The 446,200-nt window shown below is 66.0% G+C and carries 438 protein-coding genes, 12 tRNA genes, 1 other RNA gene and 1 pseudogene (2 of these 452 running past the window's edge); 181 read left to right on the top strand and 271 right to left on the bottom strand.

The genetic code is table 11. From position 1 onward, the window contains the following. The 9 genes from nrdR to BLR19_RS02725 form a co-directional block, all read left to right on the top strand. Positions 1-341 carry the 3' portion of a transcriptional regulator NrdR gene (gene nrdR / locus BLR19_RS02765; protein WP_039245113.1) on the top strand. The gene continues 130 nt to the left of window position 1, outside the view, so only the last 341 of its 471 coding nucleotides appear in the window; its start codon lies beyond the left edge, outside the window; the stop codon is at positions 339-341. After that, entirely contained in the window at positions 341-961 is a 621-nt protein-coding gene (locus BLR19_RS02760; protein WP_091746911.1) for a RibD family protein, read from the top strand. Before nrdR ends, BLR19_RS02760 begins: the two co-directional genes overlap by 1 nt. Positions 962-1,027: 66 nt before the next feature. Then, entirely contained in the window at positions 1,028-1,630 is a 603-nt protein-coding gene (locus BLR19_RS02755) for a riboflavin synthase (protein WP_091746908.1), read from the top strand. Next, positions 1,630-2,766 (top strand): 3,4-dihydroxy-2-butanone-4-phosphate synthase, encoded by a 1,137-nt coding sequence (ribB, locus tag BLR19_RS02750; RefSeq protein WP_091746905.1) that lies wholly within the window; start codon positions 1,630-1,632, stop codon positions 2,764-2,766. The genes BLR19_RS02755 and ribB overlap by 1 nt, the downstream gene beginning before the upstream one ends. Then, positions 2,763-3,224 carry a 6,7-dimethyl-8-ribityllumazine synthase gene (gene ribH / locus BLR19_RS02745; RefSeq protein ID WP_017503913.1) on the top strand — a complete coding sequence of 154 codons (462 nt, stop codon included), beginning with the start codon at positions 2,763-2,765 and terminating at the stop codon, positions 3,222-3,224. Before ribB ends, ribH begins: the two co-directional genes overlap by 4 nt. Further along, complete coding sequence (gene nusB, locus BLR19_RS02740) at positions 3,221-3,745, top strand: transcription antitermination factor NusB (RefSeq protein WP_091746903.1); 525 nt, start codon at positions 3,221-3,223, stop codon at positions 3,743-3,745. Before ribH ends, nusB begins: the two co-directional genes overlap by 4 nt. Further along, complete coding sequence (gene thiL / locus BLR19_RS02735) at positions 3,745-4,734, top strand: thiamine-phosphate kinase (RefSeq protein ID WP_091746900.1); 990 nt, start codon at positions 3,745-3,747, stop codon at positions 4,732-4,734. The genes nusB and thiL overlap by 1 nt, the downstream gene beginning before the upstream one ends. Before the next feature lie 42 nt (positions 4,735-4,776). Then, positions 4,777-5,208, top strand: coding sequence for a hypothetical protein (locus BLR19_RS02730; protein WP_091746897.1), 432 nt, complete (start codon positions 4,777-4,779; stop codon positions 5,206-5,208). 177 nt (positions 5,209-5,385) lie between these two features. Next, positions 5,386-7,533 carry a sodium-translocating pyrophosphatase gene (locus tag BLR19_RS02725; RefSeq protein WP_091746894.1) on the top strand — a complete coding sequence of 716 codons (2,148 nt, stop codon included), beginning with the start codon at positions 5,386-5,388 and terminating at the stop codon, positions 7,531-7,533. Positions 7,534-7,610: 77 nt separating this feature from the next. Here BLR19_RS02725 and BLR19_RS02720 read toward each other — a convergent pair whose 3' ends face one another. Next, complete coding sequence (locus tag BLR19_RS02720; RefSeq protein WP_091746891.1) at positions 7,611-8,090, bottom strand: outer membrane protein assembly factor BamE; 480 nt, start codon at positions 8,088-8,090, stop codon at positions 7,611-7,613. A gap of 91 nt (positions 8,091-8,181) precedes the next feature. On the opposite strand from BLR19_RS02720, the gene BLR19_RS02715 reads away from it, so the two are divergent. From BLR19_RS02715 to BLR19_RS02685, 7 genes are all read left to right on the top strand, one after another. Further along, the gene (locus tag BLR19_RS02715; protein WP_091746888.1) at positions 8,182-8,706 is read left to right on the top strand and encodes a ubiquinol-cytochrome C chaperone family protein; all 525 of its coding nucleotides are present in this window, start codon (positions 8,182-8,184) and stop codon (positions 8,704-8,706) included. Between the two features lie 5 nt (positions 8,707-8,711). Next, positions 8,712-9,230, top strand: coding sequence for a YceD family protein (locus BLR19_RS02710; RefSeq protein ID WP_091746884.1), 519 nt, complete (start codon positions 8,712-8,714; stop codon positions 9,228-9,230). Positions 9,231-9,369: 139 nt separating this feature from the next. Further along, entirely contained in the window at positions 9,370-10,413 is a 1,044-nt protein-coding gene (gene plsX / locus BLR19_RS02705; protein ID WP_240893665.1) for a phosphate acyltransferase PlsX, read from the top strand. Continuing rightward, on the top strand, positions 10,410-11,387 hold the full coding sequence (locus tag BLR19_RS02700) for a beta-ketoacyl-ACP synthase III (RefSeq protein WP_091746878.1): 978 nt from the start codon (positions 10,410-10,412) through the stop codon (positions 11,385-11,387). The genes plsX and BLR19_RS02700 overlap by 4 nt, the downstream gene beginning before the upstream one ends. A gap of 77 nt (positions 11,388-11,464) precedes the next feature. Beyond that, the gene (locus tag BLR19_RS02695; protein ID WP_026108237.1) at positions 11,465-11,773 is read left to right on the top strand and encodes an integration host factor subunit alpha; all 309 of its coding nucleotides are present in this window, start codon (positions 11,465-11,467) and stop codon (positions 11,771-11,773) included. 5 nt (positions 11,774-11,778) lie between these two features. Further along, positions 11,779-12,186, top strand: a complete 408-nt coding sequence (locus BLR19_RS02690) for a MerR family transcriptional regulator (protein ID WP_091746875.1) — start codon at positions 11,779-11,781, stop codon at positions 12,184-12,186. Between the two features lie 59 nt (positions 12,187-12,245). Further along, positions 12,246-12,322, top strand: a tRNA-Pro gene (locus BLR19_RS02685). 77 nt (positions 12,323-12,399) lie between these two features. Here BLR19_RS02685 and BLR19_RS02680 read toward each other — a convergent pair. Both BLR19_RS02680 and BLR19_RS02675 read right to left on the bottom strand, forming a co-directional pair. Further along, positions 12,400-12,594 carry a DUF2842 domain-containing protein gene (locus BLR19_RS02680; protein ID WP_017503901.1) on the bottom strand — a complete coding sequence of 65 codons (195 nt, stop codon included), beginning with the start codon at positions 12,592-12,594 and terminating at the stop codon, positions 12,400-12,402. Beyond that, entirely contained in the window at positions 12,594-12,845 is a 252-nt protein-coding gene (locus BLR19_RS02675) for a hypothetical protein (RefSeq protein WP_017503900.1), read from the bottom strand. Before BLR19_RS02675 ends, BLR19_RS02680 begins: the two co-directional genes overlap by 1 nt. Before the next feature lie 134 nt (positions 12,846-12,979). On the opposite strand from BLR19_RS02675, the gene BLR19_RS02670 reads away from it, so the two are divergent. Further along, complete coding sequence (locus BLR19_RS02670; protein ID WP_066551565.1) at positions 12,980-14,080, top strand: COX15/CtaA family protein; 1,101 nt, start codon at positions 12,980-12,982, stop codon at positions 14,078-14,080. Here the strand turns inward: BLR19_RS02670 and BLR19_RS02665 are convergent. Then, positions 14,049-15,434 (bottom strand): alkaline phosphatase PhoX, encoded by a 1,386-nt coding sequence (locus tag BLR19_RS02665; RefSeq protein ID WP_091746872.1) that lies wholly within the window; start codon positions 15,432-15,434, stop codon positions 14,049-14,051. The genes BLR19_RS02670 and BLR19_RS02665 overlap by 32 nt on opposite strands. A 262-nt stretch (positions 15,435-15,696) precedes the next feature. Between BLR19_RS02665 and rplM the strand changes: the two genes are divergently transcribed. The 4 genes from rplM to msrB all read left to right on the top strand — a co-directional run bounded on the left by rplM (position 15,697) and on the right by msrB (position 18,265). After that, positions 15,697-16,173 carry a 50S ribosomal protein L13 gene (rplM, locus tag BLR19_RS02660; protein WP_017503897.1) on the top strand — a complete coding sequence of 159 codons (477 nt, stop codon included), beginning with the start codon at positions 15,697-15,699 and terminating at the stop codon, positions 16,171-16,173. A 2-nt stretch (positions 16,174-16,175) separates the two neighbouring features. Then, entirely contained in the window at positions 16,176-16,670 is a 495-nt protein-coding gene (gene rpsI, locus BLR19_RS02655) for a 30S ribosomal protein S9 (RefSeq protein ID WP_017503896.1), read from the top strand. Positions 16,671-16,771: 101 nt separating this feature from the next. Then, on the top strand, positions 16,772-17,722 hold the full coding sequence (gene argC, locus BLR19_RS02650) for an N-acetyl-gamma-glutamyl-phosphate reductase (RefSeq protein WP_091746868.1): 951 nt from the start codon (positions 16,772-16,774) through the stop codon (positions 17,720-17,722). Positions 17,723-17,761: 39 nt separating this feature from the next. Further along, positions 17,762-18,265 carry a peptide-methionine (R)-S-oxide reductase MsrB gene (msrB, locus tag BLR19_RS02645; protein ID WP_055809244.1) on the top strand — a complete coding sequence of 168 codons (504 nt, stop codon included), beginning with the start codon at positions 17,762-17,764 and terminating at the stop codon, positions 18,263-18,265. Here msrB and BLR19_RS02640 read toward each other — a convergent pair. Together BLR19_RS02640 and phaC are read right to left on the bottom strand one after the other, a co-directional pair. Beyond that, entirely contained in the window at positions 18,262-18,639 is a 378-nt protein-coding gene (locus tag BLR19_RS02640; RefSeq protein WP_091746865.1) for a hypothetical protein, read from the bottom strand. The two genes, msrB and BLR19_RS02640, sit on opposite strands and share 4 nt — an antisense overlap. After that, positions 18,636-20,576 (bottom strand): class I poly(R)-hydroxyalkanoic acid synthase, encoded by a 1,941-nt coding sequence (gene phaC / locus BLR19_RS02635; protein WP_091749057.1) that lies wholly within the window; start codon positions 20,574-20,576, stop codon positions 18,636-18,638. The genes BLR19_RS02640 and phaC overlap by 4 nt, the downstream gene beginning before the upstream one ends. A 108-nt stretch (positions 20,577-20,684) precedes the next feature. On the opposite strand from phaC, the gene BLR19_RS02630 reads away from it, so the two are divergent. The 9 genes from BLR19_RS02630 to BLR19_RS02590 all read left to right on the top strand — a co-directional run bounded on the left by BLR19_RS02630 (position 20,685) and on the right by BLR19_RS02590 (position 25,959). Continuing rightward, on the top strand, positions 20,685-21,110 hold the full coding sequence (locus BLR19_RS02630; RefSeq protein ID WP_218119304.1) for a hypothetical protein: 426 nt from the start codon (positions 20,685-20,687) through the stop codon (positions 21,108-21,110). 39 nt (positions 21,111-21,149) lie between these two features. Beyond that, on the top strand, positions 21,150-22,961 hold the full coding sequence (recJ, locus tag BLR19_RS02625; RefSeq protein ID WP_091746859.1) for a single-stranded-DNA-specific exonuclease RecJ: 1,812 nt from the start codon (positions 21,150-21,152) through the stop codon (positions 22,959-22,961). A gap of 78 nt (positions 22,962-23,039) precedes the next feature. Beyond that, positions 23,040-23,114 (top strand) — tRNA-Glu (locus tag BLR19_RS02620). A gap of 219 nt (positions 23,115-23,333) precedes the next feature. Continuing rightward, the gene (locus BLR19_RS02615) at positions 23,334-23,873 is read left to right on the top strand and encodes a cold-shock protein (protein ID WP_045811719.1); all 540 of its coding nucleotides are present in this window, start codon (positions 23,334-23,336) and stop codon (positions 23,871-23,873) included. 21 nt (positions 23,874-23,894) lie between these two features. After that, on the top strand, positions 23,895-24,374 hold the full coding sequence (locus BLR19_RS02610) for a DUF192 domain-containing protein (RefSeq protein ID WP_052689615.1): 480 nt from the start codon (positions 23,895-23,897) through the stop codon (positions 24,372-24,374). Positions 24,375-24,419: 45 nt separating this feature from the next. Next, positions 24,420-24,496 (top strand) — tRNA-Pro (locus BLR19_RS02605). 77 nt (positions 24,497-24,573) lie between these two features. After that, a complete protein-coding gene (locus BLR19_RS02600) occupies positions 24,574-24,879 on the top strand; it encodes an ETC complex I subunit (protein ID WP_039245189.1) in 306 nt (101 codons plus the stop codon). 19 nt (positions 24,880-24,898) lie between these two features. Further along, positions 24,899-24,975, top strand: a tRNA-Arg gene (locus BLR19_RS02595). A 27-nt stretch (positions 24,976-25,002) separates the two neighbouring features. After that, positions 25,003-25,959, top strand: coding sequence for an oxygen-dependent tRNA uridine(34) hydroxylase TrhO (locus BLR19_RS02590; protein WP_091746856.1), 957 nt, complete (start codon positions 25,003-25,005; stop codon positions 25,957-25,959). Positions 25,960-25,966: 7 nt separating this feature from the next. On the opposite strand, the gene BLR19_RS02585 is transcribed toward BLR19_RS02590, so the two are convergent. Genes BLR19_RS02585 through BLR19_RS02575 form a run of 3 tightly spaced genes read right to left on the bottom strand, consistent with a single transcriptional unit; the run spans position 25,967 to position 27,965 of the window. Then, the gene (locus tag BLR19_RS02585) at positions 25,967-26,719 is read right to left on the bottom strand and encodes a DUF1295 domain-containing protein (RefSeq protein ID WP_091746853.1); all 753 of its coding nucleotides are present in this window, start codon (positions 26,717-26,719) and stop codon (positions 25,967-25,969) included. Positions 26,720-26,769: 50 nt separating this feature from the next. After that, positions 26,770-27,408 carry a cadmium/peroxide/UV radiation responsive anti-sigma factor ChrR gene (locus tag BLR19_RS02580; protein ID WP_066551554.1) on the bottom strand — a complete coding sequence of 213 codons (639 nt, stop codon included), beginning with the start codon at positions 27,406-27,408 and terminating at the stop codon, positions 26,770-26,772. After that, positions 27,405-27,965 carry a sigma-70 family RNA polymerase sigma factor gene (locus BLR19_RS02575; protein WP_184279085.1) on the bottom strand — a complete coding sequence of 187 codons (561 nt, stop codon included), beginning with the start codon at positions 27,963-27,965 and terminating at the stop codon, positions 27,405-27,407. The genes BLR19_RS02580 and BLR19_RS02575 overlap by 4 nt, the downstream gene beginning before the upstream one ends. Positions 27,966-28,149: 184 nt before the next feature. On the opposite strand from BLR19_RS02575, the gene BLR19_RS02570 reads away from it, so the two are divergent. Continuing rightward, positions 28,150-29,487, top strand: coding sequence for an NAD(P)/FAD-dependent oxidoreductase (locus BLR19_RS02570; protein ID WP_091746849.1), 1,338 nt, complete (start codon positions 28,150-28,152; stop codon positions 29,485-29,487). Beyond that, positions 29,484-30,284: a DUF1365 domain-containing protein gene (locus BLR19_RS02565; protein ID WP_091746846.1), complete on the top strand. Its 801-nt coding sequence runs from the start codon at positions 29,484-29,486 to the stop codon at positions 30,282-30,284. The genes BLR19_RS02570 and BLR19_RS02565 overlap by 4 nt, the downstream gene beginning before the upstream one ends. Before the next feature lie 50 nt (positions 30,285-30,334). Here the strand turns inward: BLR19_RS02565 and BLR19_RS02560 are convergent, their stop codons facing one another. Then, positions 30,335-31,462, bottom strand: coding sequence for a zinc-binding dehydrogenase (locus BLR19_RS02560; protein WP_091746843.1), 1,128 nt, complete (start codon positions 31,460-31,462; stop codon positions 30,335-30,337). 158 nt (positions 31,463-31,620) lie between these two features. On the opposite strand from BLR19_RS02560, the gene BLR19_RS02555 reads away from it, so the two are divergent. Genes BLR19_RS02555 through BLR19_RS02545 form a run of 3 tightly spaced genes read left to right on the top strand, consistent with a single transcriptional unit; the run spans position 31,621 to position 37,215 of the window. Then, positions 31,621-32,400, top strand: coding sequence for an ImuA family protein (locus BLR19_RS02555; protein ID WP_091746840.1), 780 nt, complete (start codon positions 31,621-31,623; stop codon positions 32,398-32,400). After that, the gene (locus BLR19_RS02550; RefSeq protein WP_255366390.1) at positions 32,291-33,865 is read left to right on the top strand and encodes a Y-family DNA polymerase; all 1,575 of its coding nucleotides are present in this window, start codon (positions 32,291-32,293) and stop codon (positions 33,863-33,865) included. Before BLR19_RS02555 ends, BLR19_RS02550 begins: the two co-directional genes overlap by 110 nt. Then, the gene (locus BLR19_RS02545) at positions 33,862-37,215 is read left to right on the top strand and encodes an error-prone DNA polymerase (RefSeq protein WP_091746837.1); all 3,354 of its coding nucleotides are present in this window, start codon (positions 33,862-33,864) and stop codon (positions 37,213-37,215) included. The genes BLR19_RS02550 and BLR19_RS02545 overlap by 4 nt, the downstream gene beginning before the upstream one ends. Positions 37,216-37,244: 29 nt before the next feature. On the opposite strand, the gene BLR19_RS02540 is transcribed toward BLR19_RS02545, so the two are convergent. After that, positions 37,245-38,081 (bottom strand): NAD(P)H-hydrate dehydratase, encoded by an 837-nt coding sequence (locus tag BLR19_RS02540; RefSeq protein ID WP_091746834.1) that lies wholly within the window; start codon positions 38,079-38,081, stop codon positions 37,245-37,247. Positions 38,082-38,195: 114 nt separating this feature from the next. Between BLR19_RS02540 and BLR19_RS02535 the strand changes: the two genes are divergently transcribed. Together BLR19_RS02535 and glnA are read left to right on the top strand one after the other, a co-directional pair. After that, the gene (locus BLR19_RS02535) at positions 38,196-38,534 is read left to right on the top strand and encodes a P-II family nitrogen regulator (RefSeq protein WP_091746831.1); all 339 of its coding nucleotides are present in this window, start codon (positions 38,196-38,198) and stop codon (positions 38,532-38,534) included. 81 nt (positions 38,535-38,615) lie between these two features. Next, positions 38,616-40,022 carry a type I glutamate--ammonia ligase gene (glnA, locus tag BLR19_RS02530; RefSeq protein ID WP_066551526.1) on the top strand — a complete coding sequence of 469 codons (1,407 nt, stop codon included), beginning with the start codon at positions 38,616-38,618 and terminating at the stop codon, positions 40,020-40,022. A gap of 99 nt (positions 40,023-40,121) precedes the next feature. Here the strand turns inward: glnA and tatC are convergent, their stop codons facing one another. Genes tatC through BLR19_RS02515 form a run of 3 tightly spaced genes read right to left on the bottom strand, consistent with a single transcriptional unit; the run spans position 40,122 to position 41,829 of the window. Further along, positions 40,122-41,012 (bottom strand): twin-arginine translocase subunit TatC, encoded by an 891-nt coding sequence (gene tatC, locus BLR19_RS02525; RefSeq protein WP_091746828.1) that lies wholly within the window; start codon positions 41,010-41,012, stop codon positions 40,122-40,124. Then, on the bottom strand, positions 41,009-41,587 hold the full coding sequence (gene tatB / locus BLR19_RS02520) for a Sec-independent protein translocase protein TatB (RefSeq protein WP_091746825.1): 579 nt from the start codon (positions 41,585-41,587) through the stop codon (positions 41,009-41,011). Before tatB ends, tatC begins: the two co-directional genes overlap by 4 nt. Before the next feature lie 23 nt (positions 41,588-41,610). Beyond that, a complete protein-coding gene (locus BLR19_RS02515) occupies positions 41,611-41,829 on the bottom strand; it encodes a twin-arginine translocase TatA/TatE family subunit (RefSeq protein ID WP_017503863.1) in 219 nt (72 codons plus the stop codon). 110 nt (positions 41,830-41,939) lie between these two features. Here BLR19_RS02515 and rnhA point away from each other — a divergent pair, with 110 nt between their 5' ends. Continuing rightward, a complete protein-coding gene (gene rnhA, locus BLR19_RS02510) occupies positions 41,940-42,392 on the top strand; it encodes a ribonuclease HI (protein ID WP_066628408.1) in 453 nt (150 codons plus the stop codon). On the opposite strand, the gene BLR19_RS02505 is transcribed toward rnhA, so the two are convergent. The 7 genes from BLR19_RS02505 to kdsA form a co-directional block, all read right to left on the bottom strand. Next, positions 42,389-43,786, bottom strand: a complete 1,398-nt coding sequence (locus BLR19_RS02505; RefSeq protein WP_091746822.1) for an MFS transporter — start codon at positions 43,784-43,786, stop codon at positions 42,389-42,391. The genes rnhA and BLR19_RS02505 overlap by 4 nt on opposite strands. Positions 43,787-43,816: 30 nt before the next feature. After that, positions 43,817-44,275 (bottom strand): NfeD family protein, encoded by a 459-nt coding sequence (locus BLR19_RS02500; RefSeq protein ID WP_091746819.1) that lies wholly within the window; start codon positions 44,273-44,275, stop codon positions 43,817-43,819. A 17-nt stretch (positions 44,276-44,292) separates the two neighbouring features. After that, a complete protein-coding gene (locus tag BLR19_RS02495; protein WP_066551520.1) occupies positions 44,293-45,282 on the bottom strand; it encodes an SPFH domain-containing protein in 990 nt (329 codons plus the stop codon). Between the two features lie 75 nt (positions 45,283-45,357). Beyond that, complete coding sequence (locus tag BLR19_RS02490) at positions 45,358-46,449, bottom strand: DUF3089 domain-containing protein (protein WP_091746816.1); 1,092 nt, start codon at positions 46,447-46,449, stop codon at positions 45,358-45,360. After that, the gene (rfaD, locus tag BLR19_RS02485; protein ID WP_091746813.1) at positions 46,449-47,438 is read right to left on the bottom strand and encodes an ADP-glyceromanno-heptose 6-epimerase; all 990 of its coding nucleotides are present in this window, start codon (positions 47,436-47,438) and stop codon (positions 46,449-46,451) included. Before rfaD ends, BLR19_RS02490 begins: the two co-directional genes overlap by 1 nt. An 8-nt stretch (positions 47,439-47,446) precedes the next feature. Further along, positions 47,447-48,901, bottom strand: coding sequence for a D-glycero-beta-D-manno-heptose 1-phosphate adenylyltransferase (rfaE2, locus tag BLR19_RS02480; RefSeq protein ID WP_091746809.1), 1,455 nt, complete (start codon positions 48,899-48,901; stop codon positions 47,447-47,449). 18 nt (positions 48,902-48,919) lie between these two features. After that, on the bottom strand, positions 48,920-49,798 hold the full coding sequence (gene kdsA, locus BLR19_RS02475) for a 3-deoxy-8-phosphooctulonate synthase (RefSeq protein WP_176758258.1): 879 nt from the start codon (positions 49,796-49,798) through the stop codon (positions 48,920-48,922). A 111-nt stretch (positions 49,799-49,909) separates the two neighbouring features. Between kdsA and BLR19_RS02470 the strand changes: the two genes are divergently transcribed. From BLR19_RS02470 to sseA, 3 genes are read left to right on the top strand one after another with little or no spacing between them, the layout of a single operon-like run. Further along, positions 49,910-51,367 (top strand): cryptochrome/photolyase family protein, encoded by a 1,458-nt coding sequence (locus tag BLR19_RS02470; RefSeq protein ID WP_091746804.1) that lies wholly within the window; start codon positions 49,910-49,912, stop codon positions 51,365-51,367. 32 nt (positions 51,368-51,399) lie between these two features. Continuing rightward, on the top strand, positions 51,400-52,620 hold the full coding sequence (locus BLR19_RS02465; protein ID WP_091746801.1) for an SAM-dependent methyltransferase: 1,221 nt from the start codon (positions 51,400-51,402) through the stop codon (positions 52,618-52,620). Then, positions 52,617-53,441, top strand: a complete 825-nt coding sequence (gene sseA, locus BLR19_RS02460) for a 3-mercaptopyruvate sulfurtransferase (protein WP_091746798.1) — start codon at positions 52,617-52,619, stop codon at positions 53,439-53,441. The genes BLR19_RS02465 and sseA overlap by 4 nt, the downstream gene beginning before the upstream one ends. 2 nt (positions 53,442-53,443) lie before the next feature. Here sseA and BLR19_RS02455 read toward each other — a convergent pair whose 3' ends face one another. Then, complete coding sequence (locus BLR19_RS02455) at positions 53,444-54,766, bottom strand: dicarboxylate/amino acid:cation symporter (RefSeq protein ID WP_091746795.1); 1,323 nt, start codon at positions 54,764-54,766, stop codon at positions 53,444-53,446. 33 nt (positions 54,767-54,799) lie between these two features. Then, positions 54,800-55,852, bottom strand: coding sequence for an amino acid ABC transporter substrate-binding protein (locus tag BLR19_RS02450; RefSeq protein WP_255366387.1), 1,053 nt, complete (start codon positions 55,850-55,852; stop codon positions 54,800-54,802). A gap of 119 nt (positions 55,853-55,971) precedes the next feature. Here BLR19_RS02450 and metC point away from each other — a divergent pair, with 119 nt between their 5' ends. Genes metC through BLR19_RS02430 form a run of 4 tightly spaced genes read left to right on the top strand, consistent with a single transcriptional unit; the run spans position 55,972 to position 62,040 of the window. Next, positions 55,972-57,150, top strand: coding sequence for a cystathionine beta-lyase (gene metC, locus BLR19_RS02445; protein ID WP_091746791.1), 1,179 nt, complete (start codon positions 55,972-55,974; stop codon positions 57,148-57,150). Between the two features lie 23 nt (positions 57,151-57,173). Further along, complete coding sequence (locus BLR19_RS02440) at positions 57,174-58,520, top strand: O-antigen ligase family protein (protein WP_091746788.1); 1,347 nt, start codon at positions 57,174-57,176, stop codon at positions 58,518-58,520. Then, positions 58,495-60,579, top strand: a complete 2,085-nt coding sequence (locus BLR19_RS02435; RefSeq protein ID WP_091746784.1) for a DNA topoisomerase IV subunit B — start codon at positions 58,495-58,497, stop codon at positions 60,577-60,579. Before BLR19_RS02440 ends, BLR19_RS02435 begins: the two co-directional genes overlap by 26 nt. 48 nt (positions 60,580-60,627) lie before the next feature. Next, a complete protein-coding gene (locus BLR19_RS02430; RefSeq protein WP_091746781.1) occupies positions 60,628-62,040 on the top strand; it encodes an FAD-binding oxidoreductase in 1,413 nt (470 codons plus the stop codon). A gap of 17 nt (positions 62,041-62,057) precedes the next feature. Here BLR19_RS02430 and parC read toward each other — a convergent pair whose 3' ends face one another. After that, a complete protein-coding gene (gene parC / locus BLR19_RS02425; protein ID WP_039245099.1) occupies positions 62,058-64,259 on the bottom strand; it encodes a DNA topoisomerase IV subunit A in 2,202 nt (733 codons plus the stop codon). Positions 64,260-64,392: 133 nt separating this feature from the next. Between parC and BLR19_RS02420 the strand changes: the two genes are divergently transcribed. Further along, positions 64,393-66,123, top strand: coding sequence for a cytochrome c biogenesis protein DipZ (locus BLR19_RS02420; RefSeq protein WP_091746778.1), 1,731 nt, complete (start codon positions 64,393-64,395; stop codon positions 66,121-66,123). On the opposite strand, the gene recO is transcribed toward BLR19_RS02420, so the two are convergent. The 14 genes from recO to folK all read right to left on the bottom strand — a co-directional run bounded on the left by recO (position 66,120) and on the right by folK (position 77,554). Next, positions 66,120-66,851 carry a DNA repair protein RecO gene (recO, locus tag BLR19_RS02415; protein ID WP_091746775.1) on the bottom strand — a complete coding sequence of 244 codons (732 nt, stop codon included), beginning with the start codon at positions 66,849-66,851 and terminating at the stop codon, positions 66,120-66,122. The genes BLR19_RS02420 and recO overlap by 4 nt on opposite strands. Then, positions 66,851-67,327 carry a nuclear transport factor 2 family protein gene (locus tag BLR19_RS02410; protein WP_091746772.1) on the bottom strand — a complete coding sequence of 159 codons (477 nt, stop codon included), beginning with the start codon at positions 67,325-67,327 and terminating at the stop codon, positions 66,851-66,853. The genes recO and BLR19_RS02410 overlap by 1 nt, the downstream gene beginning before the upstream one ends. 47 nt (positions 67,328-67,374) lie before the next feature. Then, positions 67,375-68,613: a serine hydrolase domain-containing protein gene (locus BLR19_RS02405; protein ID WP_255366383.1), complete on the bottom strand. Its 1,239-nt coding sequence runs from the start codon at positions 68,611-68,613 to the stop codon at positions 67,375-67,377. A 15-nt stretch (positions 68,614-68,628) separates the two neighbouring features. After that, complete coding sequence (gene era / locus BLR19_RS02400) at positions 68,629-69,576, bottom strand: GTPase Era (protein WP_091746766.1); 948 nt, start codon at positions 69,574-69,576, stop codon at positions 68,629-68,631. Next, on the bottom strand, positions 69,573-70,283 hold the full coding sequence (rnc, locus tag BLR19_RS02395; RefSeq protein ID WP_066551504.1) for a ribonuclease III: 711 nt from the start codon (positions 70,281-70,283) through the stop codon (positions 69,573-69,575). The genes era and rnc overlap by 4 nt, the downstream gene beginning before the upstream one ends. Beyond that, complete coding sequence (gene lepB / locus BLR19_RS02390; protein WP_091746762.1) at positions 70,283-71,176, bottom strand: signal peptidase I; 894 nt, start codon at positions 71,174-71,176, stop codon at positions 70,283-70,285. The genes rnc and lepB overlap by 1 nt, the downstream gene beginning before the upstream one ends. A gap of 55 nt (positions 71,177-71,231) precedes the next feature. Then, positions 71,232-71,633 carry a holo-ACP synthase gene (gene acpS, locus BLR19_RS02385; protein ID WP_066551502.1) on the bottom strand — a complete coding sequence of 134 codons (402 nt, stop codon included), beginning with the start codon at positions 71,631-71,633 and terminating at the stop codon, positions 71,232-71,234. Beyond that, positions 71,630-72,370, bottom strand: coding sequence for a pyridoxine 5'-phosphate synthase (locus BLR19_RS02380; protein ID WP_066551501.1), 741 nt, complete (start codon positions 72,368-72,370; stop codon positions 71,630-71,632). The genes acpS and BLR19_RS02380 overlap by 4 nt, the downstream gene beginning before the upstream one ends. A 4-nt stretch (positions 72,371-72,374) precedes the next feature. Next, positions 72,375-72,959: an orotate phosphoribosyltransferase gene (gene pyrE / locus BLR19_RS02375; protein ID WP_066551500.1), complete on the bottom strand. Its 585-nt coding sequence runs from the start codon at positions 72,957-72,959 to the stop codon at positions 72,375-72,377. 50 nt (positions 72,960-73,009) lie between these two features. Beyond that, positions 73,010-73,768: an LOG family protein gene (locus tag BLR19_RS02370; RefSeq protein WP_091746758.1), complete on the bottom strand. Its 759-nt coding sequence runs from the start codon at positions 73,766-73,768 to the stop codon at positions 73,010-73,012. Continuing rightward, positions 73,765-75,924: a RelA/SpoT family protein gene (locus BLR19_RS02365; RefSeq protein ID WP_176758292.1), complete on the bottom strand. Its 2,160-nt coding sequence runs from the start codon at positions 75,922-75,924 to the stop codon at positions 73,765-73,767. Before BLR19_RS02365 ends, BLR19_RS02370 begins: the two co-directional genes overlap by 4 nt. Before the next feature lie 134 nt (positions 75,925-76,058). Next, the gene (gene rpoZ / locus BLR19_RS02360) at positions 76,059-76,418 is read right to left on the bottom strand and encodes a DNA-directed RNA polymerase subunit omega (RefSeq protein ID WP_017504892.1); all 360 of its coding nucleotides are present in this window, start codon (positions 76,416-76,418) and stop codon (positions 76,059-76,061) included. 84 nt (positions 76,419-76,502) lie between these two features. Next, positions 76,503-76,940, bottom strand: coding sequence for a cupin domain-containing protein (locus BLR19_RS02355; protein WP_091746755.1), 438 nt, complete (start codon positions 76,938-76,940; stop codon positions 76,503-76,505). A 44-nt stretch (positions 76,941-76,984) separates the two neighbouring features. Further along, positions 76,985-77,554, bottom strand: coding sequence for a 2-amino-4-hydroxy-6-hydroxymethyldihydropteridine diphosphokinase (gene folK / locus BLR19_RS02350; RefSeq protein WP_091746752.1), 570 nt, complete (start codon positions 77,552-77,554; stop codon positions 76,985-76,987). On the opposite strand from folK, the gene BLR19_RS02345 reads away from it, so the two are divergent. Together BLR19_RS02345 and BLR19_RS02340 are read left to right on the top strand one after the other, a co-directional pair. Continuing rightward, entirely contained in the window at positions 77,553-78,089 is a 537-nt protein-coding gene (locus BLR19_RS02345) for a LabA-like NYN domain-containing protein (RefSeq protein WP_091746749.1), read from the top strand. The two genes, folK and BLR19_RS02345, sit on opposite strands and share 2 nt — an antisense overlap. Then, a complete protein-coding gene (locus BLR19_RS02340; RefSeq protein WP_091746746.1) occupies positions 78,086-78,724 on the top strand; it encodes a uracil-DNA glycosylase in 639 nt (212 codons plus the stop codon). Before BLR19_RS02345 ends, BLR19_RS02340 begins: the two co-directional genes overlap by 4 nt. Positions 78,725-78,727: 3 nt before the next feature. Here the strand turns inward: BLR19_RS02340 and smpB are convergent, their stop codons facing one another. Both smpB and dapA read right to left on the bottom strand, forming a co-directional pair. Continuing rightward, positions 78,728-79,201 carry an SsrA-binding protein SmpB gene (smpB, locus tag BLR19_RS02335; protein WP_055809902.1) on the bottom strand — a complete coding sequence of 158 codons (474 nt, stop codon included), beginning with the start codon at positions 79,199-79,201 and terminating at the stop codon, positions 78,728-78,730. Beyond that, positions 79,201-80,085, bottom strand: a complete 885-nt coding sequence (gene dapA / locus BLR19_RS02330) for a 4-hydroxy-tetrahydrodipicolinate synthase (RefSeq protein WP_091746743.1) — start codon at positions 80,083-80,085, stop codon at positions 79,201-79,203. Before dapA ends, smpB begins: the two co-directional genes overlap by 1 nt. Before the next feature lie 125 nt (positions 80,086-80,210). Here dapA and BLR19_RS02325 point away from each other — a divergent pair, with 125 nt between their 5' ends. Next, a complete protein-coding gene (locus BLR19_RS02325) occupies positions 80,211-82,271 on the top strand; it encodes a lytic transglycosylase domain-containing protein (protein ID WP_176758257.1) in 2,061 nt (686 codons plus the stop codon). On the opposite strand, the gene BLR19_RS02320 is transcribed toward BLR19_RS02325, so the two are convergent. From BLR19_RS02320 to BLR19_RS02305, 4 genes are read right to left on the bottom strand one after another with little or no spacing between them, the layout of a single operon-like run. After that, complete coding sequence (locus BLR19_RS02320) at positions 82,265-83,020, bottom strand: ABC transporter ATP-binding protein (protein WP_255366379.1); 756 nt, start codon at positions 83,018-83,020, stop codon at positions 82,265-82,267. The genes BLR19_RS02325 and BLR19_RS02320 overlap by 7 nt on opposite strands. Next, on the bottom strand, positions 83,017-84,006 hold the full coding sequence (locus BLR19_RS02315; RefSeq protein ID WP_091746734.1) for a FecCD family ABC transporter permease: 990 nt from the start codon (positions 84,004-84,006) through the stop codon (positions 83,017-83,019). The genes BLR19_RS02320 and BLR19_RS02315 overlap by 4 nt, the downstream gene beginning before the upstream one ends. Beyond that, positions 84,003-84,803 (bottom strand): ABC transporter substrate-binding protein, encoded by an 801-nt coding sequence (locus BLR19_RS02310; RefSeq protein ID WP_091746729.1) that lies wholly within the window; start codon positions 84,801-84,803, stop codon positions 84,003-84,005. The genes BLR19_RS02315 and BLR19_RS02310 overlap by 4 nt, the downstream gene beginning before the upstream one ends. Further along, the gene (locus BLR19_RS02305) at positions 84,800-85,429 is read right to left on the bottom strand and encodes a TetR/AcrR family transcriptional regulator (RefSeq protein WP_091746725.1); all 630 of its coding nucleotides are present in this window, start codon (positions 85,427-85,429) and stop codon (positions 84,800-84,802) included. The genes BLR19_RS02310 and BLR19_RS02305 overlap by 4 nt, the downstream gene beginning before the upstream one ends. A gap of 204 nt (positions 85,430-85,633) precedes the next feature. On the opposite strand from BLR19_RS02305, the gene BLR19_RS02300 reads away from it, so the two are divergent. Genes BLR19_RS02300 through BLR19_RS02290 form a run of 3 tightly spaced genes read left to right on the top strand, consistent with a single transcriptional unit; the run spans position 85,634 to position 88,674 of the window. Next, positions 85,634-86,950, top strand: a complete 1,317-nt coding sequence (locus tag BLR19_RS02300) for a glycosyltransferase family 2 protein (protein ID WP_091746722.1) — start codon at positions 85,634-85,636, stop codon at positions 86,948-86,950. Between the two features lie 18 nt (positions 86,951-86,968). Continuing rightward, positions 86,969-87,880 carry an RsmD family RNA methyltransferase gene (locus BLR19_RS02295; protein WP_091746719.1) on the top strand — a complete coding sequence of 304 codons (912 nt, stop codon included), beginning with the start codon at positions 86,969-86,971 and terminating at the stop codon, positions 87,878-87,880. Further along, complete coding sequence (locus tag BLR19_RS02290) at positions 87,877-88,674, top strand: TrmH family RNA methyltransferase (protein ID WP_091746716.1); 798 nt, start codon at positions 87,877-87,879, stop codon at positions 88,672-88,674. Before BLR19_RS02295 ends, BLR19_RS02290 begins: the two co-directional genes overlap by 4 nt. On the opposite strand, the gene BLR19_RS02285 is transcribed toward BLR19_RS02290, so the two are convergent. Further along, positions 88,671-89,948 carry an MFS transporter gene (locus BLR19_RS02285; RefSeq protein ID WP_091749050.1) on the bottom strand — a complete coding sequence of 426 codons (1,278 nt, stop codon included), beginning with the start codon at positions 89,946-89,948 and terminating at the stop codon, positions 88,671-88,673. The two genes, BLR19_RS02290 and BLR19_RS02285, sit on opposite strands and share 4 nt — an antisense overlap. Before the next feature lie 56 nt (positions 89,949-90,004). Beyond that, the gene (gene hrpB, locus BLR19_RS02280; protein WP_091746712.1) at positions 90,005-92,431 is read right to left on the bottom strand and encodes an ATP-dependent helicase HrpB; all 2,427 of its coding nucleotides are present in this window, start codon (positions 92,429-92,431) and stop codon (positions 90,005-90,007) included. A gap of 145 nt (positions 92,432-92,576) precedes the next feature. On the opposite strand from hrpB, the gene BLR19_RS02275 reads away from it, so the two are divergent. Beyond that, the gene (locus tag BLR19_RS02275; RefSeq protein WP_091746709.1) at positions 92,577-94,151 is read left to right on the top strand and encodes an amino acid permease; all 1,575 of its coding nucleotides are present in this window, start codon (positions 92,577-92,579) and stop codon (positions 94,149-94,151) included. Positions 94,152-94,272: 121 nt separating this feature from the next. Here BLR19_RS02275 and BLR19_RS02270 read toward each other — a convergent pair. The 4 genes from BLR19_RS02270 to BLR19_RS02255 all read right to left on the bottom strand — a co-directional run bounded on the left by BLR19_RS02270 (position 94,273) and on the right by BLR19_RS02255 (position 95,552). Continuing rightward, positions 94,273-94,357, bottom strand: a tRNA-Leu gene (locus BLR19_RS02270). 49 nt (positions 94,358-94,406) lie between these two features. Then, complete coding sequence (locus BLR19_RS02265) at positions 94,407-94,769, bottom strand: hypothetical protein (protein ID WP_255366378.1); 363 nt, start codon at positions 94,767-94,769, stop codon at positions 94,407-94,409. A gap of 68 nt (positions 94,770-94,837) precedes the next feature. After that, a complete protein-coding gene (locus tag BLR19_RS02260; RefSeq protein WP_246845984.1) occupies positions 94,838-95,353 on the bottom strand; it encodes a Dps family protein in 516 nt (171 codons plus the stop codon). A 125-nt stretch (positions 95,354-95,478) separates the two neighbouring features. Beyond that, positions 95,479-95,552: transfer RNA gene (locus tag BLR19_RS02255), tRNA-Gln, on the bottom strand. A gap of 201 nt (positions 95,553-95,753) precedes the next feature. Between BLR19_RS02255 and BLR19_RS02250 the strand changes: the two genes are divergently transcribed. Continuing rightward, positions 95,754-95,830: transfer RNA gene (locus tag BLR19_RS02250), tRNA-Pro, on the top strand. 60 nt (positions 95,831-95,890) lie between these two features. Here the strand turns inward: BLR19_RS02250 and ilvC are convergent. Continuing rightward, positions 95,891-96,901 (bottom strand): ketol-acid reductoisomerase, encoded by a 1,011-nt coding sequence (gene ilvC, locus BLR19_RS02245; RefSeq protein WP_369818840.1) that lies wholly within the window; start codon positions 96,899-96,901, stop codon positions 95,891-95,893. Between the two features lie 22 nt (positions 96,902-96,923). On the opposite strand from ilvC, the gene BLR19_RS02240 reads away from it, so the two are divergent. The 6 genes from BLR19_RS02240 (at position 96,924) to BLR19_RS02215 (ending at position 100,423) form a co-directional block, all read left to right on the top strand. Then, entirely contained in the window at positions 96,924-97,466 is a 543-nt protein-coding gene (locus BLR19_RS02240; protein WP_091746699.1) for a DUF924 family protein, read from the top strand. A 75-nt stretch (positions 97,467-97,541) separates the two neighbouring features. Further along, the gene (locus BLR19_RS02235) at positions 97,542-98,399 is read left to right on the top strand and encodes a thymidylate synthase (RefSeq protein WP_091746696.1); all 858 of its coding nucleotides are present in this window, start codon (positions 97,542-97,544) and stop codon (positions 98,397-98,399) included. An 11-nt stretch (positions 98,400-98,410) separates the two neighbouring features. After that, the gene (locus tag BLR19_RS02230) at positions 98,411-99,265 is read left to right on the top strand and encodes an alpha/beta hydrolase family protein (RefSeq protein WP_091746694.1); all 855 of its coding nucleotides are present in this window, start codon (positions 98,411-98,413) and stop codon (positions 99,263-99,265) included. 4 nt (positions 99,266-99,269) lie between these two features. Then, positions 99,270-99,569 (top strand): nucleoside triphosphate pyrophosphohydrolase family protein, encoded by a 300-nt coding sequence (locus BLR19_RS02225; RefSeq protein WP_091746692.1) that lies wholly within the window; start codon positions 99,270-99,272, stop codon positions 99,567-99,569. After that, positions 99,566-100,093 (top strand): dihydrofolate reductase, encoded by a 528-nt coding sequence (locus BLR19_RS02220; protein WP_091746689.1) that lies wholly within the window; start codon positions 99,566-99,568, stop codon positions 100,091-100,093. Before BLR19_RS02225 ends, BLR19_RS02220 begins: the two co-directional genes overlap by 4 nt. A gap of 9 nt (positions 100,094-100,102) precedes the next feature. Then, complete coding sequence (locus BLR19_RS02215) at positions 100,103-100,423, top strand: YbjQ family protein (RefSeq protein ID WP_039243695.1); 321 nt, start codon at positions 100,103-100,105, stop codon at positions 100,421-100,423. 19 nt (positions 100,424-100,442) lie between these two features. Here BLR19_RS02215 and BLR19_RS02210 read toward each other — a convergent pair whose 3' ends face one another. After that, positions 100,443-101,540, bottom strand: a complete 1,098-nt coding sequence (locus BLR19_RS02210; protein WP_091746687.1) for an NADH:flavin oxidoreductase — start codon at positions 101,538-101,540, stop codon at positions 100,443-100,445. Positions 101,541-101,616: 76 nt separating this feature from the next. Continuing rightward, the gene (locus BLR19_RS02205) at positions 101,617-102,684 is read right to left on the bottom strand and encodes an Mrp/NBP35 family ATP-binding protein (RefSeq protein WP_091746684.1); all 1,068 of its coding nucleotides are present in this window, start codon (positions 102,682-102,684) and stop codon (positions 101,617-101,619) included. 26 nt (positions 102,685-102,710) lie between these two features. Here BLR19_RS02205 and miaA point away from each other — a divergent pair, with 26 nt between their 5' ends. The 3 genes from miaA (at position 102,711) to BLR19_RS02190 (ending at position 104,596) form a co-directional block, all read left to right on the top strand. Beyond that, positions 102,711-103,631, top strand: a complete 921-nt coding sequence (gene miaA, locus BLR19_RS02200) for a tRNA (adenosine(37)-N6)-dimethylallyltransferase MiaA (RefSeq protein WP_091746681.1) — start codon at positions 102,711-102,713, stop codon at positions 103,629-103,631. Between the two features lie 10 nt (positions 103,632-103,641). After that, positions 103,642-104,011: a transfer-messenger RNA gene (ssrA, locus tag BLR19_RS02195) on the top strand. Between the two features lie 111 nt (positions 104,012-104,122). Continuing rightward, positions 104,123-104,596, top strand: a complete 474-nt coding sequence (locus BLR19_RS02190) for an SspB family protein (protein ID WP_066551436.1) — start codon at positions 104,123-104,125, stop codon at positions 104,594-104,596. Positions 104,597-104,602: 6 nt separating this feature from the next. On the opposite strand, the gene BLR19_RS02185 is transcribed toward BLR19_RS02190, so the two are convergent. Together BLR19_RS02185 and BLR19_RS02180 are read right to left on the bottom strand one after the other, a co-directional pair. Beyond that, the gene (locus tag BLR19_RS02185; RefSeq protein ID WP_255366499.1) at positions 104,603-104,983 is read right to left on the bottom strand and encodes a RusA family crossover junction endodeoxyribonuclease; all 381 of its coding nucleotides are present in this window, start codon (positions 104,981-104,983) and stop codon (positions 104,603-104,605) included. Beyond that, entirely contained in the window at positions 104,959-105,612 is a 654-nt protein-coding gene (locus tag BLR19_RS02180) for a peptidylprolyl isomerase (protein WP_218119301.1), read from the bottom strand. Before BLR19_RS02180 ends, BLR19_RS02185 begins: the two co-directional genes overlap by 25 nt. A gap of 61 nt (positions 105,613-105,673) precedes the next feature. Between BLR19_RS02180 and fumC the strand changes: the two genes are divergently transcribed. After that, a complete protein-coding gene (gene fumC, locus BLR19_RS02175; RefSeq protein ID WP_091746677.1) occupies positions 105,674-107,065 on the top strand; it encodes a class II fumarate hydratase in 1,392 nt (463 codons plus the stop codon). A gap of 63 nt (positions 107,066-107,128) precedes the next feature. Here the strand turns inward: fumC and BLR19_RS02170 are convergent, their stop codons facing one another. Both BLR19_RS02170 and BLR19_RS02165 read right to left on the bottom strand, forming a co-directional pair. Next, positions 107,129-107,515 (bottom strand): YccF domain-containing protein, encoded by a 387-nt coding sequence (locus tag BLR19_RS02170; RefSeq protein WP_055753744.1) that lies wholly within the window; start codon positions 107,513-107,515, stop codon positions 107,129-107,131. Between the two features lie 96 nt (positions 107,516-107,611). Continuing rightward, positions 107,612-107,851 carry a DUF2171 domain-containing protein gene (locus BLR19_RS02165; RefSeq protein ID WP_039243689.1) on the bottom strand — a complete coding sequence of 80 codons (240 nt, stop codon included), beginning with the start codon at positions 107,849-107,851 and terminating at the stop codon, positions 107,612-107,614. Between the two features lie 174 nt (positions 107,852-108,025). On the opposite strand from BLR19_RS02165, the gene BLR19_RS02160 reads away from it, so the two are divergent. Beyond that, entirely contained in the window at positions 108,026-109,261 is a 1,236-nt protein-coding gene (locus BLR19_RS02160) for a patatin-like phospholipase family protein (RefSeq protein WP_255366376.1), read from the top strand. A 2-nt stretch (positions 109,262-109,263) separates the two neighbouring features. Continuing rightward, positions 109,264-109,452, top strand: a complete 189-nt coding sequence (locus BLR19_RS02155) for a DUF4169 family protein (protein WP_091746671.1) — start codon at positions 109,264-109,266, stop codon at positions 109,450-109,452. Between the two features lie 4 nt (positions 109,453-109,456). Here the strand turns inward: BLR19_RS02155 and BLR19_RS02150 are convergent, their stop codons facing one another. Further along, entirely contained in the window at positions 109,457-110,341 is an 885-nt protein-coding gene (locus tag BLR19_RS02150) for a DMT family transporter (RefSeq protein WP_091746668.1), read from the bottom strand. A gap of 106 nt (positions 110,342-110,447) precedes the next feature. Here BLR19_RS02150 and BLR19_RS02145 point away from each other — a divergent pair, with 106 nt between their 5' ends. Then, positions 110,448-110,855, top strand: coding sequence for a YbaY family lipoprotein (locus BLR19_RS02145; protein WP_091749045.1), 408 nt, complete (start codon positions 110,448-110,450; stop codon positions 110,853-110,855). After that, complete coding sequence (locus tag BLR19_RS02140) at positions 110,852-111,076, top strand: ribbon-helix-helix domain-containing protein (RefSeq protein ID WP_039243685.1); 225 nt, start codon at positions 110,852-110,854, stop codon at positions 111,074-111,076. The genes BLR19_RS02145 and BLR19_RS02140 overlap by 4 nt, the downstream gene beginning before the upstream one ends. A gap of 19 nt (positions 111,077-111,095) precedes the next feature. Here BLR19_RS02140 and BLR19_RS02135 read toward each other — a convergent pair whose 3' ends face one another. Continuing rightward, positions 111,096-111,359 (bottom strand): hypothetical protein, encoded by a 264-nt coding sequence (locus BLR19_RS02135; RefSeq protein WP_143007323.1) that lies wholly within the window; start codon positions 111,357-111,359, stop codon positions 111,096-111,098. A 73-nt stretch (positions 111,360-111,432) separates the two neighbouring features. Between BLR19_RS02135 and BLR19_RS02130 the strand changes: the two genes are divergently transcribed. Both BLR19_RS02130 and BLR19_RS02125 read left to right on the top strand, forming a co-directional pair. Continuing rightward, positions 111,433-113,787, top strand: a complete 2,355-nt coding sequence (locus tag BLR19_RS02130) for an ATP-dependent helicase (RefSeq protein ID WP_091746663.1) — start codon at positions 111,433-111,435, stop codon at positions 113,785-113,787. A 33-nt stretch (positions 113,788-113,820) separates the two neighbouring features. Continuing rightward, positions 113,821-114,003 (top strand): DUF3606 domain-containing protein, encoded by a 183-nt coding sequence (locus BLR19_RS02125; protein WP_055753752.1) that lies wholly within the window; start codon positions 113,821-113,823, stop codon positions 114,001-114,003. Positions 114,004-114,064: 61 nt separating this feature from the next. On the opposite strand, the gene lpdA is transcribed toward BLR19_RS02125, so the two are convergent. The 14 genes from lpdA to lipA all read right to left on the bottom strand — a co-directional run bounded on the left by lpdA (position 114,065) and on the right by lipA (position 126,060). Next, positions 114,065-115,471, bottom strand: coding sequence for a dihydrolipoyl dehydrogenase (gene lpdA / locus BLR19_RS02120; RefSeq protein WP_091746660.1), 1,407 nt, complete (start codon positions 115,469-115,471; stop codon positions 114,065-114,067). Further along, a complete protein-coding gene (locus BLR19_RS02115; RefSeq protein ID WP_091746657.1) occupies positions 115,471-115,950 on the bottom strand; it encodes a glutathione peroxidase in 480 nt (159 codons plus the stop codon). Before BLR19_RS02115 ends, lpdA begins: the two co-directional genes overlap by 1 nt. Positions 115,951-115,965: 15 nt before the next feature. Then, positions 115,966-117,267 carry a pyruvate dehydrogenase complex dihydrolipoamide acetyltransferase gene (locus tag BLR19_RS02110; protein WP_091746655.1) on the bottom strand — a complete coding sequence of 434 codons (1,302 nt, stop codon included), beginning with the start codon at positions 117,265-117,267 and terminating at the stop codon, positions 115,966-115,968. Next, entirely contained in the window at positions 117,267-117,584 is a 318-nt protein-coding gene (locus BLR19_RS02105) for a DUF5076 domain-containing protein (protein WP_091746652.1), read from the bottom strand. The genes BLR19_RS02110 and BLR19_RS02105 overlap by 1 nt, the downstream gene beginning before the upstream one ends. After that, positions 117,581-118,960, bottom strand: coding sequence for a pyruvate dehydrogenase complex E1 component subunit beta (locus BLR19_RS02100; protein WP_091746649.1), 1,380 nt, complete (start codon positions 118,958-118,960; stop codon positions 117,581-117,583). The genes BLR19_RS02105 and BLR19_RS02100 overlap by 4 nt, the downstream gene beginning before the upstream one ends. 3 nt (positions 118,961-118,963) lie before the next feature. Further along, a complete protein-coding gene (pdhA, locus tag BLR19_RS02095; protein ID WP_091746646.1) occupies positions 118,964-119,992 on the bottom strand; it encodes a pyruvate dehydrogenase (acetyl-transferring) E1 component subunit alpha in 1,029 nt (342 codons plus the stop codon). 134 nt (positions 119,993-120,126) lie between these two features. Further along, a complete protein-coding gene (locus BLR19_RS02090; protein WP_017504845.1) occupies positions 120,127-120,426 on the bottom strand; it encodes an FtsB family cell division protein in 300 nt (99 codons plus the stop codon). 138 nt (positions 120,427-120,564) lie between these two features. Beyond that, complete coding sequence (gene eno, locus BLR19_RS02085; RefSeq protein ID WP_091746643.1) at positions 120,565-121,842, bottom strand: phosphopyruvate hydratase; 1,278 nt, start codon at positions 121,840-121,842, stop codon at positions 120,565-120,567. Between the two features lie 89 nt (positions 121,843-121,931). Next, positions 121,932-122,552 carry a hypothetical protein gene (locus tag BLR19_RS02080; RefSeq protein ID WP_091746640.1) on the bottom strand — a complete coding sequence of 207 codons (621 nt, stop codon included), beginning with the start codon at positions 122,550-122,552 and terminating at the stop codon, positions 121,932-121,934. A gap of 109 nt (positions 122,553-122,661) precedes the next feature. Further along, a complete protein-coding gene (rpmF, locus tag BLR19_RS02075; protein WP_026108365.1) occupies positions 122,662-122,844 on the bottom strand; it encodes a 50S ribosomal protein L32 in 183 nt (60 codons plus the stop codon). Between the two features lie 133 nt (positions 122,845-122,977). Next, a complete protein-coding gene (locus tag BLR19_RS15040; protein ID WP_091746637.1) occupies positions 122,978-123,529 on the bottom strand; it encodes a sugar O-acetyltransferase in 552 nt (183 codons plus the stop codon). Next, the gene (locus BLR19_RS02065) at positions 123,526-124,641 is read right to left on the bottom strand and encodes an NAD(P)/FAD-dependent oxidoreductase (protein WP_091746633.1); all 1,116 of its coding nucleotides are present in this window, start codon (positions 124,639-124,641) and stop codon (positions 123,526-123,528) included. The genes BLR19_RS15040 and BLR19_RS02065 overlap by 4 nt, the downstream gene beginning before the upstream one ends. Then, a complete protein-coding gene (locus tag BLR19_RS02060) occupies positions 124,638-125,090 on the bottom strand; it encodes a type II toxin-antitoxin system RatA family toxin (RefSeq protein WP_091746630.1) in 453 nt (150 codons plus the stop codon). The genes BLR19_RS02065 and BLR19_RS02060 overlap by 4 nt, the downstream gene beginning before the upstream one ends. Positions 125,091-125,097: 7 nt before the next feature. Next, entirely contained in the window at positions 125,098-126,060 is a 963-nt protein-coding gene (lipA, locus tag BLR19_RS02055; protein ID WP_017504838.1) for a lipoyl synthase, read from the bottom strand. Positions 126,061-126,243: 183 nt separating this feature from the next. Here lipA and BLR19_RS02050 point away from each other — a divergent pair, with 183 nt between their 5' ends. Then, positions 126,244-127,797 carry an AMP-binding protein gene (locus BLR19_RS02050; protein ID WP_091746627.1) on the top strand — a complete coding sequence of 518 codons (1,554 nt, stop codon included), beginning with the start codon at positions 126,244-126,246 and terminating at the stop codon, positions 127,795-127,797. Here BLR19_RS02050 and ygiD read toward each other — a convergent pair whose 3' ends face one another. The 4 genes from ygiD to BLR19_RS02030 all read right to left on the bottom strand — a co-directional run bounded on the left by ygiD (position 127,798) and on the right by BLR19_RS02030 (position 130,553). After that, positions 127,798-128,556 (bottom strand): 4,5-DOPA-extradiol-dioxygenase, encoded by a 759-nt coding sequence (gene ygiD / locus BLR19_RS02045; protein ID WP_091746624.1) that lies wholly within the window; start codon positions 128,554-128,556, stop codon positions 127,798-127,800. Between the two features lie 4 nt (positions 128,557-128,560). After that, positions 128,561-129,163 carry an NAD(P)H:quinone oxidoreductase gene (wrbA, locus tag BLR19_RS02040; RefSeq protein WP_091746621.1) on the bottom strand — a complete coding sequence of 201 codons (603 nt, stop codon included), beginning with the start codon at positions 129,161-129,163 and terminating at the stop codon, positions 128,561-128,563. A 98-nt stretch (positions 129,164-129,261) separates the two neighbouring features. After that, positions 129,262-129,630 carry a hypothetical protein gene (locus BLR19_RS02035; RefSeq protein WP_218119299.1) on the bottom strand — a complete coding sequence of 123 codons (369 nt, stop codon included), beginning with the start codon at positions 129,628-129,630 and terminating at the stop codon, positions 129,262-129,264. A 65-nt stretch (positions 129,631-129,695) separates the two neighbouring features. Continuing rightward, positions 129,696-130,553 (bottom strand): D-alanyl-D-alanine carboxypeptidase family protein, encoded by an 858-nt coding sequence (locus BLR19_RS02030; RefSeq protein WP_091746614.1) that lies wholly within the window; start codon positions 130,551-130,553, stop codon positions 129,696-129,698. Positions 130,554-130,658: 105 nt separating this feature from the next. On the opposite strand from BLR19_RS02030, the gene BLR19_RS02025 reads away from it, so the two are divergent. Genes BLR19_RS02025 through BLR19_RS02015 form a run of 3 tightly spaced genes read left to right on the top strand, consistent with a single transcriptional unit; the run spans position 130,659 to position 133,478 of the window. Further along, on the top strand, positions 130,659-132,020 hold the full coding sequence (locus BLR19_RS02025) for an MFS transporter (protein ID WP_091749043.1): 1,362 nt from the start codon (positions 130,659-130,661) through the stop codon (positions 132,018-132,020). Further along, positions 132,017-132,811, top strand: coding sequence for a nucleoside triphosphate pyrophosphohydrolase (gene mazG, locus BLR19_RS02020; protein WP_091746611.1), 795 nt, complete (start codon positions 132,017-132,019; stop codon positions 132,809-132,811). Before BLR19_RS02025 ends, mazG begins: the two co-directional genes overlap by 4 nt. Before the next feature lie 10 nt (positions 132,812-132,821). After that, positions 132,822-133,478: an HAD family hydrolase gene (locus BLR19_RS02015; protein ID WP_091746608.1), complete on the top strand. Its 657-nt coding sequence runs from the start codon at positions 132,822-132,824 to the stop codon at positions 133,476-133,478. 3 nt (positions 133,479-133,481) lie between these two features. Here BLR19_RS02015 and BLR19_RS02010 read toward each other — a convergent pair whose 3' ends face one another. From BLR19_RS02010 to dusB, 7 genes are all read right to left on the bottom strand, one after another. Then, the gene (locus tag BLR19_RS02010) at positions 133,482-135,119 is read right to left on the bottom strand and encodes a Na+/H+ antiporter (protein ID WP_091746605.1); all 1,638 of its coding nucleotides are present in this window, start codon (positions 135,117-135,119) and stop codon (positions 133,482-133,484) included. 6 nt (positions 135,120-135,125) lie between these two features. After that, positions 135,126-136,439, bottom strand: a complete 1,314-nt coding sequence (gene hflX / locus BLR19_RS02005; RefSeq protein WP_091746602.1) for a GTPase HflX — start codon at positions 136,437-136,439, stop codon at positions 135,126-135,128. Continuing rightward, a complete protein-coding gene (gene hfq / locus BLR19_RS02000; RefSeq protein ID WP_003164861.1) occupies positions 136,440-136,685 on the bottom strand; it encodes an RNA chaperone Hfq in 246 nt (81 codons plus the stop codon). A 101-nt stretch (positions 136,686-136,786) separates the two neighbouring features. Next, the gene (locus BLR19_RS01995) at positions 136,787-137,647 is read right to left on the bottom strand and encodes a D-amino-acid transaminase (protein WP_091746599.1); all 861 of its coding nucleotides are present in this window, start codon (positions 137,645-137,647) and stop codon (positions 136,787-136,789) included. Next, positions 137,647-139,053 (bottom strand): nitrogen assimilation response regulator NtrX, encoded by a 1,407-nt coding sequence (locus tag BLR19_RS01990; RefSeq protein WP_066551406.1) that lies wholly within the window; start codon positions 139,051-139,053, stop codon positions 137,647-137,649. Before BLR19_RS01990 ends, BLR19_RS01995 begins: the two co-directional genes overlap by 1 nt. Positions 139,054-139,062: 9 nt before the next feature. Then, positions 139,063-141,333: a sensor histidine kinase NtrY-like gene (locus BLR19_RS01985; RefSeq protein ID WP_091746596.1), complete on the bottom strand. Its 2,271-nt coding sequence runs from the start codon at positions 141,331-141,333 to the stop codon at positions 139,063-139,065. Further along, a complete protein-coding gene (gene dusB / locus BLR19_RS01980) occupies positions 141,330-142,385 on the bottom strand; it encodes a tRNA dihydrouridine synthase DusB (RefSeq protein ID WP_176758256.1) in 1,056 nt (351 codons plus the stop codon). The genes BLR19_RS01985 and dusB overlap by 4 nt, the downstream gene beginning before the upstream one ends. Positions 142,386-142,480: 95 nt before the next feature. Between dusB and BLR19_RS01975 the strand changes: the two genes are divergently transcribed. Next, positions 142,481-143,632 (top strand): bifunctional 2-C-methyl-D-erythritol 4-phosphate cytidylyltransferase/2-C-methyl-D-erythritol 2,4-cyclodiphosphate synthase, encoded by a 1,152-nt coding sequence (locus BLR19_RS01975; RefSeq protein ID WP_091746590.1) that lies wholly within the window; start codon positions 142,481-142,483, stop codon positions 143,630-143,632. Here the strand turns inward: BLR19_RS01975 and BLR19_RS01970 are convergent. Further along, a complete protein-coding gene (locus BLR19_RS01970; protein WP_091746587.1) occupies positions 143,629-145,917 on the bottom strand; it encodes a spermidine synthase in 2,289 nt (762 codons plus the stop codon). The two genes, BLR19_RS01975 and BLR19_RS01970, sit on opposite strands and share 4 nt — an antisense overlap. A 40-nt stretch (positions 145,918-145,957) precedes the next feature. On the opposite strand from BLR19_RS01970, the gene BLR19_RS01965 reads away from it, so the two are divergent. Together BLR19_RS01965 and BLR19_RS01960 are read left to right on the top strand one after the other, a co-directional pair. Next, a complete protein-coding gene (locus BLR19_RS01965; RefSeq protein ID WP_176758255.1) occupies positions 145,958-146,446 on the top strand; it encodes a CinA family protein in 489 nt (162 codons plus the stop codon). Further along, positions 146,443-146,694: a sulfurtransferase TusA family protein gene (locus tag BLR19_RS01960; RefSeq protein ID WP_091746581.1), complete on the top strand. Its 252-nt coding sequence runs from the start codon at positions 146,443-146,445 to the stop codon at positions 146,692-146,694. The genes BLR19_RS01965 and BLR19_RS01960 overlap by 4 nt, the downstream gene beginning before the upstream one ends. On the opposite strand, the gene BLR19_RS01955 is transcribed toward BLR19_RS01960, so the two are convergent. Beyond that, on the bottom strand, positions 146,651-147,499 hold the full coding sequence (locus BLR19_RS01955; RefSeq protein ID WP_369818839.1) for a YihY/virulence factor BrkB family protein: 849 nt from the start codon (positions 147,497-147,499) through the stop codon (positions 146,651-146,653). The genes BLR19_RS01960 and BLR19_RS01955 overlap by 44 nt on opposite strands. A 297-nt stretch (positions 147,500-147,796) precedes the next feature. On the opposite strand from BLR19_RS01955, the gene BLR19_RS01950 reads away from it, so the two are divergent. Continuing rightward, a complete protein-coding gene (locus BLR19_RS01950) occupies positions 147,797-149,104 on the top strand; it encodes a diguanylate cyclase domain-containing protein (RefSeq protein WP_176758254.1) in 1,308 nt (435 codons plus the stop codon). Positions 149,105-149,110: 6 nt separating this feature from the next. On the opposite strand, the gene mfd is transcribed toward BLR19_RS01950, so the two are convergent. Both mfd and BLR19_RS01940 read right to left on the bottom strand, forming a co-directional pair. Further along, the gene (gene mfd, locus BLR19_RS01945) at positions 149,111-152,560 is read right to left on the bottom strand and encodes a transcription-repair coupling factor (RefSeq protein WP_091746572.1); all 3,450 of its coding nucleotides are present in this window, start codon (positions 152,558-152,560) and stop codon (positions 149,111-149,113) included. Then, a complete protein-coding gene (locus BLR19_RS01940) occupies positions 152,560-152,901 on the bottom strand; it encodes an FAD assembly factor SdhE (protein ID WP_091746569.1) in 342 nt (113 codons plus the stop codon). Before BLR19_RS01940 ends, mfd begins: the two co-directional genes overlap by 1 nt. Positions 152,902-153,045: 144 nt before the next feature. Here BLR19_RS01940 and recG point away from each other — a divergent pair, with 144 nt between their 5' ends. Then, positions 153,046-155,133, top strand: coding sequence for an ATP-dependent DNA helicase RecG (recG, locus tag BLR19_RS01935; RefSeq protein WP_091749040.1), 2,088 nt, complete (start codon positions 153,046-153,048; stop codon positions 155,131-155,133). Here recG and BLR19_RS01930 read toward each other — a convergent pair. From BLR19_RS01930 to BLR19_RS01910, 5 genes are read right to left on the bottom strand one after another with little or no spacing between them, the layout of a single operon-like run. Further along, complete coding sequence (locus BLR19_RS01930) at positions 155,130-155,924, bottom strand: MBL fold metallo-hydrolase (RefSeq protein WP_091746566.1); 795 nt, start codon at positions 155,922-155,924, stop codon at positions 155,130-155,132. The genes recG and BLR19_RS01930 overlap by 4 nt on opposite strands. Next, complete coding sequence (locus BLR19_RS01925) at positions 155,921-156,703, bottom strand: TatD family hydrolase (RefSeq protein ID WP_091746563.1); 783 nt, start codon at positions 156,701-156,703, stop codon at positions 155,921-155,923. Before BLR19_RS01925 ends, BLR19_RS01930 begins: the two co-directional genes overlap by 4 nt. Next, on the bottom strand, positions 156,703-157,695 hold the full coding sequence (locus tag BLR19_RS01920) for a DNA polymerase III subunit delta' (protein WP_091746559.1): 993 nt from the start codon (positions 157,693-157,695) through the stop codon (positions 156,703-156,705). Before BLR19_RS01920 ends, BLR19_RS01925 begins: the two co-directional genes overlap by 1 nt. Continuing rightward, entirely contained in the window at positions 157,692-158,324 is a 633-nt protein-coding gene (gene tmk / locus BLR19_RS01915; protein ID WP_091746554.1) for a dTMP kinase, read from the bottom strand. Before tmk ends, BLR19_RS01920 begins: the two co-directional genes overlap by 4 nt. Before the next feature lie 49 nt (positions 158,325-158,373). After that, on the bottom strand, positions 158,374-159,234 hold the full coding sequence (locus BLR19_RS01910; RefSeq protein WP_176758253.1) for a septal ring lytic transglycosylase RlpA family protein: 861 nt from the start codon (positions 159,232-159,234) through the stop codon (positions 158,374-158,376). A 105-nt stretch (positions 159,235-159,339) separates the two neighbouring features. Here BLR19_RS01910 and BLR19_RS01905 point away from each other — a divergent pair. From BLR19_RS01905 to BLR19_RS01895, 3 genes are all read left to right on the top strand, one after another. Continuing rightward, positions 159,340-159,429, top strand: a tRNA-Ser gene (locus BLR19_RS01905). Positions 159,430-159,497: 68 nt separating this feature from the next. Continuing rightward, positions 159,498-159,977, top strand: a complete 480-nt coding sequence (locus tag BLR19_RS01900) for an NINE protein (RefSeq protein ID WP_091746548.1) — start codon at positions 159,498-159,500, stop codon at positions 159,975-159,977. 80 nt (positions 159,978-160,057) lie between these two features. Then, positions 160,058-161,377, top strand: coding sequence for an Hsp70 family protein (locus tag BLR19_RS01895; RefSeq protein ID WP_091746545.1), 1,320 nt, complete (start codon positions 160,058-160,060; stop codon positions 161,375-161,377). 8 nt (positions 161,378-161,385) lie between these two features. Here BLR19_RS01895 and BLR19_RS01890 read toward each other — a convergent pair whose 3' ends face one another. The 9 genes from BLR19_RS01890 to BLR19_RS01850 all read right to left on the bottom strand — a co-directional run bounded on the left by BLR19_RS01890 (position 161,386) and on the right by BLR19_RS01850 (position 171,441). Beyond that, on the bottom strand, positions 161,386-162,504 hold the full coding sequence (locus BLR19_RS01890; protein WP_091746542.1) for an acyl-CoA dehydrogenase family protein: 1,119 nt from the start codon (positions 162,502-162,504) through the stop codon (positions 161,386-161,388). Between the two features lie 4 nt (positions 162,505-162,508). Beyond that, positions 162,509-163,690, bottom strand: a complete 1,182-nt coding sequence (locus tag BLR19_RS01885) for an acyl-CoA dehydrogenase family protein (protein ID WP_091746539.1) — start codon at positions 163,688-163,690, stop codon at positions 162,509-162,511. Between the two features lie 257 nt (positions 163,691-163,947). Continuing rightward, positions 163,948-165,102 (bottom strand): rod shape-determining protein RodA, encoded by a 1,155-nt coding sequence (rodA, locus tag BLR19_RS01880; protein WP_039243638.1) that lies wholly within the window; start codon positions 165,100-165,102, stop codon positions 163,948-163,950. Then, positions 165,099-167,129: a penicillin-binding protein 2 gene (gene mrdA, locus BLR19_RS01875; protein WP_039243637.1), complete on the bottom strand. Its 2,031-nt coding sequence runs from the start codon at positions 167,127-167,129 to the stop codon at positions 165,099-165,101. Before mrdA ends, rodA begins: the two co-directional genes overlap by 4 nt. After that, the gene (locus tag BLR19_RS01870) at positions 167,126-167,644 is read right to left on the bottom strand and encodes a hypothetical protein (protein WP_091746536.1); all 519 of its coding nucleotides are present in this window, start codon (positions 167,642-167,644) and stop codon (positions 167,126-167,128) included. Before BLR19_RS01870 ends, mrdA begins: the two co-directional genes overlap by 4 nt. Then, positions 167,641-168,786 (bottom strand): rod shape-determining protein MreC, encoded by a 1,146-nt coding sequence (gene mreC / locus BLR19_RS01865; RefSeq protein WP_091746533.1) that lies wholly within the window; start codon positions 168,784-168,786, stop codon positions 167,641-167,643. The genes BLR19_RS01870 and mreC overlap by 4 nt, the downstream gene beginning before the upstream one ends. 151 nt (positions 168,787-168,937) lie before the next feature. After that, the gene (locus BLR19_RS01860) at positions 168,938-169,978 is read right to left on the bottom strand and encodes a rod shape-determining protein (RefSeq protein WP_017504801.1); all 1,041 of its coding nucleotides are present in this window, start codon (positions 169,976-169,978) and stop codon (positions 168,938-168,940) included. A gap of 220 nt (positions 169,979-170,198) precedes the next feature. Continuing rightward, complete coding sequence (locus tag BLR19_RS01855; protein ID WP_091746530.1) at positions 170,199-170,654, bottom strand: hemerythrin domain-containing protein; 456 nt, start codon at positions 170,652-170,654, stop codon at positions 170,199-170,201. A gap of 73 nt (positions 170,655-170,727) precedes the next feature. Beyond that, positions 170,728-171,441, bottom strand: coding sequence for a TVP38/TMEM64 family protein (locus tag BLR19_RS01850; protein WP_091746526.1), 714 nt, complete (start codon positions 171,439-171,441; stop codon positions 170,728-170,730). 122 nt (positions 171,442-171,563) lie between these two features. Between BLR19_RS01850 and BLR19_RS01845 the strand changes: the two genes are divergently transcribed. Beyond that, on the top strand, positions 171,564-172,769 hold the full coding sequence (locus tag BLR19_RS01845; RefSeq protein WP_091746523.1) for a pyridoxal phosphate-dependent aminotransferase: 1,206 nt from the start codon (positions 171,564-171,566) through the stop codon (positions 172,767-172,769). Positions 172,770-172,812: 43 nt separating this feature from the next. Here BLR19_RS01845 and BLR19_RS01840 read toward each other — a convergent pair whose 3' ends face one another. The 8 genes from BLR19_RS01840 to serS form a co-directional block, all read right to left on the bottom strand. After that, positions 172,813-173,088, bottom strand: a complete 276-nt coding sequence (locus tag BLR19_RS01840) for a hypothetical protein (protein WP_091746520.1) — start codon at positions 173,086-173,088, stop codon at positions 172,813-172,815. An 86-nt stretch (positions 173,089-173,174) separates the two neighbouring features. Then, positions 173,175-174,164, bottom strand: coding sequence for a protein translocase subunit SecF (gene secF / locus BLR19_RS01835; protein ID WP_039243629.1), 990 nt, complete (start codon positions 174,162-174,164; stop codon positions 173,175-173,177). Further along, on the bottom strand, positions 174,164-175,756 hold the full coding sequence (gene secD, locus BLR19_RS01830) for a protein translocase subunit SecD (protein ID WP_055804957.1): 1,593 nt from the start codon (positions 175,754-175,756) through the stop codon (positions 174,164-174,166). The genes secF and secD overlap by 1 nt, the downstream gene beginning before the upstream one ends. A 36-nt stretch (positions 175,757-175,792) precedes the next feature. Next, on the bottom strand, positions 175,793-176,104 hold the full coding sequence (gene yajC / locus BLR19_RS01825; protein ID WP_017504795.1) for a preprotein translocase subunit YajC: 312 nt from the start codon (positions 176,102-176,104) through the stop codon (positions 175,793-175,795). A gap of 102 nt (positions 176,105-176,206) precedes the next feature. Then, positions 176,207-177,286 carry a peptidoglycan DD-metalloendopeptidase family protein gene (locus BLR19_RS01820; protein ID WP_091746517.1) on the bottom strand — a complete coding sequence of 360 codons (1,080 nt, stop codon included), beginning with the start codon at positions 177,284-177,286 and terminating at the stop codon, positions 176,207-176,209. A 159-nt stretch (positions 177,287-177,445) separates the two neighbouring features. Continuing rightward, on the bottom strand, positions 177,446-178,090 hold the full coding sequence (locus tag BLR19_RS01815) for a protein-L-isoaspartate(D-aspartate) O-methyltransferase (protein WP_045810751.1): 645 nt from the start codon (positions 178,088-178,090) through the stop codon (positions 177,446-177,448). Then, the gene (gene surE / locus BLR19_RS01810) at positions 178,087-178,881 is read right to left on the bottom strand and encodes a 5'/3'-nucleotidase SurE (protein ID WP_091746514.1); all 795 of its coding nucleotides are present in this window, start codon (positions 178,879-178,881) and stop codon (positions 178,087-178,089) included. The genes BLR19_RS01815 and surE overlap by 4 nt, the downstream gene beginning before the upstream one ends. Beyond that, complete coding sequence (gene serS, locus BLR19_RS01805; RefSeq protein WP_091746511.1) at positions 178,881-180,371, bottom strand: serine--tRNA ligase; 1,491 nt, start codon at positions 180,369-180,371, stop codon at positions 178,881-178,883. Before serS ends, surE begins: the two co-directional genes overlap by 1 nt. A 772-nt stretch (positions 180,372-181,143) precedes the next feature. Here serS and BLR19_RS01800 point away from each other — a divergent pair. Then, positions 181,144-182,895, top strand: coding sequence for a patatin-like phospholipase family protein (locus BLR19_RS01800; protein WP_091746508.1), 1,752 nt, complete (start codon positions 181,144-181,146; stop codon positions 182,893-182,895). On the opposite strand, the gene BLR19_RS01795 is transcribed toward BLR19_RS01800, so the two are convergent. Continuing rightward, positions 182,892-184,697, bottom strand: coding sequence for an aminopeptidase P family protein (locus BLR19_RS01795; protein WP_091746505.1), 1,806 nt, complete (start codon positions 184,695-184,697; stop codon positions 182,892-182,894). The two genes, BLR19_RS01800 and BLR19_RS01795, sit on opposite strands and share 4 nt — an antisense overlap. 9 nt (positions 184,698-184,706) lie before the next feature. Beyond that, the gene (locus BLR19_RS01790) at positions 184,707-185,570 is read right to left on the bottom strand and encodes a 50S ribosomal protein L11 methyltransferase (RefSeq protein WP_039243620.1); all 864 of its coding nucleotides are present in this window, start codon (positions 185,568-185,570) and stop codon (positions 184,707-184,709) included. A 184-nt stretch (positions 185,571-185,754) separates the two neighbouring features. Here BLR19_RS01790 and BLR19_RS01785 point away from each other — a divergent pair, with 184 nt between their 5' ends. The 4 genes from BLR19_RS01785 to BLR19_RS01770 all read left to right on the top strand — a co-directional run bounded on the left by BLR19_RS01785 (position 185,755) and on the right by BLR19_RS01770 (position 190,124). Continuing rightward, the gene (locus BLR19_RS01785) at positions 185,755-186,363 is read left to right on the top strand and encodes a hypothetical protein (protein ID WP_143007322.1); all 609 of its coding nucleotides are present in this window, start codon (positions 185,755-185,757) and stop codon (positions 186,361-186,363) included. Positions 186,364-186,608: 245 nt separating this feature from the next. Then, positions 186,609-188,174 carry a DEAD/DEAH box helicase gene (locus BLR19_RS01780; protein ID WP_091746502.1) on the top strand — a complete coding sequence of 522 codons (1,566 nt, stop codon included), beginning with the start codon at positions 186,609-186,611 and terminating at the stop codon, positions 188,172-188,174. A 110-nt stretch (positions 188,175-188,284) separates the two neighbouring features. After that, on the top strand, positions 188,285-189,334 hold the full coding sequence (locus BLR19_RS01775) for a GGDEF domain-containing protein (RefSeq protein ID WP_091746499.1): 1,050 nt from the start codon (positions 188,285-188,287) through the stop codon (positions 189,332-189,334). 37 nt (positions 189,335-189,371) lie between these two features. Beyond that, positions 189,372-190,124 carry a lysophospholipid acyltransferase family protein gene (locus tag BLR19_RS01770; protein WP_091746496.1) on the top strand — a complete coding sequence of 251 codons (753 nt, stop codon included), beginning with the start codon at positions 189,372-189,374 and terminating at the stop codon, positions 190,122-190,124. A 118-nt stretch (positions 190,125-190,242) separates the two neighbouring features. Here BLR19_RS01770 and BLR19_RS01765 read toward each other — a convergent pair whose 3' ends face one another. The 8 genes from BLR19_RS01765 to BLR19_RS01730 are packed head-to-tail and all read right to left on the bottom strand — an operon-like array spanning position 190,243 to position 197,120. After that, a complete protein-coding gene (locus BLR19_RS01765) occupies positions 190,243-190,632 on the bottom strand; it encodes a HesB/IscA family protein (RefSeq protein ID WP_066551375.1) in 390 nt (129 codons plus the stop codon). A 13-nt stretch (positions 190,633-190,645) separates the two neighbouring features. Beyond that, on the bottom strand, positions 190,646-191,035 hold the full coding sequence (locus tag BLR19_RS01760) for an SUF system Fe-S cluster assembly protein (RefSeq protein WP_017504008.1): 390 nt from the start codon (positions 191,033-191,035) through the stop codon (positions 190,646-190,648). Between the two features lie 4 nt (positions 191,036-191,039). Beyond that, on the bottom strand, positions 191,040-192,278 hold the full coding sequence (locus BLR19_RS01755; protein ID WP_091746493.1) for an aminotransferase class V-fold PLP-dependent enzyme: 1,239 nt from the start codon (positions 192,276-192,278) through the stop codon (positions 191,040-191,042). Continuing rightward, positions 192,257-193,279, bottom strand: a complete 1,023-nt coding sequence (gene sufD, locus BLR19_RS01750) for a Fe-S cluster assembly protein SufD (protein WP_091746490.1) — start codon at positions 193,277-193,279, stop codon at positions 192,257-192,259. The genes BLR19_RS01755 and sufD overlap by 22 nt, the downstream gene beginning before the upstream one ends. Then, entirely contained in the window at positions 193,276-194,025 is a 750-nt protein-coding gene (gene sufC / locus BLR19_RS01745) for a Fe-S cluster assembly ATPase SufC (RefSeq protein WP_091746487.1), read from the bottom strand. The genes sufD and sufC overlap by 4 nt, the downstream gene beginning before the upstream one ends. Positions 194,026-194,038: 13 nt before the next feature. Next, the gene (gene sufB / locus BLR19_RS01740) at positions 194,039-195,505 is read right to left on the bottom strand and encodes a Fe-S cluster assembly protein SufB (protein WP_066551369.1); all 1,467 of its coding nucleotides are present in this window, start codon (positions 195,503-195,505) and stop codon (positions 194,039-194,041) included. Continuing rightward, the gene (locus BLR19_RS01735) at positions 195,505-196,644 is read right to left on the bottom strand and encodes a cysteine desulfurase family protein (RefSeq protein ID WP_091746484.1); all 1,140 of its coding nucleotides are present in this window, start codon (positions 196,642-196,644) and stop codon (positions 195,505-195,507) included. The genes sufB and BLR19_RS01735 overlap by 1 nt, the downstream gene beginning before the upstream one ends. Beyond that, positions 196,641-197,120 carry an Rrf2 family transcriptional regulator gene (locus BLR19_RS01730; protein WP_017504015.1) on the bottom strand — a complete coding sequence of 160 codons (480 nt, stop codon included), beginning with the start codon at positions 197,118-197,120 and terminating at the stop codon, positions 196,641-196,643. Before BLR19_RS01730 ends, BLR19_RS01735 begins: the two co-directional genes overlap by 4 nt. 158 nt (positions 197,121-197,278) lie before the next feature. Between BLR19_RS01730 and BLR19_RS01725 the strand changes: the two genes are divergently transcribed. The 3 genes from BLR19_RS01725 to BLR19_RS01715 all read left to right on the top strand — a co-directional run bounded on the left by BLR19_RS01725 (position 197,279) and on the right by BLR19_RS01715 (position 199,123). Further along, positions 197,279-197,929: an alpha/beta hydrolase gene (locus tag BLR19_RS01725; protein ID WP_017504016.1), complete on the top strand. Its 651-nt coding sequence runs from the start codon at positions 197,279-197,281 to the stop codon at positions 197,927-197,929. Between the two features lie 85 nt (positions 197,930-198,014). After that, positions 198,015-198,827 carry a transporter gene (locus tag BLR19_RS01720; RefSeq protein ID WP_176758252.1) on the top strand — a complete coding sequence of 271 codons (813 nt, stop codon included), beginning with the start codon at positions 198,015-198,017 and terminating at the stop codon, positions 198,825-198,827. Positions 198,828-198,868: 41 nt separating this feature from the next. Next, positions 198,869-199,123 carry a YdeI/OmpD-associated family protein gene (locus tag BLR19_RS01715; RefSeq protein WP_218119298.1) on the top strand — a complete coding sequence of 85 codons (255 nt, stop codon included), beginning with the start codon at positions 198,869-198,871 and terminating at the stop codon, positions 199,121-199,123. Between the two features lie 4 nt (positions 199,124-199,127). Here the strand turns inward: BLR19_RS01715 and ahpF are convergent, their stop codons facing one another. The 4 genes from ahpF to BLR19_RS01695 all read right to left on the bottom strand — a co-directional run bounded on the left by ahpF (position 199,128) and on the right by BLR19_RS01695 (position 203,274). After that, positions 199,128-200,717, bottom strand: coding sequence for an alkyl hydroperoxide reductase subunit F (gene ahpF / locus BLR19_RS01710; RefSeq protein WP_091746475.1), 1,590 nt, complete (start codon positions 200,715-200,717; stop codon positions 199,128-199,130). 179 nt (positions 200,718-200,896) lie between these two features. Next, positions 200,897-201,460, bottom strand: coding sequence for an alkyl hydroperoxide reductase subunit C (gene ahpC / locus BLR19_RS01705; RefSeq protein ID WP_017504020.1), 564 nt, complete (start codon positions 201,458-201,460; stop codon positions 200,897-200,899). Between the two features lie 108 nt (positions 201,461-201,568). Beyond that, positions 201,569-202,771, bottom strand: a complete 1,203-nt coding sequence (locus BLR19_RS01700; protein ID WP_091746473.1) for an exo-beta-N-acetylmuramidase NamZ family protein — start codon at positions 202,769-202,771, stop codon at positions 201,569-201,571. Further along, positions 202,768-203,274 (bottom strand): DOMON-like domain-containing protein, encoded by a 507-nt coding sequence (locus BLR19_RS01695; protein ID WP_091749036.1) that lies wholly within the window; start codon positions 203,272-203,274, stop codon positions 202,768-202,770. The genes BLR19_RS01700 and BLR19_RS01695 overlap by 4 nt, the downstream gene beginning before the upstream one ends. 71 nt (positions 203,275-203,345) lie before the next feature. Here BLR19_RS01695 and BLR19_RS01690 point away from each other — a divergent pair, with 71 nt between their 5' ends. The 5 genes from BLR19_RS01690 (at position 203,346) to BLR19_RS01670 (ending at position 206,528) form a co-directional block, all read left to right on the top strand. Continuing rightward, positions 203,346-203,534: a hypothetical protein gene (locus BLR19_RS01690; RefSeq protein ID WP_091746470.1), complete on the top strand. Its 189-nt coding sequence runs from the start codon at positions 203,346-203,348 to the stop codon at positions 203,532-203,534. Positions 203,535-203,614: 80 nt separating this feature from the next. After that, the gene (locus tag BLR19_RS01685) at positions 203,615-203,818 is read left to right on the top strand and encodes a hypothetical protein (RefSeq protein ID WP_091746468.1); all 204 of its coding nucleotides are present in this window, start codon (positions 203,615-203,617) and stop codon (positions 203,816-203,818) included. A 332-nt stretch (positions 203,819-204,150) separates the two neighbouring features. After that, positions 204,151-205,404 (top strand): tyrosine--tRNA ligase, encoded by a 1,254-nt coding sequence (tyrS, locus tag BLR19_RS01680; RefSeq protein ID WP_091746466.1) that lies wholly within the window; start codon positions 204,151-204,153, stop codon positions 205,402-205,404. Next, the gene (locus BLR19_RS01675; RefSeq protein WP_091746464.1) at positions 205,404-205,868 is read left to right on the top strand and encodes a peroxiredoxin; all 465 of its coding nucleotides are present in this window, start codon (positions 205,404-205,406) and stop codon (positions 205,866-205,868) included. Before tyrS ends, BLR19_RS01675 begins: the two co-directional genes overlap by 1 nt. Positions 205,869-205,982: 114 nt before the next feature. Then, a complete protein-coding gene (locus BLR19_RS01670; protein WP_082465003.1) occupies positions 205,983-206,528 on the top strand; it encodes a bactofilin family protein in 546 nt (181 codons plus the stop codon). 87 nt (positions 206,529-206,615) lie between these two features. On the opposite strand, the gene prfB is transcribed toward BLR19_RS01670, so the two are convergent. Together prfB and BLR19_RS01660 are read right to left on the bottom strand one after the other, a co-directional pair. Beyond that, a protein-coding gene (gene prfB, locus BLR19_RS01665) for a peptide chain release factor 2 (protein ID WP_143007321.1) occupies positions 206,616-207,738 on the bottom strand; the annotation gives its coding sequence in 2 pieces (ribosomal slippage) (positions 206,616-207,668 and positions 207,670-207,738; 1,122 coding nt in all). Between the two features lie 120 nt (positions 207,739-207,858). After that, positions 207,859-210,273, bottom strand: coding sequence for a penicillin-binding protein 1A (locus BLR19_RS01660; protein WP_091746462.1), 2,415 nt, complete (start codon positions 210,271-210,273; stop codon positions 207,859-207,861). 267 nt (positions 210,274-210,540) lie between these two features. On the opposite strand from BLR19_RS01660, the gene BLR19_RS01655 reads away from it, so the two are divergent. Next, positions 210,541-210,969 carry an organic hydroperoxide resistance protein gene (locus BLR19_RS01655; protein ID WP_091746459.1) on the top strand — a complete coding sequence of 143 codons (429 nt, stop codon included), beginning with the start codon at positions 210,541-210,543 and terminating at the stop codon, positions 210,967-210,969. Between the two features lie 59 nt (positions 210,970-211,028). Continuing rightward, entirely contained in the window at positions 211,029-212,033 is a 1,005-nt protein-coding gene (gene cobS / locus BLR19_RS01650; protein WP_017504030.1) for a cobaltochelatase subunit CobS, read from the top strand. Positions 212,034-212,651: 618 nt separating this feature from the next. Here the strand turns inward: cobS and BLR19_RS01645 are convergent. Further along, entirely contained in the window at positions 212,652-213,008 is a 357-nt protein-coding gene (locus BLR19_RS01645; protein ID WP_091746456.1) for a phage holin family protein, read from the bottom strand. Positions 213,009-213,116: 108 nt separating this feature from the next. On the opposite strand from BLR19_RS01645, the gene BLR19_RS01640 reads away from it, so the two are divergent. After that, positions 213,117-213,554 carry an HIT family protein gene (locus tag BLR19_RS01640; protein WP_091746452.1) on the top strand — a complete coding sequence of 146 codons (438 nt, stop codon included), beginning with the start codon at positions 213,117-213,119 and terminating at the stop codon, positions 213,552-213,554. Here the strand turns inward: BLR19_RS01640 and BLR19_RS01635 are convergent. The 7 genes from BLR19_RS01635 to cyoA form a co-directional block, all read right to left on the bottom strand. Next, a complete protein-coding gene (locus BLR19_RS01635) occupies positions 213,551-214,087 on the bottom strand; it encodes a response regulator transcription factor (RefSeq protein ID WP_091746448.1) in 537 nt (178 codons plus the stop codon). The genes BLR19_RS01640 and BLR19_RS01635 overlap by 4 nt on opposite strands. Next, positions 214,077-215,408 carry an ATP-binding protein gene (locus BLR19_RS01630; protein WP_091746445.1) on the bottom strand — a complete coding sequence of 444 codons (1,332 nt, stop codon included), beginning with the start codon at positions 215,406-215,408 and terminating at the stop codon, positions 214,077-214,079. Before BLR19_RS01630 ends, BLR19_RS01635 begins: the two co-directional genes overlap by 11 nt. Continuing rightward, entirely contained in the window at positions 215,405-216,103 is a 699-nt protein-coding gene (locus BLR19_RS01625) for an SURF1 family protein (RefSeq protein ID WP_091746440.1), read from the bottom strand. Before BLR19_RS01625 ends, BLR19_RS01630 begins: the two co-directional genes overlap by 4 nt. A 67-nt stretch (positions 216,104-216,170) precedes the next feature. Next, positions 216,171-216,566 carry a cytochrome o ubiquinol oxidase subunit IV gene (gene cyoD / locus BLR19_RS01620; RefSeq protein ID WP_082465001.1) on the bottom strand — a complete coding sequence of 132 codons (396 nt, stop codon included), beginning with the start codon at positions 216,564-216,566 and terminating at the stop codon, positions 216,171-216,173. After that, positions 216,563-217,186, bottom strand: coding sequence for a cytochrome o ubiquinol oxidase subunit III (gene cyoC, locus BLR19_RS01615; protein ID WP_091746437.1), 624 nt, complete (start codon positions 217,184-217,186; stop codon positions 216,563-216,565). Before cyoC ends, cyoD begins: the two co-directional genes overlap by 4 nt. A 2-nt stretch (positions 217,187-217,188) precedes the next feature. Then, the gene (gene cyoB, locus BLR19_RS01610; RefSeq protein ID WP_091746434.1) at positions 217,189-219,192 is read right to left on the bottom strand and encodes a cytochrome o ubiquinol oxidase subunit I; all 2,004 of its coding nucleotides are present in this window, start codon (positions 219,190-219,192) and stop codon (positions 217,189-217,191) included. Positions 219,193-219,205: 13 nt separating this feature from the next. Next, positions 219,206-220,435 carry a ubiquinol oxidase subunit II gene (gene cyoA / locus BLR19_RS01605; RefSeq protein WP_255366370.1) on the bottom strand — a complete coding sequence of 410 codons (1,230 nt, stop codon included), beginning with the start codon at positions 220,433-220,435 and terminating at the stop codon, positions 219,206-219,208. 210 nt (positions 220,436-220,645) lie between these two features. Here cyoA and BLR19_RS01600 point away from each other — a divergent pair, with 210 nt between their 5' ends. Next, complete coding sequence (locus tag BLR19_RS01600; protein ID WP_055804843.1) at positions 220,646-221,998, top strand: MFS transporter; 1,353 nt, start codon at positions 220,646-220,648, stop codon at positions 221,996-221,998. 92 nt (positions 221,999-222,090) lie between these two features. Here the strand turns inward: BLR19_RS01600 and BLR19_RS01595 are convergent, their stop codons facing one another. The 3 genes from BLR19_RS01595 to BLR19_RS01585 all read right to left on the bottom strand — a co-directional run bounded on the left by BLR19_RS01595 (position 222,091) and on the right by BLR19_RS01585 (position 227,945). Then, positions 222,091-223,443 carry a hypothetical protein gene (locus BLR19_RS01595; protein ID WP_091746430.1) on the bottom strand — a complete coding sequence of 451 codons (1,353 nt, stop codon included), beginning with the start codon at positions 223,441-223,443 and terminating at the stop codon, positions 222,091-222,093. A gap of 15 nt (positions 223,444-223,458) precedes the next feature. Further along, positions 223,459-226,530 (bottom strand): TonB-dependent receptor domain-containing protein, encoded by a 3,072-nt coding sequence (locus BLR19_RS01590; RefSeq protein WP_091746424.1) that lies wholly within the window; start codon positions 226,528-226,530, stop codon positions 223,459-223,461. Between the two features lie 62 nt (positions 226,531-226,592). Then, positions 226,593-227,945, bottom strand: coding sequence for a dicarboxylate/amino acid:cation symporter (locus BLR19_RS01585; protein WP_091749030.1), 1,353 nt, complete (start codon positions 227,943-227,945; stop codon positions 226,593-226,595). 320 nt (positions 227,946-228,265) lie between these two features. On the opposite strand from BLR19_RS01585, the gene BLR19_RS01580 reads away from it, so the two are divergent. Next, on the top strand, positions 228,266-230,017 hold the full coding sequence (locus BLR19_RS01580) for an ATP-binding protein (RefSeq protein ID WP_091746421.1): 1,752 nt from the start codon (positions 228,266-228,268) through the stop codon (positions 230,015-230,017). Continuing rightward, positions 230,017-231,348 carry a sigma-54-dependent transcriptional regulator gene (locus BLR19_RS01575; RefSeq protein WP_091746418.1) on the top strand — a complete coding sequence of 444 codons (1,332 nt, stop codon included), beginning with the start codon at positions 230,017-230,019 and terminating at the stop codon, positions 231,346-231,348. Before BLR19_RS01580 ends, BLR19_RS01575 begins: the two co-directional genes overlap by 1 nt. A gap of 19 nt (positions 231,349-231,367) precedes the next feature. Here the strand turns inward: BLR19_RS01575 and BLR19_RS01570 are convergent, their stop codons facing one another. Further along, positions 231,368-232,192 (bottom strand): sterol desaturase family protein, encoded by an 825-nt coding sequence (locus BLR19_RS01570; protein ID WP_255366369.1) that lies wholly within the window; start codon positions 232,190-232,192, stop codon positions 231,368-231,370. On the opposite strand from BLR19_RS01570, the gene BLR19_RS01565 reads away from it, so the two are divergent. After that, positions 232,191-232,676, top strand: coding sequence for a sterol desaturase family protein (locus tag BLR19_RS01565; protein WP_091746411.1), 486 nt, complete (start codon positions 232,191-232,193; stop codon positions 232,674-232,676). The genes BLR19_RS01570 and BLR19_RS01565 overlap by 2 nt on opposite strands. A 44-nt stretch (positions 232,677-232,720) precedes the next feature. Here BLR19_RS01565 and fni read toward each other — a convergent pair. Beyond that, positions 232,721-233,686: pseudogene (gene fni / locus BLR19_RS01560) on the bottom strand (type 2 isopentenyl-diphosphate Delta-isomerase); the annotation flags it as partial. A 109-nt stretch (positions 233,687-233,795) separates the two neighbouring features. On the opposite strand from fni, the gene BLR19_RS01555 reads away from it, so the two are divergent. From BLR19_RS01555 to BLR19_RS01545, 3 genes are read left to right on the top strand one after another with little or no spacing between them, the layout of a single operon-like run. Next, positions 233,796-234,692: a polyprenyl synthetase family protein gene (locus BLR19_RS01555; protein ID WP_176758251.1), complete on the top strand. Its 897-nt coding sequence runs from the start codon at positions 233,796-233,798 to the stop codon at positions 234,690-234,692. Further along, positions 234,682-235,599 carry an ABC transporter ATP-binding protein gene (locus BLR19_RS01550; protein WP_176758250.1) on the top strand — a complete coding sequence of 306 codons (918 nt, stop codon included), beginning with the start codon at positions 234,682-234,684 and terminating at the stop codon, positions 235,597-235,599. Before BLR19_RS01555 ends, BLR19_RS01550 begins: the two co-directional genes overlap by 11 nt. Continuing rightward, on the top strand, positions 235,596-236,663 hold the full coding sequence (locus BLR19_RS01545; protein WP_091746401.1) for an ABC transporter permease: 1,068 nt from the start codon (positions 235,596-235,598) through the stop codon (positions 236,661-236,663). The genes BLR19_RS01550 and BLR19_RS01545 overlap by 4 nt, the downstream gene beginning before the upstream one ends. Positions 236,664-236,666: 3 nt before the next feature. On the opposite strand, the gene BLR19_RS01540 is transcribed toward BLR19_RS01545, so the two are convergent. Genes BLR19_RS01540 through crtY form a run of 3 tightly spaced genes read right to left on the bottom strand, consistent with a single transcriptional unit; the run spans position 236,667 to position 240,243 of the window. After that, complete coding sequence (locus BLR19_RS01540; RefSeq protein ID WP_091746398.1) at positions 236,667-237,599, bottom strand: phytoene/squalene synthase family protein; 933 nt, start codon at positions 237,597-237,599, stop codon at positions 236,667-236,669. Beyond that, the gene (locus BLR19_RS01535; protein WP_091746396.1) at positions 237,596-239,077 is read right to left on the bottom strand and encodes a phytoene desaturase; all 1,482 of its coding nucleotides are present in this window, start codon (positions 239,075-239,077) and stop codon (positions 237,596-237,598) included. Before BLR19_RS01535 ends, BLR19_RS01540 begins: the two co-directional genes overlap by 4 nt. Beyond that, complete coding sequence (crtY, locus tag BLR19_RS01530) at positions 239,077-240,243, bottom strand: lycopene beta-cyclase CrtY (protein WP_091746394.1); 1,167 nt, start codon at positions 240,241-240,243, stop codon at positions 239,077-239,079. The genes BLR19_RS01535 and crtY overlap by 1 nt, the downstream gene beginning before the upstream one ends. Before the next feature lie 80 nt (positions 240,244-240,323). Here crtY and BLR19_RS01525 point away from each other — a divergent pair, with 80 nt between their 5' ends. Further along, positions 240,324-241,049, top strand: coding sequence for a fatty acid desaturase (locus BLR19_RS01525; protein ID WP_255366366.1), 726 nt, complete (start codon positions 240,324-240,326; stop codon positions 241,047-241,049). Positions 241,050-241,146: 97 nt separating this feature from the next. Here BLR19_RS01525 and BLR19_RS01520 read toward each other — a convergent pair. After that, positions 241,147-241,238, bottom strand: a tRNA-Ser gene (locus tag BLR19_RS01520). A 139-nt stretch (positions 241,239-241,377) separates the two neighbouring features. Between BLR19_RS01520 and BLR19_RS01515 the strand changes: the two genes are divergently transcribed. The 4 genes from BLR19_RS01515 to BLR19_RS01500 are packed head-to-tail and all read left to right on the top strand — an operon-like array spanning position 241,378 to position 246,183. Continuing rightward, positions 241,378-242,862, top strand: coding sequence for an exopolysaccharide biosynthesis polyprenyl glycosylphosphotransferase (locus BLR19_RS01515; RefSeq protein ID WP_091746388.1), 1,485 nt, complete (start codon positions 241,378-241,380; stop codon positions 242,860-242,862). Then, on the top strand, positions 242,859-244,319 hold the full coding sequence (locus BLR19_RS01510; protein ID WP_369818808.1) for an oligosaccharide flippase family protein: 1,461 nt from the start codon (positions 242,859-242,861) through the stop codon (positions 244,317-244,319). Before BLR19_RS01515 ends, BLR19_RS01510 begins: the two co-directional genes overlap by 4 nt. Further along, the gene (locus BLR19_RS01505) at positions 244,316-245,248 is read left to right on the top strand and encodes a glycosyltransferase family 2 protein (RefSeq protein ID WP_091746385.1); all 933 of its coding nucleotides are present in this window, start codon (positions 244,316-244,318) and stop codon (positions 245,246-245,248) included. Before BLR19_RS01510 ends, BLR19_RS01505 begins: the two co-directional genes overlap by 4 nt. A gap of 2 nt (positions 245,249-245,250) precedes the next feature. Then, the gene (locus BLR19_RS01500; RefSeq protein WP_091746383.1) at positions 245,251-246,183 is read left to right on the top strand and encodes a glycosyltransferase family 2 protein; all 933 of its coding nucleotides are present in this window, start codon (positions 245,251-245,253) and stop codon (positions 246,181-246,183) included. Here BLR19_RS01500 and BLR19_RS01495 read toward each other — a convergent pair whose 3' ends face one another. The 4 genes from BLR19_RS01495 to BLR19_RS01480 all read right to left on the bottom strand — a co-directional run bounded on the left by BLR19_RS01495 (position 246,184) and on the right by BLR19_RS01480 (position 250,674). Then, on the bottom strand, positions 246,184-246,687 hold the full coding sequence (locus BLR19_RS01495; RefSeq protein WP_091746380.1) for a DUF1543 domain-containing protein: 504 nt from the start codon (positions 246,685-246,687) through the stop codon (positions 246,184-246,186). A gap of 11 nt (positions 246,688-246,698) precedes the next feature. Beyond that, complete coding sequence (locus BLR19_RS01490; protein ID WP_091746377.1) at positions 246,699-248,363, bottom strand: FAD/NAD(P)-binding protein; 1,665 nt, start codon at positions 248,361-248,363, stop codon at positions 246,699-246,701. 122 nt (positions 248,364-248,485) lie between these two features. Next, positions 248,486-249,187, bottom strand: a complete 702-nt coding sequence (locus BLR19_RS01485; RefSeq protein ID WP_091746374.1) for a P-loop NTPase family protein — start codon at positions 249,185-249,187, stop codon at positions 248,486-248,488. 47 nt (positions 249,188-249,234) lie between these two features. Beyond that, positions 249,235-250,674 (bottom strand): GumC family protein, encoded by a 1,440-nt coding sequence (locus BLR19_RS01480; RefSeq protein WP_091746371.1) that lies wholly within the window; start codon positions 250,672-250,674, stop codon positions 249,235-249,237. 121 nt (positions 250,675-250,795) lie between these two features. Here BLR19_RS01480 and BLR19_RS01475 point away from each other — a divergent pair, with 121 nt between their 5' ends. Next, the gene (locus BLR19_RS01475; protein ID WP_091746368.1) at positions 250,796-251,545 is read left to right on the top strand and encodes a polysaccharide biosynthesis/export family protein; all 750 of its coding nucleotides are present in this window, start codon (positions 250,796-250,798) and stop codon (positions 251,543-251,545) included. 8 nt (positions 251,546-251,553) lie between these two features. Here the strand turns inward: BLR19_RS01475 and BLR19_RS01470 are convergent, their stop codons facing one another. After that, entirely contained in the window at positions 251,554-251,859 is a 306-nt protein-coding gene (locus BLR19_RS01470; RefSeq protein ID WP_039247692.1) for a hypothetical protein, read from the bottom strand. Positions 251,860-252,175: 316 nt separating this feature from the next. On the opposite strand from BLR19_RS01470, the gene BLR19_RS01465 reads away from it, so the two are divergent. Both BLR19_RS01465 and BLR19_RS14925 read left to right on the top strand, forming a co-directional pair. Beyond that, positions 252,176-252,760, top strand: coding sequence for an RcnB family protein (locus BLR19_RS01465; protein ID WP_091746366.1), 585 nt, complete (start codon positions 252,176-252,178; stop codon positions 252,758-252,760). A gap of 161 nt (positions 252,761-252,921) precedes the next feature. Continuing rightward, positions 252,922-254,076: an RcnB family protein gene (locus BLR19_RS14925; RefSeq protein ID WP_255366364.1), complete on the top strand. Its 1,155-nt coding sequence runs from the start codon at positions 252,922-252,924 to the stop codon at positions 254,074-254,076. A 122-nt stretch (positions 254,077-254,198) separates the two neighbouring features. Here BLR19_RS14925 and gatB read toward each other — a convergent pair whose 3' ends face one another. The 4 genes from gatB to BLR19_RS01440 all read right to left on the bottom strand — a co-directional run bounded on the left by gatB (position 254,199) and on the right by BLR19_RS01440 (position 258,104). Further along, positions 254,199-255,692: an Asp-tRNA(Asn)/Glu-tRNA(Gln) amidotransferase subunit GatB gene (gene gatB / locus BLR19_RS01455; protein WP_091746363.1), complete on the bottom strand. Its 1,494-nt coding sequence runs from the start codon at positions 255,690-255,692 to the stop codon at positions 254,199-254,201. 2 nt (positions 255,693-255,694) lie between these two features. Then, positions 255,695-257,173, bottom strand: a complete 1,479-nt coding sequence (gene gatA, locus BLR19_RS01450; RefSeq protein ID WP_091746360.1) for an Asp-tRNA(Asn)/Glu-tRNA(Gln) amidotransferase subunit GatA — start codon at positions 257,171-257,173, stop codon at positions 255,695-255,697. A 2-nt stretch (positions 257,174-257,175) separates the two neighbouring features. Further along, entirely contained in the window at positions 257,176-257,463 is a 288-nt protein-coding gene (gatC, locus tag BLR19_RS01445; RefSeq protein WP_039247681.1) for an Asp-tRNA(Asn)/Glu-tRNA(Gln) amidotransferase subunit GatC, read from the bottom strand. A 95-nt stretch (positions 257,464-257,558) separates the two neighbouring features. Then, positions 257,559-258,104, bottom strand: a complete 546-nt coding sequence (locus tag BLR19_RS01440) for a hypothetical protein (protein ID WP_091746357.1) — start codon at positions 258,102-258,104, stop codon at positions 257,559-257,561. 74 nt (positions 258,105-258,178) lie between these two features. Here BLR19_RS01440 and ruvX point away from each other — a divergent pair, with 74 nt between their 5' ends. Genes ruvX through pyrC form a run of 4 tightly spaced genes read left to right on the top strand, consistent with a single transcriptional unit; the run spans position 258,179 to position 261,885 of the window. Further along, positions 258,179-258,658, top strand: a complete 480-nt coding sequence (gene ruvX, locus BLR19_RS01435) for a Holliday junction resolvase RuvX (RefSeq protein WP_017506485.1) — start codon at positions 258,179-258,181, stop codon at positions 258,656-258,658. Further along, a complete protein-coding gene (locus BLR19_RS01430) occupies positions 258,655-259,578 on the top strand; it encodes an AEC family transporter (RefSeq protein ID WP_091746354.1) in 924 nt (307 codons plus the stop codon). Before ruvX ends, BLR19_RS01430 begins: the two co-directional genes overlap by 4 nt. Positions 259,579-259,630: 52 nt before the next feature. Then, positions 259,631-260,614, top strand: a complete 984-nt coding sequence (locus BLR19_RS01425) for an aspartate carbamoyltransferase catalytic subunit (protein WP_091749021.1) — start codon at positions 259,631-259,633, stop codon at positions 260,612-260,614. Further along, positions 260,611-261,885 carry a dihydroorotase gene (gene pyrC / locus BLR19_RS01420; protein ID WP_091746352.1) on the top strand — a complete coding sequence of 425 codons (1,275 nt, stop codon included), beginning with the start codon at positions 260,611-260,613 and terminating at the stop codon, positions 261,883-261,885. Before BLR19_RS01425 ends, pyrC begins: the two co-directional genes overlap by 4 nt. An 8-nt stretch (positions 261,886-261,893) precedes the next feature. Here the strand turns inward: pyrC and BLR19_RS01415 are convergent, their stop codons facing one another. Continuing rightward, positions 261,894-262,826 (bottom strand): glycerophosphodiester phosphodiesterase family protein, encoded by a 933-nt coding sequence (locus BLR19_RS01415; RefSeq protein ID WP_045811603.1) that lies wholly within the window; start codon positions 262,824-262,826, stop codon positions 261,894-261,896. Positions 262,827-262,966: 140 nt separating this feature from the next. Here BLR19_RS01415 and plsY point away from each other — a divergent pair, with 140 nt between their 5' ends. From plsY to mutL, 4 genes are all read left to right on the top strand, one after another. Then, entirely contained in the window at positions 262,967-263,608 is a 642-nt protein-coding gene (gene plsY / locus BLR19_RS01410; RefSeq protein ID WP_255366363.1) for a glycerol-3-phosphate 1-O-acyltransferase PlsY, read from the top strand. Continuing rightward, the gene (dprA, locus tag BLR19_RS01405; protein ID WP_091746347.1) at positions 263,605-264,678 is read left to right on the top strand and encodes a DNA-processing protein DprA; all 1,074 of its coding nucleotides are present in this window, start codon (positions 263,605-263,607) and stop codon (positions 264,676-264,678) included. The genes plsY and dprA overlap by 4 nt, the downstream gene beginning before the upstream one ends. 462 nt (positions 264,679-265,140) lie before the next feature. Continuing rightward, positions 265,141-267,765 (top strand): type I DNA topoisomerase, encoded by a 2,625-nt coding sequence (topA, locus tag BLR19_RS01400; protein WP_091746345.1) that lies wholly within the window; start codon positions 265,141-265,143, stop codon positions 267,763-267,765. Between the two features lie 84 nt (positions 267,766-267,849). Then, on the top strand, positions 267,850-269,733 hold the full coding sequence (gene mutL / locus BLR19_RS01395; protein WP_091746342.1) for a DNA mismatch repair endonuclease MutL: 1,884 nt from the start codon (positions 267,850-267,852) through the stop codon (positions 269,731-269,733). A 15-nt stretch (positions 269,734-269,748) separates the two neighbouring features. Here mutL and BLR19_RS01390 read toward each other — a convergent pair whose 3' ends face one another. Together BLR19_RS01390 and BLR19_RS01385 are read right to left on the bottom strand one after the other, a co-directional pair. After that, on the bottom strand, positions 269,749-271,092 hold the full coding sequence (locus BLR19_RS01390; protein ID WP_091746338.1) for a surface lipoprotein assembly modifier: 1,344 nt from the start codon (positions 271,090-271,092) through the stop codon (positions 269,749-269,751). Beyond that, on the bottom strand, positions 271,089-271,865 hold the full coding sequence (locus BLR19_RS01385; protein ID WP_143007320.1) for a transferrin-binding protein-like solute binding protein: 777 nt from the start codon (positions 271,863-271,865) through the stop codon (positions 271,089-271,091). The genes BLR19_RS01390 and BLR19_RS01385 overlap by 4 nt, the downstream gene beginning before the upstream one ends. A gap of 345 nt (positions 271,866-272,210) precedes the next feature. On the opposite strand from BLR19_RS01385, the gene BLR19_RS01380 reads away from it, so the two are divergent. Next, positions 272,211-272,663, top strand: a complete 453-nt coding sequence (locus BLR19_RS01380) for a low molecular weight protein-tyrosine-phosphatase (RefSeq protein WP_091746331.1) — start codon at positions 272,211-272,213, stop codon at positions 272,661-272,663. A gap of 37 nt (positions 272,664-272,700) precedes the next feature. On the opposite strand, the gene rsmD is transcribed toward BLR19_RS01380, so the two are convergent. Genes rsmD through BLR19_RS01360 form a run of 4 tightly spaced genes read right to left on the bottom strand, consistent with a single transcriptional unit; the run spans position 272,701 to position 275,919 of the window. Further along, complete coding sequence (gene rsmD / locus BLR19_RS01375; protein ID WP_055753424.1) at positions 272,701-273,276, bottom strand: 16S rRNA (guanine(966)-N(2))-methyltransferase RsmD; 576 nt, start codon at positions 273,274-273,276, stop codon at positions 272,701-272,703. Then, positions 273,276-273,920, bottom strand: coding sequence for a TMEM175 family protein (locus BLR19_RS01370; protein WP_176758249.1), 645 nt, complete (start codon positions 273,918-273,920; stop codon positions 273,276-273,278). The genes rsmD and BLR19_RS01370 overlap by 1 nt, the downstream gene beginning before the upstream one ends. A gap of 29 nt (positions 273,921-273,949) precedes the next feature. Then, positions 273,950-274,360: a GFA family protein gene (locus tag BLR19_RS01365; RefSeq protein WP_066551267.1), complete on the bottom strand. Its 411-nt coding sequence runs from the start codon at positions 274,358-274,360 to the stop codon at positions 273,950-273,952. A gap of 23 nt (positions 274,361-274,383) precedes the next feature. After that, on the bottom strand, positions 274,384-275,919 hold the full coding sequence (locus tag BLR19_RS01360) for a pseudouridine synthase (protein WP_091749017.1): 1,536 nt from the start codon (positions 275,917-275,919) through the stop codon (positions 274,384-274,386). 12 nt (positions 275,920-275,931) lie between these two features. On the opposite strand from BLR19_RS01360, the gene tadA reads away from it, so the two are divergent. Together tadA and BLR19_RS01350 are read left to right on the top strand one after the other, a co-directional pair. Next, a complete protein-coding gene (tadA, locus tag BLR19_RS01355) occupies positions 275,932-276,390 on the top strand; it encodes a tRNA adenosine(34) deaminase TadA (protein WP_091746324.1) in 459 nt (152 codons plus the stop codon). A 50-nt stretch (positions 276,391-276,440) separates the two neighbouring features. Beyond that, positions 276,441-276,866, top strand: coding sequence for an MliC family protein (locus BLR19_RS01350; protein WP_082464998.1), 426 nt, complete (start codon positions 276,441-276,443; stop codon positions 276,864-276,866). Here BLR19_RS01350 and BLR19_RS01345 read toward each other — a convergent pair. The 3 genes from BLR19_RS01345 to BLR19_RS01335 are packed head-to-tail and all read right to left on the bottom strand — an operon-like array spanning position 276,863 to position 279,119. Further along, the gene (locus BLR19_RS01345; protein WP_091746321.1) at positions 276,863-277,450 is read right to left on the bottom strand and encodes a GNAT family N-acetyltransferase; all 588 of its coding nucleotides are present in this window, start codon (positions 277,448-277,450) and stop codon (positions 276,863-276,865) included. The genes BLR19_RS01350 and BLR19_RS01345 overlap by 4 nt on opposite strands. Beyond that, complete coding sequence (gene aroB, locus BLR19_RS01340) at positions 277,450-278,556, bottom strand: 3-dehydroquinate synthase (protein WP_091746318.1); 1,107 nt, start codon at positions 278,554-278,556, stop codon at positions 277,450-277,452. The genes BLR19_RS01345 and aroB overlap by 1 nt, the downstream gene beginning before the upstream one ends. After that, the gene (locus tag BLR19_RS01335; protein ID WP_091746315.1) at positions 278,553-279,119 is read right to left on the bottom strand and encodes a shikimate kinase; all 567 of its coding nucleotides are present in this window, start codon (positions 279,117-279,119) and stop codon (positions 278,553-278,555) included. Before BLR19_RS01335 ends, aroB begins: the two co-directional genes overlap by 4 nt. Before the next feature lie 125 nt (positions 279,120-279,244). Here BLR19_RS01335 and BLR19_RS01330 point away from each other — a divergent pair, with 125 nt between their 5' ends. The 4 genes from BLR19_RS01330 (at position 279,245) to BLR19_RS01315 (ending at position 282,366) form a co-directional block, all read left to right on the top strand. After that, positions 279,245-280,165, top strand: coding sequence for a site-specific tyrosine recombinase XerD (locus tag BLR19_RS01330; RefSeq protein WP_091746312.1), 921 nt, complete (start codon positions 279,245-279,247; stop codon positions 280,163-280,165). 90 nt (positions 280,166-280,255) lie between these two features. Continuing rightward, complete coding sequence (locus BLR19_RS01325; RefSeq protein ID WP_091749014.1) at positions 280,256-281,203, top strand: acetyl-CoA carboxylase carboxyltransferase subunit alpha; 948 nt, start codon at positions 280,256-280,258, stop codon at positions 281,201-281,203. Positions 281,204-281,338: 135 nt separating this feature from the next. Beyond that, positions 281,339-281,890: a response regulator gene (locus BLR19_RS01320; protein ID WP_091746309.1), complete on the top strand. Its 552-nt coding sequence runs from the start codon at positions 281,339-281,341 to the stop codon at positions 281,888-281,890. Continuing rightward, positions 281,887-282,366, top strand: a complete 480-nt coding sequence (locus tag BLR19_RS01315; RefSeq protein ID WP_091746305.1) for a chemotaxis protein CheE — start codon at positions 281,887-281,889, stop codon at positions 282,364-282,366. Before BLR19_RS01320 ends, BLR19_RS01315 begins: the two co-directional genes overlap by 4 nt. Here the strand turns inward: BLR19_RS01315 and BLR19_RS01310 are convergent. The 7 genes from BLR19_RS01310 to BLR19_RS01280 form a co-directional block, all read right to left on the bottom strand. Continuing rightward, positions 282,351-284,243 (bottom strand): ABCB family ABC transporter ATP-binding protein/permease, encoded by a 1,893-nt coding sequence (locus tag BLR19_RS01310; RefSeq protein ID WP_369818805.1) that lies wholly within the window; start codon positions 284,241-284,243, stop codon positions 282,351-282,353. The genes BLR19_RS01315 and BLR19_RS01310 overlap by 16 nt on opposite strands. 68 nt (positions 284,244-284,311) lie before the next feature. Next, positions 284,312-285,328 (bottom strand): threonine aldolase family protein, encoded by a 1,017-nt coding sequence (locus BLR19_RS01305; RefSeq protein WP_091746299.1) that lies wholly within the window; start codon positions 285,326-285,328, stop codon positions 284,312-284,314. Continuing rightward, complete coding sequence (locus BLR19_RS01300) at positions 285,328-286,281, bottom strand: mechanosensitive ion channel family protein (protein ID WP_091746296.1); 954 nt, start codon at positions 286,279-286,281, stop codon at positions 285,328-285,330. The genes BLR19_RS01305 and BLR19_RS01300 overlap by 1 nt, the downstream gene beginning before the upstream one ends. 52 nt (positions 286,282-286,333) lie before the next feature. Continuing rightward, positions 286,334-288,022 (bottom strand): cisplatin damage response ATP-dependent DNA ligase, encoded by a 1,689-nt coding sequence (locus tag BLR19_RS01295; RefSeq protein WP_091749011.1) that lies wholly within the window; start codon positions 288,020-288,022, stop codon positions 286,334-286,336. Between the two features lie 98 nt (positions 288,023-288,120). After that, positions 288,121-288,615, bottom strand: coding sequence for an RcnB family protein (locus BLR19_RS01290; RefSeq protein WP_091746293.1), 495 nt, complete (start codon positions 288,613-288,615; stop codon positions 288,121-288,123). Between the two features lie 124 nt (positions 288,616-288,739). Further along, positions 288,740-290,557 (bottom strand): response regulator, encoded by a 1,818-nt coding sequence (locus tag BLR19_RS01285; protein ID WP_091746290.1) that lies wholly within the window; start codon positions 290,555-290,557, stop codon positions 288,740-288,742. Positions 290,558-290,637: 80 nt separating this feature from the next. Then, positions 290,638-290,934, bottom strand: coding sequence for a BolA family protein (locus BLR19_RS01280; RefSeq protein WP_091746287.1), 297 nt, complete (start codon positions 290,932-290,934; stop codon positions 290,638-290,640). A gap of 45 nt (positions 290,935-290,979) precedes the next feature. Here BLR19_RS01280 and BLR19_RS01275 point away from each other — a divergent pair, with 45 nt between their 5' ends. Beyond that, entirely contained in the window at positions 290,980-291,648 is a 669-nt protein-coding gene (locus tag BLR19_RS01275) for a J domain-containing protein (RefSeq protein WP_091746284.1), read from the top strand. 4 nt (positions 291,649-291,652) lie between these two features. Here the strand turns inward: BLR19_RS01275 and BLR19_RS01270 are convergent, their stop codons facing one another. Both BLR19_RS01270 and BLR19_RS01265 read right to left on the bottom strand, forming a co-directional pair. Beyond that, entirely contained in the window at positions 291,653-292,330 is a 678-nt protein-coding gene (locus BLR19_RS01270) for an SDR family oxidoreductase (RefSeq protein WP_091746281.1), read from the bottom strand. Positions 292,331-292,369: 39 nt separating this feature from the next. Beyond that, the gene (locus BLR19_RS01265; RefSeq protein WP_218119295.1) at positions 292,370-293,545 is read right to left on the bottom strand and encodes an N-acetylmuramoyl-L-alanine amidase family protein; all 1,176 of its coding nucleotides are present in this window, start codon (positions 293,543-293,545) and stop codon (positions 292,370-292,372) included. 508 nt (positions 293,546-294,053) lie between these two features. On the opposite strand from BLR19_RS01265, the gene BLR19_RS01260 reads away from it, so the two are divergent. From BLR19_RS01260 to BLR19_RS01250, 3 genes are read left to right on the top strand one after another with little or no spacing between them, the layout of a single operon-like run. Beyond that, a complete protein-coding gene (locus tag BLR19_RS01260; protein WP_176758248.1) occupies positions 294,054-296,768 on the top strand; it encodes an Rne/Rng family ribonuclease in 2,715 nt (904 codons plus the stop codon). 59 nt (positions 296,769-296,827) lie between these two features. Then, positions 296,828-298,228: a M48 family metalloprotease gene (locus tag BLR19_RS01255; RefSeq protein ID WP_091746270.1), complete on the top strand. Its 1,401-nt coding sequence runs from the start codon at positions 296,828-296,830 to the stop codon at positions 298,226-298,228. A gap of 25 nt (positions 298,229-298,253) precedes the next feature. Next, positions 298,254-299,033: a DsbA family protein gene (locus BLR19_RS01250; RefSeq protein ID WP_091746267.1), complete on the top strand. Its 780-nt coding sequence runs from the start codon at positions 298,254-298,256 to the stop codon at positions 299,031-299,033. Positions 299,034-299,052: 19 nt separating this feature from the next. Here BLR19_RS01250 and BLR19_RS01245 read toward each other — a convergent pair whose 3' ends face one another. Together BLR19_RS01245 and BLR19_RS01240 are read right to left on the bottom strand one after the other, a co-directional pair. Beyond that, a complete protein-coding gene (locus BLR19_RS01245) occupies positions 299,053-300,774 on the bottom strand; it encodes a tetratricopeptide repeat protein (RefSeq protein WP_091746262.1) in 1,722 nt (573 codons plus the stop codon). A gap of 62 nt (positions 300,775-300,836) precedes the next feature. Further along, positions 300,837-302,081: an alkaline phosphatase family protein gene (locus BLR19_RS01240; protein WP_091746259.1), complete on the bottom strand. Its 1,245-nt coding sequence runs from the start codon at positions 302,079-302,081 to the stop codon at positions 300,837-300,839. Between the two features lie 99 nt (positions 302,082-302,180). Between BLR19_RS01240 and BLR19_RS01235 the strand changes: the two genes are divergently transcribed. Both BLR19_RS01235 and BLR19_RS01230 read left to right on the top strand, forming a co-directional pair. Further along, positions 302,181-303,092, top strand: a complete 912-nt coding sequence (locus BLR19_RS01235) for an ABC transporter ATP-binding protein (RefSeq protein ID WP_091746256.1) — start codon at positions 302,181-302,183, stop codon at positions 303,090-303,092. Then, positions 303,082-303,939 carry an ABC transporter permease subunit gene (locus tag BLR19_RS01230; RefSeq protein ID WP_091746253.1) on the top strand — a complete coding sequence of 286 codons (858 nt, stop codon included), beginning with the start codon at positions 303,082-303,084 and terminating at the stop codon, positions 303,937-303,939. Before BLR19_RS01235 ends, BLR19_RS01230 begins: the two co-directional genes overlap by 11 nt. On the opposite strand, the gene BLR19_RS01225 is transcribed toward BLR19_RS01230, so the two are convergent. The 30 genes from BLR19_RS01225 to rpsJ form a co-directional block, all read right to left on the bottom strand. After that, positions 303,911-304,828 (bottom strand): LysR substrate-binding domain-containing protein, encoded by a 918-nt coding sequence (locus BLR19_RS01225; protein WP_091746247.1) that lies wholly within the window; start codon positions 304,826-304,828, stop codon positions 303,911-303,913. The genes BLR19_RS01230 and BLR19_RS01225 overlap by 29 nt on opposite strands. A 189-nt stretch (positions 304,829-305,017) precedes the next feature. After that, positions 305,018-305,476, bottom strand: coding sequence for a GNAT family N-acetyltransferase (locus tag BLR19_RS01220; RefSeq protein WP_091746244.1), 459 nt, complete (start codon positions 305,474-305,476; stop codon positions 305,018-305,020). Between the two features lie 89 nt (positions 305,477-305,565). Beyond that, positions 305,566-305,985, bottom strand: coding sequence for a 50S ribosomal protein L17 (gene rplQ / locus BLR19_RS01215; protein ID WP_055804627.1), 420 nt, complete (start codon positions 305,983-305,985; stop codon positions 305,566-305,568). A 104-nt stretch (positions 305,986-306,089) separates the two neighbouring features. Continuing rightward, positions 306,090-307,109 carry a DNA-directed RNA polymerase subunit alpha gene (locus BLR19_RS01210; RefSeq protein ID WP_017506040.1) on the bottom strand — a complete coding sequence of 340 codons (1,020 nt, stop codon included), beginning with the start codon at positions 307,107-307,109 and terminating at the stop codon, positions 306,090-306,092. A gap of 93 nt (positions 307,110-307,202) precedes the next feature. After that, complete coding sequence (gene rpsK / locus BLR19_RS01205) at positions 307,203-307,592, bottom strand: 30S ribosomal protein S11 (RefSeq protein WP_013268944.1); 390 nt, start codon at positions 307,590-307,592, stop codon at positions 307,203-307,205. A gap of 9 nt (positions 307,593-307,601) precedes the next feature. Beyond that, positions 307,602-307,970 (bottom strand): 30S ribosomal protein S13, encoded by a 369-nt coding sequence (gene rpsM, locus BLR19_RS01200; protein ID WP_026108555.1) that lies wholly within the window; start codon positions 307,968-307,970, stop codon positions 307,602-307,604. Positions 307,971-308,854: 884 nt separating this feature from the next. Continuing rightward, a complete protein-coding gene (locus BLR19_RS01190; protein ID WP_255366362.1) occupies positions 308,855-309,538 on the bottom strand; it encodes an energy transducer TonB in 684 nt (227 codons plus the stop codon). Positions 309,539-309,619: 81 nt separating this feature from the next. Beyond that, entirely contained in the window at positions 309,620-310,180 is a 561-nt protein-coding gene (locus tag BLR19_RS01185; RefSeq protein ID WP_091746236.1) for an adenylate kinase, read from the bottom strand. A 37-nt stretch (positions 310,181-310,217) separates the two neighbouring features. Continuing rightward, positions 310,218-311,597 (bottom strand): preprotein translocase subunit SecY, encoded by a 1,380-nt coding sequence (secY, locus tag BLR19_RS01180; protein WP_017506043.1) that lies wholly within the window; start codon positions 311,595-311,597, stop codon positions 310,218-310,220. Positions 311,598-311,725: 128 nt separating this feature from the next. Further along, the gene (gene rplO, locus BLR19_RS01175; protein WP_055804617.1) at positions 311,726-312,319 is read right to left on the bottom strand and encodes a 50S ribosomal protein L15; all 594 of its coding nucleotides are present in this window, start codon (positions 312,317-312,319) and stop codon (positions 311,726-311,728) included. Positions 312,320-312,461: 142 nt separating this feature from the next. After that, a complete protein-coding gene (gene rpmD / locus BLR19_RS01170) occupies positions 312,462-312,650 on the bottom strand; it encodes a 50S ribosomal protein L30 (RefSeq protein ID WP_055753396.1) in 189 nt (62 codons plus the stop codon). A gap of 3 nt (positions 312,651-312,653) precedes the next feature. After that, the gene (gene rpsE / locus BLR19_RS01165; protein WP_055753395.1) at positions 312,654-313,262 is read right to left on the bottom strand and encodes a 30S ribosomal protein S5; all 609 of its coding nucleotides are present in this window, start codon (positions 313,260-313,262) and stop codon (positions 312,654-312,656) included. A 12-nt stretch (positions 313,263-313,274) separates the two neighbouring features. Then, positions 313,275-313,631 (bottom strand): 50S ribosomal protein L18, encoded by a 357-nt coding sequence (gene rplR / locus BLR19_RS01160; protein WP_008259637.1) that lies wholly within the window; start codon positions 313,629-313,631, stop codon positions 313,275-313,277. A gap of 3 nt (positions 313,632-313,634) precedes the next feature. Continuing rightward, positions 313,635-314,168 carry a 50S ribosomal protein L6 gene (gene rplF / locus BLR19_RS01155; protein WP_055753394.1) on the bottom strand — a complete coding sequence of 178 codons (534 nt, stop codon included), beginning with the start codon at positions 314,166-314,168 and terminating at the stop codon, positions 313,635-313,637. A gap of 1 nt (position 314,169) precedes the next feature. Further along, positions 314,170-314,568, bottom strand: a complete 399-nt coding sequence (rpsH, locus tag BLR19_RS01150; protein ID WP_008262310.1) for a 30S ribosomal protein S8 — start codon at positions 314,566-314,568, stop codon at positions 314,170-314,172. A gap of 15 nt (positions 314,569-314,583) precedes the next feature. Continuing rightward, complete coding sequence (gene rpsN / locus BLR19_RS01145) at positions 314,584-314,889, bottom strand: 30S ribosomal protein S14 (RefSeq protein ID WP_055753393.1); 306 nt, start codon at positions 314,887-314,889, stop codon at positions 314,584-314,586. Positions 314,890-314,908: 19 nt separating this feature from the next. Next, positions 314,909-315,469, bottom strand: coding sequence for a 50S ribosomal protein L5 (rplE, locus tag BLR19_RS01140; RefSeq protein WP_017506049.1), 561 nt, complete (start codon positions 315,467-315,469; stop codon positions 314,909-314,911). Continuing rightward, a complete protein-coding gene (gene rplX / locus BLR19_RS01135) occupies positions 315,469-315,777 on the bottom strand; it encodes a 50S ribosomal protein L24 (RefSeq protein WP_039248554.1) in 309 nt (102 codons plus the stop codon). Before rplX ends, rplE begins: the two co-directional genes overlap by 1 nt. 1 nt (position 315,778) lies before the next feature. Continuing rightward, positions 315,779-316,147, bottom strand: coding sequence for a 50S ribosomal protein L14 (gene rplN, locus BLR19_RS01130; protein ID WP_003164378.1), 369 nt, complete (start codon positions 316,145-316,147; stop codon positions 315,779-315,781). A gap of 18 nt (positions 316,148-316,165) precedes the next feature. After that, positions 316,166-316,408 (bottom strand): 30S ribosomal protein S17, encoded by a 243-nt coding sequence (gene rpsQ, locus BLR19_RS01125; RefSeq protein WP_017506051.1) that lies wholly within the window; start codon positions 316,406-316,408, stop codon positions 316,166-316,168. A 10-nt stretch (positions 316,409-316,418) separates the two neighbouring features. After that, positions 316,419-316,616, bottom strand: coding sequence for a 50S ribosomal protein L29 (rpmC, locus tag BLR19_RS01120; protein ID WP_008263673.1), 198 nt, complete (start codon positions 316,614-316,616; stop codon positions 316,419-316,421). Further along, on the bottom strand, positions 316,616-317,056 hold the full coding sequence (rplP, locus tag BLR19_RS01115) for a 50S ribosomal protein L16 (protein ID WP_017506052.1): 441 nt from the start codon (positions 317,054-317,056) through the stop codon (positions 316,616-316,618). Before rplP ends, rpmC begins: the two co-directional genes overlap by 1 nt. 3 nt (positions 317,057-317,059) lie before the next feature. Further along, entirely contained in the window at positions 317,060-317,815 is a 756-nt protein-coding gene (rpsC, locus tag BLR19_RS01110; protein WP_017506053.1) for a 30S ribosomal protein S3, read from the bottom strand. Beyond that, on the bottom strand, positions 317,815-318,195 hold the full coding sequence (gene rplV, locus BLR19_RS01105) for a 50S ribosomal protein L22 (protein ID WP_017506054.1): 381 nt from the start codon (positions 318,193-318,195) through the stop codon (positions 317,815-317,817). Before rplV ends, rpsC begins: the two co-directional genes overlap by 1 nt. A gap of 3 nt (positions 318,196-318,198) precedes the next feature. Continuing rightward, positions 318,199-318,477, bottom strand: coding sequence for a 30S ribosomal protein S19 (rpsS, locus tag BLR19_RS01100; protein ID WP_017506055.1), 279 nt, complete (start codon positions 318,475-318,477; stop codon positions 318,199-318,201). Between the two features lie 2 nt (positions 318,478-318,479). Then, the gene (rplB, locus tag BLR19_RS01095; protein WP_055753391.1) at positions 318,480-319,316 is read right to left on the bottom strand and encodes a 50S ribosomal protein L2; all 837 of its coding nucleotides are present in this window, start codon (positions 319,314-319,316) and stop codon (positions 318,480-318,482) included. A gap of 4 nt (positions 319,317-319,320) precedes the next feature. Then, positions 319,321-319,623: a 50S ribosomal protein L23 gene (locus BLR19_RS01090; protein ID WP_008260292.1), complete on the bottom strand. Its 303-nt coding sequence runs from the start codon at positions 319,621-319,623 to the stop codon at positions 319,321-319,323. Continuing rightward, positions 319,623-320,261, bottom strand: coding sequence for a 50S ribosomal protein L4 (gene rplD / locus BLR19_RS01085; protein ID WP_017506058.1), 639 nt, complete (start codon positions 320,259-320,261; stop codon positions 319,623-319,625). The genes BLR19_RS01090 and rplD overlap by 1 nt, the downstream gene beginning before the upstream one ends. Then, on the bottom strand, positions 320,261-321,010 hold the full coding sequence (gene rplC / locus BLR19_RS01080) for a 50S ribosomal protein L3 (RefSeq protein ID WP_091746233.1): 750 nt from the start codon (positions 321,008-321,010) through the stop codon (positions 320,261-320,263). Before rplC ends, rplD begins: the two co-directional genes overlap by 1 nt. A gap of 21 nt (positions 321,011-321,031) precedes the next feature. Further along, positions 321,032-321,337, bottom strand: a complete 306-nt coding sequence (rpsJ, locus tag BLR19_RS01075) for a 30S ribosomal protein S10 (protein WP_003164367.1) — start codon at positions 321,335-321,337, stop codon at positions 321,032-321,034. A gap of 589 nt (positions 321,338-321,926) precedes the next feature. On the opposite strand from rpsJ, the gene BLR19_RS01070 reads away from it, so the two are divergent. Continuing rightward, the gene (locus BLR19_RS01070) at positions 321,927-322,679 is read left to right on the top strand and encodes a porin (RefSeq protein ID WP_091746230.1); all 753 of its coding nucleotides are present in this window, start codon (positions 321,927-321,929) and stop codon (positions 322,677-322,679) included. 117 nt (positions 322,680-322,796) lie between these two features. Here the strand turns inward: BLR19_RS01070 and BLR19_RS01065 are convergent, their stop codons facing one another. The 3 genes from BLR19_RS01065 to BLR19_RS01055 all read right to left on the bottom strand — a co-directional run bounded on the left by BLR19_RS01065 (position 322,797) and on the right by BLR19_RS01055 (position 325,883). Continuing rightward, complete coding sequence (locus BLR19_RS01065) at positions 322,797-323,684, bottom strand: GIN domain-containing protein (protein WP_091746227.1); 888 nt, start codon at positions 323,682-323,684, stop codon at positions 322,797-322,799. A 113-nt stretch (positions 323,685-323,797) separates the two neighbouring features. Next, positions 323,798-324,712 carry a transcriptional regulator gene (locus BLR19_RS01060; RefSeq protein ID WP_091746224.1) on the bottom strand — a complete coding sequence of 305 codons (915 nt, stop codon included), beginning with the start codon at positions 324,710-324,712 and terminating at the stop codon, positions 323,798-323,800. Between the two features lie 10 nt (positions 324,713-324,722). Beyond that, a complete protein-coding gene (locus BLR19_RS01055; RefSeq protein ID WP_091746221.1) occupies positions 324,723-325,883 on the bottom strand; it encodes a GNAT family N-acetyltransferase in 1,161 nt (386 codons plus the stop codon). A gap of 149 nt (positions 325,884-326,032) precedes the next feature. Here BLR19_RS01055 and BLR19_RS14740 point away from each other — a divergent pair, with 149 nt between their 5' ends. Together BLR19_RS14740 and BLR19_RS01050 are read left to right on the top strand one after the other, a co-directional pair. After that, positions 326,033-326,194 (top strand): hypothetical protein, encoded by a 162-nt coding sequence (locus BLR19_RS14740; RefSeq protein ID WP_168189939.1) that lies wholly within the window; start codon positions 326,033-326,035, stop codon positions 326,192-326,194. 38 nt (positions 326,195-326,232) lie between these two features. Next, positions 326,233-327,300: a L,D-transpeptidase family protein gene (locus tag BLR19_RS01050; protein WP_091746218.1), complete on the top strand. Its 1,068-nt coding sequence runs from the start codon at positions 326,233-326,235 to the stop codon at positions 327,298-327,300. Here the strand turns inward: BLR19_RS01050 and BLR19_RS01045 are convergent. The 4 genes from BLR19_RS01045 to BLR19_RS01030 form a co-directional block, all read right to left on the bottom strand. Further along, on the bottom strand, positions 327,297-328,892 hold the full coding sequence (locus tag BLR19_RS01045; protein WP_091746216.1) for a carboxylesterase/lipase family protein: 1,596 nt from the start codon (positions 328,890-328,892) through the stop codon (positions 327,297-327,299). The genes BLR19_RS01050 and BLR19_RS01045 overlap by 4 nt on opposite strands. Before the next feature lie 182 nt (positions 328,893-329,074). After that, positions 329,075-330,265: an elongation factor Tu gene (gene tuf / locus BLR19_RS01040; protein WP_091746214.1), complete on the bottom strand. Its 1,191-nt coding sequence runs from the start codon at positions 330,263-330,265 to the stop codon at positions 329,075-329,077. A 64-nt stretch (positions 330,266-330,329) separates the two neighbouring features. Then, positions 330,330-330,403: transfer RNA gene (locus tag BLR19_RS01035), tRNA-Gly, on the bottom strand. 81 nt (positions 330,404-330,484) lie between these two features. Continuing rightward, positions 330,485-330,568: transfer RNA gene (locus BLR19_RS01030), tRNA-Tyr, on the bottom strand. A 149-nt stretch (positions 330,569-330,717) separates the two neighbouring features. Between BLR19_RS01030 and rlmB the strand changes: the two genes are divergently transcribed. Genes rlmB through BLR19_RS01015 form a run of 3 tightly spaced genes read left to right on the top strand, consistent with a single transcriptional unit; the run spans position 330,718 to position 332,775 of the window. Beyond that, entirely contained in the window at positions 330,718-331,602 is an 885-nt protein-coding gene (gene rlmB / locus BLR19_RS01025) for a 23S rRNA (guanosine(2251)-2'-O)-methyltransferase RlmB (protein ID WP_091746211.1), read from the top strand. A 31-nt stretch (positions 331,603-331,633) separates the two neighbouring features. After that, positions 331,634-332,440 carry a TerC family protein gene (locus BLR19_RS01020; RefSeq protein ID WP_066551197.1) on the top strand — a complete coding sequence of 269 codons (807 nt, stop codon included), beginning with the start codon at positions 331,634-331,636 and terminating at the stop codon, positions 332,438-332,440. Continuing rightward, positions 332,437-332,775 carry a rhodanese-like domain-containing protein gene (locus tag BLR19_RS01015; protein ID WP_091746207.1) on the top strand — a complete coding sequence of 113 codons (339 nt, stop codon included), beginning with the start codon at positions 332,437-332,439 and terminating at the stop codon, positions 332,773-332,775. The genes BLR19_RS01020 and BLR19_RS01015 overlap by 4 nt, the downstream gene beginning before the upstream one ends. Here the strand turns inward: BLR19_RS01015 and BLR19_RS01010 are convergent, their stop codons facing one another. The 4 genes from BLR19_RS01010 to BLR19_RS00995 are packed head-to-tail and all read right to left on the bottom strand — an operon-like array spanning position 332,776 to position 337,073. Continuing rightward, entirely contained in the window at positions 332,776-333,489 is a 714-nt protein-coding gene (locus BLR19_RS01010; RefSeq protein WP_091746204.1) for a 2OG-Fe(II) oxygenase, read from the bottom strand. A 17-nt stretch (positions 333,490-333,506) separates the two neighbouring features. Continuing rightward, positions 333,507-335,210 carry a methionine--tRNA ligase gene (gene metG / locus BLR19_RS01005; protein ID WP_091746201.1) on the bottom strand — a complete coding sequence of 568 codons (1,704 nt, stop codon included), beginning with the start codon at positions 335,208-335,210 and terminating at the stop codon, positions 333,507-333,509. A gap of 54 nt (positions 335,211-335,264) precedes the next feature. After that, a complete protein-coding gene (locus BLR19_RS01000) occupies positions 335,265-336,623 on the bottom strand; it encodes an MATE family efflux transporter (RefSeq protein WP_231868765.1) in 1,359 nt (452 codons plus the stop codon). 51 nt (positions 336,624-336,674) lie between these two features. Further along, positions 336,675-337,073 (bottom strand): DUF1489 family protein, encoded by a 399-nt coding sequence (locus BLR19_RS00995; RefSeq protein ID WP_045810585.1) that lies wholly within the window; start codon positions 337,071-337,073, stop codon positions 336,675-336,677. Positions 337,074-337,177: 104 nt separating this feature from the next. Between BLR19_RS00995 and BLR19_RS00990 the strand changes: the two genes are divergently transcribed. Further along, a complete protein-coding gene (locus tag BLR19_RS00990; protein ID WP_039247635.1) occupies positions 337,178-337,468 on the top strand; it encodes a putative quinol monooxygenase in 291 nt (96 codons plus the stop codon). Here the strand turns inward: BLR19_RS00990 and BLR19_RS00985 are convergent. Continuing rightward, entirely contained in the window at positions 337,465-339,426 is a 1,962-nt protein-coding gene (locus BLR19_RS00985; RefSeq protein WP_091746197.1) for an acetyl/propionyl/methylcrotonyl-CoA carboxylase subunit alpha, read from the bottom strand. The genes BLR19_RS00990 and BLR19_RS00985 overlap by 4 nt on opposite strands. 87 nt (positions 339,427-339,513) lie before the next feature. On the opposite strand from BLR19_RS00985, the gene BLR19_RS00980 reads away from it, so the two are divergent. Continuing rightward, positions 339,514-340,125, top strand: coding sequence for a TIGR02466 family protein (locus BLR19_RS00980; protein WP_091746166.1), 612 nt, complete (start codon positions 339,514-339,516; stop codon positions 340,123-340,125). Positions 340,126-340,160: 35 nt separating this feature from the next. On the opposite strand, the gene BLR19_RS00975 is transcribed toward BLR19_RS00980, so the two are convergent. Both BLR19_RS00975 and BLR19_RS00970 read right to left on the bottom strand, forming a co-directional pair. Further along, complete coding sequence (locus BLR19_RS00975; RefSeq protein ID WP_091746162.1) at positions 340,161-341,060, bottom strand: enoyl-CoA hydratase-related protein; 900 nt, start codon at positions 341,058-341,060, stop codon at positions 340,161-340,163. Positions 341,061-341,110: 50 nt separating this feature from the next. Beyond that, positions 341,111-342,703 (bottom strand): carboxyl transferase domain-containing protein, encoded by a 1,593-nt coding sequence (locus tag BLR19_RS00970; protein WP_091746159.1) that lies wholly within the window; start codon positions 342,701-342,703, stop codon positions 341,111-341,113. A gap of 219 nt (positions 342,704-342,922) precedes the next feature. On the opposite strand from BLR19_RS00970, the gene rpsF reads away from it, so the two are divergent. The 7 genes from rpsF (at position 342,923) to BLR19_RS00935 (ending at position 351,870) form a co-directional block, all read left to right on the top strand. After that, entirely contained in the window at positions 342,923-343,309 is a 387-nt protein-coding gene (gene rpsF / locus BLR19_RS00965) for a 30S ribosomal protein S6 (protein ID WP_026108635.1), read from the top strand. Positions 343,310-343,321: 12 nt separating this feature from the next. After that, entirely contained in the window at positions 343,322-343,600 is a 279-nt protein-coding gene (gene rpsR / locus BLR19_RS00960; protein WP_008259463.1) for a 30S ribosomal protein S18, read from the top strand. A gap of 1 nt (position 343,601) precedes the next feature. Then, positions 343,602-344,186, top strand: coding sequence for a 50S ribosomal protein L9 (rplI, locus tag BLR19_RS00955; RefSeq protein WP_055754943.1), 585 nt, complete (start codon positions 343,602-343,604; stop codon positions 344,184-344,186). A 332-nt stretch (positions 344,187-344,518) separates the two neighbouring features. Next, positions 344,519-346,975, top strand: coding sequence for a TonB-dependent receptor plug domain-containing protein (locus tag BLR19_RS00950; RefSeq protein WP_091746156.1), 2,457 nt, complete (start codon positions 344,519-344,521; stop codon positions 346,973-346,975). 343 nt (positions 346,976-347,318) lie between these two features. After that, a complete protein-coding gene (locus tag BLR19_RS00945; RefSeq protein ID WP_091746153.1) occupies positions 347,319-349,742 on the top strand; it encodes a TonB-dependent receptor plug domain-containing protein in 2,424 nt (807 codons plus the stop codon). 160 nt (positions 349,743-349,902) lie between these two features. Then, positions 349,903-350,268 carry a hypothetical protein gene (locus tag BLR19_RS00940; protein ID WP_091746150.1) on the top strand — a complete coding sequence of 122 codons (366 nt, stop codon included), beginning with the start codon at positions 349,903-349,905 and terminating at the stop codon, positions 350,266-350,268. A gap of 111 nt (positions 350,269-350,379) precedes the next feature. Continuing rightward, positions 350,380-351,870 carry a replicative DNA helicase gene (locus tag BLR19_RS00935; protein ID WP_091746147.1) on the top strand — a complete coding sequence of 497 codons (1,491 nt, stop codon included), beginning with the start codon at positions 350,380-350,382 and terminating at the stop codon, positions 351,868-351,870. Between the two features lie 46 nt (positions 351,871-351,916). On the opposite strand, the gene BLR19_RS14570 is transcribed toward BLR19_RS00935, so the two are convergent. Then, complete coding sequence (locus BLR19_RS14570) at positions 351,917-352,282, bottom strand: hypothetical protein (protein ID WP_143007319.1); 366 nt, start codon at positions 352,280-352,282, stop codon at positions 351,917-351,919. A gap of 95 nt (positions 352,283-352,377) precedes the next feature. On the opposite strand from BLR19_RS14570, the gene BLR19_RS00925 reads away from it, so the two are divergent. Both BLR19_RS00925 and alr read left to right on the top strand, forming a co-directional pair. Beyond that, on the top strand, positions 352,378-353,508 hold the full coding sequence (locus BLR19_RS00925) for a serine hydrolase domain-containing protein (RefSeq protein WP_176758247.1): 1,131 nt from the start codon (positions 352,378-352,380) through the stop codon (positions 353,506-353,508). A 60-nt stretch (positions 353,509-353,568) separates the two neighbouring features. Continuing rightward, positions 353,569-354,609, top strand: coding sequence for an alanine racemase (alr, locus tag BLR19_RS00920; RefSeq protein WP_091749008.1), 1,041 nt, complete (start codon positions 353,569-353,571; stop codon positions 354,607-354,609). On the opposite strand, the gene BLR19_RS00915 is transcribed toward alr, so the two are convergent. Further along, on the bottom strand, positions 354,603-355,250 hold the full coding sequence (locus tag BLR19_RS00915) for a Yip1 family protein (RefSeq protein ID WP_055808406.1): 648 nt from the start codon (positions 355,248-355,250) through the stop codon (positions 354,603-354,605). The two genes, alr and BLR19_RS00915, sit on opposite strands and share 7 nt — an antisense overlap. Before the next feature lie 172 nt (positions 355,251-355,422). Between BLR19_RS00915 and radA the strand changes: the two genes are divergently transcribed. From radA to purF, 3 genes are read left to right on the top strand one after another with little or no spacing between them, the layout of a single operon-like run. Beyond that, positions 355,423-356,793, top strand: a complete 1,371-nt coding sequence (gene radA, locus BLR19_RS00910) for a DNA repair protein RadA (protein WP_055754949.1) — start codon at positions 355,423-355,425, stop codon at positions 356,791-356,793. A gap of 31 nt (positions 356,794-356,824) precedes the next feature. Further along, positions 356,825-357,421, top strand: a complete 597-nt coding sequence (locus BLR19_RS00905) for a CvpA family protein (protein ID WP_091746141.1) — start codon at positions 356,825-356,827, stop codon at positions 357,419-357,421. A gap of 26 nt (positions 357,422-357,447) precedes the next feature. Beyond that, positions 357,448-358,953 carry an amidophosphoribosyltransferase gene (gene purF, locus BLR19_RS00900; RefSeq protein ID WP_045810557.1) on the top strand — a complete coding sequence of 502 codons (1,506 nt, stop codon included), beginning with the start codon at positions 357,448-357,450 and terminating at the stop codon, positions 358,951-358,953. A 6-nt stretch (positions 358,954-358,959) separates the two neighbouring features. Here purF and BLR19_RS00895 read toward each other — a convergent pair whose 3' ends face one another. Together BLR19_RS00895 and BLR19_RS00890 are read right to left on the bottom strand one after the other, a co-directional pair. Beyond that, positions 358,960-359,247: a type II toxin-antitoxin system RelE/ParE family toxin gene (locus tag BLR19_RS00895; RefSeq protein WP_091746138.1), complete on the bottom strand. Its 288-nt coding sequence runs from the start codon at positions 359,245-359,247 to the stop codon at positions 358,960-358,962. Next, positions 359,247-359,498 (bottom strand): CopG family ribbon-helix-helix protein, encoded by a 252-nt coding sequence (locus BLR19_RS00890; RefSeq protein WP_091746135.1) that lies wholly within the window; start codon positions 359,496-359,498, stop codon positions 359,247-359,249. The genes BLR19_RS00895 and BLR19_RS00890 overlap by 1 nt, the downstream gene beginning before the upstream one ends. 76 nt (positions 359,499-359,574) lie before the next feature. Between BLR19_RS00890 and BLR19_RS00885 the strand changes: the two genes are divergently transcribed. Beyond that, positions 359,575-360,330: an SDR family NAD(P)-dependent oxidoreductase gene (locus BLR19_RS00885; protein ID WP_091746132.1), complete on the top strand. Its 756-nt coding sequence runs from the start codon at positions 359,575-359,577 to the stop codon at positions 360,328-360,330. Here BLR19_RS00885 and BLR19_RS00880 read toward each other — a convergent pair. The 8 genes from BLR19_RS00880 to BLR19_RS00845 all read right to left on the bottom strand — a co-directional run bounded on the left by BLR19_RS00880 (position 360,327) and on the right by BLR19_RS00845 (position 367,076). After that, entirely contained in the window at positions 360,327-360,812 is a 486-nt protein-coding gene (locus BLR19_RS00880; RefSeq protein ID WP_091746129.1) for an NUDIX hydrolase, read from the bottom strand. The genes BLR19_RS00885 and BLR19_RS00880 overlap by 4 nt on opposite strands. A gap of 4 nt (positions 360,813-360,816) precedes the next feature. Next, the gene (der, locus tag BLR19_RS00875; RefSeq protein WP_091746126.1) at positions 360,817-362,436 is read right to left on the bottom strand and encodes a ribosome biogenesis GTPase Der; all 1,620 of its coding nucleotides are present in this window, start codon (positions 362,434-362,436) and stop codon (positions 360,817-360,819) included. Positions 362,437-362,467: 31 nt separating this feature from the next. Beyond that, positions 362,468-363,850, bottom strand: a complete 1,383-nt coding sequence (locus tag BLR19_RS00870; protein WP_088582173.1) for a PQQ-binding-like beta-propeller repeat protein — start codon at positions 363,848-363,850, stop codon at positions 362,468-362,470. 26 nt (positions 363,851-363,876) lie between these two features. Then, the gene (locus BLR19_RS00865) at positions 363,877-364,707 is read right to left on the bottom strand and encodes a tetratricopeptide repeat protein (protein WP_091746123.1); all 831 of its coding nucleotides are present in this window, start codon (positions 364,705-364,707) and stop codon (positions 363,877-363,879) included. A gap of 79 nt (positions 364,708-364,786) precedes the next feature. Further along, positions 364,787-365,623: a 3-methyl-2-oxobutanoate hydroxymethyltransferase gene (panB, locus tag BLR19_RS00860; protein ID WP_091746120.1), complete on the bottom strand. Its 837-nt coding sequence runs from the start codon at positions 365,621-365,623 to the stop codon at positions 364,787-364,789. A 69-nt stretch (positions 365,624-365,692) separates the two neighbouring features. After that, positions 365,693-366,109, bottom strand: a complete 417-nt coding sequence (locus tag BLR19_RS00855) for a hypothetical protein (RefSeq protein WP_017506107.1) — start codon at positions 366,107-366,109, stop codon at positions 365,693-365,695. Then, complete coding sequence (locus BLR19_RS00850) at positions 366,099-366,656, bottom strand: RNA polymerase sigma factor (RefSeq protein ID WP_091746117.1); 558 nt, start codon at positions 366,654-366,656, stop codon at positions 366,099-366,101. Before BLR19_RS00850 ends, BLR19_RS00855 begins: the two co-directional genes overlap by 11 nt. A 24-nt stretch (positions 366,657-366,680) precedes the next feature. Continuing rightward, entirely contained in the window at positions 366,681-367,076 is a 396-nt protein-coding gene (locus BLR19_RS00845) for a DUF6249 domain-containing protein (protein WP_055754959.1), read from the bottom strand. Positions 367,077-367,251: 175 nt separating this feature from the next. Between BLR19_RS00845 and BLR19_RS00840 the strand changes: the two genes are divergently transcribed. Further along, complete coding sequence (locus BLR19_RS00840; RefSeq protein ID WP_091746114.1) at positions 367,252-367,491, top strand: DUF2188 domain-containing protein; 240 nt, start codon at positions 367,252-367,254, stop codon at positions 367,489-367,491. Between the two features lie 7 nt (positions 367,492-367,498). Next, positions 367,499-368,308, top strand: coding sequence for an endonuclease/exonuclease/phosphatase family protein (locus BLR19_RS00835; RefSeq protein ID WP_091746110.1), 810 nt, complete (start codon positions 367,499-367,501; stop codon positions 368,306-368,308). Here BLR19_RS00835 and BLR19_RS00830 read toward each other — a convergent pair. The 5 genes from BLR19_RS00830 to BLR19_RS00810 all read right to left on the bottom strand — a co-directional run bounded on the left by BLR19_RS00830 (position 368,301) and on the right by BLR19_RS00810 (position 374,508). Then, complete coding sequence (locus tag BLR19_RS00830; RefSeq protein WP_091746107.1) at positions 368,301-368,648, bottom strand: ArsC family reductase; 348 nt, start codon at positions 368,646-368,648, stop codon at positions 368,301-368,303. The two genes, BLR19_RS00835 and BLR19_RS00830, sit on opposite strands and share 8 nt — an antisense overlap. 62 nt (positions 368,649-368,710) lie before the next feature. Beyond that, positions 368,711-369,778: a sensor histidine kinase gene (locus tag BLR19_RS00825; RefSeq protein ID WP_091746103.1), complete on the bottom strand. Its 1,068-nt coding sequence runs from the start codon at positions 369,776-369,778 to the stop codon at positions 368,711-368,713. 31 nt (positions 369,779-369,809) lie between these two features. Continuing rightward, complete coding sequence (locus BLR19_RS00820) at positions 369,810-370,745, bottom strand: winged helix-turn-helix domain-containing protein (RefSeq protein ID WP_091746100.1); 936 nt, start codon at positions 370,743-370,745, stop codon at positions 369,810-369,812. A gap of 373 nt (positions 370,746-371,118) precedes the next feature. After that, a complete protein-coding gene (locus BLR19_RS00815; protein WP_091749005.1) occupies positions 371,119-371,835 on the bottom strand; it encodes a hypothetical protein in 717 nt (238 codons plus the stop codon). 54 nt (positions 371,836-371,889) lie between these two features. After that, entirely contained in the window at positions 371,890-374,508 is a 2,619-nt protein-coding gene (locus tag BLR19_RS00810) for a TonB-dependent receptor plug domain-containing protein (protein ID WP_091746097.1), read from the bottom strand. A 174-nt stretch (positions 374,509-374,682) separates the two neighbouring features. Here BLR19_RS00810 and BLR19_RS00805 point away from each other — a divergent pair, with 174 nt between their 5' ends. Further along, positions 374,683-375,771, top strand: coding sequence for an ABC transporter ATP-binding protein (locus tag BLR19_RS00805; RefSeq protein WP_091746095.1), 1,089 nt, complete (start codon positions 374,683-374,685; stop codon positions 375,769-375,771). Positions 375,772-375,795: 24 nt separating this feature from the next. Here BLR19_RS00805 and BLR19_RS00800 read toward each other — a convergent pair whose 3' ends face one another. From BLR19_RS00800 to BLR19_RS00750, 11 genes are all read right to left on the bottom strand, one after another. Then, positions 375,796-379,011, bottom strand: a complete 3,216-nt coding sequence (locus tag BLR19_RS00800) for a discoidin domain-containing protein (RefSeq protein ID WP_091746090.1) — start codon at positions 379,009-379,011, stop codon at positions 375,796-375,798. An 18-nt stretch (positions 379,012-379,029) separates the two neighbouring features. Next, on the bottom strand, positions 379,030-379,845 hold the full coding sequence (locus BLR19_RS00795) for a carbohydrate ABC transporter permease (protein WP_091746087.1): 816 nt from the start codon (positions 379,843-379,845) through the stop codon (positions 379,030-379,032). Then, complete coding sequence (locus BLR19_RS00790) at positions 379,842-380,786, bottom strand: carbohydrate ABC transporter permease (protein ID WP_218119294.1); 945 nt, start codon at positions 380,784-380,786, stop codon at positions 379,842-379,844. The genes BLR19_RS00795 and BLR19_RS00790 overlap by 4 nt, the downstream gene beginning before the upstream one ends. After that, positions 380,783-382,066 carry an extracellular solute-binding protein gene (locus BLR19_RS00785; protein ID WP_218119293.1) on the bottom strand — a complete coding sequence of 428 codons (1,284 nt, stop codon included), beginning with the start codon at positions 382,064-382,066 and terminating at the stop codon, positions 380,783-380,785. The genes BLR19_RS00790 and BLR19_RS00785 overlap by 4 nt, the downstream gene beginning before the upstream one ends. Continuing rightward, the gene (locus BLR19_RS00780; RefSeq protein ID WP_091746081.1) at positions 382,063-383,529 is read right to left on the bottom strand and encodes a glucoamylase family protein; all 1,467 of its coding nucleotides are present in this window, start codon (positions 383,527-383,529) and stop codon (positions 382,063-382,065) included. The genes BLR19_RS00785 and BLR19_RS00780 overlap by 4 nt, the downstream gene beginning before the upstream one ends. Positions 383,530-383,604: 75 nt before the next feature. Continuing rightward, a complete protein-coding gene (locus BLR19_RS00775; protein WP_091746078.1) occupies positions 383,605-386,601 on the bottom strand; it encodes a TonB-dependent receptor in 2,997 nt (998 codons plus the stop codon). A gap of 49 nt (positions 386,602-386,650) precedes the next feature. Then, entirely contained in the window at positions 386,651-387,721 is a 1,071-nt protein-coding gene (locus BLR19_RS00770; protein WP_218119292.1) for a LacI family DNA-binding transcriptional regulator, read from the bottom strand. A gap of 356 nt (positions 387,722-388,077) precedes the next feature. Next, a complete protein-coding gene (gene mmsB / locus BLR19_RS00765) occupies positions 388,078-389,034 on the bottom strand; it encodes a 3-hydroxyisobutyrate dehydrogenase (protein ID WP_143007318.1) in 957 nt (318 codons plus the stop codon). Then, a complete protein-coding gene (locus BLR19_RS00760) occupies positions 389,009-390,058 on the bottom strand; it encodes an enoyl-CoA hydratase/isomerase family protein (RefSeq protein WP_091746075.1) in 1,050 nt (349 codons plus the stop codon). The genes mmsB and BLR19_RS00760 overlap by 26 nt, the downstream gene beginning before the upstream one ends. Next, positions 390,055-391,191, bottom strand: a complete 1,137-nt coding sequence (locus BLR19_RS00755) for an isobutyryl-CoA dehydrogenase (RefSeq protein ID WP_091746071.1) — start codon at positions 391,189-391,191, stop codon at positions 390,055-390,057. Before BLR19_RS00755 ends, BLR19_RS00760 begins: the two co-directional genes overlap by 4 nt. Before the next feature lie 7 nt (positions 391,192-391,198). Beyond that, positions 391,199-392,701: a CoA-acylating methylmalonate-semialdehyde dehydrogenase gene (locus tag BLR19_RS00750; protein WP_091746068.1), complete on the bottom strand. Its 1,503-nt coding sequence runs from the start codon at positions 392,699-392,701 to the stop codon at positions 391,199-391,201. A 117-nt stretch (positions 392,702-392,818) separates the two neighbouring features. Here BLR19_RS00750 and BLR19_RS00745 point away from each other — a divergent pair, with 117 nt between their 5' ends. Together BLR19_RS00745 and BLR19_RS00740 are read left to right on the top strand one after the other, a co-directional pair. After that, on the top strand, positions 392,819-393,694 hold the full coding sequence (locus BLR19_RS00745) for a LysR family transcriptional regulator (RefSeq protein ID WP_091746064.1): 876 nt from the start codon (positions 392,819-392,821) through the stop codon (positions 393,692-393,694). A 108-nt stretch (positions 393,695-393,802) separates the two neighbouring features. Then, on the top strand, positions 393,803-394,144 hold the full coding sequence (locus BLR19_RS00740) for a TonB family protein (protein WP_091746061.1): 342 nt from the start codon (positions 393,803-393,805) through the stop codon (positions 394,142-394,144). 123 nt (positions 394,145-394,267) lie between these two features. Here the strand turns inward: BLR19_RS00740 and BLR19_RS00735 are convergent, their stop codons facing one another. The 4 genes from BLR19_RS00735 to BLR19_RS00720 form a co-directional block, all read right to left on the bottom strand. Then, positions 394,268-395,575 carry a PQQ-dependent sugar dehydrogenase gene (locus tag BLR19_RS00735; protein ID WP_091746057.1) on the bottom strand — a complete coding sequence of 436 codons (1,308 nt, stop codon included), beginning with the start codon at positions 395,573-395,575 and terminating at the stop codon, positions 394,268-394,270. After that, positions 395,572-395,997 carry a DUF2231 domain-containing protein gene (locus BLR19_RS00730; RefSeq protein WP_091746054.1) on the bottom strand — a complete coding sequence of 142 codons (426 nt, stop codon included), beginning with the start codon at positions 395,995-395,997 and terminating at the stop codon, positions 395,572-395,574. Before BLR19_RS00730 ends, BLR19_RS00735 begins: the two co-directional genes overlap by 4 nt. A 183-nt stretch (positions 395,998-396,180) precedes the next feature. Further along, on the bottom strand, positions 396,181-397,488 hold the full coding sequence (pelA, locus tag BLR19_RS00725; protein WP_176758246.1) for a pectate lyase: 1,308 nt from the start codon (positions 397,486-397,488) through the stop codon (positions 396,181-396,183). 29 nt (positions 397,489-397,517) lie between these two features. Then, a complete protein-coding gene (locus BLR19_RS00720; protein ID WP_091746049.1) occupies positions 397,518-398,915 on the bottom strand; it encodes a glycoside hydrolase family 28 protein in 1,398 nt (465 codons plus the stop codon). A gap of 168 nt (positions 398,916-399,083) precedes the next feature. Here BLR19_RS00720 and BLR19_RS00715 point away from each other — a divergent pair, with 168 nt between their 5' ends. Then, positions 399,084-401,336 carry a glycoside hydrolase family 88 protein gene (locus BLR19_RS00715; protein ID WP_091746046.1) on the top strand — a complete coding sequence of 751 codons (2,253 nt, stop codon included), beginning with the start codon at positions 399,084-399,086 and terminating at the stop codon, positions 401,334-401,336. A 108-nt stretch (positions 401,337-401,444) separates the two neighbouring features. On the opposite strand, the gene BLR19_RS00710 is transcribed toward BLR19_RS00715, so the two are convergent. The 6 genes from BLR19_RS00710 to guaB all read right to left on the bottom strand — a co-directional run bounded on the left by BLR19_RS00710 (position 401,445) and on the right by guaB (position 410,042). Continuing rightward, positions 401,445-404,306, bottom strand: coding sequence for a TonB-dependent receptor (locus tag BLR19_RS00710; RefSeq protein WP_091746043.1), 2,862 nt, complete (start codon positions 404,304-404,306; stop codon positions 401,445-401,447). A 296-nt stretch (positions 404,307-404,602) separates the two neighbouring features. Next, a complete protein-coding gene (gene guaA, locus BLR19_RS00705) occupies positions 404,603-406,165 on the bottom strand; it encodes a glutamine-hydrolyzing GMP synthase (RefSeq protein ID WP_091746040.1) in 1,563 nt (520 codons plus the stop codon). Further along, positions 406,162-406,875 (bottom strand): 5'-methylthioadenosine/S-adenosylhomocysteine nucleosidase, encoded by a 714-nt coding sequence (locus tag BLR19_RS00700; RefSeq protein WP_091746037.1) that lies wholly within the window; start codon positions 406,873-406,875, stop codon positions 406,162-406,164. The genes guaA and BLR19_RS00700 overlap by 4 nt, the downstream gene beginning before the upstream one ends. Then, positions 406,872-408,173: an RsmB/NOP family class I SAM-dependent RNA methyltransferase gene (locus tag BLR19_RS00695; protein ID WP_091746034.1), complete on the bottom strand. Its 1,302-nt coding sequence runs from the start codon at positions 408,171-408,173 to the stop codon at positions 406,872-406,874. The genes BLR19_RS00700 and BLR19_RS00695 overlap by 4 nt, the downstream gene beginning before the upstream one ends. Before the next feature lie 9 nt (positions 408,174-408,182). Continuing rightward, complete coding sequence (locus tag BLR19_RS00690) at positions 408,183-408,578, bottom strand: MAPEG family protein (protein ID WP_091746031.1); 396 nt, start codon at positions 408,576-408,578, stop codon at positions 408,183-408,185. A 6-nt stretch (positions 408,579-408,584) separates the two neighbouring features. Further along, entirely contained in the window at positions 408,585-410,042 is a 1,458-nt protein-coding gene (guaB, locus tag BLR19_RS00685; protein ID WP_091746028.1) for an IMP dehydrogenase, read from the bottom strand. Between the two features lie 127 nt (positions 410,043-410,169). On the opposite strand from guaB, the gene BLR19_RS00680 reads away from it, so the two are divergent. After that, positions 410,170-410,715 carry a DUF2061 domain-containing protein gene (locus tag BLR19_RS00680; RefSeq protein ID WP_091746022.1) on the top strand — a complete coding sequence of 182 codons (546 nt, stop codon included), beginning with the start codon at positions 410,170-410,172 and terminating at the stop codon, positions 410,713-410,715. A gap of 4 nt (positions 410,716-410,719) precedes the next feature. Here the strand turns inward: BLR19_RS00680 and BLR19_RS00675 are convergent, their stop codons facing one another. After that, complete coding sequence (locus tag BLR19_RS00675) at positions 410,720-411,430, bottom strand: RlmE family RNA methyltransferase (protein ID WP_055753232.1); 711 nt, start codon at positions 411,428-411,430, stop codon at positions 410,720-410,722. A gap of 72 nt (positions 411,431-411,502) precedes the next feature. Between BLR19_RS00675 and BLR19_RS00670 the strand changes: the two genes are divergently transcribed. The 3 genes from BLR19_RS00670 to BLR19_RS00660 all read left to right on the top strand — a co-directional run bounded on the left by BLR19_RS00670 (position 411,503) and on the right by BLR19_RS00660 (position 414,235). Continuing rightward, positions 411,503-411,964, top strand: a complete 462-nt coding sequence (locus tag BLR19_RS00670) for a peptidylprolyl isomerase (protein ID WP_017504078.1) — start codon at positions 411,503-411,505, stop codon at positions 411,962-411,964. A gap of 128 nt (positions 411,965-412,092) precedes the next feature. Beyond that, entirely contained in the window at positions 412,093-413,190 is a 1,098-nt protein-coding gene (locus BLR19_RS00665; RefSeq protein ID WP_091746019.1) for a glycosyltransferase family 4 protein, read from the top strand. Further along, complete coding sequence (locus BLR19_RS00660) at positions 413,183-414,235, top strand: glycosyltransferase family 4 protein (protein ID WP_091746016.1); 1,053 nt, start codon at positions 413,183-413,185, stop codon at positions 414,233-414,235. Before BLR19_RS00665 ends, BLR19_RS00660 begins: the two co-directional genes overlap by 8 nt. Here the strand turns inward: BLR19_RS00660 and BLR19_RS00655 are convergent. The 7 genes from BLR19_RS00655 to BLR19_RS00625 all read right to left on the bottom strand — a co-directional run bounded on the left by BLR19_RS00655 (position 414,181) and on the right by BLR19_RS00625 (position 421,465). Beyond that, positions 414,181-415,413: a glycosyltransferase family 4 protein gene (locus tag BLR19_RS00655; RefSeq protein WP_176758245.1), complete on the bottom strand. Its 1,233-nt coding sequence runs from the start codon at positions 415,411-415,413 to the stop codon at positions 414,181-414,183. The two genes, BLR19_RS00660 and BLR19_RS00655, sit on opposite strands and share 55 nt — an antisense overlap. After that, positions 415,389-416,582, bottom strand: coding sequence for an O-antigen ligase family protein (locus tag BLR19_RS00650; RefSeq protein ID WP_091746010.1), 1,194 nt, complete (start codon positions 416,580-416,582; stop codon positions 415,389-415,391). Before BLR19_RS00650 ends, BLR19_RS00655 begins: the two co-directional genes overlap by 25 nt. 35 nt (positions 416,583-416,617) lie before the next feature. Further along, positions 416,618-417,532 carry a glycosyltransferase gene (locus BLR19_RS00645; RefSeq protein WP_091746007.1) on the bottom strand — a complete coding sequence of 305 codons (915 nt, stop codon included), beginning with the start codon at positions 417,530-417,532 and terminating at the stop codon, positions 416,618-416,620. Beyond that, a complete protein-coding gene (gene glf / locus BLR19_RS00640) occupies positions 417,529-418,677 on the bottom strand; it encodes a UDP-galactopyranose mutase (protein ID WP_091746004.1) in 1,149 nt (382 codons plus the stop codon). The genes BLR19_RS00645 and glf overlap by 4 nt, the downstream gene beginning before the upstream one ends. Further along, positions 418,661-419,914 (bottom strand): oligosaccharide flippase family protein, encoded by a 1,254-nt coding sequence (locus tag BLR19_RS00635; protein ID WP_176758244.1) that lies wholly within the window; start codon positions 419,912-419,914, stop codon positions 418,661-418,663. Before BLR19_RS00635 ends, glf begins: the two co-directional genes overlap by 17 nt. A gap of 100 nt (positions 419,915-420,014) precedes the next feature. Beyond that, positions 420,015-420,428, bottom strand: coding sequence for a DUF2177 family protein (locus tag BLR19_RS00630; RefSeq protein WP_039245498.1), 414 nt, complete (start codon positions 420,426-420,428; stop codon positions 420,015-420,017). Between the two features lie 11 nt (positions 420,429-420,439). Continuing rightward, positions 420,440-421,465, bottom strand: coding sequence for an SAM-dependent methyltransferase (locus BLR19_RS00625; protein ID WP_055753372.1), 1,026 nt, complete (start codon positions 421,463-421,465; stop codon positions 420,440-420,442). A gap of 334 nt (positions 421,466-421,799) precedes the next feature. Here BLR19_RS00625 and BLR19_RS00620 point away from each other — a divergent pair, with 334 nt between their 5' ends. Next, positions 421,800-422,525: a CoA transferase subunit A gene (locus BLR19_RS00620; RefSeq protein ID WP_091745999.1), complete on the top strand. Its 726-nt coding sequence runs from the start codon at positions 421,800-421,802 to the stop codon at positions 422,523-422,525. A gap of 2 nt (positions 422,526-422,527) precedes the next feature. Beyond that, the gene (locus tag BLR19_RS00615; RefSeq protein ID WP_091745996.1) at positions 422,528-423,184 is read left to right on the top strand and encodes a 3-oxoacid CoA-transferase subunit B; all 657 of its coding nucleotides are present in this window, start codon (positions 422,528-422,530) and stop codon (positions 423,182-423,184) included. Between the two features lie 20 nt (positions 423,185-423,204). On the opposite strand, the gene BLR19_RS00610 is transcribed toward BLR19_RS00615, so the two are convergent. Beyond that, positions 423,205-423,984, bottom strand: coding sequence for a hypothetical protein (locus BLR19_RS00610; RefSeq protein ID WP_091745993.1), 780 nt, complete (start codon positions 423,982-423,984; stop codon positions 423,205-423,207). A gap of 76 nt (positions 423,985-424,060) precedes the next feature. On the opposite strand from BLR19_RS00610, the gene trmFO reads away from it, so the two are divergent. Further along, positions 424,061-425,455, top strand: coding sequence for a methylenetetrahydrofolate--tRNA-(uracil(54)-C(5))-methyltransferase (FADH(2)-oxidizing) TrmFO (gene trmFO, locus BLR19_RS00605; protein ID WP_091745989.1), 1,395 nt, complete (start codon positions 424,061-424,063; stop codon positions 425,453-425,455). Between the two features lie 19 nt (positions 425,456-425,474). Here trmFO and BLR19_RS00600 read toward each other — a convergent pair whose 3' ends face one another. Then, the gene (locus BLR19_RS00600; protein WP_176758243.1) at positions 425,475-426,680 is read right to left on the bottom strand and encodes an MFS transporter; all 1,206 of its coding nucleotides are present in this window, start codon (positions 426,678-426,680) and stop codon (positions 425,475-425,477) included. Between the two features lie 66 nt (positions 426,681-426,746). On the opposite strand from BLR19_RS00600, the gene BLR19_RS00595 reads away from it, so the two are divergent. Further along, on the top strand, positions 426,747-427,238 hold the full coding sequence (locus tag BLR19_RS00595; protein ID WP_039245510.1) for a MarR family winged helix-turn-helix transcriptional regulator: 492 nt from the start codon (positions 426,747-426,749) through the stop codon (positions 427,236-427,238). A 1-nt stretch (position 427,239) separates the two neighbouring features. Here BLR19_RS00595 and BLR19_RS00590 read toward each other — a convergent pair whose 3' ends face one another. Further along, complete coding sequence (locus BLR19_RS00590; RefSeq protein ID WP_091745985.1) at positions 427,240-427,875, bottom strand: squalene/phytoene synthase family protein; 636 nt, start codon at positions 427,873-427,875, stop codon at positions 427,240-427,242. Further along, positions 427,872-428,813 (bottom strand): polyprenyl synthetase family protein, encoded by a 942-nt coding sequence (locus BLR19_RS00585; protein ID WP_055753370.1) that lies wholly within the window; start codon positions 428,811-428,813, stop codon positions 427,872-427,874. The genes BLR19_RS00590 and BLR19_RS00585 overlap by 4 nt, the downstream gene beginning before the upstream one ends. 198 nt (positions 428,814-429,011) lie before the next feature. Here BLR19_RS00585 and BLR19_RS00580 point away from each other — a divergent pair, with 198 nt between their 5' ends. The 3 genes from BLR19_RS00580 (at position 429,012) to tgt (ending at position 431,420) form a co-directional block, all read left to right on the top strand. Beyond that, entirely contained in the window at positions 429,012-429,770 is a 759-nt protein-coding gene (locus BLR19_RS00580; RefSeq protein ID WP_091745982.1) for a tRNA1(Val) (adenine(37)-N6)-methyltransferase, read from the top strand. Between the two features lie 63 nt (positions 429,771-429,833). Further along, a complete protein-coding gene (locus tag BLR19_RS00575) occupies positions 429,834-430,307 on the top strand; it encodes a hypothetical protein (protein WP_055808117.1) in 474 nt (157 codons plus the stop codon). Continuing rightward, positions 430,308-431,420 (top strand): tRNA guanosine(34) transglycosylase Tgt, encoded by a 1,113-nt coding sequence (gene tgt / locus BLR19_RS00570; protein ID WP_091745979.1) that lies wholly within the window; start codon positions 430,308-430,310, stop codon positions 431,418-431,420. It begins immediately after the preceding gene. A gap of 3 nt (positions 431,421-431,423) precedes the next feature. Here tgt and BLR19_RS00565 read toward each other — a convergent pair whose 3' ends face one another. Then, positions 431,424-431,963 (bottom strand): hypothetical protein, encoded by a 540-nt coding sequence (locus BLR19_RS00565; RefSeq protein WP_091745976.1) that lies wholly within the window; start codon positions 431,961-431,963, stop codon positions 431,424-431,426. Positions 431,964-432,075: 112 nt separating this feature from the next. On the opposite strand from BLR19_RS00565, the gene BLR19_RS00560 reads away from it, so the two are divergent. Continuing rightward, positions 432,076-434,502, top strand: a complete 2,427-nt coding sequence (locus tag BLR19_RS00560; protein WP_091745973.1) for a PAS domain-containing protein — start codon at positions 432,076-432,078, stop codon at positions 434,500-434,502. A gap of 45 nt (positions 434,503-434,547) precedes the next feature. Here the strand turns inward: BLR19_RS00560 and BLR19_RS00555 are convergent. Further along, positions 434,548-434,624: transfer RNA gene (locus tag BLR19_RS00555), tRNA-Lys, on the bottom strand. A gap of 88 nt (positions 434,625-434,712) precedes the next feature. Between BLR19_RS00555 and BLR19_RS00550 the strand changes: the two genes are divergently transcribed. From BLR19_RS00550 to BLR19_RS00535, 4 genes are all read left to right on the top strand, one after another. Then, entirely contained in the window at positions 434,713-435,801 is a 1,089-nt protein-coding gene (locus BLR19_RS00550; RefSeq protein WP_218119291.1) for a CaiB/BaiF CoA transferase family protein, read from the top strand. A gap of 73 nt (positions 435,802-435,874) precedes the next feature. Further along, complete coding sequence (locus BLR19_RS00545) at positions 435,875-436,138, top strand: hypothetical protein (RefSeq protein WP_066626126.1); 264 nt, start codon at positions 435,875-435,877, stop codon at positions 436,136-436,138. Between the two features lie 44 nt (positions 436,139-436,182). Continuing rightward, on the top strand, positions 436,183-437,973 hold the full coding sequence (locus tag BLR19_RS00540; protein ID WP_091745966.1) for an autotransporter assembly complex protein TamA: 1,791 nt from the start codon (positions 436,183-436,185) through the stop codon (positions 437,971-437,973). Continuing rightward, complete coding sequence (locus BLR19_RS00535) at positions 437,970-442,205, top strand: translocation/assembly module TamB domain-containing protein (protein WP_091745963.1); 4,236 nt, start codon at positions 437,970-437,972, stop codon at positions 442,203-442,205. The genes BLR19_RS00540 and BLR19_RS00535 overlap by 4 nt, the downstream gene beginning before the upstream one ends. A 21-nt stretch (positions 442,206-442,226) precedes the next feature. On the opposite strand, the gene BLR19_RS00530 is transcribed toward BLR19_RS00535, so the two are convergent. Then, a complete protein-coding gene (locus BLR19_RS00530) occupies positions 442,227-442,568 on the bottom strand; it encodes an arsenate reductase family protein (RefSeq protein WP_091745960.1) in 342 nt (113 codons plus the stop codon). Then, positions 442,568-443,110, bottom strand: a complete 543-nt coding sequence (locus tag BLR19_RS00525; RefSeq protein ID WP_091745957.1) for a hypothetical protein — start codon at positions 443,108-443,110, stop codon at positions 442,568-442,570. The genes BLR19_RS00530 and BLR19_RS00525 overlap by 1 nt, the downstream gene beginning before the upstream one ends. 96 nt (positions 443,111-443,206) lie before the next feature. Between BLR19_RS00525 and BLR19_RS00520 the strand changes: the two genes are divergently transcribed. The 3 genes in view from BLR19_RS00520 to astD are tightly spaced (at most 1 nt apart) and all read left to right on the top strand, a layout consistent with a single transcriptional unit that may run on beyond the window. Next, on the top strand, positions 443,207-444,457 hold the full coding sequence (locus tag BLR19_RS00520; protein WP_091745954.1) for a hydrolase: 1,251 nt from the start codon (positions 443,207-443,209) through the stop codon (positions 444,455-444,457). A gap of 1 nt (position 444,458) precedes the next feature. Beyond that, positions 444,459-445,466, top strand: a complete 1,008-nt coding sequence (locus tag BLR19_RS00515) for an arginine N-succinyltransferase (RefSeq protein ID WP_091745951.1) — start codon at positions 444,459-444,461, stop codon at positions 445,464-445,466. Beyond that, positions 445,463-446,200 carry the 5' portion of a succinylglutamate-semialdehyde dehydrogenase gene (gene astD / locus BLR19_RS00510; RefSeq protein WP_091745949.1) on the top strand. 678 nt of this gene lie beyond the right edge of the window, so only the first 738 of its 1,416 coding nucleotides appear in the window; it begins with the start codon at positions 445,463-445,465; its stop codon lies off the right edge, out of view. Before BLR19_RS00515 ends, astD begins: the two co-directional genes overlap by 4 nt.

The following is a 446,200-nucleotide window of genomic DNA, read 5'->3' as shown; positions in this document are numbered from 1 at the left end:
TGCAGCTGCGCGAACTGGTCATCCTGAAACGCAATGGACGGCGCACGCCCTTCGATCGCGACAAGCTGGAACGCTCGCTGGGGGTGGCGCTGCGCAAACGCCCGGTCCAGGCCGATCAGGTCGAGCAGATGGTCAACCGGATCGTCCGCCAACTGGAAAGCCTGGGCGAGACCGAAATCCCGTCTAGCACTGTCGGCGACTTCATCATGAAGGCGCTGAAGGGCGTCGATGAGGTGGCCTATGTCCGCTACGCCTCGGTTTACAAGGATTTCCGCCACACCGGCGACTTCGCCAAGTTCTTGGGCGACGAAGGGTTCGACGAACCGTCCGGCAAGGCCTGATGCGGGTCACGCTGAAACTGGCGACCTCCTTGGACGCGCGGATCGCCACGGCCTCGGGCGAGAGCCAGTGGATCACCGGCGAAGCGGCGCGGCTTGAGGGTCACCGTTTGCGCGCCGCCCACGACGCGATCCTGGTCGGCGTCGAGACGGTTCTGAACGACGATCCTGAACTGACCGCCCGCCTGCCGGGACGCAGCGTGGATCAGCCCTTGCGCGTCGTGCTGGACAGCCGGCTGCGCACGCCGCAGGCGGCGAAGGTCGCCGGCGAAAACACCCTGATCCTGACCGCCGCAGAACCGCGCACGATCGGCGCCGCCAAGGTGGTGCAGGTCGCCGCCGAGGACGGTCGTCCGACCATCCCAGCCGTGCTGAAAGCCTTGGAAGCCGCCGGCGCAACCTCGCTTCTGATCGAAGGCGGCGGCCAGGTCGCGGCGTCTTTCCTGCGCGCCGATGCCGTCGATGTGCTGGAATGGTTCCGCGCCCCAGTCCTGCTGGGCGGTGAGGGGCGGCCCTGCGTCGCCGCCTTGGCTCTTGCAAAGCTGGCCGACGCCCCCAAGTTCCGTCGCCTGGGCGTCGAGCCCGTCGGGGACGATCTGTGGGAACGCTACGCCCGTCTCTGACGCCGTCCAATTTAGACGATTAGACGAATTAGACGGTATTTTTCTCCCAAGGGGTCCAGAGTCCAAATGTTCACCGGCATCGTCACCGACATCGGCCGCGTCCGCGAGGTCCGCGAGACCGATCGCGACCGCCGTTACGAGATCGAGACCGCCTGGAACATCGACGGCATCGACCTGGGCGCTTCCATCAGCCACGCGGGCTGCTGCTTGACGGTGACCGAAAAGGGCCACGATGCACGGGGGGGCTGGTTCGCCGTCGAGGTATCGAACGAGACCCTGTCCAAGACCACCCTGGGCGGCTGGAAGACCGGGGACGGCGTCAATCTGGAGCGGGCCGCCAAGCTGGGCGACGAGATGGGCGGCCATGTCGTGTCCGGCCACGTCGATGGTCTTGGGCGGGTGGTTTCGATCACGCCCGAAGGCGGATCGCACCGGATCGAGGTCGAGGCCCCCACGCCTCTGCATCGCTATATCGCCGCCAAGGGGTCGATCACCGTGGACGGCGTGTCTTTGACCGTAAACGCCGTCGAGGGTCAGGTCTTCTCGCTGAACATCATCCCGCACACCTGGGACGTGACGACCCTGGGCCGCTTGAAAGTGGGCGATCCCGTCAATCTGGAGATCGACATGCTGGCGCGATACCTTGCGCGGTGGCAGGAGACCGCGTGATGCAAGCCCAGGCCGCAAACATGAACGACAGCCCCATCAGTCCCATCGAGGACATTCTGGAAGACGCCCGCAACGGCCGTCCCTACATCCTGGTGGACGCCGAGGATCGCGAGAACGAAGGGGACATCGTCATCCCCGCCCAGTTCGCGACGCCGGACCAGATCAACTTCATGATCCGCCAGGCGCGAGGCCTGGTGTGCCTGGCCCTGACTGCCGAGCGCGCTCAGCAACTGCGTTTGCCGCCGATGGCCGCAGACAACCGCGAGAGCATGAAGACCGCCTTCACCGTCTCGATCGAGGCCAAGGACGGCGTCACGACCGGCATCTCCGCTGCCGACCGCTCGCGCACCATTCATGTGGCGACCGACGCGTCCAAGGGCATGGACGACATCGTCTCGCCGGGACACATCTTCCCGCTGGTCGCGCGCGACGGCGGCGTTCTGGTCCGCGCTGGCCACACCGAGGCGGCCGTGGACATCAGCCGCATGGCCGGCCTGACCCCCGCCGGGGTGATCTGCGAGATCATCAAGGACGACGGCGAGATGGCGCGGATGCCCGATCTGGTCGCCTTCGCCCAGCTGCATGGGCTGAAGATCGGCACCATCGCCGACCTGATCGCCTATCGTCGCCGCACTGAACGCTTCGTCGAGCGGATCATGGATACGCCGTTCGAAAGCGTTCACGGCGGCCCGTTCCGCCTGATGCTGTACAAGAACACCATCGAGGGCGCCGAGCATGTCGCGCTGGTCAAGGGGCGCATCGATCCGGCCAAACCGACCCTGGTGCGGATGCACCAGGTGGACTTCGCCTGCGACCTGCTGGGCCACGTCGAGGCGCGCCAGGACTATGTGCCCAGCGCCCTGAAACAGATCACCGACCATGATGGCCCCGGCGTCGTCGTCTTCCTGCGCGATCCGTCGCTGACCTCGCTGGCCGAACGGCTGGCGGGCGCGGACAAGCCGGCGGCGATGGATCGATCGCTGCGCGCCTATGGCGTGGGGGCCCAGATCCTGCTGGACCTGGGCGTCAGGGACATGATCGTGATGAGTTCGACGCGACCCGAGCCGACCGCGCTGGAAGGCTACGGCCTGCGCATCGTCGGCTGGCGCGACATGGATGGAGAAATAAAGGCGTGACCGAAGCCCCCCGTATTCTGATCGTTGAGGCGCGCTTCTACGACGACCTGGCCGACGCCCTGCTGGAAGGGGCCAAGGAGACGCTGAAGGCGCGCGGCGCCGACTTCGACGTCATCACCGTGCCTGGCGCGCTGGAGGTGCCACCGGCCATCGCCCTGGCCGAGGAGGCCGGCCGTTTCCCGACCGCGCCCCGCTATGACGGCTACGTCGCCCTGGGCACGGTGATCCGTGGCGAAACCTATCATTTCGAGATCGTCTCCGATCAGTCGGCGGCCGGCATCATGGCGCTGGGTGTCAAGGGCGTCATCATCGGCAACGGCATCCTGACGACCGAGGACGAAGATCAGGCCTGGTATCGGGCCCGTCTTTCGGAAGGGGATAAGGGCGGCGGCGCGGCGAAGGCGTGCTTGGACCTCATTGCATTGAAGAAGCGGTTGCGTCATGGCGTCGGCGCATGACTGAACCGAACAGCGTCAAAGCCGTCCTCGAACAACTCGCCGAAGCCGAAAAGCAGCGCGCCGAGCCCAATCTGAGCTCCAAACAGCGTCGCGCCCGCACCGTGTCGCGTCTCGCCGCCGTCCAGGCCATGTATCAGATGGAACTGGCGGGCGAGGGCGTGGAGACGGTGATCACCGAATTCTCCAACTTCCGCTTCGACGCCGACATTGAGGGCGAAGCCTTGGCTGAGGCCGACGAGGCCTATTTCGCCGACATCGTGCGCGGCGTGATCGAAAGCCAGCGCGACATCGACACGGCCATCAAGGCCCGCCTGGCCTCCAACTGGAAGCTGGAGCGGATTGACGCCACCCTGCGCGCCCTGCTGCGGTCAGGCGCCTGGGAGCTGATCAAGCATCCCGAGACCCCGCGCGAGGTCGTGATCGACGAATATGTCGAACTGGCCAAGGCCTTCTTCGACGACGCCGAGGCGCGCTTCGTCAACGCGGCGCTGGACGGCGTGGCCAAAGACACCCGCAAATAATGCCGGCGCTCGACGTCGCGGGCGAGTTCGAGACGATCGAGCGGCTGTTCAAGCCCCTGGCCCATCCTGAGTGGGGCAGGGGGCTGGCCGACGATGTGGCGGCGCTGCCGTCACGCCCCGGCTATGACCTCGTCCTGACCAAGGACGCCATCGTCGAGGGCGTGCATTTCCTGCCTGACGATCCGCTGGACACGGTCGCCAGGAAGCTGCTGCGGGTGAACCTGTCGGACCTTGCCGCCAAGGGCGCTGAGCCGTTCGGCTATCTGCTGGCCTGCTTCTGGTCGGAACGCTGCGGCTGGCCCGAGCGCGAGGCCTTTGCTTCCGGGCTGGCCGAGGATCAGGCTCGGTTCGGCGTTCATCTGCTCGGCGGCGACACGATCAAGACGCCCGGCCCGCTGTCCTTCTCGCTGACGGCCCTGGGGTGGGCGCCGACGGGCAAGACCGTTTCTCGCGCAGGCGCGCAGATCGGCGACTTCGTCTTCGTCACCGGCGTGATCGGGGACGGGCTATTGGGGCTCAAGGCGGCGCAAGGGCAGCTGGGTCTGGCGCCTGAGCGGATGGAGGCTTTGGTCAGCCACTACCGGATGCCGACGCCACGGACCGACTTCGCCGACATCGTGCGCGAGTTCGCCACCGCATCCGTCGACGTGTCGGACGGCCTGGCCTCCGACCTAGCCCATATCGCGCAGGCCAGCAGGGTCGGTGTGGCGCTTAACCTGAACGTCCTGCCCCTGTCCGCGGCGGCCCAGGCCTGGTTCGACGACCGGGTCGATCCGCAGCTGTCTTTGGAAGATCTCGCCAGTGGCGGCGACGACTACGAGATCGCCTTCACCGCCCATCCGCGCCACGAAGACGCCCTGCGTCGCGAGGCCGAGCGCCGGCTGATTCGCCTGACCCGCGTCGGCGAAGTCACCGCAGGTCAGGGCCTGACGGTCCTTTACGACGGTCAGCCCGTGCCGATGGCCAGGAACGGCTGGACTCACGGCTGACGCGGCAAGGGAATCCTAACGCCCGTCCGGCAGGATGTCGCTATGGACCGTAGAACCCTGATCGCCGCCGGAACCGCTGCTCTGACCGGCGCCGCCGCCAGTCGCGCCGCCGCCTCTGGCAGCGAAACGGAGTCGGCGGCTGCGGCCCTGAGCATCGCGGGCCTCGGCCTGCCCGTCATCGAGGGCGGGCGTTTGCGGAACTACGTGTTCGTCGCCCTCAGGCTCGAACTCGGCGCCGGCAAGACCGTCGAGCAGATGAAGCCCAAGGAGGCCTTCTTCCGCGACGCCGTCGTCCGCGCGGCGCACAAGACGCCCTTCACCGTGCCCGGCGACTGGACACGGCTGGATGAACGGGCCCTGTCCGCGTCGCTGGTGGCGGCGTCTGCGGCGATCTCAGGTCGCGGCTCCGTGCGACGCGTCGAGGTCGTCAGCCAGTCGCCGCGTCGCCGAACGGGCATGCAGACCGCCCGCTGAACGGGCTGACCGACCGCTGTTGCGTCACTCCGCCTGCCATGACAGGCTCCCTTGGCAAATCCCAAAGAACGCACTGACGCGTTCGCCGCGTGCGGGGGGACCGGAAGGCGGACAGAGGCGATAACGCCCGACCGCGCCAAGGCCTGCGCGCCTGTTTGCAAGGGCATGGAAACGCCAATGACGAACTCACTTACGCTGGTCTTCGCGGCCGGTGTGCTGGCGGTGCTGTATGGCGCTGCTCAGACCGCCGGGCTGATGAAGGCGAGCACCGGCAACGACAAGATGCGAGAGATCGCCGCCGCGATTCAGGAAGGCGCCTCGGCCTATTTGAAGCGGCAATATCTGACCATCGGCATCGTCGGCATCGTGATCCTGATCGCCGCCTACTTCCTGATCGGAATCTATGCCGCCATCGGCTTCCTGATCGGCGCCGTCCTGTCTGGCGCGGCCGGTTATGCCGGGATGCTGATCTCGGTGCGGGCCAATGTGCGCACGGCGCAGGCGGCGTCAGAAAGCTTGGCCAAGGGATTGAACCTGGCGTTCCGCTCGGGCGCCATCACCGGCATGTTCGTAGCGGGCGGCGCTCTGATCGGGGTGTCGGGCTACTACATCGTGCTGACCCAGCACCTGGGCTTGGCCTCGACGGGCCGCGAGGTGATCGACGGGCTAGTGGCGCTAGGCTTCGGGGCCTCGCTAATCTCGATCTTCGCGCGCCTGGGAGGCGGCATCTTCACCAAGGGCGCCGACGTCGGCGGCGACATGGTGGGCAAGGTTGAAGCGGGTATTCCCGAGGACGATCCTCGCAACGCCGCGACCATCGCCGACAATGTGGGCGATAACGTCGGCGACTGCGCCGGCATGGCTGCCGACCTGTTCGAGACCTATGCGGTGACGACCGTCGCGACGATGGTGCTGGCTGCGATCTTCTTCAGGGGCCAGCCCTATGTGGATCTTATGATGGTGCTGCCGCTGGCGATCTGCGCGGTGTGCATCGTCACCTCAATCATCGGCAGCTTCTTCGTGCGGTTAGGCAAGTCGAACAACATCATGGGCGCCCTCTATCAAGGGCTTATCGTCACCGGCGTCCTGTCCATCGGTGCGGTCTGGTGGGTGATCGACCAGATGGTGACGGGGCCGATCGTGACGGCCAGCGGTCTCGAAATCCAGCCGATGGCGCTGTTCTGGTCCGGCATGGTCGGCTTGGCCGTGACGGCGGCGATCGTGGTCGTGACCGAATACTATACCGGATCGGGCTTCCGTCCGGTGCGATCGGTCGCCAACGCGTCGGTGTCCGGGCACGGCACCAATGTCATTCAAGGCCTGGCCGTCTCGCTGGAGGCGACGGCGCTGCCGGCGCTGACGATCATCGTCGGCATCGTGGCCAGCTTCCAACTGGCCGGCCTGTTCGGCATCGCCATCGCCACCACGACCATGCTGGGTGTGGCGGGAATGATCGTGGCGCTGGACGCCTTTGGACCCGTGACCGACAACGCCGGCGGCATCGCCGAGATGGCCGGTCTGCCCAGCGATGTGCGGCATTCGACCGATGCTCTGGACGCCGTGGGCAACACGACCAAGGCCGTAACCAAGGGCTATGCGATCGGTTCGGCGGGCCTCGGCGCGCTGGTGCTGTTCGCCGCCTATACGTCGGATCTGCAGTATTTCTCAGCCAACCCGGCGGACTACCCCTTCTTTGTGGGTATGGGAGAGATCGCCTTTGATCTGACCAATCCCTACGTCGTCGTCGGGCTGCTGTTCGGGGGACTGCTGCCGTTCCTGTTCGGCGGCATGTCGATGATGGCGGTGGGACGGGCGGCCGAATCGGTCGTCGCGGAGGTCCGACGCCAGTTCCGCGAGAACCCCGGCATCATGACCTATGAGGTGAAGCCGGAATACGGCCGGGCGGTCGATATCCTGACCAAGGCGGCGATCCGCGAGATGATCGTGCCGTCGCTGTTGCCGGTGCTGTCGCCGATCGTCCTGTTCGTCGCGGTGCTGGGCATTTCGGACAAGGCGAACGCCTTTGCCGCTCTCGGCGCCATGCTGATGGGTGTGATCGTCACCGGCCTGTTCGTCGCCATTTCCATGACCTCGGGCGGCGGCGCCTGGGACAACGCCAAGAAGGTGATCGAGGAAGGCTTCACCGACAAGAACGGCGTCGTCCACGGCAAGGGTTCTGAAGCCCACAAGGCGGCCGTGACCGGCGATACGGTCGGCGATCCTTATAAGGACACGTCCGGTCCGGCGGTGAACCCAATGATCAAGATCACCAACATCGTCGCCCTGCTGCTGCTGGCGGTGCTGGCGAGCGGCACCATAGGCTAGGCTGAAACATACAGCCCTTACGAAAACGCCCCGGAGAGCGATCTCCGGGGCGTCTTTGCTTTGGGGGATGAGCCGCCCTAGTCGGGGCGGCGTTGGCCGGGCGTGTCGTCTTCAGTGCGGGGCAGTTGGCCACGGCCGACGTTGCCCAGCAGTTGTTCCAGAACCGTCAGCTCACGACCGCGCGTCGGCGTCTCGTTGCGGTTCATGGCGATCTGCTCGCCGTCCGTCAGACCGAGAGTCCGCACCGACGCCACCTGATCGCCCTGCGGGACGAAGGTGATCTCTGTCACGGTGCGCGTCGAAACCTTGGGCAGGTTGTAGGTGTACTTCTCGGTCGTCTGGCTGATGTAGTACCAGACCTGATCCGGCTCGAACGTCGAGGTGGTCGAAGGCGAACCCAGCTTGGCGAGGACGGTCTCCTTGGTGTCCGTGCCGGCGACCACGTCCTGCGGCTTGGCGTCGATGGCCTGGAAGCCGTTGGAGCCGATGATCGGGGCGCAGGCGGCGGACAGGCCAGCCAGCGAAACAGCGACGAAAAGCGGGACGAAACGGGACATGGTCGGGCGCCTGCGAGAGAACAAGGTCTTTGACCTAGACGGACCTGCGTCCTAGTTCAACGGCGCGGCGGAAAAGGGGCCGTTGGAACCCATGCTGAAAAACCTGTTCAAACCCCAATCCGGCGTCCGTCTCGGCGACGATCTCTACGCCAAGGCCGTCAGTCAGGCCCGTAATCCGGCCTTCTACACGCGCCTAGCGGTCGACGACCGCATCGACGCGCGATTCGAGCTCTATACGCTGCATGTGTTGTTGCTGGTGCTGCGGCTGCGCGATGAGAACACGGCTCAAGGCCAGGATGCGGCTCAGGCGGTGTTCGACGTCTATGTCTCGGCGTTAGATCACGTCTTGCGAGAGGAAGGCGTAGGTGACGTCGCCGTCGGCAAGAAGATGCGTAAGTTGGGCGAGGCTCTCTACGGCCGGATGAACGCCTACGAGCAGCCGCTGCGCGCCGGCGCTGCGGCAGCTCTGGCCGAGGCGATGGCGAAGAATGTCTATGCGAACCCGCAAGCGCCCCATGCGAACACATTGGCGCGCTATGCGCTGACGACACGCGCAGCCCTGGCGGCGCAGGATTTCAACAAGGTGCTGGCGACGCCGGCCTGGGCGGAAGTTTGAAAGAGATGAGCGCGACGCTTCCCTACAGCGAACCGGTGCGGGTCAATCAGATCGGCGCAGGCCTGAGCCGCCGGCTGGAACCGGATGCGGAGACCTGCAAGCGAATCGCGCGCAGCCTGGATCTTCAGGGGCTGGACGATTTCACCGTCGATCTGGAGATCAAGCCGACGCCTTCAACCAGCGAATGGACGATGAAGGGCAGGGTGACGGCACATGCGGTGCAGACCTGCGGCCTGACGCTGGAGCCCTTGCCAGTCGATGTGGATCGGCGTTTTTCCATTCAGCTTGTCGAAGCCAAGCCCGAGGAAACCGACGAGATCGAGGTCACGCTGGATGAAGAAGACGCCGACGTGATCGAGGACGGCAAGATCGACCTGGGCCAGTACGCGGTTGAGCAGTTGGTGCTCTCGCTTGATCCGTTCCCACGCAAGCCGGGCGCGGAGTTCGTGCAACCTGAGGAGCCGACGGAGATTTCACCGTTCGCCGCCCTGAAGGCGCTTAAGTCCAAAGACGACCAAGGCTGAGGTTGACGTAGGGGCCGGGTGGTTGCATCCCCCGGCGTCGGCGTTATCGTCCAGCGCATCCTGCCAAGCGTCGCGCGACAAGACGACGCGGCCACAAGAGGTCCATTTGTCAGCCCCAGTTACGATCTCGCTTGACGCCATGGGCGGCGATCACGGGCCCTCCGTCGTCGTTCCCGGCATCCGCAGCTATATCCGGACCCATGACGGGGAGGGGGTTCGCTTCCTGCTGCATGGCGATGAGGCCAAGATCGCGCCGGAGTTGGCGCGTTGCGGCCTGGCGGCGGACGTCTGCGAAATCCGCCACACCGACAAGGTCGTGGCCATGGACGAAAAGCCGGCCCAGGCCATGCGCCGCGGCAAGGGCTCCAGCCTGTGGAACGCCATCGAGGCGGTGAAGACTGGTCAGGCCGGCGGCGTCGTCTCGGCCGGCAACACCGGCGCCCTGATGGCGATCTCGAAACTGATCCTGCGCATGTCTGCGCCCGGGCTGGAGCGTCCGGCCATCGTCGCCAGCTGGCCCACCTTCAAGGGCCACACGGCGGTTCTGGACGTCGGCGCCAACATCGGCAGCGATGCGGAGCAGCTGATCGAGTTCGCCATCATGGGCGAAGCTTTCCAGTCGGCCGTGCGCGGCATCGCCCGCCCGACCATCGGCCTGTTGAACGTCGGTTCGGAAGACATGAAGGGCAACGAACAGGTCAAGGAGGCGCACGCCATCCTGCGCGACGGGCCGTTCGACCTGAACTATCACGGCTTCGTCGAGGGCGACGATATCGCCAAGGGCACGGTGGACGTGGTCGTCACCGATGGTTTCACTGGGAACATCGCGCTGAAAACCGCCGAAGGTACGGCGCGCTACATTTCCGCCCTGCTGAAAGAGGCCCTGACCTCGAACCTGCAATCCAAGCTGGGCGCCGTCATCGCCATGCCCGCGCTGAAGAAGATGCGCCAGAAGATCGACCCCAGCGCCATCAACGGGGGGCCCCTGTTGGGCCTGAACGGGATTGTGGTGAAGAGCCATGGCGGCGCCGACGCCAAGGGATTCGGCAATGCGATCCGCATCGCTGTCGATCTGGCCCGCAGCGACTATATGAGCAAGGTGGGGGACAACTTGGGCAAACTGGACGCGGTGTTCGACCATGCCGCCAAGCCCGCCGCAGCCGTGGGAGAACCCCTCCAGTGACCGTCACCCGCAGCGCCGTGACCGGCGTCGGCTCTTACCTGCCGGATGAGATCGTCACCAATGCCGACCTGGCCAAGTTCGTCGACACATCCGACGAATGGATTCAGGAGCGCACCGGGATCAAGCAGCGTCACAAGGCGCGTGATGACCAGCCGACCAGCGATCTGGCGGTCGAGGCCGCCAGGAAGGCGCTCGCCGACGCGGGCAAGGCGGCGTCCGATGTCGACCTTATTATCGTGGCCACCACCACGCCCGACATGACCTTCCCGGCGGTCGCGTCGATCGTCCAGGCCAAGCTGGGCGCGGGCGTCGGCATTGCTTTCGATGTTCAAGCTGTCTGCTCCGGTTTCGTCTATGCGCTCAGCGTCGCTGACGGCTTCGTGGCGCGCGGTCTGTCGAAATGCGCTCTGGTGATTGGGGCCGAGGAGATGACGCGGCTGATGGACTGGACCGACCGGACCACCTGCGTCCTGTTCGGCGACGGGGCCGGTGCCGTGGTGCTGGAACCGCGCGAAGGGCAGGGCACATCGGACGACCAGGGCATGCTGGGCTTCGCCTTGCGCGCTGACGGATCCAAGACCGATCTGCTCTACGTCGATGGCGGCCCGGCGACGACGGGGACCGTTGGCCATCTGCGCATGGCCGGAAACCAGGTCTTCCGTCATGCCGTCGTGAACATCGCAGAAGGCATCACCGCCGCCTGCGCCGCCGCCAACATCGAGATCGCGGATGTCGACTGGTTCGTGCCGCACCAGGCTAACCAGCGAATCATCAAGGGCGTCGGCGACCGGCTGGGTCTGGATGAGAACAAGGTGATCTCCACCGTCGCCACCCACGCCAACACCTCGGCCGCCTCGATCCCGCTGGCGCTGGATGCTGCGATCCAGGATGGGCGGATCAAGAAGGGCGATATGGTGCTGCTTGAAGCCATGGGCGGCGGCCTCACCTGGGGCGCCTGCGCGCTTCGACTCTAATCGACATCGAGGCATTGATTTTTCGGGGGCTTTGCGCCCCTATGGATGCGAGCGGATCGCATGACAGCGGGGATACGATGGCAGGCCAACAGACCGTGACGCGCGCCGACTTGTGCGAAGCCGTGCATGAAGAGGTCGGCCTGTCGCGTCAGGAATGCTCCAGCCTGGTCGAGCGCACCCTGGAACTGATCGTCGAATCGCTGGAACGCGGCGAGACGGTGAAACTGTCCGGCTTTGGCGTCTTCCAAGTGCGTGAGAAGCGCGCGCGGATGGGCCGCAATCCCAAGACGGGCGAACCGGCGGCGATCAATCCGCGCCGGGTCATCAGCTTCCGCGCCTCGCAAATCATGAAAAGCCGGGTTCACGACGCCGTCGTCGAGGCCTGATCGCGGTGGCCAAGAGCGCCGACGCCTTCCGAACCATTTCCGAAGCGGCCGAAGAGGTCGGCGCGCCGCAGCATGTCCTGCGGTTCTGGGAAACGAAGTTCGATTTCGTCACGCCTGTGAAGCGGGCCGGCGGTCGGCGCTTCTATCGGCCTCAGGACATCGCGGTGCTGAAGGCGGTCAAACGCCTGCTGCACGATGACGGGCTGACGATTCGCGGCGTCCAGCGTCTGCACAAGGAGCAGGGGCTGAAAAAGCTAATCGGGGCGGAGGCCGCCGCACTGATCGACGACGGCGATGTCACGATCTCTGCGGCGACTTCCGATGTCGCGCGGGCCGAAACCTCGAAATTGCGTCGGGTTCTGGCCGATCTCGAGCAGGCCAAAGCGCGTCTGGACGCCGTTCTTTCACGGTAGGTGGAAAAGTCGTTTTAGCGTTTGCGGACAGCGGTCCCCCCGTCTATAGGGAGCGCCTTCGGAGCGTGGCGCAGCCTGGTAGCGCACTTGACTGGGGGTCAAGGGGTCGCAGGTTCGAATCCTGTCGCTCCGACCATTCTTGAAAAAGAATGATGATGGTGGGGTCGTCCTTGCGGGCGGCCCCATCGCCGTATCTGGGGGCAGGTTCTGCGCTCAGCCGCGCTCGGCCCATCGCAGCAACGGGATGAGAGGCAGGCCCCAGGCGGTCCCGCCGATGCCGAAGAACAGGAAGTCGATCCACTGCGACGGCGGCAGCATTCCGCGCAGGGCGATCAGGCCCCAGACCCAGAAAACGAGAAAGAGCAGCACGCCGATCGCGGCGACGAAGCGACGCAGACGGGGCGGCATCAGCGCTTGTTCCGGAACAGGAAGAAGGCGACCAGACAGATGCCCGATCCAACGAGCGCCCACGGCACCCAGACCCAGCTGTCCATCGTGCTGACCGCGAAGACTCGGACCGCCAGGAACCATCCACAGGCCAGGCCGATCCCGGACACCAGGCTTGTGCCGCCGAAGCCGCGCCGGCCTGTCAGAAGGTCCGCGATCCAGGCCAGCAGCAGGCCGCCTGCAACGGCGGCGGCGATATCGGCGTATTGCAACCCTGATCTCCTGCGGCGACAGCGCCGTTAACTCAATCCGACTCGATCTTGTCGCTTGGGGCGGGCATACCGCACCGGTCGCGTCTGGTCTTTGTTCGACGCGACACCATATCCGGGTCAGTGTCAGGCGTCGAATGAACCGTTTCGGAAATCCAGATCGTAACCGCGCCGTCGCCGTGTGGCTGTTCGCCACGGCCGCCGTCGTCTTCCTGATGGTGGTGATCGGCGGCATCACGCGGCTGACGGGCTCGGGCCTGTCGATCACGGAGTGGAAGCCCATCATGGGCGCCATTCCGCCTCTGAACGACGCGCAGTGGGCTGAGGCTTTCGAGAAGTACAAGCAGATCCCGCAGTACGCGCAGGTCAACGCCGGCATGAGCCTGGGCGAGTTTCAGGGCATCTTCTGGTGGGAATGGCTGCACCGGCTGATCGGGCGTCTGGTGGGTATGGTGTTCGCCCTGCCGCTGATCGTCTTCCTGCTGTGCCGTCTGGCGCCGGCTCGGTCGGTATTCCACCAGTGGGCCATGCCCAACCGTCTGATCTGGCGCTGTGTTCTGCTTCTGGCGCTGGGCGGCCTTCAGGGCCTGATCGGATGGTGGATGGTGTCCAGTGGCCTGTCCGAGCGTGTCAGCGTGGCGCCGGAGCGTCTGGCGACGCACCTTGGTCTGGCGTTCGTCCTGTTCGCCGCCCTGATCTGGACGGGGCTAGAGGCCTGGAACGGTGAGGATCACGGCCGGCCGCCGTCTGGTTGGGCGAGGGGCGCCGGTCTGCTACTGGGCGCGGTCTTTCTGCAATGTCTGCTGGGCGCCCTCGTGGCCGGCGGTCATGCGGGGCTTGTCTATACCGACTGGCCGCTGATGAACGGCGCCGTTTTGCCGCCGGCCGACTGGAGCCTGGGCGCGGCCGCCTTCCTGCATGATCAGGCGCTCACGCAGTTCAATCACCGACTGGTCGCCTATGGTCTGCTGATCGCCGTCAGCATCTATGCTTTCCAGGCCTGGCGCTGGCGCGTAGCGGAGGGAATGGGGCTCGGCGCCTTCACGCTTGCGGGTGTGATCTGGTTCCAGGCTCTGCTGGGGATCGTAACCCTGGTGCACGCGGTTCCGGTGTGGCTGGGCGTGCTGCACCAAGCAGGCGCCGCGATCGTGCTGGCGACGGCCACCGTGAACCTCTGGCTGGTGCTGCGGGCTCAGCCGCGCATCTTCATGTCCGGACCGAGGACCATGGGCCTCTAATCGCCAGGGTCATGCCGGGGTACATGACGTTGACGAACAGCACTTCGCCATCCGGCGAGAAGCAGGCGCCGGCAAACTCCGAGTTGCCCGTGAAGACGTTGCGGGCGATCGTATAGACCTTTCCCTCTGGCGTGACGCCTTTCAGGTGATTGCGCACCTCGGAGGAATAGTTGTCCTCGCACAGGATCAGGTGTCCCCAAGGCGCGATGGTGATGTTGTCGGCCATGTTCATCGTCTTTGGATCAGTGCTCTCGACGAACAGCTGAAGACGATCGGCGGCGCCGTCGAAGCCGGGAACAAGGCGCAGCACCTGACCGCGGCGGATCGGCCCGCCCGAGGTTGCGGTGAAATACAGCTCGTCATCGCCCCACCAAACGCCTTCCCCTCTGGCGACCCAGGCCGCGCCGGCTGCATGACCGCGCTTGGCCAGGTCGCCATTGGGGGATTCGACGTCGTTCAGATCGATCCATTCGATCTCCCTCCAGTCGCCGACAGCCCAGGCGCGACCGTCCTGATTGCGGGTGTCGGCCGAGAGCGCGCCTTTCCAGGCCATCGCCTGAAGCTGGCCCCCCTCGATCAGCTTGCCGGGCGCATTGGGAATGAAGCGATAGAAGAGGCCGGCGTTGTCGTCTTCGGTCAGATAGACGACGCCGCTGCGGGGATCGACGCAGACGGCCTCGTGATCGAACCGGCCCATCGCCTTGAGAGGCACGGGATCAACCAGGCCGGTCGCGGTCGCCGGCACTTCGAAGACCCACCCGTGGTTCTTGGTCACATCGGCGTCGGCCGGCGTCTCCAGCGTCTCCTCGCAGGTCAGCCAGCTGCCCCACGGCGTCGGGCCGCCGCAGCAGTTGGTGGAAGTGCCGGCCAGCGTCAGATGCCGGCTGACCATCTGGCGGGTCGCCAGATCATAGATGATGGTGGAACAGCCGCCGGGCAGGGGGCGCCCATTCTTGTAGGTGTCGTAGGTCCGGCTGGCGTCCAGCAGGGCAAGCCGTTCCTCACGAAGGCCGCCGGGGCCGAGGTTGCGATGCAGGGTGCTGGAGCCCTTCAGCTCGTGATTGACGATCAGGGCCACGCGAGATCCTCCCAGCGGGAAACAGGCCATGCCGTCGGGCTGTCCGGGAGCGAACAGGCCGTCGTCCATCGTGTCGCCGCTCTGGGCCACGACCTGATAGGAAAAGCCTTCGGGCAGATCGAGCAGGCGATTGGGATCGCGCAGCAGCGGGCCGTAGCCATGGACATCGTTGACGTAGGTCTCTTCACCCGCCGTCTGAGCGGCGGCGTGACGCGCCAGTCCCGAGAAGGCGGCGGCGGCGCCCGTGGCGATCAGGCCGCGACGATGAAAGATCATGAAGGGGCTCCAGGGCTGTCGCCGTTGCGATGCCCGCCTATAATCATGGTTTGATGACGTTTTATGTTACGCCGTAACGCTTCTCACACCAGTTGCGCTGGGTATTTTAATACCGTATTAGAAAAACTGTGTTTGAACAATACGTTGTGGCAAATGCGGCATTGTCGTGCGCGTTGACGCGACCAATCGTCTCCTGTATCAGCGCGCCTTCATTCGGTTCCCTCGGGGGCCGGACCCGATTTTCGTCTCCAGGAACCCCCTCATGCTGAAGAGCACTACGGCTTCGTTGAAGCCGGCCGAGGTCGAGAAGAAGTGGATCCACATCGACGCCGAAGGCGTCGTGGTGGGCCGCCTTGCGACCTTCATCGCCAACCGTCTGCGCGGCAAGCACCGCGGCGACTACACCCCGCACGTCGATTGCGGCGACTATGTCGTCGTCACCAACGTCGACAAGGTGGTGTTCACCGGCAAGAAGAACACCGACAAGATCTACTATCGCCACACCGGTCACCCGGGCGGCGTCAAGTCGACCACGCCTGAGAAGGTTCTGGGCGGCCGCTTCCCCGAGCGCGTGCTTGAAAAGGCCGTCGAGCGCATGCTGCCCAAGGAAAGCCCCTTGGCCCGCAAGCAGATGACGCACCTGCGCCTGTTCGCCGGCGCCGCGCACGACCACGAAGCCCAGCAACCGGAAACGATCGACTTCAAGTCGGCGTCGCCCAAGAACACCCGGAGCGTCTGAGCATGACCGACGTGACCAACACCGAAACCGCCACCGGCTTCGACGCCCTGAAGGGCCTGAGCTCTTCGGTCGAGAACGACGCCCCCGTCTATGTCCAGAAGCTGGACGCCCAGGGCCGCGCTTATTCGACCGGCAAGCGGAAGAACGCCATCGCTCGCGTCTGGGTGAAGCCCGGCACGGGCAAGATCACCATCAACGGCAAGGACCAGGAGCAGTATTTCGCTCGTCCCGTGCTGCGCATGATGATCGCCCAGCCGCTGACCGTCTCGGACCGCGCCACGCAGTATGACGTGATCTGCACCGTCGAAGGTTCGGGTCTGTCGGGCCAGGCTGGCGCCATCCGCCACGGCCTGTCGCACGCTCTGACGCACTTCGAACCGGAACTGCGCAAGGTCCTGAAGCCGCACGGCTTCCTGACTCGCGACAGCCGCGTCGTCGAGCGCAAGAAGTACGGCCGCGCCAAGGCTCGCCGCAGCTTCCAGTTCTCGAAGCGCTAATCGCGTTTACGCGGTTTGGATTTGGGGCGCTTCGGGGAGACCCGGAGCGCCCTTTTTCTTGCGCCTTTGCTCCTTAAGCGGAGAAGGGACGGGAGAGACAGATGACCCATACTATCTTCATCGACGGCGAAGCCGGCACCACGGGGCTGGAAATCCGCGAGCGGCTGGAGGCGCGCCCGGATCTGAACCTACTGTTGCTGGGCGACAGACGTCGGGATGCGGATGCACGGCGCGAGGCTCTGAACGGCGCCGATGCGGTTATCCTGTGTCTGCCTGACGATGCCGCGCGGGAAGCCGTGTCCATGATCGAGAACCCATCGGTCAAGGTGATCGACGCCTCGACCGCCTACCGGGTCGCGCCAGGCTGGGCCTATGGCTTTCCTGAGATGGATGCCGGGCAGCGTGCGCTGATCGCGCGCGCTCAATTCGTGTCGAACCCCGGCTGCTATCCCACGGGCTTCATCGGTCTGATGCGGCCGCTGGTGAAGGCGGGTTTGGTTCCCGCCAACTATCCGGTCACGGTCAATGCGGTCTCGGGCTATTCCGGGGGCGGCAAGGCCATGATCGCCGAATTCGAGGCGGCCCCAAAAGACAGCGGGGGCGCCGCGACCGCCTATCGCGCCTATGGTCTGACGCTGAGGCACAAGCATGTGCCCGAAATGACCAAACACACTGGTCTGAGCCGAGACGTGCTGTTTACGCCGGCGGTCGGCAACTACCGCCAGGGCATGCTGGTGGAGGTTCCGCTACATCTGGGGGCCCTGCCGGAAACCCCTTCTGTCGAACGGCTGCACGGCGCTCTGGTCGAGGCCTATGACGGCCAGCGTTTCGTCGAGGTCGCCGATCTGGAAGAGACCGAGGCCATGACCGGCATCGAGCCCGAAGGCCTGAACGGCACCAACCGCCTGCGCTTGCATGTCTTCGGCGATCGCAATGGCGAGCAGGCGCGGCTGGTCGCTTTGCTCGACAACCTGGGCAAGGGCGCGTCGGGCGCGGCGGTGCAGAACCTGAACATCATGCTGGGCCTGGATGAGGCGACCGGTCTGATCTGAGGTCTGAAACCATTCCGCGACCTTCGTCGTATCAGGGACATGACCCAGTCCCTGATCCTGCATCGCCGGGGCCTTCTGATGGGCGCCGGCGCGCTCGCCCTGTCCGCCTGTTCGCCTGAAACGTCCGAAGCCGGGGAGGGGCAGTACGCAGCCTCGCCCTATCGTCGTGTGTCCGATGCGGATTGGCGACGACGCTTGGGCGACGCCTCTTGGCGCGTGATGCGGCACGAGGGGACGGAGCGTCCCTATTCCAGCCCGCTCAACGATCAGCACGCACGCGGGACCTTCGTCTGCAAGGGCTGCGATCTGCCGCTGTTCCGATCGCAGTGGAAATTCGATTCCCACACCGGCTGGCCCAGCTTCTATGACGTCATCGCCGCCAATATCGGCAAGAAGCGTGACTTGGCCATCGGCATTCCACGCACCGAATACCATTGCGCCCGCTGTCTGGGACACCAGGGGCATGTGTTCGACGACGGTCCGCGTCCGACGGGCCTGCGCTACTGCAACAACGGCGTGGCGCTGAAGTTCGTCTCGGCCTAGGCCCGGTGTGCGCGGACGGCTGAATCGACCGTCAGGCCGAAGATGACCGAGGCGATGATCACCAGCAGCCCATAGTCGTGACCGGCGAAGAATACGGGCACGCAGGCCATGGCGATGACGATCAATGGAAACAGTCCGGCCCAGACCGCCGTGCCCGGCGCGCTGACGTGGATCAGCGGCTGAGCGACCGGTCGTTTCATCGCGCGCGCCATCCGTTCGTTGAGCAGGACGAAAGCGGCCGCGCAGATGACGGCCGATATCACATATTTGATCGTGTTGCCCGGTTCTCCGAACAGGCTGGCCGTCATGATCAGCAGGATCAAGGCGACGCCTGTGCTGACGGCGAGCAGGGCGTTGGGTTCGAGACGGTTCAAGACTTCACTTTCACATAGCTGCCCGGCGCTGGCTCGATGGGCCTGAGCGGACCCTTGGCGGGGTCACGAGCGGGGATTTGAGCGCCGGAACGCGCGCCGAGCCAGGCCGACCAATGCTCCCACCAGCTGCCGGGATGTTCGACGGCGTCAGCCTGCCATTCGGCCAAGGTCGCGGGCAGGGCAGGGTTGGTCCAGTGCTGATACTTCTTTGCGGCGGGGGCGTTGATGACGCCGGCGATATGACCTGACCCGGCCAGGGTGAAGGTCACATCCTTGCCGCCAAACAGCTTGGCGGACCGATAGACGGAGTTCATCGGCGCGATGTGATCCTCTCGGCTGGCCTGAAAATAGAGCGGGATCTCGACCTTCGACAGGTCCGCCGTCAGGCCGCCGATCTCGAACTGCCCCTTGGCCAAGGCGTTTGCCCCATACATCTGACGCAGATAGTCGAGATGCAGGGTCTTCGGCATGCGGGTCTGATCGGCGTTCCAGAACAGCAGGTCGAAGGCGGGCGGATCCTTGCCCAGCAGATAGTTGCTGATGAAGAAAGACCAGATCAGATCGTTAGACCGCAGGGCGTTGAATGTTTCCGCCATGGCTGCGCCCGGCAGGACGCCGCCCGCCGCATCCATCTGACGCTCGATCTCGGCGATCCAGTGTTCGTCGGTAAACAGCAGCAGGTCGCCGGCCTCGGCGAAGTCATGCTGAGCGGCGAAGAAGGTAGCGGCGGCGATGCGCTTGTCGTCCTTGGCCGCCATATGGGCCAAGCCAGCGCCCAACAGGGTGCCGCCGATGCAATAGCCCACGGCGTTCAGTTGCTTGGTTCCCGCCTGCTCCAGCGTTTTCTCGACCGCGCGATAGATGCCCTTTTCCAGATAGTCGTCGAAGCCGAAGCCAGCCTTGTCCCTGTCCGGATTGACCCAGGAACAGACGAAGACCGTAAAGCCCTGCGCCGACAGCCAGCGGATCAGCGAGTTCGCCGGCTGCAGGTCCATGATGTAGAATTTGTTGATCCAGGGCGGGAAGATCAGCAGCGGGATTTCGTGCTGGCTCTCAGTTGAGGGTGCGTACTGGATCAGTTCGAACAACTCGTCGCGCCAGACGACCTGGCCCGGCGCGGTGGCGACGTTCTCGCCGACGACGAACTTGCCATAGTCGGCCTGACTGATGCGCAGCGATCCCCCGCCACGTTCCAGATCGGCGGCGAAGTTCTGCATGCCCTTCACCAGTGATTCGCCGCTGGTCTCCGCCAAGGCTTTCAGCGCAACGGGGTTAGAGGCCAGGAAGTTGGACGGCGAGAAGGCGTCGGTCAGCAGGCGGGTGAAGAATTGGGCGCGACGTTTCAGCGTGGGATCGACGTCCTCGACCCCGGCGATCAGGCCATTCATCCAGTCCGACGTCAGCAGATAGGATCGCCGCATCATGTCGAACATGGGATTTTCGGACCAGGCCGGGTCCTTAAACCGCTTGTCCACCGGAGCGGGATCGGGCGCCTCGCCGGCTGCCTGACGCGCCGTCGATGACCAGAGCTGCATATAGCGGCCAAACAGGTCGGCCTGGGCCTGAATCATCTTGTCTGGCTGGGCGGCCAAGCTGGTCATGACTGACGTCATGGCTGGCGCGACGTTGAAGGGATCGGCGGAAAGGGCGGCCGGCCGATCGGCCTGGGTCAGCGCCGCCTCGGCGATCGCGCTCTGAGCCATCATGGCCGCCTTGGCCAGATTCATCGACAGGGTTTCAATCAACTCGGCCTGGTTGGACGCTGGTGCGGTCGGTTCAGGCGTCGGCTCCGCATGGGTTTCAGAGGCGGCCTCCCGCGTTTCGGCAGGTTTCGACCTGGGCTGGCGAGGCGGGCGGGGCTTGGCGGACGTCGGACGTCCGGCCTTGCGTGCGGGGCGGTCGGGGGCGTCTGTCGGCGTTCTGGGAGTCTTGGCCATGATCGTCCTTCGCGCGTCCTGCGCCAGAGGGTGGTTCATCCACCCTTCCGCGCACCGCGATGATGGCATAAGACCATCAAGGAAATGAACGCGTCGCACTCGAAAAAGATGATCCTGATCGCCGCAGCCGCGATCGCGACGCCGTTGAGCGGCTGTATTGGAGCATCCGCGTCCAAGACTGAGGCCGTGTCGCCGCTGGCGCCGCGTATCCAGGAACTGGTCGACGCCAATCGGCGCTATCCGCGCTGGGAGGACTTTCCGGCAGCGCCGACCGACCTGCCGCCGGTCACTCAGGTCGCGTCGAATGTGCAGCGTCTCCAAGGCGACAGCGCGACGCTGACTAGCGAGATCGCACGCATCGACTGGACGCTCGGCGACGCCGAGGCGCTCGCCGCCGAAACACGCGCGGCCGTGAATGCCGTTCCGGTGTCGCCCGATGCCGTCCGGACCCAGGCGGATATCGAGGCCTTCGCCCAAAGTCTGCGTGACAGGGCCAAAGCTCCGCCGCCGCTCGACCGTCGCCCGGCGCGATGAGCGGTCGCGCGGGAGGCAGAATCCCGCGATAATACCCTGATGGCAGACGACGGCGGCGCAAAGACACTGAACGCATTCCTCGGCGTGTCTCGGTCCCTGTCCGGGCGCGCCTGGCGTCAACGTCCGGCCGACGCCGCAACGACGCGCGCGCACATGCAGACCCTGAACCTCGAAGAACCGTTGGCCCGGGCCTTGGCCTCGCGGGGCGTTCGCGCAGACCAGGGCCAAGATTTCCTCACCCCGACCCTGCGCGCCCTGTTTCCCGACCCGTCCAGCTTTATGGATATGGACGCAGCGGCCGATGCGATCCTGAACGCGCTTCAGGCCAAGGCGAATATTCATGTGTTCGCCGACTACGACGTGGACGGCGCCTCAAGCGCGGCGCTGCTGGTGCGTTGGTTCCGGACGATGGGGCATACGCTTTCGATCTATGTTCCAGACCGGATGACCGAAGGTTACGGCCCCAGCGCCAAAGCCTTCGATACGCTGAAGGCGTCGGGTGCGGACCTGGTTATCACGGTGGATTGCGGAGCGGCGGCGAACGAAGCCCTGGCCCATGCGGCGGCCATCGCCCTGAACGTCGTCGTTATCGATCACCACCTGATGCGCAGCGAGCCGCCGACGGCGTTGGCGGTCGTCAACCCAAACCGGCCGGGCTGCAACTCGGGTCAGGGCAATTTGGCGGCGGCGGGGGTCGTGTTCGTACTTCTGGCGGCGCTGAACCGGGAGGGGCGGCGTCGGGGCATGTTCGCCGAGAGGATCGAGCCGGACATTCGTCAGTGGCTGGATCTGGCGGCCCTGGGCGCCATCTGCGACGTGACCGGGCTAACCGGCTTCAATCGTGCGCTGACCGGCCTTGGTCTGAAGGTCATGAGCGACTGGCGCAATCCGGGTCTGCGCGCGCTGTTGTCGGCGGCCGGCGCCGAACCGGGACCGGCCAAGAGCAATCATGCCGGTTTCATCCTGGGACCGCGCATCAATGCGGGAGGACGCATCGGTCGCTCCGACCTCGGCGCGCGGTTGTTGTCGACGGATGATCCGGCCGAGGCCGAGGCCCTGGCGATCGAGCTCGATGCCCTGAACGTGTCACGGCGCGATGTCGAGCGGGCCGTCATCGACGCCGCCGTTCGCCGCGTCGAAGCGACCGGCGCCCATGCCGACGAAAGCGCCGTTGTCGTGGTCGCGGGCGAGGACTGGCACCCCGGCGTCGTCGGGATCGTCGCCGGCCGTTTGCGCGAGCGCTGGCGCAAGCCGGTGATCGTCATCGGCGTCGATCCCGTAACCGGTCTCGGGAAGGGCTCAGGCCGGTCACAGCCAGGCATGAACCTGGGACGCGCGATCCAGGCGGCCTGGGAGAGCGGGATCCTGCTCGCTGGCGGCGGTCATGCCATGGCGGCAGGCCTGACGATGGACGGTGCGCGCGTGCCCGAGCTGACCGCCTTCCTGAACGAGAGCCTCGCTACCGAAAGGGTCGAAGCTGTCGCACAGGACGTGCTGGAGATCGACGCCCTGATCGAGCCCGCGGCGGCGACGCGCGATCTGTTCGAATCGTTCGAACGTCTGGCCCCATTCGGCCCTGCCAACCCGGAACCCAGCTTCGCCCTAAGCGGGGTTCAAGCCCGCGAACCCGTCGCCATGAATGGCGGTCATGTGCGGTGCCGGCTGGTCGGTCCAGATGGCGCGTCGGTCAAGGCCATCGCCTGGCGCTGCGCCGATCTGCCGACGGGCCAAGCCTTGCTGTCGGGGCAGGGCGGGCTGAGCATCGTGGGCCGGCTGAAGGCTGACGACTGGAATGGGCGCAAGGGCGTGCAGTTCGAGATCGAGGATGTCGCCGATCCTCGAATGATCTGACGGCGGCTCCAAAAAACTGAAAATCCACGCTTGCACCGCTCCGAGGGCGCGGCTATATCGCCGGCTCTCCCGCGCAGCGGTCCCTTCGTCTATCGGTTAGGACGTCAGGTTTTCAACCTGAAAAGAGGGGTTCGACTCCCCTAGGGACTGCCACGCGGGCAGTATTATGGTTGAGCCTTTGAGGCTCCCGGCAAGCAGCCTAGCGCAGATAGCACGAGAGACTGGCGGTCATTCGCCAGCGCCTGCGATGCGCGTCTGCACTCTCCCAAACGCAAGCTTCTGCATAGACGCGCATTTTCCGCTTTTCAAAATTTCGCGGAACGGTGTTAAATATAAAACGAGTCCGCTGGAGGCGCGGGCGGGGGTTTTTAAGTGTCTGACTTTAGAGAGACGGAAACGGCGCAGACCGTTCGCGTCACTGGGCGCGTGAAGTGGTTCGACGCCGTCAAGGGCTACGGTTTCATCGTCCCTGACGATCCGACCCTGACCGAAACGAGAGATGTCCTGCTGCATATCAGCAGCCTGCGGGATCTCGGCCGTGATGCTGCCGACGAAGGTGCGACCATCACCTGCGACTGCGTCAAACGCGCCAAGGGTTGGCAGACGATCGAGATCCATGATCTGGGCGAAGGCGAAGCGACGCCGGCCGTGCGTCGACCTGTGACTTCGCCGCCGCCGCGGCCGGTCGCCGAAAGTGATGAACAACTGGAGACCGCCCTGGTCAAGTGGTTCAATCGGACCAAGGGCTACGGATTCGTCGTGCGTGATCGTGAGCCGGGCGATATCTTCGTCCACATCGAAACCCTGCGTCGCTGCGGCCTGGATGATCTGATTCCTGGCGATGCGGTGCGGGTGCGATTCGCCAACGGACCCAAGGGTCTGGTGGTGGCAGACATCAGAACGGGCGACTGATCGGGCGCCCAGGAGAGGCGTATGATCAAGGCGACAAGACGTTTTGCAATGGCGGGGCTTATTATGCTCGCGCTCGCTGGATGCGCAGCCAAGGCGCCGGTCGGCCCCAATGGCGAACCGCTGCAGAAGCTGGCCGTCGTGACCACGTCGGGCGAGCATCAGTTCTGGGTCGAAATCGCCGACGAAGAGCCCGAACGTCAACGCGGACTGATGTTCCGTCCGCCGCTCGAAGCCGACCGTGGGATGCTGTTCCAATGGCCGGGAGAAGCGCCGCGCGAGCAAAGCTTCTGGATGCGCAACACGCCCAGTTCGCTGGACATCCTTTATATCGATCCGCAGGGCCGGATCGTCTCCATTGCCTCGCACGCCACGCCGTTCTCCGAGGCGCCGATCCCTTCCAATGGCGCCGCCAACGGCGTCTTGGAACTGCGGGCAGGGCGGGCGGCCGAAATCAACGCCAAGCCCGGCGACAAAGTTTTACATCCTTATTTCAAGCCTTGATTGCGGATCGCGTCACGAAGTGCCAATAGAGCGCTCCGTTCGGTCCGGGGTGTAGCGCAGCCTGGTAGCGCATCTGGTTTGGGACCAGAGGGTCGGAGGTTCGAATCCTCTCGCCCCGACCAACGGAAGGCCGCTGGATCATATGTCCAGCGCGCGTTATGGCAGGGTCACAGACCCCGCCGTCACTGAGGATTTCGCCATGTTGGCTCGCATCTACCGCCCGGCCAAAACTGCGATGCAGTCGGGCAAGGCCAAGAGCCGCGACTGGCGGCTGGAATTCGAACCCGCTTCGGCGCGCACCATCGATCCGCTGATGGGCTGGACCAGCTCCACCGACATGAACGGTCAGGTCCGTCTGAGTTTCGAATCGAAGGAAGAGGCGATCGAATATGCCGAGCGTCACGGCATCGCCTTCCGTCTGCACGAGCCGAACGATCCGCCGGTGATCATCAAGGCCTATGCCGACAACTTCGCCACCAACCGCAAGCAGTCCTGGACGCACTGACGCCTGACGTCTTGCCAGAGCGCCCATAGCTCAACCGGATAGAGCACCCGCCTTCTAAGCGGGATGTTGCAGGTTCGAGTCCTGCTGGGCGCGCCACCTCCGGCGCCTTCGAGGGGCTGATCCATGACCGACCATCTTACCTCGTCCGATCAAGCCGTCCGTGTGGCCGCACTCTACCGGTTCGCGCGGGTGGCCGACCCCGAAGCCGTACGCAAGACGCTGCAAACGGTCTGCAACGCTGGTCAGGTGAGGGGAACACTGCTCGTCGCGCCGGAGGGTCTGAACGGCACCATCGCAGGATCGGAGGCGGCCATCGCAGCGGTGCTGTCCACGATCCACGCCATGCCAGGATTCGAAACGCTCGAACTCAAATACGCCTGGACAGACGCCCTGCCGTTCCACCGGATGAAGGTGCGCGTCAAACGCGAGATCGTCACCATGGGACAGCCGGATCTGGACCCTCCCAATCAGGCGGGCGTTTACGTCACGCCCACGGACTGGAACGCGCTGATCGCCGATCCCGAGACCTTGGTGATCGATACGCGCAACGACTATGAGGGCGAGATCGGCGCGTTCGAACGGGCCGTCCAACCCAATACCCGCAGCTTTCGCGATTTTCCCGACTGGTTCCGGGGCGAAGGTCGCGCCCTGATTGAGCAGACCGGCGCCAAGCGCGTGGCCATGTATTGCACCGGCGGCATTCGTTGCGAGAAATCGACGGCCTTCCTGAAGGCTGAGGGTGTGGAGAACGTCCACCATCTGGAAGGCGGCATCCTTCGCTATCTTGAGACAGTGGATGAGAATCAGAGCCTATGGCATGGAGTGTGCTTCGTTTTCGACGAACGCGTCTCGGTCGGTCACCGCCTAAGCCAAGGTCCCCACACCTTGTGCCGGGGATGTCGTCTGCCTGTGGATGAGGCCGGTCGTGCTTCGCCGCACTATGTCGAAGGCGTAAGCTGCGAGCGCTGTCACAACGACCGCGACGAGGTCCAGCGGCAGCGATATGCCGAGCGTCACAGGCAGATGGAGATGGCCCGAGAACGCGGAGACACGCATCTGGGGAAAGCCCAGAGGGACTGAGATCAATTCAACGACGGGGCGGGCGAGGGAAGAAGGCGCTGGTGCGGGCGGCGTATGCCTCGAACGCCTTGGGTCGCGACTGTCGCATATGCTCTTCCAGCAAGGGCACGCCGGAGACCTGGGTCAGAAGCCAGTACATATAGGCTGGTCCGGTCAGCGCCAGCCAACCCCAGGGCCATGCACCGCTCAGATCGATGGCGAACACAGGCCAAGCGCACCAACTCACCCATTCGAAGAAATAGTTCGGGTGGCGTGACCAGGCCCACAGACCGACATCGCAGATTCCCCCCTTGTTGGCCGGGTTGCGTTTGAAGACCGCCAGCTGGCGATCGGAAACGGCTTCTCCAACTAGGGCTCCGACAAAGACCATTGTCGCGACAGCATCTTGGAGCGTCAGGCCCGGCGCCGGGTTGCGTGCCGCCGCCATCACACTGAGCGCCAAGAAGGCGGCGGCTCCGGCTTGCAACATAAGGAAGCCGAACATCTTGACCTGAAAACCGGCGCCCCAGTCCTCTCGCAGACGCGCGTAGCGAGCGTCTTCGCGTTCTTCATGGGCGGCGCGAGCAGCGATGTGGGACCCCAGCCGCAACCCCCAGAGGCCGATCAGAAGCGCTGCAAGATACTGGCGCAACGACGGAGCGGCGCCGTCGATCGGGAAGAGTGCGACGCCGACGCCAGCCGCTCCCAGTCCAAGCGACCAGAATGCGTCCGCCCAACCGCCTTGGCCCGTTCGTTTCTGAACCAGCCAGGCCGTAGACATAACGATAACGAGAAATAGGGCGGCGACACCCCAAATGGTCGCGAGAGCGGTCACAGGCGAACGAAGGGCTGGATCAGTTTGCCGACCCATCCATCCAGTTGGATCTGACCGTCAAGCGCGACGACGCACAGGCACGGCTCGTCCGACACTACACGAGGTTGGTGCAGCACCTCCGGATCCGCCTCTTCGAAATCCCCCACATCGAACCGCTCGGTTTCGGTCGCATAGGCGCCGGAGATGACGCAGGTCAGCTCGACGCCGCCATGCGTGTGTTTTGGCGTCTCACGACCCGATTCGATCTTCAGAAGAATGACACGGCAATCCCCATCCCGCGGCGCATGGACGTCGCGCACACGCATGCCAGGCCCGACCCAGCGCCATGGACCCAACGCATAGCGTCGCAGCGGCTCGGGCAGCTCGGGCATGTCGTTCAACGGCGGGCTGTGTCTGGCCTTGCCGGCATCCGTCTCGATCCGCGCCATCGCCAAGGCGAGCGCATCATTCGACAAGGGGGAGGGGAGCGTCTCGTTCAAGAACTCGCCGCCGACGGATTGCAGGTCGCGCACCCAGGCGTCATTGGCCGGCCGCATCGCCAGATGCGCCGCCATCACCACAGCCTCGGGCGGGCTGAGCGTGCCGGCCGCATAGGCCAGCAAACGTTCCTCGGACGGATTGCGCTGAGGTTTCATCGCGCGGCCTCTTCAGACGGCGCGAGGATCAAACGAAGCTTGGTCATTGCGTTACGAATACGGGATTTGACGGTGCCGAGCGGCAGGCCGAGATGTTTGGCGATCTCGGAATGAGAGTTGTCCATGAAGAAGGCCAGACGCAGAACCTCGACATGGTCAGCGCTGAGCCGCGCCAGAGCGTCACGCACGCGGTCCGCGTCTTGCGACATCGACAGCAGTTCATCGGGCCGGCGGACGTCGTCCCCCGCCAGCTCGATTTCGGGCGTCGGCAGGGGACGCGCGTCACGGCGCAGCATGTCAAGCCGACGGTTGCGAGCGATGGTGAAAATCCACGTGGCGGCGCGCGCCTTGGACGAATCAAACAGATCGGCCTTGCGCCACACGGTCAGCATGGCGTCCTGAGCAAAGTCCTCGGCCGCGCCGGGCGTCGCGCCCGACTTGATCAGCCAGGCCTTTAGCCGCGGTGCGAAATAGGCGAAGAGCGCAGCGAAGGCGTCACGATCGCGCCTCAGGGCGATCTGTTCGATCAGCCGATCGTGCAGCAGCGGATCAGGCAAGCTGTCGAGCGCCTTCACGCGGTTGGACCGACATGGCGTTGATGCGAAGGATAACGGCTCGGCATGCATGAACACTAATACGCTCAGCGGAAATGTCTGGATCAATCGCGATCCGAACATGACGGCGACCCGTAATCCGTTCATGCCCTAGCGATTGCGCTGCGGCGTATCTTTCGGAGTTTTCATGCCTCTGTCGTCCGCGACGCCCTCTGTCGAACGTCAAAAGATCGCTGTGGTCGGATCTGGCGTCGCCGCGCTGTCTTCGGCTTGGCTTCTGTCGAAACGCCATGACGTGACGCTTTACGAAAAGGGCGACCGCCTGGGCGGGCATTCGAATACGGTGATGGCCAGCGTGCCTTCCGGCGACATTGCGGTCGACACTGGCTTCATCTGCTTCAATGACGCGACCTATCCCAATCTGATCGCCCTGTTCGAGCATTTGGGGATCGCGACACGCGCGACGGACATGTCGTTCGCTGTCTCACTGGATGACGGACAGTTCGAATATGCCGCGCCAGGCTTGTTTGCTCAGCGTCGCAATGCCTTGCGTCCTCGCTTCTGGTCGATGCTGAGCGAAATCCTGCGCTTTTATCGCGACGCGCCAAAGGATTTGGCGGCGATGTCCGATTCTTCGCTGACGCTCGGCGACTATCTAAAGCGCGAAGGGTTCAGCGAGGCGTTCCGCGACGACCATCTGCTGCCAATGGCCGCCGCGATCTGGTCATCGCCGGCGCACACGCTGATGGATTATCCGGCCGAGTCGTTCATCCGTTTCTGCGGCAATCACGGCCTGCTGAAATTGGTGGGGCGGCCGCTGTGGCGCACCGTCGAGGGTGGCAGCCGCGTCTATGTCGAACATCTCGCCCGCACGATCCAAGACATTCGTTTGGATCACGGCGTTACAGCCGTGCGGCGTAGCGATCAGGGCGTCTTCGTTCACGACAGCCGAGGCGGCGTCGAGCGCTACGACCAGGTCGTGATTGGATCCCATGCCGATCAGGCTCTGGCTATGCTGGCCGAACCTACGGCGCGCGAGAAGGCGCTGCTCGGCGCCTTCCGATACAGTCGAAATCTGACCGTCCTGCATACCGACGCCGGCCTGATGCCGCATCGCCGTCGCGCCTGGGCCAGCTGGAATTATATCGGCGCGGATGACGGCCTCTGCGTCACCTATTGGATGAACCGACTGCAAGGCTTGCCGGGCGACGACCTGTTCGTGACGCTCAATCCGCCGCGTCCGCCGCGCGCCGACACGATTTTACGCAGCGAACTGTACGAGCACCCCATCTTTGATCCCGCGGCCATACAGGCACAAAAGCAGTTGTGGAGCCTGCAAGGGCAGGGGGGTGTCTGGTTCTGCGGGGCCCACTTCGGCGCGGGCTTCCATGAGGATGGTTTGCAATCCGGCCTTGCCGTGGCCGAACAACTTGGCGGCGTGCGTCGCCCTTGGTCCGTGGCCAACGAAAGCGGTCGCATACATCTGACGACGCCGATGAGCGCGCAACTGGAACGCGCCGCGTGACACTCGGCTCGGCCCTTTATCGCGGCCGGGTCATGCACCGACGCCTTCGACCCAAGATCCATAAGCTTAACTATCGCGTCTTCTGGCTCCTGCTTGACCTGTCGGAAATCGATGATGTGGACGCGCGCCTGCGCCTGTTTTCGCGCAATCGGTTCAATCTCTTGTCCTTCCACGACAAGGATTACGGAGACGGTTCTGGCGCGCTGCGTCCTCAGGTGGATGCGTGGATGGCTCAAGCCGGCATCGATCTCGCAGGTGGACCTGTCCGCCTGTTAACCATGCCGCGCGTCCTCGGATACGTCTTCAACCCGATCAGCATCTACTATTGCCATTGGCCGGACGGACGGTTAGCCGCCATGGTGTACGAGGTGACCAGCACCTTCGGCATCCGCCACGCCTATGTCATTCCGATCCCAATCGAAGATCAGGCCGCAGGCGTCATTCGTCAGGGCGCGGCCAAGACGCTCTATGTGTCGCCATTCATGGGCATGGAGATGGACTACCAGTTCCGTGGCCATACGCCGGGCGATCGCCTGGACATGACCATCGATGGGCTAGATGCCGAAGGCGTGCTGATCACGGCCGCTATGGCGGCCAAGCGGGAACAGTTGGATGATCGCAACATCGCCGCTGCGACAGCAGCAATCCCGCTGATGACGTTCAAGGTGGTCGCGGCGATCCATTGGGAGGCGCTGAAGCTATGGCTCAAGGGCGTCGGTCTGACACTGCAGCCCGAACCGGCAGAAAAGCCAGTGACCATTCAACGCCAAGCTCAAGAGAGCCGTTTGAGGCCTTGAGCAGCCTACACAGTTTCTCGCCTAAGATATATTATCGGCAATTTTAGCCGTCAGTTTATGGTTGGATCGATCAGGAATTTCTCTCCCGTCGCCTTCCGCTCGTAAGCCAGCAGAGTTTCTGGGTCGAGCGCTTCAGCAAGTCCTATTGTGCGTGTGTAGCGCGTCGCGAATGTGGTGGTCAGGTCGTCAAAGACGCGTTTGCGCATTCTCGACACGGTATCTGAACCAACCTTCTGCATGAACGGCGTCAACAGCCAACCGGACACTCTCCACTGGAAACCAAAGGCAAGACGATCCAGAACCATCGGCGAAGTATCGAGCGCGCCGTAAACGTAGAGTTGCTTGAACGTCGACGATCCATATCGGCTGTATTCGGTCATACGGTTGACCGCGCCACGTTCCATCGCCCGCATGATGTCGCCGCCCAGCGATCCGCCGCCGATGGCGTCGAACGCGACCGTGGCCCCGGTTTCAGTGACGGCGTCAACGAGTTGGGTTCGAAAGTGCTCATCGCGGCTGTTCAGGACATGGGTCGCCCCCGCGTCCTTTAACAATCGCACCTGATCGTCAGAACGCACAATATTGACGAGCGGAACGCCATCCTGCGCGCAGATCCGCTGAAGCATCTGACCCAGGCTGGATGCGGCCGCAGTATGGACGATCGCGGAATGTCCTTCGGCCCGAGCAGTTTCGACGAATCCGAGCGCCGTCATCGGATTGACCGTCAGCGCCGCGCCTTGAGCGGCCGTCACCCCCTGCGGAAGCGGCAGGGCGTCGCGTGTTTTGATCTTTCTCAGATCGGCGTACATGCCGCCCCCGATCATGCCGACCCGACGCCCGATCCAGTCCTTCGCTTGATCACCGGCGGCGATGACGGTCCCTGCCCCTTCGTTGCCGACCGGAAGCGACTGGTTGATCCGGCCGGCCATGCCGCCCATCCGCTCTGGTGGAATATCGAGGCTAAGCTGCGGGACGCCGTCCGACACACCCTTGCGGACCGAAGCTGCATTGGCCGAACCAAGCAGCAAACCGAGATCGCTGGGATTGATGGGCGCCGCCTCGATACGGACAATGATTTCGTCGGACGCCGGATCATTCAGCACAATCTCGGCAAGTGACAGCGTTAGAACCCCGTCCTTGTTCACTGTTGATCGTAATTCACGCGTTTTTTGGGCCATGAAGATGGATCCTTATCGAGGCATCGGGTGCTGAACGGATGCACGACGTTTTGTGTCCCGCGATCGGTTCAGATTTGGTCTGGTGCGCGTGTCATGCTCGATCTGGCCGCCAAATAACGTCTTGACAGAGGCTCTCTGGACAATGCAAAAAAGAACAAATGAAGAACATGTGCAGGGATGAACGTATATCTCTTGTCCGGCAGCGACTCAGGGCCTTGGACCAAGGCTGTCCAGAAGTTTGTCATCCAAAACAGATACCTGGACTACTTTCTGGTGTTTTTAAGCAGGAAGCGATTCACGAACTCTATGCTGCCGATGCCGCAGACGCAGTTGCGGTAAATGCCTTTGCTTTGGCGGTAGGGATGCTTTCCGCAAATGGACAGCATGTTGTCTGGGCATTGGATGAAATGATGGCTTCAGAACATGGGGATCCCTATGGTGTCGGCATTGAAGAAATGGGAATTGATTCATCTAAAGTTTTAATTGTAAAATCCTCAAATATAAAAAATCTCCTCATTACTGGTGAGGAATCGCTAAAATCGCCTTCTGTCGGATCTGTTATTATTAGCGCCTGGGGCAAGTCTGAAACCTTCTCATTGAACTCGAGTCGACGCCTTGCTTTGGCGGCCAAGTTGGGAGGCGCAACGCTTTTCTGTGTGCGTGCTGGAGCCGAGCCATCACCCAGTGCGGCAGAGACAAGATGGTCTGTGAAGGCAACAGCCTCCACCTCTCTGGCCGGAGCCGCGCCTGGTCATCCGTCTTTCTCCCTTACCCTGCTGCGTCGGCGTGGCGGCGGCGAGCTGAAAAATTGGATCTTGGAGTGGGATCGTGACGCCCGATCGTTCCGCGAACCTGCGCCGCTATCTGGCGCTGTGGTTCCCGTGGCTGCCCAGCGACCGGCTGAGGCGTGGAGCCAGCGCGGGCGACGGGTCGCCTAAGATTGGACCTGATCCCGCGCCGGTCGTCCTGGTCGAGAAGGTCGGCGGCGCCCTGCGTCTGGCGGCCGTAGATCCGGCGGCGGCAAGGGCGGGGCTGACGCCCGGACTGACTCTGGCCGACGCGAGGGCGCGAACGCCGTCCCTGTGCACCATCATCCATAGGCCCAAGGCGGATTCTGCCTTGCTGCTGCGGGTGTTGGAAGACTTCGGCCGCTTCACTCCGATGATCGCCGAAGATGCGCCGCACGGTCTGTTGCTGGACGTCACCGGCTGCGCCCATCTGTTTGGCGGAGAGGCTGGCTTGGTGCGCGCCGCGCATCAGCGTGCGGGTCGCATCGGCCTGGAGATGCGCAGCGCTTTGGCGTCCACACCCCAGGCGGCGCGCGCCTTGGCGCGTTTCGGGCGGGGTGGTCTGTTCACGTCGGGCGAGGAGGGACAGGAGGTGCGCCAGCTGCCGATCACGGCGCTAGAGTTGCCGGAGCGTGACGCCCAGGCGCTGCAGCGCGCCGGCCTGAAGCGGATCGCCGATCTGGACGACCGGCCGCGCGCGCCTCTTGCGGCCCGCTTTGGGACGGACTTCCCTTCACGTCTGGCTCGTTTGCTTGGCGACGAGGATGTCCGCATCACCCCGCACCGACCGCCGCCCCCCATCGTCGTGGATCGAGTCTTTTTCGAACCCATTCTCACCGACGCGGACGTGGATCGCGTCCTGTCGGACCTGCTGATCGACATCGCCGATCGCCTGGACCAGGCGGGCCAGGGCGGGCGGGCGTTCGAGGCCGGCTTCTTTCGCGTTGATGGCCAAGTTCGCCGCATCGTCGCGAGGACAGGCCGTCCGACACGCGATGTGGACACGGTGCTGCGTCTGTTTCGCGAACGGTTGGCGGCCTTGGCAAGCCCGCTGGATCCCGGCTTCGGTTTCGATCAGATGCGGCTATCGGTTCTGGAAACCCAGACGTTGAAACCGGTTCAGCGCGGCCTCGACGGCGACAGCCCCGACGGCGAGGATTTCAGTCGTCTGATCGACCGATTGACGGCGCGGCTGGGACCCGAGGCGGTGTTGAGTTTCGAACCTCTAGGGTCGCACATCCCCGAGCGCGCCGGACGGATGGTCCCGGCGACGATGAAGGCGCTGCGAACGGCTCATGACTGGCCGGATTTCGATCCCGACGATCCGCCCTTGCGGCCGTTGCAGATGTTCGACCCGCCCCAGCCGGTGGAAACCCTGGCGGAGGTGCCGGACGGTTCGCCCCTGCGGTTCCGCTGGCGCCGGGTGCTACATGAGGTGGCCTTGGCCGAGGGGCCAGAGCGGATCGGCGGCGAATGGTGGCGCGCGCCGGATCAGAAGACCCGCGACTATTACCGCGTCGAAGACCGTGAGGGTCGCCGTTTCTGGCTGTTCCGTCAGGGCCTGTATGGCGAGACCGACGAGCCGCGGTGGTTCGTCCACGGCCTGTTCGCTTGACCGCGCCCGCCTATGCCGAGCTGGCGGCGACCAGCAACTTTTCCTTCCTGCGCGGGGCGTCGCATCCGAAAGATCTCGTGCTGACCGCGATCCTGAGAGGGCACACGGGGCTGGGTCTGGCCGATCGCAACACGGTCTCCGGCGTGGTGCGGGCCTGGAGCGCGTTGCGGATCATTCGCGAGGACGGCCTGTCGCCGCCCGATGTCGTGCGCGACGGCGGCGGGCCGGGCGAAGTGACCTATGTCGAGGATCCGCTGAACGATCCAGCCCTGTCACAGATGGTCAAGGATCGGGCCGCGACGTTCAAACTGGTGACCGGCGCGCGTCTGGTCTTCAACGACGGGACGCCCGAAATCCTCGCCTATCCCGAGACGCGCGCCGGTTGGGGACGACTGACGCGGCTGCTGACCCTGGGCAATCGACGGGCGGTGAAGGGTCAGTGCGAGATAGCACTGCGCGATCTGCTGGCCTCGCCCGAGGATCTGCTGCTGATCCTCATGCCGGGCGCACGGTTGGAAGGCGTCGATCAAGTCTTGTCGCAGTTGACCGATGCGTCGCCCGGTGCGGTCTGGCTGGGCGCCGTCATGGGGCGGAACGGCGACGACCGTCGAAGACTTGCGCGGTTGAAAACGCTGTCGGAGCAGAGCGGGGCGCCGCTTCTGGCCGTCAACGACGTGCTCTATCACGACCCGATTCAACGCGATCTGCAGGACGTGCTGACCTGTATCCGCGAAGGCGTGACGATCGAGGACGCAGGCCGACGCCTGAACGCCAATGCCGAACGCTGGCTGAAGCCGCCCGCCGAAATGGCCCGCCTGTTCCGCGATGCGCCCGAGGCGCTGGTCGAGACACAGCACGTCATGTCTCGCATCGGCTTCGATCTGGGCGACATCAGTTACCAGTATCCGGAAGAGACGACCCCGCCTGATGAGACGCCGCAGGGATGGCTGGAACACCTGACCTGGCGACACGCCGAGATGCGTTATCCCGACGGCTTGCCCGACAAGGTCAAGGCGCTGCTGGATAAAGAGCTGACCTTCATCGCAGCAGCCGATTACGCCCCCTATTTCTTGACCATCTATGACATCGTGCGGGTCGCGAACGACAAGCGGATTCTGTGCCAGGGTCGAGGTTCGGCGGCCAACTCGGCTGTCTGTTACGTACTTGGCATCACGGCGGTGGACCCGGCGGAATCCGATCTGCTGTTCGAACGCTTCCTTTCCACCGACCGTGGCGAGCCGCCCGACATCGACGTCGACTTTGAGCACGAGCGGCGCGAGGAGATCATCCAGCACATCTACAAACGCTATGGCCGTGAGCGCGCCGGTATCGCCGCCACCGTGATCCGCTATCGTCCCAAGAGCGCCATCCGTGACGTCGGCAAGGCGCTTGGTCTGACCGAGGACGTGACCGCACGTCTGGCCTCCAGCCAATGGGGCAGTTGGGGCAGTGAAATCGGCGAACGCCATGTTGAACAGGCCGGTCTGGACCCCGCCAATCCCATGATCCAGCGTGCGGTGAAGATGGCCATGCGGCTATTGAACTTTCCCCGCCACCTGTCCCAGCACGTCGGCGGATTCGTCCTGACCCAGGACCGGCTGGACGAACTTGTTCCCATCGGCAATGCCCCCATGCCGGATCGCACCTTCATCGAATGGGACAAGGACGACATCGATGCACTCCGCCTGATGAAGGTCGATGTGCTGGCGCTCGGCATGCTGACTTGCATCCGCAAGGCGTTCGACCTGATCCGCGCTCACCACGGGGACGATTGGGCGCTGCATACGATCCCGCGCGACGATCCCGCCGTTTACGACATGCTGTGCAAGGGCGACTCCATCGGCGTGTTTCAGGTCGAGAGCCGCGCCCAGATCAACATGTTGCCCCGGCTAAAGCCGCGCCGCCTTTATGATCTGGTGATCCAGGTCGCCATCGTTCGGCCTGGTCCGATCCAGGGCGACATGGTCCACCCCTATCTGCGCCGCCGCAATGGGCTTGAGGAGCCGGACTACTCCAGGCCTGGACCGCAGTATCCTCAAGACGAGCTAAAACAGGTTTTGGAAAAGACCCTGGGCGTGCCCCTGTTTCAGGAACAGGCGATGAAGGTCGCCATGGTCGCGGCCGAGTTCAACGAGAAGGAAGCGAATGGACTGCGCAAGGCCATGGGCACCTTCCGAGGCGACGGCACCCTGCACACCTACGAAAACCGAATGGTGGGCAAGATGATCGAACGCGGCTACGATCCGACCTTCGCCCAGCGCTGCTTCGATCAGATCAAGGGTTTCGGCTCCTACGGGTTTCCGGAGAGCCACGCCGCCTCCTTCGCCCAGTTGGTCTATGTGTCGTCGTGGATCAAACGCCACTATCCGGCGGCCTTCGCCTGCGCCCTGCTGAACAGCCAGCCGATGGGCTTTTACGCCCCGGCCCAGATCGTGCGCGACGCCCGCGAACACGGCGTCGAGGTGCGGCCGGTCGATGTCTCTTACAGTGGTTGGGACAACAGCCTGGAAGGTTCGGACAGGACGCCGGCGCTGCGGATCGGCCTGCGCCAGATCGACGGCTTCCGCGAAGACTGGGCAGAGGCGCTCGCCGCCGCCCGCGCCTTCTCTCTGTCCAACATCGAAACTCTGGCCCGCCGCGCCGCCTTGCCGTCTGCCGCCATGCGCAAGCTGGCCGACGCAGACGCTTTCCGATCGTTGGGGCTGGACCGGCGTGAAGCCCTTTGGGACGTGCGACGCCTGCCCGACGACACGCCGCTGCCGTTGTTCGCCGCCGCCGATGCGCGCGAGCTGGGCGCCGAACCCGACGTCCGCCTGCCGACTATGGCATTGGGCGAGCACGTCGCCGCCGATTACCAGACATTGCGCCTGTCGTTGAAGGCGCATCCCATGGCCATCCTGCGGCCGATCTTCCACGCCGAAGGCCTGTTGACCTGCGCCCGGACCGAGGCGAAACGCGGCGGCGCCCTGGTGCAGGTCGCCGGCGTGGTTCTGGTGCGTCAACGTCCCGGCAAGGGCAACGCCATCTTCGTCACCTTGGAAGACGAGACCGGCATCGTCAACGTCGTCCTGTGGGCGCGGATGTTCGAACAGTTCCGCCGCGAGGTCATGGCCGCCCGGCTGATGGCGGTCGAGGGCGTGGTTGAGAAAAGCCCCGAAGGCGTCGTCCACCTGGTCGCCCGCCGCGTCATCGATCGCTCTACTGAGCTCTCACGCCTATCCCAGGATCACGACACCGCCGTCCAACTGGCCCGCGCCGACGTCGTCGCCCATCCGCAAACACCCCGCCATCCACCGCATCGCCATCCCCGTGATGTGCGTATCCTGCCCGTATCTAGAGATTTTCATTGATCCAGAATTGCGAACCGAAATTCAAAAGGTCATTTTTGATTCCCGATACTCCACTGCTCAAACAACGCCTTCGGCAAAACATCGTAGAGGTCGTCTGAAGTCAGTCCCGGACCAAAGCGTTTCGCAGCGTCCGAGTGAAGCCAGACTGCGGCGCAAGCGGCATCGAAGCTGTCCATGCGCTGGGCGGCCAATCCGCCGATCATGCCCGCCAGGACATCACCGGTTCCAGCGGTCGCCAGCCACGGCGAGCCGTTTTCGTTTCGGCGGATGCGGCCGTCAGATGATGCGATCAGGGTCTGAGCGCCCTTCAAGACGATCGTCGCCTGCGCTTCTCGCGCCGCGTCTTGAACGGCCGTTTCACGACCTTGGGCGAGCAGGCCAGGGAAAAGTCGTTCAAACTCGCCTTCATGCGGCGTCAGGATGTCGTCACGATCCAACACGGCGAATAGTTCAGCAGTCCGACCTTTGAAGACTGACAGACCATCGGCGTCGATCACCAGAACGGCGCCGGTCGAGCCCAGCGCCTGAATGTTTGCGATCGTCGCATCGTCCAGCCCTGCGGCCGGCCCGATCACGACCGCGTCGCTGCCAGCGGCTTCGCGACCTAAGTTTTCGGGTGAAGAAAAAGGCGTCAACATCACCGCCTGCACAGCCGGCGCGATCACCGACGCTGCATCTGGCGGACAAAGGATTCGCACCACCCCGGCGCCCATCCTGAGACCCGCGTGTGCGGCAAGCCGCGCCGCGCCGGTGTGATGCGCCTTTCCCGAAACCACCGCCAAACGTCCACGCGCATGCTTGTGCGTTTCCGCGCCCGGCCAAGGCAGAAAATTGCGCCAGATTGCCGGGTCGTTGGTTTCTATCATCCGCGTTCCGATTATCCTTCGCCAGCCTGCGAAAATCGCTTGCTTTGAGCAGCCCTGCTGTGTCCCATTCGCGCCCGAGCGCCGCTGCATTCCGTGCGCCGCTCCGGGGTCGCCATGAAGAAAATCGAAGCCATCATCAAGCCCTTCAAGCTGGATGACGTCAAAGAGGCGCTCCAAGACGTGGGCGTGCAAGGCATGACTGTGCTGGAGGCCAAGGGATATGGCCGCCAGAAGGGTCATTCCGAACTATATCGCGGCGCGGAATACGTCATCGACTTCCTACCCAAGATCAAGATCGAGGTGGTCGTCGCCGACGACCTCGCGCCCTCGGTTGTCGAGGCCATTCAGACCTCGGCCCGCACAGGTAAGATCGGCGACGGCAAGATCTTCGTGTCCGACGTCGCCGAGGTGATCCGCATCCGCACCGGCGAAACCGGAGCCCAAGCCGTCTGACCTGACCACCCTCCCCGGCCCTCGGCCCTCGGGTCGCTGTCCGGTCTCCTCCCCAAACGACAAGAACAGGACTTTTCGAGAATGAGCGCCAGCAAGATCCTCAAAGAGATCAAGGATGAGGAGGTCCAATATGTGGACGTCCGCTTCACCGACACGCGCGGCCGTCTGCAGCACGTCACCTTTGACGTCGATCTGGTTGACGAGGACTTCCTGAACGAAGGCACGATGTTCGACGGCTCGTCGATCGCCGGCTGGAAGGCCATCAACGAGTCCGACATGCTGCTGAAGCCGGACCTGACCACGGCCTACATCGATCCCTTCTACCAGCAGAAGACGATGTTCCTGTTTTGCGACGTGCTGAACCCGGACACCGGCGAGCCCTACAACCGCGACAGCCGCTCGATGGCTAAGAAGGCGTTGTCCTACGTCCAGTCGTCGGGCGTGGGCGACCAGGTCTTCTTCGGACCGGAAGCCGAGTTCTTCATCTTCGACGACGTGCGTTGGTCCACCCAGCCGCACGACACCGGCTACAGCTACGATTCGACCGAGCTGCCCGCCAACACCGGCGCCGAGTATTCCGAAGGCAATATGGGTCATCGCCCTGGGCCCAAGGGCGGCTACTTCCCCGTCAATCCGGTCGATTCCGGCCAGGACCTGCGCGGCGAAATGCTGGGCGTCATGCGCGATCTGGGCCTTCAGCCCGAGAAGCATCACCACGAGGTGGCTCCGGCTCAGCACGAACTGGGCCTGAAGTTCTCGGACCTGCTGACCATGGCCGACCGCCTGCAGCTCTATAAGTACGTGATCCATAATGTGGCCCACGCCTACGGCAAGTCGGCGACCTTCATGGCCAAGCCGATGTTTGCGGACAACGGTTCGGGCATGCACGTTCACATGTCGATCTGGAAGGACGGCAAGCCCCAGTTCGCCGGCGACCAGTACGCTGGTCTGTCGCAGGAATGTCTGTGGTACATCGGCGGCATCATCAAACACGCCAAGGCCATCAACGCCTTCGCCAACTCGACCACCAACAGCTACAAGCGTCTGGTCCCCGGCTATGAAGCCCCGGTGAAGCTGGCCTATTCGGCCCGCAACCGTTCGGCCTCGATCCGCATCCCGCACGTCTCCTCGCCCAAGGCCAAGCGTCTGGAAGCGCGCTTCCCCGATCCGATGGGCAACCCCTATCTGACCTTCGTCGCCCTGCTGATGGCCGGTCTGGACGGGATCGAGAACCGTATCGATCCGGGCGCGCCCGCCGACAAGAACCTCTACGACCTGCCGCCGGAAGAGCGCGGCTCGATCCCCGAGGTCTGCGGCTCGCTGCGTGAAGCGCTGGAGAACCTGGACAAGGACCGCGCCTTCCTCAAGAAGGGCGGCGTCATGGATGACGACTTCATCGACAGCTACATCGAACTGAAGATGGAAGAGGTGATGCGTCTGCAACTGCACCCGCATCCGGTCGAGTTCGACATGTACTACAGCTGCTGATCACCTGATCGCAGCCAAGATAAAGGGCCGGGGATCACTCCCCGGCCTTTTTTGCATGGCCTGGCTGTTTCTAGCAGCGATCGACACGCCGCCGTGGCGCTAAGCGATCTCGGCTTCCAGATCGTCCGCCTGCTTGCGGCGCAGCTCGATCAGTCGCACGCACCAGATTGAAATCTCGTAGAGAATGACCAGCGGCACGGCCAGCATCAGTTGGCTGATCGGATCGGGCGGCGTGACGACCGCTGCGACCACGACCACGGCGACGATGGCGTAGCGCCGACCGGCCGCCATGACCTTGGAACTGATCAGACCGGCGAGGCCGAGAAGAGTCGTCACCACAGGAAGCTGGAAGCAAAGACCGAAGGCGAGCAGCAGGGAGGTGACCAAGCTAAGGTAGTCGGAAATCTTAGTGGTTTGCGCCACGGATATGCCGTCGGTCGCCACCTGCTGGCTCAGCGAAAACAGCATCACGAACGGCAGCATGACGTAATAGACCAGCGCCCCGCCCAAGCAGAACATCACAGGCGCGGCGATCAGGAACGGCAGAAACGCCCCGCGCTCGTTGCGATAGAGACCCGGCGCCACGAACCGGTACATCTGCCACGCCATGACAGGGAAGGTCAGGACCGCCGCGCCAAAGGCCGCGATCTTCATCTTGGTGAAGAGCTGTTCCAGCGGAGCCGTGGCGATCAGCTGGACAACGGCGGCGCTGCCTGGCGGATAAGGTTTGATCCCCGTCATCACCGCGATCAGTTCGATGGGATTGGCGTGACCGCCGGTCGCCAAAGCTGCGGCATGGATCGCCACGGCGGCCTGATACGGCTTGATCAGCGCAATCTGAATCTGATTGGCGAAGGCGAAGCAAAGGATGAAGGCCAGGAAGAAAGCCACCACACAGATGAGCAGCCGCCCGCGCAGCTCGATCAGGTGATCCATCAGGGGCGCACGCGACGCCTCGATCTCGGCCTCGTCACGATCTGAAGGCGTCACAGGTCAGCGGCTTTCTTGCGCGAGGTCTTGGGCTTGGCCATTAAAGACTTGGTCTTGCCCGCAGGCGCAGCGGTCTTCGCTTTGGCGGCTGAGCGAGGTTTGGCCGTCGCCGATCCGGCGACAGCCGCCCCCGTCTTTGCCTTGGGGGCCGCTCGCTTGGATTTCGTCGTCGTAACGGGCTCAACGGGCGCGGGCGTATCCGGCCATTCATCGGCCGCAGGCGTCATGATCGGCGCCTCCGTCTCGGGCGCAGGCAGGGCAGCCGCCGCAGTCGGTCCGGTCAATCCGGCGTTGATGTCCTTGAAGGCGGCGTCCGCCTCGGCGCCCAGGGGATACATCGCCCCCTGCCCCGTCCGCAGCGCCTCGACCTCCTTGCGCAGATCGTCCAGTTCGGACTGACGCGCCATCTCGTCGAAACTGGATCGGAACTCGTTGGCCATGGCGCGCGCCTTGGCCACCATCTGACCGACGCGACGCATCAGAACAGGCAGGTCCTTTGGTCCCACCACAAGCAGGGCCACCAGACCGATCACCACTAATTCGAAACCCCCGATACCGGGGCCGAGCCCGCCCATGCGTCAGCCCTTACAGACGACGACTAGCGCTTCAGCTCTTCCTTTTCCGCCTCGGTGCGCGGCAGCGAACTGACGCCCTCGTGCGGGCCGTCCTTCTTGTCTTCGTCCTTCAGGCCGTCCTTGAAGGCGCGGATGCCCTTGGCGGCGTCGCCCATGATGCCCGACAGCTTGCCCCGGCCGCCGAACAGCAGCGCGATGACGACGATGACGATGGCCCAGTGCCAGATGCTCATGGAGCCCATGGCTAATCTCCTCGTGGGGATCGGTCATCCGATCCCATCCACTCTTATTCGACCCGCATATAGGCGCAGTGATGGCCCCGCGCCAAGGGACGCTGTAGGTCTGCGCGACCATGAGTCCCTCCGATCACGTCATCATCCACACCGACGGCGCCTGCAAGGGCAATCCGGGCCCCGGAGGCTGGGGCGCAGTGCTTCAGGCCGGCGGCGGTCACGAAAAGGAATTGTGGGGCGGCGAGCCCAACACGACCAACAACCGCATGGAGCTGATGGCCGCGATCATGGCGCTGGAAGCCCTGAAACGGCCATGCAAGGTCGAACTGCATACCGACAGCAAGTACGTCATGCAGGGAATCACCGAATGGATGCGTGGTTGGAAGGCGCGTGGTTGGCTGACCGCCGACAAGAAGCCGGTGAAGAACGCCGATCTATGGCAGCGGCTGGATGCCGCGCGTCTGCGGCACGACGTGAAATGGCGATGGGTGAAGGGTCATGCCGGCCATGAACTGAACGAACGAGCCGACCAACTGGCGAATCGCGGTGTCGCGGAACTGCCCCGGCGCTAGACCGCCTCCACCTCCTTGTCCGGCTCGGCCGGACGTCGGCGGACCCGCGATCCGCTCATCACCGCGCCAAACAGGGCTGTGACGGCCGCGATCTGAAACCCATGACCGACGCCGTTGATCGGCGCGGCCGACAGCAGGAAAGCCACCACCACGGCGCCCAGGGATTGCCCGACGACCCGCGCCATGCCCAGGGTGCCGCCCGCTGCGCCGGCGCGATCTTTCGGGGCCTCCGACAACATGGCGCGATTGTTGGGCGACTGGAAAAATCCGAAGCCCGCGCCGCAAAGCGCCATGCGCCAGATGATGTCGAAGTGGCTCGAATCGGCATTGAGGAAACTCAGCGCCATCAGGCCGCATGCGAACAGGCTAAGCCCGATCGCGCCCAGCACGCCCGCCGAATGGCGATCGGAAAGATAGCCAGCCAACGGCGCAGCAATCATGGTCGCCAGTGGCCAAGGCGTCATCAGCAGGCCGGTCTGGACCGCAGTAAGACCCAACGCTCCCTGGAGAAAGAAGGGCAACGCCACGAACGCCATCATCTGAGCGGTGAAGGATATGACCGATGTTGCGACCGACAGGCTGAACATCGGTCGCGCCAGCAGGTCGAGGGGGATCAGCGGCGACGTGCGTGAGCGCTCGTGGCGAATCAGCAAGATCCCGGCTGCGAGCCCTGCCCCTGTCAGACCGAAACCCAAAACGGCTGCCTCGCCATGCGCCAGCGATTGAAGGCCGGTGATCAGCAGGCCGAACGCGGCGGCGTTCAGCGCAGCCCCGACCCAATTCAGCTTTCGCGGCTGAAGTCGGCTGTACGGCAGGGTGAAACCCGCCAGCGACACCGCTAACAGGCCTATCGGCACATTCAGCGCAAACAGCCAGCGCCAGTGTCCGACAGCCAAGATAGCGCTGGCGATGGTCGGCCCCGCCGCCGCCGCCAGCGAAACGATCACCGCGTTGATTCCGACCGCGCGACCCAGCAGTCGCTGCGGATAGGTGTAACGGACCAAGGCTCCGTTGACGCTCATGATGCCCGCTGCACCGAACCCCTGAACAACGCGGGCGAGGCTGAGCGTCTCGATGGAGTTGGCGAACACACACGCGATGGAGGCCAGGGTGAACACGGCCAGCCCCGCCTGTGACACACGCCGATAGCCAACGATCTCGCCCAACGACGCCAGTGGCAAAAGGGCGACCACGATGGCGATCTGATAAGCGTTGACGATCCAGATCGAGGCGGCCGATGACGCCTGTAAATCCTGCGCGATCGACGGCAGGGCGACATTGGCGATCGCGCCATCCAGAACGGCAAGCGTGATGCCCAAGCCGATGGACACAATGGCCCAATAGCGCCTGGGTGTCGGCAAGCCGTCAGTGACGGCGTTCTGGGGTTCTGTCATGCCTGACGAACGCCGATGCCACCGTTGCGTTCAGACGGGTGATTGCACCGTCAGCAAAGAGCCGTTCACGCGCATCACGACCACATCCTGTCCTTCGACCGGCACCTCGCCCACGATCTCGGCCGGCCATTCGGCGCCGGAGATAAAGACGCGACCGCGGCCCGAAACGAACGTTTCGACTACCCGAGCCCGCTGGCCGACCAGACGGCTGTCGCGGTCGTTGATGTCGGGACCGTCGGGATTGGCTTTGGAGATCAGACGGCGGGACAGCAGGGTGGCGATGACGGTCAGAACCGCGAAGACGGCCACCTCGCCCGGCAGCCCCAACCGCAAGCCTGCCGCCGTCATGACCGCGACAACGCCGGCCGAAACAGCGGGCCAAAGCAGCCATTCGGTCGAGAACATCGCCTCGACCGCCAGCAGCAGAACCCCGATCGCCAACCAAATCCAGAACGGCTGGGCGACATAGAGATCAGCAAGCGACATCATCGGTCAGCCTCCTTGGATCAGGCCGAGGGTGGAACGGAGCCCCCGGCGGGGCGGCGGGGCGGCGCGGGCCGCACGGGCGGCGTTGCAGCCGAGTTCTGATCCTTAGCTAGGCTGACCATCTCGCCGATGCCGGCGATCGTGCCGACCAGGGCGCCCATTTCGGCGGGCACGATGACGGTGCGTTGCTGCGGGCTGCGGGCCAGTTCCGCGAAGGCCTCGACGTACTTCTGAGCCACGAAATAGTTGATGGCGTTGACGTCCCCGCGGGCGATGGCTTCCGACACCATGGCCGTGGCGCGGGCCTCGGCTTCGGCCTCGCGCTCGCGCGCCTCGGCGTCGCGGAAGGCGGCTTCCTTACGACCCTCGGCCTGAAGGATGGCGGCCTGTTTGGCGCCCTCGGCGCGAGCGATGGCGGCGGATTTCTCGCCGTCGGCCTCGGTGATGACGGCGCGACGTTCACGCTCGGCCTTCATCTGGCGAGCCATGGCATTGGTGATGTCGGTCGGCGGGGTCAGGTCCTTGATCTCGATCCGATTGACCTTGACGCCCCACGGTTCGGTGGCCGCGTCGATGACATGCAGCAGGCGCGTGTTGATGCTGTCGCGCTGGCTCAGCACCTCATCGAGTTCCATCGAACCGACCACGGTCCGCAGATTGGTCATGCACAGCTGCGAAATCGCATAGGGCAAATCGTCGACGCGATAGGCGGCGCGGGCGGAATCCATCACCTGGATGAAGACGATGCCGTCGACCTTCACCATGGCGTTGTCCTTGGTGATGACCTCCTGGGTCGGCACGTCCAGCACCTGTTCCATCATGTTCATGCGGCGGCCGACGCGTTCCACGAATGGCGTCAAAAAGCCGATGCCCGGGCTCAGTGTCTTCGTGTATTTGCCGAAGCGTTCGACCGTAAATTCACGGCCTTGCGGCACGATCTTGATCACGCTGATCAATAGCACAATGGCCAGCAGCAGCACGACGCCGGCGAAGATGGTGGTCACGTCCATTCAGATCCCTCCCTGACGCGGCAAGCCTACCCGCTGCGCGCGAGCGGCGCCAGACAAACCGAGAGGAGGGCCGCTTTAAAGGCCGTGCTTGGCCCGCCAGGCCGCGAGACGGACACTGACGTCACGCTCGATGTCGCCGTAGAAAAGATTGTAGGGGACGATCTTGCGCCGATCCGCCCAACTGCCGCCAGCCGTCAAGAAATCGGCGTCCGGCGCGCTATGCCACAACAGACCGCCACGGCATTCGGTCGAGATCAGCCGGCCAGTCAGGGCCGGTCGGGCGCCCCATTCCAAGCCGGTCGCGTTGGTCGCGCCGCTGTGCTGACGCGCAGGGGCTCGCGGCTGGCTTGCAGCACCTGTGACCGGATTCACGCAGATGGGGTCAGTGGACAGGTTCACCAGATTACCGCGGTCATCCCATTCCAGAGCGCGTCTCAGCTTGCGCCGCGCGCTCGCTTCGTCGCCGTCCTGTACCGACGCCCACGCCACGATACACCCCGTTTGATCGGCGACGTCGCAGGGCGAGATCGCCTGCCGGAACATCTCGCGTCCGACCAGGGTCTCGATCAGATAGGCGGCGACAAGCCTGTCCTTCAGGGCCGGATTGGCGCGAAGTTGGTCGCGAACCAAACGGGCCGTCAACTCACCGCCCTGTTCGACGCCGGCGATAACGATGGGGCCGGCGGGATGCTGTTGCAGCCACAGTTCGAAGGCGGCCTTCACGTCCTCATAGGCGAAGGCGCGCGCCTCGCGCGCGTCATCACGCAAGGTCAGCCGGGTATAAAGGCTGGCCTGGCGATAGAGCGGCGCGCTGACCCGGCCTTCTCGGGCGAAGGGCGACGCATAATTCGGCAGCACGACGCGCCGCATATAGGCGTTGGCCCGCGCATCGTCGATCGGCCCATTCCACTCGGCCCCGCCGTCAAAGGTGGTCGGCATGACGAAGAAGACCGCCGCCTGGTTGAGTGTGCCCTGGTCAACCAGCGCCCAGGCGGATGTCTTTCGATAGTCGGGGGCGGGCGGCGGCTTGTAGGTCTGGAAGGGCACCTGCGGGTCCAACCCTGCCCTCAGAATGTCGCCGCTCCACACCGCAACGGCGGCCGTCAGCACGAAGACGGCGGCGAAGCCTGCATATCCGACCCATTGCCTGAAGGTCAGCCGACGCATCAGCGGTACGGATCAGCCGTGGCGAGGAAGTCCTGTACATAGCGCCGCACGCCCTCTTCCAGCGGCGTGGATTGACCCTCGAAGCCTGCGGCGCGGATACGATCCATGCGGGCTTCAGTGAAATACTGGTAGCGGTCGCGGATCGACAGGGGCGTATCGACATAGTCGATGGACGGCGTCTTGCCGGCGGCGTCGAAGGTGGCGCGCGCAAGATCGGCGAACGACCGTGCCTGACCCGAGCCGGCGTTGAAGATGCCAGAAACCTGCGGCGACTGGAGCAAAAACTCGATGATATCGACCACATCATCTACATAGACGAAGTCGCGCATCTGGCCGCCGTCCGCATAGTTCGGATTGTGCGACCGGAACAGGGTCACGGTCTCGCCAGCCTCGACCTTGGGCCAGATTTGAGCCACGACCGACTTCATCCCGCCTTTGTGACCCTCGTTCGGGCCATAGACGTTGAAGAACTTCAGCCCGGCCCACTGACGCGGCGCCTGACCCCGATCCGCCTGCCGGACTGCATACTGATCAAACAGCATTTTCGAATAGCCGTAGGCGTTTAGCGGACGAAGCTGAGACAATAAAACTGCATCGTCATCGTCGTTGAAGCCCGTTTCGCCGTCGCCATAGGTGGCAGCGGAAGACGCGTAGATCATCCGCGAGCCTCGGATTGCGCACCAGTCCCATAGGTCGCGAGACAGGGTGAAGTTGGTCCGCAGGATCAGGTCAGCGTCCGGCTCGGTCGTCGAAGAAATCGCGCCCATATGAACCACGGCCTCAATCCGCTCGGCATGGCGCTCCAGTTGTTCAAACAATTCTTCGGGCGACCAGAAGTCAGCGATCGCGTGTTTGGCCAGGTTCTTCCACTTGGCCAGGTCGGCCGTCTCCAACCGATCGCAGACGACCACATCATAGGCGGTCTCGGCTGTCAGCCGCGCAACTATGTTTGAACCGATGAAACCGGCACCTCCGGTCACGACGATCATTCTCGGCGTCACAGCGTGCTCCCTGTCATCTTCTCGATCGTTCGCGTGGTCGAATAGCCATCCTTGAAATCCGCCAGCTTGACCTCGCCGCCCCAGCTTTCGACCAGATCGCCGCCCACGACGCCCTCTCGCGTATAGTCCGAGCCCTTGATCAGAACATCAGGACGCAGCCGTTCGATCAGGGCGATCGGCGTCGGGTCATCGAAACTGGTGACGCGATCGACGCTGGCCAGCCCGCCGATGACGACGGCGCGACTGTCCAGATCATTCACAGGACGCCCCTCGCCCTTCAGTCGTTTGACCGAGGCATCGGTGTTCAGCGCCACGACCAGACGATCGCACCAGCTGCGCGCCTGCGCCAGATAGGCCACATGGCCGCGGTGCAGGATGTCGAAACAGCCGTTGGTGAAACCGACCTTCAGGCCCTGACGCCGCCAGCCCTCGACCTCGACCGCCAGCTCGTCGATCGGCGTCACCTTGGATACCGCAGCGGTGGCGTGCTGGCTCAGCTCGGCTTCGACAAGCTCGGCGGGTGTGACGACAGCCGTCCCGGCCTTCCCGACAACCACGCCAGAGGCCAGGATGGCGAACTCGACCGCCATCTCCAGCGACGCGCCGGCGCCCAGCGCCAACCCGATCGCGGCCAGGCCTGTATCGCCTGCGCCAGACACGTCGAAGACCTCGCGCGCCCGGCCAGGGAAGTGCTTTACCGGTTCGCCGCGCCGCGCCAGGCTCATGCCCTTGCCCGCACGGGTGACGATGATCGCCTTGGCGGTCGTGGCGGCCAGCAAGGCGGCCAGCGCCGTCTCGACCTCGGCGTCCGTACCGACCGGCAGGCCGGTGGCGCCGGCCAATTCCGAAGCATTGGGCTTGATGACATCGACCGCGCCGTAGCGGGCGAAATCCCTTCCCTTTGGATCGACGACGACCGGCGCACCGGATGTTTTCGCCGCGTTCAGCGCCGAAGTCAGGAGCGCATCGCTGACGACGCCCTTAGCGTAATCCGACAGCAAATAGACCGAAGCATCTGCAAACGCGTCCGAATCTTGGATCGCGGTCGGCGTAGCCTCGTCATCTAACCGAAGAAGCTGCTGCCCTCCCGAAACGAAGCGCGTCTTCACGATGGTGGACGCGCCTGCCGGCCTCGCCACGACGTCCTCGATGTGCGGTTCGGCGGCGATCAGAGCGGTCAATTCCGCGCCAGCCACGTCGTCGCCGATCACGGCGCCCAGCCGCGCCACCCCACCCAGGGCGGCGATATTGCGCGCGACGTTGCCGACGCCGCCCGGCATGGCGACGGTGCGGCTAGCGCGGAGCACAGGGATCGGCGCCTCGGGCGAGATGCGGCTGACCTCGCCATAGACGTAGCGGTCCAGCATCAGGTCGCCGACGCAGGCGATCTTCAGGCCGCGCACGCGCTCCAACAGGCTTTGCAGGGCGCCCAGGTCCAAGGTGTCAGACATGGGTCCGACCTAGAGGATTCAGGCGGCCTGCGCCACCGGCGCCTTGGCCCCGATCTTGATGGCCAGGTCGTCGAAGGCGATCAGTTCGGCGGCCAGGGCCTCGAACTGGCTCAGCGGCACCATGTTGGGGCCGTCAGACGGCGCATTGTCAGGATCCTGGTGCGTCTCCATGAAGACCGCATCGACGCCGACGGCCACTGCAGCGCGCCCCAGCACCGGCACGAACTCGCGCTGACCGCCCGACGACGCGCCCTGCCCGCCCGGCTGCTGAACGCTGTGGGTCGCATCGAAGACGACGGGGCAGCCGATCTCTCGCAGCACCGGAAGGGCTCGCATATCGCTGACCAGAGTGTTGTAGCCGAAGCTGGCGCCGCGTTCACAGGCCATGACGTTGGGATTGCCGGCGCCAACCACCTTGGCGATGACGTTCTTCATGTCCCATGGCGCCAGGAACTGACCCTTCTTGATATTGATCGCCTTGCCGGTGGCGGCGGCGGCCAGCAGAAGGTCGGTCTGGCGGCAGAGGAAGGCCGGGATTTGCAGTACATCGACGACCTCGCCGACGGGACGGCACTGAACCTCGGAGTGGACATCGGTCAGGGTCGGAAGGCCTGTGACCTCGCGAATCTCGGCGAAGATCGGCATGGCGTCTTTCAGACCGATACCGCGCGCAGCGCTGGCGCTGGTCCGGTTCGCCTTGTCGAAACTGGTCTTGTAGATGATGCCGACGTTCAGCCGATCGCCGATTTCCCTCAGGGCATGGGCCGTCTCCAGCGCGTGCTGGCGGCTCTCCATCTGGCAAGGACCGGCGATGAAAGCGATTCTTGCGCCGCCGCCGATGACGACAGGCGTCCGAAGACCTTCGGACAACGTAATGACAGCGTTGGGTCGGCTCACGAGGCGGCTCTTTCGACGTTCGGTGTTGTGGAGGCGGCTTTTGCCGCAGCTATTGGGCCATCAGGTGGCGCTCTGAAGGGATGAGCGCAAGTTATCACGGAGTTCGCCCGCGTGGCCACCAAACCTGTCATCCTGTGGTTTCGCCGCGATCTGCGACTGCATGACAATCCTGCCCTGAACCACGCGGCGGAGACGGGGCGACCAATCCTGCCCGTCTATATTCTGGACGAGCATTTCGAACGGCCGATGGGCGCCGCGTCGCGCTGGTGGCTCGACAAGTCGTTAAGGGCGCTGGATGCGGCGCTTGAAGATCGCGGTTCGCGCCTGATTCTGCGCAAGGGCAATGCGCTGAACCAGCTTCAGGCGCTAGTCGGCGAAACCGATGCCGACACCGTCTTCATCAACCGCCTGTTCGAACCCGAGGCGTTTGAGCATGACGCCGAAATTGCCCACGCGCTCAAGGCGGACGGTATCGAATGCCTCGGCTTCAACGGCGCCCTGCTCTGCCGCCCCGGCGCTGTGCTGAATGGTTCAGGCCAGCCGTACAAGGTTTTCACCCCGTTCTTGAGAGCCCTCTTGGCCACGGCCGAGGCGCCGGTTCACACAACCGGACCGCGCCAAATACAGACGCCCGACACTGTTCAATCCGACGACCTCGACGGCTGGAAGCTGCACCCCCATCGTCCGGACTGGTCCAAAGGATTCGACTGGACGCCAGGGGAAGACGGGGCCTCGCAGGCCTTGTCCAGATTTATATCTTCCGGCCTAAGGACCTATGCGAAGGATCGCGACTTTGCCGACCGGCAGGGCGCCAACAGCCGCCTGTCGCCGCATCTGCACTGGGGCGAGATCAGCCCTTGGCGGGCGATTGACCGCGCCCGACAGGCGGCCAAAGACGGCAAGGTGGCAGAGTCGGAGGCCGACAAATTCATTGCTGAGATCGGCTGGCGCGAGTTCTCGGCGCACCTGCTGTACCATTTCCCTTACATCACCGAGCGCGCGTTCCGTCCCGAGTATGACGCCATGCCTTGGCATAAAGACGACGCGAGCCTCAAGGCATGGCGACAGGGGCGGACCGGATACCCGTTGGTGGATGCCGGTATGCGCCAACTCTGGGCGACAGGGTGGATGCACAATCGGGTGCGAATGGTCGTCGCCTCCTTCCTGATCAAACATCTGCTGATCGACTGGCACGAAGGCGAAGCCTGGTTCTGGGACACGCTGGTGGATGCCGACCGGGCCAGCAATGCGCAGAACTGGCAGTGGGTCGCAGGCTCTGGCGCAGACGCTTCCCCCTTCTTCCGCATCTTCAATCCCATCACGCAGGGTGAAAAGTTCGATCCCGACGGCGGCTATGTCCGTCGGTGGGTGCCTGAACTTCGCCGCCTGCCGGACCGCTGGCTACAGTCACCCTGGAGCGCACCCGCTGAAGTGCTGCGTGACGCCGGAATCGTTCTAGGGCGCGATTACCCCAAACCGATCGTCGAACACGAGAAGGGCCGCGCCCGGGCGCTCGCTGCCCTGAAAACCGTCTCTGGTCGCGGCGACGACCACAGCGACCGTGATTGACCCCCTTTGTATTCCGCGTTGAAAGTCAAAAGATGAGCGTCGCACACGCCGATATCGAAGCCGTCGCCAGCCGAACACCGCGCGTGTTCGCCATGCTGCTGCGGCTTCTGGCCGCCAACTGGACCTTCGGCCGCTTGACCGTGCAACTGCCCAATGGCGAGACCCATGTGCTTCAAGGCAAGCGGCCGGGTCCCAGCGGCATGATGACCGTGCGCGACTATCGGTTTGCACGCCGCGTCCTGGCGGCCGGCGATATCGGCTTCGCCGAAGGCTATATCGCGGGCGAGTGGGACAGTCCGCACCTGGCCGGTCTGCTCGAAACCTTGGTGGACAACTACGATCACATCCGGCGCCTGTTCGACGGCAACCTGATCATGTGGGTGGTCAACTGGCTGAGCCACCGCACCAATCGTAACAGCAAGACCGGATCGAAGAAAAACATCCACGCCCACTACGATCTGGGCAACGCCTTCTATTCCCAGTGGCTGGACGGCACGATGACATATTCATCGGCCCGCTTCAGCCGCGATGGTGAGGCGTTGGAGGTGGCGCAGCGTGAGAAATACGCCGCCCTGGCCCGAATGATGGATCTTCGGCCAAGCATGTCAGTGCTGGAAATCGGCTGCGGCTGGGGCGGCTTCGCCGAGTTCGCGGCGCGCGAGATCGGCGCCAAGGTCACCGGGATCACGATTTCCAAAGAGCAGCACGATTTCGCTCGCCAGCGCATGTTCAACGCGGGTTTGAGCGACCGCGCCGATATTCAGCTGATCGACTACCGCGATGTGCAGGGTCGATTTGATCGGGTGGCGTCCATCGAGATGTTCGAGGCTGTGGGCATGGAGTACTGGCCCGCTTACTTCGGCAAGGTCCACGACGTTCTTCGACCTGGCGGTAAGGCCGGACTGCAGATCATCACGATCCAGGACGACCTGTTCGACGAGTACAATGCCCGGACGGATTTTATCCAGAAGTACGTCTTCCCCGGCGGCATGCTGCCCTCCGAAGACCGGCTGGCGCCGGTCGTCGCGAAAGCCGGTCTGTCCTGGCAATCGGTGGAACGGTTCGGCTTCGACTACGCTGCCACGCTCAAGCTTTGGGATGAACGTTTCCAGGCATCCTGGGGCGAGATCAGAAAGCTTTCCGGCTTTGACGAACGATTCCGTCGGCTCTGGCACTTCTATCTGGCCTATTGCGAGGCCGGTTTCCGCTCTAGCCGCACCGACGTCATCCAACTGAGCCTGTCTCGCTCATGAGTCCGCTGATTTCCACGACGGACCTCGCCGCGCGATTGGGCGCGCCGGATTTACGGATCGTCGATGGCAGCTGGCATCTGGATGGGCGAGATGCGCGCGTCGACTTCGAACAGACCCATATCCCTGGCGCCGTCTTCTTCGATCTGGACGCCATATCGGATCGCGACAGCGCTTTGCCCCACATGATGCCGACGCCAGAGGCCTTTGGGGCGGCGGTCGGGACGCTGGGCCTCTCCGTCGACGAGCAGATCGTCGTCTATGATACGACCGGACTGTTCTCGGCGGCGCGCGTCTGGTGGATGCTGAAGACGATGGGCGCGACGAGGGTTCAGGTGCTCGACGGCGGCCTGCCGCGCTGGCGTGACGACGGCCTGCCAACCGTCTCCGGGCCTTCAGTCGCAGATGCAAAAGACTTTTACGCCAACATGGCGCCCAATGCTGTCGCCTCGTTGGATGACGTGCGCGCGGCCTTGGCCCAAGATGCCCAGGTCGTAGATGCGCGCGGCGCACCACGATTCAAAGGCGCGGCGCCCGAACCTCGCGCCGGTGTTCGGAGCGGCCACATGCCCGGCGCGCGCAACCTCCCCTACGACCGATTGCTAAACGACGACGGCACGATGAAGCGTGGCTCAGCTTTGGTGCAGGCCTTTGCGGACGCCGGTGTGGATATCAGCCGCCCCGTCATCACGACCTGCGGATCCGGAGTGACCGCCGCATTACTGACGCTGGGCCTGACAGAACTCGGTCGTCCGTCGCAGCTTTATGACGGCTCTTGGGCGGAATGGGGCGCCCGAACGGACACCCCCGTCGAGACCCGCTGAGATCAGGCCGGCGGCGCCACGGGGACGACATCGTCGGCGTCGATCTGTTCGTCTTCCTCACCGCGCGAAACGACAGTCGCCAGAACCAAGTCGCCCGTGACGTTGAGCGTCGTGCGGCACATGTCCAGGAAGCGGTCGACGCCCAGGATCAGTCCGATGCCTTCAGGCGGCACCTTCACCATCACCAGAATCATCGCCACGACCGGCAGCGAACCGGCCGGCACGCCCGCCGTGCCGATACCGCCAAGGATGCAGACCAGCATGACGATGATCTGCTGCGTGATCGTCAGGTCGATGCCGAAGAACTGGGCCAGAAACAGCACCGTCACGCCCTCAAACAAAGCCGTGCCGTTCTGATTGGCGGTGGCGCCGACCGTCAGGACGAAGCGGGCGATCTTGCGCGGCAGCTTCAGCTCCTGCTCGGCCGCCTTAAGCGACACCGGCAGAGACGCGTTGGATGAAGCCGTCGAGAAGGCCACCACCATCGGCTCGCGCACGCCCTTGAAGAACGCGATCGGCGACCGTCCGCCAAGGATCCAGATCACCAGCGGGTAGACGACGAACATGTGGATCGCCATCGCGCCCACCGCGACGCCGACATAGGCCGCCAGCCGCACCAGCAGGTCCCAGCCGAACAGGGCCGCCAGGTTGAACATCAAGCAGGCGATGGCGATGGGGGCCAGTTTGATGAAGAGGTTGATCAGCTTCATCGTGACTTCGAACATGCCCTCGATGACCTGCTGCAAGCGGTCGGTCGCAGGCGACTTGGCCATCACCAGGCCGATGCCGAAAAACAGAGCGAACACCATCACCGGCAGGATCTGGTTCTCGGAGGCCGCGGTGAAGACGTTCGACGGAATCAGATCCAGGAAGAAATCACCCAACTGGATGGTTTCGGGCGCGCCGCTGACGATGCCGGCCGCGCCGTCACGTCCCTGGTCCAGCAGTTGCTGCGCGAGGACCGGGTCCACGCCCCTTCCGGGCTGGAACACATTGACCATCACCAGGCCGATAACCACGGCGATGCTGGACACCAGAATGGTCAACAACAGGGTCTTGATTCCCGCCCGTCCAAGCGAGCTCAGATCGCCCATCTCGGCCACGCCGACCACTAGGGCCGAGAACAGCAGCGGAATGACCATCATGAACAGCAGACGCAGGAAGATCTGGCCTAGCGGTCCGGTGACGTTGTCCGTCAGCCAGACCACCCAGGCCGTATCCGCTCCCAGCGTCAGATTGACCAGCAATCCCCCGATCAGACCGACCGCGAAACCGATCAACATCAGCCAGTGCAGCGCAAGGCCGCCGCGTTTCGTCTCGGTCATCTGTCCCCCAGGAAGCGATGCAAGCGTCGGCGCTTATCGGATCGGCAGGCCATAGATCAAGCCGGCCGGGCGCGCGTTCCATTGTGCGTTCAAACCGCGCGCCAGGTCGAGCGCCGATTGCGATCCCAGATTTCGTTCGAATATCTCGCCATAATTCCCGACGGCTTCGACCGCGTCCTTCGCCCAATCGTCGGATAGACCCAGCATGGGGCCGAACTCGCCCTCGGCGCCCAAAAGACGCCGCACGCGCGGGTCCGTCGTCGTCTTGAACTGATCTTCGGCATTGGCCTTGGTGACCCCGAGTTCTTCGGCCAGCATCAGGGCGTTCAGGGTCCAGCGGACGGTAGAGGCCCAGCGTTGGTCGCCCGCCTTTACCACCGGCCCCAGCGGCTCCTTGGACGCCACGTCGGACAGGATCACATGTTCGTTGGGATTGGTCAGCACAGTCCGCGCGGCGGCTAGCGCAGAGATGTCGGCGCTGAACGCGTCGCAATCTTCACGGCCATAGGCGTCGCGCGCCGCTTCCTCCGTCTCGAACACGACGGGCCGATATTCGATGCCGCGAGACCGGAAATAGTCGGCGGCGTTGGCCTGGGACGTCGAACCCGACTGAACGCACACCCGCGCGCCCGTCAGTTCTGTCGCACTGTTCAGGTTCAGCGAACGCCGGACCAGAAAGCCCTGGCCGTCGTAATAGTTGATACCGGCGAACACTAACCCCTCGCCCGCGTCGCGGCTCATCGTCCAGGACGAGTTGCGCCAAAGCACATCGATGCGGCCGTCGTTCAGCGCCGTGAAACGATCCGACGCCGACAGAGGCACGAACCGCACCGCATCGGCATCGCCCAGCACCGCCGCCGCCGTCGCGCGACAGAAGTCCACGTCGAAGCCGCGCCACTGGCCGCGATTGTCGGTGTAGGCAAAGCCGACCAATCCCTGATGCACGCCGCAGTTCAGGCGACCACGGCGTTTGATGGCGGCCAGCGTCAGGCTTTTTGCGACCGCAGTCGAGGACGCTTGCGCGGGCGTGGCGGGGCTGGTTTCCGGCGCAGGGCTGGCGTCCTTGCGCCCGCAAGACGTCGTCATCAGCACAACGGCCATCGCTCCGATCGTCCAGCACCGCATCGCGTTCCTATCCCTCGCCGCTTGCGCCCCGCTGGCTTTAGAGGCCTTTAGGGACCGATCCGCAACCCATCGGAGGGGCCATGTCGCCGCTTTCGGACCGTACCCGCCTGATCGCCGCCGCCACGCGACGCGGCCAGGGCCGCCGCGGCGTCAATCCGCCGATCGAACGCGCCTCGACGATGTTGAGCGATAGCGCGGCCGTCATGCGCGACGAGACCGACGGGCCGACCTATGGCCTTAGCGGAACCAGCGCCGCCCGCGATCTTCGCCGCGCCCTGGCCGACCTGGAGGGGGCGAAGGAGGCCTTTCTGGTTCCGTCGGGTCTTGCGGCCGTCACGGTTCCGCTACTGGCGCTTTTAAGACCGGGCGACGAGGTGATCACAACTGACGCCGTCTATGGTCCGACGCGCCGGTTCCTGAGTCGGTATCAATCGGCCCGCGGCGTCACGACCCGCTTTTTGTCCGCAGACGCAGACGCGCAGACTGTTCTGGCCGCCATCGGCGAACGCACCCGTTTGGTGCTGATGGAGTCGCCAGCCTCCCTCACATTCGAGATGGTCGATGTCGCCGCCGTGGCCCAGGCCTGCCGCGCGCGAGGTGTGTTGACGGTGGTCGATAATACCTGGGCCGCTGGCATGGCCTATCGCCCGCTGGCCCATGGCGTGGATGTCAGCGTTCAGGCCGTCACCAAATATGTCGGCGGTCATTCGGACGTGCTGATGGGCAGTATCGCTTCGAGCAATCCCGCCTGCCTGCGCGCGATCGGCGACACCATCGAGGATCTCGGCTGGCATGTGTCGCCCGATGATGCCTGGCTTGCGCTGCGCGGCCTGCGGACCCTGCCGCTGCGCTATGCCGAACAGGCGCGGTCGGCTTTGATCATCGCGGAGTGGCTGCACGCTCGACCCGAGGTGTCCCGCGTCCTTTATCCACCCCTGCCCGGCTCGATCGGCCATGACGTGTGGCGGCGAGATTTCACCGGCGCGGCGTCCCTGATGGGCGTGGTTATGAAGGGCGGCGACAAGGCGGCGGGCGAGGCGTGCCTGAACGCCCTGACCCTGTTCGGCCTCGGTTATTCCTGGGGCGGGTTCGAAAGCCTGATCACCCACGAGACCCATCAGATGGCCTACCGCCACCATCCACTTGTGCTAGAGGGCGAACTGATCCGACTGCATGTCGGTTTGGAAGACCCCTCCGAACTGATCGCCGATTTGGAACGAGGTCTCGCCGCCTTCACCGCCGCGCTCACGGTTCCTTAAGCGCCGCAAAGGACTGTGCGCCCGTGCGCGAACCGCCCGTTCAGACCCCGGATGATTCGCCGCCGCTGTGGGAACAGTGGGCGGCCGGCTTCGTCATCTTCATGCTGACCGGCGCCTTGATCGCGCCCGTGATCGCGCCGACCCAGGTCGAAACGCCGATCCTGCGGTTCATCTGGTTGCCGGTCTATGCCGTCATCGCCGGCCTGATCGTCTTTCGCTTCGACAAGGTCATACGCGCCTGGCCCGCTTGGCTGATGATGTTCGCTCTGGTCGCCCTGTGTTTCGTCTCGAAATACTGGTCCATCGACCCCGAGGTCACTGAGCGCCGCGTCATCGCCATGGCGATTAACAGCGCTTTCGCCGTCTATCTGGGCGCCCGGTTCCGTGACGACGCCCTGCCGCGCGTCCTGATGTACACCTGTTTGGTGATGGCAATCGGCAGCCTGATCATGGTGTTCGGCTATCCGAAGGTCGGGGTGCACCAGTTCGACAACGCCGGCCTGTGGCGCGGCCTCTGGTACGAGAAGAACCAGATGGGGCTGGTCATGGTGGTGGGCGCCGTCTCCGCCGCAGCGACCCTGGCCGCCGATCATATCTCCGGACGCAGCAACCGTTTCTGGGTGTGCCTCCTGACGCTCGGTCTGACCACGCTCCTGGTGCTCGCAACCCAATCCAAGACCTCGCTTCTGTGCTGGGGGCTGGGCCTGGGCATGATCGGTGGGTGGTGGGCGTTGAAACAGGGCGGCGCCGTCATCACCGTCATCGGCATCTGGCTTGCCGTCATCATTGCGGCGGGCGCGACCTGGCTGTGGAACTCCGACTCCGCCGCAATCCTGGAAGCGCTGGGCAAGGACCCGTCGCTGACAGGCCGCACACTGATCTGGGAAGCCCTTATGCGAAAGGTCGCCGAGCGCCCCTGGACCGGATATGGCTTCAGCGCCTTCTGGGGCGTGGACTCGATCCCCGCGCGCGAAATCCGCATCGAGACCCAATGGCCCGTCCCCTCCGCCCACAACGGCTGGATCGATCTGCTCGTGCAACTGGGCTGGCCCGGTGCGGTGGCGGTAGGGGCCATCATGGCGCTCTCTGCGATCTTCGTCATGGCGCGCACGAACGGGCTCGGTGCGCGCGAAGGCTATTGGAGCATCGCCTATCTATCCGCCTTCACCGCTTTGAGCCTGTCAGAGAGCGTCCTGCTGACCCACGCTAACCTGCCGTGGATACTGATGTTGGCGATTATGGCCCGCGCCGTGACCTTCGATCCGGCCCCGGTTCGTGCGCCGCTTGCTCGACCGGCCTCACGGGCCTACCAGACCCGGTCCCGAATCGCCTCAGACTATGTGAATGGCCGCCGACCTCTTCGCTTTTGACGACGAACCCGAAGCTCGCAAACCCGAGCCGCCCAAGCCTGTTGCGGTGACCCCGCCTGCGGCTGCGCCCATTATCGCCCCAACCCCCGCGCCGCCACCTGTTCAGGCCACAGCGACGACGGCGGCCGCCACCGGCTATTCCGCCTCATCCATCGAGGTGCTGGAAGGGCTTGAACCCGTTCGCAAACGCCCCGGCATGTATATCGGCGGCACCGACGAGCGCGCCCTGCACCACCTGTTCGCCGAAGTCCTGGATAACGCCATGGACGAGGCGGTGGCCAAACACGCCAAGCTGATCACCGTCGATCTGGACGCCGACGGCTATCTGTCGGTGCGCGATGATGGCCGCGGCATCCCGGTCGATCCGCATCCGAAACATCCCGGCAAGTCGGCGCTGGAAGTCGTCATGACCGTCCTCCACTCTGGCGGCAAGTTTTCCGGTAAAGCCTATGAAACCTCTGGCGGTTTGCACGGCGTTGGCGTCTCGGTTGTCAACGCCCTGAGCGAGAGCGTCGAGGTCACGGTCTGGCGCGACGGTTTCGAATGGAAACAAGCCTTCAGTCGCGGCCACGTCCTGGCCCCGATCCAGCAGATCGGCCCGTCCAAGAAGCGCGGCACCCTGATCCGCTTCAAGCCCGACGACGAAATCTTCGGCATGGGTGCGGCCTTCAAGCCCGCTCGTCTATTCCGCATGGCGCGGTCAAAGGCCTATCTGTTCCGCGGCGTTGAGATTCGCTGGACCTGCGCGCCAGAGCGGATCACCGACGCCACACCGGCGCAGGCCAGTCTGCACTTCCCCGGCGGCCTGGCCGACGCCCTAGCCGACCGCATCGGTCAACTTGAAACCGTCACACCCACCTTCTCTGGCCGCGCCGAGCGTCAAGGCGAAGCGGGCGCCTTCGAATGGGCCGTCACCTGGTCGCCGATCGGCTTTGGTGAATCGGACGGCTTCATCCAGTCCTACTGCAACACCGTCTCAACCCCCGACGGAGGCACCCACGAAGCTGGCTTCCGCGCCGCGTTGGTCAAGGGTCTGAAATCCTACGGCGAACTGACCAATGAGAAACGCGCCGCGATCATCACGGCCGAGGACGTCATCGCCAATGCCGGCGCCCTGATCAGCGTCTTCATCCGCAATCCCGAGTTCCAAGGCCAGACCAAGGACCGTCTGTCCTCGCCCGAGGGTGCGCGCATCGTGGAGCAACTTCTCCGCGACCCGCTGGACCACTGGCTGACCGAGAGCCCCAAACAGGCCAACGCCCTGCTGGGCTTCGTCGTCGATCGCGCAGAGGACCGGCTGCGACGCCGTAAGGATAAAGAGGTCCAGCGCGCCGCCGCCACCCGCAAGCTGCGTTTGCCCGGCAAGCTTTCGGACTGCAGCCGCCAGTCGGCCCAAGGCACCGAACTCTTCATCGTCGAAGGCGATTCGGCCGGCGGCTCGGCCAAACAGGCGCGCGATCGCACGACCCAGGCTATTTTGCCCCTGCGCGGTAAGATCCTGAACGTCGCGTCCGCCACCGCCGACAAGCTGCGCGCCAATGTCGAACTGTCCGACTTGGCCCTGGCCTTGGGTGTGCAGCCCGGCAACCGGTTCAACATCGACGACCTGCGCTACGAGCGGATCGTCATCATGACCGACGCCGACGTGGACGGCGCCCACATTGCGGCCCTGCTGATCACCTTCTTCTATCGCGTCATGCCGGAGACGATCCGTCAGGGCCGGGTCTTCATGGCCCTTCCGCCGCTCTACCGCATCAGCGCCGGTCCCTTGAGCGAATACGCCCGCGACGACGGCCACCGCGACGAGCTGCTGGCGACCGTGTTCAAGGGCAAGAAAACCGAGATCGGCCGGTTCAAGGGGCTGGGCGAAATGATGGCCTCCCAGCTGAAGGAAACCACCATGGATCCAAAGAAGCGCACCCTCGCACGGATCACGGTGCCCGACGCCGAGGCCAGCATCGAAGACCTGGTCGAACGCCTGATGGGTAAGCGCGCCGACGCGCGCTTCCAGTTCATTCAGGAAAACGCCCAGTTCGTGAAAGAAGAACTCGACGTCTAACGGCCTCGCGGCCCTTCCAACGCACGGCGACGCCTGACAAAAGGGGGCATGCAGACGCCCGTTCCCTCCACCGCCGTGCTTGACGAATTGAAGGCCGCGCTCGGTCCGGGCGGCTGGACCCAGGACCCGGATGTCATCGCGCCGCATCTGACCGAATGGCGCAATCGCTGGACGGGCGACACGCCGATCCTGCTGACCCCACGCTCGACGGAAGAGGTCGCGCGCGCCGTGACGATCTGCGCGCGCGAAGGCGTCGCGATTACGCCCCAAGGCGGCGGCACGGGACTGGTCGGCGGCCAGGTGCCCTTTGGCGAAGCCCTGCTGTCGCTGAAGAAGATGCGGGCCGTTCGCGACGTCACTGCCTTGGACGACGCCATGACGGTCGAGGCGGGCCTGACCTTGCTCGAGGCGCAACAGACGGCGACGGCGGCCGGCCGCTATTTCCCGCTCAGTCTCGCGGCCGAGGGCTCGGCCACCGTTGGCGGCGTCATCTCCACCAACGCCGGCGGCACCCAGGTCCTGCGCTACGGCATGATGCGCGATCTGGTGCTGGGCCTTGAGGCGGTCATGCCCAACGGCGAGATTTTCAACGGCCTCAAGCGGCTGCGTAAGGACAACACCGGCTACGACCTGAAACAGCTGCTGATCGGCGCCGAGGGCACGCTGGGCGTCGTGACCGCCGCCACCCTGAAGCTGTTCCCCATCATGCGTTCGCGCGCCGTCGCCGTCGTTGGGCTGGAAACCGCCGCCGCCTCGGTCGAACTGCTCGCACGCGCCAAGGCCGAGACCGGTGGCGGGGTCGAGGCGTTCGAGCTGATGAAGCGCCTAGGCATGGAACTGGTGCTGAAGAACATCCCAGACACCCGCGAGCCGCTGGACACGACGCCAAACTGGTACGTCCTGATCGAGATTGCGTCCGGCACGCCCGGCGGCGCCGAGGCCCAGATGGAGGCCCTGCTGGAGGTCGCCTTCGAGCAAAGCCTGATCACTGACGCCGCCATCGCCCAGAACGACGCTCAGCGCGCCGCCTTCTGGCGTCTGCGCGAAGAACATTCGGCGGCTCTGAAGCCCGAGGGCGGCGGCTGGAAACACGATGTCTCCGTCCCCATCAGCCGCATCGCCGAATTCATCGACGAAGCCTCGGCCGCCGTCGAACGCTTCCATCCCGGCGCCCGTATCTCGGTCTTCGGCCACGTCGGCGACGGCAATCTGCATTACGACATCCTGCCTGGTGTCGGTCAGGACATTCCCGCCTTCATCGGCCGCTGGAAGGAAGGCTCGCAAGTGGTTCATGATGTTGTCGGAACCTACGAAGGCTCGATTTCGGCAGAACACGGTCTGGGCCGGTTGAAGACCGAAGAGGTCAAACGCTACAAGTCCCCGCTCGAGATCGAAACCATGGCCGCCATCCGCCGCGCCATCGATCCCAAGCGGATCATGAACCCGTCGGTCCTGTTCTAGAACCGACGGCGGGCCGCCTATCTGAACTTCCGCAGGCCTCTTGGCCCCTGACGACCGGCGCCGGCGCGTTTGCCCAGCCAGTCTTTCCAGTCGGGCCAGTTGCGACGACGTCCGCCGCCGTCGGCCCATTCCGGTCCCGTCTCGGCGTTGAAGACGGTGATGTCGGCGAGGCCGCCCTGTTTGAAGCTTTGCAGCTTTACACCCTTGCCACGTCCCATTTCGGGCAATTCAGCGAGAGGGAAGATCAGCGTCTTGATGTTCTCGCCGATGGTCGCAACGTGATCTCCGGTCACCCGCAGCACCGCCAGCATTTCGCCGTTCAGCACCTGCTTGCCGCCGCGCTTCTGCGCCAGCGTGTCGTCTTCCGGCGCAATGAAGCCGTATCCGGCCTTTGATGCGATCAGCAGCTTGCCGCCCGGCTGATGCGCCAGCACGTTGATGATCTCGGCCTTTTCGTCCAGATCGATCATCAGGCGCAGCGGCTCGCCATGGCCGCGTCCGGACGCCAGCTTGTCCGCGCCTATGGTGAAGATGCGCCCGTCCGACGCCGCCACCAGCAGCTTGTCGGTCGTATAGGCCGGGACGAGGTAGGCGAGTTGGTCGCCTTCCTTGAACTTCAGCTCCGACGGATCCTCGACCTTGCCCTTGGCGGCGCGGATCCAGCCACGTTCCGACAGGATGACGGTGATCGCCTCGCGCGGAATAAAGGCCTCGGGCGCGACGAAGGCGGACGTATCTACCGCCTCGGCGATCGTGGTGCGGCGCGGCGAGATCAGCGCCTTGCGCACGGCCTCCAGTTCCTTGGAGATCGCCTTCCACTGCTTGCCTTCTGACGACGTCAGCGCCTTCAGGTTGGCAAGTTCCTCCGACAGCGCATTGAATTCCTTTTCAATCGTCATCTCTTCCAGACGCGCCAACTGACGCAGCCGGGTGTCGAGGATGAAGTCGGCCTGAACCTCCGTAAGGCCGAACCGTGCGATCAGGACGGCCTTGGGCTGCTCCTCCTCGCGCACGATACGGATCACCTCATCGAGGTTGAGGAAGACGATGCGCAGGCCTTCCAGCAGGTGCAGACGTTTCTCGACCCGCTCGATCCGCCATTGCGAACGACGGTTCAGCACCTCGCGCCGGTGATCCAGGAAGGCGCGCAGGCAGTCTTTCAAGCCCATGACGCGCGGCGTGCCGCTGGCGTCCAGCACGTTCATGTTTATCGGGAAGCGGACCTCCAGATCTGACAGCTTGAACAGACTTTCCATCAGCATTTCAGGCTCGATGGTGCGGTTCTTGGGCTCCAGGATCAGGCGGATGTCTTCGGCCGATTCGTCGCGCACATCGCCCAGCAGAGGCGCCTTCTTGTGCTCGATCAGGTCCGCCAGCGCCTCAATCAGTCGCGACTTCTGCACCTGATAGGGCATTTCGGTGACGATGATCCGCCAAACGCCGCGCCCCAGATCCTCGGTCTCCCAGCGCGCGCGCAGGCGCACCCCGCCCCGACCCGTCTCATAGGCGTCTAGGATCGACGCATGACCTTCAACCGCAACGCCCCCGGTCGGGAAGTCGGGACCCGGCACATGCTGGACCAAGTCCTCGGTCGTCGCGTCCGGTCGCTCCAGCAGCAGTTGGCAAGCGTCGATCAGTTCGCCGACATTGTGCGGCGGGATTGAGGTGGCCATGCCGACCGCGATGCCCGACGAGCCATTGGCCAGCAGATTCGGGAAGCCGGCCGGCAGGACGATCGGCTCTTCGTCCTGATCATCGTAGGTGGGCCGGAAATCAACGGCGTCCTGATCAATACCATCCAACAGCAGGACGGCGGCGGGCGTCAGCTTGCACTCGGTGTAGCGCATAGCCGCGGCGCTATCGCCGTCGATATTGCCGAAGTTCCCCTGACCATCGACCAACGGATAACGCTGGGCGAAATCTTGGGCCAGGCGCACCAGGGCCTCATAGATCGAGGCGTCGCCGTGGGGGTGGTATCCGCCCATCACCTCGCCGACGACCTTGGCGCATTTGCGCGCCGCCGCCTGCGGGTTCAGCCGCATCTGATGCATGGCGTAGAGGATGCGTCGGTGCACGGGTTTGAAACCGTCACGCACGTCCGGCAGCGCGCGATTGGTGATGGTCGACAGGGCGTAGGCCAGATAGCGGCGGCTGAGCGCCGTCTCCATCGGCTCGTCGATGATGCGGCCGCCTTCCGGCGGCGGGGCGTGGATCGTCATGGCTCTGCGAATCGGGGATCGGAAGCGGGAAGTCTAGCCCGTAAGACGCCAGATTGGGGGATAAGCGCGCTGGGGAGTCACCAAACCGCTCCGCCGTGCGTATGTGAGAGACACACCCTCGTCAGGCCGCGCCATGATCCTGTTCCTGCTGTCCTATCTCGCCGGCGTTCTGACCATCGTCAGTCCCTGCATCCTGCCAGTTCTGCCCTTCGTTTTCGCACGGGCGGATCGGCCTTTCATCCGCAACGGTTTGCCGTTGTTGGTCGGGATGGCCGTGACCTTTGCGGGCGTGGCGACGCTGGCGGCGCTGGGAGGCGGCTGGGCGGTTCGGGCCAATGAGGTCGGGCGCTGGATCGCCTTGGCCGTCATGGCGGTGCTGGGCGTCAGCCTGTTGTTTCCGGCCGTGGGCGATCGCCTGATGCGGCCGTTCGTGGCGGCGGGGGCCTGGCTGACCGATCGCGCCGAGCGCCAGGGCGGCGATCAGGGCGACGTGCGCTCGTCCCTGCTGCTCGGCGTCGCAACAGGGCTGCTCTGGGCGCCGTGCGCCGGACCCATTCTGGGCGTGATACTGACGGGCGCAGCCCTGCAAGGCGCCGGCGTCGGAACGACGGTTCTGCTGCTGGCCTATGCAGCAGGCGCGGCGACATCGCTGGGTCTGGCCCTGCTGGTGGGCGGTCGCGTGTTCAAGGCCATGAAGGGCGCGTTGGGCGTCGGCGAATGGGTGCGGCGCGGCCTGGGCGTTTTGGTGCTGATCGGCGTGGTCGTGATTGGCTTGGGTGCGGACACGGGACTGTTGACCCGGATCTCGGCCGCCAGCACGGGCCGGATCGAACAGGCGCTGCTGGGCGGGATCGGGCGCGGCATGCCGACGAATCAGGCCCCGGCCGATCTGGCCAATCTGCCGGTCGAAGGGATGATGCCGCCGCTGACCGGGGCGACGACCTGGATCAACACCCCGCCGCTCACGACCGAGCAGCTGAAGGGCAAGGTGGTGGTGGTCGATTTCTGGACCTACTCCTGCATCAACTGCATCCGCTCCATCCCCTACGTCCGCGCCTGGGCCGAGAAGTACAAGGACCAGGGTCTGGTGGTGATCGGCGTGCACACGCCCGAGTTCGCCTTTGAGAAATCCGAGGCCAACGTCCGCCAGAACGTCCAGCGCCTTGGAATCAACTATCCGGTCGCCATGGACAACGAGTTCGCCATCTGGCGGGCGTTCAAGAACCAGTACTGGCCCGCCCACTACTTCATCGACGCCAAAGGGCAGATCCGTCATCACCACTTCGGCGAAGGCGACTATGCGGGCTCCGAACGCGTGATCCAGCAGCTTCTGAAGGAAGCGGGCGCAGCGAACGTCGCCAGCAACGTCGTCTCAGTTGAGGCTGAGGGCGCAGAGGCCGCCGCCGACATGGCCCAGGTCGAATCGCCGGAGACGTACGTCGGCTATGGCCGCGCCGAGAACTTCCGCTCTCCCGGCGGCCTGGCCAACGACGTAATCAAGGACTATGTCGCCGCGCCGCTGAAACTGAACGATTGGAGCCTGTCGGGCCGCTGGCGCGTGACGCGTGAGCATGCCGACCTGCAGACCGCTGGCGGCCGTATCGCCTTCCGCTTCAAGGCGCGCGATCTCCATCTGGTCGTGGGGCCCAGCAAGCCGGGCGCACCCGTCCGCTTCCGTGTCCGGATCGATGGCGCGGCGCCGGGCGCGAACGCCGGCAGCGACATCGACGCCCAAGGCCTCGGCCGGATCGACGGCGAGCGACTGTACCAACTGGTGCGGCAGACGGGCGCGGTGCGCGAACGGACGTTCCAGATCGAGTTCCTGGAACCCGGCGTTCAGGTCTTCGCCTTTACCTTCGGCTAGAGGCGACCGGCGTCGCCCAGCTTGTCCAGCATCCACACGCGCGCAGGCGGCAGGGGCTTGTTCTGCGGGTGGAAGACGAACTGCTCCAGGAAATGCCCCGTCAGGTCGAACCCGGCCCGCACGTCGCCCTCGATCAGACCGGATTGGGCGCCCAGCATGAAGGGCGGCAGGGTCAGCATCTTGTCGGCATAGGGGGCGCCGGCGTCGCGACTGACGGCCCGGCCCGTGCGGGGACTGACGTAGATCAAGTCGTCGGCCGTGCCGGTCGCGGCGCATTTCGACAGGTCCAGGCCGAAGCCCAGGTTTTCCAAGAGGCCCGCCTCGAACCGCACGAAGATTGCAGGCCAGACCGCAGGCATTTGGAACGCCGCCATCAGCGCCTCGAATGCCAGAAAGACGCCGGGATGAGGCTCACGCTCCGGCAACGCGCCTTGGGTCACGCCCGCCGCCGCCGCCAGTCCAGTCAGGGCCAGGGCGTCGTCGAACAGGGCGCTAGGCCCCTCGCCTACCGGCTCCAGCCGCACGGCGCCCAGGTGATCCGAGGTGCGGGCGCGGTAATCGGCTATGACCCGCGCGCCCGCCTGCAGGAACGGCTTGATCTTGCGTGACGCGCCGCCGGCTACATAGGCCGAACGCCGGCCGTGGTTCTCGGTCAGCAGATCGACCACGGCGCCCGTATCGCCGTGGCTGCGCGCCGACAGGACGAACGCCTCTTCGTTGAAGTCCATCAGTCCGCCGGATCCTGAGCGATCAGCCCGACCACGCTCTTGGCCTTGTCGTTCGGCACGGTGAAACTGAGCACATATTGCTCGATCTTCCAGCCGTAGTGGGTCAGGCGCAGCACGCCTGAGCCTCGCGTCAGGCCGTAGGCGTCGTTGTCCAGCAACTCATCGAACCAGACGATGCAGCGGCAATCGCCCGGCGCCAGGGTCGCCACCCGGTCATGCGGGCGATAGGTCCAGCCTTTCCCTTGCGAGAAATAGGGCGTGGCGTAGGCGCGAAACTCAGCCAGAGACCAGCGCTCGCTCGCATCCGTGCCGATGAACCGGGCGTCGGGCGTGAATAGATCGAAATAGGCGTCGCCGTCCGCTCGCGACGCCGCCGCGTGCATTCGGTCGAGAACGGCGCCGGCCTCGACGACGGGATCGCCCGCAGCCTGCGTCGATGAAGCGAAAAGGACGAGAGCGGCAAGAAGAGCGATCATGGTCCCGTTCTACTCCTGTTCTCCTCGCCAGGAAACAGTCGGACGTCTCAGCGCGCCAGTGTCGTCGGAAACTCGTGACCCAAGGCCTCGGCCATCGCCTGCTGACTGATCAAGAAGACCTGGTCACGCAGGTGATAGTTGTTGGACAGGACAATCACCGTCACGTCGGCGTCCGGCTGATAGAGCATCAGGTTGCGGAATCCGCCCCAGCTGCCGGTGTGGTAGATCTGGCGGTCCTGGAAGCTGGGCCGCACTTGATCGCCAAGACGGTTGGCGAAGATGCCGAAACCCCAATCCCGACGCGGATGGCTGCGTTCGTTCGGCTTCGTGTCGGCCGGCGCGTGGTCAGCCAGCATCTGCTGATAGCTAGCGGGGGTCAGCAGGCCGCCGCGGTGCAGCGCCCTTTGCCAGACCAGCAGATCGTCCAGCGTCGAATAGACCGCGCCGGCGCCCGCCACGATAGAGGTGTTGGCGTTCGGCTGGGCCGCCAGACCGCCGGGGAAGTTGGCGTAGCCCATGATGACGCGGTGATCGCCGCCATCGAGATCAAGCCCGCTATCCTTCATGCCGAGAGGCTTGAAGAAGGTCTCGCGCATATAGGTCTGGAAGGGCTTGCCGCTGGCCTTTTCGACGATGGCGGCGGCCAGATTGAAACCGGCGTTGTCGTACTGAACCTTGGCTCCCGGCTCAAACTGAAGACCGAACCGTTTCGAATCCTCGGTCAGGTCGTCCAGCGTCGCCGGCGTCGTGCGGCGCATGCCCCAACCGGGCCGCGCCATCAGGTCGGGAATGCCCGAAGTATGCGACAGAAGATGGCTGATGCGGATCGGCGCCCAAGCCTGCGGACAGGGCTGGATCCATTTGCAGACCGGATCGGAGACGTTCAGCTTGCCCTCGTCCTGAAGCTTCAGGATCGCCGTCGCCGTGAACTGTTTGGAAATCGAGGCCAGGCGGAAGCGCGAGCCCAGCGCCAGCGGCTGATTCTGCTCATAGTTCGCCTTGCCATAGACCTGGCGGAACAACACCCGGTCGCCCTTGGCCACCAGAACCGCGCCCATGAAGCGTCCTGAAGCAGCTTCGCGATCCAGGCGCGCCGCGAGCTGCGGTAAGTCCTGAACTACGACCACGGGTGGTCGCGGCGGCGCATCGGCGCGCTCGGTCGCCAGTTCCACATCGGTCTTGGGCGCCACGGCCGTGGCGATGCCGCCCCAGACCGCGCCGCCAAGGATCAGCGCCCCGAGGACGCCCAGAACGAGCCGGGGATGCCCCCCGGCGGTACGCGGCACATCAAACACAGGAACTCAGACGTCGAAATCCAGACCGAACTGGGCATAGAGGGCGCGGCTGTCCTGCCATTTCGGATCGACCTTGACGGTCAGGAACAGGTGCACCTGACGGCCGAGGATTTCGTTCAGCTCCTCGCGCGCCTTCTGGCCGATCCATTTCAGGGTCTGGCCGCCCTTCCCGAGAACGATGGGCCGCTGGCTCTCGCGCTCGACATAGATGGTCTGTTCGATCCGGGCCGAGCCGTCGGCGCGATCCTCAAAACTGGTCGTCTCCACCGCTGCCGAATAGGGCAGCTCCTCATGGACGCGCAGATAGACCTTCTCGCGCGTGATCTCCGCCGCAAGAACCCGCACCGGCACGTCGGCGGCCTGATCCTCGGGATACAGCCACGGCCCCTTGGGCATGGACAGGGCCAGACGCTGCTTCAGGTCCTCGACGCCGTCGCCGTTGGCCGCCGAGATCATATAGACCTCGGAATAGACACCGCTTTCGAACAGCTTCTGCGACAGCGCCAGCAGAGTGTCGCGGCGCATGCCGTCGATCTTGTTCAGGGCCAGAACAACCTTGGTTCCGGTGGACTGAAGGTTGGCGATGATGGTCTCGGTGTCCTCGGCCGAGCGACGATCGGCCGCCGTGCCCTCGCGGCCTTCGGCGTTGATGTGGGACTGGGCGTCGATCAGGTGAACGACGATGTCCGCATCTTCCGCGCCGCCCCAGGCTGAGGCGACCATGGCCCGGTCCAGGCGACGACGTGGTGTGAAGATGCCGGGCGTGTCCACCAGCACGATCTGGGCGTCACCTTCCATGGCGATGCCGCGCACTGGAAAGCGCGTCGTCTGCACCTTTTGCGTAACGATCGACACCTTGGACCCGGTCAGCCGGTTCACCAGCGTGGACTTGCCGGCGTTGGGTGCGCCGATGATGGCGGCAAAGCCTGCGCGCTGGTTTTCGATATCGGTCAAATGACGCCTTCACGTTTGAGGAGAGCCGTTGCGGCCGCCTTTTCCGCCTCCTGACGCGAACGCCCTTGCGCGGTCAAGGGCTGCACGTCCTGCACGGACACTTCGACGGTGAATGTGGGCGCATGATCCGAACCCGTCCGATCGGCGACGCGATAGGTCGGCAGCGGCCTGCCCAACCCTTGCGCCCATTCCTGAAGCGCCGATTTCGGATTGGTCACGGTGCGGGATGGCGGCGCCGACAGTTCGTCGGACCAGGCCCGTTCGAACACGGCCTTGGCGGCATCCAGCCCGCCGTCCAGATAGACCGCCGCCAATATGGCCTCGACCGCATCGGCGATTACGCCGGCCTTGCGGCGCCCACCGGTCTTGGTCTCGCCGGGCGATAGCCGCAGCGCGGGCCCAACGCCCAGGGCTTCGCCCACGCGGGCGCAGGCGCCCTTGTCGACCAAGGCGTGCAAGCTGGACGAGAGTTGGCCTTCATCCGCCGTCGGAAACTGAGCCGACAGGCGCTCGGCGACCAGCAGACCCAGCACCCTGTCGCCCAGAAACTCCAGCCGCTCGTTGTCGCGTGGACCGTGGATGCCGACCGGCGCTCCCTCACCCACGCTGGCATGGGTCAGGGCGCGCTCCAGCAGGGCCTTGTCCTTGAACCTGTGTCCCAGGCGCATTTCCAGCGCCGCGACCGCTTCGGCTCTCAGATTGGCCATCAGTGAAGGACGTTGAAGAACCGGTCGAGCCGCACGTTGAACCAGCTGACCGGGTTCCACAGCGACGAACCGGGCTTCCACGAGAACAGGATGATCTGCGCCTTGCCGACCAGATTCTCGGCCGGGACCATGCCCACGCCGCTGGACTGTTCGACACGGCTGTCGATCGAGTTGTCGCGGTTGTCGCCCATCATGAAGTAGTGTCCGGCCGGGACCTCATAGACGGGGGTGTCGTCCAAGTCGTTTCCGGGACCGAAGTCCTGGGTCATGAAGCTCTTGCCTTCCGGCAGGGTCTCGCGGACCTCGGTCACAGGACGCGGCCCGAAGATGTCGTTGATCTCCTGCTCGCTGACCACGACGTCCTGCACCGGTTTGTCGTTGATATAGAGCTTGTTGGCGATCATCTGGATGCGGTCGCCCGGCAGGCCGATCACGCGCTTTATGAAGTCGGTCTTGTTATCGCGCGGCAGTTTGAACACAACGATGTCGCCACGCTTGGGCGCCGAACCCATGATCCGTCCATCGAACAGCGGCGGGCTGAACGGGATCGAGTGCTTGGAGAAGCCATACGACCACTTGGAGACGACGATATAGTCGCCTTCGTAGAGGTTCGGCTCCATCGAGGCCGACGGGATGGTGAAGGGCTGGAACAGGAAGATGCGCAGCACCATCGCGATCAGCAGGGCGAAGACGATGGTCTTGAAGATTTCGCCGGTTTCGCTGGCCGCCGAGGTCGCCTTGTCACCGCCCTTGGGCGTCTTGGCATAGACCTTCTGGGTCGCCGTCGTCGGCTCCTGCACCGACTTGACCGGAGCGTCCGCCTCCGAGGCCGCAAATCGTTCTTCGGGGGTGGCGTCGCGATTGGCGTCGTCGGGCTTTTGGTCTTCGCTCATGCGATCAGGCATCCTCGCCGCGTCCGCGCGGTCATCGCGCACGCCTATAACCTGATTACGACTGCGGCAAGGCTTCGATCACCACGAAGGCGAGCGCATAGGGATGTTCGTCGCTCAGCGTCAGGTGAATTCTCGCCTCGTGTCCGGCTGGAGTCAGACGCGCCAGATGCTCGGCCGCATGGCCGGTTAGCGCCATCGTCGGCTGACCCGATCGCAGGTTCACCACCCCCATGTCGCGCCAATAGACATCTGCGCGCATGCCGGTGCCGAGGGCCTTGGCGCAGGCCTCCTTGGCGGCGAACCGTTTGGCGTAGCTCCAGGCCGGGTCCGGCTTCCGATCCGAGCGGGTGCGTTCCAACTCGGTGAAGCAGCGGGCCTTGAAGCGATCCCCAAACCGATCAAGAGACGCCTGGATACGACGGATGTCCGACAGATCCGCGCCGACGCCAATGATCATTTGGCCGCATCCATCGCGGCCCGCATCCGGCGGATCGCCCCGTCCAGGCCTATGAAGATCGAGTCGCCGATCAGGAAATGGCCGATATTCAGCTCGCGGATTTCCGGAATCGCCAGCATGCGCGGGGCCGTGTCGTAATCCAGCCCGTGGCCTGCATGGACCTCCAGCCCCAGGATGTCGGCCTGGGCAGCGGCGGCGGCGAGACGTTCGAACTCAACCTCCCGTTCTGCCGGATCGGTCAAGTAGCAGTAGCGGCCGGTGTGGAACTCGACCACCTGGGCGCCGACGGCGGCGGCGGCCTCGACCTGCGCTTCCGACGGTTCGATGAATAGCGAGACCCGGATGCCGGCGTCTGCCAGCGCCTTGACCACAGGCGCGATCCGTCCTTCGTGACCGGCGACCGCCAGACCGCCTTCGGTCGTGACCTCTTCGCGCCGCTCCGGCACAAGACAGGCGGCGTGCGGCCGGTGGCGCAGAGCGATGGCCAGCATCTCGTCCGTCACCGCCATTTCCAGGTTCAGCGGCTTGCCGGCGCGGGCGCACAGGGCGCTGAGCACGTCGATATCGGCGTCGGTAATGTGGCGGCGGTCTTCGCGCAGGTGAGCGGTGATTCCGTCGGCCCCGGCCGCCAGCGCCGCCTCGGCCGCCCGCGCAGGATCGGGGTGTGTGCCGCCGCGTGCGTTTCGCACCGTGGCGACGTGGTCGATGTTGACGCCCAGCCTGACCCGTTCTCGCATGGCTCTACTTCAACAATCTGCGGCTGCCGGGATCTTCCACCGGAAGCGTGGCCAGTTCAGGCGGAAGAGCGTCGGCTGGGTAGGCAGGCACGTCCAGCGACGCCAGGGCGATCAGCGGTACTCCCACATCCGCCTTGCCGCCCGAGCGATCGACGATACAGGCGGCGGCGATCACCTCGCCCCCGGCGGCTTGGATGGCGGCGATGCATTCGCGCGACGACAGCCCGGTCGTGACGATGTCCTCAACCATGACCACCTTTTCACCCGGCTCGACCGAGAAGCCGCGACGCAGTTTGAACGCCCCGCCTTCGCGCTCGACATACATCGAACGGACCTTCAGGTGTTTGGCCGTCTCGTACCCGGGGATGATGCCGCCTACGGCCGGTGAAATGGCGACATCGACCGGGCCGACCGTGGCCGTGATCTTGTCCGCCAGCGCCTTGCACAGCCGCTCGCATCGCGCGCCATCCATGAAGACCAAGTTCTTCTGCAGGAAGACCGGGCTGTGCAGACCCGACGACAGGACGAAATGGCCTTCGCGCAGGGCGCCGGCGTCGCGAAACTCGTTGAGGACGTCTTCAGTGTTCATGACAGGGTTCTAGACCCGGATCGCGCGCGGATGAACCCTGCGGCGACGCTTCATTCGATGTTTTCGTTCGGCCGCAGCCCGCGCGCGAGCAGTTCAGCCCAGACGCCCTCCGCGTCCTCGCCGAAACCGATCAGGTCCAGGTCGGACGCGGCTATCATTCCATGCTCGACCAAGGCGTCGAAACCGATGACCGAGGTCCAGTAGGCCTTGTCCACCAGAACGACCGGAACCGGCGGCGCCTTCTTCGTCTGGCGCAACGTCAACATCTCGAACATCTCGTCGAAGGTGCCGAAGCCGCCGGGAAACACCACCAGCGCATTGGCGCGCATCGCCAGATGCATCTTGCGCATCGCGAAATAGTGGAAGCGGAACGTCAGCTCCGGCGTCGAATAGGCGTTCGGCTCCTGCTCATGCGGCAGGGTGATGTTGAAACCGATGGACGGCGCGCCCGCGTCCATGGCCCCGCGGTTGGCCGCTTCCATGATGCCGGGGCCGCCGCCGGTGGCGATGACATTGTCGCGGGGTTCGCCGACGCGACCTCGCAAGGCTCCGCCCCGCTCGGACGCCAGTCGACCAAAGGCGCGCGCCTCGTCATACCAACGGTGCCCTTCACGGACGCGCGCGCTGCCGAAGACGACGAGGGTCGAGCGCACGCCCCAGGCCCTCAACGCCTCCTCAGGCTTGGCGTATTCCATCAGGAACCGCACGCCGCGCATCGAATCGCCCAGCAGGAAGTCCTGATCCATCGCCGCTATGCGATAGGACGGCGAGGCCATCTGCGCCGCGTTCGGTTTTATCGGGTCGCTCATTCGCCCCGCGCGCGCTCGACGGAGTCGACCGACGGATTGGCCCTCAGCGCCGCCATGATCATTGTCGCATGCTTGGCGTCTTCGACCTCGACATCTACGTCCACGTCGAAGAAGTCCTGCTGACGGTGCGCCATCGACAGGTTGATGATGTTGCCGCCGGCCTCGCCGATCAGGGTTGTGACCTGCCCCAGCACGCCCGGCGCATTTCGGATCGTCGCGCGAATCCGGGCGGCGGCGACCGCGTCCGTTTCGGCCTGAGGCGTCCATTGCAGGTCATGCCAGACCGAATCGTCATCGGCGAAGGCGGCCAGGGTCTGGCAATCGATGGTGTGGACGGTCAGGCCGGATTCCGGCTCCAGAATGCCGACGATCCGGTCGCCCGGCACGGGCGTGCAGCATTGGCCGAAATGAACCGAGACGCCAGGCGTCAGCCCCCCGCCGCGCACGAACAGCCGCGCCTTCTCGCCCTCAATGCGCTGCTTCTCGGGCCCGGCCTTCAGCCGTCCCTTCAGCGCGGGGAACAGGATTTCGGCCGCCGTCGTCGGCGACAACCGCCCGCGTCCCAGGCCTTCGAACAGATCGTCGTCGCTCGCGACCGCCAGCAGTTCCAGAACCGGCTTCAGCGACACGTCGGTCAGGGTCTTGTCGACGCGGCCCAGGGTCTGATCCAGCGCGACGCGGCCCAGCTTGATGAACTCTTCGCGCTCGGAGGTGCGGATATGGCGGCGAATGGCCGAGCGGGCGCGGCCCGTGACCGTTAGACTGCGCCAGTCGGCAGGCACTTCGCGCTTGGAGCCGCGAATGATCTCGACCACGTCGCCGTTCTGGAGCGGCGTGCGCATGGGCTTCAACTCGCCATTGACCTTGACCCCGACGGCGGTGTCGCCGACCTCGGTGTGGACGGCATAGGCGAAGTCCAGAGGCATTCCTCCACGTGGCAGGGTCACCAGTTGCCCCTTCGGCGTGAAGACGAAGACCTGGTCCAGATACATTTCCAGCTTGGCGTGCTCGACCCAGTCCTCGCCGCCCTCGCCGTGCTCGATCACCTGAACCAGGTGACGCAGGTTCTGAAGTGGGTCACGCCCACCGCCCTGTTCCATCGCCTCGCGGTCGAAGCCGTAGGAATGGTTCTTGTAACGCCAGTGGGCGGCGACACCGTCCTCGGCGATCCGGTCCATGTCCTCGGTGCGGATTTGCATCTCGATCCGCAGGCCTCGGGGCCCGACGACGGTCGTGTGCAGCGAGCGATAGTTGTTCGACTTGGGCGTCGAGATGAAGTCCTTGAACCGCTCGGGCACCATCGGCCATTCACGGTGGATCACGCCCAAGGCGCGGTAGCAGTCGTCCTCCGCCTCGACGATCACGCGGAAGCCGTAGATGTCGGACAGGGACGAAAAGCCGACCGACTTGCGCTGAAGCTTGCGCCAGATCGAATAGGGCGTCTTCTGTCGGCCATAGACATTGGCCTTCAGGCCCGCCTCGGACAGAACGCGCTCGACCTCGCTCGCCACGCCGTCGATGGCGCGACCATGCTCCAGCTTCAACGCCTCCAGCCGCCGCTCGATAGCCGTCTTGGCCGTTGGGTTCAGATGGGTGAAGGCTAGCTCTTCCAGCTCGGACGCGATCGAGTGGATGCCGATCGACCGGCCCAGGGGCGCATACACTTCCAACGTTTCGCGGCTGATCCGCTCGCGCTTCTCCGGCTTCACGAACTGGAGCGTGCGCATATTGTGCAGACGGTCGGCCAGCTTGACGAGCAGCACCCGCACGTCACGACTGATGGCCAGGATGAACTTGCGCAGGTTCTCGGCCTGGCGCGTGTGTTCCGCCTGAAGCTCCAGCCGCGACAGCTTGGTCACGCCCTCGACCAAGACAGCGACCTCTTCGCCGAACATGCCGGCAATGTCGTCGCGCGTCGCCGATGTGTCCTCGACCACGTCATGCAACAGGGCGGTGACGATGGTGGCGGTGTCGAGCTTATAGTCGGTAAGGATCCCCGCGACTTGGATCGGGTGGGCGAAATAGGGATCGCCTGAGGCTCGCAACTGCGAGCCGTGCATTTTCATCGCATAGACGTAGGCGCGGTTCAGAAGCGCTTCGTCGGCGGTCGGGTCATAGGCCTTTACGGCGTCGATAAGCTCAAACTGACGCAGGATCGGCGCGCGCTTGGGCTGCGGCGCCGGATCGACGAGCGCCGTCTGAGGGTCGTTTTTGTTTGCAGCTTGGGGCGCCGGCGGAACCGTCTCGGTCCGCGCCGGCAGGATAGTGACGCCAGGGGCTCCCTCGGGCGTCAGTACCGCTCCTCCTGACCGCCGTCGCGGTCGCTTTGGAGGGCGCGGATCAGCTCCGCCTCGGCCATGTTCATGTGCTGCGGCGAGGCCAGCAGGGCGACCGTTTCCGCCTCGTCCTCGGCTTCCGTGCGCTCATCGACGCGTTGCAGCGTGGTGATGATGGTCTCGCGCAGTTCGTCCGGCACGACAGTGTCGTCGGCGATCTCGCGCAGGGCGACGACAGGGTTCTTGTCGTTGTCGCGGTCGATCGTCAGGGCGGCGCCGTTGGCGATGCTGCGGGCGCGGTGGCCAGCCATCAGTACCAGACCAAAGCGGTTCGGAACCTTCTCGATGCAGTCTTCGACGGTGACGCGGGCCATGAAATTCCTCGAACGCGGGGGAGAACCGCGTCAAATACAGATGAGGACGGCTTTTTGCAACGCCACAGGGGCGGAAGTTGGGCGTCAGTCGGTCCGACGCGCCAACGGGTAGGCGATGATCAGCACCAGATCGTCCTCGCCCATCTGCTGAATGCCTACATTGCCGCCATCGTAAAGATAGGCTGTGTCGCCGGCCTTCATCCGGGTCGTCACGCCGTCCGTGGTGACATCTCCTTCCCCGCTGACGACATGATAGACCTCGTCGTGCGCGATGACGTGCAGCCCGATAGACGATCCTGGATGCATGATGCGCTTTCTGAACTCCATCGATCGGTTCGGTGCCATGCCCGAAATTCGATAGGCCGTGCTCATCCCCGTGCCGTTGTGCGGTGGCGGCTGGCGCACCATCGTGTCCGCCTCATGAATCACCAGACCCACGCCCATCGGCGGTGAAGCTGGTGCAGGATGCAATTCCTGAACTGACGTTGACAAAAGCACGGCGGCGAAGGCGAGGCTGAACATGACATGTCTCCCGGTGTCAGCCGGATCAGCTCACAAACAGTTGCCTACTTCAATGGGTGCGCATCGCGACCGACCGACGCGGCTTGGCCTAGATTTTCGGCGCTCGCGCGCTTGGTAGGGTGCACCCAGCTCGGCGCGATCTCGGCGATAGGGCCCATGACGAACCGGCGCTCGGCCGCGCGGGGATGGGGCAGGATCAACCCCTGCAGGTCACCGCTCAATCGTCCGTAGGCGATCAGGTCCAGATCCAGCGTCCGCGGCGCATTGCGAACCGACCGCTCGCGGCCGAACGCGTCCTCGATCCGGCCGAGCGCCGCCATCAGGGCATGGGGATCGTGTTCTGTGTGGACGATGACCACGCCATTCAGAAAGGCGGGATCGTGCGGATCGGGCCAGGCCTGGGACGACCACCACGATGAGCGTGCGACGACATCAATCCCCTCGCTGCGAAAACGCGCGAGCGCCGCCTCCAGCGCTTTGGTGCAGGACGACCATGCCCCCTTGTCATTGCAGCCCAGGGCCACGATGACTGCGTCATTCAGGTCGAACCCGTCATCGATTCCGAGGGCGACCGTGCGATCCGATTTTTCATCTCTTTCTACGGCTTCGACCATGTTTCATCCCACCGACCGGCTGGCGATCTTCATCGACGGCTCGAACCTCTACTCCGCCGCCCGCGCCCTGCAGCACGACATGGACTTCCGGCGGATGCTGGACTGGTTCCGCGAGAGGTCCATCCTGACCCGCGCATACTACTATACGGCCGTGGTCGAGGGCGAAGAATTCTCGCCGGTTAAGCCGCTCGTCGACTGGCTCGACTACAACGGCTTCTCGGTCGTCACCAAGCCGGTTAAGCGGTTCACGGACAATAGCGGCCACAGCCGGATCAAGGGCAACATGGACATCGAGATCGCGGTGGACATGCTGGAGCTGGCTCCGCACATCGATCATGCGGTGCTGTTCTCCGGCGATGGCGATTTCCGGCGGGTGGTTCAGGCGATGCAGGCCAGGGGCGTGAGGGTCACGGTCATTTCGACCCAGAAGACCCAGCCGCCGCATATCGCTGACGAGCTACGTCGTCAGGCCGACGCCTTCCTGGACTTGAACGATCTGATGGCCGACTTCGGCCGCCCGAAGGCCGCCCAATGACCTTGACGCCCGAACCACCCCGCGACTGCCCCCTGTGCCCGCGCCTGGTCGCCTATCGTCAGGAGAATGCGCGTCAGAATCCAGACTGGTGGAACGGGCCGGCCGCCTCGTTCGGCGATCCGAACGCGCGTCTGCTGATCGCCGGCCTCGCGCCCGGCCGTACCGGCGCCAACCGGACGGGACGTCCCTTCACCGGCGATCACGCCGGCTGGCTGCTGTACGATACGCTGATGAAGGCCGGCTTTGCACAGGGCCGTTACGATTCTAACGGCGACGATGACCTAACGCTGACGGACTGCATGATCACCAATGCGGTCCGGTGCGCACCGCCCGGGAACAAGCCTCTGCCGATCGAGGAAACGACCTGCCGCCCCTTCCTGATCGACCGGCTCAAACTGCTGCCGAATCTGAAGGTGATCGTGACCCTGGGCGACGTCTCGCGCCGCAATATCCTGAAAGCCTTCGGGCGGCCTGCGTCAGCGATGCCGGCGGGTCACGGGGCGCAGGGCGAAGCCGGCGGATACGTCATTCTGAACAGCTATCACTGCTCCCGGTTGAACACGAACACCGGTCGCCTGACGCCGCAGATGTTCGAGGACATCTTCGCGCGCGCCCGAACCCTGATTGAGGCCTGAGCCTCAGCCCTTGTCACGCATCAGGCGGGCCTTGTCGCGCTGCCAGTCGCGTTCGGCCGAAGCCTCGCGCTTGTCGTGCAGCTTCTTGCCCTTGGCCAGCGCGATCTCCAGCTTCGCCTTGCCCGCATCGTTCAGATAGAGCTTCAGCGGAATGATGGTCTGGCCGTCGCGCTGGACCGCCCCCATCAGCTTGTCGATCTGCTTTCTGTGCAGCAGCAGCTTACGCGGTCGGCGTGGCTCGTGGTTGAAGCGGTTTGCCTGTTTGTACGGCGGGATATCAGCGTTGATCAGCACGATCTCGCGCCCCTCCACCGCCGCATAGCTTTCGGCGATATTGGCCCGGCCGTCGCGCAGCGCCTTGATCTCGGTGCCCAGAAGCTGGATCCCGGCCTCGATATTGTCTTCCAGGAAATAGTCGAACCGCGCGCGGCGGTTTTCGGCGATGACCTTGGACTTCGATTGCGGCTTGGGCGCCATCAGATGACGCCCGCCGCCGCCATGGCGCGGTCGATGAAAGGTTTGACCGCATCGGAAGTCGGCGAAAGCGGCAGACGCGACTCCTCATTGCACAAGCCGAGCTTGGCCAGGGCGTATTTTGTCGGCGCGGGCGAGTTGTCCAGGAACAGCGCCTTGCACAAACTAATCAGTCGGTCCTGCCAGTCGCGTGCTGTCGCATAATCTCCGGCGGTCATCGCATTATGCAAGGCGACCATGGCCTCCGGCGCGACATTGGACGCCACCGAGATCAGGCCGACGCCGCCATGGGCGTGGTAGCCGAGATAGCTGGGGTCGTCGCCCGAGATGAGGTCGAACTGGCCATCGATGTTCGCTCGCATCCAGCTGACGCGGCTCATGTCGCCCGTGGCGTCCTTGATGCCGACGATGTTGGGATGGGCCGCCAGCCGCGCCACTGTCTCATTGGACAGATCGGACCCCGTCCGGCCCGGCACATTGTACAGCAGGATGGGCAGCTGCACGGCGTCAGCGACCGCTTCGAAATGGGCCGCCATGCCCGCCTGGGACGGACGAATGTAATAGGGCGTCACGATCAAAGCCCCGTCCGCGCCCACCGTCTTGGCGTGGCGGGTCAGGTCGATGGCTTCCTTGGTGTAGGGCGATCCGGTGCCGGCAATGACGGCGACGCGCCCAGCCGTCAGACGCACGCACAGCTCGATGACGTGTTTGTGCTCATCCAGATCCATGCTGGCGCCCTCGCCCGTCGTGCCCATCGGGACGACGCCGTGAACCCCTGCGGCGATCTGACGCTCGAGCAGTTTGGCGAATGCGGCTTCGTCCACGTTTCCGTCACGAAGTGGTGTGATCAGGGCGGTGATCACGCCCTTGAACAAGGGGGCGTTCATGAGACTAAGCTGGCCTGCGTGGGGAGTGACGATGGACGGATGTTCATCGCCTTTGCAATGAGCGCGGGACGTTAGGTCGCCAGCGGCTCCGCCGCAACCGGGATTGAATGGGAACAGGACAGATCATGATCGCGACCAGTCTGGCGGCGGCCCTCGCCGTCCTTGCGCCGAACCCGCAGGACGTCCTGCCCACCCAGCCTGTGCCCTATGCCTCGGCGTCCTCATCCGTGCCCGGCTATTCGGCGACCTATCAGGGCCGCGTGCTGAGCGATCAGGACACGGCGCTGTTTCGTCAGGGGCTGGCGGCGGCCCGTGCGCGCGATGTGTTCGGCGCCCAGTCCGCCATGTCGCAGATCAGGGACGCCTCGGCTCGCAAACTGGTTGAATGGGCGCTGATCGACACCTCGGGCGAGCAGCTGTCCTACTCGGACCTCGCGCGCGGTCAATCCGATCTGGCGGGATGGCCGCGCGGCGAATCGCGACGCGCCGCCGCCGAAAAGGTGCTGGACCGGTCCGGCATGGGCGCGGACGCCGCCTTGGCCCTAATGTCTGACGGCAAGCCGACGACGGTCGAGGGGGCCATCGCCTACGCCTCCGCGCTGCAGCAGCGCGGCCGCCAGGATGAGGCGCGCGCCCTGGTCCGCGACTGGTGGCGCACCCGGTCGTTCGATGACGCGCCGCAATCGCGTATCCTCGGCCAATGGGGCTCCTGGTTGACGCCCGCCGATCACGAGGCCCGGCTGAATATGCTGCTGCTCGGTCCGCACGGGCCGGCGACGCGCAGCATGATCAATCTGGTCTCGCCCGATCGCGCTGCCATCGCCAACACGGTGATGACCCTTCGTTCGGCCTACAGCCCCGACGCCGTCATCGCCAATCTGACGCCGGCCCAGGCGGCCGATCCGGCGGTCGTGCTGGAGCGTGTTCGTCTGCTGCGATCGCAAAATCGCCAGTCCGAAGGCTTTGCGCTGCTGGCCAATCTTCCGCCGGCGCCGGGCCACACGACCGGCGACAACACCCTGTGGAGCGAGCGCCGCAACTACTTCCTCGACGCCCTGCAACAGGGCAACTGGCGCGCAGCCTATGACGCCATGAACGGTCACGGCTTCACCTCGGGCGACCGGATGGTGGACGCCGAGTTCTTCGCCGGCTGGGTCGCCCTGACCAAGTTGAACCAGCCCGAGGTCGCCGCCCGCCATTTCGAGGCTCTGCGCACCGCCTCGTCCACGCCGATCACTCAGGGCCGCGCCTTTTATTGGCTGGGTCGCGCCGCCGAGGCGCGCGGCGAACGCGACGCCGCCCTCGCCTACTATCGCAACGGCGCCCAGCACTGGCAGACCTTCTATGGTCAGTTGGCGGCCGAGAAGGCGGGGATGACGACCCTTCAGCTGCCGGGGGAACCTGTGCCTTCACAGGCGGACATCGCCCGCTTCGAAGGCAATGAGATCGTCCGCGCCACGCGGATTTTGGGCGAGACCGGCGAGATGAGCTTGCTGCGCGTGTTCGCCTATCAGCTGGACAATGACCTGCCGACCATCAACGACCTGGCCCTGCTGATGGACCTGTCGCGCGGGTATGGCGAGGGTTTCACCGCCATGATGGTTGGGCGCGCCGCCAGCCAGCGGGGCTTCGTCATGCCCGAGCGGATGTATCCGGTCCGCGTCCCGCCCCAGGTCGCCGGCGCCGCACCGCTGGAATTCACCCAGGCGATCACGCGCCAGGAATCCAGCTTCGATCCCCGCGCCCGCTCCGGCGCCGACGCGCGCGGCATGATGCAGTTCCTGCCGTCCACCGCCTCGGGCGTCGCCCGCCGTCTGGGCATGAGCTATTCCGCCGAGCAGTTGTGGGATCCCGACTACAACATGACCCTGGGCAGCTATCACCTGGGCGAGCTGATGGCCGCGAACAACGGCTCCATGCTGCTGGCGACGGTCGGCTACAACGCCGGACCGGCACGCCCCAACCAGTGGATCGCCCGTTGCGGCGACCCGCGCGGCGATGCGATCAGGACGATCGACTTCATCGAGTGCGCGCCCTTCACCGAGACGCGCAACTATATGATGCGGGTGATGGAAAACATGGCGGTCTACAAGGCGCGCCTGAACGGCGGCACGGCGCCGCTGACGCCGTCTGCCGACATTTCGCGCGGATCGGCGGCGGGCGCGCGGCCCTACATCGCCTACTGAGCGCGGCGGGCCGCCAGCAGCGGCCCGCTCGCCCCCTCGATCCACTCGCCGTCCAGCCCGAAGACCTCGCGCATGACGGCGGGCGCCAGCGCCTCCATCGGCGCGGCGTCAGCGACTACGCAGCCCTGATCCAGAACCACGACGCGATCCGCCACGGCGGCAGCCAGGGTCAGGTCGTGAAGGCTGACCAACACCCCTGCTCCGCCGTCAGCGCGCGCCCTCAGGCGCTCCAGCACCAGACGCTGCGCATCCGGGTCCAGCCCGGCGATCGGCTCGTCGGCCAGCAGCAGCGGCGCATCGACGACAAGGGCGCGCGCCAGCAGAACCCGCGCGCGCTCGCCGCCTGACATCTCTGCAACGCCGCGGTCCGCCAGATGACCAGCGCCGACTTCGTCCAGAGCGGTTCGCCCTCGCGCAAGCGCATCCGCGCCTGACAGGAAAGGCGCGCCGAGCGCCGCCACCTCCACCGCCGGCAGATTCCAGGCGATGCGCCGTTCCTGCGGCAGATAGGCGACGCATTCCGCCCGCTGGCGATGGGACAGATCGACGATGTCCGCGCCGCCCAACCTGATTTGTCCGCCGGTCGTGGCAAAGAGGCCCGCAGCGGCGCGGATGGCGCTGCTCTTGCCCGCGCCGTTCGGCCCGCACAGGGCCACGACCTCGCCCGCCGCGACCGACAGGCTCACCCCATTTAGCACGACGGCCTTGCCTAGGCGTGCTTGAACCTTCTCCAGCGACAACAGGCTCACAGCCGCCACTCCCGCGCCGCGCGCCATGCGATCAGGGCGAACAGGGGCGCCCCGATCAGGGCGGTGAACACGCCCAGCTTCAGTTCCTGATCCGTCGGCGTCAGTCGCGCCAGCAGATCCGCGACGATCAGCATCAGCCCGCCCGCCAGCGCCGAGGGCGCCAAGATTCGCTTCGCATCGCCGCGCACCGCCGCGCGCACCAGATGCGGCGCCGCCAGGCCCACGAACCCGATGACGCCCGCCACCGCCACCGCCGCCCCTGTGGCCAAGGCCGCCGCGGTCAGGGCGAAGGCCCTCAACCGTCCCATGTTCAGTCCGGACGCCGCCGCCCCCTCGTCGCCCAGGGTCAGCATCCGAAGACCAACGCCCGACAGGGCAGCAAAGGCGCCCGCAACGATGACGGCCGGGGTCACCCAGGCCACATCGGCCCAGCTTCGGTTCTGCACCGATCCCAGCAGCCAGGACATGACCTCGGCCGAGGCGATCGGCGACGGCGACAGGTTGAAGATCAAAGCCGTCGCCGCGCCAGCGAAACTGGACAGAGCCACCCCGAACAGAATCAAAGCCTCGGGCGCCCGCATGGCCCTGGAGGCCGCGATCAATAGTCCGCCCGCCAGGGCCGCGCCCGCCAGGGCCGACACCTCGACCAGTCCCGGCACGGCCGCAGCACCAAGCACGATGGCCAGCGCCGCGCCCAGGGCCGCCGTCGCCGACACCCCCAGCACGCCGGGATCGGCAAGCGGATTGCGCAACAGCCCCTGCATCACCGCGCCCGCCAATCCTAGGGCCGCGCCGACCATCAGGGCGCACACCGCGCGCGGCGCCCGCACCCGCCACAACACCTCGGCCGGACCGGATGTCGGATCGCTGAAGGCAGCCGCATACTGATCGACGCTGAACGCCGTCTCGCCAGCCAGCACCGCGAGAGTCAGCGCCGCGACGATCAATCCGGTCAGGACCAGGCATAGCCGAACCGTTCTGTTCACGGCCGCCCCTTGGCCATCATCTCCACCGCGTCGGCGGCGAACCAGGCTGGGCAGGTCAAGGTCGCGGCGGGCAGGCGCGCCGCCGTTCGACCCTCGGCCGCTCGCGCGACAACCGGATGCCGCCCCGGTCCGCGCAGGTCGGCGCGCAGCTGATCGAAGAAGCCGAGCACAAATCGCACCGGAGGATTCATCGCGATCCGCTCGACGCTGAGTGCGCCAAAACCGGGAGTGGCCGTCAGATTGCGAAATCCGGCCGCCCGCATCATCGCATCGATCAGCGTGCCTGGCCCCGCGGTGAAGCCCCCCGATGTCAGATACACGGCCCCCGGCGCCTCAGCCGTGCGCTTCACCCGCGCCGCTTTGGCCAACTGCCCGTCCATCCGTTGCTCTAACGCCTGCCCGCGCTGCATTTGACCCAGATCGCGCGCCACGGTTTGGATATTCCGGCGCACCCCATTCAGGTCCACCGCGTCATCGATCGTGGTCACCTTGACCCCGCGCTGCGCCAGCGCCGTCAGCAGGCGCGGCTCGCCGCCCCAGTAGCGCACCACGACGTCGGGCTGAAAACCCACGGCGGCCTCGAGCGTCGGACGCAAACGCCTGTGACCGTCCGCCTGCTGACGCAGCCAGGCGTCAGGATCGTCGGCGCGCGGCGACAATGCGATGTCCGCATCCGGCGCCAAGGCCAGCACATATTGATCCGCGCACTGATCCAGCGCCATGATCCGCAAGGGCTTGGCCTGAGCCGCGGTGCTGCTGAACGCCAGAGTCGCCAAGGCGACGCAGATACGCTTCATCTTTCGATCAGACCGGCGAACAGGGCGTCCAGGGTCGTGCGAACCAGCGCCTGTCGATCGGACCACGGGAAATAGGGCTTGGTGATCATAAGAGACACAATCCCGTGCGCCGCAGCCCAGATCGCCTGGGCGATCGTGGCGGGATCGCCCTTCATGCGTCCGGCCGTCACGGCGTCGCCGACCGTGGCTTCCAGTGTCGTGAACAGACTGGCGCCCAATTCGCGCGCCGCGTCCTGGGCGCCCTCTCGCGCCTCGACGGGTCGTGTCAGATAGATCAGGCGATAGGCGTTGGGGTGGGCGAAACCGAAGTCGATATAGCCCTCGATCATCCGCCGCAGCCGCTGTTCGGGCGGCGCGGCCTCATCGGCGACGGCGGCATTGGATGCGATCAGCCGCGCAAAGGCGTCACGGCAGATTTCCTGCAGGATCGCGCCCTTGTCCGGGAAATGCATGTAGAGCGCCGTCGACGACAGCCCGACCTCGTCCGCGATCTTGCGAATCGTCGCGCCTTCATAGCCGTGCTCGACGAAGATGCGCTCGGCCGCGGCCAGGATTTCGCCCCTACGCGAATGGCCTTCGCCCTTGGGCTTTCGGGTCGTGCGCGAGGCGTTCGAAAGTTCAGACAAGCCGCTGCTCCGGGTGAGGCGCCCTGAATAGCGACAATCCGTCCCGGACGCCAACCGACTTGCAGAACGAGGTTGTTTCAAATAGCGATTAGGGGTTGTGACGCTTTGGGGGCGGATGCGGTGAAGGATTGGGCGCATCCAGAGATCAGGCCCCGCCGAAACGGCGCCTCACGACACACGCCAAGCGGTTTCCAGGTCACGACCTTGATCCTGCTTACGCTGACATCCGCCGTGGCGCTAACCCGCTGGCCCCAAACCGCTCTCACCGTCGCCCTGGTGTTGTTCCAAGCCGCGTTCGTCGTGTGCGCGTTGTGGAAGGCCGTCATCGGCATCGCCAGCCTGCGACGCCCCGCGCCTGTTCCGCGTCCGATCGAATGGCCGCGCTACACTATTCTGGCGGCGCTTTATGATGAAGCTGCCGTGGCGCCGCAGTTGATCGCCAACCTCAGCCGGATCGACTATCCGGCGCACAAGCTGGAGGCCTTCATCGTGCTGGAGGCGCATGATGAGGCCACCCTGGCCGCAGCCCAGGCGACGCCCAAACCGCCGTGGCTGAAAATCCTGATCGCACCGCCGGGCAGCCCACAGACCAAGCCGCGCGCTTTGAACTACGCCTTGGGTCACGCGCGGGGTGATCTGGTCACCATCTATGACGCAGAGGATCGACCGCATCCGCAACAACTCCGCCAGGCGGCGGCGCGTTTCGTCGCCCAGCCCCGGTTGGGTTGTCTTCAGGCGCCGCTGCGCATCCGAGCATCTGGCAAGGCTGGCTCCGGGTTTCTGGATCGGCAGTTCGCCTTTGAATATGCGGCCCTGTTCGAAGTGACCTTGCCGGGCATGGCGCGGCTGGGCCTGCCCTTTCCGCTTGGCGGCACCAGCAATCATATCCGGATGACGGCCCTGCGCGGGGCCGGCGGTTGGGACGCGCACAATGTCACCGAGGACGCCGATTTGGGCTTTCGCCTGTGGTCGCTCGGCTGGAAGCTCGGCGTCATCGACAATCCGACCTGGGAGACGCCGCCGGGCGCGATGGACCGATGGCTGCCTCAGCGCACCCGATGGCTGAAGGGTTATATGCAAACCTGGGGCGTGCATACGCGGCGTCCCAACGCCCTAGGCCGTCGCGGAAGCTTGTCGCTGGTCATGACCTTGGGCGCGGCGATCCTGTCGGCGGCCGCCCATGCCCCGACGCTGGCCTGGCTCGTTCTAGCCATCGCCGTCTGGGTCCTGTCCGGCACCCTGCCGCCCCTGCCTAGTGGCTCGCTGGGGGTGCTGGCGCTGGGCGTCATCGCCGCCTGGATGAGCTGTGCGGTTGGAGCACGACGCGCCGGGCTCGATTATAGACTGGGTGATGTGCTGGTTGCGCCGGCATATTGGGCGCTGCTCAGCCTTGCCTTCGTCCATGCAGCCTGGCGGCTGGCGGTCGAACCGCACGTCTGGGACAAGACCCCGCACGATCGCGACGATCAGATGCCGGAATTGACGGTCGTGGCGCTGGACGCTGGACGCGAGGCGGCCTGAGCGCCTATCAGCCCGACGATGGCGCCCGTCCTTTCCAAAACTCCCGAAACGCTCGTGACCTCCGGCTGGTCCGATTATGCCCTGCTTGACAGCGGCGACGGCAGGAAGCTGGAGCGGTACGGCCGCTACACCGTCGTCCGGCCCGAGCCGCAGTGTTTCTGGTCGCCCCGCGATCCGAAAGCCTTCGAAAACGCGACAGCGACGTTCGATCCGCAGCAGGAAGAGGAAGACAGCGGTCGCTGGCGGTTCGACAAGCACGGCCCCATCGACGCCTTCCCGTTGAAATGGCGCGATGTGAAGTTCACCGGCCGCTTCACCCCCTTCCGCCACCTCGCCTTCTTCCCTGAACAGGCGGCCAACTGGGAATGGCTGGACGGACGGGTGCGTGACTTCACACGTTCAGCCGGCCGCGCGCCGAAGATCCTGAACCTGTTCGGCTATACCGGCGTCGCCAGTCTGGCCGCGGCCGCCGCAGGCGCAGAGGTCACCCATGTCGACGCCTCCAAGAAGTCGGTCGCCTACGCGCGCGAGAACGCCGAGCAGTCGGGCCTGGCCCAGCATCCGATCCGGTGGATTGTCGAGGACGCCCGCAAATATGTCGCGCGCGAAGTTCGTCGCGGCTCAAAATACGATGGCGTCATTCTGGATCCGCCCAAATACGGGCGCGGCCCCACGGGGGAAATCTGGCGCCTGTTTGAGGACATGCCGGGTCTGCTCAAGGACTGCGCGGCTCTGCTTGCGGACGATGCCGACTTCCTATTGCTGAACGCCTATGCGGCCCGCGTTTCCGGCCTGTCCCTGGCGCATCTGATGGTCGAGGCGACCCAGGATCGCGGCGGCCGGATCGACTGGGGCGAACTGGCCCTGTCCGAAGACGGCCCCGGCGACCGCGCCATCGGCCTGTCCTTCTTCGCGCGGTGGAGCCAATGACCGAACGCGTCATCACCTCCCTGACCAACGACACGGTCAAGGGCGTCCGCGCGCTGCATATGCGCAAGGAACGCGACCTGACCGGCACCTTCCTGGCCGAAGGTCTGAAATTCATCGGCGAGGCGCTGGACCAGGGGCGCGCGCCCCGGATGCTGCTGGTCGGCGAGGACGCCCGGCCTCATCCGTTGCTTGACCGCGCCAAGGCCGCCACGCTCAAGGCCGGCGGCGATATCATCGTCGTCACCCACGCCATCCTTGAAAAGATCAGCCGCCGCGACAATCCGCAGACGGTCTTGGGCGTGTTCGAACAGGCCTATGCGGCTCTCGACAGCCTGAACTCCGCCTCGGCGCCCTGCTGGGTCGCGCTGGAGCAGGTGCGCGATCCGGGCAATCTGGGCACCATCATCCGCACGGCGGACGCGGCCGGTTGCGGCGGAGTCATTCTGATCGGCGATTGCGTCGATCCCTACTCGGTCGAGGCCGTGCGCGCGACCATGGGCTCGGTCTTCGCCGTCTCGATCACCAAGACGACGCCCGAGGCTTTCCTGACCTGGCGCAAGACCTGGCCCGGCAGCGTCGTCGGCACCCGACTGGACGCCAAGGTCAGTCACCGCTCGGCCGTCATGCAACGGCCGTCGCTTATCCTGATGGGCAATGAGCAGGCAGGACTGACTGACGACCTGGCCGCCGCCTGCGATGTCAACGTCAAGATTCCGATGCGCGGCCGCGCCGACAGCCTGAACCTGGCCATCGCCACCGGCATCATGGTTTATGCCGCGACTGACGAAGCCTAGAGCTTTTCCTCCGGGGCCACGCGGCCCATGCCCCACAGGGCGGCGATGGTGACGATGGCCGAGATCGCCAGATAGCCGCCGACGGCCCCCGGCCCGAACCGCTCGGCCAGCTTCAGCGCAATGTAAGGCGCAAGCGATGCGCCCAGGATGCCCGCCAGATTGAAGGCCATCGACGCGCCGGTGTAGCGCACCGCTGTCGGGAACGGCCGCGCCATCGCCGCGCCGATGGGGCCATAGGTGCAGCCCATCAGGGCGAACCCCAGGGCAAAGAAGATCAGCAGGCCGCTGAGGCCGCCCCCGAACAGCGGCGCGAACAGAAAGCCGAACAGGCCGATCCCCACGGACGAGGCGATCAGCACCCTGACCTGCCCGTATCGATCCGCCAGCAAGGCTGTCACGGGGATGAAGGCGGCGAAGAACAGCACGCCGATCAGCTGGATGGGCAGGACATCGGCCCGGGCTAATCCCATCCCTGTCGTCGCCCACCCCAGAGCGAAGACGGTCATCAGATAGAACAGGGTGAAGGTCGTCACGCCGCTGAACGTCCCCAGAACCAGCGCCGCCTTGTGATGGGCGAACAGGGTCACGGCGGGCGCCTTCACGCGCTCGTCACGGTCCACCGCCTTCTGGAACTCGGGCGTTTCGGTGATCTTCAGCCGCACCCACAGGCCGACGAACACCAGGATGGCGCTGGCCAGGAACGGAATTCGCCAGCCCCAGCCCTCGAACGCGGTCTCGCTCATCGTCGACGTCAGAACGATGAAGGATGTGGTGGACAGGATGAAGCCGATGGGCGCGCCCAGTTGGGGGAACATGCCGAACCAGGCCTTCTTTCCGGGCGGCGCGTTCTCTGTCGCCAGCAACACCGCCCCGCCCCACTCGCCGCCCAGGCCCAGCCCCTGACCGAACCGGCACAGGGCCAGCAGCAGGGGGGCCAGCAGGCCGACCTGCTGGTGCGTCGGCAACAGGCCGATGGCCACCGTCGACAGGCCCATCGTCATCAGCGCCGCGACCAGCGTCGCCTTGCGCCCCACCCGGTCCCCAAAATGCCCAAAGGCCAAGGCGCCGATGGGCCGCGCGAAGAAGGCGATGGAGAAAGTCGCGAACGACGACAGAAGCGCCGTCCCCGGATCCTCGCCCGGGAAGAACAGCGTCGGGAACACCAGCACGGCCGCCGTGGCGTAGATATAGAAGTCGAAGAACTCGATGGTCGTGCCGATAAGGCTGGCGAACAGCACGCGGCCGGTGGAGTTCTTCGGCAGGACGTCGGACATCTTCTTCTCCCGGTTATCCCAGCGATGCCCGTTTCCCGCCCGCCGCGTCAAGGCGATCACGTCCCGCGCGGCTTGGCCCGGTTCGTCGCTTGCGCCTGAGCCGGGTTTTCCGGCCACGGATGACGGGGATAGCGGCCGCGCATCTCTGCACGCACGGCCGCCCATGAGCCGGACCAGAAGCGCGGCAGGTCCTTGGTGACCTGCACCGGCCGTCGCGCCGGCGATAACAGCGCCAGGGTCAACGGCACGCCGCCGACAGTCGGATGCGTCGTCACGCCGAACAGTTCCTGCACGCGAATATCCACGCGCGGCCCGCCCTCGGCGGCGTAGTCGATGGCCGCCGAGCCCAGCGGCGTGATCAGACGCGGGGGCGCCAGTTCGTCCAGCCGCCGCTGTAGGTCCCAAGGGATCAGTCCACGCAAAGCCTCGGCCAGATTACCGTCAGTTATCCCCTCCAGCGACTTCGCCCCTTCCAGCAGAGGCCACAGCCAGTCCTCACGCGTCGCCAGCAGGGCGTTGTCCGACACATCGGGCCAGGCTGGGTCGCGCGCGTTCAGGAAGGCCAGACGTGCGCGCAGTCCCGACGCCTGCTCGCCCCATTTCAGCGCGCCCAGCCCATCCGCCTCGATCTCGGCCCGAAGGGCGTCGGTCAGGGTCTTCGCATCCGGCGCGCCGACGACCTTTTCGTCCAGCACGATGGCCCCGATGCGCCGCGAGCGCCGGATCACCGACCGCCCCGACGGTTCGCGCACCAGCCGGTCCTCCGTCGAGATCAGACGCGCCAGATCACTTTCGATCCGGTCCGCCTCCAGCGCCGCCGCCAGTCGCACCCGGTCGCGCGTGTCGCCGCCGCCGAGTTCGGCGATCGCCACCCATGGCTCACGCGCCAGATGGTCGGTCGCGTCCAGCACGGCCCCTCTCCCGCTGGCGAGAAGGTATTCACCCGTCTTGCCCCGCGCCTTTGCGATCCGCTCGGGAAAGGCCTCGGCCAGCAGCAGTCCAGGATCGATCGTCCGCCCCGATCCACCGCCCGCCGCGCGCGCCCAGCGCTCCGCCAGCTTGATCGAATCGCGTGCTCTCTGCGTCCGATCACGCTCCAGCCCGATCAGGCGATCCGCCAGATCGACGCTCGACCCGCCCAGACCCGGCTCGCTCAACACCGCCGCGATCCGTGCCCCCGTCATCGCGTCGCCGGCGTCGGACGCCACGGCGACCATATGGGCCAGCCGCGGCGACAGCGGAATCTTCGTCAGGCGCAGCCCGTGTTTCGACAGTCCGCCATCGGCATCCAGCGCCCCCAACCGTGTCAGCACCTTGCGCGCCTCGGCCAGGGCGCCGGCCGGCGGCGGGTCCAACAGGGCCAGCCCCTCGACCGAACGTGCGCCCCATCGGGCCAGATCCAGGGCCAGTCCGGTCAGGTCCGCCTCCTGGATTTCCGGCCGCTGATGCGGGACCAGCCCGCGCGTCTGTTCCTCATCCCACAAGCGGTAGCATACGCCCGGCTCGGTGCGCCCAGCCCGGCCGCGTCTTTGTTCTGCGGAAGATCGGCTGACCTTGACCGTCGCCAACCGGGTCAGGCCGCTCGACGCTTCGAAGCGCGGCACACGCGACAGGCCGCCGTCGATCACCACACGCACGCCTTCGATGGTCAGGCTGGTTTCCGCAACCGAGGTCGCCAGCACCAGCTTGCGCCGCCCCACAGCCGCCGGTTCGATGGCTCGGTCCTGTTCGGCCCGGTCCAGTCCGCCGTACAGGGGCACGACATCCACGTTCGGCAGCCGCAGCCGCGCGTTCACCAGCCTGGCGACCCGATGGATTTCGCCCTGCCCTGGCAGAAAGACCAGCACCGACCCAGCCTCCTCGCCCAAGGCGGTCAGACAGGCCCGCGCCACCGCCTCTTCGAACCGTTCGGATGGGTTGCGGCCCAGATACCGGGTCTCGACCGGCCAGGCCCGACCTTCGGCCTCGATCACTGGCGCGCCGTCGAGCAGGCGCGAGACCCCGACCACATCCAGCGTCGCCGACATGACCAGCAGCCGCAGATCCTCACGCAGCAGCCCTTGCGTATCTCTCGCCAACGCCAGCCCGAGATCGGCGTCCAGGCTGCGCTCGTGGAACTCGTCGAACAGAACTGCGCCCACACCCTCCAGCCCCGGGTCGTCCAGAATCATGCGCGTGAAGACGCCCTCGGTGATCACCTCGATCCGCGTGGTCGGGCCGATCCGGCTCTGCAGCCGGGTGCGATAGCCCACCGTCCCCCCCGGCTGTTCGCCCAGGATCGCAGCCAACCGGTCGGCCGCCGCCCGTGCGGCCAGGCGTCGCGGCTCCAGCACCAGCACCTTGCCCTCAAGCCAGGGCTGATCCAGCAGGGCCAGCGGCACGACCGTCGTCTTGCCCGCCCCCGGCGGCGCCGCCAGCACGGCCGTATTGCCCGCGCTCAACGCGGCTCGCAGCGGTTCCAGAACGGCGTGGATGGGCAGCATACGTCGCCTCTAGCCTGCCGATGGGCGATCACGAAAGCGTCGTCGCGCCTTAACCACCCCGTCATGCGCGTTGCGCGCCGCCTCATCCGTCGCTAGCGTCCGCCCCAAGCAGCCGAGGGGCTGCATCAAAACGTGGGGGTATTTTATGTGGCGCGTTAAGTCGCTCGACGCGATCCTTGCCACGGCCGAGAAGAAGTCGCTTCACCGGTCGCTTGGTCCTATTCAACTGACGCTTCTGGGGATCGGGGCCATCATCGGCACCGGGATCTTCGTCCTGACTGCTTCGGCCGCCCAAAAGGCCGGACCGGGCATGATGATCAGCTTCGTCATCGCCGGCGCGGTCTGCGCGGTCGCGGCGCTCTGCTACTCCGAATTGGCGTCGATGGCGCCGGTTTCGGGCTCGGCCTACACCTACACCTACGCCGTGATGGGCGAACTGCTGGCCTGGACGGTCGGCTGGGCGCTGATCCTGGAATACGCCGTGGCGGCCTCGGCCGTGTCGGTCGGTTGGTCGGGTTATGTGCTCGGGCTGATAGAACAGGGGCTCGGATTCGACTTTCCTGATCTTCTATCCGCCGGGCCGACCTGGTCGATGAACGGCTTCATCCCCACGCCTGATTTCAGCGCCGGGATCGTCAACATCCCCGCCATCGTCGTGGCCCTGCTGGTGACCGGCCTGCTGATGGTCGGCACCACGGAATCGGCCCGGGTAAATGCGATCCTGGTCGCGATCAAGGTCATCGCCCTGACGGTCTTCATCGTCATCACCCTGCCCGTCATCAAGTCCGCCAACCTGTCGCCGTTCGCCCCCAATGGCCTGTTCGGCCAGTATTCGGGGATGGGCATCGTCGGCGCCGCGGCCTCGATCTTCTTCGCCTATGTCGGCTTTGACGCCGTTTCGACCGCGGCCGAAGAAACCAAGAATCCGCAGCGTAACGTGCCCATCGGCCTGATCGGCTCGCTGGCCATCTGCACGATCTTCTATCTGTTGGTCGCGCTCGGCGCCGCCGGCGCTATCGGCGCCCAGCCGGTTCTGGGTGCCGCCGGTGAAGCGGTACAGCCGGGCTCGCCCGCCTTCGTGGCCGCCTGCGCCCTGCCCGCCAACGCCGAAATGCTGGTCTGCTCCAACGAGGCCCTGGCCCACGTTCTGCGCGTCGTCGGTCACCCCCAGATCGGCAACGCCCTGGGCACCGCCGCCCTCCTGGCCCTGCCGTCGGTCATCCTGATGATGATCTTCGGTCAGACCCGCATCTTCTTCGTGATGGCGCGCGACGGCCTGCTGCCGGAAGGCCTGACCAAGATCCACCCCAAGTGGAAGACGCCCTACATCGTGACCGCCGCCACCGGCATCGCGGTCGCCATTGCCGGCGCCCTGTTCCCGGTCGGTCAGCTGGCCGACATCTCGAACTCGGGCACCCTGTTCGCCTTCTTCATGGTGTCGATCGCGGTGCTGGTGCTGCGGGTCAAGGATCCGAACCGCCGGCGCCCGTTCCGCACGCCGCTGATCTGGGTGTTCGCGCCCCTGTCGGCGTTCGGCTGCGCCTTCCTGTTCTGGAACCTGCCGCACGACGCCAAGATGGTGCTGCCGATCTGGGGTGGCATCGGCCTGCTGATCTACTTCGCCTACGGCTACCGCAAGAGCCACTTGGGTCGCGGCGTGGTCGAGGTTCACGAAACGGATGGCGACGTTCCCCCGCCGCCAGTGCCGCCGATCCGCTAAGACCAAACCGGGCCTGTCGCACCAATCGCGGCAGGCCCAGCTATCGGCCTCAATTAGCCCGCGGGGCCGATAGGCCAGGAATAAAGAAAGGCCCCGGATTGCTCCGGGGCCTTTTTTGTCTTGGTGCGGATGAGAGGACTCGAACCTCCACGCCTCTCGGCGCTGGAACCTAAATCCAGTGCGTCTACCAGTTCCGCCACATCCGCATCGGGTAGGCGGTCGCGTCTAGAGGGTGACGCCGCTCAGGGCAAGGCCTCAGCGCCGTCCCGCGACCAGTTCGTTGCGGATGGAGCGTCCCAGGGGATCGCGGGCGCGCCAGCTGTCGCCGACATCTGCCTCGACCATCCGGCTGCAGAAGCGTGGCAGGATTTGGCGCGGGCTGAAGCCGGACAGACAGATCTTGTCGCCCTCGGCCGACCAGCGGGCCGCCACACGTCGCCCGTCGGAAAACTGCGAAGTGTAGCGTCCATCCGGCTCGAAATAGTGCCGGACCCACTGGCCGTTCGGATAATGGGACACGATCGTATTCCCGAACGCCTTGGACATATCGGCTGAAGCGGGCGAGGCCGCCAACACCCCCACGATCGCCAAACCGCAGATCACCGCACCCTGCTTCACACGCCTCTCCTGCGCCGTCCGTAATCGACTATCGACGATACATAAGACGGCGCAAGCGCTGCGGTTCCTCAGCCGTTGCCGCGACGACCCGATTCAAACAGGAACCAGACGCGCTTCTCGCTCTCGTCGATCCAGTTCTCGAGCAAGCTGGCGGTGGCGACGTCGTTATGCTCGTCGCACAGGTCATGCACCTCGCGCATCCGGCCGATCAGTTCGCCGTTATCGTCGCGAAGCTCGGCCAGCATATCCAGCGGATCGACGTAATCGGCATCGTTGTCGGCGATGCGTGATTCCTTGGCGATCTGACCGATGGAGCGCAGCGTGGTCCCGCCGATCTTGCGCGCCCGCTCGGCCATGGGATCGGTCATGGCCAGGATTTCCGCCGACTGCTCGTCCAGCATCAGATGATAGTCCCGAAAATGCGGACCCGAGACGTGCCAGTGGAAATTCTTTGTCTTGATGTAGAGAGCGAACGTATCGGCGAGAAGGCCGGTCAGAGCGGCGGAAATGCTCTGGGTCGCCTCCTCCGACAGGCTCGTCGGCGTCTTCAGGGGCGCCAGGCGCTTTTCTTTGGCGGTGGCCATCATCGTTCTCCTCAGCAGCAGTCTGCGGTCAAGCTAGGTCGCCGGGCATCCGGACGGAAGCCCTGGCGCAGATGATAATGCTGAAGCTGTGAAGTGGTTCGGCGGCGCCGACCTTTGTCGGCGGATGGCTGGGGAACTAGGACTCGAACCTAGAATGACGGTACCAAAAACCGTAGTGTTACCATTACACCATTCCCCAGCAGGACCGGCGTTTCCGAAGCACTCTGTGCGGCGGAGGCGGTCAGATACGCCAAGCCGTTTTGGGATGCAACACCCTCTTTCAGGACTATTTTCGCTTACCGTGAAGATGGGTCGAAATGGGCGCTTGCGGCCTATCGAACCCATGGCTATAAGCCGCGTCCTCACTTCGGGGCGACGCCGCCAGGCCAGCCCCCACGGTCGGAGTGTGGCTCAGCCTGGTAGAGCACTGCGTTCGGGACGCAGGGGTCGGAGGTTCGAATCCTCTCACTCCGACCATCTTCTCCTCAGAAAAATCGACGATGCGACAGCGGGTCTTCGCCCGCTGCCATAGCCGCGTCAGTCGTCGTTCGCCGCGCTCTCCATCGCCTGGCGCGCCACCGCATTCAGATGCGCTCCGACCGACTCGATGGTCCTAGAGCCCAGCGCCTTTCGGCGCGCGGTCAGATCGGGCGAGCCCGCGTCATAATCGGCCATCAGTCGCCGCACGAACGCCCCGCCCTGCACCTCGGCCAGCACCTGATCCATCGCCTGGCGAGACTCGGCTCCGATGACGCGCGGTCCGGTCAGATAGGCGCCGTATTCCGCCGTGTTCGAAATCTTGGCGAAGGCGCCGGCGATGCCCCGTTCGTACATCAGGTCGGTCACCAGCTTGGTTTCATAGAAACATTCGAACCACGCCACCTCGGGCGGATAGCCGGCGTCGACCAGCTTCATGAAGGCCGCGTCGATCAGTTCGGCGATGCCGCCGCACAGAACCACCTGTTCGCCGAACAGGTCGCTCTCGCACTCGTCGCGCATCGTCGTTTCCAGAATGCCCTTGCGCCCGCAGCCAAGCGCCGCCGCATAGGACAGGCCCAGCGCATGCGCGCCGCCTGTGCCGTCCTGCTGTACGCCAAACAGGCAGAAGACCCCCTCTCCGGCTTCGTACAGATCGCGGATGCGCGGCCCGATCCCCTTGGGCGAGGCCAGGATGACGTCCAGATCCGCGCGCGGTTCGACCAGGCCGAATCGCACCGACAGGCCGTGGGCGAAGACCAAGGCCGCGCCCAGCCGCACGTTCGGCTCCAGTTCGTCGCGCCACAGATCGCGGTGCGCCTCGTCTGACGTCATGACGGCGACCACGTCGGCGCCCGACGCGGCCTGCGCGGCCGTCATCACCTCGAACCCGTCGGCGCGCGCCAGGTCTCGCGTCTTGGAGCCGGACTTCAGACCCACCACGATATCGACCACGCCCGAATCGCGCAGGTTCAGCGCATGGGTGCGGCCCTGGCTGCCGTAACCGATCATGGCCACGCGCTTGCCGCGGATGATCGAAAGGTCGCAGTCGCGGTCATGGAAGACAGGCAGCGGATTGGGTAGGGTCTGGGTCATGACCGCCTTCATAGCCCCATCCGACGTCGTCGCCTTCTGGAAAGAAGCTGGACCCGAAAAGTGGTTCGCCAAGGACGAGGCGTTCGACACCGACTTCCGTAACCGGGGCCGCGCCCTGCATTGGGCCGCCGCACGCCGCGAACGGGACGGCTGGATGGACACGGCCCGGGGCGCCTTGGCGCTGCTGATCCTGCTGGACCAGTATCCCCGAAACAGTTTTCGCGGCACGGCGCATCAGTTCGCCACCGACCCGCTCGCCCTGATGTTTGCAAACCAGGCCGTGGCGCGCGATCTGCATCTGGCGATCGAGCCGGCGCTAAAGAACTTCTTGCTCCTGCCCTTCGAACATTCCGAACGGATCGAGGATCAGGACCGCTACATGGCCTTGGTCGCCGGCGACGAAGAGTTGGAGAAATGGGGCAAGCTGCACCGCGACATCATCGTCCGCTTCGGCCGCTTCCCACACCGCAACGCCGCGCTGGGCCGCCAGACCACGCCTGAAGAACAGGCCTTTCTCGACGAAGGCGGCTTCGGGGGTTGATTCGATCCACAACGATCCGATCGTGATCACCGACGGTTCATTGGCGAAAGACTGATTCGGGTGGAAGCTGACGCCATGAACGCTCAGGTCGCCATCGCTGAACTTCAGGCTCGCATCGCCGCGGCGCCGGCCGATCATCCCGAGCGGCAGTATCTGAACCTGCTGCGCGACATCCTCGACAACGGCGTCCGCCGCGACGATCGCACCGGCACCGGAACGCTTGGCGTCTTCGGCCGGCAGATGCGGTTCGATCTGTCGAAGGGTTTCCCGGTCCTGACGACCAAGAAGCTGCATCTGCGGTCGATCATCGTCGAACTGCTGTGGTTCCTGCGCGGCGAGACCAATATCGCCTATCTGAAGGACAACGGCGTCCGCATCTGGGACGAATGGGCCGACGCCGAGGGCGAGCTGGGTCCGGTCTATGGCAAGCAATGGCGGTCCTGGGCCGCGCCGGACGGCCGCATCATCGACCAGATCGAGAAGCTGGTTCACGGACTAAAGACCAATCCGAACAGCCGCCGCCACATCGTCACCGCCTGGAACCCAGCCGACGTCGACGACATGGCCCTGCCGCCCTGCCACTGCCTGTTTCAGTTCTTCGTCGCCGACGGAAAGCTCAGCTGCCAGCTGTATCAACGCAGCGCCGATGTCTTCCTGGGCGTGCCGTTCAACATCGCCTCCTACGCCTTGCTGACGATGATGCTGGCCCAGATCGTCGGGTTGGAGCCGGGCGACTTCGTCCACACCTTCGGCGACGCCCACCTGTATCTGAACCATCTCGAACAGGCCGAGCTTCAGCTGACACGCGAACCCCTGCCCCCGCCCGTCATGCAGATCGCGCCCAAGACAGACCTGTTCGCCTTCGACCTCTCGGACTTCACCCTCGAAGGCTACGAAGCCTGGCCGCACATCAAGGCCGCCGTCGCCGTTTAAGGTCCTTCACGATGATCCGCGCCTTCTCTCTTGGTCTCATTCTGCTCGCGACGCCGGCAACGTCGGCGATCGCCCAGCCGATCTCATCCGCCGTTGAAGCCGCAGAGATCACACCGGTACAAATCAGGGTGCCGGCGCCGGACGGTCGGGCCATACCGATCAGCATCTGGACCGCTCCGATCGAACGCGGCGTGGTGGTGTTCAGCCACGGCTATAACGGCTCACCGACGGCCTATGCTCGCATTCTGTCAGCCTGGGCGGCGCATGGTTTCACGGTAATCGCACCGCTGCACGTCGATTCCCTGCGCCATCCCGAACATGAGAAATATGACAATCGCGCCGCCTTCTCGACCAGGCTGATCGACCTGGGCGTCGCACGCGGCATCGCCGCCCATGCGCATTCGGACAAACCGCTGATCGTGGCGGGGCATTCGTTTGGCTCTCTGATGTCCGTGATCGAGGGCGGCGCCGTCACGGCGGCGGGCCCCGCAGGCGACCCGGCGGTAAAAGGCGTGATCGCCTTTTCCTCGGCCGGCTCCATCCCCGGCCTCGTCACCTCCGACAGCTACCGCACGCTTGACCGTCCGCTGTTGGTGATCACCGGCGATCAGGATCTGGTGCCCGGCTTCGTCAGCGATTGGCGCGATCATCGCGCGCCGTTCGACAATAGTCCGGCCGGCGACAAAACTCTCATGATCTTCGCGGGTGCAGACCACCAGCTGCCGGGGACGGCCCAAGGCGAGCAGTTTGATCAGATCATCCGGGCGACGGAGGATTTCCTCGACGCCTATGCGCTGAACGACGCCGATGCCCGATCGCGTCTTGAGGCCTTCGCCGCAGACGGCGTCAGCGTCGAGCGCCGCTGAACGGATGGATTTGCGCCATCTGACCGCGTCGGTGCTTCGCATCTCCGACATCTATGCCGCCGAACACGATATCGACCGCGACCGCGACTGGGCCTTGCTCAAACTGCAGGAAGAGCTTGGCGAATTGACCGCCGAGCACCTGCGTCTGACCAGCCGAGCGAGAGGCGCGCCCGACAGCCAGGCGCTGGGTGACGAGGCGGCGGATGTGCTGGGGATGCTGCTGATCTACTGCGCGCGGGCGGGTGTCGATCTGGATCAGGCCATGCAGCGCAAATGGCTGAAGTGGCTGGAGCCGAATGTATGACCGTTCCTCTTATCGCCCTGGTCGTCGCGCGTGGACGCAATGGCGTCATCGGTCGCGACGGCGACCTGCCCTGGCGGCTGCGCTCGGACCTGCAAAGGTTCAAGGCCATCACCGTGGGCAAGCCCTGCCTGATGGGCCGCAAGACTTGGGAGAGCCTGCCGTTGAAGCCTCTGCCCGGTCGGCTGAACATCGTGCTGACGCGTGACGAGTCCTACGAAAGCGACGGCATGTCGAAGGGCGCGCTGGTCTGCGCCACCCTGGACGAAGCCATCGAGATCGGGCGCGAGACCGCCGAGGACGATGGCGTCGAGGAGATCTGCATCATCGGCGGCACCGCCCTGTTCGAGGCGTCCCTGCCCCGCGCGAGGCGACTGTACGTCACCGAGGTCGAGGCCTCTCCCGAAGGCGACGCCGTTTTTCCATCATTCGACGAAACCGCCTGGGTCGAGGTATCGTCAGAATCGCACCCGGCGGGCGAGAAGGACGACCACGCCTTCACCTTCCGCATTCTTGAACGGCGCTAGGAGAAACAGATGTACGTCACCACGACCAACGACCTGCCCGGCTTTCGCGTCACCCGCCACATCGGCCTGGTGCGCGGTGTCACGGTGCGCTCGCGCAACGCCATCTCCGACGCCATCGGCGGGGTCCAGTCGATGCTGGGCGGCCGCGTCGGCGCCTATGTGAAGCTTGCTGAGGCCGGGCGTCAGGAAGCCTATGACGAACTGGTCAAACACGCCCAAGCCCACGGCGCCAACGCCATCCTGGCCGTCCGCTATGACGCGACGGAGATCATGCCGGGCGTGACCGAGGTGCTGTGCTACGGCACGGGCGTGATCGTCGAGCCGGCATGACCGGCTCGACGTTTCCCGATCAGGACAGAGTCATCAGGTCGGAACGCTCGAAGTTGCGCAGCTCGTCTTCACGACCGTCGCGGATCTTGGCGACCCACTGAGGATCGGCCAGCAGTGCGCGGCCGACGGCGACCAGGTCGAACTCCTCGTTCTCCAGACGGCGCAGCAGACCGTCCAGCGAGGCGGGCTTTGAACCCTCGCCGCCGAAGGCCGCGATGAACTCGCCGTCCAGGCCGACGGACCCGACGGTGATCGTGGGCTTGCCTATCAACTTCTTGGTCCAGCCGGCGAAGTTCAGGTCCGAGCCTTCGAATTCCGGCTCCCAGAAGCGGCGCTGAGAGCAGTGGAAGACATCGACGCCAGCGTCCGACAACGGAGTCAGCCACTCGACCATCTGTTCCGGCGTCTCGGCGATGCGGGCCGTGTAATCCTGAAGCTTCCACTGCGACAGGCGCAGGATGACGGGAATGTCGTCGCCGACGCCTTCACGCACCGCTTTCACGACCTCGGCGCCGAAGCGGGCGCGATCCGCGATGGTCGGTCCGCCCCAGCTGTCCTCGCGCGCATTCAGGCCGCCCCAGAAGAACTGGTCGATGAGATAGCCATGGGCGCCGTGGATTTCGACGGCGTCGAAGCCGAGGTCGCGAGCCGCGCGGCCCGACCGGCCGAAAGCGGCGATGGTGTCGGCGACATCTTCCTCCGTCATCGGCTCCAGCTTGGTCTTGCCCGGCATGGTCATGCCCGACGGGCTGTCCACCTTGCCCAGCGGCGCCCAGTCATCGCCGCGTCCGCGCGCCGAGCCCACGTGCCAGATCTGCGGCGCGATCAGACCGCCGGCGGCATGAACCTCTTGCACCACGGACTTCCATTCCGGCAGCGCTTCGCCGTGGAAAACCGGAACATTGGCGTCGTTGCGCGCCGCCGGACGCTCGACGACCGTGCCTTCGGTCACGATCAGGCCCACCCCGCCCTCGGCGCGACGGCGATAATAGGCGGCGACGTCGGAGGTCGGGACGCCGTTCGGCGAGAAGGACCGCGTCATGGGCGCCATGACGATGCGGTTGGGCAGCGTCAGCCCCTTGATCGCGAAAGGGCTGAACAGGGCGTCGAGGCTCATCGTATCTCCTTGGGTATCTGTAGCACCCAAGGTGGCGAACAGGGTTGCGTTTGAAAACCCCTTGCCTCCGCTTTTTCTAAATCCCGAGCGCCGCCGAGACGCGCGCGGCTATTTCGGCGAAGCGGCCGGCGATAGCACCCTGCGGATCGGTTGCGACAGGCGGTCGTCCGGCATCGCCGCCCTCTCGGAAGGCGGCGTCCAGCGGCAAGGCGCCCAAAAACGGGATGGATAAGCGCTCGGCCTCGGCTTTGGCTCCGCCTTCACCAAAGACTGGCCCGCTCATGTTCTCGATCAGGCCAAACGTCGGGACATTGACGCGCTGGAACAAGGTGTGGGCACGTCGCGCATCGGCCAGAGCGACTTCCTGCGGCGTCGACACGATCACCGCCCCATCCAGCGGCGTCTTTTGGGTCAGGGTCAGTTGGACGTCGCCCGTGCCCGGCGGCAGATCGACCACCAGCACGTCCAGCGGCGCATCAGCCGTTCCCCAACGCGTCTGTGTCAGCATCTGCGTGATGGCCTGCGACGCCATCGGTCCACGCCAGATCATGGCGTCGTCCATCTTGGTCAAAAGGCCAACCGACATAGCCTTCAGCCCGTGGGCGACGTGCGGCACGATGGCGCCGTCCTCGTAGGCGGGCTGACCGCTGATGCCCAGCATGGTCGGCAGCGACGGCCCATACACGTCGGCGTCAAGAATGCCGACCGAAAGCCCGCGCGCCGAAAGCGCAGCGGCCAAGTTTACGGCGACGGTGGACTTGCCCACCCCGCCCTTGCCGCTGGCGACGGCCAGGACGCGACGGACATGGGCCGGACGATCGGTCGGGACGGGCGCCTTGGCGCGGCCCTGATCGACCGCCGCCTTTGACAGGCCCGCCGTGCGCGGCGCAGCAGTAGGCTGGGTCTCGGCGGTCAGAATGACCGAGACGCGCGCCATGCCGGGAATGGCCTTCAGCGCAGCCTCCGCTTTGTCACGAACCGGCGCGTAGGCGGCCGCCTGGCTGCGATCGACTTCCAGAGCAAACCCCGCGCGATCCTCAGCCACGACCAGACCCTGAACCAGACCGGCGGCGACCAGACCCTGGCCGGACACCGGATCGATGACGGCGTCGAGGGCGGCGATGACGGCGGTGCGTTCGACCAAGGCGGTCTCCAGAAGACTTGCAGGCGATGATGCGCACGTTCTATCGCCGTCGAACCCATCCCGCGAGCCACGATTTGTCCCAGTCGCCACCAATCACCCTGATCGCCGGCCCGACCGCCTCGGGCAAATCGGCGCTGGCGTTGAAGATGGCGCGCGAAACAGGCGCGGTGATCATCAATGCCGACAGCCAGCAGCTTTACGCCGACCTGCGCATCCTGACGGCCCGCCCGTCGGTTGAAGATGAAGCCCAGGCCGATCATCGACTGTATGGCGTCGCCGACGCGGCGGACGCCTGGTCCGTCGGACGCTGGAGCCGCGCCGTGATGGCGTTGCTCCAAGATCTCCGCGATCAACACCGCCCTGCCATTCTGGTGGGCGGGACCGGCCTCTATTTCACCAGCCTGACACGCGGCCTGGCCGATATTCCGGCGGTGCCAAACGCGGTGCGCGATCAGATGGATGCCGACTACAAGGCGCTCGGCGAGTCAGCTTTCCGCCAGCGCCTGGCCCAGATCGATCCCGAGGCGGCGCAGGCCATCGAACAGGGAGACCGCCAGCGACTGGTGCGAGCCATGAGCGTCTTCATCGCCAGCGGCCGCGCGCTGAGCGCTTGGAAGGCCGACACTCAGCCCTTGTTGGCGCCGGATTCATGGACCGGATGGGTCAGGGAGCCTGAGCGCCAGCAACTCTATGCAAACTGCGACCAGCGCGTTGACCTGATGATTGATCAGGGAGCGATATACGAAGTCCAAGCCCTCTTGGACCGTGGCTTGAACCCCGCCCTGCCCGCCATGAAGGCGGTCGGGGTCAGAGAACTGGCCGCCTACCTGTCCGGCGATCTGGCCCGCGACGACGCGATCGCCGCCCTTAAACAAGCTACCCGCAACTACGCCAAACGTCAGTTGACGTGGTTCCGAAACCAGACGCCGGAGTGGAGCCGCGCCTGAGTGCAATCCGGCGCTTGGAATGCCTCACGGCTGCGCCTATATTCGTCTGGTCCGGTTTCGGCCGGACTATAGCGATAAACGCGCTTGTAATAAGCGGACCGGACCCGGGTGCGATTCCCGGCGGCTCCACCAACTTTCTCCCCGCGTTATCGGCGGAGGCAGCATGGGGCCGACTAGCATCGACGGACGTGTAAAGAGGATTGCTTTCGCTCGTCCTGGCCCACCGTATCGGGCCATTTTCTAACTGCGAACGATAACTTCGCTGGAGAAGTCGCTCTCGCCGCGTAATGCGGTTCGAGTGATTTCGAATCTTAAGTCCTAGGGGTTCAGATCCCTGGGCGGGGCCCGTCGGGGGGCCTGGCAACAGAACCCCCGGCACTTTCCAAAAGATGATCGGGAGCCTGGCGCCAGAATCCCGGCGCTTTACCTTCATGACACCTTTCGCCTACGGCCCTGCGCCGCTATCAGTCGCGCTCTGATGTGAGGTGACGATGAGCGACCAGGCCCCTCCGGTCGATGAGATGCGGTACGAACAGCTGGCGCAGGAAGCCCTGCGCGGCGTCATGCGCGCCGCGTTGGAACGCGTGCTGGCCGACGGACTGCCCGGCGCCCACCACTTCTACATCACCTTCAAGACACGCGCCGTCGGCGTCAGCGTGGCCCCTGACATTCTGGCGAAATATCCGGAAGAGATGACGGTCGTTCTGCAGCACCAGTATGACGACCTGCGCGTCGAGTCTGAGCGTTTCTCGGTCAAGCTGCGCTTCGGCGGCATGCCCAAGAGCCTGGTCATCCCCTATTCCGCGATCACGCGCTTCTACGATCCCAGCGTCCAATTTCTGCTGCAGTTCGAAGACCCGCAGCTTTTGGACGAAGTCGAAGACGAGCCGACCCCGCCCCAGGACATGCCGCCGATTTCGGACGGCCCCAAGGTCGTTTCGCTGGACCAGTTCCGCAAGAAATAGCCGCCGTCAGTCCTTGCGCGGATAGGAGCGGATCAGGATCCGCTCTCTTTCGCCCTCGCGTCTTTCGACCAGCAGCCGCGCGACCTGGGCGTCGTCGTGAAACAGATAGCCTTTGATAGAATCGAGCAAGGCCTTGGCCAGATTGTCGAGGTCCATCCAGGGCGGCTCGCCGACATGCTCCATGCGGATTTCGACGACATGGTCGCCCCACGATGGTCTGGCTCCGCGCCATTCCTTGCGCATGAACTCATAGACCAGCGGCTTGTAGTATTTGGCCTGGGTCGTCAGGCCGTCGATGACGATCTCGACCGCATCGCCATCCTCGCGCGCCCTGACCTTGCCGGTCCCGATCCAGCCGGCGGTCACTGTTGCATCGCCTTTATGCAGACGGCGGGCGCAGCATCCAGCAAGCGCGCAGAGCGGATCGTTACGGGCGGCGTAAGCTGCTCCTCAGAATTCGCGGGCATCCGCTGGATTCTGCGCGCGACATCCAGCCCTTCGACCACAGCGCCGAATGCGGCAAAGCCCTGACCGTCAGGATTCCGCCCTCCGCCAAAGTCCAGGCTCGGCGTATCTTGTGTGACGATGAAGAAACTGGATGTAGCGCTGTCCGGTCCGTCCCGCGCCATGGACACCGCGCCGGCCGTATGACGCAGGCCAGTGTCTCGTGTCCGTTCGAGAATGATCGGCGGCCGCGAGGCGTCGTCGCTGCCGCGTGGCGTCGCCGCCTGGATCACGTCGATGGGATAGCGGCTGGCGGTATTGGTTTCGCGGCTGACGGTTCTGAAGACCGTGCCCCCATCATAATCACCCGTCACGACGTAGCCGATGAAGTTGCATGTCGTGATCGGCGCAGCGGCTGCATCCAGCGCCAGCACAATCATGCCGGCTGTCGTGTCGAGCGCAACGTGGGGCATTGTGGGTTCGGGCTGAACAGTCGCGCAGCCCGCCAGCGCCGACAGCGCCGCCACGGCGATCAGCCCTCGTCTCATATCCGCGCTCTTCTTGCCCTGCATGGCTCTCGTGCTACACCGCCGCGCAACCCATCGCCACGCCTGAGAGACGAGATTTACGCGCATGAGCAACGTCCGCACAGAGACCGACACCTTCGGCCCGATCGAAGTCGCCGCCGACCGCTACTGGGGCGCTCAGGCGCAGCGGTCGCTGGGCAACTTCAAGATCGGTTGGGAGAAGCAGCCCCTGCCGGTCGTGCGCGCCCTGGGCATCGTCAAGCGTGCGGCCGCCGAGACAAACCGCGACTTGGGCAAGCTGGATCCGGCCCTGGCCGACGCCATCATCAAGGCCGCCAATGAGGTTATCGAAGGCAAGCTGAACGACCACTTCCCGCTGGTGGTCTGGCAGACGGGTTCGGGCACCCAATCGAACATGAACGCCAATGAGGTGATCTCGAATCGCGCGATCGAGATTCTGGGCGGCGAGATGGGCTCCAAAAAGCCGGTCCACCCCAACGACCACGTCAATATGAGCCAGTCGTCCAACGACACCTATCCCACGGCCATGCACGTCGCCTGCGCCGAACAGGTGGTCAACGACCTGATCCCGGCCTTGAAACATCTGCACGCCGCGCTGGACGCCAAGGCCAAGGCCTGGGGCCACATCATCAAGATCGGCCGCACCCATACCCAGGACGCCACCCCCCTGACCCTGGGCCAGGAGTTCGGCGGCTATGCGCAACAGGTCGAGAACGGCATCAAGCGCATCGAACAGACGCTGCCGGCCCTGATGGAACTGGCGCAGGGCGGCACCGCCGTCGGCACCGGTCTGAACGCGCCCATCGGCTTCGCCGAGAAGGTTGCGGCCCAGATCGCCGAGATCACCGGCCTGCCCTTCACCACGGCCCCGAACAAGTTCGAGGCCCTGGCCGCCCACGACGCCATGGTCTTCAGCCACGGCGCCATCAACACAGTCGCCGCCAGCCTGTTCAAGATCGCCAACGACATCCGCTTCCTGGGTTCCGGCCCGCGTTCGGGTCTGGGCGAACTGGCGCTGCCGGAAAACGAGCCGGGCTCGTCGATCATGCCGGGTAAGGTCAATCCGACGCAATGCGAAGCCCTGACCCAGGTCTGCGTCCAGGTGTTCGGCAACAACGCCGCCCTGACCTTCGCCGGGTCGCAAGGCCATTTCGAACTGAACGTCTACAACCCCGTGATGGCCTACAACTTCCTGCAGTCGGTGCGCTTGGTCGCCGACGCGGCGATCAGCTTCACTGACAACTGCGTGGTCGGCATCGAGGCGCGCGAGGACAATATTGCGCGCGGCCTGAACAACTCGCTGATGCTGGTCACCGCTCTGAACGGCAAGCTGGGCTATGATCTGTGCGCCAAGATCGCCAAGACCGCGCACAAGAACGGCACCACCCTGCGCGAAGAGGCCGTCGGCGGCGGCTATCTGACGGACGCGGAGTTCGATGAAGCCGTGCGGCCGGAGAAGATGATCTCGCCGGGCTGATCCCACCCAAGGACGAGATTTTTGAAACGCCGACGTCGTCTGACGTCGGCGTTTTCGTTTGGGTCAGGTCTTGTCGCGGATGGTGCGTCCGACCGGCGCCAGCGCCAGCTTGGCCAACTCAAGATCCTTCAGCGCGAACGGAATGCCGATGATGGAGACGAACTCCGCCACGGCGATGATCAAATGCGTCAGGGCGATGTACCAGCCGGCCACGACGAACCAGACGACGTTCAACACGACGCCGACACAGCCTGCGACGGGATGCGTGTCCTGCCACACGATCTCGCGGCCGAAGGGACAGAACGAATAGCTGGCGATGCGCCACGCCGCGAACGTCCACGGCAGGCCGACGACGGTCAGCGCCAGGATCGCGCCGCCCAGCAGCCACAGAAGGCCGGAAATCCAGCCGCCGAAGATGAGCCAGAGGATATTCAGGATCAGGCGCATCAACACAGGCTCCAATGTCGCCCAATGCGACGTATCTCAGATAAGCAAAAGGCCCCGCTTGTGCAGCGGGGCCTTCATTAAATCGGCGTCAGATCGGCCTCAGTGCGGCTTCTCGGTCCAGCGCGCCTTGGCGTCGTCTTGGGTCAGGCTCAGATGGACGTGCTTGTCGTCAACCCGTTCGACCCAGCTGACCGGGATCATGTGGTGCTTGAAGCCGCCGGCAAAATCCAGCTTCGCCAGCTCGATCTGGTCGCCCAGGACGTGATCGACCCGGCCCACGTGACCGCCGTCCGAGCCTACGACTTCGAGGTGTTCCTTGATGAGCGAAACGTCAACCATGTGTATCTCCAGCAGTTTGGTTTGTCCTGTCGATGAGAACACACCCGGCCTGCGACGGTTTCAAACGGCGACGCTTGTTCATCGCCTTGATGACAGGATTGCCAAGGACGCGGTAGAAGCCGGCGTTCACACGGAACCGGAACTCAAGATATGCGGCGGATTGGATCAGGCCTGTTGGGCGTCCTCATGGCCCTGGCCTTGTCGGCGTGTGGAACGCTGGATCGCCCGACCGGCCCCCTCCGGATCACCGACGGCACGCTCGTCAAGGCGGAAGACCCTCGCATCCGCGCCAGCGACAACGCGCGCCTGCAGGCCTTCACCCAGGAAATCGGTCAGCGACTTCGGCCCGACAAACCGACGTCGATCCTGGCGCTGTCTGGCGGCGGCGCAAACGGGGCCTACGGCGCCGGGCTTCTGGTCGGTTGGACCGAACAGGGCGATCGCCCCGCGTTCGAAGTGGTCACCGGCGTCAGCACCGGGGCCCTTGCCGCTCCGTTCGCCTTTCTTGGATCGGATTGGGACGACGAACTTCAGCACGCCTACACCAGCGGCGCCGCCAGCAATTTGCTGAGCTGGCGCAGTTTCGCCGCCTTCCTGAACCCGAGCCTGTTCTCGTCACAGGTCCTGCGCAATCTGGTGGACGAGAACGTCACCCCCGAACTGATGCAGGCCGTCGCGCGCGAGCACGCCAAGGGCAGACGCCTGCTGGTGGCGACGACCGATCTGGACAGCGAGGAAACCGTCATTTGGGACATGGGCCTTTTGGCGACCCAGGGCGACGAGAACGCCCGCGAACTGTTCAAGGAGGTGCTGGTCGCCTCAGCCAGCATTCCCGGCGTCTTTCCTCCTGTGCTGATCGCCGGGCTTCAGGACGACGACAAGGTGGTTCTGGAAATGCACGTCGATGGCGGCGTCAACACGCCGTTCCTGGCTATTCCTGAAGACCTGATGCTCTGGACCCGCCCAAAGGACGAAGGCCGCGTCGGCGCCCTCTATGTGATCGTCAACGGCCAGGTCGGCCGCAACGACGGCGTTACGCCCGGCCGCCTGTCGGGGATCCTGGCGCGGACCTATGACAGCATGAGCAAGTCGTCGCTGCGCATCCACTTGGCGGTGACGGCGGCGTTCGCGCGGCGCAATGGGCTGGACATGGCCCTGTCGGCCATTCCAGACAATGTCGCTGCCTCCAGCCTGAAGTTCGATCAGGAGACCATGACGGCCATGTTCGAACTGGGGCGTCAGCGCGGACGCGGCGCCGATGCCTGGACCCGGCTGGGCGAGCGCCCGGCGGACCAGCCCTTCATCCCCCAGACGACGATCTCGGAGTCTCAGGTGCCGGCTGTGCTGGCGCCCGAGCCATCGGCCAACCCGCCGGCCGATGCGCCCCCCGCCGAAAAGCCCAAGGCGTAGGCATGGGCGAGATCATCAATCTGAACCGAGCGCGAAAGACCCACGCCAAGGCCGAAGCCAAGGCGTTGGCCGCCGCCAACCGCTTGGCCCATGGACGCTCCAAGGCCGAGAAGACCCTGTCCGCTCTTGAGCGTCAACGCGCTGAGAAGCAGTTGGACGGTCGGAAGCTGGAGCCGAAATCCGACGACTGACGGCTCAGGCCTTGGGCGCGCGGATCAGCATGATCTGCCCCGCCAGCACAAGCGCCAGGCCGATCAGGGCGCTCCAGCCGAAACGCGCGCCCTCGAACAGCACCGACACCAGCATGGCGATGGGCGGCGTCAGAGCCGAGATGTAGCTTGCCAGGGCATAGCCGCGTTGGCGCGCGATGGTGAAGTACAAGCCGAACGCGATCACCGACCCGAACAGCGAGAGATAGAGCAGCGACAGGACATAGTCCGGCGTCGGCTCGATCCGCCACGTCACGCCGGTCGCCATGCCATAAAGCGCCAACATGGCTGTGCCATAGGCCATCGCCCAGGAGGTGGCGGCCATCACCGGTGCGCCCGCCTGCTGCCCCTTCCAGGCGAACCAGTTGCCGAGCGCCGAAGCCAGTACAGCGGTCAGGGCGAAGATGACGCCCAGCCCCGGATTGAGGCCGGCGCCCGCCGCCGTGATCTGGCCATAGGACAGGACCCCGACGCCCATGACGCCCAGTACGGCGCCGATCCACGCCGCTGGCGCCGCCTTCTGTCCGCCCAGCAGCCGAAACAGGATCAGGTTCACAAAGGCCAGAGCGGCGAAGATCACCGCGACCACGGCCGAAGCCACCTGCCCCTCCGCCGCATAGACGAAGCCATAGCTGACCGCGAAGACGAAGGCGCCCTGGCCGATGGCGGCCAGATGCTGGCTGCGCGTCAGATGCAGCGGCCGGCGCGTCACGGCGCAGAAGGCGAACAGGACCGCCGACGCCAGACCAAATCGCCAGACGATGGAGACGATGGAATCAACCGGCCCCAGCTGCAGGGTGATCGCGTACCAGGTCGTGCCCCAGATCAGGGCGCAGATGGCGATCGCGACGATCGCAAAGGGGCGGCTCAAGGGTTGACCTCCGGCGGTGGACGGCCCGCATAACACGCTCTGGCGCCAGGCGCCCTCACGTCTTGCGCCTGACTGTGACACACTGGGCGCCGCGAAGGAGATCGCCATGCGAAACGCACCCCTCATCCTGCCCGCCGCCCTGGTCCTGGCGGCCTGCGCCGCCACGCCGGACGTGACGACCGGAACGACGGTGGTGAACGTGACCGCCACCTATCGCGAACGTATCACGCTGCCGCCCGGCCATGTCCTGACCGTCAGGATTGAGGATGTCAGTCTGGCCGACGCGCCCGCCAAGGTTCTCGCCGAAACACGAGAGCCGCTGACCGGCGCCCCGCCCTATCGCGTCACCTTGGGCTTTCCCACGTCTCAGATCGATCCGCGCCACACCTATGCCGCGCGCGCCGAGATCCGCGACGCGGCCGGCGCCCTGGTCTTTGTCACCGACACGCGCCACGCGATCCTGACGAACGGCGCGCCGGCCTCGGCCGAGATCGTGCTGAAGTCCGCGCGTTGAGCAGCCTTACCAAACGTTCGGTTGCGCTCGCCGGCCATGCCACCTCGGTGGCGCTGGAGCCGGAGTTCTGGGCCGTGCTGGACCGAATCGCGGCTGCCCGCAGCCTCAGCAAGGCTCAGCTTCTGGCTGAAATCGACGCCGGTCGCGGCCGACGTCCCCTCGCCTCCGCCTGTCGCCTGCTGGCGCTGGACTGGGTGGCGGATCATGGACGTCAAACGTGAGCGGCGCCTGGAAGATCGGCTAGTCGCCGCGGCCGCGCCTGCCCTGGTCGTCTATTGCTTCAGATCGACTGATCAACTGCACCTCATCTGAAGGGGCGTCGCCCGTTTCGACGACCGCCACCCAGATCGCCATGACGGCGAACATCGCGGTCATGCCCAAGGCAAAGGCGATCCAGCCCGCCCGCCCGTTCGGCTTGCGGCGCGTCGGCCCTTGCTGGTGATCGTCGTGCTGCATTGCAGCTAGGAACCGACCCTCGCCCGCACGGTTCCGTGCATTCGTCATACGCGGCCCTGACTTTGTCGCGCGGTCACCTTATGTTCCGGTTCGATTCTGACTGACGGATAGTTTTGCGCCTGTGACTGATCTTCCCGCCCCCCGCATTTCCGACCTCGCGCGCGCTCGTGCGCCCGAGGACGAGGCGCCGCGCGATTATCTAAAGGGGCTGAATCCGGAGCAACGCGAGGCGGTCGAGACGACCGAGGGCCCGGTTCTGGTTCTGGCGGGCGCGGGCACGGGCAAGACCCGCGTCCTGACGACACGGCTGGCGCACATTCTGGCGACAGGCCGGGCCAAGCCGTGGGAGCTGCTGGCTGTCACCTTCACCAACAAGGCCGCGCGCGAAATGCGCGAGCGCATCACGCATCTGATTGGCCCCTCCGCCGAAGGCTTGCGCTGGCTCGGCACCTTCCACTCCATCGCCGCCCAGATCCTTCGTCGCCACGCCGAACTGGTCGGTCTGAAATCCAGCTTCACCATCCTGGACACCGACGACCAGGAACGGGTGCTGAAGCAGCTGCTGGAAGCGGCCAACATCGACACCAAACGCTGGACGCCCAAGTCGCTGTCCGGCCTGATCGATCACTGGAAGAACCGCGGCTGGACGCCGGACAAGCTGCCGCCGGGCGAGGACTTCGCCAACGGCAAGGGTCAGGGTCTGTACGCCGCCTATCAGGCGCGCTTGCGCAGCCTGAACGCCTGCGACTTCGGCGATCTGCTGCTGCACAACATCACCATCCTGTCGCAGCATGCCGACTTGGCTGAGGAATATCGCCGTCGCTTCCGCTACATTCTGGTGGACGAATATCAGGACACCAACGTCGCCCAGTATCTGTGGCTGCGGCTGCTGACGGCCTCGACCGGCAACGTCTGCTGCGTCGGCGACGACGATCAGTCGATCTACGGCTGGCGCGGGGCCGAGGTGGACAACATCCTGCGCTTCGAGCGGGACTTCCCCGGCGCCAAGATCGTCAAGCTGGAGCGGAACTATCGCTCGACCAGTCATATTTTGGGCGCGGCGTCTGGCCTCATCGCCGCCAACCGCGACCGGCTGGGCAAGACCCTGTGGACCGAAGACGACAGCGGCGACAAGGTGCGGGTGCGCGGCGTCTGGGACGGCGAGGCCGAGGCCCGGCTGATCGCCGACGAGATCGAGACCGCCCGCCGTCCTCATGCCGGCGAGCCGGGCCTGAAATACAAGGACATGGCTATTCTGGTTCGCGCCTCGTTCCAGATGCGGGCCTTTGAAGAACGGCTGGTCATGCTGGCCATCCCCTACACCGTCATCGGCGGGCCGCGCTTCTTCGAGCGCGCCGAGATCCGCGACGCCCACGCCTATCTGCGCCTGATCCTGTCGGAAGACGACGACCTCGCTTTCGAGCGGATCGTCAATGTGCCCAAACGCGGCATCGGCGACACCAGCGTCCAGAAGATCCTGCAGTTGGCCCGCCAGCACGACCTGTCGGCCCTGACCGCCGTCAGGGGCCTGGTCAATACCGATGAGCTTCAGGCCCGCACCCGCACCGCCCTGTCCAACTTCGTGCGCGATATCGACCGCTGGCGCCAACTGTCCGAGACCACGCCCCATTGGCAGGTCATGGAGACGGTGCTGGAGGAGAGCGGCTATACCGACATGCAGAAGGCCGACCGCACCAGCGGCCAGACCCGGCTGGAGAACCTGAAGGAACTGACCCAGTCGATGCAGCAGTTCGAGACGCTGCAGGCCTATCTGGAGCACGTCTCTCTGGTCATGGATCTGGAGCGCGCGACCAGCGACGATACTAACGGCGACGGCGCGGTGCAGATCATGACCCTGCATGGCGCCAAGGGGCTGGAGTTCCCGCTGGTCTTCCTGCCGGGCTGGGAGGAAGGCGTCTTCCCCAGCCAGCGCAGCATCGACGAAAAGGGAGAGAAGGGCTTGGAGGAAGAACGCCGCCTGGCCTACGTCGGCGTCACCCGCGCCAAGCAGGACGCGCGCATCTCCTTCGCCGCCAACCGGCTGGTCTATGGCCGCTGGACCTCTCAACTGCCCAGCCGCTTCGTCGACGAACTGCCTATCGCCCACGTCGATCCCCAATCCGACACCGGCTATTACGGCGCTTCGACCGGCATGAAGGAGGCAAAAAGCCGCTGGGACGACGCGCCATCTTTCGGCAGCGGTTATTCCTCCCCCGGCTGGAAACGCGCCCAATCCTTCACCGCCGCCCAGACCCCAGCCAAGATCCCGGCGCGCAAGGCCGTCATCGAAGGCGACGGCCGACTGATCGCCACCGCCGACCCCAAATCCAGCTCAGGCTGGAAAAAGGGCGAACGCGTCTTTCACCAGAAGTTCGGGTACGGAAACGTGCGCGTCATCGAAGGCAACAAACTGCTGGTCGAGTTCGAAAAGGCCGGGGAGAAGCGCGTGATCGACAGCTTCGTCGAGAAGGCTTAACCCGGCGCTCTAACGCAACGAATGGAGCCAAAGATGGCGGGCCTCAAGGACAAGCGCGGCTTCATCGACAAGGATCGCATTGATCTGTCGGAACGTCAGTCGGTCGAATACTGGATGAAACGCTGGGGCGTAACCAAGGACCAGATCACCGCCGCCCACCGCAAGGTCGGTCGCATGACCAAGGATATCGCGGCGGAACTGGGCAAGAAGCGCTGACGCCTACTGCCCAAAACGAGAAACGCCCCCGGATTGCTCCGGGGCCGTTTCGGTCTCTGCCTTAGATGTGGATCACACGCCCATAGGCGTCCAGCGCCGCCTCGTGCATGGCCTCCGACATGGTCGGGTGCGGATAGACGATCCCGTGGATGTCTTCTTCGGTCGCCTCCATGGTGATGGCGGTGACATAGCCTTGGATCATCTCGGTGACCTCGTGACCGATCATGTGGGCGCCGATCAGGGCGCCGGTCTTGGCGTCGAAGATCACCTTGACGAAGCCGTCGGTATCGCCCGAGGCGATCGCCTTGCCGTTCACGCGGAACGGGAAGCGGCCGATCTTGACGTCGCGCTTCTCGGCGCGCGCAGCCTGTTCGGTGACGCCGACCGAGGCGACTTGTGGCTGGGCATAGGTGCAGCCGGCGATAGGTGAATGGACGTTGGGTGTTTTGTAGCCGGCGATATGTTCGGCCGCGTGAATGCCTTCGTGCGACGCCTTGTGCGCCAACCAGGGCGCGCCGGCGCAGTCGCCGATGGCGTACAGGCCCTTGACGTTGGTCTGGCAGTGGCTGTCGATCTTGACGTGGCCGCGGTCCATTTCCAGACCCAGTTCTTCCAGGCCGATGCCGTCGGTGTTGGCGGTGATGCCGACGGCCGAGATGCAGACCTCGGCCTCCAAGGTCTCGGCCTTGCCGCCGATCTCCACGGCGACCTTCACGCCCTTGGCGTCCTTGCTCACCTTGGTGACCTTGGCGCCCAGCTTGAACTTCATGCCGCGCTTTTCGAACGACTTCTGGGCGGCCTTGGAGACTTCTTCGTCCTCGACCGGCATGATGCGATCCACCGCCTCGACCACGGTCACGTCACAGCCCAGGGCGCGATAGAAGCTGCCGAACTCGATGCCGATGGCGCCCGAACCGATCACGACGATCGACTTGGGCATGAATTTCGGCGCCATGGCCTCGCGATAGGCCCAGATGCGATCGCCGTCGGCTTCCAGCCCGATCTGCGGCAGGGCGCGAGCGCGGGCGCCGACGGCCAGCATCACAGACTTGGCCTCCAAGGCGCGCGAACCACCCGCTTTCAGGGCGACCACGACCTTTGGCGCGGCGGCGCCCTTCTCCAGCTTGGCCGACCCCTCGATCACTTCGATCTTGTTCTTCTTCATCAGGAAGCCGACGCCCTGATTCAGCTGTTTGGCCACGCCGCGCGAGCGCTGGATGATGGCGTCGAAATCGAACGACGCGCCGGACGCCGACAAGCCGTACTCCTTCAGGTGGCTCAGGCTCTCGAACTTCTCGCCCGACTTCAGCAGGGCCTTGGTCGGGATGCAGCCCCAGTTCAGGCAAATGCCGCCCAGGTTCTCGCGCTCGACGATGGCGACCTTCAAACCCAACTGACTGGCGCGAATGGCCGCGACATAACCCCCGGGGCCCGAGCCGATAACGACGAGATCGAATTCAGCAGCCATTAGATCAACTTCTCGATGTCGGCCTTGATGGCCTCGGGTTCAGTCTGCGGGGCATAGCGGGCAACCACCCTGCCCTCGCGGTCGGTCAGGAACTTGGTGAAGTTCCACTTGATGGCCTTGGAGCCCAGGAAACCGCGCTTCCGCTCCGTCAACCAGGCATAAAGCGGGTGCCGGTTCGGTCCGTTGACCTCCACCTTGTCGAAGAGGGGAAAGGTCACGTCGAAACTGGTGGCGCAGAAAGCGGCGATTTCCGCCGCCCTGCCCGGCTCCTGCTCGCCGAACTGGTTGCAGGGAAAGCCCAACACCTCGAACGGCTGATCGGCAAACGCGCGGTGCAGCTTTTCCAAACCGTCGTATTGGCCGGTGAAGCCGCACTTGGACGCCGTATTCACGATCAGCAGCGCCTGACCGCGAAAGCGATCGAGCGAAACGTCCGTGCCGTCGATGGCGCGGGCGGAGAAGTCATAGACCGAGGTCATGACCTCACCCTCCCCTTAGGCCAGCATCGCGACGGGATCTTCGATCAGCGGCTTGAACGCCTGCAGGAAGCGGGCGCCGATCGCACCATCGACCACGCGGTGATCGCAGGTCAGGGTCACGGTCATGACGGTGGCCGGCACGACCTGGCCGTTCTTGACGACCGCGCGCTGCTCGCCCGCGCCCACGCTAATGATGCAGCCCTGCGGCTCATTGATGATCGAGGTGAACTGCTTGATGCCGAACATGCCCAGATTGGACACCGAGAAGGTGCCGCCTTGGAACTCTTCGGGCTTGAGCTTGCGGTCGCGGGCGCGCTTGGCCAGGTCCTTGGACTCGGTCGCGATCTGCGCCAGGCCCTTGGTTTCGGCCTTCTTGATGATCGGAGTGATCAGGCCGCCATCGATCGCCACCGCCATGGAGACATCGGCGTTGTGGTGCATGGCGATGCCTTCCGGCGTGTAGGAGGCGTTCGCCTCCGGCACCATCTTCAGGGCCAGGGCGGCGGCCTTGATGACGAAGTCGTTGACCGAAACCTTGATCCCTTGCGGCTCCAGCATCTTGTTGACCTTGGCGCGCACGGCCATCAGCTGGTCGATTTCGCAATCGATGAACAGCGGGAAGTGAGGCACATTCTGGACGCTGTCGACCATGCGACGCGCCACGGCCTTCTTCATGCCGTCCAGCGGGATCAGGTCGTAGCTGCCGTCTGGAATGCCCATCTGCGCCAGAGATTGCGCCTTGCGCGGCTCGGCTGCGGTCGTGGCGGGCGACGCCGAAGAGGCGGTCGCCGGTTGGGTCGAACCCTTGCCAGCGGCCTCGACGTCGCGCTTGACGATGCGGCCGTGGGGACCGGTGCCCTTGATCGATTTCAGATCGACGCCGTTCTGAGCGGCGATACGTCGAGCGAGCGGCGACGAGAAGATGCGATCTCCGCTGTCCGACTTCGGCGCGGCGGGCGCCGGAGCGGCAGGCGTAGTTGTCTTGGGCGCCTCGGCAGTAGCCGGAGCGGCCTCGGCCTTGGGCGCTTCTTCCGTCTTGGCGGCGGGTTTTTCGGCCGGCTTGGGTGCGGCCGCGCCGCCCTCGTCCTTCAGGCGGGCGATGGGCGTATTGACCTTCACGCCTTCCGTGCCTTCAGCGACCAGGATGTCGGTGATCTCGCCTTCATCCACGGCCTCGACTTCCATCGTGGCCTTGTCGGTTTCGATCTCGGCGATCACGTCTCCGGCGGACACGACGTCTCCGACCTTGACGTGCCACTTGGCCAGAACGCCCTCCTCCATCGTCGGAGACAGGGCCGGCATCAGGATGTCGGTCATCAGGCGTTCCCCCCGGTTGGCGCGATCGGTTCGGCGACAGTGCGGACGTCATTCGCCTTCACCACTTCGCTGAGACCTTCGAGGATGCGGTGGTAGGCCGCAGTTTCATCGTGTTGATGCCGCACGGCATAACCATGCGCCATATGTCGCGCCGCATAGGCCAGCAGCCGACCGAACTGTATGGGATCGTTGAAGGCCGGTTTGACAGACATCACCGGCTCGTCCTTCGACCACCACATCCGAAGGACTTCGATGGCCTTGGGGTCAGCAGCGACGCTGTCTGGCGTCGTCAGCATGAACTCCGATGCCTCGGTCATGCCATCACCTGTTTCACGGCGGCGATGATCTTGTCCACGCCCGGCAGCGACAGCACTTCCAGATTGGCGGCATAGGGTAGCGGCACGTCTTCCTGGTGCACGCGCAGCGGCGGGGCATCCAGATAATCGAAGGCGTGCTCAATGACGCGGGCCACGACCTCGGCGCCGACGCCCATCGGACCCCAGCCCTCTTCGGCCGAGACCAAACGGTTGGTCTTCTTGACGCTCTCGACGATGGTCTCGTGATCCAGGGGGCGCAGAGTGCGCAGGTCGATCACCTCAGCCTCAATACCCTCCTCGGCCAGCTTCTCGGCGGCCTGCAGGGCGAAGCCGACCATGCGGCTGTGGGCGGTGATGGTGACGTCCTTGCCTTCGCGACGGACCTTGGCCTTGCCGATCGGCAGGACATAGTCCTCGACCTCCGGCACATCGAACTCCAGGCCGTACATCATCTCGTGTTCGAGGAAGACGACCGGGTTCGGGTCACGAATGGCGGCTTTCAGCAGGCCCTTGGCGTCGGCCGCGTCATAGGGCGCGATGACCTTCAGACCCGGCACCTGCGCATACCAGGCCGAATAGTCCTGGCTGTGCTGGGCGCCGACGCGCGAAGCAGCGCCGTTCGGACCGCGGAAGACGATAGGCGCGCGGATCTGACCGCCCGACATATAGAGCGTCTTGGCGGCCGAGTTGATGATGTGATCGATCGCCTGCATGGCGAAGTTGAACGTCATGAACTCGACGATCGGCTTCAGGCCCGACATGGCGGCGCCGACGCCCAGGCCGGCGAAGCCGTGCTCGGTGATCGGGGTGTCCACGACGCGCTGGTCGCCGAACTCCTGCAGCAGGTCACGGCTGACCTTGTAGGCGCCCTGGTACTGGGCGACTTCCTCGCCGATCAGGAAGACGCGGTCATCGCGGCGCATCTCTTCGGCCATGGCGTCACGCAGGGCGTCGCGCACGGTCGTCTTGACCAGTTTGGCGTCGGCCGGAATTTCCGGGTCGCGCAGTTCGACCTTGGGTGTCGCGGTCTGGGCCGGGGCCTTTTCGAGATCGCCAGTCTTACCCTCGGCCGCAGCCTTGGGCGCCTCAGCTTCGCCCTTTGCGGATTCAGCCTTGGGCGCAGGCGCCGCTGCGCCGTCTTCGCCGGCCAGACGCGCGATCGGCGTGTTGACCTTCACGTTCTCGGAGCCTTCGGCGACCAGGATTTCCAGCACTTCGCCTTCGTCCACGGCCTCGACTTCCATCGTCGCCTTGTCGGTTTCGATCTCGGCGATCACCTGGCCGGCCGACACGGTGTCGCCCGCCTTGATGTGCCACTTGGTCAGCGTGCCCTCTTCCATCGTGGGAGACAGCGCCGGCATCAGAATGTCGGTCACGGATCAGGCCTCCACGTAGACGTCGGTATAGAGCTCGGACGGATCGGGTTCCGGGCTCTCTTGGGCGAATTGAACAGCTTCGGCGACGATCGCCTTGATTTCGGTATCGATGGCCTTGAGCTCGTCCTCGGTCGCCTTGGCGGCCGACAGCAGCATTTTCAGGTGATCGATCGGGTCGCGGGTCTTCTTGACCTCGTCGACCTCTTCCTTGGTCCGGTATTTGGCCGGGTCAGACATCGAGTGACCGCGATAGCGATAGGTCTTCACTTCCAGGATGAAGGGACCGCCGCCTTCGCGGGCGCGCTTCACCGCACGCGCCGTCGCGTCACGCACGGCCAGTACGTCCATGCCGTCCACCTGCTCGCCCGGAATGCCGAAGCTGGCGCCGCGCTGATACAGTTCGGTCGTCGACGACGAGCGCTCGATGCTCGTGCCCATGGCGTACTGGTTGTTCTCGATGATGTAGATGGCCGGCAGCTTCCACAGCTGCGCCATGTTGAAGCTCTCGTACACCTGCCCCTGGTTCGAGGCGCCGTCGCCGAAATAGACGAAGGCCACCGAATCGTCGCCGCGATACTTGCCGGCGAAGGCCAGGCCGGTGCCCAACGCCACCTGGGCGCCGACGATGCCGTGACCGCCGTAGAAGCCGGTCGGCACATCGAACATGTGCATCGATCCGCCCTTACCCTTGGACGAACCGCCGCTGCGGCCGGTCAGCTCGGCCATGACCTCTTTCGGATCCATGCCGGCGGCCAGCATATGGCCGTGGTCGCGATAGCCGGTGATGATCTTGTCGTGGCCCTGTTTGACGCTCTCCTGAACGCCGACCGCCACGGCCTCCTGGCCAATGTACAGGTGGCAGAAGCCGCCAATCAGACCCATGCCGTAGAGCTGGCCCGCACGCTCTTCGAAGCGGCGGATCAGAACCATCTCGCGATAGAAGCGCAGAAGGTCTTCCTTGGACGCCGTCGGCGTGTTGGGCAGTTTGTCAGGCGTGGTCGTCTGAGCGGATTTGGCTGGGGCTTTCGCCATCCGGTATCTCCCGGCTAGGCGCCGAGAACCGACGCCTTCTTATCGTTACGGAAAGGGGCTTTAGCAGCCTTCCTTCCGGTAACGCAAAGGGGTGCGGGTCGCCCTGTAACAATAGTTCAAGTGGTGAAGGGCGCTCAGCCTTGGGCGGCAGGGGCCGAGACGCGGATCACATAGTCGCGCGGATCGGAGAAGCCGAGCACGGCGCGCGCGCGCTCTTCCAGAAGGTCGCGAGACAGGCTGTCGGTGCGCAGATAGCGAACCCGTGTCTCAAGGTCGCGGCGCTGCTCGGTCAGATGCGCCAGCTGGTCCTCGCGTTGCCCCAGCAGGGCGTCGCGAGACGAGCCGCTCAACAGTCCGCGCTCGCCCGTCAGCGCCTGCACCCCGAGATAGGCCAGAAGCAGCAACAGGGCGAGGGACAGGCGGTAAGGTTTCATCCGTTCGGGCACTTGAGACGCTCCTTCTGAGCGCGAAAACACAGTTCAGAAACCGTGCCCGAAAATGCCTAACGAAATGTAGCTTGACCGTAAGATTGTCGGCGGAAAACGCTGATTCTCCGCCGACAATTCCGATCTCTATTTCAGCAGCATGCCGTCGCCGAAATAGACGCCCTGGTCGCCCAGCATTTCCTCGATGCGGAGCAACTGGTTGTACTTCGCCACCCGGTCGGAGCGGGCCAACGAGCCGGTCTTGATCTGCCCGCAGTTGGTCGCCACGGCCAGGTCGGCGATAGTGTAGTCCTCGGTCTCGCCCGACCGGTGGCTCATCACGGCGGTATAGCCCGCGCGGTGGGCCATATCGACGGCGTCCAAGGTTTCTGACAGGGTGCCGATCTGGTTGACCTTGATCAGGATCGAGTTGGCCAGACCTTCGCCGATACCGGCGGCCAGACGCGCCGGATTGGTCACGAACAGATCGTCGCCGACCAGTTGGACCCGGTCGCCCAGGCGCTCGGTCAGCAGGCGCCAGCCGTCGAAGTCATCCTCGGCCATTCCGTCCTCGATCGACACGATCGGGAAGCGTTCGCACAGGTCGACCAGATAGGCGGCCATGCCATCGGAATCGATGGTCTTGCCCTCGCCGGCCATGACGTATTTGCCGTCCTTGAAGAACTCGGTCGAGGCGACGTCGAGGCCCAGGTGGAAATCCTCGCCCGCGAGGTAGCCCGCCGCCTGGCCCGCCTTGGTGATGAAGCTCAGCGCCTCATCCGCCGAGGCCAGATTGGGCGCGAAGCCGCCCTCGTCGCCGACGTTGGTGTTGTGCCCGGCGTCCTTCAGTTGCCTCTTCAGGGCGTGGAAGATTTCGGCTCCCATGCGCACGGCGTCCGAAAAGGTCTCAGCGCCGGTGGGCAGGATCATGAACTCCTGGATGTCGATCGGGTTATCGGCGTGGGCGCCGCCGTTGATGATGTTCATCATCGGGGTCGGCAGGACGCGGGCCGAGACGCCGCCCAGATAACGATACAGTTCCTGATTGGCCGACAAGGCGCTGGCCTTGGCGACCGCCAGAGACACGCCCAGGATCGCATTGGCCCCCAGACGGCCCTTGTTGGGCGTGCCGTCCAGTTCGATCATCGCCTCGTCGATCCGGCGCTGCTGCTCGGCATCCATGCCGGACAGGGCGTCGAAGATTTCGCCGTTGACGGCGTCGACCGCCTTCTGGACGCCCTTGCCGCCCCACATGTCATTGTCGCCGTCACGCAGTTCGACCGCTTCGTGCGCGCCCGTAGACGCGCCGGACGGAACGGCGGCGCGGCCGAACGAACCGTCTTCCAGCGTGACATCGACCTCGACCGTCGGATTGCCCCGGCTGTCGAGGATCTGGCGGGCGACGATGTCGGCGATGTCGGTCATGGCTCGGCTCTTTGGCTCAAGGGGCAAGGGAGGTCAGACGGTTTAGCCGCCTCCCCGCCAAACGCCAATGCCGACGTCATCGCCGGGCGTCAGGAACAGCCTTCGACCAGCTGGATCGAGGGATCGCCAGCGTGGACCATCATCACCTTGCCGTCGCTGCCGATCTCATATCGAACGCCACGCGCCGACGGATCGGTGACATAGGTCGTCGAACCGCCCTTCGACCAGACGAACAGATCCTCGGCCGGCGCCTCCTGGTATTTGTGCGGCTGGGCGAAGACCGCGCCGCCATAGGCCTGCTTGATCGCCATGGCCGTATCGCCCACCCCGAACCCGCGATCGGTCTTCGTCGTCGCACCGCGCGCCAGGGTGATTCGCGTCAGCACGCCGTTCTGGACCATCACCTGCACATCTGCTGGCGCGTTTGCCGGATGGAACTGGTCACAGACTTCGGGCTCGGCGCCGCCGACGGCGTTCGGTTGGGAGTCCTCGCCCCAGACCTTCACCAGTTCGGCGCGAGTCATGCCGATTCGCACCGGCCCCAGACCTTCTGCCGTCAAAGCGTTCGGATCGGCGGAGGGCGTAGCGGGCGTCTCGTTCGCGGATGCGACCGGCGCTGCGGCGGGCTCCGAGACGCGCTCCTCTGCGCGATTGCAGGCGGCGAGGGTCAGCAGCGCGCAGGCGCTGACGGCGGTGAAACGAATCATCATGCGGCGTCTCCAATGGAAGCTTCGCCGCATTGAACGCACGAAAACGGCGCGCGGGTCACCGCGCGCCGTCGAAATCGTCGTCCGACCGAAGTCGGGATCGCTCGAAAGACTAGTCTTCCTTCGGCGTGATGACCTGGCGGCCACGATAGGTGCCGGTCTTCAGGTCAATGTGGTGCGGGCGCTTCAGCTCGCCCGTGTCCTTGTCCTCGACGTAGACGTTCGAGGTCAGGGCGTCGTGGGCGCGGCGCATGTTGCGACGCGAGGGAGATACTTTGCGCTTCGGAACGGCCATGTCCGTCTCAATCTTCTAAGTCGGGCGCCGCCCAGAGCCGAGCTCCGTCTAGCGCGAAAACAATAGCGGCGGCCCTCAGGACCGCCACGCGAGGCGCGGCTTATGCATGAACCGCGCGACGATTTCAAGGCGTTTAAGCAGGCGTCAGACGCCGGACGGTCTTCGCAGGATTGCCGACCACCACCACGTCGGACGGCACGTCCTTCGTCACGACCGATCCCGCGCCGATCACCGAACGATCGCCGACGGTGACGCCCGCCAGAACGATCGCGCCGCCGCCAATCCAGACGTCATCCCCGATGACGATCGGCCGCGCCGTCTCCTCGCCCCGGCGGGCGACCGCGTCCAACGGATGTTCCGGCGTCAGAAGCTGCACGCCCGGCCCGGCTTGGAAGTTGTCGCCGATACGGATCTCGGCGCAGTCCAGGAACACGCAGTTGGCGTTCGCAAACGCCCGCGCGCCCAAATGGATGTTGACGCCATAATCGCAGAAGAAGCCCGGCATGATGATCGCCTTGCCGTCGGCCGCATTGACCAGTTCGTTGACCAGGGCGCCGCGCCGGTCGCGATCCGGTTCGGCGTTGATGGCGACGGTCAGGGCCACGGCGCGGGCGCGACCGTCGCGCAGATCGGGATCGCCCGGATCGTAAGGCAAGCCCGCCAGCATCTTCTCGCGCTCGGTCATACGGCCTCCGTCAGAGCGTCAGCCACCGCTTCACCGATGGCTAGCGAACTGGTCAGGCCGGGGCTTTCGATGCCGAACAGAGCCATCAGACCATCGATGCCGTGATGTTCGCGGCCATAAAGCTGAAAGTCCGGTTGCGGCTCGCCCGGCCCATGCAGTTTGGGCCGAATGCCGGCGTAGTCCGGCGTCAGGGCGCCGTCGGGCAGACCCGGCCAGAAACGACGAATGTAGGTGGCGAACTCTTCGGCCTTGGCGGGATCGACCGAGTAATCCTCGGTTTCGACATAGGCCAGGTCGGGGCCGAACACGGCCTGACCGGCCAGATCCTTACGATAGTGGGTGCCCAGCGCGCCGGGGATGGGCGGCGGATAGATCAGCCGGTCGAACGGCGCCTTTCCCGTCAGCCGGAAATAGACGCCCTTGCCGAAATGCCCGGCGGGAATGTCTCCGTGTGGATAGCCTTCGATCGACGCCGCCACAGCCTGGGCCGACAGTCCGGGCGCGGTGACCAAAAGGCGGCTCGTGACCTGCATCGCCCCCTCCCCGCCGACACGGATCGTGAAGCCGCCGCCCGTCAGGGGCTCTGCGCCCTCAAACGGCGCCGAGACCACGACCGATCCGCCCGCATCCTCGATCTCGCCCTGCAGAGCCAGCATATAGCCGTGGCTGTCGAACAGGCCGCTCTCGGGCGACAGGATGGCGGCGTGGGCGTTCAGCTCCGGCTCCAGCGCCCGCGCCTGGGCGCCGGTCAGATGCGCCAGCCCCTCGACGCCATTCGCCGTCGCCTGTTCGAAGATGGCCTCGATCCGCTCGACCTCGGCCTCTTGCGTCGCCACAACCAGCTTGCCGCATTTCCAGTGGTTGATCTTGCGGCTGGCCAGGAAGTCGTAGAGCGCGCGGCGTCCCTCGACGCAGAAGCGGGCCTTCAGCGATCCGGTCGGGTAATAGAGGCCGCCGTGGATCACCTCGGAATTGCGGGAGGAGACGCCCTGGCCGATGTGGGCGTCCTTCTCCAACACCAGCACCGTCAGGCCCCGTTTCGACAGCGCTCGTCCGCAGGCCAGGCCCACAGCCCCGGCGCCCACGACGGTCGCGTCGAAATCGAAACTCATCGGACGCCGTATCTCCGTTTCGCCTCGGCCTCGAAACAGCCGATCAGCTTTTCCACCGCACGGTCGAAGTTCGCAGACAGCATCATGTCCAGCATCCGGGACTTGAAGGCGAAGTCGATCATAAACTCCAGCCGCGTGCCGTCCGGATGCGGAAAGAACTCCCAACGGTTCTTCAGGTGCTTGAAGGGCCCGCGCAGCAAGCCGACCTCGACCTTGGGCGCATTGCGATCATGCCGGACCCAGGTGGAGAATCGCTCTTGCAGGAAAGAGAACCCGACGCTGGCTTCCGCATCCTGCAAGCCGACGCCCTCGCCTTCCTCGCGCGCGTTCCAGACGCGCATCGACGTCACCCACGGCACGAAGTCGGGATAGGCGCGCACGTCGGCGACCAGATCAGCAAGCTGTTCGGGCGCATAGGGAAGAATGCGCGTGACGCGGTGGACGGCCATGCGGGACTTAGCGGCGCAGCTGCGCCTCGCGCGCCGCCTTCAGCCGGGCGAAATCGTCGCCGGCATGGTGCGACGAACGCGTCAGCGGGCTGGACGACACCATCAGGAAGCCCTTCGCCCGGGCGATCGCCTCATAGGCCTTGAACTCTTCCGGCGTGACGAACCGATCGATGGCGGCATGTTTGCGCGTCGGCTGCAGGTACTGGCCGATGGTGATGAAGTCGACGCCGGCGGAACGCATATCGTCCATCACCTGCATGACCTCTTCCTTGGTCTCGCCCAAGCCGACCATGATGCCGGACTTGGTGAACTGGTTCGGGTCCCGCTCCTTGACCATCTGCAACAGGCGCAGGCTGTGGAAATAGCGCGCGCCCGGCCGGATCTTCAGATACAGGCGCGGAACGGTCTCGAGGTTGTGATTGAAGACGTCGGGCTTGGCGTCGATCATCACGGCCGCCGCCCCGTCCTTGCGCAGGAAGTCGGGCGTCAGGATTTCGATGGTGGTGTCCGGCGCCTGGATGCGGATCTGGCGCACCACCTCGGCGAAGTGGGCCGCACCGCCGTCGGCCACGTCGTCGCGGTCGACCGAGGTGATGACGACGTGGTTCAGACCCATCTGCTGTACGGCGAGGCCCACCTTGCCCGGCTCTTCCGGATCCAGCGGCTGAGGCAAGCCCGTCTTGACGTTGCAGAAGGCGCAGGCCCGCGTGCAGGTGTCGCCCATGATCATCAGGGTGGCGTGTTTCTGGCTCCAGCACTCGCCGATGTTCGGGCAGGCCGCCTCTTCACAGACCGTCACCAGCCCCTTTGAGCGAACGATCTCCTTTGTGGCGTTATATTGCCCAGAGCCCGGCGCCTTCACCCGCAGCCAGTCGGGCTTTTTCAGAACGACCGACTCGGGCCGGTTCTGCTTTTCGGGGTGACGCAACTCGGACGGCTTGCGCTGAAGGGTGTCGATCAGGGTGACCATGGCCGGTATTTCGGACTTTGAGGCCGTTTAGGCAAGGCACACCGGGTAACAGACTTGCCGCAGGCGTGATCGCACATCGGAACTCACGCGACGTTACGCATCTTTTCAAGATGCGGCGGCGTCATTAATGACAGTCGGCCGAACAACAGAGAGGGCCGCCCGCGTCCTCCGTAGGAGACGCGCTTGCGCCAGGCCCTGGATCCCTCGCTTTACGACTCGACCCTGATCGACGCCCTGATCGATGCGCGGGCGCGGTTCGGCGACAAGGAAATCCTAGAGGATCAGGACCGGCATCCGCTGACCTATACCGGCCTGATCCGCGCCGCCTTCGTGCTGGGGCGCAAGATCGCCAATATGACGGACAAGGGCGAGCGGGTCGCTATCCTGCTGCCGTCGTCCATGGGCGTCGTCGTCACCTTCTTCGGTCTGCACGCCCATGGTCGTGTGCCGGTGATGCTGAACTTCACCGCCGGCGAAGCCAATCTGAAGGCGGCGATCAAGGCCTCGGGCGTCAAGAAGGTGCTGACCGCCAAACGCTTCATCGATCAGGCCAAGCTGGACGACCTGATCGTCGAACTGAAGACGGTGGCCAAGGTCGTCTGGCTGGACGACGTGCGCAAGACCATCGGTCTGTCCGACAAGCTCTACGGCCTCGCCGCCGGCGCGGCGCCCAAGCGGTTCCGTGTGAAGACGGATCCCGATGCGCCGGGCGTCGTCCTGTTCACCTCCGGCAGCTTCGGCACGCCCAAGGGCGTGGTGCTGAGCCAGAAGAACCTCGTCGCCAATGCGCGTCAGGTGGCGGCCCACATCGACCTGTCGCCGGACTGGGTGATGTTCAATCCCCTGCCGACTTTCCACTGTTTCGGCCTGACCGGCGGGGTTATTTTGCCCCTGCTGCAAGGGCTGAAGGCCTTCCAGTATCCTTCGCCGTTGCACGCCAAACAGATCACCGACCTGCTGCCTCAGGTGAACGCCTCGATCCTGTTCGCGACCGATACCTTCCTGAACCAGTATGGTCGCGTCGCCGAACCGAACGACTTCTCGACGCTGAAGTTTGTCGTCGCCGGCGCCGAGAAGGTGCGCGAGGAAACCCGCACCCTGTTCAACACCAAGTTCGGCGGCGTCGAACTGCTGGAAGGCTACGGCGCGACCGAGGCCTCGCCTGTCATCGCCGTCAACCATCCCGACCGCAATACGCCCGGCACGGTGGGCCAGGTGCTTCCCGGCATCGACTGGAAGCTGGAGCCGGTCGAGGGCATCGACGCAGGCGGTCGCCTCATGCTGCGGGGTCCCAATGTCATGAGCGGCTATGTCAGCTCGGCCGAGCCCCTGACGTGGGATCCGATCGGCGACGACTGGCTGGACACCGGCGACATCGTCGATGTGACCGACGACGGCTATGTGACCATCCGCGGCCGCGCCAAGCGTTTCGCCAAGATCGGCGGCGAGATGGTCTCGCTGACCGCCGTCGAAGGGATCGCCGGCGCCGTCTGGCCGGATCAGCGCCACGCCGTCGTGTCGATTCCGGACAGCCGCAAGGGCGAGAAGCTGGTGCTCGTCACTGACCACGCAGACGCCGAGGTCGCTCCCCTGGCTGAATGGGCGCGAACCAACGGTGCGCCCGAACTGATCGTGCCGAAAAAGATCGTCAAGGTCGCCGAGGTCCCCGTCCTGGGCACCGGCAAGACAGACTATGTGTCGATCCAGAAGATGGTCGAGGCGGAGAAGGCGGCCTGATCAGCCGATCCGGACGCCCGTCATAGAGATCGAGCCGCCGTCGATGCGGTCGTTGAAAAAGCTGACCGCCTCGCCCGGCTCCTGCTGGGCGGCGATATAAAGCACTGGCAGGAAATGTTCGTCGGTCGGCACGCTCAGTTGTGCGTCCTCGGCCAGACCCACCCAATCGATCAGGGCCGCATGGTCGCTCCGTTCGAACGCTGCCTTGACCGCTTCGTTGAAGCCAGTCGCCCAGGCGTAGGGTTCGGCCCCATCCTCGCGTTTCCAGGTCCGCAGATTGTGGACGAAGTCGCCCGAGCCGGCGATGACGATTCCCTCGTCGCGCAGCGGTTTCAGCGCCTTGGCCAGGTCGTAATGCTGGCGCGCCGTCAGCTCGCGGTTCAGCGACAACTGCACCACGGGCAAGTCCGCCTCTGGCCACACATGGCACAGTACCGACCAGGTCCCGTGATCCAGGCCCCACGCTTGCGTCTGGACGGCCCCGGTCAGCGCCGACACCCGCGCCGCCAAGGCGGGCGACCCGGGCGCCGGATACTGCATCTCATGGAGTTCGCGCGGGAAGTTGCCGAAGTCATGGATGGTTTCGGGCCTCTCCTGCGCGGTGACGCCCAGCCCGCGCGTCTCCCAGTGGGCGGAGATCATCACCACGCCCTCAGGCTTGCCGATCGCTTCGCCCAGCGCACGCCAGGCGGCCCCATAGGGACCGCCGAGCGCGTTCATGGGCGAACCATGGCCGAAGAAGACGGCGGGCTGACGCATCGGATCAGCCGTGCAGCTTCTTGGCCAGCTCGGCGATATGCCTGCCTTGGAACCGGGCGCCGTCCAGCTCGACGTCGCTGGGCTGACGCGAGCCGTCGCCGCCCGTGATCGTCGATGCGCCATAGGGCGAGCCGCCGTGGATGGCGTCCAGCGTCATCTGCCCCTGGAAGGAATAGGGCAGACCCACGACCGGCATGCCGTGGTGCATGAAGAAGTTGTGCAGGCCCTGGAAGGTCGTCTCCTGACCGCCGTGCTGTGTCGCCGTCGCGGTGAAGGCCCCGCCCACCTTGCCGATCAGGGCACCCGAGAACCACAGGCCGCCGGCCTGATCGAGGAAGGCGCGCATCTGCGACGCGGCCGAACCGAAGCGGGTGCCGGCGCCGATGATGATGGCGTCGTAGTCCTTCAGATCGTCGATCTTGGCGATCGGCGCCTTTTGATCCAGCTTGTAATGCGAGGCCTTGGCCAGCTCTTCCGGCACGGTTTCCGGCACGCGCTTGATGTCCACGACGGCGCCTTCGACCTCGCGCGCGCCTTCAGCGACCGCCTCGGCCATGGTTTCCAGGTGACCATAGGTCGAATGATAGAGGACGAGGACTTTCGGCATTGGGGAGGCTCCATTGAATGACAAGGGTCGCCATTCGCAACAACGACCGTTGCTAACTTGGCGCGCTGTTGAGCCTTCCGCAAGTCCCCGACATCAAATCACGTCTTGAAGGGACAGACGGTATCGTAAAAGGCCTTGTCGCCCGGCGTGGGGCGACCGCGGCGACAGTGGAAACGATGCTCCATCACCATCGCCTGCTGCTCGATGTTCAACGCGTCCCACCGGCAGGTCGGTTCCACGCGATAGGCATAAGAGGCGGAGGTGTCCCCAGCCTTCAGCTTTGCGAACAGCAGATTGACACCCTGCTGGGCCTGCCAGACGTGCGTCAGTTCATGAATCAGCACGCCCTGCATTCGCTCGGACGCAAAAGTGAAGTCTGCGACGAGCTGCGCTTGCGGCCATACGATCCAGTCTCGCCCGAACCAGCGTCCGGCCACAAACGCGCGGCGGAACGGCCAACCGATCAAACGGACGGGCGCCAGGTCGATCGCGGCGCCGAACGCCTCTCGCGCGAGCGATTTCTCAGCTTCGGTCAGGGCGCGAACGAAGGATCCCAAGGCTTCACATACTCCCAGTGCCACGGCTCATAGACATAGGGCACAAAGCCGAAACGCCCAGCGTTCGTCACCAGCCAGCGATAGGTCGCCGACCGCGCCAGATATTCGCGGCTGGCCGGGGTGGTGGAATCGACACCCAGACCCGGCGCTTGGCCGACGTAAAGATCGACCGCCGTGCCCGTCCGATGCGGCGAACAGACGGCACGACGCAGGCCGTCGCAGTTGCCCTGCTGCGCACAGCGCGCCGCGTCCGCCTCGGGATCGCGAAAGCCGGAGAAGATCTGCAGCAGTTCGGGATCGGCCCCCACCTCCGGAACCTCAGCCCGCGCCGCGGCGACCAGTCGGCGATAGGCGTCCAGCACGTCGCGGCGCAGCAGGCGTGTCAGACGGTCGGCATGTTCCTCGGACTCGACCAGATAGCCGAGCTGATTGATCGGCGGCGGCTCGGGACAGGCTCCTCCGACGCGCGCCATGACGAAGGGCCGCCGCTCCTGCCAAAGGCCGCGAAACACCTGGAATGTCGCCGCATCGAACAGGCCGGTCGGCGTCAGGCCATGCGTCTGCTGAAACCCGGCCAGTTGCGACGCGAAGATCGGCGTGCCGGGTCCGCAGGCCGTGTGCAGTTCGCGCTGGATCAGCGGCAGATAGGCCTGCCACCCCCACTCCGCCGCCCCGAACGGCGCCCATTCCATGCCGTAGGCCGACGCCGAGTTTGCCAGCCCCTGCGCCTGCCAGCCGTCGGCATTGGTGTGGCAGGGCCCGGCCGCCCGCGCGCCGCCGGCAAACGTCAGAACGAAGCAAACGGACAGGAACGCAAAAAGGCTTCGCCACATGGCCCACAGGAAGCCCCAAGCCGGTCGATCTCACAAGTGCATGCGTCACCGATCGCTGGCATGGTGGCGCGCGGCCGACTCGCGCCGCGCCTTTCGGACCGACGCATGTCCACCGCCGCGCCGACCGCGCCCCGCCGTTCCAACGCCGTGCTCGCGGCCTTTTCCGGCCCGTGCCTGCCGCTGGCGGCCTTTGGCGTCGCCCTGCCCGTCACCCTGCCGGAGTTCTACGCCACCCATGTGGGCTTGGAATTGGGAGTCGTGGCGGCGGTCTTCATGGCCGTGCGCCTGATCGACATCGTCTTCGACCCCTTCATCGGCTGGGGCATGGACAAGACCAAGACGCGGTTCGGTCGCTATCGCCCGTGGATGGCGATCTCGACGCCGATCCTGATGCTGTCGGCTTTTATGATGTTCGTCGTGGTCCAGCCCGGCGCCGGGCCGGCCTATCTGTTTGGTTGGCTGCTGGTCCTCTATCTCGGCTTCTCGATCGGCACCCTTGGTCAGCTGGGATGGGCCGCCGTGCTTGCGCCGCAGTATGACCAGCGCAGCCGCGTCTATGGCTGGTGGCAGGTGTTCAACATCATCGGCGTGATCCTGATTCTGGTGCTGCCGACCGTGGTGGTTCAGACCGGCATCGGAAACTATTCCGACGGCGTGCGCATCATGGGCTGTGCCATCCTGATCGCCCTTCCCGTCACCATCGGCCTGGCCATGGTCGCCGTGCCCGAGCCCGTGAATGCGGGCGATCAGCCGCATGGCGGCGCCAGCGCCTATCTGGGCCTGCTGAAGATGCCCACGGTCCGGAAGCTCTTGATCGCCGACCTGCTGCTGGGCGTCGCGCCGGGCATCACGGGTTCGCTGCTGTTCTTCTTCTTCGGACAGATCAAGGGTTACGACCACAGCCAGGCCGGCCTGTTCATGCTGTTCTATTTCATCGCCGGTCTGTGCGGCGCGCCCATCTGGGCCTGGCTGGCCACGCGCATCGGCAAGGACAAGGCCCTGGCGGTCGCCAGCCTGATCTTCGCAGCTCTCTACATCGCCGCCACCTTGGTTCCCGGCGGCAACTTCATGCTGACGGCGGGCGCCATGTTCATCGCCGGCCTGCCCTATGCGGCCGGCCTGTTCCTGTTGCGCGCCATGATGGCGGACGCGGGCGATGAGGTACGGCTGGAGACCGGCGTGGATCGCACCGGACTGATGTTCTCCATCCTGTCCGCGACGACCAAGATCGGCCACGTGGTCGCGCTGATCCCCTATCTGATCCTGCAGGGCGTGGGCTTCAAGGCTGTGCCAGGACCGATGGGCAACAGCGACTTTTCCCTTATGACGCTCCAGATCCTGTTCATCCTGGTCCCCGGCCTGCTGCTGGCCGCCGCCGCCTGGGTGCTGAAGGGCTATCCCCTGACGCCGAAGCGGCACGATGAAATCCGCCTCGCCCTGGAAGCTCGCGACGGAGCCCGCCGTTGAGACCGATCGACCGCCTGCTCGGCGTCATGGAACGCTTGCGTAATCCCGAAGGCGGCTGCCCCTGGGACGTGGAGCAGACCTTCGCCACCATCGCCCCCTATACGATCGAGGAGGCCTATGAGGTCGCCGACGCCATCGAGCGCGACGATCTGTGTGAGTTGAAGGGCGAGCTGGGGGACCTGCTGTTCCAGGTCGTCTTCCACGCCCGCATGGCCGAGGAACAGGGGCTGTTCGCTTTCGACGACGTGGTCACGGCCATCGCCGACAAGCTGGAGCGCCGCCACCCCCACGTTTTCGGTGACGAGGCCCAGCGCTCCTCGAAGGAACAGACCGTCGCCTGGGAGGCCATCAAGGCCGCCGAGCGCAAGGACCGCAAGAAGCCGGGCGTTCTCGACGACGTGCCGGTCGGCCTGCCCGCCCTGACCCGCGCCGCCAAGCTGACCAAGCGCGCCGGCCGCGTGGGCTTCGACTGGCCTTCCACCGACGAGGTGTTCGACAAGCTGGCCGAAGAGGTCGAGGAATTGCGCGTCGAGATCGCCGCCGGCGACCAGGCCAAGGCGCGCGAAGAGCTGGGCGATCTTCTGTTCGTCGTCGCCAACCTGGCGCGCAAGCTGGACTTCGAACCCGAAGACGCCCTGCGCGCCGCCAACGCCAAGTTCGTACGTCGCTTCGGCTTCATCGAGGCGGAGCTCGCGAAGGACGGCCGCACGCCCGACCAATCGGACCTGGCCGAGATGGACCGCCTCTGGGACGCCGCAAAGGTCGCCGAAAAGGCCGCGCCTGAAGCCTGAGCGACCGCGCGTGACCTACGACCTGATCATTTTCGACTACGACGGCGTGGTCGCCGACAGCGAGGTGCTGAACAGCACTGTCATGGCCGAGCAACTGACCGCCATCGGTCTGCCGACCTCGCTCGACGACGTATTGGCCGCCTATACGGGCAAGCGCTGGCGTGACAATCGGCCGGTCGTCGAGGCGGCCTTGGGTCGTGCTTGCCCTGACGACTTCCACACCACATGGTTTGCGACCTGTCGCCAGCGCGCGCCGCACCAGCTTGAGCCCGTGCCCGGTCTGCTGGACTTCGTCGCCGCCCGGACTGAACCTCGCTGCATCGCCTCGTCCAGCGGCCCCGACTGGATCGGCGTAGGCCTGAACCTATTCGGCCTGACGGATCATTTCGACGGCGCGGTCTTCACCGGCCTGGTGGTCGAACGCGGCAAGCCCCACCCCGACATCTTCCTGCACGCCGCCAAGACGATGGGCGTTGATCCGACGCGCGTCCTGGTAATCGAAGACAGCGAGGCGGGCGTCACAGCAGGGGTTGCGGCCGGTATGACGGTCGTGGGGCTGACGGCGGGCGGTCATGTCCGCGACGGCCATGCCGAACGCCTGACGGCGCGCGGCGCCCACCACATCGCCGACAGCTACGCAGCCGTCTCCGCCTTCATGGATCGCTGAGCGTCAGAGATAGCGCAGTTCCTGTAGATCGAGGTCACGGAACAGCTTCTTGGCCGTAACCTCGTCCAGCTGACGCGCCCTCAGCAACCGACGTAACTCTTCTCGCTCGGCGGCCAGCCCTGCAAGCCACAGACGCCGCTCGATGTCGTCCATCTTGCGCGTCAGGGCTGCGTCTTCCTCGTCCGTGCGGGTATGGGTCTCGATCCGCTGGCGATAGGTCTCCATGATCCGGCCCGCGATGTCGGAATAGAGGTCGGGGTTGGACTTGCCCTCCGCCATGGCGTGCGAGGCGTCCTCGATGGCGCGGATGGCGGCCGAGGCGGCGGCGACCCGGCCCCGATCTTCCTCCTGTTCATGCGAAGGCTCCGGCGGCAGTTCGACGTTCTTGAGCAGGCGGGGCAAGGCGAAGGTCGCCAACACCAGCGACACCACGATCACGCCCGCCGCCAGGAAGATCGCCAGGTTCCGCGACGGCATCGGCGACCCGTCGCCTAAGGCGAACGGCAGGGTCAGAATACCCGCCAGAGTGATCGCGCCCCGCACGCCCGCCAGAGACATCACCATAGTCAGCCGCAAACCGACCTTGGCCGGCGGACCGCGATGACGGCGGCGAAACAGGGTCAGCTTCAGCGAGGTCCAGACCCAGACGAACCGCAGCGCGGCCAAGGTGGCGACGATGCCGAACACATAGACCGCCAGCCACCAGACTTCGGGCCGGCTGGTGCCCGCCACCACCTCGGCCGCGCGTGACATGATCGAGGGCATCTGTTCGCCCAAAATCACGAAGATGATGCCGTTGGCGACGAACTGAACCGTGTCCCACACGACGCTACGCCGGATCCGCGTCATCGCCATCGACTGGCCGGCGATGCCGCCGCGTTCGGTGAAACTCATCGTCACCCCGGCCGCCACCGCCGCCAGGATGCCGGACGCATGCAGTTCTTCCGCGACCAGATACGCCGCAAACGGGATCAGCAGGCTGATAAGAATCTGCGCGCCCACGTCCTCGCCCCAGCGTCGGCTGACGAAGCTCTTGGCGTAGCTGATGGCCATGGTGACCAGAACGCCGACGGCGACCCCAACCAGGGCCAGCCAGGCGAATGTTCCGATTGCATGGCCGATCGAAAACGCGCCCGTCGTCGCGGCGGCGACCGCGATCCGCATGCAGGTCAGGCCCGTCGCATCGTTCAACAGCGACTCGCCTTCCAGAATGTGCATCAGGCGCTTCGGGATCGGCGCCCGCGCCGCGATCGCCTGAACCGCGATGGGATCGGTCGGCGACAGGATGGCGGCCAGGGCGAAGGCGACCGGCAGCGGCATCTCTGGGATCATCCACCAGATCAGGAAACCCAGACCGACGACGGTGAACAGCACCAGCCCCAGCGCCAACTCGAGGATGACCGCCCGGTCGCGAAACAGGTCTTCCTTGGGAATTCGCCAGCCGTCCAGAAACAGCAGCGGCGGCAGGAACAGCAGAAAGAAGATGTCCGGTTCAAGATCGACCGTCTTGCCCGTGATCAGCACGATGGCCGCGCCCAGCCCGATCTGAACCAAAGGCAAGGCGATGCGCGTGATCCGCGCGATCGAACCCGACACCACCACGGCCAACAGCAGAAGCAGGACGGTTTCGATCAGATGCATGAAAACTCAGTCGGTCAGGTCGGGATACAGGCGCTCGAATCGCCCGAGCGCCGCAGGGTGCAGCCGGACCGTGACGTGAGTACGGCCAAGCTCGTCCGCATCGCGCGACGTGACCCGCCCATGTTCGTACAGCCACGCCAGGGCCTCGCCCTGATGCGGTTCGAGCGTCAGCTGAGTCTCGGGATCGTCGTCGATCAGGCCGGCAATGATCTGGCGCAGAGGCTCGATCCCCTCCCCCGTCCAGGCTGAGACGGCGACCGCCTCACCGTCCTTCGCCAACCGTTCGGCCTGACCCAGCACAGTCTCGCGCGCCTCGTCGTCCAGCAGGTCGATCTTGTTCCAGACCTCCAGCACCCGGCGCGTCTTGCCCTCTGGCGTCTCGATCTGTTTCAGCACGGCCTCGACGTCCTTGGCCTGGGCCGCGCTGTCGGGCGAGGCGATGTCGCGGACGTGCAGGATCAGATCGGCCTCGCCGACCTCCTCCAGGGTCGCGCGGAAGCTCTCGACCAGTTCGTGGGGCAGGTCGGAGATGAAGCCGACCGTATCCGCCACGATGGCCGGTCGCCCTTGCGGCAGCCGGATGGTGCGCTGAGTCGTGTCCAGAGTGGCGAACAACAGGTCCTTGGCGAAGACCTCCGACCCCGTCAGTCGGTTGAACAGCGTCGACTTGCCGGCATTGGTGTAGCCGACCAGGGCGATCGTCGGGAACGGCGCCTTCTGACGCTGCTTGCGGTGCAGGGCGCGCGTGCGTCGCACCTCTTCCAACTCGGACTTCAGCCTGACGATGCGGTCGGCGATCAGACGCCGGTCCAGCTCGATCTGGGTTTCGCCGGGCCCACCGGTCGAACCGGTGCCGCCCCGTTGCCGCTCAAGGTGGGTCCAGGTCCGCACCAGCCGCGACCGCTCATAATCCAGTCGCGCCAGTTCGACCTGAAGCCGCCCCTCCTTGGTCCGCGCGCGACGGCCGAAGATTTCCAGGATCAGGCCGGTGCGGTCGATGACCTTCACCTCCCACGCCTTTTCCAGATTGCGCTGCTGCACCGGCGTCAGGGCGTCGTCGATGATGACAGCCTCGGCGTCTGCGGCGCGCACGAGCGCGGCCAACTCCTCGACCTTGCCCGTGCCGAACAGGGTCGCTGGCGTGGTGCTGCGCAGCCGAACGATCTCTTCGGCACGCACATCGAGGTCCAGCGCGCGGGCAAGGCCCGCAGCCTCCTCAAGCCGTTCGCTCGCCAGCCGGGGACTGTCCGAGCGTCGGTCGGGGTGAATGACGACCGCCCGGATCAGCGGGACGGTGTGGTCGATCAGTTTTTGGGTCAATCAGTCTTCTTCGGCGTCGGGCTCGTACAGTTGAACGGGCGCGGACGGCATAATGGTTGAGATGGCGTGCTTGTACACCAGCTGGGACTGGCCATCGCGGCGCAGCAGGACACAGAAGTTGTCGAACCAGGTCACGATGCCCTGCAACTTGACTCCGTTGACCAGGAAGATGGTCAGCGGCGTCTTGGTCTTGCGGACCGAGTTGAGGAAGGTGTCCTGAAGGTTCTGACGTTTGTCTTGCGACATGGCAGGTTTTTCCTGTTCTTCGTTGTTCGTCGCCGTGGGAGCGGCGGGGCCGATGCAGCCAACCGCGACCTTAACCGCCGCCCGGCCGCTCGGGCAACGCCCTAAATGGCCCCTCGACGCGCCTGTTCAAGATAGAGTTCTCGCAGGCGGGTCGCGACGGGGCCGGGCTGGCCGTCGCCGATCTTCACGCCGTCCAGCGAAACCAACGGCATGATGAAGGCGCTGGCGGCGGTGACGAACACTTCGCGTGCGCGTTTCGCTTCATCGACCGAGAAGGCGCGTTCTTCCAGTTCGACACCCTCGGCGGCGGCGAGCTCGAAGACGGCTGCTCGCGTGACACCCCGCAGGATATTGGCCTGGATGTCCCGCGTTCTCAGCCTGCCGTCCTCATCCACGATCCACGCATTGGTCGATGCGCCTTCGGTGATCAGACCCATGTCATCGTACATCAGGCACTCGTAGGCTCCGCGCTCGCGCGCCGCCTGTTTGGCCAGCACATTCGGCAGCAGGCCGACCGTCTTGATGTCGCAACGGCCCCAGCGAATATCGGGTTGGGTGACGCCGGCCGCGCCGTTCTGCGCCAGACGCTGATTTCGCGCCGGATCGATCGACTTGGCGGTCACGACCACGCTGGGCGCGATATCGGTCGGAAAGCCATGATCGCGCGGCGCCGTGCCGCGTGTGACCTGCAGATAGACCATGCCGTTGCGCACACGATTGCGCCGCACGGTCTCTCGCAGAACGACGCCCAAGGCGCCGGCGCTCATCGGAATGTCGATCTTGAGTTCGCTCAGACTGCGGTGAAGGCGGCTCATGTGACCTTCGAAATCAGCCAGCCGCCCGTCGAAGACCGACCAGACCTCATAGACGCCGTCTGCAAACTGGAAACCGCGATCCTCGATATGGACCACGGCCTCGCCATGCGCGCTATACGCGCCATTCACATAGGCGACGCGTGACATCAGGCCGGCTCTTCTTCATCGCCGCCGCGTGCAGGCGAGACGCCCAGCGACTTCAGCTTTCTATGCAGGGCCGATCGCTCCATGCCAATGAAGGCGGCGGTGCGCGAGATATTGCCGCCGAACCGCATGATCTGGGCCGCCAGATATTCCCGCTCGAACACCTCGCGCGCCTCGCGCAGCGGCAGGGCGATGGTGCGCTCGCCGCCCAGGTTCGCCGTCCCGCCGTTAGAGGTCGCCACCTCCTGCGGCAGCATATCAGCGGTGATCGTTTCGGCCGGATCGCCTGTCGCCAGGATCAGCAGACGCTCGATATTGTTGCGCAGTTGGCGGATGTTGCCGGGCCACGGGTGAACCTGCAGCACCGCCACCGCATCGTCCCCGACGATGCGTTTGGGCAGACCTTGCGAAGCGCTGATCGTGTCGACGAAATATTCGACCAGTTCGGCGATGTCCTCGCGCCGTTCCGACAGCGGCGGGACACGGATCGGCACCACGTTCAGACGGTGGAACAGGTCTTCGCGGAAACGTCCCTCTGCGATCTCGGCCTTCAGATCGCGCGATGTAGAGGTCACGACGCGCACATCGACCTGAACGTCCTGCTCTCCGCCGACACGCCGGAACCGCTGGTCCACCAGAACGCGCAGGATGCGGCTCTGGCTTTCGCGCGGCATGTCGCTGATTTCATCCAGATATAGCGTGCCGTTGTGGGCGCGTTCGAACACGCCGATCTTGCGCGGACGGCCGTCCTGGCCCTCCTCGCCGAACAGTTCGACGTCCAGACGTTCCGGCGTCATGCCGGCGGCCGAAATCGCAACGAACTCGGCGCGGGCGCGCGGGCTCGCTTCGTGGATCTGCCGCGCCACCAGCTCCTTGCCGGAGCCTGCCGGTCCGGCGATCAGGACCCGACTGTTGGCCTGGGCCACCTTGGCGATGGTGCTGCGCAAGGCCTGCGCGGCCTGCGATCGACCGATCAGACCCGACGGCGTCATAGTCGCCGCGCGCAGGCGGCGGTTCTCGCGCCTCAGCGTCGCCGCCTCAATAGCGCGTTCGACCACGACGACCAGTCGATCCGACTTGAACGGCTTTTCGATGAAGTCATAGGCGCCGCGTTTCAGCGCCGTCACTGCCGTCTCGATGTTGCCGTGACCGGAAATCATCACCACCGGCAGGTCAGGGTCCAGTTCTTTGACGACCTCCAACAGCTCCAGCCCGTCCAGCCCGCCGCCCTGCATCCAGATGTCCAGGATCGCCAGCGACGGCTTCCTGGCCCGGATCGCGGCCAAGGCCTCGTCGGAGTTGGCGGCGACGCGCACGGCATGGCCTTCGTCCTCCAGCAGGCCGGACACCAGGTCGCGGATGTCGGCCTCGTCGTCGACAACGAGAATGTCGGAACCGGTTGGTCGCATCTTGCCTCGCTATCCGGCGGCCAGGGTCTGGAGCTTGCGCTCCGCGCCCTCGCCGCCTTTACCGTGGGGTTTCAGGGGGAAGATCATGCACACGCGTGCGCCGCGCAGGGTCTGGGCGTCGGCCAGCTTCAGCTCGCCGCCGTGGTCCTCGCAAATGCGTTTGACGATGGCCAGGCCCAGGCCCGTGCCCTTTTCGCGCGTGGTCACATAGGGTTCGGTAAGGCGATCACGGTCGCGCGTCGGCAGACCCACGCCGTCGTCCTCGATCACGAAGGTCGCGACGCCGTCTTCGATCGTCAGCGACGCGATGACGCCTGCACGATCCGACGCCGCCGCCTCGCCCGCCGCAAGCCTTTGCGCCGCAACCGACTCGCCAGCGTTCTTGAGGATGTTAATCAGCGCCTGCCCTACCATGCGGCCGTCGGCCTGCATCGTCGCCTTGGGCAGGGGCTCGGTGATGTCGACGACGATGTCCGGCGCGGCGACCCGTTGGGCGAACACCGCCTCGCGCAACAATTCGGCCGGGTTCTCGGGCGCGAAACGCGGCGCCGGCATGCGAGCAAAGGAAGAGAACTCATCGACCATGCGGCCGATGTCTCCGACCTGGCGGATGATGGTGTCGGTGCAGCGGTCAAAGATCTCGACATCCTCGCCGATCCGCGCGCGATACTTCCGTTTCAGCCGCTCGGCCGACAGTTGGATCGGCGTCAGGGGGTTCTTGATCTCGTGGGCGATGCGACGGGCCACGTCGCGCCAGGCGGCGTTTCGCTGGGCCGTCACCAGGCGAGTGATGTCGTCGAAGGTCAGGACCATCTCGCCGCCCAGACCACCCTCGATCCGAACGCGCAGCCGCCGCGTGTCTCCGCCCCGGCTGACGTCGATGTCTTCCTCGATATGAGCCTCGGCGCGCCGCACCAGATCGCTCAGCTCTGGCGACAGGGCCGCGAGTTCATGGCCCAGAACCTCAGCATTCTCGATGTGAAGCAGTTGCACGGCGCTGTCGTTGATGGCCGACACCCGCCCGCGCTTGTCCAGGCCGATGACCCCGGCGCTGACGCCCGACAGCACCGTCTCGATGAAGCGGCTGCGATCGTGCGCCTCGTCGCTCGCGGCCTTCAGCGCGGCCTGCTGAGCCTGTAGATCGCCGGTCATGCGGTTGAAGGCGTCCGACAGGGTGGCGATTTCGGCCGGGGCGCCGTCGCTGTCGACCCGTGCGGTGAAGTCGCCGCCCGCGACCTGTCCCGCCGCCTTCACCAAGCGACCAATGGGCGCGGAGATGCTGCTGGCTGCCGACATTCCCAGCCACACCGCCCCGACCAGCACCAGCAGCGCCGTTTCCAGATAGCTGAGGATGAAGGCCGACTGTATACGGGCGCGGCTCTCCTGAGCTTCCCGATAAGCCTGGATCGACTGAACCGACGTGTTCATTCGCGCCACAAGGCCGTCCTGAAGCGGACGCACCAGATAAAGATAGGCGTCGCCATAGGCTGGCAGGGCGATGATCGACCGGACGGCGTCTGGATGCTGCGTGACGGTCTGCGGAGGCTGCCCGCCTTCAGCTGCGGCCGCGAGTTCATCGCGCGGCGGCGCAAGATAAGGAGGCGCGCCTGTCTTTTCAGCGCGAGCCAGCACCTCGCCCTTGCCATCCAGAATATAGATGGCGGGATAGCCGAAGATATCCCCAACTTGGCCTAGCGCGTCGTTAAACTGAATGCGATCAGCAAACAGGCTTCTCGCGCTTCCCAACTGATCCGAAATGGTGACCAGGTCAGCATCCATTGCGGCCGAAACGTCCTGGATATAGGCGCGGCCCACGATCGCTCCGTTCTCGACCGAGGCTTGGACGTTCTGGCTGAACCATTGGTCTACGCCTCGATTGACCAGAACGCCGAACACCAGGGCGATCAGCACCGACGGGACCAAGGCCACCATCGAGAACAGGGCGACGAACCTCAGGTGAAGGCGCGATCCGGCTTCATCGGTGCTGCGAACGAGGGTCAGCACGCGCCGGCCGACGATGATGGCCAAGCCGGAAATCAGGAGCAGATTGGCGGCCAGCACGATCAGGGCGATCTGGCTGCTCGATCCGCGCGCCGACCCTGATGTGGCCCCCGGCGCGACCGCCACCAGCCAGATGGCCGCCGCCGTGATCGCGACAGCCAGAAAGAACGCCAGTCCGAAGCCGGTCCGCGCCCGTTCGCTATCGACCCACCCCCAGAACGACCCGTCGTCCGACGCGAGGTCGGGTGAAGCGGTGCGTGCTGAGGGCGTATCCGTCATGCCACAGCAGTCTCCAACACCTGTGGCCCATTTTCAACAGCAGACTTGCCAGACCGAGGCAAATCCGGCCGCCACAGTTCGTGCATGGCCGCTTCGACGCCCATCGGATCGTCCAGACGGCAAATTCTTGCCTTCGCCTCTCGACGGTGTTGCGGATCGGCCGGCCAAGGCGACTGTTCGATGTACCAGCCCAGATGTTTGCGGAACATCTTCAGACCCAGCGGCAAACCGTAGAACTCGGCCGACGCCCGCAGATGCTCGATCACGATCGCCAGACGCTCTTCAGGCCCGGGTTCCTCCAGCGCCACGCCGTCGATCAGCGCCCGCTCAAGGTGCGCCGCCAGCCACGGCCGGCCATAGACGCCACGTCCCAGCATCAATCCGTCCGCACCGGACTGCGCCAAGGCCTGACGCGCTTCATCGGCGGTGATGATGTCGCCATTGACGATGACGGGGATGCCGACCGCCGCCTTCACCGTCCCGACCGCGTCCCAATCCGCTTGCCCGGTGTAGAATTGTTTTCGCGTCCGGCCATGCACCGTGACGGCCTTGACGCCGATCGCTTCCGCGCGGCGGGCCAGTTCGGCGGCGTTTCGGCTCTCGTCATCCCAGCCCAGTCGCATCTTGACCGTCACCGGCCGATCGGTCGCCTTGACCGCCGCCTCCATGATCCGACAGGCCAGATCGGGCGTCCGCATCAGGGCCGAACCGGCGGCCGAGCCTGTGACCTCCTTGGCCGGACAGCCGAAGTTCAGATCGACGATGTCCGCCCCAGCCTTTTGCGCCATCCGCGCCCCCTCGCCCATCTGTTCGGGATCACGTCCGACCAGCTGGATGACGGTCAGCGGCAGACCGGCTCCCACGGCGGCGCGCCGCACGACGTCCGGCCGCGCCCGCGCCAATTCCTTGGCGGCCACCATTTCCGTGGCGACATAGGCGGCGCCTAATCTGGAGGCGAGCACGCGGAACGGCAGGTCGGTCACGCCGGTCATCGGCGCCATCAGCACCTGGCCGGGCACGGTCACATCGCCGATTTGCAAGGTCTTGGGCATTTCCGTCTTTCGCCGCATCGCAGCAGCACTCGTCAAGCACGACCGCGGCGCTTTGATGGTTTCGCCCCGTCGCCGCGCGCACTATCAAGGCCGCCATGACATTTTCGGGCATCATCGTCGCAGCCGGTTCCGGCTCGCGCGCCGGCGGCGACAAGCAGTGGCGGAACCTGGGTGGAAAGCCCGTGCTGCGCTGGTCCGCCGAGGCCCTGCTGAACGCCGGCGCGGACGAACTGATCGTCGTGATCGCGCCTGACGCCGTTGAGCGTGTGGCCGAGGTGCTGTCCGGTTTGCCGCGTTGGAAAGCCGTCGTCGGTGGAGCCGCCCGCGCCGATTCGGTCCGCGCCGGGCTTGCAGCCCTGACCTGTGGAACGGATCAGCCAGTGCTGATCCATGACGCCGCCCGTCCGCTTTTGGACGCCGCCGTCATCGACCGTCTACTGTCGGCCCTTGAAACTTCGGACGGCGCCCTGCCCGCCCTGCCTGTCGCCGACAGCCTTCGGCGTGGCGAGGCGGAAATCATGACCGACGTGGTTGATCGCGACGGTCTGTGGCGCGCCCAGACGCCTCAAGCCTTCCGCCGGGGCGTGATCGAGACCGCCTATGCGGCCTGGCCGGACGCCGAGGTTCCGACCGACGAAGCCGTCGTCGTGCAGCGCAGCGGCGGTGCGGTGGCCCTGGTTCAGGGCGATGCGCGTCTGATGAAATTGACCTATCCCGAGGATTTCGCCATGGCCGAAGCTCTGCTGCCCCAAGCGCAGCGTTATCAGACCCGCATTGGCTCCGGCTATGACGTGCATCGCTGGGGGCCCGGCGGGTCCGTCTGGCTTTGCGGGATCGAGGTGCCGCACGATCAAACGCTGATTGGCCACTCCGACGCGGACGCCGGTCTCCACGCCCTGACCGACGCCATCCTGGGCGCCATCGCGGCGGGCGACATCGGCGACCATTTCCCGCCAACGGATCCGAAATGGAAAGGCGCCTCCTCGGACCAGTTCCTGATCCATGCCGCCGAACTGGTCGCGGCGCGGGGCGGCCGCATCGTCAATGTCGACGTCACCCTGATCTGCGAACGACCCAAGGTGAAGCCGCACCGCCAGGCCATGCGCGACCGGATCGCCGGGCTTCTGAACCTTCCGCTCGACGCCGTCAGCGTCAAGGCCACCACGACCGAAGGACTTGGTTTCACCGGACGCGGCGAGGGTTTGGCCGCCCAGGCCGTGGCGACTGTGGAAACGCCAGCCGCCTAGCGCGCCGCCATCTTCATCTGACGCACCAGCGATCCGAACAGATTGACGTAGTCGTCCGTCCAAGGACGCACCGTCGTCGGCGACAGCTTGCGCCAACGCGCATCGTCCCTGAAGCCCTCCAGCGCCGCCGGACTCTTGCCGATCAACAGGGCCTCGGTGGAGGCTTCGGCCATGTCCCCCTGGCCCGATTGCTCGATATAAACCTGGTGCAGGTTCGGAACCTTCAGCGCCTGCGCCGCCGCCTCGGCCGGCAGGGTGATCTCCAGGTTCCGGTTCGACAGATGCAGCACCACGACGCCGTCGGGCGCCAGCAGCCGCAGATAGCCGCGGATCGCCTCCACCGTCAGCAAATGCGTCGGCACGGCGTCGGACGAGAAGGCGTCGATGACCAGCAGGTCGTAGGATCCTGCCGGCTCACGATCCATCGTCAGGCGCGCATCCCCTAGAACCGTCCGCACCGGCCCGTCGGCGCAGCCGTTGATGAAGCTGAACCATTGCGGGTCGCGCGACAGTCGATCCACCATCGGATCGATCTCAAAGAAGGTCAGTTGGTCCTGGGCGCGCTTGTAGGCGGCCATGGCGCCCGAGCCCTGCCCCACAACGCCGACGCGCGCGCCGTCCAGCCGACGTGCCTGCATCTGCAGCATCGCCTGCCCCAGCGGCGTCGAGGTCGCATAATAGAGCGTTGGCTGACAGCGGTTCGACGGCGCCTGGGCCTGGGCACCATGCAAAGTCGTGCCGTGCATCAGTACATGAACCGGCCCGCCCATCAGCGGATCGTCGATCTTGGCCACCCGCATCACGCCAAAGAAGCTGCGTTCCGACAGGGCCCAGTCATAACCGCGCGCCAGATGATAGCCGGACCAGACGATAACGGCCAAAACGATCGTGAACATCACCGCCCGATCGCGGACCAGGAAGGCGAACAGGGTCGCGATCCCCAGGATGGCTTGCGCGATCCGCACCAGTTCGGCGTCCGGGATGGCCGCGCGAATGTCGGGCGCATAGCGGACCGCCTCCATCGACAGCGGCCCCAACAGTGCGATGACCACGCCGGCGACGCAGCAGATGATCTCCCACGGCCTGATCTCGCGACGGCTCCACGGCCGCAGCAATCCGACCGCCACCAGCACCAGCGGATATTCCCACACCATGTCGAAAATGGCCGGCGCGATCAGGCCGTTGAACAGTCCGCCGACTACGCCGCCCAGCGACAGCAACAGATAGAATTCGGTCAGACGATCCGGCGCCGGCCGCCGCGCCGCCAGCCTTTGGTGACACATCAGCGCGGTGAAGAAGAAGGCCGCCAGATTGACGGCGAACACCAGCAGCCATTCGCCTGTCCGGAACGCAATCAGGGCGGCGCAGGCCGCTGCCGCCGCCGCCTGCAAACCAAGGCCGATGGCCGGCGAAACAGCCGGCCGGGTCTGGAAAGCGATGACAAACGTCAGCAGATAGAGCGCGAGCGGTATGACCCACAGAAAGGGGGCCGAAGCCACATCCGTCGTCAGATGCGCCGTCACCCCCAGCATCAGACTGGACGGTGCGGCGGCCAGCAGAACCAGCATCCCCTTTTCGCGCCAAGCAATCGGCGGGCTGGCCTCAAGTGGCGCGGGCTCCGCCGTTCCAATCTCGCGTCGTCGCCAGACCTGAACGCCCAGCCCCACGACCATCACCACGAACAGCCCATAGCCGACGCTCCAGCCCAGGCGCTGATCCGACAGGCTGGCCAGCGGCTCGATCACGACCGGATAGGCCAGCAGGGCCACGAAGCTGCCCAGGTTCGAGGCGGCATAGAGAACGTAGGGGTTCTGGCCGTCTGCATGTCCGGCCCGCACGCGCGCATACCAGGCCTGAAGCAGCGGCGCAGTCGCCGACAGCACAGCGAACGGCGCGCCGATGGACACCGCCAGCGTCGCCAGCAGCCACATCGCCGGTTGGGACGGATCGGGATCCCCCAACAGGCCGCTGATCTGCAGGGGCAGGAAAAACGCCGCCACGATCAGCAGGCCCAGGTGAACCCCGACCTGCGCCCGCATCGTCGCCAAACGTTGCAGCAGGTGCGCATAGCCATATCCAGCGAGCAGCGCGGTCTGGAAGAACACCATCGACGCGTTCCACACCGAAGGCGATCCGCCCAGCGTCGGCAACAGCAGCTTGGCCGCCATCGGTTGAACGACGAAGACCAGACAGGCCGATGTGAAGATGGCGACGGCGAACAGGATCGGCGCGATGCGATCCGATGTCGGGGCGGCGGGGCGTAACGGATCGACAGCCTCGGTCATGGCTCTGGTTAGAGCGGGGTTCGCGGCCTATGAAAAGACCATGTTTTCCCAAGATATCGCGCAGCTGGCGCAACAGATTGTCGCAACGGCCAGCGCGCGCGGCGTGATGCTGGCGACGGCCGAAAGCTGCACGGGCGGTTTGGTATCCGCTGCGATCACGGCCATCCCCGGCTCGTCAGCGGTCCTGGATCGCGGCTTCGTCACCTACAGCAACGAGGCCAAGGCCGAGATGCTGGGCGTATCGCTGGAAAGCCTGTCCGCCCACGGCGCCGTGTCTCAAGCCGTCGCAGTGGCGATGGCTGAGGGCGCCGTGGCGCACTCGCGCGCCTCCGTCTCTGTGTCCGTAACAGGCGTGGCCGGACCGGGCGGCGGATCGGTCGATAAACCCGTGGGTCTGGTCCACTTCGCGGCGTCAGGCCCACAAGGCGTCGTTCACCGTGTCGAGCGGTTCGGCGACCTCGGCCGCGACGACATTCGCCAAGCCAGCGTTCGTGTGGCGCTGGAACTGCTGGCGGATCGGCTCGCGTGAGCGACCCGGTCGTTATCGACGCCAGGGGTCACCGCTGCCCTGTTCCCAGCCTGAAGCTGATGAAGGCGTTGGAAACCGCCTCGCCCGGCGCGCGGATCGTGCTGCTGGCCACCGATCCGATGGCCCGAATCGATGTGCCGTTTCTGTTGTCTCAGAAAGGCGGGCGCGTGCTCGAGATCGAGGACGCCGACGGCCTTCTTCGCTTTACGATCGAGACCGGCGCCCGGCTCGACGCTCCGACAGATTGACGACATCGGCCGGCGGTGTGTCGGCGATCGCGCGCGCCTTGGCCGCCAGTTCCATCTCGGTGGCGAAGGCGCCGCCGTAGAAGATGGCGTTGACGTTCCACGACAGCCAGATCAGCAGCACCACCACGGCGCCGACCGATCCATAGGTGGCCCCCAGCGGCGCGATCTGCTCGACATAGATGGCGCACAGCCACGACGAGACGACCGACATCAATGTCGCCACCAGACCGCCCGCCGTCGCCGGCAGCCAGGCGACCGGTGCCCTGTGGCTCATGGCGTAGCGGTAAAGCAGCGTCAGCCCGATGACCAAGCCGATCGCGGGCAGGAAGGCGTCCAGCGGCGCCATGCCGCTGCGCTCGGGCAGGCCGGCGGCCGACGACGACGCATGCGCCATAATCCGCACGGTCACGACCGCGCCCGACACGACAGTGAACAGCGCAAAGGCAAAGATGGCCACGAAGAAGGCCAGCAGATTGAACTTGAAGAAGCCGTGCGGCTCGGTCTCGTCATGAATCAGGTTCAAACCCGCCAACAAGGCCTTGAAACCCCGGTGCGCGGCATATGCGCCGACGAACAGGGCGAAAGCGCTCTGAGCGGAAACCGTCCGCGCCGATGCATTGCTCAAACGCGTGATCTCGCCCTGAAAAATGGTCTGCGCCGCCTTGGGCAGCAGGTCCGACAAGGCGGTTGCCTGGGCGCTGACTTCGCTGATCGACAGACCCAACTTGTAGAAGCCGATCAGGATGGCGATCGCCGGAAACACGGCCAGCAGGGCGAAAAAGGACACGCCGCCCGTATAGAGCATGACGTCGCGCCCCCAGCTGCGGGTGAACGCTCGCACGGCCAGCCCGCCCCAAAACCCAGGCGCTTTCAGGACCGACCGTGTCAGTTGCTCACTCAAATCGGTCCCCACAACCGTTGCACAAGCGGCGGAACCTAGCGGAATTCGTCTGCGGCGAAAGTCTCATCCGCGTGAGGACGATCATTCGCGATCCGGCCGCATCGCTTTGGCCAGACGACATTGCATCCTTAACACCCTCGTCGCTATGGTCCGCGCGTTTCCGGCCGGCTATTGGCGCGGCGACTTTTGGAGACGATGGGCTTGGCTTTCGACGCGCGCGTATTGATCCTGGCGGCTGACGATGGCCGGATCAGGCCGCTCGCTGCGGGTCTGGACGCGCTGGGCTGGACGACGGTGACCGCCCGCGACGTGGTCTCGGCCGAGATGACGCTTCAGGACTTTCCGCTCGAAGCCGCCGTCATCGACATCAACACCTTCGACGCCGATGTGGCGTCTCGCCTTCGCGCCGCCGCCGAGCCGCGCCGCCTGCCCATCGTGGTCATCGGCGCCCGCCCTGATTCGGTGAAGGGTGCGGATCTGACCATGTCCACGCCGCCGCATCCGGCCCAGGCCGCCTTGCGTCTGGAGCAGCTGGGCCGGGCCGCCATCGCCGAGGAAGAATATCGGCTGCGCGTCACCACCTTCGCCACGCGCGGGGTCGGCTTGGACAAAAGGACCGACGACGATGGTCCCTTGCGCGTTCTGGCCGCCGGCGTCGCCGACCGGCGCTTTCTCGCCCTGTCGAACGCCCTGACTGCGGCCGGAGTCGAGGTGGTCGCGGCGCCGACGCCCTACACCGCCTTCGACTACCTGCACGAAAGCCCGTTCGACGCCGCCGTTCTGTGGGGCGCCGAAGACCATGCGCCGGCCCTGTCGATCGCGGCGGGCATGAAGCGCAACACGCGCCTCTATCACATCCCGCTGATGCTCTATCTGCGCGGCAGGAACGAGATCAGCCTGGCTGAGCTGTTCAATCGCGGCTTCGCAGACGTCGCCTCCGCCGACACGCCCGAGGGCGAAACGGCCGAGCGGATCCTGGCCCTGGCCGGCGCGCACCGCATCCACCTTGGCATTCGCAAGACGCTGGACTCGGTGCGCAGCCTGGACGTGATGGATCCTGAAACAGGCCTGTTCACGCCCGAACTGTTCGCCAGCCACCTGGGCCGCGTCGCCGAGGCCTCGCGCGCGCGCAAGCGCCCGCTTTCCGTCTGCGTCCTGAGAGTGCGCGAAACCGAGTCCGTGACCTGGGCGCGTCAGGGCGGTTGGCTGGATCGCGCCATGCCGCAGATCGGGGCCATGGTTTCGCGCCTGGTCCGCGTCGAGGACACCCCTGCCCGCCTGGCCAAGGAGGTCTTCGCCCTGGCCCTGCCCGCGACTCACGCTGAACCGGCGCGTCTGGCCGCAGAGCGAATCGCCGCCGTGATCGGCTGCACCGCCTTCGACGCCGGTCCGGACCGGTCGCCCTTCGTCGCCGAGTTCGACGTCGGCGCCGCCGAGATGCGCCCCGACGAAAGCGCCGCCGCCCTGCTTGAGCGCGCCTCGGCCGACCTGTTCGAAAAGACGCGCTGAGGGGCTTTACGCCCCCGCCACCCGCGCCAGATCGGCGGTGATCCGCTCGGCCACCTTCAGACGCTCCTCCGCCGTCGGCCAATCGCCCGACACGACGATCTTCTGATCCGGCCGAATTTTCCAGAAGGCATGGTTCTTCTGGATCAGCCCGACCAGTCCCGCTGGATTGGGGAAGCTGTTGTCGCGCAACGTCAGCACCGCGCCGCGCGGCCCGATGTCGATCTTCTCGATGCAGGCCTTGCGGCAGTTCGACTTGATGCCGACGATCTTCAGCAGTTGCTGCGCCTCATCCGGCAGCGGCCCGAAACGGTCGATCAGTTCGGCGGCCAAGGCTTCGCGATCCTCGGCCTGTTCGGCGTCGGAGAGACGACGATAGAGGCTCAGGCGCACGTTCAGGTCCGGCACGTAATCTTCTGGAATCAGGACAGAAGCGCCGACATTGATCGACGGCGACCAACCGCGATCCACCGCCTGTCCCTCGCCCTTTTCACGCAGTTCCGCCACGGCGTCTTCCAGCATCTGCTGGTACAGTTCGACGCCGACCTCGCGGATATGGCCCGACTGTTCGTCGCCCAGCAGATTGCCGCCGCCGCGCTGGTCCAGATCGTGGCTGGCCAGCTGGAATCCGGCGCCAAGATTGTCCAGCGACTGCAGAACCTGCAGCCGCCGCTCGGCCGACAGGGTCATCGGCTTGACCGCATCGGTGGTCAGATAGGCGAAGGCGCGCGCCTTGGACCGGCCGACCCGACCCCGGATCTGATAAAGCTGCGCCAGGCCGAACATGTCGGCGCGGTGCACGATCAGCGTATTGGCCGTGGGGATATCCAGCCCGCTCTCGACGATGGTGGTGGAGACCAAGACGTCATATTCCCCGTCGTAGAAGGCGCTCATCACCTCCTCCAGCTGGGTCGCGCTCATCTGGCCGTGACCCACGACGAACTTCACCTCGGGCACCTGTTCGCGCAGGAACTTCTCAATGGCGGGCAGGTCCTTCAGGCGCGGCGCGACATAGTAGGCCTGACCCCCGCGATACTTCTCGCGCAGCAGAGCCTCACGCACCAAGACCGGATCCCACGGCGTGACATAGGTCCGCACCGCCAGGCGATCGACCGGCGGGGTGGCGATGATCGACATCTCGCGGATGCCCGATAGCGCCATCTGAAGCGTGCGCGGGATCGGCGTGGCGGTCAGGGTCAAGAGATGTACGTCTGCGCGCAGCGTCTTCAGCTTCTCCTTGTGCTTGACGCCGAAGTGCTGCTCCTCGTCGACGATGACCAGGCCCAGGTCGCGGAAGCCGACCTGTTCGCTCAGCACCGCATGGGTGCCGACGACGATCTCGACCGAGCCGTCCTTCAGCCCAGCGCGAGTCTCCGCCGCCTCCTTGGACCCCACCATCCGCGACAGTTGACGCACCTTGACCGGCCAGCCGGCGAAGCGTTCGGTGAAGGTCTTGTAGTGCTGGCGCGCCAGCAGTGTCGTCGGCGCGACAATCGCCACCTGCTGCCCCGTCATGGCCACGACGAAGGCGGCCCTCAGCGCCACCTCGGTCTTGCCGAAGCCGACATCGCCGCAGATCAGGCGATCCATCGGCGTGCCCTTGCCCAGATCTTCCAGCACATCTCCGATGGCGTTCAGCTGATCGTCGGTCTCCTCGTACGGGAAGCGCGCGCAGAACTCGGCGAACAGACCCGGCGGCGGCGTAACCGCATCGGTCTCGCGCAGCGCCCGTTTGGCGGCCAGAGCGATCAGCCCCTCGGCCATGGCGCGCAGACGTTCCTTGGCCTTGGCCTTTCTGGCCTGCCAGCCTGCGCCGCCCAGCTTGTCCAGTTGGACGCCCTCGGAGTCCGAACCGTACCGCGTCAGAAGGTCAATGTTTTCAACTGGTAGATAGAGTTTGCTCTCGCCGGCGTAGAACAGCTCCAGACAGTCGTGCGGGGCCTGCTGGATTTCCAGCGTCTTGAGCCCTTCATAGCGGCCGATCCCGTGATCCAGGTGAACCACCAGATCCCCCGTCGTCAGGGCCGACGCCTCCGCCAAGAAGTTCGAGGCGCGGCGCTTCTTGCGCGGTCGCGCCAGACGATCGCCCAGGATGTCAGTCTCGGAAATGACCGCCACGGCGTCGGTGACAAAGCCGTGCTCGACCGGCAGGACGCCGCGCAGATAGAGATCTTTCGGGGCCGCCTGAACATCGGCCCAGTCGCGCACGGCGACGATGTGATCCAGCCCGTGGTCGGCCAGCATGGTCGCCAGACGCTCCGACGATCCTTCGGTCCAGGAGGCGAACAGCACCCGCTTGCCCTCGGCCTTCAGCGCCGCCGCATGGGCCGCCACCGCCTCGAACAGATTGACGCTGTCCTGCGCCCGCTCGGCGGCGAAGGTCCGGCCCAACCGTCCGCCGGCATCCTCGCGACCCGTGGAGAAGGGCGTGAAGCGACGCACGGTGCGACCCGCCAGCGCCTGGTTCCAGCCGCCGGCGTCCAGATAGAGCCGCTTGGGCGGCAAGGCGCGATTGGCGCTGGCCTGTCCTTTGGCCTTGGCCGCCTCGGCGCGCGCGTCATAGGCGTCCGCGACCAGATCCCATCGCTCGGCGCGGGCCGTCTCGACCTGATTGTCCAGGAAGATCGCCGCGTCGTCCGGCAGATAGTCGAACAGGCTGTCCAGAGTCTCATAGAACAGCGGCAGCCACTGCTCCATGCCCTGACGCCGCGCGCCCTCGCTGATCGTCGCATACAGCGGGTCGTCGCCCGGCGCGCCGAACAGGTTCAGATAGCCGGTGCGGAAGCGCGAGATGGCCGCTGCATCCAGCAGCGCTTCCGACACCGGCGCGAGGGACACGGACGTCATCTGGCCGGTCGACCGCTGCGTTTCGGGATCGAAGGTGCGGATCGACTCCAGCTCGGATCCGAACATGTCCAGCCGGACCGGCTCCTCGAAGCCAGGCGGATAGACGTCGACGACCCCGCCGCGCACCGCGAACTCGCCGCGCTCCGACACGGTCGAGGCCCGGACATAGCCGTTGGCGGCGAAATACCGCTCCAGCGCCTGGATATCGAGATCGCGTCCGACCTTGGTTTCGAACCCGGCCTGTGTCGTAACCGACTTGGGCGGGGTGCGTTGCATGGCCGCCGACACCGTCGTCACGACCAGAACCGGCGCGTCGCCGGGCTTGCGCATCGCCAGTCGCGTCAGCGTCGCCATGCGCTGCGCCGCGATTCCCGCCGTCGGGCTTAGTCGGTCATAGGGTAGACAGTCCCACGCCGGGTAATCCAGGACTTCAATATCTTTCGAGAAGAACTGAAACGCCTGAACGAAGCTGCCCGACCTCTGAAAATCGCGTGCGACGAACAGGCCGACACCGCCGCCGGCCTCGATCCGTTCGGCGACGATCAGCGCGTCCAGCCCCTCGGGCGCGCCGCCCAGGTCGGCATCGGTTCGGTATTCGACCTTGGCGTCCATCAGCCGATTCCCTTGCCGACTTCGGCCGCGACGTGGGCGCGCATGAAGGCGCGCACCTTGGCCATCACCGGCGTCTCGAACTCGGGCGGCGTCGGATCACGCTCGATGATCCAGCCGTAAAGCCACTGATCTTCCTCGTCGATCAGCCGCTCGAACTGGTCCAGTTCCGCATCGGTCAGGGTCGGCGCGACCTGATCGGAAAACGGACCCAGCACCATGTCGGCCTCGCGAAAGCCCCGCCGCCAGGCGCGGAACTGAATGCGTCCCAGCCGCTGCCTGCGCTCAGGCGTCATCTGCTCAGGGGTCATTTCGCTTTCGGAACGCGCGTCGATTTCGGCCACAAGAATCCTTGCCCGGCAAAGTGGGAAGACGCTCAAGCAGCGAGCCACCGCGTGGCGAGCGTTAGCGTCTTCAAATGGAAGAAGCGCAGATAGCGTTCCTGAACGCACTTCGCCACCCGTCATGGTCACGCTATGTTCACGGCGATGCGTCCGCAGATTCTCTTTCCCCTGTTCGCCGAGGTCTCGACCCTTAAGGGCGTGGGCCCTCGCGTCCTGCCTCTGGTGCAAAAGGTGGCGGGCCCGCTGGTTCGCGATCTGCTGTTCCTCAGCCCGTCCGGCGTCATCGTGCGCCGCCCTGCTGAGGCCGCCACCGCGGTCGATGGCGAGGTGGGCGTCTTCACCGTGACCATCGACCGCCTCTTCACGCCCAGCCGTCCTGGCGCACCGCTGAAGGTCCGGGCCAGCGATCCCACGGGCTTCGTGCATCTGGTCTGGTTCGGCGGTTCGCCCCAGCACATCGACCGGCTGTTGCCGCGCGGCGAGACGCGGTTGGTCGCGGGCAAGGTCGAAAGGTTCAATGGCGAGGTCCAGATCGTCCATCCGGACATCGTGACACTCGAAAAGGCCGCCGACATTCCGGCGTGCGAGCCCGTCTATCCGGCGACACAGGGCCTCAGCTCGCGTCAGTTGCGTAAACTGGTCCAGGCCGCCCTGCCCGCCGCGCCCGACCTGCCGGAATGGCAGGATCCCGCCTGGCTCAAGAAGCAGAACTGGCTGGGTTGGCGCGCCGCTCTGGACGCTCTGCATGCCCCTACAGGCGAGATGGACCTGTCGCCCGACGCCCCCGCCCGCCAGCGCCTGGCCTATGACGAGTTCCTGGCCCACCAGTTGGCTCTGGCCCGTCGTCGCCGCGCCCGCGAGATCAGGCCCGCCCCCGCCATCGCCTCCGGTGAAGCGTCCGAACACCTGCTCCAGGCCCTGCCCTTCCAGCTGACCAACGCCCAGGCCCAGGCCGTCGCCGAAATCCGTCGTGATCTGGCGTCGGGCCAGCAGATGGGCCGATTGCTGCAAGGCGATGTCGGCTCGGGCAAGACCGCCGTCGCCGCCCTGGCGCTGGCTGACGCCGCTTCCAGCGGTTTCCAGTCCGCACTCATGGCCCCGACCGAAATCCTGGCCCGCCAGCATTACGAAAAGCTCGGCCCCATGCTGGACGCGGCCGGCGTGGCCGCGGTCCTGCTTACCGGCCGCGACACCCCGGCTCAACGGCGCGAGAAACTGGCTGCCCTGGCCTCGGGTCACGCTCAGGTCGCCATCGGCACTCATGCCCTGTTCCAGGACGCCGTTCGCTTCGACCGCCTGGCCCTGGCCGTCATCGACGAACAGCACCGGTTCGGCGTCAACGAACGTCAGCGGCTGCAAGCCAAGGGCGATCCGCGTGTCGGCGCCGTGCATCTGCTGACCATGTCGGCCACCCCCATCCCCCGCACGCTTGAGCTGACGCAGTACGGCGAGCTGGAGGTCAGTCGCCTGATGGAAAAGCCACCCGGCCGCACGCCCGTCACGACCGCCGTCCTGCCCTTGGCTCGCATCGGAGAGGTCGCCGCCCGCCTGAAGAGCGCCGTCGAAAGCGGCGCCCAGGCCTATTGGATCTGTCCTCTGGTTGAGGAATCCGAGGCCATCGACCTGGCCGCCGCCGTCGATCGCGCCGACGATCTGCGGCGCCTGTTGGGCGTGGAGGTCGGCCTTGCTCACGGCCAGATGCCGGGCGCAGAGCGCGAGGCTGTCATGGCCGACTTCGCCGACGGCCGCCTGCCGGTCCTCGTCGCCACCACGGTGGTCGAAGTCGGCGTGGACGTGCCCAACGCCTCGATCATGGTGATCGAACACGCCGATCGTTTCGGTCTGGCGCAGTTGCACCAGTTGCGCGGCCGCGTCGGTCGCGGCGCCAAGGCCAGTTCCTGCATCCTGCTGTATGGCGGTCAGGACGGCGCCCTCGGCGAGACGGCGAAAGAGCGGCTCGAAACCCTGCGTCGCACCGAGGACGGCTTCGTCATCGCCGAGGAAGACTTTCGCCTGCGCGGCGGCGGCGATCCCCTGGGCCTGAAACAGAGCGGTTTCCCCGCCTATCGTTTCGCCGACCCGATCCGCCACCGCAGCCTGATGCTGGCCGCCGCCGACGATGCGCGGCTGATCATGAACCGCGATCCTGATCTGACGTCGGAACGCGGTCAGGCGGTGCAGGTGCTGGAAGAGCTATTCGACTGGAAAAACCACAAGGCCGGCGCAAGCTAGCCGATCACTCGGCTCCAGCCATCGAATCCGACCTCGACGTTGTCAGGAACAAGCGCCGATAACGCCTTGTAATCCATATCGATGTGCAGGTTCGTGAGCACCGCACGCTCCACGTCTGCGGCGGCGATCCACGCCAGGGCCTGGTCCAGATGCGCATGGGTCGGATGCGGCGCATAACGCAGTGCATCCACGATCCAGAGCTTGCAGCCGGCCACCGCCCCCAGCGCCGCCTCGTCCAGATCGGAAACATCGCTGGAATAGGCGACATCGCTCAATCGATAGCCGACCGAGCGGATCGGCCCGTGCGCCTGGTCGAAGGTCGTGACCGAGATCGCGCCGCCTGCGCCCTCGACGGACCAGGCTACGCCGTGCTGCGGAATGATCCGTCCGTCCAGCAGCGGCGGATAACCGAACTTGCTCTCGAAGATGTAGTCGAACCGATGCGTCAGCGAGCCGTGCGTCGCCGCATCCATCCACGCCGGTATCCGCTTCCTGGCCCGAGCGGCGAAGGTGCGCAGGTCGTCGATCCCATGGGTTTGGTCAGCGTGGTCGTGGGTATAAAGAACCGCATCCACATGTTTCGTGCCGCTGGCCAGCATCTGTTCGCGCAGATCCGGCGATGTGTCGATCAGGACATTGGTCACCCCCTCCGCGCCGGTCTTTCTGGCCAGCATCGAACAGCGCGTACGCCGGTTCTTGGGCTCGGCCGGGTCGCAGGCGCCCCAATCGCCGTCCCCGCGCGGCACCCCGCCCGACGACCCGCTGCCCAGAATGACGACTTCGAAACTCATGCGGGTCTGGGTATCCGGTCAAAGAGGCCGAAGAAGGCCTCGGTCGTAAGGCGATCCGCTTCCTCGGCGTCCCAACCCCGGATCTCGGCCAGCTTGTCCAGCACATGGCCGATGTAGGCCGGCTCGTTGCGCCGTCCACGATGCGGAATGGGCGCCAGATAGGGGCAGTCGGTCTCGACGATGATCCGGTCGCCCGGCATGTCGCGGATCACCGCCCGCACGTCCTCGGCCGCCTTGAAGGTGGCGATACCGGAAACCGAAAACCAGGCGCCCATTTCAGAAGCGATTTTCACCAGTTCCGCGCCACTTGTATAGCAGTGCATCAACATCTTGAACGGCCCCACGGCATACTCCTCGCGCAGGATCGACGCCATCACATCGTCCGCCTCACGCGTATGGATCACCAGCGGCAGACCGGTTTCGCGCGCCGCCGCCACATGCTGTCGGAACACCGCCGCCTGCACATCGCGCGGGCTGAAGTCATAGTGGAAATCCAGACCGCATTCGCCGATCCCGATCACCTTGGGCCGCTGCGCCAACTCTACCAGCGTCGCCGCCGTCAGGTCCGTTGCGTCCTTGGCCTCGTGTGGATGGACTCCGACCGTGCACCAGATGTCGTCGTGCGCCACGGCGATCCCATGGGTCGCCTCGAAGGTGGTCAGCTTGTCGGAGATCTCGACCATCAGCCCGACGCCCGCCTCGCGCGCGCGCGCGATCACGGCGTCCCGGTCCTCATCGAACTGGGGTGCGTGCAGGTTCACATGACTGTCGATCAGCATCAGCCCATCCGCTCCTGCTGGGCCTGAACCCGCTTCAGGTCCGCCAGCGCGCCGGCCAGCACATCGGCCTTATCCAGGTTCAATCCCGCCGCCCGTTCCGGCAGCGGCTGCAGCCGCTCCCACAGTTCGGCCCATCGATTGCCGGCGCCGGGCGAACTCTGCAAGGCGCGCATCCGCACCGCCGCGATCAGCCGGTCCATCAGGGTCTCGAACCGCTCCTGCCCCTCGGCGCCGCGGAACCGGTCGGCGATGGCCAGCGCTTCAGCCCGGTCCACTTCGCCCTCGACCCAGCGCCGCGCCAGCTGGTCCATCTCAAACGTCGCGCCCGACGCCAGGGCCAGGGCCGCGCCGGGCGATCCGCCCGCCATGATCGCCGCATGTTCGGCGTCCTCACGCTCTGCGCCCGTCCGGTTGCGCACAAGGGTCTCCAGCCGATCCGGCGCCCAGATCGGAAAGCTCAGCCGCCGGCACCGCGACCGGATCGTCGCCAGCAACCGCCCCGGCGCATGAGTGACCAGAAACAGCACACCACGCTCGGGCGGTTCCTCAAGAACCTTCAGCAAGGCGTTGGCGGCATTGAGATTCAGGTCATCTGCCGCATCGATGATCGCCACCCGAAACTGGGCTTGCGACGGGCTCTTTGAAAAGAACTCCGGTAGCTCGCGCGACTGATCGACCGAGATCGACTTCTTGGTCTTGCCCCCTTCGACCAAGCGTTCCAGCACCAGAAGATCCGGATGCGACTGGGCCGAGATCAGCCGGCTGACCGGATCATCGCGCCGCGCGCCCAGCGGCCCGGACGCCGGATCGGCCGCCGCGCCCAGCAGCCGTCGCGCCGCCCGATAGGCGAAGGTCGCCTTGCCCGTCCCCTCGACCCCGCACAGCAGCCAGGCGTGGTGCAGCCGCCCCCGTTCCCAAGCGTCCAGAAACGCCGTCTCCGCCGCCGCATCGGGAACCAGGTCGAACCGGTCACGGGGGTGATCGTCGCTCACAGCAGCCGATCCTGAACCGCCTGCCAGACCCGCGCCTCGACCTCGTCCAGCGATCCGACGGCATCGATCAGCACGCAACGATGCGGATTGGCCTCGACGATGCGAAGGAAGCCCTCGCGCAGCCGCTGATGGAACTCCAGACCCTTGGATTCGAACCGAGTCTCGAACAGGCCGCGCCCGAACGCCCGCTCCAGGCCGACCTCGACCGGTAGGTCGAACACCAGCGTCAGGTCCGGCTGGTCGTCCCCGACCACGCCGGCGTCTATCTGTTCGATGAAGCTTTGCGCCACACCGCCGCCAGCGCCCTGATAGGCGCGGCTGGAATCGGCGAACCGGTCGCACACCACCCAGTCGCCGGCCGCCAGCGCCGGGCGGATGGTCCGCTCCAGATGGTCCGAGCGCGAGGCGTACATCAGCAAGGTCTCGGTCATGGCCGACCACGGCTCGGCGTCCGTGGCCACCACCAGATTGCGGATCACCTCCGCGCCCTTGGACCCGCCCGGCTCACGCGTGCGCACGACCTTGCGCTCGCCCAGCACCGCCTGCAGCCGCGCGACCAGCCGCCCGACCTGGGTCGATTTGCCGGCGCCCTCGCCGCCTTCGAAGCTTATGAATTGTCCACGGGTCACGCGCCTTCATGGCGCGCCGACGCCGCCCGGCGCAAGCCCGCCCGCGCGATCAGCTGCCGGATATCAACAGGGCGCCCGCATAACCCCGCGCCACGACCGACTGACGCGCCGCCTCGGCCGCATTGGCGCTGTCCCACGGCCCCACCACGACGTTGAACCGCCCCGCGCCCCGATCGGCCCGCACCCAGCCGCTCAGGCTGTCGGCGATTCGCCCGGCCTCGACCTGATCCGAGAAGCTGCCCGCCTGGACCCAGAAGGTCGTCACCTCCGCAACCGCGACCGGTGAGGGGGCGATAACCGGCGCGCTGACGCGCGGGCTTACAGGCGGGCTGGCCGGGACCGCGCCTCGCGGCATCGGGGCCGAGGCCCGCAACATCGTACCCCCGCCCTGCTGCGGCGCCCGGCCGAGGTAGCGCACCCGCACCCGCCCCACGCCCTGCGACAGCATTCCCAGTTCGCTCGCCGCCTCGCGCGACAGGTCGATGATCCGGCTGTCCACGAACGGCCCGCGGTCATTGATCCGCACCACCAGCCGCCGCCCGTTCTCCAGGTTCGTCACCTCGACCAGACCGGGCAGAGGCAGGGTCTTGTGGGCCGCCGTCAGGGCATGCATGTCGAACCGCTCGCCGGTCGAGGTCGGCCGCCCGTTGAAGGCGTCGCCGTACCAGGACGCCATCCCGACCTCCTCATAATCCGGCTGTTCCTTGGGCGTGTACCAGCGCCCGCGCACCTGATAGGGCCGCATCGTCCCCGACACGATCGGCGCGGGGTCCTTGACGACCGGCGGACGGTCCTCGCCACGCCCGGCGACCGTCCCGCGCACGCCCGCGCCGCCGACGGTGGAACAGGCGGCCAGCAGCGAAAACAGCCCCAGGACCAGCGCGCCGCGCACTCCCTGTCCAAACGTCATCGACCCGCCTCGCAAAAAATACGAAAACAGGATGACCGAAGACATTTCCGCTTTGGTTAATGACCCATTCGCCTGCTATGGCGTCCGCCTCCGCTGCGGCGGCAAGGAAGTGTGGCCGAGTGGTTTAAGGCACTGGTCTTGAAAACCAGCGACGGTGAGAGCTGTCCGTGGGTTCGAATCCCACCGCTTCCGCCACTTACGCTCGGTGCTATAAAGCAGGGGATCACAACTCAAAGCACTTGACTACAAAACCTCAAGGTTGAATGACGAAGGTCATCACGGGGGTGACCATGTCAAATCAATCGACCGGCCTGAGCGCCGATACGCAGGCGCTGATGGCGTTCGAGTCGAACAAGAAGTCAGCGGGTGTCGCTTACTTGCTTTGGTTCTTCACGGGTGGAGTCGGCGGACATCGCTTCTACGCGGGCCGCACGGGTTCCGCCGTGGCCCAACTGATGCTTACGATCCTGGGCTGGGCGACCATTTGGTTTGGCCTTGGCTTCGTCTTTCTGAGCGCGCTCGGCATTTGGTTGTTGGTTGATGTCTTCCTTCTGGGCGGCATCATCCGCGCCTACAATGCCGACCTGATGGTTCGGCTGAACGCGGCGCCTCGTCGGGAAACCGCATCCGTGGACGACCTGGCCAAGTTCGCGGCTCTGCGCGATAGCGGTGCGATTTCCAGCGACGAATACGAAGCCCAGAAGCGGCGCATTTTGGGTGTGCCCGGCAACGCCGTGGTCTGAGGCGACCGCGCGCCCGCATTAACGCTTGCTATTGCCTCGTCTGCCTTTAGGAACCCGGCTCCCCTGCCTGGAGCCCTGCCATGACGGCGACGAAACCGATGACGATCGGGATCGATTTCGGCACGACCAATACGGTCGTGGCCCTGACCGATGCGGACGGCCTCGCCCATCTCGTGACCTTCGACGCCATTGAGGGCCAGACGACCACCTTCCGCTCGGCGCTCAGCTTCCAGACCCATCCCGGCGTGGACGGCCAGCCGCCCGAGCGTGTGGTCGAGGCCGGGCCCTGGGCCATCGCCGCCTATGTCGAGGACCCGCTGGAGACCCGCTTCATCCAGTCGTTCAAGACCTTCGCCGCCAGCGCCGCCTTCACCGAAACCCGGATCGACAACAAACGCTACGCCTTCGAGGATCTGCTGGCCGCCTTCCTACTGCGCCTGCGCCACCATGCCGGCGACGCACTGACGGATGCCCCGCCCGCCGTCATCGTCGGCCGCCCCGTCACCTTCGCGGGCGGCAATCCGGACGAGACCCTGGCCCTGTCGCGCTATCAGACGGCGTTCGAGCGGCTGGGCTTCACCGACATCCGCTATGCGCACGAGCCGGTCGGCGCGGCCTTCTATTTCGCGCGCCAGTTGAAGGCGGACGCGACGGTCCTGGTCGCCGACTTCGGCGGCGGCACCAGCGACTTCTCCATCATCCGGTTCGAACATACGCCCGACGGCCTGCGTTCGACGCCGCTGGCGCGCTCGGGCGTGGGCGTGGCGGGCGACGCCTTCGACTACCGGATCATCGACCAGCTGGTCTCGCCCGAACTGGGCAAGGGCGGTCTGTACAGTTCGGTCGGCAAACAACTGCCGATTCCCCAGCGGTATTATTCCGCCTTCGCCCGCTGGGATCAGCTGGCTCTGCTACGGGCCTCGCGCGACATGCGCGACATCCGCGCCCTGGCCCGCACCGCGCTGGAGCCGGAGAAGATCGAGCGCCTGATCGAGGTGCTGGACGACAACCACGGCCATGATCTGTACCGCGCCGTGTCCGCGCTGAAGATGGCCTTGTCGGCTGACGACCAGGCGACCTTCCTGTTCCAGGCCGGCGGCGTCCATATCGAAAAGCCGGTCGCCCGCGCCGATTTCGAACGCTGGATCGCGCCGGAACTGGCCGCCATCGAGGGGGCGGTGGATCAGGCGATGGCTCGCAGCGGCCTGGCGCCCGACGCCATCGACCGCGTCTTCCTGACCGGCGGCACCTCCTTCGTGCCGGCCGTGCGGGCGCTTTTCCAAAACCGCTTCGGCGCCGAGCGGATCGAGACGGGCGGCGAGTTTGAATCCATCGCCGCCGGCCTGGCCCTGATCGGCCGCGAGGCGGATCTGGACCTGTGGAGCGAAAAGGCGGTCTAAATCCCGCCCTAGAACCCTTGCGCCCGCGCCACCCGTTCGGCGTGGAACCCGGCGTCGCCCAGCAGTTCGTTCAGCACCCGCACCCGCTTCATGAACAGGCCGACGTCGAACTCGTCGGTCATGCCGACGCCGCCGTGCATCTGGACCGCCTCCTGCACCGCCAGCTCGGCGACCCGCCCGGCCTTGGCCTTGGCGATGGAGGCGGCAAGCGGCGCCTCCTCGCGCCCCTCGTCGATGGCGATCTGGGCGCCGATCGTCGCCGCGCGCGCCAGCTCCAGCTCCGAGAACAGATGCGCGGCCCTGTGTTGCAACGCCTGAAACTCGCCGATCAGCTTGCCGAACTGTTTTCGCGTCCGCAGATAGTCCATCGTCGTCTTGAACGCCTGATCGCCCGCGCCGGTCAGGCTGGAGGCCGCGCAGGCCCGCCCCAGGTTCAGTGCGCCGTCCAGCAGCGCCTCCCCGCCCCCGACCGCGCCGATCACCGCATCGGCGTCAACCGCCACATCAGTCAGCGTGATCCGCGCCGCATTGTGCGCGTCCACCATCACCGTGCGCTCGACCGCGACGCCCGCCGTCGCAGGATCGACCAGGAACAGCGTCGTCCCTTCCTCAGCCGTCGCGACGACGATCAGGGCGTCGGCCACATGGCCGTCCAGCACGAAGGCCTTGGCGCCGTTCAGCTTGAAGCCGTTGCCCGCCCGCTCGGCCCGCGTGGTGATCCGCGATGGCGCGTGTTTCGCGCCCTCATCCACCGCCAGCGCCAGGATCGCCTCGCCCGCTGCGATCTTGGGCAGCCAGGCCTGCTGCGCCTGCGATCCGCCGTCGATCAGCACCTTGGCGGACAGGATCGACGATCCCAGATACGGCGACGGCGTGAGGGTGCGGCCCAGGCTCTCGGCGATCACCCCGGCCTCGACCGCGCCCAACCCCATGCCGCCCAGCGCTTCGGGAATGATGACGCCGGCGAAGCCCATCTCGCCAAAGGCCCGCCACAGGTCGCGCGACACCCCGTCGGCGTCATGCTCGTCCCGCAGCTTTCTCAGATGGGCGATGGGCGCGTTTTCATTCAGGAAGCCGTCGGCGGCGTCCTGCAACATCGTCTGTTCTTCGGTCAGGATCAGCGGCATCGTCTCATGCTCCCGGCAGTTGCAGCAGGTGTTTGGCGATGATGTTCAGTTGAACCTCGCTGGTGCCGCCCTCGATGGAGTTTGCCTTGGTCCGCAGCCAGTCGCGCGCGGTCTTGCCGTCGTTCGACCGCTCTCCCTCCCATTCCAGCGCATCGGCCCCGCCCGCCGCCATCAGCAGTTCATGGCGCCGCTTGTTCAGCTCGGAGCCATAGTATTTCAGCATGGAGGCGATGGCCGGATGCGCCTGTTTGGCCTTCACCTGATCGCCGACCCGCTCCATCGCCAGGCCGAAGGCGGCGGCGTCGATCTCCAAGTCCGCGATCCGCGCGCGCAACATCGGCTCGTCCAGCCGCCCGGCCTCGTCGGCGCCGATGGCGTCCAGCGCCACCTGACCCACAGGCCGCCCGCCGCCGACCTCGCCCATCGCGCCGATCATGGTCCGCTCGTGCGCCAGCAGGTATTTGGCCACGTCCCAGCCCCGGTTCAGCGTCCCGACCAGGTTTTCCTTCTCCACCCGGACATCGTCGAAGAACGTCTCGCAGAAGGGCGACTTGCCTGAAATCAGGGTGATCGGCCGCGTCGTCACGCCCGGCGTCTTCATGTCGAACAGCACGAAGCTGATGCCCAGATGTTTGGGCGCCTCGGGGTCCGTGCGCACCAGGCAGAAGATCCAGTCGGCCTTGTCGGCGTAGGAGGTCCAGATCTTCTGACCGTTGACGATCCAGTGGTCGCCCCGATCCTCGGCCCGCGTCTGGATGGACGCCAGATCGGATCCCGCGCCCGGCTCGGAATAGCCCTGGCACCAGCGAATCTCGCCGCGCACGATCTCGGGCAGGAAACGCTTCTTCTGCTCTTCGGTCCCAAAGGCCAGCAGCGCCGGGCCCAGCATCCAGACGCCGAAACTGGCCAAGGCCGGCTGGGCTTTGATGCGGCGCAGTTCGGAGGCCAGCACCTTGGCCTCCTCGCGGCTGAGGCCGCCTCCACCGTATTCCCTGGGCCATTCCGGCGCCGTCCAGCCCCGCGCGCCCATCCGCTCCAGCCACAGCTTGTGCGCCGGGGTCTTAAAGGTGGGGTTTCGCCCGCCCCAGATCATCTCGTCATCGGCCATCGGACCGCGACATTCGGCCGGGCAGTTCGCCTCCAGCCAGGCGCGCGTCTCGGCGCGGAATTGCTCCAGATCGGTCATTCCTCGTCTCCCATGGCGTGCGTCGCTGACCGGCCGAAACCGATGCGAGACATCGTTGGGAATGACCTTATCCAGGAAATCCCCGCCTTAGAAAGCGAAACCTGAATGCCGATCACCTAGAGCCTGATCGGCTGAGGTGGAATCGCTTCGCGATTCCGCTGATGCCGTGAATCAGGCTCCAGATTGATGCTGGAGCGAAATCTGAGCCGAGTTGGACTGCATCCAACTCAACCGATTTCGCTATAGCTGACGTAACGTCAGATCAGGCCGTGACCCTTGGGCAGTTCAGCGTAGCGGTGAACCCGCGTCGCCATCACCAGACCAAAACCGATCATGACGGTCAGCATCACCGTGCCGCCATAGGACAAGAGAGGCATCGGCACGCCCACGACCGGCGCCAGACCCATCACCATCGCCCCGTTGATCAGCACATACAGAGCGAATGTCGCCGTCACCCCCGACGCCGCCAATCGCCCGAAGTGGCTGTGCGACAGCGAGGCGATCCTCAGCGAGATCAGGATGATGGCGGCATAGGAAGCCAGAAGCGTGAAGGTGCCCACAAAGCCGAACTCCTCGGCGAAGGCGGCGAAGATGAAGTCGGTCTGGCGCTCGGGCAGGAACTCCAGCTGGCTCTGGCTGCCCAGGCCGAACCCGCGTCCCAGCGGCCCGCCCGACCCCATGGCGATCTTTGACTGCACGATCTGATAGCCCTTGTCCGACATGTCGGCCTCGGGGTTCAGGAAGGTCAGCACCCGGTGCCGCTGATAGTCATGCATGCCGAACATCACATAGGGCGGCACCAGCACGGCGGCGGCGATGATCAGCGGCAGGATGATCCGCCAGCTCAGCCCGGCGACGAACATGATCGCCGCCCCCGTCAAACCGATCAGCATGGCCGACCCCAGATCCGGCTGGTGGGCGACCAGCAGGAACGGAAGGCCGATGATCCCGACTGGGAAGATCAACTTCCAGTGGAAGCTCGCCTCCTTGGCCGATGCGCCGTGATACCAGCGCGCCAGGGCCAGCACGACGCCGATCTTCATGATCTCGGACGGCTGGATGCGGGTGAAGCCCAGGTCCAGCCATCGCGTGGCCCCCAGCGCCGTATAGCCCAGCGGCGTCTCCACCAGCGCCAGCATGAACAGCGCCATCCCATAGATGGGATAGGCCAGGGCGAACCAATATCGGATGCTGATCAGCGACAGCATCAGCATCAGCGCCAGACACAGGCCGAACCGGATCAGGTGTTTCATCGCCCAGGGCGACCAGGATCCGCCCGCCACCGAATACAGCATCAGGGCGCCGGTGCCGGACACCACGCACAGCAAGGCCGTCAGCCGCCAATCGATCTGGCCCAGCTTGGTCGAGACGCGTTCGCGCTCGCCGGGACGTGACAAGGCCGAGGCGGTCATCGGCCGGGCTCGGACAGATAGGGACGCGGCCCGCTAGTCGCAGACGGCGCAGGGCGGCTCGGCTGCGGCGGAGCCACGACATCGGGCTCGGGCGCGGCGCCGACCACCCCGTCCTCGACGATCGCGTCGCCGGTCGGTTCGGGCGGCAGCGGCCGTTCGATGCGGGCTCGCATGTCCGGATCCTTGAGCAGCACGGTGCGCATCACCTCACGCGCACGCGGCGCGCCGGCGGTCGCCCCGCCCTTGCCCCCGTGTTCGACGATGACGGCGACCGCATATCGCGGCGCATCCACCGGCGCGAAGGCCACGAACAGGTTGTGGTCCTTCAGCGCCCAGATATTGCTCTTTCGCGAGCCGGAGCCGTAGTTCCGGACCTGCGCCGTGCCGGTCTTGCCGGCCATCTGGATGTCGCCAAGGCCCAACTGGCTCTGGCGATAGGCGGTGCCGGATCGATCGTTGGCCACGGCGATCATGCCCTGGCGCACATATTCGACGTGGGCCGGATCGAACGGCAGGTCCGGCGCCTCGGCCCCGCTGGGCTGTTCGACGCCGCCGATGGACTTGATCAGACGCGGCTGAAGCTGCTTCTTCCCGTTCGCCAACCTAGAGGTCATGACCGCCAGCTGCAGGGCGTTCACCGTGATCGCCCCTTGGCCGATGGCGACGGAAGTCGTCTCCCCTGGATGCCAGACCGGATCGCGCGGGAAGGTCCGCGCCTTCCATTCCGTGGACGGCAACAGACCCTTGCGCTGGTTGCCGACGCCGATGTCGAACTCGTGCTCGAAGCCCAGCGCCAGCCCGGCCTTGCGGATATTGTCCACGCCCGCGCGGTTGCACATGGCGTAGAAATAGACGTCGCAAGAGTTCTTGATCGCGTCGTGCATATTCTGGGTGCCATGCCGCCCCCAGCAACGTTGCACGCGGTTGCCGGTGCGATAGGCGCCGCTGCAGAAGACGCTGATGTTGGGATCGACGCCGGCCTCCAGCAGGGCCAGCGCCGTCGTCGGCTTGAAGGTCGATCCCGGCGGGAAGGTGCCGTTCAGCGTCTTGTCCAGCAGCGGCTTGCGCTCATAGTCGGCCAGCGCGCGATAGGTCTTGGTCGGCACCCCGCCGACGAACAGGTTCGGGTCGAACGACGGCGCCGAGACCATGCACAGGATGTCGCCGTTGCGCACGTCCATGACGACGCAGGCGCCCGACTCGTCGCCGAACACTTCCAGCGCCCGGTTCTGGACGTCGGCGTCCAGCGTCAGGACGACTTCCTTGCCCGGCACGGCCGGCCGCGAGCCGCCAATATCCTCGGCGACCACCCGTCCGCGCGCGTCCACCTCAACGCGGTTGCCGCCCGGCTCGCCGCGCAGCGACGTATCCAGCGCCTTTTCGACGCCCTGGCGGCCGATGCGGAAGCTGGGGTTGAACAACAGGGCGGGCGGCTGCTCGCCCTTGTCGCGGATCGCCTTGACGTCCCGGTCCGACACCTTGGCCACATAGCCGATGACGTGGGCGAACGATCCGCCGAACGGATAGTAGCGCGCCTCGTTCATATCGACCATCACGCCAGGCAGTTCGTTGGCGTACTGATTGACCTTGGCGAACTCCTCCCAGGTCAGGTCGCTCTTGACGGGCACCGGGTTGAACTTGGACGCCGCATTGACGTCGCGGATGATCGCGCGACGGCGCTCCAGCGTGTCGGGCAACAGCCGTCCCAGAAGGTCCAGAGTCTGGTCTAGGTCCTTAGTTTCGTCGCGCACGACCAGCACACGGAAGCTCGGTCGGTTGCCGGCGATGACGACGCCGTTGCGGTCCTTGATCAGGCCGCGCGGCGGCGGGACCATTCGAAAGTTGAACTGGTTCTGCGACGACAGGGTCGCATATTCCTGAGCCTGAACGACCTGCAGCTGGCCCAGCCGTCCGATCAGCGCAGTAATCCCCAGCGCCGTCGCCCCGCCCAGCACGAAGGTGCGCCGCAGGAAGGACCCCTGACGCTCATTCACATCGGCAAAGAAGATCGAGGGCTCGCCGCTCATCGGAACCGAATATCCCCGTCGTCGAATCGCTCGAGCATCCAGTTGGCGATCGGATACAGCAGCAGAGTCGGCGCGACCTGTCCGACCAGCGGCAGAATCGCCGGCGCGTTCGTCGCTCGCATGGTCACTACCAGATAGGCCAGAAAGAAGGCGCCCAGCGTACAGGCGGCATAGGCTCCGAAGCGGATCAGCCCCTCATGCCCCGCCAGCAGATTGCGCGACAGCAGCACCGTTCCATAGACGCCCATCAGGCACAGCGCCCACAGACCCAGCGGCGTATTCCAGAACAGATCGAGGAAAAGGCCGATCAGAAACAGGACCGCCGGCGCCAGCATCGACGGCCGGATCAAGGGCCAGGCGAAGGCCAGGATCATCGGAATGACCGGCTCGGGCAGATGCAGACCGAACAGCTGGAGCGGCGTTCCCAGAACGACCGTCGCGGCAAGGACGAGCAGGGCCGGATAGACGATCCACTGCAGAGGCCCGACAACGCGAACCGCGACGGGCCGTCTCACGCCGCGCCTCCCGGAGCGGACGCCGGCGCAGGGCTGGGCGCCGTCGGTGCAGGCGACGGGGTCGAACCCGCAGGCCTCGCAGACGTCACGGCCGGACGAGCCGCCGTCGGCGCAGCGGCGGGCGCAGGCGTTGGCGCTGGCGTCGCGGCCGCAGCACGCGCCCGTTCGGCCTGGGCCTGTTGCGCCGCCGCGCGACGGGCGGCGGCGTCACGGATCGCTCCGACCTCGGCCGCGTTCGGCTCCGGCGCCGTCGTCAGGCCTGCAAGCGGCGGCGCGTTCAAGGCGTTCGGGCTGACCAGTTGTCCAAAGCTCTGGAACAGCAGCACGCGGACATAGTCGATCGCCCCGTGGTCGCTGAACAGTTTGACCCGCCAGGCGCCGTCCACGCCCTTGGCGGCGACCCCGATCGGCAGACCACGCGGCAGACCGCCGCCGTCGCCTGAACTCAGGATACGGTCACCCGCCTTGATCGAACCGGATCCGCGAATGAACTCCAGACGCGGGCTGTCGCCGCCGTCTCCGGTCAGCATGGCGCGCGCATCGGTGCGCTCGATCATCACTGGGGTGCGCGACGCCACATCCGTCAGCAGCACGACGCGGCTGACGCCGCCCGTCACGCCGGTTATCCGCCCGACCAGACCGTGTTCCGTCACGACCGGATTTCCGATCCGCACGCCCTTGGCCGAACCGACGTCGATCAGCTTGGCGTTGGAGAAGGGACCGCGCGATTCCGAAATCGCTCGCCCCGTGGCCATGGGCACCGGCGGCTCGGTGCGCAGACCCAGCAGGGCCTCATAGCGGCCATTGATGTTCTTTTGTGCGATCGCTTCGTCACGCCAGCCGCGCAGTTCGGCGATCTCGGCCTTCAGGCGGCGGTTCTCACCGATGGCGAAGAAATAGCCGCCGACATAGTCGCGCGCGGCCCCGGCCCAACGCACCGGCGCGGCGAAGACCCCGCCGACAGGCCCGGCCGCCGCTTCGAATCCGCCGCGCGCCGCGCCCATGGTCGAGCCGCCCTCGGACGTGGTCCGGTCGCCCAGCAACAGGACGATCGCGCCGATCACGGCCACGACGACGACGACCGCGGCGGTCCACGCCAGCGGCACCTTGATGTTTTCAAAAGGGCCGTCGCGAAACGCCACGGGCGACCTTCCACTCAAAGGGGTTGGAATCGGCAGGACGCCCCCTGCCGCTGAACCTGCCTATCGCAAAATCAAGGCCGGAATGGAACCGTGATCACGCAGGCCAGACAAGGATTTGCAGCCAAGCTTTCACCTGGCCGCAACGGACGGATCAGAGCGCGGAGTCGAGCACGCCCTTCATCCAGCGCGGGTGCTCCAGCACGCGGCCGCAGCCGATGGCTACGCAGGACAGCGGATCGTCGGCGACGGAAACCGGCAGGCCGGTGTGATCGCGGATCTCGACGTCCAGACCGCGCAACAGGGCGCCGCCGCCCGTCAGCATGATGCCCTTGTCGGCGATGTCGGCGGCCAGTTCCGGCGGCGTGGCTTCCAGCGCGACCTTCACGGCCTCGATGATCTGGGTGACCGGCTCGGCCAGGGCTTCCGCCGCCTGACGCTCAGAGATGCGCACCTCGCGCGGCACGCCCTGCATCAGGTCGCGGCCCTTGACCTCGATCGACAGGCCTTCGCCGTCGGCCGGGATGCGGGCGGTGCCGATGTCCTTCTTGATGCGCTCGGCGGTCGTTTCGCCGATCAGCAGGTTATGGTTGCGGCGCATGTAGCTGATGATGCTGTCGTCCATCTTGTCGCCGCCGACGCGGACCGAACGCGAATAGACGATGCCCGACAGCGACAGGACGGCGACTTCCGTCGTGCCGCCGCCGATGTCGACGACCATCGAGCCTGTCGGCTCGTGGATCGGCAAGCCGGCGCCGATCGCGGCGGCCATGGGCTCGTCGATCAGGCCCACGCGGCGGGCCGAGGCGTTCAGGCAGCTGTCGTTGATCGCACGACGCTCGACCGCCGTGGCGCCCGACGGCACGCAGACGATGATCTTGGGGTTCACGAAGCCCTTGCGATTATGAACCTTGCGGATGAAGTGCTTGATCATCTCTTCGGCGACTTCGAAGTCGGCGATGACGCCGTCGCGCATGGGGCGGATCGCCTCCATGTGGCCCGGCGTGCGCCCCAGCATCTGCTTGGCCTCGATGCCCACGGCGTGAACGACCTTGCGCCCCCCGACGTTTCTCAGCGCCACGACCGACGGCTCGTTCAGGACGATGCCCTTGCCCTTCATGTAGATCAGGGTGTTGGCGGTGCCCAGGTCCATCGCGATGTCGTTGGAGATCGCGCCGAAAAGGGAGAAGCTCATGGGAATCGATACCGTTGTTAGCTGGCAGGGCGTCTATATGTCTCAGTCGACCTGGCGACGCCCCAACTGCCCTGACATCCCCACGCCGGACAGTTCCTGATCGTCTTCGCCACGCCTACTAGCGGCGGGTTTGCCCGTATGAAACCGGGAATACAAGCCCCGATGACAGTGTCGTCATATGGAGAGGGCTATCGAGGCACGACGCCTGTGGACACCGGCTTCAGGATGTCGGCCTGCCGTCGCGCTTCGGAACGACGGCCAGGGCGTCCGCCGCCTCCATCGTGGGATACAGCGTGTCCTCCTCGCGGGCGACCCGATGCGCCAAGGCGCCGATCAACCCCTTGGTTACAGAGGCGAAACGCTCCCGATCCCTCAGAATGCGGGCCTGTGACCACTCTTCGAAATAGTGCGCCCAAACGCCGCTCAGAGCCCCCATGTCCTCAACATAGTGCTGCGCCAGGTCGCGAACCGAATGATCTTGGGACCGCATCAGGACGGGATAAAGTTCGCCGTCCTCGATCGCGAGATGCTCGGTCAGAGCCGTATTCAGCGCACGCATCAGCTCACGGGCGCGGATCGCATCGTCCGACGTTTTCATAATGGCGGCGGTCCCGCCCAGGGCGCTGGCCAGTCGAATGATCCGGCCGTGCTGCGTCTTCAGAATACGGACATCCATGGCGACGCCTCCAAAGCAACACCATGCAACCTCTGGATGAACGGAATCTAAATAGCAGGCTAAGCAAATCCCCTCAGTCGCCGCGCGCGATCTCGCGCCGCTTGACCAGTTCACGCACCAACAGCATCAGCGCCAGCCAGGCCAGCGCCACGCCAGCCAATATGGCCGAGGTCCAGATCCCGTCGCCGCTGACCGCCGTCATGAAGGATCCGCCGAAGAAGGCGACCAGCGCGGTCTTCGGCAATACCCCCAGCGCGCACCCCGCCAGAAAGCCCGGGAACGACGCCCTCGCCGCCCCGAACGCCATGTTGACGACGATGAACGGCGCCGACGGCACGTTGCGGATCATGAAGCTGGCGTAGAAGGCGTTCTTGCCGACGAACCGCGTCAGCCGTCCGACCGTCTTGCCGCCGTGCCGCGCCAGCAGCCGCGCCGTGGGTCCGCGTCCCAGCCAATAGGTCACGCCCGCCGACACGACCGTCGCGATCCAGCTGTAGAGGAAGCCGAACCACGGCCCGAACGCCACGACGCAGGCGGCGATCAGGATGAACTGCGGCGCGCCGAAGAAGGCCGAAATCGTGAACACCACGATGGCGGCTACCAGCCCCCAAGGCCCCTGACGGAACCCGCCCAGCCAGTCTTCCAGCCGCCCCTCGGCCTCCAGCCCCAGTTGGCTCTTGCCGACGGCGAACAGGGCGATCATCGCGCCCAGCAGCAAGGCCGTCGCCAGCACGGCGCGCCAGCGACGCGCCTCCATGTTCGACAGAAAATCGATGATCCAGCGCATCAGAGCCGCCGCTTATCATCCCATCTCTGCATTAGCGAGCATCAGCGCATTGTCCCGAGGGGCGACGCCGCGTAAACAACCCCGCCTCCCCGGCAAAAACTTCCAAAACCACGGGATAGTTCATGTCCAGCCTGCAATCTTCCGCCCTCGCCCGCGTCAAGCCCTCGGCCACCATCGCCGTCACCGCGCAGGCCCGGAAGCTGAAAGCCGAAGGCCGCGACGTGATCGGCCTGGGCGCAGGCGAACCCGACTTCGATACGCCTGAAAACATCAAACAGGCGGCGATCGACGCGATCAACCGCGGCGAGACCAAATACACCGACGCCGACGGCATGCCCGAGCTGAAGGCGGCCATCGTGGCCAAGTTCAAGCGCGAGAACGATCTCGACTATACTGCCGCCAACATCCACGTCGCGCCGGGCGGCAAGCCCGTCATCTTCAACGCCCTGGTCGCGACGCTGAACCCCGGCGACGAAGTCATCGTGCCCGCCCCCTATTGGGTCAGCTATCCCGACATGGTGCTGCTGGCCGGCGGCGAGCCCGTCACCGTGATCGGCGAGGAGAAGGACGGCTTCAAGCTGCTGCCGGCCGTGCTGGAGGCCGCGGTCACGCCCCGCACCAAGTGGCTGATCCTGAACAGCCCGTCCAACCCCACCGGCGCAGCCTACACCCGCGCCGAATTGGAAGCCCTGGCCGAGGTCCTGCGTCGTCACCCCCACGTGTGGGTGCTGACAGACGACATGTACGAGCACCTCGTCTACGGCGACTTCGAATACACCACCATCGCCCAGGTGGCGCCGGACCTGATCGACCGCACCCTGACGGTCAATGGCGTGTCCAAGGCCTACGCCATGACCGGCTGGCGTATTGGCTACGCCGGCGGGCCCAAGCCTCTGATCGACCTGATGCGCAAGGTGGCTAGCCAGACCACGTCCAACCCGTCCAGCATCAGCCAGTGGGCGGCCGTCGAGGCGCTGAACGGGCCGCAGGACTTCATCCCCGAGCGCAAGGCCGCTTTCGAGAAGCGCCGCGATCTGGTCGTGTCGATGCTCAACCAGGCGGCTGGCGTCACCTGCGCCACGCCCGAGGGCGCCTTCTACGTCTATCCGTCGATCGCCGGACTGATCGGCAAGACCACGGAAACGGGCGTCGCCATCGACGGCGATTCCACCTTCGCCGCCGAACTGCTGAATGCCGAGGGCGTGGCCGTCGTTCAGGGCGAGGCCTTCGGCCTCAGCCCCTATTTCCGCATCAGCTACGCCACCTCGGACGCCGTGCTGGAAGAAGCCTGCACCCGCATCCAGCGCTTCACGGCCTCGCTGCGCTGATCGACCCAAGGCGGAGGTTCAGGCCTCCGCCTTCCATCCGGCCCTATTTGCTGGGCTGCATATAGACCACGCGACAATCGCCATCGATCGTGGTGTAGCGGTTGTTCGACGCATCGACGAAAGAGATCCGGCCGCCGTCGTCATATTCGACCTTGCCGGTCGAGCGTCCCTTGAAGTTCTCCACTCCATAGGTCCAGCAGGTGATGTCCGCCGGCTTGTCGCCCCAGGTGGCGTCGTTGCGCGCCCGCTTGCTGTCGGTGCAGGCGGTCAGTCCGCCGGTCAGGGCGAGGGCAACGGCGGTATAGACGAGCGCTTTCATAGGCTCAGCCTCGCACGGACGCCGTCCAAGGAAAAGGCCGCCCCGGCGATGCCGGGACGGCCTAACTTTCGACGATGGCGCTCGACCTATGGCCGGCTGGCCATGCCCAGCTTCACCGGCTTGGCGTCGTCAGCCAGGGCGCCGCGCTTGACGCCCCACAGCAGGATGATCGGCGCGCCGACATAGATCGACGAATAGGTGCCGATGATGATGCCGAACATCAGAGCGATGGAGAAGCCGAACAGGGCCTCGCCGCCGAAGATGGCCAGAGCCGCCAGCACCATGACGGCGGTCACGCCGGTGATGATGGTCCGCGAAAGGGTCTCGTTCAGCGACAGGTCGATCACGTCGCGCAGCGGCATGGTCTTGTACTTGCGCAGGTTCTCGCGAAGGCGGTCGAACACGACGACGGTGTCGTTCATAGAGTAGCCGATGACGGTCAGGACGGCGGCGACCATGTTCAGGCTGAACTCCAGCTTGAACAGCACGATCAGCCCGAACGTCAGGATCACGTCGTGCAGCAGGCCGACCACGGCGCCGAAACCGAACTGCGGCTCGAACCGGAACCAGATGTAGAGGAACATCAGGCCGATCGCTACGCCCAGAGCCAACAGGCCCGAGGTGAACAGCTCGCCCGACACCTTGGAGCCGACGACGCTGACGCCCGAATAGTTGACCTGACCGACCGCGCCGCTGATGGCGCCTTCGACCTGATTGACCACCTGGGTCTGATCGCGGCCTTCCGGCACCTGGAAGCGAAGAATGGCGGTCGAGCCGTCATCGACATTGGTGTCGCGGCGCGCGATGCCCTGGACCTGGACGTCGCCGAGGTTCAGGCCGTTCACGGCCTCGCGGACCCGATCCAGCTCGATCGTCTGGCCCGCCGGCTTGGACACTTCCATCGAGGCGCCGCCCCGGAAGTCGATGCCCATGTTCAGGCCGGGATAGAAGCAGGAGACGATCGCCGCGACGCACAGGATCACAGACAGGACGCCGGCGAACCGCGCATATTTGACGAAGTGGAAGTTCGTCTTCTGCGGCAGCAGTTTGATCAGGGGCCATCCACGCATCGCCATCACTCCGCGATCGGCAGTTTTTTGGGCTTGGCCGTCTTGAGCCAGTAGCCGAGCAGGACCTGAGCGACCAGGACCGACGAGAAGACCGAGGTGAACACACCGATGGTCAGGGTCCAGGCGAACCCGCGAACCGGGCCTTCGCCGAACACGAACATGATGCCCGCCGCGACCAGGGTGGTCAGGTTGGCGTCGATGATGGTGCCCATGGCCTTGTTGAAGCCGGCGTCCATCGAGGCGATGACGCTGCGTCCCGCCCGGGCCTCGTCACGCATCCGCTCGTAGATCAGCACGTTGGCGTCCACCGCGACCGCGAAGGTCAGGATCAGACCGGCGATGCCGGGCAGGGTCAGTGTCGCCTGGGTCAACGACATGGCCGCCACGATCAGCACGCCGTTCAGCACCAGGCCGACCACCGACACGCCGCCGAACAGCAGGCCGTAGGCCAGGATCATGAACAGCACGATGATGGCGAAGCCGACGGCGGTCGACAGGGCGCCGGCGGCGACCGCGTCCGCGCCCAGTTCGGCCGTCACGGTGCGGCGCTCCTCGACGTTCAGCGGCGCCGGCAGGGCGCCCCCGTTCAGCAGGTTCACCAGCGTCGCCGCTTCCTGGATCGAGAAGTTGCCGGTGATCTGACCCGAGCCCGAGGTGATCGCGCTCTGGATCGTCGGGGCCGAGATGACTTTGCCGTCCAGGATGATGGCGAAGGGCTTTTGAAGGTTGGCGGCGGTGGCTTCGCCGAAGCGCCGGGCGCCGGCACCGTCGAAGCGGAAGTCGATGGCCGGGCGGCCGCTCTGGTCCGAACCGACGCCGGCGCGGGTCAGGTTCTCACCCGACACCAGCACGCGCTTCTTAACCAGATAGGGCGTGCCGTCCTCGCCTTGCAGCAGTTCGGAATCGGGCGGCACACGGCCGGCCAGGGCGTCCTGAACCGAATTCTCGACATCGACCATCTGGAAGGTCAGCTGCGCCGTCTGGCCGATGACTTCTTCCAGCTTGCTCGGATCGCTCTCGCCCGGCGCCTGGACCACGATCCGATCGGCGCCCTGGCGGGTGATGGAGGGTTCGCGCGTACCCAGGCTGTCGATCCGGCGGCGCACCACCTCGATCGACTGGTCCACGGCCGTCGCGCCCATGCCGTTCAGCGCGGCGTCGGTATAGGCGAAGCGGATGCGGTTGTCGCCCAGGCGCGTGGCGGTGCGTTCGGCCTGGCCGCCCGGTCCGACCTGACCGCCCAGCTGTTGCAGCGCCTTGAACGCGGCATCGCCCTGGGCCGGATTGGCCAGGGTGACGACCACGCCGCCGGCTTCACGCTGGAAGCCGTTGGTGGCGACGCCCGCACCGTTCAGCGTGACCCGAACGTCTTCGATCAGGTTGGTGACGCGCTTTTCGCGCATCGCCGGCACATCGACTTCCAGCAGCAGATACGAACCGCCCTGAAGGTCCAGCCCCAGGTTCAGCTTGTTCTTGGGCATGAAGCCGGGCAGCGCCTCGCGTTGCTGATCCGACAACAGGTTCGGGAACGCCAGCAGACAGCCGAGAACGGCCGCGACGACGACGAGAATGACTTTCCAGCGCGACAGCTGAATCATGAGGGCGGTCCAGGTATCGGCGGATACGCGAGCGTATCAGGCCTTGGAATCGTTGGCGGCGATGGCGGTGCGGTTGCGCACCTCGGCGATCATGGCCTTGACCACGCGCACGTTGACGCTGGGGGCGATCTCGACGTTGACCTCGGCCTCTTCGACGCGGGTGACCTTGCCGATCATGCCGCTGCCCAGGACGACGGTGTCGCCACGCTTGACGGCGGCGATGGCGGTCGCGTGCTCCTTGGCGCGCTTCTGCTGCGGACGGATCAGCAGAAAGTAGAACAGGATGAAAATACCGATGATGGGCGCAAACCCGATCAACTGCGCCGTCAAGCCGCCTTCAGCGCCCATGGGTCGTCTCCGAACATAGAAGGGTAGCCCTCGTCGGCCCCCCATTAAAACGAGGCGCGGAACCTAGGGCCGCGCCTCGCAGATTGCAACGCGGCGAAAGCGCTACCTGGGCAACACTGTCAAAGGATCGACCGCGACCGGATCGTCGCCGCGCATCTGACGGGTCTCGAAGTGGATCGAGGGGCGTCCGTCGCCGGCCGTCAGACCCACGGTGCCGATCTGCTGGCCCGCGCGCACGTCGTCGCCGTCCTTGACCGTCGCCGAACCCAGATGGCCATAGACGGTGCGCCAGCCGTTGGCGTGCACGATCAGCACCGTCAGCCCCTGCCCCACCAGATCGCTGCCGACATAGGCCACGCGCCCGGCCGCAGAGGCGCTGACCGTCGCGCCGGCCGAGGCGCCGATATTGATGCCGTTGTTCCGCTCGCCCATGCCGACCGGGCCGAAACGCCGCACGATGTCGCCACGCACGGGCCACAGCAGGTTCGGCTGAACGGCAGCGGCGCCGGCGGCGTTGGTCTGTTCGACGGGCCGCGTCTGGACCGGCAGCGCCGCATTGCCCGAGGGCGGCGGCGGGGGCGGCGGCACGGCGCCGTTGTTGGGCACCAGCACGCCGACGGGCGAAGCGCCGGTCGCGTAAGGGTCGCGGCCGGTATCCACCGCCGCTTCAGGCAGGATGATTCGCTGGCCCGTCGTGATCGCCCCGCGTGGCCCCAGGCCGTTCAGATCAATCAGCGTCTGGACCGGCGTCTGGAAGCGGCGACCCACGCCCGAGATCGTGTCGCCCGGCTGGATCACATAGGCCGCGCCCGGGCGCACCGGGGCCGACGACGACGGATAGGACGGCGGCGCATAGGCGGGCGGCTGCGACGCCGGCGCCTGATAGGTCGGTTGGCTCGGACCGACGTTGACCGTCGGCGGCAAGGCTCCGCCGTCCACCTGCCCGATCGGCGCGGTCGCGGGCGGCGGCGATTCATAGGGGGCCGGCCGATCGGGCTGGTTCGAATTCTGACCGGCGTTCGGATAGGTCGGCTGCTGCGGGTAGGCGCCCTGCCCCGGACCATAGGCCGGCGCCGGGTTCGCATGCGTCGAATAGCGCGGCTCCGAAGGATAGCTGATGCAGGCCGCCGTGCTCAACGCCGCCCCCGCGACCAGAACCGCTCTCATCCAGCCCGAAATCATCGCCACCGGCTGCTCCCATTCGTGGTTAAACTCGCCCGCCCGGTGTGCCCGCTCGCGCCCCATAAGCCAACCCCGCAAACCGCACGGAATTGGGGCGCGAAGATTAACGGCTCAAACAGCGAGCAACCGGGTCGCGAGCGATAGCCAGCAGAAAGGAGCCTACCCCTCCTTCGCCGTCCCCTCGACCAGCGGTACGAACCGCACCTCCGTCAGGCTCTCGCGGTGGAAGGACCCGTCGCCCTGCCCGACATAGCGATGCAGCATCTGCACCGACGTGCGTCCCACAGGCGCGACCAGCACCCCGTTCGGCTTCAGCTGTTTCAGCAGTTCGGTCGGCTCGGTCGGCGACGCGGCCGTGACCATGATCCGGTCGAACGGTGCCTGTTCGGCCCAGCCCAGGCCGCCGTCGCCGTGCTTGGTGATGACGTTCTCGATCTTCAGCACCCGCAGCCGCGCCTCGGCCTCGACCAGCAGGCTGCGATACCGCTCCACCGAATAGACATAGCGCGCCAGCCGGCTCAGCACCGCGCACTGATACCCGCTGCCGGTGCCGATCTCCAACACCCGGTGACGCGCCTGCACCTCCAGCGCCTGGGTCATCAGTCCGACGATATAGGGCTGGCTGATCGTCTGGGCGCAGTCGATCGGCAGGGCCTGATCCTCCCACGCCTGATCCAGGAACTTCTCGTGCACGAAGACCGCCCGGTCGATGCTCTCCATCGCCTTCAGCACGCGCGGGTCCGTGACCCCCTGCTGCCGCAGCGACAGGATCAGGCGTCCGGCGCGGTCGTCGTGCAGATTCATGCGGCGGTCGCCACAGTCTTGGGCGGCGCTCCGCCCAGCACCTTCTTCAGGTCATGCACGCTGGTCATGTGCGTCAGGTCGATATGCAGCGGCGTGACCGAGATCCGCCCCTCCTCGATGGCCCGCAGGTCCGTGCCCTCGGCATGCTCCTGCTTCTCCCCCCGGAAGCTCATCCAGTAATAGTCCCGCCCGCGCAGGTCCGTGCGCCGCACCGCATGCATCTCGCCGACATTGCGGAAGCCCTGGGTCGTCACCTCGACCTGATCGACGGCTTCGGGCGGCCGGTTGGGGAAGTTCAGGTTCATCACCACCCCGTTCGCCCATTTCTGCTCCAGCAGGCGGCTGATGATCGCCGGGGCGAAGGCCTCAGCCGTCTCCCAGTGCGCCACGACCTCGTCGTGAAACCGCTCCAGGCTCTGGCTCAGGGCGATCGAGCGGATGCCGAACGCCATCCCCTGCAAGGCGCCCGCCACTGTGCCGGAATAGCTGACGTCCTCGCCGATATTGTGCCCGCGATTGACGCCCGACAGCACCAGATCGGGCTTCTCCGGCATCAGGTCGTTGACCGCCAGCACGACGCAGTCGGTCGGCGTGCCCGTCACCGCGAACCGCTTCTCGCCCAGGTTCAGCACCCGCAGCGGCTCGGTCAGGGTGATTCCCCGCCCCTTGCCCGACTGCTCGACGGCGGGCGCGCACACCCACACGTCGTCGCTCAGCGTGCGCGCGATCCGCTCGAGGCATTCCAGGCCTTCGGCCTCGATCCCGTCGTCGTTGGTCAGAAGAATACGCATCAGACGCCCACGACCTGCAGACCGCCCATATAGGGCTGCAAGACCTTCGGCACGGCGATCCGCCCGTCGTCTTGCTGATAGTTTTCCATGATCGCCACCAGCGTCCGGCCGACCGCCAGGCCCGAGCCGTTCAGCGTATGGACGAACTCCGTCTTTTTCTCGCCGGCCCGCTTGAACCGCGCATCCATGCGCCGCGCCTGGAAGTCGCCGCAGTTCGAGCAGCTGCTGATCTCGCGATAGGTTCCCTGGCTGGGCAGCCAGACCTCCAGGTCGAAGGTCTTCTGCGCCGAAAAGCCCATGTCGCCCTTGCACAGCAGCATCCGCCGGAACGGCAGCTCCAGCGCCTTCAGCACGGCTTCCGCACAGGCCGTCATCCGCTCATGCTCGGCGTCTGAGTCCTCCGGCCGCGCGATGGACACCATCTCGACCTTGGAGAACTGGTGCTGGCGGATCAGCCCGCGCGTATCACGTCCCGCCGACCCCGCCTCGGCCCGGAAGCACGGCGTCAGCGCCGTCATCCGCATCGGCGTCGCCAAGTCGTCCTCGGGCAGGATGGTCTCGCGCACGAGATTGGTCAGGGAGACTTCGGCCGTAGGGATGAGGTAGCGTTGATAGCTAGCTTTACTCTCAGACAAGAACGCCATCACTTGGTCATGGTGGCGACGCTCGATCTCGGCAGCATTAGTCACGAAACCCGAAACAGCCTCTCCTGTTTCAAGTTCACTGGACCTGCTAGCAAACTCACGTGCGACGGCGCGGATGCTCTCAGTTTGCCGAGCAATAAGGTCCGCTTCCAAGCCCGCGATCCAACCTGCTGTGGCAGCGAAAAGATCGTCTTCAAACTTAGGTAATTGGCCAGTCCCAAACATGGCGTCCGGCTTCACGATGTAGGGCGGGTTCACTTCCAGATAGCCGTGCTGGTCCGTCTGCATATCGAGCATGAACTGGCCCACGGCCCGTTCCAGCCGCGCCAGTTGGCCCTTCAGCACCGCGAACCGAGCGCCCGACATCTTGGCCGCCGCCTCGAAGTCCAGCATCCCCAGGGCCTCGCCCAGGTCGGCGTGGTCCTTGGCCGGACCGGTGCGACGCGGCACGCCCCAGGTCGAGACCTCGACATTGCCCGCCTCGTCCTCGCCGTCCGGCACATCCTCGGCCGCCAGGTTCTTCAACCCCGCCAGCAGGTCGCGCAGCTCCTTGCCGACGCGCGCCTCGACCTCGGCCGCCGCCGCGATATCGCCTTTCAGCGCCTCGACCTCGGCCTTCAGCCGGTCGGCCTCGGCCATGTCCTTGCGTCCCATGGCGGCGCCGATCAGCTTGGAGGCCGCATTGCGCTTGGCCAGGGCGTCCTGGCCCGTGGTCTGGGCGTGGCGCAGTTCGGCGTCCAGCCGCAGGATGTCCGCCACCAGCCCGTCGGCCTCGTCCACCCCGCGCGACGACCAGCCCGCCACGTAAACCTGGGGGTTCTCGCGAATGGCTCTGATGTCGTGCATGGTCTGAAACTTCGGCTGGGCGGGAGAAGCCGAACGCTCTACCCGCCCACGCGGAATCGGGCAACGCGAGAAGCTCGCACCACCGTCTCCTCCCCACTTGTGGGGAGGGGGACCGCGAAGCGGTGGAGGGGCTCTTGAACTCCCACAGACGCCTGCGATGCGCGAAGAGCCCCTCCGTCTCTCCGCTGCCCTTCGAGCCACCTCCCCATGACATGGGGAGGAGACGATGCTCAGCCATCGCAATGCCGCTGGTCCATTTCCAGCGATTTCAACCGCTTGCCGATTTATGTCCCCTGTCTTCCATCCACGGGGTCAAACGGCCCCATAATGCATCCGTCTCGTCGCTTGGAGGGCTTGCCTGGCCTGCGACCTTGCGGCGGCGAGAGCGGAGGGAACGGGGGCGGTGGTGAAATCCCATCGCGGCGCCGGGGCTGATCGGCCGGGGAACCGCCCCGGCGTCCGCAGTCGCGTTGCAGGGTCGAGGGGGATACTCGGCCGAACCGGGGATCGGGGATCGCTGCTCCGACCCGCCCGTCGCAGGCTTATGGGGTTAGGCGATAAGACCGCCACCGCTCGGCGCCCCGAGCTTGCAGGCCAACCCCCCGCGCGGAGCGTCACACCCTTCGTCGAAACGGTAATCTCTAATCACACTCCGGGCGAAGGCCCGGCGCTCCGCCCAGCCCTCCGAACTTCGCTGCGATCGCGCGAAGGCGCCGTCGCACGTCCAAACATCCCAATTCACCCGCTTGAGAATCGCGCCTACAAACGGATCATGGCCACGCTTCGCCCCGACACGCTGGCGACCTCGCTCGCGCGAATTTTCGAAGGTCGCATGGTCGACCGGGCCAGCTGGTTTGCGCTGACCGGCGGCGAGCCGCTGTTCACCGAAGGCGATCCGGCCGACACCCTTTATCTGGTTCGCTCCGGCCGACTGGGCGTGTTTCGAATGGAGGCGGATCAGCCGCCGCACATGCTGGGCGTGGTCAAGGCGGGCGAGCCGGTGGGCGAGATGGCCATGCTGGCCGGCACGCCGCACACCGCCACCGTCGTCGCCCTGAGGGACAGCGAGATCCTGGCCCTGCCGCGCGAAGCCTTCTTCGAGGCCGCCCGCACCGAACCGGATCTGATGGTCGAACTGTCGAGGCTGATGATCCACCGCGCCCGCGAACGCACGGCGGGCGCGTCCGAGCCCAGCGTCTTCGGCTTCGTCTCGGCCCGTCCCCGGCCCATCCGCGCCTTCGTCGAACGCATCGCCGCCGCCATCCAGGCCATGGGCTTCACCTGTCAGGTCATTGACCAGTCGGCCCTGGCCTCGGCGTCCGAATGGTTCAGCCGGGTGGAGGGCGACCACGACTATGTCCTCTATGTCGCCGAACAGGATCAGCCCGCCTGGGCCAGCCTGTGCGCGCGTCAGGTGGACCGGATGTTCATCGTCGGCAGCGGCCTTCTGGCGCCGCCGTCCGCCGTGCCGCGCCGCCAGGGCTTCGGCGACGGCCGCCGCCTGACCGACCTGATCCTGCTGCGCGATCCGCGCATGCATCACCCGGCCAACACGCGCGTGTGGCTGGATGCGCTGCAGCCCGATCGCTGGTTTCACTGCGTCGAGGGACTGGCCAAGGACGCCGAGCGCATCGCCCGCGTCGTCACCGGCACGGCGGTCGGACTGGTTCTGTCCGGCGGCGGCGCGCGGGCCTATTGCCACATCGGCGCGATCCGGGCGCTGGAAGAGGCCAAGGTGCCCATCGACTTCGCGGGCGGCGCCTCGATGGGCGCGGTCGTCGCCGCCGGCCCGGCTCTGGGCTGGTCCTTCGAACGGCTGGATTTTGAGATCCGGCGCGCCTTCGTCGAGTCCGACCCGCTGTCGGACCTCGCCGTGCCGATCATCGCCATGTCCCGCGCCCGTAAGGTCGCCCGTCTGCTGGAACAGGCCTACGGCGACATCGACCTGGCGGACCTGGCCCTGCCCTTCTTCGCCGTCTCTTCGAACCTGACCTCGGGCCGGATCGAGGCGCATCGCACCGGCCTGATGCGTCGGGCCATGCGCGCCTCCATCGCCATCCCCGGCGTCCTGCCGCCAGTCGTCATGGACGGTCAGGTGCTGGTGGACGGCGCCGTGCTGAAGAACTTCCCCACCAGCGTCATGCGCCAGCTGAACAGCGGCCCCATCATCGGCGTCGACATGTCCCAGACGCGCGGCGTCGATCCCCAGGCGCTGGAGAATCCGCCGTCCTGGTGGAAATGGGTTCTCTCCGGCGCCTGGAAGGCCGGCCCGCCCATCGTCTCGATCCTGATGCGCTCGGCCACCATCACCACCGACGTCGAGATGACGCAGTCGCGCGCCGACGCCGACGTCCTGATCCTGCCCCAGGTCGCCGGCAGCGATATTCGGGACTGGAAGACCTACGACGGCCCCGTCGCCATCGGCTACGAGGCGACAAAGGCGGCGCTCGCCGACCTTGCCTGCCCCGTCACCCAGATGCGGCATTGCCCCACCGCCCCCCCGGCGCCCTCACCCGCCCCTTAAAGCGGCGCGCAAACCCGCTTCAGCCAGTCCAGCGCCTCGCCATCCATCAACGGGCCGACCTTGGCCAGCGTTTCGGCGTGATAGGCGTCGACATAGGCCCGCTCGTCCGGCGTCAGCATCTCGACCGAAATCAGCTTGCGGTCGATCGGCGCGAACGTCAGCTGCTCGAACCCGTGCATGGGCCGCTCGCCGCCCTCGGGGACCTCGGCGGGCGTCACGACCTGCAGGGTCTCGATGCGGATGCCCCAGTGGCCTTCGCGGTAATAGCCGGGCTCGTTGGACAGGATCATCCCTTCCAGCAGCGGCTCGGTCGTGCCCCATTTCGCGATCCGCTGCGGCCCCTCGTGGACGCCCAGATAGCTGCCGACGCCGTGGCCGGTGCCGTGATCGTAATCCAGCCCCGCCGCCCACATCGGAGCCCGCGCGATGGCGTCCAGCGCCATGCCGCTGGTCCCCGCCGGGAAACGGATCGTCGCCATGGCGATATGCGCCTTCAGCACCAGCGTGAACTTGTGGCGCTGATCTTCGCTCGGCTCGCCCACCGCCATGGTGCGGGTCACATCGGTCGTGCCGTCCAGATACTGACCGCCGCCGTCCACCAGCAGCAGCGAGCCCTTCTCGACCTTGCGAATGCTGGCGCCCACCGGCTTGTAATGCGGCAAGGCCCCGTTCGGCCCGGCCCCGGCGATGGTGTCGAAACTCAGGTCCTTCAACGCCCCGGTCTGCTCGCGGAATCGCTCCAGCGCCTCGACCACCTCGCGCTCGTCCGGCAGGGTCTCCTGCACCACCGTATCGACCCAGTGCAGGAACCGGCTCAGCGCCGCCCCGTCGCGGATATGCGCCCGACGGCTGCCCTCGATCTCCACCGCATTCTTGGCCGCCCGGGGAATGGCGCAGGGGTCCATCGCCCGCACCACCGTCGCGCCTGCCGCGTCCAGCCGGTCGAAATACCAGGCCGAGGACAGCGATGGATCGATCATCACCTTTCGGCCCGACAGCCCGTCCAGCGCAGCCGGCAGCTGCTCGGTCGCCTCGATGCGGACATCGTCGCCCAGCCAGGCCGGCAAAGCATTCGTCACCTTGGCCGTGTCCAGGAACAGCCGCGCCTTGCCGTCCGCCGCCAGGATGGCCTGGCCGATCGGCAGAGGCGACCGGATTACGTCCCCGCCGCGCACATTGAACAGCCAGGCGATCGACATCGACGCCGTCAGCACCACCGCGTCTGCGCCGGCGTCCGCCACGGCCTTGCCGATCCGCGCCCGTTTGGACGCATGACTCTCGCCGGAATGGACGTCCTCGTGCGGCACGACCGGCGCCGTCGGCTGGGCCGGACGATCGGCGCCCCAGGCCAGGTCCAGCGGATTGGCGTCCACGGGCTTCAGCGTAGCCCCCGCCTTCTGCGCCGCCGCCTTCAGGGCCATCAGGGCATCCGGGCTGTGCAGACGCGGATCGTAACCGATCACCGCCTCCTTCGCCGCCGTCTCCAGATAGGCCGCCACGTCATTCAGGTCGCGTCGCTCGAACAGGGCCGGATCGGTCTGGGCCTTGACCTGAACGGTGTAGCGACCGTCGGTGAACATGCTGGCCCGATCATGGAACACCACCGCCGCCCCGGCCGAGCCGGTGAAGCCGGTCGCCCAGGCCAGCCGCTCATTGGCGTCCGGCAGATACTCGTTCTGATGCTCGTCCTCGTGCGGGATCAGAAACCCGTCCAATCCCTGCTTGGCCATTTCGGCGCGCAGCAGCGGCAGGTGCTTGGCCCCGAAGGACGGGTCGGTCGTCTCGTCGAAAGTCTGGCGCATGATCGATCCTCAGCCCTTGCGCAGTTGCAGGGCGCTCCAGGCGTCGTGATGGATGGTCTGCTCGACCGTGAAGCCCAGCGGCAGATAGGCCTCCAGCACCCGCTCCTCCTGGGTGCGCAGAAGACCCGACAGGATCGCGACCCCGCCGCTCTTCAGCGCCGCACCGATTTCGGGCGCCAGATGCACCAGAGGCGCGGCCAGAATGTTGGCGAACACCAGATCATACGGCTGATGCTGGGCGATGCGCGGATCGCTGAGACCGTCGGCGAAATAGAAGTCGCACTTGGCCTCGTTGATCTCGGCGTTCTCATTGGCGATCCGGGCCGAGGGCTCGTCGATGTCGGTGCCGACGGCGATGGGCGTGCCCGTCTTGGCCGCCGCGATCGCCAGCACGCCCGTGCCGCAACCCACGTCCAGCACCTTTTCGAAGCTTTCAGTCTCCAGCAGCTTGTCGAACGCCTCCAGGCAGCCGACCGTCGTGCCATGGTGGCCCGTGCCGAAGGCGGCGCCGGCGTCGATCTTTAGCGTGACGCGGCCCTCGGGCACCTTGCCCTGATCGTGCGCGCCATAGACGAAGAATCGTCCGGCCTCGACCGGCGGCAGGCCCGACAGCGACATGGCCAGCCAGTCGGCGTCCGCCAGCTTCTCGACCAGCACCGTCACCGGATAGCCCGCCAGCACCGCCTTCAGCCCCTCGACCTCGTCATCGGTCGTGGGGAAGGCGTCGATGCGCCAGACGTCATTGTCCTCGTCCTCTTCCAGGATCGAATAGGTCGCGCCTTCCAGTCGCGGATCAGCGTCTACGGCCTCTGCGGCGGCCTCTGCGGCGGCGCGTGGGCCGCGTGCGATTATCTGAAGTGCGGACTCGGACATTTTTCAAACACCGGTAATATGGCGAGTCGTAGCGATCCGGTGCTGAACGCCCGTCGCCGCCGCGTTTTTATCAAACCGAGGGGTCGGGGAATACATGGCCAAGTCACCGTCTACGTCTAAACCAGCGTCGCCAAAGCCGGCGACCGCCGCTTCCAAGCCTAAAGCCGCGCCGAAGTCGAGCGCCGTGAAGACCGCCGCCGACAAAACCGCCGCGCCCAAGGCTGCGGCAAAGCCGGCAGCCGCTGCGCCGAAGCCCCCTACCTCGAAGGCTGTAGCGCCCAAGACTGCGACGCCCAAAACCGCCGCCCCCAAGCCGGTCGCCGCCAAGGCCGCAGCCAAGCCGAAAACCGCCCCTGCCCGCAAGGCTGCTCCGAAAGCCGCGCCCAAGGCCGCCGCCCCCAAGTCCACCGCAGCTAAGACCGCCGCCGTCAAGACGGCAGTGAAGCCTGCAGCGCCGAAAGCGGCCGCACCGAAGGCGACGGCGGCAAAGCCTGGAGCGACCAAAACTGCCGCCCCCAAGGCCGCCGCTTCGAAACCCGCCGCCGCCCCGAAGGCCGCGCCTGTCGCCAAGCCGGCCGCAGCGGCGCCCAAGCCTGCCGAGCCCGTCGCCGCGCCCAAGCCCGCCGCTGCGCCCGCACCCGCTGCTGCGCCCGGCGCTGCTGCGCCCGCGCCGACGCCGGCTCCCGCTGCCAAGCCGGTCGAAGTCCCCAAGCCGGCGCCGGCGCCCGCCGCCAAGCCCGAAGAAAAGGGCTTCTTCGCTAAACTGGGCGACATGATCTTCGGCAAGCGCTGATCGCACTTCCTCTCTGATCCAGCAGATCGCCGGACGGCTCGCCCGTCCGGCGATTTTCGTTTTCGGGCCGCGATTTACGACCTGCGGCCGGCTGAGCGACAAACCAGGAATACTTGACTTCTGCGCAGGGGCTTCTATATGCCCCCCAGCCTCGGGACAGGTCTGCGATCCGCGCCGCCCGCTCGCCCAAAGAGGGGCGGTTCCGTCGCTGCTATGCACGCAGACGCTTTCTCTCCCAAGGATTCATGACCGAATTTTCCCAACTGGGCCTTTCGCCCACGACCCTTCAGGCCGTCGCCGACACCGGCTACACGACCGCCACGCCCATTCAGGAACAGGCGATCCCCGTCGCCCTCGCCGGACGTGATGTTCTGGGCATCGCCCAGACCGGCACCGGCAAGACCGCCGCCTTCACCCTGCCCCTGGTCGATCGCCTGTCCACCGGCCGCGCCCGCGCCCGTATGCCGCGCGCCATCGTCCTGGCGCCGACCCGCGAACTGGCCGACCAGGTCGCCGAGAGCTTCGCCAAATACGCCAAGGGCACCAAGCTCAGCTGGGTCCTGCTGATCGGAGGCGTCTCCATGGGCGACCAGGTTGCGGCGCTGAACAAGGGCGTCGACGTCCTGATCGCCACGCCCGGCCGCCTGCTCGACCTGTTCGAACGCGGCAAGATGCTGCTGACTGGCGTCGAGATCATGGTCGTCGACGAGGCCGACCGGATGCTGGACATGGGCTTCATCCCCGACATCGAGCGCATTTTCAAACTGACGCCGCCGCGCCGCCAGACCCTGTTCTTCTCGGCGACCATGCCGCCGGAGATCACGCGCCTGACGACCGCCTTCCTCAAGGATCCGACCCGGATCGAGGCCTCGCGTCCGGCGATGACCGCCGACACCATCACCCAGTACATCGTCCGCATCCCGACCTCGGACCCCAAGGCCAAGCGGACCGCTCTGCGCGCCCTGGTCGGTCGGGAGGACGTGCGCAACGGCATCGTCTTCTGCAATCGCAAATCCGAAGTCGATATCGTCGCCAAGTCGCTTAAGGCCCACGGCTTCGACGCTGCCCCGATCCACGGCGACCTGGATCAGTCGCACCGGATGAAGACCCTGGCGGATTTCCGCTCGGGCGCGCTGAAGATTTTGGTCGCCTCGGATGTCGCCGCGCGCGGCCTGGATATCCCCGACGTCAGCCACGTCTTCAACTACGACGTCTCGCACCACGCCGACGACTACGTCCACCGCATCGGCCGCACCGGCCGCGCCGGCAAGCTGGGCCAGGCCTTCATGATCGTGACCCCGGCCGACGACAAGTCGCTGGATAAGGTGCTGAAGCTGATCAAGAAGGATCCGGAAGAGCTGGTTCTTGAAGGCATCGACTTCGCCGCCATTAAAGACGGCCCGCGCCGCGACGACAAACGCTCGGGCGAACGCGGTCGCAGCCGGTCGCGCACCAGCACGGCGCCCACGCCATCCTCCGAGCCTGTCGACATCGCCCCCGTCACCGCCGCGCCATCGTCTCAGGAGGCCGAGGCGCCCCGCAGCCGCAGCCGCCGCAAGGCCCGCCCCGAGACGCCGGTCGAAGTTGCGGCTCCCGTCGCCGCCGCAATCGATGCGCAGCCGATCGTCGAGCCTGTTGAGACCGCTCACGCCGCGCGCCCCGACCGTGCAGACCGTGAACCGCAACTGCTGCAATCCGATCGCCGCGGCGACCGCAAGGCCGACAAGAGCGATACGCAGCCCCAAGGCGTGCGTGGCTTCGGCGACGACATCCCCGCCTTCCTGCGCCGGCCCGTCGTCATTCGCGCTTGAATTCGTACACAACGGCGCGGTGAAACGCCGCGTCGTTTACCCTGCATTACGGAACATCCCGTAGTGTGCGCCCCGACACAGCTCCAGAACAGGAGCCCAGGGGAACAAGAATGTCGAAAAAGGTCGAGACGGCGCTAAGAGCTCCTCAAGCCTATGCTTTGGCGCGCAACGTCATCGGCGAAATGGAAAAGGCCGGCGTGTGGCCCACGCCGCTGAACTTCGAGCTCTGGCTGCACTACATCAGCGACCCTGACGGCCCCCTTGCACAGGAAATCCGTCGTCTTCTGGCGCAGTCTGCGGTCATCACCGACAAGACGTCCGAAATGCTGGCCGCCGAGTTCCTGCCGCGCGGTCGCCTGCCGGATCAGATCCGCGACGTCGGCGCCGTGCTTGACCGCGAATTGGCCAGCGTCGCCAGCGCCATCGCCATGGCGCACAAGACCCAGCACGACTATGGCGAAACCCTCGCCGACGCCTCCCAGTGCATGGAGACCGTCGATGATCCGTCGTCGCTGAAGGATCTGGTCGGCGGATTGTCGACCGCGACCAACCGCGTGCGTCGGGAAACAGCGATCCTGGAAAAGCGTCTGGAAAAGTCCAACAAGGAAGTCATCCGCCTGCGCGAAAACCTGGAACAGGTGCGCCGCGACGCCATGACCGACGCCCTGACCAATCTGGCTAACCGCAAGGCCTTCGATGAACGGCTTGAGGCCGCCTGCGCCGAGGACGACGGCGCGCCGCTCAGCCTGGCCATCCTCGACATCGACCATTTCAAACGGTTCAACGACACCTGGGGCCACCAGACCGGCGACCAGGTGCTGCGCTATGTCTCCACCGTCCTGTCCAACATCTGCGGCAAGACCCGATTCGCCGCCCGGTTCGGCGGCGAGGAGTTCGCGATCATCTTCCCGGGTGAAGGCGCCGGCGTGGTCATGGCCGCGTTGGAGAGCATCCGCAACGACGTGGCGTCACGCGCGCTGCGCCGTCGTTCGACCAATGACGACCTGGGCTCGGTGACTGTCTCCGCCGGCTTCGCCCAGCGCCAAAAGGGCGAAACCGCCGCCAGCCTGCTGGAACGCGCCGACGCCGCCTTGTACGAATCCAAGCGTGCGGGCCGAAACTGCGTCACGCCGGCATCATCGCTCGAAAAGGCGGCTTAGGGTCTGACAAGGTCAAGCTTTCTGCCATAGTCGTCCCATGCGCAGCTTCGCCTTCAATGTCGCCTACTGGACCCTGTCGATCGGCTATGGGCTGACCGCCGCCTTCGCAGCGCTCGCCCCCGGTCGCGGCCCGGCCAGTTGGGTCATCCGCCGCTATGTGAAGCGCATGGTCCAGGCCATGTCGATCTTCGCCGGCATCAAGCTGGACGTTCGCGGCAAGGACCGCTTGCCCGAGGGCGCCTTCATCATCGCCTCAAAGCATCAAAGCTGGGGCGACGGCTTTGCGACCTATGATCAGTTCGACGACATCGCCTTCGTCACCGGCGATCACCTGGAAAAGTTTCCCCTGCTGGGCGGCGTGCTGAAGAAACTGGGCGCCATCGTCGTCAACTCCTGCGGCGGCCACCAAGCCCGCAAGGCCTTGGCCATGCGCGCCGCCGAGGCCCGCGCCGAGAACCGCAAGATCCTGATCTATCCCGAGGGGCACCTCGCACCGGTCGGCAAGAAGTTCAAATATCGCTCCGGCGTCTGGCACATGTACCGTGACTTCGACGTGCCGGTCGTGCCGCTCGCCACCAACCTCGGCCTCTTCTGGCCCGAGGAAAAGTACGAAAAACACCCCGGCACGGCGACGCTGGAGTTCCTCGACCCGATCCCCGTCGGCCTGCCCAAGGAGGAATTCCTGGCTCGCCTCGAAGCCGTCATCGAGACCCGCACCGCCGAGCTCGTCGCCTTAGCCACGGGGCAACCCGTGACGCCGGCCGTGCTGATCGAGGCGCCGACGAAGTAGCGCGCTTCAGCGTCTTTCCCGACGCCTTCTTCACCGCTGCGTCCAGGCGACGGCTTCGTCGGGATTATCCAGGGCCGCGTCGGTCAGTGTCCAGCAGCCCATCAGATCAGGATCTACCTCAGTCGGCGGCGACCGGCACGATGGTCACGCTCTCGCCGCAGCCGCAGGCGTCGGTCTGGTTCGGATTGTTGAACACGAACTTGGACGCCAGACGCGTCGTCTCATAGTCGATCTCGGTGCCGATCAGGAACAGCACGGCCCGGGGCTCGATCAGGATCGTGACACCCTTGTCCTCGACCACCTCGTCCATCGGCCCGATCTCGTCGGCATAGGCGAAGGTGTATTCCTGCCCGGCGCAACCGCCATTCTTGACCCCGATCCTCAAACCGATGTGATCGTTCTCGGCATTGTCCAGGATTTCGCGCACGCGCTCGGCGGCGGCGTCCGTCAGGGTGACGGCCTTGGGGCGCGGGCGACGCGGCCGGGATGTGGCTTGAAGTTCGCTCATCAGAACATATCCATCAGAACATGTTCAGGGCCAGCTTGGCCTCGTCGCTCATCTTGGAGGCGTCCCACGGCGGATCGAACACCAGATTGGCCTTGGCGCTGCGCACGCCTTCGACCTTCTCCACCGCCGTCTCGACCCAGCCCGGCATTTCGCCGGCGACGGGACAGCCCGGCGCCGTCAGCGTCATGTCCACCACCACATCGCGATCGTCGTTGACGTCCACGCGGTAGATCAGGCCCAGCTCATAGATGTCGACCGGGATTTCCGGATCATAGACCGACTTCAGCGCCTCGATCAGCTGATCGGTGAGGGTGTCCAGCTCGGCCTGCGACAGGGCGCTCTTCTGAGGTTCGTCCCAGGCGTCCTTGAAGGCGTCGCTGTCTTGAATCGGTTGATCTGTCATCGGCTTACACGAAGAAGTTCCGCGCCTTGATCAGCGCATCCACGAAGGCGTCGGCATCCTCCACGGTGTTATATAGGGCGAAGGAGGCGCGGGTGCTCGACGTCACCCCCATTCTTTTCGCCAGCGGCTCGGCGCAGTGCAGACCTGCGCGCACCGCGACCCCGTAACGGTCCATGATCTGGGCGACGTCATGGGCATGCGCACCCTCGACGGCGAAGGTCAGGATCGCGCCCTTGCCTTCCGCCTGCCCCAGAATCCGCAGCCAGTTCTGACCCTGAAGTCGGTCAACAGCGTGCTGATAAAGGGCATGCTCATGCGCCTGCACGGCCGCCCGGTCGTATTGCGCCAGCCATTCCAACGCCACGCCCAGGCCGATGGCCTCCAGGATCGGGGGCGTCCCTGCCTCGAAGCGGTGAGGCGGCCGAGCATAGGTCACGCGGTCCTGCTCGACCGTCTCGATCATCTCGCCCCCGCCCTGATAGGGCGGCAGCGCCTCCAGCGCCTCGGCCTTGCCGTACAGGGCGCCGATGCCGGTGGGCGCAAACAGCTTGTGCCCAGTCAGAACGTAGAAGTCGCAGCCGATGGCCTGCAAGTCCGGCGTCGCATGGACCGCCCCCTGGCAGCCGTCGATCAGCACCTGAGCCCCGGCCGCATGGGCCAGACGGCTGATCTCGGCGACCGGATTGATGGTCCCCAGCACGTTGGACATGTGGGTGACCGCGACCATCCGCGTCCTGGGCCCCAGCAGGTCGGAATAGGCCGCCATGTCCAGCGACCCGTCGTCCTTGACCGGAATCCACTTGATCACCGCCCCGCGGCGTTCCCGCAGCAGATGCCAGGGCACGATGTTGGAGTGATGCTCCATCTCCGAGACGATGATCTCGTCGCCCGGCAGGATCGACAGGCCCAGCCCGTTGGCCACCAGATTGATCGCCTCGGTCCCGCCCTTGGTCCAGACCACCTGTTCGGCGCTCTCGGCGTTCAGGAAGCGGGCGACGATCTCGCGCGCCTTTTCGAAGGCTTCGGTCGCCTCGTTCGACAGGGTATGCAGGCCCCGGTGGACGTTGGCGTAGCCGCCCTCCATCGTCTCCACCAGTGCGTCGATCACCGCACGCGGCTTCTGCGACGAGGCCGCGTTGTCCAGATAGACCAGCGGCTTGCCGTTCACCTGTCGCGACAGGATCGGGAACTGCGCCCGCACGGCATAGGGATCGAAAGTGTTCACAACCGCGCCGTCAGCCATTCCCGCGCCACCTCTCTCGCGCCCTCATGCTCGATCCGGTCGATGACCTCGATCAGGAACGCCTGGGTCAGCAGGGCGCGGGCTTCGTCGGCCGGAATGCCGCGCTGCTGCATGTAGAACAGGGCGCTCTCGTCCAGCGTCCCCACGGTGTTGCCATGCGCGCACTGCACGTCGTCGGCATAGATGATCAGTTCCGGCTTGGCGTCGATCTCGGCCCGCTCGCTGGCGATCAGGGCGTGGTGGCCCATGCGCGCATCGGTGCCGTCCGCCCCGCGCTCGACCACGATCTTGCCCTGGAAGACGCCGCGCGCCGTATCGCGAGCCACGCCCTTGATCAGTTGCGAGGTCGCGCCGTCGTGTTCCACATGACGCACCACGCTGGTCAGGTCCGCATGACGCGATCCGTTCAGCAGATACAGACCGTCGGCCTGAACCTGCGCGCCCTGGGCATAGTGAGTGATGCGCGTCTCGATCCGCTGCAGCTTGGCGCCGGTCGTGACGATGGTCTGGCGATAGATGCCGCCCGCCTCGACCTTCACATGGGCCTCGGCGATGGAGATGGCGTCTTCCGGCTCCTCGACCAGGACGACGCGCGTCACCTCGGCGCCGGCCGCCACGTCCAGTTCCAACGTATTGTGCGCGACATAGGCCGAGCCCGCGCCCTCGTGCGTCTCCAGAAGCAGCAGCTTGGCGCCGGCGCGCGCCGACACCCGCGCGCTGGCCGTGTGACCCGTGCCGACGGCGTCCGACACATAGCGCAATCGCAGGGTCCGCTCGCCCGAGGCTATGAAGTCGGTCACGCCCACGGCGCGCCCGTTGGCGAAGACGATCGCTTCCCCGCCCAGATCATAAAACGGTCCCGGCGGCCCGACCTCGGCCGTACCCGACGGCTCCGGCGCGGCGCGAAGATACCGCTTCAGGTCGCTGTATTTCCACGCCTCAATGCGCCTTGACGGATAGGTCTCGGCGTCGGTCAGGTCGAGGGCGAAGACCGCGCTCATGCAGCTTGCGGCAGATACTTATCGTACCCTTCCGCCTCCAGCTCCAGCGCCAGTTCCGGCCCGCCCGACGCCACGATCCGACCGCCGGCCAGCACATGCACCCGGTCCGGTTTGATGTAGTCGAGCAGGCGCTGATAGTGGGTGATGACCAACATGGCGCGGTCGGGCGAACGCAGCGCGTTCACGCCTTCCGACACGATGCGCAGGGCGTCGATGTCCAAACCCGAATCCGTCTCGTCCAGGATCAGCAGAGAAGGTTCCAGCAGGGCCATCTGCAGGATTTCCATCCGCTTCTTCTCGCCGCCGGAGAAGCCGACGTTCAGCGGCCGCTTCAGCATGTCGAAGTCCATCTTCAGCGCCTTGGACGCCTCGCGAACCAGCTTCAGGAAGGCGGGCGCCGCCACCTCATCTTCGCCCCGCGCGCGCTTTTGCGCATTCAGCGCCGTCCGCACGAAGGTCAGGGCCGGCACGCCGGGGATTTCGATCGGATACTGGAACGACAGGAAGACGCCCTTGGCCGCCCGTTCGGCCGGGTCCAGCGCCAGCATGTCCTCGCCCGCCCATTCGACAGATCCTTCCGTCGCCTCATAGCCCGGCCGTCCCGACAGGGCATAGCCCAGCGTCGACTTGCCGGCCCCGTTCGGCCCCATGATGGCGTGCACCTCACCGGCGGGAACGTCGAGCGTCAGCCCCTTGAGGATCGGCTTTTCGCCGACAGAGACGTGGAGGTTGTTGATGTTAAGCATTGTTTCTTCTTGATTATCCAACCGAGCCTTCAAGGCTGATCGCCACCAGCTTCTGCGCCTCGACGGCGAACTCCATCGGCAGTTTCTGCATCACGTCGCGCACGAAGCCGTTGACCAGCAGGGCCACCGCCTCCTCCTGCGACAGGCCCCGCTGCTGGGCGTAGAACAGTTGGTCGTCCGACAGGCGCGTCGTCGTCGCCTCGTGCTCCAGCTGGGCCGAGCCGTTGCGCGCCTCGATATAGGGGATGGTATGCGAGCCGCACTCCTTGCCGATCAGAAGGCTGTCGCACTGGGTGAAGTTGCGCACCCCCGTCGCCTTCGGATGCACCGAGACCAGACCGCGATAGGTCGAATCCGACCGTCCCGCCGACACCGCCTTGGCGATGATCCGCGACTTCGAATTCTTGCCCAGGTGGATCATCTTGGTGCCGGTGTCGGCCTGCTGATGCCCGTTGGTGATGGCGATGGAATAGAACTCGCCGGACGATTCCTCGCCCTTCAGGACGCAGGACGGATATTTCCAGGTCACGGCCGAGCCGGTCTCGACCTGCGTCCACGACACCTTGGACCGATCGCCCCGGCAGTCGGCGCGCTTGGTCACGAAGTTGTAGATGCCGCCCTTGCCCTCGGCGTCGCCCGGATACCAGTTCTGGACGGTCGAATATTTCACCTCGGCGTCGTCCAGGGCCACGATCTCGACCACGGCCGCATGCAGCTGGTTCTCGTCGCGCATGGGCGCGGTACAGCCCTCAAGGTAGGAGACGTAAGCCCCCTTGTCGGCGATGATAAGTGTCCGTTCGAACTGGCCAGTCTGGCTCGCATTGATGCGGAAATAGGTCGACAGCTCCATCGGACATTTCACGCCCGGCGGGATGTAGACGAACGACCCGTCCGAAAAGACCGCGCTGTTCAGCGCCGCGAAATAGTTGTCCGAGACCGGCACCACCGATCCCAGATATTGCCGCACCAGATCAGGATATTCGCGCAAGGCCTCGGAAATCGGCATGAAAATCACGCCGACTTTGGCCAGTTCCTCCTTGAAGGTCGTGACCACGGACACGCTGTCGAACACGGCGTCCACGGCGACCTTGGGCGCGCCCTGCACCCCGGCCAGCACTTCCTGCTCCTTTAGCGGGATGCCCAGCTTCTTGTAGATTTCAAGGATCTCGGGATCGACCTCGTCCAGCGACTTTGGCCCCTCCTTCGCCTTGGGGGCCGCATAGTAGAACAGGTCCTGATAATCGACGGGCTCGTAACGGACCGCCGCCCAGGTCGGCTCCTCCATCGCCAGCCAGCGCTCATAGGCGGCCAGACGCCATTCCAGCATCCACTCCGGCTCGCCCTTCTTCTCGGAAATGAAGCGCACGATCTCTGCGCTCAGTCCCTTGGGCGCATATTCCGTTTCGATGTCGGACGTGAAGCCGTGCTCGTACTTCTCCAGTGCGGCGACGGCGTCGATGGTTTCCTTGACGGCGGCCATCAGGCGACCTCTCTCACGCGCTCGGCGGCGCGCGTCTTGTGCTTGTTGTAGGCGGCGACCCAGGCGTGGGCGAACCTTGCCCAGTCGCCCTCGACCGTGCCCCAGCCGCCGGAGACGCGCACGCCCCCGGTCGCCAGCGCAGTCAGGCCCATGGCGCTTATGGTCTTGGACGGCTTCACCTTGCCCGACGAGCAGGCCGAGCCGGCCGACACCATGACGCCCGTCAGGTCCAGCGTGATCAGCTGTTGCGGACTGTCCCAGCCCTCGACGGCCATAAACAGGGTGTTGGGCAGACGCGCTGCGTCGCCGCCGATGATGGTCGCGCCCGCGGCCTTGACCTTCGCCTCGGCCGCATCGCGCCAGGCGACGTGCGAGGCCATCGTCTCCAGATCCCGCGCGGCGCAATCGGCCGCGACGCCGAACCCGGCGATGCCCGGGACGTTCTCGGTCCCGGCGCGCAGGCCCCGCTCCTGCCCCGCGCCGTGCAGGATCCGCACGCCCGACAGGCCTGCCTTGAAGATCAGGGCGCCCACGCCCTGCGCCCCGCCCAGCTTGTGCGCCGACAGGGTCAGGCTATCCGCGTCCAGCGCGCGCATATCGACCGCGACCTTGCCCGCAGACTGGATCGCATCGACGTGCAGCCAGCCGCCCGCCGCCCGCACCAGAGCCGCCGCCTCGGCGATCGGCTGAATGACGCCGCTTTCGTTGTTCGCATGATGGATGGCGACCACGGACCGGCCCGGACGGCGCAGCGCCTCCGCCAACCAGTCCAGATCGACCACCCCGTTCGCATCGACCGGCAGAACCTCTACGGCTACGCCAGCATTCGCCGCAGCCTCAGCCACGCACGGATGCTCGGTCGCCGACACGATCAATCGCTCGCAACCGGCTGCAAGGGCGCTTGCGATGCCCTGAGCATTCGCCTCGGTGCCGCCAGAGTTGAACACCACCGCCGTCGGATCGGCCCCGACCAGGTCCGCGACCTGCGCCCGCGCCGTCTCGACCCGCGCCCGCGCCCGCCGGCCCGCCGCATGGACCGCCGAGGGATTGCCGTTGTCGGCCAGGGCCCTGGCCATGATCTCCAGCACTTCCGGCCGCACCAGGCCCGAGGCGTTGTAGTCCAGATAGACGCCGCTCATGCCGCCACCCCCACGGCCGAGGCCTCGACATTGCGCCGGCGTTGGCCCGTGCGGTTCATCACCACATCCTCCAGCGACACGCCGGCCAGATAGCGATGGATTTCGTCGCCCAGGTCTTCCCAGAGATTGTGGGTGATGCAGCGTTCGCCGGCCAGCATGCAGCCCTTGGGCGAGCCATGCGCCACGCACCGCGTCGCCCGGATCGGCTCATCCACGGCCAGCACGATCTCGGCGACCACCGTCTCGTGCGCCGCCTTGGCCAGACGGTATCCGCCGCCCGGTCCGCGCACGCTCTTGACCAGTTCGCTCTTCCTCAGACGGGCGAACAACTGCTCCAGATAGCTCAGCGAAATTTCCTGGCGCGCGGCGATCTCGGCCAGCGAAACCGCCCGGATTTCACCGCTCTCGCCGCGTCCGTTCTTCGCCAGATCGGCCATCGCCATCACGGCGTATCTTCCCTTGGTCGACAGACGCATTTCGCACCTTCAAAAATTGCGCGCTTTTCGGGGCTCCTGTGCTAGAACCCGCGCCTTCGCAAAGGCGGCGCGCTTGCGGAGGGACTTAGAAAGTCCCACCTCTGCGGTCAAGTATTACGCACTCGCGAAATGACAGTTGAACGGATTCCAGAGCCCCTATGCCTGAAGTCATCCTGCCCGGCGCCTCCGGTCGCATCGAAGGCCGCTATTCCCCGGGCAAGCGCCCGAACGCCCCGATCGCGCTGATCCTGCACCCGCACCCCAAGGCGGGCGGGCATATGAACAACCCGGTCGCGGTCACGCTGCACCAGCTGTTCCAGCAGCGCGGCTTTGCGACCCTGCGCTACAACTCGCGCGGCGTCGGCAAGTCGCAGGGCGAATTCGATTCAGGCATCGGCGAACTGGCCGACGCCGCCACCGCCCTCGACTGGCTCCAGGCCAACAATCCCGGCGCCAGCCAGACCTGGGTCGCCGGCTATCAGTTCGGCGCCTACATCGGCATGCAGCTTCTGATGCGTCGCCCCGAGACGGACGGCTTCATCTCGGTCTCGCCGCCGTCGAACATGTACGACTTCAGCTTCCTGGCGCCCTGCCCGGCGTCCGGCCTGTTCCTGCACGGCACGGCCGACACCATCGTACCGCCGGTCGAGGTCGAGCGCGTGGTCAACAAACTGCGCACCCAAAAGGGCATCATCATCGACTACGAACTGGAAGAGGGCGCCAGCCACTTCTGGCAGGACCACATGAGCGCGGTCGAAACCCGCGTCGGCGCCTATCTGGACAAGCGTCTGGAAGAAAAGCCGGCCTGACATCCGGCTTGTTATTCTGCTCGGCGTCACGGCTGATTAAGGCGCGGGCGGCATGATCGGGCGAGACATCGCTGCGAGATCCGCCATGCGCCAGCCTCTTCTGATCGCCTTGATCGCCTGCCTGGCCTCGCCCACGGCGGTGGCGGCTCAGTCCGCGCCAGAGCGCGAATTCTGCGCCGATCGCCCCGGCAAGGGCACGCCGACCTGCATCCTCGACAAGGGCCGCTGGCAGGTCGAACTCGGCCTGTTCGACGGCGCGCGTCAGACGGACGGCACGACACGGACCGACACTTGGGACGCCGGCGACCTGCTCGTGCGCTATGGCCTGACCGGCCTGACCGAGCTTCAGCTCGGGCTCGCGACCTGGAACCGCGAACGGATCCTCGACCGCGCGACCGGCGACCGTGAGACGGCTAAGGGCGTCGGCGATCTCAGTATCGGCCTGCGCCACTCGCTGAATAACCCTGACGGTTCGGGCCTGTCCGTTGCGATTTCCGGCTTCATCACTGCGCCGACGGGTGCGCGCGATATTCGCGCCGACGGTTTTGAGGGCGGCGTCATCTTGCCGGTCTCCATCCCGCTGAACGACGACTGGACCCTGAGCCTGTCGCCCGAGATCGACTGGGTCTCGGATGCGGACGGCGACGGCCGCCACGGCGCCTATACGATGGTCGCCGGCGTCGGACGCGGCTTCGGCCAATGGGACTTGGGCGCCGAGGTCTGGATCAGCCGCGACGATGATCCCGTCGCCCCGACCACGCCATCCACCTTCGACCTGACCGCCGTCTGGTCGCCCCCGGCCCTGCCCGACGCCCAGCTGGATTTCGGCCTCAACTTCGGCCTGAACGACGACAGCCCGGATGTGGAGTTCGGCGTCGGTCTCGCACGGCGCTTCTAAAGCGCCGTTGCCGACAAGGCTTGTCGCTGCGACAAATGGGCATGGCCGATGCGACCGACATCCCGGGCGGCGTGGTTCACGACTTGCCGGACGACCTGCGCGCGTCGCTGGTCGCCGCGCCCGAAGCCCTGGCGACCTGGCGCGACATCACGCCCTTGGCCCGCAACGAATGGATCTGCTGGATCGAGTCCGCCAAGAAAGCGGAAACCCGGCGCAACCGGCTGGATTGGGGCCGGGCGAGCTTGACCGACGGCAAGCGCCGCCCCTGCTGCTGGCCCGGCTGCCCTCACCGTTAGGCGATCACACCGGTTCGGCCACAACCTCTTTCGCCGGCTCGGTACGGATCATGTAGTCGAAGGCCGAAAGACCCGCCTTAGAGCCTTCGCCCATGGCGATGACGATCTGCTTGTAGGGCACGGTCGTCGCGTCGCCCGCCGCAAAGATGCCCGGCTGCGAGGTCTCGCCGCGGTGATCCACCTCGATCTCGCCGCGCGGGGTCAGGCCCACCGCGCCGTGCAGCCATTCGGTGTTCGGGACCAGACCGATCTGCACGAAGATGCCTTCCAGATCGACGTCGTGATGGGCGTCGGAGTTGCGGTCCTTGTAGGACAGGCCCGTCACCTTCTCGCCGTCGCCATGCACCTGGGTCGTCAGGGCCGAGGTCACGATCCGCACGTTCGGCAGGGTCGCCAGCTTGCGCTGCAGCACCGCATCGGCCCGCAGTTCGCTGTCATATTCGATCAGGGTCACATGGGCGACGATGCCCGCCAGGTCGATCGCCGCCTCGACGCCGGAGTTGCCGCCGCCGATCACCGCCACCCGCTTGCCCTTGAACAGCGGTCCGTCGCAGTGCGGGCAATAGGCAACGCCCTTGTTCTTGTACTGGTCTTCGCCCGGGACGTTCATCTGGCGCCAGCGCGCGCCGGTCGACAGGATGATGGTCCGCGATTTCAGCGATGCGCCGTTCTCCAGCACCACCTCGTGCAGGCCGCCCGCCACCTTGGCCGGGATCAGCTTGGCCGCCTTCTGCAGGTTCATCAGGTCCACTTCATACTCGCGGACGTGTTGCTCCAGATGGGCCACCAGCTTGGGCCCTTCAGTGTAAGGGACCGAGACGAAGTTCTCGATCGCCATGGTGTCCAGCACCTGGCCGCCGAAGCGTTCGGCGACGACGCCCGTGCGGATGCCCTTGCGCGCCGTATAGATGGCGGCCGCCGCCCCGGCCGGACCGCCGCCGACCGCCAGAACCTCGAACGGGTCCTTGGACTTCAGCCGCTCGGCGGCCCGCGCCTCGGCGCCGGAATCCAGCTTGGCGACGATCTGCTCCAGCTCCATCCGGCCCTGACCGAACAGCTCGCCGTTCAGGAAGACCGTCGGCACGGCCATGATCTTGCGTTCCTCGACCTCGTCCTTGAACAGGCCGCCCTCGATGGCGACGTGTTTGATGCGCGGATTGATCACACTCATCAGGTTCAGCGCCTGCACCACGTCCGGGCAGTTCTGGCACGACAGCGAGAAATAGGTCTCGAACACATAGTCGCCGTCCAGGTCCCGGACCTGCTGGATCACCTCCTGCGCCGCCTTGGAGGGATGGCCGCCGACGTGCAGCAGGGCCAGCACCAGCGAGGTGAACTCGTGGCCCAGCGGAATGCCCGCGAACCGCACGCCGATGTCGGTGCCCTTCCTGCGGATCAGGAAGCTGGGCTGGCGTTCGTCGTCATAGTCGCGGCCCATCTCGACCTTGCCGTGCGAGACCGAGACGATCTCCTCCAGCAGGGTCTTCAGCTCAATCGACTTGGGCCCCGCGCCCAGCGAGGCGACAAGTTCGACGGGATGGACGATGTTCTTGAGGTAGGCTTCGAGCTGGGATTTCAGATTGGCGTCTAGCATCGGATGCTCCTCGGAATTCAATAGGTTGAGCGCCGCCCTCAAGCCGCTTCAGGCGAGGACAGGACGCAAAAAGGCCGCGGGGCTGGAAACGCTACGCACCCCGCGGCCTCTGCGAACGCCCGAACGGATCGGGCGTCCAGGCCGGCGACATCGAAACGCCGCCGGCCGAACCTGGGGTCTTAGATCTTGCCGACGAGGTCGAGCGACGGGGCCAGGGTGGCTTCGCCTTCTTCCCACTTGGCCGGGCAGACTTCACCCGGGTGCGAGCGCACATACTGGGCGGCCTTGACCTTGCGCAGCAGTTCGGCGGCGTTGCGGCCGATGCCTTCCGAGGTCGTCTCGGTGAACTGGATCACGCCGTCCGGATCGACCAGGAAGGTCGCGCGGTCGGCCAGGCCCACGCCCGGACGCATGGCGTCGAAGTTGTTGGTCACCAGGCCCGACGGATCGCCCAGCATCGTGTATTCGATCTTGCCGATCGCCGGCGACGAATCGTGCCAGGCCTTGTGCGAGAAGTGGGTGTCGGTCGACACCGAATAGATCTCGACGCCCAGCTTCTGGAACTCGGCGTAGTGGTCGGCCAGGTCTTCCAGCTCGGTCGGGCAGACGAAGGTGAAGTCGGCCGGATAGAAGAAGAAGATCGCCCACTTGCCCGCGACATCGGCGTCCGTGACCGTCAGGAATTTGCCGCCCTTATAGGCTTCGGCCGTAAAGGGTTTGATGGTCGTGTTGATGAGGGCCATGCGCAAAATCCAATGCAAGGTGGTTGGGAGGCGCCCTCCCTACCGCACCGCACCAAATAAGCCCAATCACTTATTTGCAGATGCGCAATAGATTTTGGTTATGGCGATTCAATACAGCAGGAACGGCCGCCGCGCCTCTTCCCACGCGGCCTCGTCCGGTTGCGTCGCGGCGTCCAGATCGCCCGGCGTCGCGCCGGCGTCGTCCACCCATTCCCGCAGGCCCGGTCCGCCGTTGATCACGTCGATGGGCAGTTTGCCGAACGCATACTCGTACGGAAAATCCCGCCAAAGGTCATAGTCGGGATACAGCCGACGGATCGCCTTGAAGCCCAGGGCCTGAACCCGCCACGGCTTGAAGGCCGCATGGTCGTAGCCGGGGTGATCGACGTGGATCTGCACCCCGCTGCACAGCTTTCCGACGTGCTTGTGGAAGGTCGGCTCGAACCACATGTCGCGCAGAACGCAGCCGCCCAGCCATTCCGGCGCCAGCGCCTGCATTTCCGCGATCACCGCCCGCGCGTCGATATCCGGCGCCCCGAACAGCTCCAGCGGCCGTGTCGTCCCCCGCCCTTCCGACAGGGTCGCGCCTTCCAGCATCACCGTGCCCGCATAGGCGCGCGCCATCGACAGGTTCGGCGCATTGGGGCTGGGATTGATCCATGACCGGTCCAGAAGCGGCCAGCCGAAGCCGGGCGCCGCCTCGGGCGCCCAGCCCTGCATCCCCACCACCCGGTAATCCATATCCAGCTTGAACTGGTCGATGAACCACAGGCCCAGTTCGCCCATCGTCATCCCGTGCCGCATCGGCATCGGCCCGGCCCCGACGAAGCTTTCCCAGCCGGGCTTCAACGTCATCCCCTCGACCGGCCGTCCCGCCGGATTGGGCCGGTCCAGCACCCAGACCGACTTGCCGTGCTTCGCCGCCGCCTCCAGCACGTACAGAAGCGTCGTCACATAGGTGTAGATGCGGCAGCCCAGGTCCTGCAGATCGACCAGCAGCACGTCGAACTCGGCCATCCATTCGTCGCGCGGCCGCCGCACCTCGCCGTACAGGCTGAACACCGGGAAGCCGTGCACCGGATCGCGATAATCCGGGCTCTCCATCATATTGTCCTGCAGATCGCCCTTCATTCCGTGCTGCGGGCCAAAGGCGGCGGTCAACCGGATCTCGGGACAGGCGGCCAGGGCGTCGACCGCATGGGTCAGGTCTTTGGTCACCGACGCCGGATGCGCCAGCAAGGCCACGCGTCGCCCCTTCAGCTGCGCCCTCAGGGCGTCGTCGGACAAAAGGCGGTCAAGGCCGAAGTTCATGTCAGGTCCAGCGCGAACGAGTCGGGATGATGGAAGTCCGGCTTATCCGAAGGATGCGCCAGCGCCCAATAGCCGATCGCCCCGTCCATGCCCCGGATCACCGCCGCCAAGCCCGTCGCCCCGACCGCATCCTCCGGCAAGGTCACGTCCGCCGTCAGCACGAACTGTCCAGGCGCCGACCGCGTCACGATGAACGGCGCGGGCATCTCCAGATCCCGCATTCCCTCGCGATAGCCGTCGAACCGATAGGCCGCCCATGCCCCCGAAGGCGACAGATTGTATTCGACATAGCCGCCTGTCGTCCGCACAAACGCCTCGAAACAGGTCGCCCGCCACAGCCCATCCGTCCGCACCCGCGCCGCCGTCTCCGGCCGCCACACCCCCTCCACCGGTCCGGCCAGCACATACTCCAGGCTCAACACCCGCCCGGCTCGCCGCGCTTCGACCTCCAGCGTCAGCCCGGCCGGGCTGGATATCGGGTGCGGGATCAGGGGCAGGCGCATGGCGCCTTCGTATCGCAAGCCGGCCAAGTCGTCGATTGCATCAACCTAGGCGGCGCATCTACAATCTGAAGATGAAGTTCCTCGTCCTCTTTGCGCTGACATTGGCCTACACCTTTGCGCTGTTGCTCGTGAGCGAGGCCACGCCCCCGCCTTTGCCGCACATGCTGACGGTGGCGCTTTGCGGCGCCATCGGGGCGTCTCTGGCGAACGCCACCTGGTGGCTGCTCGAGCGAAACCTCCTTCGCAAACCCACGCATTAGATCAACAGCCGGCCTCCGACTTTCTCCCCAACGCCTCATCAACCCTTGCGGGCGTCGGACCTCCGTGGAAACATCGCAATATGCCCAAACCCTCCGCCTACGGTCCGCAGATGACCTTCCCTGAGAAGCGCAAATTTTTTAACGATCGCCTCCACGTCTTTTTGGGCCTGCTCACGCCTTGCCTGGTCGTCAGCGGCACATCGTCCGAGCCGTCTTCCGTCTTCCTGACATGGACCGTAGTCGTCGCCCTCTTTGCGCTGGTCCTCAATCGGGTAATTCCCTGAAGGCGGACAGCTCGGCGATGAGTCGTCAGCCAGCGCACCTGCGGGCAATATCGACTGCATTTACAGCGGCATGAGACGCAGCAGCGTCGTCGTACCTATCGCGGCCTGAAACGGCGCTAAAATGGGCGCGCCATGCCCAAAGCCGCTCTACCTGGAACTGCGCCACCTTGCATTTTGCACGCGGTTTCGCGTTGCCGTGCAATTTCGCGCCGATTGAGATTAGACGAATTAGACACTTTAGACGGTGTTTTTCATCCGCGCCGTCTGAACAGCCGACGCCGCCTCGACTAGGGGAAGACGACCCCTGTCATCCCTGCTAACCCAGCCTCACCATGACCGAACACGCCTTCAAATCCGACTTCCTGCGCACGCTTCAGGCGCGCGGCTACATCCATCAGATCACCCACCCCGTCGAACTGGACGAGGCGGCCGCCGCGGGCGTGGTGCCGGGCTATATCGGCTTCGACGCCACCGCCCCGTCGCTTCACGTCGGCAGCCTGATCCAGATCATGATGCTGCGCCGGCTTCAGCAGGCGGGCGGCAAGCCCATCGTCCTGATGGGCGGCGGCACGACCAAGGTCGGCGACCCCACCGGCAAGGATGCGTCGCGTCCGCAACTGACCGAAGAGACGATCCAGTCGAACATCGACACCATCAAGACGGTCTTCGCCAAGTTCCTGACGTTTGGCGACGGACCGACCGATGCGGTCATGGTCAACAATGACGACTGGCTGTCCGGCTACGGCTACATCCAGTTCCTGAGGGATTTCGGCACCCACTTCACCGTCAACCGGATGCTGAGCTTCGACTCGGTCAAGCTGCGCCTGGAGCGCGAGCAGCCCATGACCTTCCTTGAGTTCAACTACATGCTGATGCAGTCGGTGGACTTCCTGGAGCTCAACCGCAGCCATAAGGTCACCCTGCAAATGGGCGGTTCGGACCAGTGGGGCAACATCACCTCGGGCGTGGATCTGGTGCGCCGCGTGGATCAGAAGGCCGCCTTCGGCCTGACCACGCCGCTGCTGACCACGGCGTCGGGCGGCAAGATGGGCAAGACCGCTCAGGGCGCCGTCTGGCTGAACGCCGAACAACTCAGCCCCTACGACTACTGGCAGTTCTGGCGTAACGCCGAAGACGCCGACGTCGGCCGCTTCATGCGCCTGTTCACCGACCTGAGCCTGGAACAGATCGCGCAATACGAAGCGCTGGAAGGCGCGGCGATCAACGACGCCAAGAAGGCCCTCGCCGATGCGGCGACCACCCTGCTGCATGGCGCGGACGAGGCTGCAAAGGCGCGCGCCGCCGCCGAAAGCAACTTCGAAAAAGGCCAGCTGTCCGCCGACCTGCCGACCGTCGAACTGCCGTCGGCCGAGGTCTACGGCGCCATGATCGCCGCCGTCGTCACCAAGGCCGGCCTGACCGCCTCCAACGGCGAAGCCCGCCGTCTGGCTCAAAACGGAGGCCTGCGCCTGAACGACGCCTCGGTGTCCGACGGGGCCCAACTGCTGACCGAAGCCGACCTGAAGGACGGCGTCATCAAACTCGCGGCCGGCAAGAAAAAGATCGTTCTGGTGAGGCCCGTCTGATGTCCGCCGCCGAAGGCCAAAACGCGCCCGCCCTCGACCTGCCCACGGACGGCGGCGGCCGCGTCACCCTCGCCGCCCTCAAGGGCAGGCCCGCCGTCGTCTATTTCTATCCCAAGGACGACACGACCGGCTGCACGCGTGAGGCTCAGGACTTCACCGCCCTGGCGCCCGACTTCGCCGCTCTGGGCGTTCCGGTCATCGGCGTGTCCAAGGACACGGTGAAGAAGCACGACCGGTTCAAGGCCAAATACGATCTCGCCGTCACCCTGGCCTCCGACGAGGACGGCGCCGCATGCGAGGCCTGGGGCGTCTGGGTGCAGAAAAAGCTTTATGGCCGCGAATATATGGGCATCGAGCGGGCCACCTTCCTGATCGACGCCGAGGGCCGCGTCGCCAAGGCCTGGCGCAATGTGAAGGTCGCCGACCACGCCGCCGCCGTGCTGGAGGCCGCCAGGGCCCTGTGATCAGCGAGCGCCGTTCGGAAGCGATGCTTGACCTTGGCCCCTCCTGCACGGCCTAGTGGGCGTCGGGGCTAATAGGGGCTTGGCCGGCCTTGGCTGGCAGATGCGGAGCGCACCATGTTCACCAAGAGCAAATCCTACGACAGCGGATCGAACGGCCTGGGCATCCCCCCGGCGCCCGAACCGACCACGCCCACGCCGACGGCTGCGAGCACGCCATCTCTGCCCGCCACGACGCCTGCGCCGCGCGCGCCCGAACCGGCCCGTCCGGCGGCCCGGTCGAGCAACTTGTCGACCCTGTCGGCCGGCGTGAAATACGAAGGCAACATCTCCGGCGCCGGCGAGCTTCAGGTCGACGGCTCGCTGAAGGGCGACGTCCGCGTCTCGCGCGTCGTGATCGGCGAAGGCGGCTCGGTCGAGGGCACGGTCCATGCCGACGTCCTTGACGTGCGCGGCCGCGTCTCGGGCGCCATCGTCGCCAAACAGGTCAAGCTGCACGCCACCGCCCGCGTCGAGGGCGACATCACGCAAGAGCAACTCGCCATCGACCAGGGCGCCTGGTTCCAGGGCCGCTGCAATCAGGCCAAGCGCGACACCCCCGGCGCCGCCATGCTGGAAGCCCCCGCGCCGAAGGCTGACAAGGCCGACAAGACCGCCGCCTGACCGCGTCGAGTGCGAACGGGCTCAAGTCGTCCGCAAGGCCGGTAGGCTAAACAAAAAAGGGCGGCTCCAGAGAGCCGCCCTTTTCCGTCATTCCACGCTCGATCCGCGGGTCTCGCCGACCCGCTGGGCCAGGGCCGCACCCATGAAGGCGTCCAGGTCGCCGTCCAGAACCCCCTGGGTGTCCGAGGTCTCGACCTCGGTCCGCAGGTCCTTCACCATCTGATAGGGCTGCAGGACGTAGGAGCGGATCTGGTGGCCCCACCCGATGTCGGTCTTGGCGTCGGCCAGCGCCTGAGCCGCCGCCTCACGCTTCTGCAGTTCCAGCTCGTACAGGCGCGCGCGCAGCATCTTCCAGGCCATCTCGCGGTTCTGGTGCTGCGACCGGCCGGCCTGGCAGGCCACGACGGTGTTGGTCGGGGTGTGCGTCAGGCGCACGGCTGAGTCGGTCTTGTTGATGTGCTGACCGCCGGCGCCCGAGGCGCGATAGGTGTCGGTGCGCACGTCCGAGGGGTTGATGTCGATCTCGATCGCGTCGTCCACGACCGGCGACACCCCGATGGAGGCGAAGCTGGTGTGGCGCTTGGCCGCCGCGTCATAGGGGCTGATGCGGACCAGGCGGTGCACGCCCGATTCCGACTTCAGCCAGCCATAGGCGTTGGGCCCTTCGATCAGGATGGTGGCCGACTTGACCCCCGCCTGCTCGCCCTCTTCGTGCGCTTCGATCGTGACCTCGTAGCCGTGCGCCTTGGCCCAGCGGGAGTACATGCGCAGCAGCATGCCGGCCCAGTCGTTCGACTCGGTGCCGCCGGCGCCGGAGTTCACTTCCAGATAGGCGTCGTTGCCATCAGCCTCGCCGGACAACAGGGCTTCCAGCTCGGCGCGGGCGGCGCGTTCCTTGATGCCGCGCAGCGACGCACGAGCGTCTTCCAGCGCGTCCTCGTCGCCTTCCTCGTCCGCCATCTCGGCCAGCATCACCCCGTCTTCGAGGTCCTGCTCCATCGCCTTGACGGTGTTGATCTTGCCTTCCAACTGCGAGCGTTCGCGGCTGACGGCCTGGGCCTCGTCGGGCTTGTCCCAAAGCGTCGGATCTTCGACGCGCGCATTCAGCTCATCGAGCTTTCTTAGAGCGACATCCCAGTCAAAGACGCCTCCTGAGCAGAGCGACGCTCTGCTCGATGTCGGCCTTCATGGCCTCGACATCCGGTCTCATCGCAATCTCCAGCGACACAACGCCCCCAAGCAGCGCGGCCCGCAGGCCACGCAACAGGGCAGGATTAATGGAAAACGGCGCGCCACGAGGACGCGCCGTTCGAAAGCCCTACCTAGAGCTTCAGTACAATCCGCTCAAGTCCTCGGCCGGCGCCTTCTTGGGCGGCGGCGGCGCGGTGGGCGCGGGCGACGAGGCGGGCGCGCCGCTGGCGGCCTCCTGCTCGCGGCGGATCACCTCATAGTAGTTCTGCGGTCCGACAGGCTGGGCCGGGCCGGTCGGGCGCGGTGGCGGGGCCTGGCGTTCGGTGCCAGGGCGGAAGGCCTCCTCGATGCCGTTGACGGTGCGGAAGATGGCGTTCTTGGGCCGCACGAACGGGCGAGCCGGCCTTTCCTTCAAGGCGGTCTGCATGAACTCCGTGAAGACCGGCACGGCGGCCGAGGCGCCGGCTTCTCCGGATCCCAGAGAGCGGTTGTCATCAAAGCCGATGAAGACGCCGACCACGATGTCGGTGGTGAAGCCCACGAACCAGGCCGAGCGATATTCGTTGGTCGTGCCGGTCTTGCCCGCGACCCAGGGCCCCAGGCCGCGCGCGCTGGCCGCGGTGCCCCGCTGAACGACGCCTTCCAGCATGGAGCTCATTTGGTAGGCGGTGATGGGGTCGATTACCTGCGTTCCGCGCTGCTGCAGGCGCGGCGACTCCTGGCCCGAGAAGCCGCGTCCGCATTCGCGGCAGCTGCGGTTGTCGGCGCGGAAGATGGTCTCGCCGTCGCGGTCCTGAACATAGTCGATCAGATAGGGCGTCACCCGCCGCCCGCCGTTGGCGAAGGCGGAATAGGCGGCCGTGATCTCAAGCGGCGTGACCTCGCCAGCGCCCAGCGACACCGACAGGTTCGGCGTCATGCCCGGCAGACCCATCTTGGCCGACTGATCCACGATCTTCTTCATGCCGACCGACTGGGCCAGCCGCACCGTCATGACGTTGCGCGACAGTTCCAGCCCTCGCCGCAGCGTCTGAGGGCCATAGTATTGCCGACTGTAATTCTCGGGCGTCCAGCGCGTGCCGTTGGGACCGCCGGCGAAGCTGATCGGCGCATCCAGCACGATCGAGGCGGGGGTGAAGTCGCCCTCCAGCGCCGTCGCATAGACGAACGGTTTGAAGGCCGAACCGGGTTGGCGGCGCGCCTGGGTCGCCCGGTTGAAGCTGGACAGCGCATAGGAATAGCCGCCGACCATCGCCAGCACGCGGCCGGACTGCGGCTCGATGGCGACCAGCGCGCCGTTGACGCGCGGCACCTGCTTCAGGGCGAATTGGCCGCCCTGCGGCTCCACGAAGATCAGTTCGCCGCGTTTCAGCTGACGATTGGCGTTGGCCCAGGCCGCGTCCGACGCCAGCAGCGTGCCGGACTTGTCGTCACGGGCGGTGCGGATGCGGACCGTGTTGCCGCTGACGCTTTCGATGGCGGCGGCCTGCCAGCTGCGGCGCTCGGGCGGCGCCTGTTCCTTCAGCGCGACCGCCTGCCAGCCGTCGGCGAAGTCGGTCGTGCCCCACCCGCCGCGCCAGCCGTGACGACGGTCATAATTCTCAAGCCCCTGCATCAGGGCCCGGCGCGCCGCCGTCTGCAGCGTCGGGTCCAGGGTGGTGCGCATATAGAAGCCGCCGGCGCGCAGCTGCTCGCCGAACTGCGGGTTGGCGGCGGCCTGGCGCCGCGCCTCCTCGACGAAGAAGTCGGCGTCCTTGTAATCCGACCGTTGCGGCGCATCGCGCGTGACCAGAGGCTTGGCGCGGGCCTGGACCAGTTGCTCAGACGTCAGCCACCCGCTCTGCTCCATCTCGCCCAGTACCCAGTCACGACGGCCCTTGGCCGCGCCGGGGTGACGCTTGGGGTGATAGTTGTTCGGTCCCTTGGGCAGGGACGCCAGGAAGGCGGCTTCGTCAGGCGTCAGCTGCGCCAGCGACTTGCCGAAATAGTTGTAGGCCGCCGAAGCGATGCCGAACGAGCGATAGCCCAGGAAGATCTCGTTCAGATACAGTTCGAGGATCTGCTCCTTGGATAGGGTCGCCTCCAGGCGATTGGCCAGGATGGCTTCTTTCAGCTTGCGGTTCAGGCTGGATTCGTTGGTCAGCAGGACATTCTTGGCCACCTGCTGGGTGATGGTCGAACCGCCTTCCAATCGACGTCCCGACGCCAGGTTGAAGACGTTCTTCAGCGACGCGCGGCCGATGCCGCCCACGTCGATGCCGCCATGCTGGAAGAAGTTGCGATCTTCAGCCGCCAGGAAGGCGTGGATCACCGGCTGAGGAATCTGGTCGTAGGAGACATAAATCCGGCGCTCATCCGAAAACTCGCCGATCAGGGTGCCGTCGCCAGCATAGACGCGCGTCGCGGTCGGCGGGCGATAGTCCGCCAGCTCCGACGCATCGGGCAGGTCGTGGAACAGCCACGCCGCATAGACGGCCACGACCAACCCCGCCAGGGCGATGCCGCCCAGCAGAACCATGCCCGCCCACACGAACCAGCGTTCGGCAATCTTCACTGCGTACTCCGACGACGCGCCCCAGCAGGTGCTTTAGCCCGCGTCGCCCGCCGATGGCTAGACCTTGATCGGCTGGGGAGGAATCGCTCCGCGATTCCGCTGAAGCCGTGAATCAAGGTCTCGCTTGAACCTGGAGCCTGATTCACCGCTACGTCGAAGCGCGAGGCGCTTCAACTCAAGCGGATCAGGCTCTAGCCGCGATGCAACGCCCCCTTCCCGTCCGCCGTTAAGCTCCCATCTCAAGCATCCCAACCCAAGGAGCCTGCCATGGAAGTTCTGTATCGCGCCCAATCGACGGCATCGGGCGGAGGCCGTGAGGACGGCCGATCCGCCACCGATGACGGCAAGATCGACGTCAAACTGTCGACGCCGAGAGAGATGGGCGGCAAGGGCGGCGACGGCACAAATCCTGAGCAGTTGTTCGCCACCGGATACGCCGCCTGCTACCTCGGCGCGCTGCGTCTGGTCAGCGGCAAGGCCGGCACGCCCGTGGGCCCCGACACCAAGGTCACTGCCGGTGTCGGTTTCGGCAAGAACAGCAAGGGTGAAGGCTTCAACCTCGACGTGGACCTGACCGTCACCGACCACGGTCTGGACCAGGCCGTCATCGACGACCTGATCGAAAAGGCGCACCAGGTCTGCCCCTACTCCAACGCCACCCGCAACAACGTCGATGTTCGCCTGAGCGCGAAATAACCGACCCCAAGGGCCGCGCGCGTGTTGAGCCGCGCGCGCGGCGCCTCTAGATGAGGTCCATGACCTCCCCGCTCGACGCCTCCCCCGATCCCCTGCTGACGCTCGAACCGCATCGCCGCGTGACCCTGCGCGAAGCCTTCGGTGTGGACAGCGACATGACCGTGCCCGCCTTCGACGAGCGCGACAGCCATGTTCCCGAGATCGACGAGGCCTATCGCTTCGATCCCCAGACGACGATCGCCATCTGCGCCGGCTTCGCCTTCGACCGCCGCGTGATGGTTCAGGGCTATCACGGCACCGGCAAATCTACCCACATCGAACAGGTCGCCGCCCGCCTGAACTGGCCGCTGGTTCGCGTGAACCTGGACAGCCACGTCAGCCGGATCGACCTGATCGGCAAGGACGCCATCGTCCTGAAGGACAGCAAGCAGATCACCGAGTTCCGCGAGGGCATCCTGCCCTGGTCGCTGCAACGCCCCATCGCCCTGGTCTTCGACGAATACGACGCCGGCCGGCCCGACGTGATGTTCGTGATCCAGCGCGTGCTGGAGGCCCAGGGTCGCCTGACCCTGCTGGACCAGAACCGCGTCATCCGCCCGAACCGCTATTTCCGCCTGTTCGCCACGACCAACACCATCGGCCTGGGCGACACCACGGGCCTGTATCACGGCGCGCAGCAGATCAATCAGGCCCAGCTGGATCGCTGGAACATCGTCACCACGCTGAACTATCTCGATCACGACGTGGAGGCCGAGATCGTCGCCGCCAAGGTGCCCGAGTGGAAGGACGCCGAGGGCCGCCGCCGCATCGCCGCCATGGTCCGCGTCGCCGACATGACCCGCAACGCCTTCATGAACGGCGACATCTCGACAGTCATGTCGCCCCGCACCGTCATCACCTGGGCCCAGAACGCCCAGATCTTCAACGACGACCTGGGCCTCAGCTTCCGCCTGACCTTCCTGAACAAGTGCGACGAGCTGGAACGCCCGACCATCGCTGAGTTCTACCAGCGCGCCTTCGGCGAGGACCTGCCCGAGGCGGCGACGCGGGTGAAGGTGGGATAAGCCAATGTTTCTGGCGGCGATTTCTATCGTGATCATGGCTAGCCAGGCTTCGGCTACGGAGACCACTCGTCCGCCCCGACCATCGGACGAGGCCATCCTTCAGACAGTCTTCGAAAAGCGACCTTCCGCAGTCATCCTTGAGCACACTGCCCGTGACGTTCGAAACGGCGGACGGGTTATTTGTGGTCTTGTGCAGCATGCGGACACGATCGAGCCATTTGCGGCCTACACGATCTGGGAAGAGCCCAGCTCCATTCGGATCATCGAAAACGGTCGCCCCGTGCCGGTCCCGCCGGCGCAATGGAAGTCAAATACGTTCACGCCCGTCGAAACGGCCAGTGTCACTGGGGAAGCCGATCGCCGAAAGCGTAATGCAAACGCCTACCAGCGGGGCCTTACGCTGAGCGTATGCCGTGATTTGGCGGCGCCGGCCGGAGCACGCTGGGCGACCACGCAGGAGCCCCACCCCGATCCCGATCGTCAGCGACTTATCGAACAAAGGGCCCGAGCGACGACAGATATGCTTTTCCGCGGGCGTCAGGAAGCAAGCCCAGACCGGCCGAACTGAGGTTTTGAATCTTCTCGGGCTTGCATCACCATGTCGAGCTGTTGGAGAAGTTAGCCCCGCCCCTCTTCCCCGCCGATGAAGGCGCCGGCGATCCAGCTCACAACACCGGTCACGATGGCCGCGCCGATGCCGGCCCACAGGCCGTCGACACGGAAGCCGTCCAGGAACACTGACGTCAGCCCGATCATGGCGGCGTTCACGACCAGCAGGAACAGTCCCAGGGTCACCACGGTGATCGGGAAAGTCAGCACAACCAGGATCGGCCGCACAAAGGCGTTGACCAGACCCAGGATGATGGCGGCCGCGATCAGCGACCCGGTGCTGGTGAAATCCACGCCCGGCACGATCCGGGCGGACAACCACAGGCCCGCCATGGTGACCAGCGCTTGGATGATGAAACGGATCATGACGGCCCTCGTGACGTTCAAGCGTGACCATAATGCACGACGTTGACGAAGGCTCCCCCTTTGCGGACGGCGCTGCTATCGAAGGTCCGAACCGCACGGAGACCGCCCATGAGCCTGCACGGCGACTATGACCCGAACAACATCTTCGCCAAGATCCTGCGCGGCGACATTCCGTCGGTGAAGGTGTGGGAGGACGACCACGTCCTGGCGTTCATGGACGTGTTTCCCCAGTCCGAAGGCCACGTGCTGATCATCGCCAAACAGTCCCAGGCGCGTAATCTGCTGGAGATCGAGCCCGAGGTGCTGGCCCGCGTGACCGCCGCCCTGCAACGCACGGCCAAGGCGATCGAGAAAGCGCTGAAGCCCGAAGGCCTGTCGATCCTGCAGTTCAACGGCGAGGCGGGCGGCCAGACGGTCTTCCATCTGCATTTCCACATCGTGCCGCGTTGGGCCGATCGCCAGATGAAGGGTCACGGCCATGCGCCGATGGCGGATACGGCGACCTTACGGGCGCTGGCCGACCGAATCGCGGCCGAACTGGACTAGGTGACGCGGCGCTTTTCCAGCTTTCGCGCCAGGGTGCGGCGGTGCATGCCCAGCCGCCGCGCCGCCTCCGAGATGTTGAAGTCGGTCTCCACCAGCGTCTCGTGGATCCGCTCCCATTCCAGCGTCTTGATCGAGGTCGGGCGCGTGCCCAGGGGCGTCTCGGCGTCGCCGTCGGCCCGGCCGAAGGCGGCTTCGATGTCATCGGTGCTGGCGGGCTTGGCCAGATAGTGCCGGGCGCCCAGCTTGATCGCCTCCACCGCCGTGGCGATGCTGGCGAAGCCGGTCAGGACGACGATGTTCATCTCGGGATCGAAAGCGTGAAGAGCCTCGACGCAGGTCAGGCCGGAATGCCCGCCCAGCTTCAGATCGACGACCGCATAGCCGGGGCGATGCGTCTTCAGCACCTCGGTCATCTGGTCGGGACTGGCGGCGCTGACGACCGTATAGCCACGCCGTTCGAACGAGCGTCGCAGGGTGGTCGAGAACGATTCGTCGTCCTCGACGATCAGCAGCAATCTGGCGTCATCGGTCATGCGCGATCTCGTCCGTCGGAGCCAACGCCGAAAGCGGCAGGGTCAGACGCACTTCTGCGCCGCCCGCCGGGGGATTGGAGGCTTCTACCCGACCGCCAAGCGACCGGATCACATTCATAAGCAGAAAGAGCCCGAGACCCGCGCCGGGCCTGGGCTTGGTGGAATTGTAGGGCTTGCCCCACGCCTGAAGGATCGCCGGCGGAAAGCCTGGTCCGTCGTCGCGGACCGCGATGCCGAAATCTTGGTCCGTGCGCGTCGTGGTCACGGTGATGCGGCTCGCTCCGGCCTCGACCGCATTGTCGAATAGCACGCCCAGCACCTGACGCAGGGCGGGGTCGGCGATGATTGACGGGTTCTGGGCCAGCTCGTCGCGGATCTGCACCGCGACACCGTCGCCGCTCCAGCTGGCCACCACATCGGCGACGAAAGCCCGCAGGGTCGTGCGCTCAGGCGCCTGTCCCCTCGCCTCGCCGGCCGACATCAGGATACCGGTGACGATGGCCTTGCAGCGTTCGACCTCGGCCCGCATCACCGTCATGTCCTGGGCCAGGTCGGCGTCCTGGGTCAGGGCCGGCATCCGCTTCCAGTCGCTGAGGATCACCGACAGCGAAGCCAGCGGCGTTCCCAGCTCATGGGCCGCGCCCGACGCCAGCAGGCCCATGCGGACGATATGATCATGTTCGGCCGTCTGCTGGCGCAGGGCGGCCATGGAGGCGTCGCGCTCGCGCAGGTTCTGGCTGATCCGGGTGACGAACAGCACCAGCAGCACGGCCATCAGCACGAAACAGATCAAACTGCCCTGAAGGTAGAGGCTGAGCAGCGAGTCCTCGCGCGCCGGCGGCAGGTTCAGCGGGCGGGAATGCAGGCCCAGCCCGGCGAAACACAGGCTGGTGATGGCGATCAGCGCCCAGGCATAGACCGGCGCCAAAAGCACCGCTCCCAAGACGACTTGCAGCAGGTACAGCGCCACGAACGGATTGGCCGCGCCCCCGGTCAGAAACAGCAGCCAGGTCAGCGCCGCCACATCCGCCAAGAGGGCGATCATCAGCGCCTGGTCCTCGACCTCCTGCCGGCGCACGGTCAAAGGCGCGCTGACCAGATTGACCAGCACCAGACCCGCCGGCGCCGCCAACAGCCACAGCACCGGCAGCGGGATCCGCATCACATATTGGACCAGCAGGATCGTCGCCACCTGTCCGGCGACCGCCAACCACCGCAGCTGGATCAGCAGAAGCATGTTGCGGCGGTTGGCGCCGCCGTGGGTCGCGACCCCGCCTCTGAGCCCCAGGCCCAGCAGCCTCTGTACAGTTGTCGTCGTCACGACCTGTTGCGCCTGCGGTCGCGCAGGAACAGCCAAAGACCGACCAGGGTCAGCAGCGCCATGCCGAACCAGGTCAAGGCATAGACCAGATGGCTGTTGGCGAAGCGGATCACCGTCAGCCCTCCGCGCGGCCATCCGCCTGGGTTCGGGCTGGCGTCCGCATCAATGAAATAAGGCGCGACAGTCGACAGGCCGCGCCGCGCAGCGATCGCCGCGACGTCACGAGAGCGCCAGCGATCACCGGCGGGATCATTGGCGCGCAGGAAGCCGCCCTTGGGCTCGGTGATCCGGAGCAGTCCCGTCACACTCTGCGGCCCGCCGACCTGACCATCGGCGCGGACGGCCGGATCGCGTCGGCCTGCGGGCACAAAGCCGCGATTGATCAGGACGGTGAAGCCCCGGTCGTCAAGCAGGGGCGTCATGACCCAGAAGCCGCCGCCGGCGTCGGTCACCGCCTGAACCAGGGTTTCCTTGTCGTGCAGGAATCGACCCTGAACCGTGACGCGGCGGTACTGATCCTTGTCGCGCGTCACGCCGGCCCATTGGGTCGGGCCAGGCGCTGGAACGGCGGCCGCGTGGACGCGCGCATCGACCTGGGCGATCAGATTGGTCTTCCAGGCCAGGCGCTGAACCTGCCACCCGCCCAGCGCCAGAAAGCCGACGAACAACGCCAGGCCCGCGACCACGACAGCCATGCGGAAGGATCGCGAACGTCTGGCCTTGCCGCCGGCCGGGACTGAGGACGGGTCCGTGATCTCGACCTCAGCCGCCCATCTGCGCCATGTCGTGCGTCATGGGCATCATGTTGGTGTTCAGGTGGTACATGACCCACAGCGAACCCGACAGGGCGATGACCACCACGATGATCGTGAAGATCAGCGCCAGCATGATCCAGCCGCCCTCGGACTTGGAGTTCATGTGCAGGAAGTAGATCATGTGCACCACGATCTGCACCACGGCGAAGCCCATGACGATCAGGGCCGTCGCCTGGGTCGGCAGGACGCCGGTCATGACCAGGGCGAACGGGATGGCCGTCAGGATCACTGACAGCACGAAGCCGATCATGTAGCTCTTGAAGGAGCCGTGATTGTGCCCCTCGTGGCCCAGGTGGTCGGTCTCGTGAGACTCCGGCGAATGGTCGTTCATGTCGGCGCTCATCGCAGCATGCCCAGCAGATAGACGAAGGTGAAGACGCCGATCCAGATGACGTCCAGGAAGTGCCAGAACATCGACAGGCACATCAGGCGGCGTTTGTTGGCGGGGATCAGGCCCTTCATGCTGACCTGAACCATCAGCGTCACCAGCCAGATGATGCCGAAGGTGACGTGCAGGCCGTGGGTGCCCACCAGGGTGAAGAAGGCCGACAGGAAGGCGCTGCGTTGCGGCGTCGCGCCCTCATGGATCAGGTGCGCGAACTCGTAGAGTTCGATCCCCAGGAACGCCAGGCCGAACAGGCCGGTGATCGCCAGCCAAACGAGCGTCTGACGCTGCTTGTTTCGATCCATCGCCAGCATGGCGAAGCCATAGGTGATCGACGAGAACAGCAGCATGGCGGTGTTGATCGCCACCAGCTCCAGGTCGAACAGCTCCTTGGGCCCCGGCCCGGCGGCGTAGTTGCCGCCCAGCACGCCAAACACGGCGAACAGCATCGCAAAGATGAGGCAGTCGCTCATCAGATAGAGCCAGAAGCCCAGCATGGTGCTGGAGCCTTCCTCGTGGTGCGGCTCCTCTTCCAGGTGGAAGACGGTCCGGTCGATCTCGGTCGCAGTCGCGCTCATGATCAGGCCTCCGTTCCGGCCAGGGCGCGGGTGCGCGCCTCTTCTGTCGCGCGGACCTCATCCTCGGGGATGTAATAGTCGCGCTTGTAGTTGAAGGTATGGCCGATCGAGACGGCCAGCACCCCGATGAAGCTGATGGCGGCCAGCCACCAGATGTACCAGATCAAGGCCAGCCCCATCACCAGGCACAGGCCCGAGATGATGATCCCCGCCCCGGTGTTCGAGGGCATGTGGATCGCCTTGTAGCCGCTCAGCGGACGCTGATAGCCCTGCTTCTTCATGTCCCACCAGGCGTCGGCGTCATGGACGTAGGGCGTGGCGGCGAAGTTGTAGGCCGGCGGCGGCGACGAGGTCGCCCACTCCAGCGTGCGGCCGCCCCACGGGTCGCCCGTGGTGTCGCGCAGCTTGTCGCGGTTGATGATCGACACGGCGAACTGGATGAACATCGCCGCGATGCCCAGGGCGATGACGCCGGCGCCGATGGCCGCGATGACGAACCAGATTTGCAGCGAGGGATCGTCGAACACCCGCATCCGGCGCGTCACGCCCATCAGGCCCAGCACATACAGCGGCAGGAAGGCCAGCCAGAAGCCGGGCACCCAGCACCAGAAGCTGATCAAGCCCCACTTCTTGTCCAGCTTGAAGCCGAAGGCCTTTGGCCACCAGAAGTTGATCGCCGCGAACAGGCCGAACAGCACGCCGCCGATGATGACGTTGTGGAAGTGGGCCACCAGGAACAGCGAGTTGTGCAGCACGAAGTCGGCCGGCGGCACCGCCAGCAACACGCCCGTCATCCCGCCGATCACGAAGGTCAGCATGAAGGCGACCAGCCACATCATCGGCAGCTCGAACCGGATGCGCCCACGGTACATCGTGAACAGCCAGTTGAAGATCTTCGCGCCCGTCGGGATCGAGATGATCATCGTCGTGATGCCGAAGAAGCTGTTCACCGAGGCGCCCGAGCCCATGGTGAAGAAGTGGTGCAGCCAGACCAGGTAGGACAGGATCGTGATGACGACCGTGGCGTAGACCATGGAGGTATAGCCGAACAGCTTCTTGCCCGAGAAGGTCGAGGCGATCTCCGAGAAGACGCCGAACAGCGGCAGGATCAGGATGTAAACCTCGGGGTGACCCCAGATCCAGATCAGGTTCACGTACATCATCGGGTTGCCGCCGAAGTCGTTCGTGAAGAAGTTGGTGCCGACGTAACGGTCCAGAGTCAGCAAGGCCAGGACGGCGGTCAGGACCGGGAAGGACGCCACGATCAGTACGTTGGTGCACAGCGAGGTCCAGGTGAAGACCGGCATCTTCATCATGCCCATGCCGGGCGCGCGCATCTTCACGATGGTCGCGATCAGGTTGATGCCGGACAGTGTCGTCCCCACCCCCGCGATCTGCAGCGCCCATATGTAATAGTCGACGCCGACGCCGGGACTGTAACCGATGCCCGACAGCGGCGGATAGGCCAGCCAGCCGGTGCGCGCGAACTCGCCCACGAACAGCGAGGCCATGACGATGATGGCGCCGGCCGTGGTCATCCAGAAGCTGAAGTTGTTCAGGAAGGGGAAGGACACATCGCGCGCGCCGATCTGCAGCGGCACGACATAGTTCATGATGCCCGTCACCAGCGGCATGGCCACGAAGAAGATCATGATCACGCCGTGGGCGGTGAAGATCTGGTCATAGTGGTGCGCGTTCAGGTAACCCTCGGACCCGCCGAAGGCCATCGCCTGTTGCAGGCGCATCATTATGGCGTCGGCGAAGCCGCGCACGAACATGATCAGACCCAGGATCATGTACATGATCCCGATCTTTTTGTGGTCCACCGTGGTGAACCATTCCTTCCAGAGATAGCCCCACAGCTTGAAATAGGTCAGGGTGCCAAACAGGGCGAGACCGCCCAGCAGCACGACCGACATGGTCACGACCAAGATCGGCTCGTGCAACGGCAGAGCCTCAAGCGTGAGGCGCCCGAAGATTAGCGGAATGAGTTGATCAGCGTTCATCGACTTGGTTCGCTCAGGCGTTGGGGGCGGAACGGACGTCGGTCGGAACCGGCCCCGTGGCGAAGGGATTGCGGGCCAGCGTCGTCAGCGAGGCCATCGGTGTCTGACCGGGCGACAACCCCTGCCCGGTGAGGCGCTCCAGGCTGGTCGGTCCGGCGACCGTATCCAGTTCGGCGCGGCGCATGCGGTCGGCGGCGGCGGCCTCGGCCTGCAGCGGGGTGCAGATCGTCATGACGTAGCTGTCGTTGGAGCCGAAGTAGGCGGGCGATTTTCCGCGACCGGCGTATTTGTCATAGACCAGCGGCATGGTGTTGCGCACCGACGCCATGGACAGGCCGCCCTGTTTGTCGATGGCCATCATCTCGCCCATGCACATCTTGCCCGGCTCGACGCACATGTTGAGGATCGCGTCCCACAGCGCGCCATCCACGGCGCCGAAGCGCATGACCGGCACCTTCTCGCTGGGCTTTTCCAGCTCCAGATAGCGATCGCGGTCCAGCGTCCGGCCGCCCTGGCGAACGCCGGCGATCCATTGGTCGAACCCGGACTGATCCAGGCCGTGGAAGGCGAAGCGCATGTGCGAGAAGCCGTCGCCGGAATAGTTGGCCGAGAAGCCTTCATATTCGCCCGGACGATTGATGACGGCGTGCAGCTTCGTTTCCATGCCCGGCATGGCGTAGATCTGACCGGCCAGGGCGGGAATGTAGAAGCTATTCATCACCGAGGACGAGGTGATGTGGAAACGGATCGGACGGTCAACCGGCGCGGCCAGTTCATTGACGGTGGCGACGCCGTATTGTGGGTAGATGAACATCCACTTCCAGTCGAGCGCGACGACGTTGACCTGCAACGGCTCGACGCTTTCCTCGACGGCCTGGCCCGGCTTGATCCGGTCGATCGGACGGTACGGGTCCAGCAGGTGCGTGCCGGCCCAGGTCAGGGCGCCCAGGCAGATGATGATCATCAGCGGCGCGGCCCAGATGACCAACTCCAGTGACGTGGAGTGGTCCCAATCGGGACGGTAGTCGGCCTCGGCCTCCTTGTTCGACGCCCGATACTTCCAGGCGAAGAAGACGATCAGACCCATCACTGGCACGATGATGATCAGCATCAGCAGGGTCGAGATCATCAGCAGATCGCCCTGCTGGGACGCGACGTCGCCGGCAGGGTTGAGGACGACCAGGTTGCAGGCCGACAGCAGGGCCACGATGGGCGCGAGCAAAAGAAGGCGCAGACGGCGCAAGGCGGATCCAATCGAAAAGCGTCGGGCGAAGGGGAGGCGCCGCGACGGTTGGCGTTCGTAGGCGGCGGGATACTCAGCTTCAATCAGGAACGACATTGGGCAATATGTCCTATCCTCACGAGGCCGCTTTCATCGCAAAGGGCGCCCGGTCATAATGCGGCGACCTGCCGTACGGCCGATAATTCAGTCTCACACGGAGCGACCAAGCCCATGTCCGCCTCGACGACCCCTTCGTCAGAGTCGCTGGAACGCGACGCCGCCGCCCTTCACACGGGCCATGGCAAGGTTGACGCCGGCGAGATCGCCATCGGCGTCATTATCGGCCGAACTTCCGAATTTTTCGACTTCTTTGTTTACGCCATCGCTTCGGTGGTCGTTTTCCCGCAGTTGATCTTCCCCTATGCGGGCGCGGTAGGCGGCACCCTGCTCTCCTTCGCCGTCTTCGCCCTGGCTTTCCTGGCTCGGCCGCTGGGGACCGTCCTGTTCATCGCCATCGACCGCAAGTTCGGACGCGGCGCCAAGCTGACGACCGCCCTGCTGCTGCTGGGCACCTCGACCGTGTCGGTCGCCTTCATCCCCGGATACGAAAGCATCGGCATGTGGGCGCCGGTCTTGCTCGCCCTGACCCGTATCGGCCAGGGCGTCGCCCTGGGCGGCACCTGGGACGGTCTGGCCTCGCTGCTCGCGCTGAACGCGCCCGAGAAGAAGCGCGGTTGGTACGCCATGATTCCGCAACTCGGCGCCCCCATCGGCCTGCTGGTGGCCTCGGCCCTGTTCGCCTTCTTCCTGAACACGCTGTCGGCCCCCGACTTCCTGGATTGGGGCTGGCGCTATCCGTTCTTCGTCGCCTTCGCCATCAACGTCGTGGCCCTTTTCGCGCGCCTGCGCATCGTAGTGACGCCGGCCTTCCAGAAGCTGTTCGAGACGCGCGAGCTTCAGCCCACGCCGATCAGTCAGGCACTGCGCGACGAAGGCCCCAAGATCGCCATCGGCGCCTTCGCTCCGCTGGCCAGCTTCGCCATGTTCCACATGGTCACCGTCTTCCCGCTGTCGTGGGTGTTCCTGTTCACCAAGGAAACGCCGGTCCGCTTCCTGCTGATCGAGATGGTGGGCGCCGTTTTCGGCCTGCTGGCCATCCTCGCATCGGGCATTCTGGCCGACCGCTACGGCCGCCGCACCTTGCTGGCGATCACGGCTGCCGGCATCGCCGCCTTCTCCGGCTTTGCGCCGCAACTGCTGAACGGCGGCCCGGTCGGCGAGCTGACCTTCATGATCTCCGGCTTCATCCTGCTGGGCCTGTCGTTCGGGCAAGCCTCTGGCCCCGTGGCGTCCAGCTTCAGCCTGACGAACCGCTACACCTCCTCGGCCCTGACCTCGGACCTGGCCTGGCTGTTCGGCGCGGGCTTTGCGCCCCTCGCGGCCCTGTGGATCTCCAGCCAGTTCGGCCTGATCGCCGCCGGCGCCTATCTGCTGTCGGGCGCCATCTGCACCCTCGTGGCCTTGTGGCTGAACCGCGAATTGGCCCGCAGCTCCTCCGACAAGGACCGCGCCAAGACGGCCTGATCTTTCAGATCACACACAAACAGACACGGCCCGCAGTCGCCTGCGGGCCGTGTTGCGTTTGGGGCAGATCGTTGTGAAGTGCAGCGGCAGCTTTAGTTGGCGCGGCTGTCCGTCGACGGCTTGAAGGTGGTGTCGAAATGACAGCCGTCCTCGTAGCGTGGAGCCGCCACCTCACACAGCGTGGCAACGTCAGCGGGCGTCGGCTTCACGCCCTCGTCCAGCCACCGCATCATCGCCTGGAAAAGACCGACATACTCTGGCGGCGACAGGCGGCTATGTTCGGACTCGTCTGTGAACGTCTGGACCAATAGGTCCGATCGTCCCGCCGCGGCGACAGTTTCCCTGTAAAGCGCGTCGTTGGAGACAAAGGCCGTAGCATCATTCTTGGCGTGAATTGTCAGCGTCGGCGCCACGATCAGACCGCTGAGATCCGCGTCGTAGGCCAAGCGCGCCACACCCATCGGATCAGCCGCGAACCGCTGAACGCCAGCGTTCAACGCCTCGTCGTCGTGCGAACCCTGATAGACCGTATGGCTGTTGTCGAAGGGGTTCAGCCCGTCAAGACGGCGCAAAACCATGTCGCGGAACAGGAAGGTCGCCCAAGCCAGATGCGGAACCAACTGTTCCTCGTTCACGCCCGTCACGGCCAGGATATCCGCCAGATTGCGCTTCTGCTCAGCCGACCTCTCAGCAAGCGGCAGGCCCACGCCCGTGCAGGTTTTGACCCGCTCGGCCAACTGCGCCCGGCTCAGATCGCTGTCTAGCGGCAGCCCCTGCCACAGCGGATACTGGGGCTCGTTCGGAAGCGGATGGTTATTGCAGTAGAACTGATACACCGCTCTCAGATCGGCGCGGAAGCGGTAGGTGCGGGTCCCGCCGCCGATTACGCCGTTGGTTAGGACCGCACCGTCCCAAACCACCTGTCCCTCGGCATCGCGCGCGTAGAGCTCAGCCGTCTTGGCCGCGACATTTCCGCCCCAGGACTGGCCATGCACCAGAGTTCGACGTGGCTTGCCGAAGGCGTTCCAGAAAATCTGGCGCAGATCGTCCGTATCTTCCGCCGCCATCCGTACGCCATAGCCGGCACGGCGATAGGTCGAGCCCGCCCAGGCGAAGCCTTCCTTCACCGTCATGGAGAACCGCTCCATGTCCTCCAGCGGATCGTTTGGTTCTGGTGCGCTGGTGCGGGGTCCGCCATGCGCGTGAACGATCAGGGCGCCATTCCAGTCCTGAGGCACGGCGATCCAATAATAGCCGCCTTTAACCGCCCTGCCCGACCAGCACCGCGTCTGCTCCGGCACGACGTCCGGGCAATCGGCTGGCGCGGGCGCAGGATCGATAGCCGCCGCGACGGCCGTCTGCGTTTCCTGCGCCTGCGTCATCGGCGCGATGCCGGCCCAGGCGGCGACCAGCGCTCCCAGAGATCGAACGATACGGTCGGCCATCGCGCCTCTCCTTTCTTAGAACGTCTTGGAGATGTTGGCGTACCAGTAGCGGCCGTAGGGATTGTAGAGCGCGCCCAGATAGCCCGACGAAGTCAACGGCGGCTGCTCGTCAGTGATGTTGCGAGCCCCCAGGCGAACCGTTGTGCCGGACGCAAAGCCGACGTTGTCGCCGAACTCATACTGACCATACAGATTGCCGGTGATCTGGCTATCGACCTGCCAGGGATCGCCTTGGGCGCTGAGGAAGCCGGTTTCGGTGACGGCGCTGTTGTATTGGGTGAATGCGCCCACCTGCCATGGCCCTTGCGACCAGGTGAACGAGCCCGTCACACGCCATTCCGGCCGGCCGTTGCGAGCCAACAGGGTCTGAGAGATTGGCAGCGGCGTGTTCGCATTGATCTGGCCGGCTTCACGCGCTGCGAACAGCGACTCGACCAAGGGGCCGGGAGAACGGTCGAACTTCGTCAGATGCGCCGCATTCACGCTGGCGCGGAAGTTGCCCCACGGCGTACCGCGCAGCCGCCATTGAAGACCGATGTCGAGCCCCTCCACCGTCTGTGGCAGCAGGTTTATGAACTGGTCTTCGACCGAGACGATCTGTCCGACAGGAGTGATTCCGCTGCCCTGGAAGAAGGCGACGTCGTCGGCCGTCACCGCAGCCCGGTTGACGTTGTCGTTCCGCGTGCCGTTCAGGATGTTCAGGTAGTCCAGCACGACGTTCGACTGCGCGCCCAGCAGACCGACGATCTTCTCCTGCTCGATCTTCCAGCGGTCGAGTGTGAAGGTGAAGCGGCCGAACTGCTCGGGAATGAACCAGGGCTGCAAAACCAGGCCTATGGACCGGTTGGTGCTTTCCTCGGGCTGAAGCTCGGGATTGCCCGACACTAGCAGCGAGGCGCTGGCGGGTTGCGAACATTGGTTAAAGTTGGTGATCCGACCCAGGCGCAGATCGGCCTCGCAGCGGATATAATCGTTATTAGTCGACAGCCGCCCATACTGCGCCGCGTTGGTCTGTTCCAGGTTCGGGGCGCGGAACCCCTCGGAATATGAGCCTCGGACGCGGACGCCCTCGACCAGGTCCCAGGCCATGGCGATCTTGGGCTTGGCCACATCGCCGAAGTCGGAATAGTGCTCGTATCGGCCGGCCAGTTGGAAATCGAGACTGCGAACAAGCGGGATGTTCATCTCCGGCGAAACGACAGGCACCGCAAACTCGACATAGGCCGAATAGACCTCGCGCTTGCCGTAGGTATCGGGGTTTGAACTGACCGCAGCGATGTTGGATTGGCTGACCTCGCCCGACACGCTGTCGCGGAAGACGTTGGTGCCGTCCAGATCGGCGTCGCGGTCGTCACGCTGGGTCTCACGGCGCGCCTCGACGCCTAAAGCCATGCCGACAGGTCCGCCCGGCAAGGTGAAGACATCGGGACGGCTGACCTTGAAGTCCCACAGCGCCAGCGTCGTCTTGGACACCCGCGTCAGATCGGTGGTGATAGCGTCGATCGCGGCCTGAGAACTGGGCGTGCAGTCGCCGAAGCTGGTGTCGTTCACACAGCCGCCGCTGAAGGGATTGTAGGCGTCGGGCGTCGACAAGGCGAGATTGGCCTGAAGCGCGGTCAGATTGACGGCGTTCGAGCTGTCGGTGGCTTCGGCTTCCGAATACAGCAGCGCGCTTTCCCAATCGAAGCCGCGCCATTCGCCCCGCAGGCCGCCCAGGAATCGGGACTGCCAGTTGTCGACATCCACTACCTGGGCGCCCAGATCGTTGAAGCGATACCGAACCAGCTTAACGGCCGTCCCGGCTGTGGGGACGTTTGTCAGGCCAGCGAGACGATTGGGATTGCGCGTGCCGTCGGCAAAGGTGACGGGACCGAACGGATTCCAGTAGTTGCTGGCTGGAATCCAGAGCGGGTTCAGCAGGATGGTGGGCGGCTGAATATTCTGGGTCGACGCCGTGTAATAGCCGAGTTCGCCAAAGGCCGTGACGCCGTTGTCGAGATCGTAGTGACCCGACACGAACAGGTTCAACCGTTCGATATCCGGCGATTGGGTGGTGCCCCGCGCCCCGTCGTAGCGCAACTCGCGGCCAGCGCCGCTGTAGCTGATGTTGCCGCTGGCCAAGCAGACGTCGCCGCCGACCGGCGCGGTGCAGCCGAAGCTGGAAGGCTGATTGTGGAAGGCCCCGGCGCCTGTCGTTAGGGCCGTCGTGCCTCGACGGACCTGGAATGGCGTCTGGAAGTTGGCCCAGGCTGTATAGGAAGAGCGCCCGTCGGTGTCGGTCGAATTCTCATATCCCGCCACGTTGGCGAACAGGCTGCGGCGGTCGTCCGAGGCGGTATAGGGCTCGTCGCTGGCCTGCTGGGCGGTGCGGTTGGTGTAGTCGAGGAAGCCCGACACATTGCCCCGCTCGAAATCCTTGCCGGCGAACATTCCGAAGGTGAACTCTCGGCGATGCGTGCCCTCCGCGCCGCCGTACTGGGCCTTCATCTCCAAGCCATCGAAATCCTGCTGAAGCACAGTGTTCACGACGCCCGCGACGGCGTCCGCGCCATAGATGGCGGCGGCGCCGTCCAGCAGAACCTCCAACCGCTCCAACCCCGAGACCGGAATGGCGTTGGAGTTATAGCTGAGCACCGGCACCGTGCCGGTGTCAGACGTCCCTTGGCTGGTGGGGTGCTGAACGATCCGACGTCCGTTCAAAAGCACCAGGGTGTTGCCCACCCCGAGCGAGCGCAGATTGACCGAGTTGACGTCGCCTCGCGCTGCGTTCGAGGTTTGAGGATTGTTGGCGCTGGAGAACAGCACATCGCCCATCTGGGGAATGGACCGCAGCAGATCATCACCGCTGACGGCGCCGGTCGCGATGATTTCTTCCTGTGTGACGACGGTCACCGGCAGAGCCGCCGTGGTGGAGGCGCCGCGGATTTGAGAGCCGACGACGACGATGTCCTCGACCTGCGCCGCCTCACCCTCCTGCGCTGGCGTGGATTGAGGCGTGGCGTCCTGAGCCAAAGCCGCTCCCGCCGAGATCAGCAGGACAGCCGAGGCCGCGCCCGCCATTAGTGCGAACTTGGATTGCATCTTCATGTTTCCTCCTCCCGGGCCGTCGTTATGTCGGCGGTCCCGTCATTCAAAAGTCGTTCTCGCCGTCAGTCCTTGGCGAGAACCAGATCGTCTCCAGGCCCCGCCGCAGGGTCGGGCAGCGCCGCCACCGGCAAGGGATGTCCGTCCAGCGCAGCCGCGAGAGCGTCGCGATCCAGCGCGTTTTCCCAGCGGGCCACGACGATGGTGGCCACGGCGTTGCCGATGAAGTTGGTCAGGGCCCGGCATTCGCTCATGAAGCGGTCGATGCCCAGGATCAGCGCCATGCCTGCGACTGGCACATCCGGCACGACCGACAGGGTCGCCGCCAAGGTGATGAAGCCCGCGCCCGTGATGCCCGCCGCGCCTTTTGAGCTGAGCATGGCGACCAGCAGAAGCGTGATCTGCTGCCAGATTGTGAGTTCGATGTTCAGCGCCTGAGCAATGAACAGAGCCGCCATCGTCATATAGATATTGGTGCCGTCCAGATTGAACGAATAGCCGGTCGGCACGACCAGGCCGACGACCGACTTGGCGGCGCCCGCGCGTTCCATCTTGGAGATCAGGCTGGGCAGGGCCGCTTCTGAACTGGAAGTGCCCAGCACCAGCAGAAGCTCTTCCTTAAGGTAACGGATCAGCTTGAGAATATTGAAGCCGTTGGCGACGCCCACCAGCCCCAACACGCCCACGACGAAGATGATCGCAGTGACGTAGAAGGTCACGATCAAGGCGGCCAGATTGGCGATCGATGCGATGCCGTAGGCGCCGATCGTAAAGGCGAAGGCTCCGAAGGCGCCGATGGGCGCGGCCTTCATCACGATGGCGACCAGCTTGAACACGGCAAGGCTGAGGGTCTCGAACAGATCGACCACCGGCTGGGCCCGATCTCCCACCAACGCCAGGGCGAGGCCAAACAGGATCGACACGAACAGAACCTGCAGGATGTTGCCGGTCGAGAAGGCGCTGACCAGCGTGTCGGGAATGACGCCCATCAGGAAGCCGACGATCGTGCTCTCGTGCGCGGCCGCCGCATACTGCTCGACGGCGCCGGCGTTCAACGTCGCCGGGTCGATGTTCAAGCCATGGCCCGGACGCACTAGATTGGCGATGATCAGGCCCACGATCAGAGCCAGAGTCGAGAAGACCAGGAAGTAGGCGAAAGCCTTGGCGGCGACGCGACCGACGCTGCCAAGATCACGCATGCCGGCGATGCCGGTCACGATGGTCAGGAAAATCACCGGCGCGATCACCATCTTCACCAGTTTGATGAATCCGTCGCCCAGCGGCTTTAGGCTTTCGCCGAATGTCGGCCAGAAGTGACCGATCAGGGCGCCGAGCGCGATGGCGATCAGCACCTGGAAATACAGGTGGCGATAGAACGGCCGGCGAACGACCGGCGCGGTCTCTGACGGGACTGAGATCACGAAGGGCTCCTGGTGTGCGGGGGTGATCCCGCAGTCTCCTCGATGGGCGCGATCTTCGCCACGCTCCGTTGGATAGAGCTTCCAACGAGAATCCTCATTGCGAAAGCGATTGATCCAACCTTTCCATCTCTCTGAAAATTAGGCACTTTCCGGATAGTCGTGAGGATCGGTTGAGATATCTGTGCGGTTTTTCACCCAAAAGGCTGGCCCTGTCGTGCGATTATTCGCACACTGCGAACGTGCAGCATTCACCGGTCACAGACTCGGCTCGAAAACCTTGGCGCTCCCGTTGGCTGGTAGCGACAGCGTGCTGGTTCATGATCGCAGCCTTGGCGGCTCTCGGCGCGGGCGAGGTCGCTCGGCGTAATGCCAAGATCGAGCTGGCTCGACAGACAGAGGCGGCCGCCGCCTTGCACGCGGCGGTGCTACGCAGCGAACTGGAGAAGCACCGCTCCCTGCCGCTGGCGTTGGCGAGCGATCCCGACATCGCCGCCCTGCTGAGCGCCGCGCAGACTGCCAAGGGCGATCCTGTCAGCCTTAAACTGGAGACTTTGGCGCGTCAGACACGGGCCGCCGCCATCTATATCATCGACGCCAACGGCCGGACCCGCGCCGCCAGCAACTGGCGCCTGCCGACCAGTTTCGTCGGCGCCGACTATGGGTTTCGCCCTTATTTCATCAACGCCATGCGCCAGGGCCAGGCGGAATTCTTCGCCTTGGGCACCGTGTCAGGCCGACCCGGACTCTATCTGGCGCGGCGTGTTGACGGGTCGAGCGGCTCCGCCGTGGGCGTCGTCGTGGTTAAGGTCGAGTTCGCCGCTCTCGAGGCCGAATGGCGCGCGTCAGGCGAGCCGGCCTATGTTGTCGATCCCGGCGGCGTCGTGTTGATCACCAGCGTGCCGGCATGGCGTTTCCGCACCACAGAAGCGCTGGACGAACGTCGGCGGCGGCTGACATTGACCGATCAGACGCTTGAACCCGAGGCGTTGCGCCCCCTCCCCTTCGCAACGCCTCCCAATGATCGACCGCGTCTGATCCAGGCTCCAGTCGATGGCCGCGAGCAGCGCTGGATGCATGCGGCGATCCCAACGGAGACGCCCGGCTGGACTCTGCACCTGCTGTCGCCCGATCGCGGATCCATTGGGACGGCCGTCGCAACCGCGCGGGCGCTTGCGGCCCTGATCGTCACCCTGCTGGCAGGCGTCATCGTCGTGCTCCTGCGTCGTCGCCATCAGGCCCTTGTCCGCGCCCGTGCCGAGGAAGAAGCGCGGCTGGAACTGGAGAGGCTGATCGACGAACGCACCCACGAGCTTCGTAATGCCAACGCCGCCCTCAATCGCCAGATCGAGGAACGCCGCCAAGCCGAAACCGCACGCGAACTGCTGCGTGACGAGTTGGTTCAAGCCAGCAAACTCGCCGCGCTGGGGCAGATCGTCGCCAGCGTGGCGCACGAGATCAATCAACCCGTCGCCGCAATCCAGACCCAGGCAGAGACCGCCGGCGTTCTGCTTGACCGCGACGACCCCGCCAAGGCGCGTGGAGCATTGGCGCGGATCAGTGACCTGACCCAACGCATCGGGGCCATCACCGAAGGCCTCAGGGTCTTTTCCAGAAAGTCAGATCCCAAACTCGGCATCGTCCGTCTTGAGGACGCCATCCACGGCGCCTTGCTGCTGACGCGCGGCCGATTGGACGAGGGCGGCGTCGAATTGATCCGTGAGGGCGACGCAGACGTCACCGTGCGCGCCGACCGTTTTCGCTTGGAACAGGTGATCGTCAATCTGGTCAAGAACGCCTCAGAAGCGCTGGAGGGCTGCGATCGGCCACGACTAACGCTGAAGGTCTCGCGCGATAAGGACCGTGTTCGATTGAGCATTTCCGACAATGGTCCAGGCGTCCCGCCCGCTGTGCGCGCCCAACTGTTCACGCCCTTTGTCACCACACGCGCAAATGGGCTCGGCCTGGGTCTGGTCATCTGTCGAGATCTGATCGCCGGGTTCGGTGGCGAGCTCGACTTGGTCGAAGAGGACATCGGAGCGACCTTTGTCGCCACCTTGAGGATCGCGTGATGGAATTTGCCCGCCCCACTGCCGTCGCCCTGATCGAGGACGACGCCGATTTCCGCCATGCCTTGGTCGAGCGTCTGACCCTAGAAGGTTGTGACGTTCGCGCTTTTCCAGGGGCGGAACCCGCGCTGAGAACGATCGATGCCGATTTTCCGGGCGTCGTGATCACCGACCTGCGGATGCCTGGCCTTGATGGCCGCCAGTTGCTCAGCCGCCTGCAAGCGTTGGACGCCACCCTGCCGATCATTATGATCACTGGCCATGGCGACATCACCGACGCCGTCGCAGCGATGAAGGACGGCGCCTACGACTTCGTCGCCAAGCCCTTTCCGTTTGAGCGCCTTCAAGACAGCTTGAATCGCGCTCTGGAAAAACGCGGTCTGGTCCTGGAAAACCGTCGCTTGCTGGCGATGGCTTCGGACAGTGGACAGGAGTTGCCCCTGGCCGGATCGTCTCGCGCCATCACCGCCCTCCGCGCCACCATCGCTCAGATCGCCGACGCCCGAATGGATGTGCTGATCGAAGGCGAAACCGGAACAGGAAAGGAGGCCGTTGCGCGCGCCCTGCACAACGGCGGCCGGCGACGATTGGCGCCGTTCGTCGCCGTCAACTGCGGCGCCCTGCCTGACGGGCTGATCGAAAGCGAACTGTTCGGACACGAACTCGGCGCCTTCGCCGGAGCCTTGCGCCGCCGGGTCGGGCACGTCGAACGCGCACACAACGGCTCATTGTTTCTGGACGAGGTCGAGAGCATGCCTCTGGCAGTTCAGGTCAAAATTCTGCGCGTCCTAGAGGAACGCGAAGTCCATCCCATCGGGGCCAACGAGCCCCGCGCCTTAGATTTGCGTGTCCTGGCGTCGTCAAAGATCGATTTGGGCGAAGCCGCGCGCGCGGGCGCTTTTCGCGAAGACCTCTATTACCGTCTGAACGTGGTGCGGCTCCGCGTACCGCCTCTGCGCGAACGGCGAGAAGATATTCCCCTGCTGTTCGCCCACTTCCTGCGTCGCGCGGCGGACCGCCACGGCGTCGACATTCCCTCTATGAGCGACAGCGTAAGACGCCTGTTGGTCGAGGCCGATTGGCCCGGCAATATCCGCGAACTGGCGCATTTCGCCGAACGCGTCGCCTTGTCACTCGATGATAACACTCGCGCGTCCGATGACAGCCTCAGTCTTCCCGACCGCGTCAACCGATTCGAAGGCGAACTGCTGCGCGACGCGCTACAGTCCCATCGTGGAGACATATCCGCAGTGCTCGCCGAAATGCAGGTTCCGAGAAAGACGCTGTACGACAAGCTGCAGCGGCATGGCCTGAAGCCCGCCGATTTCCGCTGAGACGCCCGACCATTCTGGTTTAAAGCGGTGGCGTCTCAGCCTTTCTCCGCCGAGCGGAAGAAATCTCGCTGCCTGCCCATCGGTCCCACATCTGGAAATACAGACCGTAGTTGCCGTTGAAGCGTTTGTGGTGCGCGTCGTGGTGGGTGGCGGTGATCATCCAGCGTAGCGGGGCGCGTTTCAGCCAGGACGCGGGCCAGACTTCGCGTCCGGCGTGGTTCAACACGGCGGTTGCGGTCATCAGGGTCAACAGCGCCAGCGCTACGCCCCAATGGATCGGTATGAACAGGGTCAGGGCCGGCAGGAACCAAGCGGTGGCAATCGCTTCGGCCGGATCGAAGGCGAAGGAGGCGAAGGCGCTGGGGTCGCGCGACCGATGATGCTCGGCGTGGGCCCAGGGGAAAATGCGCGGATGGTGCAGCCCGCGGTGAACCCAATAGTAGAAGGCGTCGTGGGCCAGCATGTAGACAATGAAGCTGACGGGCAGCCACCACAGCGGCCAGTCATGAAGATCGTCGTAAATCGCCGTCCCGCCGCGCTTCCAGAGCTCGATGACGAATGCAGCCGGCAAGGCGTAGATCGGGCAGGCGATCAGGGACGCGATGACTTCGGCGCGGATTCGTTTCGCCGCCGGCGGCCTGTGGTTCAGCTGACGCCCCCGTCCCGCTCCGCCCCACAGCAAGCCATGCGTCACAATGCCAACCAACAGATAGCGCACGCCAATGATCAGGCTGAGCGCGAGGGTGGTGACGAACAGGTCCTTCAACATGGGCGCACAGACGGCGAAACGTCGCGCCGGGTCAAGTCGTGACGCGCGGTCCGTAAAGCGCCTATGATGGGTCATGTCCTGGCCGACGATGATCCTGCTGTTCCTCGCCACCTTCCTGGGGATGGAGGTCTTCGCCTGGGCGATGCATCGCTATGTCATGCATGGCCTGCTGTGGACCTGGCACCGCAGCCATCATGAGCCGCACGACGACGTGCTGGAGAAGAACGACCTGTTCGCGGTGGTTTTCGCCGCCCCGGCCATCATCTTTGTGGCTCTCGGGTTGCACGTCTGGCCTTGGATGCTGCCGATCGGCATGGGCGTTACGGCCTATGGACTGGTTTATTTCTTCTTTCACGACGGGCTGGTGCATCGCCGTTTCCCGACGGGGATCGCGGGCCGCTCGGGGTTCTGGACGCGACGCATTCAGGCCCACCGGCTGCATCACGCGGTGCGGACACGCGAGGGCTGCGTATCGTTCGGCTTCCTGTGGGTGCGTTCGGCGCGCGCGCTGAAGGCCGAACTGTCTCAGAAACGCGGCGCTTCCAGCAACGGCGCCTGAGCCAGGGCGGCAAGGTCCGCCGATCCGGTGCAGAAGCAGGTCAGCCGCAGTTGGGCCGCCATCAGATCCAGATGATCCACCACGGCCTCGGTCGACGTCAGCGCCGCCTCGAGCACGCCCGCCGCTTGGCCGACCAGACAGGCGCCCAGCCGGATCGCGCGCGCCGCATCCAGCCCGTCACGGATGCCGCCTGACCCGATCAGATCCAGGTCCGGCGCGGCGTGGGCGCAGTCTGCCAGGCTCCGCGCCGTCGGTACGCCCCAGCCGGCGAAGGGCGCGGCCAGCGCTTCCGCCCGCCCGCCCGTCGCTCGTGCGCCCTCGATCAGGCCCCAGTTGGTGCCGCCTGCTCCGGCCACATCCAACGCAGCGACGCCCATGTCCGCCAGGCGACGCGCCACCGCGCCTGACAGGCCGGCGCCCGTCTCCTTGACGATCAGACGCCCCGGGAAAGCCTCCGCAACCTTCTCGATGCCTCGCGCCACGCCGCGCCAGTCGCGATCGCCCTCGGGCTGAACGCCTTCTTGCAACGGATTGAGATGCAGGATCAGGGCGTCGGCGCCGATCATCTCCATGGCCCGCCGCGCCTCGTCGACGCCATAACCCAAGGCGAACTGCACGGCGCCCAGGTTGGCCAGGATCATCGCATCCGGAGCCCGGCGTCGCAGGTCCAGCCCCAGACCCAGACCGCCGTTCGTCTCCAGCGCCACACGCTGCGAGCCGACCGCCAGAACCACGCCCAGGGACTGGGCCGCCTCAGCCAGCCGCGCATTGATCGCCTCGGCCCGCGACGGCCCGCCGGTCATCGAACTGATCAGGAACGGCAAGGCGACCCGTCGCCCCAGAAAGCGTGTCGCCAGATCGATGGCGTCGTGATCCAGATCCGGCAGGGCGTCATGAACGAAACGGACGGCGTCCAGACCCGATGTCGTCTGGCTGACGCCTCGTCCGGCCCGCACGTGGTCGATGTGTTCGTCCTTGCGCCGGATCAAGGCATCGGCGTCGGTGGACATCGCAAACGGCTCCTGGCGGGTTGCATCCGACGCGGTCGTGATGCCGTATGGCATCATAAGGGTTCGGCGCGTGGTCGCAACGCGACGTCGACGACAATGGGAGATCTGTATGGCCATCGTCGGCATCCGGCGCCAACCGCCTCTGGCGGGCGCATCCTGCGACCCCGACGATCTGCGCCTGCAGGTTCAGGCGCGTCTGGCCGACGTCGCCCCGGCGCACGATGGCCTGCTGTCCACAGCGGCCCGCGAGGCCTTGCTGGGACAGGGAAAACGCGTCCGGCCGGTGCTGGCCATGCTGGCGGCGGCGCATGTCGGGGGAGAGCCTGAAGACGCCCTGGACTACGCCTGCGCGTTGGAAATGGTCCATGCCGCGTCGCTGGTTCTGGACGATCTGCCGTGCATGGACGACGCATCGCTTCGTCGGGGCCAGCCGACCCTGCACCGGCGCCACGGCGAGGATGCGGCGGTTCTGGCGGCCGTGGCTCTGTTGAACCAGGCGACGCGTCTGGTGCTGCGGACCCCGGCGCCGGCGGAAGCGCGTCTGGCGGCCCTGGACCTTTTGACGCAGGCGATCGGCTTCGAGGGTCTGTCCGAAGGTCAGATGCGCGACTTGCGCGACGACGCGAAGGATCGCGACGAAACCGCCCTGCGCCAGATCAACGATCTGAAAACCGGCGCCCTGTTCGTCGCCACCGTGCGCGGCGGCGGTCTGCTCGGCGGCGGCGACGCGCAGGATCTGGCGCGGCTGTCGGTCTTTGGGGAGGCGATCGGCTTCGCCTTCCAGCTTTGCGACGATCTGCTGGATGTCTGTTCGACCGTCGATGCGGTCGGCAAGGATGTGGGCCAAGACGACGACACCACCACCTTCGTCGATCTGTGGGGCGAATGCCGGACTCGCGCGGCGGTGCGGCAATCCTTGGCCAAGGCGGTCGAGGCGGTCGGCCATGACAGCCCCCTGGCCCTCTACGTTCTGGACCTATTCCAGCAGGCCGAACTTGGGGTCTGACGTCGCGCCGGCCTTGTCGCTGAGCGGGATCGATGCGGGCTACGACGGCCGATCCGTGCTGAGCGACTTCAGCCTCAGCATCGCTGCGGGCGAGGTCTACGCCCTGCTCGGGGCGAATGGTGCGGGCAAGTCCACGGTGGCGCGTGTCGCTTCGGGTCTGCTGCCCGCGCGGCGCGGGCGTGTCGTCCTGGGCGAAAGCGGCGGGCCACGCGGACGCATCGGGCTAGCGCCGCAGGACAGCGCCCTGTTTCCGGCCCTGTCGCCGCGCGAGAACGTCGATGTGACGGCGCGGCTATGCGGCGTGCCCAAGCGTGATCGCGGCGCCGCCGTGAACCGCGCGCTCGACCTGACCGGCTGCGGCCCGCGCGCGGACCAGCCGGTGCGCACATTGTCCGGCGGCTGGAAGCGGCGCGCCAACCTCAGCGCCGCCTTGGTCGGACAACCGCGTCTGCTGATCGCCGACGAGCCGACGGAAGGGGTGGATGCGACAACCCGCAGCGTCCTGTCCACGGCCCTGCGCGAAACCGCAAAGGCGGGCGCCGGCTGTCTGCTGATCAGCCATGACGCCATCTTCGTCGCCGATGCGGCCGACCGGATCGGCGTCCTGGCGCAGGGGCGTCTGCTGGCCGAAGGCGCGCCGAACGCTCTGCTTCATCGCGCCTTTGGCTCAGCTCGGCTGCTCAGCATTCGCCTGACCCGAGCCGCGTCGGACCCCGCCGCCCAATGGTTCGCCCAGGCGGGGCTGACCGCGTCCGAGGACGGGCTGGAGTGGCGGCGGCTCTGCGATGACGCGTTGGCCATCGCCCAGATGCTTGCCGCCGTGGTCGATGGCGAGGATGGCGAGGTCGCCGTGCGACGCCCCGGCTTGGACGACCTGGTCGCACAGCTGTCGCAGACGCCGTCATGATGGCGGTGGCGGGCGCCTGGGCGAAAGGGTTTTGGCGCGACCGCGCCGGCGTGATTCTGACCCTGCTGTTGCCACCCCTGGTCTATCTGCTGTTCGCAGCGATCTTCGGCGCGGGCGCGCGCGGCGACATCGACACCACCGTCGTGCTGCACGACGCGTCGCGCACGCCCGCGACGGCAGCGATCCGCGAGGCGGTGTCGAAGGACATGGGCGATCGTCTTCGCATCGTCGAAGATCTCGAGGCTTTCGACCGCGCCGTCATCGACGGTCGCGCTGACGCCGGCATACTGATTCGTCCCTCGACGCAGGGACCGCCAAAACTGGTGATCGTTTCCGCCGCCGGCCGGGACGTGGCGGCGTCGGCGCTTCAAGCGCGGCTGGAACCGATGGCCGCCGCCCTGTCGGGGCAGGTCGCACGACCCGCGCCGCGCGTTCAGACCCTGCAGATCGGGCCCCAGGGTGATGTGCAGGCGACCTATTATGCGGGCGCGGTCAGCGTCATGTTCGTTTTCTTCGCCGCCATGCACGGGGCCATGGGCGGGTTGGACGAGCGGCGATCCGGCCTCCAATCACGCCTGGCGCTGGCGCGCGGCGGCCTGGGGCCCATCCTCGTCGGGCGGGCTGCCTGGCTGACGGCGGTCGGCGTGATGCAGTCGGCGGCGGTCTTTGTCGCGGCCTGGATCAAACTGCCCGCCCTGGAGCCCTGGCAGATGGCGGCGGCTGTGGTCACCGCCTTGTCGGTCGGTTTCTGCGCCGCCGGCCTGGCCCTGGCTCTTACGTCGGCGTGTCGATCGCGTGAGCAGGCCCAGCCGCTGACGACCTTCGTCGTGCTGCTTCTGGCCGCTCTGGGCGGATCGATGGCGCCGCGCTTTCTGATGCCCGAAGCCTTCCGCGATCTCGGCTGGATCACGCCCCACGCCTGGGCCATCGAGGCCTATCAGGCCGTGATCTGGCGGGGCGAGTTCACCTCGACCGTCATCGCTGCCTGGGCGGTCATGGCCAGTCTGGGCGCAAGCGGCCTTGCGATCGCCCTGATGTTGGAGCAGCGGCGCGCGGCTCGCTGATCGTCAGACGTGCGTCCACAACGCCGGGCGCGGCGGCGGCTCGCGCCAGGCATCCAGCGTCTTGCACCACAGGGCGATCAGACCACCCCGCCCCAACAGCATCAGCTTGCCCGCCTTGTCGACCGACGTCCGTCCGTCCCAGGCGCTCACGCCGGCGCGCGACACATGGCGGCCGATCGAACGATAGACGCCGCGCGCCGTGGCGATGGCCCAGGCCGAACGCGGGTTCAGATCGCGCAAACCCCACCGCGCCGAGGCGTAAAAGGGCTCGGCCGCCGCCACCAGACGCTGCGCGGTTCGGGCCACAGCGGCGCGGTGCTGGGGTTGATCGACCTGATCGCGCGGCACGCCCGCCTCGTCCAGCCAGGCGCCGGGCAGATAGACCCGCCCGCCCTTCGCGTCCTCGACCACGTCGCGAGCGATGTTCGTCAGCTGGAACGCCAGCCCCAGGTCCTGAGCGCGTCGCAGGGTCGGCGCATCGTCCACGCCCATGATCCGCGCCATCATCACCCCGACGACGCCGGCGACGTGATAGGCGTAGTCCAGCGTGTCCTCCAGCGTATCGTAACGCCGGCCGACCACGTCCATCTCGAACCCCTGCAACAGGTCCATCGCCTCTTCGGCTGGAATGCCATGACGCATGGCGACGCGCTGGAAGGCGGTGAAGACCGGGTCCGTCTGCGGCTCTCCGGCCAGGGCGGCGGCGGTGCGAAGACGCAATTCGTCTAGCTTCTCACCAGCCAGCACCGGATCGATGCCGACTGCGCCGTGGCCCAGCACCTGGCCGTCGATCTCGTCGTCGCAGTGCCGGCACCAGGCATACAGCATCCAGGCGTCGTCCCTGATCGCCGCCGGAAACAGGCGCGCAGCGGCGGCGAAGCTCTTGGACCCCTGCTCCATCGACTGGCGGCTGTGATCCAGGACGGCGTCGGTCATGCCGGCTGCCTCGCGTCCTCGATCATCAGGGCGGCGGTGGCCTTGGCCGACCCGACCACGCCGGGCACGCCCGCGCCGGGGTGGGTCCCGGCGCCCACGAAATACAGGTTCGGGATCTGGTCGTCGCGGTTATGCACCCGGAACCAGGCGCTCTGGGTCAGGATCGGCTCCAGCGAGAAGGCTGAACCCTGGTGGGCGTTCAGTTGGTCGCGGAAGTCGACCGGCGTGAAGATCCGGCAGGTATCCAGGTCCGCCGTCAAACCGGGGATGTAGCGTTCTTCCAGATAGGCCAGGATCCGGTCGCGATAGCGCAGCCCCTCGACCGCCCAGTCGATATCCGCCGAGGCGAGATGCGGCACGGGCGCCAGGACATAGAAGGCGTCGCAGCCTTCGGGCGCCAAGGACGGATCGGTCCGCGTCGGCGCGTGCAGATACAGCGAGAAGTCATCGGGGAGGTCCGGCCCCTTGAAGATTTCGGCGATCAGCTCGCGATAGCGCGGCCCGAACAGCACCGTGTGGTGGCGCACCTCCGGGTGGACGCGTTTCAGGCCGAAATAGATGACGAACAGCGACATGGAGTGACGCCGCGACGCCAGCTTGGCGCCCTCCTTCTGACCGCGCGGTTCCTGACCCAACAGGCGCTGATAGGTGTGAACCACGTCGGCGTTGGAGGCGACCATGTCGAAGGCCAGCGTCTCGCCGTTCACCACCACGCCGGTCGCGCGACCGTTCGCCATTGTGATGCGCTCGACAGGACTGTTCAGTCTAACTTCCCCGCCAAGATCCTTGAGCAGACGCACCATTGCCTGGATCAGGGCGCCAGTGCCGCCGCGCGGGAACCACACGCCCCAGCGCCGCTCCAGCGCATGGATCAGCGCATAGATCGACGAGGTCGCGAACGGATTGCCGCCGACCAGCAGGGAGTGGAAGCTGAACGCCTGACGCAGGTGCTCATCCTGAATATAGCTGGCGACCTTGTCATAGACCGACCGCCAGGCCTGAAGCCTCATCAGCTCCGGCGCCGCCTTGACCATGCTGGCGAAGTCCAGGAACGGCACGGCGCCCAGCTTCAGATAGCCTTCCTTCAACAGGTCCTGCGAATAGGCCAGGAACTTGCGATAACCTTCCTTATCAGCCGGATTGCGCGCCACGATCTGGCGGTCCAGCTCGTCCTGATCGTTGACGTAGTCGAAGACGTCGCCGTCTTCCCAGCACAGCCGATAGAAGGGCGCGACCGGCAGCAGTTCGACATAGTCCGACAGCTTACGCCCGCTGGCCTCAAACAGTTCCTCCAGCGCTGACGGGTCGGTGATGACGGTGGGACCGGCGTCGAAGGTATAGCCCTTGTCCTTGAAGACGTAAGCCCGGCCGCCCTCCAGATCGCGCGCCTCGAACACCGTGGTCTGAATGCCCGCCGACTGCAGCCGTATGGCCAGCGACAAGCCTCCGAAGCCCGATCCGATTACAGCAGCCCGCATCACGCACGTCCTCTTTCGACCATACAGGTCAGTGCGGCGCCGATCGGCACCGGGGGTTTTCCGCTCAGGATCCGCGCCTTGTCGGCGAGTGTGGATCCAGCGGCGTAGAAGCGTTCGACCAAAGGCTGGGGCAGACGATAGAACCGCTCCAGCACCTTGTATCGTTCATCGGGCCGGGCCGCACGGAATAGCATCCGGTTCAGCAACCGATAGAAGCCTCGTCCGGCCCATACGTCATGCGCATGGCGGCGGATGTCTTCGGCGACCGTCGCCAGCTCGAAATCCCGCACCAGCCGGTCGGCCAGGCGCACCGCGTCAGGCAGCGAATAGCCGGTGGTCGGGTGAAACAGCCCGGCGCGCAGACCGCTGAGCGCTGTCGGCCCCATTCGCGACAAATGCGCGCCGATGTCCCCATCAAGCGCCACGGGCAGGACGCCGTCCTCTTCCCGCAAGATCGTCTCGATCTCCCAGCCCTGCGCGTGGGCGTAATCCAGCACGCCCTGCCGGAACGCCGCGCGATCCAGCGCATTGCCGTCGGTGTAGCGCGTATCCTCGATCAGCAGCGTGCGATTATCGAACGGCAGGGTGTAGAGAAACCGATAGCCACCGGCCTGATCGACGCAGGCGTCCATGACGATGGGCGTGGTCAGACCGTGCGGCGCCGCCAGCCGCACCTCTAGCCCGACGAACTTCTGGAAACCCAGCGCCAGATCCGGCGTCGCGGTCGGCCCGCGCCCATCGATCACCGCCTTGGCGCTCAGACGCCGTCCATTAGCCAGCACCGCTTCGGTCGGCGACACCGAGGCGACCGGCGCACCCAGCATGACCTTTCCGGGCAAAGCCGCCTCGACCACCGCCGCGAACCGTTCGGCCGTAACGCTGCAATAGGGGGTCGACAGCGCGCGTTCGAACTGGGGAAAACGGACGCCGTATCCCGGCCAGCGATGCACCACCAAGGGCGCGATCCAGTCGCGCTGCGCCTGCGTCAGGTCGCTGTCGAAGAAGGACCAGGTGTGGACCCCGCCCAGGGTCTGCGCCGCCTCGACGATTCGCACGTCCAGATCAGGACGGACGCGCGACAGCCGCAGCGCCAGCAGGCCATTGGCCAGGCCGCCGCCGACCAGCAAAAGGTCCGGCGCGGAAGTGTCAGAGGCGTCGACCTGCATTCCAGACAGGTGGCACGCGACGACGCATGCGGCAAGCGAACAGGATGCTTACCGGGCCGCGATGCGCTAAGTGTCGCGCCATGTCCGCTGTCACGCCAATGTCACGGGTCGTCCCGAACCAGGCCCTGATCGGTCTGACGCTGGCTGGCCTGATCGCGGCGACCTGGCTGAGCCTGCATATCTACGGCGTCTATTTTCATCGCTGGACGATGTGGAGCATCCTTACCGTTCCGCTGATCGTCGCCATCCAGACCTGGTTATCCGTCGGTCTGTTCATCGTCGCCCACGACGCCATGCACGGCTCGCTGGCCCCGGGACGCCCAAGGCTGAACACGGCGATCGGCAGCCTGGCGCTGACCCTCTACGCAGGTTTTCGGTTCGCGCCGTTGAAGACCGCACATCACGCCCATCACGCCGCGCCCGGTACGGCGGACGATCCCGACTTTCACGCCGACGCCCCCCGCGCCTTCCTGCCCTGGTTCTACGGTTTTTTCCGCACCTATTTCGGCTGGCGCGAGTTGGCCGTCCTGACGCTGCTCGTGGCTGTCGCCGTGCTGATCCTCGGCGCCCGCATGCCCAATCTTCTGGTCTTTTGGGCCGCGCCCGCCCTGCTCTCGGCGCTACAGCTCTTCACATTCGGCACCTGGCTGCCTCACAGGCATACCGACGACGCCTTCCCCGACCACCACAACGCCCGCACCAGTCCCTTCGGCCCGGTCCTGTCGTTGCTGACCTGCTTCCACTTCGGCCGCCACCACGAACACCATCTGACCCCCTGGAAGCCCTGGTGGAGTTTGTTCAGCTAGGCGTCCCCGGTGGTCGTTTTCAACGGCGACATGATGCACGAAGCCTCTGCCCCGCCGACCCGTGGCGGCTGCTGATCAGCCCATATTGTGAGAGGAATGGCGGAGACGGAGGGATTCGAACCCTCGGTACCCCTTACGGGGTACGACGATTTAGCAAACCGTTGCCTTCAGCCACTCGGCCACGTCTCCTGCGAGGGCGTCGATAGCGGAGGCTGATGCGTCGCGCAATCCGGTTCGAGAGAAAGCGTCTACGTTAACGCGACATAGAGGCCGAAGCGGCAGTATCGCGGCCATCATTCGCCCCCCCGGATCGCTTCTGGACCGCCTGTTGCTCGACCGTCCCGCCAGTCTCGCCGCCGACACGCCGCTGAAGAGCCGGCCGTCGCGCGGGCCGTTCCGCCCGGAGATCTGGCTGAATGCGCGCGAGCGATCGTCCGTGCGGTTGTCGGCGCACTATTTCCGGCTGATCGACGTGGTGATGGTTTGCGGGCTGGCGTTCAGCGCGGTCCTGGCGATCCAGCCGACGGGCTTGGCCTCGATCACGGTCGGCGACGCCGCGCCCGTGGTCGTCGGCGCCGCTTTGGTCCTCGTGCTGATGCGCGCGCTTCAGCTTTATCGATTCGGGCGCGACACGCCTTGGCCTCTGCACATGGCAGGCGTGGTAGGCGTGGGCGTCGTCTCGGCAGGAGTCGCGCTGGTGCTGGGTTGGCTGATGGACCGGCCAGCGCTGGACGTCATCGCGCCCTGGGCGCTGACGACGACGGCCGCCTTGGCGCTGTTGCACGGCCTGTGGCTGGTCGTCATTGCGCGGTGGCGTCGACTGGGCGTGCTCTCGCCGAACATCGTCATCGTCGGCGCGACCCGAAACGCGCGACGTCTGATCGAACAGGCGCTGGAGCGGCGCGACATGAATGTGCTGGGCGTGTTCGACGACCGCTTGGCCAGATCGCCGGACAGCTTGGCCGGCGTGCCGGTGCTGGGGACTGCCAAGGCTCTGTTGACCCACCGGCTGACGCCCTATGTCGACCGGATCGTGCTGGCTATAGATCCCGAGGCCGGCCAGCGCGTGCGCGACCTGACGCAGACCTTGAACGCCCTGCCCAATCCGCTGACGGTCCTGGTTGATTCAGAACTGGGTCGCGATGGACTGCTGAACAGGCTGGCCAATGCGCCGCTCGCGCCTCTGGATGGTCCTGCCAACCCGGACCGCCGCGCCTTCAACAAGCGGATGCAGGACCTGGTGATTGGCGCCGCAGCCCTGGTCGTCGCTGCGCCCATCATGGCCCTGGTGGCTCTGGCCGTGCGGCTGGATAGTCCCGGCCCCGTCTTCTTCCGCCAGCGCCGTCATGGCTTCAATCACGAGATCATTGTCGTGTGGAAGTTCCGCTCCATGCGCCACGCCGCCGCCGATGCGACCGCAAGCCGCCAGGTCTGCGCCGACGACGACCGCGTGACCCGTGTCGGCCGCTTTATCCGCGCCACCAGCCTGGACGAACTGCCCCAGATCTTCAACGTCCTGTCGGGCGAGATGTCCTTGGTCGGCCCCCGCCCGCACGCCATCGGCATGAAGACCGGCGAGACCGAGTCCGCCCTGCTGGTCGCAGAATACGCCCATCGCCACCGGATCAAGCCCGGCATGACCGGCTGGGCCGCCATCAAGGGCTCGCGCGGACCGGTGGACACCGAGGCCCAGGTGCGCGAACGCGTCCAACTGGACATCGAGTATATCGAGCGCCAGTCCTTTTGGCTGGACCTGTGGGTCATCGCCGTCACCATTCCCGTCCTTCTGGGCGACCGGGCGGCCGTGCGTTGAGCGAGAAGCGGATGTTCTGGCGCGGCGTCTGGGGCTATCTGCCGGCCCAGATCGTCCAGGGGGTCGTCGGTTTTCTGACGATCTTCGTCTTTACGCGCCTGCTCAGCGCCGACGACTTCGGCCATTACGCCCTGGCGTTTTCGGTGACGACCCTGGCCCACACCGTGACCTTCACCTGGCTTGAGGCGTCGATGGCGCGCTTCTGGGCGGCCGAGCGCACGCCCGAGGGAATGGCGACCCATTTCGCAAGCCTGTATCGCACGTCCTTCACCATCATCGCCGTCTTCACCCCGATCGCGGCGCTGATCGTCTGGCTGGCGCCGCTGACGCCGGCGTTCAAGATCGCCGTCGCCTTCGGTCTGGCCGGCGCGCCCGTGCGCAACCTCGCCAAGCTGGCGCAAGAGCGGTATCGCGCAGCGGGCGAGGTGTCGAAATCCGCCGCCGTGGACATCGGGGTCGCCGTATTGGGATTCCTGGTCGGGGCCGGGTTCGCGCTGGCCGGCGCCGGCGCGGCCTCGCCCCTGCTGGGCCTGGCCATCGCGCCCCTGTTCGCCCTGCCCTTCATCCTGCCAGGCGAGTTGCGTCAGGCCGGTGGCGGAACCGTGGATCGCACGCGGCTGAAGGCCTATGCCCTCTATGGCTATCCCATTGCGGCGTCGCTGACCTTGGCCTTGGTGCTGGCCTCGACGGACCGGTTTCTGCTGGCAGCCTTCATGGATGCTGCGGCGGTCGGCGCCTATCACGCCAGCTACAGCCTGGCGAACCGGACGCTGGACGTCATCTTCATCTGGCTGGGGGCGGCCGGGGCGCCGGCCATGGTCATGGCGCTGGAGCGCGGCGGACGCGAGGCGCTGCGTCAGACCGCCATCGAACAGGGTTCGATCCTGATCCTGATCGGCCTGCCTGCCGCCGTGGGCCTGTCGCTGGTCGCGCGACCGCTGGCGGAGTTGATGATCGGCCAGGATCTGCGCGCCGCCGCTGCGCTGGTGACGCCGTGGATCGCGGCCTCGTCCTTCCTGTCAGGCATGATCGCCTATTACTTCGGCTTCGGCTTCACGCTCGGAAAGAAGACCGGCCTGCTGCTGGTGACGATGGCGATCCCGGCGCTTTGCAACGTGGCCCTGAACCTGGTCTTGATCCCCCGCATGGGCGTAACCGGCGCGGCCGTTTCGACCGCCGCCAGCTTCGGCATCGGCTTGATCGCCTGCATCCTGCTCAGCCGCCGCGCCATCGCCCTGCCGATGCCGTGGGAGGCGCTGATCCGTTGCGGGATCGCCTCCGCCGTCATGGCCGGGGTCGTCTGGTTCCTGCCGCCCATCGGCGGTTTCTTGGAGCTGATGATGGACGCGAGCGTGGGCGGCTTCGTCTATGCCATCGTGGCCCTGACGCTGAACGCCGCCGGGGTGCGTGACGTGCTGCTGCGCCTGATCCGCGCGCGCCGGAGCGTGCCGGCATGAGCGCCCATATTCACGACAACGCCGCCTGGGCTCAGGCGACGCCGACGATCTCGGTCCTGATCCCCTTCCTGCGCGACGATCCGCAAGAACTGCTGCGCCGACTGGACAGCGAGGCCCCCGCCCTGTCCGGCGCGGTCGAGCTGATCCTGCTGGACGACGGCACCGGCGACGCCGATCTGACGGCCCGGCTTCAGGCGACCCTCGACGCCCTCGACCTGCCCGTGCGCCTGATCACCCTGGCCGCCAACGAGGGCCGCGCCAGGGGACGTAACCGCCTGACCACCGCCGCCCGTGGCGAGGCCTATCTGTTCCTCGACAGCGACATGCGGCCAGATAAGGCGGCCTTCCTACAAAACTGGCTGCGACTGGCCACTGACAACGCGCCCGCCGTAGCCTTCGGCGGCTTCTCGCTGGATCAAGCGCCGACCGACGCGCGGTTCGCCGTTCACCGCGCCCTGTCCGGCGCCTCGGAATGCCTGTCCGCGTCCCAGCGCGCCCTGACGTCCGAAAAATATGTCTACACCTCCAATCTGCTGGTGCGCCGCGACGTATTCGCCGCCGAATCCTTCGATCCCGGTTTCAGCGGCTGGGGCTGGGAGGACGTGGAGTGGGCCATGCGCGTTTCTCGCCGCTTTCTTGTCGTCCATATCGACAATCCCGCCACCCATATGGGCCTGGACACGGTCGAGGATCTGGCGCGCAAGTTCGATCAGGGCGCCGGCAACTTCGCCCGCGTCGTCGCCCTGCACCCCGCCATCGTCCAGACCTATCCCAGCTACAAGGCCGCGCGCGCGCTGAAACGCCTGCCCGCCCTGCCCTTTGCGCGCCGCATGATGAAACAGGCCGCCCTAACGGTGGCCCTGCCGGTCAAGGCCCGCGCCTTCGCGCTCAGGCTCTACCGCGCCGCCGTCTATGCGGACGCCGTCTGACCATGCGCGATGTCGCCGTCATAATCCCGACCCTGCGCCGCCCGGACAGTCTGGAGCGGGCCCTGCGGTCCGTTTTCGGCCAGACCGGATCGCTGCACCGCGTCGCCGCCATCGTCGTCGCCGACAACGACCCCGACGGATCGGCCGCCCCCCTGATCGAACGGTTGCGCGCCGAGGCGCCCGTGTCCCTGACCTATGCCCACGCCCCCATCCCCGGCGTGGCGACGGCGCGCAACATCGGCCTTGCCGCCACCGACGCGCCCCTGATCGCCTTTCTCGACGATGACGAAGCCGCTTCGGCTAGCTGGCTCGCAGCCCTGCTGAACGCCCAAGCCCAGACCGGCGCCGATGTCGTCTTCGGCCCCATTCGCGGGCGGGTGCCGGAAAACACCGGCTGGACGACCGCCTATCTGGAGCGCTTCTTTGGCCGCGACGGCCCGCGCGAAACCGGCCTGACCGACAACATCCACGGCTGCGGCAACAGTCTGATGGTGCGCGCAACCGCCCTGCCCGGCGAGGCCCCGTTCGATGTCGCCATGAACGAGACGGGCGGAGAGGACGACCGGCTGTTCACCGCCCTGTCGGCGCGCGGCGGCCGCTTCGGCTGGGCCGCCGAGGCTTGGGTGGATGAGTTCGCCCCGCCCCACCGCGCCACGCTGACCTACGCCCTGACCCGCGCCTTCGCCTATGGCCAGAGCCCGACCCAAATGGCCGCAGACCGCGGCGATTGGCCCGGCGTTGTCAAATGGATGGTGGTCGGGCTGGCCCAGACCGGGATTTGGGGCGCCGCATCGCTGCTGGCCGCCCTCTTTCGCCGCTCGAACCGCGCCCACACCTACGACCGCTGCGCGCGTGGTCTCGGCAAGGTCTTCTGGACCAAAGCCTTCGAGCCGAAACTCTACGGCGCGGTGATACTGAAGCGCCCCACGGCCTGATCAGCGGAGCGGCATGTAGCGGCAGGTGAAGTCAGGATCGCCGCTCATCAGGCTAGGCTTGAGGTGGATGTAAAGACGCTCGGCGCCTGCAACGTCGTCCAGCGCGAACGCCTGTTCGGCCTCATACATCTCGTCGCGATGCGCGTCCGTCCAACCCTTGGCCCGTTTGATCGCCCGCGCCTTGGCGGCCGGCAGGCTGTCGGCGACGACGAAGACATTGCGGTGCTGCTCGGCGAACGCCACCCCGTCGTAGCCGCCCAGATTGACGTAGTAGAGCCTTTCCTTGCCCTCATAAGGCGTCGACGACAGGCTGATCTCATAGCCGTCCGCCTGCGAAATCTCCGACCAGCAATCGATGTGCAACGTCCCTTCGCGTCCCCACCACTGCGCCAGCAAGGCCTCTTTCGTCGCCTCAATCGTCGGGGCGACGAGGAACCGCATATCGTGCACCTCGATATTGGCGCCGGGGTGCTCCCCGCCGATGTAGATCGCAAACAGCTTCATTCGTCCTCGCGTCAGGCCGCCGTATCGGCAAGATCGACCGCAGGCTTTGCGGTACTCAGGATCAACGCCAGTCGCCGACCGACGATCCCGCCCATTTCGTGCGAACTGGTGATCCCTTGCGCGAAGGGATGCCGCCCCATGATGAACGGCAGGCTGAGACAGAACAGCCGATCCATCGGCAGAGGCGCATCGACCGGCCGGAAAAGGTCATCGACCGCAATCCCCCGGACCACGTCGGGCGCATCGTTGGCGACCTGATCTCGAACGATCCCCTGCTCCAGCAGCGACAGGAACGGAAACTGGATGCCGCTCAGGGCCGCCTGACCCGTCGCCTCGATGAAGATCGGATAATGACGCGTTTCACCGTTGATCGTGACGCGAGCCCCGCCTTCGGGACAACGCGTATCGACGTCGTGATCATCGCCCAAGGCGATGACGTTCAGCCGTCCGGCGGCGTGCAGCGCCAGCATCCGCTCGATCGATTCGTGCGGCACGCCGGCGTAGATATCGACGAAGATCGGCCTGAAGGCGCGGCTGAACCGCTCGAACTCGGCGCTGTCCAGATGCGGCACGATGACGGCGACGATCTCGTGCATGCGAAGGATGCCGTCGCGCCAGGCCACGGTCACCTGTGCGGCATGGTTCGCCTGCGCCTCCTTCAGGTTCGCGGCGGCCCAGACAAACGGATCGACCGCCGCGCGGCGAGCGAAATAGGCCTCGGCGAAGGTTTCCAGCGTCGCGTCATGCAGTCCCGTCTCCGCAGCATAGTCAGGGTCCAGATGGATCAGCTCGGTTCGAAACAGGTCGAACACGGCGTCCAGCAGCCCGTCAGGGCCGCGCGCCACAGCCGCAGCGACAGCCTCGGGCGTGCAATAGGTCAGCGGGCCATGCGGCAGCGGAAAATAGAAGTCCGCCTCGGGCAGCAGCCCCTTTCGCGACATCATGGCGATGTGAAAATCTTCGGTATCCGGCGCGGGCTGATAGATCAGCCTATCGTCCCGCCGAACGAAGTTCCCGTGCGACGTGGCCAAGGCGACGGCCGCATCGATGGCCGTCAACGACGACCCCCGAATGCCGATGCGTGTCGCCGGAACATCCGCGAGGTCGGATGCAGGCCATGGGCTGAGGAAATATCCGGGCTGGGCGTCCGGCCGCGACGGCCACTGGTGACCCGTCGCCAGAACCACATGGTCGAACACAGCCTTGGCGACCTTCTGCGACGGCGGCGACGTGAAGGTCAGCTCGATCCCATCTTTGCGGTTCGCCGCGTCGATGACCCGGCATCCCGTCCGCACATCGATGAGAACGCCCTTTGCGCGGGCCTGCTGAACCAGGGTGGCGAACTGGCTTTCGAAATATCGCCCCAAGGCGACACGCGGGACGAAGGTGCGCTCATCGAACGACGTCCCATCCACGTCCAGCTCTGCCAGTTCGGCGGGCGTGCGTGCCGACAGCCAGTCGGCCAACGTGTCCTGCAACGTCGGAATCTCTATGCTGGCGATGTTGGACAACATCGCCAGGTTGTTCCAGTCCGGGCTGTAGGGGCTGCCGCAGCCAGCCGTCTCGCGCGCCTCGAACACCGTGACCTGCGCCGAGACGACGCCTTGAGTCATAAGGGCATGAAGGGCGTAAAGCGTCGTCGGCCCCGCGCCGACGAATGCGACGGACTTTGTCATGGCCACACAATGCGCGACGCACGCAAAGGCGCCGCATCCGCGCTCGATTTCAACGCAACCGCTTCATTTTCTTGCCGAATGTGCGAAATCGGACACCAGAAATGTCCGCTTCGCAAGCAGCTTCAGCCCATCAGCCGCTGCAGGAACCCCGGCGCCTTGTAGGTCGAGCGGTTCATGACCACGCCGGCGATCTTGCCGCCGACGGCCTCGATCTCGTCGCGCAGGATGACCGGCGCATGGGCGGCCGTGCTTTCGGCGGCGATCACCAGAACCGTCATGTCCACGAAGGGCGCCAGGATGATCGCCATGTCGTTGCGGTCTGCGGCGGGCGCGTCGATGACGATGGTGTCGGCGTGGGGCCGCAGCGCCTCCCAGTAGCGGGGCTCTCCGACCGCCTCGACCCGGTGCCCGGATCGCAGCGCCTCCATATGGAAATGCGTCACCCACAGGCGACCGCCCAGACAGGAACGCGCGGTCAACAGCCGCGAATCCGGCACAGGCTTGCCGTCGCGCCCGGTCACGCGCGGCGTCACGGCGTAGAAGCTTGATCCGTCGGGCGAGCCTTGCGCGGCCTTGCCGACCTGACCGAAACGATCCGGCTCAGCCGACACCGCCTCCAACTGTCCCTGTTGCGCCAGATCGCCATCGATCAGCCAGACGGGCTTGCGCGCCCGCACCGCCGCCAGACGGGCGAACTCGCGCGCCACGGTCGAGACGCCCTCGCCGGTCGCAGCGGAGGCGAACTGGATCACGCGCGCGCGGTGCGCCGGCGCCGGTCCCAGCGCCGCCCAAAGGCCCGCCATTTCTGAAGTCAGGTCGACCATCGAATCGCCAAGGCGCTCCCTAAGCCCTCAGCCTAGCACGACTTTCGCTAGGCCGCCTTGGCCGGCGCGACGGCCAGGACCGGCATATCCAGCGTGCGGCTGACCGAGGCCGGGGTCGTGAAGCCGCGACGCGTGAACACGCGCAACAACCCGACGCACAGGGCGGTGAAACCCGCGAACAGAAAGACCGCCGCCAGCAGTGGGATTTTCAGGCTCTTGCCCGTCGCCGGCGGCTGGGCGCGTTCGATGACGGTGACGTTGTCGGCGCCGGCGGCGACCAGGGCGTTGTCGGCGCGGCTCTGGGTCTCGCGCTGCTGGAACTCTCGGATGGAGGCGCTCAGCACCTCGCGATTGCCGGCCAAGGTCGTGTTCTCGGATTCCAGCGCGGTCAACCGCGCCTGCCGCGAACGGATGTCGGCCAGTTGCCGATCCAGGACCGCCAGACGCGCCGCCAGCGAGTCGCGCTCAGCCCGGGTGTTGATCCGCGTGGTTTCCAGCTCGGTCCAGACAGGGTTCGGCCCGGTGCGGACCTCCTTCGCCCCAACGGCCGTGCCGGTCGCGACATAGGCTTGCAGCTGATTGATCCGCGCCTCGATGTCCTTCACCGGCTGGGCGTCGGGCTGATAGCGCGACAACAGCTGCTCGCGCTCGGTGCGTAGTTGCAGCACCTGGTCCTGGGCCGAGATGTTCAGATCCTGCTGCAACGCCACCTCAGCCGGTGTTCCCGCCTGCTGCGCCACCAGGGTGTTCAGGCGCTGGGCGGTCTGGTTCAGCTGACTTTGGGTCGACATCCGATCGGTGAAGACCGTCTGATAGGTCGCCGCCAGCGTCGCCTTGGCCGCGGTGAAGTCGCCGATGTCATTGGACGCCAGGAAGGCCTCATAAGCCCGATCCGCATTGCCGAGTTCATCCTCGAAGGCGATGCGTTGGCTGGCGATGGCCGGCGTCTTGTCCTGGAAGACCTCGCGGCGGTAGGTCAGATATTGCTCGATGATCGTGTTCAGGACCCGGGCCGCCCGTTCGGGATCGTCGGCCTTGTAGGTCAGGTGGATGACCGCGCTACCCGGCGCCGTGGCGACGCCCAAGCCGCCGCCGACGGCCTTCAGCGCGGCGGACCGCGCGGCCTGCGGACTGCCCTTGGGCTGCTCGCCCAGGATGGCGGCGGGGCCCAGGGCCTCGACCACCTTCTGGCGCACGGCGCTGGAGCCCAGGATGGCGGCTTCGGAGTTGGCGACCTCGTCGCCCTGCGGCGCCTGGCCCCGCTCGGCCGTGCCGACGCGCGGCTGATAAACGTATTCCTGACCCACGCCTGCGAAGACCGAGCCGGTTGCGGTGTAGCTCTTCTTCAAGGTCATGACGGCGGCGAACCCCAGCCCCAGGATCACCACGAATACGACGATCATCAGCAGCAGTTCGCGGAACAACAGGCCGATCACGTCCAGAACGCCGTAGCGCGGCCTTGTGGTGACGTGTGCGGTGGAGCGCATCGGGCGGGCCGAATCCCTTGAAAGGCGTTTAGTCCTCACCCTTCGCCCACCGGCGTTAACCGATGATTACCCATAACCGGCGACGTTGCCTGATATCCCTCGTCGAGGCCGACCGATTCCCATGCTGACCGATCGCCGCCTGTTTCTGCTGACCCTCGGTTCAGCCTCCATCGCCGCCTCGCTGGCGGCCTGCAGCGGGGCCGGCGGCGTTCCCGATCCTCGGCGGGCCGACCGGTCGCCCTACGACGAGCTCGCCGGCCTGCCCTTCGCCCCCTGGACGGACCAGGAGCCGGAATATCTGCTGTACCCCGGCGACGAGATCGAGGTGGCGACGCCGACGGCCTCCGAGCTGACGCGCACGCTCAAGGTCGGTCCCGATGGTCGCATCGCCCTGCCCCTGATCGGATCGGTCATGGCGGCGGATCGCACCCTGCCCCAGCTTCAGCAGGTCGTCTCGGCGGCCTATGCGTCCCAACTGGTGCGCCCTGTTGTCGAGGTCACCCTGCGCCAGGCCGGGCCGATCCGCGTTTGGGTCGATGGCGAGGTGCGCAACCCGGGAGTCTTCGAAATGATCGGCGATCTGGACGCCTATCAGGCGGTAATCCAGGCTGGCGGGTTCGCCCCGACGTCGCGTCAGGACAGCGTGGCCCTGATCCGTCGCGGTCCGGGTGGATCGCGCATGATACGCGTGGTGGACCTGCGTCCGCGTCGCGGCGAGGTCGTGCCCTTGCGGCGTGGCGACATCGTGTTCGTGCCGCGTTCGACGCTGGGCGAACTGGCGGCCTTCTTCACCCAGGTGCGCGCCGCCCTGCCTATCGGCTTCAGCTATTCGATCAACGGATCGAACGGCAACGGCTACGCCCAGTTCTAGATGGGCGTTTAGGCGACCAGCTGAACGACGCCCTGGTCGATGTAGCGACGCGCGGCCTTCTGGGCCTCGGCGATCTCCTCGCGTTCCATCTCCAGGCTCATCTCGCGGCGATAGACGCGCGCCTCGATCGAACCCTTCATGGCCGCCAGGTTGAAGATCATGTGGGCCGACACCCGGTCCATCGGGCAGCCGCCCGATCCGGCCGAATACATCATGCCCAGTTTGAACAGGTCGTCGCCGGACATGTCCGGGGTCGGCAGCGGCAGGCCGTCGTCGTGGGCCTGCAGGTCGTGCGCCATTTCTTGCGCGTTCATCACCGTATCTCCTGATCGGGCGCCATTCTGGGCCCGCCTCTGAGACGCCATCAAATACCGGTGGTTTGAAGTTAAAGTTAACGGCGAAAAGCCTCGCCCGGATTTTTCAGTAAAGCAATAATGAATACTTCCAACGTGATTCAGACCTCGGAAATCTCTCGGAAATCTCTCGTTTACGCCTCACCTCCGCACACGATTAGCGCACCGCAAACCTGACGCGATTGTTCAGCGGGCATTCAGGCGTGAAATCCGACCTTGCTCATCATTAACGGGTCGGATCGGCACATCCGTCGGCGGCCCAGAATGGAGCACGAAGATGAACCGCCTCACCAAGGCCGCCGTCGTCGCCCTCGCCCTGTCGACCACGGCCGTGCCGATGCTCGTCCAGGCCCAGGACCGCGATCGCCGCGAATATCGTCAGGATCGCCGTGACGACCGACGCGACTTCCGCCAGGAACGTCGGGAAGATCGCCGCGACTGGCGCGACGGTCGCTATGACAGCCGTCAGGACTATCGTCGTGACCGTCGCGACGACCGCCGTGACTATTTTGCGGAACGCCGTGACGACCGCCGCGACTGGCGCAACGACCGCTGGGACCGCAACAACAGGAACTGGTGGCGCGGGCGCTCGGACTTCCGCGGTTACAACGGTCCGCGTGCGGGCTACTGGTACGCCCCCAGCTATGGCTACTATCGGGTCGAGCCGCGCTACAGCAGCTATCGCTGGCGAACGGGAGGATACCTGCCCTACCAGTATCGCAACTACTACGTCCGCGATCCCTATGTTTACGGCCTTCGCGAAGCGCCGCGCGGCTATCGCTACGTCCACGCCGGCAACGACATCCTGTTGATCGCCGTGGCCAGCGGCCTGATCGCCAGCGTCCTCTCGGGCGTCTATTAAGCCCCGTCATAAGCGGACGATCGAACCCCGCAGGTCTTGCCTGCGGGGTTCTGCTTTTTCGAACAGCCCCTTGATCGCGAACAGTGTTCAGCCTGGGTTCATCGCCACGGATCGATGATCGCCTCAAGCCGCCGAAGACCCGGCGTGCAGGAACCAAGACCATGAAACGCCTCCTGTTGGCTTTCACCGCCATCGCCGCCGTCGCCGGCCCGCTTGCTGCTCCACTGCAGGCCCTCGCCCAGGAACAGGACCAGGCTCAGCAGGAGCAGCCGCAGCGAGAACCTCGTTCGCGCGGCATGAACCGGCCGGAACGTCCGATGACGGAGCGGGAAGACGGCGCTCGCGAGCCTCGCCCCGAACGTCCCAGCCGACCCGCAAACGACACGCCCCGTCCGGAGCGCCCGTCAGGTGGCGAACGCCCCAATGACGGCGGCCAACGCTCCGACCGGCCTGAAGGCGGCTGGAACCGGCCCGATCATCCAGACACAGGCGGCCAACGTCCGGATCGTCCCGAAGGCGGCTGGAACCGGTCCGATCGTCCGAACACAGGCGGCCAGCGTCCCGACCGACCCGAAGGCGGCTGGAACAGGCCCGATCGTCCGAACACCGGCGGCCAGCGGCCAGACCGGCCCGAAGGCGGCTGGAATCGTCCCGATCGCCCGAACACCGGCGGCCAGCGTCCCGATCGCCCCGAAGGTGGGTGGAACCGCCCTGATCGCCCGAACACCGGAGGCCAGCGTCCCGATCGCCCCGAAGGCGGGTGGAACCGCCCTGATCGCCCGAACACCGGCGGCCAACGTTCAGATCGTCCCGAAGGCGGCTGGAACCGCCCTGATCGGCCCGACCGCCCAAATGCGGGCGGTCAACGCCCCGACCGTCCCGGAAACGGCTGGAACCGTCCCGACCGTCCGGGCTCGGGCTGGAACTACGGCCGTGACCGCGACCGTCAGCACCGCGAGTTCCGCCAGCGCTTCAACGGCGATCAGTGGCGGCGCGACTTCTATCGCGACCACCGCTCGGACTGGTGGCGCAATGATCGGCGCTTCAGGGGCTACAACGGCGTGCGCGTCGGCTTCTACTTCGCGCCAGGCTGGGGCTACTACAGCGTGCCGCGCTCCTACTGGGGTCGGTCGTGGTCGGTCGGCCAGTATCTGCCGGACGTTTTCTGGCGCTATCAGCTGAACGACTGGCGCACCTACGGCCTGGGCTATCCGCCGGAGGGCACACGCTGGGTCTCGGTCGACAACACCCTGTATCTGATCGACGAATACGACGGCTATATTATCGACGTCATCCGCGACGCCTGGCGCTGGTAAGAACAAAGGCCCGGAGAGCAATCTCCGGGCCTTTATCGTGCAGTTTGTCGCTCAAGCAGCGAGCGACCGCGTCGCGAGCGTTAGCGACAAGCCGGGGGTTTGGGGGCCGCAGCCCCCAAGCATCAGAGCCCCAGCTTGACCTTCAGGATGTCGTTGACCGCCGCCGGATTGGCCTTGCCGCCCGTGGCTTTCATGACCTGACCGACGAACCAGCCGATTGCCTGGGGCTTTTCAGCCACCGCCGCCGCCTTGTCCGGATTGGCGGCGATGATCTCGTCCACGGCCTTTTCGATGGCGCCGGTGTCCGTGACCTGTTTCAGGCCGTGCTTCTCGACCACCTCGGCCGGCGAGCCTTCGCCGTTCCAGACGTGATCGAAGACCTCCTTGGCGATCTTGGACGAGATGACATTCGTCTCGATCAATTCCACCAGCTGCGCGACGTGCGCCGCCGGCAGCGGGTTCTGGCTGAAGTCCTTGCCCTCGGCCGCCAGGCGCGCCGAAACCTCGTTGGTGACCCAGTTGGAGACCAGTTTGGCGTCCCGACCCTTGGCTGCGGCTTCGAAGTAGTCGGCCTTCGCCTGTTCCGAGATCAGCACGATGGCGTCATATTGCGACAGGCCATAGTCGGCCATCAGGCGCTTGCGCTTGTCGTCCGGAAGCTCGGGCAGAGACGCCTTGATCTCGGCGATCCAGGCTTCTTCCAGATCCAGCGGCAGCAGATCGGGATCGGGGAAGTAGCGATAGTCCTGCGCCTCTTCCTTGGACCGCATCGAGCGCGTCTCGCCGGCCGTCGGGTCGTACAGGCGCGTCTCCTGAGTGATCGAACCGCCGTCCTCCAGGATCTCGATCTGGCGGCGCGCCTCATACTGGATCGCCTGAGAAATGAAGCGGAAGCTGTTGACGTTCTTGATCTCGCAGCGCGTCCCCAGATAGCCGAAGTCGCCCGTCTCCTTGAACTTGTCGTAGTTCCCGGCCCGGCAGACCGACACGTTCACGTCGGCCCGCAGATTGCCCTTCTCCATGTCCCCGTCGCAGGTGCCCAGATAGATCAGGATGGTCCGGATCTTCTTCACATAGGCCACCGCCTCGTCCGGCGTGCGCAGGTCCGGACGCGACACGATCTCCATCAGCGCCGTGCCGGCCCGGTTCAGGTCGACGTAGCTTTCGGTCGGCGACAGGTCGTGGATCAGCTTGCCCGCATCCTGCTCCAGGTGCAGCCGCTCGATGCCGACGTTGAAGAAGCTGCCGTCCTCGGCCTCCACCTCGACCACGCCTTCACCCACGATGGGGTAATAGAGCTGGCTGATTTGATAGCCGGTCGGCAGGTCGGGATAGAAGTAGTTCTTGCGGTCGAACTGGCTGCGGCGGTTGATCTGCGCGCGCAGGCCCAGGCCCGTCTTCACCGCCTGTTCGACGCAGTGTTTGTTCAGCGTCGGCAGCATGCCGGGAAAGCCCGCGTCGATCAGCGACACCTGCTCGTTCGGCCCCGCGCCGAAGCCGACGGCGGCGCCGGAGAACAGCTTGGCCTTCGACGCCACCTGGGCGTGGATTTCCAGGCCCATGACGATTTCCCAATCGCCGGTGCGGCCTTTGATGGTCTTGGTATTGTCGCTCATGCTCACCACCACTTGCCCGGCTTGGCCGTGAAGCCCGCCGCCCGTTCCAGCGCGGCGCCGACCTGGAAGACCGTCGCCTCGTCCAGCGCCTTGCCGATGACCTGAAGCCCCAGCGGCAGGCCGCCGGCGTCCACGCCCGCCGGCACCGAAATGCCCGGCAGGCCGGCCAGATTGGTCGTCACCGTAAAGACGTCGTTCAAATACATGGTCAGCGGATCGATCTGCTTGTCGCCCAGCGCGAAGGCGGCCGACGGCGTCGATGGCGTTAGGATGGCGTCCACCTGGCCCCAGACGTTGTCGAAGTCCTCGGCGATGCGGCGACGCACCTTCAGCGCCTTGACGTAGTAGGCGTCGTAAAAGCCGGCCGACAGCACATAGGCGCCGATGGTCAGGCGACGCTGGACCTCCTTGCCAAAGCCTTCGGCGCGCGAGGTCGCGTACAGATCGTCCAGCGACTTGAAATCCTGCGCCCGATGCCCGAACCGCATCCCGTCGTAGCGAGCCAGGTTCGACGAGGCCTCGGCCGGCGCCACGATATAGTAGGTCGGCAGGGCGTATTTGGTGTGCGGCAGGCTGATCTCGACGATCTCGCAGCCGGCGTCCTTCAGCCAGGCCACGCCTTGGTCCCAAAGGGCCTGGATCTCGGCCGGCATCCCGTCCACGACATATTCGCGCGGCACGCCGATGCGCAGGCCCTTGACCGACTTGCCGACCGACTGGGTCCAGTCGGGCGTGGCGATGTCCAGGCTGGTCGAATCCTTGACGTCGAACGAGCACATGGATTGCAGCAGCAGGGCCGCGTCCTCGACCGTCTTGGTGATCGGCCCGGCCTGGTCCAGCGACGAGGCGAAGGCCACCATGCCGAAGCGGCTGGCGCGGCCATAGGTGGGCTTGATCCCGACCGTGCCGGTGAAGGCGGCGGGCTGGCGGATCGAGCCGCCGGTGTCCGATGCGGTGGCGGCAAGGCACAGGTCGGCCGCCACGGCCGAAGCCGAACCGCCCGACGATCCGCCCGGCGTCAGATCGGCGTTCGAGCCGGTTGATTTCCAGGGGTTCTTTACCGGACCGAAGGCCGAGGTTTCGTTGGACGAGCCCATGGCGAATTCGTCCATGTTCAGCTTGCCCAGCATGACCGCCCCGTCGCGCCACAGGTTGGCGGTGACGGTCGATTCATAGGGCGGCGTGAAGCCGCGCAGCATGTTGGAGCCGGCCGTCGTCTGCACGCCCTCGGTGCAGAACAGGTCCTTGATCCCCAGCGGCGCGCCTTCCAGCGCTCCGGCTTCGCCGGAGGCGATGCGGGCGTCCGACGCGCGCGCCATGTCCATGGCCTTGTCCGCCGTCACCTCGACATAGGCGTTCAGCGTCGGGTTCGCGGCCTCGATACTGGTCAGGAAGGCCTGGGTGATTTCGGCCGAGGAGAATTCCTTGGCCTTCAGCCCGTCGACGGCGCCCTTCAGGGTCAGTTTGGTCAGGTCGCTCATGACTATTCGACCACCTTGGGCACGACGAAGAAGCCGTCCGCCGACTTGGGCGCATTCGACAGGACCGCATCGACCTTGGCGCCGTCGGTGACGACGTCGTCGCGCAGGCGCAGCGGCTGGGCGACATTCGAGGTCATCGGCTCCACGCCTTCGACATCCACCTGATCCAACTGCTCGATCCAGGCCAGGATGCCGTTCAGCTCCTGCGCCAGCGGCTCCAGCCGGTCCTCGGGGGTCTTGATGCGGGCGAGATGCGCGACCTTGCGCACCGTCGCAGCGTCGATGGCCATGCGGCCCTCCAACACACAAAATGAAAACGAAGCGGTCGGATTAGCCGCCCGCACTGGGATTCACAAGGATCAGCCGCCCGTCGTCAGGCGTGATCTTACTGCGTCGTGCTGACGGACACTGCGTCCGGCGGCGTCTCGCCGCTCGGGGGGAAGTCGATCTGAACCGTCCGCTCCACCTTCAGGATGTCGCCGTTCGGCCCCGCCGTGTCCTGACGCACCGCCAGGACCACGCGCCCGGCCTTCGCCTCGACGACCTTCCATTCGGCATAGTCGCCCAGTGGATAGGCGCGCCAGCCCTCGGCCGAACCGCCGAACAGGGCGAAATAGGTCACCAGACCGTTCACCGCCGGATCGCCGCCTGACAGGCTGAAGACCTTGGCGCTCTGCTCAGGCAGGGCCTGCAACTGCGACACGTCGGCCGCCGTGCCGATCTCTTCGCGTGCAGCGGCCGCGCGCCGTTCGGCAGGCCCGACCGGCTTGGTGGTCGGGGGCGTGACTGCGCGTGTGATCAAGGCCGGCGTCGGCGCGGCTGCCGCGATCTGAGTATCCTGTGCGGCCGGGGTCTTGGCCGGCGCATCGGATTGTCCGCACCCACTCAGCACCAGCCCGAAAGCCGTCATCACCGCTGTCGCCGTGCGCATGTCATCGTCCTTTCCTGTCGCTCATCGTCACCATCGCCTTTGACTTCGGCCCGCGCCAGTCCTAACCGCAGGCCGTGCCCGTCCTCGACCTCCTCGACCTGCCCGCCGCCTGCCCGCCCGACACGCCGTGGATGGGGCTGGATCTGGGCGAGAAGACCATCGGCGTCGCCGTGTCGGATTCCACGCGCCTGATCGCCTCGCCGCTAGAGCTGATCCGCAAGTCCAAGTTCACGCAGGAAGCGGAACACCTGTTCAAGCTGATGGCGCATCGCAAGGTTTCGGCCCTGGTCATCGGCCTGCCCGCCAACATGGACGGCACGGAAGGCCCGCGCGCCCAGTCGTGCCGCGCCTTCGCCCGCAATCTGGAGCGGCTGCGGCCCGTCAACATCGCCTTCTGGGACGAGCGGCTGTCCACCAGCGCGGTCGAGCGCTTCCTGATCGAGGATCTGGACCTGAACCGCAAACGCCGCGCCCAGGTCGTGGACCGCACCGCCGCCGCCTGGATCCTGCAAGGGGCGCTGGATCGGGTTCGGGACCAGGCGACCTGGGTTTGACGGCCCTGATCGCCGGCGTCCTGCCGGTCTTTCTGATGATCGCCCTGGGCTACGGCCTCAGAAAGTCCGGTTTCCTGCCTGACGAGGCTTGGCGGCCGATCGAGAAGCTGTCGATCAACATCTTCTATCCCAGCTTCCTGATCCCCGCGATCTGGCACGCCGACCTCGCCGGCGGCGGGGCGACCGTAGCAGGCGCAGCGGCGGTGGGCGCGACCCTGATCGTGGCGGCCGCGACCCTGGCGTCCAAGCCCCTGATCACCCTGGACGGCCCGGCCTACACCAGCGTCTTTCAGGGCGTGATCCGCTGGAACAGCTTCGTCTTCGTGCCGGTGATCCAGTCGGTCTATGGCTCGGAAGGCACGGCGGTGGCCGCCGTCGCCATCGCCTTCATCATTCCCGTCACCAACATCGCCTGCGTCGCCGTGCTGGCGAAATGGGGTTCGCTGCGCCGCGAGCCGTCGGTCGTCGGCCTGACCAAGTCGATGCTGGCCAATCCGATCCTGCTGGCCTGCCTGATCGGCCTGGCGCTGAATCTGTTGCGCGTGCCGTTGATCCCTGGCCTGTCGGATGCGATGGACCTGCTGGGCGCCGCCGCCCTGCCCTTGGGCCTGATCGTCGCCGGGGCGGGTCTGTCCTTCGCCGAAGTCAAACGCCGCCGCACCACCATCGCCGCTGTCAGCCTGGTCAAACTCGGGATCATGCCGCCGCTGATGTGGTTCATCGCCTGGGCCCTGGGCGGCGACAGCCTGGCGCAGGGCATCGCCCTGATCTGCGGCGCCGCGCCCGGCTCGGCCGCCTCCTACATCCTGGCGCGTCAGATGGGCGGCGACGCGCCCCTGATCGCCGGCGTCATCGCCCTGACGACCGTAGGCAGCGCCGTGGTCATTCCCATCCTGCTGGCCCTATTCCACTTCACCTGACTGGCGCCGCACACTGGCAATGGGAGCGACTCCCGCCTATAGCCGCGTCTCGATGACCCAGCCCGCTCAAGTCACCGATCAGACCATCCGCGACCGGCTGGTTCCGTTCCCGAAACCGCACTTCCTGGCCGCATCGGACCTCGATCCGTATGTGACGCCGCAGTTGCTGGATCTGGGCGACGCCTTCGTCGACTTCAATCGCCAGTCATCCAAGGCCCTGGACCTGCTGCACGGCCGCACGGTCGTGAACCTGTTCTTCGAGAACTCGACCCGCACCTCCTCCTCATTCGAGATCGCCGCCAAGCGGCTGGGCGCGGACGTCGTCACCATGCCGGTCGCCGCCTCCTCGGTGAAGAAGGGCGAAACCCTGATCGACACGGCGGTCACGCTGAACGCCATGAAGCCCGACATTCTGGTCATCCGCCACTCGGCCTCGGGCGCGGCGGAGCTGCTGAGCCAGAAGGTCGGCTGCGCCGTAGTCAACGCCGGGGACGGCCGCCACGAACACCCGACCCAGGCCCTGCTGGATTTGCTGTCCATGCGCCGCGCCTTCGGCGATGTGACCAGCCTGACCGTCGCCATCTGCGGCGACATCACCCACAGCCGCGTGGCGCGGTCCAATGTCGCCATGCTGCAGATGATGGGCGCGCGTGTCCGCCTGATCGGCCCGCCGACCCTGGTGCCCGGCGACGCCGATCGTTGGGGCTGCGAGGTCTTCCATGACATGCGCGAGGGTCTAAAGGGCTGCGACGTGGTCATGATGCTGCGGCTTCAACTGGAGCGGATGGCCGGCGCCCTGGTCCCCTCGACCCGCGAATATTTCCGCTTCTGGGGCCTGGATCGCGAGAAGCTGGCCTGGGCCAATCCCGGCGCCCGGGTCATGCACCCCGGGCCGATGAACCGCGGCGTCGAGATCGATTCCGACGTGGCCGACGACCTGGACGTCTCCCTGATCCAGGATCAGGTCGAAATGGGCGTCGCCGCCCGCATGGCCGTGCTGGCCTCCCTCTCCGCCCGTTGGGGAGACGTCCGATGACCACCGTCGCCATCATCAACGCCCGTCTGCTGGACCCCGCCTCCGACTACGACGGCCCCGGCGGCCTGCTGATCCAGGACGGCCGCATCAGCCGCGTCATCCACGGCCCGACGCCGGATCTGGCGGCGGATCAGATCATCGACGCTGACGGTCTGTGCCTCGCGCCCGGCCTGATCGATATTCGGGTCAAGACCGGCGAACCGGGCGCCGAGCCCAAGGAGACGCTGAAGTCCGCCAGCCTGGCCGCCGCCGCCGGGGGTGTGACGACCATCGTGGTCCAACCCGACACCGATCCCGCCGTCGACGACCCGGCCATGATCGACTTCATCCAGCGGCGCGGCGCGGCGCTGAACCTCGTCAACGTCCGCGCCGCCGGCGCCGCGACCAAGGCCCTGGACGGTCAGCGCATGGCCGAGATCGGCCTGATGGACGAGGCGGGCGCCCTCTATTTCACCGACGGCGACAAGGTCATCGTCAACAGCCGCACCCTGCAACGGGTGATGAGCTACGCCGCCGCCTTCAACGCCCTGATCGCCTGCCGCCCGGCCGACCCCTGGCTGACCGAAGGCGCGGTCGCCGCCTCGGGCGAACTGGCCACGCGCCTGGGCCTTTCCGGCAGCCCCGCCATCGCCGAGCGGATCGGGCTGGAGCGCGACCTGGCCCTGGTCGAACAGACCGGCGCGCGGTTCCTCGTGGATCAGATTTCGACCGAGGGCGCCTTGGACACCTTGGCCCGCGCCCGCGCCAAGGGGCTGGAGGTCGCCGTCAGCGTCTCGATCAACCACCTGTGCTTCAACGAGGTGGACATCGGCGATTATCGCACCTTCTACCGGCTGGACCCGCCGCTGCGCTCCGAGGCTGATCGCCAGGCCCTGATCGAGGCCGTGCGCGAGGGCCTGATCGACGTCATCACCTCGGCCCACGCCCCGGCTCCGGCCGAGGACAAGCGCCGCCCCTTCGCCGAGGCCGCACCCGGCGCGATCGGCCTGGAGACCCTGCTGCCCGCCGCCCTGACCCTGCATCACCAAGACGGTCTGGACCTGCTCGACGTGCTGCGTCCGCTGACCCAGGGCCCCGCCGCCCTGCTCGGCCTCGACGCGGGCGTCCTGGCCGAGGGCGCGCCGGCCGACGTCATCCTGTTCGACGCCAGCGCCCCCGTCATCATCGACGCCGACGCCCTTCACTCCAAGTCCAAGAACTCGCCCTTCGACGGCCGCAGGCTTCAGGGCAAGCTGATCGGAACCTGGGTGGGCGGTCGCAAGGTCTTCTAAGGCTCAGATCAGCGCGGCCGCGCGCACGTCGCGGCCTTGGCCACCTCGGCGCCCAGCACCGACTTGACGGCCAGCGGCGTGTCGGTGGCGATCACGGTGACGCCCTGGCGCACCAGATCGCGGTATTCCGACACGTCGCCATCGGCGGCGTAGCGATCGTCGCGGCGCACGCCCTCGGCGCCCAATGTGCCGAACTGAACCTCGACGCCGGCCTCGCGCAGGGCGCGCCACAGCGCCGGACGCTCCTCGCGCGTGCCGGTCCAGGCCAGGATCTGCGCCGGGTTCAGCCCGCTCAGCTTATCCACGCCGCTTAACCCGGCCGAGATCATCATCTCCGGCGCCATGGCCGCCACCGCCCGCGCATCGGCGTCATTATAGGTGATCAGGATCACCCGGTTGCCGGCCCGCGACCGGCGCACCTGATCGATCACCGCTCGCGCCAGATCGACCGTGGTCTCGCCGTCGGCCGGCTTCAGGTCGATGCTGGCGATCGCGCCCACGCGTCCGGCGGCGTCCAGCGCCTCGCCCAGCGTCGGCGGCGCAGCGCGCGTCAGGGCGCCGTTCGACGCCTTCAGCCGCGCCTGTTTCACCTGGGCCAGCGTCAGGTCCGCGACCCGCCCGCGTCCCGTGGTCGTCCGGTCCATGGTGTCGTCGTGCATCAGAACCAGCTGCCGGTCCTTGGTCAGGACCGCGTCCAGCTCCAGGATCGCATTGGGGATCGCCCGGCCCGTCGCCTCGATGGCGGCGATGGAGTTCTCGGGCTGGTCCAGAGCCGAAACCGCCCGGTGCGCCGAGATCGCCACGCCGCCGTCCCGCACGCAGTCGAAATAGGCCGCCATCGCCGGCCCCGACGACGGCGCAGACGCCATCGGCGGCGCACCCACGCAACCTGTCGTCGAAAGCAGCAGCAGGGTCGCGGCGGCGGCGGAAATACGGGTCATGGATCGGCTCCGGAAAGACGCGCGGACCAAACGCTGCGCCGATCATCGGGTCAAGAGGTCGGATCGCCCTTGCTCCCGACCGCCCCGCGACGCATTTTGCCGCAACGACACGCGGGGAGCGAATCAACGTGCAGGATCTAGTGGCCCAAAATTCCGAGACATTGGCTCTCGGGACCTTGGCGCTGGTGGCGCTGGGCGGCTATCTGCTCGGCTCGATTCCGTTCGGCGTGGTGATCACGCGTGCAGCCGGCGCCGGCGACGTGCGCAACATCGGCTCGGGCAACATCGGCGCGACAAACGTCCTGCGCACCGGCCGCAAGGATCTGGCCCTGGCCACCCTGCTGCTGGACGCCGGCAAGGGCGCGGTCGCCCTGCTGATCGCCCGTCATCTGTTCGGCAGCGAACTGGCCGGCGCCATCGCCGGCGGCGCGGCCTTCCTGGGCCACCTCTTTCCTGTCTGGCTGGGCTTCAAGGGCGGCAAGGGCGTCGCCACCTTCTACGGCCTGTTGCTGGCCGCCGCCTGGCCGCTGGGCCTGATGGCGGGGGCGGTCTGGCTGCTCTGCGCCTTCCTGTTCCGCTATTCGTCGCTGGCGGCCCTGGTTTCTTCGGCGACCGCGCCGCTGCTGGCGCTTCTGCCGCTCGCCCTCGTCGGCCTGCCGGTCAGCCTGCCCATCCTCGCCCTGACCGTCTTCGCCGCCGTCCTGATCTGGGTGCGACATCACCAGAACATCGCCCGGCTGCTGAAGGGCGAAGAACCGCGCATCGGGGCCAAGAAGGCGTGAGCCTGGACCCGGCCGAACGCTTCGCCCGGCTGCGGCTCGCCCGCACCGACCGCATCGGCCCCGTCGCCTTCACCCAACTGATCGGCCGCTACGGCTCCGCCGCCAGCGCGCTGGACGCCCTGCCCGATCTGGTGCGCAAGTCCGGCGCCGCCTCCGTTCCGCCTCCCATTGAGACGGTCGAACGCGAAATCGCCGCCGGCGACGCCATCGGCGCCCGCCTGCTGGTGCTGGGCGATCCCGACTATCCCGAAATGCTGGCCGCGCTCGATCCGCCGCCGCCGATTTTGTGGACGCGCGGTCGCGTCGATCTGCTGAACCAGCCCTCGGTCGCCATCGTCGGCGCCCGCATCGCCTCGGCGGGCGGCCAGCGGATCGCACGCGGTCTGGCGCAGCAACTCGGTCAGGCCGGCCATATCGTCGTCTCGGGCATGGCGCGCGGCATCGACGCCGCCGCCCACGAAGGCGCCCTGGCGACCGGGACCGTCGCGGTCCTGGGGGGCGGGGTGAACGACATCTATCCGTCCGAACACGCCGACCTCTACGCCCGCCTGACGGAACAAGGCTGCGTCGTCTCCGAAAGCCCGGTCGGCGCTCGCGCCCAGGCGCGCGACTTCCCGCGCCGCAACCGCATTATCTCGGGCCTGTCGCGCGGCGTCGTAGTGGTGGAGGCCGAGGTCCGGTCCGGCTCCCTGATCACCGCCCGTCTCGCCGCCGAACAGGGTCGCGATGTCTTCGCCGTGCCTGGCTCGCCTTTGGATCCCCGCGCGCGCGGTCCGAACGAACTGCTGCGCCAGGGCGCCATCCTGTGCGAGGGGATCGAGGACATCGACCGCGCCTTCAACACCCTGCGCACCCTGCGCGAGCCGCCTGCCGATCCGATGCGATTCGACGGCGACATCGACGACGCCTTCCTCGACCGCGTCGCCGCCCTGTTGTCGCCAACCCCGACGCCGCGCGACGAGATCGCCCGCGCCCTGAACGCCCCGGCATCCCAAGTCGCCGCCGCTCTGCTGGAGCTCAGCCTAACCGGCCGCGCCGACCTGCTGCCCGGCGGCCTGGCTTCACTCTAGAGTCTGATTGGTTGAAGAGGACTCGCTTCGCGAGCCGCTGATACAGTGAATCAGGTTCAATATAATTCTGGAGCGAGATCTGAGCTGAGTTGGACTGCGTCCTATTCAACCGATTTCGCTTTAGGTTGCCGGATGACCCGCCACGCCTGCCGCCTGTTCCAATAAGTTTGCCAGCCGCATGTCGCCCTCGTCCCGCGCTAGCCGAGCCATTTCCAGCGCCATGCTGCCTATATACTCTCTAACTGCCAAAGGCTTGGCGTTGCCGCCACCGCGCTCGTCTTGCCTGGGATGCATTCTAGTCACCGCCACACCTCCTCTGAAAGCTATTTTGACAACCTGAGCAAGACTCTAACACAACCTTGGTTGGCTGAAAGCACTATCTAGAGGTGTAAGACGACAGGTGCGATTGACTCACGGCTCCGCTCCAACCACGTTCGCGCCCCTTCCCTAGACCGGACCGTTATGAACCTCGTCATCGTCGAGAGCCCCGCAAAGGCCAAGACCATCAATAAGTATCTGGGCTCGGACTATGAGGTCCTGGCCTCGTACGGCCACGTCCGCGATCTGCCATCCAAGGATGGCTCGGTCCTGCCCGACGACGACTTCTCCATGCATTGGGAGGCCGACGCCAAGGGCGCCAAACGCCTGTCCGAAATCGCCGAGGCCGCCAAGCGCGCCGACCGCGTCATCCTGGCGACCGACCCCGACCGCGAAGGGGAAGCCATCAGCTGGCACGTGCTGGAAGTGCTGAACAAGAAGAAGGCGCTGAAGGACACCCACGTCGAACGCGTCACCTTCAACGCCATCACCAAGTCCGCCGTGCTCGAGGCCATGGCCAATCCGCGCCAGATCGACATGGAGCTGGTCGAGGCCTATCTGGCCCGCCGCGCGCTGGACTACCTCGTCGGTTTCACCCTCTCGCCGGTCCTGTGGCGCAAGCTGCCGGGCGCGCGCTCGGCCGGCCGCGTCCAATCCGTGGCGCTGCGCATCGTCGTCGATCGCGAGATGGAGATCGAGAAGTTCAAGGCTCAGGAATATTGGTCCATCGAGGGCGACCTGAGCGCCGACAGTCCGCCCTTCACCGCTCGCCTGGTCAAGCACGCCGGCAAGCGCATCCAGCGTCTGGACATCAAGGACGAGGCCACGGCTGCCGCCGCACGCGCGGCCATCGCCGCCGGCGACTTCACCATCAATGCGGTGGAGAAGAAGCCCGTCCGTCGCAATCCGGCCCCGCCCTTCACCACCTCGACCCTGCAACAGGAGGCGGCGCGCAAGCTCGGCTTCTCGGCCCAACGCACCATGCAAGCGGCGCAGAAACTGTATGAGGGCGTCGACGAAACCGGCGGCCTGATCACCTATATGCGGACCGACGGCGTCCAGACCACGCCCGAGGGCATCGCCCAAGCGCGCGAGGTCATCAGCCAGGCGTTCGGCCCGGCCTTCGTCCCGCAAGAACCGCGCTATTACAAGACCAAGGCCAAGAATGCTCAGGAAGCGCACGAAGCGATCCGGCCGACCAACATCGCGCGCCATCCCGACAGCCTGCGCCTCGAATCCGATCTTCAGCGCCTCTATGAACTGATCTGGAAGCGGATGGTCGCCTCGCAGATGGAGGCGGCCCGGATGGACCGCACCACCGTCGACATCGAGACCGCCGACGGCCAGACGGGTCTGCGCGCCACCGGCCAGGTCGTCACCTTCGACGGCTTCCTCGCCGTCTATGAGGAAGGCCGCGACGAAAAGCAGAAGGGCGCCGAAGACGACGAGAGCGACGACACCAGCCGCCTGCCCGCGCTCAAGGAAGGCGCCAAGGCCAAGGTCGACGCCATCCGCACCGACCAGCATTTCACTGAACCGCCTCCGCGCTATTCGGAAGCCACCCTGGTCAAGAAACTGGAAGAGCTGGGCATCGGCCGCCCCTCGACCTACGCCTCGACCCTGTCGACCCTGCGCGACCGCGAATATGTCCGCGTCGACAAGAACCGCTTCTATCCCGAGGATAAGGGACGGCTGGTGACAGCCTTCCTGGAGCAGTTCTTCAAAAAATGGGTCGAATACGACTTCACAGCAGCGCTGGAGACCCAGCTCGACGAGGTTTCGGCCGGTCAGCTGGACTGGAAGGTGCTGCTGCGCAACTTCTGGCAGGATTTCCACGCCGCGACGCAAGCCGCCGGCGAACTGCGCACCACGGCCATTCTGGACGCCCTGAACGAAAGCCTGGGCGCCCATATCTTCCCGGACAAGGGCGACGGGACCGACCCGCGCGAATGCCCTCTGTGCCATCAGGGCCAACTCAGCCTGAAGACCAGCCGCTTCGGCGCCTTCATCGGCTGCGATCGCTATCCGGAGTGCAAATACACACGCCCCGTCGCCAGCCCGTCGGCTGAAGACGGCTCGGCCGAGAGCGGCGACCGCGAACTGGGCGTCGATCCGGAAACGGGCCAGCCGGTCCAGCTGAAGATCGGCCGTTTCGGCCCCTACGTCGAAATCACGCCGCCCGAGGGCGACAAGCCCAAACGCTCGTCCCTGCCCAAGGGCTGGTCGCCGGCTTCGCTGACGCTGGACCAGGCCCTGCGCCTTCTGGCCTTGCCGCGCGAGGTCGGGGTGCACCCCGAGGACGGCAAGATGATCACGGCGGGCCTGGGCCGTTACGGACCCTTCGTCCTGCACGCCGGCACCTACGCCAATGTCTCGGACATCGACGAGGTGTTCGAGGTCGGCCTGAACCGCGCCGTGGCCCTGCTGGCCGAGAAGCGCGCTGGTCGTCCCGGTCGTGGCGCGGCGACAGCCCCGCTCAAGGACCTGGGCGCCCATCCGGAAACGGGCGAGCCGATCCACGTCATGGCCGGTCGCTTCGGGCCCTACGTCAAGTCCGGCAAGATCAACGCCACCCTGCCGAAGGGCACGGCGCCCGAAGATCTGACCCTGGAAGACGCCCTGCCTCTTCTGGCCGCCAAGGCCGGCGCCGCGCCCAAGAAGAAGGCGCCCGCCAAGAAGGCCGCCGCTCCGAAAAAGGACGCCGCCAAGAAACCGGCCGCCAAGAAGGCTCCGGCGAAGAAGGCCGCCAAGTCCAAGACCGAAGACTGATGCTTAATGTCTCCTCCCCGTGACGTGGGGAGGAGACGAAGCCTCATGGCGCGAATCCCCCCCGCGCCCTATCTTCGCCTGCTTATGCCCATCCGCCGCCTTTCCCCCGAAACCGTCAACCGCATCGCCGCCGGCGAGGTGGTCGAGCGGCCGGCCAGCGCCATCAAGGAACTGGTCGAGAACGCCTTGGACGCCGGCGGCCGCAACATCGAGATCCAGGCTGACGGCGGCGGCCTGTCGCGCATCCTGATCGCCGACGACGGAAAGGGCATTCCGCGCGAGGAACTGCCGCTGGCCATCGAACGCCACGCCACGTCCAAGCTGGAGCCTGACGACGCCGGCAACGTGGACCTGCTGCGCATCCACACCCTGGGCTTCCGGGGCGAGGCCCTGCCCTCCATCGGCTCGGTCGCCCGCCTGTCGATCACCACCCGATCCCGCGACGAAACCGACGCCTGGGCCATCACGGTCGAGGGTGGCGAGACCCGTCCCCTGGCCCCCGCCCCCTTCCCAGGCCCGCACGGCGCACGCGTGGAGGTGCGCGACCTCTTCTACGCCACCCCCGCCCGGCTCAAGTTCATGAAGTCCGAGCGGTCCGAGGCCATGGCCATCTCCGAAGAGATCAAGCGCCAGGCCATGGCGCACGAGGCCGTCGCCTTCACCCTGTCACTGGACGGCAAGGTCACCCTGCGCCTGCCCGCCGAACATCCGGGCGACGAAGGCCGTCTGAAGCGGCTGTCCGCCCTGCTGGGCCGCGACTTCGAGGCCAACGCCCTGCTGATCGATCAAGAGCGGGACGGCGTGCGCCTGAGCGGCTACGCCGGCCTGCCCACCTATTCGCGCGGCAATGCGGCGCATCAGTATCTGTTCGTCAACGGCCGCCCGGTGAAGGACCGGCTGCTGCAAGGGGCCCTGCGCGGCGCCTACGCCGACTTCCTGGCGCGCGACCGGCACCCGGCCGCCGTCCTCTTCCTCGACATCGATCCGCTCTATGTCGACGTCAACGTCCACCCCGCCAAGGCCGAGGTCCGGTTCCGCGATCCGGCCCTGGTGCGCGGGCTGATCGTCGGCGCCCTGCGCCACGCGCTCCACGCCGCCGGCCACCGCGCCAGCACAACCGTCGCCGCCGACGCGCTTTCCGGCTTCCAGCCCCACACCGGCGTCGCATCCGGCCCCGCCCACAGCCCCAGCGCCCCGTCGGCGCAAGGGTTCAGCGGCTGGACCGGCTGGTCCCAGCCCGCCGCGCAAGTCCTGCCCGGCCTCAACGAACGCAGCGCCCGCGTCGAGCCGTCATGGGACGGCCCCTCATGGCCGTCGCAACCCACTCAAGACAGCGACCTCGCCACTCACCCCTCGCCACTCGCCACTCAGCCTCACGACCCCCTCGACTACCCGCTGGGCGCCGCGCGGGGTCAGCTCCACGCCAACTATATCGTCGCCCAGACCCGCGATGGTCTGGTCATCGTCGATCAGCATGCGGCCCACGAGCGGCTGGTCTATGAGCGGATGAAGGCCCAGATGGCCGAGGGGGCCGTGACCCGCCAGGCCCTGCTGACGCCCGAGGTGGTCGAACTGGACCCCGCCGAGGCCGAGCGCGTCGCCTCCCGCGCCGAGGAACTGGCCGAGATGGGCCTGATCGTCGAGGCCTTCGGCGCCGGCGCCGTCCTGGTGCGCGAGACCCCGGCCATGCTGGGCGATACGGACGTTCAGGGCCTGATCCGCGACATCGCCGATGATTTGTCCGAACACGGCCAGGCCCTGTCGCTCAAGGAACGCCTCGCCGCCATCTGCGGCACCATGGCCTGCCACGGCAGCGTCCGCTCCGGCCGCGTCCTCTCGGCGCCGGAGATGAACGCCCTTCTCCGCCAGATGGAAGCCACCCCGCATTCGGGCCAGTGCAACCACGGCCGCCCCACCTATGTGGAGCTGAAGCTGCACGATCTGGAGAAGCTGTTCGGGAGAAGGTGAAGGAGCCCTCTTGTTTTAGAAGTCCCGAGTCAGCCCGAATTCTAATCTCTGTCTTGAATAATCGCCTAACGATACGTTCGACCACGATCTTGATGTGACGCCTTGGACGTAAGGAAAGGCGCCACGAACAATCAGGTCTCTCTTGGAAAGCCTTAGCGTGAGGCCGAGTTCGCGATCATCGCGACGAACGCCGAACACAGTCGATGGTCGCTCGAATGCACGACGCCTAACATAGGGCTCGACATAGGCTGATATGCCAAATGGTAGGGACGTAAGCCGGCCAGCTGCAATCTGCACGAGGCTGTAGTCCGCCTCCGCTCCGACCAGATCATATGACGCAGTCGTCAGGCTGGCCCGCCACAGCGCATTCGGCCCGAGGTACCGCGTACGGCTGAGTTGACCGCCAAAGCTCCAACCATCGAGGCTGTCTCCGAACCTATTATCGATCCTGTCGATATAGGCCGTAGCGGCAAATCCCGTCTTTGCGTCGAGATACGCCGTCCCCGAAACACGAACCCCATGCGCCGATTCGAAGGGATTCCCGCCCAGGCCGATCTCCCGATAGGTCACTGCCGCGCTTATGGAGAGTCTGATCCCGGAACGAAGTTCCGGGCCGATGAACACATTCAGTTGTTGCTGATCGAAGGCTCGGTTTGGTGCCTCCAGAATAGAGAACGATCCTCCCCCTTGAATGGAAAACGCCTCGTTGATGAGCCATTTACGCTCGACCCCTGCAGCCATTGACGCGTTCACGCCTGATTGCCGCCTCGCGTCTTCCGACAACGTGAAGGGTAGACCAAACACGTCGATGGTTCCGGCGCTGGTAGCGCTATTCAAATTGCTGTCCGGCGCCACAGAGACCGTGACCGAGACGCGAAGATTTCGCGCACTTTCTATCGCCGCCAGACGATCCCGCACGATCTTCGCGCGCACCGGATCTAGCGCGCCCGAAAGCGCCAGACGATACGACAGCCTCGCCGGTCCAAGGCGGCCGGCGGCAAAATGGATTTCCCCGACCTGGAACCGCGCCAATGCATCGGCGCCGTTCTCGGCCATCCAGCCTTCCAAAAGCGCCATCGCTTCGTCATTTCGTCCCAGCCGGGCCAGTAGCGCTGCCTTCAGGCGAATGCCGTCCGCAATCTCCGAAATGTCCGGCCTGGCGTCCAGGAACGCCAACGCCAACCAGAGATCATCCTCCGCCAAAGCCTGAGCCAAGGACGAGGCGAAATCGCGCATCGGCACGGAATTGGCTGGAGCAGACTTTTGTGTGTCACTCGCGGCTTGAACCTGAGAAGTCTGAAAGACGATGAACAGGAACGCGACGAGTTGCAGACATCGCCCAAACGACTGCGATGTCACCTTGTTCTTAGGCCACCGACACCAACCAGTTTTCCGCCGCCGCCGCCGGTCTCGTTCAGCGAGAAGCCGAGGGCTGCCTCAGTCGGCGCGCCCGCACCGTAAAACGCGCCATCGACAGCGCCCGTCATTGCCGATCCGGTCGCTGCCCCGGAGAACGAAGCGCCGGAGATGGTGGCGGTGATGTTGAAATTCAGACTGTAGGGTGGACTCGCCGACGCACTGTTTGCGTCGATCATCCTGAAGTTAGAAGCCGAACCCGTCACGGCGCCAGTGCCGAAGTTCGCGGTCAGGCTCAGATCGCTCGCGGTAGCGTAGGATACGCCGGCGCCATTGATATATTGGCCGCGAGTTCCGCCTTCATACTGTGCCGTGCCCGTGGTCGGCATGATCATGGTGGGCTGAACCTGGCCGACGGCGAAATAAGTATAGGCGCCGCCCGCCGGATTGGGTGAGACTCGTCCGAGTTGGACGTAGTCCAGTCCGCCTTGAAGGACCGAAGTGATGTCGTAGAGGGTCAGCGTGCTGCTGTCGCCAGGGACAAGTGCGCCGTTGATGTCACGCACCACATTCGTAGCGACGCGCACTGAGCCGAGCCCATCGTTTCGGCTCTGCGGATTGGCGTAGCGCTTGTCTATAACCGACGCGCCGTCGAGGTTCCTGAAGCTGTAGACATCGTCACTGGTGTCGCTGGTCCCACGACGATCGATCGTAAATAACGAATACGCCGAATTGGTCGATGCGCCGTTGGAACGAACACCGACCTGAGGCCCCACCACCTGGATCGATCCAGACTGGCAGGAAAGCGCAGAAGGCGTAGCCGAGCAATTGGATGCGTAAGGCGGCGGGGGTGGCGGGGGCGTCACGACACCACCTCCAGGACCTCCCCCTCCTCCACTTCCGCCGCCACAGGCGGAAAGGGAGACACCTGCCATAAGCGCAACCAACGATACTTTGAACTTTGAAATCATACTCTCCCCCTGTCCGACGGGGCTACATGAGTTCGCCCGTACGAACAACACTCTCCGCCTGCGAACCGCGCGGTCGTAACACTCACGCGTTGTGTCTCCAGTCTTTACGCCAGACCTTGCACCTCACTTCCTTTCCCCCAAATCCGCTCCATGCCCTCCATCCTCTTCGTCTGCCTCGGCAACATCTGTCGCTCCCCCCTCGCCGAGGCCGCCCTGCGCGCCGAGGCTGAGCGGCTCCGGCTCGATCTGATCGTCGATTCCGCCGGGACCGGGGACTGGCATGCGGGCGAGCCGCCGGACCCAAGGGCGCAGGCGACGGCGCGGCGTCACGGGGTCGAGATTTCGGGGTTGAAGGCGCGGCAGGTGACGCAGGCGGACTTTCGCCGCTTCACCCATGTCATCGCCCTGGACCACGAGAACCTGAAAAATCTGCGCCGCCTGCGCCCCGACGATGCGACCGCCGAGCTCAGCCTGCTGCTCGACCACGTCCCCGGCCGCGAGGGCCAGGCCGTCGCCGACCCCTATTTCGGCGACGACGACGGGTTCGAAATCACCTGGGCCGAGGTGACGGCCGCCGCGCGCTGCCTGGTCGCCAAACTGTAACCCTCCCCTCTCCCGTTGGGAGACGGGCAGCGTCACCTCACTCTGCTGTCGGCGAAACCTTCAGGAACAGCACCCTGGCTGCGCCATAGTCGCGTGCGTCCAGACGCTGATAGCCGGGGGTGTCGATCTCCGGCTCGTCCGACCCGCGCTCGAACACCACCAAGGCGCCGGGCTTGAGCCAGCTTCCCTCGATCAGCCGCGCCAGCGTCTGCTCCCCCAGCCCCTTGCCATAGGGCGGATCCAGAAAGGCCAGGTCGAACGCCTCGGCGATCGGGCCGGGCCGCACGCCCAGATCCGTCGCGCTTCTGCGGTGCACCCGCGTGCGTCCCATCAGCCCATAGGCGTCGGCGTTCTCGCGGATCGCGCCGCGCGCCCCGTCGTCCGTCTCGACGAACAGGCAGAAGCCCGCGCCCCGGCTGACCGCCTCGAACCCCAGGGCGCCCGAACCGGCGTACAGGTCGATGACCCGCAAGCCTTGCAGGCTCTCGCCCCAGGCGGCGTGTTCCAGCACGTTGAACACCGCCTGGCGCGCGCGGTCCGAGGTCGGGCGCGTGCCCTGCCCCTCCGGCGCGACGATGGCCCGGCCCTTCAGGCTTCCGGCGACGATCCGCATCAGGCGGCTCCGCCAAAGCGGCGTCCGACCCAGACCCGGCCGGCGATCAGCAGCCCCAGCGCCAGCGCCGTCACGGCCGCCAGCAGCCCCACGCCCCGCGCCATCAGGAAGAAGCTCAGCGCGCAGGCCAGTCCCGGCATCAGGGCATGGGTCACGACCACCGTGGCGTGCACCGCCCAGTGCGGCCGCGGCCGGATCGCATCGGTCACAAAGGCGGCCCAGCCATAGGCGCCGGCGTGCATCACCCCGACCATGGCCACCAGGCTCAGATAGATCCAGGCCCCCTCGCCGTTGCGCGGCTGCTCGTAGAGCAAGGTCGTGGCGAACGGCATCAGCACCACCCCGGCCAGGGCCAGCATGTTGAACAGCATCACCCCATTGCTGAAGCCGGTCATGCGGGCGAACACCCGCCGGTGCGTGTTCCAGAAGACGCCGATGATGGCGAAGCTCAGCGCAAAGGCCGTGAACATCGGCCACCGCTCGGCCCACAGGCTGGCCCACTGTCCATTCCAGCCTTCGGGCACATGCAGTTCGATGGCCAGCAGGGTGATGGCGATGGCGAACACCCCGTCCGAGAACAGCAGCAGCCGTTCCAGGCTGTGATCGCCCTTCGCCGGGCTCAGGTCCGCTGTCGTCGTCGTCATCGCCATTCCCCCTGTCGCTACCCTTGTCGTCAATCCTGCGGCGGCGCGAACTGCGCCCACAGCTCGTCCGTCGTCAGGCGCGGCCGCTCGCCCGCCAGCGCATAGGTCGCCGGCTTGCTCTCGATGCAGAACTCATCCTCAAGGGCGAAGACCGACGGATCGTCGAACGCCTGGGCCGAGACCATGGTGATCGCCCCGTCGTTCGAGCGCCAGAACAGGCCGGTTCCGCAGGCGGGGCAGAACTGCCGCGTCGCCCAGTCGGACGACACATAGGTCGCCACCTCGCCCGTGACCGCGACGCTGTCGCCGCAGTCCACGCTGAACAGGATGCCGCCCGACTGCCGCCGGCAGGTTGGGCAGTGGCAGGCGTGCATCCCGCCATTCGGCGTCGCAGTGAAGGTGACGGCGCCGCACAGGCACCGCCCGGTCGAGATCGTCATTGCTCAGTCCCCGGCGGCGATCCTCAGCGGGGCGTGCGCGGCTTGCCGCCTGGCCCGCGTCCGCTCGTTCCGGACGGACCGGCCGGCTTGCCGCCCGTGCGAGGCTTGGAATCGCGGCCGCCGCTCGGCTTTCCGCCGGGACCGCCTGCGCGCGGGCCGGAACCCGCACGTCCCGCCGGTTTGGCGCCGGGCTTGCCGCGCCGGTCGTCGATAAACTGGTCGTCGCGCGGCTTAAAGGCGCGCTTGGGCCGATCTCCATCCCTCACGGAGTTGGCCTCACGCGCCGGGCGGTCGCCGGCGGGCGCGGTGCGTTCGCGCGGCTTGAAGGTCTTGGAGTGCTCGAACTTGGGCGCGGCCTTGGCCCAGCCTTCCTTCTTGGGCGGACGCTCGCGGCGCTCGACCGCATCCGCCTGGGCCGTTTCGGCGGCGCGAACGCGACTGGGCTTCCTCGACGGGTCCGACATGGCCGAACCCGACCGGCCCTTGACGATGGGCGTCGACACCCGACGGCCGGGGATGGGCGCGGGCGTCTCGACCGCATTGCCGGTCGGCAGGTTCTCGGGCCGGATGTAGTCGGCCAGCAGCTCGCGGATCACGCGCGGCCCGACCTCTTCCACCGACCCGACCGGCAGCACGTCCAGGCGGAACGGGCCGTAGGCCAGGCGGATCAGTCGGTTGACCGTCAGGCCGACGGACTCCAGCACCTTCCTGACCTCGCGGTTCTTGCCCTCGATGATCGACACCGAGATCCACAGGTTCGCCGGCGCCTTGCCGTCTTCGGACTTGGACTCCTTGGCCTTGTCCAGCTTGGCCTCGATGGGACCGTAGGAGACGCCGTCCACGACCACGCCGTCCTTCAGCGCGTCCAACTGCTCCTGGGTGATCTTGCCCCGCGCCCGCGCCCGGTACTGACGCACCAGAGAGGTCGAAGGCAGCTCCAGCGCCCGGCTCAGCTCGCCGTCGTTGGTCAGCAACAGCAGGCCTTCGGTCGCCAGATCGAGCCGTCCGACCGAAATCACGCGCGGCAGACCGGCCGGCAGGGCGTCGAACACCGTCGGGCGACCCGTCGGATCGCTGTGGCTGGTCAACAGACCCGCCGGCTTGTGATAGCGCCAGACGCGCGTCGCCTGCGTCGAGCCGATGGGCTTGCCGTCCACGGTGATCACGTCGTCGCGCGTCACCAGCGTCGCGGGCGTATCCAGGATGCGCCCGTTGACCGCCACCTTGCCCAGACCGATCAGCCGTTCGACCTCGCGGCGCGAGGCGATGCCGGCGCGCGCCATGGTCTTGGCGATTCGCTCGGCGCGCAGAGGCGTCTCCGGCATCTTGGACTTGCCGTCCTTGCCGCCCTTATCGGTGCGGGGCCGGTCGCTGCGCGGGCGGTCGGCCTTGTCGCCGAACCGCTTGGCGCCGTCTTCGCGAGGGCCGCGCGGCTTGTCGCCGAATGATCTCGTCCCGTCGCCGCTCTTGCGGGGACCGGAGGATTTAAAGGGCCGGGGCAACCGTTCGTCTTGACGGGCGCGGGGCTTCTTGTCGTTGTCGTCTGTATGGCGGACCATGATGAGCGGTTCATGCGCATGGCGCTGGACCAAGCGCAAGCGGCGGCGGACGCAGGAGAGGTGCCCGTGGGCGCAATTCTTGTCGATCCTGCCTCAGGTGAGGTAATTTCGACCGGCGCCAACGGTCCGATTGCGGCCCACGACCCCACCGCCCATGCCGAGATCGTCGCCCTGCGGCGCGCGGCGACAGCGCTGGACAACTACCGCCTGACCGGCCTGACCCTCTATGTGACGCTGGAGCCCTGCGCCATGTGCGCCGGCGCCATCAGCCACGCCCGCATCGGCCGCGTCGTCTGGGCCGCCGACGATCCCAAGGGCGGCGCCGTCATCCACGGTCCGCGCCTGTTCGAACAACCCACATGCCACTGGCGCCCGACCACGGACTCGGGCCTTCTGGCGGACGAGGCGTCGTCGCTGCTCAAATCCTTCTTCCGTCAAAGACGGGGAACGGCCACAGGCGGCGCACGTTAGAACGCCGCGAAAAGCTGCGCCGTTGGGCGGGGCCGTGGAGGGAAAAGACCTTGTTCAAGCCGGATCTGCCGCAGTCGATCGTGTTCAGCGGCCTGGCCGCCCTGGCCCTCCTCACCGCCTGCGGCGCCGATCCCGACAAGGCGCCCCGCACCGGCGACGAGGTCAAGGAACGCGCCATCCAGGCCCAGACCGCCCGCCAGCGCACCGGCGCCGAAATCCAGGACCGCACCCTGAACCGAGTCGTCCACACCGTTTATCTTTGCGACAACGGCGAGCGTCTGTCGGTCGATTTCGACAACCCGCGCCAGATGGCCACCATCCGCAACTCGTCCGGCGAGGCCATCGATCTGTATCAGGAGCGCGCCGCCGACGGCATCTGGTACCGCGCCTCCAACGTCGAACTGCGCGGCAAGGGCGTCCTCGCCACCTGGTCCGTCGAAGGCCGTCAGCCGACGGAATGCCGGGCGGTAGACTAAGCGAAGGCCGCTAACCGCCGGTCCAGCCTCGCGCGCACCTCGGGCCAGTCATCGTCGATGACGGCGAACATGGCGGTGTCGCGCGCCCGGCCGGTCCAGGTGATCTTGTGCTTCCTCAGCACGCCCTCGGCCTTGGCGCCCAACTTCAGAATGGCCGCCTGGCTCCGGGCGTTGACGGCGTCGGTGATGATCTCGACCCGCACAGCGCCCGCGTCGAAGGCATGACCAAGCAACAACCGCTTGCAGGCCGGGTTGATCACCCCGCCCCGCGCCTCGGGCCGATAGAAGGTCGAGCCGATCTCGCAGCGGCGATAGGCCGGGTTGATCTCATACAGGCTGGTCGTCCCGACCACCGCCCCGTCCGAGCGTCGCCGCACCGCATAGGCGATCCGCGTCTGCGCCTGCATCGCCGCCAGCGCAGCCTTCCACCAGGCCTCGAAATGATCGCCATGGGCCGGGGCGACCATGATATCCCAGGACGCGGGGTCGCAATCCAGCGCGGCCTTGACCTCGGCTTTCAGTCCTTCCTCGAACGGCTCCAGCCGCACGAAGCGATCCTCCAGAGGGACCGAGGCGATGCGCATCACGCGGTCGCGCCTTCCTCGACCAGGAAGCCCCGCACCTTGGCCGCATCCACGCCCTTGGCGACGAAGGCCTGGCCGATGCCGCGCGCTAGGATCAGAGTCAGCGCCCCGCCCTCGGCCTTCTTGTCGCCCGCCATCAAGGCCAGCAGACGGTCGGCCGCGAACGATCCCGCCTGATCCAGCCGCGTCGGCAGACCCGCCGCCCTGACCACCGTCTCGACCCGTGCCACATCGTCCGCAGAGCACAAGCGCTCTCGCGCCGAATAGCGGAAAGCCATACAGCAGCCGAGCGCCACCGCCTCGCCGTGCGCCAGCGCCCATTCGTCAAAGCCGACCTCGGTCTCGATCGCATGGCCGAAGGTGTGGCCCAGGTTCAACAGGGCGCGCCGCCCCGCCTCCTTCTCGTCCTCGCCGACCACCGCGCTCTTGATCTCGACCGAGCGGATCACCGCCCGCTCCAGCGCCGCCGGATCGCCCTTGGCGCCCACAGCCCCCTCGCCCGCCAGCCAGTCAAAGAAGGGCGCGTCGCAGATCAGCCCGTGCTTCAGCACCTCGGCCCAGCCGGACCTTACCTGGCGTTCCGGCAGCGTCGCCAGCACGTCGATGTCCGCCAGCACCAGACGTGGCTGATGAAAGGCGCCGACCAGGTTCTTGCCGCGCGGCGTGTCGATGGCCGTCTTGCCGCCGACAGACGAGTCGACCTGGGCCAGCAGGGTCGTCGGAATCTGCACGAAGTCGATGCCGCGCATGAACAGGGCCGCCGCCAGGCCGGCCAGGTCGCCGACGACACCACCGCCCAAGGCGATGACCACATCCTTGCGGTCCAGCCCGATCTCCAGCAGCCGGTCCAGCACGCGTTCCAGCTCGGCGAACGACTTGGAGCCCTCGCCCGCCGGCACCGCCACGATCTGGCTGGTCACGCCCGCCGCCGTCAGCGACGCGATCAGGGTCTCAGCGTGGATGTCCGCCACAGTCTCGTCGGTGACGATGACCGTCCGCCCTTTGGCCAGCGCTGCGATGCGTGCGCCGGCCTGCGCCAGCAGCCCGCGCCCCACCACCACGTCATAGGCGGCAAAGGCCCCGCCGCTGACCGGAATGATCGTCATTGCGGGGTCTCCGTGCGTCGTTTCTGGCGCCAGTGTCGGCGCAGGTTCTTGTGAATGGCGTCCACCGCCTGGCCGTGCGAGCCCTGCCCGACGTCCACGGCCACATCGGCCTCGCCGTAAATGGGATAGCGCGCCTCGGCCAGGCCCGTCAGAACCTCCAGCGGATCCTTGCCGCGCAGCAGGGGCCGCGTGTCGCGCCGCGCCACCCGCTCCGCGATGACCGCCAGATCGGCCCTCAGCCAGACCGTGTCGGCCTTGGCCTTCAGCAGCGCCCGCGTCTCCGGGTTCATCATCGCCCCGCCGCCGGTCGCCAGCACGATGGGCGGCCCCTCCAGCAGGCGGCGGATCACCCGCGCCTCGCCCGCGCGGAACTCGGCCTCGCCGAGGGCGGCGAAGATTTCCGACACCGTCATCCCGGCCGCCGCCTCGATCTCTACATCCCCGTCCGCAAACGGCAGTCGCAGCCGATTTGCCAGCCGACGACCGACCGACGATTTGCCCACCCCCATCAGGCCGACCAAGGCTATGGTGCGGGTCGGACCCGGATTCGCACGCCGCCTCATCCGGCGGCTCCGGCGGAACGGTCGGTCGAGAGGCAGGCGAAGGCGGCGGCGCGGGCAGGCATGATCCAGAAAACCTCTACACCAAGCCTGACCTTGCGCCAGTCGTTCAGGCTACGGATCGCCGCATGACTCCCCAGATCGAGGCCTTTCTGGAGATGATGGCGGTCGAACGCGACGCCTCGCCCCATACGCTGTCCGCCTATGGCCGCGATCTGGCGGACGCGGAGATGGCGTTGTCGAACGCCGGCGGGTTGATGAAGGCAGACGTCGAAGCGGTCGAGGCCTGGTTCGCGGACCTGTCGCGGCGCGGCCTGTCGGCGGCCACCGCAGCCCGTCGCCGCTCGTCCGCGCGCCAGTTCTACCGCTTCGCCCTGGCCGAGGGGTGGCGCACCGACGACCCTTCGCGCCGCCTCGACGCCCCCAAACAGGGCCGGTCCCTGCCCAAGGTGTTGAGCCGCGCCGAGATCGACGCCCTGCTGGCCGCCTCGGCCGCACGCGACGCGGCGGCGGGCCTGCGCCTGGTCGCTCTGGTCGAGATGGCCTACGCCTCCGGCCTGCGGGTATCCGAACTGTTGGGGCTCAAAGTCGAGGCCGTTCGGCGCGACCCCGCCTATCTGATCGTGCGCGGCAAGGGCGGCAAGGAACGTCTAGCCCCCCTGAACACCGCCGCGCGCGAAGCGATCAAGGCCTGGCTCGTCGCGCGCGACACCAGATTCAATAGCAAGGATGGGCGAAAGCCTGGGGCGCCCGAAAGTCCCTGGCTCTTCCCCTCTTCCGGCCGCACCGGCCACCTGACCCCACGCCGGTTCGCCCAACTGTTGGACGAGGCCGCGATTACCGCCGGCATCGATCCCGCCCGCGTCAGCCCCCACGTCCTGCGCCACGCCTTCGCCACCCATCTGCTGGAAGGCGGCGCCGACCTGCGCGTCGTCCAGACCCTGCTAGGCCACGTCGATATCGCCACGACCCAGATCTACACCCACGTCGCCACCGATCGCCTGGCCCAAGTCGTCCAACAAAACCACCCCTTGGCGCGCGACGACTGAACCCCCGCTTGCCCGGCGGCGTTGACCTCTCTAGGTTCGCGCGCCTTCCCCAAGGGCGCTTTCGCCCGTTTGCAGTTCCCGGACGCCTTGATGGCCACGCACTATCTCGACTTCGAAAAGCCGATCGCCGATCTGGAAGCCAAGATCGAGGAGCTTTCGCTGCTGGCCGACACCTCGGGCGACATCGACCATGAGATCGAGGGCCTGCGCAAAAAGGCCGAGCAGCTGCGCAAGAAGACCTACGCCGGCCTCGACCCCTGGATGAAGACCCAGGTCGCGCGCCATCCGCAGCGCCCGCACTTCGTCGATTACGTCCAGAGCCTGTTCACCGACTGGAACGAACTGCACGGCGACCGTCAGTTCGGCGACGATCAGGCCATCCTGGGCGGCCTGGCCCGGTTCCGCGGTCGTCCAGTCGTCATCATGGGCCACGAAAAGGGTCACGACACCGCGACCCGCATCACTCACAACTTCGGCATGGCGCGGCCCGAGGGCTATCGCAAGGCGGTGCGCCTGATGGACATGGCCGAGCAGTTCGGCCTGCCGGTCCTCAGCTTCATCGATACCGCCGGCGCCTATCCAGGCTTGGGCGCCGAGGAGCGCGGCCAGGCCGAGGCCATCGCCCGCTCGACCGAGCGCTGCCTGACCCTGGGCGTGCCCTCCATCGCCACCATCACGGGCGAAGGCGGCTCGGGCGGCGCCATCGCCATCGCCGCGGCCAGCCGCGTGTTGATGCTGGAACACTCGATCTATTCGGTGATCTCGCCCGAGGGCGCCGCCGGCATCCTGTGGCGCGACGGCGCGCGGGCCAAGGATGCGGCCATGGCGATGAAGATTACCGGCCCGGACCTGATGCAGCTGAAGATCGTGGACCGCCTGATCCAAGAGCCTGTCGGCGGCGCCCACACCGATCGCGACGCGGCCATGGCCAATGTCGGCGACGTTTTAGCCGAAGAGCTGAAGGGCTTCGACGGCCTGACGCCCCAGCAGATCAAGAAACGCCGCGCGGATCGCTTCTACGCCATCGGCGCCCTCTGACGCCTGGTCGCTTTGGCCGACCAACGTTAACGCAGCATCCATCCTCGTCTGCGAAGCTCGGCGCTTCGTTCAGGGGCATCGGGGTTTGCGACCGGCCATGAGTTCAGCGGCGGGACAGACTGGGGCCTTTGCGCCATGAGCGGCGGCGAGTCCCTGCGTGAAAGCGCCGTCTTCAACCTGGCCGGCGCGATCACGATGATCGTCGACGATTCGCCGTTTTCGCTGACCCTGACTTCCAACGCCCTGACCGGTTTCGGCATCCGCCCGACCTATGCGTGCGGCACGGGCATGGAAGCCAAGAAGCTGCTGACCGACAAGCCCGTCGATCTGCTGGTCGTCGACACCGACATGCCCGACATCGACGGGTTCGAACTGGTGCGCTGGCTGCGCCGCTCCGGCCCCAATCCCAACGCCTTCACCCCCGTCATCATGACCGCCAGCCACATTCGTCGCGGGCGCGTCACCGAGGCGCGGGACTGCGGCGCCAACTTCGTCGTCACCAAGCCCTTCAGCCCCGCCCTTCTGCTGGAGCGAATCCTGTGGGTCGCGCGCGACACCCGGCCCTTCTTGGAGGTCGGCGACTATCTGGGGCCGGATCGCCGGTTCCGACACACCGGCTATGAAGGCGTGGAACGCCGCGCCGACATGATTCGCAAGGCGAAGGGGATGGAGAGTCTGGCCCTATGACCGTCATCACCCACAACCAGCGCAAGTCGCGCCTGTCCGAGATGCTGGATCGCCCCGGCGGCGTTAGCATCGGGGTCGCCCTGGCCCAGGCCCGCGCCAATCTGGACGGACTTCAGGATCAGGCCCGCGCCATCATCGGCGACAATATCGCCGTCCTGCTGGCCAAGCCCGATCCGAACCTGATCGAGCCGATGCGGCTGGATCTGGCCTATTCCGCTTCCAGCCAGATCATCGACGCCGCCAGCCCCTTCTCGATGGACGACCTATGCACCGCGGCCAAGGGCCTGTGCGACCTGCTGGACGCCGCGCCGCGTCAGGGCGGTTTCGACTGGCGCATCGCGACGGTCCACGCCCAGGCGATGAAGCTGTTGCTGGCGCTCCCGCCGGAAGAGCAGGCCGCACGGACCGCCATCCTGACGAACCTGCATGAGGTTCTGAAAAAGAAGCTTCCGGCCGCCGATCAGTCGGCCATCTGAGGCGTCTTGCCGCCGCGCGTCTGTTTGCGCCACAACGCCGCATATTCCCCGCCCTGTCGAGCCACCAGTTGGTGGTGACCGCCGCGTTCGACGATCCGCCCGGCCTTCAACACCAGAATCTGGTCCGCGTCCGCCACGGTCGACAGCCGGTGCGCGACCACCAGGGTCGTGCGGCCGTTCCTGGCCTTGCGCAGGGTCTTCTGGATCGCCGCCTCGGTTCGGCTGTCCAGCGCGCTGGTCGCCTCGTCCAGGATCAGGATGCACGGATCGGCCAACAGGGCGCGGGCGATGCCCACCCGCTGGCGTTCGCCGCCCGACAGCTTGAGACCCCGTTCGCCGACCTTGGTCTGCATCCCGTCAGGCAAGCCGCGAATGAAGTCGGCCAGTTCCGCCGCCTCCGCCGCCGCCCACACCTGCGCCTCATCCGCCTCGGGCCGGGCGAAGGCGATGTTGGCGGCCAGGGTGTCGTTGAACAGCGCCACATCCTGAGGCACCAGCGCCACCGCTGATCGCAGCGAGGCCTGGGTCACCTCACGCGCGTCATGGCCGTCGATCAGCACGCGCCCTTCCTGCGGATCGAGCAGACGCAGCGCCAGTTTGACGATGGTGGACTTGCCCGCGCCCGAGGGCCCGACAAGCGCCGTCGTGGTGCCCGGCGCGGCGTAGAAGCTGACGTCCTCCAGCCCATTGGCCCGCGCGTCGTGGCGGAAGCCGACGGCCTCGAATGCTACCGACGCCCCGCGCGCATCCACCGGCCGCGGCAGGGCGACGGCGTTCGGCGAATCGGCGACCTGCGGCGTCTGTCGCGTCACCTTCAGCATCTCCTCCATGTCGATGAAGGACTGACGGATTTCTCGATAGGCGAAGCCTAGGATGTTGAGCGGCGCATACAGCGAGATCATGATCAGCACCGCCGCTGTCACGTCGCCCGGTCCCATCCGCCCGGCCGCCGCCTCGAACCCGGCCATCACCGCCATAACGCCCAGCCCCAGGTTCATCACCAGGGCCTGCATCCCGTTCAGCATGTTCAGCGAACTGTTGGCCTTCAGCGACGCCTCGGCATAGTCGCTCAACGCGCGGTCATAGGTCTGGGCCGCGCGCGTCTCGGCCCCGAACGACTTGACCGTCTCATAGTTCAGCAGGGCGTCGACCGAGACGCCGGCGGCCTCGGAATCGGCCACATTCATGATCCGGCGATGCTCCAGCCGCCAGTTGGACATGGCGAAGGTGGCGGCGGTGTAGATGACGACCACGACCACCGCGACGGCGGCGAAACGCCAGTCGTATTTGGCGCCCAGCACCCCGGCCGCCAGCACCAGCTCCACCCCCGTCGGGACCAGGTTGAAAGCGAGGATGCGCAGCAGGAAATCGACCGCGCGCGATCCCCGGTCCATCGTCCGCGACAAGGCGCCCGAGCGTTTGGTCTGGTGGAAGTCCAGCGACAGGCTCAGCGCATGAGCGAACGCCTCGGCCGCCGTCGCGCGCTGGGCGGCGGCGCGCACCGGCGCGAATACGACGTCGGAGATCAGGGGCGAGGCCGCCGACAGGAACCGCACGACAGTCCAGCCGATGGCGAAGGCCGCAAAGCCCAGGCCGACGGCGGTCGCCGCACCCTGCCCCGCCGCCAGACGGTTGACCGCCGCGCCCAGCACCAGCGGCGCTATGACGCCCAGTCCCTTGCCCGCCAGCGTCAGCAGGATGGCCGAGATCAGCCGCAATCTCAGGTGCGGCGCGCCTGATCGGGCCACCAGCCGCGCCAAATCCGCCAGCGCCGTCAGCGTCGGGGGTCCGTCCGTCTTGTCCTGTGGGCTCCCTGCCTGCTGCGCCTTGACCATCGGGTCACGCCTGCCGCCGGAGCGTTCGCCTCGTATCGCCATGATCCGCATATGGAAAGCCAATGCGACCGGGGAAAGGCCACGCTGGCGCGCAAGCGGGGATTAGTCGCTCAGCCCAGATCGGCGACCGCCTCGATCAACTCGTCCACGGCCGCTTCCTGCGTCGCCCACGAGCAGACGAAGCGCACGGAACCGTCATCGAAGGCGTAGCAGGCCCAGCCCATTTCGTTCAGGCGGGCATGCGCCTCTGGCGGCATCCGCACGAAGACGGCGTTGGCCTCCACCGGATGGGCCAGGACGAAGGGCGACCGCCCTGCGATTCCCGCCGCCAGCCGCTGCGCCATCAGATTGGCGTGGGCGCCGCCCGATTCCCAATCGCCGCTTTCCAGCAAGCCCAGCATCGGACCCGACAGCAGCCGCGTCTTGGATGACGTCTGGCCCGCCTGTTTCAGACGGTTGTCCAGTCGCCGCGCCAGGCTCTTGTCGAACAGCACGATCGCCTCGGCGCAGTTGGCGCCCGCCTTGGCTCCTCCGAACACCAGCACGTCAACGCCCAGGCGGGGAATGTCCTTCAGGTCGAAACCGGCGGCGACAGCATTGGTCAGGCGCGCTCCGTCCATGTGGACGCCATAGCCCAGCGCCTTGGCCGGTTCGATCAGGTGGCGCAGCTCTTCCTCTGTATAGACCGAGCCATATTCGGTGGCCTGGGTCAGCGACAGGGCGGCGGGCGGCTGACGATGCCCGACTTCGGGTTCGCCCAACTGCGCCTGCAGCGCCAATGGATCGATCTTGCCCGAGAACCCCGGCAGCCCGATCAGGCCGACGCCGTGACCGAAGAAGCCCGGCGCGCCCGTCTCGTCGGTGCAGATGTGCGCCGCATGGTGCGCCAGCACCGCCTCATAGGGTTGGGCCAGCATCGACAGGGCGATGGCGTTGGCCGCCGTCCCGCTGAAAACAAAACGCACCTCGGCGTCCGCATCCAGACGCTGGCGGATCTGGTCGGCGGCGCGGGCGGTGACCTCGTCTGCGCCATAGGCGCGGACGAATCCCTTGTTGGCGCGCACCAGGCCTTCGATGGCGCTCAGCGCCATACCGGCGGTGTTGTCGGAGCCGAAATCGTAACGCATCAACGGTTCGTCGCCTTCAGATCGGCCATATCGTCCTCGACCGTGCGGACACGCACGACCGGGACCACATCCTCATCGCCATAGGGCACGGCGACCTGATGCGGGAACGGAATCTCGATCCCGGCGGCGTCCAGCGCCTCCTTGCCGCCCTGCATCAGGTCGGCCTGGGTCTGCCACCAGTCGCCGACCTTGACCCAGGCGTGCAGCGTCACCTGCACCGAACTGTCCAGCAGGCCCGTTACGCCCGTCCACGGATGGGGATCGTGAAGGACCTTTTCGTGTGCGGCGGCCATATCCGCCAGCACGCAGCGCGCTTGGTTCAGATCGTCGCCATAACCGACCGTGAAGTTGATCTCGATCCGGCGCGTCTGCTGGCCGGTCAAGTTGGTCAGCGGATCGCTCAGGACCTTGGAGTTCGGAATGACGATCTTGTGGTTGTTGGCGTTGGACAGCTGGGTCGTGAACAGGTCCAGGCGCTGCACCGTGCCGCTCATCCCGCCGACATCGACCACGTCGCCTACGCGATAGGGCCGCAGCACCAGCAGCATGATCCCCGACGCCACGTTCGACAACGTGCCCTGCAACGCCAGACCCACCGCCAGTGACGCCGCGCCCAGCACGGCGATGATCGAGGTCGTCTGAACGCCCAGCCGCTGCAGCACGGCGATCATGCCGATGATGAAGACCACCACCCGCACGACCTGGACCGCGAAGCTCAGGACCGTCGGATCGTGGCGGAATCCCTTGACCCTCGACAGCGTATTGCGCGCCCCGCGCGCCGCCCATTTCGCCGCAAAGACGGTGAGGACGAAGATCAGAATGGCGATCGTCAGGTTGATCGCGAAATCACCCGCCATGTCGGTCAGCTTGGCGATCACGGCGGCATCGATCGAAACGGCCTTACGGCCCGCGGCCACCGCGTCGGCGACTTCGTTGGAAATAGGCAGAGACATGAGGTCGGGTCTAACGCCTGACGCGACGATTGGAACCCCCGAAAGCCCGATTTCAGGCCTTTGCGATCCGCCCGCCGCCGCTTTCGATAGCGTCCAGCAGGTCCATCACGTCGTCGATGGTGTTGGCCTCTCGCGCCGGCTTGTCCCAGCGAATTCGGCTGACGCGCGGGAAACGCATGGCCACGCCGGACTTGTGCCGGGTCGAGCGATTCAGCCCCTCGAAGGCGATCTCCAGCACCAGTCCGAAGTCCCGCTCGGCCCGCACCGACCGCACCGGCCCGAACCGGTCGATGGTGTGATCGCGCACGAACTTGTCGAGCTGTTTCAACTCCTCGTCGGTGAAGCCGAAATAGGCCTTGCCCACCGGCGTCAGCGGCCCCTCCGGCGTCCAGACGCCGAAGGTGTAGTCGGAATAGAAGCTGGAACGCTTGCCGTGCCCGCGCTGGGCGTACATCAGGACGGCGTCGATGACGTGGGGGTCGCGCTTCCATTTGAACCACGGTCCCTTGGGTCGCCCCGCCAGATAGGGGCTGTCCCAGCGTTTCAGCATCAGCCCCTCGGCCGCCGCCCCGACCGGCGGATCGGCTCGCAACCGCGCCAACTGATCCCAATCCGCATAATCGACCACCGGCGACAGATGCAGTCGCTCGCCGGTATGACCATTGACCAGGGCCTCCAGGCGCGCCCGACGCTTGCGCAGCGGCAGGCCGCGCAAATCCTCGCCATCCTGGGCCAGCAGGTCATAGGCGACGACCGCAGCCGGAAAGGCCTGCATAGCCTTAGCGTCCACCGACTTGCGATTCAGCCGCTGCTGAAGGTCCCCGAACGGCGCGACCGCCCCGTCGCGCCAGATGATCAGCTCGCCATCGATCGCACCTTCGAACGCCAGGGCGTCCATCACATCGGGAAAGGAGCCCGAAATCTCGTCGCCGGTGCGGGAATAGAGTTTGCGGACCTCGCCCTCCAGCACCGCCTGAACCCGGATGCCGTCCCACTTCCATTCGGCCGCATAGTCGGCCGGCGAGAGTTTGGGCAGATCGACCGCTTCATCGATGGCAACAGCCAGCATGACGGGTCGGAACCGGCCGGGCGCATCCGGGCTGGGCCGCTCCGCCCTGCCCTCCAGCCAGGCGAACAGATCGGCGTAGGGCGGCTCGACCGCGTGCCAGACCTCCTCGATGGCCGAAGCGTCCAACGCTTCCAGCGTCATCTGGGCCTCGTCGCCGTCCGGCGAAGGCGGCGCCATCACCGCGTCCGGGCGCATCATGGCCGCCGCCGTCTTGGCCAGCCGCGCCGACATACCGACACGCAAGGCCCCGGTCATCAGCTTCAGCAGCGCCCAGCGCCCTTTCGGCTCCAGCGCATCCAACCAGCCTTCCAGAAGACCGCGCACCTCCGTCCGCGTCGCGGTCCTTAGCGCCTCAACGACCTCGGCCAATTCGGGCTCGCGGTTCGGCCGATGGTCCGACGTCACGGGCCAGATCAGGGCCACCGTCTCCGCCAAATCGCCCACATAGTCGTAGGACCAGCCGAACAGCACGCTGTCGACCCGGCCTTCAACCGCCTTTCGGATCATGGCCGGCTTGGCCGCGTCGAACGTCAGGTCGCCCGTCAGCGCCGCCAGCGCCCAGCCCCGATCCGGATCGGGCGTCGCTCTCAGATAGTCGCGCACCAGCACCAGCTTCGCATTGCGCGAGGCCGTCAGGGACAGGCGGTCCAGTAGCTCGGCGAAGGCGCGCATCGTCATCCATCTTGGGCGTCGGAAGCGTCGCCGTCTTCATCAGAACGAAAAACGCCCCGGAGGTTTCCCTCCGGAGCGCATCTCAAATCCTTGGCGGATCAGTTGAACAGGCCGGCGATCACGGCGGTGATCAGGCCGCCGGCCACGGCGGCGAGCACCACGTCATTGCCGCTGCGGACATATTGATAGCCACGGGGCGGCGCACGTAGGCCGTAGCGGTTGTAGTCGTTCACCACATAGGCGTTGGTGCGGTAGTAGGACGGCATCCGTTGACCATAGCTCCAGGTCCGAACCGCATAGCCACGCGGCGGCACATAGCGCGGGGCGTTGTAACGACGTTCCGCACGCTGCCAGCGCTCATAGGCGCGTTGTTGCTGGCGATAGTCGCGACGATCCTCACGCAGTTCGCGGCGGTAGTCGCGGCGATCCTGGCGATATTCCCGACGATCGTAGTGGTCAGGACCCGGACCGTGACGTGCGGCGGGACCATGCGGACCGTGGGGCGGCATGGGTTGGGCCGACGCTGCGCCAGCAGCGCCCAGCGCGCCAGCGGCCATGACCGAAGCGATTGCGGTGGTCAGGATCTTTTTCATGATCGTGTCTCCATCTGCGCCGAAGAACGTCGGCTTGGATGCAGTTATGGAGCACGGCGACTGAGGCGCACCTGAACCAGCGTCATCGGCCCAGGTTCATGTCGGGAACACAGGATCGCCGCAATCAGGCGGCAACAGAGGCCTCCGACGACGGCAGCGCCATCTGGGCGACCGCGTCGCGCCCGCCGCTGACGCGCCCCATCAGGGCGGCCAGGGCGCCGAAATCGATCGGTTTGTTCAAATAGGCGTCGGCGCCGGCCTGAAGACCGGCCTCGTGATCCTCATGACGCGCCGAGGCCGACAGGACCACGATCGGAGTGCCGGCGTTCTGGCCGCCGTCGCGGATCATGCGGGTCGCGGTCAGTCCGTCCATCACCGGCATGTTCACATCCATGATGATTAGGTCGAACGGCTGGTCCTTGGCGATATCGACCGCGACCTGACCATTTTCGGCCGTCGAAGTGACGTGGCTGGCCGAGCTCATCCAGGCCTCCAGAATCATGCGGTTCACCGGGTGATCCTCGACCACCAGGACGCGCAGCGATTCGCCGCCTTCGATCTCGGCATGAACCTCGGCCGCCGCGACGGGCTTGGCCCATTCCACGACCTCGGCCTCGATTTCCAGGGTGAAGCACGAGCCCTCGGCGAGCTTGGACGTCACGGTGATGTCGCCGCCCATGATATTGGCCATGCGCCGTGCGATGGTCAGGCCCAGACCCGTGCCGCCAAAGCGTCGCGTGGACGAGGTGTCGACCTGGGTGAAGGGCATGAACAACCGCTCCAGATCGGCCGCCGCAATGCCTGCGCCGCTGTCCTGGACGACAAACTCGAACCGCACGCGCTGATCCGACACGCGGTGTCCGCGCACGAGATAGTGGATCTCGCCGGCCTCGGTGAACTTGACCGCATTGGACAACAGGTTCTGCACCACTTGGCAGACGCGTAGCGGATCGCCGCGCACCACCGTCGGGATCTCGCCCTCCACGGTCGTCACGAACGTCAGGCCCTTGGCTTCGGCCTGCGCTTCAAAGGGTCCAGTGATGCGCTTGTTTAAACCGTCGATGACGATATCGACGACCTCGAAGTTCATCTTGCCGGCCTCGATCTTGGTCATGTCGAGGATGTCGTTCAGCAGCGACAACAGATTGTCGCCGGAGTTGCGGATGATCGACAGATATTCGCGCTGCGTCGTCTCCAGTCGCGTCGCGCTGAGCAGTTGGGCCGCGCCCAGCACGCCGTTCATGGGAGTGCGCAGTTCGTGCGAGATCACCCCCAGGAAGTTCGACTTGGCGTCATTGGCGGCGTTGGCCTTGTCGCGGGCCGCTTCCAGCTCCTCGATCAGATGCGCCTGGTGCGACTGGAAGGCCCGGATGCGGTCTTCGCGCAGCAGGGTCATGGTCACCAGCACGAACAGACCCGCCGCCGTGAACGGCAGGACCGCCAGCATCGACCAGAAGGCGTTGGTGCCCCATAGGCTGAACAGAATGATCGTCGCGGCCGCGCCGTAGGGCGAAGAGATGATCAGGGCCTGACGCGGCGAGCTGCGAAGCTGAGCGAATACCAGCACATAGCCGGAAATCAGCAGGGCGAGGGCCAGGGGGCGTCCGAACTCGGTGGGCGAGAACCAGGCCATCAGAGGCGCAATAGCCCAGGCGCCGGTCGTCACCGTGGCCACGATCGGGAAGATCACGCCCCAGTTGGTGCCGACGCGATGGCTCAGACGATGTTCGACGATTCCCCGCAGCGACCCGGCCGCCAGGGTGCCGCCGAACCACAATAGCGCCGGCCACAGGCCCACCGTGCCGAGAAGACCTACGCCCCACGAGGCGATGATCATGTAGCGGAGATACTGCGTCTGCAGGATGGCGGTCAGCGCCTGGGCCGCGTCTCCGGCGCGTTGTTCGCCTTCGAGCGCCTTCACGACGCCGTCTGATTCCACCATAAGCCCAGATCCCCACGTTCTGTTTGGTCGGATGACGCTAAGACGAAGGTTCTAAGACGATGTGAACGCGGTTCTTTCGCTCAGCCTGCCTCCTCCGGCGTCAGCGCCTTGATCGAAAGGGCGTGGACCGGTCCGGCCATCTCGTCCTTCAACAGGGCGTTGATCGCGCGCTGTCGCGCCAGCCGCGATTGCCCCTGGAAAGCAGCGGACACGATCACCAGATTGAAATGGCTTTCTCCGCCAGGCCTGGCGTCCATTCCGCCTTCATGATGATGTCCGGCGTGGCGCCAGCTGTCGTCCTCGACCTCCAGACGCAAGGGCGACAGCCCTGCCGTCAGTTTTGCACGAATAATCGTCGCCACCGGGCCTTCAGACATGATCGATTCCTTGATGCTGTCCCAATCGGGCTTACACTTCGGCTGATGTCCGCCTCCTTTCAATACAAGCCGCGCTTCACCGACATTCGGGTGAAGCCGCCCAAGCCCGAGGAAGAGGCGGCGAAAGCCGACGTCCTTCATCTCAAGCCCGGCGAAAAGCCGTGCCAGTGGCCCGACTGTCGCCGGGCTGCTGCGGCCAAGGCGCCCAAGTCGCGCGAGCGGCTGAACGACTTCTACGAATTCTGCCAGCCGCACGCCGGCGAGTACAACAAAGGCTGGAACTTCTACGCCGGCATGAGCGAAGGCCAGATCCGCGCCGCCCAGGAAAACGAGGCCATGACCGGCGGGCGCCCGACCTGGGAAATGCAGGCTGGCAAGTTCACGCGCGAGGCGGCCGCATTCGCCGCCAAGATGGGCACCTCGAACACCACCGGCGCCGGCTCATGGCGCGACAGCTTCGGCCTTTTCGGTCGCAAGGGCGATCAGGCGCCGCAGTCCGCGACCGAGGACCGCCGCATCGGCAAGCTGGAACGCGCCGCCTTGGCCGACCTCGATCTGGACCCGGGCGCCGAAAAGGCGAAGATCAAGGCTCAGTATCACGAGCTGCTGAAGCGGTTTCACCCTGACACCAACAGCGGCGATCGCAGCGCCGAGGCAAAGCTGCAACGCGTGATCAAGGCCTGGAAGACGCTGAAAAAGGCCGGTCTGGCCTGACGGCCTATTCGGCGTAGATCATCTTGCGCGTCATGCCGCCGTCCACGGTCAGCACCTGACCTGTCACGAAACTCGCTTCGGCGAGGTAGAGCACGGCCCCGGCGATATCCTCGGCGCGGCCGACGCGGCCGACCGGATGCTGTTCGTGATCGACAGAACGCAGATCCTCGCCATCCGAAATCCAGCCGGGCGCAATGGCGTTCACGCGAATCCGAGGGCCTTCGCTGATCGCCAAGGCGTGGGTCAGGGCGAACAGCGCGCCCTTGGACGCCGCATAGGCCTCAGTGTGCGGCTCGGACATGAAGGCGCGCGTCGAGATCATGTTCACGATAGCGCCGCCCTCGTTCAGCAACGGAATGGCCGCGCGGCTCATCAGAAAAGCGCCGGTCAAATGGCTGTCGATGGTCTTGCGCCAGTCCGCCAGCGACAGCTCAGCCAGCGGGCCGTTCACCGGATCGGCGATGCCCCCGTTGTTGACCAGCAGGTCCAGCGACGACCAGCCCAACGCCTCGAACGCCTGTTTGACCGAGTCCTCATCACCCAAATCGCAGTCGATATGACACGCTTCGCCCTCTCCCGGCTTCAGGTCGAAGGAGGCGACTTCCCATCCGTTGGCCAGCAAGGCCTTACAGACGCCTGTTCCGATCAGGCCTGATCCGCCCGTGACAATCGCTTTTTTCATGGTGCCGAAACCGGCGACGGCCGGCTTGGTTGCGCCGAATCAGGGCTGACCGGCGGCTTGGCTGGCCGCGGCGGCCATCATAGGGCTCGACGGCTCGCGGAAATAGCGATCGATCCCGTCCGCGACCGACTTCATCAGGCGACGGCGCGCACGCTCGTCGGTCAGCAGCCGCTCGTCCTCGGGATTGGTGATGAAGCCCATTTCCAGCAGCACGGCCGGCACGTCGGGCGCCAGGAGCACAGCCAGACCCGCATCGCGATGGCTGCGGCGAAGCAGGGGATGGTCCGAGCCTTCTAGGTGCGTCAGCAACACGCGCGCGAACTGGGCCGAGCGGTTCTGGGTCGCGCGCTGGGTCATGTCGAGCAGGATGCGATCCACCGACGGGTCGCGGCCCGGCAGATGCAGCTCGCGGTGCCAGTTGTCGCCGCGCGTGAACTCGCGCACGGCCCGGCCCGCGCCCTGCTCCGACAGGGTATAGACGCTGGCCCCGCGCAGCGCCGGATCGGCGCCGGCGTCGGCGTGCAGGGAAATGAACAGGTCGGCATCGGCCTGACGCGCGATGGAGACGCGGCGATAAAGGTCGACATAGCGGTCGTCGGTCCGTGTCAGGCGCACGCGATAACGGCCGTTCTTCTCGAGCTCGGCCTTCAAAGCCAGGGCGGCGGCCAAAGTGACCTGCTTTTCCTGGGCGCTTGCGCCGCTGGCGCCGGGATCATTGCCGCCATGGCCGGCGTCGATTACGATCAGGGGGCGTTCGGCGCGACGTGGCGGCGCGCTGGCGCGCGGCGCCGGCGTGGTCGAGGCGCGCGCGGCGGCTCCCGTCGCCTTCAGGTCCACGACATAACGATAATGGCTGACGCCGTCGCCGGGCGGCAGCAGGAAGCGCCGTTCGATCTCGCTGCCGCGTGCCAGTTCCAGCTGAACCCGCGACGAACCGCCGGACGCCGTGACCTCGTAGGAGCGCACCAGACCCGAACCGCCGCCGTTCAGACCGCGCCCTGGCGCAACACCGCTAAGGGCCAGGACCACCCGGCCCTCGCCGCCTGCGTCGATGACGCGTCCCTGCGCCGTCTTGTCCAGATCGATGACGACGCGGGTCCGATCGCCATCGGCGCCGAAGCGCACCGCCAGCACGTCGCCCTGGGCGCCCCAGGCGAAACCGCGCGTTGCCGACAGACCGACCATGCAGATGACCACGAAGGCCAGGGCGGTCATCGCCCACTCCTTCGCGCCCCAGCGCATCAGACCTGTCAAAACGCGACCGCTCATCTGCGTCGGCGAACCCGGTTTAAGCCTACTTGAACCCCATCATGACAGAGGCTCGTATTCAGGGGGTTAAGGCGAGCGCCTTTTAATTCTCCCGTTGCATGACTATGCTGTGACCGCTCGCGAACCGATCGCGCCGATTTCGCCTCTGCGAATCTTGGCGCGCCCTCCTCGCGGCGTTGACTTTCACCAATCCTAGAACCGCCCCGGCCTGGCCGATGGTTCGAAGAGCGGACCAGGGACGCGGCCTTCCCAAGGGATTGGCGCGCCCGGTTCAGGACCGACGACTTAATGGGCCTTTCCGCCTGCGTTCCCCAACGGCTTGATCAAGCCTTCTTCGCCGTCCTCGGCGAGGGGATGTCGCGCGCGCCGGCCCTCACCTTCATTCGGCGAGCCGCCATGACCCTGTCCGGAGATCCGGGACGGTCGGCCTGCGCGCGCCAGAGAGAGACTTTCCATGTCAAAGACAATGCTGATCGATGCGGCGCATCCCGAGGAGACCCGGGTCGCCATCGTGGACGGGCGCAAGATTGAGGAATTCGATTTCGAATCCCGTGCGAAGCGCCAGCTTCGCGGCAACATCTACCTCGCCAAGGTCACTCGCGTAGAGCCCAGCCTGCAGGCCGCCTTCATTGAATACGGCGGCAATCGCCACGGCTTCCTCGCCTTCAACGAAATCCACCCCGACTACTACCAGATCCCCGTCGCCGACCGCGAAGCCATCATGGCCGAGGCGCATGACGATGAGGACGAAGACGATCTCGACCGCGAATCGACCGGCGATGACGTCGACCCCGAATCGGCGCTGGCCGACGAAGAGCGGCTGAAGCGCCGCCTGATGCGTCGCTACAAGATCCAGGACGTCATCAAGCGCCGCCAGATCCTGCTGGTCCAGGTCGTCAAGGACGAGCGCGGCGCCAAGGGCGCGGCCCTGACCACCTGGCTGTCGCTGGCCGGCCGCTACTGCGTGCTGATGCCTAACACCGGCAAGGGCGGCGGCATTTCGCGCAAGATCACGAACACCTCTGACCGTCGTCGCCTGAAGAGCGCCGTCTCGGCCCTGGAAGTGCCCAAGGGCATGGGCCTGATCATCCGCACGGCGGGCGCCAAGCGCACCAAGGCCGAGATCAAGCGCGACTATCAATATCTGCTGCGCCTGTGGGAAACGATCCGCGAGACCACCCTCGCCTCTCACGCCCCCTCGGTGATCTACGAGGAAGAGAACCTGGTCCGCCGCGCCGTGCGCGACATGTTCGACAAGGATTTCGACGGCATCCAGGTCGAGGGCGTCGAGGGCTTCAAGGAAGCGCGCGACTTCATGCGCGTGCTGATGCCGGCGCAGGCCAAGAAGGTTCACCTGTATCGCGGTTCGCGGCCCCTGTTCGCGGCCAACGGCATTGAAGAACTGCTGACGCAGATCCATCAGCCGGTCGTGCCGCTGAAGTCCGGCGGCTATCTGGTGATCAACCAGACCGAAGCCCTAGTGGCCATTGACGTCAACTCGGGCCGCGCCACCAAGGAACGCAACGTCGAACAGACGGCGTTCAAGACCAATATGGAAGCGGCCGAGGAAGCCGCCCGCCAACTGCGCCTGCGCGACCTCGCCGGCCTGGTCGTCATCGACTTCATCGACATGGATGAGGGCAAGAACAACCGCGCCGTCGAGCGCGTGCTGAAGGAGGCCCTGTCCTCCGACCGCGCCCGCATCCAGATGGGCCGCATCTCGCCTTTCGGCCTCATGGAGATCAGCCGGCAGCGTCGCCGCCTGGGCGTGATCGAGGGCGCGACCGAGGCCTGCCCGCACTGCCAGGGCACGGGCCGCATCCGCTCGGCCGAATCCGCCGCCCTGATGACCCTGCGCGCAGTCGACATCGAGGCCGGTAAAAACGGCGCGGGCGTCGTGGTGCTGAAGGTCTGCACCGCCGTCGGCCTGTACATCCTGAACCACAAGCGCGCCTATCTGCAGTCGCTGCTTGAACGTCGCGGCCTGAACGTCATCGTCCAGATCGACGACAGCCTGGGTCAGGGCGAACACAATATCGAGCGCACCGAGACCAACGAGGACTTCGTCGCGCCCGAGATCGAGATGCCCAATCTCGACGACGACTTCGACGCCTCGCTGTACGAAGACGAGGATGAGGAGGACGACGAGGAGATCATCGCCGACGACGATGACGACACCGTCGAATCCCTGGACCGCGAAGACAGCGACGACGACGAACCGCGCGAACGTTCGGAACGTCATGAAGGCGGTCGCGATCGCGGTCGTGGGCGCAACCGTCGCCGTCGCGGCGGTCGTCGCGACGAGGAAACCTCCGACGTCGAGGCCGTCGATACGGTCAGCGCCGACGACGCCTCGGACGATGAGGAAGACGAAAACGGCCGCCGCCGTCGCCGTGGCCGCCGTGGCGGTCGCCGCGTCCGCGAGGATGGCGAGCGCGACGTCTACACCTGGGTTCGCGGCCGCACGCCGTCGCTGGACGACCCCTATGTCTGGTTCGACCCGCTGAACCCTGGCCGCTCGGAAGGTCGTCCGGAACGCGGCGAGCGCCCCGAGCGGGCAGAACGTCCCGCTGTCGCTCAGTCCGAGATCGAAGGCCTGGATGTCGTCGCCAATAACGGGGCGGGCGAAGGCTCCGGCGAGGAAGGCGGCCGTTCGCGTCGTCGCCGTCGTCGGGGTCGCGGTCGTGGCGACGGTCCCGTCAGCCACGAGATCAAGGTCGAGAACCGCGCCACCAACGAAGGCATGCCGCCCGACGGCTCGCCCGAGACGCCGATGGCCGTCATGGTCGAGCCGACCGAGGCCGTCGAAACGTCTGCCCCGGCCATCGCGCCCGAACCTCAGCGTCGTCGCGTGCGCCGCAAGTCGGCCAGCGCCAACGTCGAGATCGCGACCGAACCGCATCCCGACACCGCCATCGAGCCGAACGAGGCCACGGTCCAAGGCGCGCCGGTCGAGCTGGACGTGACCCCGCACGAGGCGCTGGCCGCCGAACCGGCCGAGGTCGCCCCGGTCGCCGCCCCGACGGCGGTTCCAGTGACCGAGGCCGTCCTGGCCGAGCCCTTCGTCGCCCCCACGCCGGAGATCGACGTTCAGGCCATCATCGCCGAAGATCCGAACCAGATCCTCGCACCGCCCGAAAAGCCCAAGCGCGGGTGGTGGCGCCGCTGATCGGTCACGATTAGACTGTCTGGATACAGGCGGGGGCCGGTCGTTGTTGGAGTAGAGCCATGAGATGGCTTCCCCGATCTGCATCCCGCGTTCTGGCGGCGGCGGCGACGGCCTTGATGGCTGTTTCCGTCGCCGGCCAGGCCTCCGCGCAAAGCCTGATCCGCGACACCGAGGTCGAGGGCATCGTGCGCGAATGGGCCGACCCGGTCTTCGTGGCCATGGGGCTGAACCCGAACGACATTGAAGTTCTGCTGGTCAACGACAACGACCTGAACGCCTTTGCGACACGCGGGCGGATCATGGGCGTCAACACCGGCCTGATCCTGCGCACCAAGACGCCCGGCGAACTTCTGGGCGTGATGGCGCACGAGGCGGGCCACATCAAAAACCGCCACACCCTGCGCGACGGGGCCGAGAACGCCGGCAAACAGCCGATGTTCATGACCATGGCGCTGGGCGCCTTGGCGATCGCCGCCGGCGCGCCGGACGCAGGCGTGGCCCTGCTGGGCTCCAGCCAGTATTTCGGCGCTCTGGGCGCGCTACATTACATGCAGAGCCAAGAGGGCGAGGCCGACATCTCGGGCGCGCGGGCGCTGGAGGCGGCCGGCGAATCCGGCGCCGGGCTGGTGTCCTTCTTCGAGAACTTCCGCTCGCAGGAGGTCTTCTCCGACGCCCGCCGCTATCCCTATTTCCGCAGCCACCCCCTGTCGTCGAACCGGATAGAGAGCCTGCGCCGCTATGTGCAGGAACAGCCGCACTACGACCATCGCGACAGCCCCGAACGTATGGCGCAGCACGCCCTGATCCTGGCCAAGATCCACGCGTTCATGGATGCGCCGAACGCCACCCTGCGCGACTATCCGTCAACCGACACCTCCCTGCCCGGCCGCTATGCGCGGGCCATCGCCTGGTATCGAGACGGCCAGACGGACAAGGCGCTGACCGCGGTCGACGCGCTGATCGCCGGCGACGTGAACAACCCCTATTTCCAGGAACTGAAGGGCCAGATCCTGTTCGAGGAAGGCCGCCCGGCCGAGTCCGTCGCCGCCCACCGCGAGGCGGTCCGCCTGAAGCCCGATGCCCCCCTGCTGCGCGTCAACCTCGCCCACGCGTTGATCGAGACCAACGACAAGGCCCAACTGGACGAGGCCATCGACCAGCTGAAACACGCCGTCGTCGCCGAGAAGGACAACACCATGGCCTGGCGACTTCTGGCCCAGGCCTATGCCTCGCAGGGCAAGGAGGGTGAGGCGCGCCTGGCCTCGGCGGAATACTATTTCGCCGGTGGGGACGAGAAACAGGCGACCCAATTCGCCCTGCGCGCCCGCTCCATGCTGGATCCCGGCTCGATCGAATGGCGCCGCGCCGTCGATATCGTCCTGGCCTCGGGCGCCACGCCCGACGATCTCAACGACCTGGACCGCCGTGACGCCGCGCGCCGGCCCGCCACCCTCAACTGACCCTTACCGCCGACTGCGAGCCTGAATGACCGACGACGCCCCCACGCCTGCGCCTGAACCCAAGACCGCCAAGCCAGGATGGCTCAGCGGCGGCCGCGCCGGCTATATGGCCCTGGGCCTGTCGGTCATCGCGCTGGGCTTTTCAGCCGCGCCCTATCTGACCGGCGGATCGAACGTGCGTGCGTATCTGCTGGAGCATCCCGAGGTCTTGCAGGAGGCGCAGATGGCGCTCCAGACCAAGGACGCCGAGGCCGCCGTCGAGGAGACGAACCAGGCCGCCGCCGCCAACGCCGGCCTCCTGGCGCCCGACGCCCGCGATCCGGCCTTCGGTCCAGCGAACGCCAAGGTCACGGTGATCGAATTCTTCGACTTCCGCTGCCCCGGCTGCAAGGCCGTGGCCCACGACTATCGCGCCCTGATGGCCGCCCACCCGGAAGTCCGCTTCGTCTTCAAGGACTGGCCCATCCTGGACCGCGGCGACGACATCACCTCGCAATACGCCGCCCGCGCCGCCCTGGCCGCGCACCAGCAGGGCAAGTATCTGGCAGTCTATGACGCGCTGATGACTGAACGGGCGCTATCGATCGAAGCGATCGACGCCATCCTGGCCGCGCATGGCGTGGACATGGCCCGCGCCAAGGCCGCGATCGCCGCGCCCGACACCACCCGCCACATCGCCGACATCCACACCACGGCCGCCGCCCTGCGTCTGCGCGGCACGCCGACCTTCTTCGTCAACGGCAAGGCCAGCCCTGGCATCGACCCGGCCGAAATCGGCAAACTGATCGAAGCAGCGAAGCGCTGACCAACCTGCGGCCGAGGCGTCAGGCCTCGGCCAAACTCATCTGTCCGCCGATCCATTCGACGCCGGCATGGCGCAGGGCGTCATTGGCCGCCGTCTCGTCGCCCATCGCCTGTTCGGCGCGGTAGAGGACGTAGTAGCTGTACGGGTCGTTCGGCCAATCCTTCAGCAGTTCGCCGATCTTGGCCTTGGCCCCCGCCGCATCGCCGGATGCCAGCATGGCGGCGGCCAGGCTTCGGCGCGTCGGATACCAGATCATCGGCGGATCGCCGCCCTCGGGCGCCATGGCCTGGATCGCCGTTGCCCGCCCATAGGCGGCGATGGCGGCGGGATAGTCCTGATCAATCATGGCCGCGCGGCCTTCCAGCACCTTCTGGAAGAGTTCGGCGAAACCGGTCTGACGATCCGCCATCGGACCCTTGAACGCCTTGTCCGCCAGCAGGGCGGCGATGGCCTGGGCCTCGAGCCGAACCGCCGCCGCATCGCCGCGCCGCGCCGCCGCCTCGCCCCGCGCATAGCGCCAACCGACCCGCATCAGCGGACGGCCCACGTCCGGCTCGGCCAGCGCCGCGACCTGGGCGTCCGATCCGAACCGGCCGTAAAGCGCATAGGCGTCCGCCGCCATCACCTGACGATAGACGACATAGCCGTCCTCGCCCGCCTCGGGCGGTCCCGCCAGCTGCGGATAGGTCGCCATATACCAGTCGGCCAGCTCCAGCCCCCGCTCGGCTCCGCCCGCCATCAGGGCGCCGCCCATGCCGAAATGGATGTTGTGGGCATGCAGCCGCATGCCGCGAATGCCGCCGGGCGGCCCGACCAGTTGGTCGTAGCTCTTGTCCAGCGCCACGGCTTTGACGTTGGACATCATCGCATCCTTGTAGCGCCCGACCCGATAGAAAGTGTGCGACGGCATATGCACCAGATGGCTGGCGCCCGGCGCCAGCAGGGCCAGCCGCTCGCCATAGGCCAGCGCCCTGTGCGGATCGTCCGACCATTCGGTCAGGTGGATGTACAGGTGAATGGCGCCCGGATCGTTCGGCTTGACCGTCAGGGCGTGCTCCAGGATCCCCATGGCGCGGGTGACGGACGGATCGGTCGCCTTGCCGTCCTTGTCCCACCATTCGCCCTCGGGCTGGAGCATCCAGGCGTCTGCGGTGATCGAGGCGACCGATACGTCGTCGGCGTGACGCTTTGCGATCCGGTCCATGGCGCGGGCGAAGCGTAACGCGCGGGTCTTCTCCTTTCCGGAATAGCGCTGGATCAGGGCGTCGATCATCTGGCGCTGCATCGGCGTGGCGTCGCGGGCCAGACGCCGCGCGTCACGCGCGACGCGCAGGCCCGTGGCGATCGATTCGGGGTCGCCGCCGCCGCCGTTCAGGTTCGGCCCGATCGCCCAGGCCTCGCCCCAGGCGCACATGCCGCACGACGGGTCCAACTGCCTCGCCTTCCTGAACGCCCGCACCGATTCCGAATGCTCGAATGCCCAGCGCAGTCGAACCCCGTGGTCGAACCAGGCCTGGGCCTCGGGGGTCTTCGTATCGACCGCGAAACCCTCGTCGCCGAAGCCTGGGGCCATGACCATGTCGCGTGTCGGCTGGACATCGCCGACGGCGCCGACCCGGCCGCAGACCTGCGGATTGGTGATCAGGGCCAGGGTCGCCGCCGTCGCCGTGGCGTCGGCGACCGCCACGGGCGCAATCAGACAGGCGACCGAAACCGTCGCGACCCACAGACCTTTGCGCATATTCGCCCCTCTCCCTTTGGCGACCAGTGTGCGCTCAAATCGTCGGCTCGCCAATCACCCCATCAGGGCATGGTGACGGGCAAGGTGTCTTGCGCACGCCCGTCGCCGGCCGGCGCCGCAATCCCGAGCATCCGCGCTAGGAAAGGCTGCACATCGACGCTGTCCATATCGGTCAGCCGACGCCCGGCGACCACGCCCGGCCCATGGGCGATGAAGATCGCCGCCATCTCCGGCGCCTGATTGTCATAACCGTGGGCGCCGCCCGCCCGCGTCACCGGCCGATCCCGCGTCGCCGTCAACCAGCCAGTCTCGACCAGACAGACGATCTGCGCCACGCGTGGGTTGGATCCATAGACCAGCCGCGCCGGCACATCGGCCTTGTTCCAGCATTCCATATGCGGATGGCGTCCGACCAGCTTCTGCTGCACCTCGGCCTCGCGGCCCGGCGCCGGATCGGCGGTCAGGACCGCTCCGCCATAGCCGATCTTCAGCGCCGCCGGATCGATGATGTCGTCGATCCAAACGACCCGGTCCGGCGAGGTCGCGGCCATGCCGTGATCCGACACCACGACCAGCATCGTGCGATCATAAAGCCCCCTCGCCTTCAGCCCCTCGATCAACCGTCCGATCGAGGCGTCGACCGATGCGGCGGCGGCGCGCGTTTCGGGCGCATCGGGGCCGTTGCGGTGACCGGCGGTGTCGACGATGTCGAAATAGAGCGTCTCCAGCTTCGGTCGCTGATCCATCGGCAGGTCCAGCCAAGACAGCAGATGATCCACGCGCGCATCGCCCGGCATTGCCTGGTCGAACGGCGCCGACTGGCTGGGCCGTACGCCGTGGATCTCGACCTCCGATCCCGGCCAGAACATGGTGCCGGTGCGCACGCCGGCTTTTTCGGCCGTGACCCAGATCGGCTCGCCCTGATCCCAGAAGCCGCTTTCCTTGCTGGCCATGGTGAAGGCGCCCAGTTGCGCGTCCGTGAACCGGTTGCCGACCACGCCGTGGTGATCCGGATGCAGCCCCGTCACCAGCGTATAGTGGTTGGGGAAGGTCACGCTGGGGAACGACGGCCGCATCGGCCCGAACGCACCGCCGGCGACCAGTCCGTCCAGCACCGGCGTCTGCCCCTTGCCCAGATAGTCCGGCGAGAAGCCGTCGATCGACACCAGGATGACCAGATCGGGACGGGTCGTCTGCGCGGCCTGCTCGACAACCGGCGATGTATGGGCGGGCTGAGGGGCCCCGGCGCAGGACGCGACGGCGAAGGCGGCGGCTACGGCCAGGCCGGCGGCGACGAAACGAGACATGAACTTACTCCAAGGCGACACTGAACCATTGCCTAAACTTAATGGACGACAGCCACGCGACGGCTTGTGCGACCGGCGTTCACTCGCCAAGCTTGGCGTATGGAAACCGTCATCGACATTCGCGGCCTGACCAAGACCTACGGGACGGTAAAGGCCTTGGACGGCCTGACCTTGTCGATCCCGCGCGGCGGGGTCTACGGCATTCTGGGTCCCAATGGTGCGGGCAAATCGACGCTGTTTCGCACCCTGTTGGGTCTGATTCGTCCGACCGAGGGCGTGGCCACGGTTATGGGCGGTCGGATCGGCGACCCGGCCTCGATGCGGCGCATGGGCTCGATGATCGAAACGCCGCGCTTTCCGCCGTTCATGACCGCCCGCCAGGTGCTGGAATGGCTGGCCCGCGCCCATGGCGGCGTGTCCTCGGCCGAGATCGACAACTGGCTGCAACGCGTCGGACTGACCGAGGCCGCCAATCGGCGCGTGAAGGGCTTTTCGGTCGGCATGCTGCAACGCCTGGGCGTCGCCGCCGCCCTGATGACCAAGCCGGACCTGGTCATCCTGGATGAACCGACCAGCGGTATGGATCCGCCCGGCATCCAGGAGATGCGCGCCCTGATCCGCAGCCTGGCCGACCACGACGGCGTGACGGTCATCCTGGCCAGCCACCAGCTTCAGGAGGTCCAGCGCGTCTGCGACCGCGTCGCCATCTTCAACAAGGGCAAGGTGATCACCGAGGGCCGCGTCTCCGATCTGACCGCCTCGGGCGAGCGTCTGCGCCTGTCGGTCACGCCGTTGGCGAAGGCCATGTCGGTGCTGGGCGACCGCGCGACGCTGGAGGGCGACGCGATCGTGGCCGCCGTGCCTCGCGCCGAGGCCGCCGCCGCCATCAAGGCTCTAGTAGAGGGCGGAGTCGATATCGAAGAAGCCCGCTGGATCGGCGCGGACCTGGAAGACGTCTGCATGAGCGAAACCGGCTGGACCGGCGTGCAGGAGCAAAACCGTGCTGGCTGACGCGATCCGTTCCGAAACCTACCGCCTATCCAAGAACCGCACCGCCCTGTTCTGGAGCGTGCTGTTCATCCCCATCATGGGCGTGATCCTCGCCACTCTGGGCTTCGTCGTCGCCAAGGCCAACGAGGCCAAACTGGCCGGCAAGCTGCCGCCCGAACTGATGAAGGGCGGCCCGCTCGATCTGGGGATGACCTTGGTCAAGAGCGCGGGCGACTTCGCCAATCCCGCCATCCTGATGTTCGTCCTGATCGGCGCGGCGACCATCTACGCCGGCGACTATCGCTGGGAAACCTGGCGGCTGATCAGCGCGCGCAACACCCGGCCGAATCTGCTGACCGGCAAGGTCGCGGTCGTGGGTCTGGTGATCGTACTGGCTACCATCGCCGCCCTGATCTCCGACGTGATCGCCAGTGTGATCCAGGCGGCGGTATTCGGCCGCCCCCTCACCTTCTCGATGACCGGCGCAGCGGCCGCGGACTTCGGCCTTCTGACCCTGACCTCCTGGGCGCGCATCCTGCAGTTCACCATGCTGGGCCTTCTGGCCGCCGTGGTGACCCGGTCGCTGCTGGCGGCCCTGTTCGCCCCGCTGGTGATCGGCGTGGCCCAGTTCTTCCTGCCGCAACTGCTGCTGCCGATGGGCGTGACGCCGGACGGCTGGCTTCTGCCGCTGCTGTCGCCGGGCATGGCCACCGACCTGCTCAAAGCCGCCATCGAGGGCGGCGCATCGGCGGCGCAACTGCCCGATCAGGCCGTACTCAAGGGCGTCCTCAGCCTGGCCCTCTGGATCGGCGTCCCCTTCGCCGCCGCCGTCGCCTGGTTCAACCGCCAGGACCTGTCGAAGGAATAGGCGGCGACGGACTGCGCGCGCCTTCCGCAACCAGCCAGTCGCGGAAGGCGTCCACCGCCGCGTCCTTGCGGCCTTCCGGCCGCAGAAAGACGAACCGGGACGGCCGTTCGACAAAGCCGAATGGCGCGGCCAACCGACCGGCCATCACGTCTGGCGCCACGAAAGCCCAAGGCGCAATCCCCACGCCCAACCCAGCGATCGCCGCTTCCACCAGCGAATGATTGTGCGCGAATTCTCGCTCCATCGCCGCCGCCGGCAGGGTCACGCCAGCCAGTTCAGCCCAGACCGACCACGCCCGACGGAAGGTCGCAGAATGCAGCCGCGGCGCGCCAGTTAAGGCTTCCATCGTTGGCAGCTGGGTCATCATGGATGGCGATCCGACAGGTCCCTGATGTTGAGCCAGGAAGGGTGTCGCTTCGGTTCGCGCATGGACCTGATCCGGCTCCACGATGCGGATGGCGCCGTCGAAGCGGTCGCGCCGATAATCGACAGGCGCATAGGATTCCGACAGCCTCACGCGCACCTCAGGATGCGCCTCCAGAAAGGACGGCAAACGTGGGATCAGCCATTTTAGGGCGAAGGTGCCCAAACAAGAAATCTCGATCTCCCGCGCCACGCCCTGCCGCGCGGCCTCGACCGCATCCATGATCGCGCTAAACGCTGGCGTCAGGCCCTCGGCCAGCTTTGCGCCAGTCTCGGTCAGCGTCAGCGCATGGCGTGGCCCGGTCACCAGAGCCACGCCCAATGAGGCCTGCAGCGCCGCGATCTGACGGCTGACTGCGCCGTGGGTGACACACAACTCGGTTGCTGCACGGGTCATGCTCCCGTGCCGAGCGAACACTTCAAAGGTTCGCAGCGCATTTAGCGGCGGCGGCGCGCGACCCGACATGTGACCTCCCCTCACAGACCTCCACCCGCTTAATCGATTTCGCCGTCGTCGCCTATCGGCTTCAAGCTTGACGATGCCGCTTCCGAACCCACCGCCCGAACCACCACGCCGCTCGCTTCAGGATCAGATCGCCTACGGCCTGTGCATTCTGCTCATATGGAGCATGGCGATCGCCGCGCTCTGGAGCGGCTAAAGCCGTTTCTCCATGAAGACGTCCGCGCGCGCATAGGGCGTGGGCCGTGGCGGCAGATGCATGAAGCCGGCGCTTTCATACAGAGCGATCGCGGGCTTCAGGGCGCTGTTGGTTTCCAGGTAGAGGCGGGCGGCGCCTGCTTCCCGCGCCGCCGCTTCGCAGGCCTCGAGCAGGCGTCGCGCCAGCCCCAGGCCGCGCGCGGCGGGCGTGACCGTCATCTTGCAGACCTCCACCGCGTCGTCGGTCGGGACCATGGCGCAGCAGCCCACGGGCTCCCCATCCCTCTCAGCGATGAAGATGCGCCCGCCCTTATCCAGGAACACGCCCTGCGGATCATCGATCGCGAGCCGATCCTTGGCTTCGATGGTGAAGCCGCCCTCGATCAGCCAGGCGGTGTTCAACTGCGCCCAGGCGACGGCGTGATCGGGACGAAAATCGACGATGGCGACGGTCATTCACCCCTCATGTCCGGTTTCCACGCAAAGCAAAAGGGCGGTCGGATCGCTCCGACCGCCCTTCCGGCGTTTGGTCAAACGACCAAATCTTAGTCTTCGTCGTTGCCTTCGAAGGCCAGGACCGGACCGGAGTCCTTGCCCTTGGCTTCGACGTCGCGGTCGACGAACTCGATGACGGCCATCGGGGCGTTGTCGCCGTGGCGGAAGCCGGCCTTCATGATGCGGATATAGCCGCCGTTACGCTCGCTGTAGCGCGGGCCAAGCGTTTCGAACAACTTGCCGACTTGCGGCACGTCGCGAACCTGGCTGATGGCCTGACGACGCGCGTGCAGGTCGCCCTTCTTGGCGAGGGTGACCAGCTTCTCGACGAAGGGACGCAGTTCCTTCGCCTTGGGCAGGGTCGTGGTGATCTGCTCGTGCTTGATCAGCGAGGCGGCCATGTTGGCGAACATGGCGGTGCGGTGGCTGCTCGTGCGACCGAGTTTACGATGGGCGGCGCCGTGGCGCATCTGGGTCTCTCCTACTCCGGAACCGGTATCCTCAATCGGACCTGGAACCGTAATCTTCTAACCGCCCCGACATTCTCCCGAAGGAGACGGGCGGAGGGTTGAACTTAGATCTGGTCGTCGAACTTCTTGGCCAGATCTTCGATGTTTTCGGGCGGCCAGTTCGGCACATCCATGCCGAGGCTGAGGCCCATCGTCGTGAGAACTTCCTTGATCTCGTTCAACGACTTGCGGCCGAAGTTCGGGGTGCGAAGCATTTCGCCCTCGGTCTTCTGAATCAGGTCGCCGATGTAGACGATGTTGTCGTTCTTCAGGCAGTTGGCCGAACGAACCGATAGTTCCAGCTCGTCGACCTTCTTCAGCAGCGCCGGGTTGAAAGGCAGGTCGGGCTTGCCGTCCGACTGCTCAACAGCCTTCTTGGGCTCTTCGAAGGTGATGAAGATCTGGAGCTGGTCCTGCAGGATGCGCGCGGCGTAGGCCACGGCGTCAACCGGCGTGACCGCACCGTTGGTTTCGACTTCCAGCAATAGCTTGTCGTAGTCCAGCGACTGACCCTGACGGGTCGGCTCGACGCGGTAAGCCACTTTCTTGACCGGCGAATACAGGGCGTCGACGGCGATCAGGCCGATCGGCGCATCTTCCGGACGGTTCAGCTCGGCGGCGACATAGCCCTTGCCGTTCTGGACGGTCAGTTCCATGCGCACCGATGCGCCGTCGTCCAGCGTGCAGATGACGTGATCGGGGTTCAGAACCTCGATATCCGCCGGCACGTCGATCTGACCGGCCGTCACCGGACCGGGGCCCGTGGCGCGCAGGGTCATGCGCTTGGGGCCTTCGGCATGCATGCGCAGCGCCAGTTGCTTGATGTTCAGGACGATGTCGACCACGTCTTCGCGCACGCCTTCCAGCGACGAGAATTCATGAACGACGCCGTCGATCTGGATGGCCGTGACGGCTGCGCCTTGCAGCGAGGACAGCAGAACGCGACGGAGCGCGTTGCCGAGCGTCACGCCGAAGCCACGCTCGAGGGGTTCGGCCACCAGGCGCGCCTTGCGCTGGGCGTCGGAACCGATCTCGATCTGCGGCTTCTCGGGACGGATCAGCTCTTGCCAGTTTCTTTCGATCATTTTGTCCCTCGAACGGGTTTCGCCTGCTCCGGCCTTGTCGACGAGGCCATGATGGAGCGGACGGAGATTGGGGGTGCCTTAGAACGCTATCGCTTAGACGCGACGACGCTTGGGCGGACGGCAACCATTGTGCGGCATTGGCGTGACGTCGCGGATCGTCGTGATCGTCAGACCGACCGACTGCAGCGCGCGCAGGGCCGATTCACGGCCGGAGCCCGGACCCGAAACGTTCACTTCCAGCGTCTTCACGCCGTGTTCCTGGGCCTTCTTGCCTGCGTCTTCCGCAGCCATCTGAGCGGCGTAAGGGGTCGATTTACGCGAACCCTTGAAGCCCATGTGCCCCGCCGAAGACCATGAGATCGCGTTGCCCTGGGCATCGGTGATCGTGATCATGGTGTTGTTGAACGACGCATTCACGTGGGCGACGCCCGAGGTGATGTTCTTGCGCTCGCGCTTCTTTACGCGACCCGGTTCCTTGGCCATGTGTCTGTCTTACTTCTTCTTGCCGGCGATCGGCTTGGCGGGACCCTTGCGGGTGCGGGCGTTCGTGTGGGTGCGCTGGCCGCGGACCGGCAGGCCCTTACGGTGACGCAGGCCGCGATAGCAGGCCAGATCCATCAGACGCTTGATGTTCATCGACGTCTCGCGGCGCAGGTCGCCCTCGACGGTGTGATCCTTGTCGATCGTTTCACGGATCGACAGGACTTCGGCGTCCGTCAACTGGTTCACCCGGCGAGCGGGCTCGATGCCCACCTTCTCGGTGATGTCCTTGGCGGCGGCGGGGCCGATGCCATGGATATACTGAAGCGCGATCTCTACGCGCTTGTTGGTCGGGATGTTGACGCCAGCAATACGGGCCACGAAATTCTCCAGATACGCGTTAGTCAGACGCAACAAACGCTCCGGTTAACAAACCAGGAGCGTGGCGCCCTTCGCGGGAAGGCGCCCTTATACAGATGATTCACCGGGCGTCAACCAGAGGGCTTATCGGCGTCCTTTGGCGGCCCGGGGAAAGCCAAGGCGATCGTCATTGCTTGTCGATCCAAGGCGCGCCCGCTGCTCGTAGGAGGCTTGATCCGGAACTCGCGCGCCCGCGCTAACGCCTCGTGTCGATAGCCGGATGGACGGGGGTGCTCCCCCACCACGCGGCACCGCTCTAATCTCTCCGTCAGCCTTAGTTGGCAGCGTAGCACCACATGAGCCCCGGTCGAGTCGTAAAGCGATGCTCGCGATACAGCCTCCGATATCGCAGCGTTGGCGGGGCCTTGGATCAAGATTGGAGCAGTGCGGCCTCCGCCGCCGTCACCGTCACCTTCACCTGCGCCTCTGCCATTACCGCTTCCGCCCTGACCCAGCCCTGGCTGCTCGCTTTCAGTATCGGCCAAACCGATCACATGCGGTTGCTCGTCGGCTTGGATACGAGGCTGTTCCAGCTCTTGCTCAACTTTGCGCGGGATTGGCGGCTTGTGCGTGCGAGACGGCGCCGCCGCAGCGCCGCCCGTCTTGGCAACTTCTGGCTGGCTGCCGAGATCGACACGCGGCGACAGAACGACGTCAAAGATGGGAGGCGCGACCGGGATGCTGACTTCAGTCCTCGTCAGCGCCAACAACCACAAAGCGGCAATGTGCACTGCCGTCACCAGGACGATCGCCGTCCACCGGCTGCGCCGAGCTTGGAACACAGACGGTGTGACGACCATGACCTTCCCTCCAGGTCACCAACATGAAATCCACAGTTGCAGCCGTCAACCTCTGTTCGGCGGGCGGCCGAAATCGACGCCGACGGTGACCCGCTGGCCCTCGACCGGTCGACCGTCTTCCGTCGGCGGCTGGAAGCGGAAATAGCCGGACACCTGCAAGCCGGCCGCGCCGAAGCCCAGACCGGGGGGCGTCTCTTGAATGACGCGGCAACCGTCCAGCCGGCTGTCCAGGCGAATAACGCAGGACAGTTCGACCCGGCCGTAACGGCTGCGGGCGCCCGGCGGATGATTGGCGCGAATCTGGCCGATGGTGGGACCGGTGACCAGACGCGGTCCGGTCGAGCCGCTACCGGGGCCGGCCCCAGAGCCGACGCCGGATCCGCTGCCTGTCCCCTGCCCGCCTTGGCCGAAGCCGGGTTGCGGCGACGGCGACGGTGCGATGCCGACGACGGGCGCAGGCTCCGGCGCCTTGACGGGCGGGGCGGGAACTTCGCGGGGGCGTTCCTTGGGCGGAGGCGGCGGCGTGTGAATGACGGATGGCGCAGCGGGGGCGCCGCCGCCGGTCTCGGGCGCCGGGGGTTCGTTGGATATCGGCGGCGGCGGATCGTAGAGCACGACCTCAAACGGCGGCGGCTCGACTACGGGCGTCGGCGCCGGCCCCCTCACCTGTCCTAGCCACAGGAACAAGCCGATTTCCGCGACGGCGACGCCGACGAATATGCCCGCCATACGCCAGCGACGCAGGCGAGTCTTTTGGGGTTTAGGACCGTCCAACTCAGTCATCAGGCGATCAACGCCCGAAAACGCAAATCAGGCCAAGGCCTCGTCGATCGCCTTGGCGACGGACTCGATCGAGCCCATGCCGTCGGCCTCTGTCAACTTGCCCTGGGCTTCGTAGTAGGGAAGCAGAGGCGCGGTGTTGCGGTTGTAGGCCTCGAGCCGGACCTTGAAGGATTTGGGATTGTCGTCTGGACGGCCCTGTTCGGCGAAGCGCTTGGCGATCCGTTCGGTCAGGGCGGCGTCGTCAACCTTCAGGCGGACGACGGCGTCGATCTGAACACCGCGCTTGGCCAGCATCTCGTCCAGCGCCTCGGCCTGGGCCACGGTGCGGGGGAAGCCGTCAAAGATCGCGCCGCCGGCGGCCTCGGCCTCCGTCAGGCGATCTTCGATCAGGGCGATGACGATCTCGTCGGTGACCAGATCGCCGCGCGCCAGCACGTCCTTGACCTTGAGCCCCAGCTCCGAGCCCGAGGCGATGGCCGCGCGCAGCATGTCGCCGGTGGAGAGCTGGACCATGCCCTTCTCTTCCACCAGCCGCTTGGCCTGGGTGCCCTTGCCCGCCGCCGGCGGTCCGAACAGGATCAAGTTCATGCTTCAGCCCTCCCCTGGGCGTCTGACAACCTAAGACTTAGCGGCGAACCGGCGTGGGAGCGCCGCGACCGCCACGACCACGCAGCTTGGCCTTCTTGATCAAGCCTTCGTACTGGTGCGCCAGCAGTTGGGACTGGATCTGGGCCACAGTGTCCATGGTGACCGAGACGACGATCAAGATAGACGTTCCGCCAAAGTACAGGCTGTTGCCGAACTGGCTGACGATGAACTCCGGCAGCAGGCAGACCGCGGTGATGTAGGCGGCGCCGATCACGGTCAGGCGGGTCAGGACATAGTCCAGATATTCCGCCGTCCGCTTGCCCGGCCGGATGCCCGGCAGGAAGCCGCCGTATTTGCGCAGGTTCTCGGCCGTGTCCTCGGGATTGAAGGTGATCGAGGTGTAGAAGAAGCAGAAGAAGACGATCAGGGCGGCATACAGCGCCATGAACAGCGGCTGGCCGTGCGTCAGCTGAGCCGTCACCAGCGGCAGCCAGCTCATCCAGCTGGGCAGGTCGGCGTTGGCCGTCATGGTCGCGACCGTCGTCGGCAGCATCAGCAGCGACGAGGCGAAGATCGGCGGGATAACGCCTGCGGTGTTGACCTTCAGCGGCAGGAACGAACGCTCGCCACCAGCCATGCGGTTGCCTTCCTGGCGCTTCGGATACTGGATCAGAAGACGGCGCTGGGCGCGCTCCATGAAGACGATGAAGACCACGGTGGCCACGGCCAGAATGGCGATGAACAGCAGGGCGAAGGCCGACATCTGGCCTTGTTGGGCCAGGCCCAGCAGGCGGGCGATGGTGGACGGCAGGACCGCCACGATACCGGCGAAGATGATCAGCGAGATGCCGTTGCCAACGCCGCGCGCCGTCACCTGCTCACCCAGCCACATCAGGAACATGGTGCCGCCGGTCAGGGTCACAACCGTCGAAATGATGAAGAAGATGCCGGGGTTGTCGACCAGGCCAGCCGTGCTGTTCAGGCCTGCCGCGATGCCGAAGGACTGCGCCAGCGCCAGGAACACCGTCAGATAACGCGTGTACTGGTTCAGCTGCTTGCGGCCGCTTTCGCCGCCTTCCTTCTTCAGCTTCTCCCAGGGCGGATACACTGTGCCCATCAGTTGAACGATGATCGAGGCCGAGATGTAGGGCATCACGTTCAGCGCGAAGATGGCCATACGCTCGACCGCGCCGCCCGAGAACATGTTGAACATGTCCAGGATGCCGCGCTGACCGTCCGGGTTCTGGAAGAACTGCAGGAAGGCTTGTGAGTTGATGCCCGGGATCGGCACATAGGTGCCGATGCGATAGACCAGAAGCGCGCCCAGCGTGAACAGCAGGCGTTTATGCAGTTCGGTCGCTTTCGCGAACGAGCCCATATTCATATTGGCGGCGAGTTGTTCTGCGGCCGAAGCCATTATGCGTCCCCACGACTGATTGAGTCGTCAGATAGGCGGAAAGCGGCCCTCATGCGAGGGCCGCTTCCGTTCTTTCGTCGTCGCAGATGTAATCAGGTCACGACCTAATCGCCGCGACGACGCGTGACTTAAGCTTTGGCGGCGGTGCGCTTGGTGCGGGCCGAGATCTTGTTCTCGTCGCCGCGCGGCGCCTTGGGAGCCGGAGCCTTGCCCTTGGCGGCGTTGCGCTTCTCGACGCGAGCGGCGGCCTTGGCTTCGGCTTCGATGCGTTGCTCGACGACCGAGCCGCCAGCGGCCTCGATGGCCTTCTTGGCGCCGGCGGTGGCCGACCAGACGACCAGGTTCAGCGCTTGCTTCAGCTCGCCGGTGCCCAGCAGACGCACGCCGTCCTTGACGCGACGGATCACGCCGGCGGCGACCAGGGCGTCGCCCTTCAGTTCGGACTTGGCGTCCAGCTTGCCGGCGTCGACGGCGTCTTGCAGGCGCCACAGGTTCACTTCAGCCAACTTCAAAGCATTGGCGTTGTTGAAGCCGCGCTTCGGCATACGCATGTACAGCGGCATTTGGCCGCCTTCGAAGCCGCCGATGGCGACGCCCGAACGCGACTTCTGACCCTTGACGCCACGGCCAGCGGTCTTTCCCTTGCCCGAACCGGGGCCACGGCCGACGCGCATGCGCTTCTTGTGGGCGCCTTCGTTGTCGCGGATTTCGTTCAGTTTCATGTGCCTGATCCTTTCGGGTGCTAGCGCCCGGACATCGTCCGGACTCGGCTTGGAAAAAATGAAGGGCCGCTGATAGGCGACCCTCTGGGTATTCGCAAGTGCAGAAACGCCCTCCCCCGGGTTCGGGAGAGGGCGAAACGGCTTACTTTTCGACGATCTCGGTCAGGTGGGCGACCTTGGCGATCATCCCGCGAACCGAAGGCGTGTCTTCCAAGGTCGATTCACGACCCAGGCGGTTCAGACCCAGACCCACCAGGGTGGCGCGCTGGTCGTTCTTGCGGCGGATCGGCGAACCGGTCTGCTTGACGGTGAGCGTTTTCTTCTCAGCCATGACTTAGGACTCCACGGCTTCGGGCGCCGAGGCGCCGTCGTTGCGGCGGCCCATCAGATCCGCGACCTTCTTGCCGCGCTTGGACGCGACTTGACGGGGCGAGGACTGGACCTTCAGCGCTTCGAACGTCGCGCGGATCATGTTGTAGGGGTTCGACGAACCGGTCGACTTGCCCACGACGTCCTGGACGCCGAGGGTTTCGAGCACGGCGCGCATCGGACCGCCCGCGATGACGCCGGTCCCGGGAGGGGCGGCGCGCATCATGATCTTGCCGGCGCCCCAACGGCCGTTGCCGTCGTGGTGCAGCGTGCGGTTCTCGCGCAGCGGAACGCGGATCATCGTCTTCTTGGCTTCTTCAGTCGCCTTGCGGATGGCCTCCGGCACTTCGCGCGCCTTGCCGTGACCGAAGCCGACGCGACCCTTGCCGTCGCCGACGACCATCAGGGCTGCGAAGCTGAAGCGACGGCCGCCTTTGACGGTGGCGGCGACGCGGTTGATGTGCACCAGCTTCTCGACGATGTCGGAATCCGGACCATCAGCAGCGGGACCGTTGCGGTTGTCACGACGATTGCGATCGTTGCCGCCGCCGCCGCGTTGGGGTTGTTGCGCCATCTGTCGCGTCCCTTAGAAGTTCAGGCCGGCTTCACGCGCGGCTTCCGCCAGCGCCTTCACCCGTCCATGATAGATGTACTCGCCACGGTCGAAGACGACGTCCTTGACGCCCTTCTCGATGGCGCGTTCGGCGATCAGCTTGCCGATCGCGGCGGCCGCAGCCGTGTCCGAACCGCGCTTGCCCTTGCCGCCTTCCAGCGACGAGGCAGCCACGACGGTCACGCCCTGGGCGTCGTCGATGATCTGGGCCGAGATGTTCTTGTCCGAACGGTAGACCGACAGACGCAGACGACCGTTGGCGACAGCCTTCAGGCGGCGACGCGTGCGCTCCGAGCGACGCTTGGCTTGTTGTCGAAGAGAAAGAGCCATGACTTACTTCTTCTTGCCTTCCTTGCGACGGACCTTCTCGCCCGCGTAACGGACGCCCTTGCCCTTGTAGGGCTCCGGCGGACGCAGCTTGCGGATGACCGAGGCGATCTGACCGACGGCTTGCTTGTCAGCGCCCGAGATCTTGATCTCGGTCTGCTTCGGCACAGCGAAGCTGACGCCGGCCGGCGGAGCGATATCGACTTCGTGCGAGAAGCCGAGTTGCAGCGAAAGGGCGTCGCCCTTCATCGCGGCGCGGTAACCCACGCCGACCAGCTCCAGCGACTTTTCGAAGCCCGTGGTGACGCCGACGACCATGTTGTCGACCAGGGTGCGCGACAGACCCCACATCGCGCGAGCGCGAGGCGTGTCCGAACGCGGCGTCAGCGACAGCTCGTCGCCTTCCTGCTTGACTTCGATCTCGTCGGCCACGGTCCAGGCGCTCTCGCCCTTGGGTCCCTTGACGGTGACGTTCTGGCCGTCGAGCGTGACAGTCACGCCCTTCGGCACGGCGATGGTTTTCTTGCCAATACGGGACATATCAGTAGACCCTGCAGAGGACTTCGCCGCCGACGTTAGCGTCGCGGGCTGAAGCGTCGGACATGACGCCCTTCGAAGTCGAGAGGATCGAGATGCCGAGGCCGTTCTTGACGGGCTTCAGATCGCCGATCGCCGAATAGACGCGGCGGCCCGGCTTGGACACGCGCGCGATCTCGGCGATGACGGGCTGACCGTCAAAGTACTTCAGCTCGATCTCGAACTGCGGAAACTCACCCGGGTTCTGAACCAGGTTGTAGCCGCGGATGTAGCCTTCGTCCTGCAGCACGTCGAGGACGCGCTGGCGCAGACGGGAAGCCGGGGTCAGCACCTTGGAACGCTTGCGGGTCGCCGCGTTCTTGATGCGAGCGATCATGTCGCTCAGGGGATCGTTGATCATCATGTCTGTTCGCTCCCCTTACCAGCTGGACTTCGTCAGGCCGGGAATCTGGCCCAGGTTGCCCAGTTCACGCAGCGCAATCCGGCTCATCTTGAGCTTGCGGTAGAACGCCCGCGGACGACCCGTCACTTCGCAGCGGTTGCGAATGCGACTCGGCGCGGAGTTGCGCGGCAGTTCGGCCAGCTTCAGACGCGCGTCGAAGCGCTCCTCCAGCGGCAGGTTTTCGTCGTTGGCGGTCGCCTTGAGGGCGGCCCGCTTCGCGGCATACTTCGCAACCAGGGCCTTGACGGCTTCATTGCGGTTTACGGCGCTTTTCTTAGCCATTGTGCTCTTCCCTTCCCGCTCAGTTCTTCACGAACGGGAACTTGAACTCGGTGAGGAGAGCCTTGGCTTCCTCATCGGTCTTGGCCGTGGTGCAGACGACAATGTCCATGCCCCACATCTGATCGATCTGGTCGTAGTTGATCTCCGGGAACACGATGTGCTCCTTCAGACCCGTGGCGTAGTTGCCGCGACCATCGAAGGACGTGCCCTTCAGACCACGGAAATCCTTCACGCGCGGCAGCGCGATCGTGATGAACCGGTCCAGGAACTCGTACATCTGGTCGCCACGCAGGGTGACCTTACCGCCGATGACCATGCCTTCGCGCAGCTTGAAGCCGGCGATGGAGTTACGGGCCTTGGTGGCGACGGCCTTCTGACCGGCGATGGCGGTCAGATCCTTGAGGGCGGTGTTCGCCTTCTTGGAGTCTGCGACGGCTTCGCCGATGCCCATGTTCAGGACGATCTTGTCCAGCTTGGGCACCTGCATTTCGTTCGTGTAGCCGAACTTTTCTTTCATCACCTGGCGGATGCGAGCGTGATACTCGTCCTTGAGGCGCGGGGTGTACTTTTCGGTAGCCATCAGATGACGTCTCCCGTCGTCTTGGCGATGCGGACTTTCTTGTCCCCATCGATCTTGAAGCCGACGCGGGTCGCCTTGCCGTTGGCGTCGGCGATGGCGACGTTCGACAGGTGAAGCGAGGCTTCCTTGTTCTTGATGCCGCCCTGCGGGTCAGCCTGGCTCGGGCGCGTGTGGCGCTGAACCATGTTGACGCCTTCGACGAGGACGCGGTTTTCGGTGGGCAGGACCTTCAGCACGTTACCCGTGCGGCCCTTGTCCTTGCCGGTGAGGACGACGACGCGGTCGCCCTTCTTGATCTTGGCGGCCATGTTACAGGACCTCCGGAGCCAGCGAGATGATCTTCATGTGGTTCTTGGCGCGCAGTTCGCGAGGAACCGGGCCGAAGATCCGCGTGCCGACAGGCTCGTTCTGCTTGTTGACGATGACGGCGGCCGACTTGTCAAAGCGGATGACCGAGCCGTCCTTGCGTTGGATGTCCTTGGCGGTGCGCACGACGATGGCGCGAACGACGTCGCCCTTCTTCACACGGCCGCGCGGGATGGCTTCCTTCACGGAGGCGACGATTGTGTCGCCGATCGAGGCGTAGCGGCGCTTGGAGCCGCCCAACACCTTGATGCACATGACCCGGCGGGCGCCCGAATTATCGGCCACTTCCAGGTTAGTTTGCATCTGGATCATAAGATCAGATCCTTCTGATTACGAGGCGGAGGCGTTGGAAAGGACTTCCCAGCGCTTCAGTTTGGACTTGGGGGCGCACTCGACGATGCGAGCGATGTCGCCGACCTTGAGCGCGTTGGCTTCGTCGTGCGCGTGGTACTTCTTGGACGACCGGACGGTCTTCTTCAGAAGCGGGTGAAGCAGGGTGCGCTCCACCTTCACAACGACAGTCTTCTCGCCCTTGTCGGACACGACCACGCCTTCAAGAATTCGCTTGGGCATATTCGTTTCCTTACGAGGCCGCACGCTTCTCGCGCAGAAGCGTCGAGATGCGAGCGATGTCTTTGCGGACTTCACCAACGCGGTGAGTCTTTTCCATTTGGCCGGTGGCCGCCTGGAAGCGCAGGTTGAACTGTTCCTTCTTGAGCTTCAGCAGCTCGTCGGACAGTTGGTCGGTCGTTTGCGACCGCAGATCGGCGATCTTGGTCATTAGGCGGCAGCCTCCACATGCGCGACGCCGGCGTCGATACGGGTCACGACCTTGGTGCGGACCGGCAGCTTGGCGGCGCCGAGACGGAGTGCTTCGCGGGCGACATCGTCCGGCACGCCGTCGATTTCAAACAGGATACGGCCCGGGTGGCAACGCGCGGCCCAGTGGTCCACGGCGCCCTTACCCTTACCCATCCGGACTTCAGCCGGCTTGCCCGTGACGGGCAGGTCGGGGAAGACGCGGATCCAGACGCGGCCCTGGCGCTTCATCTGGCGAGTGATCGCGCGGCGAGCCGCTTCAATCTGACGCGCGGTGATGCGTTCCGGCTCCAGCGTCTTCAGGCCATACGACCCGAAGTTCAGCGAGAAACCGCCCTTGGCCGAGCCATGGATCCGGCCCTTGAAGGCCTTGCGGTATTTGGTCTTCTTCGGTTGCAACATGACTTAGTTCTCACGTCCCCGGTCGCGACGCGGACCGCGGTCGCCACGGGGGCCGCCGCGTTCGCGGCCTTCGTTCGAGGACGGACCCGAAGCTTCCTGGGCCCAACGCTTGTCCTGCGCCATGGGATCGTGCTCCAGCACTTCACCCTTAAAGACCCAGACCTTCACGCCGATGATGCCGTAGGTCGTCTTGGCTTCATAGAAACCATAGTCGATGTCGGCGCGCAGCGTGTGAAGCGGCACGCGACCTTCGCGGTACCATTCCATACGAGCGATTTCCGCGCCACCCAGACGACCCGAGACATTCATACGAATGCCCTTGGCGCCCAGACGCATGGCCGACTGCATCGAACGCTTCATCGCGCGACGGAAGGCCACGCGGCGCTCCAGCTGCTGCGCGATGTTTTCGGCGATCAGCTGAGCATCGGTTTCCGGCTTGCGGACTTCGATGATGTTCAGGTGAACTTCACCCTCGGTGCGCGCCGAGATGTCCTTGCGGAGCTTCTCGATGTCAGCGCCCTTCTTGCCGATCACGACGCCCGGACGGGCGGCGTAGATGGTGATGCGGCACTTCTTGTGTGGGCGCTCGATGATGATGCGCGACACGCCGGCGGCGGCCAGGCGTTCCCGCAGCCACTCGCGCAGCTTCAGGTCCTGGTGCAGCAGGCGGGAATAGTCGGCGCCGGCGGCGAACCAGCGGCTGTCCCACGTGCGGTTCACGCCGAGGCGCAGACCGACCGGATTGATTTTCTGTCCCATCAGGCGGCCTCGCCGGCTTCACGGACCACGATGGTGATCTCGCTGAACGGTTTCAGGATGCGCGACGAACGACCGCGAGCACGGCTCGCGAAACGCTTCATCACCAGGTTCTTGCCCACGAAGGCCTCGGCGACGACCAGATTGTCGATGTCGAGGTTGTGGTTGTTCTCGGCGTTCGAGATTGCCGAATACAGGACCTTGCGGACGTCGCCAGCGATGCGCTTACGGCTGAATTCCAGCTCGTTCAGCGCCTTCTGGACCGGCATGCCGCGGATCGAAGCGGCGACCAGGTTCAGCTTTTGCGGGCTGATACGCACGTTGACCAGCTTGGCGCGGGCCTCGGTCGGGGCGACCCGACGCTCGTTTTTTGTCTGGGCCATCGGTTACTTCCTTTTGGCCTTCTTGTCCGCCGCGTGACCCGGGAAGTTCCGGGTCGGGGCGAACTCGCCGAGCTTCATGCCGACCATCTCTTCCGAGACCGACACGGGCACGTGCTTCTGACCGTTATGGACGCCGAACGTCAGACCGACGAACTGCGGCAGGATGGTGGAGCGGCGCGACCAGGTCTTGATCACGTCCTTGCGGCCCGACGATTGAACGGCGTCGGCCTTCTTGAGCAGATACCCGTCGACAAACGGGCCTTTCCAGGAGGAGCGGGCCATTCTTAGCGAGCCTTCTTAACGTGGCGGGTACGGATGATGTACTTGTCCGTAGCCTTGTTCTTGCGGGTACGAGTGCCCTTGGTGTCCTTACCCCACGGCGTGACGGGGGTACGACCACCAGAGGTCCGGCCTTCACCACCACCATGCGGGTGGTCGATCGGGTTCATGGCGACGCCGCGAACGTGCGGACGCCAGCCCATGTGACGCTTACGACCGGCCTTGCCCAGGTTCTGGTTCATGTGGTCGGGGTTCGAAACCGCGCCCACCGTGGCGATGCAGCCGTCCAGAACCATGCGCAGTTCGCCCGAGCCGAGACGGATCTGGGCGTAGCCCTGATCGCGACCGACCAGCTGGGCGTAGGCGCCGGCCGAACGGGCCAGCTGGGCGCCCTTGCCCGGCTTCATTTCGATGTTGTGGATGATCGTACCCACCGGCATCGAACGCAGCGGCATGGCGTTGCCTGGCTTCACGTCGGTCTTTTCGCCCGCCACGATCGTGTCGCCCGCCTTAAGGCGTTGCGGCGCGATGATGTAGGTCTTTTCGCCGTCCTCGTAGGTCACGAGCGCGATGAAGGCCGTGCGGTTCGGATCGTATTCCAGACGCTCGACCGTGCCGACCATGTCCCACTTACGACGCTTGAAGTCGATCTTGCGGTACAGGGTCTTGGCGCCGCCGCCACGGAAGCGGACCGCGATGCGACCGCCCTGCCCGCGTCCGCCCGACTTGGTCAGGCCTTCGGTCAGCGACTTTTCCGGACGGCCCTTGTGGAGTTCCGAACGGTCAACCAGCACGAGGGCGCGACGGCCCGGCGAGGTCGGATTGTAATGTTTCAAGGCCATCTGATCAGAGCCCCGTGGTGACGTCGATCGACTGGCCGTCAGCCAGCGTCACGATCGCTTTTTTGATGTCGACCCGGCGACCCAGGATACCCCGGAAGCGCTTGGTCTTGCCCTTTTGAACCAGGGTGTTGACCTTCAGGACGTTGACTTTGAACAGGCTTTCGACCGCAGCGGCGATCTCGTCCTTGGTCGCCGTGTCGGCGACGCGGAAGACGACCTTGTTCTGCTCGGACAGGATCGTGGCCTTTTCGGTGATCACCGGGGCCAGGATGGTGTCGTAGTGCTTGGCGGTAGGTTGAGCGGCCATTACGCGGCTTCCTTATCGCTGAAGCGGGCTTCGATGGCCTCGATAGCGGCCTTCGTCAGCACCAGCTTGTCAGCCCGCAGGATGTCATAGACGTTCAGGCCGGCGTTCGGCAGCACGTCGATGTGCGGGATGTTGCGTGCGGCCAGGCCGAAGTTCGTGTCGACTTCGGGACCCGCGATGATGAGCGCCTTGGTCCAGCCCAGCTTGCCGAGCGTTTCACGCAGCGAAGCGGTCTTGGCTTCCTTCACCGAGACGGTGTCGACCACGATCAGGTCGCCCGACTTGGCCTTGGAGGACAGGGCGTGACGCAGAGCCAGGGCGCGGATCTTCTTCGGCAGCGAGAAGCCGTGATCGCGAACGATCGGGCCGAAGGCGCGCGAACCGCCGACGAACTGCGGTGCACGGCGCGAACCGTGACGAGCGCCGCCGGTGCCCTTTTGCTTGTACATCTTCTTACCCGTACGAGAGTTCTCGTTGCGGGTCTGAACCTTGTGCGTACCGGCGCGGCGCTTGGCCAGTTGCCAGTTGACGGTGCGGGCCAGGATGTCGCCGCGGATGTCGGAGATGCCGAAGACGGCGTCCGACAGTTCCACGTCGCCAGCAGCCTTGCCGTCGAGTTGGATGACAGAGAGTTTCATTACGCTTCACCGCCTTCGGTCGCTTCGACGGAGGCTTCTTCAGCCGGGGTCGAGGCGGGTTGAGCAGCAGACTTGCTCGACTTCAGCGCGCCGGGGAACGGAGCGTCGGCCGGGCGAGCCTTCTTGATGGCGTCGCGAACCTTGACGTAGCTGCCGTCGTGACCGGGGACAGCGCCCTTGATCAGGATCAGGCCACGCTCGGCGTCCACGCGGACGACGGTCAGGTTCTGGGTGGTGACGGTCTCGGTGCCGTAGTGGCCGGCCATCTTCTTGCCGGGGAACGTGCGACCCGGGTCCTGACGGTTACCCGTCGAACCGTGCGAACGGTGCGAGACCGAAACGCCGTGGGTGGCGCGAAGGCCGCCGAAGTTCCAGCGCTTCATGGCGCCGGCGAAACCCTTACCGATGGTCTCGCCCTGGATGTCGACCTTCTGGCCCACCAGGAAATGTTCGGCCGACAGTTCGGCGCCCACGTCCAGCAGACCGTCCGCATCGACGCGGAACTCGGTCACATAGGCTTTCGGTTCGACTTCCGCCTTGGCGAAAGTCTCGCGTTGAGCCTTGTTGGTGTTCTTAGCCTTCTTCGTGCCAGCGCCCAGCTGGAGAGCGACGTAGCCGTCACGCTCCTGGGTACGTTGGCCGACGACTTGGCAGCCGTCGAGCTGCAGCACAGTGACCGGTACGTGCGCGCCGTCATCGGCGAACACGCGGGTCATGCCCAGCTTCTTGGCGATCACGCCCGTGCGCATCGGATCCCGCCTCTTTCTACTTTAAATCTTGATCTCGACGTCCACGCCGGCGGACAGGTCGAGCTTCATGAGCGCGTCCACGGTCTGCGGGGTGGGGTCGACGATGTCGAGCACGCGTTTGTGCGTGCGGATTTCAAACTGCTCACGCGACTTCTTATCGACGTGCGGAGAGCGGTTCACGGTGAACTTCTCGATCAGGGTCGGCAGCGGAATCGGACCGCGAACGGTCGCGCCGGTGCGCTTGGCGGTATTAACGATCTCGCGCGTCGAAAAATCGAGGACGCGGTGATCAAAGGCCTTGAGCCTGATGCGGATGCTTTGATCCATATCGGTGCTTACTTCCAATGCGGTCGGAGGACCGCGTCCCTGTGAACCATTTCAAAGACCGAAGGCCTTCGGGCAAAAAGCCCTCAGGGAACGCAAATCCGCAAAAACGATCGGCCCACGCAGTTGCCCGCGAAGGCCGTTGATATCCCAAGAAGCTGCAAAGAACAGTGACTTAGGTCGTTCTTGCGAACCGCGTTTGCAGCGAACTGCACAGCCGGTCCAACAAGAGTGGTGGCTTATGCCTATCGATTCTGATTTCGTCAAGCGCGCAAACCCGGGCTGACACAGGATTTCGACGCGGTCTTCGCCGAGGGCTCAGCACAGCGTGACCAGGCATTTGTCGGTGACGTCTGCGGCTTTGGACGCCTCTTTATAGGGCAGGAGTGCGACTGCTGTGCGCGATTAACGACTTGCCCCACAGATCGCCAAGTCGTGACACATTCTGGCCGCAAGGCGTGGCTGTTGCGCAACAACCTTGCCATCCCAGGCCAATCGAACGTCGGTTTATTGCTCCGCTTCGTCCTGGGCTGATAGCAGCGCCCCTCCCCGGATCCCCATCCGGGTGCAGACTGCTAAGGACAAAAGAAAAATGAAGACGATCCTCCTCGCCACGGCCGCCGCCGCTCTGTTCGCCGCCCCGGCCTTCGCCCAAGACGCCATCGGTTCGGTCGGCGTGACCTATTCCAACCCGTCGATCGAAGTCGCCGGCGACGACGTCGACGCCGACGTCTGGACCGTTGACGGCTCGGTCGCCCTGCCGGCCCAGGACTGGACCGTGACGCTGAACGGCGCGATCGACTACACCAAGGCCTTTGGCGAAGAAGACGTCACCGGCGCCGCCGCTGCTCACCTGACCAAGATGTGGTCCTCCGACGTTCGCGCCGGCGCCTTCGTCGCCGCCAACGGCATCGGCAGCGGCAACGAGCCGATCTGGACCGTGGGCGCTGAAGCGCAGAAGTATCTGTCGAACGCCACTCTGACCGGCCAAGTCGCCTACACGACCGCTGACAACGTGGACGCCGACATCTGGACCGTCGGCGCCGACGCCGCCTTCTACGTCATGCCGAACCTGCGCCTGAACGCGGGCGTCGCCTACAACAACGTCGACTTCTCAGGCGGCGACACCGACGCCTGGACCTACGGCGTGGGCGCCGAATACGAGTTCGAGAACACCCCGTTCTCGCTAAGCGCCGCCTACACCCGCGCCGACATCGATTCGCTGGACGTCGACACCTGGTCGGTCGGCCTGCGCTATTCGTTCGGCGGCGGTCTGCAAGCGCGTGACCGCGCCGGCGCCAACCTGGGCGTCTCGGCCATCTCCAGCGTCCTGAACGTCTTCTAAGCGTCTCGGACCTGATCCATGAGAAGAGCCCCGTCGGAGCGATCCGCCGGGGCTTTTTGTTTGGCCGGAAAAGGCCCCCGGGGTTCCACGACCGGGGGCCTTCTCGTCGCTCGGGTCTTACTGCCCGATCTGCAAGGTTCCCGATCCGACGACGGAGCGAGAGACCGATCCCGTGGCCGAGGCGACGCGGACGCTGCCCGATCCGGCGATCGCCACGTCAAGGTCGCGCGTTGCGCCGCCGTAGCGCACATCGCCGGAACCGCCGATGGCGACCGACAGCTTGTCCATTCGGCCCTCTCGCACATTCACACCGCCCGAGCCGCCGATGGACAGTTCGCTGCGTCCGCCGGCGCTGGCCACCTCGACATTGCCCGATCCGCCGACGGCCGCCTTCAGGGCTCCGGTCGCTCCGGCCGAGATGGAGCCAGACCCGCCGACGCTGGCGTTCAGCGATCGAGACGTGCCCGCGCGGATCGCACCCGATCCGCCAAGGCCCAGTTCCAGATCCCCGTCCACATTGGCCACGTTCCAGTTGCCGCAACCGCCATTGTCCAACTCGACCGATCGCGCGCCGCGTCCGACCGAGCCGAAGACCGCGCCGCTGGCGCTGACATCCACGACGCGCGGCGTGCGCACGACGATCAAAGGCGCGTCTTCCAGGCGGATGCGGCCCAGGTCACGCACTTCGACGGTCGCGCCCTGCCCCGGCTGGCCCGCATCGCTGCGACCGGAGTTGCAGCCGCGAATGGCGCTGTTGCCGCCCCACATGCCGTTACGCCGCAGGCCGCCGTCGATCTTCACGTCATTGCCGTCGCGGCGAACCTGAATGGCCGGCAAGCGCGTCTGGCCTTGCGTGACCTCGACCCCGATATCCTGACGATCCTCGACGATGACCACCACACGGGCGACGGCGTTGCGGATCTCGACCTCGGCGGCCGAAGCGGGCGCCGCGACAAACCCGGTCAGGGTGGCGACGGCGGCGGCAGCGATCAGTGCGGTTTTCATGAGCGGTTTTCCCTTCCCGGATGTGAGGAGCCCGGTTCTGAAGAGAAGGTGCGCGCCGCACGCGCCCAAGTCATTTTAACTCGAGGTCATGAACTCGAATTAACGCCCCGAGCTTATGACGTCGCGTTCAGCGCGCCCGCGCCGTCAGCCGCGCCGATCTCCGGCTCGAAGTCGCGCTCGAAGTTGGCGATCTTGCTTTTCATCGCGCCCGCCTTCTTCAGCGCCAGCGACGCGGCCCAGCGCGCCGCCAGCTCCGGCGTCGTCATGCCGTCGGTGAAGCGCGGCCGCCCGCCCCGGCTGCGGATCACCGCATTGGTGAACAGCGCCCCGTTGCGGAACCGCGACGGCCAGGTCTGGAAATCCATCGACAGGCTGACGCAGAAGCGGTCCAGATTCTCCACCCGGTGCGGCGCATACAGCGGCCAGGTCAGGGCGCGGCCTGGCTCCAGATCCATGACCTGCGCGTCCTGTTCGAACGCCAGCGTGTAAGGCAGTTCCTCGGTCGTCTGACGCGCGACCACCTGTTCCATGTTTCTCTCGGGCAGATGCCCCTCGTCGCCGGGATAGACGAACAGCCGCTTGCGCCCACGCAGGTGAAACAACACCACGCCCGCCGCGTCGAAATGATAGGGCACGCGCGCCTTGGGCGACGACAGGATCAGCTGCCCCGCGTTTCGCACCGCCCGCATCCCCGGATAGGTCGCCTGGATCGCGGCGAAATCCTTCATCGCCGCCGCCCACAGTTCGGGCCAGCCGGTCTCGACCCCGCGCAGATTGACCCACAGCCGACCCTGTTTGATCGCCTCCAGCAACTCCTCACCTGACAGCCGCCCGCGCGCGCCGGTGCGCAAGGACACCTGCCCCTCCTCGTCGTAGTCATACAGGTTGATGTCGAACAGCTCGGCCGGATAGCGATCCAGCACGGCGGCCAGCGCCGCGTCCTCGGCGAATCCTTGCTCGATCAGGGTGTGGGCGTGTGTCTTGGCCTCGGCGATCGGGCCCGGATAGCGTGTGCGGCGTTGGGTCATGCCGATGTCCTCAAACGTGGGCGACGCGCGCTGGCGTCTTCTTCTTGGCGGCCGCCTTCTGGACAGCCGACCGTGCGGCCACCGCCGCCCCCCTCAGCCGCCCGACCGGCGTCGCCTCGCAGGCTTCGATCGTGGCCCAGCGCCGACGCAGCGACGCCCGCACCGCCTCGCCGCGCCCGCCCGCCCTGTTCAACGCCGCCACCGTGATGTCGCCCAGCGCCCGGCCCACGCCGGGCTGCATCACGACGGCTTCGCGCACCGTCTGGCGCGCATTGACGAAGTATTTCTTATAGGTCTCGCCCTCGAAGCCGAAGTCGAACACCCGGAAACCCTCGGCCGCCGCCAGCCGCATCGTGTCCATGCTCAGCAGGATGCCCGGCGAGCACCGCGCCAGCGTCGGCTCATAGGCCGGGAACCAGAAATGGTAATGCCGCCCGGCGTGCAGCGAGAACTCGATCGCCACCAGCTTGTCGCCCGCGTGCATCGCCGCCATCGAGGCGCCGAAGCCTTCTCGCGGCTCGCTCATCAGCGCGTGCAGCAGATCTCGCGTCCAGCCACACGCGAAGATGTCGTGCAGGCCCGAGCGGCGATACTGCGCCGCCTTCAGCGCGATCAGATGATCCAGCAGCGCAGGATCTCTGAGACCCCGCTCCACCCGGATAGGCCCCAGTTCGGCCTCCAAGCTGCGGCGCGCCCGCTCCTTGTCCTTGAAGTATTTGGCGAACGTCTTGCGCCGCTCGGCATACCAGTCGTCATAGCCGGTCTCGGGCATCGCGACCTGCACCGTCTCACGCGCTTGGCCCGTTTCGCCCGCGCCGATCCAGCCGGGCACGTTCAGCCGCTTGGCTTTCAACAGCCGCGCCACCTCTTCCAGCGAGATCGTCTCGTCAGCCGGGGCGATGACGCCATGATAGTCGTTCATGGGCGCGCCCAGCGGCTGCACCGCTCCGCCGCGTCGCTGATGCGGGAAGAAGCCGACGATCTCGCCATCTCGCCGGAAGACGGCGGTCGCCGCGCCGGGGCAGACCCGCGAGGCGATCTCGGCATAGTCCCATCGGAAATAGGGGCTGGCCAGATCGGGATTGCCAGCCGTCCACCCACGCCACAGGGCGACGGCGGCGGCGTCCATCGCCGCCGCGTCCATGATCTCGACCTGCAGCATTCCGGCCATACGCATCCTCTTCGGGCCCTGCGCAGCAAGGTCCATTCCACACTGCACCCTGCCCCATGCGCGTTTCATCAGGGTTTACCGGCATGGTGAACGCGCGTTGACGGAGCCGCGGTCGCCCTGGCGCGTTTGAGTGACCCAAGGAGAAGACCATGACCGATCAACGCCCTGACAGCCAAGCCGTCGAAAACGAAAACCTGCGACCGGACGGCGAAGGCCAGCCGCCGCGCCCGGCGACCGAGCCCAAGGGTTCGAAGGATTCGTCCAACTCCGGCGAAACCGAAACCGACCCCGCGACCGGCGAACCGAACTGAACACCGACCACCTGCACTCACCGTCTCGAAAGTCTCTTATGAACCGTCCCGCCTACCTCGCCGCACTCGCTGTTCTCGCTCTGGGCGCCTGTTCGCCAAAGGAAGAGAACACAGCCGCCCCAGCGGCGCAGACGGCCGAGGCCGCGCAAGTGGGCCAGACCGGCCCGCTCTCTCGAGACGCCATCGAAAACACCGCCTATGCGCCGCCGCCTAGCGCGCAAGAGGGCCAGCCCGCCGCTCCGAATGCCGCCCAGCAGCAGCCGCAGCCCGCCCTGATCCGCGCCCAGGTGCTGCTGGAACGCGCCCGCTTCTCGCCCGGCGCGATCGACGGCTTGGCGGGGTCGAACATGCGTCAGGCGATCTCGGCGTTTCAGGAGGCCAACGGCATGACGGTGAACGGCCAGTTGAACGCCGACGTGATGGGCCGACTGCGCGCCGCCGCCGGACCGGGCGCGGTGACCACCACCTACACCATCACCCAGCAGGACATCGCCGGACCCTACCTCGGCGTCGTTCCCACGGAGTTAGAAGCTCAGGGTCAGGCGGCCCACATGGGCTACGCCAATATCATCGAGGCCTTGGCCGAGCGCTTCCACGTCACCGAGGCCTTGCTGCGCGCCATGAACCCCGGCGCCGATTTCAATCGCGTCGGCCAGGGCCTGCTTGTCCCCGCCGTCAACACCGCGCCCCTGCCCGCTGACGTGGACCACATCGACGTCGACAAGAGCGAAGGCTCGGTCAAGGCGTTTGACGCCGACGGCAAGCTGATCGCCTACTTCCCCGCCACCATCGGCAGCGGCGACAACCCGACCCCGACCGGCACGGTCAAGGTCAACGGCGTGGCGCGAAACCCGGACTACACCTACGACCCGTCGAAACTCAGCTATGGCGACGGCAAGAAGAAGGTCGTCGTCAAACCGGGCCCCAACAATCCGGTCGGCGTTGTCTGGATCGATCTGAACAAGCCGAGCTACGGGATCCACGGCACGCCGGACCCCCATCTGGTCGGCAAAACGGCCTCGCACGGCTGCGTGCGCCTGACCAACTGGGACGCCTGGATGCTGGCCGACAAGGTCAAGCCGGGCGTCACCGTCCGCTTTATCTAGTGAACGGCGCCGAACGGCGTCCCGTCCCAGAAGTCGCAGTGGTGGCGTTCGAAGAAGCCGTCGTCCATGACATCGCCCTGCGGCTTGAACACCCGCACCGGCCCCGCACCCTCGACGCGGGGCCATTCGGCGGCGAAGACCGAACGGCCGAACGTGGCCCACAGCCTCTGCATCCGTTCCGACAGCGCCTTCTGTTCAGGCGTGAACCGCTTAGGATCAGCAAACACCCAGCGCGTGCCGAACACATAGGCCAGTTCGCTGGCATGATAGGCGCCCAGGTCCAGACCGACGATCCGATCCGGCAAGACGAACGGCGCCCCGCGATCGGCGAACTCATAGCCCCACACCGGCACATGCTGGGCCAAAAGGCGTCGCAAGGCCTGTGACGGACAGGCGAACCTCTGGTCCGTGAAGTTCGCAGCGATGGCGTAGGCGGGCCCGTCTTCACCCACCGGATAGCGCGCCAGCACCCGCTCGCCCTGATCGCCGTACATCCAGATCGTCTCCTTCTGATAGCGATCCATGTCCTGCACCTCGTTGGCGAACAGCCGCCCCTCATCGAGGTTTGTCCCGACGAGGACGGCCACGCGCGTGAACCGCCCCTCGCGGATCGCGACCGCCGGGCTTTCCGGCACAGTGGCGTCCGTATGAACCGGCCCCCATGATCCCGGCCCGTTGATGCCTGCCCTCAATGACGCCGCGCGCGACAACCGCCAGGCCGGCAGCGCCTTCAGGCACGCGATCTGATCCTGGCCGGTGCAGCCCAGCCTGTCGGCGAACATCGGCCCCGACTGGGCCGCGTCCTGCGCCCTGACCAGGGACGACGGCTCAAGACATCCGCCGCTCTGCATGATGACCCGCTGATACAGCCCTTCCGACTGCGGCGACGCCATCAGGTAACAGGCCGTCCAGGCCCCGGCGCTTTCGGCGAACAGGGTGACGTCGCCCGGGTCGCCGCCGAAGGCCGCGATATTCCGATGCACCCACTTCAGCGCCGCCTGCTGATCCATCAGGCCGAAGTTGCCGCCGAAGCCTTCGCCGGTCGCCTGAAACCCCGGATGCGCCAGCCAGCCCAGCGCACCGAGCCGATAGTTCATCGTCACGACTACGCGACCCTGCTCGCGCGCCAGTTTCGACGGGTCGTAGTTGGCGCCCGCCCCCACGGTGAAGGCGCCGCCGGGAATATAGACCATCACGGGCCGCGCCTCGGCCGCGTCTCCGCCCGGCGCATAGATGTTCAGATACAGACAGTCCTCTGACCCGACGACGATGCCGCCGCCGCCGCCCAGGATCGAACGACGCCCGATCGCCTGGGTGCAGTCCGCACCGATCCGCGTCGCATCCCGAACGCCCTGCCAGGCCTCGACCGGCTGCGGCGCGCGCCAACGCAGATCGCCGACCGGCGGCGCCGCGAACGGCACGCCGAGGAACGCGCGCGTCCCCGCCCCCTCGACGCCACGCACCGTCCCGGATTCGGTCGTCGCCAATATCGGCTCGGCGTCCTTGGCGAACCGGACCTGATCGACCTTACCGGGATGGGTGGCGCAGGCCGACAGGGCGACAAGGCACGCAAGCAACGAAATCAGACGCATCGTGAACCTTGGCTGTTGGGCAGACGATCTCAACGCCTGAGCGTCCGGCCCGTTGCGGACCCGGCAGTCGCCCAAACAGCAAAACGGCCCCCGGATTGCTCCGGGGGCCGCTCTGTTACGCGACTCTGTATCCAACCGGCCTCAAGCAGCGCGTGAGCGCGTTAGGCCGAAAGGATGTCGTCTTACGCGATGATCTTGGCCACGACGCCGGCGCCGACGGTGCGGCCGCCTTCACGGATGGCGAAGCGCAGGCCCTGGTCCATCGCGATCGGGGTGATCAGCTCGACGTTCAGCTCGGCGTTGTCGCCCGGCATGATCATCTCGACGCCTTCCTTCAGCTGAACGATGCCGGTCACGTCCGTCGTGCGGAAGTAGAACTGCGGGCGATAGTTCGTGAAGAACGGGGTGTGACGACCGCCTTCTTCCTTGGTCAGGATGTAGGCTTCGGCCAGGAACTTGGTGTGCGGGGTGATGGAGCCCGGCTTGCACAGCACTTGGCCGCGCTCGACGTCTTCACGCTTGGTGCCGCGCAGCAGCACGCCGACGTTGTCGCCCGCTTGGCCTTGGTCGAGCAGCTTGCGGAACATTTCCACGCCCGTGCAGGTCGTCTTCTGGACCGGACGGATGCCGACGATCTCGACTTCCTCACCGACCTTGATGATGCCCTTCTCGACGCGGCCCGTGACCACGGTGCCGCGGCCCGAGATCGAGAACACGTCTTCGACCGGCATCAGGAACGGCAGGTCGACCGGACGCTCCGGCTGCGGGATGTAGGCGTCGACGGTTTCCATCAGGGCCAGAACGCGCTGTTCGCCGATTTCCGGGTTCACGCCGTCGGTCGCGGCCTTGGCCGAACCCTTGGTGATCGGAATGTCGTCGCCGGGGAACTGGTACGAGGTGAGCAGCTCGCGCACTTCCATCTCGACCAGCTCGAGCAGCTCTTCGTCGTCGACCAGGTCGACCTTGTTCATGAAGACCACCAGGGCCGGCACGCCGACCTGACGGGCCAGCAGGATGTGCTCGCGGGTCTGCGGCATCGGGCCGTCAGCGGCCGACACCACCAGGATCGCGCCGTCCATCTGCGCGGCGCCGGTGATCATGTTCTTCACATAGTCGGCGTGGCCGGGGCAGTCGACGTGGGCGTAGTGACGGTTGGCCGTCTCATATTCCACGTGCGCGGTGTTGATCGTGATGCCGCGCGCCTTCTCTTCCGGCGCAGCGTCGATGTCGGCGTAGTTCATCGCCTTCGCGCCGCCGGCCTTCGCCAGCGTCATCGTGATCGCAGCCGTCAACGTCGTCTTGCCGTGGTCAACGTGACCAATCGTGCCGATGTTGCAGTGCGGCTTCGTCCGTTCGAACTTTTCCTTGGCCATGGCCAAACTCCTGATGGCCCGGGTCCGTCAGCGGAGGGGCGCGATGCTGATCTTCTTAAAAACCTGGAGCGGGTAGACGGGATCGAACCGACATCCTCAGCTTGGAAGGCTGCTGCACTACCATTGTGCTATACCCGCGCGGAGACTGCGGAAGTTCTTTCGGAACGCCGCAGCCGGTTCCTCTCCGTCGTCCTGATCCGTCGTATCCGTCAAGGCGCGTGGTGGGGGAAGAAGGACTCGAACCTTCGAAGCTTACGCAGGGGATTTACAGTCCCCCCCCTTTGCCGCTCGGGACATTCCCCCAGCGCGCCTTGTCGAACCGTCGGACCCCTCGTTTCCGCCCATAAAGAAGCGGGACGAAACAAAAGCCTTCGGCTTGTCGCCTCCTCTAGGATAGAGGGGGCGCCCAGACCCGAAAGCCCTTGGGGCTCCAAATCGGAGGGCGTCTTATAGTGTCGTCGAAATCAGAACGCAACGACCGTAAAAGCGGTAAAAAACCGGTCTTCGGAAACCATCCCGACGGCCCTCGCGACAAGGGCCAAAAGCCCGCTGCGCAAGGGTTTAGCCGGCGCGAGGAAACCCCTCGTCAGCCCCGTTCGCCCGATCGGGGCAAGTCGGACGCCGATAATTTTCTGTGGGGGCGCCACCCGGTTTTGGCCGCTCTGGCGAATCCCGCCCGTCGCGGCATGGGTCGTCTGCTGGCCACGGCCGAGCGGGCCGCCGAGATCGAGAACAATGCTCTCGCAAACGGCCACAAGATCGAGGTGGTCGAAATCCAGGCCCTGACACGGATGCTGCCCGCCGGCGCCGTGCATCAGGGACTGGCCTTCAAGGTCCAGCCGCTGGAAGGCGTGTCGCTGGAAGAGCTGGCCGAGCCGGCTGAGGGCGTCATCGTCATGCTGGATCAGTTGACCGATCCCCAGAACGTCGGCGCCATCTTCCGATCGGCCCTGGCGTTCGGCGCGCGGGGTATCATCGTTCAGGACCGTCATGCTCCGGCCCTGGCCGGCGCCCTGGCCAAGGCGGCCGTCGGCGCCACCGAACGCCTGCCCCATGCGCGCGTCACGAATCTGTCCCGTGCGCTGGAGCGGCTGGCCGATCTGGGCTGGCGCGCGGTCGGGCTGGACGGAACGGGCGAACAGACGCTGGAGGAGGCGCTTGATCATCAGCCGACCGTTCTGGTCATGGGGTCCGAAGGCGACGGCATTCGTCGTCTGGTCGCCGAACATTGCGACGTCCTGGCCAAGATCCCCATGCCGGGCGGATTTGAAAGTCTGAACGTGTCCAACGCGGCGGCGGTCGCGCTTTATGAAGCGGCGCGCGCGCAACGCGGCTGACAGAACGCCGCACCGAGGCTAAGGAGCGGAAATGGAATTCCTCTCGTCTCCCGAACTCGCCAGCCAGGCCACGGCCCTGGGTCAGGTCCTGCTGATGGATCTGGTCCTGGCCGGCGACAACGCCGTCGCCGTGGGCCTGGCCGCCGCCGCCCTGCCCCAGGACCAGCGCAAGAAGGCCATTCTGATCGGCCTGGCCGCTGCCGTCGTCATGCGAATCGGCTTTGCGCTGATCACCGTGCAGCTTCTGGCCCTGGTCGGCCTGCTGCTGGCCGGCGGCCTGTTGCTGCTGTGGGTGTGCTGGAAGATGTGGCGCGAACTGCGCGAGCAAGCGACGCACGACCAGGCCGAAGCCGAGAAGGAACTCGAACTGGCCATGAGCATCGAGCACGGCTCTGGTCCGTCGCCCGAGGAACTGGGCATCAAGCGCAAGAGCTTCGGCGCCGCCTTGATTCAGATCATGGTCGCCGACATCACCATGTCGCTGGACAATGTGCTGGCCGTCGCCGGCGCTGCGCACGAACACCCCTGGATCATGGTCTTCGGCCTGGTGCTGTCGATCGCCCTAATGGGTGTCGCCGCCACCTATATCGCCAAGCTGCTGCACCGCTTCAGCTGGATCGGCTACATCGGTCTGGTCGTCGTCCTGTATGTCGCCCTGCATATGATCTGGGACGGCGCCCGTCAGGTGGTGGTCCGCACCGGCCATATGGACGAGTTCAACGCCTCGGCCCCCGCCTTCCTTGAGATCGGTCCCGAGGAAGCGGCCAAACACCTGGGTCAGAAGCGCACCGAGGACAGCCCGACGCCGGCGCCAGCCGAACCGACGGTCGCGCCATGACCGTCGCCACGGTCACCGTCGAAGAAGCCGCCGCCTGGCTGCAGGCCGGCGAAGCGGTGCTGATCGATGTGCGCGAGCCGGACGAGTTCGCCGCCGCCCGCATCAACGGCGCGATCCTGGCCCCGCTTAGCCAGATGCCCGCCGCCTGGGAGGCGCTGGACCTTCCGGCCGACAAGAAAATCATCGTCCAATGCCTGAAGGGCGGCCGCAGCCACCAGGTCTGCGCCTTCGTCGGCCCGACCGGCCCCGACGGCCAGCCGCTGTTCAATCTGACCGGCGGCATCCAGGCCTGGAATGCGGCGGGGCTTCCGGTCGTGTTCGCCGAGCAGGACTGATCAGCGACCGCGCAGCCAGCCGGTGACCGAAATCCGGTCCGCCGCCGCCGACAGGGCGACCTGCGTCACCGAATGGGGCGTCGGCACCTTCAGCAGGTTCAGGGTGTTGAAGCGCGGCGTAAAGGCCTCCGCCACATTGCCGTCGGCGCCATGGAAAGCCAGAAGGCCGCCCCACTCGATCCGCCAGACCGGCGTCAGATTCAGCACATAGGCGAAGAAGCGATTCTTGCCCTCGGCGTGATCGTCATGCTCGGTCAGAAAATGGCCGGCGCGATAACGGGTCAGTTGCGCATCGGCCAAGGCGAGCCGCGACTCGCCTGTCACGTCCCGCATCAAGCCCAGGAAGGCCTCGCCGTTCAGAAAGGCCAACATATCGGCCCACACCGGCGCCGCCTGCCCCGCCCGGACCAGATCGTAGATCGGGTGATTGTCGTACAGATATTGGAAGTCGGTCTGGGCCGAGGCCTGCACCGCCTGACCCAGCGCCTGTTTCTGATCCGGCGTCAGAGAGGCCAGCCAGGCGGCGGGCAGATCGACATGGCCGGTCCCGCGTCGCGTCACGACATTGTAGTCGGCGCGCATCGCCGCGCCGTAGAGCGCCTGCGCGTCCGTGGGGGCCAGGACGCCATCAATCTGCGCCCGCCCCGTGCGCGCCAACCGCTCACGAATGGCGGCGCGCGCTTGGTCAGTCAGGGGCGTCAGGGTCGGCGTCATCGCTTATCCCGTTCGGATCAGGCGTCCGCGCCGCCGAAGCGTTCGGACCATTCCGCGACCTGGGCATCCTCGATCTTGGCGAACAATACGCCCTGAGCTTCGACCTTGCCGCCCACAGGCAGACGGTTCAGCAGATCCTCGTCGGCGCCGGGCCAGCTCAGGTCCTCCACCCCAACCGACGCCGCGATCTTGGGCGCGGTGAAGGGCAGGATCGGCGCGGCCAGACGCGCGAACAGGGCCACCAGGTTCAGACCCGTGCGCACCCCCACCGCCGCGCGGTCGCGATCGGTCTTCAGCGCCGTCCAGGGCGCCGCGACCTGCAGATACTCGTTGCCCAGCACCCAGGCGGCGCGAATGGCGACAGCGGCCTTTCTGAACTCCATCGCCTCCAGCTGTTCGGTCGCCTCGGCGACGGCGGCCTTGATGTCGGCCTCCAGCTGGATCTCCACCGGACCGGGTTCGCCGCCCTCGGGCACCAAGCCGTCGAACTTCGACTCGGCGAACTTGACGATGCGGTTGACGAAGTTCCCCAGCACATCGGCCAGATCCTTGTTGGTCGAAGCCTGGAAGTCCTCCCAGGTGAAGGCCGAATCCGCGTGCTCCGGCCCGTAGGCCGTCAGGCGCCAGCGCCAGTAATCGGCCGGCAGAAGCTCCAGCGCCTGATCCATGAAGACGCCGCGCTTCTGGCTGGTGGAGAACTTGCCCCCATACCAGTTCAGCCAGTTGAAGGCCTTCAGCTGATCCACCGTCTTCCACGGTTCGCCCGAGCCGATGATGGTCGCGGGGAAGCTGACGGTGTGGAAGGCGACGTTGTCCTTGCCCATGAACTGGACATAGCGAACGTCTTCAGCGCCCTCGTCCAGACGCCACCAGTCACGCCACGAATCGCCCGTCGCCTCGGCCCATTCCTCGGTCGCGGCGATGTATTCGATGGGGGCGTCGAACCAGACGTAGAAGACCTTGTCCTCCATTCCGGGACGCGGGAAGCCGTCCTTGGTCACCGGCACGCCCCAGGCCAGGTCGCGGGTGATGCCCCGGTCGATCAGCCCCTCGTCCAGATGTTTGTAGGCGATGGACTTGGCCAGTTGTTGCCAGCCCGTCTTGCCGTCGACCCAGGCGCGGATTTCCGGCTCGATCTTGGTCTGAAGCAGATAGAGGTGACGCGTATCGCGCACCTCCAGATTCTTGGAGCCCGACACCGACGAATAGGGATCGATCAGGTCGGTCGGGTCCAGCAGGCGTCCGCAATTGTCGCACTGGTCGCCGCGCGCGCCGACATGGCCGCAGTGCGGACACGTCCCCTCGACATAGCGGTCGGGCAGGAAGCGGGCGTCGTCGATCGAATAGATCATCCGATCCACACGCTCCTCGATCAGGCCGTTCTTCTCCAGCGCCTCGGCGAAATGCTGGGTCAGGCGATGGTTCTGCGGGTTCGACGAGCGGCCGAACCAGTCATAACTCAGGCCGAACGCCTGGCCGGCTGCCTTTTGGATCTCGTGCTGCTCGTCGCAATAGGTACGCACGTCCTGTCCGGCGGCGGCGGCGGCCAGCTCGGCCGGGGTGCCATGCTCGTCCGTGGCGCAGATATAGAGCACCTCATGCCCCTGGGCCCGCTTGAACCGCGCCCAGACGTCGGCCGGCAACATCGAGCCCGCCAGATTCCCCAGGTGCTTGATGCCGTTGATGTAGGGCAGCGCCGAGGTGATGAGGATGCGAGCCATGATCGTCCAGGTGTTCGGGGAAGCGCAGGGATATAGAGCGGCGGCGCGGTTTCCTCAAACGCCTTGCGGCAGACGGCGCGCAATACGGATGAAACGCCCGGTCAGCAGGGTCGAGGACGCCAGGCTGGCAATCACCACGGCCCAAACGAGGCCGTTGACGCCCATCTGATGCGCCAGCACCCAGCCCAGCGGCATCATCACCGCGCCGTAGGCCGCGAAATGCATGATGGTGGGCCACCAGACGTCGCCCGCCGCGCGGTTGGCCTGGGCCGCCACGACCTGAATACCGTCCGCGACGAAGAACAGGGTCGCCAGCACCAGGGCCGGCGCGGCGATGGCCAGCAGGGTCGGATCGCGATTATAGGCGCCGACGATCAGATGGGCGCTGGGCCAGACTAGCAGGGCGACAACCAATGTCAGGGCCGTCACGACGCCCAGCCCCACCAGCCCGGCGCGCATCACCCCTCGCCCGTCGCCAGCGCCATAGCTGCGGCCCACCAGCACCGCCGTCGCCGACGACAGCCCCATCGGCAGCATGAAGACGATCGCCGAGACGTTCAGAACCACCGCCCAGGCCGCCGTCTCGGCCGTGCCGATCTGACCGGCGAAGAAGGTGAAGCCCGAAAAGGCCCCAACCTCGATGAAATAGGAGGCCCCGGCGCCCAGGCCGACCTTGACCTGCTCGCGCGCGGCCTTGGGATCGCGCTCGGGCTTGTCGAAGATGCCCAGCGCCCGCGCCTCGGGCAGACGCAGGATGTAGATCACCAGGAAGATCGCCAGCGCCGCCCGCGCCCCGAACGTCGCCCAGGCCGAGGCGAAGGCGCCGTCGAAGCCGAAGCCGAGGAGGTCCGGGACCAGTACGATGTTCAGCGCCAGATTGACCCCGTTCGCCACCCACATGGCCACCATGCCGGGCTTGGGCCGGCCCAGAGCCTCCAGGAAGAACTGGCCTGTCACCGAGATCAGATAGAAGGGCATGGACAGGGCGAACACGACCAGGGCAGGCCCCGCGCCCTCCGCCAGACCGTCCTCCAGCCCCAGCTTGCCCAGTCCCCACGGGCCAATGGCGATCAGGGCGATCATCGACACGACGCCGATCTGCAACGAATAGGTCAGGCCGCGACGCAGCACCGAGCCGACCGCGTGCCGACGCCCCTCGCCCAGCATCCGCGCCGTCATCACCTGCACGCCCAGCATCAGGCCCACCGCCGTCGTCACCACGATCGACGTCGGCGCCCAGGCCAGAGAATGGAACGCCAGTTCCTGGCTGGAATAGTTGCCCACCACGATGGCGTCGGTCAGCCCCATGGTCATAATGCCGATGCGCGCCAGGATCACCGGCCATGCCAGGTTCAGCAGGTCGCGGAAGGCGGTACGGGTCTGGGGGCTGAGCGCGATCATCGGACGCGGCACAGGCCACGCCGACTCGCCGGGGTCAACTCCCAAAAACGTTGAGGGCTTGGCCTACCAGGCGCCCAGTTCGCGCAGCTGACGCACCAGTTCTTCCGGAGCCTCGCCAGCGTCGAGGTCGGTCAGATCGACCGGCGCATCTTTTGGCTCGAAATATCGCCAACCCTGGAAGGGTCGCCGGGCCATGGGCGCGGTGCGAATGACTTTGGGTTCGAGCGTGATCTCGCATCGGCTCTGCTTGCCCTCGCCCAAGGTTGTGATGTCCAGCACCGGCTGTCGACAGACGATCGTTCCCTTCACCACCCAGTAAAGCGAGCCGCCGTCCTCGATCTCGGTCGCCCGTTTCGGTGTCATTCGCGTATGAACCACCAGCGGCCCGCCCTTGGCGGCGCGGGTTTCCAGCCATTCGACGTCCGGCACCCCGACGCCCAGCTTGATCATGTGAAGCGGCATGGCGACCACGTAGTGCCCCTTAAACGCATTGGCCAGATTCTTAATCTTAGAGGGCTAACCATCGGCTCGCGCCGCTCAGTTCGCCCAGCGCCTTTAGGACCAGTATGTACGGATTGATTACCCGCCTGACGGCCCATCCCGGCCGCCGCGACGAACTGGGCCTCTGCCTGCTGGATCCCAATGTGAAGCGACCGGGCTGCCACAGCTACGTCGTGGCGCACGATGTGAATGACGCCGACGCCCTGCTCGTCACAGAGGTCTGGATGAGCAAGGCCTCGCACGATGCTTGGTTCAACACGATCCGCGAATCCAGAGTGATGCGTCCGGCGCTCGGCTTGATCGCGCTATGGGGCGACACGGTCGTGACGCGCCCGATCGGCGGCGTGGGGCTTTAGTCCGCCTTCACCACCGCCAGCACGGCCGCCTCGACGACCTGGTCGCCAAGAGACGCGACGCTTTCCACCACGCCGTCGAACGGCGCGGTCAGGGCGTGTTCCATCTTCATGGCTTCCAATACCACGACCGGCTGGCCCTTCGTCACCGCATCGCCGGCCTTGACCGGCGTAGCCACGATCTTGCCCGGCATGGGCGCGCGCAGGGAACCGTCCGACACCGCGCCCGCGCCTGACCCCACGGCGGCGCGATAGGGGGTGACGCGACGCGCCTCGCCATCGACGAACAGGACGAAACCGTCGTCGACGGCCTGATAGCCGAACAGGCGATCCCCGGCCTGGACCTGATCGAACCCGACGTGGGCCAGTTCGCCCTGCGAACCGCGCCAGCCCGTTTCGACCGGCGTCACCGCAGCGGACACGCCCTGACCGTCGATATGGGCCCAGACGGTTGTCTGCGCCGGCGCATTCAGGCGCACGCCATAGGACAGACCCGGCTGGCCGCCCCAAGGGCTGAACCGGTCCGAACGCGCCTCGACCGCATCCGCCGCCGCTTCCGCAATCAGGGTCAGGGCCGCAAGCGTCGCTTCGTCGGACGGCTGCGGCTGCAACGCCGCCTCCTCCGCCGCGATGAAGCCCGTGTCCACGTCGCCCGCGACGAAGCGCGGATGCTCCAGGCAGCGTTTCAGGAAGCCGGCGTTGGCCTTGACCGGCCAGACCTCGACCTCGCCGGCCGCCTCGGCCAGACGCGCCGCCGCCGCCTCGCGCGTGTCCTCATGGACGATCAGCTTGGCGATCATCGGGTCATAGAACTGGCTGACCTCGCCGCCTTGCTCCACGCCGGTGTCGACGCGGATGCTGTCCGGCATGACGAAATGCTCCAGCTTGCCGATGGAGGGCAGGAAGCCGTTGGCCGGATCCTCGGCATACAGCCGCGCCTCCATGGCCCAGCCGTTCAGCTGGATCTCGGTCTGCTTCAACGGGATCGGCTCGCCCGCGGCAACGCGGAACTGCCATTCGACCAGATCGACGCCCGTCACGCTCTCGGTCACGGGATGCTCGACCTGCAGCCGGGTGTTCATCTCCATGAACCAGACGCCGTCCGCCTTCAGCCCGTCCGAGGCGTCGGCGATGAACTCGATGGTCCCAGCCCCAACGTAGTTGACCGCCCGGGCCGCCTTGATCGCAGCCCCGGTCACGGCCGCGCGCACGTCATCGCTCATGCCCGGCGCCGGGGCCTCTTCGATCACCTTCTGATGGCGGCGTTGCAGCGAACAGTCGCGCTCATAAAGGTGCACGACCTCGCCGTGCTTGTCGCCGAACACCTGCACCTCGATGTGGCGTGGCCGGGTGATGTAGCGTTCGATCAGCACCCGATCGTCGCCGAAGGCCGCAGCCCCCTCGCGCTTGGCGCTGGCCAAACCGGCGGCAAAATCGGCCGGATCATCGACCCGTTTCATCCCCTTGCCGCCGCCGCCCGCGACCGCCTTGATCAGCACCGGATAGCCGATCCGCGCCGCCTCGGCCGTCAGGGTTTCCTCCGACTGATCGGCGCCCTGATAGCCTGGCGTCACCGGCACCCCGGCCTGGATCATCAGCTCCTTGGCCGCGTCCTTCAGACCCATGGCGCGAATCGAGGACGGGTCCGGCCCGATCCAGATCAGGCCCGCCGCCACGACGGCCTCGGCGAAGTCGGCGTTCTCGCTCAGGAAGCCATATCCGGGGTGGATCGCCTCGGCCCCCGTCGCCTTGGCCGCCGCCAGCACCTTGGCGCCGTCCAGATAGGATTCGCGCGCCGCCGCCGGTCCGATCAGCACCGCCTCGTCGGCCTCGCGCACATGCAGGGCGTTGGCGTCCGCCTCGGAATAGACGGCGATGGTGCGAATCCCCATCCGCTTGGCGGTGCGGAAGACACGGCAGGCGATTTCGCCGCGATTGGCGACAAGGACGGACTTGAACATGAAGCGGTCTTAGCCGGATCGTGCGCATCAGGCGAGAGGCAGAGCACGACCCTTCTCACGCGACGCGGCAGGCGTTAAGCCCCTCCGATGTCCCTGCGCGCCCTCTTCGTCACCCAAGTCTATGAAGCCTCCCTCGCCGAAGGGCGTGGCTGGTCTGACTTCAACGCACAGCTGATCGACGTCATCCGGATGATGGCCGAGGAGGACGAGGCCGGCCGCCGGTGGTGCAAGGCCCACGCCTATCGCGGCTACACCTCCTACGGATCGCTGAACGACCTGCCCCAGCGGTTCCCCGAGTTCGCGGAGCTGAAGCGCCATCTGGATCGCCATGCCGTCGCCTATGCTAAGGCGCTGAACTTCGACCTGGCCCGCAAACCCCGCCTCGACAATCTGTGGGTCAACATCTTGAAGCCCGGCGGGGGCCATACGGGTCACATCCACCCGCACGCTTTCCTGTCGGGCACCGTCTATATCGACGTGCCAGACGGCGCCTCATCGCTAAAGCTGGAAGATCCCCGCCTGCCCTTCATGATGGCCCGACCGTCGGTGACGGATGAGGCGAGCGAGGCCGAGCGGCCGTTCGTCTATCTGCAGCCTCAGGCAGGCACAGTGCTGATGTGGGAAAGCTGGCTGCGGCACGAGGTGCCGACCAACCTGGCCAAGGCCGACCGGATTTCAATCAGCTTCAACTACGCGTGAAATCGGCCGCCGTTTCCGGCGGCCGATCAGCGCAATCAGACCGTCCAGCTGGCCTTGCGCTTTTCCAGGAAGGCGGCGACGCCCTCGCGGCCTTCGTCCGACACGCGGGCGCGGGCGATGCGTTTGGCGGTTTCGTCCATCAGACCGTTGTCGATCTTGTGGTGCGCGATGTCGTTGACCAAACGCTTGGCCTCGCCCATCGCGCCCGGCGCATTGTTGGTCAGGCTGTCGCTCAGCATCGAGATGAACTCGTCCACCGATCCTTCGGGCAGCACGAGGTCGATCAGGCCGGCATGGGCGGCGTAGTCGGCGTCGAAGGCGTTGGCGGTCAGGAACAACTGGCGGGCGCGGCGCGCGCCGACAGCCTCGATCACATAGGGCGCGATGGTCGCCGGGATCAGGCCCAGCTTGACTTCGGAGAAGGCGAAACGCGCCCCCTCGACCGCCACGGCCATGTCGCAGGCGGCGACGATGCCCGCTCCGCCGCCCATGGCGTTGCCTTCGACCACCGCCACCGTCAGGGCGGGAATGTCGTGCAGGGCCTTCAGCATTTTCGCCAGGCCCATGGCATCGTCGCGGTTGTCGCTCTCGGACCAGCCGGCGGCGTCGCGCATCCAGTTCAGATCGGCCCCGGCGCTGAAGGTGCCGCCCGCCCCCCGAATGAAGACGGCCCGCACCCGGTCCGCGCCGTGCAGCGTCTCGAACGCCTCATGTAAGGCTGCGATAGTCGCGGCGTCGAAGGCGTTCTTCTTGGCCGGACGGTTGATGGTGACGAAGACGACGCCGTCGGTGGTCGAATCGATCTGCACCAGATCGTCGTCCGCGTCGGGCGCCGCATCGGGCACCAGCGGCTGGGCGATGCTGTTGATCTCGGCCGCCTCGGCGTCGGTGACGTCCAGGGCGTTGAGGTCAGCTTCGGTCGGTTGATCGGCCATGAGTGTCTCCAAACTGCGTGTCCGCTCACAACGAGGCGCGGACCAATAGGTTACATTCGGAACAGGCCGAACGTCGTCTCCGGGATCGGGGCGTTCAGGCTGGCGCTGATGGCCAGGCCCAGCACATCGCGCGTCTGCGCCGGATCGATGACGCCGTCGTCCCACAGGCGGGCGGTGGCGTAATAGGGATTGCCTTCGTCCTCGTACTTCTGACGGATCGGCGCCTTGAAGGCCTCGGCGTCGTCCGCGCTCCAGGTCTCGGCGTCGCGGTGCACGGTGGCCAGCACGCTGGCGGCCTGCTCGCCGCCCATGACCCCGATCCGGCTGTTAGGCCAGGTGAATAGGAAGCGCGGCGAATAGGCCCGGCCGCACATGCCATAGTTCCCCGCGCCGAAACTGCCGCCGATCAGGACGGTGAACTTGGGCACCTCGGCCGAGGCCACGGCCGTCACCAGCTTGGCGCCGTCCTTGGCGATGCCGCCCGCTTCGTATTTGCCGCCGACCATGAAGCCCGAGATGTTCTGCAGGAACAGCAGCGGAATCTTGCGCTTGCAGGCCAGTTCGATGAAGTGCGCGCCCTTCTGGGCGCTCTCGGAAAAGATGACGCCGTTGTTGGCCAGGATGGCGACCGGATAACCCCAGATGCGCGCGAACCCGCACACCAGGGTCGAGCCATACAGGCTCTTGAACTCGTCGAACTCCGACCCGTCCACCAGCCGGGCGATGACCTCGCGCACATCATAGGGGGCGCGCACGTCGTCGGGGATCAGGCCGTACAGCTCCTCCGCGTCGAAGGCCGGCGCGCGCGGTTCGCGCACATCCATCTCGACGGCCTTGGTCGTGTTCAGATTGGCGACGATGGAGCGCACGATCTCCAGCGCATGCTCATCGTTCTCGGCCACATGATCGACCACGCCCGAGCGACGGCCGTGGGTCTCCGCCCCGCCCAGCTCCTCCGCCGAGATGACCTCGCCTGTCGCCGCCTTCACCAACGGCGGCCCGGCCAGGAAGATGGCGCCCTGGTTCCTGACGATGATCGTCTCGTCCGACATGGCCGGCACATAGGCCCCTCCGGCGGTGGACAGGCCCATGACGCAGGCGATCTGGGCGATGCCCTTGGCGCTCATCCGGGCCTGGTTGAAGAAGATGCGGCCGAAATGGTCGCGGTCGGGAAACACCTCGGCCTGGTGCGGCAGATTGGCTCCGCCGGAATCCACCAGATAGACGCACGGCAGGCGGTTCTGCTCGGCGACTTCCTGGGCGCGCAGGTGCTTCTTCACCGTCATGGGGAAATAGGCGCCGCCCTTCACCGTCGGGTCGTTGCAGACGATCATGACCTCGCGGCCCGAGACCCGACCGATGCCGGCGATGACGCCCGCCGCCGGGGCCTCGCCGTCATACATGTCGTGCGCAGCCAGTTGCCCGATCTCTAGGAAGGGCGAGCCGGGATCCAGCAGGCGCTCGACGCGGTCGCGCGGCAACAGCTTGCCGCGAGCGACGTGACGCTCGCGGGACTTGTCAGACCCGCCGCGCGCGGCCTTGGCCACATGGTTGCGCAACTCGGCGACCAGGGCGCTGTTGTGCGCGTGCAGGGACTTGTATTTTTGGCTTTGCGGATCGACCGCGGACGTCAGCTTCGGCATGGGGCTGGTTTAGGCGGGGTCGAGGGGCGCCACAAGCGTCTGCCGCCATCCTTGCTTCCTCGCCCCTTTTCGCCTATAGGCCCCGCCTTTCCAGGGCTTCGGTCCTGTCGCGGAGCACCAAAGGGTTGGACGTTCGGTCCGGCCGCCGCGCCAGGAGCCATCGTGGAGACCGACTTACCCGGTCGTTTCCGCGCCGACGCCCACAAGGGAGACTACCGCATGGCTCTTTACGAGCACACGGTCATGACGCGCCAGGATATCTCGGCGCAACAGGCCGAAGCGCTGAATGACACCATCAAGGATCTGATCGTCGCCGGTGGCGGCTCGGTCGCCAAGATCGAATACTGGGGTCTGCGCAACCTGACCTACCGCGTGAAGAAGAACCGCAAGGCTCACTATTCGCTGCTGGCCGTCGACGCCCCTCCGGCCGCCATGGCCGAAGTCGAGCGTCAGCTGTCGATCAACGAAGACGTGCTGCGCTGGCTGACCGTCCGCGTCGAGGAACTCGACCTGGAACTGTCGCCGCTGCTGGCCCGCCGCGAGCGTGAACGCGAGCGTGAGCGCGAGCGCACTCCGCGCGACGACGCCGCCGCCGACGCCGAATAAGGAACCCGGAACATGACCGATACCACCGCCCCGACCCCGGGCGCACCGGCGGGCTCCGGCGCCGCCGGCCGCCGCCCCTTCTATCGTCGCCGCAAGGTCTGCCCGTTCTCGGGCGCCAATGCGCCGAAGATCGACTACAAGGACGTCAAGCTGCTGCAGCGTTACGTCTCCGAACGCGGCAAGATCGTGCCTTCGCGCATCACCGCCGTCTCCCAGAAGAAGCAGCGTGAACTGGCCAAGGCCATCAAGCGCGCTCGCTATCTGGCCCTCCTGCCTTACGTGGTGAAGTGAGATGAAGGTCGTTCTGCTTGAACGCGTCGAGAATCTCGGCGCCATCGGCGACGTCGTGTCCGTCAAGGACGGCTTCGCCCGTAACTTCCTTCTGCCGCGCGACAAGGCCCGCCGGGCCACCGCCGCCAACCTGAAGGCGTTCGAACTCGACCGCGCCGCCATCGAGCAGCGCAACGAGAAGAACAAGGCCGACGCACAGAAGGTCGCCGACAAGATCGACGGCCAGACCTACGTCATGATCCGTCAGGCCGGTGAAACCGGTCACCTGTACGGTTCGGTCGCCGGTCGCGACGTCGCCGAGGCCATCCAGGCCGAAGGCGGCAAGGTCGAGCGCTCGCAGGTCGTCCTGAACACGGCGATCAAGAGCCTGGGCGTCCACGAAGTGCCGGTTCGCCTGCACGCCGAGGTCCGCGCCACGGTCAAGATCAACATCGCCCGTTCGATGGACGAGGCCGAGCGCCAAGCCAAGGGCGAGGACGTGATCCGCAGCCAGTTCGATGATGAGCGCCAGGCCGCCGAGCAATCGGCCCAGGAACTGATCGAAGGCGGCGCCGGTCAACAGGAAGGCTTCGGCGACGAAGCCTGATCCGACCGGATCCCAAACGACATCAAGGGCGCGTCTCGCAAGGGACGCGCCCTTTTTGCTGCGCGGCAGACGGTCGCCAACCGCACGGCCGATCGTCACCTTGACCTATGACAAGATTACAACAAACCCAGATCATTGATCTCTCAAATGGACATCTAGACATTAAGCTTGCTTGACGTCGTCACATTGCGGTCACAGCCTGCAACTGAGGCCTGCGTTTCGATTATATGCGCAAGATTATTGCGCTTTTAGAGGCGCCGACCGAGGGCGACGGCATGACGGCCTGCCGAGCGCCGACACAGAGGGCTGTCGTGCATCGTCGGGGACTATCAATGAAAATCGGATACGGTCGTCAGGCCCTGTTGGCCTTTGCCTCCACCAGCGCGCTCTTCATCGCCTCATCGGCGTTCGCCCAGACCACTCCTCCGCCAAGCGAAGCCACCGATGTCGATGAGATCGTCGTCACCGGCACGCGCACCGTTGGGCGCAGCCGGCTCGACAGCGTCGCGCCCGTCGATGTCATCACCGGCGAAACTCTGGCGAAACAGGGCACCGGCACAGAATTGGCCGCCGCCCTCGCCGCCACCGCCCCCTCCATCAACTTCCCTCGTCCCGCCATTTCCGACGGCTCGGATCACGTCCGCCCGGCGACCCTGCGCGGCCTGGCGCCCGACCAGACCCTGGTGCTGCTGAACGGCCAGCGCGGCCACGTCGGCGCCCTGGTCAATGTCAACGGCGCGCTGGGTCGTGGCTCGACCGCCTTCGACCTGAACACCATCCCGTCGATCAGCTTGGGATCGGTCGAGGTTCTGCGCGACGGCGCCTCGGCCCAATACGGCGCCGACGCCATCGCCGGCGTCATCAATCTGCGTCTGCGCCAGGCCTCGAGCGGCGGCGGCATCACCGCCAACTACGGCATCTACGACACCGACTTCACGACCGCGCGCGGCGAACACAGCCGCCGCGACGGCGAACAGACCTCGCTCGCCGGCTGGATCGGCCTGCCCCTGTTTGGCGACGGCTTCCTGACCCTTTCGGGCGAAGTCCAGAAACGCCAGCCCACCAATCGCTCCGACTACGCGGCGACCACCGCCGTTAACGGAGGCAGTGCGACCACCGTCATCGGTCGCTTCGGCGATCCTTATACCGAAGCCTACACCGGCTATTTCAACGCCGGCAAACCGCTTGGCGGCGAATGGGAAGCCTATGCCTTCGGCGGCTATCAGAAGCGCAAGTCCGAGGCTGCGGCGACCGCCCGCGCCTTCAACAACTCAAACAACGTCACCGCCATCTATCCCAATGGCTTCCTGCCAATCATCGCCGCCGACATCGACGACTACAATATATACGGCGGCCTGAAAGGCCCCGCCGCCGGCTTCGACTGGGATATCTCGGTCGGGTACGGCCGAAACGAGTTGGACTATCGCGTCCTGAACTCCCTGAACGCCTCCTATGGCGCCGCGTCTCAGACCCAGTTCGACGCCGGCGGCCTCAGCTACGGTCAACTGACCATCGGCGTGGATGCGGTGAAACAGATCGAAGCGAACCTGTATGAACCGCTCAACGTCGCCTTCGGAGTCGAATACCGACGCGAGGACTTCAACGTCACTGCAGGCGAGCCGACATCCTACAACAAGGGCCCTGTCACGGCCGGCGGCGCCGGATCGCAGGGCTTCCCTGGCTTTGCGCCATCCAATGCGGTCGATGTCGATCGCAACAACGTCAGCGCCTACATCGACCTGGAGGGCAAATTCTCCGAGCAGTTCAGCGTCGGTCTGGCCGGGCGCTACGAGGACTATTCCGATTTCGGCGATCAGTTCACGGGCAAGATTTCGGGACGCTACGACTTCACCGAGGCCTTCGCCCTGCGTGGCGCCATATCGACTGGCTTCAAATCGCCAGCCCTTCAGCAACAGTACTTCAGCTACATCGCCACCAACCTTGTCGCCACAGCGGGCGGCGTGGTGCTGCAGCAGAACGGCTCGTATCGGGTCGACGATCCCATCGCGATCGCCCTGGGTTCAAAGCCGCTGGAGCCCGAGACCTCGACCAACTACTCGCTTGGCGCGGTCTTCCGACATGAGGGCTTTGAGCTGACGGTGGACACCTACCGCATCGATGTCGCTGACCGGATCATCTATTCCGAGACGCTCGGCGTGTCGCGGCCCAGCCAGACGGCGCAATCCACGGCTGCCATTCAGGCTCTGCTCGCTCCGTTCGGCGTCACCGGCGCGCGGTTCTTCCTGAACGGTGTGGACACCTCGACCAGCGGCGTCGATGTCGTGGCGCGCTATCGGACGCAGCAGGATTTCGGGCGGTTCGATTTCACACTGGCGGGCAACTTCAACTCCACCGAAGTCACCAAGACGCCGGCGGTTCCCAGCAACCTCGCCATTGCCCCGTCCGACGCCTTCCTCTTCGACCGCTCTTCCAAACTGTCGTTTGAGCAAGGCACGCCGGAACAGAAGATCGTCGCCAGCGTGGACTGGTCGCTGGGCGACTTCGGTGCGACCTTAAAGGGCACCAGCTACGACAGCGTTCTGGTCGCCAACAACAACGCCACCCTGGACTACGAAACGGGCGACGCGCTGCTGGTGGATCTGGAGGGCCGCTACACTCTGCCGTTCGGCGTCTCGCTCGCTGTCGGCGTGAACAACCTGACCGACGAATATCCAACCGCCACGCCGACCAACATCAACGGCGCGACCGGTTCGGTGGGCTACCCGAGCTACTCGCCTTACGGCTTCAACGGCCGCTTCTTCTACGGCCGTCTGAGCTACAACTTTTAAGCCAACTGATATCCCACTCGAATGGGGCGTTCTTCGGAGCGCCCCATTTTGCGTGGCAATAGATTTCCTACTGACTGCCGCAACAAAACATGGCCGCCTGCGTCGATTGACCCGCCGCACCTTCGCCCTGATATGGCCATGACCGCCGGGATCTCCCCGACCTTGCGGTTGGAGAGGCCATGAAGATCACCCCCCGTTTTACGGCTACGCCGCTCGCCATCGCGCGATGTTGCGGCTGAGACCGCACGCCATACCCAATCCCAAGCCGATCATAAAAAGCCCGTCGCGGTTAGCGGCGGCGATGCGCGCTCGCGCCAAAAAACAAACTTTAGGAAATCTCTCAATGCGCTCTCTTTCTCGTCGGGCCGCCGCACCGGCCCTGCTCGCCACCGTCTCGACCTTCGCCGTGCTGAGCGCCGCCCCGGCCTTTGCTCAAAACGCCGAACCCGTCGCCGATGAGGCGGCGCAGGTGGACGACATCGTCGTGACCGGCACGCGGGTCCAGAACCGGTCGCGCCTCGACACCCTGGCGCCCGTCGATGTCGTGACGTCCGAGGCGTTGCAGACGCGCGGCACGACCGAGTTCGCCACCGCCCTGGCCCAGGCCGTGCCGTCGCTGACCTTCCAGCGGCCGTCGGCCAACGATGGTTCGGACTCGATCCGCCCGATCACCTTGCGCGGCCTGTCGCCGGATCAGACGCTGGTGCTGGTCAACGGCACGCGTCGCCACGCCTCGGCCCTGGTCAACGTCAACGGCGTAGTGGGGCGCGGGTCGGCCGCCGTCGATCTGAACACCATTCCGACCGGCGCTCTAGACCGGGTCGAGGTGCTGCGCGACGGCGCCTCGGCCCAGTATGGCTCGGACGCCATCGCCGGCGTGGTGAACCTGCGCCTGAAGGAGGCTTCCAGCGGCGGCGGCGCCAGCGTGACCTACGGCCAGTATTTCACCACGGTGAAGACCGCGCGCGGCGAACGCGACGAAAACGACGGCGGCACCGTCACGGCCTCGGCCTGGCAAGGGTTCTCGCTAGGCGACGACGGCTTTCTCACCCTGTCGGCGGAGTATCTGAACCGCGAATCGACCAATCGCTCGGACTATGACCCCCGCACGGCGGCGAACGGCGCGATCACCGCCCGCTTCGGCGACCCGGACGTTGAGCAATGGACCGTCTTCGCCAACGCCGGCAAGGGTTTGGGCAATGGTTGGGAGGCCTATGGCTGGGCCGGCTATCAGGACCGCGACAGCGAAGGCGCCGCCTTCCCTCGCCTGTCCGACAACGTCAACAATGTCGCCTCGATCTACCCGAACGGCTTCCTGCCGAAGGTCGCCATCAATTCGAAAGACGCCTCGCTGGCCGGCGGCCTGCGCGGCGAACTGGCGGGCTGGAACACAGACATCAGCCTGACCTATGGCCGCAACGCCTTGGACTTCCGCACCGAGGATTCGCTGAACTCCACCTACGGCGCGACTTCGCCGACTAGCTTCGATTCCGGCAGCCTGATCTACGACCAGCTGGTGCTGGGCGCCGACTTCAGCCGTGAGTTCGAGGTCGGTCTGTCCGGCGGCCCGCTGAACTTCGCCTGGGGCCTGGAGCAGCGCTGGGAAAACTACAAGATCGAGGCCGGTCAGCCCGAGAGCTACAACCGCGGGCCGTTGGGCGGCAACACCGCCCTGACCGGCGGCGCCCAGGGCTTTGTCGGCTTCCAGCCCTCGAACGCCGTCGATGTTGATCGCGACAACTTCGCCGCCTACGCCGACGTCGAAATTCCAATGACCGACAAGCTGCGCGTCGAGGGCGCCGTTCGGTTCGAGGACTATTCCGATTTCGGCGACACCCAGACGGGCAAGCTATCGGCCCGCTATGACTTCACCCCCAGCTTCGCCTTGCGCGGTTCGGTCTCGACCGCCTTCCGCGCACCGTCGTTGCAGCAGTCGTATTTCACCTCCACCGCCTCGGTGATCCAGAACGGCGCCGTGGTCGAAACCGGCACCTTCCCGGCCACCAGCGCGGTCGCAGCGGCCCTTGGCGCGCGTCCGCTGAAGGCTGAGACCTCGACCAACTATTCGGTCGGCGCGGTGGTGCGACTGGGCCGGTTCGACCTGACCGTCGACGCCTATAAGATCGACATCGACGATCAGATCGTTCTGTCCGAACTGATCAACCGGACGTTCTCGGGCCAGGTCGCCAGTCTGCTGGATCCGCAAGGCGTTCAGGCCGCGCGCTTCTTCCTGAACGGGGTCTCGACCTCGACCGAAGGCGTGGACATCGTCGGGCGTTACCGTCTGCCGACCGATACGCTCGGCGATTTCGACTTCACCGTCGCGGCGAACTTCAACGATGTGTCTGTCAACCGCGTGCCGACGTCCTCCTCGGTTCTGAACCCGGTGCCGACCCTATTTGCCCGCCAACGCATCCTGACCATCGAAGACGGTACGCCCGACACCAAGGTCTCGGCGTCGGCGGACTGGAGCCGGGACAAGTGGGGCGCCACGGTTCGCGCCACCTACTATGGCGACGTGCTACAACCCGGCTCGACGGCGGCGAACGACTACAGCACCGGGGCCAAGACGGTCGTGGATCTGGAAGGCCGGTTCCAGCTGACCGAACGCGTGGGCGTGGCGATCGGCGTGGACAATGTGTTCGACGAATATCCGAACTTCGTCCCGGCGTCGCTGAACTCCAACGGCGTTCTGGGCTTCCCCTACTATTCGCCCTTCGGTTTCAACGGTCGCTACGGCTATGCGCGCCTCAGCCTGAAATGGTGAGGTCGGGCTGAACGCCAGCCGGGCAAGGACGCTCCTCGGAGCGCCCTTTTCCTTGTTCGCATTACGAGATCTTCAGCTTGACCGTTCCGCTTCGCCCCAGTTGCGACACATATCGCCGTTCAACCTGGGCGCTGCCAGAGGGGGCTTTGGAGGGGACCAGATGAAGACCAGATCGATCGCAGCCGGCGTCTTGGCGCTGACGCTTTTCGCCGGCGCGGCCAACGCCATGACGGTTCAGGAATTCCTGACGACCGCCAACGCCATTCCTCAGAATCCCACCGCCCTGCTGCGCTCGGACACCCGTCGCCTGATGGCCGAGTTCCGGGGCGCCGTTCGCACCGTCCGCGCCGAACAGACCCAGGCCAAGGCGGCCGGACGTCAGCCCGCAACCTGCATGCCCGACAAGATCAGCGTCTCGCCCAACGCCATCCTGAGCCGTTTCAACGCCATTCCGCAAAACCGTCGCAACATCAGCGTGACCCAGGCCTTCCGCGAATGGATGGCGCACGACTATCCCTGCGCCTGATGCGCGCCGATTGAGGAATTTCGGTTCGTCCCCAAGGCGGCGCGATCTGTCCACGGTCCAGGCGGCGTCCGCGTCTGACGCAGGGGCGTGAGAGGGCTAAAGCGTTAATCGATGAACGCCTTCGCCCCCATGCCCTTCTCGTCGTCTCCGCTGGACTCCGGCGGCTTCACTTCGATGCCGCACAATCTGGAGGCCGAGCAGGCGCTGCTGGGCTCGCTGATGTTCGACAACGCCGTGTTCGAGCGGTTGAACGACCGGCTGCGCGGCTCGCACTTCTACGAACCCTTCCACCAGCGGCTGTTCGACGCGATCGAGGACCATATTCGCCAAGGCTTGCTGGCCGAGCCCACCATTCTGATGGAGCGGTTCAAGCAGGATCCGGCGTTCCAGGAGTTCGGCGGCCTGCGCTATCTCGCCGACCTGGTCGACCGCGCGCCGCCCGCCGCCAACGCCCCCGACTACGCCCGCGTCGTCTATGACCTGGCGCTGCGCCGCGACCTGATCCGCATCGGCGGCGACATGATCAAGGAGGCGCCCAATCCGGAGACGCCCGCCGACGAGCAGATCGAACAGGCCGAACAGACCCTGTATTCGCTGGCCGAGACGGGCAAGCCCTCGTCCGGTTTCGTTAGCTTCTCCAACGCCTTGTCCGGCGCCGTTCAGATGGCGGCCGAAGCGTATCAGCGCGAGGGCAAGCTGGCCGGCCTCGCCACCGGCCTGAACGATCTGGACCGCAAACTGGGCGGCCTGCACCCGTCCGACCTGCTGATCCTCGCCGGTCGTCCGTCGATGGGCAAGACGGCGCTGGCGACCAACATGGCCTTCAACGTGGCGCGCGCCTATCAGTGGGAGCCGACGCCGGAGGGTCGCAAGACGGTCAACGGCGGCGTCGTCGCCTTCTATTCGCTGGAAATGAGCGCCGAACAGCTGGCGATGCGTATCCTCGCCGATGCGTCCGGCGTCTCGTCGGACAAGCTGCGCAAGGGCGAGATCGACGCAACCGACTTCGGCAAGCTGCGCGACGCGGCGGTCGAGATCGGCGAAAGCCCCCTCTACATCGACGCCACCGGCGGCCTGTCCATCTCCAAGCTGGCGGCCCGCGCGCGCCGCCTGAAGCGCATGGAACATGGGCTGGACCTGATCATCGTCGACTATCTGCAGCTGGTCACGACCGGCAATAGCGGCGGCCAGAAGAACCGCGTGCAGGAGGTGTCCGAAATCACCGGCGGACTGAAGGCCCTGGCCAAGGAACTGTCGGTACCGATCATCGCCCTGTCGCAGCTGTCGCGTCAGGTCGAGCAGCGCGACGACAAACGCCCGCAACTGTCGGACCTTCGTGAATCCGGCTCGATCGAGCAGGACGCCGACTGCGTGATGTTCGTCTATCGCGAGAGCTATTACCTGGGCCGGGCCGAGCCGCGCGAGGGGACCGAGGAACACCTGCAATGGCAGCAGGACATGGACCGCCTGCAAGGCCAGGCCGAGGTCGTCATCGGCAAGCAGCGCCACGGCCCGATCGGCATCGTCAAACTAGCCTTCGACGCCGACACCGTCCGCTTCGGCAACCTGGCGCACGGCTATGAGGAAGTCAGCTACGAGTAGCGCCTATCCGCCGCCCCGCCGATGCAGAGTGACGGACATTTCGTGGTCAGGAGCCGTTACAGGCCGCGCGAATGTCGGCGATGCACTGTTGGCGGTCCGCTCCTGACGGATAGGTCGCCGTGCAATAGGCGATGCCGTCGCGAATGCATTGTTGGGCGGTCTGATAATAGCTCGTCGGCTGACTTGTCTCGGCGCCGGCGGTCGACCAACCGACCAGGGCTGCTGCGGCGATCACCGAACCCGCAGCAAGACGCGCTGCGGCAGACGAAAACTTCTGCATGGCTTTCACTCCGAAAAGCTCACCGGATTGGCTGAGCCAGCCGACGATATGCTCATCGTTTAGCAACACAATCAGAATGATAATTAACGCGCCTTTGAGGTTGAACGCCCGTGAGCGCGCGTTTGGTGCCATGAGTCGGTGATCGACGCTTCGGCTCGTCGGGTTTAAAGATGGGGACCGACAGGCGGGAGGGCGCGGGCGTGCGATCAGACGTTTCCAGACGATCGATGCTCGGCGGCGGGGTCGCCCTGACGGCCGCCGCGACAGTTCCCGCCACCGCCGCCGCCGACCTTCCTCCATTCCATACAGCTGTCGATGCGGCGGTCGGCGCGGCCTTGACCGCCGGCGCCTGCCCCGGCGTCTGTGTGGCGATCTCGCGCGACGGCGCGCCGCCGATGGTGAAGGTCTACGGCCGCGCCAATCTGGAGCTGAACGCGGTGATGACGCCGGGTTCCGTCTTCCGCATCGGTTCGTTGACCAAACAGTTCGCGGCCGCTTGCGTCGTCAAACTGGCGTCCGAGGATAGGGTCGGCTTGGACGAACCTGTCTCCGCCTATTTGCCCATCTTCGCTGCCGCGCCGCGCTTTACACTACGGGAGTTGATGAACCACACCGCCGGCCTCAGCGACGACGCCCAGCCGGTCTGCGCCGCCGATGACGCTGAACCCCGCTCACAAATCGCCTTGGCCGAAAACATCGTCAGACAGACTCGTCTGTTCGACTTCGATCCGGGCTCGGCCTGGCTGTACAGCAACGCCAACTACATCGCTCTGGGGGCTGTGATCGAACAGGTCGTCGGCGCCCCTCTGGCCCAGGCCATGCGCACCCTCGTCCTTGACTCGGTGTCCCTGACGTCAGCCGCCGTGGACGCCGACCGCGACGTCGTGCCCGGAAGGGTCAACGGCTATACGCCGGGCGACACGGCGGGCGCCTTCACCAACGCCGCCCACATCGAGATTTTTGACACCGGCGCGGCCGGCGCCATGCGGGCGACCGCGCCGGATCTGGTGCGCTGGCACGAGGCCTTGCTGTCCGGGCGGATTTTTGACCGCCGCTGGGTCGAGGAGATGCTTAAGCCCGGTCGGCTGCGCGACGGGCGTCTCAGCGGCGCCAATCGGTTCTCGCCCGCTGACGCCAGCTATGGCGATGTCCAATATGGACTGGGCCTGCTGCTTCCCACGGCCAATGCGCGGGGCCGGTCGATCCTGCACTATGGCTACGTCAACGGCTTTTCCGCCTTTCTGGAAACCTGGATCGACCGAAAGGTGACGGTCGCGGTGTTGTGCAACGGCGACGTCGGCCCTGCCCTGCCGTTCCGCGCCGTCCGCGCCGCCGTCAACGCCTCGCTGGACGGATAGACGACCATTTTCCGCCCGGCTCCCTCTTCCATCGCGCCGAACTTGGATCATAAGGGCGGCATGACCGCCCCCGCCGTCCTCTCCGTCGATCTGAACGCCCTGGCGCGCAACTATCACACGCTGGAGGCCGTCAGCGGCCAGCCGGTGCATCCGGTGGTCAAGGCGGATGGCTATGGAATGGGCGCGCAGGCCGTGGCGACGCGGCTGATGGCCGAGGGGGCGCGGACCTTCTTTGTGGCGCGGGCGGCGGAGGGCGTGCGGCTGCGGGCGGCCTTGGGCGCCGACGGTCCCGTCATCTACGTGCTCGACGGCTGCCACGGCGACGATGCGGCGATGCTGAAGGCGGCTGACCTGCGGCCCGTGCTGAACCATCCCGGACAGATCCAGGCCTGGAGGGCGGCGGGCGGCGGGACCTGCGGCCTGCAGATCGACACCGGCATGAACCGGTTGGGTATTCGGCCCGAGGACGCGCCTGACGCTTTCTACGGCCTGGCCCTGGTCCTGACCCACCTCGCCTGCGCCGACGAACCGGCCAATCCGATGAACCGGCGCCAGCGCGACGCCTTCGCGGGCGTGCTGGATCGCTATCCGGGCGTGATCCGGTCGTTCGCCAATTCCAGCGGCTGCTTTTTGGGACCGGACTTCGCCTTCGACACCGTGCGACCTGGCATCTGTCTTTACGGCGGCGGTCCGGAGGGGCGGCCCGATCCCCGGATCGCACCCGTGGCGACCCTGACGGCCGAAGTGCTGCAGGTTCGCGACGTGCCGACGGGCGAGAGCGTCGGCTATTCGCGCGGCTATATCGCCGAACACCCGATCAAGGTCGCCACCGTGGCCGCCGGTTATGCGGATGGATTGCTGCGATCCTATTCGCCCAAGGGGGCGGTCTGGATCGCCGACGAAACCCGCCCGCTGCTGGGTCGGGTCTCGATGGATGTCTGCGCGGTGGACATCACCGGCCTGGATGTCGCGGTCGGCGATCCGGTCGAACTGTTCGGCCCGAACCGCCTGTTGGACGACGCCGCGGCTGCGGCGGGGACCATCAGCTACGAGCTGCTGACCTCGATCACCCCCCGCGTGCCGCGCGTCTATTCTCAGTAGCCGGCGCCCATTCCCGCGAGCCCGGCCATGCCGACGGACGCGGCGACAAAGCTCATCGAAATAGCTCCGACGATCGCCGAGATGATGAAATACATCACGACGCCGGCGATCACCGTCACGATGAAATAGCCGACCTTCTTGTCTTCCGGCACCTTCATCAGGATCGGCAGGCCGACGAACAGCAGATAGAAGCTGTAGAGGCCCAGGATGGCCAGGATACCCAGCATCGGGATCAGGCCGAACACGCCCGCCAGCCAGGCGGCGGTCCAGGAATAGACGGCCAGCTTCATGGCCTGAACCTTGTTGGCCGTCCCGCCGAAGTTCGGCGCCAGCGCATTGATGATCAGTCCCAGCAGGAAGACCCCCAGCAAGGACATGCCGTAGCTGACGAGCGCCACGACGATCGCGCCCACGATCGACAGCTTCACGCCCATGATCGGCATCAACTGACCGCCGAGCAGCGAACAGACCGGGCCGATCGCCGCCAGGATCATCGCATAGCGGGTGAACAGGCTTTTGGTCGTGGCGAACTCGCCGTCGATCTTGAGCCATTCAGACTTGGGTTGCAGCAGTATGCCCTTGACCCGCGCGACAAGGGCCGGATCGACAGCGGGTTGGGAGTGGGTCGTCGGATCGGTCATGACAGGCCTCGGCGAGAGAAGATGCGCGGATGTTGACGTTGCGTCGCTTCAAGAAGCAAGGGTGTGCGACACATTCTCAATCCTTCAGTATGGCAAAGGTTGCGCCTGCGACCGAAACTGTCGTGAGCCGAGGCCATGTCCGGCGCGACCGTTCGATCTGCTAAGGAAGCCCATGGCTCGCGATTCCGCCCTCTACGTCTGTCAGTCCTGCGGCTCGGTCCACAGCAAGTGGTCGGGCCAATGCGGCTCCTGCGGTCAGTGGAACACCTTGAGCGAGGAAAGCCGCTCGGCTCCACCGGGTGCGATCAAGCCGTCGGCGGCGGCTTCGGCCCGCACGCGCGGCATCCAGTTCGAAACGCTTCAGTCCGACACGCCAGAGCCGCCGCGCATCACGACGGGCGTGGCCGAGTTCGACCGGGTCTGCGGCGGCGGCGTGGTGCCCGGCTCGGCCATCCTGCTCAGCGGCGATCCGGGCGTCGGCAAGTCCACCCTGTTGCTGGAGGTCGCAGCCAAGGCGGCGCTGCGCGGATCGCGCGTGGCCTACATCTCGGGCGAAGAAGCCGTCGAGCAAATCCGCGCCCGCGCCAAGCGGATGGGTCTGGCGGACGCGCCGGTCAATCTGGCGGCCGCCACGGCGCTGCGTGAAATTCTGGGCACGCTGAAGCGCGAGCAGTTCGACATCGTCATCGTCGATTCGATCCAGACCCTGTGGTCCGACGTGCACGAGAGCGGCCCCGGCTCGATCACCCAGGTCCGGGCCTGCGCCGGCGAGATGGTGCGTCTGGCCAAGTCGCAGGGCGTCGCGGTGGTCCTTGTCGGCCACGTCACCAAGGACGGCCAGGTCGCCGGCCCTCGCGTGGTCGAACACCTTGTCGACGCCGTCATGACCTTCGAGGGCGAGCGCGGCTATCCGTTCCGCATCCTGCGCGCCGGCAAAAACCGCTTCGGCGCCACCGACGAGATCGGCGTGTTCGAAATGGGCGACGCCGGTCTGCGCGAGGTCGCCAATCCCTCCGCCCTCTTCCTCGGCGAGGGCAAGGAGCGCGCGCCGGGCGCCGCCGTCTTCGCCGGAATCGAAGGTTCGCGTCCGGTGCTGGTCGAGATGCAGGCCCTGGTGTCCAAGTCCGCCTACGGCACCCCGCGCCGCGCCGTGATCGGCTGGGAGACGGGACGTCTGGCCATGGTGCTGGCCGTGCTGGAGGCCCGCTGCGGATTCGGCTTCGGCGATCAGGACGTCTATCTGAATGTCGCGGGCGGCTTGCGCATCAACGAACCGGCGGCAGACCTCGCGGCGGCGGCGGCGCTGATCAGCTCGGCGACCGGCGTGTCCCTGCCCCAAGGCTGCGTCGTCTTCGGCGAAATCGGCCTGTCGGGCGAGGTTCGCAGCGTCGGCCGCGCCGAGGCCCGCCTGCGCGAAGCGCAAAAACTTGGCTTCGATCAGGTGCTCAGCCCGACTTTGACCGCCAAGACCAAGGGGGTGAAGGTGACATCCGTCACGCGCCTGACGGATGTGGTCGAACGAATCTCGCAGAACCGCTATTAGACCCTCGTAGCAACCGCAGGATCCCCCACGCGTGACCGGATACGACGTCTTCGCCATCGTGGTGATCCTGTTTTCCGTCGCCGCCGGCTGGGTGCGCGGCGGGGTGCGCGAGGTCATTACGCTGCTCAGCGCGACCTTGGCGGCCCTGGTCGCCCTGATCGCCCTGCCCTGGACCGCCGGCGTCACGCGCGCCTTCGTCGATCCCGAGTGGGCCGGGTCGATCCTGGCCGCCGTCCTGACCTTCTTCGTCGTCTATTTCGGCCTGCGCCTGGTCGGCTCGATGATGTCCAAGAGCGCCAAGGACCATCCGCATCTCGGCGTCATCGACCGCATCTTCGGCCTGTTTATCGGCGGCGTCCGTGCGCTGGTCCTGATCGGCGCGGTGCATCTGGTCATCATCGCAGCCCTGCCGGGCGAGCGCACGCCGCTCTGGCTCGGAAAGGCGGCCCTCTATCCGGTCAGCGCCATGGGCGCGCGGATGATCCAGATCGTCCTGCCCAGCATAGGACGCGGCGCCGACGCCATCACGCCGGTCGTGGATTCGTCCGTACGGCGGGGCTTTTCGGACGACGAAGCCTTGCCCCCGACGCAATCAGAGCCTAACTCGCGCCGCGAAGCCGCCTATTAAGTTTCCCCGGTCATCGGAGCCCCACGATGCGCCACCATATCGCCGATCCCGTCGTTCACCGCGAGCACTGGCGCGAGCCGGAGGATGACCAGCTCCGCCTGGAATGCGGCGTCTGCGGCGTCTGGGGCGCAGACGAGGACGAAGGCTCTTCCGTCGTCGCCCTGGGTCTTCACGCCCTTCAGCATCGCGGCCAGGAAGCCTGCGGCATCGCCAGCGTCAAGGACGAGCGCTTCTACACCGAACGCCACCAGGGCCTGGTGGGCGAGGCCTTCGGCGGCGCCGACCTGATGACGCGGATGCCCGGCCGCGCGGCCGTGGGCCACACCCGCTACTCCACCGCCGGCGGCAGCTTCCTGCGCAACATCCAGCCGATGTTCGCCGATCTGGACCAGGGCGGCATCGCCATCGCCCACAACGGCAACCTGACCAACTTCAAATTCTTGCACGCCCAGTTGGTCAGCGAAGGCGCCATCTTCCAGTCGACCTCGGATTCCGAAGTCATCCTCCACCTGATCGCGCGCAGCCGCAAAGCCAAGATCGTCGATCGCTTCACTGACGCCCTTGCCCGGATCGAGGGCGGCTACGCCCTGGTGGCCCAGACCCGCACCAAGATGATCGGCGCGCGCGACCCGCTGGGCATCCGCCCGCTGGTGCTGGGCCAGTTGGGCGACGGCTGGGTTCTGGCCTCCGAGACCTGCGCTCTGGACATGATGGGCGCCACCTTCGTGCGCGATGTCGAACACGGCGAGATCGTCGTCATCGACGACAGCGGCCTGCGCTCGCTCAAGCCCTTCCCCGCCCGCGCGGCGCGTCCCTGCCTGTTCGAATACGTCTATTTCTCGCGCCCGGATTCGGTCGTGAACGGCCGCTCCGTCTATGAGGTCCGCAAGGAAATGGGTCGCGGCCTCGCCCGCGAACTGGGCGTCGAGGCCGACATCGTCGTGCCTGTGCCCGATTCCGGCGTACCCGCCGCCCTCGGCTACGCCCAGGAAAGCGGCATTCCCTACGAAATGGGCATCATCCGCAGCCACTATCTGGGCCGCACCTTCATCCAGCCCAGCCAGGGCGCCCGTCAAAAGGGCGTGCGCATGAAGCACAGCCCCAACAAGTCGGCCTTGGCCGGCAAGCGCGTCGTGCTGATCGACGATTCCATCGTACGCGGCACCACCTCGCTGAAGCTGGTTCGCGCCGTCCGCGCCGCTGGCGCGACCGAGGTCCACCTGCGCTCGGCTAGCCCGCAAATCCTGTTCCCCGACTTCTACGGCATCGACATGCCCGAGCGCGCCCAACTGCTGGCCGCCAACAAGACCCTGGAAGAGATGCGCGACATGCTGGAGGTCGATTCGCTCGGCTTCCTGTCCATCGACGGCCTGTATCGCGCGATGGGCGAGACCGGCCGCAACGCCGCCGCCCCGCAGTTCACCGACCACTATTTCACCGGCGACTATCCCACTCGCCTCTTGGATCGCGAGATCGAGGAAGGCGGCCGCGAGTTCGGGGCCAAACAGCTGTCCTTGCTGGTCAGCGCCTGACGGCCGTCACTCGCGGTCCTGCGCTGTGTGGAACAGGCGTATGATCTGGACCTGGCCGCCTTCGGCGTCGTCCGCTAGGGCATAGACGATCAGATACGGCGCGCCGGCCACGAGCTTTTCGTAGGTGTCCGGCTGTTTGCCCGGCCGACCGATCGGCCGTCGCGCCAACTTCTCGGTCGTCTCGATGATGAGGGCTTCGATCTTCTGCGCGGCGGGCAGATTGCGCTGGGCCAGATAGTCGATGGCGTGGGTCAGTTCCAGCAGCGCACGCCGTGACCAGACGACGGAGCGCATCAGGACTCGTATTTGGCGATGGTCTCGCGGATCTGCCGCATGGCTTCGTCATGCGTGACGACATTGCCGGTGCGAAAATCTTCCAAGCCTTCCTCGACGGCCGTCATCATTTCCAGTTCTCGTTCAACGTAGCCGGCGATGGCACGTTCAGCGAGAAAAGACTGGGTGCGCTGGGTTTTCTCGGCAAGCAGCCCCAGCCGCTCTTTGAGTGTCTCACTCATGCGGACAGTAACGGTCGTGCTGGCAGCCATGACAGAGTGCTCCTGTACACATCTGCTTACAGCTTAACACATTGACCCGTCGCGTCGCCACTCCTACCACCCGAACATGACCGACGCCCTCCCCCTGAACGACCGTATCGCCCTCGTCGTCGGCGCCTCGCGCGGCATCGGTTACGAGAGCGCCTTGGCCCTGGCCAAGGCCGGCGCCCACGTCATCGCGACGGCGCGCACCCAAGGCGGTCTGGAAGAGCTGGACGACGCCATCTTCGCCGCCACCGGCCGCCATGCGACCCTGATCCCGTTCGATCTGGTGGATGGCGGGGCTATCGACAGGCTGGGCGGCGCCATTTTCGAACGGTTCAAGAAGCTGGACATCTGGGTCCACTGCGCCGCCACCATGGGCCCTTCGGGCCTGACGCCGGTGTCGCACGCCGACCCGCGCGAATTCGCCAAGGTCGAAAAGACCAACTTCACCGCCGTCTATCGCCTGATCCGCTCGCTGGAGCCTCTGTTGCGCGCCTCCGACGCCGGCCGCGCCATCCACTTCACCACCAGCGTCGCCAGCGCGCCCAAGGCCTTCTGGGGCATGTACGCCGCGACCAAGGCGGGCGCCGAGGCCTTGGTGAAGGCCTGGGCCGACGAAATCGAGAGCACGCCCGTCCGCGTCAGCATCGTTGATCCCGGCCGCATGCGCACCGCCATGCGCGCCCAGGCCTATCCAGGCGAAGACCCATCTGTTCTGCCCCACCCGTCCGAGATCGGCCCGCTAGTCGTCGAACTGTCGAACGCCGCCGCCACGCCGCCGCTGACCATCAAGTTCCGCGATTGGACCGCCGGCCCCTCCGTCGATGCCTTGATCTAACGATCGCCGATCAGCGGCAGGCGGAGCGAAGTCAGAATTTCCGCTAGTTCCGCCGGCCAGATCGTCTCCTTGGATTGGCGGATGTCGTCGAGGCTCCACCAGCGGTGTTCGGTCAGAACCCGGTGCTCCTCGTCCGTCCACCCCTTGGGCGATAGGACGAAGTCGTCGGTGCGCAGCAGGAAGAACCTCTGATCCACATCCGCCATTCGGCCGTCTGGCAGGCGGAAGCTGACGCGGACCTGGGCGACCTGCGGGCCGGGGTCTTCGACAACTAGGCCCGTCTCTTCGAACAGTTCGCGGCGCGCGGCGTCCTCGAAGGTCTCGCCAGTCTCGCGCCCGCCGCCGGGCGTCGCCCAGAAGGCCGCGCCGGCGAGCGGTCCTTCGGAAAACACGAAGTGGAACAGCAGCACCCGCCCCTGCCCGTCCAGGATCAGCCAACGCGAGGTGGGCCGAGCGGGAAGCGCGCTCTCGGCCTCGCTCACGCCGTCACTTCTTGGCGCCGCCCTTTTGGCCCGTGCGGATCCGGCCCGAGCGCGACACCTGGCGAGCGCCGCCGCGCGCGCCCTTCTGAACCGCCACCGACGAACCAGCCTTCTTCGAGGCGCTGGACTTCAACCCGCCCAAAATCTTGGGCTGGGCTTTGCGGGCCTTCTTCTGCTCCAGCGCCTTGCCGGGCAGTTTGGACAGGGCCTCTTCCTTCTCGGCCTTCTTGACGCGGCGCGGCGCAGTCTTGGCGTCGCCCTTGTAGCGTTCCGGCCCCGACTTGGCGCCGCCCTCGGCATAGGGGTTCACGCCGCTGGACTTGACGTTCAGGCGGATCGGCGTGCCCGGCAGGTCGAAGCTCTCGCGGATCGAGTTGACCAGATAGCGTTTGTAATGCTCCGGCATCGACTCGGCGCGGTTGGCCATCAGCACGAAGGTCGGCGGACGGGCCTTGGTCTGGGCGATGTATTTCGGCTTGATCCGCTTGCCGTCCACGGCGGGGGGCGGGTGCCGCTGGGTCGCCATCGACAGCCAGGTGTTCAGGTCCTTGGTCTTCACCTTGACCGACCAGGTGTCATAGGCCTGAAGCACCGCCGGCATCAGGCGTTCGACGCCGCGTCCGCTGTGCGACGACAGGGCCACGAAGGGCGACCCCTTCAGCTGCGGCAGCTTGTCCTCGGCCATGCCCTTCAGCTTGGCCATGCGGGACTGGGGCTCGTCCTCCAGGTCCCACTTCGACGCGACATAGACCAGGGCGCGGCCCTCGCGCTCGACCAGATCGGCCAGTTGCAGGTCCTGGGTGTCGAAGGCGTCGTCCTTGTCCATCATCAGGATGACGACTTCGGCGAAGGTGATGGCCCGGATCGTGTCGGCGACCGACAGCTTCTCCAGCTTCTCCTGCACCCGCGCCTTGCGACGCATGCCGGCCGTATCGACCAAACGGATGTTCTTGCCCTCGAACTGCCAGTCGACCGAGATGGAGTCGCGGGTGATGCCCGCTTCCGGCCCGGTCAGCAGCCGGTCGTCGCCGATCAAACGATTGATCAGCGTGGACTTGCCCGCATTGGGCCGGCCGATGACGGCGATGCGGATCGGCTTGTCCGGCTCGTCGATCTCTTCGACGAAGATGTCCTGCGAGGCCGCAACGATGGCGGCGTACAGATCGGCCATCCCCTCGCCGTGCTCGGCCGAGATGGCGACAGGTTCGCCGAAGCCCAGGGCGTGCGCCTCGCCAACGCCGCCGCCGCTTTCGCGGCTCTCGGACTTGTTGGCCAAGAGGATGATCGGCTTGTGCACCCGGCGCAGGCGCTCGGCGAAAATTCGGTCCAGCGACGTCACGCCCTCGCGGGCGTCCATCATGAACATGACCAGTTCGGCGTCGTCCAGCGCGGCCTCGGTCTGCTCGCGCATCCGGGCTTCCAGGCTGTCGTCGGTGACGTCCTCGTACCCCGCCGTGTCGATCAGCGTCAGATCCATGTCGCCGATGTTGCCGTCGGCGTAGCGCCGGTCGCGGGTCACGCCGGGGCGATCGTCGACGAGCGCCAGGCGCTTGCCGACGAGGCGGTTGAACAGTGTCGATTTGCCCACATTGGGGCGGCCGACGATGGCGACCTTCAGAGCCATGTCGGCCTTCTAGCTTAGTTTGGGCTGAAAATCAGCGGATGCAGATCAGTTGGCCGTTGTCGGTCAGCACATAGAGCGCGCCGTTATAGGCGGCCGGCGCGATATAGGCGGGCGCGCCCAGCTTCAGCGTCGTCTGCGCTACGCCGGTCTTCGGATCGAAGGCGACGGCTTCGCCGAACGAATTGACCATCACCAGACGGTTGGAGGCCAACAGCGGTCCCGACCATTGCGGGCGGATGGTGCGACGGCCGAAGGTCAGGAAGCCGCCCTCGCGGCGCTCGCGGCCCTCGTTCAGCTCGCGCGTCCAGTAGATCTGGCCCGTGTCACGGTTGGCCGTGATCAGCTGACCCGACTTCGACACCACGAAGACGGCGTCTCCAACCGGCAGGGGCGCGTTCACGCCCGTCACCGGCAGCTGCCACTTGGGCTGACCCGAACGCAGGTCCAGCGCCGACATCACGCCCGAGTGGCTGACGCCATAGACCATGCCGCGGCTGATGACCGGACGGCCCGCCACGTCGCGGACTTCCGACAGAGCGCTGGTGCGGCTGGTGCGTGACAGGGTCTCTTCCCACACCGCCTGGCCGTTCAGGGCGCTCAGCGCGACCAGCTGGCCCGAGGCGAACGGGGCGACGACGGTCGTGCCGCTGACGGCAGGGCTGGAGGCGCGCATGACGCGCGCCGGCTCGGCGATGCCGCGATAGGTCCAGTCCTGGGCGCCGGTGTTGGCGTCAAAGGCGAACAGCTGGCTGTCCACGTCCACGACGAAGACCCGGTTGCCCGAAACGGTCGGGGCGCCGTGAATCGGGGCGTCCACCTGCTGGGTCCAGACCACGGCGCCGGTGTTGGCGTCCAGCGCCGTCATCGAGCGATAGCCGGACGAGACGAAGACCTTGCCGCCGCCCACGGCGACGCCGCCGCCGAAGCCGCCGTTGCGGTCACGATCGGCGTTCTTGACGTTGGCCTTCCACAGGATCGCGCCAGTGTCGGCCGAAACCGCCGAAACGGTCGATTCGCCGTCCAGCACGAAGATCTTGCCGTCGGCGGCCACGATCGGGGCCATGACGTTGCCGACGTGGGCCGATCCCGAGCCGACGCCCCGCTTCCACGCGATCTGGAAGTTCGGCGCCGCAATGACGTGCTCGACCAGGTTCTCGGACGTGCCGCCGGGCTGCGTCCAGGCCGTCACGGCCTGCGGACCCGGCAGGAAGAAGTCGCGACCCGACAGGGCGGCCGACGGCGACAGGCTCTGTTCGAACTCCAGCACCGAGATGCGTTGCCCGGCCGAGGCGGTCGCGCCGGCGTCTTCCTTGCCGCCGCCCAGACCGAACGGCAGGTTGCGGCGCACGGTGCCGCAGGACGCCATCGTTGCGGCGACGCCGCAGATCAGCGCGACTTTCAGAACTCGGTTCATCGGGGGCGTCCTGTAAGGGGTCGTCACTATTGGGCGGCCGGCGCGGCGGCGGGAGCCGCCTGAGCGGGTGCGGCCTGAGCCGGGGCAGCCTGGGCCGGTGCAGCCTGAGCCGGAGCAGCCTGGGCGACCGAGGGCGTCATCGCGTTCGCAGCACCGGCGGCCGGCGGCGTCGCCTTGGCGGCGGCGTCGACGATGGGCTTGATGGCGGCTGCGGTGCCGGCGTCGATGGATTCCACGGCGATCTGGGCGCGCTGACGGATCGAGTCCGGCACGTCCTGACCCAGTTGCAGCAGCACGAAGGCCTCACGCGCTTCCTTGGTCTTGCCGTGTTGCAGGCGCGCCAGGGCCAGGGCTTCCTGGGCAAAGGCGTGCAGGGGGCGCTTGTCTTCGGCCAGCGGCGTCAGGCGCTTTTCGATCTCGGCCAGCGGCGCGGTGTCCATGATCAGGAAGGCGGCCTTCAGGGCGGGCGGGTCCGACAGGATCGGATCGCTGGACGCCTTGGCGGCTTCGTCGAACAGGCGAACCGCGTCCTGGAACTTGTTGGCGCTGACGGCCAGGCCGGCCTGCTGCTGCAGGGCCAGGACCGTGTAGGCGCCATTGCCTTCCTTGATCGCTTCCTCGAAGGCGGCGCGGGCTTCCATCGGCTTGTCGGCGCGCAGGGCCTCCATGCCGCGATCATAAGCTTCGGCGGCCTTGGCGGCCTTGTTGGAGTTCAGGCTGTCCCAGCCCCACCAGCCCAGGGCGCCGATCAGGGCGACGACCAGCACCACGCCGAAAACGGGCAGCCAGGTCTTGGCCAGGCGCTTCAACTTGTCGGAGCGAAGCTCCTCCTCGACCTGCTCGAAGACATCAACCACTGAAACGTCGCCCCAAAATCGCGAAATGCAAACCGGCGCGGACCCTAGAAGGTCGGCTCCCCGCCCGCAACGTCGTCCGTTACTGCGAAGCCGGCTTTTTCGAGAAGTAGGTCTCGACTTCGGCAGGAAAACGGCGGGTTTTCACATCGCTGGCGAAAGCGGCCGCCGCGCGGTCGATCTCGGTGCGCAGATCGGCGTATTTGCGCACGAACTTCGGGGTCCAGTCGAACATGCCCAGCATGTCATTGACCACCAGCACCTGACCGTCGCAGGCGGCCGAGGCGCCGATGCCGATGGTGGGCGCGTCGATCGTCTCGGTGATCTCGCGCGCCAGCGATTCGGCGACGCCCTCGATAACGATGCAGAAGGCGCCGGCCTCGGCGACGGCCTTGGCCTCGGCCAGCACCCGGTCGCGCTCGCTTTCGGTCCGGCCCTTGGCCTTGAACCCGCCCTCGGCCAGGATCGCCTGGGGGCGCAGGCCGACATGGCCCATGACCGGAATGCCGCGCTTGACCAGGAAGGCGACGATCTCGGCCATTTCGATGCTGGTTTCCAGTTTCACCGCCTGGGCGCCCGTCTCCTTCATCACCCGCACGCAGTTGGCGTAGGCGACCTCCTTGCCGCCTTCGTAGGAGCCGAACGGCATGTCCACCACCACCACGGCCCGCTTGGCGCCGCGCATGACGGCCTGCCCGTGCAGGATCATCATCTCCAGCGTCACGCCCACGGTATTGGGCAGGCCGTGCACCGCCATCCCCAGGCTGTCGCCGACCAGCAGCACATCGCAGTGTGGATCCAGCAGGGCCGCCATCGGCGCGTCATAGGCCGTCAGGCACACGATCGGCTCGCCGCCCTTGCGCCCCGCGATATCGGGCACGGTGATGCGTTTGACGCTCTCTTGGGTATGGACGGACATCGCCGGGCCTCCTGACGTGAAGGGGTCAGATAGGCCCCTGCCCCGCCGGTGTCACCCTTGCAGCCGCGCTCACACGTCCTGCGATAGCTTCGCCACGCCCGCCGCCATCAGGGCGACCAGGGCGCCGGCGACGATCCAGAAGGCCATCATGCCCGAGCCGTTCATCACATCCAGCGACCCGACGCCGAGACCTTGAAGGCCCAATCCGTCCAGGCCTGATTGCGCCGCACCCTGCGCCGTGGCGGCTGCGGCCCTGAGGCCTTGCGCCAAGGTCGTATCGCCGTCGGCGGTGAAGTTGATGTTCACCCCCTCGCGCACCGCCAGCACGCCGCCGATCAATCCCGCCGCCGTCAGGGTCAGGGCGCGCCAGCGCGACCGCGTCTCCATGCGCGCCTGCACCGTCGCCAGAAACAGGGCCTCGTCCGGCAGGCTCGGCGCCTGGGCGAACAGCCTTTCGATCATCGGATCAAACTCGTCAGCCGACATGGACCGACCTCCCGCCTGAGCCGTGCGCCGGTTGTAGCCGCGCACGGAGTTTATCCAGACCACGTTTGACATGCGATTTCACCGTGCCAAGCGGCAAATTCATGGCTGCCGCGATTTCCGGATGCGACATCCCCGCGCCGTGGCACAGGGAGACGCAGACACGCTCGGTCTCGTTGAGCGTCTTCAACGCCTCGTCCAGGTCCATCAGACCGCCGCGGTCGACGACCACATCCGCCTGATCGGCCTCGATCTCGGCGACGTAGCGCGCCTCCTTGGCCACCCGCTTCAGATAAAGCCGCGCGGCGATCTTCTTGATCCAACCCGCAAACGTCCCCTGCCCGCGAAACTCCGCGCACCGCTGGAACCCTTGCAGAAAGGCGTCCTGCGCCACGTCGTCGGACAGGGACGGCGTCGCCCCCATCCGGCGGAGCAGCCCCCGCACCGCCGACCCGTGCCGACGCACCAGCTCGCCATACTCCCGCCGACCGCCGGCCGCCGCCTGGGCGGCCAGCTCCACATCGTGGAAGTCGCGTAGAGACTTGCTCATCAGAGCTTCCCCCGCCCGCCGTGGTCAGTCCGCGCCCTTGTTGAAGAAGCTCAGAACGATGAAGGCCAGGCCGATCGTGACGGGAATGCAGGAGATGCCCAGCAGACCGCTGTCCAGATTGCCGTTGAAGTTCCCGCCCAGCTCGCTGACGACCGAGAAGGCTGCGATGCCGATGCCGGACGCCAGCCAGATGACGCCGCGCCGGATGTCCTTCGTGCGCGACGGCAGGCTCTTCTGCACATCCTTGGTCATGACGTCGATCAGTTCGGGCGGCAGTTGCTGGCCCTTGTCGACCGCATGGCGGATGGTTTCCTGCATGTCGCGCTTTTCGCGATACTTCAGCACCTGCGGGCCGAAGACGATGGCGGTGATCGTGCCGAAGACGGCGAACATCGCGAAGATGGGAATGAAGTCTTCCATGTCGGGTACCCCTTGAACCGTTGCAGCAGCCTGATGCGGCGGCCTTCTGATCACAAGAGGCTGGCCGACGCCTCAACGGATGCGCGGCGTTAGGTGAAATCTTCGTAAGGTCGCCGTTTCGGCCGCCGCCGGTTCGGTCTAGGGTTCAATCTCATCAATCTCAGGAGCGCATCCCATGGCCCATGTCACCTATCGCATCGTCGAACATGACGGCGGCTGGGCCTACAAGTCCGGCGACACCTATTCCGAAACCTTCACCAGCCACGACGACGCCAAGGCCGCCGCCGTGCGCGTCGCGCGCGAACAACGCGTGCCGGACCAGACCGCCGCGATCGAATACGAGACCGCCGCCGGCGAATGGGTCACCGAAAGCGCCGACGGCCACGACCGCCCCTCGACGGACGTCGAGGGCTGAGGCCGAGATGATCCACCGTCGCACCCTGCTGGCCGCCGCCGCTCTCGCGCCGCTGGCAGGCTGCGCCACGGCCCCAAAGTCTAAGACGCCCACCGAACTGAAGCTCGTCACCTTCAACATCTGGCACAATATGGGCGACTGGGCCGCCCGCCGCCCGTTGCTGGTCGCTGCGCTGAAGGCCCAGGACGCCGACGTCATCGCCCTCCAGGAGGTGCTGGAGGACGCCAATGTCGGGCTGGAGAACCAGGCCCGGATGCTGGCGCGCGAGCTGGGCGGCTATCATGTCGCCTTCGTTTCGACCGACGCCGAGGGCGCCCCGCGCCGTTACGGCAACGCCCTGCTGACCCGACTGCCGGTTCTGGCCGAGGCCTCGACCAAGCTTGAGCCGCTCGACGATTTCCGCACCGCGCTTCGGCTTCGTGTCGCGGTCCAGGGTCGCCCGGTCGATGTCGTCGTCACCCATCTGGCGTGGCAACAGGACGCCGGCCCGGTCCGCGCCCGCCAGATCGCGTCGCTGCTAAGCTGGCTGCCGCAGGACGGCACGCCCCTGATCGTCCTGGGCGACTTCAATGCGACGCAAGAGGATTCCGGCCTCGCGACCCTGACGGGCCCCCGCTTCTTCAGCGCCCTGCCCCGCGGTTCGGTCACAACCACTCTTAACCCGGCCAAGGGTCACCCCGAGCGCGTCATCGACCACATCTTCGTCGAACAGGCCGCCTTCACGCCCGGCGAGGCCCGCCGCTTCGGCGATACGCCGACCAACGGCGAATACCCGTCCGACCACTTCGGCGTCGCCGCGACCGTCCGGCTCAGGTAAGCGCTGAGGCGTAGGTCTCGGGCTTGAACCCCACCAGCCGCCGATCTCCCAGATCCAGCACCGGCCGTTTGATCATCGACGGCTGGGCCGTCATCAGCGCGATCGCCTTCTTCTTGTCGATGTCCGCCTTGTCGGCATCCGGCTGCTTCTTGAACGTCGTCCCGGCCCGGTTCAGCACCGTCTCCCAACCGTGCTCGTCGACCCACTGGCCCAGCCGCCCCGCATCCACTCCGGCTTGCTTGTAGTCGTGGAAGACATAGTCGACCCCCTGCTGCTCCAGCCAGACCCGGGCCTTTTTCACCGTGTCGCAGTTGGGGATGCCATAGAGGGTGTAGGTCATGGGGCTCTCGAAGGTCTTGGATCAAGCGGATGCAGCCGCTTTCGCCCCCTCGCCGAGCATCGTCAACTGTCGGTCAGACGCGACGCCGGCGCTGTGAACGTCGCCGAAAACCCCTCTACGCCGTAACGAAGATCCGCGCCGCCGCACCCCAGCAGGCCTCTCGCGAGCAGTTTGACGCCAAAGCCGGTCTTGAGCGGCGGATGGGCCGGCGCGCCCCCGCCTTCGATCCACGTCAGGACAAGTTCACCCTCATCCAGCCGCCAATCGACCGAGACGCGGCCGCCGGGCTTCGCGAGGGCGCCATGCTTGAACGCGTTCGTCGTCAGCTCGTGGATGATCAAGGCGACCGTCTGCGCCACACGCGGCGACAGGTGCACCGACGGCCCCGAGATGGAAACCGGCCTGCGCACCAAATTACCGACCGCGTCGCGAACGATCTCACCGAGGTCGCCGCCATTCCAAGCCTTTTCATCCAGCGTCTGCTGGGTCTTGGCGATGGCGTTCAGTCGCTCGTCAAAACGCTCCAGCACGTCACGATCGACGCCCGACAAGGTGCTGCGGGCGACCGCTTGAACCAGGGCCAGCGTGTTCTTCACCCGGTGGCCGCATTCGTCGACCAGCATCTGACGGTGTTGTTCGCCTCGCACCCGCTCGGTCGTTTCGATGGCGATATTGAGAATGCCGACGATCGCGTCGCCGTCCCGCACGGGGCTGTAGGACAGCACCCAGCAGGTGTCTTCCGAATAGCCGTTTCGAACCATCGTCAGCGGCAGGTCTTCCAGAAAAACGGTTTCGCCTGCCAGCGCGCGCTCCGTCAGAGGGCGCAAATCGTCCCACACCTCATGCCAGACCTGGTCCAGAGGACGGCCCAGGGCGCTCGGATGCTTTTGTCCGAGCAGCGGAATATAGGCGCCGTTGTAGAGCAAGGTGCGCTCCGGGCCCCACATGACGCTGGCCGCGAAACCCATTCCCATCATCATGTCATAGGTAATGCTCAGCGCGGGCGACCAATCGCGCTTTGGCCCAAGGGGCGTCGTCGCCCAGTCGAACGCATCAATAAGGGCTGGCATCGGTGCGGCCCCTGTTGACGACGGCATTCGACGAGCAACCGACGAATGCAGCCCCAGCATCGATCTGTGATGCGAACCTCATCATCGTCGTTCAGAACAATCGAATGGTTTCGCTTGGCCGATCGACGATCACGCCCGCGACATAGAGTTTCCGAACCAGTTGCTGCGTGCCGAGGATCGTCCGGCTTTGGAAATCGAGCCAGTTCGCGACCAGGGTCTGATCCGGCAGATTGATGTCTCTCTTGCCCGCGACCCGGATGACCAGGCCTGCCTTTTCAAGCTGACCCAGGTGCCTGCGAACCGTTTCGTCGTCCATTCTGGCGGCCTTGGCGACCTCGATCACGCTCACCGGCCCGAACGGCGGGTTCAGGGGGCCAAGACGGCCGGCGTCCGGCTCCTGAACAACCCTCAAGGCGCTTCCGGTGAGATGCGACAGCCAAAGAAGGACGTAGTGCGTCGTCAGGCTGATTTCGGGCTTCAGCGATCGGGCGTGCTGGATTCCTTTCAGGACGTGCGCCGTCATCAGCCGCGTCGCCAAGCCTGCGACAGGCCAGACTGGGGTGACGACCCGGTCGCCGTCGCGGGCGCCGCATGCATTCAGAATCGCCAGCCCATCGACGAACTCCACCGTGGCCAGAAGGAAGGCTTCCATCGCGGACTTGAATGGCTTCGACTGCGACACCTCGGCGCGCAAGACGAAGCCGCCGTCGGTCCGCACCAGCACGCCACGCTCCACCAATCCCGCCAGTTTGGTGCGTGCGCTCTCGCGCGGCACGCCCAGGGACATGGCGATGCTGATTGCATTCACAGGCCGCCGCAGGGCGTTCGGCAAAATGCCGGCTCCAATGGAAGAGTCGCGTGTCGCGCCTTCGTCGTCGGCGCCTCTGACGTTTGCATCCACGACGCCCGCGGTCAGCAGGGCGGATATCAGATCCTCGTCGATCCAGGTGCGGGATGCGGCGATGAAATCGAGGGTCAGCTTCGTATTCAGCCAAGCGACCTGAGCGGCTTGTAAACGCAGAGACATTGCAGACCATCAGAGGCTTCAGCGAACACTGTCGCCCTCGCTCGCGCCCCTGTCGACAAGGCAACTACCGAAAATGAGGTTTCGAGACAGATGCAGAGCGACGACCGATCCACACTCAGAGGCGCCCACCCTTGCCGTCATTGTTCGCCGACAAATCCCCTTTAGTGTCGGGCGCTTAGAGACGGCCTTCGTCAATCGACCTGACGCATCCCCGAACGGGATTATGATGTCGACGGGTCTTTGAAAACAGCAGCGCTCAGGAATTGCACCACCTTGCACTTTGCACGCCTTTTTCCCGCGCCGTGCAATTTCGCTCGGTCGCTGACTTCAGACGAATTAGACGAATTAGACGGTGTTTTTGTCAGGCGACCGTCTAGGCCGCGAACCCGGCGAAGACGCCGATGACCATCACGATAAAGGTCGCAACGACGCTGGACAGACCGATGGCCGTCATCACGACCAGGCCCTTGGCCAGGCCGGGAACTACGCCCCGATACCACCGTCCCCGCCCCATCCGCATGAAGGCCACGATGCCCAGCACCAGCGTCAAAAGGCTGCACGCCGCAGCCAGCGGGCCGGGGCTGAACATGAACCAGGCCAGCGGCAGCATCGGCACGGTCCAGGCGTTCAGATAGGCGAAGGCCGCGCGGAATCCGCATCTCAGGCCCAGGTCCTCGGCGTCCCACAGGCGAAACAGCGGCATGGCCGCCAGGGCATAGAGCGGCGCCATGATCGGCACGGCCACCAACGACATCCAGCCGTCGGCGTCGGACATGAAGGCGTCGCGCGACTTGCCCGCTTCCTGAAGCAGGGGGTTCAATACGTCAGCCGGCATGCCTTCCAGGTAGAAACTCAAGCCCCCGCGCAAAAACACGATCAGCATCAGGATCGCGTTCAGCGCCAGATACAGCTTCAACGGCTTGGCGTAACGCCCGCCCCCGGTCGGCCCCTCGATCATCCAGGCCTGCAGCACCAACCGGGGCCGCACCAGCAGGTCGCGCGCGGTCCGCACCTCCGCGCCGCCAAAGCCCAGCGCGTCCTCGGAAAGGTCCTTGAACGCCTGCTTGCGCGTCGTCTCGCCGTCGGTCATCGGATTCTCCCCCAGGGGATGCATACACCGCCCGGTTGACCGCGCAACCGCCGATCAGAACCGCTTGCTCAGGCCGATGCTGACCACCCGTCCGCGCGGATCGGCCACGACCGGGTCATAGCCCAGGGCGAACTGCGTCATCGGCGGGGCCTTATCGGCCACATTGACCACCCCGACCGCCAGATCCAGGTCAGCGCCGATCGTGCGGCGGTAGAGCAGATCGACCGTCGTCTGGCTGGCGATGCTGGCGTCGGTGATGCCGCTGCGGTCGTTGGCGTATCCGTCGGTATAGTGGACCAGGGCCGTCAACGCGTTCGGCCCGCCGCTCCAGCCTAGGCCGAATTCCCCGCGATTGCGTGGCAGGGACCGGCCGATGTTGTTCAGGTTGGTCGAACCGACGCCCGATACCTTCGCGGCCGACGCGTCCAGCCGGATGTCATAGGCGCCCACATAGGTCCAGGTCGCCGAGGCCGTCGCCTCCCCGCCCCACAGACCGCGCCGATAGCGGGCCGACAAGTCGATCCCTTGGGTCTCGATGGACGAGGCGTTGACGAAATACAGCTGCACGAAGGTCAGGGCGCCGCTGGCCGAGCGGGTGATGCGGCTCTGCGCCTCCGTGCCGGTCCGCCCCGCCGCCGTATCGGCCGCCGCCTGGTTGATGATGGCCTGGGCCGACTCCTTGACCACCTGATCAGCATAGTCGAACCGCCAAGCGTCCACGCCCAGTTCCAGCCCCTCGATCGGCGTCCAGACCGCGCCCAGGTTCAGGCTCTCGGACTTCTCGGGCTTCAGGTCGGCCCGGCCCGAGGTCAGGGTGTTGACGAAAACGAACGCCCCCCGATCGAACACCGACGGCTGCGACGCCTGCGCCCCCGACTGGGCATAGACCGACGGCGCCCGGAACCCCTGCCCCCACGACACGCGCAGGGCCAGGGCGTCGGTGACGTCCCACCGGAACGCGGCCTTGGGGCTGAACCGGCCCTCGTCGCCGTCGTAGGATTCGTAGCGCCCGGCCAACTGCGCCTCGATCCGGTCGCCCAGGTGGAGGCGGGCTTCGGCGAAGGCGGCCACGGCTTCCTGATCGCCCTCGAAATCCGGCGACACGCCCGCCGTCAGCAGATCGCCCCGGTTCACCAGATCGCTCCAGTCGTGACGGAAGCCGCTGCGGCGATACTGGGCGCCGACGGCGACATCGACCGACCCGCCGACCCAGGCCAGGGCCTCCCCGCTGGTCGAGGCGTCCGCGGTCGTCAGGGTCGCCGCGCCCCGCAGACCGGTCGAGCCGATCAGGCTGTCGATCAGGCCAGCGCCGTTCGCCGTTCCGCTCCCCAGATAAGCGGTGCCGAACGGGTTGAAATACTGGCAGGCGCCGACGCCGGGCGTCCCCGTCGCGGGATTGCAGCCCGCCCCGCCCAGGCCGTTCAGCGCATTCTGCAAGGCGCTGCCGATGGTGTCGGGCTTGTCGTAGGCGACGTGCTGACGGCTGTTGGTCGCCGACAGGTTCCAGGTCCAGCCATTGCCGAAGCGTCCATCAAGCCCGGCCGCCAGCCGCCAGGTGCGATAGTCGAACTCCGCCTGCGACGCGCCGGCCTCCGCCCCCAGCAGCCGCCCCCGGAACAGCACCGCCTCGCCGAACGGATTGTCGGGATGGGTCGCCGGCACCGTCAGCGACCGCGCCAGGATCGGCAGCGACGGCGACTGGCGCGCGATGGTGTTCGTCGCCGACCACGCCCCTTGCAGCGACAGGGTCATGTCGCCCACAGGCCGCCGGTAATCCGCGAACAGCTGCGTGCGCGTCTCCTCCGGGACCAGATCGAAGAAGTCCGAATAGTCCAGCCGGCAGAAGGCGTCCGTGGGCGAGTTCCGATAGGCGCTGCCGAACGCCGGATCGCCGCACGCCGGATCGGGCGAAAACCCATTGCGGCTGGGACGGAAATAGGAGCCCGGCTGGCCATAGCTGGTCACGGCTGTCCAGGCGGCGCGTCCATAGCGTTCCGCCTGGGTGAAGTCCCGCTCGTCCGACCCAAGGGCCGAACGATGGAAATGCGAGGCCGCCAGCGTCAGGTCGCCGCCCAGCAGGCGAAGCCCGCCGAGCGCCTCGATCACGCTCTCTTCCGACCCGTCGGCGACGGCGTATTTGGCGCTGACCTCGGGGCGGTCCACGCCCCGCCGGGTGATGAAGTTGACCACGCCCGCCACCGCGTCCGAGCCATAGACCGCCGAGGCGCCGTCCTTGACCACCTCGACCCGCTGAAGCGCGATCATCGGAACCAGCGAGTTGATATCGACGAAGCCCGAGCCGTCCGTCGCCACCACGGCGCTGTTGGTCCAGCGCTGGCCGTCCACCAGGACAAGGGTCGAGCCGAGGCCGAGATTGCGCAGGGTGAACTGGGCCGTGCCCGAACTCTGCGGCTGGTTCAGCTGATCGACCTGGGCCTCCGAGCCCGAGTTGGCAGTGACCAGCCGGACCAGCTGAGAGGCATCGGCGATGCCGGCGGCGGCGATGGTTTCGCGGGCCACAGTCTCTACCGGGGCGATCCGCTCGCCGCCGGCGATCCGGGAGCCGGTGACGACCACATCGCCCACGCGCGACGCCTCCTGGGCCTGGGCGGCCGCAGCCGTCGCCAGCCAGACGATCGAGGCTGTCGTCATCAAGACGTTGCGCTTTGTCATTCGGATACTCCCCCGCGATTGGCAGCGGGCTTCTATCCAGCGCGTCGTTTTTGCGAAAGCCCAATTTTGCAGTTTTGCAATTTCAGTTGTCGGCGAGACATCGTGCGCCATTGATCCTGCGATGTAACCGGTTACGGTGCAGCAAAACAAAAGCGGGTCAGGAAATCAGGAAGCATGGCGAACGTCCGTCTGGTCGACGTAAAGAAGGCGTTCGGCGCCGTCGAGGTGCTGAAGGGCGTCGATCTGGAGATCGCCGACGGCGAGTTCGTCGTCTTCGTCGGCCCCTCGGGCTGCGGCAAGTCCACCCTGCTGCGCACCATCGCCGGTCTGGAAGAGGCGACGACGGGCCAGGTTCTGATCGACGACCGCGTGGTCAACGACCTTTCGCCGTCGGACCGGGGCATCGCCATGGTGTTCCAGTCCTATGCGCTCTATCCGCACATGACCGCCTACGAGAACATGGCCTTCGGCCTGAAGCTGGCCAAGACGGACAAGGGCGAGATCGATCGCCGCGTGCGCGCCGCCGCCGAGGCGCTTAGCATCACCGACTACCTGGATCGCAAGCCCAAGGCGATGTCCGGCGGCCAGCGCCAGCGCGTCGCCATCGGCCGCGCCATCGTGCGCGAGCCCGAGGTCTTCCTGTTCGACGAGCCCCTGTCGAACCTGGACGCCGCCCTGCGCGTGCGGATGCGCTATGAGTTCGCACGGCTGCATGCCGAGCTGAAGACCACCATGATCTACGTTACCCACGACCAGGTCGAGGCCATGACCCTGGCGGACCGGATCGTGGTGCTGAACGGCGGCCGCATCGAACAGGTCGGTGCGCCCATGGACGTGTACGAGCACCCCGCCAATCTGTTCGTCGCCGGCTTCATCGGCAGCCCGAAGATGAACTTGCTGACCGCCGAGATCGTGGAGGCCTCGGCGACCGGCGCGACGGTGAAGACGACGGCCGGCGAGCCGATCCGGATCGCCGTGAACGCCGCTTCGGCCAAGCCCGGCGATAACGTGACGCTGGGCGTCCGCCCCGAGCATCTGACCCTCAACGACGACGGCGACGGCCTGAGCGCCGAGGTCATGTTCGTCGAGACCCTGGGCGCCACGACCATGGCGCATCTGAAACATCCGGCGACGCCAGACACGCTGACGGTTCAGCTGGCGGGCGAATTGCGGGCCAAGGCGGGCGAGCGACTGACGCTGCATGCGCCCGCAAACCAGGCGCATCTGTTCGACGCGGACGGGAAAGCCTTCAGGCGGCTCTAACCCCTCCGTTTCAAGAGAGAAGGCTCAGTTCAGAACAACCCGCCGCGCCCCTGCCGGAATGACCAGCTCGTCGCCCGACCACGTCGCTGTGCGGCCGTCGATCCGAACGCGCTCCGGCCGCCCCTGACCCGCCGGCCATTGCAGCACGAATCCGCCGGGCGGAGTCGCGCCGTCGCCTAGGGTGAGCACATAGCCGCGCCTTTCCTTGCGGTAAGCGTAGGTCAGCGGCCCATAGGCGGTGCGCAGATCCCGCACGCCGACCCCCTCGGGGGTGTCCAGCCACGCCTCCGGCACGCCGGCCGCCAGCACCAGCGCATGATCGCGGTCGCGCTCATATGCGAATAGATCCAGCGCCGAGCGGATATAGTCCGAGCTGATCCAGGCGTGCGGCATATCGCCGATGAAGCGCGGCTCGCGCTTTTCGCGGCCCACGACCTCGGCCCAGCCGTTCCAGGCCTCGGGCCGGCGGTCGGCCATCAGGAAGTCCAGCACATCCAGCGCCCGGTCCTTCCGACCCAACCGCACATAGGCGCCGACCAGCCGCCATTCGTAGGGGGTGTAGTCCTTCCACGCCGTGCGATTGGTCAGACGGTTCTGGAAGTTTTCCCAGTAACGATCGAAGGTTCGCGACAGAAGCTCGGGCGGCAGATGATCCTGTTCGCCCGCCGGCGAAAGGGCGATGGTGGTGGAGGTGGCGTCGAAATCACCCCGGTCGGCCGCGCCCGCGATCCAGTCGATGCCATGGTGGGCCGCCGTCGCCGTGATCGACGCCCGGATGTCGGCGGCGAACTGATCGCGCGCCGCCGCATAGCGAGCCGCGGCCTCCGCATCGCCCAGGGTTTCGGCGATGAAGACCGCGTCCTTGTAGCCCAGCAGGCCCCAGAAATCGTCCCAGTAGGAATAGGCCGCCTTGTCCGAATAGCCCTCGTGGCTGATCGTCGGCGGCAGCAGGCCATATAGGTGACGCTGGTCCGGCGTTTGGAAGGCCGTCGTCCGGGTCGAGGCGCGCAGCGCGTCCATATAGGCAATCGCCTTTTGCACCTGCGGCCAGACCTGGCGCAGCAGGGCTTCGTCCCTGGTGTAGCGATAGGTTTCGGCGGCCAGGAAGACGAACTCGCCGTGGCTGTCGTTCTCGGGCACCGGATCGGCGCCGCGCGCATCGACGCAGCACGGCACCTTGCCGTTCTCGAACACATAGGGGGCGTACCAGCGCAGATAGTCGGCGGAATGCTCGGCCATGCCCAACCGGTTCAACCCCTCGGCCATCATGGCGCCGTCGCGGATCCAGGAGCGGTTGTAGCTGCGTGTGCCCGGCTGAAGGATCGGCCCCTGACGCGACATCAGCATATGGGCCAGCGACGATTTCAGCGCGTCCTCGATCCGCTGGGCGGCGGGTGGCAGGGTCAGTTCGACCCGATCCAGTTTCGCGCGCCATTCGGCCGCCACCCGGGTCTCGACCCCGTCCAGCACAGCCGCCGCCTGCCCTACCGGCTCGGGCGCCAAAGCGTCGCCGGATAGCTGCGACACCCATCCGACCGTGCGCGTCTCGCCCGGTTGCAGCGTCACCTCATAGGTCAGGGCGCCAGCGGCCAGACCCGTGGCGTCGATCGTCGTCATGACCTCGGCGGCCGGTCGCCGCGCAGACGGCAGAATCAGGGACTGCGGGTCACTGCCGGCGTCGAAGGTCGCTAGCGCGACCTGATCCGGGGCCGCCAACGGCTGCACCCGAACCGTGTCGTTCAGCTTCAGTTCGGCGCCGTCCCAGCCGATCGTCTCCACCGGACTGACCCCGCCTGGAATGGCCAAGAACTGACGCGGCGCATTCACCTGCATCGGGCGCGCCGCCAGGGCCAGCGTCAGGGTGCGCGGCCGGCTGGAGGTGTTGGTCAGGTCGTAACGGCCCCAGAGCTGCGCCTGATCGGCCTGCCCGTCGGCGAAGCTGGTGATCTTCAGCGTCCAGTCGTCGGCGGTCCAGGTCACAGACGGGATAGGCAGGTCGCCGTCCTTCAGCCCCTGTTCGATATTGACGTCGGCCCAGGTGATCAGCCGCCCGTTGTCGACCACGAAGGGTTCGATACTGGGTCCGGCGCGACGCAGTTCGATGGCGCCGTCCTCGCCGATCAGGCCGCTCTCCCCGCCCCCATCGACACCAACCAGGGTCCAGTAGGACTGCTCGCCGGAGAAGCCGCGCGGGTAAAGGCCGCGCCGGTTTTCCTTGGCCACGGCTTCCAGAAACACCGTGCGGTCCGCGCCGAAGGCCAGCGGCTCGACCTCGATCTCGTTCAGCGCATAGGTCGTAGCCTGGGTCGCACCCAGTCGTTGGCCCGCGCCGGACGAGCCGACCACATCGGAGGCGGGAACGGGCTTTAGCGGCTCAAGTCTCAGCCAGCGCACCGTCGCCTCGGGCGTCCGCAGCCAATCGACGCCGCCGTTGCCGCTCGTGACCGTCGCCAGTTCGCGCCAGTCGCGCCCGTCGATCGAGGCGGAAACGCGATAGTCGCTCGCCGCGCCCCGCTCGCCCCAGCGCAGGGTCAGGCCGCCAAACTCGCGTTCGTAGCCCAGGTCCAGCGTCAGGGCCGACGCCTCGCCCACCGGCGGGGTCCAGGCGGTTTTCGGGTCGAGATCGACGGCGTTGGCGGCGGTCGACGCCGTGCGCCCATCGCTGGCGATCGGCTGGGGCGGAACCGGCGGATCGACCGGCAGGGCGCGCAGGGTCAGTTGGTCGATCTCGACCGAGCCTTTGCCGCCCTCGGCCGCGACCACGACGAACTCGACCCGCTCGGCGCGCCGCAGGACGGTTTCAGGGCTTGGTCCCCAGGCTTTGGAGACCTGACGGCGCTTGATCACGAACTTGGCCCAGCCGTCGGGAAAGTCGTAGCGCGCCGTCTGCTTCCACCAGACATTGTCGGCCGAGACGTCGGTCAGCTTGACCTCGAAGGTATTGGTCGGGCCGGCGCCGCGCACCCAGAAGCTGATCTCGTAGTTCTCGGGCAGGTCGAACGGCAGCGGCCGGCTGAGCACCGCATAGCCCGCCTTGCCGTCGAAATCGTAGTCGAGGCGCACCGCTTTCCCGTCATGGCCGGCGACGGCGGAGACGGCGGCGTGAACGTCGGTCGAGGCGCTGGCCTCCCACCGCGTCGCGTCGTCCATGCTGTCGAGGACGCGCGTCTCCTGGGCGACGGCGGGCGCGGCCAGAGCAAGGGTCAGGACCGAGGCGGCGGCCAGCAGGAGATTACGCATCGAAACTCGCAGTTCTGGTCACCCCTTCACGCTGCCCGCGAGCATGCCGCGGATATAGTAGCGTTGCAGGGCGAGGAAGAGGATCAGCACGGGCGCGACCGTGACGACGGCGCCGGCCATCATCAGTTCGATGTCCTGCACATGCTCGCGCGACAGGGCCGCCAGCGCCACCGGCAGGGTGTAATTCGATTGGTCCGTCAGGATGATGAGGGGCCACAGGAAATCGTTCCAACTGCCCAGGAAAACGAACAGGCCCAGGGTCACGATGATCGGCTGCAAGGTCGGCAGGACCACGCGGCGGAAGATCTGGCCCTCGCTGGCCCCGTCGATCCGCGCGGCCTCCAACATTTCGTCGGGAATGCTCAACGCATACTGGCGCACCAGGAACAGGCCGAAGATGGACGCCAGCCACGGCACCAGCGCGCCGGCATAGGTGTTCACCAGCCCCATCGACTTCAGCATCAGAAACAGCGGCAGGGTGCCGATCTGGGCCGGCACCACCAGGGCGGCGACCAGGAACTGGAACAGCCGCTCGCGCCCGACGAACTTCAGCTTGGCGAAGGCGTAGCCGGCCGGGACGGTGAAGCTGAGCGCCAGGATGGTCGCCAAGGTCGCCAGGGCGAAGCTGTTCCACAGATACCGCCCCATGCCTTGGTTTAGGAACAGATCGCGGTAGTGCTCCAGCGTCCAGTGCGAGGGCAGCAGCGGCGGCGGGAAGACCGCCGCCTCGCCGGTCGCCATGAAGCTGACCGACACCATCCAGACCAGCGGGAACAGGACGATGATGGCGATGAGGCCGACGGCCAGATTGAGCAGGATGGCGCGGAGTTTCATTGATACGCCCCCACCCGCTTGGCGACCGCCAGCTGGACCAGGGTGATCGCCAGGATGCAAAGGAACAGGACGAAGGCGACGGCGCTGGCGGAGCCCAGATTCCACCATTTGAAGCCCTCTTCGTACATGAAGTATAGCACCGTCACCGTGCTCTGGGCCGGTCCGCCTTGGGTCATCACATAAGGTTCTGCGAACAGCTGGAAGAAGCTGGCGACCGAGATGATCGACACCAGCAGCATGGTCGGCGCGATGGCCGGCAGGGTCACATGGCGGAACTGCTTCCACGGCCCGGCGCCGTCGATGCGGGCGGCCTCGTACAGATCGTCCGGCACGGTCTGAAGAACCGCCAAGAAGATCAACATATTGTAGCCGAAGATCTTCCAGACCACGAACATCAGGATGGCGGGGATGGAGGTTGATGGGTCGCCCAGCCAGTCCACGGCGGGCAGGCCGATGCTCTCCAGACCCCAGTTGATGACGCCGTATCGGGTGTGCAGCAGATAGCGCCACACCACCGCCGTCGCGACCAGGGTGGTGACATAGGGGGCGAAGAACATCACCCGCCAGATCGGCCGCCACTTCACGACCCGCGCATTCAGGATCACCGCCGCCGCCAGGGACGCGGCGATGGACAGGGGCACGCCCAGCACCGCAAACGTCAGGGTGTTCTTCATCGCCCCCCAGAACAGGGGATTGGTCAGCAGCCGCTCATAGTTCTGCAAGCCGACGAACCGCAGATTGTCCAGGTTCGCCAAGGCATAGATGTCGAAGTCGGTCAGGCTGAGCAGCAGGGCCGCGATCACCGGAATGGCGAAGAACAGGCCGATGGCGAGCATGGCCGGGGCGACGAAGGCCCAGGCCGCCCGTTCGCGCGCGCCGCGTCCGCGTGACGGCCTGACCTTCGTCCCCGCCTTGGTCAAAGTGGGATCGACGACGGTCATACGGCCCTGCCCTGTTCCATCATCCAGCGACGCTTTTCCAGCAGGCGGTCGGCGCGGCGGTCGATCTCGGCGGCGGCGGCCTCTGGCGTGTATTCGCCACGCACCATCCGTTCGGCGACGATCTGCATCTCCGTGACGATCCGCTCCCATTCCGGCACCTTGGGCACGGCCTTGGCGCGCGCCAGTTGCCCCCGGAACGGCGCCAGCATCGGGTCGCGCTCCACGCCCGCGATGTCCCAGGCGCTCTGACGTGCGGGCAGATCGCCGACGATGGTGTTGAACTGGGCCTGCACCGCCGGCTCGGACAGATAGCGGACCAGGGCCCAGGCAGCCTCCTGGTGCGGGGAGGATTTGAATACCGCCAGGCTGGACCCGCCCGGCGCCGAGGCGCCCAGGCCATTCGGTCCCGGCACGCCCGCCGTGGCCCAGTTCGGCTGGAACGACGCTGGCAGCTTGCTGCGGAAATCGCCCACGCTCCACGGGCCGGAGAAGTAGAAGCTGAAATAGCCCTTGGCGAACTCGGTCCAGACGTTGGAAATCTGCGTCGACGAGGCCAGCGGCGCCAACTGCTCGTCGAACAGGCTGCGGTAGAAGGCCAAGGCCGAGACGAAGCCGGGGTTGGAGAAGTTTCCGCGCGTATCCCGATCCCTCAGCAGCGGCTCATCGATCTGAAGCCCGAAGGTCAGTAGTTGCTCGAACTCGTTCAGCGGCAGCAGGATGGCGTAGTTGTCGCCGCCGGCCACACGCTTGATCGCATGCATGGCCCGCTTCCATTCGGCCCAGTCCTCGGGCGGCGCGTCGAAGCCGGCCCGCCCCAGCAGATCCTTGCGATAGAACAGCAGCCGTGTGTCGACATACCAGGGCGTGGTCATGGCGCGGCCGGCGATCTCGTTGGTCTCCAGCACCGCCGGAAACTGGTCGGTCAGCAGGTTCGCGGCCTCAGCCGGGGTCGGCGACAGGGCGCCGATGGCGGTCAGCTCCGCCACCCAGGTATTGCCGATCTGGCTGACGTCCGGCAGCGAGGCCCCGGCATAGGCGGTCAGCAGCTTTTCGTGCGCGGCCGTCCACGGCAGGGGCTGGACCGAGACGCGGACGCCCGGATTGCGGCGCTCGAACTCGGGCATCAACTGGCCCACCGTTCCGCCCTCATTGCCCATGGCCCAGAAGCGCAGCACGGTCTCGCCGTCGCGGCGCGGAGTACAGGCCGCAGCCGCCCCTCCCGCCATCAGGGCCAGCGCGCCACGTCTATCAAGATGGGGCCTGTGGGCCGTCAAACTCATCCGTTCATCCAGCCGCCGGTGAAGCCCGCGATGTCGAGCGCGCGGCGGATATTTGGCTCGCCGCGCATATAGCGCCAGACGAACTCGGACCTGTGGTTCTCGGTCATGATGACGATCGGCCCCTGGTCGATGCCCAGATAGTCGCCATCCACCCAGCCCACGCCGTCCACGATCCTGCCGTGCTGCAGCGGTCCGTCGCGCACCGTCAGTGTCGGATTGAAGCTGTCGAGGAAGCCCCACTCGGTATAGACGCCCGCACCATAGCGCGCCTTCATCGCCTTGACGCAGGGAACGACGATCTCGGGCGCGAAGGCGATGGAGCTGGCCGCCGCCGTCGGCGCGATGGTGCCGTCGTCACGCTCGCCGGGACCGCGCGCGGAATAGCTGAAGAACTCGCGCTCCTTGCCGTCGATGACCTGTTTGAAGTCGCCCGGCCCGTCGCACGCCGTCAGCCCCCAGACCTCGGACGAATAGCCCGCCCAGCCGCCGGGGTTGTCGTGGGCGTATTTCTGCTGGGCGTAGACGGCGCGGCGGCTGTTTTCGAAATAGTCGAGGTATTCGCCCAGCTGGGCTGACTGCCCGCGCATCCAGGCGTCCTGAATGCCGCGGAAGTCGATGAACATATGGCTGTACTGGTGCCCGAAGATGGGCGCGAAATTCAGGTGCCAGCTGCCCAAGCGATCGGTCCAGCTCTCGTCATAGCTGGCCGCCCATTCGTGCCAGACATTGACCGACACCGGATGGGTAGGGCTGCCGATGGCCAGCAGCAAGACCAGCATCCCTTCGTTGTAGACGTGCCAGTCGGACGGAATGAAGCCGCTCTCGGGGTGCCAGCCCATGGTGATGCGGTTGTCGCGGATCACGGCCCACGGCCATTCGATCCGTTCGTAGATCGCCTGGGCCTTCTGACGGATTTCCGCCTCGTCCGCATGCCGGCTGTCGAAGTAGCGGGCGGCGAACAACATGCCGCCGATCAGCAGGGCCGTATCGACCGTCGAAAGTTCGTTGGTCCGGTAGCGAAGCCCCGTCTCCATATCCAGGAAGTGGTAGAAGAAGCCCTTGTATCCCGCCGTGCCGCTGGCCTCCGGACCTTGCGGCAGATCATGGAAGAAGCGCAGCGTCGTCAGGGTCCGCTCACGCGCCTCGGCACGGCTCATCCAGCCGCGCTCGACGCCCACCGGCCAGCAGGTCAGGGCGAAGCCGACCGCCGCCACCGAACAGAAGGACGGCGTCGGCCAGCGATCCGGCGTCAGACCGGTCTTGCGATCCGTGACCTTCTCGAACCACCGGAACGTCCGCTCCTGAAGCTCCTCGATCTCCTGATCCAGCCGCATCGGCCGTCTCTGCGTCCCATTGATCGCCCCCGTCGCCGCCGCCTGCTGCGCCGCCGCCATCACCGGAAATCCAACGGCCAGAGCCGCCGCACCTGTGGTGGTCCGCATCAGGAAGTTTCGACGATTCATGGGCACGCTCACTGGGTCTCAATCGAAAAAGAAAGGCCGCCTCGCAACAAGCACGAGGCGGCCCAGGCTCAGGATTTAGAAGGAGTAACGCAGGCCGACCTGGAAGCTGCGGGTCGGCAGATACTGTTCCGTGCCCATGCCGAAGCGCGGGCTGTTGAAGCCCTGATCGAAGGACTTGTAGTTGGTGAAGTTGAAGATGTTGATCGCATCCACGATGAACTCCACCTTCTGCCCGCCATAGACTTCGAAGCCCTTCGTCAGACGCAAGTCGATCTGGCGATAGGCGAAGTTCAGACCAGGCAAGAAGGCGCGCTTGTCAGGGCGACCGCCGTTCCAGCAGATATTCGGGCCGCCGGCGGGAGCGTTCGGGCAGTCGAACACGGTGTAGGGCAAGCCCGAACCCAAGGTCACGATGCCTGACAGCAGGAAGTCCGCCGGCAGACCGATGGTGCCGGACGCCACGATACGATGCGTTTCGTCGGTGTTCGACGGGAACTCAGGCGACTGTCCAGGCACATTGTAATCGAAGTCGAAGGCGCCATAGCCAGCGTCGCGGCTGCCGTTCTGGGTGGCGTCCATATAGGTATAGGCGATGTTCACGCCCCAGCGATCTTCGGCGTTGTAGGGCTTGTCGGCCGTGAAGTAGATCGCCTTGTAGTCGCGCTCTTTATCTGTGTTCTGGAAGAAGATCAGGTTGCGGAACTGCGGGAAGCCTACCGATCCCGGCGTCGGACCGTTGAACCGTCCGCCCGTCTCCGTCAGGGCATTGGCGATATACCAGCTGGATTCGCCTCTCGTCTTGCCGGCTGCAAGCGTCAGCGCCGTCTGGAACATACCGATCTTCTGGCGCACGCCCAAGCTGAACTGATCGGTGCGAGGCGGCTCGAAATCGTTCTGAACCAGGAAGACTTCGCCGGCGCCCGGGCTGGCCGCCAGCAGGGGATCAAGACCCTGCGGCGTCAGATAGCTCGGATTCCAGGCGATGGTCTGGACACCGCCACGAGGCCCGCCCGTGTTCGAGAAGTAGATAGTCTTGTTGAACTGGAAGGGCTTGAACCGCTCGTCGAACGCGAAGTTGAAGCCGATACGATCGTAATAGCGGCCTGCACCGCCGAAGATGACCGTCCGCTCATCATCGAAGACGTCGTAGGAGAAGCCGAAGCGCGGCTGAAACGCACCCTTGAAAGCCTTGCGATCACCATCGGAGATATAATCCGCCGGATTGAAATACGACGGGAAGTCGTAGTTCGGCAGGTTCTGGATCGCGGCCAGCATGTTGCGAATGGAATCGGGCGTGCGGTAGTCGTTGTTGACCGCATTGTCCTCATAATCCCAGCGAATGCCGAGGTTAAGCTCCAGCTTGGAGGTGATCTGCCAGTCGTCCTGAATGTACAAGCCCAGAACATTGTTATCGACGTCCGCAGGCGGAACAGCGACTCCCAGGTCAACCGAGACGGGGATATCGCGGCTGCCGTTGATCTCGGGGCGAGCTTCGATGTCGTAGGTAAAGGTGGGGTTACGCCCGAAATCCTTCTGAACGAAATAGTTCTGCATCGAGTATTTCGCACCGATCTTGATCGTGTGCGTACCCATCCACTCCAGATCTGGAATGGTCAGATCGTTACGGATCGTGGTGCTCTTCTGCTCGAGGAACTGAGCATCAGCCCGCCCGCCGGCCGTGAATACCGTAGAGTCGCGGTTGTTGAAGTTATACTGGAACCCCGGCGTCGCTGCGCTGTCGTCGCGGAAGATGACGTACTGGCGCCCGTAGTCGGACCCATTGATCACCGACTGTTCATAGCTTGACGTGAAGTAATCGATCGCGAACTCGTTAAGGAAGCGATCGCCCTGATACTGATGGCGCAGATTGAAGGCGATATTTTCGCCGTTGTTGCGCGCCGCGCGGCTGGGCGCATTCTGGCCGCTCGCTCCGCGGATATCTTCTTCCGTCTTGTACTCGCTGCTCAGCTCCAGCCGTTGGCGGTCGTTGATCTGCCAGGACAGTTTGCCGAAGAAGACGTCTTGCTCGTAAGGCGTGGAGGTTGTGCCCAGGTCGTTGGCGAAGAAGCTGGTGTATTCGGTGCGGTTGAGGAAGGACTGCGAAATGCGCTCTTCGTCCTTGCGCTCATAGGCGCCGAAGAAGTGCAGCCGGTCCTGAATGATCGGGCCGCCCAGGCTGGCGCCGTACTGGATACGCTTCAGAGGCGCCTTGGCGTCGCCGCGACGTTCCGAAATCACATCCTGAGCGATCCAGCCGGGATCCTGATAGTAGGCGAAGACGTCGCCGTGAAACTCGTTCGTACCCGAGCGCGTGACGGCGGTGATGATGGCCGAACCGGCCTGTTCGTACTCCGCCTTGAAGTTCTGGCTGATGACGCGGAACTCTTGCACGGCGCCCTGCGGGAACGGCGTGCCGCGACTATCGTCCTGACCCGCGACGCCGCCGTCGTTGATCAGCGACTTGCGGTTCTGGCCGTCGATGAAGACGTTGATCGCCTGAGCGGTCTGACCGCCGGCCGAGATCGTCCGCTCGGTGTCGTCCTCGGTCACGCGAAGACCGGGCGCCAGGGCGGCGAAGTTCAGGAAGTTGCGGCTGATCTGAGGCAGGTTATTGATCTGCTGCTGGGTCACGTTGGTGGCGACTTCGGGCGTGCGCACCTCGAAGACCCGGCGGCCGGTGACGACGATGTCGCCCAGCTCTGTCGCGCCGTCGGTGGCGGCCGTCGTCCCGGCGACATCCAAGTTCAACGTGCCGACCTGACCCAAGGACAGGGTCACGGTTTCTTCCGCCGTCTGGCCGTCCGCGCTGGTGACCTGCACGCGATAGGTGCCAGGGCGCAGGCCGGACAAAACATAACGACCATCGGCGCCGACGCGCGCGCGCGTCGCATAACCGGTGGAGACTTCGGTCGCGACGACCATCGCACCTGTCTCGACGGTCTGGCCGTCATAGACGGCGCCGCGCAGGGTCGTCGTTGCGTTCTGCGCCTGCGCGCCGCCGACGACCGCCATGCTGATGGCTAGCGCCGATGCGGCGGCCAAGGCGGCCTTACGCGTGTTGAACTGGGTCATCCTGAGCTCTCCCCTCCTGATGGGATCGGTTTTCAGCGACATGGCTGGCCTACCCTTTGTTGAACCTGGCGGACGAGGCCGCCGCGGTGGACTGGCGTTCGACCAGGATCGGCCGAACGATTTCGCAAGCGGTGTCCGTGGCGTCGGCGGTCGCGCCGGCCTGGACCAGGCCGATCAGGCGTTCGACGCCCCTTCGACCGATTTCCGCGATGTTGACGCGCATGGTGGTCAGCGCAGGCCGCATCAGGGCGGCGATAGGCACGTCATCGAAGCCGACGACGGCGATGTCTTCAGGACAGCGCAATCCGGCCTCCTGGAAGGCCAACAGGGCGCCCACGGCCATCATGTCATTGGCGGCGAAGACGGCGTCGGGCCGTTCCGTCATAGACAGAAGCTGGGTCGCGGCGCGGTGGCCCGAGGCTTGGGAGAAGTCGCCCTCGACGATGATCGGGTCATGACCGTCCAGCGCCGCCGTATAGCCGGCCGCGCGCGTGTCCGCCTCGATGTTGCCGGCGGCGCCGCGAATGTGGGCGATCCGCCTGCGGCCCGTGGACCGCAGGTGCTGGACCGCGCCGACGGCGCCGCCGTGGTTGTCGATCATGATGGACGCCCGACCGGGCTCGGCCGCGCCGCCGTTCATCAGAAGGACCGGCATCCGACCGGCGAACTCTGACGACAGGTTCGCGGCGCCCAGATGCGGCGACAGCACGATCATGCCGTCCACCCGCCCGCGCATCGAGCGCACGGCGGCCAGGGTGTCCTCGGCGCCGTCATGCGAACTGGAGACGATCAGGTGCTTGCCGTGAGCGCGGGCAGCGAGGTCCATGCCCCGGATCAACTCGGAGAAGAACTCGCCGAACAGGTCGGGCAGGATGACGCCGATCGTATCGTTCTTGCTGGTCGACAGGCTGCGGGCGCCGAAGTGCGGGACATAGCGAAGGTCCTTGACCGCATCGAGCACGCGCTGGCGAGTCACATCCGAGGTCACGCCCAGGCCGTTCAGCACACGAGAGACGGAAGCCACCGACACATTGGCGCGTTCCGCCACGTCGCGCATGGTGGCGGCCTTGGCGAAGGGCTGGCCCTCCTGCCGTGCAGACGCAGCGCTAGGCGCGGCCATGTCCAATGCGATTCTCCCTGCTCCCTATCGTCCCGGCCCCTTTTCGAAGATCCGTCGATAAGCGATGTAAGCGGTTACATGACACAGGAGCAATGTGCCCCGCAAGCGCCGTTCAGCCACATTTCAGGCGATTTTCGATCTCTGGCAGAGAAGGCGCACGGCGCAAGGATAGCTAAGTCGTTGCTTTGACTGCGCTCTTCACAGGCGCACTCCGACGAACGGAATAAGGCGAACGCGCCGGGCGCGCGCCTTGGTCGCACCAACAGCCGGCGACCCGAGTCGCGAACGCGGCCTCATACGAAAAGGCCCGCGCTGCCGAAGCTGCACGGGCCGCAATCACAATGCGAACGGCGAATCTATGCCGGCTTAAGTTCATCCAGCTTGCCGCGCAGCATCTGCAGCATGGCGGAGAAGTCGCGGCCGCCGTGCCCGATCCCGTCGAACAGGGCGTAGAGCGCCTCGGCCTGTGCGCCCAACGGCGTCGAGGCGCCGGATTTCGCCGCCGCGTCCTGGGCCAGCTTCAGGTCCTTCAGCATCATGGCCGTGGCGAACCCGCCCTGATAGTCGCGGTTGGACGGCGCAGTCGGCACCGGACCCGGCCAGGGATAGTAGCTGGTCACGCTCCAGCACTGACCTGAAGACTTGGACGCGATCTCGAAGAACCGTTCGGGGTCCAGACCGAGTTTCTCCGCCAGGGCGATGGCCTCGCACGTGCCCAGCATCGAGATGCCGAGCAGCATGTTGTTGCAGATCTTGGCCGCCTGCCCCGCCCCATGATCGCCGGCGCGAATGGTGATGCGGCTCATGGGCTCCAGCGCCGCCTCGACCCGGGCGAAGTCGCCCTCGTCGCAGCCGACCATGAAGGCCAGCGTGCCCGCATCCGCCGCCGCAGTGCCGCCTGACACGGGCGCGTCGGCAAAGGCGTAGCCGGCCGATTTGGCCAGACCGGCGACCTTGCGCGCGGTTTCAACATCGATGGTCGAACAGTCAAGCAGCAGGGCGGTCGACGGCGCAGCGCCGATGATCTGTTCGGAATAGACCTTCAGCACGTGCGGCCCGGCCGGCAGCATGGTGATGACCACCTCGGCGTTTTTGACCGCCTCGGCGACCGATCCGGCCGCGACGCAACCGGCCGCCACCGCCCGTTCCAGCGCCTGCGCCGACAGGTCGAAGGCGACGACTGCATGGCCCGCCTTGGCCTGGTTCGCGGCCATGCCGCCGCCCATATTGCCCAGGCCGATGAAGGCGATCTTGGTCATGGTGTCTCTCCCTTTGTCGGCGCCATGGTCAGGCCAGCGGCGTCCATTTTTCATTGTCCGGCGACGGCGCAAACAGCCCATCCAGCGTCTCGTCGGTAACGCCCGACAGGTCCGCCGGGGACCATTTCGGCGCATTGTCCTTGTCCACGATCGCGGCCCGCACGCCTTCCTGGAAGTCGTGGGTGCGCACCACGCGGCCGCCCAGAACGTACTCCATCGCCATATTGTCGGCGAAGCTGTTCAGCGTTGCGCCCGTGCGGATCTGGCGCAGCGAGACCTTAAGCGACTGTGGCGACTTGATCTTCAGGGTTTCCAGCTGCTGCAGCGCCCAGTCCGACCCGTCCGCCTCAAGCGCCTGGAAAATCTCCTCAACCGTCTCGAAGGCGAACAGCCGGTCGATGGCCTCGCGGTGGGCCGACAGCGGCGCAGGCCCCGCGTCCCCGGCGTGGCGCGCCACGACCGACGACGGATCGGCGGCCTCGCCCATCAGATCGGCCTTCAGCGCCTCGACGCGATCTGCGGGCACGAAGTGCGTGTGGATGCCCAGGGCCACAGTATCCGCCGCTTTCAGCCGCGCGCCTGTCAGCGCCAGCCAGACGCCGGTCTGGCCCGGCAGGCGCGGCAGGAACCAGCCGCCGCCCACGTCGGGGAACAGGCCAATCCCGGTCTCGGGCATGGCGTAGGTGGTGCGCTCGGTCGCCACACGAATGTCGGCCGGCTCGGAAATGCCAACCCCGCCGCCCATGACGATGCCGTCCACGATGGCGATGATCGGCTTGGGATAGTCGAACATCAGGTGGTTCAGCCGGTACTCGGCAAGGAAGAAGGCCTTGGCCTCCGACGCATCGCCCGCACCGCTTTCGGCGATCATGCGAATGTCGCCGCCCGCGCAAAAGCCCCGCTCGCCGGCGTGGTCAATAAGTATGGAGGAGATGGAGGGATTCGAACGCCAGGCCAGCAGCGCCTCCGTCATCGCCTCGCACATCGCCCGGTTCAGCGCATGGATCGCCTTGGGTCGGTTCAGAGTGATGCGACCGACGCCGTTTTCAATCCGGGTGATGACTTCGGCGTCGCTCACTTGGTCATCTCCCGTGCGATGATCACCCGCATGATCTCGTTGGTGCCTTCCAGAATGCGATGAACCCGCAGGTCGCGCACGATCCGTTCCAGCGGATAGTCCTTCAGATAGCCATAGCCGCCGTGCAGTTGCAGGGCCTCGTCGGCGATCTGGAAACAGGCGTCGGTGGCCAGGCGCTTGGCCATGGCGCACCACTTCGTCTTTTCCGGGTGATCGTTGTCGATGGCCCAGGCTCCGCGCAGCACCATCAGCCGGGCCGCCTCAAGGTCCGTGGCCATGTCCGCCAGCCGGAACTGCAGCGCCTGGAACTCGCCGATCGGACGGCCGAACTGTCTGCGGGTGGCGACGTACTCCTGCGCCGTCTCCAGCGCCAGCCGCGCCCCGCCCAGCGAACAGGCGGCGATGTTCAGCCGCCCGCCGTCCAGCCCGGCCATGGCGTAGCGGAAGCCCGCCCCCTCTTCGCCCAGCAGGTTGACGACCGGCACGCGACAGTCGTCGAACTGGACGATGGCGGTCGGCTGGGCGTTCCAGCCCATTTTCTTTTCCTGCGCGCCGAACGACAGGCCGGGCGTGCCGGCCTCGACCACGATCGCGCTGACGCCTTTTGCGCCCTCGCCGCCCGTACGGACCATGACGACATAGACGTCGGACGTGCCTGCGCCGGAGATAAAGGCCTTGGATCCATTCAGCACATAGTAGTCGCCGTCGCGCACGGCCGTGGTCCGCAGCGCCGCCGCATCCGACCCTGATCCCGGTTCAGTCAGGCAGTAGCTGGCGATCTTGTCCATCCCGACCAGCGACGGCACGAACCGGCCGCGCAGATCGTCCGACCCGAAGCGATCGATCATCCACGTCGCCATGTTGTGGATCGAGATGAAGGCCGCCGTCGCCACATCGCCGCGCGACAGCTCTTCGAAAATCATCGCCGCCTCGACCCGACCAAGGGCCATGCCGCCGTGCTCCTCGCCGGAGTAGATGCCGCAGAAGCCCATCTCGGCCGCCTGTTTCATCACCTCGACGGGGAAATGCTTATCCTCGTCCCACCGGGCCGAATGGGGCGCCAGCTCGGCCTCGGAGAAGGCGCGAGCGGCGTCCTGAATGGCGCGTTGGTCGTCGTTGAGAGCGAAATCCATGTCGGCCTCAGCGCATAGTCGGAATGACGAACGAGCTGTCCGAATGCTCCAGCGCCGAGTCCGGCCAGCGGGCCGTCACGGTCTTGGTCTTGGTCCAGAAGCGGACGCCCTCCATGCCGTGCTGGTTGATGTCGCCAAAGGCCGAACGCTTCCAGCCGCCGAAGGTATGGTAGGCGACCGGCACCGGGATCGGCACATTGATCCCAACCATGCCGACATTGACCCGGGCGGCGAAGTCGCGCGCTGCGCGGCCGTTCTGGGTGAAGATGGCGACGCCGTTGCCGTACTGATGGTTCGACGGCAGGGCCAGCGCCTCCTCGAACGTCTCGGCGCGCACGATCTGCAGCACCGGACCGAAGATTTCCTCCTGGTAGGACGACATCTCGGGCTTCACATGGTCGAACAGCGACGGGCCGATGAAATAGCCCTTCTCGTGACCTTGCAGGCTGAAGTCGCGGCCGTCGACGACCAGTTCGGCGCCTTCCTGCACGCCCTTTTCGATCCAGCCCGCGACACGCTCGCGGTGCTGAGCCGTGACGACCGGACCATAGTGGGCGCCCGCGTCGGTCGAGACGCCGACCCGCATCGAGGGGATCTCGGCGACCATCCGCTCGCGCAGTTCGTCGGCAGTCTTCTTGCCGACCGGCACCACGACCGGCAGCGCCATGCAGCGTTCGCCCGCCGAGCCATAGGCCGCGCCGGACAGATCCTTGATCACCTGATCCATGTCGGCGTCGGGCAGGACAATGCCATGGTTCTTAGCGCCCCCCATCGCCTGGACGCGCTTATGGTTGGCGGCGCCCGTCTGATAGACATAGTGGGCGATGTCGGACGAGCCGACGAAGCTGACGGCATGGACCAGCGGATGGGTCAGGATGGCGTCCACCGCCGTCTTGTCGCCGTGCACCACGTTCAGCACGCCGTTCGGCGCTCCGGCTTCCAGCATCAGTTCGGCCAGACGCACCGGCACCGACGGATCGCGCTCGGACGGCTTCAGCACAAAGGTGTTGCCCACCGCAATGGCGACGCCGAACATCCACATCGGGATCATGGCCGGGAAGTTGAACGGGGTGATGCCCGCCACCACGCCCAGCGGCTGACGCATCGAATAGACGTCGATGCCGGGGCCGGCGCCTTGGGTGTATTCGCCCTTCAGCGTATGGGGGATGCCGCAGGCAAATTCGATCACCTCAAGCCCACGCTGGATGTCGCCCTTGGAGTCGGCGATGACCTTGCCGTGCTCGCTGGACAGCAGTTCGGCCAGTTCGTCCATCCGCGCCTCGACCAGGCGTTTGAAGTCGAACATGACGCGGGCGCGACGTTGAGGATTGGTCGAGGCCCAACCGTCAAAGGCGTTCTGCGCCGCCTGGACCGCACGATCGACCTCGCCGGTCGTCGCCAGTTGGACGCGGGCCTGCACATCCCCGGTGTTGGGATTGAACACGTCGCTGAAGCGTTCAGACGCGCCATCGAAAGCCGCACCGTTGATGAAGTGGCGAATGTCGCGCATGGCCTGGGTGTCCCTGTTGGTTCTTTTGTTGCGGCTATGGCTATCACCCCCGCGCGCCGGTCGATAATGCAAAGTTGCAGGCAGCATTCTGCGTTTTTGCAAGACAGTTAGACGACCATGTATGACTGGGACGATCTGCGCATCTTCATCGCGGTCGCGCGCGCGGGATCGCTGGGCGGCGCGGCGCAGCGGCTGGGCGTCGACGCCGCCACGGTCGGGCGCCGGGTCGCTCGACTGGAAAGCGCGCTGAAATCCACCCTGGTTGTCCGCTCGACCACCGGACTTCAACTGACCGCCGCCGGAGCCCAGCTGCTCGATATCGGTCTGGAGGCCGAAAGCGCGATGGAGGCCGCCGGCCGCGTGACCCAGCCCGACGCGCCCGCCGGCGTCGTGCGCGTCAGTGCGTCAGAGGGGTTTGGCGTCACACTGATGGCGCCCGCCCTGCCCGCGCTGCGTCGGGCGCATTCGGGTCTGAGGATCGAGCTGGCGGCCACCTCCGGTTTTCTGTCGCCGACGCGCCGCGAGGTCGATATGGCCATCACCTTGGCCGCGCCGCATGCCGCACGCCTGATCGTCGAGCCGCTAACGCCGTATCAGCTGGCCCTCTACGCCTCGCCCGATCACCTGCAACGCAACGGCGTTCCGGACACCATCGACGACCTGAGCCGCTTCGACATCGTCGGCTATATCGACGATCTGATCTATGCGCCCGAACTCCGCTATCTCGACGAAGTCCAGCCGGGCCTCGCGCCCCACGTCGCCTCGTCATCGATCCGGGCGCAGCGGGAGATCATCGCCGCCGGGGGCGGCGTCGGCGTCCTGCCGTGCTTCTTGGCCGAGGGTCTGGTGCGCGTGCTGCCGTCGATCCTGATCGAGCGTCGCTTCTGGCTGGCCACCCACCGCGACGTCCACGACACCGCGCGTCTGCGTACCGTGCGTTCGTGGCTGAAGACCCTGTGCCAGGAACAACAGTCCAGCTTGAGGCCATTCTGACGTCAGCAGAGAAATCGAAGTGTGGTTCGTTGCACACACCCGCGTTTTTGAAAGTTCGGGGAACGGAGGTCTCGTTCAAATCTTAATAGAAGACGAACGAGGCCTGCCATGACACTGACCTTCAGCCTGACATTGATGACGGCCCTGCTGGGCGCCCCGACTGGACCGCTGCTAAAGGATGCGGCCTTGTACACTGCGCCTCAACCCGCCATCGAACGCGCCGTCGCGCCCAAGGCCGAGAGCACCGACCGCTTCAGCGTGCGGCTACGTTGCACCGCCTTGGCGTCGGGCCACGTCACCGACTGCGTCGTGCTGGAAGAAAGCCGCCCGGGCATGGGCTTTGGCGAAGCCGCCTTGGCCCTAATGAATGGCGCCGAGGTCACGCCGATCATGGATCGCGGCCGCCCTGTCGACGCCCCCTTCGAACGCACCATCGACTTCACGCCGTAGGCCACAGCTCAGCCCCATATGAAAGGTCCCCGGTTGCTCGCAGCCGGGGATTTTTCTTATTCGGCTATGTGTCGAGGACAATAGCGACTTCCCTCGCCCTTGCCGGGCGAGGGAGAAGCCGGCTTATCGCGCAGGCGCGATGCGCCACACCGTGTTCGACAGGTCGTCGGCGACGAACAGCACACGCTTGTTCCCATCGAACGCGACGCCGACAGGACGCCCGCGCGCCTTGCCGTCTTTCAGGAAGCCTGTGGCGAAGTCCACGGGCTGACCCGCAGGACGACCGGTGTTGAAGGGCACCCAGACGACCTTGTATCCGGACGGGTCCTGACGGTTCCAACTGCCGTGCATGCCGATGAAGGCGCCGTTGGCGAACGACCCGCCAAAGCCGCCATTGCGGGCGAAATCCAGGCCCAGGGCGGCGACGTGCGATCCCAGGGCGTAGTCCGGCCGGATGGCCTTGGCGACCATCTCGGGGTTCTGCGGCATCACGCGCGGATCGCGGTTCTGGCCCCAATAGCTGTAAGGCCAGCCGTAGAAGGCCCCGTCACGTACCTGGGTCAGATAGTCCGGGACCAGTTGCGGCCCCAGTTCGTCGCGCTCATTGACGACCGACCACAACAGATTGGTGGTCGGCTCGATGGCCAGGGCCGTTGGATTGCGAATGCCGGTCGCGATGGTGCGCCGCGCGCCGGTCGCCCGGTCGATTTCCCACACCGTAGCGCGCTCTTCTTCGACCGCCATGCCGCGCTCGCCGATATTCGAGTTCGAGCCGGTGCCGACGTACAGCTTCGATCCGTCCGCGCTGGCGGTCAGGGACTTGGTCCAGTGGTGGTTGATGCGCGAGGGCAGTTCCGTCACCCGCTCGGCGGGCGTGGCGATACCGGTCTGGCCCGGCTGGAAGGCGAAGCGAACCAGCGCCCCCTGTTCGGCGACATAGAGATAGCCGTCGACATAGGCCAAGCCGTAGGGCGCATCGAGGTTGTCCACCAGAACGGTCCGCAGTTCGGGCGTGCCGTCGTTGTTCGCGTCGCGCACCAAGGTGATGCGGTTGCCGCCTTTGATCTTGGTGTTGCCCTGCTTCTTGATGACGCCGGCGATCACATCCTTGGGCCGCATGGCGGGCGCATGGCCGCCGCGCCCCTCGGCGATCAAGACGTCGCCGTTAGGCAGGACCAGCATCTGACGCGGGATTTTGAGATCCGTGGCGAAGGCGCTGATCGTAAAGCCTTGCGGCACCGTCGGCGTCTCGCCGTTCCAGCCTGCCGGCGGGCTGATCTTCATCGGCGGCACCAGCGTCTCGTTGACCTTCGGCAAGTCGGGCGTCGCGCCGGTCTGATTCAGTTTCGGATCGCTGGCGTTGCCGCACGATGCGACCGTCAAGGCCATGGCCAGGGTGGCGGCGCTGGCGGCGATCAGATTCTTGTTCATCGGACGCTCTCCCGCGCGGCATAGGCGGTCCAGCCGGCGACCAGGACCAGGATTGTGCAGAGGATCGACAGGATCAGACCGAATGCTCCGACAGAGCTCCAGGCGTCCTGGCTGTGTTTGAAGGCGTTCACCAGCCCCAGCACCCAGGCCAGCGCAAGCGCGACCAGATGCACCGTCGCCCGCCGAGACCGTCCGTGGCGCAGACCGACGACGAAATCGAAGATCGAAAACAGGCCGGCGACACCGCCGAATACCAGCGCTCCGGTGATCAGCCAGGCCGAGAAGTTCGTCCACTGGACCTCGGCCGTCTTCAGATAGGCGATGTCGGTGAACAGGGCGAAGGTGAACAGCGCGATTGGAAACGCCAGCAATAGCCAATGCAACGGTCGAACGACCGCATCCTTCAGTCCATGGGTGCTCATGCCAGCCCTCTCCGTAAAGTCTGGCTTGGCTAACCGTCGGAACGGAAAATGGTTCACATCGGCTTTTGCCGCGCCGATCTTGCACGGCCGGAGCGAGGAGAGCGTTCTCGCCTTTGGTGGCCACAAATTGCGTCGCGGATGCGCCGCCAGACCGCGTCAACAATGCCGATCAGCGTCTCGGATTTACCCGACCCGATTGGACCAATCGGCGTAAAGGTCCAGCGCCTTCTGCGGCGATGAAATCCACCAAGAATAGCCGTTGCGCCTTCCGACGGAGATTTCATTCACATCGTCGTGGATGGTCTGATCCTTATCGCCGAAGATGGGACGTCCAGTAACCAGATCGTAATTGCGAGACCAGATCGGACCCGCCCCGGCCTTGTCGATCAGCTTGCGTCCGTCGTCGGTCATTTCGAATGACTTGTCATAGACACGCACCGCCTGAAGCCATTCGGCTGCGCCGCGAACGGCGGCCTTGATCTCCGGCGACGGGTTCTCCTCGCCCATCAGAAAGATCAGGATATCAGTTGTTTCGCCGCTTGCGATGGATCGCGGCTCGTAGTTCCGAGCGCTGGTTGGAACCAGTCGCATGGGCTCGACCTGCTGCGGCCAGCCCAGCAGTCGATCCCCCTGACGCACCTGTGCCGCGAGGATCACGTCGATCGCCTTCCGGGTCGCCTCGGCCGCCCGTGTCTCCAGCTCAGCCGGCACGAAGTCGAAGCCCTCAGCGCCATTGGCGACATCACGAAGCAGCATGGCCGCGTTCGCCACAGCATTGTCATTGAAGGTGATGGAGTCGTGGAAGCCGCCTTCGAGCGGCCAGATCTGAGGCCAGCCGCCATTTGGATATTGCGCGTTCAGAAGATACCGCACGCCTCGGATGACGCTGGCGCGCCAGGCGTCGCCGTCGCGTCCGGGCGCGTGGGCGGCGACCTTGGCCAGGAAACGCATTTCCGACCACGTCGCCTCGTTGTCCAACGTGCCAACGAAGGTCCAGAAGCGATCCGCCGGCGCATCGAAGTTCGCCGGGTTCTGCTCCATGGTTTCGGCATCGTTGGAGAACCGCTGGCCCGGCAGGCGCGCAATGCTGCGATCCTGGTTTTTGCTCCATCCGCCGGCGGGGGTCTGGAAACTGACGATCGCATCCGCGACGGCCCGAGCGTCGGCTGTGGCGTACCATTCGGCAGGCCGGTCCAGCGGCATGTTGTAGTGGGCGGGTCCGACGGCCTTGGGCGGCGGCGGCGTAGCCACTCCAGCGGGAAGCTCGGCCGCGAGCGCAGCGCGGTCGGCCAGATGCTGGGCCTGGGAGCGTGCCAGATACTCGGCCCACGGACCGCGCTCCGCGTCGGGCAAGGCGCCGATCCTGTCGCTGGTCAGGCCCACCGCCGGCGTGTTCAGCCGCAGGACTTCTGCCTGGGCGGCGCCGGAGACGCCCCCCACAAGCGCGACCGCGCCAAATGCCAGCATCGAACAGGCGGAAAGGATTTTCATCGCGCTAACTCCCACAACTTTTTGGTTTTTCATGCTTGTCTGGATCGCAGGCCTGTGACGCCGGACGACTCGGTCACCTTGGGGCCTTGGCCGTCCAGGGTGTCGATGTTGCAGTCGCGGAAGCGCCAGTTCTCGGCATTGGCGATGGCGCCCGCATCCTGCACATCCCAGTCCAACCGTTCGAAAATGAAGTCTTTCAGCGGCGCTTCAGGATAGGCGGCGGCGGCGAATCCGACTTTGCCGCCGACGGCCTTGATGTTCGACAGGCGAACATCGTGGATACGGGGAATGCCCTGTTCGCGCGGCACGGGCGTGGCGAGCGCGCGCCAGTAATCCGGCACGTCCGCGATGCCGTCCGGGATCTGGGCGTAGCTGTAGTTTGGGTACCAGTTCAGGTTCACCTGCATCAATGTGCGCACGTCCTGCAGATGGATGTCGCGCAGGCGGATGTTGGAGATCACGCCGCCGCGCGTATGGCCTGATTTGAAGAAGATCCCCAGCGGCACCGGATACTCGATCCTCAGCCCAGAGACTTCGATGTCGTCAAATCCGCCAGATGTCTCCGATCCGAAGGTCATCCCGGCCAGGGCGTCACGGACGATGCAGTCGCGAATCTTCACCTGACGGCACGCCCGGGCTACCCGCAGCCCGTCCCAGTCGCGTCCGGCCTTGATGCAGATCGCGTCGTCGTTGACCGACAGGTCGCATCTCTCGACCAAGACCCGCTCCGATGAGTCGATGTCGATGCCGTCCGTCGAAGGGCCGCGTCCGCCGATGTTATTCCTGATGATCAGGTCGGCGACCTTCACGTCCCGCGAGTAGCAGACGTGGACGGTCCAGAAGCCCGATCGCGCCAGATTCAGACCGGAAACCTCGACCTGCTGTGAATCGTAAACGTGGACCAACCGCGGACGGCGGCAGTCGTAGTCGGCCGCCCATCGCAGGTCGCGCGGATCATAATCGCGGCGCAGCGCCCAATAGGCGTCCCAGAAAACCTTGCCGTCACCATCGACCAGACCCTCGCCCGTGATCTTGGCGTTCTGTTGCTGATAGACATTCAGCAAGCCGGCGGGCCAGTCCATCTCAACGCCCGCAACACGCGTGCGAACCATCGGATAAGCGGCCAGATCCTGAACGCCGCGCAGAGTGGCGCCGCGTTCGATCGACAGGGTCACCCCCGACTTCACGAATAGCGAACCTGACAGATACAGACCGGGCTTCACGACCACGACCCCGCCGCCCTGCCCTGCCGCTGCGTCGATGGCGGCCTGGATAGGACGCGTGTTGATGGCGACCCCGTCACCCACTGCGCCATAGTCGGACGCGTCGAAGGTGCGCGAACGGCTCGACTGTGCAAACGCCGGCGTCGCTTGCGTCAAGGCGCTGACGACACCCAGTTGCAGAAGCGTGCGGCGATTGGCGCGCATCTAGATTTCCCACATTCTGTTCTTTCGTCTCACAATAGTGGACGATATAAGGCTGACAAGAGATACCGACAGCTGATCGTCAGAAACTGACACCGGTTACGTTGCGGCTCGCCGTCGAAGTGGGCCACCAACCATCATGCGCCGCCCGGAGCAGCGCCGGAGGAAAACATGGCCCTGCCAACCCAACCCTGCCTTGGCCTGATTGCAGTTCTGATGAGCTCGGCCGCCCTGTCCGGCCCCGTTCTAGCGCAAACGGTCGCAGCCTTGCCGCCGGGCGTCGAGGCTGAATGGCTGGCTCAACGCGACCGCCCCGCGCTATACACCGACGTGGCAGGCGTGCCGTCTCGCGAGAGCACGATGGCGGCTGTCGAATATGTCGCCTCCTCGCAAATCGCAGCCATGGCCGCCGAGCCGCTCGCCTTATCGACGGGCAGCAACCTGACGCAGATGTCGTCGAACTGGGTCGCAGCCACCTTTTACGTCGGCGCTTCGCGGCTTGCGCGCGTGTCGGACGATACGCGGACGCTGCGTTTCTTGAGCGCCGTGGCCGATCACTACAACTACAGTGTACGTGGCGCGCGGTCGGGCAAGACGATGCTGAACGCCGACGATATCGCGATCGGCGATCTCTACGAAGAACTCTACGCGCGTCGTGGACAGGAGGGCGTGCTGATGCCGCTGCGTCAGCGGCTGGACTGGCAGGTCCCCTATCTGGCCCGGGCGGAAGACACACCCGCGCTCGTCTGGTGGTGGGCCGACGCCCTCTATATGGCGCCCCCGGTCTTCGCCCGGATGAGCGCGATCACGGGCGATCCAAAATATCTGAACGCCGCAGATAAGGAATGGCGACGCACAGCGGCGCGGCTGTGGGTCGAGGACGAAAAGCTGTTCCTGCGCGACGAACGGTTCAAGGACGAGAACCATCGTGACGCTGACGGCGACCGAATCTACTGGTCGCGAGCCAATGGCTGGGTCATCGGCGGTTTAGTAAGATGGCTGGAGTCCGTGCCGGCCGATTTCGCCGGCCGCGCCTTCTATGTCGATCTCTTCCAGAAGATGGCCGGCAGGGTCGCAGGACTTCAGCAGGAGGACGGACTGTGGCGCGCCAGCCTTCTGGACCCCGAGGCCTATCCCGAGGCTGAAACCTCAGGCTCGGTCTTCTATGTCTACGCCCTGGCCTGGGGTATCAATCACGGCCTTCTGGATCGCGACACCTACCTGCCGCATGTGTTGAAGGGTTGGGCCGGCCTGAACCGCCATGTCCTTGCGAACGGCCTGGTGGGCGCGGCGCAGAAGACCGGCGATCAGCCCGTGTCAACCGACCCTGAAGACGTCGGTCTCTATGCTTCAGGAACCTATATTCTGGCCGGGCTGGAAGTCGCGTCGCTGAATGACCCAGTTCGCTCTCTGCCATTGGCGGAACCCACGCGCGACACGGCCGAAGTGATCGCTGCGACCACGCCTGTCCCACCCGCCCCCGTGACGGTCGTCGGCGCCGAAGAAATCCGCCGTCGAGACGCCGAGATGCGTGCGACCTCGGCGCTCTCCTACGATCCATCCGCTCTGAATCGACCCTCGACCATCGAACCGCTGGAGCCGCCGCCGGAAGACCAGCAGCGACCGCGCGCGGTCGCTCGCTTCGCGCCGGATCGTTTGGATGACCTGCTATGGGAAAACGATCGCGTCGCTCACCGCATTTACGGTCCCACGCTTGAAGCGCGCGAGGCGCCCTCTGGCTCGGGCATAGATGTGTGGGCCAAACGTGTCCGCTATCCCTTCATGGACCGCCAGTTGAAGTTCCCGAACTATCACGTCGATCGCGGTGAAGGCCTGGATTATTACGACGTGGGACGCGGCAGAGGCGCCGGGGGTCTGGGCATCTGGTACGACAACAAACTTTGGACCAGTCGCAACTTCTCCACCTACCAGATCGACAAAACCGGCGGCGACGAGGCGCGGTTCAGCGTGACCTACCGGCCTTGGCCTGTCGACGTCGTGCGCACGGTTTCAGAAAGGCGTGAGTTCAGCCTTCCGTTAGGCTCCAACTTTACGCGAATGACCTCCACTCTGACCTCGAACTCCGACGCACCGCTGATCGTCGCGATCGGCATTTCGAAGCGCAGCAACGACAACGGACGAGGCTTCGTCACGCGCGACGCCGCACACGGGCGTCTGATGTTCTGGGAGCCTGAAAACCCCGAGCATGGCTCGCTCGGCATCGCCCTGGCGGTTGATCCCGCAACGGTCGAAGGCTTCACCGAAGACGCTGACAACTATCTGATCCTGGTGCGGGTCACGCCGGGTCAGTCGTTCACCTACTACATGGGATCGGCGTGGGATCGCGGCCTGGACTTCGCCACGCGCAGCGCCTGGGAAGATTTCGTCGCAAACCAGAGGTTCGACTTCCGCCAAGGCGACTAGCCGGCAAGCAAAATTCTTTCGCCGCGTCGCGCGGTTCGGCCGATGTCAAAAGAAGGGCGGCGCCGGTTATACCGACGCCGCCTGTCTTATCTCGCCGATCTATTGGGATCAGAAGCGATACCGCGCCCCAATGTAAACCTGGCGGCCAGTGTGGTGATAGACATAGGTGCTGTCACGCGGCAGGCCGATGTCGCCGTGGTTCTGACGGTTGGCTTCGTCGGTCAGGTTCAGCCCCTCGACAGAAACACTGAGGTTATCGGTCAGGTTATAGGATGCTGAAGCGTCGATCGTCGTGGTTTCGGTCTTGCCCTGATAGGGGATCAGACCCGTCGCGCCGTTCGAACCCGGCACGTTCTGGAAATAGGTGTCGCGATAGGCCGCCGACACACGCGCATTGAACTTGCCGTCGTCATAATACAGCGTTGCGTTCCAGGCGTTTGGCGACAGGTTGACCAGATCCGCCGTCACAAAGGCCGCGCAGGTTGCGGTGACGCAATACTGAATCTCGGATTCAACGTGCGTGTAGTTCAGTTGCGTACCGATATTCGACAGCAGGCTGGGCAGGAAGGAGAAGGTCTGCTGATAGCTGATCTCGAAGCCTTTCAGCGGGCCGCCCGGCGTGTTGGTGGGCGTGCTGAACTGATAGATGTCGCCCGCAGGACGACCGCCCGCCGGGAAGGCCACAGGGTTCAAGGCCGTCAGTTGGCTGTAAGACAGCGGTTCGGTGGTCGTCTGCACATAGGTCGAGATGTCCTTGTAGAAGTAGGCGAAGGACAGCAGAGCTTCAGGCGCGAAGTAATATTCAACCGACAGGTCGTAGGTCGTCGCCCGGTAGGGTTCCAGCTCGACATTGCCCAGCGAGGCCGTATTGGTCGCTGCCCCGGCTGCGCTAAGCGTGAAGACCGGAACCAGACTGGTGACAGGCGGTCGCGCCATGACCTTGGCGGCGCCCACGCGCACGATCAGATCCTTCATCGGCTCGATCGACACGTTTAGCGACGGCAGGGTGTCGTCGTACTCGTTCTCGCCCCGGACCGGCGTCGCAACACCACCGACGTTGGAATAACCCAAGGCGTCAACCTCGGTCTTGACCTGACGCACGCCGACGTTGCCTCGGAAGGGTACACCCATGATTTCCGTGTCCCAGTCGGCCTGGACATAGGCGCCGGTGTCGGTCTCGGTCACGTCACGCCAGTTGCCATAGGTGGACGGATTGCCGTTCAGGCCGATCAGTCGGAAGTCACCGCCTGCTACGCCCGTGTCGCAGTTGCAGTTGTAGTTCCAGACTGTTTGCAACGCAGCCAAATCCGGCCGAACCCAGCTGGTCGCAGCGCCTGACGGTAGATCGAGATTGCGACCGAACCCGCTCAGCAGATTGGTGACCGAAGCCATGCTCGTGCCCGCCGGCAGCGCTGGCGAACCGTTGGCGTTGTTCGGGCGCGCGAAGGCGCGGCTGCTCGACTCATATTCCTTGCGGCTGACGCCCGCTTTCAGTGTGAGCCAATCGCTTACGTCGAACGCGAAGTTGGCCTCACCCGTCGTATAGACGTTTTCCTGGAAGTTCGAACTGATGCGCAGCTCCGAGCGGGGCTGGGCGCCGGTCGGTCCGACAACACTCCACTGCGTGGGGTCGGCGACGTTGAAGCCCCAGTTGATCGCCGGCAGATTGCGGTTTTGACGGAAGTCGTAAGAATAGCCATCGACGTTCTGTCGATCGATGATGGCGCTGACCTGGACCGGGTTGGCGAAGCTGGATTCCGCGCGACCGATCAGGCCGTCGAACCGCAGCCGATCCGAAAACTCGTGCTCGACCCCAAAGGTCATCTGCTTGAATTCGGTTTCCAGCTCGTCAAACCGCTGCTCGCTGCGGATGTCCATGTCGTCGAGCTGGGCATAGATCATCTCGCCAGTGTCGGGATCGATCTCGAAGCTCATGATGTCGACCTGCGGCTTGCCGCCCTGATCGGCGCCACGGCTGAGCGACCAGGCTTGCAGGAAGTTTTCGCTGCGGGTCGAATCCAGCTTCGAGTACAGCATGTCCATCGTGAACAGGGTCGGACCGTTGCCGGGGCGGGCTTGCACCGACAGCGTCGCGCCCAGACGCTCCTGGCTGTGCTCCAAGCTGCCATAGCGCGGGATGCGAGGGTGGTAGGTGCGCGCGGCGTTCGGCAGGACAGCGCCATTCTGGAAGCCGCCGTCGGCGCTGGCAGGTCCCCAGCGCACCGAGCTGAAACCTTCCTCCAGACTGTCGCGCTCGCTGTAGGCGATCGAGAACAGAGCGCCGATCTGGTCATCCGCCCAGGTGTTCGAAATTAGACCGGCGAAGCGCGGGCTCCAGTCCTGCGACAGATCGTTGTAGCCGTACTGGCCAGACAGCGCGCCCTGGAAGCCCATCTTGTCGAATGGACGGCTGGTGCGCAAATCGACGGTCGCCCCCAGCGACCCCTCTTCCGTCTCGGCCGAGGCGGTCTTGCGCACCGTGATATTGTTAAAGAGCTCTGAGGCGAAGACGTTGAAGTCGAAGCCACGACCGCGATTCACCCCGCCCGACGAGTCGGTGGCGCCGGTCGATGCCTGGGCCTCGATGCCGTTAATCCGAGTGCGGGTGAACTCCGAACTCAGACCGCGGACGGTGATCGACCGGCCCTCGCCCGCATCGCGGTCGATCGAGACGCCGGGAATGCGCTGGATCGACTCGGCCAGATTGGTGTCGGGGAAATCCGCGATGTCCTCAGCTGAAATGGCGTCGACGACGCCAGCTTCGCGGCGTTTGATGTTCAAGGAGTTCTGAAGGCTGGCCCGGAAGCCCGTGACGACGATGTCATCGACTTCTGCAGCGTCATCCGTCTGAGGCGCAGCGACCTCAGCCGTCTGGGCGGCGGCGTCATGCGCCATCATGGCGAGAGCTAGCGCGCCAAGCGACGCGGTGGCGACCAGGGCGTGGCGCGCGAATTTGTGGCGTTGGATCATTCTAGTTTCTCCTCCCAAGTGGTGCGCTTCAAGGATCGAACGCCCTCGTTCACGCCTCCCGCTGCTGACGGGAGACACCGGTGTCAAAGCGAGTTGGCCGCTCGACTGCTACCGGTGTCATTCCTGTTTAGTCATATTCGCCCGCGACTCGCAAGCGGGCGACGATCCTGATGCCGGATTTGTAATCTCGTCGAAACGCGCGGGTTAAGCGGGAAAGCAGTTGCAACCTGCACGCCGGCGCATTGTGCGGGTTCGAAGAATACCTGCCACTTGAAAGAACCGAAGAACGCCCTGCCCTATTCCCACTCGATCGTCCCGGGCGGCTTGGACGTGACGTCGTAGACGACGCGGTTGACGCCGCGGACCTCGTTGATGATCCGCGTCGCGGTCTTCGACAGGACGTCCCAAGGGAATTGGTAGAAGTCGGCGGTCATGCCGTCGGTGGAGGAGACGGCGCGCAGGGCCAGGACCTTTTCATAGGTGCGGGCGTCGCCCATGACGCCGACGGTCTTGACCGGCAGCAAAACGGCGAAGGCCTGCCAGATCTTGTCGTAGAGACCCGCCTTGCGGATCTCGTCCAGATAGATGGCGTCGGCCTGTTGCAGGGTCTCGACGGCCTCGGGCGTGATCTCGCCGGGGATGCGGATGGCCAGGCCCGGTCCGGGGAACGGATGGCGGCCGACGAAGGCGTCGCTGAGCCCCAGTTCGCGGCCCAGGGCGCGGACCTCGTCCTTGAACAGCTCGCGCAGAGGCTCGACCAGTTTGAGTTTCATATAGTCCGGCAGGCCGCCGACATTGTGGTGGCTCTTGATGACGTGGGCCTTGCCGCTGGACGAGGAGACGCTCTCGATCACGTCCGGATAGAGGGTGCCCTGGGCCAGGAATTCGGCGCCCTCGATCTTGGCGGACTCGCGATCGAACACCTCGATGAACAGCCGGCCGATGGTCTTGCGCTTGGTTTCGGGGTCGGAAATCCCGGCCAGTTCGCCGAGGAATTCCTTCGATGCATCAACGTGCACCAGCGGGATGTTGTAGTGTTCGCGGAACAGGGTCGTGACCTGTTTCGCTTCGTCCTTCCTCAACAGGCCGGTGTCAACGAAGACGCAGGTCAGTTGATCCCCGATGGCCTCATGGATCAGGACGGCGGCGACCGAGGAGTCCACCCCGCCCGACAGGCCGCAGATCACCTTGGCGTCGCCGACCTGTTCGCGGATTTGAGCGATCTTCTCGTCGCGATAGGCGGCCATGGTCCAGTCGCCCTTCAAGCCCGCGATGCCGTGGGTGAAGTTCTTCAGCATCTGATGGCCGCGCGGGGTGTGCATCACTTCGGGGTGGAACTGCACACCGTAGAAGCGACGAGCCTCGTCGGCGATCACCGCATAGGGCGACCCCTCGGACGAGGCGACTACGTCAAAGCCTTGCGGGATGGCGACGATCTTGTCGCCGTGGCTCATCCAGACCTCTTCGTTCTCGCCGACGGGGGCCAGGTCGGCCAGCAGGGGCGACGTCTTCTGAACCGTGATCTCGGCGCGGCCGAACTCGCGCGTGTGGCCGCCCTCGACCTTGCCGCCCAGCTGCTCGCACATCGTCATCTCGCCGTAGCAGATGCCCAGAACCGGCACGCCGGCCTCGAACACGCCCTGCGGCGCGCGGGGACTGCCCTCTTCATGCACGCTCTCGGGACCGCCAGAGAGGATAATGGCCGCCGGATTCATGGCCGCAAGAGCCGCTTCCGCCTTTTGGAACGGATGGATCTCGCAATAGACGCTGGCCTCGCGCAGGCGCCGCGCGATCAGCTGCGTCACCTGGCTGCCGAAGTCGACGATGAGGACCTTTTGGTGGTCTTGCGGCGTGGTCATGGCGTGATCGAATCCGGGGCAGGAAGATGGGCGGGGTCTTGGCCGGGCGGGGCCGATATTTCAAGGGCGGGAAACTCAAGAGCGGCGGGGCCATCGGCCTCCAGCACGGCCATCAGCTGATCCAGGGCGGTGGCCAGGTTCTCGTCCACGTGATGCAGGGTCGAGGTCCAATCCTCCAACGCCTTCAACTCGGCGCGACCGTCCGACACGCCGCGCAAGGCGATCAGAGGCACACCGAAGGTCTGGGCCGCGCGGACCAGGGCCCAGGTCTCCATGTCCACCATCTCGGCGTCGATGGCGTCATAGGCGACGCCGGAAACGACGTTCGCACCCGTAGACAGCGTCGCCGTCGGCACGCCGGGGATTGGGCACGGCAAAGGCAGGACGGCGGGCTGGTCCAGCAAGGGGGTCACGCCCTTCGGAAAACCCAGCGGGCTGGCGTCCATGTCGCGATAGGCGACGGACGAGGCCTGATAGACCGCCGCATGATCCAGCACCCGCGATCCGCACGAGCCCAGCGATACGATCAGATCCGGCAGATCGCCCGCCGCCTCCAGCCGCGCCAGGGCGGCGCCCAGGCTCACGGCGGCCTCGACCGGACCGACGCCGGTCATCAGCGGCGCGATCCGGGCCTGAAGGTGCGGGCCGTATTCAGCAGGCGCGGCCATGACGTAGAGCAGCGAGACCCCGCCATGCCGCGCCAGCTTCATGCCGCGCGCTCGTAGATGGCGGCGAAGAAGCCGTCGGTGTCGGCCGACGCTGGCGACAGGCGCAGGCGCGCCCCGGACGCCAGCTCGGCGAACTTCGCCTGCGCCGCCTGGCTCAGTTGCGGCGCCGACAGGACATCGGTGACGGCGACCGGGCGGAAGTCGGGATTGGCGGCCTCGAAGGCGTCCACGCTGGCCTCGTTCTCGCGCGCCAGCATCGAACAGGTGACATAGACCAGACGGCCGCCCGGCTTCACCAGCTTGGTCGCCTGGCTGAGAATACGCACCTGCAGGCCGTGCAGTTTTTCGACCTCCTCGGCCGTCAGACGCCAGGCGTCCTCGGGCCGACGACGCCAGGTGCCAGAGCCCGAACAGGGCGCATCGACGAAGACCAGATCCGCCTGGCCGTTCAGGTCTTCCAGACCGCCGCCATTCTGACCGATCAGGACCAGATCCGCCTCGACGCCCGCGCGCTGCAGGCGAGGACGGATGTTCTCCAGCCGCTTGTTGACGACGTCGGAGGCGACCAGCTTGCCCTGCTTTTGCATTGCCTGGGCCAGACCCAGCGTCTTGCCGCCGCCGCCGGCGCAGTAATCCACCACCGTCATGCCGGGTGCGGCGCCCGCCAGCCAGCAGACGACCTGGCTGCCTTCGTCCTGGATTTCGAACCGGCCGGCCTTGAAGCCGTCCAGCGCCTGGATGTTGGGCGGCGGTTCCGACGGCACGCGCAAGCCGACGGCCGACCAGGGCGTGCGTGAAACGTCCAGCCCGGCGGCCTTCAGTTCGGCCTCGACCTCATCGACCGTGGCGGCTGCATCATTGACGCGCAGGTCGATGGGCGCGCGCGGCGCCATCAGAGCATGGGCTTCCTCGGCCCAGCGGTCGCCGAAGGTGGCCTTGAAATCCTCGACCACGAACTCGGGCAGGCCCGCGGCGACCCAGCCCGGCAGTTCGCCCTGCCCCGCCGTGATGCGGCTGCGCTCCTGTTTCGACAGCGGGCGCGGGCCATAGCCGTCACCCGAATGCATGGCCTCGATCTCTTCCAACGAAAGACCGTCGATGGCGTGCAGCGAACCGATGACCAGAGCCCGACCGTCTTCACGCCCGCCCATGATCCACGACAGGCGGCCGCGCGCGCGCAGCACCTTATAGACCCGGTCGGCGATGGCGCGCCGGTCCTTGGACCCGGCGTAGCGGTTGGCCGTGCCCCAGGCCTTCATCACGGCCTCGGCCGGTTGGCGGCCCTGGGCGATGGAGTCCAGGACGGAGGCGGCGGCGGCGAGGCGAGCGGCTGGGGTCAATTCAGGCTTTCAAACGAAGAACAGGGACGCCAGGACCATGACCAGTCCCGCAAGCGAGACCACCCAGACCAGCGACCGGATATAGGGAACGCCGAAGGCGTAGAGCGGCACATAGACGACCCGCGCCCAGAAATAGAGCGCCGCGCCCCACACCGTCAGGGCGCTGGACGCGCCGATCACGTGGGCGATCAGCACCGCGCCGATGAACAGCGGCAGGGTTTCGTACAGATTGGCCTGGGCGCGTTCGAGACGGCCGGTCAGCGGCTTCTTCGCCTCCGGCGTCTCGTCGCGCGGACCCGCATTCCATTTCGAGCCGAACTCGGCCGTCCGCGCCCCGGCGGGCAGGAAGATCTGAACCAAGGCGAGGATCAGCATCAGGGCCAGATAGGTAAGTTCGGTCGTCATGGTCGCCTACCCCTGCCGATAGTTGGGCGCTTCACGCGTGATCATCACGTCGTGGACGTGGCTTTCACGCAGACCCGCGCCGGTGATGCGCACGAAGCGGGCGCGCTCCTGGAACTCAGGAATGGTGCCGGCGCCGACATAGCCCATGGAGGCGCGAAGGCCGCCGACCATCTGGTGCAGAACCGGGCTGATCGGCCCCTTGTAGGGCGTCTGACCCTCGATGCCTTCGGGCACCAGCTTCTCGGACGAGACTTCCTTCTGGAAATACCGGTCCGCCGAGCCGCGCGCCATCGCCCCCACCGAGCCCATGCCGCGATACGACTTGTAGCTGCGGCCCTGGTACAGGAAGACCTCGCCGGGGCTTTCGTCGGTGCCGGCGAACATCGAGCCCATCATGGCCACGTTCGCGCCGGCCGCGATGGCCTTGGCCAGGTCGCCCGAATATTTGATGCCGCCATCGGCGATGACCGAGGCGCCCGTGCCCTTGGCCGCCCGCGCGGAGTCCATCACCGCCGTCAGCTGCGGCACGCCAACGCCGGCGACGATGCGGGTGGTGCAGATGGAGCCGGGACCGATGCCCACCTTCACCGCATCCGCGCCTGCGTCGATCAGGGCCCGCGTCGCATCATAGGTCGCGACATTGCCGGCGATGATCTGCAGCCGGTTGTTCTCGCGCTTGATCCGCTCGACCACCTGGGCGACCGAGGCCGAGTGACCGTGGGCGGTGTCGATCACCACCACGTCGCAACCCGCTTCGGCGAGCGCCATCGCGCGCTCGTATCCGGCGTCCCCGACAGTGGAGGCTGCGCCGACCAGCAGGCGGCCCTGCTCGTCCTTGGCGGCGTTGGGGAAGGCCTGGGCCTTCTCGATGTCCTTCATCGTAATCAGGCCGACGGCCCGATAATCCTCGTCCACCACGATGACGCGTTCGATCTTGCGGGTCTTCAGCAGCTCGCGCGCTTCGTCGCGGCTGGCGCCTTCGCGGACCGTGATCAGGTCGCCGGTGGTCATCAGCGAGGCGGCCGTGACGTTCAGGTCGCTCTCGAAGCGCATGTCGCGGTGGGTCAGCATCCCGACCAGCTTGCCCGTCGCCGGATCCACGACAGGGAAGCCGGTGATCTTCTTGCGCGCCACGATCTCGCGCACTTCGCCCAGCGTCGTCTGCGGGCCGACCGTCACCGGATTGACCACCATCCCGCTCTCATAGCGTTTGACGGCGCGGACCTCGTCGGCCTGCTCGTCGATGGTCATGTTGCGGTGCAGAACGCCCAGACCGCCGGACTGGGCCATGGCGATGGCCAGACGGCTTTCCGTCACCGTGTCCATAGCGGACGACAGCAGCGGGATGTTCAGTTTGATGTCGCGCGTCAGCTGGGTCGAGACATCGACCATCGCCGGCATGAACTCGGATGCGCCGGGTTCCAGCAAAACATCGTCGAAGGTCAGTCCTTCGCGTATCTCCATAGGGAGTCTCCGTTTTGCGGGCCGCGTATAACGGGATGCGGGGGTCGGGGGCAAGGCCGATTGCGGTTATAAGCCCGATAGATTTTATTGCTTTGCAACCCGCAGGGCCGCTCACCATTCTCTCCGCATGGTCGGCGTCATCCTCAGCACCGCGCGCAAACTGGCTCTGAAGATCGCCAGCTATGGCGTTATGCACCTGATTGTCGCCATCCTGGTCGCCTTCGCGATCACCCGCGACTGGCGCATTGCCCTGGCCGTCGGCATGGTCGAGCCGATCTTTCAGACCATCGCCTACACCGTCCACGACCGCGTCTGGCACAAGGTCGAACGGCGTCGCATGGCCTCCAATATTGAGGAGGCGACAGAAGCCTTCACCGCCCGCCTCGACATCATGTCGCCCGAGGAACAGCGCCGCTCGCACGACGCCCATCGCGGCCACAGCCACGCCCTGCCCCGGTCGTTCAAACAGATCGCGCTGAAGACCGTCACCTATGGCGTCATGCACTTCGCCGTGGCGGTCGCCGTGGCCTACGCCCTGACCAACGACATCCGCACGGCGCTGACCATCGGCATGGTCGAGCCTCTGGTGCAGACGCTCTTCTTCGCCCTGCACGACCGCATCTGGTCGCGCCTGGAAGATCGCAGAGCCCGCGCGAGCACAGCCGCCGCCTGACGCGTCAGCGCTTGTTCAGCGCGACCAGAAACACCTCGGCGCTGTCCTTACGGCTCGACGCCGGCTTGACGTATTTCACCGTCTCGAACTCCTCGCGCAGCCGCGCCAGAACGCCGCCGGCGTCCCCGCCCTGGAAGTTCTTGGAGACAAAGTTGCCACCCGGCCTCAGGGTACGGATGGCGAAATCGGCGGCGATCTCGATCAGGGCGATGATCTTTAAATGGTCCGTCTGGCGATGCCCGACCGTGTTGTGCGCCATGTCCGACAGCACCAGGTCCGGCGCCCCGCCGATGGCGTCGATCAGCTGCTGGTCCACGCCCGGATGGGTGAAGTCGGCCTGAAGCAGGGTTGCGCCCGGGATCGGCGCGATCATCAGCAGGTCCACGCCCGCCACCGCACCCGCCCCCCGGTTCAACGCCACCTGAACCCAGCCGCCCGGCGCCGCGCCCAGGTCGATCACCTTTGACCCGCGCTTTATCAGCCGGAACTTGTCGTCGATCTCGATCAGTTTGAAGGCCGCGCGCGAGCGCCAGCCTTCGGCCCGCGCCTTCTCGGACCATTTGTCCGACAGCTGGCGTTTGATCCATTGCTGGCTCGACATCGACTTGGTGTCGGCCGTCTTCATCTTGGTGCCCATGCCGCGTCCGGCGGCGGTTCCGCCGGTGGGCGGTTTCACCATCCGGCGGCGTTCCTGGGGCTTTTCGTCTTCGCTCATCGTTCCCACATAGCCCCGACCGGCGTTGCGGGCTATGTCCCGCCTCAAATCAACCCAAAGAGGACGACCGACATGGCCGACACCCTGACCTTCACCCTGGACACCGGCGACGGCGAAGCCCGCGACGTGGTCATCAAGCTGCGCCCCGACCTGGCCCCCGGCCATGTCGAACGCATCACCGAGCTGGCCAAGGAAGGCTTCTACGACGGCGTGGTGTTCCACCGCGTAATCCCGGGCTTCATGGCCCAGGGCGGCGATCCGACCGGCACCGGCACCTCGGGCTCCAAGAAGCCGAACCTGAAGGCCGAGTTCTCGGCCGAGCCGCACGTGCGCGGCGTCTGCTCGATGGCCCGCACCTCGGACCCCAACAGCGCCAACTCCCAGTTCTTCATCGTCTTCGACGACGCCACCTTCCTGGATCGCCAGTACACCGTCTGGGGCCAGGTCGAATCGGGCATGGAACACGTCGACGCCCTGCCCAAGGGCGAGCCGCCGCGCAGCCCCGGCAAGATCGTCAAGGCGACGGTCAACTAAAGCGAAAGCGGCCGAGTTGGACTCCGTCCAACTCGGATTAGATTTCGCGCCAAGAGAATGTGCGCAATCTTGACGTTTCTCGATGATGGCTTTCAGTTGCAACGCTGAGCCATCGTCGGGGGACGACATTGCGCATTCTTCTGGTCATCGAGCCGTCCGGCGGCGGCTCGGGGCGTCACGTGGTCGATCTGGCCCGCGCCTTGATCGGAAGCGGCCATCAGGTGTCCCTAATCTGGTCGCCGAGCCGCGCCGAGCCCTGGTTCGAGGCCGGGGTCGCCGCTCTTCCCCTCCACGCCAATGAACATCTGCCGATGCGCCGCAGCGTCGGACCGTGGGACGTCGCCGCCCTTCACGCGCTGAACCGCCTGATCGCCCGTCTCGGCCCATTCGAGATCGTCCATGGCCACAGCGCCAAGGCCGGCGCCCTGGTCCGGCTGGCCCACGCGCCCGGCGCCGCCAGGATCTACACCCCTCACGCCCTGCCGATGATGGGCCCGGCCAACCTGACGACGATCATCGCCGGCGCGGCCGAGGCGCTTTTGGCCCGGTCCGGCGACGCCATCATCGCCGTCTCTGAGGAAGAGGCCGCCGTCGCCCGTCGCTGGGGGCTTGGCGGACACCGCTTGCACGTCGTCCCCAACGGCCTGTCCGCGCCGCCCGCTAACGAGCGTCTCGCGGCCCGCCAGGCCCTCGGCGTCCCCGACGACGCTCTGGTCGTCGGCTTCGTCGGCCGGCTTTGCGCTCAGAAAAACCCCGTTCGGTTCGCCCACGCCGTCCGCCGGGCGAACGCCATCGATCCGCGCATCATCGGCGTCATGATCGGAGACGGTGATCTGGCCTCGGCGGTCAGGACCGCCGGCGGCGACGCCCTGCGTCTGCTGGGCGCACGCAACGCCGGGCCTTTGATGGCGGGCTTCGATCTGTTCGCCATGACCAGCCGTTATGAGGCCGATTCCTACGCCATGATCGAGGCGGCCGCCCTGGGTCTGCCGATCGTCTGCACCGATGTCGGCGGGATCGGGCGTCTGATCCAGGCCGGCGCGCACATCGACCGCCTACCCGTCGACGCTTCCCCCGATCACCTGGCCGAGGCGATGCGCGCCGCGCTGGCCAGCCGCGTCGTTGCCCTGCCGATTACGCCGGGCCTGCTGTCCGACTCACGCATGGCCGAACAGACCGTCCGGATTTACCGCGACGCCTTCGCCCGCAGACGCCTGGGTGGCTGAGCCCGTCTTCATCAACGGCCGCTTCCTGACCCAGCCGATGAGCGGGGTTCAGCGCTATGCGCGTCAGATCGTCCGCGCCCTGGACCAGCGCCCCGGCGCGGCCGAGCGTTACGTCCTATTGAAGCCCCCCGGCGCCGATAACCTGAACCTGCTCAACATCCCGACCCGCACGATCGGGCGCACAGGCGGCCATCTTTGGGAACAGACCGCCCTGGCCTGGACCGCGCGCCACGGCCGCCTGCTTTCGTTAGCGGGTTCGGGTCCGGTGCTGCATCGTCGCCATGTCGTCGTCATCCACGACGCCGCCGTCTTTCGTCATCCTGAGCATTTCCGAACAGGCTACGCCACCTTCCACCGCGCCCTGAACAATGTGCTCGCGCGCCGGGCGCGGTTGGCGACCGTCTCCGAGTTCTCCCGGCGCGAGTTGGCCTCGGTCCTGAACCTGTCGCCCAACAGCATCACCGTCGCCCCGAACAGCGCCGACCATCTTCGCAACATCAGGCCCGACCCCGCCGTCGTTGCACGCCTAGATCTGACGACCCGCCGCTACTTCGTGGCCCTGGGTAATCTGACGCCGAACAAGAACCTCGCCGTCGCCATCCGCGCCCTTTCCCGCCTTGCCGAGCCTGCCGTTCGGCTGGTCCTCATCGGCGACCGACCCGCTGTCTTCGACCTTTTCGCCTTCCCGGCCGACCCGCGCCTGATCTTCGCCGGCCGTCGCTCGGATGCCGAGATCACCGCCCTGCTCGGCGGCGCGCGCGCCCTGGTCTTTCCCAGTCTCTACGAAGGCTTCGGCATCCCGCCGCTTGAGGCGATGACCCTCGGCTGTCCGGTCATCGCCTCCGACATCCCCGCCACGCGCGAGGTCTGCGCCGACGCCGCCCTCTATTTCGACCCTGCCGACGACGCAGCCCTGGCCGCCCATATGGCTGAGATGCTCAGCCGACCGGATGTCGCTCGCCGCGACGCCGGCCTTCGCCGCGCCGATCATTATGCTTGGTCACGCTCGGCCGAAGTCATCGAAGCCCTTCTGCTCAGCACCTGACGATAGACGGCCCTGTGCGCCTCGACGATCGACGCCTCGGTCCAGGCCGGCGCTCCAACTGCCGCGAAACGCCAGCATCCCGGCTGGTCCACAGCCGCCTGCATCGCCGCCGTCAGCGCGCCTGCATCCCCCGGTTCCACTAGGGCTGACACCCCTACCCCCTGCGCCGCCTCCGGCAATCCGCCGATGCGCGAGGCGATCACGCCCCGCCCCTGCTGAACCGCCTCCGCGACGCTGCGTCCGAACGGCTCGGCCCACACCGCCGGCGCAACCAGCACATCCACTCTGGGCCAGAACGCCTCCGCCTCCACCTGCCCCAGCCAGACGATGCGCGGATCATCATACGCCCGCCTCAACGCCTGCACGTAATCCGCCTCGCCCCGCCCGGCGATATTCAGCCTCCAGTCACTGTCCAATCCTCTCGTGGCCGCCAGCAGAACCTCGATCCCCTTTTCCGGCTCGACCCGCCCCAGAAACCCGAACCGCATCGTCGGCGCCTCGACCAGCGATGGTTTCGGCGCGATCGCCGCCGCGCCCGCTGCATTGCTGATCACCGACCCCGGCGTCCGCCGAAAATAGCCCGCCGCCCGATGCGTCTCCAGCACAGGCCCGCTCAGGCCGATGACTTGATCTACCTCTTGCGACCGAACCCGCTTGCCCGCCGTCAGCAATACGCACGACCCACACCGCCGCTCGCAACGCCGTCCGCGTCGAAACAGCGACGCCCGCGCGCATAGCATCGACCAGTCCCTCAGCGTCTGCACCAGCGGCAGATCCCACCGCGCGGCCGCGCGATAGACTGACAGCGAAAAACCCGTCGTCAGGTGCAGATGGATCAGATCCGGCCGCACCCGCGCGACCGCCCGGTCGACCGCTTGATCCATCAGCGGGTTGGCCGCCTCCAGCCCATGCCAGACCGCCCGCCGAACCGCCGATCGCCGCGCGCCGTCATAGGGCCAGTACAGATTGCGCAACGGCAGCCGCTGCACGGGCACGCCGTCGATCCGTTCGTTCACCGCCTCGCGCCCCGGCGTCAGCGTCAGGACGGACGCCTCCACGCCCGCCCGTCTCAGCCCCTGGGCCAACTGCGCCACGCTGCGTTCCGCCCCGCCGACCTGCGCCGGCGGATACAGGGTGTTGACGATCAGCACCCTCACGGCGCCAGCGGCCTTCGCCAAGCCAAGGCGCCGACCAGACAGCACAGGAAGACCATCCCCGCCCCCTGCGTTAGGTCCTCTCCGAACATCGCCGCCAGCACATAGACCGACAGCGGCGTCAGCGCGTCCAGCCGCGCCGCCGACGCCAGATGCAGCCCCAGCAGCACCAGCGCGCTCACCACGCCCGCCGTCCGCGCCGTGAACAGATAGCCGTTGTGGCTGACCGATAGCGCCCGAAACGCCCCCATCTCGTCCGCCGACGACCACCCCGCCCCCATCGGCCGCTCCTCGACCAGATCGACCGTCCGCCGCCAGGTCAGCATCCGTCCGGCCAGATTGTCCCGCAGCGCCGCTCTGTCGAACCGTCCCGCAAACCGGCCGCCGTCGAAATCGAACCGCCCCGCCTGCAAAGCCACTGCGCCCGCCACCAGCACAAAGACCGTCAGCGCCACCCCCAGCGGCCGCACCCGTTCACGCCAACGCCAACGCCAACCGACGACCATCCGCGCCAGCCCGCCCAACATCGCCGCCATCATGCCGCCCCGCGACAGGGTGCTGACGAACCCCAGAACCGCCACGCCGACGCCGCCCCACGTCGTGCCGCGCCGCACCCAGCGCCGTTCCGCCAGCATCATGCCAGCCGGGACCGCCAGTCCGATCATCGCCATCGCCGCATTCGGATGCTCGGCCAGGGTCGTCACTCGCACCTGCGCTGCCGTCGTGGTCACCATCGCGCGCGGCGACGCCAGCCCCACGTCCTGCAAAGGCTCCAGCCCGACCAGCATCGCCAACCCATAGGTCGCCAGATGACACGCCGCGCCGGCCAGCACGGCCCAGAGGAATAGCCGCCGCCGTCCTTCATCCCTCAGGATCAGGCTCGCCACAGCCGGCGCCGCCAACGCCGAGGCGATCCACCGAAACCAGAAGGCCGCATCCCCGACGTTCAGCCGATCGCCGCCCGGCGCGACCTCAACCAGCAGCGTCATCGCCAGAAAGCCCGCCGCGACCACGCCGGCCGCCCTCAGAACCGGCGCCATGTCTCGCCACGTCACGACCACAAGCGGCACAGCAACGGCCAGCGCCAGATCCCCCAGCCGCGGCCCGCTGGCCTGCCCCGGCGTCAGAAACAGCGGCAAGGTCACGCCCACGCCCAGCAAGCCCAACGCCAGCCGCTCATAGGCCGCCCTCACCTGTGACCACCGCAGCGTTCCACGCCGCGATGCGCTCAGGACGGCCTGCAATGCTCGACCTCGGGATCGAACCGCGCCCCGTCCACCACTCCGGCGACCAGCACCCCGGCCTTTCGCCAACGTCCGCCCAGCGCCAGCCGACCCGCCAGCCTGAGCCGCGACGCGGCATAGCGCAGCGCAGAGCGCCGTCCCTCGTGCCGCCGCTTGGCCAGGATGACGTTGCGCGTCAGATAGCGATGCAGCCGTTCGCGCCGCGCATCCGGCTCGGTCTCAATGGTCAGCCGTCCCGGCGCCGCGCGCACGTGCTCGACCCGGCTGGCCGCGACCAGATAGCTCGGCTCGTCGCGCGACAGCCGCAGCGTATATTCCGTGTCGTCGCCCCAGATGAACATGGGAGCCAGCGGCAGGCCGTGCCGCATCACCGCCGCCCGGCTAACCAGCACCGACACGAATGTCGCCTGCCGCACCGGAACAATCCCCTGCTCCAGCCGCTCGCCCCAGGCCGGATAGCCCAACACATTCTCGCGTTGGTCGATCTCGGGCGTATTGGTCAGATGCCCCTCAGGCGACCGCACGCTGGAACACAGGAAGGCCGGAACGACGCCCTCGTCCGCCAGTCCCGCTTCCGCCGCCAGCAAGGCCTCCAGCGCATCCGGCGCCGCCAGCACGTCGTCGTCCATCAACCAGACCCGGTCGGCCCCGGCCTCGATCGCCGCGCGGATTCCGGCGTTGAAGCCGCCTGCCCCGCCCGTGTTCACCGGCATCCGAACCACCATCGCCTGGCCCGCCCAGGCGTCGGCCAGCATCTCGGCGGTGCCGTCGTCGCTGGCGTTGTCGACCACCACCACCCCGTCGCAATGCCGCGTCTGGGCGATCAGATGCGCCAGACATTGCTCCAGCAGGGCGCGCCGGTTCCACGTCACCACCACCGCCCAAACCGACGTGCTCATGCCGCCATCCGGGCGATGGCCGGCGCGAGCGATTTCTCGACCAGGCTGAGCGCCCGCCCGACCGCCTGGTCCATGTTGTAGTACTGAAAATCGGCCAGCCGTCCGGCGAACCAGACCTTGCCCGCCAGCGTCGCCGCCATCGCGCGATACTGCACCGCCAACGCGCGCGAAGACTCCGTCAGGATTGGATAATAGGGGTCGTTCACGCCCGCCTCATAGACCATCGGATATTCGGTCACCGTCGCCGTCCTCGGCCCACGCTCGCCGGTCAGGTGGCGGAAATCGGTGATGCGCGTGAAGTCGAAGTCGTTGGGATAGTTGACTGTCCCGACCGGCAGGCCGTCCTCGACATCCACGACCTGATGGTCGAACCGCACGCTGCGATAGGGCAAGGCCCCGACCGACCGGCCGAAATAGTCGTCCAGCGCGCCGCAATAGACCATCCGGTCCCACGACTCCGCCCCCACCTGATCCATCGGCGTGTTCAGCGACACTGTGATGTTCGGATGATCCAGCATCCGCTGGAACAGCGCCCCATAGCCGTCGCGCGGCATGGCCTGATGGCGGTCGACGAAATAGCGGTCGTCCCGGCTGACCGCGACCGGCACCCGCGCGGTGACCAAGGCGTCCAGCGCCTCGACCGGCAGGCCCCACTGTTTGGCGGTGTATCCGGCGAACACCTTGTCGAAAACATAGTCGCCCAGCCGCCTCAGATCCGGATCGTCGCCCGCCTGTCGCAGATCATGGATGCTGGGCCGCGCCCCGAAACCGAAGCGCTGGACCAGGGCCTGCGTCATCCGCTCGGCCGTTGCGGCTGGAAACAGCGTCTCGATCGAATCCAGATTGAACGGCAGCGGCACCCTCCGCCCGTCCACCTGCCCCTGGACCCGATGGGCATAGGGCCGCCAGGCCGTGAACTGGCTCAGATAGTCGAAGATACGCGCACTGTTGGTGTGCAACACGTGCGGGCCATAGGGATGGATCAGCCGCCCGCCCGCATCGCGCCGGTCGTGCGCATTGCCGCCGACATGGTCGCGCTGATCGATCACCAGCACGCTCTGGTCCAGCCCGCGCGCCAGTCGTTCGGCGACCACCGCCCCGGTGAAACCGGCGCCGACGATCAGCCAGTCATATCGCCGGGACATCGCGCCCCCTGCCGGTCTGGAACAGCGCGCCCCAGTGCGCCCTCAGGCCGATCAAACACGCCACGACCACCGCCGCCTCGCCGATGATCCGCGCGCCCGCCATGCCGGCCGCGCCAAGGCCGGGCGCCAGCACCACCGCCGGCCCCAGGGTTGCGACACACCCCAGCGCCACGATCAGCGCGAACCGTCCATCCATCCGCAGCGGGTTCATCAGATGCAGCCCCAGCACCTGGCTGAAGGCCACCAGCGGCAGCACCCAGGCCAGAAGGCGCAGCACCTCGACGGCGCCCGCAAACCCCGCCCCGAACAACAGTCTGATCAGCAGCGGCGCCGTCAGCGTCAGTCCCGCCGCCAGCAGCACGAACGCTCCCGTCGATGCAGCCAGCGTCCACCGCGCCGTGCGAAACGCCGCTGCCTGATCCTGTCCCAGCAGTCCGGCGATCCGGGGCGCAATCAGACCGGCCAGCGGCCGCATCAGCGACCCGGACGCCGCGACCAGCCGGTCCGCCGCCCCGTAAAGCGCCGCCTGCGCCGGCCCGGCCAGCGCCGCGACAGCCAGAACGCCCGCTCCCGTATAGGCGACGATGACCGCCCGACTGGCGAACAGCGGACCGCCCTGGATCAGGACGCGCCTCACAAAGCCCCGCTCCGGCGCCTGAACCGTCTGCCGTCGCAGCAGCAGGACGCCGGTCGCGACCCATCCGACCCAGACGCCGCCCGCCTGGACGGCCATCACGCCGCCGACGCTCAGGCCGGGCATCGCCAGAACGACACCCGTCGCGGCTAAAGCGAAGCCAACCTCCAGCATCGCTGCCAAACCGGGATCGCGAATGCCCTGAAAGAACCACAGCAGGCTGGCCCCCTGCCCGATCCCCAGAACGACCGCCATCGCCACGACGACGCTCGCCCCTTCCAGAACCGGATTGAAGGCCGCCAGGCCGACGCCGACCACAGCGGCGGGCAGGATCAGCACGCCGCGCATCGCCAGGGCCTGACCGACCAGGACGCCGCGCCCTTCGACGGCTCCGGCGACGTCGCGCGGCCCCGAAAGCGACTGCCCATAATCCACGACCACCGACACCACCAAGGCCAGGGCGATGGCCGAGGCGAATACGCCGAACCCTTCCAGCCCCAGGCGTCGCGTCAGAACCGGATAGAGCAGCAGCGGCGCGACATAGCGGGCGACATGCGCGCCATAGACCCAGCCCGCATCGGCCGCGCCGCGCGCCGACAGCAATCGGTGCCTGCCATCCCCCAACTGTCGCCCCCGCGATCAACCCTGGCGCGAGCTTTAGACACGCGCGGCTGCAATCGCAAGCGCGGGGCAGTCGGGCGGCCTAGCCGAAACGGCCCTCGGCCCAGCGCGCGGCGAAATAGCCGCCGGTCGCCGACAGCATCGTCAGGGTCGTGCCCCAGATCAGGTCGATGATCGTCAGCTTGGTCTGCCAGACCGCCAGGGTCGCCTGATTGGTCAGGTCGTAGGTGGCGTAGGCGACGAAGCCCAGCACCGCCCCGTTGATCGCCGCCCGCGTCCAGTTCCCCTCCTTCAGGGCCGGCGCGATCGCCAGGAACACGGTCCCGGCAATGGAGATCAGATAGAAGGCCACCGCCGCCTTCATGTCCGGCTTGTCGGCCATGATCGGCCCGATGACGGGCTTGTACAGCCGGTTGGTCATGGTGGTCAGCCAGACGAAATCGATGGCTGCAAAGGTCAGGCCGGCCCCGAGATAGGCCGCGACATATTTGATCATCCTCGTCTCCCTTAAGCCGGCTTCAGTCGATAGTGGCTGACCGCCCAGGTGCGGCCCTCGTCGTTTCCGAACAGACCGGCCGTCGCCAGATAGAAGCGCCGCCAGCGACGGGTCCAAAGTTTGGCGTCGTCGCCATAGGTCTCACGCATCAACACCGCGATCCGCGGGGCGTTCCGGTCCATGTTCGCTAGCCAGTCGTTGGCGGTCTTCGCATAGTGACCGCCGTTCCAGGTCCATTCCTGCTCGACCGCGAACAGGTCCGGAAACTGTCGGATCAGGCCGTGGCTGGGCATGACGCCGCCGGTGAAGAAGTGTTGCGCGATGAAGTCGCCGCTGTCGGTATGGTCGAACCGATAGGGCGCGTCGCGGTGCGTGAAGACGTGGATGAACATCCGCCCGTCGTCCTTTAGCCAGCCCCGCGCCTTGGTCAGCAGGGCGCGCCAGTTGGCCATATGCTCGAACATCTCGACCGAGACGATGCGGTCGAAGCGCTGCTCGGTGTCGAAGGCGTTCATGTCCTGGGTGATGACCGTCAGATTGGTCAGGCCCCGCGCTGCCGCCTGGGCTTCGATATGGCCGCGCTGGCCGTGGCTGTTCGACACCGCCGTGATTTTCGAAGTGGGGTATTTCTCGGCCATCCACAGCGACAACGAGCCCCAGCCGCAGCCCATCTCCAGAATCGTCTGACCGTCCTTCAGATCGGCATGGGCGCAGGTCTCGGCCAGCGCCGCCTCCTCCGCCTGATCCAGCGTCTCGCGGCCCGTGGGATATAGGCAGCAGGAGTATTTCAGCCGCTTGCCCAGGCACAACTGAAAGAACTCTGGCGGCAGTTCGTAATGCTGCTGGTTCGCCGCATCCGTATGTTCGGCGATGGCGCGCTGGGCCATTTCGCGCGCAAAGGCCGCCTCGTCGTGCGGCCCGTCGCGATCCAGACGCTTCCGGGCCTCCGTCACCAGGCTGTCGATCGCCGGACGCGTCACGAAGTCCGGGAATGGCGCGTCCTGAAGCTGGCGAATGGCGACATTGGTCAGGTTCATCGGCGTCCTCGATCGTCGGATCTTGCTGCAGGCTTGACGGCAATACGACGCCTCGGCCCCTACGGATCCCTCCGCCCTATTGAACGCAACCCCAAGGATGCCGACATCCGCCTCCCGCGACGACCGATTCCGTAGAAAGTGCACCAATTGCACTCTCTTTTTCGAACCCGGCTCGCCGTCATTTCAGATGAATTAGACGAATCAGACTCTGTTTTTCGCCTTCACTGTCTGAAATCGCCGCGTCGGATCGACGCCGAGTCTTGCCCCCCGCCCGCCCCCGCGTTAGGCGTGGTCAAAAGCCGATATTCATCAGGCAGTGAAAAAAGGGAGAGCGATGGGAAAGATCTACGCTGACGTCATGTCCGCGCTGGAGGGCCTGACCTTCGACGGCATGACGGTCATGTCCGGCGGTTTCGGCCTGTGCGGCATCCCCGAGAACCTGATCGCAGCCCTGCGCGACAGCGGCGTCAAGGGCCTGACGGTCATCTCCAACAACGCCGGCGTCGACGGCTTCGGCCTGGGCCAACTGCTGGGCACCCGCCAGATCGCCAAGATGATCTCGTCCTACGTCGGCGAGAACAAGGAGTTCGAACGCCAGTATCTGGCTGGCGAGCTGGAGCTTGAGTTCAACCCGCAAGGCACCCTCGCCGAGCGCATTCGCGCCGGCGGCGCCGGCATCCCCGCCTTCTTCACCGCCACCGGCGTCGGCACCCTGGTCGCCGAGGGCAAGGAAGTCCGCAACTTCAACGGCCGCGACTACGTCATGGAGACCGGCCTGATCGCCGACCTGTCCATCGTCAAGGCCTGGAAGGCCGACGAGCGCGGCAACCTGGTGTTCCGCAAGACCGCCCGCAACTTCAACCCCATGATGGCCACGGCCGGCAAGGTCACGGTCGTCGAGGTCGAGGAGATCGTCCCCGTCGGCTCGCTGGATCCCGACCACATCCACACGCCGGGCGTCTACGTCGACCGCCTGGTCCAGACCGTGTCCGAAAAGCGCATCGAACAGCGCACCGTCCGTCAACGTGCCGCCGGCGCCGCCGCCGGATCGGAGGTCTGATCATGCCCCGCACCCGCGAACAACTCGCCGAACGCGCCGCACAGGAACTGCAGGACGGCTTCTATGTAAACCTGGGCATCGGCATCCCGACCCTGGTCGCCAACTATATCCCCGCCGGCATGACCGTGACCCTGCAATCCGAGAACGGCATGCTGGGCATGGGGCCCTTCCCCTATGAAGGCGACGAGGACCCCGACCTGATCAACGCCGGCAAGCAGACGATCACCGAGATTCCGGAGTCGTCCTACTTCTCCAGCGCCGACAGCTTCGCCATGATCCGCGGCGGCCATATCAACCTGTCGATCCTGGGGGCCATGGAGGTGGCCCAGAGCGGCGACATCGCCAACTGGATGATCCCCGGCAAGCTGGTGAAGGGCATGGGCGGCGCCATGGACCTGGTCGCGGGCGTCAAACGCGTGGTCGTCGTCATGGAACACGCCAACAAGCACGGCCAGTCCAAGGTGCTGAAGGCCTGCACCCTGCCCCTGACCGGCACGGGCGTCGTCAGCCGCATCATCACCGACCTGGCCACCTTCGACGTCAAGCCCGACGGCGCGGGCCTCGAGCTGATCGAACTGGCCGACGGCGTCACCCTCGACGAAGTCGCCGCCAAGACCGAGGCGGCCTACACCGTCGAACCGGGCTTGCAGGCCGCCTGATAGACCTGCGCCGCTCTGGCCTACCGGAGCGGCGCAGGTTCCAGCCGGCAATAGGCGGCACCCACAAAGGCCATCGTCAGCGGAGCCTGCACACCCGTGAGCACGACGGCGAAGACGATCCAGCCCGCCGTGCCCGACAGCAGCCCCGCGCCCCACAGCAATACCAGCGCAATCTTGGGCGGCGCCGTAACGACAAGCCCGACCAGCAGGGGCCAGAAGCCGCCGCGCGCGATGCTCATGCTCTGCAACGACACCATCTGCCCACGCCCGATCGTCGCCGGCGCGAACAGAGACAGGCGCACCGCGAAGGCGATGACAGCGAACAGGGCGAAGGCCGTGACGACCGCCAGCAGGGTCAGCTTCCACGCCGGCCCCACCGCGCTCCACTGGCGCATCTCGATGGCCTGGGCGTTTAACTCGGCCATGCCGAACACCGCCAACAGGACCAGGGCCACGACCGACAGGATCATGGCGAGGAATATCCAGCACAGCAGGCCCGCGCCCAGCAGCCGCACCTCCGGCCGTCCGAACTGCAACCCGACCGGCCCCAGGCCCAGCCATCGCGCGGCGACCAGATCTTCGGTGATGGCGATCCGCGCCAGCGCGCCCGCTAGCACCAGGGTCGAGGCCACAGCGCACGCCGCCCAGACCAAACCCGCTGGACCCGCCGCCAGCGGCTTGAGGCTCCAGACCACGGCGGCCAGCACGATCGCGCCGCAAGCCCCGCACCACAGGCGAGGCAAGGCGCGAACCGCCGCCGACAGCGTCTCGCCCAGTCGCAAAATCCGATGCTCGCTCAATCCACGCCCCCGATGACCGGCGGCGGATATAGCAGGGGGCCATGACACCGCGCCACCCGCCCGCTAGAAGGCCGCGATGAGCGCTTCCCCCTCTCCTTCCCCCATCCACGTCATCGGCGGCGGCCTGGCCGGCTCCGAGGCCGCCTGGCAGATCGCCCAGGCCGGCGTGCCCGTCGTTTTGCACGAGATGCGCGGCGTGCCTGGCGTCAAGACTGACGCCCACCACACCGACGGCCTGGCCGAGCTGGTCTGCTCCAACTCCTTCCGCTCGGATGACTGGCAGTTCAATGCGGTCGGCCTGCTGCACGCCGAGATGCGCGCGCTGGATTCGATCATCATGGCCTGCGGCGACATCAATCAGGTGCCGGCCGGCGGCGCCCTGGCCGTGGACCGCGACGCCTTCTCCCAGGCCGTCACCGCCAAACTGACCGCCCACCCCTTGGTCACCATCGTGCGCGAAGAGATCGCGGGCCTGCCGCCGCAGGCGTGGGACAATGTCATCGTCGCCACCGGCCCCCTGACCTCCCCTGCCCTGGCCGACGCCATCCTGAAGGCGACGGCCGAGGAGTCCTTGAGCTTCTTCGACGCCATCGCCCCCATCGTTCACGCTGACTCGATCGACTTCGACATCGCCTGGCGTCAGTCGCGCTATGACAAGGAAGGTCCGGGCGGCGACGCCGCCGCCTACGTCAACTGCCCGATGGACAAGGCGCAGTACGAGGCCTTCATCGACGCCCTGCTGAGCGGCCCGAAGGCTGAGTTCAAGGACTGGGAGCACGTACCCTATTTCGACGGCTGCCTGCCCATCGAGGTCATGGCCGAGCGTGGTCGCGAGACCCTGCGGCACGGCCCGATGAAGCCGGTCGGCCTGACCAATCCGCGCGACCCGCTGGTGAAGGCCTACGCCATCGTCCAGCTGCGCCAGGACAACGCGTTGGGCACCCTGTTCAACATGGTCGGCTTCCAGACCAAGCTGAAGCACGGGGCGCAGGCCGAGGTCTTCCGCATGATCCCGGGGCTTCAGAACGCCCAGTTCGCGCGCCTGGGCGGTCTTCACCGCAACACCTATCTGAACAGTCCCCAGCTGCTGGACAAGCAGCTGCGGCTGAAGGCCATGCCGCGCCTGCGCTTCGCGGGTCAGGTGACGGGCGTCGAAGGTTATGTCGAGAGCGCGGCCATGGGCCTGCTGACCGGCCGTCTCGCCGCCGCGCAAGCGCTCGGTCGCGATCTGGCCCCGCCGCCGGCCGAGACCGCCATGGGCGCCTTGGTCGAGCACATCACCGGCGGGCATCTGGCAGGATCGAAGTTCCAGCCGATGAACATCAACTACGGCCTGCTGCCGCCGCTCGAGGCGCCCAAGGTCGATGAGGCGGGCGTCAAGATCCCGCTTAAGGAACGCGGCCGGGCCAAAAAGCGCCTGATGAGCCTCCGGGCGATGGAAAGCCTGCAGGCCTGGCGCGACGCGGGCTGATTTCTGAGGGCCGGGTCGCTCAGCGCAGCTTGGGCAACCCCGGCCGGAACCCCAGCGTCATCACGCCCAGCAGGATGACGCCCACGCCCATCAGCACCCAGGCCTGGGTCAGCTCGGCCAGGTAATCGCGCAGCAGGCCGGCGCCCAGCGGCGACAGGCTGGCGATGATGTAACCGCCGCCCTGGACGAAGGCGAGCAGATCGCCGGAGCGCGCGGGATCGTCGATCTGGTCCATGGCCAGTATCAGGCTGAGCGGGAAGATTGCGCCGATGCCGAGGCCCAGGACGATCACGATCGGCATGGCCATGCTGAGGGGCGCGACCACGAGACCGGCCAGACCCGCCAAGGCCAGAATCAAGGCCATAAGGATCGGTCCGCGCCGATCCGGGAAGCGCCCGATGGTCAGCGACACCAGCAGGCCGGCCGTCACCTCCGCAGCCGTCATGCCGCTGAGCAGATAGCCGGCCGTGGCCCTCGGCTCGCCGAGGTCGATGTAGAAGGGCGGCAGCCAGGCCAGCATCAATGTATAGGCCGAGGTCCCCAGGCCCATGATCAGGATCAGCCGCCACGCCCGCCCCTGACGCCAGAAGGGCAGCTCCGGGTCCGTCGCCTCGACCACTGCGGCGCGGTTCGGCTCTTCGGCTGCGGGGTCGCGTGACGCCGCCAGCCAGACCAATGCTGCGACAAAGGCCGGCGCGCTCCACAGCGCCAGCGTCCCGGCCCAGCCGATCGTCTCGGCCAGACCGGCCGCCGTAGCCGCCGCGACGGCGGCGCCGCCCATGATGCCGGTGGTGTAGAGCGCCATGACCGTTCCGAACTGCAACGGAAAGGCCCGTTTGATGACGACCGGCGCCAAGGCCTGGATCAAGGCGACGCCCACACCGACGACCACGGCGCTGGCGATCAGGCCGGTCGCGCCGGTCAGCACCACCCGCACCAGGCAGGCCCCGCCGATCAGAAGCGCGCCCAGCAAGATGCCGCGCCGCTCGCCCAGTCGCCGACGCAATGGGCGAATCGACAGGGCGCCCAGACCGATCATCAGCACGGGCAGAGTGGTCAGCAGGCTGGCGGCGGTCGACCCCATGCCCGTCGCGTGCTCGATCAGATCCAGCAGCGGCCCCACCGCCGCCATCGCCGGCCGCAGATTCAGCGCCAGGGCGACGATGGCCGCCAGCAACAGCAGCGAAGCGCCGCGCGCGGGCGTGGCGTCAGATCGTGCGGTCATGGTGGGGACTCCGACTGAAAATCGCGCTAGTCTCTCGACCTCAAGTATCTCGATGTCAAGATAACCATGCCCGATAGAGCTTCTCGCGCCGCCGCCCAATGGGCCGTGCAACGCCCCGACCTGGACATGTTGCCGATGGAGGTGCTGGGACGCCTAAACGAGGCGTCGCAACTGGTGATCCGCGAGCGCCAGACGCCGTTGTTCGCGCGCTATGGTTTGCAGCACGGCGAGTTCGACGTGCTGGCGACGCTGCGCCGATCCGGCGAACGCGAGGGCCTGACGCCGACCGCGCTGTTCGAGGCGGCGATGATGTCGTCCGGCGGCATGACCGCGCGGATCGACCGGCTGGAAAAGGCGGGTTGGGTCGAGCGGCGCCCGCATCCGAGCGACCGACGGGCGACTCTGGTTCGGCTGACGGACAAGGGTTTCGACCTGATCGAGACAATCATGCCCAGCCATCAGGAGACGGCCAAAGAGGCCTTGAGCGGCCTGTCGCGAGAGGATCAGAAAACGCTGAACGCCCTGCTGACCCGCTTGATCGCCGGCCTGAACGGCTAGGTCAAATCCGGCCGCGCAGCACGGCCCAGAGCAGGCGCAGCCGCTTCAGCGGCTCCGGCTGGTCCGGATCGGTAAGGGTCGCGTGAGCCACGGCCGCGAATCCTTCGGGCGGAAGGCGTTTCAGCGCCCCATTGGCGGCGGATTTCAGGGACGCCGCCTCCTGGCGCCGGCCGGTTTGCGTCAGCCCCCAGACGCGGGCCGCGTCGGCCACGGCGGCGTCATGCCCCTGCCCTGCCAGCACGCGCGTCGCGACCTGCATCGGGCCGACGTAGAAGGCGTCGAGATCGTGCGGCTGTTCGCGCACCCGGCCGATGTGGGCGTCGATCAAGGCGTCGAACGGCGCACGGTCCAGGCCGTGGCGCGCGACGAGATCGGTCAGGGCCTCCAGCACCGGATGGCCCTTGCGCGGCACGCCGGCGAAGACGCCGTCCATCTGTTCCGCCCACCAGGTGTAGCGCATCTCGGCCAGCAGCGGCTGAGTCACGCGCGTGGGGATGGTCATCAGCTCGGCTTCGAAGGCGTAGAGCGTGATGAGGTCAGCGCGGGCGCGGTCATCCGCGACCAGGCGGCTGGACAGCCAGCGGTCGAGGTCGGCGGTGCGGACCTGTTGGTCGAGCGTATCCGCAGCCTCGGTCAAGCGGCGCGCGACACCGCGAAATCGGCGAGGTCTTCCAGCGCGGCGCGCCAGTCGCTGGACGGCAGGACCGACAGGGCCGCCTTGGCCTGATCGGCATAGTCGCCGGCCAGGTCCAGGGTCGCGCCGATGGCGCCCGAGCCGATGATCAGTTCGCGGGCGCGGGTGAAGTCTTCGGGCGTCCGCTCGCCCTTGGTCACGGTGCGTTCCCAGAAGGCTTCCTCGCGGCCGCGCGTGCGAGCGACCGCCAGAAGCAGCGGCAGGGTCGCCTTGCCCTCGTTGAAATCGTCGCCGGCGTTCTTGCCCAGCGCCTCGGCCGTCGCGCCGTAGTCCAGGGCGTCGTCGGCCAGTTGGAAGGCGATGCCCAACGCCATGCCGTAGTCGCGCAGGGCTTTGATCGCGGCCGGATCGGCGCCGGCGCCCACCGCGCCCGCCTCGGCGGCGGCGGCGAACAGTTCGGCGGTCTTGGCCGAGATGATCTGCAGATAGGTGGCCTGGTCCAGATTCAGATCGTGGGCGCGCGTCAGCTGCAGCACCTCGCCCTCGGAGATCACCCGCGACGCCTCGGCCAGAATGCCCAAGGCGCGCATCGAATCCGTCTCGACCATCAGTTCGAAGGCGCGGGCAAACAGGAAGTCGCCGACCAGGACGCTGGTCGGGGCGCCCCAGATCAGGTGGGCCGCGACCTTGCCGCGACGCAGTTCGGACGCATCGACGATGTCGTCATGCAGGAGCGTGGCGGTGTGGATGAACTCGACCGCGGCGGCCAGCTTGCGCGGCGCTACGATGTCGTCCGTCGCGCCCACGGCGCGCGCCGCGGCGACGGTCATCAGGGGGCGCAGACGCTTTCCACCCGCCGAAACCAGATGTTCGGCCAGTTTCGGGATGATCGGCACGTCCGACTGCATCCGATCCAGGATCAGGGCGTCCACGGCCGCCATATCGACCTCAGCCAGCCGGACAAGGGCGTTGACGTCCCCCTTCGGGCGGTGAGCGGCGGCGATGGCGACGTCCAAACGAATACTCTTTCACTAGCGCGGCGGGCCGCGAGAATGGCTTTTTGCGGCCGGGCCGGCTTGCCCCCGCGAGTTGCGGCGCACAATGATGTTCGACCCCTTGAGGGTCAAGGAGATTGAGGCTTGGAGCCGGTCGAAACCCTGTCGACAACGATCGTCGAGAACGGCCTGTTGAACGGCCGGGTGCGCTTGCGTCAACCCGCACGCGGCTATCGCGCCGGGATGGATGCGGCTTTGCTGGCGGCGGCGGTCCCGGCCGAGGCGGGCCAGAGCGTGATCGAGGCGGGCTGCGGAGCGGGTGCGGTCCTGATGCAGATCGCGGCGCGACGGCCCGGCGTGACCCTGACGGGCGTGGAGCGCGATCCGGTGATGGCGGCGCTGGCGACCGAGAATGCGACGCTGAACGGCGCAGCTGGATCAGCTATGATTCGTCAGGGCGACGTGGCGGCCGGGTTTCGGGCCCTCGGCGTGGAGCCAGCCGACTGGGCCATATCCAATCCACCCTTCTTCGATGACGCCACGGCGTTGCGCGCCCCGGCCGAGAGCAAGCGGGGCGCCTGGATGGCCGACGACGGGCTGAAGGCGTGGACCGATTTCCTGTTGAAGGCGGTGAAGGATGGCGGACGCATCGTGGTCGTTCACCGCGCCGACCGACTGGCCGATCTGCTGGCTTTACTGGGCGAAAAGGCGGGGTCGTTCGCCGTGCGGCCCATCCATCCCTTTGCGGACGAGCCGGCCAAGCGGGTGCTTGTGCACGCCATCAAGACCGGGCGCGCGCCGCTGCGGCTGCTGCCGCCGCTGATCCTGCACGACCGCGAGGGCGGCAAGCACACCTCCCAGGCCGAGGCCATCCTGCGCGGCGAGGCGTCGCTGGGATGGTGATCGGGTGGTCAATCGCGACCGGAACGCCTAAATGCCGCCTCCTGACGAAATCGAGCCCGCCCCGTGTCACCCGACGACCTTCCGCATGATCTTCAAGACGGCCTGATCGCCGTCGGCGAGGCCGCGCGCGACCTGCGCGAGCCGTGGTGGATCTTCGGCGGGGCGGCCATGGCGCTCTACGGCCTGACCGACATTCACGTGCCCGACATCGACGTGCTGTGCGCGCCGCGCGATGCGCGCAACTTGCTGGGCGCGCTGGGCGGCGTGGTGATACCCGATCCGGGCGAAGGCCTGTTCCGCTCCGCCGTCTTCGGGCGCGCGCCGGATCAGCCGATCCTGGTCGAGGTCATGGCCGATCTGGAGACCCGCGACGGCGGCGACTGGACCCCGGTCGCCTTTGGCTCGCGCCGCCGCGTCTTCGTTGAGGACACGCCCCTGTTCGTCCCGGACATCCGGGACCACATCGCCCTGTATCGCCTGTTCGGCCGCCCCAAGGATCTGGCGCGCGTCGAACAGCTTGAACGACTGATCGCCTGAATGCCTTTCCCCTTCCAGATTTCCGCCACCGAGGGCCGCGCCCGCACCGGGGTGCTGAAGACATCGCGCGGCGACATCCGCACCCCCGCCTTCATGCCGGTCGGCACCGCCGCCACGGTCAAGGCGATGACGGTGGATCAGGTCAAGGCGACGGGCGCCGACATCCTGCTGGGCAACACCTACCACCTGATGCTGCGCCCCGGCCCCGAGCGGATGGAGCGTCTGGGCGGGCTTCACAAGTTCATGGGCTGGGACAAGCCAATCCTGACCGACAGCGGCGGGTTCCAGGTCATGTCCCTGGCCGGCATCTCCAAGGTCAAGGAGGAGGCCGTGACCTTCTCCAGCCATATCGACGGCTCCAAACACGTTCTGACGCCCGAGCGGTCGATCGAAATCCAGGCCGACCGGATCGGCGCCGACATCTCGATGCAGTTGGACCAGTGCGTCGCCTATCCGGCCGAGAAGGATGCAGCCAGAAAGGCGATGGAGCTGTCGATCCGCTGGGGTGCGCGGTCCAAGGCCCGTTTCGGCGAGCGTGAAAACCAGGCTCTGTTCGGCATCCAGCAAGGGTCGACCTTCGAGGACTTGCGCCGTCAGTCATCGGAGCAGTTGCAAGAAATCGGTTTCGACGGCTACGCCATCGGCGGTCTGGCGGTCGGCGAAGGCCACCAGGCCATGTGCGAGGTGCTGGACTATGCGCCCGAAATGCTGCCGGCCGACCGTCCGCGCTATCTAATGGGCGTGGGCAAGCCGGTCGACCTGGTCGAGGCGGTCTGGCGCGGCGTCGACATGTTCGATTGCGTCCTGCCCACTCGCGCCGGCCGTCACGGTCAGGCCTGGACCTGGGATGGCCCGTTGAACCTGAAGAACGCCCGCTTCGCCGAGGATCAGGACCCGCTGGACCCAACCATCGACGGCCCGTCATCGTCGTATTCGAAGGCCTATCTGCACCACCTGATCCGCGCCGATGAAATCTTGGGCAAGGTGCTGCTGAGTTGGCACAACATCGCCTTTTATCAGGCGCTGACGGCGGCCATGCGTGCGGCGATTTCCGAGGGTCGGTTCGAGCAGTTCAGGCGCGACTTCCACGCCCGCCACACGTCGAACGGCTGACGCCTAAGGGTGCGGTCTGAACCAGCTGGGCGCCGCCGGCGGTGCGCAGTTCCGCTGCATGCCCATCCCCTTCAGGAAGGCGCGGCGCATCCGGCCGGACTGGATGGCCGATTGAACGTGCTTTGAGTGCTGTTCGGCGCCGCTCAGTCGACGAATCCAGTTTCGGCCGGGAATAAAGTCGGTCGTCGTGTCGCGTATGGCGTTCAACGCCGCCTTGGCCGCCGCGTCCGCCGCCCGCTCGCTGAGATAGGAACCGTCCTGACGCGGCGGTTCGTCCGTATCGGGTCCCAGCGCTTCGTCGAGCCTTGCGACCTCTGCGCCGATGGTCGTGCACTGATTCAGATTGCGCAGGTCGTAAGGATTGGCTTCGGCCTGAAGCAGCACCGTCGGGATCATCTGACGGCGCAGGTTGAAGTCCTCCAGCGGCGCCGTCGCCGCCGCCGCAAAGCCCGCCCCGACCTGTTCGGCGCCGCCCATCGCCGACCGACCGGCATTGCAACCGGAAAGCGCAACAAGACTGACTGCGAGAAGAAGGCGTTTCATGGGTTGGCTTAGACCACGCCTAGGCTGGCGATTAAAGCGTAGCGGCGGAAGCGGTCGGTAACGAAGAATTCTCTGATTTTAGGTCACTTTGACCGGTCGTTGGAGTTCGGTCGTGCCTTACATCGCCAAGAGCCTGGAAGCCCTGGACGCCCCTGCTGGTCCGTTCCAACGTCTTACGGAACTGGCCTGCACGGTTTTCGATGCGCCCGCCGCCGTCGTCACCCTGGTCAGCGGCGACAACGCCGTCCTGTGGTGCAGCGATCGTGAACTGGTTCGAAGCCTGCCGCGCGAACGCACCCTCGGCGACCGTCTGCTGCGCCAGGGCCAAGGGGCCGTCCTCGTGGTCGAAGACGGCTTGGCGGACCCCGCAGCGCGCAATCATTTCCTGGTGGCGCCCCCCTATAATTTGCGTTTCTACGCCGGCGTTACGATCTGCGGCCCAGACGGTCGGCCGCTGGGCGCGTTCGGCGTCATGGATCGCCAACCCCGCCCTCACCCCTCCGACGCCCAGATCGCGACGCTGCGAACCTTGGGCGCCATGGCCGAAGACATCATCGCGTCGCTGGAAGTCGGTCGCGTCAGCGATGAGCGCCACGGCACGCTGGAGCTGATCGAAAACATGGCCGGCGTCGGTCATTGGCGGTTGGAGCTGGCCAGCGGCAAGGTCCACTGGTCCGACGAGGTGTTCCGCATCCACGGTCTGGATCGCAAAACCTTCGATCCCCAGGTCGATTCGGCCATCGACCGTTATCACCCCGACGATAGGCCCGGATTGTTGGCGGCGATCGCACACTCGGCCGCAACCGGCGATGGCTACAAAATGCGTCTTCGGCTGATCCGCGCCGATGGCGAGGAGCGCGCGGTTCTGACCCAGGCGCGCGCCGAACGTGACGACGCCGGGGTCGTGAAGGTCCTTTACGGCGTGTTTCAGGATATCACGGACCAGCAAGCCCAGATCGCCCGCGCTCAGCGTGACGAGGCGCGCTATCGGCTGTTGGCCGAAAACGTCGGCGATGTGATCACCCGCGTTCGCCCGGACGGCACCAGCAAATACATCTCGCCGGCGATCGAAAGCCTGCTCGGCTGGACCACCGAAGAGATGAACGGCCGGCCCATGGACTATGTCCATCCTGATGATCGGGAGATGGTGACCCGGGCCGTGCTGGGCACCATCCACACCAAGGAGCCCTGCCGCCTAGAGCACCGCGCCCTTCATCGAGACGGTTCGATCGTCTGGGTCGAATGCACCTTCCGCGCCCTCGCTGCCGAAACGGGCAAGCCGTCGGAGGTGGTGGTGGTCATCCGTGACATGACGGATCGCAAGATCCTGGCTGACGAACTGGTTACCGCGCGCGACCGGGCGGAGGCGGCGGCGGCCGCCAAGAGCGAGTTCCTGGCGAACATGAGCCACGAACTGCGCACGCCTCTGACCAGCGTCATCGGCTTTTCCAACCTGCTGAAAGCCAGCGAGGCCTTGCCCGAAGCCGAGAAGGGCTATGTCGCGCGCATCGCCACCGCCAGCGAGGCCCTGCTGTCGGTGATCAACGACGTGCTGGACTATTCCAAGCTTGAAGCCGGCATGATCGAGCTGGAGCCGCAGCGTTTCAACCCGGCCGCCCTGGCGCACGAGACGGTCCAGATGATGGAGGCCCAGTGTCTGGCCAAGGGTCTGGCGCTGCACGTCGATCTGGCGCCGGACATGCCGGACTGCCTGATGGGCGACCAGGCCCGTCTTCGACAGATCCTGCTCAACCTGCTAGGCAATGCCGTGAAGTTCACCAGCCAGGGCTCGGTCAGTCTGTCGGTCGGCGGGGCCTTGGAGGCGAACGGCGCATGGCGTCTGACGGCCGAGGTGACCGATACCGGCATCGGCATGAGCCCCCAGACCCAGGCCCATCTGTTCGAACGTTTCTCGCAGGCGGATCGGTCGACGACCCGGCTCTACGGCGGCACCGGCCTGGGGCTGGCGATCTCGCGGCGACTGGCGCGGGCGATGGACGGCGATATCGTCGTCACGAGCCAGCCCGGCCTGGGATCGACGTTCACGGTGACCGTCCCGCTGCACGTCGCCGAGGGCGAATCGGAAGACGAAGGGCCGCGCCTCAGCGTCATGCCCGAGGGACGCGTGCTGATCGCCGACGACGCACCGGCCAACCGCGAACTGATCAGCGTCATCCTTGTCGGCATGGGACTGGAGGTCGCCACAGCCAGCGATGGAGCCGAGGCGGTGCATGCGGTGCAGTCCGACCATTACGATCTCGTCCTGATGGATATGCAGATGCCGGTCATGGACGGCCTGACAGCCACGCGCGAGATTCGCCGGATTGAGCAGGGCAGCGGACGCCGGCTGCCGATCATCGCCCTGTCCGCCAATGTTCAGCCGGACCAGATTCAGTTGTGTCGCGACGCCGGCATGGACGACCACCTGGCCAAGCCGCTGCAACTGCCCGCCCTGGTCGCCACCCTGTCGAAATATCTCGACAAATCGAACGCTCCGATCGCGGATGCGACCGCACCGGGTCGCTTCGCGACCCACTGAAGGCAAGGCCCGGACAGCAAAAAGCCCGCCGAAGCGGGCTTTAAATGGTACGTCCTCTCGGGCTCGAACCGAGGACCCTCTGATTAAAAGTCAGATGCTCTAACCAACTGAGCTAAGGACGCACCGCGCGACGTCCGGGCTGGCCCGAACCGTCGAAGGGCGCCTTCTGTTGTAATCCGGCCTTCCGGTCAAGACCCGGTCTGCTACTCATTGGGCATGAAACCGTTAAATGGCGTCCGCATCATCGAATTCGACGGCTTGGGGCCGGTCACCTTCGCCGGAATGATGCTGGCGGACCTGGGGGCGGAGGTGGTGCGGCTGACGCGGGACGCCTCGGCCGGACAGGCGGTCTTCGACGAGGTCGGCGGCGAGGTCCTGCATCGGGGCCGAGCGGCCGTTCCGGTCGATCTGAAATCACCGGCCGATCGCGAGCGTATCCTGCAACTGATCGATGGGGCCGACGCGGTGATCGAAGGTTTTCGACCCGGCGTCATGGAGCGGCTGGGCTATGGTCCTGAGGTCCTCCGGGCGCGAAAGCCCGCGCTGGTGTTCGGACGTGTGACCGGATGGGGCCAGACGGGACCGCTGGCGAACGCGGTCGGGCATGATCTGAACTACATCGGCCTGTCGGGCGTGCTGCACGCCATGGGCGAGGCGGATCGTCCGCCCTCCCCGCCGTTGAACCTGGTCGGAGATTACGGCGGCGGGGCCATGCTGCTGGTGGTCGGGGTGCTGGCCGCGCTGGTGGAGGCCAGGACGACGGGCAAGGGACGCGTGGTGGACGCAGCCATGACGGACGGCGCGGCTCTGCTGGGCGGTCTATTCCAAGCCTTGCGGGGTCGAGGACTATGGAGCGACCGGCGCGGATCCAACCTGCTGGACGGGGGCGCGCCCTTCTATCGCTGCTACGCCTGTCGCGACGGCGGGTTCGTGGCGGTGGCGGCGCTGGAGCCGCGTTTCTACGCTGCGCTGCTGGCCGGCTTGGAGATCGATCCGGCTGATGCGGTTCAATACGACATCGCCGCCTGGCCGGCCCTACAAGCGCGGCTTGCGGCCTTGTTCGCAAGCCGAGACCGTGACGACTGGAGCGCCCATTTCGCCGGGACGGAAGCCTGTGTCACGCCCGTGCTTAGCCTGGCCGAGGCGCCGGATCATCCGCACAATCAGGCGCGAGGAACATTCCACAGCGGCCTGCCGCAACCCGCGCCCCGTTTCGACGGCGTTAGTGCTGCGCCCGCCCCCAAGTTCGAACTGACCTTGGATCAAATGGTCACAAAATGGTCCGATCACGCAGGATGACCGACGTAGATTTCGGCGCTAAGGGAACAGCTTAGCGCGACAGGCGTTTGGTCGGCGGAGACCGGGGACTTTCATGACACGCTCGATTTTTGTCTTGGCCGCCGCCGCAAGCGTGCTCGCGCTTTCGGCCTGCGACGACCGTCCTTCGCGCTCTGACGACGACTATCGCGAGATGTCGGTCGAGCCGGCGCCTCCGCCGGTCAAGGAAGAAACTCCCCCGCCCGCGCCAGAGGTTCAGGATCCGACGCCCACGCCTCCGCCGTCGACGACGCTTCCGCCTGAGGAACGCACGTCGGAACAGTCGGTGCAGCCCGAAAGCGAGACGCTGTTCTACTGACGAACAGGTATGCCGGGGGGCGTCCTTTTGACGAAAGATCGAGTTTGACGTTCAGGCCTACCCTGCTGGTCGCCCTCGCGGCGTTTTCGGCCTGCGCCCATGCAGCGGCGGCGGAACCCCGCGCGCAGATCCGGGGCGACATGGACGGCGATCTGCGGCGGGCGCTGGAGCGGGCCGTGGGCGAGGTTGACGGCGCGCCGGCCAGCCGCTTCGAGGCCCGTCGTCGCGCCGAGAGCGCCGTGACCTCGGCGACCGCCCTGCTGCGGTCCGAAGGCTACTATCAACCGGTCGTCGAAGACATCGTCGAGGGCGAGGAGACGCCGATCGCGGTGGTCTCGGTCGAACCGGGGCGCCGTTTCCTGCTGACCGATCCGACGATCCAGTGGGCCGATCCCGCGCCGGAGGTCCAGGCGGCGGACAAGGCGAAGACTGCGATCGCGCTGAAGGCCGGCGATCCGGGGCGGGCGGCAGACGTCATATCGGGCGAAGGTCGGGCCGTGGCGGCGTTGGTGCGTGACGGCTATGCCGACGCCAAGGCCAATCCGCGCCGTGTCGTGGTGGATCACGCGGCCTTCACCGTCGCGCCGGAATATCGCATCGCCTCCGGCGCGCTGGTGCGTCTGGACGGCGTGCGTCTGACAAGCCAGGGCCGCACTAATCCCGCCTGGGTGGCGGGCCTTGCGCCGTGGAACGAGGGCGATCGCTACGATCCCGAGATGGTCGCGGAGCTGGAACGCCGGCTGCTGGACACCGGCGTCTATGACGGCGTCAGCGTCGCCCTGTCGCCGCTGGATCAGATTACCGCCGACGGTCATCGCCCCGTGGTGGTCAGTCTGCAGGACCGGCCCCGTCGCGTGCTGGAGGCCGGAGCCACCTGGTCGACGGCGGAGGGCGCGGGCGTGGACGTGATCCAGACCCGCTACAATCGCTTCGGCCGCGCCGACACCCTGAGGCTGGAGGCGCGACTGGCCGACATCGACAGCCGGATCGGCGCCGACCTGTCACTGCCCCACTGGCGTCGGCCCGGCCGGACGCTGAAGCTGGGCGCGGCGGTCGTCAACGAGGACACCGACGCCTATCTGCGCACCGCCGTGGTTCTGTACGCCGACCTGCAACAGCGGATCGGCAAGACCTCCTATTTCAACTACGGAATCGGGCTGGACGCCGGGCGCTACAGTGAGACCCGCTACGACTTCACCACCCTGCCCCCGCAGCGTGTGACCTTCGACCGTGATCTGGCCATCATCACCGCGCGGACCAGCGCCTACATCGACCGCTCCAACGATCCGCTGAACCCGACCAAGGGCTGGCGGGTCAATCTGGCGGTTCAGCCGACGGCGGTGACCGGCGAGAGCAACATCCTGTTCCTGCGCACCGAAACGCAAGGCACCGCCTATTTCCCCGTCGCGGGTGATCGCACCATCCTGGCCGGGCGCATGAAGCTCGGCTCCATCGTCGGCGGCAGCGAGCTGAACGTGCCGGCCGACCGTCTGTTCTATTCCGGCGGCGGCGGTTCGGTGCGGGGCTATTCGTACCAGAACGTCAATCCGCAGCTGCCGGACGGCACGCCGCGGGGCGGTCTGTCGCTGTTCGAAACCTCGTTCGAGGTGCGCCAGTCGATCGGTCAGAGTTTCCAGGCCGTCGCCTTCGTCGACGCCGGGTCCGTGGGCTTCCAGGAGACGCCGAACCTGACCAACATGCGCTACGGCGCGGGCGTGGGCGTGCGCTACATGCTGCCGTTCGGACCGATCCGGGCGGATGTCGCCATGCCGCTCAACAAGCGTGAGGGCGATTCCGCCTTCCAGATCTACATCAGCATCGGGCAGGCGTTTTGACCGATACACCGCCCGAAACCACGCCTGAAGACACGACGCCCGCCAAGGCGGCGCGGCCCGCAAAGCCGCGTCGCGGGCTGATCAGACGCATCGCCCTGGGCGTGGGCGTCGTGCTGGCCGGACTGCTGGTGCTGATCGCCGCCGCCCTGGTCGGAGGGCGTTACTACATCGCCTCGGACGGCGGTCGCGACATGGTGCTGCAACGGCTTCAGGACCTGAAGATCAGCCGCTACGGCCGGCTGAAGGTCTATGGGCTGAAGGGCGATCTGCTCAGCGACTTCACCATCGACCGCATCACATTGGCCGACAGTCAGGGCATCTGGCTGGAGGCGAACAACCTCAGCATGGACTGGTCGTATCTGGCCCTGCTGGGCCGCAGCTTCCATGCAAACGACATCAAGGCCGAGACCATTCGCGTCCTTCGTCGGCCCGTTGTCGAGCCGCCCACTGGCGAACCGCCCAGCCCTCAGCCGATCTCGGTCCGCATCGACAAGTTCGCGGCCAACATCGAACTGATGGAAGGTTTTTCCAAGGAATACGGCCGTTGGAGCCTGTCGGGGAGCGCCAGCCTGCCACGCGCCGGGGCCAAGAGCGCGACGGTCAACGCCGACAGCCTGAACCGGCCGGGCGACTTCCTGCGTCTGGCGGCGACCTTCGGGGGCAAACTCGAAGATACGCGCCTGAACCTGCGCGCCAATGAGGCTCAGGGCGGACCGCTGGCCGGCGCCTTGGGCTATTCGCCGGATCAGCCGTTCTCGGCGGTCGCGGTTCTGAACGCGGATGTCGTCAATGCACGGGTCCAGACGGGACAGTTCGTCCCCCTGATCGTCCAGGGCCATTTTGGCGACAAGGGCTCGCGCGTGGCGGGCTTCGCCGACTTCAGCAACTCGGACCTGCTGGCGCCCTTCGTCACGAAGATCGGTCGTACTGCGCGGTTCGGCTTCGCCATGGTCCCGACGCCGGACAAAGCCAGCCAGGGCGTGGCGTGGAAGCTGATTTCCGACAACGTCCAGTCAGAGGCGCGCGGCCTGATCCGCAACTCCGATCGCAGCTCACCCGATGGAATCAGCCTCAACATTCAGACGGCCTCGCTGAGCCGGCTGGTCGGGTCCGATGTGGCCGGACCAGCGGCCTATTCCGGCCTGTTCAAGGGCGACGCCCAGACCTGGACGCTGGACGGCCAGGTCACCCTGCTGAACGCGAATGTCGCCAGCTATCGCGCCACGCGCATCGCCGGACCGCTGAACGTCGCAGTCAAGAACGGCCGCATCGATCTGGACGGCGACATTCGTGCGAACGGCGGATCGGGCGAAGGCATCATCGGCGGTCTCCTGGGGCCGGCCCCGCGCGTACAAATGAAGGCGGCGCGGATGAAGGATGGCGCCATCCTGCTGACCAAGGTCGATCTGCAGGGCCAGGGCCTGACGCTGAACGGCTCGGGCTCGCGCAATCTGCTGGGCGGGATGAACTTCCGCGGCGAGGCGCAACTGACCGACGCCAGACGGGTGCTGCCCGACGCGCGCGGCGCCTTCGGCGGCCCGATCCGGGCCTCGTCGGCGCGGGCCGGCGCGCCGTGGGTGCTGAACTTCGACGGACGGGGCCGCAATCTGACTGTCGGTCTGGACGAACTGGATCGCCTGCTCGGCAAGACGCCGCGCCTGCAACTGGCCGGCAAGCTGAACGGCGGACGCATCGAGGTCGAGCGCGGCGAACTGACCGGCGCGGCCGGGCGCGCGGGGGCCAAGGGCATCATCGAAACCGCCGGCAAGCTGAGGCTGGCGCTGGACTGGAATGCGCGCGGCCCGTTCGCGGCCGGGCCGGTCGAGATCGGCGGCGACATGAACGGACGCGGCGCCCTGACCGGCACCCTGGCCCAGCCGCGCGTCGATCTGACCGCTGGCTTCCAGCAGGTGACGGCCGGCGCGCTGACGCTGAACAACGCCGACCTGACGCTGAGCTTCCGCAAGGGCGCGGATGCGTCGGACGGCCGGATTTCGGTGGTCAGCGGCTCCAACTATGGTCCGGCGCGCGCCTCGGGCAACTTCTTCCTGGGCGGCAAACGCATTCGGCTCAGCGATCTGGACGTGGACGCCGGCGGCGTGACGGCCAGGGGCGCCATCGCCCTGTCCGACAGCATTCCCTCCAGCGCGGACCTGACCTTCTCGGCGCGCGCCGGGGCCTTCCTGGCTTCGGGCGAAGCCAACGGACGGGTGCGGCTGACCGACGGCGGCGGATCGGACAGCGCCATTCTGGACGTCAGCGGCCGCAATGTCCGGCTGGCGGGTCAGAGCTGGATCATTCGCAAGCTGGATCTGGACGGGCGCGGCACCCTCAACAACCTGCCTTTCACCCTGGCGCTGGACGTGGGCGGCCCAAACCCGGCCCAGTTTAACGGCACGGGCGTCTATTCGCGTCAGAACACGACCCACGGCCTGACGCTGCGCGGCGGCGGACGGGTGCGCGAGGTGGCGTTCACGACCCGCAGCCCGGCCTCGATCACTCTGAACGGGGCCACGCGCACGGCGCACCTGGATCTGGGCGTGGGCGGCGGCGTGCTGCTGGCCGACCTGCGTCAGGATGCGCGCGCCGCGGCGATCCAAGCCGACCTGACGCAGGTCGATCTGGGCTCGATCTCTCCCGAACTGCGCGGCAGCGTGACGGGCCAGGTCGCCCTGCGCGGCACCGGCAGCGATCTGTCGGGTACGGCCAATATCGCCCTTCAGAACGTGCGCAGCATCGACGCGCCGCGCGGCCTGGCCGTCGACGGACGCGTGGACGCGACCCTGGCGGGCGACCGGCTGAGCATCAAGGCGACGGCAGTCGACGAGGGCGCGGTTCAGGCCTCGGCTGACGTCGTCCTGCCGGTCGAGGCCTCGGCCGCGCCGCTGCGGCTGGCCATCGCCCGGACGCGCGAGATGTCGGGCCGGGTGTCGATCAATGGGCAGATCCAGCCGATCTGGGACCTGTTCCTGGGCGGCGACCGCAGTCTGGCCGGCCAGGTGGCGGCTCAGGCGACGATCGGCGGGACGCTGAACGCGCCGCGTCTGAACGGCCGGTTCGATCTGAGCCAAGGCTCCTATCGCGAGAATGCGGTCGGTCTGGTGCTCAGCGACCTGACGCTGCGGACCCGGTTCGACGACACAGCCGCCCAGATCGAGACCTTCACGGCCAATGACGGCAAGGGCGGCACGGTGTCCGGCCAGGGCCGCATCGGTCTGCGCCAAGGCTCCGGATCGAACGCGCAACTGACGCTGAGCCGGTTCCGGGTCATCGACAACGATATCGCCGAAGCGCGCGCCTCGGGCCCGATCACCATCGTTCGCGGCGCCGACGGCAACATCCAGCTGGGCGGCCGCATCGACATCGACGAGGCCAAGATCGAACCAGAACTGCCCGGCGCGACCGGCATCGTCTCGATGGATGTGGTCGAGATCAATCGTCCCGGCGGCGATCCGGAGGAGACCGAGCAGAAGGCGCGCGGTCCGCAGATCGGCATGGACATCGTTCTGCGATCCAGCGGCGGCAAGGTGCGGGTCAACGGTCGCGGCCTGAACGTGATCCTGGACGTGAACGCCCGGGTGCGCGGCACGATCGCCCAGCCGCAGCTGACCGGCACGGCCAATGTGGTGCGCGGCGATTATGAGTTCGCGGGCAAGCGGTTTGTGTTCGACGACACCGGTCGCGTCACCCTGTCGACCGATCCCAAGCAGATCCGTCTGAACCTGGCGGCGACGCGCGAGGACGCGGCCCTGACCGCCTCGATCAACGTCACCGGAACGGCCGCCGAACCCAAGATCGCCCTGACATCCACCCCGTCCCTGCCCCAAGACGAAATCCTGTCGCAGGTGCTGTTCGGACGGTCGGCGTCGCAGCTGTCGGCCTTTGAGGCGGCCCAGCTGGCGGCCGGGGTCGCGGCCCTGGCGGGCGGCGGCGGGTTCGACGTGATCGGCAACCTGCGCGAACTGGCGGGGCTGGATCGGCTGTCCTTCGGCGGCGACGCGTCAGCGGTCACGGTTGCAGGCGGTCGCTACATCACCGACGACGTCTATCTGGAGGTCATCGGCGGCGGTCAGAATGGCGCGGCGGTCAAGGTCGAATGGCAGCCTCGGCGCAACGTCGCCATCGCCTCGCAGTTCGGCGGCCAAGGCCAGACCAGCCTGTCGATCCGCTGGCGTCACGAAAGCCGCGAGGCGGGCGACCGTCGTCCGAACCGGGGTGGTCGCAACCGCTAGGCCGCTTTGTCGGAGCTGTCGCTAGAGAACCTCCAGCACCCGCTCCACGGGTCGGCCGATGACGGCGCCCTTGTGGGTTTCGACAATCGGACGTTCGATCAGGATCGGCTGCGTGATCGCTGCGGCCAGGATGGGTTCGTCGTCTGCGCCGGCGTCCAGCAGCGCCTTGGCGTCGGCCTCCTTTTTACGCAGCAGGCCGGACAAACCGAAGCCGGTTTTGGACGCCAACCGTTCAAGCGTCTCGCGATCCCATCCGCTCTTCAGATAGTCGACGACCGTCGGCTCGACGCCCTGTTCGCGCAGAAGAGCGAGGGCGTTGCGCGACGTGCTGCATTTCGGATTGTGGTAGAGGACGACCGACATCACGCCTCCTGCTTCAGGCGATGCAGCAGCATGGCGCCCTGCAGCGACGCGACATAGATCACGCCCGACACGAGCATGGCCGGCCAGGTCGTCAGGTTGATCCACAGCGGAAGGTCCGGCGATGGCAGGGTCCCCAGCAGCCGCATCCCCAGATTGGCCACTACGCTGTAGGCGATCAGCGCCAGCATGATGATCGGGATGGCGCGCGTCATCATGCGCCACTGAACCACCGCCACGACAGCATAGAATAGGACGGAGAAGATCGCGCCAGAGGCGATGGCGAACGGCCACATGACCTTCATCATCTCCTGCTGCATGGCCAACTGATCCGCCGACAGACCCATTTTGGCGTACTCCGCGCTCATCGCCGTCTCGAACCAGCCCGAGGTGAACATCCACCAGGTCGGGATCAGGCCGACGATCAGGGCGATGACCAGGCCGATCACCATCGAGCGTGCCGAACGCTGGGCCTCGGCCATGCCGCGCGGCAGCTTCAGCGGGTTCATGGCGCGGAGCCAAAGGTCAATCTTGTTGCGTTGCATTGGGGCCCTCGTTTCGAGCGGAACCTAGCGGTGATCGGCGACGACTTACAGGCCCCGACCTTCACCTTTGGGGTCGAGGCGTCTAGGGTCCGGCCGATGCGGATTCTGACCTCGGACCAGGCCGTCCTCGACCACGTCGCCGCGCGACGCGAGACGATCATCGGCCGCACCATCGACTGGGCCAACATCAACTCCGGCAGCCGCAACGCCGCCGGTCTGAATGCTGTTCTGGATGTTCTGGAAGCGGCGGCGGGCGCCCTGTCCGCCACCGTCGAACGCCTCCCGACACAGGGCTCGACCACCATCGCCGACGACGGATCGGTGCGGACCGAGGCCCATGCCGACGCGCTGAAGATCACCGCCCGACCGGATGCGCCCATCCAGGTCGTGCTGACCGGCCACTATGACACCGTCTTCCCCGCCGACAGCCGGTTCCAGACCGTGACCACGCGGGCCGACGGCGCCCTGAACGGGCCGGGCGTCGCCGACATGAAGGGCGGGATCAGCGTGCTTCTGGCCGCGCTGGAGGCGTTCGAGACCCATCCTGACAGACACGGCGTCGGCTGGACCGTGCTGCTGAGCCCCGACGAAGAAATCGGCTCACCGGCGTCTGCCCCGCTGCTGGCCGAACTGGGCGCGCGCGGCCATGTCGGTCTGACCTACGAGCCGGCGCTGGCGGACGGCACGCTGGCGGGCGCGCGCAAGGGCAGCGGCAACTATCATCTGATCGTGACGGGTCGCGCCGCCCACGCCGGCCGCGCCTTCGACGAAGGCCGCAATGCTGTGGCCGGGGCCGCCATCATCGCCGCCGCGCTGCACGGACTGAACGGTCAGCACGAGGGCGTCACCGTCAACGTCGCCAAGATTTCGGGCGGGGGCGCGTTGAACGTCGTCGCCGACAACGCCGTGGTGCGGTTCAACGTCCGGGTGCCGGACAAAGCGGCGGCCGACTGGATCGACGCATCCGTGCGGGCCATCGCCGCGACACCGCCGTTCGAGGGCCTGACGCTGGATCTGCACGGCGGCTTCACCCGCGCGCCCAAACCGATGGACGCCGCCCAGACCGCCCTGTTCGAAGCGGTGAAGGAAGCGGGCGCCCTGTTGGGCCAACCCATCGCCTGGAAACCGTCGGGCGGAGTGTGCGAGGGCAACAACCTGCACGCCGCAGGCCTGCCCAATATCGACACCCTGGGCGTCCGCGGCGGCGACATCCATTCGGATCAGGAGTTCGCCTGGCCCGACAGCTTCGTCGAACGCGCGCAGCTCAGCGCCCTGATCCTGTGCAAGATCGCGTCGGGAGAAATCGATGCGGCCAAACTGAAATCCCTGCGGATGGAAACCCTGTAGAATGCTTGTCGTCCGTCCTGCCGGCCCCGCCGATCTCGACCATCTGCTGGAACTGGCCATCCTGTCCGGCCCCGGCTTCACCAGCCTGCCTGAAGATCCCGACGCCCTGGCCGATCGGCTGGAGCTGAGCCAGGCGAGCTTCGAAGGTCGCGTGCCCTGGCAAGAGGCCTGGTACACCCTGATGCTGGAAGACGGCGACACGGGCGACATCGACGGTGTCGGCTCGGTCAAGGCGACGGTGGGGCTGAAGCGACCCTTCTTCTCGTTCCGCGTCGTCAACAACACCGTCCAGTCGCCCTCGCTGGGGGTGAAGCTGGATCATCAGACCCTGGTTCTGGTCAATGAATGCACGGGCTGGACCGAGGTTGGGTCGCTGTTCCTGAAGGCGGATCGGAGAAAGGGCGGCGCGGGCCGTCTGCTCAGCCAGTCGCGATATATGCTGATCGGCGCACAGCCCGAGCTGTTCGCCGACAACGTGTTGGCGGAGTTGCGCGGCGTCTTCACGCCCGACGGCGCCTGCCCGTTCTGGGACCATGTGGCGCACAAATTCTTCCCGATGGAGTTCGACCACGCCGACCGGATGACCGGCTCGACGGACAAGCAGTTCATCCTGGACCTGGCGCCGCGCCACCCGATCTATACCGAGTTGCTGCCCGAGCCGGCCCGCGCGGTGATCGGCAAGGTCCATCCGCAAGGCGTGCCGGCCATGGCCCTGCTGGAAAGCGAGGGCTTCCGGCCCAATGGTCTGGTCGACATCTTCGACGCCGGTCCGACCGTCGCATGCGGGCGCGACAATATCCGGACCGTGCGCGACGCCCGGCGCCTGATGGTCCAGATCGTCGAGGGCGTTGAGGCCGAACTGCCGGCCCTGATCTCGACCGACAGCGTCGCCGCCTTCCGCGCCGTTCGCGCCAAGGCCGACATCGATGGCGAGGCCGTTCGCCTGACCGCCGAAACCGCCGCCGCGCTCAAGGTGCGCAGCGGAGACACTGTGCGAGTAAAATCATGACCCGTTTCACCTCCACCGATCCCGCCACTGAAGCGACCAACTGGGAAGGCGAGGCCGCCAGCCCGGCCCAGGTCCAAGCCGCCGTCGACGCCGCCCGCACCGCCTTCCCCGCCTGGGCCGATGCACCGCGCGCCGAACGGATCGATGCGGTCAAACGCTATCAGGCCGTCCTGAAAGACCGCGCACCCCAGATCGCCGAGGCCATCGCGCGCGAGACCGGCAAGCCGCTGTGGGAGACCAAGACCGAGGCCGCCGCCATGATCGGCAAGGTGGACATCTCGGTCCGCGCCTATGACGAGCGCACCAGCGAACGCACCAGCGACACGGCGTTCGGCCGCGCGACCCTGCGGCACCGACCGCACGGCGTCGCGGCGGTGCTTGGCCCGTTCAACTTCCCCGGCCATCTGCCGAACGGCCATATCGTCCCCGCCCTGCTGGCGGGCGACACGGTAGTCTTCAAGCCGTCGGAAGAAACGCCCCTGGTCGGTCAGGTGATGGCCGAAGCCTTCGCCGCCGCCGATCTGCCCACCGGCGTGGTCAATATGGTCCAGGGGGGGCGTGAGACGGGCGCGGCCCTGCTGGACGCCGGCATCGACGCCCTGATGTTCACCGGCTCGGGCGCGGCGGGCGCGCATTTCCGCAGGAAGTTCGCCGACGATCCTCATGTCATCCTGGCGCTGGAGCTGGGCGGCAACAATCCGCTGGTCGTGTGGGACGCAGCGGACGCCGAGGCC

Source organism: Brevundimonas sp. 374, assembly GCF_900102995.1.
In the GTDB taxonomy this organism is placed as follows: domain Bacteria; phylum Pseudomonadota; class Alphaproteobacteria; order Caulobacterales; family Caulobacteraceae; genus Brevundimonas; species Brevundimonas vesicularis_C.
Note: the sequence above shows the minus strand (reverse complement) of the source record. Positions and strands in the feature narration are given on the sequence as shown.

What these genes read in the sequence shown, in the direction of transcription:
- BLR19_RS01735 (WP_091746484.1), bottom strand. Translation starts at nt 196,644, where the DNA reads ATGAGCGGCGTCTATCTGGACTACAACGCCTCGGGCCTGGTGCGGCCG.
- BLR19_RS01335 (WP_091746315.1), bottom strand. Translation starts at nt 279,119, where the DNA reads ATGAGGCGGCGTGCGAATCCGGGTCCGACCCGCACCATAGCCTTGGTC.
- BLR19_RS02760 (WP_091746911.1), top strand. Translation starts at nt 341, where the DNA reads ATGCGGGTCACGCTGAAACTGGCGACCTCCTTGGACGCGCGGATCGCC.
- BLR19_RS00810 (WP_091746097.1), bottom strand. Translation starts at nt 374,508, where the DNA reads ATGACAAAGCGCAACGTCTTGATGACGACAGCCTCGATCGTCTGGCTG.
- BLR19_RS01060 (WP_091746224.1), bottom strand. Translation starts at nt 324,712, where the DNA reads ATGACCCAACGCCGCACACGCTATCCGGGCCCGATCGCCGAGGCCAAG.
- mrdA (WP_039243637.1), bottom strand. Translation starts at nt 167,129, where the DNA reads ATGAGCGGCGAGCCCTCGATCTTCTTTGCCGATGTGAATGAGCGTCAG.
- BLR19_RS02190 (WP_066551436.1), top strand. Translation starts at nt 104,123, where the DNA reads ATGAGCGACCAGGCCCCTCCGGTCGATGAGATGCGGTACGAACAGCTG.
- BLR19_RS02010 (WP_091746605.1), bottom strand. Translation starts at nt 135,119, where the DNA reads ATGCATCTGATCGAAACCGTCCTGCTTCTGCTGTTGGCCGTGGTGGTG.
- BLR19_RS14570 (WP_143007319.1), bottom strand. Translation starts at nt 352,282, where the DNA reads ATGGCACCAAACGCGCGCTCACGGGCGTTCAACCTCAAAGGCGCGTTA.
- BLR19_RS00600 (WP_176758243.1), bottom strand. Translation starts at nt 426,680, where the DNA reads ATGACCGCACGATCTGACGCCACGCCCGCGCGCGGCGCTTCGCTGCTG.
- rpsI (WP_017503896.1), top strand. Translation starts at nt 16,176, where the DNA reads ATGACCGACGTGACCAACACCGAAACCGCCACCGGCTTCGACGCCCTG.
- radA (WP_055754949.1), top strand. Translation starts at nt 355,423, where the DNA reads ATGGCTCGCGATTCCGCCCTCTACGTCTGTCAGTCCTGCGGCTCGGTC.
- BLR19_RS01010 (WP_091746204.1), bottom strand. Translation starts at nt 333,489, where the DNA reads ATGACGCCGACCCTGACGCCCCTGACTGACCAAGCGCGCGCCGCCATT.
- BLR19_RS01900 (WP_091746548.1), top strand. Translation starts at nt 159,498, where the DNA reads ATGACGAAGGTCATCACGGGGGTGACCATGTCAAATCAATCGACCGGC.
- cyoD (WP_082465001.1), bottom strand. Translation starts at nt 216,566, where the DNA reads ATGAGCGCCGACATGAACGACCATTCGCCGGAGTCTCACGAGACCGAC.
- tatB (WP_091746825.1), bottom strand. Translation starts at nt 41,587, where the DNA reads ATGGGCGGGCTCGGCCCCGGTATCGGGGGTTTCGAATTAGTGGTGATC.
- metC (WP_091746791.1), top strand. Translation starts at nt 55,972, where the DNA reads ATGTCGCCGCTTTCGGACCGTACCCGCCTGATCGCCGCCGCCACGCGA.
- BLR19_RS01220 (WP_091746244.1), bottom strand. Translation starts at nt 305,476, where the DNA reads ATGACCGTCGCCATCGTCGATTTTCGTCCCGATCACGCCGTCGCCTGG.
- BLR19_RS01565 (WP_091746411.1), top strand. Translation starts at nt 232,191, where the DNA reads ATGTCCTGGCCGACGATGATCCTGCTGTTCCTCGCCACCTTCCTGGGG.
- BLR19_RS01285 (WP_091746290.1), bottom strand. Translation starts at nt 290,557, where the DNA reads ATGGTGGAATCAGACGGCGTCGTGAAGGCGCTCGAAGGCGAACAACGC.
- rpsJ (WP_003164367.1), bottom strand. Translation starts at nt 321,337, where the DNA reads ATGGATCAAAGCATCCGCATCAGGCTCAAGGCCTTTGATCACCGCGTC.
- BLR19_RS00850 (WP_091746117.1), bottom strand. Translation starts at nt 366,656, where the DNA reads ATGAGCAAGTCTCTACGCGACTTCCACGATGTGGAGCTGGCCGCCCAG.
- recG (WP_091749040.1), top strand. Translation starts at nt 153,046, where the DNA reads ATGCGTCCGCAGATTCTCTTTCCCCTGTTCGCCGAGGTCTCGACCCTT.
- BLR19_RS00785 (WP_218119293.1), bottom strand. Translation starts at nt 382,066, where the DNA reads ATGAGTTTGACGGCCCACAGGCCCCATCTTGATAGACGTGGCGCGCTG.
- BLR19_RS01760 (WP_017504008.1), bottom strand. Translation starts at nt 191,035, where the DNA reads ATGACAGATCAACCGATTCAAGACAGCGACGCCTTCAAGGACGCCTGG.
- BLR19_RS01210 (WP_017506040.1), bottom strand. Translation starts at nt 307,109, where the DNA reads ATGATCGAAAGAAACTGGCAAGAGCTGATCCGTCCCGAGAAGCCGCAG.
- BLR19_RS00675 (WP_055753232.1), bottom strand. Translation starts at nt 411,430, where the DNA reads ATGAGCGAAGACGAAAAGCCCCAGGAACGCCGCCGGATGGTGAAACCG.
- BLR19_RS01505 (WP_091746385.1), top strand. Translation starts at nt 244,316, where the DNA reads ATGAGCGCCCATATTCACGACAACGCCGCCTGGGCTCAGGCGACGCCG.
- BLR19_RS02600 (WP_039245189.1), top strand. Translation starts at nt 24,574, where the DNA reads ATGTTGGCTCGCATCTACCGCCCGGCCAAAACTGCGATGCAGTCGGGC.
- BLR19_RS01925 (WP_091746563.1), bottom strand. Translation starts at nt 156,703, where the DNA reads ATGCTGATCGACAGTCATGTGAACCTGCACGCACCCCAGTTCGATGAG.
- BLR19_RS14740 (WP_168189939.1), top strand. Translation starts at nt 326,033, where the DNA reads ATGACCGATCAACGCCCTGACAGCCAAGCCGTCGAAAACGAAAACCTG.
- BLR19_RS01370 (WP_176758249.1), bottom strand. Translation starts at nt 273,920, where the DNA reads ATGACGACGACGACAGCGGACCTGAGCCCGGCGAAGGGCGATCACAGC.
- BLR19_RS02505 (WP_091746822.1), bottom strand. Translation starts at nt 43,786, where the DNA reads ATGACAGAACCCCAGAACGCCGTCACTGACGGCTTGCCGACACCCAGG.
- ahpF (WP_091746475.1), bottom strand. Translation starts at nt 200,717, where the DNA reads ATGCTAGACGCCAATCTGAAATCCCAGCTCGAAGCCTACCTCAAGAAC.
- BLR19_RS00585 (WP_055753370.1), bottom strand. Translation starts at nt 428,813, where the DNA reads ATGGCGGCCGTGGACGCCCTGATCCTGGATCGGATGCAGTCGGACGTG.
- BLR19_RS02135 (WP_143007323.1), bottom strand. Translation starts at nt 111,359, where the DNA reads ATGACGAATGCACGGAACCGTGCGGGCGAGGGTCGGTTCCTAGCTGCA.
- BLR19_RS01275 (WP_091746284.1), top strand. Translation starts at nt 290,980, where the DNA reads ATGTCCGCCTCCTTTCAATACAAGCCGCGCTTCACCGACATTCGGGTG.
- rpsS (WP_017506055.1), bottom strand. Translation starts at nt 318,477, where the DNA reads ATGGCCCGCTCCTCCTGGAAAGGCCCGTTTGTCGACGGGTATCTGCTC.
- BLR19_RS02570 (WP_091746849.1), top strand. Translation starts at nt 28,150, where the DNA reads ATGCCTCTGTCGTCCGCGACGCCCTCTGTCGAACGTCAAAAGATCGCT.
- BLR19_RS01690 (WP_091746470.1), top strand. Translation starts at nt 203,346, where the DNA reads ATGAAGTTCCTCGTCCTCTTTGCGCTGACATTGGCCTACACCTTTGCG.
- BLR19_RS02630 (WP_218119304.1), top strand. Translation starts at nt 20,685, where the DNA reads ATGATCCTGATCGCCGCAGCCGCGATCGCGACGCCGTTGAGCGGCTGT.
- BLR19_RS02710 (WP_091746884.1), top strand. Translation starts at nt 8,712, where the DNA reads ATGAGCGCGACGCTTCCCTACAGCGAACCGGTGCGGGTCAATCAGATC.
- BLR19_RS00565 (WP_091745976.1), bottom strand. Translation starts at nt 431,963, where the DNA reads ATGAAACGCCTTCTTCTCGCAGTCAGTCTTGTTGCGCTTTCCGGTTGC.
- BLR19_RS00690 (WP_091746031.1), bottom strand. Translation starts at nt 408,578, where the DNA reads ATGACGACCGAACTTACCTATCTGGCCCTGATGCTGATCCTCGCCTTG.
- BLR19_RS01700 (WP_091746473.1), bottom strand. Translation starts at nt 202,771, where the DNA reads ATGAACTTCGGCCTTGACCGCCTTTTGTCCGACGACGCCCTGAGGGCG.
- glf (WP_091746004.1), bottom strand. Translation starts at nt 418,677, where the DNA reads ATGTCCCGGCGATATGACTGGCTGATCGTCGGCGCCGGTTTCACCGGG.
- rnhA (WP_066628408.1), top strand. Translation starts at nt 41,940, where the DNA reads ATGAGTCCCTCCGATCACGTCATCATCCACACCGACGGCGCCTGCAAG.
- BLR19_RS02115 (WP_091746657.1), bottom strand. Translation starts at nt 115,950, where the DNA reads ATGACCTCGGTCTATGACTTCTCCGCCCGCGCCATCGACGGCACGGAC.
- BLR19_RS02500 (WP_091746819.1), bottom strand. Translation starts at nt 44,275, where the DNA reads ATGATGTCGCTTGCTGATCTCTATGTCGCCCAGCCGTTCTGGATTTGG.
- BLR19_RS00885 (WP_091746132.1), top strand. Translation starts at nt 359,575, where the DNA reads ATGACCGACGCCCTCCCCCTGAACGACCGTATCGCCCTCGTCGTCGGC.
- BLR19_RS00735 (WP_091746057.1), bottom strand. Translation starts at nt 395,575, where the DNA reads ATGAACAAGAATCTGATCGCCGCCAGCGCCGCCACCCTGGCCATGGCC.
- rplN (WP_003164378.1), bottom strand. Translation starts at nt 316,147, where the DNA reads ATGATCCAGATGCAAACTAACCTGGAAGTGGCCGATAATTCGGGCGCC.
- BLR19_RS01280 (WP_091746287.1), bottom strand. Translation starts at nt 290,934, where the DNA reads ATGTCTGAAGGCCCGGTGGCGACGATTATTCGTGCAAAACTGACGGCA.
- BLR19_RS00755 (WP_091746071.1), bottom strand. Translation starts at nt 391,191, where the DNA reads ATGGATTTCGCTCTCAACGACGACCAACGCGCCATTCAGGACGCCGCT.
- BLR19_RS02065 (WP_091746633.1), bottom strand. Translation starts at nt 124,641, where the DNA reads ATGAGTTTCGATTTCGACGCGACCGTCGTGGGCGCCGGGGCTGTGGGC.
- BLR19_RS00520 (WP_091745954.1), top strand. Translation starts at nt 443,207, where the DNA reads ATGCGGATTCTGACCTCGGACCAGGCCGTCCTCGACCACGTCGCCGCG.
- BLR19_RS01580 (WP_091746421.1), top strand. Translation starts at nt 228,266, where the DNA reads ATGATCGCAGCCTTGGCGGCTCTCGGCGCGGGCGAGGTCGCTCGGCGT.
- BLR19_RS01070 (WP_091746230.1), top strand. Translation starts at nt 321,927, where the DNA reads ATGAAGACGATCCTCCTCGCCACGGCCGCCGCCGCTCTGTTCGCCGCC.
- BLR19_RS00745 (WP_091746064.1), top strand. Translation starts at nt 392,819, where the DNA reads ATGTATGACTGGGACGATCTGCGCATCTTCATCGCGGTCGCGCGCGCG.
- BLR19_RS01470 (WP_039247692.1), bottom strand. Translation starts at nt 251,859, where the DNA reads ATGAACGCGCAAGAAATGGCGCACGACCTGCAGGCCCACGACGACGGC.
- BLR19_RS00835 (WP_091746110.1), top strand. Translation starts at nt 367,499, where the DNA reads ATGATCCACCGTCGCACCCTGCTGGCCGCCGCCGCTCTCGCGCCGCTG.
- BLR19_RS00645 (WP_091746007.1), bottom strand. Translation starts at nt 417,532, where the DNA reads ATGAGCACGTCGGTTTGGGCGGTGGTGGTGACGTGGAACCGGCGCGCC.
- BLR19_RS01425 (WP_091749021.1), top strand. Translation starts at nt 259,631, where the DNA reads ATGACCCAGCCCGCTCAAGTCACCGATCAGACCATCCGCGACCGGCTG.
- thiL (WP_091746900.1), top strand. Translation starts at nt 3,745, where the DNA reads ATGCCGGCGCTCGACGTCGCGGGCGAGTTCGAGACGATCGAGCGGCTG.
- secF (WP_039243629.1), bottom strand. Translation starts at nt 174,164, where the DNA reads ATGGCGATGCGTGGATGGCCCCTGATCAAACTGCTGCCGCAGAAGACG.
- BLR19_RS02355 (WP_091746755.1), bottom strand. Translation starts at nt 76,940, where the DNA reads ATGTTCAGCCTCGCCTTCGCCGCCGTGCTTTTGTCAACGTCAGTTCAG.
- BLR19_RS01465 (WP_091746366.1), top strand. Translation starts at nt 252,176, where the DNA reads ATGAACCGCCTCACCAAGGCCGCCGTCGTCGCCCTCGCCCTGTCGACC.
- BLR19_RS01245 (WP_091746262.1), bottom strand. Translation starts at nt 300,774, where the DNA reads ATGCGCAAAGGTCTGTGGGTCGCGACGGTTTCGGTCGCCTGTCTGATT.
- BLR19_RS02215 (WP_039243695.1), top strand. Translation starts at nt 100,103, where the DNA reads ATGTACGTCACCACGACCAACGACCTGCCCGGCTTTCGCGTCACCCGC.
- cyoC (WP_091746437.1), bottom strand. Translation starts at nt 217,186, where the DNA reads ATGAGCGCGACTGCGACCGAGATCGACCGGACCGTCTTCCACCTGGAA.
- BLR19_RS01890 (WP_091746542.1), bottom strand. Translation starts at nt 162,504, where the DNA reads ATGCCGCTGATCCTGACCGAAGAACAGACGATGTTGCAGGACGCCGCC.
- BLR19_RS02210 (WP_091746687.1), bottom strand. Translation starts at nt 101,540, where the DNA reads ATGAGCCTCGACGCCCTGTTCAGCCCTTTCGCGATCAAGGGGCTGACG.
- BLR19_RS01260 (WP_176758248.1), top strand. Translation starts at nt 294,054, where the DNA reads ATGTCAAAGACAATGCTGATCGATGCGGCGCATCCCGAGGAGACCCGG.
- alr (WP_091749008.1), top strand. Translation starts at nt 353,569, where the DNA reads ATGACCGCCCCCGCCGTCCTCTCCGTCGATCTGAACGCCCTGGCGCGC.
- BLR19_RS01995 (WP_091746599.1), bottom strand. Translation starts at nt 137,647, where the DNA reads ATGTCACGCGTCGCCTATGTGAATGGCGCGTATAGCGCGCATGGCGAG.
- recJ (WP_091746859.1), top strand. Translation starts at nt 21,150, where the DNA reads ATGGCAGACGACGGCGGCGCAAAGACACTGAACGCATTCCTCGGCGTG.
- BLR19_RS01570 (WP_255366369.1), bottom strand. Translation starts at nt 232,192, where the DNA reads ATGACCCATCATAGGCGCTTTACGGACCGCGCGTCACGACTTGACCCG.
- BLR19_RS02535 (WP_091746831.1), top strand. Translation starts at nt 38,196, where the DNA reads ATGAAGAAAATCGAAGCCATCATCAAGCCCTTCAAGCTGGATGACGTC.
- BLR19_RS02380 (WP_066551501.1), bottom strand. Translation starts at nt 72,370, where the DNA reads ATGCGAGAACGGGTCAGGCTGGGCGTCAACATCGACCACGTCGCCACG.
- BLR19_RS02560 (WP_091746843.1), bottom strand. Translation starts at nt 31,462, where the DNA reads ATGGCCCAAAAAACGCGTGAATTACGATCAACAGTGAACAAGGACGGG.
- sseA (WP_091746798.1), top strand. Translation starts at nt 52,617, where the DNA reads ATGAGTCCGCTGATTTCCACGACGGACCTCGCCGCGCGATTGGGCGCG.
- BLR19_RS00670 (WP_017504078.1), top strand. Translation starts at nt 411,503, where the DNA reads ATGGCCGACACCCTGACCTTCACCCTGGACACCGGCGACGGCGAAGCC.
- BLR19_RS02025 (WP_091749043.1), top strand. Translation starts at nt 130,659, where the DNA reads ATGTCCACCGCCGCGCCGACCGCGCCCCGCCGTTCCAACGCCGTGCTC.
- BLR19_RS02090 (WP_017504845.1), bottom strand. Translation starts at nt 120,426, where the DNA reads ATGAAACCTTACCGCCTGTCCCTCGCCCTGTTGCTGCTTCTGGCCTAT.
- rsmD (WP_055753424.1), bottom strand. Translation starts at nt 273,276, where the DNA reads ATGCGGATCGTCGCCGGAAGCCTGAAGGGCCGGGCCATCGTCGCGCCG.
- dusB (WP_176758256.1), bottom strand. Translation starts at nt 142,385, where the DNA reads ATGCCCAAGACCTTGCAAATCGGCGATGTGACCGTGCCCGGCCAGGTG.
- BLR19_RS01730 (WP_017504015.1), bottom strand. Translation starts at nt 197,120, where the DNA reads ATGCGTCTGTCGACCAAGGGAAGATACGCCGTGATGGCGATGGCCGAT.
- BLR19_RS02155 (WP_091746671.1), top strand. Translation starts at nt 109,264, where the DNA reads ATGGGCGAGATCATCAATCTGAACCGAGCGCGAAAGACCCACGCCAAG.
- acpS (WP_066551502.1), bottom strand. Translation starts at nt 71,633, where the DNA reads ATGATCATTGGCGTCGGCGCGGATCTGTCGGACATCCGTCGTATCCAG.
- trmFO (WP_091745989.1), top strand. Translation starts at nt 424,061, where the DNA reads ATGAGCGCTTCCCCCTCTCCTTCCCCCATCCACGTCATCGGCGGCGGC.
- BLR19_RS01800 (WP_091746508.1), top strand. Translation starts at nt 181,144, where the DNA reads ATGGCCACGCTTCGCCCCGACACGCTGGCGACCTCGCTCGCGCGAATT.
- rpsH (WP_008262310.1), bottom strand. Translation starts at nt 314,568, where the DNA reads ATGATGATCAACGATCCCCTGAGCGACATGATCGCTCGCATCAAGAAC.
- der (WP_091746126.1), bottom strand. Translation starts at nt 362,436, where the DNA reads ATGGCTCTGAAGGTCGCCATCGTCGGCCGCCCCAATGTGGGCAAATCG.
- BLR19_RS00775 (WP_091746078.1), bottom strand. Translation starts at nt 386,601, where the DNA reads ATGACCCAGTTCAACACGCGTAAGGCCGCCTTGGCCGCCGCATCGGCG.
- lepB (WP_091746762.1), bottom strand. Translation starts at nt 71,176, where the DNA reads ATGAGCGAAGACCAAAAGCCCGACGACGCCAATCGCGACGCCACCCCC.
- rpsE (WP_055753395.1), bottom strand. Translation starts at nt 313,262, where the DNA reads ATGGCGCAACAACCCCAACGCGGCGGCGGCGGCAACGATCGCAATCGT.
- BLR19_RS00700 (WP_091746037.1), bottom strand. Translation starts at nt 406,875, where the DNA reads ATGAAGCTGGCGCGGCATGGCGGGGTCTCGCTGCTCTACGTCATGGCC.
- BLR19_RS14925 (WP_255366364.1), top strand. Translation starts at nt 252,922, where the DNA reads ATGAAACGCCTCCTGTTGGCTTTCACCGCCATCGCCGCCGTCGCCGGC.
- BLR19_RS02715 (WP_091746888.1), top strand. Translation starts at nt 8,182, where the DNA reads ATGCTGAAAAACCTGTTCAAACCCCAATCCGGCGTCCGTCTCGGCGAC.
- rpmF (WP_026108365.1), bottom strand. Translation starts at nt 122,844, where the DNA reads ATGGCCGTTCCGAAGCGCAAAGTATCTCCCTCGCGTCGCAACATGCGC.
- BLR19_RS01050 (WP_091746218.1), top strand. Translation starts at nt 326,233, where the DNA reads ATGAACCGTCCCGCCTACCTCGCCGCACTCGCTGTTCTCGCTCTGGGC.
- ahpC (WP_017504020.1), bottom strand. Translation starts at nt 201,460, where the DNA reads ATGGCCCTCATCAACACGACCATCAAACCCTTTACGGCCGAAGCCTAT.
- BLR19_RS00770 (WP_218119292.1), bottom strand. Translation starts at nt 387,721, where the DNA reads ATGGCCGCGCCTAGCGCTGCGTCTGCACGGCAGGAGGGCCAGCCCTTC.
- BLR19_RS00975 (WP_091746162.1), bottom strand. Translation starts at nt 341,060, where the DNA reads ATGGCCGATCAACCGACCGAAGCTGACCTCAACGCCCTGGACGTCACC.
- BLR19_RS01475 (WP_091746368.1), top strand. Translation starts at nt 250,796, where the DNA reads ATGCTGACCGATCGCCGCCTGTTTCTGCTGACCCTCGGTTCAGCCTCC.
- BLR19_RS02585 (WP_091746853.1), bottom strand. Translation starts at nt 26,719, where the DNA reads ATGTCTACGGCCTGGCTGGTTCAGAAACGAACGGGCCAAGGCGGTTGG.
- BLR19_RS02665 (WP_091746872.1), bottom strand. Translation starts at nt 15,434, where the DNA reads ATGATCTTTCATCGTCGCGGCCTGATCGCCACGGGCGCCGCCGCCGCC.
- BLR19_RS00820 (WP_091746100.1), bottom strand. Translation starts at nt 370,745, where the DNA reads ATGTCTCTGCGTTTACAAGCCGCTCAGGTCGCTTGGCTGAATACGAAG.
- BLR19_RS01695 (WP_091749036.1), bottom strand. Translation starts at nt 203,274, where the DNA reads ATGCGCCTGCCCCTGATCCCGCACCCGATATCCAGCCCGGCCGGGCTG.
- BLR19_RS02125 (WP_055753752.1), top strand. Translation starts at nt 113,821, where the DNA reads ATGGCGGGCCTCAAGGACAAGCGCGGCTTCATCGACAAGGATCGCATT.
- BLR19_RS02290 (WP_091746716.1), top strand. Translation starts at nt 87,877, where the DNA reads ATGACCGAACGCGTCATCACCTCCCTGACCAACGACACGGTCAAGGGC.
- BLR19_RS01185 (WP_091746236.1), bottom strand. Translation starts at nt 310,180, where the DNA reads ATGAACTTGATCCTGTTCGGACCGCCGGCGGCGGGCAAGGGCACCCAG.
- BLR19_RS01860 (WP_017504801.1), bottom strand. Translation starts at nt 169,978, where the DNA reads ATGAGCTTCTCCCTTTTCGGCGCGATCTCCAACGACATCGCGATGGAC.
- BLR19_RS00530 (WP_091745960.1), bottom strand. Translation starts at nt 442,568, where the DNA reads ATGTCGGTCGTCCTCTACCACAATCCGAAATGCAGCACGTCGCGCAAC.
- rpsF (WP_026108635.1), top strand. Translation starts at nt 342,923, where the DNA reads ATGGCTCTTTACGAGCACACGGTCATGACGCGCCAGGATATCTCGGCG.
- BLR19_RS01715 (WP_218119298.1), top strand. Translation starts at nt 198,869, where the DNA reads ATGGCCGATGCGACCGACATCCCGGGCGGCGTGGTTCACGACTTGCCG.
- gatC (WP_039247681.1), bottom strand. Translation starts at nt 257,463, where the DNA reads ATGGCCATCGACGCTGCGACGGTGCGCAAGGTCGCGCATCTCGCCCGC.
- rfaD (WP_091746813.1), bottom strand. Translation starts at nt 47,438, where the DNA reads ATGATCGTCGTGACCGGAGGTGCCGGTTTCATCGGTTCAAACATAGTT.
- BLR19_RS01500 (WP_091746383.1), top strand. Translation starts at nt 245,251, where the DNA reads ATGCGCGATGTCGCCGTCATAATCCCGACCCTGCGCCGCCCGGACAGT.
- BLR19_RS15040 (WP_091746637.1), bottom strand. Translation starts at nt 123,529, where the DNA reads ATGACCGAGCGCGAGAAGATGCTGGCGGGCTTGCCTTACGATCCGGGC.
- rplR (WP_008259637.1), bottom strand. Translation starts at nt 313,631, where the DNA reads ATGGCTCTTTCTCTTCGACAACAAGCCAAGCGTCGCTCGGAGCGCACG.
- rnc (WP_066551504.1), bottom strand. Translation starts at nt 70,283, where the DNA reads ATGGCCAATCTGAGAGCCGAAGCGGTCGCGGCGCTGGAAATGCGCCTG.
- BLR19_RS01290 (WP_091746293.1), bottom strand. Translation starts at nt 288,615, where the DNA reads ATGAAAAAGATCCTGACCACCGCAATCGCTTCGGTCATGGCCGCTGGC.
- nusB (WP_091746903.1), top strand. Translation starts at nt 3,221, where the DNA reads ATGACTGAACCGAACAGCGTCAAAGCCGTCCTCGAACAACTCGCCGAA.
- BLR19_RS00815 (WP_091749005.1), bottom strand. Translation starts at nt 371,835, where the DNA reads ATGACCGACGGCGAGACGACGCGCAAGCAGGCGTTCAAGGACCTTTCC.
- BLR19_RS02220 (WP_091746689.1), top strand. Translation starts at nt 99,566, where the DNA reads ATGACCGTTCCTCTTATCGCCCTGGTCGTCGCGCGTGGACGCAATGGC.
- BLR19_RS01575 (WP_091746418.1), top strand. Translation starts at nt 230,017, where the DNA reads ATGGAATTTGCCCGCCCCACTGCCGTCGCCCTGATCGAGGACGACGCC.
- BLR19_RS01255 (WP_091746270.1), top strand. Translation starts at nt 296,828, where the DNA reads ATGAGATGGCTTCCCCGATCTGCATCCCGCGTTCTGGCGGCGGCGGCG.
- panB (WP_091746120.1), bottom strand. Translation starts at nt 365,623, where the DNA reads ATGTCCGTCCATACCCAAGAGAGCGTCAAACGCATCACCGTGCCCGAT.
- rplQ (WP_055804627.1), bottom strand. Translation starts at nt 305,985, where the DNA reads ATGCGCCACGGCGCCGCCCATCGTAAACTCGGTCGCACGAGCAGCCAC.
- BLR19_RS02345 (WP_091746749.1), top strand. Translation starts at nt 77,553, where the DNA reads ATGTTTCATCCCACCGACCGGCTGGCGATCTTCATCGACGGCTCGAAC.
- BLR19_RS00935 (WP_091746147.1), top strand. Translation starts at nt 350,380, where the DNA reads ATGAACGCCTTCGCCCCCATGCCCTTCTCGTCGTCTCCGCTGGACTCC.
- BLR19_RS01625 (WP_091746440.1), bottom strand. Translation starts at nt 216,103, where the DNA reads ATGGCTGTCGTGGTCGCGGGCCTGGCGTTGTTCGTCGGCTTTCTGGCG.
- BLR19_RS00925 (WP_176758247.1), top strand. Translation starts at nt 352,378, where the DNA reads ATGCTCGGCGGCGGGGTCGCCCTGACGGCCGCCGCGACAGTTCCCGCC.
- ygiD (WP_091746624.1), bottom strand. Translation starts at nt 128,556, where the DNA reads ATGCGTCAGCCCGCCGTCTTCTTCGGCCATGGTTCGCCCATGAACGCG.
- BLR19_RS02275 (WP_091746709.1), top strand. Translation starts at nt 92,577, where the DNA reads ATGTGGCGCGTTAAGTCGCTCGACGCGATCCTTGCCACGGCCGAGAAG.
- BLR19_RS01990 (WP_066551406.1), bottom strand. Translation starts at nt 139,053, where the DNA reads ATGCGACCAACCGGTTCCGACATTCTCGTTGTCGACGACGAGGCCGAC.
- BLR19_RS01850 (WP_091746526.1), bottom strand. Translation starts at nt 171,441, where the DNA reads ATGCGCTGGATCATCGATTTTCTGTCGAACATGGAGGCGCGTCGCTGG.
- BLR19_RS02030 (WP_091746614.1), bottom strand. Translation starts at nt 130,553, where the DNA reads ATGTGGCGAAGCCTTTTTGCGTTCCTGTCCGTTTGCTTCGTTCTGACG.
- rplB (WP_055753391.1), bottom strand. Translation starts at nt 319,316, where the DNA reads ATGGCCTTGAAACATTACAATCCGACCTCGCCGGGCCGTCGCGCCCTC.
- metG (WP_091746201.1), bottom strand. Translation starts at nt 335,210, where the DNA reads ATGGCTCGCATCCTCATCACCTCGGCGCTGCCCTACATCAACGGCATC.
- BLR19_RS00940 (WP_091746150.1), top strand. Translation starts at nt 349,903, where the DNA reads ATGAAGACCAGATCGATCGCAGCCGGCGTCTTGGCGCTGACGCTTTTC.
- BLR19_RS01055 (WP_091746221.1), bottom strand. Translation starts at nt 325,883, where the DNA reads ATGGCCGGAATGCTGCAGGTCGAGATCATGGACGCGGCGGCGATGGAC.
- pelA (WP_176758246.1), bottom strand. Translation starts at nt 397,488, where the DNA reads ATGAAAATCCTTTCCGCCTGTTCGATGCTGGCATTTGGCGCGGTCGCG.
- rplF (WP_055753394.1), bottom strand. Translation starts at nt 314,168, where the DNA reads ATGTCCCGTATTGGCAAGAAAACCATCGCCGTGCCGAAGGGCGTGACT.
- BLR19_RS02450 (WP_255366387.1), bottom strand. Translation starts at nt 55,852, where the DNA reads ATGACGACGTCTTGCGGGCGCAAGGACGCCAGCCCTGCGCCGGAAACC.
- BLR19_RS01540 (WP_091746398.1), bottom strand. Translation starts at nt 237,599, where the DNA reads ATGACCGACGCCGTCCTGGATCACAGCCGCCAGTCGATGGAGCAGGGG.
- BLR19_RS02755 (WP_091746908.1), top strand. Translation starts at nt 1,028, where the DNA reads ATGTTCACCGGCATCGTCACCGACATCGGCCGCGTCCGCGAGGTCCGC.
- BLR19_RS00625 (WP_055753372.1), bottom strand. Translation starts at nt 421,465, where the DNA reads ATGAACCTGACCAATGTCGCCATTCGCCAGCTTCAGGACGCGCCATTC.
- BLR19_RS01815 (WP_045810751.1), bottom strand. Translation starts at nt 178,090, where the DNA reads ATGAATCTGCACGACGACCGCGCCGGACGCCTGATCCTGTCGCTGCGG.
- BLR19_RS02515 (WP_017503863.1), bottom strand. Translation starts at nt 41,829, where the DNA reads ATGGGCTCCATGAGCATCTGGCACTGGGCCATCGTCATCGTCGTCATC.
- rplD (WP_017506058.1), bottom strand. Translation starts at nt 320,261, where the DNA reads ATGAAACTCTCTGTCATCCAACTCGACGGCAAGGCTGCTGGCGACGTG.
- BLR19_RS00620 (WP_091745999.1), top strand. Translation starts at nt 421,800, where the DNA reads ATGGGAAAGATCTACGCTGACGTCATGTCCGCGCTGGAGGGCCTGACC.
- BLR19_RS01235 (WP_091746256.1), top strand. Translation starts at nt 302,181, where the DNA reads ATGGAAACCGTCATCGACATTCGCGGCCTGACCAAGACCTACGGGACG.
- smpB (WP_055809902.1), bottom strand. Translation starts at nt 79,201, where the DNA reads ATGGCGCCCAAGCCGCAATCGAAGTCCAAGGTCATCGCCGAAAACCGC.
- BLR19_RS02540 (WP_091746834.1), bottom strand. Translation starts at nt 38,081, where the DNA reads ATGATAGAAACCAACGACCCGGCAATCTGGCGCAATTTTCTGCCTTGG.
- BLR19_RS02695 (WP_026108237.1), top strand. Translation starts at nt 11,465, where the DNA reads ATGGCAGGCCAACAGACCGTGACGCGCGCCGACTTGTGCGAAGCCGTG.
- BLR19_RS01895 (WP_091746545.1), top strand. Translation starts at nt 160,058, where the DNA reads ATGACGGCGACGAAACCGATGACGATCGGGATCGATTTCGGCACGACC.
- BLR19_RS00715 (WP_091746046.1), top strand. Translation starts at nt 399,084, where the DNA reads ATGGCCCTGCCAACCCAACCCTGCCTTGGCCTGATTGCAGTTCTGATG.
- BLR19_RS01310 (WP_369818805.1), bottom strand. Translation starts at nt 284,243, where the DNA reads ATGGCGATACGAGGCGAACGCTCCGGCGGCAGGCGTGACCCGATGGTC.
- rplO (WP_055804617.1), bottom strand. Translation starts at nt 312,319, where the DNA reads ATGAAACTGAACGAAATCCGCGACAACGAAGGCGCCCACAAGAAGCGC.
- BLR19_RS02720 (WP_091746891.1), bottom strand. Translation starts at nt 8,090, where the DNA reads ATGTCCCGTTTCGTCCCGCTTTTCGTCGCTGTTTCGCTGGCTGGCCTG.
- BLR19_RS01930 (WP_091746566.1), bottom strand. Translation starts at nt 155,924, where the DNA reads ATGAGTTTCGAAGTCGTCATTCTGGGCAGCGGGTCGTCGGGCGGGGTG.
- rplV (WP_017506054.1), bottom strand. Translation starts at nt 318,195, where the DNA reads ATGGCCCAGACAAAAAACGAGCGTCGGGTCGCCCCGACCGAGGCCCGC.
- BLR19_RS01725 (WP_017504016.1), top strand. Translation starts at nt 197,279, where the DNA reads ATGCCTGAAGTCATCCTGCCCGGCGCCTCCGGTCGCATCGAAGGCCGC.
- rplX (WP_039248554.1), bottom strand. Translation starts at nt 315,777, where the DNA reads ATGGCCGCCAAGATCAAGAAGGGCGACCGCGTCGTCGTCCTCACCGGC.
- BLR19_RS02235 (WP_091746696.1), top strand. Translation starts at nt 97,542, where the DNA reads ATGAACGCTCAGGTCGCCATCGCTGAACTTCAGGCTCGCATCGCCGCG.
- BLR19_RS00845 (WP_055754959.1), bottom strand. Translation starts at nt 367,076, where the DNA reads ATGGAAGACTTCATTCCCATCTTCGCGATGTTCGCCGTCTTCGGCACG.
- BLR19_RS01265 (WP_218119295.1), bottom strand. Translation starts at nt 293,545, where the DNA reads ATGACCGCCCTGGCCTTCGTGGTCATCTGCATGGTCGGTCTGTCGGCA.
- BLR19_RS02420 (WP_091746778.1), top strand. Translation starts at nt 64,393, where the DNA reads ATGATCCTGTTCCTGCTGTCCTATCTCGCCGGCGTTCTGACCATCGTC.
- aroB (WP_091746318.1), bottom strand. Translation starts at nt 278,556, where the DNA reads ATGACGATCATTCCGGTCAGCGGCGGGGCCTTTGCCGCCTATGACGTG.
- BLR19_RS01855 (WP_091746530.1), bottom strand. Translation starts at nt 170,654, where the DNA reads ATGGATGTCCGTATTCTGAAGACGCAGCACGGCCGGATCATTCGACTG.
- BLR19_RS00545 (WP_066626126.1), top strand. Translation starts at nt 435,875, where the DNA reads ATGACACGCTCGATTTTTGTCTTGGCCGCCGCCGCAAGCGTGCTCGCG.
- BLR19_RS01645 (WP_091746456.1), bottom strand. Translation starts at nt 213,008, where the DNA reads ATGATCCGTTTCATCATCCAAGCGCTGGTCACCATGGCGGGCCTGTGG.
- argC (WP_091746868.1), top strand. Translation starts at nt 16,772, where the DNA reads ATGACCCATACTATCTTCATCGACGGCGAAGCCGGCACCACGGGGCTG.
- BLR19_RS02435 (WP_091746784.1), top strand. Translation starts at nt 58,495, where the DNA reads ATGGCCGCCGACCTCTTCGCTTTTGACGACGAACCCGAAGCTCGCAAA.
- BLR19_RS01305 (WP_091746299.1), bottom strand. Translation starts at nt 285,328, where the DNA reads ATGCGTTACGATTTCGGCTCCGACAACACCGCCGGTATGGCGCTGAGC.
- BLR19_RS00990 (WP_039247635.1), top strand. Translation starts at nt 337,178, where the DNA reads ATGTACGGATTGATTACCCGCCTGACGGCCCATCCCGGCCGCCGCGAC.
- BLR19_RS01490 (WP_091746377.1), bottom strand. Translation starts at nt 248,363, where the DNA reads ATGACAAAGTCCGTCGCATTCGTCGGCGCGGGGCCGACGACGCTTTAC.
- BLR19_RS00630 (WP_039245498.1), bottom strand. Translation starts at nt 420,428, where the DNA reads ATGATCAAATATGTCGCGGCCTATCTCGGGGCCGGCCTGACCTTTGCA.
- BLR19_RS01780 (WP_091746502.1), top strand. Translation starts at nt 186,609, where the DNA reads ATGACCGAATTTTCCCAACTGGGCCTTTCGCCCACGACCCTTCAGGCC.
- gatA (WP_091746360.1), bottom strand. Translation starts at nt 257,173, where the DNA reads ATGAGCGACCTGACCAAACTGACCCTGAAGGGCGCCGTCGACGGGCTG.
- BLR19_RS01225 (WP_091746247.1), bottom strand. Translation starts at nt 304,828, where the DNA reads ATGTCGGGTCGCGCGCCGCCGCCGCTAAATGCGCTGCGAACCTTTGAA.
- BLR19_RS02680 (WP_017503901.1), bottom strand. Translation starts at nt 12,594, where the DNA reads ATGCCGCCCCGTCTGCGTCGCTTCGTCGCCGCGATCGGCGTGCTGCTC.
- BLR19_RS02670 (WP_066551565.1), top strand. Translation starts at nt 12,980, where the DNA reads ATGAACCGTTTCGGAAATCCAGATCGTAACCGCGCCGTCGCCGTGTGG.
- BLR19_RS00680 (WP_091746022.1), top strand. Translation starts at nt 410,170, where the DNA reads ATGGTCGGCGTCATCCTCAGCACCGCGCGCAAACTGGCTCTGAAGATC.
- BLR19_RS00895 (WP_091746138.1), bottom strand. Translation starts at nt 359,247, where the DNA reads ATGCGCTCCGTCGTCTGGTCACGGCGTGCGCTGCTGGAACTGACCCAC.
- BLR19_RS02060 (WP_091746630.1), bottom strand. Translation starts at nt 125,090, where the DNA reads ATGGCCGTCCACCGCGTCACGCGCATTCTTCCCTATGCGCCCGAACAG.
- rpoZ (WP_017504892.1), bottom strand. Translation starts at nt 76,418, where the DNA reads ATGGCCCGCGTCACCGTCGAAGACTGCATCGAGAAGGTTCCGAACCGC.
- BLR19_RS01365 (WP_066551267.1), bottom strand. Translation starts at nt 274,360, where the DNA reads ATGACGATCTCGACCGGGCGGTGCCTGTGCGGCGCCGTCACCTTCACT.
- tadA (WP_091746324.1), top strand. Translation starts at nt 275,932, where the DNA reads ATGCGCATGGCGCTGGACCAAGCGCAAGCGGCGGCGGACGCAGGAGAG.
- BLR19_RS01485 (WP_091746374.1), bottom strand. Translation starts at nt 249,187, where the DNA reads ATGGTCGACCTGACTTCAGAAATGGCGGGCCTTTGGGCGGCGCTGGGA.
- recO (WP_091746775.1), bottom strand. Translation starts at nt 66,851, where the DNA reads ATGGACTTCAACGAAGAGGCGTTCGTCCTGTCGGCGCGCAGCCACGGC.
- BLR19_RS00525 (WP_091745957.1), bottom strand. Translation starts at nt 443,110, where the DNA reads ATGCAACGCAACAAGATTGACCTTTGGCTCCGCGCCATGAACCCGCTG.
- folK (WP_091746752.1), bottom strand. Translation starts at nt 77,554, where the DNA reads ATGGTCGAAGCCGTAGAAAGAGATGAAAAATCGGATCGCACGGTCGCC.
- BLR19_RS00950 (WP_091746156.1), top strand. Translation starts at nt 344,519, where the DNA reads ATGAAAATCGGATACGGTCGTCAGGCCCTGTTGGCCTTTGCCTCCACC.
- BLR19_RS02610 (WP_052689615.1), top strand. Translation starts at nt 23,895, where the DNA reads ATGATCAAGGCGACAAGACGTTTTGCAATGGCGGGGCTTATTATGCTC.
- BLR19_RS00615 (WP_091745996.1), top strand. Translation starts at nt 422,528, where the DNA reads ATGCCCCGCACCCGCGAACAACTCGCCGAACGCGCCGCACAGGAACTG.
- rpsC (WP_017506053.1), bottom strand. Translation starts at nt 317,815, where the DNA reads ATGGGACAGAAAATCAATCCGGTCGGTCTGCGCCTCGGCGTGAACCGC.
- BLR19_RS01325 (WP_091749014.1), top strand. Translation starts at nt 280,256, where the DNA reads ATGGCCACGCACTATCTCGACTTCGAAAAGCCGATCGCCGATCTGGAA.
- phaC (WP_091749057.1), bottom strand. Translation starts at nt 20,576, where the DNA reads ATGGCCAAGACTCCCAGAACGCCGACAGACGCCCCCGACCGCCCCGCA.
- BLR19_RS01955 (WP_369818839.1), bottom strand. Translation starts at nt 147,499, where the DNA reads ATGCTCTATACGGGCGGCGTGTCCTTTTTCGCCCTGCTGGCCGTGTTT.
- tyrS (WP_091746466.1), top strand. Translation starts at nt 204,151, where the DNA reads ATGACCGAACACGCCTTCAAATCCGACTTCCTGCGCACGCTTCAGGCG.
- BLR19_RS00740 (WP_091746061.1), top strand. Translation starts at nt 393,803, where the DNA reads ATGACACTGACCTTCAGCCTGACATTGATGACGGCCCTGCTGGGCGCC.
- BLR19_RS00980 (WP_091746166.1), top strand. Translation starts at nt 339,514, where the DNA reads ATGTCCCTGCGCGCCCTCTTCGTCACCCAAGTCTATGAAGCCTCCCTC.
- BLR19_RS01775 (WP_091746499.1), top strand. Translation starts at nt 188,285, where the DNA reads ATGTCGAAAAAGGTCGAGACGGCGCTAAGAGCTCCTCAAGCCTATGCT.
- BLR19_RS01555 (WP_176758251.1), top strand. Translation starts at nt 233,796, where the DNA reads ATGGCCATCGTCGGCATCCGGCGCCAACCGCCTCTGGCGGGCGCATCC.
- BLR19_RS00870 (WP_088582173.1), bottom strand. Translation starts at nt 363,850, where the DNA reads ATGAACCGAGTTCTGAAAGTCGCGCTGATCTGCGGCGTCGCCGCAACG.
- msrB (WP_055809244.1), top strand. Translation starts at nt 17,762, where the DNA reads ATGACCCAGTCCCTGATCCTGCATCGCCGGGGCCTTCTGATGGGCGCC.
- BLR19_RS01765 (WP_066551375.1), bottom strand. Translation starts at nt 190,632, where the DNA reads ATGAGCGAACTTCAAGCCACATCCCGGCCGCGTCGCCCGCGCCCCAAG.
- yajC (WP_017504795.1), bottom strand. Translation starts at nt 176,104, where the DNA reads ATGGGCGCTGAAGGCGGCTTGACGGCGCAGTTGATCGGGTTTGCGCCC.
- cobS (WP_017504030.1), top strand. Translation starts at nt 211,029, where the DNA reads ATGACCTCCCCGCTCGACGCCTCCCCCGATCCCCTGCTGACGCTCGAA.
- BLR19_RS00515 (WP_091745951.1), top strand. Translation starts at nt 444,459, where the DNA reads ATGCTTGTCGTCCGTCCTGCCGGCCCCGCCGATCTCGACCATCTGCTG.
- mutL (WP_091746342.1), top strand. Translation starts at nt 267,850, where the DNA reads ATGCCCATCCGCCGCCTTTCCCCCGAAACCGTCAACCGCATCGCCGCC.
- BLR19_RS00710 (WP_091746043.1), bottom strand. Translation starts at nt 404,306, where the DNA reads ATGATCCAACGCCACAAATTCGCGCGCCACGCCCTGGTCGCCACCGCG.
- BLR19_RS01020 (WP_066551197.1), top strand. Translation starts at nt 331,634, where the DNA reads ATGGAATTCCTCTCGTCTCCCGAACTCGCCAGCCAGGCCACGGCCCTG.
- rplE (WP_017506049.1), bottom strand. Translation starts at nt 315,469, where the DNA reads ATGGCTACCGAAAAGTACACCCCGCGCCTCAAGGACGAGTATCACGCT.
- BLR19_RS01415 (WP_045811603.1), bottom strand. Translation starts at nt 262,826, where the DNA reads ATGACCCGTATTTCCGCCGCCGCCGCGACCCTGCTGCTGCTTTCGACG.
- rpsQ (WP_017506051.1), bottom strand. Translation starts at nt 316,408, where the DNA reads ATGCCCAAGCGAATTCTTGAAGGCGTGGTCGTGTCCGACAAGGGCGAG.
- BLR19_RS01295 (WP_091749011.1), bottom strand. Translation starts at nt 288,022, where the DNA reads ATGCGCGCCTTCGCCGAGCTACTGGACCGCCTGTCCCTGACGGCCTCG.
- BLR19_RS01595 (WP_091746430.1), bottom strand. Translation starts at nt 223,443, where the DNA reads ATGGCCGACCGTATCGTTCGATCTCTGGGAGCGCTGGTCGCCGCCTGG.
- BLR19_RS01240 (WP_091746259.1), bottom strand. Translation starts at nt 302,081, where the DNA reads ATGTCTCGTTTCGTCGCCGCCGGCCTGGCCGTAGCCGCCGCCTTCGCC.
- pyrE (WP_066551500.1), bottom strand. Translation starts at nt 72,959, where the DNA reads ATGAACACTGAAGACGTCCTCAACGAGTTTCGCGACGCCGGCGCCCTG.
- BLR19_RS00995 (WP_045810585.1), bottom strand. Translation starts at nt 337,073, where the DNA reads ATGCCGCTTCACATGATCAAGCTGGGCGTCGGGGTGCCGGACGTCGAA.
- plsX (WP_240893665.1), top strand. Translation starts at nt 9,370, where the DNA reads ATGGGCGGCGATCACGGGCCCTCCGTCGTCGTTCCCGGCATCCGCAGC.
- pyrC (WP_091746352.1), top strand. Translation starts at nt 260,611, where the DNA reads ATGACCACCGTCGCCATCATCAACGCCCGTCTGCTGGACCCCGCCTCC.
- BLR19_RS00840 (WP_091746114.1), top strand. Translation starts at nt 367,252, where the DNA reads ATGGCCCATGTCACCTATCGCATCGTCGAACATGACGGCGGCTGGGCC.
- BLR19_RS01360 (WP_091749017.1), bottom strand. Translation starts at nt 275,919, where the DNA reads ATGGTCCGCCATACAGACGACAACGACAAGAAGCCCCGCGCCCGTCAA.
- BLR19_RS00970 (WP_091746159.1), bottom strand. Translation starts at nt 342,703, where the DNA reads ATGCCGAAGCTGACGTCCGCGGTCGATCCGCAAAGCCAAAAATACAAG.
- BLR19_RS01600 (WP_055804843.1), top strand. Translation starts at nt 220,646, where the DNA reads ATGTCCGCCTCGACGACCCCTTCGTCAGAGTCGCTGGAACGCGACGCC.
- eno (WP_091746643.1), bottom strand. Translation starts at nt 121,842, where the DNA reads ATGACCGACATCGCCGACATCGTCGCCCGCCAGATCCTCGACAGCCGG.
- BLR19_RS02145 (WP_091749045.1), top strand. Translation starts at nt 110,448, where the DNA reads ATGCGAAACGCACCCCTCATCCTGCCCGCCGCCCTGGTCCTGGCGGCC.
- rplI (WP_055754943.1), top strand. Translation starts at nt 343,602, where the DNA reads ATGAAGGTCGTTCTGCTTGAACGCGTCGAGAATCTCGGCGCCATCGGC.
- BLR19_RS01270 (WP_091746281.1), bottom strand. Translation starts at nt 292,330, where the DNA reads ATGAAAAAAGCGATTGTCACGGGCGGATCAGGCCTGATCGGAACAGGC.
- BLR19_RS01320 (WP_091746309.1), top strand. Translation starts at nt 281,339, where the DNA reads ATGAGCGGCGGCGAGTCCCTGCGTGAAAGCGCCGTCTTCAACCTGGCC.
- BLR19_RS01190 (WP_255366362.1), bottom strand. Translation starts at nt 309,538, where the DNA reads ATGGCGGGCATATTCGTCGGCGTCGCCGTCGCGGAAATCGGCTTGTTC.
- secD (WP_055804957.1), bottom strand. Translation starts at nt 175,756, where the DNA reads ATGATTCAGCTGTCGCGCTGGAAAGTCATTCTCGTCGTCGTCGCGGCC.
- rpsR (WP_008259463.1), top strand. Translation starts at nt 343,322, where the DNA reads ATGACCGATACCACCGCCCCGACCCCGGGCGCACCGGCGGGCTCCGGC.
- rplC (WP_091746233.1), bottom strand. Translation starts at nt 321,010, where the DNA reads ATGCGCACGGGCGTGATCGCCAAGAAGCTGGGCATGACCCGCGTGTTC.
- mmsB (WP_143007318.1), bottom strand. Translation starts at nt 389,034, where the DNA reads ATGAAAAATGGACGCCGCTGGCCTGACCATGGCGCCGACAAAGGGAGA.
- lipA (WP_017504838.1), bottom strand. Translation starts at nt 126,060, where the DNA reads ATGGTCACCCTGATCGACACCCTTCAGCGCAAGCCGTCCGAGTTGCGT.
- rplP (WP_017506052.1), bottom strand. Translation starts at nt 317,056, where the DNA reads ATGTTGCAACCGAAGAAGACCAAATACCGCAAGGCCTTCAAGGGCCGG.
- BLR19_RS00730 (WP_091746054.1), bottom strand. Translation starts at nt 395,997, where the DNA reads ATGAGCACCCATGGACTGAAGGATGCGGTCGTTCGACCGTTGCATTGG.
- wrbA (WP_091746621.1), bottom strand. Translation starts at nt 129,163, where the DNA reads ATGCCGAAAGTCCTCGTCCTCTATCATTCGACCTATGGTCACCTGGAA.
- hrpB (WP_091746712.1), bottom strand. Translation starts at nt 92,431, where the DNA reads ATGCTGCCCATCCACGCCGTTCTGGAACCGCTGCGAGCCGCGTTGAGC.
- BLR19_RS01840 (WP_091746520.1), bottom strand. Translation starts at nt 173,088, where the DNA reads ATGAAAGCGCTCGTCTATACCGCCGTTGCCCTCGCCCTGACCGGCGGA.
- secY (WP_017506043.1), bottom strand. Translation starts at nt 311,597, where the DNA reads ATGGCTTCGGCCGCAGAACAACTCGCCGCCAATATGAATATGGGCTCG.
- BLR19_RS02465 (WP_091746801.1), top strand. Translation starts at nt 51,400, where the DNA reads ATGAGCGTCGCACACGCCGATATCGAAGCCGTCGCCAGCCGAACACCG.
- BLR19_RS02410 (WP_091746772.1), bottom strand. Translation starts at nt 67,327, where the DNA reads ATGATCGCTCTTCTTGCCGCTCTCGTCCTTTTCGCTTCATCGACGCAG.
- BLR19_RS02180 (WP_218119301.1), bottom strand. Translation starts at nt 105,612, where the DNA reads ATGCAGGGCAAGAAGAGCGCGGATATGAGACGAGGGCTGATCGCCGTG.
- BLR19_RS02325 (WP_176758257.1), top strand. Translation starts at nt 80,211, where the DNA reads ATGATCGCGACCAGTCTGGCGGCGGCCCTCGCCGTCCTTGCGCCGAAC.
- BLR19_RS00790 (WP_218119294.1), bottom strand. Translation starts at nt 380,786, where the DNA reads ATGACCGTCGTCGATCCCACTTTGACCAAGGCGGGGACGAAGGTCAGG.
- BLR19_RS01755 (WP_091746493.1), bottom strand. Translation starts at nt 192,278, where the DNA reads ATGGCTGACGGCGCGGTTGTGAACACTTTCGATCCCTATGCCGTGCGG.
- BLR19_RS02490 (WP_091746816.1), bottom strand. Translation starts at nt 46,449, where the DNA reads ATGCGTCGGCTGACCTTCAGGCAATGGGTCGGATATGCAGGCTTCGCC.
- BLR19_RS01670 (WP_082465003.1), top strand. Translation starts at nt 205,983, where the DNA reads ATGTTCACCAAGAGCAAATCCTACGACAGCGGATCGAACGGCCTGGGC.
- BLR19_RS01770 (WP_091746496.1), top strand. Translation starts at nt 189,372, where the DNA reads ATGCGCAGCTTCGCCTTCAATGTCGCCTACTGGACCCTGTCGATCGGC.
- lpdA (WP_091746660.1), bottom strand. Translation starts at nt 115,471, where the DNA reads ATGGCTGCTGAATTCGATCTCGTCGTTATCGGCTCGGGCCCCGGGGGT.
- BLR19_RS02340 (WP_091746746.1), top strand. Translation starts at nt 78,086, where the DNA reads ATGACCTTGACGCCCGAACCACCCCGCGACTGCCCCCTGTGCCCGCGC.
- glnA (WP_066551526.1), top strand. Translation starts at nt 38,616, where the DNA reads ATGAGCGCCAGCAAGATCCTCAAAGAGATCAAGGATGAGGAGGTCCAA.
- BLR19_RS02310 (WP_091746729.1), bottom strand. Translation starts at nt 84,803, where the DNA reads ATGAAGCGTATCTGCGTCGCCTTGGCGACTCTGGCGTTCAGCAGCACC.
- BLR19_RS01720 (WP_176758252.1), top strand. Translation starts at nt 198,015, where the DNA reads ATGCGCCAGCCTCTTCTGATCGCCTTGATCGCCTGCCTGGCCTCGCCC.
- rfaE2 (WP_091746809.1), bottom strand. Translation starts at nt 48,901, where the DNA reads ATGTCTGACACCTTGGACCTGGGCGCCCTGCAAAGCCTGTTGGAGCGC.
- BLR19_RS02080 (WP_091746640.1), bottom strand. Translation starts at nt 122,552, where the DNA reads ATGATGATTCGTTTCACCGCCGTCAGCGCCTGCGCGCTGCTGACCCTC.
- rodA (WP_039243638.1), bottom strand. Translation starts at nt 165,102, where the DNA reads ATGACCGCCTCGGCCTTGTCACGTCCCGGCGAGCGCGAACGCGTCTCG.
- parC (WP_039245099.1), bottom strand. Translation starts at nt 64,259, where the DNA reads ATGACGATCCACGCCCCGCCGCCGGAAGGCGGCCGCATCATCGACGAG.
- BLR19_RS02495 (WP_066551520.1), bottom strand. Translation starts at nt 45,282, where the DNA reads ATGGACGTGACCACCATCTTCGCCGGCGTCGTGCTGCTGCTGGCCATT.
- hfq (WP_003164861.1), bottom strand. Translation starts at nt 136,685, where the DNA reads ATGTCGCAAGACAAACGTCAGAACCTTCAGGACACCTTCCTCAACTCG.
- BLR19_RS02590 (WP_091746856.1), top strand. Translation starts at nt 25,003, where the DNA reads ATGACCGACCATCTTACCTCGTCCGATCAAGCCGTCCGTGTGGCCGCA.
- BLR19_RS00985 (WP_091746197.1), bottom strand. Translation starts at nt 339,426, where the DNA reads ATGTTCAAGTCCGTCCTTGTCGCCAATCGCGGCGAAATCGCCTGCCGT.
- BLR19_RS02260 (WP_246845984.1), bottom strand. Translation starts at nt 95,353, where the DNA reads ATGGCCACCGCCAAAGAAAAGCGCCTGGCGCCCCTGAAGACGCCGACG.
- fumC (WP_091746677.1), top strand. Translation starts at nt 105,674, where the DNA reads ATGAGCAACGTCCGCACAGAGACCGACACCTTCGGCCCGATCGAAGTC.
- BLR19_RS01380 (WP_091746331.1), top strand. Translation starts at nt 272,211, where the DNA reads ATGCCCTCCATCCTCTTCGTCTGCCTCGGCAACATCTGTCGCTCCCCC.
- BLR19_RS01635 (WP_091746448.1), bottom strand. Translation starts at nt 214,087, where the DNA reads ATGACCGATGACGCCAGATTGCTGCTGATCGTCGAGGACGACGAATCG.
- BLR19_RS02725 (WP_091746894.1), top strand. Translation starts at nt 5,386, where the DNA reads ATGACGAACTCACTTACGCTGGTCTTCGCGGCCGGTGTGCTGGCGGTG.
- BLR19_RS01820 (WP_091746517.1), bottom strand. Translation starts at nt 177,286, where the DNA reads ATGATTTCGGGCTGGATGAGAGCGGTTCTGGTCGCGGGGGCGGCGTTG.
- BLR19_RS01015 (WP_091746207.1), top strand. Translation starts at nt 332,437, where the DNA reads ATGACCGTCGCCACGGTCACCGTCGAAGAAGCCGCCGCCTGGCTGCAG.
- BLR19_RS01090 (WP_008260292.1), bottom strand. Translation starts at nt 319,623, where the DNA reads ATGGCCGCTCAACCTACCGCCAAGCACTACGACACCATCCTGGCCCCG.
- dapA (WP_091746743.1), bottom strand. Translation starts at nt 80,085, where the DNA reads ATGAACGCCCCCTTGTTCAAGGGCGTGATCACCGCCCTGATCACACCA.
- BLR19_RS02165 (WP_039243689.1), bottom strand. Translation starts at nt 107,851, where the DNA reads ATGGTTGACGTTTCGCTCATCAAGGAACACCTCGAAGTCGTAGGCTCG.
- BLR19_RS00780 (WP_091746081.1), bottom strand. Translation starts at nt 383,529, where the DNA reads ATGAATCGTCGAAACTTCCTGATGCGGACCACCACAGGTGCGGCGGCT.
- BLR19_RS02240 (WP_091746699.1), top strand. Translation starts at nt 96,924, where the DNA reads ATGACCGCCTTCATAGCCCCATCCGACGTCGTCGCCTTCTGGAAAGAA.
- BLR19_RS00595 (WP_039245510.1), top strand. Translation starts at nt 426,747, where the DNA reads ATGCCCGATAGAGCTTCTCGCGCCGCCGCCCAATGGGCCGTGCAACGC.
- guaA (WP_091746040.1), bottom strand. Translation starts at nt 406,165, where the DNA reads ATGACCACGCCGCAAGACCACCAAAAGGTCCTCATCGTCGACTTCGGC.
- BLR19_RS02285 (WP_091749050.1), bottom strand. Translation starts at nt 89,948, where the DNA reads ATGTCCGACGTCCTGCCGAAGAACTCCACCGGCCGCGTGCTGTTCGCC.
- BLR19_RS01535 (WP_091746396.1), bottom strand. Translation starts at nt 239,077, where the DNA reads ATGCGGGCTGCTGTAATCGGATCGGGCTTCGGAGGCTTGTCGCTGGCC.
- crtY (WP_091746394.1), bottom strand. Translation starts at nt 240,243, where the DNA reads ATGCAGGTCGACGCCTCTGACACTTCCGCGCCGGACCTTTTGCTGGTC.
- BLR19_RS02430 (WP_091746781.1), top strand. Translation starts at nt 60,628, where the DNA reads ATGCAGACGCCCGTTCCCTCCACCGCCGTGCTTGACGAATTGAAGGCC.
- BLR19_RS00795 (WP_091746087.1), bottom strand. Translation starts at nt 379,845, where the DNA reads ATGAAACTCCGCGCCATCCTGCTCAATCTGGCCGTCGGCCTCATCGCC.
- BLR19_RS02225 (WP_091746692.1), top strand. Translation starts at nt 99,270, where the DNA reads ATGGATTTGCGCCATCTGACCGCGTCGGTGCTTCGCATCTCCGACATC.
- tgt (WP_091745979.1), top strand. Translation starts at nt 430,308, where the DNA reads ATGCCTTTCCCCTTCCAGATTTCCGCCACCGAGGGCCGCGCCCGCACC.
- BLR19_RS00915 (WP_055808406.1), bottom strand. Translation starts at nt 355,250, where the DNA reads ATGACCGATCCGACGACCCACTCCCAACCCGCTGTCGATCCGGCCCTT.
- rpsN (WP_055753393.1), bottom strand. Translation starts at nt 314,889, where the DNA reads ATGGCTAAGAAAAGCGCCGTAAACCGCAATGAAGCCGTCAAGGCCCTG.
- rpmC (WP_008263673.1), bottom strand. Translation starts at nt 316,616, where the DNA reads ATGACCAAGATCGCCGATCTGCGGTCGCAAACGACCGACCAACTGTCC.
- BLR19_RS00855 (WP_017506107.1), bottom strand. Translation starts at nt 366,109, where the DNA reads ATGTCGGCTGACGAGTTTGATCCGATGATCGAAAGGCTGTTCGCCCAG.
- BLR19_RS02295 (WP_091746719.1), top strand. Translation starts at nt 86,969, where the DNA reads ATGGCGCCCGTCCTTTCCAAAACTCCCGAAACGCTCGTGACCTCCGGC.
- BLR19_RS01965 (WP_176758255.1), top strand. Translation starts at nt 145,958, where the DNA reads ATGTTTTCCCAAGATATCGCGCAGCTGGCGCAACAGATTGTCGCAACG.
- BLR19_RS01975 (WP_091746590.1), top strand. Translation starts at nt 142,481, where the DNA reads ATGACATTTTCGGGCATCATCGTCGCAGCCGGTTCCGGCTCGCGCGCC.
- BLR19_RS01640 (WP_091746452.1), top strand. Translation starts at nt 213,117, where the DNA reads ATGAGCCTGCACGGCGACTATGACCCGAACAACATCTTCGCCAAGATC.
- gatB (WP_091746363.1), bottom strand. Translation starts at nt 255,692, where the DNA reads ATGAGCGACAATACCAAGACCATCAAAGGCCGCACCGGCGATTGGGAA.
- BLR19_RS01910 (WP_176758253.1), bottom strand. Translation starts at nt 159,234, where the DNA reads ATGACGTTTGGACAGGGAGTGCGCGGCGCGCTGGTCCTGGGGCTGTTT.
- BLR19_RS01525 (WP_255366366.1), top strand. Translation starts at nt 240,324, where the DNA reads ATGTCCGCTGTCACGCCAATGTCACGGGTCGTCCCGAACCAGGCCCTG.
- BLR19_RS01970 (WP_091746587.1), bottom strand. Translation starts at nt 145,917, where the DNA reads ATGACCGAGGCTGTCGATCCGTTACGCCCCGCCGCCCCGACATCGGAT.
- BLR19_RS02230 (WP_091746694.1), top strand. Translation starts at nt 98,411, where the DNA reads ATGATCCGCGCCTTCTCTCTTGGTCTCATTCTGCTCGCGACGCCGGCA.
- BLR19_RS02105 (WP_091746652.1), bottom strand. Translation starts at nt 117,584, where the DNA reads ATGACCGAGGCATCGGAGTTCATGCTGACGACGCCAGACAGCGTCGCT.
- BLR19_RS00750 (WP_091746068.1), bottom strand. Translation starts at nt 392,701, where the DNA reads ATGCGCGACATTCGCCACTTCATCAACGGTGCGGCTTTCGATGGCGCG.
- BLR19_RS01685 (WP_091746468.1), top strand. Translation starts at nt 203,615, where the DNA reads ATGCCCAAACCCTCCGCCTACGGTCCGCAGATGACCTTCCCTGAGAAG.
- BLR19_RS01480 (WP_091746371.1), bottom strand. Translation starts at nt 250,674, where the DNA reads ATGCGCTCCACCGCACACGTCACCACAAGGCCGCGCTACGGCGTTCTG.
- BLR19_RS00890 (WP_091746135.1), bottom strand. Translation starts at nt 359,498, where the DNA reads ATGGCTGCCAGCACGACCGTTACTGTCCGCATGAGTGAGACACTCAAA.
- BLR19_RS00805 (WP_091746095.1), top strand. Translation starts at nt 374,683, where the DNA reads ATGGCGAACGTCCGTCTGGTCGACGTAAAGAAGGCGTTCGGCGCCGTC.
- BLR19_RS00720 (WP_091746049.1), bottom strand. Translation starts at nt 398,915, where the DNA reads ATGCGCGCCAATCGCCGCACGCTTCTGCAACTGGGTGTCGTCAGCGCC.
- BLR19_RS01315 (WP_091746305.1), top strand. Translation starts at nt 281,887, where the DNA reads ATGACCGTCATCACCCACAACCAGCGCAAGTCGCGCCTGTCCGAGATG.
- BLR19_RS01845 (WP_091746523.1), top strand. Translation starts at nt 171,564, where the DNA reads ATGTCCAGCCTGCAATCTTCCGCCCTCGCCCGCGTCAAGCCCTCGGCC.
- BLR19_RS00830 (WP_091746107.1), bottom strand. Translation starts at nt 368,648, where the DNA reads ATGACCTACACCCTCTATGGCATCCCCAACTGCGACACGGTGAAAAAG.
- BLR19_RS01590 (WP_091746424.1), bottom strand. Translation starts at nt 226,530, where the DNA reads ATGAAGATGCAATCCAAGTTCGCACTAATGGCGGGCGCGGCCTCGGCT.
- miaA (WP_091746681.1), top strand. Translation starts at nt 102,711, where the DNA reads ATGATGCGCACGTTCTATCGCCGTCGAACCCATCCCGCGAGCCACGAT.
- BLR19_RS01655 (WP_091746459.1), top strand. Translation starts at nt 210,541, where the DNA reads ATGGAAGTTCTGTATCGCGCCCAATCGACGGCATCGGGCGGAGGCCGT.
- rpsK (WP_013268944.1), bottom strand. Translation starts at nt 307,592, where the DNA reads ATGGCCAAGGAACCGGGTCGCGTAAAGAAGCGCGAGCGCAAGAACATC.
- BLR19_RS01885 (WP_091746539.1), bottom strand. Translation starts at nt 163,690, where the DNA reads ATGACCGATCTGGAGCAATTCCGCGCCGAGACGCGCGCCTGGCTGGAG.
- topA (WP_091746345.1), top strand. Translation starts at nt 265,141, where the DNA reads ATGAACCTCGTCATCGTCGAGAGCCCCGCAAAGGCCAAGACCATCAAT.
- rplM (WP_017503897.1), top strand. Translation starts at nt 15,697, where the DNA reads ATGCTGAAGAGCACTACGGCTTCGTTGAAGCCGGCCGAGGTCGAGAAG.
- mfd (WP_091746572.1), bottom strand. Translation starts at nt 152,560, where the DNA reads ATGGACGCCAAGGTCGAATACCGAACCGATGCCGACCTGGGCGGCGCG.
- cyoB (WP_091746434.1), bottom strand. Translation starts at nt 219,192, where the DNA reads ATGAACGCTGATCAACTCATTCCGCTAATCTTCGGGCGCCTCACGCTT.
- BLR19_RS02455 (WP_091746795.1), bottom strand. Translation starts at nt 54,766, where the DNA reads ATGACCGAGACGAAACGCGGCGGCCTTGCGCTGCACTGGCTGATGTTG.
- BLR19_RS02110 (WP_091746655.1), bottom strand. Translation starts at nt 117,267, where the DNA reads ATGACCGACATCCTGATGCCGGCCCTGTCTCCGACGATGGAGGAGGGC.
- BLR19_RS01545 (WP_091746401.1), top strand. Translation starts at nt 235,596, where the DNA reads ATGATGGCGGTGGCGGGCGCCTGGGCGAAAGGGTTTTGGCGCGACCGC.
- BLR19_RS01045 (WP_091746216.1), bottom strand. Translation starts at nt 328,892, where the DNA reads ATGCGTCTGATTTCGTTGCTTGCGTGCCTTGTCGCCCTGTCGGCCTGC.
- BLR19_RS02370 (WP_091746758.1), bottom strand. Translation starts at nt 73,768, where the DNA reads ATGAGCGACCCGATAAAACCGAACGCGGCGCAGATGGCCTCGCCGTCC.
- BLR19_RS00945 (WP_091746153.1), top strand. Translation starts at nt 347,319, where the DNA reads ATGCGCTCTCTTTCTCGTCGGGCCGCCGCACCGGCCCTGCTCGCCACC.
- sufD (WP_091746490.1), bottom strand. Translation starts at nt 193,279, where the DNA reads ATGAGCGCGGTCTTCGCCCTCGACCTGACCGACGCCGAGACCTATCCG.
- BLR19_RS01440 (WP_091746357.1), bottom strand. Translation starts at nt 258,104, where the DNA reads ATGCGCACGGCGACAGCGGTGATGACGGCTTTCGGGCTGGTGCTGAGT.
- BLR19_RS02580 (WP_066551554.1), bottom strand. Translation starts at nt 27,408, where the DNA reads ATGAAACCTCAGCGCAATCCGTCCGAGGAACGTTTGCTGGCCTATGCG.
- guaB (WP_091746028.1), bottom strand. Translation starts at nt 410,042, where the DNA reads ATGGAGATACGCGAAGGACTGACCTTCGACGATGTTTTGCTGGAACCC.
- tuf (WP_091746214.1), bottom strand. Translation starts at nt 330,265, where the DNA reads ATGGCCAAGGAAAAGTTCGAACGGACGAAGCCGCACTGCAACATCGGC.
- sufB (WP_066551369.1), bottom strand. Translation starts at nt 195,505, where the DNA reads ATGGCCGCCGTCAAGGAAACCATCGACGCCGTCGCCGCACTGGAGAAG.
- purF (WP_045810557.1), top strand. Translation starts at nt 357,448, where the DNA reads ATGCGCCACCATATCGCCGATCCCGTCGTTCACCGCGAGCACTGGCGC.
- surE (WP_091746514.1), bottom strand. Translation starts at nt 178,881, where the DNA reads ATGCGTATTCTTCTGACCAACGACGACGGGATCGAGGCCGAAGGCCTG.
- rpmD (WP_055753396.1), bottom strand. Translation starts at nt 312,650, where the DNA reads ATGGCTGAGAAGAAAACGCTCACCGTCAAGCAGACCGGTTCGCCGATC.
- BLR19_RS01985 (WP_091746596.1), bottom strand. Translation starts at nt 141,333, where the DNA reads ATGACGGATACGCCCTCAGCACGCACCGCTTCACCCGACCTCGCGTCG.
- BLR19_RS01065 (WP_091746227.1), bottom strand. Translation starts at nt 323,684, where the DNA reads ATGAAAACCGCACTGATCGCTGCCGCCGCCGTCGCCACCCTGACCGGG.
- BLR19_RS01795 (WP_091746505.1), bottom strand. Translation starts at nt 184,697, where the DNA reads ATGCGCCAGACTTTCGACGAGACGACCGACCCGTCCTTCGGGGCCAAG.
- BLR19_RS00825 (WP_091746103.1), bottom strand. Translation starts at nt 369,778, where the DNA reads ATGCTGGGGCTGCATTCGTCGGTTGCTCGTCGAATGCCGTCGTCAACA.
- BLR19_RS01250 (WP_091746267.1), top strand. Translation starts at nt 298,254, where the DNA reads ATGACCGACGACGCCCCCACGCCTGCGCCTGAACCCAAGACCGCCAAG.
- BLR19_RS01790 (WP_039243620.1), bottom strand. Translation starts at nt 185,570, where the DNA reads ATGTCCGAGTCCGCACTTCAGATAATCGCACGCGGCCCACGCGCCGCC.
- BLR19_RS01300 (WP_091746296.1), bottom strand. Translation starts at nt 286,281, where the DNA reads ATGTCTCTGCCTATTTCCAACGAAGTCGCCGACGCGGTGGCCGCGGGC.
- BLR19_RS01330 (WP_091746312.1), top strand. Translation starts at nt 279,245, where the DNA reads ATGACTCCCCAGATCGAGGCCTTTCTGGAGATGATGGCGGTCGAACGC.
- BLR19_RS02555 (WP_091746840.1), top strand. Translation starts at nt 31,621, where the DNA reads ATGAAGAACATGTGCAGGGATGAACGTATATCTCTTGTCCGGCAGCGA.
- sufC (WP_091746487.1), bottom strand. Translation starts at nt 194,025, where the DNA reads ATGCTTAACATCAACAACCTCCACGTCTCTGTCGGCGAAAAGCCGATC.
- BLR19_RS01675 (WP_091746464.1), top strand. Translation starts at nt 205,404, where the DNA reads ATGTCCGCCGCCGAAGGCCAAAACGCGCCCGCCCTCGACCTGCCCACG.
- ribB (WP_091746905.1), top strand. Translation starts at nt 1,630, where the DNA reads ATGCAAGCCCAGGCCGCAAACATGAACGACAGCCCCATCAGTCCCATC.
- pdhA (WP_091746646.1), bottom strand. Translation starts at nt 119,992, where the DNA reads ATGGCGAAAGCCCCAGCCAAATCCGCTCAGACGACCACGCCTGACAAA.
- BLR19_RS02730 (WP_091746897.1), top strand. Translation starts at nt 4,777, where the DNA reads ATGGACCGTAGAACCCTGATCGCCGCCGGAACCGCTGCTCTGACCGGC.
- BLR19_RS00800 (WP_091746090.1), bottom strand. Translation starts at nt 379,011, where the DNA reads ATGCGTAATCTCCTGCTGGCCGCCGCCTCGGTCCTGACCCTTGCTCTG.
- BLR19_RS01345 (WP_091746321.1), bottom strand. Translation starts at nt 277,450, where the DNA reads ATGCGCATCGCCTCGGTCCCTCTGGAGGATCGCTTCGTGCGGCTGGAG.
- serS (WP_091746511.1), bottom strand. Translation starts at nt 180,371, where the DNA reads ATGCACGACATCAGAGCCATTCGCGAGAACCCCCAGGTTTACGTGGCG.
- BLR19_RS01495 (WP_091746380.1), bottom strand. Translation starts at nt 246,687, where the DNA reads ATGAAGCTGTTTGCGATCTACATCGGCGGGGAGCACCCCGGCGCCAAT.